At 72.9% G+C, this 455,051-nt stretch carries 428 protein-coding genes, 8 tRNA genes, 1 other RNA gene, 5 pseudogenes and 2 riboswitches (1 of these 444 running past the window's edge); of the genes and pseudogenes, 175 read left to right on the forward strand and 267 right to left on the reverse strand.

Annotated features, from left to right (window positions below):
• Window positions 1–393: 393 nt before the first annotated feature.
• From tyrS to infC, 23 genes are all read right to left on the reverse strand, one after another.
• Window positions 394–1,656: a tyrosine--tRNA ligase gene (gene tyrS, locus RKE38_RS00005; protein WP_316005419.1), complete on the reverse strand. Its 1,263-nt coding sequence runs from the start codon at window positions 1,654–1,656 to the stop codon at window positions 394–396.
• Window positions 1,657–1,713: 57 nt separating this feature from the next.
• Window positions 1,714–2,373 (reverse strand): DNA-3-methyladenine glycosylase, encoded by a 660-nt coding sequence (locus RKE38_RS00010; protein WP_410055444.1) that lies wholly within the window; start codon window positions 2,371–2,373, stop codon window positions 1,714–1,716.
• Window positions 2,370–3,122, reverse strand: a complete 753-nt coding sequence (locus tag RKE38_RS00015; protein ID WP_316005421.1) for a succinate dehydrogenase/fumarate reductase iron-sulfur subunit — start codon at window positions 3,120–3,122, stop codon at window positions 2,370–2,372. The genes RKE38_RS00010 and RKE38_RS00015 overlap by 4 nt, the downstream gene beginning before the upstream one ends.
• On the reverse strand, window positions 3,119–5,029 hold the full coding sequence (locus tag RKE38_RS00020) for a fumarate reductase/succinate dehydrogenase flavoprotein subunit (RefSeq protein WP_316005422.1): 1,911 nt from the start codon (window positions 5,027–5,029) through the stop codon (window positions 3,119–3,121). Before RKE38_RS00020 ends, RKE38_RS00015 begins: the two co-directional genes overlap by 4 nt.
• Window positions 5,030–5,037: 8 nt before the next feature.
• Window positions 5,038–5,850 (reverse strand): hypothetical protein, encoded by an 813-nt coding sequence (locus tag RKE38_RS00025; RefSeq protein WP_316005423.1) that lies wholly within the window; start codon window positions 5,848–5,850, stop codon window positions 5,038–5,040.
• 1 nt (window position 5,851) lies between these two features.
• Window positions 5,852–6,142 (reverse strand): hypothetical protein, encoded by a 291-nt coding sequence (locus RKE38_RS00030; RefSeq protein WP_310157790.1) that lies wholly within the window; start codon window positions 6,140–6,142, stop codon window positions 5,852–5,854.
• A 157-nt stretch (window positions 6,143–6,299) separates the two neighbouring features.
• Entirely contained in the window at window positions 6,300–7,724 is a 1,425-nt protein-coding gene (argH, locus tag RKE38_RS00035; RefSeq protein WP_316005424.1) for an argininosuccinate lyase, read from the reverse strand.
• Window positions 7,721–8,239 carry an arginine repressor gene (locus RKE38_RS00040; protein WP_316005425.1) on the reverse strand — a complete coding sequence of 173 codons (519 nt, stop codon included), beginning with the start codon at window positions 8,237–8,239 and terminating at the stop codon, window positions 7,721–7,723. The genes argH and RKE38_RS00040 overlap by 4 nt, the downstream gene beginning before the upstream one ends.
• Window positions 8,240–8,282: 43 nt before the next feature.
• Window positions 8,283–9,221, reverse strand: coding sequence for an ornithine carbamoyltransferase (argF, locus tag RKE38_RS00045; protein WP_316005426.1), 939 nt, complete (start codon window positions 9,219–9,221; stop codon window positions 8,283–8,285).
• A complete protein-coding gene (locus RKE38_RS00050; RefSeq protein WP_316005427.1) occupies window positions 9,218–10,438 on the reverse strand; it encodes an acetylornithine transaminase in 1,221 nt (406 codons plus the stop codon). The genes argF and RKE38_RS00050 overlap by 4 nt, the downstream gene beginning before the upstream one ends.
• Window positions 10,438–11,397 (reverse strand): acetylglutamate kinase, encoded by a 960-nt coding sequence (gene argB / locus RKE38_RS00055; protein ID WP_316005428.1) that lies wholly within the window; start codon window positions 11,395–11,397, stop codon window positions 10,438–10,440. The genes RKE38_RS00050 and argB overlap by 1 nt, the downstream gene beginning before the upstream one ends.
• Complete coding sequence (argJ, locus tag RKE38_RS00060; RefSeq protein WP_316005429.1) at window positions 11,394–12,545, reverse strand: bifunctional glutamate N-acetyltransferase/amino-acid acetyltransferase ArgJ; 1,152 nt, start codon at window positions 12,543–12,545, stop codon at window positions 11,394–11,396. Before argJ ends, argB begins: the two co-directional genes overlap by 4 nt.
• Window positions 12,542–12,952: an ACT domain-containing protein gene (locus RKE38_RS00065; RefSeq protein ID WP_310157805.1), complete on the reverse strand. Its 411-nt coding sequence runs from the start codon at window positions 12,950–12,952 to the stop codon at window positions 12,542–12,544. Before RKE38_RS00065 ends, argJ begins: the two co-directional genes overlap by 4 nt.
• The gene (argC, locus tag RKE38_RS00070) at window positions 12,949–13,989 is read right to left on the reverse strand and encodes an N-acetyl-gamma-glutamyl-phosphate reductase (RefSeq protein WP_316005430.1); all 1,041 of its coding nucleotides are present in this window, start codon (window positions 13,987–13,989) and stop codon (window positions 12,949–12,951) included. Before argC ends, RKE38_RS00065 begins: the two co-directional genes overlap by 4 nt.
• 80 nt (window positions 13,990–14,069) lie before the next feature.
• Window positions 14,070–14,801 carry an SDR family oxidoreductase gene (locus RKE38_RS00075; protein ID WP_316005431.1) on the reverse strand — a complete coding sequence of 244 codons (732 nt, stop codon included), beginning with the start codon at window positions 14,799–14,801 and terminating at the stop codon, window positions 14,070–14,072.
• The gene (gene pheT, locus RKE38_RS00080; RefSeq protein WP_316005432.1) at window positions 14,798–17,335 is read right to left on the reverse strand and encodes a phenylalanine--tRNA ligase subunit beta; all 2,538 of its coding nucleotides are present in this window, start codon (window positions 17,333–17,335) and stop codon (window positions 14,798–14,800) included. Before pheT ends, RKE38_RS00075 begins: the two co-directional genes overlap by 4 nt.
• Window positions 17,335–18,441 carry a phenylalanine--tRNA ligase subunit alpha gene (gene pheS / locus RKE38_RS00085; RefSeq protein WP_316005433.1) on the reverse strand — a complete coding sequence of 369 codons (1,107 nt, stop codon included), beginning with the start codon at window positions 18,439–18,441 and terminating at the stop codon, window positions 17,335–17,337. Before pheS ends, pheT begins: the two co-directional genes overlap by 1 nt.
• Window positions 18,442–18,758: 317 nt before the next feature.
• Window positions 18,759–19,688: an NAD(P)/FAD-dependent oxidoreductase gene (locus RKE38_RS00090; RefSeq protein ID WP_316005434.1), complete on the reverse strand. Its 930-nt coding sequence runs from the start codon at window positions 19,686–19,688 to the stop codon at window positions 18,759–18,761.
• Window positions 19,689–19,758: 70 nt separating this feature from the next.
• Window positions 19,759–20,877, reverse strand: coding sequence for an ATP-binding protein (locus tag RKE38_RS00095; protein ID WP_316005435.1), 1,119 nt, complete (start codon window positions 20,875–20,877; stop codon window positions 19,759–19,761).
• A gap of 9 nt (window positions 20,878–20,886) precedes the next feature.
• A complete protein-coding gene (locus RKE38_RS00100) occupies window positions 20,887–21,699 on the reverse strand; it encodes an RNA methyltransferase (protein WP_316005436.1) in 813 nt (270 codons plus the stop codon).
• A 32-nt stretch (window positions 21,700–21,731) separates the two neighbouring features.
• A complete protein-coding gene (gene rplT, locus RKE38_RS00105; protein WP_310157819.1) occupies window positions 21,732–22,109 on the reverse strand; it encodes a 50S ribosomal protein L20 in 378 nt (125 codons plus the stop codon).
• Window positions 22,110–22,191: 82 nt separating this feature from the next.
• Complete coding sequence (gene rpmI, locus RKE38_RS00110) at window positions 22,192–22,386, reverse strand: 50S ribosomal protein L35 (RefSeq protein ID WP_316005437.1); 195 nt, start codon at window positions 22,384–22,386, stop codon at window positions 22,192–22,194.
• A gap of 65 nt (window positions 22,387–22,451) precedes the next feature.
• Complete coding sequence (gene infC / locus RKE38_RS00115; RefSeq protein ID WP_316007564.1) at window positions 22,452–23,096, reverse strand: translation initiation factor IF-3; 645 nt, start codon at window positions 23,094–23,096, stop codon at window positions 22,452–22,454.
• A 293-nt stretch (window positions 23,097–23,389) separates the two neighbouring features.
• Here infC and RKE38_RS00120 point away from each other — a divergent pair, with 293 nt between their 5' ends.
• Window positions 23,390–23,770, forward strand: a complete 381-nt coding sequence (locus RKE38_RS00120) for a DUF1844 domain-containing protein (protein WP_410055414.1) — start codon at window positions 23,390–23,392, stop codon at window positions 23,768–23,770.
• Between the two features lie 13 nt (window positions 23,771–23,783).
• Here RKE38_RS00120 and RKE38_RS00125 read toward each other — a convergent pair whose 3' ends face one another.
• The 4 genes from RKE38_RS00125 to RKE38_RS00140 all read right to left on the reverse strand — a co-directional run bounded on the left by RKE38_RS00125 (window position 23,784) and on the right by RKE38_RS00140 (window position 29,452).
• The gene (locus RKE38_RS00125) at window positions 23,784–26,435 is read right to left on the reverse strand and encodes an Ig-like domain-containing protein (protein ID WP_316005438.1); all 2,652 of its coding nucleotides are present in this window, start codon (window positions 26,433–26,435) and stop codon (window positions 23,784–23,786) included.
• A 155-nt stretch (window positions 26,436–26,590) separates the two neighbouring features.
• Window positions 26,591–27,211, reverse strand: a complete 621-nt coding sequence (locus RKE38_RS00130; protein WP_316005439.1) for a carboxymuconolactone decarboxylase family protein — start codon at window positions 27,209–27,211, stop codon at window positions 26,591–26,593.
• Window positions 27,212–27,348: 137 nt separating this feature from the next.
• On the reverse strand, window positions 27,349–28,221 hold the full coding sequence (locus RKE38_RS00135) for a GNAT family protein (RefSeq protein ID WP_316005440.1): 873 nt from the start codon (window positions 28,219–28,221) through the stop codon (window positions 27,349–27,351).
• A gap of 10 nt (window positions 28,222–28,231) precedes the next feature.
• Window positions 28,232–29,452: an MFS transporter gene (locus RKE38_RS00140; RefSeq protein WP_316005441.1), complete on the reverse strand. Its 1,221-nt coding sequence runs from the start codon at window positions 29,450–29,452 to the stop codon at window positions 28,232–28,234.
• A 171-nt stretch (window positions 29,453–29,623) separates the two neighbouring features.
• Here RKE38_RS00140 and RKE38_RS00145 point away from each other — a divergent pair, with 171 nt between their 5' ends.
• Entirely contained in the window at window positions 29,624–31,213 is a 1,590-nt protein-coding gene (locus RKE38_RS00145) for a catalase (RefSeq protein WP_316005442.1), read from the forward strand.
• A gap of 56 nt (window positions 31,214–31,269) precedes the next feature.
• Entirely contained in the window at window positions 31,270–31,608 is a 339-nt protein-coding gene (locus tag RKE38_RS00150) for a DUF952 domain-containing protein (protein WP_316005443.1), read from the forward strand.
• A gap of 15 nt (window positions 31,609–31,623) precedes the next feature.
• Here the strand turns inward: RKE38_RS00150 and RKE38_RS00155 are convergent, their stop codons facing one another.
• From RKE38_RS00155 to RKE38_RS00205, 11 genes are read right to left on the reverse strand one after another with little or no spacing between them, the layout of a single operon-like run.
• Window positions 31,624–32,391 carry an SseB family protein gene (locus tag RKE38_RS00155; protein ID WP_316005444.1) on the reverse strand — a complete coding sequence of 256 codons (768 nt, stop codon included), beginning with the start codon at window positions 32,389–32,391 and terminating at the stop codon, window positions 31,624–31,626.
• Entirely contained in the window at window positions 32,388–33,125 is a 738-nt protein-coding gene (priA, locus tag RKE38_RS00160) for a bifunctional 1-(5-phosphoribosyl)-5-((5-phosphoribosylamino)methylideneamino)imidazole-4-carboxamide isomerase/phosphoribosylanthranilate isomerase PriA (RefSeq protein ID WP_316005445.1), read from the reverse strand. The genes RKE38_RS00155 and priA overlap by 4 nt, the downstream gene beginning before the upstream one ends.
• Window positions 33,126–33,184: 59 nt before the next feature.
• The gene (gene hisH / locus RKE38_RS00165; protein WP_316005446.1) at window positions 33,185–33,823 is read right to left on the reverse strand and encodes an imidazole glycerol phosphate synthase subunit HisH; all 639 of its coding nucleotides are present in this window, start codon (window positions 33,821–33,823) and stop codon (window positions 33,185–33,187) included.
• Window positions 33,823–34,446 carry a hypothetical protein gene (locus tag RKE38_RS00170; protein ID WP_316005447.1) on the reverse strand — a complete coding sequence of 208 codons (624 nt, stop codon included), beginning with the start codon at window positions 34,444–34,446 and terminating at the stop codon, window positions 33,823–33,825. Before RKE38_RS00170 ends, hisH begins: the two co-directional genes overlap by 1 nt.
• Complete coding sequence (gene hisB / locus RKE38_RS00175) at window positions 34,443–35,057, reverse strand: imidazoleglycerol-phosphate dehydratase HisB (RefSeq protein ID WP_310157844.1); 615 nt, start codon at window positions 35,055–35,057, stop codon at window positions 34,443–34,445. Before hisB ends, RKE38_RS00170 begins: the two co-directional genes overlap by 4 nt.
• Window positions 35,054–36,190: a histidinol-phosphate transaminase gene (locus RKE38_RS00180; protein WP_316005448.1), complete on the reverse strand. Its 1,137-nt coding sequence runs from the start codon at window positions 36,188–36,190 to the stop codon at window positions 35,054–35,056. Before RKE38_RS00180 ends, hisB begins: the two co-directional genes overlap by 4 nt.
• Window positions 36,187–37,518, reverse strand: a complete 1,332-nt coding sequence (hisD, locus tag RKE38_RS00185) for a histidinol dehydrogenase (protein ID WP_316005449.1) — start codon at window positions 37,516–37,518, stop codon at window positions 36,187–36,189. Before hisD ends, RKE38_RS00180 begins: the two co-directional genes overlap by 4 nt.
• A gap of 44 nt (window positions 37,519–37,562) precedes the next feature.
• Window positions 37,563–38,966, reverse strand: a complete 1,404-nt coding sequence (locus tag RKE38_RS00190) for an MFS transporter (RefSeq protein WP_316005450.1) — start codon at window positions 38,964–38,966, stop codon at window positions 37,563–37,565.
• 18 nt (window positions 38,967–38,984) lie between these two features.
• The gene (locus RKE38_RS00195) at window positions 38,985–42,014 is read right to left on the reverse strand and encodes a bifunctional [glutamine synthetase] adenylyltransferase/[glutamine synthetase]-adenylyl-L-tyrosine phosphorylase (RefSeq protein ID WP_316005451.1); all 3,030 of its coding nucleotides are present in this window, start codon (window positions 42,012–42,014) and stop codon (window positions 38,985–38,987) included.
• Window positions 42,015–42,069: 55 nt separating this feature from the next.
• Window positions 42,070–43,407, reverse strand: coding sequence for a type I glutamate--ammonia ligase (glnA, locus tag RKE38_RS00200; RefSeq protein ID WP_316005452.1), 1,338 nt, complete (start codon window positions 43,405–43,407; stop codon window positions 42,070–42,072).
• A gap of 55 nt (window positions 43,408–43,462) precedes the next feature.
• On the reverse strand, window positions 43,463–45,013 hold the full coding sequence (locus RKE38_RS00205) for an NAD(P)/FAD-dependent oxidoreductase (protein ID WP_316005453.1): 1,551 nt from the start codon (window positions 45,011–45,013) through the stop codon (window positions 43,463–43,465).
• Between the two features lie 263 nt (window positions 45,014–45,276).
• Here RKE38_RS00205 and RKE38_RS00210 point away from each other — a divergent pair, with 263 nt between their 5' ends.
• Window positions 45,277–47,673, forward strand: a complete 2,397-nt coding sequence (locus tag RKE38_RS00210) for an immune inhibitor A domain-containing protein (RefSeq protein ID WP_316005454.1) — start codon at window positions 45,277–45,279, stop codon at window positions 47,671–47,673.
• Window positions 47,674–47,888: 215 nt separating this feature from the next.
• Here RKE38_RS00210 and RKE38_RS00215 read toward each other — a convergent pair whose 3' ends face one another.
• Window positions 47,889–50,222 carry an immune inhibitor A domain-containing protein gene (locus RKE38_RS00215; protein ID WP_316005455.1) on the reverse strand — a complete coding sequence of 778 codons (2,334 nt, stop codon included), beginning with the start codon at window positions 50,220–50,222 and terminating at the stop codon, window positions 47,889–47,891.
• A gap of 274 nt (window positions 50,223–50,496) precedes the next feature.
• On the opposite strand from RKE38_RS00215, the gene panB reads away from it, so the two are divergent.
• Both panB and RKE38_RS00225 read left to right on the forward strand, forming a co-directional pair.
• On the forward strand, window positions 50,497–51,375 hold the full coding sequence (gene panB / locus RKE38_RS00220; protein WP_316005456.1) for a 3-methyl-2-oxobutanoate hydroxymethyltransferase: 879 nt from the start codon (window positions 50,497–50,499) through the stop codon (window positions 51,373–51,375).
• Between the two features lie 154 nt (window positions 51,376–51,529).
• A complete protein-coding gene (locus RKE38_RS00225) occupies window positions 51,530–52,597 on the forward strand; it encodes a M36 family metallopeptidase (RefSeq protein WP_316005457.1) in 1,068 nt (355 codons plus the stop codon).
• 19 nt (window positions 52,598–52,616) lie between these two features.
• Here RKE38_RS00225 and RKE38_RS00230 read toward each other — a convergent pair whose 3' ends face one another.
• Window positions 52,617–54,005 (reverse strand): M20/M25/M40 family metallo-hydrolase, encoded by a 1,389-nt coding sequence (locus RKE38_RS00230; RefSeq protein ID WP_316005458.1) that lies wholly within the window; start codon window positions 54,003–54,005, stop codon window positions 52,617–52,619.
• A gap of 66 nt (window positions 54,006–54,071) precedes the next feature.
• On the opposite strand from RKE38_RS00230, the gene fgd reads away from it, so the two are divergent.
• The gene (fgd, locus tag RKE38_RS00235; protein ID WP_316005459.1) at window positions 54,072–55,079 is read left to right on the forward strand and encodes a glucose-6-phosphate dehydrogenase (coenzyme-F420); all 1,008 of its coding nucleotides are present in this window, start codon (window positions 54,072–54,074) and stop codon (window positions 55,077–55,079) included.
• 43 nt (window positions 55,080–55,122) lie between these two features.
• Window positions 55,123–55,758, forward strand: coding sequence for a class I SAM-dependent methyltransferase (locus tag RKE38_RS00240; protein ID WP_316005460.1), 636 nt, complete (start codon window positions 55,123–55,125; stop codon window positions 55,756–55,758).
• 66 nt (window positions 55,759–55,824) lie between these two features.
• On the opposite strand, the gene RKE38_RS00245 is transcribed toward RKE38_RS00240, so the two are convergent.
• On the reverse strand, window positions 55,825–56,007 hold the full coding sequence (locus tag RKE38_RS00245) for a methionine aminopeptidase (protein ID WP_316005461.1): 183 nt from the start codon (window positions 56,005–56,007) through the stop codon (window positions 55,825–55,827).
• Window positions 56,008–56,057: 50 nt separating this feature from the next.
• Here RKE38_RS00245 and map point away from each other — a divergent pair, with 50 nt between their 5' ends.
• Both map and ppgK read left to right on the forward strand, forming a co-directional pair.
• Window positions 56,058–56,921, forward strand: a complete 864-nt coding sequence (gene map / locus RKE38_RS00250; protein ID WP_316005462.1) for a type I methionyl aminopeptidase — start codon at window positions 56,058–56,060, stop codon at window positions 56,919–56,921.
• Between the two features lie 73 nt (window positions 56,922–56,994).
• Entirely contained in the window at window positions 56,995–57,750 is a 756-nt protein-coding gene (gene ppgK, locus RKE38_RS00255) for a polyphosphate--glucose phosphotransferase (RefSeq protein ID WP_316005463.1), read from the forward strand.
• 18 nt (window positions 57,751–57,768) lie between these two features.
• Here the strand turns inward: ppgK and RKE38_RS00260 are convergent, their stop codons facing one another.
• The 3 genes from RKE38_RS00260 to RKE38_RS00270 all read right to left on the reverse strand — a co-directional run bounded on the left by RKE38_RS00260 (window position 57,769) and on the right by RKE38_RS00270 (window position 60,866).
• Entirely contained in the window at window positions 57,769–59,337 is a 1,569-nt protein-coding gene (locus RKE38_RS00260; RefSeq protein ID WP_316005464.1) for a hypothetical protein, read from the reverse strand.
• Window positions 59,313–60,083: an ABC transporter ATP-binding protein gene (locus RKE38_RS00265; protein ID WP_316005465.1), complete on the reverse strand. Its 771-nt coding sequence runs from the start codon at window positions 60,081–60,083 to the stop codon at window positions 59,313–59,315. Before RKE38_RS00265 ends, RKE38_RS00260 begins: the two co-directional genes overlap by 25 nt.
• A gap of 123 nt (window positions 60,084–60,206) precedes the next feature.
• Window positions 60,207–60,866 (reverse strand): MBL fold metallo-hydrolase, encoded by a 660-nt coding sequence (locus RKE38_RS00270; RefSeq protein WP_316005466.1) that lies wholly within the window; start codon window positions 60,864–60,866, stop codon window positions 60,207–60,209.
• Window positions 60,867–61,306: 440 nt separating this feature from the next.
• On the opposite strand from RKE38_RS00270, the gene RKE38_RS00275 reads away from it, so the two are divergent.
• Complete coding sequence (locus RKE38_RS00275; RefSeq protein ID WP_316005467.1) at window positions 61,307–61,717, forward strand: hypothetical protein; 411 nt, start codon at window positions 61,307–61,309, stop codon at window positions 61,715–61,717.
• 100 nt (window positions 61,718–61,817) lie between these two features.
• Window positions 61,818–61,964 carry a hypothetical protein gene (locus RKE38_RS00280; protein ID WP_316005468.1) on the forward strand — a complete coding sequence of 49 codons (147 nt, stop codon included), beginning with the start codon at window positions 61,818–61,820 and terminating at the stop codon, window positions 61,962–61,964.
• An 81-nt stretch (window positions 61,965–62,045) separates the two neighbouring features.
• Here RKE38_RS00280 and rnpB read toward each other — a convergent pair.
• Together rnpB and RKE38_RS00290 are read right to left on the reverse strand one after the other, a co-directional pair.
• Window positions 62,046–62,443: RNase P RNA component class A (gene rnpB / locus RKE38_RS00285), an RNA gene on the reverse strand.
• A 185-nt stretch (window positions 62,444–62,628) separates the two neighbouring features.
• Window positions 62,629–64,089, reverse strand: a complete 1,461-nt coding sequence (locus RKE38_RS00290) for an RNB domain-containing ribonuclease (protein ID WP_316005469.1) — start codon at window positions 64,087–64,089, stop codon at window positions 62,629–62,631.
• 88 nt (window positions 64,090–64,177) lie between these two features.
• Here RKE38_RS00290 and RKE38_RS00295 point away from each other — a divergent pair, with 88 nt between their 5' ends.
• Together RKE38_RS00295 and RKE38_RS00300 are read left to right on the forward strand one after the other, a co-directional pair.
• Complete coding sequence (locus RKE38_RS00295; protein ID WP_316005470.1) at window positions 64,178–64,924, forward strand: peroxide stress protein YaaA; 747 nt, start codon at window positions 64,178–64,180, stop codon at window positions 64,922–64,924.
• Window positions 64,921–66,015 (forward strand): SLC13 family permease, encoded by a 1,095-nt coding sequence (locus tag RKE38_RS00300; protein WP_316005471.1) that lies wholly within the window; start codon window positions 64,921–64,923, stop codon window positions 66,013–66,015. Before RKE38_RS00295 ends, RKE38_RS00300 begins: the two co-directional genes overlap by 4 nt.
• Window positions 66,016–66,039: 24 nt before the next feature.
• Here RKE38_RS00300 and RKE38_RS00305 read toward each other — a convergent pair whose 3' ends face one another.
• From RKE38_RS00305 to RKE38_RS00350, 10 genes are all read right to left on the reverse strand, one after another.
• A complete protein-coding gene (locus RKE38_RS00305; RefSeq protein ID WP_316005472.1) occupies window positions 66,040–67,239 on the reverse strand; it encodes an O-succinylhomoserine sulfhydrylase in 1,200 nt (399 codons plus the stop codon).
• Window positions 67,236–67,649 (reverse strand): rhodanese-like domain-containing protein, encoded by a 414-nt coding sequence (locus RKE38_RS00310; RefSeq protein WP_316005473.1) that lies wholly within the window; start codon window positions 67,647–67,649, stop codon window positions 67,236–67,238. Before RKE38_RS00310 ends, RKE38_RS00305 begins: the two co-directional genes overlap by 4 nt.
• A 97-nt stretch (window positions 67,650–67,746) precedes the next feature.
• Window positions 67,747–68,886 (reverse strand): bifunctional RNase H/acid phosphatase, encoded by a 1,140-nt coding sequence (locus RKE38_RS00315; protein ID WP_316005474.1) that lies wholly within the window; start codon window positions 68,884–68,886, stop codon window positions 67,747–67,749.
• 5 nt (window positions 68,887–68,891) lie between these two features.
• Window positions 68,892–69,695 (reverse strand): zinc ribbon domain-containing protein, encoded by an 804-nt coding sequence (locus RKE38_RS00320; protein WP_316005475.1) that lies wholly within the window; start codon window positions 69,693–69,695, stop codon window positions 68,892–68,894.
• Complete coding sequence (locus tag RKE38_RS00325) at window positions 69,629–70,480, reverse strand: Nif3-like dinuclear metal center hexameric protein (protein WP_316005476.1); 852 nt, start codon at window positions 70,478–70,480, stop codon at window positions 69,629–69,631. Before RKE38_RS00325 ends, RKE38_RS00320 begins: the two co-directional genes overlap by 67 nt.
• Before the next feature lie 22 nt (window positions 70,481–70,502).
• A tRNA-Val gene (locus RKE38_RS00330) sits at window positions 70,503–70,575 on the reverse strand.
• A 43-nt stretch (window positions 70,576–70,618) separates the two neighbouring features.
• Complete coding sequence (locus tag RKE38_RS00335; protein WP_316005477.1) at window positions 70,619–71,086, reverse strand: peroxiredoxin; 468 nt, start codon at window positions 71,084–71,086, stop codon at window positions 70,619–70,621.
• 22 nt (window positions 71,087–71,108) lie between these two features.
• Entirely contained in the window at window positions 71,109–71,534 is a 426-nt protein-coding gene (locus tag RKE38_RS00340; RefSeq protein WP_316005478.1) for a DUF3052 domain-containing protein, read from the reverse strand.
• A gap of 164 nt (window positions 71,535–71,698) precedes the next feature.
• A complete protein-coding gene (locus RKE38_RS00345; protein WP_316005479.1) occupies window positions 71,699–73,246 on the reverse strand; it encodes a PH domain-containing protein in 1,548 nt (515 codons plus the stop codon).
• Window positions 73,243–73,764, reverse strand: coding sequence for a PH domain-containing protein (locus RKE38_RS00350; protein WP_316005480.1), 522 nt, complete (start codon window positions 73,762–73,764; stop codon window positions 73,243–73,245). Before RKE38_RS00350 ends, RKE38_RS00345 begins: the two co-directional genes overlap by 4 nt.
• A gap of 67 nt (window positions 73,765–73,831) precedes the next feature.
• Here RKE38_RS00350 and fdhD point away from each other — a divergent pair, with 67 nt between their 5' ends.
• The 3 genes from fdhD to RKE38_RS00365 all read left to right on the forward strand — a co-directional run bounded on the left by fdhD (window position 73,832) and on the right by RKE38_RS00365 (window position 78,579).
• Window positions 73,832–74,671: a formate dehydrogenase accessory sulfurtransferase FdhD gene (gene fdhD, locus RKE38_RS00355; protein ID WP_316005481.1), complete on the forward strand. Its 840-nt coding sequence runs from the start codon at window positions 73,832–73,834 to the stop codon at window positions 74,669–74,671.
• Window positions 74,672–74,813: 142 nt separating this feature from the next.
• Window positions 74,814–77,579, forward strand: coding sequence for a pyruvate dehydrogenase (acetyl-transferring), homodimeric type (gene aceE, locus RKE38_RS00360; protein ID WP_316005482.1), 2,766 nt, complete (start codon window positions 74,814–74,816; stop codon window positions 77,577–77,579).
• 106 nt (window positions 77,580–77,685) lie between these two features.
• Window positions 77,686–78,579, forward strand: a complete 894-nt coding sequence (locus tag RKE38_RS00365) for an NAD(P)-dependent oxidoreductase (RefSeq protein WP_316005483.1) — start codon at window positions 77,686–77,688, stop codon at window positions 78,577–78,579.
• A gap of 175 nt (window positions 78,580–78,754) precedes the next feature.
• On the opposite strand, the pseudogene RKE38_RS00370 reads toward RKE38_RS00365, so the two are convergent.
• Both RKE38_RS00370 and RKE38_RS00375 read right to left on the reverse strand, forming a co-directional pair.
• Window positions 78,755–78,853, reverse strand: a pseudogene (locus RKE38_RS00370) (hypothetical protein); the annotation flags it as partial.
• Between the two features lie 128 nt (window positions 78,854–78,981).
• Window positions 78,982–79,491, reverse strand: a pseudogene (locus RKE38_RS00375) (glycerophosphodiester phosphodiesterase family protein); the annotation flags it as partial.
• 292 nt (window positions 79,492–79,783) lie between these two features.
• Here RKE38_RS00375 and RKE38_RS00380 point away from each other — a divergent pair.
• The 5 genes from RKE38_RS00380 (at window position 79,784) to fabF (ending at window position 84,763) form a co-directional block, all read left to right on the forward strand.
• A complete protein-coding gene (locus RKE38_RS00380) occupies window positions 79,784–80,980 on the forward strand; it encodes a helix-turn-helix domain-containing protein (RefSeq protein WP_316005484.1) in 1,197 nt (398 codons plus the stop codon).
• A 99-nt stretch (window positions 80,981–81,079) separates the two neighbouring features.
• Window positions 81,080–82,051: an ACP S-malonyltransferase gene (locus tag RKE38_RS00385; RefSeq protein WP_316005485.1), complete on the forward strand. Its 972-nt coding sequence runs from the start codon at window positions 81,080–81,082 to the stop codon at window positions 82,049–82,051.
• Window position 82,052: 1 nt separating this feature from the next.
• Window positions 82,053–83,075: a beta-ketoacyl-ACP synthase III gene (locus RKE38_RS00390; RefSeq protein WP_316005486.1), complete on the forward strand. Its 1,023-nt coding sequence runs from the start codon at window positions 82,053–82,055 to the stop codon at window positions 83,073–83,075.
• 80 nt (window positions 83,076–83,155) lie between these two features.
• The gene (locus RKE38_RS00395; protein ID WP_310157933.1) at window positions 83,156–83,404 is read left to right on the forward strand and encodes an acyl carrier protein; all 249 of its coding nucleotides are present in this window, start codon (window positions 83,156–83,158) and stop codon (window positions 83,402–83,404) included.
• Window positions 83,405–83,518: 114 nt separating this feature from the next.
• Window positions 83,519–84,763 carry a beta-ketoacyl-ACP synthase II gene (gene fabF, locus RKE38_RS00400; protein WP_316005487.1) on the forward strand — a complete coding sequence of 415 codons (1,245 nt, stop codon included), beginning with the start codon at window positions 83,519–83,521 and terminating at the stop codon, window positions 84,761–84,763.
• A 238-nt stretch (window positions 84,764–85,001) separates the two neighbouring features.
• Here fabF and RKE38_RS00405 read toward each other — a convergent pair whose 3' ends face one another.
• Window positions 85,002–87,353, reverse strand: a complete 2,352-nt coding sequence (locus tag RKE38_RS00405; protein ID WP_316005488.1) for a glycosyltransferase — start codon at window positions 87,351–87,353, stop codon at window positions 85,002–85,004.
• A 164-nt stretch (window positions 87,354–87,517) separates the two neighbouring features.
• On the opposite strand from RKE38_RS00405, the gene RKE38_RS00410 reads away from it, so the two are divergent.
• Window positions 87,518–88,075 (forward strand): hypothetical protein, encoded by a 558-nt coding sequence (locus RKE38_RS00410; RefSeq protein WP_316005489.1) that lies wholly within the window; start codon window positions 87,518–87,520, stop codon window positions 88,073–88,075.
• Window positions 88,076–88,098: 23 nt separating this feature from the next.
• Here the strand turns inward: RKE38_RS00410 and RKE38_RS00415 are convergent, their stop codons facing one another.
• The 3 genes from RKE38_RS00415 to RKE38_RS00425 all read right to left on the reverse strand — a co-directional run bounded on the left by RKE38_RS00415 (window position 88,099) and on the right by RKE38_RS00425 (window position 90,037).
• The gene (locus tag RKE38_RS00415) at window positions 88,099–88,734 is read right to left on the reverse strand and encodes a hypothetical protein (RefSeq protein ID WP_316005490.1); all 636 of its coding nucleotides are present in this window, start codon (window positions 88,732–88,734) and stop codon (window positions 88,099–88,101) included.
• A 96-nt stretch (window positions 88,735–88,830) separates the two neighbouring features.
• Window positions 88,831–89,346 (reverse strand): DUF3145 domain-containing protein, encoded by a 516-nt coding sequence (locus RKE38_RS00420; protein ID WP_316005491.1) that lies wholly within the window; start codon window positions 89,344–89,346, stop codon window positions 88,831–88,833.
• A gap of 205 nt (window positions 89,347–89,551) precedes the next feature.
• Window positions 89,552–90,037 (reverse strand): hypothetical protein, encoded by a 486-nt coding sequence (locus RKE38_RS00425; protein WP_316005492.1) that lies wholly within the window; start codon window positions 90,035–90,037, stop codon window positions 89,552–89,554.
• Between the two features lie 163 nt (window positions 90,038–90,200).
• Between RKE38_RS00425 and RKE38_RS00430 the strand changes: the two genes are divergently transcribed.
• The 3 genes from RKE38_RS00430 (at window position 90,201) to RKE38_RS00440 (ending at window position 92,391) form a co-directional block, all read left to right on the forward strand.
• A tRNA-Ile gene (locus RKE38_RS00430) sits at window positions 90,201–90,274 on the forward strand.
• 273 nt (window positions 90,275–90,547) lie between these two features.
• Window positions 90,548–91,252, forward strand: a complete 705-nt coding sequence (locus RKE38_RS00435; RefSeq protein WP_316007566.1) for a hypothetical protein — start codon at window positions 90,548–90,550, stop codon at window positions 91,250–91,252.
• A 209-nt stretch (window positions 91,253–91,461) separates the two neighbouring features.
• Window positions 91,462–92,391, forward strand: coding sequence for a GAF and ANTAR domain-containing protein (locus RKE38_RS00440; RefSeq protein ID WP_316005493.1), 930 nt, complete (start codon window positions 91,462–91,464; stop codon window positions 92,389–92,391).
• A 6-nt stretch (window positions 92,392–92,397) separates the two neighbouring features.
• On the opposite strand, the gene RKE38_RS00445 is transcribed toward RKE38_RS00440, so the two are convergent.
• Window positions 92,398–93,309, reverse strand: coding sequence for a LysR family transcriptional regulator (locus tag RKE38_RS00445; RefSeq protein ID WP_316005494.1), 912 nt, complete (start codon window positions 93,307–93,309; stop codon window positions 92,398–92,400).
• Window positions 93,310–93,432: 123 nt separating this feature from the next.
• Here RKE38_RS00445 and RKE38_RS00450 point away from each other — a divergent pair, with 123 nt between their 5' ends.
• A complete protein-coding gene (locus RKE38_RS00450) occupies window positions 93,433–94,563 on the forward strand; it encodes a PrpF domain-containing protein (protein WP_316005495.1) in 1,131 nt (376 codons plus the stop codon).
• A 62-nt stretch (window positions 94,564–94,625) separates the two neighbouring features.
• Window positions 94,626–95,936, forward strand: coding sequence for a C4-dicarboxylate transporter DctA (dctA, locus tag RKE38_RS00455; protein WP_316005496.1), 1,311 nt, complete (start codon window positions 94,626–94,628; stop codon window positions 95,934–95,936).
• A gap of 107 nt (window positions 95,937–96,043) precedes the next feature.
• Here dctA and RKE38_RS00460 read toward each other — a convergent pair whose 3' ends face one another.
• Complete coding sequence (locus tag RKE38_RS00460) at window positions 96,044–96,823, reverse strand: hypothetical protein (protein WP_316005497.1); 780 nt, start codon at window positions 96,821–96,823, stop codon at window positions 96,044–96,046.
• Window positions 96,824–97,063: 240 nt separating this feature from the next.
• Between RKE38_RS00460 and RKE38_RS00465 the strand changes: the two genes are divergently transcribed.
• The 5 genes from RKE38_RS00465 (at window position 97,064) to RKE38_RS00485 (ending at window position 102,551) form a co-directional block, all read left to right on the forward strand.
• Entirely contained in the window at window positions 97,064–98,962 is a 1,899-nt protein-coding gene (locus RKE38_RS00465; RefSeq protein WP_316005498.1) for a potassium transporter Kup, read from the forward strand.
• A 305-nt stretch (window positions 98,963–99,267) separates the two neighbouring features.
• Window positions 99,268–100,008 carry an amino acid ABC transporter ATP-binding protein gene (locus RKE38_RS00470; protein WP_310147839.1) on the forward strand — a complete coding sequence of 247 codons (741 nt, stop codon included), beginning with the start codon at window positions 99,268–99,270 and terminating at the stop codon, window positions 100,006–100,008.
• A 54-nt stretch (window positions 100,009–100,062) separates the two neighbouring features.
• Complete coding sequence (locus RKE38_RS00475) at window positions 100,063–100,899, forward strand: glutamate ABC transporter substrate-binding protein (RefSeq protein WP_316005499.1); 837 nt, start codon at window positions 100,063–100,065, stop codon at window positions 100,897–100,899.
• Window positions 100,900–100,992: 93 nt separating this feature from the next.
• Window positions 100,993–101,664, forward strand: a complete 672-nt coding sequence (locus tag RKE38_RS00480; protein WP_316005500.1) for an amino acid ABC transporter permease — start codon at window positions 100,993–100,995, stop codon at window positions 101,662–101,664.
• Window positions 101,661–102,551: an amino acid ABC transporter permease gene (locus RKE38_RS00485; RefSeq protein ID WP_316005501.1), complete on the forward strand. Its 891-nt coding sequence runs from the start codon at window positions 101,661–101,663 to the stop codon at window positions 102,549–102,551. Before RKE38_RS00480 ends, RKE38_RS00485 begins: the two co-directional genes overlap by 4 nt.
• 158 nt (window positions 102,552–102,709) lie before the next feature.
• Here RKE38_RS00485 and RKE38_RS00490 read toward each other — a convergent pair whose 3' ends face one another.
• The 8 genes and pseudogenes from RKE38_RS00490 to RKE38_RS00525 all read right to left on the reverse strand — a co-directional run bounded on the left by RKE38_RS00490 (window position 102,710) and on the right by RKE38_RS00525 (window position 109,393).
• Window positions 102,710–103,453: a hypothetical protein gene (locus RKE38_RS00490; protein WP_316005502.1), complete on the reverse strand. Its 744-nt coding sequence runs from the start codon at window positions 103,451–103,453 to the stop codon at window positions 102,710–102,712.
• Between the two features lie 47 nt (window positions 103,454–103,500).
• Window positions 103,501–104,124 carry an RNA polymerase sigma factor gene (locus RKE38_RS00495; RefSeq protein ID WP_316005503.1) on the reverse strand — a complete coding sequence of 208 codons (624 nt, stop codon included), beginning with the start codon at window positions 104,122–104,124 and terminating at the stop codon, window positions 103,501–103,503.
• Window positions 104,111–104,647, reverse strand: a complete 537-nt coding sequence (locus tag RKE38_RS00500) for a hypothetical protein (protein ID WP_316005504.1) — start codon at window positions 104,645–104,647, stop codon at window positions 104,111–104,113. The genes RKE38_RS00495 and RKE38_RS00500 overlap by 14 nt, the downstream gene beginning before the upstream one ends.
• A gap of 125 nt (window positions 104,648–104,772) precedes the next feature.
• A tRNA-Asn gene (locus RKE38_RS00505) sits at window positions 104,773–104,845 on the reverse strand.
• Between the two features lie 87 nt (window positions 104,846–104,932).
• Window positions 104,933–105,469, reverse strand: a complete 537-nt coding sequence (locus RKE38_RS00510) for a hypothetical protein (RefSeq protein ID WP_316005505.1) — start codon at window positions 105,467–105,469, stop codon at window positions 104,933–104,935.
• Window positions 105,469–107,406, reverse strand: a complete 1,938-nt coding sequence (gene dnaG / locus RKE38_RS00515; RefSeq protein ID WP_316005506.1) for a DNA primase — start codon at window positions 107,404–107,406, stop codon at window positions 105,469–105,471. The genes RKE38_RS00510 and dnaG overlap by 1 nt, the downstream gene beginning before the upstream one ends.
• Window positions 107,407–107,707: 301 nt before the next feature.
• Window positions 107,708–109,075, reverse strand: a pseudogene (locus tag RKE38_RS19545) (arabinofuranosyltransferase); the annotation flags it as partial.
• Between the two features lie 45 nt (window positions 109,076–109,120).
• Window positions 109,121–109,393, reverse strand: a complete 273-nt coding sequence (locus RKE38_RS00525) for a hypothetical protein (protein WP_316005508.1) — start codon at window positions 109,391–109,393, stop codon at window positions 109,121–109,123.
• Between the two features lie 146 nt (window positions 109,394–109,539).
• Between RKE38_RS00525 and RKE38_RS00530 the strand changes: the two genes are divergently transcribed.
• The 3 genes from RKE38_RS00530 to RKE38_RS00540 are packed head-to-tail and all read left to right on the forward strand — an operon-like array spanning window position 109,540 to window position 113,159.
• Window positions 109,540–110,571 (forward strand): iron ABC transporter substrate-binding protein, encoded by a 1,032-nt coding sequence (locus RKE38_RS00530; protein ID WP_316005509.1) that lies wholly within the window; start codon window positions 109,540–109,542, stop codon window positions 110,569–110,571.
• 45 nt (window positions 110,572–110,616) lie between these two features.
• Window positions 110,617–112,128, forward strand: coding sequence for an iron ABC transporter permease (locus RKE38_RS00535; protein ID WP_316005510.1), 1,512 nt, complete (start codon window positions 110,617–110,619; stop codon window positions 112,126–112,128).
• A complete protein-coding gene (locus RKE38_RS00540; protein ID WP_316005511.1) occupies window positions 112,125–113,159 on the forward strand; it encodes an ABC transporter ATP-binding protein in 1,035 nt (344 codons plus the stop codon). Before RKE38_RS00535 ends, RKE38_RS00540 begins: the two co-directional genes overlap by 4 nt.
• Before the next feature lie 39 nt (window positions 113,160–113,198).
• Here RKE38_RS00540 and RKE38_RS00545 read toward each other — a convergent pair whose 3' ends face one another.
• The 4 genes from RKE38_RS00545 to RKE38_RS00560 form a co-directional block, all read right to left on the reverse strand.
• Window positions 113,199–113,504 carry a hypothetical protein gene (locus tag RKE38_RS00545; RefSeq protein ID WP_316005512.1) on the reverse strand — a complete coding sequence of 102 codons (306 nt, stop codon included), beginning with the start codon at window positions 113,502–113,504 and terminating at the stop codon, window positions 113,199–113,201.
• 70 nt (window positions 113,505–113,574) lie between these two features.
• Entirely contained in the window at window positions 113,575–114,804 is a 1,230-nt protein-coding gene (locus RKE38_RS00550) for a deoxyguanosinetriphosphate triphosphohydrolase (protein WP_316005513.1), read from the reverse strand.
• A 23-nt stretch (window positions 114,805–114,827) separates the two neighbouring features.
• Window positions 114,828–115,502: a YdeI/OmpD-associated family protein gene (locus RKE38_RS00555; RefSeq protein ID WP_316005514.1), complete on the reverse strand. Its 675-nt coding sequence runs from the start codon at window positions 115,500–115,502 to the stop codon at window positions 114,828–114,830.
• Complete coding sequence (locus tag RKE38_RS00560) at window positions 115,429–116,769, reverse strand: amino acid permease (protein WP_316005515.1); 1,341 nt, start codon at window positions 116,767–116,769, stop codon at window positions 115,429–115,431. The genes RKE38_RS00555 and RKE38_RS00560 overlap by 74 nt, the downstream gene beginning before the upstream one ends.
• Before the next feature lie 80 nt (window positions 116,770–116,849).
• Here RKE38_RS00560 and RKE38_RS00565 point away from each other — a divergent pair, with 80 nt between their 5' ends.
• Window positions 116,850–118,487, forward strand: a complete 1,638-nt coding sequence (locus RKE38_RS00565) for a PLP-dependent aminotransferase family protein (RefSeq protein ID WP_316005516.1) — start codon at window positions 116,850–116,852, stop codon at window positions 118,485–118,487.
• On the forward strand, window positions 118,375–118,911 hold the full coding sequence (locus tag RKE38_RS00570) for a type 1 glutamine amidotransferase domain-containing protein (protein ID WP_316007567.1): 537 nt from the start codon (window positions 118,375–118,377) through the stop codon (window positions 118,909–118,911). The genes RKE38_RS00565 and RKE38_RS00570 overlap by 113 nt, the downstream gene beginning before the upstream one ends.
• Window positions 118,912–119,019: 108 nt before the next feature.
• On the opposite strand, the gene dusB is transcribed toward RKE38_RS00570, so the two are convergent.
• Window positions 119,020–120,225: a tRNA dihydrouridine synthase DusB gene (dusB, locus tag RKE38_RS00575; RefSeq protein WP_316005517.1), complete on the reverse strand. Its 1,206-nt coding sequence runs from the start codon at window positions 120,223–120,225 to the stop codon at window positions 119,020–119,022.
• Window positions 120,226–120,263: 38 nt separating this feature from the next.
• Here dusB and RKE38_RS00580 point away from each other — a divergent pair, with 38 nt between their 5' ends.
• Window positions 120,264–121,097, forward strand: coding sequence for a sulfurtransferase (locus RKE38_RS00580; protein ID WP_316005518.1), 834 nt, complete (start codon window positions 120,264–120,266; stop codon window positions 121,095–121,097).
• A 103-nt stretch (window positions 121,098–121,200) separates the two neighbouring features.
• Here the strand turns inward: RKE38_RS00580 and RKE38_RS00585 are convergent, their stop codons facing one another.
• The 4 genes from RKE38_RS00585 to RKE38_RS00600 are packed head-to-tail and all read right to left on the reverse strand — an operon-like array spanning window position 121,201 to window position 124,860.
• On the reverse strand, window positions 121,201–121,809 hold the full coding sequence (locus RKE38_RS00585) for a response regulator transcription factor (protein ID WP_316005519.1): 609 nt from the start codon (window positions 121,807–121,809) through the stop codon (window positions 121,201–121,203).
• Window positions 121,806–123,026, reverse strand: a complete 1,221-nt coding sequence (locus RKE38_RS00590) for a sensor histidine kinase (protein WP_316005520.1) — start codon at window positions 123,024–123,026, stop codon at window positions 121,806–121,808. The genes RKE38_RS00585 and RKE38_RS00590 overlap by 4 nt, the downstream gene beginning before the upstream one ends.
• A gap of 53 nt (window positions 123,027–123,079) precedes the next feature.
• Window positions 123,080–123,892, reverse strand: a complete 813-nt coding sequence (locus RKE38_RS00595) for an ABC transporter permease (protein WP_316005521.1) — start codon at window positions 123,890–123,892, stop codon at window positions 123,080–123,082.
• Window positions 123,889–124,860 carry an ABC transporter ATP-binding protein gene (locus tag RKE38_RS00600; protein WP_316005522.1) on the reverse strand — a complete coding sequence of 324 codons (972 nt, stop codon included), beginning with the start codon at window positions 124,858–124,860 and terminating at the stop codon, window positions 123,889–123,891. The genes RKE38_RS00595 and RKE38_RS00600 overlap by 4 nt, the downstream gene beginning before the upstream one ends.
• 114 nt (window positions 124,861–124,974) lie before the next feature.
• Here RKE38_RS00600 and RKE38_RS00605 point away from each other — a divergent pair, with 114 nt between their 5' ends.
• Window positions 124,975–125,919 carry a patatin-like phospholipase family protein gene (locus RKE38_RS00605; protein WP_316005523.1) on the forward strand — a complete coding sequence of 315 codons (945 nt, stop codon included), beginning with the start codon at window positions 124,975–124,977 and terminating at the stop codon, window positions 125,917–125,919.
• Between the two features lie 121 nt (window positions 125,920–126,040).
• Here RKE38_RS00605 and RKE38_RS00610 read toward each other — a convergent pair whose 3' ends face one another.
• The 3 genes from RKE38_RS00610 to RKE38_RS00620 all read right to left on the reverse strand — a co-directional run bounded on the left by RKE38_RS00610 (window position 126,041) and on the right by RKE38_RS00620 (window position 129,411).
• Window positions 126,041–127,303, reverse strand: a complete 1,263-nt coding sequence (locus RKE38_RS00610; protein WP_316005524.1) for a hypothetical protein — start codon at window positions 127,301–127,303, stop codon at window positions 126,041–126,043.
• Entirely contained in the window at window positions 127,300–127,809 is a 510-nt protein-coding gene (locus tag RKE38_RS00615; protein WP_316005525.1) for a sigma factor-like helix-turn-helix DNA-binding protein, read from the reverse strand. The genes RKE38_RS00610 and RKE38_RS00615 overlap by 4 nt, the downstream gene beginning before the upstream one ends.
• A 186-nt stretch (window positions 127,810–127,995) precedes the next feature.
• Window positions 127,996–129,411, reverse strand: a complete 1,416-nt coding sequence (locus RKE38_RS00620) for a glycine--tRNA ligase (protein ID WP_316005526.1) — start codon at window positions 129,409–129,411, stop codon at window positions 127,996–127,998.
• A gap of 131 nt (window positions 129,412–129,542) precedes the next feature.
• Here RKE38_RS00620 and RKE38_RS00625 point away from each other — a divergent pair, with 131 nt between their 5' ends.
• The 6 genes from RKE38_RS00625 (at window position 129,543) to RKE38_RS00650 (ending at window position 133,892) form a co-directional block, all read left to right on the forward strand.
• On the forward strand, window positions 129,543–129,830 hold the full coding sequence (locus RKE38_RS00625) for a DUF6703 family protein (RefSeq protein ID WP_316005527.1): 288 nt from the start codon (window positions 129,543–129,545) through the stop codon (window positions 129,828–129,830).
• 36 nt (window positions 129,831–129,866) lie between these two features.
• Window positions 129,867–130,832, forward strand: a complete 966-nt coding sequence (locus RKE38_RS00630; protein WP_316005528.1) for a metal ABC transporter substrate-binding protein — start codon at window positions 129,867–129,869, stop codon at window positions 130,830–130,832.
• Window positions 130,829–131,653, forward strand: coding sequence for a metal ABC transporter ATP-binding protein (locus RKE38_RS00635; protein ID WP_316005529.1), 825 nt, complete (start codon window positions 130,829–130,831; stop codon window positions 131,651–131,653). Before RKE38_RS00630 ends, RKE38_RS00635 begins: the two co-directional genes overlap by 4 nt.
• Complete coding sequence (locus RKE38_RS00640; RefSeq protein ID WP_316005530.1) at window positions 131,650–132,711, forward strand: metal ABC transporter permease; 1,062 nt, start codon at window positions 131,650–131,652, stop codon at window positions 132,709–132,711. The genes RKE38_RS00635 and RKE38_RS00640 overlap by 4 nt, the downstream gene beginning before the upstream one ends.
• Window positions 132,708–133,100 (forward strand): Fur family transcriptional regulator, encoded by a 393-nt coding sequence (locus RKE38_RS00645; protein WP_316005531.1) that lies wholly within the window; start codon window positions 132,708–132,710, stop codon window positions 133,098–133,100. Before RKE38_RS00640 ends, RKE38_RS00645 begins: the two co-directional genes overlap by 4 nt.
• 294 nt (window positions 133,101–133,394) lie before the next feature.
• Window positions 133,395–133,892, forward strand: coding sequence for a hypothetical protein (locus RKE38_RS00650; protein ID WP_316005532.1), 498 nt, complete (start codon window positions 133,395–133,397; stop codon window positions 133,890–133,892).
• Between the two features lie 25 nt (window positions 133,893–133,917).
• On the opposite strand, the gene RKE38_RS00655 is transcribed toward RKE38_RS00650, so the two are convergent.
• Genes RKE38_RS00655 through recO form a run of 3 tightly spaced genes read right to left on the reverse strand, consistent with a single transcriptional unit; the run spans window position 133,918 to window position 136,412 of the window.
• A complete protein-coding gene (locus RKE38_RS00655) occupies window positions 133,918–134,745 on the reverse strand; it encodes an SDR family NAD(P)-dependent oxidoreductase (RefSeq protein ID WP_316005533.1) in 828 nt (275 codons plus the stop codon).
• A gap of 30 nt (window positions 134,746–134,775) precedes the next feature.
• On the reverse strand, window positions 134,776–135,564 hold the full coding sequence (locus RKE38_RS00660; RefSeq protein WP_316005534.1) for an isoprenyl transferase: 789 nt from the start codon (window positions 135,562–135,564) through the stop codon (window positions 134,776–134,778).
• Window positions 135,561–136,412: a DNA repair protein RecO gene (recO, locus tag RKE38_RS00665; protein ID WP_316005535.1), complete on the reverse strand. Its 852-nt coding sequence runs from the start codon at window positions 136,410–136,412 to the stop codon at window positions 135,561–135,563. Before recO ends, RKE38_RS00660 begins: the two co-directional genes overlap by 4 nt.
• A gap of 139 nt (window positions 136,413–136,551) precedes the next feature.
• Between recO and RKE38_RS00670 the strand changes: the two genes are divergently transcribed.
• The gene (locus tag RKE38_RS00670; protein WP_316005536.1) at window positions 136,552–137,181 is read left to right on the forward strand and encodes an alpha-ketoglutarate-dependent dioxygenase AlkB; all 630 of its coding nucleotides are present in this window, start codon (window positions 136,552–136,554) and stop codon (window positions 137,179–137,181) included.
• Between the two features lie 91 nt (window positions 137,182–137,272).
• Here RKE38_RS00670 and leuA read toward each other — a convergent pair whose 3' ends face one another.
• The 4 genes from leuA to RKE38_RS00690 form a co-directional block, all read right to left on the reverse strand.
• Window positions 137,273–139,018 carry a 2-isopropylmalate synthase gene (leuA, locus tag RKE38_RS00675; protein ID WP_316005537.1) on the reverse strand — a complete coding sequence of 582 codons (1,746 nt, stop codon included), beginning with the start codon at window positions 139,016–139,018 and terminating at the stop codon, window positions 137,273–137,275.
• Between the two features lie 252 nt (window positions 139,019–139,270).
• A complete protein-coding gene (locus tag RKE38_RS00680; protein ID WP_316005538.1) occupies window positions 139,271–140,299 on the reverse strand; it encodes a 1-aminocyclopropane-1-carboxylate deaminase in 1,029 nt (342 codons plus the stop codon).
• Window positions 140,296–140,970: a GntR family transcriptional regulator gene (locus tag RKE38_RS00685; RefSeq protein WP_316005539.1), complete on the reverse strand. Its 675-nt coding sequence runs from the start codon at window positions 140,968–140,970 to the stop codon at window positions 140,296–140,298. Before RKE38_RS00685 ends, RKE38_RS00680 begins: the two co-directional genes overlap by 4 nt.
• A 58-nt stretch (window positions 140,971–141,028) precedes the next feature.
• Complete coding sequence (locus tag RKE38_RS00690) at window positions 141,029–141,490, reverse strand: hypothetical protein (protein ID WP_316005540.1); 462 nt, start codon at window positions 141,488–141,490, stop codon at window positions 141,029–141,031.
• A gap of 87 nt (window positions 141,491–141,577) precedes the next feature.
• Here RKE38_RS00690 and RKE38_RS00695 point away from each other — a divergent pair, with 87 nt between their 5' ends.
• A complete protein-coding gene (locus RKE38_RS00695) occupies window positions 141,578–142,375 on the forward strand; it encodes a hypothetical protein (RefSeq protein WP_316005541.1) in 798 nt (265 codons plus the stop codon).
• 1 nt (window position 142,376) lies between these two features.
• Here the strand turns inward: RKE38_RS00695 and RKE38_RS00700 are convergent, their stop codons facing one another.
• Entirely contained in the window at window positions 142,377–143,669 is a 1,293-nt protein-coding gene (locus RKE38_RS00700) for an MFS transporter (RefSeq protein ID WP_316005542.1), read from the reverse strand.
• Window positions 143,666–144,274 carry a helix-turn-helix domain-containing protein gene (locus RKE38_RS00705; RefSeq protein ID WP_316005543.1) on the reverse strand — a complete coding sequence of 203 codons (609 nt, stop codon included), beginning with the start codon at window positions 144,272–144,274 and terminating at the stop codon, window positions 143,666–143,668. Before RKE38_RS00705 ends, RKE38_RS00700 begins: the two co-directional genes overlap by 4 nt.
• Before the next feature lie 212 nt (window positions 144,275–144,486).
• Here RKE38_RS00705 and RKE38_RS00710 point away from each other — a divergent pair, with 212 nt between their 5' ends.
• Window positions 144,487–145,386 (forward strand): GNAT family N-acetyltransferase, encoded by a 900-nt coding sequence (locus RKE38_RS00710; RefSeq protein WP_316005544.1) that lies wholly within the window; start codon window positions 144,487–144,489, stop codon window positions 145,384–145,386.
• An 85-nt stretch (window positions 145,387–145,471) separates the two neighbouring features.
• Window positions 145,472–147,520 carry an acyl-CoA dehydrogenase family protein gene (locus RKE38_RS00715; RefSeq protein WP_316005545.1) on the forward strand — a complete coding sequence of 683 codons (2,049 nt, stop codon included), beginning with the start codon at window positions 145,472–145,474 and terminating at the stop codon, window positions 147,518–147,520.
• 58 nt (window positions 147,521–147,578) lie between these two features.
• Here RKE38_RS00715 and RKE38_RS00720 read toward each other — a convergent pair whose 3' ends face one another.
• The 8 genes from RKE38_RS00720 to RKE38_RS00755 all read right to left on the reverse strand — a co-directional run bounded on the left by RKE38_RS00720 (window position 147,579) and on the right by RKE38_RS00755 (window position 155,680).
• A complete protein-coding gene (locus RKE38_RS00720) occupies window positions 147,579–148,100 on the reverse strand; it encodes a hypothetical protein (protein WP_316005546.1) in 522 nt (173 codons plus the stop codon).
• A 174-nt stretch (window positions 148,101–148,274) separates the two neighbouring features.
• Window positions 148,275–149,309 carry an aspartate-semialdehyde dehydrogenase gene (locus RKE38_RS00725; protein WP_316005547.1) on the reverse strand — a complete coding sequence of 345 codons (1,035 nt, stop codon included), beginning with the start codon at window positions 149,307–149,309 and terminating at the stop codon, window positions 148,275–148,277.
• 44 nt (window positions 149,310–149,353) lie between these two features.
• Complete coding sequence (locus RKE38_RS00730) at window positions 149,354–151,096, reverse strand: BCCT family transporter (RefSeq protein ID WP_316005548.1); 1,743 nt, start codon at window positions 151,094–151,096, stop codon at window positions 149,354–149,356.
• A gap of 379 nt (window positions 151,097–151,475) precedes the next feature.
• Window positions 151,476–152,432, reverse strand: a complete 957-nt coding sequence (era, locus tag RKE38_RS00735) for a GTPase Era (protein ID WP_316005549.1) — start codon at window positions 152,430–152,432, stop codon at window positions 151,476–151,478.
• Window positions 152,429–153,760: a hemolysin family protein gene (locus RKE38_RS00740; protein ID WP_316005550.1), complete on the reverse strand. Its 1,332-nt coding sequence runs from the start codon at window positions 153,758–153,760 to the stop codon at window positions 152,429–152,431. Before RKE38_RS00740 ends, era begins: the two co-directional genes overlap by 4 nt.
• Window positions 153,761–153,771: 11 nt before the next feature.
• Window positions 153,772–154,239 (reverse strand): rRNA maturation RNase YbeY, encoded by a 468-nt coding sequence (gene ybeY / locus RKE38_RS00745; RefSeq protein ID WP_316005551.1) that lies wholly within the window; start codon window positions 154,237–154,239, stop codon window positions 153,772–153,774.
• The gene (locus RKE38_RS00750; protein WP_316005552.1) at window positions 154,217–155,305 is read right to left on the reverse strand and encodes a PhoH family protein; all 1,089 of its coding nucleotides are present in this window, start codon (window positions 155,303–155,305) and stop codon (window positions 154,217–154,219) included. Before RKE38_RS00750 ends, ybeY begins: the two co-directional genes overlap by 23 nt.
• Window positions 155,306–155,329: 24 nt before the next feature.
• A complete protein-coding gene (locus RKE38_RS00755) occupies window positions 155,330–155,680 on the reverse strand; it encodes a histidine triad nucleotide-binding protein (RefSeq protein WP_316005553.1) in 351 nt (116 codons plus the stop codon).
• An 81-nt stretch (window positions 155,681–155,761) separates the two neighbouring features.
• Here RKE38_RS00755 and RKE38_RS00760 point away from each other — a divergent pair, with 81 nt between their 5' ends.
• The gene (locus RKE38_RS00760) at window positions 155,762–156,304 is read left to right on the forward strand and encodes a SigE family RNA polymerase sigma factor (protein WP_316005554.1); all 543 of its coding nucleotides are present in this window, start codon (window positions 155,762–155,764) and stop codon (window positions 156,302–156,304) included.
• Window positions 156,301–157,467 carry a Gmad2 immunoglobulin-like domain-containing protein gene (locus RKE38_RS00765; RefSeq protein ID WP_316005555.1) on the forward strand — a complete coding sequence of 389 codons (1,167 nt, stop codon included), beginning with the start codon at window positions 156,301–156,303 and terminating at the stop codon, window positions 157,465–157,467. The genes RKE38_RS00760 and RKE38_RS00765 overlap by 4 nt, the downstream gene beginning before the upstream one ends.
• Before the next feature lie 3 nt (window positions 157,468–157,470).
• Here RKE38_RS00765 and RKE38_RS00770 read toward each other — a convergent pair whose 3' ends face one another.
• The 5 genes from RKE38_RS00770 to hrcA form a co-directional block, all read right to left on the reverse strand.
• A complete protein-coding gene (locus RKE38_RS00770; RefSeq protein WP_316005556.1) occupies window positions 157,471–158,214 on the reverse strand; it encodes a 16S rRNA (uracil(1498)-N(3))-methyltransferase in 744 nt (247 codons plus the stop codon).
• Window positions 158,215–158,223: 9 nt separating this feature from the next.
• Window positions 158,224–159,033, reverse strand: coding sequence for a membrane protein insertase YidC (gene yidC, locus RKE38_RS00775; protein ID WP_316005557.1), 810 nt, complete (start codon window positions 159,031–159,033; stop codon window positions 158,224–158,226).
• An 84-nt stretch (window positions 159,034–159,117) separates the two neighbouring features.
• On the reverse strand, window positions 159,118–159,423 hold the full coding sequence (locus tag RKE38_RS00780; RefSeq protein WP_316005558.1) for a hypothetical protein: 306 nt from the start codon (window positions 159,421–159,423) through the stop codon (window positions 159,118–159,120).
• 52 nt (window positions 159,424–159,475) lie between these two features.
• Window positions 159,476–160,600 (reverse strand): molecular chaperone DnaJ, encoded by a 1,125-nt coding sequence (gene dnaJ, locus RKE38_RS00785; protein ID WP_316005559.1) that lies wholly within the window; start codon window positions 160,598–160,600, stop codon window positions 159,476–159,478.
• Between the two features lie 79 nt (window positions 160,601–160,679).
• On the reverse strand, window positions 160,680–161,711 hold the full coding sequence (hrcA, locus tag RKE38_RS00790) for a heat-inducible transcriptional repressor HrcA (RefSeq protein ID WP_316005560.1): 1,032 nt from the start codon (window positions 161,709–161,711) through the stop codon (window positions 160,680–160,682).
• A 196-nt stretch (window positions 161,712–161,907) separates the two neighbouring features.
• Between hrcA and RKE38_RS00795 the strand changes: the two genes are divergently transcribed.
• Complete coding sequence (locus RKE38_RS00795; protein ID WP_316005561.1) at window positions 161,908–162,786, forward strand: DUF3097 domain-containing protein; 879 nt, start codon at window positions 161,908–161,910, stop codon at window positions 162,784–162,786.
• A 133-nt stretch (window positions 162,787–162,919) separates the two neighbouring features.
• Window positions 162,920–163,309 carry a DUF4870 domain-containing protein gene (locus RKE38_RS00800; protein WP_316005562.1) on the forward strand — a complete coding sequence of 130 codons (390 nt, stop codon included), beginning with the start codon at window positions 162,920–162,922 and terminating at the stop codon, window positions 163,307–163,309.
• A 25-nt stretch (window positions 163,310–163,334) separates the two neighbouring features.
• Here the strand turns inward: RKE38_RS00800 and hemW are convergent, their stop codons facing one another.
• Window positions 163,335–164,564 carry a radical SAM family heme chaperone HemW gene (hemW, locus tag RKE38_RS00805; protein WP_316005563.1) on the reverse strand — a complete coding sequence of 410 codons (1,230 nt, stop codon included), beginning with the start codon at window positions 164,562–164,564 and terminating at the stop codon, window positions 163,335–163,337.
• A 395-nt stretch (window positions 164,565–164,959) separates the two neighbouring features.
• Between hemW and RKE38_RS00810 the strand changes: the two genes are divergently transcribed.
• On the forward strand, window positions 164,960–165,907 hold the full coding sequence (locus tag RKE38_RS00810) for an ornithine cyclodeaminase family protein (protein WP_316005564.1): 948 nt from the start codon (window positions 164,960–164,962) through the stop codon (window positions 165,905–165,907).
• Window positions 165,908–165,917: 10 nt separating this feature from the next.
• On the forward strand, window positions 165,918–166,715 hold the full coding sequence (locus RKE38_RS00815) for a tyrosine-protein phosphatase (RefSeq protein ID WP_316005565.1): 798 nt from the start codon (window positions 165,918–165,920) through the stop codon (window positions 166,713–166,715).
• Window positions 166,716–166,718: 3 nt separating this feature from the next.
• On the opposite strand, the gene RKE38_RS00820 is transcribed toward RKE38_RS00815, so the two are convergent.
• From RKE38_RS00820 to RKE38_RS00830, 3 genes are all read right to left on the reverse strand, one after another.
• Window positions 166,719–167,207 (reverse strand): hotdog fold domain-containing protein, encoded by a 489-nt coding sequence (locus RKE38_RS00820; protein ID WP_316005566.1) that lies wholly within the window; start codon window positions 167,205–167,207, stop codon window positions 166,719–166,721.
• Between the two features lie 37 nt (window positions 167,208–167,244).
• The gene (gene lepA / locus RKE38_RS00825; protein WP_316007568.1) at window positions 167,245–169,083 is read right to left on the reverse strand and encodes a translation elongation factor 4; all 1,839 of its coding nucleotides are present in this window, start codon (window positions 169,081–169,083) and stop codon (window positions 167,245–167,247) included.
• Between the two features lie 188 nt (window positions 169,084–169,271).
• A complete protein-coding gene (locus RKE38_RS00830) occupies window positions 169,272–170,519 on the reverse strand; it encodes an MFS transporter (RefSeq protein ID WP_410055415.1) in 1,248 nt (415 codons plus the stop codon).
• Between the two features lie 181 nt (window positions 170,520–170,700).
• Here RKE38_RS00830 and RKE38_RS00835 point away from each other — a divergent pair, with 181 nt between their 5' ends.
• The 5 genes from RKE38_RS00835 to RKE38_RS00855 all read left to right on the forward strand — a co-directional run bounded on the left by RKE38_RS00835 (window position 170,701) and on the right by RKE38_RS00855 (window position 174,707).
• A complete protein-coding gene (locus RKE38_RS00835) occupies window positions 170,701–171,594 on the forward strand; it encodes a M48 family metallopeptidase (RefSeq protein ID WP_316005567.1) in 894 nt (297 codons plus the stop codon).
• Window positions 171,595–171,704: 110 nt separating this feature from the next.
• Complete coding sequence (locus RKE38_RS00840) at window positions 171,705–172,091, forward strand: type II toxin-antitoxin system PemK/MazF family toxin (protein WP_316007570.1); 387 nt, start codon at window positions 171,705–171,707, stop codon at window positions 172,089–172,091.
• Window positions 172,078–173,094 carry a phosphotransferase family protein gene (locus tag RKE38_RS00845; protein ID WP_316005568.1) on the forward strand — a complete coding sequence of 339 codons (1,017 nt, stop codon included), beginning with the start codon at window positions 172,078–172,080 and terminating at the stop codon, window positions 173,092–173,094. Before RKE38_RS00840 ends, RKE38_RS00845 begins: the two co-directional genes overlap by 14 nt.
• 58 nt (window positions 173,095–173,152) lie before the next feature.
• The gene (locus tag RKE38_RS00850; RefSeq protein WP_316005569.1) at window positions 173,153–173,695 is read left to right on the forward strand and encodes a type II toxin-antitoxin system PemK/MazF family toxin; all 543 of its coding nucleotides are present in this window, start codon (window positions 173,153–173,155) and stop codon (window positions 173,693–173,695) included.
• 136 nt (window positions 173,696–173,831) lie between these two features.
• Window positions 173,832–174,707, forward strand: coding sequence for a lysozyme (locus RKE38_RS00855; RefSeq protein ID WP_316005570.1), 876 nt, complete (start codon window positions 173,832–173,834; stop codon window positions 174,705–174,707).
• A gap of 87 nt (window positions 174,708–174,794) precedes the next feature.
• Here the strand turns inward: RKE38_RS00855 and rpsT are convergent, their stop codons facing one another.
• The 6 genes from rpsT to RKE38_RS00885 form a co-directional block, all read right to left on the reverse strand.
• A complete protein-coding gene (gene rpsT, locus RKE38_RS00860; protein ID WP_316005571.1) occupies window positions 174,795–175,055 on the reverse strand; it encodes a 30S ribosomal protein S20 in 261 nt (86 codons plus the stop codon).
• 189 nt (window positions 175,056–175,244) lie between these two features.
• The gene (gene holA / locus RKE38_RS00865) at window positions 175,245–176,219 is read right to left on the reverse strand and encodes a DNA polymerase III subunit delta (RefSeq protein ID WP_316005572.1); all 975 of its coding nucleotides are present in this window, start codon (window positions 176,217–176,219) and stop codon (window positions 175,245–175,247) included.
• A 111-nt stretch (window positions 176,220–176,330) separates the two neighbouring features.
• Window positions 176,331–176,807 (reverse strand): XdhC family protein, encoded by a 477-nt coding sequence (locus tag RKE38_RS00870; RefSeq protein ID WP_316005573.1) that lies wholly within the window; start codon window positions 176,805–176,807, stop codon window positions 176,331–176,333.
• A gap of 89 nt (window positions 176,808–176,896) precedes the next feature.
• Window positions 176,897–179,176, reverse strand: a complete 2,280-nt coding sequence (locus RKE38_RS00875; RefSeq protein WP_316005574.1) for an ATP-dependent DNA helicase — start codon at window positions 179,174–179,176, stop codon at window positions 176,897–176,899.
• 68 nt (window positions 179,177–179,244) lie between these two features.
• Window positions 179,245–180,303: a GNAT family N-acetyltransferase gene (locus RKE38_RS00880; RefSeq protein ID WP_316005575.1), complete on the reverse strand. Its 1,059-nt coding sequence runs from the start codon at window positions 180,301–180,303 to the stop codon at window positions 179,245–179,247.
• 10 nt (window positions 180,304–180,313) lie between these two features.
• The gene (locus RKE38_RS00885) at window positions 180,314–180,847 is read right to left on the reverse strand and encodes an STM3941 family protein (protein ID WP_316005576.1); all 534 of its coding nucleotides are present in this window, start codon (window positions 180,845–180,847) and stop codon (window positions 180,314–180,316) included.
• Window positions 180,848–180,927: 80 nt separating this feature from the next.
• Between RKE38_RS00885 and RKE38_RS00890 the strand changes: the two genes are divergently transcribed.
• Window positions 180,928–183,558: a DEAD/DEAH box helicase gene (locus RKE38_RS00890; protein WP_316005577.1), complete on the forward strand. Its 2,631-nt coding sequence runs from the start codon at window positions 180,928–180,930 to the stop codon at window positions 183,556–183,558.
• 52 nt (window positions 183,559–183,610) lie between these two features.
• Here the strand turns inward: RKE38_RS00890 and RKE38_RS00895 are convergent, their stop codons facing one another.
• Both RKE38_RS00895 and RKE38_RS00900 read right to left on the reverse strand, forming a co-directional pair.
• Window positions 183,611–184,099: an SRPBCC family protein gene (locus RKE38_RS00895; RefSeq protein WP_316005578.1), complete on the reverse strand. Its 489-nt coding sequence runs from the start codon at window positions 184,097–184,099 to the stop codon at window positions 183,611–183,613.
• Window positions 184,096–184,467, reverse strand: a complete 372-nt coding sequence (locus tag RKE38_RS00900; RefSeq protein WP_316005579.1) for a metalloregulator ArsR/SmtB family transcription factor — start codon at window positions 184,465–184,467, stop codon at window positions 184,096–184,098. Before RKE38_RS00900 ends, RKE38_RS00895 begins: the two co-directional genes overlap by 4 nt.
• Before the next feature lie 243 nt (window positions 184,468–184,710).
• Here RKE38_RS00900 and RKE38_RS00905 point away from each other — a divergent pair, with 243 nt between their 5' ends.
• The gene (locus RKE38_RS00905) at window positions 184,711–185,454 is read left to right on the forward strand and encodes a class I SAM-dependent methyltransferase (RefSeq protein ID WP_316005580.1); all 744 of its coding nucleotides are present in this window, start codon (window positions 184,711–184,713) and stop codon (window positions 185,452–185,454) included.
• 78 nt (window positions 185,455–185,532) lie between these two features.
• Here RKE38_RS00905 and RKE38_RS00910 read toward each other — a convergent pair whose 3' ends face one another.
• Genes RKE38_RS00910 through hflX form a run of 3 tightly spaced genes read right to left on the reverse strand, consistent with a single transcriptional unit; the run spans window position 185,533 to window position 188,344 of the window.
• On the reverse strand, window positions 185,533–186,381 hold the full coding sequence (locus tag RKE38_RS00910; RefSeq protein ID WP_316005581.1) for an SDR family oxidoreductase: 849 nt from the start codon (window positions 186,379–186,381) through the stop codon (window positions 185,533–185,535).
• A gap of 9 nt (window positions 186,382–186,390) precedes the next feature.
• The gene (locus RKE38_RS00915; protein WP_410055416.1) at window positions 186,391–186,894 is read right to left on the reverse strand and encodes a GNAT family N-acetyltransferase; all 504 of its coding nucleotides are present in this window, start codon (window positions 186,892–186,894) and stop codon (window positions 186,391–186,393) included.
• A 4-nt stretch (window positions 186,895–186,898) separates the two neighbouring features.
• Window positions 186,899–188,344, reverse strand: coding sequence for a GTPase HflX (gene hflX, locus RKE38_RS00920; protein ID WP_316005582.1), 1,446 nt, complete (start codon window positions 188,342–188,344; stop codon window positions 186,899–186,901).
• Between the two features lie 97 nt (window positions 188,345–188,441).
• On the opposite strand from hflX, the gene RKE38_RS00925 reads away from it, so the two are divergent.
• The gene (locus RKE38_RS00925; protein WP_316005583.1) at window positions 188,442–189,059 is read left to right on the forward strand and encodes a class I SAM-dependent methyltransferase; all 618 of its coding nucleotides are present in this window, start codon (window positions 188,442–188,444) and stop codon (window positions 189,057–189,059) included.
• 69 nt (window positions 189,060–189,128) lie between these two features.
• Window positions 189,129–189,566 (forward strand): VOC family protein, encoded by a 438-nt coding sequence (locus RKE38_RS00930; protein WP_316005584.1) that lies wholly within the window; start codon window positions 189,129–189,131, stop codon window positions 189,564–189,566.
• Here the strand turns inward: RKE38_RS00930 and dapF are convergent.
• The 7 genes from dapF to RKE38_RS00965 all read right to left on the reverse strand — a co-directional run bounded on the left by dapF (window position 189,550) and on the right by RKE38_RS00965 (window position 196,234).
• Window positions 189,550–190,422 (reverse strand): diaminopimelate epimerase, encoded by an 873-nt coding sequence (dapF, locus tag RKE38_RS00935; protein ID WP_316005585.1) that lies wholly within the window; start codon window positions 190,420–190,422, stop codon window positions 189,550–189,552. The genes RKE38_RS00930 and dapF overlap by 17 nt on opposite strands.
• Window positions 190,415–191,365, reverse strand: coding sequence for a tRNA (adenosine(37)-N6)-dimethylallyltransferase MiaA (miaA, locus tag RKE38_RS00940; protein ID WP_316005586.1), 951 nt, complete (start codon window positions 191,363–191,365; stop codon window positions 190,415–190,417). The genes dapF and miaA overlap by 8 nt, the downstream gene beginning before the upstream one ends.
• Before the next feature lie 4 nt (window positions 191,366–191,369).
• A complete protein-coding gene (def, locus tag RKE38_RS00945; RefSeq protein ID WP_316005587.1) occupies window positions 191,370–191,966 on the reverse strand; it encodes a peptide deformylase in 597 nt (198 codons plus the stop codon).
• A gap of 51 nt (window positions 191,967–192,017) precedes the next feature.
• A complete protein-coding gene (gene miaB / locus RKE38_RS00950; RefSeq protein ID WP_316005588.1) occupies window positions 192,018–193,553 on the reverse strand; it encodes a tRNA (N6-isopentenyl adenosine(37)-C2)-methylthiotransferase MiaB in 1,536 nt (511 codons plus the stop codon).
• Between the two features lie 122 nt (window positions 193,554–193,675).
• The gene (locus RKE38_RS00955) at window positions 193,676–194,476 is read right to left on the reverse strand and encodes a regulatory protein RecX (protein WP_316005589.1); all 801 of its coding nucleotides are present in this window, start codon (window positions 194,474–194,476) and stop codon (window positions 193,676–193,678) included.
• A 31-nt stretch (window positions 194,477–194,507) separates the two neighbouring features.
• Window positions 194,508–195,578, reverse strand: a complete 1,071-nt coding sequence (gene recA / locus RKE38_RS00960; RefSeq protein ID WP_316007572.1) for a recombinase RecA — start codon at window positions 195,576–195,578, stop codon at window positions 194,508–194,510.
• Window positions 195,579–195,871: 293 nt separating this feature from the next.
• Window positions 195,872–196,234: a hypothetical protein gene (locus RKE38_RS00965; protein WP_316005590.1), complete on the reverse strand. Its 363-nt coding sequence runs from the start codon at window positions 196,232–196,234 to the stop codon at window positions 195,872–195,874.
• 151 nt (window positions 196,235–196,385) lie between these two features.
• Between RKE38_RS00965 and RKE38_RS00970 the strand changes: the two genes are divergently transcribed.
• The 4 genes from RKE38_RS00970 to RKE38_RS00985 all read left to right on the forward strand — a co-directional run bounded on the left by RKE38_RS00970 (window position 196,386) and on the right by RKE38_RS00985 (window position 200,109).
• Window positions 196,386–196,655 (forward strand): DUF1876 domain-containing protein, encoded by a 270-nt coding sequence (locus tag RKE38_RS00970; protein WP_316005591.1) that lies wholly within the window; start codon window positions 196,386–196,388, stop codon window positions 196,653–196,655.
• A gap of 33 nt (window positions 196,656–196,688) precedes the next feature.
• Complete coding sequence (locus RKE38_RS00975) at window positions 196,689–197,654, forward strand: ABC transporter ATP-binding protein (protein WP_316005592.1); 966 nt, start codon at window positions 196,689–196,691, stop codon at window positions 197,652–197,654.
• A gap of 3 nt (window positions 197,655–197,657) precedes the next feature.
• A complete protein-coding gene (locus tag RKE38_RS00980) occupies window positions 197,658–198,824 on the forward strand; it encodes an ABC transporter permease (protein WP_316005593.1) in 1,167 nt (388 codons plus the stop codon).
• Window positions 198,825–198,945: 121 nt separating this feature from the next.
• Window positions 198,946–200,109, forward strand: a complete 1,164-nt coding sequence (locus RKE38_RS00985; protein WP_316005594.1) for an ABC transporter permease — start codon at window positions 198,946–198,948, stop codon at window positions 200,107–200,109.
• 180 nt (window positions 200,110–200,289) lie between these two features.
• Here the strand turns inward: RKE38_RS00985 and RKE38_RS00990 are convergent, their stop codons facing one another.
• The 13 genes from RKE38_RS00990 to RKE38_RS01050 form a co-directional block, all read right to left on the reverse strand.
• Entirely contained in the window at window positions 200,290–200,754 is a 465-nt protein-coding gene (locus RKE38_RS00990) for a GNAT family N-acetyltransferase (protein ID WP_316005595.1), read from the reverse strand.
• Window positions 200,755–200,764: 10 nt separating this feature from the next.
• Window positions 200,765–201,622: an ABC transporter permease gene (locus RKE38_RS00995; protein WP_316005596.1), complete on the reverse strand. Its 858-nt coding sequence runs from the start codon at window positions 201,620–201,622 to the stop codon at window positions 200,765–200,767.
• Window positions 201,619–202,521: an ABC transporter permease gene (locus RKE38_RS01000; RefSeq protein WP_316005597.1), complete on the reverse strand. Its 903-nt coding sequence runs from the start codon at window positions 202,519–202,521 to the stop codon at window positions 201,619–201,621. Before RKE38_RS01000 ends, RKE38_RS00995 begins: the two co-directional genes overlap by 4 nt.
• Entirely contained in the window at window positions 202,521–203,438 is a 918-nt protein-coding gene (locus RKE38_RS01005) for an ABC transporter ATP-binding protein (RefSeq protein ID WP_397444027.1), read from the reverse strand. Before RKE38_RS01005 ends, RKE38_RS01000 begins: the two co-directional genes overlap by 1 nt.
• 143 nt (window positions 203,439–203,581) lie before the next feature.
• Window positions 203,582–203,896 carry a DUF1905 domain-containing protein gene (locus RKE38_RS01010; protein WP_316005599.1) on the reverse strand — a complete coding sequence of 105 codons (315 nt, stop codon included), beginning with the start codon at window positions 203,894–203,896 and terminating at the stop codon, window positions 203,582–203,584.
• A 71-nt stretch (window positions 203,897–203,967) separates the two neighbouring features.
• Complete coding sequence (locus RKE38_RS01015) at window positions 203,968–204,987, reverse strand: nitronate monooxygenase (protein WP_316005600.1); 1,020 nt, start codon at window positions 204,985–204,987, stop codon at window positions 203,968–203,970.
• Entirely contained in the window at window positions 204,984–205,205 is a 222-nt protein-coding gene (locus RKE38_RS01020; protein WP_316005601.1) for a DUF3046 domain-containing protein, read from the reverse strand. Before RKE38_RS01020 ends, RKE38_RS01015 begins: the two co-directional genes overlap by 4 nt.
• Before the next feature lie 19 nt (window positions 205,206–205,224).
• Window positions 205,225–206,733: a glycosyltransferase family 39 protein gene (locus RKE38_RS01025; protein ID WP_316005602.1), complete on the reverse strand. Its 1,509-nt coding sequence runs from the start codon at window positions 206,731–206,733 to the stop codon at window positions 205,225–205,227.
• A gap of 106 nt (window positions 206,734–206,839) precedes the next feature.
• Complete coding sequence (locus tag RKE38_RS01030; protein WP_316005603.1) at window positions 206,840–207,268, reverse strand: hypothetical protein; 429 nt, start codon at window positions 207,266–207,268, stop codon at window positions 206,840–206,842.
• Between the two features lie 96 nt (window positions 207,269–207,364).
• Window positions 207,365–207,793, reverse strand: coding sequence for a hypothetical protein (locus RKE38_RS01035; RefSeq protein ID WP_316005604.1), 429 nt, complete (start codon window positions 207,791–207,793; stop codon window positions 207,365–207,367).
• Window positions 207,794–207,828: 35 nt separating this feature from the next.
• Complete coding sequence (locus RKE38_RS01040; RefSeq protein ID WP_316005605.1) at window positions 207,829–208,548, reverse strand: class I SAM-dependent methyltransferase; 720 nt, start codon at window positions 208,546–208,548, stop codon at window positions 207,829–207,831.
• Between the two features lie 284 nt (window positions 208,549–208,832).
• Window positions 208,833–209,042: a DUF6582 domain-containing protein gene (locus tag RKE38_RS01045; protein ID WP_316005606.1), complete on the reverse strand. Its 210-nt coding sequence runs from the start codon at window positions 209,040–209,042 to the stop codon at window positions 208,833–208,835.
• A 159-nt stretch (window positions 209,043–209,201) separates the two neighbouring features.
• A complete protein-coding gene (locus RKE38_RS01050; RefSeq protein ID WP_316005607.1) occupies window positions 209,202–209,393 on the reverse strand; it encodes a hypothetical protein in 192 nt (63 codons plus the stop codon).
• Window positions 209,394–209,534: 141 nt separating this feature from the next.
• Here RKE38_RS01050 and RKE38_RS01055 point away from each other — a divergent pair, with 141 nt between their 5' ends.
• On the forward strand, window positions 209,535–210,344 hold the full coding sequence (locus tag RKE38_RS01055; protein WP_410055417.1) for an LLM class flavin-dependent oxidoreductase: 810 nt from the start codon (window positions 209,535–209,537) through the stop codon (window positions 210,342–210,344).
• Between the two features lie 64 nt (window positions 210,345–210,408).
• Here RKE38_RS01055 and RKE38_RS01060 read toward each other — a convergent pair whose 3' ends face one another.
• The 4 genes from RKE38_RS01060 to RKE38_RS01075 form a co-directional block, all read right to left on the reverse strand.
• Window positions 210,409–211,032, reverse strand: coding sequence for an N-acyl homoserine lactonase family protein (locus RKE38_RS01060; protein ID WP_316005609.1), 624 nt, complete (start codon window positions 211,030–211,032; stop codon window positions 210,409–210,411).
• 118 nt (window positions 211,033–211,150) lie between these two features.
• Entirely contained in the window at window positions 211,151–212,572 is a 1,422-nt protein-coding gene (locus RKE38_RS01065) for a wax ester/triacylglycerol synthase family O-acyltransferase (RefSeq protein WP_316005610.1), read from the reverse strand.
• Between the two features lie 144 nt (window positions 212,573–212,716).
• Window positions 212,717–213,901, reverse strand: coding sequence for a calcium/proton exchanger (gene cax, locus RKE38_RS01070; protein WP_316005611.1), 1,185 nt, complete (start codon window positions 213,899–213,901; stop codon window positions 212,717–212,719).
• 153 nt (window positions 213,902–214,054) lie between these two features.
• Window positions 214,055–214,873: an inositol monophosphatase gene (locus tag RKE38_RS01075; protein ID WP_316005612.1), complete on the reverse strand. Its 819-nt coding sequence runs from the start codon at window positions 214,871–214,873 to the stop codon at window positions 214,055–214,057.
• 128 nt (window positions 214,874–215,001) lie between these two features.
• Between RKE38_RS01075 and RKE38_RS01080 the strand changes: the two genes are divergently transcribed.
• Window positions 215,002–215,877 (forward strand): mechanosensitive ion channel family protein, encoded by an 876-nt coding sequence (locus RKE38_RS01080; protein ID WP_316005613.1) that lies wholly within the window; start codon window positions 215,002–215,004, stop codon window positions 215,875–215,877.
• Here RKE38_RS01080 and RKE38_RS01085 read toward each other — a convergent pair.
• Window positions 215,872–216,465 (reverse strand): MarR family winged helix-turn-helix transcriptional regulator, encoded by a 594-nt coding sequence (locus tag RKE38_RS01085; RefSeq protein ID WP_316005614.1) that lies wholly within the window; start codon window positions 216,463–216,465, stop codon window positions 215,872–215,874. The two genes, RKE38_RS01080 and RKE38_RS01085, sit on opposite strands and share 6 nt — an antisense overlap.
• A 74-nt stretch (window positions 216,466–216,539) precedes the next feature.
• On the opposite strand from RKE38_RS01085, the gene RKE38_RS01090 reads away from it, so the two are divergent.
• The 4 genes from RKE38_RS01090 (at window position 216,540) to RKE38_RS01105 (ending at window position 219,167) form a co-directional block, all read left to right on the forward strand.
• Entirely contained in the window at window positions 216,540–217,169 is a 630-nt protein-coding gene (locus RKE38_RS01090) for a DsbA family protein (RefSeq protein ID WP_316005615.1), read from the forward strand.
• A 20-nt stretch (window positions 217,170–217,189) separates the two neighbouring features.
• Window positions 217,190–217,876 (forward strand): maleylpyruvate isomerase family mycothiol-dependent enzyme, encoded by a 687-nt coding sequence (locus RKE38_RS01095; RefSeq protein WP_316005616.1) that lies wholly within the window; start codon window positions 217,190–217,192, stop codon window positions 217,874–217,876.
• A gap of 254 nt (window positions 217,877–218,130) precedes the next feature.
• A complete protein-coding gene (locus RKE38_RS01100) occupies window positions 218,131–218,571 on the forward strand; it encodes an SRPBCC family protein (RefSeq protein WP_316005617.1) in 441 nt (146 codons plus the stop codon).
• A gap of 56 nt (window positions 218,572–218,627) precedes the next feature.
• Entirely contained in the window at window positions 218,628–219,167 is a 540-nt protein-coding gene (locus tag RKE38_RS01105; RefSeq protein WP_316005618.1) for a hypothetical protein, read from the forward strand.
• 60 nt (window positions 219,168–219,227) lie between these two features.
• Here RKE38_RS01105 and RKE38_RS01110 read toward each other — a convergent pair whose 3' ends face one another.
• Window positions 219,228–219,977, reverse strand: a complete 750-nt coding sequence (locus RKE38_RS01110) for a dienelactone hydrolase family protein (RefSeq protein WP_316005619.1) — start codon at window positions 219,975–219,977, stop codon at window positions 219,228–219,230.
• Between the two features lie 83 nt (window positions 219,978–220,060).
• Between RKE38_RS01110 and RKE38_RS01115 the strand changes: the two genes are divergently transcribed.
• From RKE38_RS01115 to RKE38_RS01145, 8 genes and pseudogenes are all read left to right on the forward strand, one after another.
• Entirely contained in the window at window positions 220,061–220,657 is a 597-nt protein-coding gene (locus RKE38_RS01115) for a dihydrofolate reductase family protein (protein WP_316005620.1), read from the forward strand.
• 93 nt (window positions 220,658–220,750) lie between these two features.
• Window positions 220,751–221,671 carry an RNA polymerase sigma-70 factor gene (locus RKE38_RS01120; RefSeq protein ID WP_316005621.1) on the forward strand — a complete coding sequence of 307 codons (921 nt, stop codon included), beginning with the start codon at window positions 220,751–220,753 and terminating at the stop codon, window positions 221,669–221,671.
• A 173-nt stretch (window positions 221,672–221,844) separates the two neighbouring features.
• Complete coding sequence (locus RKE38_RS01125; protein ID WP_316005622.1) at window positions 221,845–222,591, forward strand: SDR family oxidoreductase; 747 nt, start codon at window positions 221,845–221,847, stop codon at window positions 222,589–222,591.
• Window positions 222,588–222,824, forward strand: coding sequence for a hypothetical protein (locus RKE38_RS01130; protein WP_316005623.1), 237 nt, complete (start codon window positions 222,588–222,590; stop codon window positions 222,822–222,824). Before RKE38_RS01125 ends, RKE38_RS01130 begins: the two co-directional genes overlap by 4 nt.
• A gap of 202 nt (window positions 222,825–223,026) precedes the next feature.
• Window positions 223,027–223,275 (forward strand): annotated as a pseudogene (locus RKE38_RS19550) (alpha/beta fold hydrolase); the annotation flags it as partial.
• 305 nt (window positions 223,276–223,580) lie between these two features.
• Window positions 223,581–223,676 (forward strand): annotated as a pseudogene (locus tag RKE38_RS19555) (hypothetical protein); the annotation flags it as partial.
• A 156-nt stretch (window positions 223,677–223,832) separates the two neighbouring features.
• Entirely contained in the window at window positions 223,833–223,967 is a 135-nt protein-coding gene (locus tag RKE38_RS01140) for a hypothetical protein (protein WP_316005625.1), read from the forward strand.
• Between the two features lie 44 nt (window positions 223,968–224,011).
• Window positions 224,012–224,743: a methyltransferase family protein gene (locus tag RKE38_RS01145; RefSeq protein WP_316005626.1), complete on the forward strand. Its 732-nt coding sequence runs from the start codon at window positions 224,012–224,014 to the stop codon at window positions 224,741–224,743.
• Window positions 224,744–224,774: 31 nt separating this feature from the next.
• Here RKE38_RS01145 and RKE38_RS01150 read toward each other — a convergent pair whose 3' ends face one another.
• From RKE38_RS01150 to RKE38_RS01160, 3 genes are all read right to left on the reverse strand, one after another.
• Window positions 224,775–225,122: a protealysin inhibitor emfourin gene (locus RKE38_RS01150; RefSeq protein WP_316005627.1), complete on the reverse strand. Its 348-nt coding sequence runs from the start codon at window positions 225,120–225,122 to the stop codon at window positions 224,775–224,777.
• 104 nt (window positions 225,123–225,226) lie between these two features.
• On the reverse strand, window positions 225,227–226,321 hold the full coding sequence (locus RKE38_RS01155) for a M4 family metallopeptidase (RefSeq protein WP_316005628.1): 1,095 nt from the start codon (window positions 226,319–226,321) through the stop codon (window positions 225,227–225,229).
• Between the two features lie 153 nt (window positions 226,322–226,474).
• Window positions 226,475–227,596, reverse strand: coding sequence for an aminotransferase class V-fold PLP-dependent enzyme (locus RKE38_RS01160; RefSeq protein ID WP_316005629.1), 1,122 nt, complete (start codon window positions 227,594–227,596; stop codon window positions 226,475–226,477).
• A gap of 78 nt (window positions 227,597–227,674) precedes the next feature.
• Between RKE38_RS01160 and RKE38_RS01165 the strand changes: the two genes are divergently transcribed.
• Entirely contained in the window at window positions 227,675–228,250 is a 576-nt protein-coding gene (locus tag RKE38_RS01165; RefSeq protein ID WP_316005630.1) for a dihydrofolate reductase family protein, read from the forward strand.
• Window positions 228,251–228,273: 23 nt separating this feature from the next.
• Here RKE38_RS01165 and RKE38_RS01170 read toward each other — a convergent pair whose 3' ends face one another.
• Together RKE38_RS01170 and RKE38_RS01175 are read right to left on the reverse strand one after the other, a co-directional pair.
• Entirely contained in the window at window positions 228,274–229,323 is a 1,050-nt protein-coding gene (locus RKE38_RS01170; protein WP_316005631.1) for a hypothetical protein, read from the reverse strand.
• A gap of 274 nt (window positions 229,324–229,597) precedes the next feature.
• Window positions 229,598–230,134, reverse strand: a complete 537-nt coding sequence (locus tag RKE38_RS01175; RefSeq protein WP_316005632.1) for a GNAT family N-acetyltransferase — start codon at window positions 230,132–230,134, stop codon at window positions 229,598–229,600.
• A 154-nt stretch (window positions 230,135–230,288) separates the two neighbouring features.
• Between RKE38_RS01175 and RKE38_RS01180 the strand changes: the two genes are divergently transcribed.
• Window positions 230,289–230,648, forward strand: a complete 360-nt coding sequence (locus RKE38_RS01180; protein ID WP_316005633.1) for an MmcQ/YjbR family DNA-binding protein — start codon at window positions 230,289–230,291, stop codon at window positions 230,646–230,648.
• A 69-nt stretch (window positions 230,649–230,717) separates the two neighbouring features.
• Here the strand turns inward: RKE38_RS01180 and RKE38_RS01185 are convergent, their stop codons facing one another.
• The 3 genes from RKE38_RS01185 to RKE38_RS01195 form a co-directional block, all read right to left on the reverse strand.
• Window positions 230,718–232,019 (reverse strand): hypothetical protein, encoded by a 1,302-nt coding sequence (locus RKE38_RS01185; RefSeq protein ID WP_316005634.1) that lies wholly within the window; start codon window positions 232,017–232,019, stop codon window positions 230,718–230,720.
• Window positions 232,016–234,757: a hypothetical protein gene (locus tag RKE38_RS01190; protein WP_316005635.1), complete on the reverse strand. Its 2,742-nt coding sequence runs from the start codon at window positions 234,755–234,757 to the stop codon at window positions 232,016–232,018. Before RKE38_RS01190 ends, RKE38_RS01185 begins: the two co-directional genes overlap by 4 nt.
• Window positions 234,758–234,952: 195 nt before the next feature.
• Window positions 234,953–235,870 carry a polysaccharide deacetylase family protein gene (locus tag RKE38_RS01195; RefSeq protein ID WP_316005636.1) on the reverse strand — a complete coding sequence of 306 codons (918 nt, stop codon included), beginning with the start codon at window positions 235,868–235,870 and terminating at the stop codon, window positions 234,953–234,955.
• A 200-nt stretch (window positions 235,871–236,070) separates the two neighbouring features.
• On the opposite strand from RKE38_RS01195, the gene RKE38_RS01200 reads away from it, so the two are divergent.
• Together RKE38_RS01200 and RKE38_RS01205 are read left to right on the forward strand one after the other, a co-directional pair.
• Entirely contained in the window at window positions 236,071–237,060 is a 990-nt protein-coding gene (locus RKE38_RS01200) for an aldo/keto reductase (protein ID WP_316005637.1), read from the forward strand.
• Window positions 237,061–237,175: 115 nt separating this feature from the next.
• Entirely contained in the window at window positions 237,176–238,720 is a 1,545-nt protein-coding gene (locus tag RKE38_RS01205; RefSeq protein ID WP_316005638.1) for a phospholipase D family protein, read from the forward strand.
• A gap of 10 nt (window positions 238,721–238,730) precedes the next feature.
• On the opposite strand, the gene RKE38_RS01210 is transcribed toward RKE38_RS01205, so the two are convergent.
• Together RKE38_RS01210 and RKE38_RS01215 are read right to left on the reverse strand one after the other, a co-directional pair.
• Window positions 238,731–239,393, reverse strand: coding sequence for a DUF1345 domain-containing protein (locus tag RKE38_RS01210; RefSeq protein ID WP_316005639.1), 663 nt, complete (start codon window positions 239,391–239,393; stop codon window positions 238,731–238,733).
• Window positions 239,394–239,522: 129 nt separating this feature from the next.
• Window positions 239,523–240,638 (reverse strand): DNA glycosylase AlkZ-like family protein, encoded by a 1,116-nt coding sequence (locus RKE38_RS01215; RefSeq protein ID WP_316005640.1) that lies wholly within the window; start codon window positions 240,636–240,638, stop codon window positions 239,523–239,525.
• Between the two features lie 138 nt (window positions 240,639–240,776).
• On the opposite strand from RKE38_RS01215, the gene RKE38_RS01220 reads away from it, so the two are divergent.
• On the forward strand, window positions 240,777–241,523 hold the full coding sequence (locus tag RKE38_RS01220) for a hypothetical protein (protein WP_316005641.1): 747 nt from the start codon (window positions 240,777–240,779) through the stop codon (window positions 241,521–241,523).
• A 35-nt stretch (window positions 241,524–241,558) separates the two neighbouring features.
• Here the strand turns inward: RKE38_RS01220 and RKE38_RS01225 are convergent, their stop codons facing one another.
• Together RKE38_RS01225 and RKE38_RS01230 are read right to left on the reverse strand one after the other, a co-directional pair.
• Window positions 241,559–242,194 (reverse strand): VanZ family protein, encoded by a 636-nt coding sequence (locus RKE38_RS01225; RefSeq protein ID WP_316005642.1) that lies wholly within the window; start codon window positions 242,192–242,194, stop codon window positions 241,559–241,561.
• Window positions 242,191–242,919, reverse strand: coding sequence for a M15 family metallopeptidase (locus tag RKE38_RS01230; protein ID WP_316005643.1), 729 nt, complete (start codon window positions 242,917–242,919; stop codon window positions 242,191–242,193). The genes RKE38_RS01225 and RKE38_RS01230 overlap by 4 nt, the downstream gene beginning before the upstream one ends.
• Before the next feature lie 90 nt (window positions 242,920–243,009).
• Between RKE38_RS01230 and RKE38_RS01235 the strand changes: the two genes are divergently transcribed.
• Window positions 243,010–243,705, forward strand: a complete 696-nt coding sequence (locus RKE38_RS01235) for a response regulator transcription factor (RefSeq protein ID WP_316005644.1) — start codon at window positions 243,010–243,012, stop codon at window positions 243,703–243,705.
• The gene (locus RKE38_RS01240) at window positions 243,698–244,783 is read left to right on the forward strand and encodes a HAMP domain-containing sensor histidine kinase (RefSeq protein WP_316005645.1); all 1,086 of its coding nucleotides are present in this window, start codon (window positions 243,698–243,700) and stop codon (window positions 244,781–244,783) included. The genes RKE38_RS01235 and RKE38_RS01240 overlap by 8 nt, the downstream gene beginning before the upstream one ends.
• 88 nt (window positions 244,784–244,871) lie before the next feature.
• Here the strand turns inward: RKE38_RS01240 and RKE38_RS01245 are convergent, their stop codons facing one another.
• From RKE38_RS01245 to RKE38_RS01255, 3 genes are all read right to left on the reverse strand, one after another.
• Window positions 244,872–245,636 (reverse strand): MerR family transcriptional regulator, encoded by a 765-nt coding sequence (locus RKE38_RS01245; protein WP_316005646.1) that lies wholly within the window; start codon window positions 245,634–245,636, stop codon window positions 244,872–244,874.
• Window positions 245,637–245,715: 79 nt separating this feature from the next.
• Window positions 245,716–246,474 (reverse strand): ABC transporter permease, encoded by a 759-nt coding sequence (locus RKE38_RS01250; protein ID WP_316005647.1) that lies wholly within the window; start codon window positions 246,472–246,474, stop codon window positions 245,716–245,718.
• Window positions 246,471–247,382: an ABC transporter ATP-binding protein gene (locus RKE38_RS01255; RefSeq protein WP_316005648.1), complete on the reverse strand. Its 912-nt coding sequence runs from the start codon at window positions 247,380–247,382 to the stop codon at window positions 246,471–246,473. The genes RKE38_RS01250 and RKE38_RS01255 overlap by 4 nt, the downstream gene beginning before the upstream one ends.
• A 182-nt stretch (window positions 247,383–247,564) precedes the next feature.
• Between RKE38_RS01255 and RKE38_RS01260 the strand changes: the two genes are divergently transcribed.
• From RKE38_RS01260 to RKE38_RS01270, 3 genes are read left to right on the forward strand one after another with little or no spacing between them, the layout of a single operon-like run.
• The gene (locus tag RKE38_RS01260; RefSeq protein ID WP_316005649.1) at window positions 247,565–248,035 is read left to right on the forward strand and encodes a phage tail protein; all 471 of its coding nucleotides are present in this window, start codon (window positions 247,565–247,567) and stop codon (window positions 248,033–248,035) included.
• A 54-nt stretch (window positions 248,036–248,089) separates the two neighbouring features.
• On the forward strand, window positions 248,090–252,949 hold the full coding sequence (locus RKE38_RS01265; RefSeq protein WP_316005650.1) for an ATP-dependent helicase: 4,860 nt from the start codon (window positions 248,090–248,092) through the stop codon (window positions 252,947–252,949).
• Between the two features lie 15 nt (window positions 252,950–252,964).
• Window positions 252,965–253,831: an Fpg/Nei family DNA glycosylase gene (locus tag RKE38_RS01270; protein WP_316005651.1), complete on the forward strand. Its 867-nt coding sequence runs from the start codon at window positions 252,965–252,967 to the stop codon at window positions 253,829–253,831.
• Between the two features lie 85 nt (window positions 253,832–253,916).
• Here RKE38_RS01270 and RKE38_RS01275 read toward each other — a convergent pair whose 3' ends face one another.
• The 5 genes from RKE38_RS01275 to rimO all read right to left on the reverse strand — a co-directional run bounded on the left by RKE38_RS01275 (window position 253,917) and on the right by rimO (window position 257,747).
• Complete coding sequence (locus RKE38_RS01275; protein ID WP_316005652.1) at window positions 253,917–254,504, reverse strand: GrpB family protein; 588 nt, start codon at window positions 254,502–254,504, stop codon at window positions 253,917–253,919.
• Between the two features lie 13 nt (window positions 254,505–254,517).
• On the reverse strand, window positions 254,518–254,817 hold the full coding sequence (locus RKE38_RS01280; protein ID WP_316005653.1) for a helix-turn-helix transcriptional regulator: 300 nt from the start codon (window positions 254,815–254,817) through the stop codon (window positions 254,518–254,520).
• 106 nt (window positions 254,818–254,923) lie between these two features.
• Window positions 254,924–255,493 carry a CinA family protein gene (locus tag RKE38_RS01285; protein ID WP_316005654.1) on the reverse strand — a complete coding sequence of 190 codons (570 nt, stop codon included), beginning with the start codon at window positions 255,491–255,493 and terminating at the stop codon, window positions 254,924–254,926.
• Window positions 255,490–256,185 (reverse strand): CDP-diacylglycerol--glycerol-3-phosphate 3-phosphatidyltransferase, encoded by a 696-nt coding sequence (pgsA, locus tag RKE38_RS01290; RefSeq protein WP_316007573.1) that lies wholly within the window; start codon window positions 256,183–256,185, stop codon window positions 255,490–255,492. The genes RKE38_RS01285 and pgsA overlap by 4 nt, the downstream gene beginning before the upstream one ends.
• On the reverse strand, window positions 256,182–257,747 hold the full coding sequence (gene rimO / locus RKE38_RS01295) for a 30S ribosomal protein S12 methylthiotransferase RimO (RefSeq protein WP_316005655.1): 1,566 nt from the start codon (window positions 257,745–257,747) through the stop codon (window positions 256,182–256,184). Before rimO ends, pgsA begins: the two co-directional genes overlap by 4 nt.
• Window positions 257,748–257,802: 55 nt before the next feature.
• Here rimO and RKE38_RS01300 point away from each other — a divergent pair, with 55 nt between their 5' ends.
• Window positions 257,803–259,008, forward strand: coding sequence for a dipeptidase (locus tag RKE38_RS01300; RefSeq protein WP_316005656.1), 1,206 nt, complete (start codon window positions 257,803–257,805; stop codon window positions 259,006–259,008).
• A gap of 36 nt (window positions 259,009–259,044) precedes the next feature.
• Here the strand turns inward: RKE38_RS01300 and RKE38_RS01305 are convergent, their stop codons facing one another.
• The 7 genes from RKE38_RS01305 to kdpF all read right to left on the reverse strand — a co-directional run bounded on the left by RKE38_RS01305 (window position 259,045) and on the right by kdpF (window position 267,356).
• Window positions 259,045–259,707, reverse strand: a complete 663-nt coding sequence (locus RKE38_RS01305) for an ion channel (RefSeq protein ID WP_316005657.1) — start codon at window positions 259,705–259,707, stop codon at window positions 259,045–259,047.
• Between the two features lie 75 nt (window positions 259,708–259,782).
• Window positions 259,783–260,472 carry a response regulator transcription factor gene (locus RKE38_RS01310; protein ID WP_316005658.1) on the reverse strand — a complete coding sequence of 230 codons (690 nt, stop codon included), beginning with the start codon at window positions 260,470–260,472 and terminating at the stop codon, window positions 259,783–259,785.
• Window positions 260,469–263,021 carry a DUF4118 domain-containing protein gene (locus RKE38_RS01315; RefSeq protein WP_316005659.1) on the reverse strand — a complete coding sequence of 851 codons (2,553 nt, stop codon included), beginning with the start codon at window positions 263,019–263,021 and terminating at the stop codon, window positions 260,469–260,471. The genes RKE38_RS01310 and RKE38_RS01315 overlap by 4 nt, the downstream gene beginning before the upstream one ends.
• The gene (gene kdpC, locus RKE38_RS01320) at window positions 263,018–263,584 is read right to left on the reverse strand and encodes a potassium-transporting ATPase subunit KdpC (RefSeq protein ID WP_316005660.1); all 567 of its coding nucleotides are present in this window, start codon (window positions 263,582–263,584) and stop codon (window positions 263,018–263,020) included. Before kdpC ends, RKE38_RS01315 begins: the two co-directional genes overlap by 4 nt.
• Before the next feature lie 3 nt (window positions 263,585–263,587).
• A complete protein-coding gene (kdpB, locus tag RKE38_RS01325) occupies window positions 263,588–265,612 on the reverse strand; it encodes a potassium-transporting ATPase subunit KdpB (RefSeq protein WP_316005661.1) in 2,025 nt (674 codons plus the stop codon).
• Window positions 265,609–267,258 (reverse strand): potassium-transporting ATPase subunit KdpA, encoded by a 1,650-nt coding sequence (gene kdpA, locus RKE38_RS01330; RefSeq protein WP_316005662.1) that lies wholly within the window; start codon window positions 267,256–267,258, stop codon window positions 265,609–265,611. The genes kdpB and kdpA overlap by 4 nt, the downstream gene beginning before the upstream one ends.
• Window positions 267,258–267,356: a K(+)-transporting ATPase subunit F gene (kdpF, locus tag RKE38_RS01335; RefSeq protein ID WP_316005663.1), complete on the reverse strand. Its 99-nt coding sequence runs from the start codon at window positions 267,354–267,356 to the stop codon at window positions 267,258–267,260. The genes kdpA and kdpF overlap by 1 nt, the downstream gene beginning before the upstream one ends.
• A 116-nt stretch (window positions 267,357–267,472) precedes the next feature.
• Between kdpF and RKE38_RS01340 the strand changes: the two genes are divergently transcribed.
• Entirely contained in the window at window positions 267,473–268,261 is a 789-nt protein-coding gene (locus RKE38_RS01340) for a DUF4118 domain-containing protein (protein ID WP_316005664.1), read from the forward strand.
• A gap of 15 nt (window positions 268,262–268,276) precedes the next feature.
• Here the strand turns inward: RKE38_RS01340 and RKE38_RS01345 are convergent, their stop codons facing one another.
• Window positions 268,277–269,617: a multidrug effflux MFS transporter gene (locus RKE38_RS01345; protein ID WP_316005665.1), complete on the reverse strand. Its 1,341-nt coding sequence runs from the start codon at window positions 269,615–269,617 to the stop codon at window positions 268,277–268,279.
• Between the two features lie 110 nt (window positions 269,618–269,727).
• Between RKE38_RS01345 and RKE38_RS01350 the strand changes: the two genes are divergently transcribed.
• Window positions 269,728–270,309, forward strand: coding sequence for a GrpB family protein (locus RKE38_RS01350; RefSeq protein ID WP_316005666.1), 582 nt, complete (start codon window positions 269,728–269,730; stop codon window positions 270,307–270,309).
• Here the strand turns inward: RKE38_RS01350 and RKE38_RS01355 are convergent.
• Window positions 270,293–272,980, reverse strand: a complete 2,688-nt coding sequence (locus RKE38_RS01355) for an FtsK/SpoIIIE family DNA translocase (RefSeq protein ID WP_316005667.1) — start codon at window positions 272,978–272,980, stop codon at window positions 270,293–270,295. The genes RKE38_RS01350 and RKE38_RS01355 overlap by 17 nt on opposite strands.
• A 246-nt stretch (window positions 272,981–273,226) precedes the next feature.
• On the opposite strand from RKE38_RS01355, the gene RKE38_RS01360 reads away from it, so the two are divergent.
• Window positions 273,227–277,627, forward strand: coding sequence for a hypothetical protein (locus tag RKE38_RS01360; protein WP_316005668.1), 4,401 nt, complete (start codon window positions 273,227–273,229; stop codon window positions 277,625–277,627).
• A 316-nt stretch (window positions 277,628–277,943) separates the two neighbouring features.
• Window positions 277,944–278,056: riboswitch (SAM riboswitch) on the forward strand.
• A 39-nt stretch (window positions 278,057–278,095) separates the two neighbouring features.
• Entirely contained in the window at window positions 278,096–279,538 is a 1,443-nt protein-coding gene (locus RKE38_RS01365; protein WP_316005669.1) for an aminotransferase class V-fold PLP-dependent enzyme, read from the forward strand.
• 176 nt (window positions 279,539–279,714) lie between these two features.
• On the opposite strand, the gene RKE38_RS01370 is transcribed toward RKE38_RS01365, so the two are convergent.
• Together RKE38_RS01370 and dapA are read right to left on the reverse strand one after the other, a co-directional pair.
• Window positions 279,715–281,400 (reverse strand): ribonuclease J, encoded by a 1,686-nt coding sequence (locus RKE38_RS01370; protein WP_316005670.1) that lies wholly within the window; start codon window positions 281,398–281,400, stop codon window positions 279,715–279,717.
• Window positions 281,397–282,287, reverse strand: a complete 891-nt coding sequence (dapA, locus tag RKE38_RS01375; RefSeq protein ID WP_316005671.1) for a 4-hydroxy-tetrahydrodipicolinate synthase — start codon at window positions 282,285–282,287, stop codon at window positions 281,397–281,399. Before dapA ends, RKE38_RS01370 begins: the two co-directional genes overlap by 4 nt.
• A gap of 139 nt (window positions 282,288–282,426) precedes the next feature.
• Here dapA and RKE38_RS01380 point away from each other — a divergent pair, with 139 nt between their 5' ends.
• The 5 genes from RKE38_RS01380 (at window position 282,427) to RKE38_RS01400 (ending at window position 285,423) form a co-directional block, all read left to right on the forward strand.
• Window positions 282,427–283,236: a thymidylate synthase gene (locus tag RKE38_RS01380; RefSeq protein WP_316005672.1), complete on the forward strand. Its 810-nt coding sequence runs from the start codon at window positions 282,427–282,429 to the stop codon at window positions 283,234–283,236.
• A complete protein-coding gene (locus RKE38_RS01385; protein ID WP_316005673.1) occupies window positions 283,233–283,700 on the forward strand; it encodes a dihydrofolate reductase in 468 nt (155 codons plus the stop codon). Before RKE38_RS01380 ends, RKE38_RS01385 begins: the two co-directional genes overlap by 4 nt.
• A 102-nt stretch (window positions 283,701–283,802) precedes the next feature.
• Complete coding sequence (locus tag RKE38_RS01390; RefSeq protein ID WP_316005674.1) at window positions 283,803–284,381, forward strand: GNAT family N-acetyltransferase; 579 nt, start codon at window positions 283,803–283,805, stop codon at window positions 284,379–284,381.
• Window positions 284,378–285,112 (forward strand): AzlC family ABC transporter permease, encoded by a 735-nt coding sequence (locus RKE38_RS01395; protein WP_316005675.1) that lies wholly within the window; start codon window positions 284,378–284,380, stop codon window positions 285,110–285,112. The genes RKE38_RS01390 and RKE38_RS01395 overlap by 4 nt, the downstream gene beginning before the upstream one ends.
• Entirely contained in the window at window positions 285,109–285,423 is a 315-nt protein-coding gene (locus tag RKE38_RS01400; RefSeq protein ID WP_316005676.1) for an AzlD domain-containing protein, read from the forward strand. Before RKE38_RS01395 ends, RKE38_RS01400 begins: the two co-directional genes overlap by 4 nt.
• A gap of 156 nt (window positions 285,424–285,579) precedes the next feature.
• Here RKE38_RS01400 and RKE38_RS01405 read toward each other — a convergent pair whose 3' ends face one another.
• The 8 genes from RKE38_RS01405 to rpsO all read right to left on the reverse strand — a co-directional run bounded on the left by RKE38_RS01405 (window position 285,580) and on the right by rpsO (window position 296,289).
• Window positions 285,580–285,948, reverse strand: coding sequence for a VOC family protein (locus RKE38_RS01405; RefSeq protein WP_316005677.1), 369 nt, complete (start codon window positions 285,946–285,948; stop codon window positions 285,580–285,582).
• A gap of 41 nt (window positions 285,949–285,989) precedes the next feature.
• Window positions 285,990–286,337 (reverse strand): hypothetical protein, encoded by a 348-nt coding sequence (locus RKE38_RS01410; protein WP_316005678.1) that lies wholly within the window; start codon window positions 286,335–286,337, stop codon window positions 285,990–285,992.
• Window positions 286,338–287,105, reverse strand: a complete 768-nt coding sequence (dapB, locus tag RKE38_RS01415) for a 4-hydroxy-tetrahydrodipicolinate reductase (protein WP_316005679.1) — start codon at window positions 287,103–287,105, stop codon at window positions 286,338–286,340.
• A 166-nt stretch (window positions 287,106–287,271) separates the two neighbouring features.
• A complete protein-coding gene (locus tag RKE38_RS01420; protein WP_316005680.1) occupies window positions 287,272–289,815 on the reverse strand; it encodes an ExeM/NucH family extracellular endonuclease in 2,544 nt (847 codons plus the stop codon).
• Between the two features lie 155 nt (window positions 289,816–289,970).
• On the reverse strand, window positions 289,971–291,194 hold the full coding sequence (locus tag RKE38_RS01425; protein ID WP_316005681.1) for an NAD(P)/FAD-dependent oxidoreductase: 1,224 nt from the start codon (window positions 291,192–291,194) through the stop codon (window positions 289,971–289,973).
• A 58-nt stretch (window positions 291,195–291,252) separates the two neighbouring features.
• A complete protein-coding gene (locus RKE38_RS01430; RefSeq protein WP_316005682.1) occupies window positions 291,253–293,319 on the reverse strand; it encodes a DUF6077 domain-containing protein in 2,067 nt (688 codons plus the stop codon).
• A gap of 125 nt (window positions 293,320–293,444) precedes the next feature.
• The gene (locus tag RKE38_RS01435) at window positions 293,445–295,859 is read right to left on the reverse strand and encodes a polyribonucleotide nucleotidyltransferase (RefSeq protein WP_316005683.1); all 2,415 of its coding nucleotides are present in this window, start codon (window positions 295,857–295,859) and stop codon (window positions 293,445–293,447) included.
• A gap of 160 nt (window positions 295,860–296,019) precedes the next feature.
• Window positions 296,020–296,289, reverse strand: coding sequence for a 30S ribosomal protein S15 (gene rpsO, locus RKE38_RS01440; protein WP_310148318.1), 270 nt, complete (start codon window positions 296,287–296,289; stop codon window positions 296,020–296,022).
• Between the two features lie 257 nt (window positions 296,290–296,546).
• Here rpsO and RKE38_RS01445 point away from each other — a divergent pair, with 257 nt between their 5' ends.
• Window positions 296,547–298,700, forward strand: coding sequence for an acyltransferase family protein (locus RKE38_RS01445; protein ID WP_410055418.1), 2,154 nt, complete (start codon window positions 296,547–296,549; stop codon window positions 298,698–298,700).
• 59 nt (window positions 298,701–298,759) lie between these two features.
• Here the strand turns inward: RKE38_RS01445 and RKE38_RS01450 are convergent, their stop codons facing one another.
• The 6 genes from RKE38_RS01450 to RKE38_RS01475 all read right to left on the reverse strand — a co-directional run bounded on the left by RKE38_RS01450 (window position 298,760) and on the right by RKE38_RS01475 (window position 304,997).
• Window positions 298,760–299,701, reverse strand: coding sequence for an N-acetylglucosamine kinase (locus RKE38_RS01450; protein WP_316005685.1), 942 nt, complete (start codon window positions 299,699–299,701; stop codon window positions 298,760–298,762).
• The gene (locus RKE38_RS01455) at window positions 299,698–300,507 is read right to left on the reverse strand and encodes an SIS domain-containing protein (RefSeq protein ID WP_316005686.1); all 810 of its coding nucleotides are present in this window, start codon (window positions 300,505–300,507) and stop codon (window positions 299,698–299,700) included. Before RKE38_RS01455 ends, RKE38_RS01450 begins: the two co-directional genes overlap by 4 nt.
• Window positions 300,504–301,718, reverse strand: coding sequence for an acyltransferase (locus tag RKE38_RS01460; RefSeq protein WP_316005687.1), 1,215 nt, complete (start codon window positions 301,716–301,718; stop codon window positions 300,504–300,506). Before RKE38_RS01460 ends, RKE38_RS01455 begins: the two co-directional genes overlap by 4 nt.
• Window positions 301,628–302,209, reverse strand: a complete 582-nt coding sequence (locus RKE38_RS01465) for a GNAT family protein (RefSeq protein ID WP_316005688.1) — start codon at window positions 302,207–302,209, stop codon at window positions 301,628–301,630. The genes RKE38_RS01460 and RKE38_RS01465 overlap by 91 nt, the downstream gene beginning before the upstream one ends.
• A gap of 69 nt (window positions 302,210–302,278) precedes the next feature.
• Window positions 302,279–303,676 (reverse strand): dihydrolipoyl dehydrogenase, encoded by a 1,398-nt coding sequence (lpdA, locus tag RKE38_RS01470; RefSeq protein ID WP_316005689.1) that lies wholly within the window; start codon window positions 303,674–303,676, stop codon window positions 302,279–302,281.
• A 49-nt stretch (window positions 303,677–303,725) separates the two neighbouring features.
• Window positions 303,726–304,997: an MFS transporter gene (locus RKE38_RS01475; protein ID WP_316005690.1), complete on the reverse strand. Its 1,272-nt coding sequence runs from the start codon at window positions 304,995–304,997 to the stop codon at window positions 303,726–303,728.
• Window positions 304,998–305,064: 67 nt separating this feature from the next.
• On the opposite strand from RKE38_RS01475, the gene RKE38_RS01480 reads away from it, so the two are divergent.
• On the forward strand, window positions 305,065–305,586 hold the full coding sequence (locus tag RKE38_RS01480; protein ID WP_316005691.1) for a MarR family transcriptional regulator: 522 nt from the start codon (window positions 305,065–305,067) through the stop codon (window positions 305,584–305,586).
• 33 nt (window positions 305,587–305,619) lie between these two features.
• On the opposite strand, the gene ndk is transcribed toward RKE38_RS01480, so the two are convergent.
• The 3 genes from ndk to RKE38_RS01495 are packed head-to-tail and all read right to left on the reverse strand — an operon-like array spanning window position 305,620 to window position 306,618.
• Window positions 305,620–306,054 (reverse strand): nucleoside-diphosphate kinase, encoded by a 435-nt coding sequence (gene ndk, locus RKE38_RS01485; RefSeq protein WP_316005692.1) that lies wholly within the window; start codon window positions 306,052–306,054, stop codon window positions 305,620–305,622.
• Between the two features lie 10 nt (window positions 306,055–306,064).
• Complete coding sequence (locus tag RKE38_RS01490; protein WP_316005693.1) at window positions 306,065–306,469, reverse strand: DUF4233 domain-containing protein; 405 nt, start codon at window positions 306,467–306,469, stop codon at window positions 306,065–306,067.
• The gene (locus RKE38_RS01495; protein ID WP_316005694.1) at window positions 306,466–306,618 is read right to left on the reverse strand and encodes a hypothetical protein; all 153 of its coding nucleotides are present in this window, start codon (window positions 306,616–306,618) and stop codon (window positions 306,466–306,468) included. The genes RKE38_RS01490 and RKE38_RS01495 overlap by 4 nt, the downstream gene beginning before the upstream one ends.
• Window positions 306,619–306,700: 82 nt before the next feature.
• Between RKE38_RS01495 and RKE38_RS01500 the strand changes: the two genes are divergently transcribed.
• Window positions 306,701–307,528, forward strand: coding sequence for a sugar phosphate isomerase/epimerase (locus RKE38_RS01500; protein ID WP_316005695.1), 828 nt, complete (start codon window positions 306,701–306,703; stop codon window positions 307,526–307,528).
• Window positions 307,525–308,517 carry a hydroxyacid dehydrogenase gene (locus RKE38_RS01505; RefSeq protein WP_316005696.1) on the forward strand — a complete coding sequence of 331 codons (993 nt, stop codon included), beginning with the start codon at window positions 307,525–307,527 and terminating at the stop codon, window positions 308,515–308,517. The genes RKE38_RS01500 and RKE38_RS01505 overlap by 4 nt, the downstream gene beginning before the upstream one ends.
• A 1-nt stretch (window position 308,518) precedes the next feature.
• Here RKE38_RS01505 and RKE38_RS01510 read toward each other — a convergent pair whose 3' ends face one another.
• Both RKE38_RS01510 and ileS read right to left on the reverse strand, forming a co-directional pair.
• On the reverse strand, window positions 308,519–309,934 hold the full coding sequence (locus RKE38_RS01510) for a folylpolyglutamate synthase/dihydrofolate synthase family protein (protein WP_316005697.1): 1,416 nt from the start codon (window positions 309,932–309,934) through the stop codon (window positions 308,519–308,521).
• Window positions 309,934–313,293, reverse strand: coding sequence for an isoleucine--tRNA ligase (gene ileS, locus RKE38_RS01515; RefSeq protein ID WP_316007574.1), 3,360 nt, complete (start codon window positions 313,291–313,293; stop codon window positions 309,934–309,936). Before ileS ends, RKE38_RS01510 begins: the two co-directional genes overlap by 1 nt.
• 361 nt (window positions 313,294–313,654) lie before the next feature.
• Window positions 313,655–313,723, forward strand: a riboswitch (cobalamin riboswitch).
• 158 nt (window positions 313,724–313,881) lie between these two features.
• On the opposite strand from ileS, the gene RKE38_RS01520 reads away from it, so the two are divergent.
• The 8 genes from RKE38_RS01520 (at window position 313,882) to RKE38_RS01555 (ending at window position 323,779) form a co-directional block, all read left to right on the forward strand.
• Complete coding sequence (locus RKE38_RS01520) at window positions 313,882–315,525, forward strand: prenyltransferase/squalene oxidase repeat-containing protein (protein ID WP_316005698.1); 1,644 nt, start codon at window positions 313,882–313,884, stop codon at window positions 315,523–315,525.
• Window positions 315,525–316,367 (forward strand): hypothetical protein, encoded by an 843-nt coding sequence (locus tag RKE38_RS01525; RefSeq protein WP_316005699.1) that lies wholly within the window; start codon window positions 315,525–315,527, stop codon window positions 316,365–316,367. The genes RKE38_RS01520 and RKE38_RS01525 overlap by 1 nt, the downstream gene beginning before the upstream one ends.
• Window positions 316,368–316,374: 7 nt before the next feature.
• Window positions 316,375–317,463, forward strand: a complete 1,089-nt coding sequence (locus RKE38_RS01530; RefSeq protein WP_316005700.1) for a CbiQ family ECF transporter T component — start codon at window positions 316,375–316,377, stop codon at window positions 317,461–317,463.
• Window positions 317,460–319,163: an ABC transporter ATP-binding protein gene (locus RKE38_RS01535; RefSeq protein WP_316005701.1), complete on the forward strand. Its 1,704-nt coding sequence runs from the start codon at window positions 317,460–317,462 to the stop codon at window positions 319,161–319,163. The genes RKE38_RS01530 and RKE38_RS01535 overlap by 4 nt, the downstream gene beginning before the upstream one ends.
• A complete protein-coding gene (locus RKE38_RS01540; protein WP_316005702.1) occupies window positions 319,160–320,122 on the forward strand; it encodes an ECF transporter S component in 963 nt (320 codons plus the stop codon). Before RKE38_RS01535 ends, RKE38_RS01540 begins: the two co-directional genes overlap by 4 nt.
• Window positions 320,119–321,474, forward strand: a complete 1,356-nt coding sequence (locus tag RKE38_RS01545; RefSeq protein WP_316005703.1) for an FAD-binding oxidoreductase — start codon at window positions 320,119–320,121, stop codon at window positions 321,472–321,474. Before RKE38_RS01540 ends, RKE38_RS01545 begins: the two co-directional genes overlap by 4 nt.
• A gap of 69 nt (window positions 321,475–321,543) precedes the next feature.
• Window positions 321,544–322,080, forward strand: coding sequence for an NUDIX hydrolase family protein (locus RKE38_RS01550; protein WP_310148380.1), 537 nt, complete (start codon window positions 321,544–321,546; stop codon window positions 322,078–322,080).
• A gap of 79 nt (window positions 322,081–322,159) precedes the next feature.
• Window positions 322,160–323,779 (forward strand): hypothetical protein, encoded by a 1,620-nt coding sequence (locus tag RKE38_RS01555; protein WP_316005704.1) that lies wholly within the window; start codon window positions 322,160–322,162, stop codon window positions 323,777–323,779.
• Window positions 323,780–323,798: 19 nt separating this feature from the next.
• Here RKE38_RS01555 and RKE38_RS01560 read toward each other — a convergent pair whose 3' ends face one another.
• Both RKE38_RS01560 and eccCa read right to left on the reverse strand, forming a co-directional pair.
• On the reverse strand, window positions 323,799–324,545 hold the full coding sequence (locus RKE38_RS01560; RefSeq protein WP_316005705.1) for a lysophospholipid acyltransferase family protein: 747 nt from the start codon (window positions 324,543–324,545) through the stop codon (window positions 323,799–323,801).
• Between the two features lie 17 nt (window positions 324,546–324,562).
• Window positions 324,563–328,531 (reverse strand): type VII secretion protein EccCa, encoded by a 3,969-nt coding sequence (gene eccCa, locus RKE38_RS01565; protein WP_316005706.1) that lies wholly within the window; start codon window positions 328,529–328,531, stop codon window positions 324,563–324,565.
• A 203-nt stretch (window positions 328,532–328,734) separates the two neighbouring features.
• Between eccCa and RKE38_RS01570 the strand changes: the two genes are divergently transcribed.
• Window positions 328,735–330,285, forward strand: a complete 1,551-nt coding sequence (locus tag RKE38_RS01570) for a hypothetical protein (RefSeq protein ID WP_316005707.1) — start codon at window positions 328,735–328,737, stop codon at window positions 330,283–330,285.
• A gap of 92 nt (window positions 330,286–330,377) precedes the next feature.
• On the forward strand, window positions 330,378–331,148 hold the full coding sequence (locus tag RKE38_RS01575) for a hypothetical protein (RefSeq protein ID WP_316005708.1): 771 nt from the start codon (window positions 330,378–330,380) through the stop codon (window positions 331,146–331,148).
• Between the two features lie 11 nt (window positions 331,149–331,159).
• Here the strand turns inward: RKE38_RS01575 and RKE38_RS01580 are convergent, their stop codons facing one another.
• From RKE38_RS01580 to RKE38_RS01615, 8 genes are all read right to left on the reverse strand, one after another.
• Entirely contained in the window at window positions 331,160–331,618 is a 459-nt protein-coding gene (locus RKE38_RS01580; RefSeq protein WP_316005709.1) for a hypothetical protein, read from the reverse strand.
• Window positions 331,619–331,622: 4 nt separating this feature from the next.
• Window positions 331,623–332,372, reverse strand: a complete 750-nt coding sequence (locus RKE38_RS01585; protein WP_316005710.1) for a hypothetical protein — start codon at window positions 332,370–332,372, stop codon at window positions 331,623–331,625.
• The gene (locus tag RKE38_RS01590; RefSeq protein WP_316005711.1) at window positions 332,369–333,304 is read right to left on the reverse strand and encodes a hypothetical protein; all 936 of its coding nucleotides are present in this window, start codon (window positions 333,302–333,304) and stop codon (window positions 332,369–332,371) included. The genes RKE38_RS01585 and RKE38_RS01590 overlap by 4 nt, the downstream gene beginning before the upstream one ends.
• Window positions 333,305–333,331: 27 nt before the next feature.
• Entirely contained in the window at window positions 333,332–334,777 is a 1,446-nt protein-coding gene (locus RKE38_RS01595; RefSeq protein ID WP_316005712.1) for a WXG100 family type VII secretion target, read from the reverse strand.
• 2 nt (window positions 334,778–334,779) lie between these two features.
• A complete protein-coding gene (locus tag RKE38_RS01600) occupies window positions 334,780–336,189 on the reverse strand; it encodes a S8 family peptidase (RefSeq protein ID WP_316005713.1) in 1,410 nt (469 codons plus the stop codon).
• A 31-nt stretch (window positions 336,190–336,220) separates the two neighbouring features.
• Window positions 336,221–336,838, reverse strand: coding sequence for a hypothetical protein (locus RKE38_RS01605; RefSeq protein WP_316005714.1), 618 nt, complete (start codon window positions 336,836–336,838; stop codon window positions 336,221–336,223).
• A gap of 92 nt (window positions 336,839–336,930) precedes the next feature.
• Entirely contained in the window at window positions 336,931–337,212 is a 282-nt protein-coding gene (locus RKE38_RS01610) for a WXG100 family type VII secretion target (protein WP_310148421.1), read from the reverse strand.
• 2 nt (window positions 337,213–337,214) lie between these two features.
• Window positions 337,215–337,820 carry a WXG100 family type VII secretion target gene (locus tag RKE38_RS01615; protein ID WP_316005715.1) on the reverse strand — a complete coding sequence of 202 codons (606 nt, stop codon included), beginning with the start codon at window positions 337,818–337,820 and terminating at the stop codon, window positions 337,215–337,217.
• Between RKE38_RS01615 and eccD the strand changes: the two genes are divergently transcribed.
• The 5 genes from eccD to valS all read left to right on the forward strand — a co-directional run bounded on the left by eccD (window position 337,732) and on the right by valS (window position 345,358).
• Entirely contained in the window at window positions 337,732–339,069 is a 1,338-nt protein-coding gene (gene eccD / locus RKE38_RS01620; RefSeq protein ID WP_316005716.1) for a type VII secretion integral membrane protein EccD, read from the forward strand. The two genes, RKE38_RS01615 and eccD, sit on opposite strands and share 89 nt — an antisense overlap.
• Before the next feature lie 122 nt (window positions 339,070–339,191).
• Window positions 339,192–339,998 carry a hypothetical protein gene (locus RKE38_RS01625; RefSeq protein WP_316005717.1) on the forward strand — a complete coding sequence of 269 codons (807 nt, stop codon included), beginning with the start codon at window positions 339,192–339,194 and terminating at the stop codon, window positions 339,996–339,998.
• Window positions 339,999–340,086: 88 nt separating this feature from the next.
• Window positions 340,087–341,427 (forward strand): type VII secretion protein EccB, encoded by a 1,341-nt coding sequence (gene eccB / locus RKE38_RS01630; RefSeq protein WP_316005718.1) that lies wholly within the window; start codon window positions 340,087–340,089, stop codon window positions 341,425–341,427.
• Window positions 341,424–342,644, forward strand: coding sequence for a S8 family serine peptidase (locus RKE38_RS01635; RefSeq protein ID WP_316005719.1), 1,221 nt, complete (start codon window positions 341,424–341,426; stop codon window positions 342,642–342,644). Before eccB ends, RKE38_RS01635 begins: the two co-directional genes overlap by 4 nt.
• An 83-nt stretch (window positions 342,645–342,727) precedes the next feature.
• The gene (valS, locus tag RKE38_RS01640) at window positions 342,728–345,358 is read left to right on the forward strand and encodes a valine--tRNA ligase (RefSeq protein WP_316005720.1); all 2,631 of its coding nucleotides are present in this window, start codon (window positions 342,728–342,730) and stop codon (window positions 345,356–345,358) included.
• On the opposite strand, the gene RKE38_RS01645 is transcribed toward valS, so the two are convergent.
• The 3 genes from RKE38_RS01645 to RKE38_RS01655 are packed head-to-tail and all read right to left on the reverse strand — an operon-like array spanning window position 345,289 to window position 347,627.
• A complete protein-coding gene (locus RKE38_RS01645; RefSeq protein WP_316005721.1) occupies window positions 345,289–345,990 on the reverse strand; it encodes a hypothetical protein in 702 nt (233 codons plus the stop codon). The genes valS and RKE38_RS01645 overlap by 70 nt on opposite strands.
• Before the next feature lie 45 nt (window positions 345,991–346,035).
• Window positions 346,036–346,614 carry a TIGR03086 family metal-binding protein gene (locus RKE38_RS01650; protein ID WP_316005722.1) on the reverse strand — a complete coding sequence of 193 codons (579 nt, stop codon included), beginning with the start codon at window positions 346,612–346,614 and terminating at the stop codon, window positions 346,036–346,038.
• Between the two features lie 8 nt (window positions 346,615–346,622).
• The gene (locus RKE38_RS01655) at window positions 346,623–347,627 is read right to left on the reverse strand and encodes a sigma-70 family RNA polymerase sigma factor (RefSeq protein WP_316005723.1); all 1,005 of its coding nucleotides are present in this window, start codon (window positions 347,625–347,627) and stop codon (window positions 346,623–346,625) included.
• A gap of 224 nt (window positions 347,628–347,851) precedes the next feature.
• Between RKE38_RS01655 and RKE38_RS01660 the strand changes: the two genes are divergently transcribed.
• The 5 genes from RKE38_RS01660 to RKE38_RS01680 are packed head-to-tail and all read left to right on the forward strand — an operon-like array spanning window position 347,852 to window position 351,961.
• Complete coding sequence (locus tag RKE38_RS01660; RefSeq protein WP_316005724.1) at window positions 347,852–348,577, forward strand: DUF4129 domain-containing protein; 726 nt, start codon at window positions 347,852–347,854, stop codon at window positions 348,575–348,577.
• On the forward strand, window positions 348,574–349,077 hold the full coding sequence (locus RKE38_RS01665) for a hypothetical protein (protein WP_316005725.1): 504 nt from the start codon (window positions 348,574–348,576) through the stop codon (window positions 349,075–349,077). Before RKE38_RS01660 ends, RKE38_RS01665 begins: the two co-directional genes overlap by 4 nt.
• A complete protein-coding gene (locus RKE38_RS01670) occupies window positions 349,078–350,076 on the forward strand; it encodes a MoxR family ATPase (protein WP_316005726.1) in 999 nt (332 codons plus the stop codon). It begins immediately after the preceding gene.
• On the forward strand, window positions 350,073–351,446 hold the full coding sequence (locus tag RKE38_RS01675) for a DUF58 domain-containing protein (RefSeq protein WP_316005727.1): 1,374 nt from the start codon (window positions 350,073–350,075) through the stop codon (window positions 351,444–351,446). Before RKE38_RS01670 ends, RKE38_RS01675 begins: the two co-directional genes overlap by 4 nt.
• Entirely contained in the window at window positions 351,446–351,961 is a 516-nt protein-coding gene (locus RKE38_RS01680) for a hypothetical protein (protein WP_316005728.1), read from the forward strand. Before RKE38_RS01675 ends, RKE38_RS01680 begins: the two co-directional genes overlap by 1 nt.
• A gap of 96 nt (window positions 351,962–352,057) precedes the next feature.
• On the opposite strand, the gene clpX is transcribed toward RKE38_RS01680, so the two are convergent.
• Entirely contained in the window at window positions 352,058–353,335 is a 1,278-nt protein-coding gene (gene clpX / locus RKE38_RS01685) for an ATP-dependent Clp protease ATP-binding subunit ClpX (protein ID WP_316005729.1), read from the reverse strand.
• Between the two features lie 298 nt (window positions 353,336–353,633).
• Here clpX and RKE38_RS01690 point away from each other — a divergent pair, with 298 nt between their 5' ends.
• Window positions 353,634–354,710, forward strand: coding sequence for a TerC/Alx family metal homeostasis membrane protein (locus RKE38_RS01690; RefSeq protein WP_316005730.1), 1,077 nt, complete (start codon window positions 353,634–353,636; stop codon window positions 354,708–354,710).
• Between the two features lie 333 nt (window positions 354,711–355,043).
• On the opposite strand, the gene RKE38_RS01695 is transcribed toward RKE38_RS01690, so the two are convergent.
• The 5 genes from RKE38_RS01695 to RKE38_RS01715 are packed head-to-tail and all read right to left on the reverse strand — an operon-like array spanning window position 355,044 to window position 358,923.
• Window positions 355,044–355,697 carry an ATP-dependent Clp protease proteolytic subunit gene (locus tag RKE38_RS01695; RefSeq protein ID WP_316007575.1) on the reverse strand — a complete coding sequence of 218 codons (654 nt, stop codon included), beginning with the start codon at window positions 355,695–355,697 and terminating at the stop codon, window positions 355,044–355,046.
• A 32-nt stretch (window positions 355,698–355,729) separates the two neighbouring features.
• Window positions 355,730–356,380, reverse strand: coding sequence for an ATP-dependent Clp protease proteolytic subunit (locus tag RKE38_RS01700; protein WP_410055419.1), 651 nt, complete (start codon window positions 356,378–356,380; stop codon window positions 355,730–355,732).
• Window positions 356,381–356,411: 31 nt separating this feature from the next.
• Entirely contained in the window at window positions 356,412–357,476 is a 1,065-nt protein-coding gene (locus tag RKE38_RS01705; RefSeq protein ID WP_316005732.1) for a UbiA family prenyltransferase, read from the reverse strand.
• Window positions 357,473–357,634, reverse strand: a complete 162-nt coding sequence (locus RKE38_RS01710) for a hypothetical protein (RefSeq protein WP_316005733.1) — start codon at window positions 357,632–357,634, stop codon at window positions 357,473–357,475. The genes RKE38_RS01705 and RKE38_RS01710 overlap by 4 nt, the downstream gene beginning before the upstream one ends.
• Before the next feature lie 44 nt (window positions 357,635–357,678).
• Window positions 357,679–358,923 carry an MFS transporter gene (locus tag RKE38_RS01715; RefSeq protein WP_316005734.1) on the reverse strand — a complete coding sequence of 415 codons (1,245 nt, stop codon included), beginning with the start codon at window positions 358,921–358,923 and terminating at the stop codon, window positions 357,679–357,681.
• A 94-nt stretch (window positions 358,924–359,017) separates the two neighbouring features.
• On the opposite strand from RKE38_RS01715, the gene RKE38_RS01720 reads away from it, so the two are divergent.
• Window positions 359,018–360,091, forward strand: a complete 1,074-nt coding sequence (locus RKE38_RS01720) for a substrate-binding domain-containing protein (RefSeq protein WP_316005735.1) — start codon at window positions 359,018–359,020, stop codon at window positions 360,089–360,091.
• Between the two features lie 72 nt (window positions 360,092–360,163).
• On the opposite strand, the gene RKE38_RS01725 is transcribed toward RKE38_RS01720, so the two are convergent.
• The 3 genes from RKE38_RS01725 to tig all read right to left on the reverse strand — a co-directional run bounded on the left by RKE38_RS01725 (window position 360,164) and on the right by tig (window position 363,544).
• Window positions 360,164–361,498 (reverse strand): hypothetical protein, encoded by a 1,335-nt coding sequence (locus RKE38_RS01725; RefSeq protein ID WP_316005736.1) that lies wholly within the window; start codon window positions 361,496–361,498, stop codon window positions 360,164–360,166.
• Window positions 361,499–361,631: 133 nt separating this feature from the next.
• The gene (locus tag RKE38_RS01730) at window positions 361,632–362,087 is read right to left on the reverse strand and encodes a hypothetical protein (protein ID WP_316005737.1); all 456 of its coding nucleotides are present in this window, start codon (window positions 362,085–362,087) and stop codon (window positions 361,632–361,634) included.
• A gap of 125 nt (window positions 362,088–362,212) precedes the next feature.
• The gene (tig, locus tag RKE38_RS01735; RefSeq protein ID WP_316007576.1) at window positions 362,213–363,544 is read right to left on the reverse strand and encodes a trigger factor; all 1,332 of its coding nucleotides are present in this window, start codon (window positions 363,542–363,544) and stop codon (window positions 362,213–362,215) included.
• A gap of 196 nt (window positions 363,545–363,740) precedes the next feature.
• Between tig and RKE38_RS01740 the strand changes: the two genes are divergently transcribed.
• The 6 genes from RKE38_RS01740 (at window position 363,741) to RKE38_RS01765 (ending at window position 369,443) form a co-directional block, all read left to right on the forward strand.
• The gene (locus RKE38_RS01740; RefSeq protein WP_316005738.1) at window positions 363,741–364,277 is read left to right on the forward strand and encodes a hypothetical protein; all 537 of its coding nucleotides are present in this window, start codon (window positions 363,741–363,743) and stop codon (window positions 364,275–364,277) included.
• Window positions 364,274–365,695, forward strand: a complete 1,422-nt coding sequence (locus tag RKE38_RS01745) for an NAD(P)/FAD-dependent oxidoreductase (protein ID WP_316005739.1) — start codon at window positions 364,274–364,276, stop codon at window positions 365,693–365,695. Before RKE38_RS01740 ends, RKE38_RS01745 begins: the two co-directional genes overlap by 4 nt.
• 104 nt (window positions 365,696–365,799) lie before the next feature.
• On the forward strand, window positions 365,800–366,795 hold the full coding sequence (locus tag RKE38_RS01750) for a zinc metalloprotease (protein ID WP_316005740.1): 996 nt from the start codon (window positions 365,800–365,802) through the stop codon (window positions 366,793–366,795).
• A 323-nt stretch (window positions 366,796–367,118) separates the two neighbouring features.
• Window positions 367,119–368,312, forward strand: a complete 1,194-nt coding sequence (locus RKE38_RS01755) for a S53 family peptidase (protein ID WP_316005741.1) — start codon at window positions 367,119–367,121, stop codon at window positions 368,310–368,312.
• Between the two features lie 156 nt (window positions 368,313–368,468).
• Window positions 368,469–369,074: a hypothetical protein gene (locus RKE38_RS01760; protein WP_316005742.1), complete on the forward strand. Its 606-nt coding sequence runs from the start codon at window positions 368,469–368,471 to the stop codon at window positions 369,072–369,074.
• 246 nt (window positions 369,075–369,320) lie between these two features.
• Window positions 369,321–369,443 carry a hypothetical protein gene (locus RKE38_RS01765; protein WP_316005743.1) on the forward strand — a complete coding sequence of 41 codons (123 nt, stop codon included), beginning with the start codon at window positions 369,321–369,323 and terminating at the stop codon, window positions 369,441–369,443.
• A gap of 32 nt (window positions 369,444–369,475) precedes the next feature.
• Here RKE38_RS01765 and RKE38_RS01770 read toward each other — a convergent pair.
• Window positions 369,476–369,549 (reverse strand) — tRNA-Gly (locus tag RKE38_RS01770).
• A gap of 81 nt (window positions 369,550–369,630) precedes the next feature.
• On the opposite strand from RKE38_RS01770, the gene RKE38_RS01775 reads away from it, so the two are divergent.
• Window positions 369,631–369,704, forward strand: a tRNA-Pro gene (locus RKE38_RS01775).
• 280 nt (window positions 369,705–369,984) lie between these two features.
• Here RKE38_RS01775 and trmB read toward each other — a convergent pair.
• On the reverse strand, window positions 369,985–370,641 hold the full coding sequence (trmB, locus tag RKE38_RS01780) for a tRNA (guanosine(46)-N7)-methyltransferase TrmB (RefSeq protein ID WP_316005744.1): 657 nt from the start codon (window positions 370,639–370,641) through the stop codon (window positions 369,985–369,987).
• A gap of 115 nt (window positions 370,642–370,756) precedes the next feature.
• Here trmB and RKE38_RS01785 point away from each other — a divergent pair, with 115 nt between their 5' ends.
• Window positions 370,757–371,272, forward strand: coding sequence for a DUF4395 domain-containing protein (locus RKE38_RS01785; RefSeq protein ID WP_316005745.1), 516 nt, complete (start codon window positions 370,757–370,759; stop codon window positions 371,270–371,272).
• A gap of 36 nt (window positions 371,273–371,308) precedes the next feature.
• Here the strand turns inward: RKE38_RS01785 and RKE38_RS01790 are convergent, their stop codons facing one another.
• The 3 genes from RKE38_RS01790 to RKE38_RS01800 all read right to left on the reverse strand — a co-directional run bounded on the left by RKE38_RS01790 (window position 371,309) and on the right by RKE38_RS01800 (window position 373,634).
• A complete protein-coding gene (locus RKE38_RS01790; RefSeq protein ID WP_316005746.1) occupies window positions 371,309–372,403 on the reverse strand; it encodes a PP2C family protein-serine/threonine phosphatase in 1,095 nt (364 codons plus the stop codon).
• 125 nt (window positions 372,404–372,528) lie between these two features.
• On the reverse strand, window positions 372,529–372,996 hold the full coding sequence (locus RKE38_RS01795; protein WP_310148513.1) for a ribose-5-phosphate isomerase: 468 nt from the start codon (window positions 372,994–372,996) through the stop codon (window positions 372,529–372,531).
• Window positions 372,997–373,004: 8 nt separating this feature from the next.
• Window positions 373,005–373,634, reverse strand: a complete 630-nt coding sequence (locus RKE38_RS01800) for a DsbA family protein (RefSeq protein ID WP_410055420.1) — start codon at window positions 373,632–373,634, stop codon at window positions 373,005–373,007.
• A gap of 128 nt (window positions 373,635–373,762) precedes the next feature.
• On the opposite strand from RKE38_RS01800, the gene pepN reads away from it, so the two are divergent.
• From pepN to RKE38_RS01830, 6 genes are all read left to right on the forward strand, one after another.
• Complete coding sequence (gene pepN / locus RKE38_RS01805; protein WP_316005747.1) at window positions 373,763–376,327, forward strand: aminopeptidase N; 2,565 nt, start codon at window positions 373,763–373,765, stop codon at window positions 376,325–376,327.
• Complete coding sequence (locus RKE38_RS01810; protein ID WP_316005748.1) at window positions 376,320–377,252, forward strand: mechanosensitive ion channel family protein; 933 nt, start codon at window positions 376,320–376,322, stop codon at window positions 377,250–377,252. The genes pepN and RKE38_RS01810 overlap by 8 nt, the downstream gene beginning before the upstream one ends.
• Complete coding sequence (locus RKE38_RS01815) at window positions 377,249–377,671, forward strand: globin (RefSeq protein WP_316005749.1); 423 nt, start codon at window positions 377,249–377,251, stop codon at window positions 377,669–377,671. The genes RKE38_RS01810 and RKE38_RS01815 overlap by 4 nt, the downstream gene beginning before the upstream one ends.
• Before the next feature lie 88 nt (window positions 377,672–377,759).
• On the forward strand, window positions 377,760–379,463 hold the full coding sequence (locus tag RKE38_RS01820; RefSeq protein WP_316005750.1) for a glycoside hydrolase family 13 protein: 1,704 nt from the start codon (window positions 377,760–377,762) through the stop codon (window positions 379,461–379,463).
• 77 nt (window positions 379,464–379,540) lie between these two features.
• Entirely contained in the window at window positions 379,541–380,335 is a 795-nt protein-coding gene (locus RKE38_RS01825; protein ID WP_316005751.1) for a glycerophosphodiester phosphodiesterase, read from the forward strand.
• Window positions 380,332–381,744: an MFS transporter gene (locus RKE38_RS01830; protein WP_316005752.1), complete on the forward strand. Its 1,413-nt coding sequence runs from the start codon at window positions 380,332–380,334 to the stop codon at window positions 381,742–381,744. Before RKE38_RS01825 ends, RKE38_RS01830 begins: the two co-directional genes overlap by 4 nt.
• A 14-nt stretch (window positions 381,745–381,758) precedes the next feature.
• Here RKE38_RS01830 and RKE38_RS01835 read toward each other — a convergent pair whose 3' ends face one another.
• Entirely contained in the window at window positions 381,759–382,724 is a 966-nt protein-coding gene (locus RKE38_RS01835; protein WP_316005753.1) for an NAD(P)-dependent oxidoreductase, read from the reverse strand.
• An 11-nt stretch (window positions 382,725–382,735) separates the two neighbouring features.
• Between RKE38_RS01835 and RKE38_RS01840 the strand changes: the two genes are divergently transcribed.
• A complete protein-coding gene (locus RKE38_RS01840; protein WP_316005754.1) occupies window positions 382,736–383,323 on the forward strand; it encodes a TetR/AcrR family transcriptional regulator in 588 nt (195 codons plus the stop codon).
• Window positions 383,320–384,510, forward strand: coding sequence for a hypothetical protein (locus tag RKE38_RS01845; protein WP_316005755.1), 1,191 nt, complete (start codon window positions 383,320–383,322; stop codon window positions 384,508–384,510). The genes RKE38_RS01840 and RKE38_RS01845 overlap by 4 nt, the downstream gene beginning before the upstream one ends.
• A gap of 2 nt (window positions 384,511–384,512) precedes the next feature.
• Here RKE38_RS01845 and RKE38_RS01850 read toward each other — a convergent pair whose 3' ends face one another.
• Both RKE38_RS01850 and RKE38_RS01855 read right to left on the reverse strand, forming a co-directional pair.
• Window positions 384,513–385,142, reverse strand: coding sequence for a hypothetical protein (locus RKE38_RS01850; RefSeq protein WP_316005756.1), 630 nt, complete (start codon window positions 385,140–385,142; stop codon window positions 384,513–384,515).
• Window positions 385,139–385,615 carry a thioesterase family protein gene (locus RKE38_RS01855; RefSeq protein ID WP_316005757.1) on the reverse strand — a complete coding sequence of 159 codons (477 nt, stop codon included), beginning with the start codon at window positions 385,613–385,615 and terminating at the stop codon, window positions 385,139–385,141. The genes RKE38_RS01850 and RKE38_RS01855 overlap by 4 nt, the downstream gene beginning before the upstream one ends.
• Window positions 385,616–385,663: 48 nt before the next feature.
• Between RKE38_RS01855 and RKE38_RS01860 the strand changes: the two genes are divergently transcribed.
• A complete protein-coding gene (locus RKE38_RS01860; RefSeq protein ID WP_316005758.1) occupies window positions 385,664–387,781 on the forward strand; it encodes a RecQ family ATP-dependent DNA helicase in 2,118 nt (705 codons plus the stop codon).
• A gap of 128 nt (window positions 387,782–387,909) precedes the next feature.
• On the opposite strand, the gene RKE38_RS01865 is transcribed toward RKE38_RS01860, so the two are convergent.
• Complete coding sequence (locus RKE38_RS01865; RefSeq protein ID WP_316005759.1) at window positions 387,910–388,461, reverse strand: NAD(P)H-dependent oxidoreductase; 552 nt, start codon at window positions 388,459–388,461, stop codon at window positions 387,910–387,912.
• Between the two features lie 105 nt (window positions 388,462–388,566).
• Here RKE38_RS01865 and RKE38_RS01870 point away from each other — a divergent pair, with 105 nt between their 5' ends.
• The gene (locus tag RKE38_RS01870) at window positions 388,567–389,184 is read left to right on the forward strand and encodes a helix-turn-helix domain-containing protein (RefSeq protein WP_316005760.1); all 618 of its coding nucleotides are present in this window, start codon (window positions 388,567–388,569) and stop codon (window positions 389,182–389,184) included.
• On the opposite strand, the gene RKE38_RS01875 is transcribed toward RKE38_RS01870, so the two are convergent.
• Window positions 389,107–389,886, reverse strand: coding sequence for a hypothetical protein (locus RKE38_RS01875; protein WP_316005761.1), 780 nt, complete (start codon window positions 389,884–389,886; stop codon window positions 389,107–389,109). The two genes, RKE38_RS01870 and RKE38_RS01875, sit on opposite strands and share 78 nt — an antisense overlap.
• A gap of 62 nt (window positions 389,887–389,948) precedes the next feature.
• On the opposite strand from RKE38_RS01875, the gene RKE38_RS01880 reads away from it, so the two are divergent.
• Window positions 389,949–391,400, forward strand: coding sequence for a PLP-dependent aminotransferase family protein (locus RKE38_RS01880; RefSeq protein ID WP_316005762.1), 1,452 nt, complete (start codon window positions 389,949–389,951; stop codon window positions 391,398–391,400).
• Window positions 391,401–391,423: 23 nt separating this feature from the next.
• Entirely contained in the window at window positions 391,424–392,374 is a 951-nt protein-coding gene (locus RKE38_RS01885) for an acyl-CoA thioesterase II (protein WP_316005763.1), read from the forward strand.
• Window positions 392,375–392,514: 140 nt separating this feature from the next.
• Here the strand turns inward: RKE38_RS01885 and treZ are convergent, their stop codons facing one another.
• The 3 genes from treZ to glgX are packed head-to-tail and all read right to left on the reverse strand — an operon-like array spanning window position 392,515 to window position 399,108.
• Window positions 392,515–394,368: a malto-oligosyltrehalose trehalohydrolase gene (treZ, locus tag RKE38_RS01890; protein ID WP_316005764.1), complete on the reverse strand. Its 1,854-nt coding sequence runs from the start codon at window positions 394,366–394,368 to the stop codon at window positions 392,515–392,517.
• Window positions 394,355–396,946 carry a malto-oligosyltrehalose synthase gene (gene treY / locus RKE38_RS01895; RefSeq protein ID WP_316005765.1) on the reverse strand — a complete coding sequence of 864 codons (2,592 nt, stop codon included), beginning with the start codon at window positions 396,944–396,946 and terminating at the stop codon, window positions 394,355–394,357. Before treY ends, treZ begins: the two co-directional genes overlap by 14 nt.
• A complete protein-coding gene (gene glgX, locus RKE38_RS01900) occupies window positions 396,943–399,108 on the reverse strand; it encodes a glycogen debranching protein GlgX (RefSeq protein WP_316005766.1) in 2,166 nt (721 codons plus the stop codon). The genes treY and glgX overlap by 4 nt, the downstream gene beginning before the upstream one ends.
• Window positions 399,109–399,295: 187 nt before the next feature.
• Between glgX and fabG the strand changes: the two genes are divergently transcribed.
• The 4 genes from fabG (at window position 399,296) to RKE38_RS01920 (ending at window position 402,298) form a co-directional block, all read left to right on the forward strand.
• Entirely contained in the window at window positions 399,296–400,051 is a 756-nt protein-coding gene (gene fabG, locus RKE38_RS01905) for a 3-oxoacyl-ACP reductase FabG (protein WP_316005767.1), read from the forward strand.
• Window positions 400,052–400,137: 86 nt separating this feature from the next.
• The gene (locus tag RKE38_RS01910) at window positions 400,138–401,196 is read left to right on the forward strand and encodes a hypothetical protein (protein ID WP_316005768.1); all 1,059 of its coding nucleotides are present in this window, start codon (window positions 400,138–400,140) and stop codon (window positions 401,194–401,196) included.
• A 272-nt stretch (window positions 401,197–401,468) separates the two neighbouring features.
• Window positions 401,469–401,813, forward strand: coding sequence for a metalloregulator ArsR/SmtB family transcription factor (locus tag RKE38_RS01915; protein ID WP_316005769.1), 345 nt, complete (start codon window positions 401,469–401,471; stop codon window positions 401,811–401,813).
• Entirely contained in the window at window positions 401,810–402,298 is a 489-nt protein-coding gene (locus RKE38_RS01920) for an SRPBCC family protein (protein ID WP_316005770.1), read from the forward strand. Before RKE38_RS01915 ends, RKE38_RS01920 begins: the two co-directional genes overlap by 4 nt.
• A 12-nt stretch (window positions 402,299–402,310) precedes the next feature.
• On the opposite strand, the gene RKE38_RS01925 is transcribed toward RKE38_RS01920, so the two are convergent.
• The 4 genes from RKE38_RS01925 to RKE38_RS01940 form a co-directional block, all read right to left on the reverse strand.
• Window positions 402,311–403,303: an NADPH:quinone oxidoreductase family protein gene (locus RKE38_RS01925; protein ID WP_316005771.1), complete on the reverse strand. Its 993-nt coding sequence runs from the start codon at window positions 403,301–403,303 to the stop codon at window positions 402,311–402,313.
• Window positions 403,304–403,398: 95 nt separating this feature from the next.
• Window positions 403,399–404,244, reverse strand: coding sequence for an SDR family oxidoreductase (locus RKE38_RS01930; protein ID WP_316005772.1), 846 nt, complete (start codon window positions 404,242–404,244; stop codon window positions 403,399–403,401).
• Window positions 404,241–404,999: an SDR family oxidoreductase gene (locus RKE38_RS01935; RefSeq protein WP_316005773.1), complete on the reverse strand. Its 759-nt coding sequence runs from the start codon at window positions 404,997–404,999 to the stop codon at window positions 404,241–404,243. The genes RKE38_RS01930 and RKE38_RS01935 overlap by 4 nt, the downstream gene beginning before the upstream one ends.
• A gap of 2 nt (window positions 405,000–405,001) precedes the next feature.
• Window positions 405,002–406,156 carry an acyl-CoA dehydrogenase family protein gene (locus RKE38_RS01940; RefSeq protein WP_316005774.1) on the reverse strand — a complete coding sequence of 385 codons (1,155 nt, stop codon included), beginning with the start codon at window positions 406,154–406,156 and terminating at the stop codon, window positions 405,002–405,004.
• A gap of 71 nt (window positions 406,157–406,227) precedes the next feature.
• On the opposite strand from RKE38_RS01940, the gene RKE38_RS01945 reads away from it, so the two are divergent.
• Window positions 406,228–406,851: a TetR/AcrR family transcriptional regulator gene (locus RKE38_RS01945; protein WP_316005775.1), complete on the forward strand. Its 624-nt coding sequence runs from the start codon at window positions 406,228–406,230 to the stop codon at window positions 406,849–406,851.
• A gap of 21 nt (window positions 406,852–406,872) precedes the next feature.
• Here RKE38_RS01945 and RKE38_RS01950 read toward each other — a convergent pair whose 3' ends face one another.
• Complete coding sequence (locus RKE38_RS01950) at window positions 406,873–408,006, reverse strand: acyltransferase (RefSeq protein ID WP_316005776.1); 1,134 nt, start codon at window positions 408,004–408,006, stop codon at window positions 406,873–406,875.
• Window positions 408,007–408,205: 199 nt separating this feature from the next.
• On the opposite strand from RKE38_RS01950, the gene RKE38_RS01955 reads away from it, so the two are divergent.
• A complete protein-coding gene (locus RKE38_RS01955) occupies window positions 408,206–408,502 on the forward strand; it encodes a hypothetical protein (RefSeq protein ID WP_316005777.1) in 297 nt (98 codons plus the stop codon).
• A 78-nt stretch (window positions 408,503–408,580) separates the two neighbouring features.
• Here RKE38_RS01955 and ettA read toward each other — a convergent pair whose 3' ends face one another.
• Together ettA and RKE38_RS01965 are read right to left on the reverse strand one after the other, a co-directional pair.
• Entirely contained in the window at window positions 408,581–410,263 is a 1,683-nt protein-coding gene (gene ettA, locus RKE38_RS01960; RefSeq protein ID WP_316005778.1) for an energy-dependent translational throttle protein EttA, read from the reverse strand.
• Window positions 410,264–410,317: 54 nt separating this feature from the next.
• Complete coding sequence (locus RKE38_RS01965) at window positions 410,318–410,914, reverse strand: single-stranded DNA-binding protein (protein ID WP_316007578.1); 597 nt, start codon at window positions 410,912–410,914, stop codon at window positions 410,318–410,320.
• A gap of 198 nt (window positions 410,915–411,112) precedes the next feature.
• Between RKE38_RS01965 and RKE38_RS01970 the strand changes: the two genes are divergently transcribed.
• Window positions 411,113–412,072: a class I SAM-dependent methyltransferase gene (locus RKE38_RS01970; protein ID WP_316005779.1), complete on the forward strand. Its 960-nt coding sequence runs from the start codon at window positions 411,113–411,115 to the stop codon at window positions 412,070–412,072.
• Between the two features lie 67 nt (window positions 412,073–412,139).
• Here RKE38_RS01970 and RKE38_RS01975 read toward each other — a convergent pair whose 3' ends face one another.
• From RKE38_RS01975 to RKE38_RS01985, 3 genes are all read right to left on the reverse strand, one after another.
• Window positions 412,140–413,948: a dynamin family protein gene (locus RKE38_RS01975; protein ID WP_316005780.1), complete on the reverse strand. Its 1,809-nt coding sequence runs from the start codon at window positions 413,946–413,948 to the stop codon at window positions 412,140–412,142.
• A complete protein-coding gene (locus RKE38_RS01980) occupies window positions 413,945–415,654 on the reverse strand; it encodes a GTPase domain-containing protein (RefSeq protein WP_316005781.1) in 1,710 nt (569 codons plus the stop codon). The genes RKE38_RS01975 and RKE38_RS01980 overlap by 4 nt, the downstream gene beginning before the upstream one ends.
• Before the next feature lie 161 nt (window positions 415,655–415,815).
• A complete protein-coding gene (locus RKE38_RS01985) occupies window positions 415,816–416,643 on the reverse strand; it encodes a hypothetical protein (protein ID WP_316005782.1) in 828 nt (275 codons plus the stop codon).
• Window positions 416,644–416,723: 80 nt separating this feature from the next.
• Between RKE38_RS01985 and thpR the strand changes: the two genes are divergently transcribed.
• Both thpR and RKE38_RS01995 read left to right on the forward strand, forming a co-directional pair.
• On the forward strand, window positions 416,724–417,287 hold the full coding sequence (thpR, locus tag RKE38_RS01990) for an RNA 2',3'-cyclic phosphodiesterase (RefSeq protein WP_316007579.1): 564 nt from the start codon (window positions 416,724–416,726) through the stop codon (window positions 417,285–417,287).
• Between the two features lie 162 nt (window positions 417,288–417,449).
• Window positions 417,450–418,337, forward strand: coding sequence for a hypothetical protein (locus tag RKE38_RS01995; RefSeq protein WP_316005783.1), 888 nt, complete (start codon window positions 417,450–417,452; stop codon window positions 418,335–418,337).
• Between the two features lie 236 nt (window positions 418,338–418,573).
• Here the strand turns inward: RKE38_RS01995 and RKE38_RS02000 are convergent.
• From RKE38_RS02000 to RKE38_RS02010, 3 genes are all read right to left on the reverse strand, one after another.
• A tRNA-Arg gene (locus tag RKE38_RS02000) sits at window positions 418,574–418,650 on the reverse strand.
• Between the two features lie 14 nt (window positions 418,651–418,664).
• Complete coding sequence (locus tag RKE38_RS02005; protein WP_316005784.1) at window positions 418,665–419,888, reverse strand: M20 family metallopeptidase; 1,224 nt, start codon at window positions 419,886–419,888, stop codon at window positions 418,665–418,667.
• A 29-nt stretch (window positions 419,889–419,917) separates the two neighbouring features.
• Complete coding sequence (locus RKE38_RS02010) at window positions 419,918–421,096, reverse strand: PrsW family intramembrane metalloprotease (RefSeq protein ID WP_316005785.1); 1,179 nt, start codon at window positions 421,094–421,096, stop codon at window positions 419,918–419,920.
• A 70-nt stretch (window positions 421,097–421,166) separates the two neighbouring features.
• On the opposite strand from RKE38_RS02010, the gene orn reads away from it, so the two are divergent.
• The 4 genes from orn to RKE38_RS02030 all read left to right on the forward strand — a co-directional run bounded on the left by orn (window position 421,167) and on the right by RKE38_RS02030 (window position 422,883).
• Window positions 421,167–421,793 (forward strand): oligoribonuclease, encoded by a 627-nt coding sequence (orn, locus tag RKE38_RS02015; RefSeq protein ID WP_410055421.1) that lies wholly within the window; start codon window positions 421,167–421,169, stop codon window positions 421,791–421,793.
• Window positions 421,794–421,935: 142 nt separating this feature from the next.
• Window positions 421,936–422,011: transfer RNA gene (locus RKE38_RS02020), tRNA-His, on the forward strand.
• Window positions 422,012–422,083: 72 nt separating this feature from the next.
• On the forward strand, window positions 422,084–422,704 hold the full coding sequence (locus tag RKE38_RS02025; RefSeq protein ID WP_316005787.1) for a copper resistance protein CopC: 621 nt from the start codon (window positions 422,084–422,086) through the stop codon (window positions 422,702–422,704).
• 103 nt (window positions 422,705–422,807) lie between these two features.
• Window positions 422,808–422,883: transfer RNA gene (locus tag RKE38_RS02030), tRNA-Lys, on the forward strand.
• Window positions 422,884–422,989: 106 nt separating this feature from the next.
• On the opposite strand, the gene RKE38_RS02035 is transcribed toward RKE38_RS02030, so the two are convergent.
• Window positions 422,990–424,480 (reverse strand): choice-of-anchor X domain-containing protein, encoded by a 1,491-nt coding sequence (locus tag RKE38_RS02035; protein ID WP_316005788.1) that lies wholly within the window; start codon window positions 424,478–424,480, stop codon window positions 422,990–422,992.
• Window positions 424,477–425,331, reverse strand: a complete 855-nt coding sequence (locus RKE38_RS02040; RefSeq protein ID WP_316005789.1) for a hypothetical protein — start codon at window positions 425,329–425,331, stop codon at window positions 424,477–424,479. Before RKE38_RS02040 ends, RKE38_RS02035 begins: the two co-directional genes overlap by 4 nt.
• A gap of 291 nt (window positions 425,332–425,622) precedes the next feature.
• On the opposite strand from RKE38_RS02040, the gene RKE38_RS02045 reads away from it, so the two are divergent.
• Window positions 425,623–426,021: an NUDIX domain-containing protein gene (locus RKE38_RS02045; protein ID WP_316005790.1), complete on the forward strand. Its 399-nt coding sequence runs from the start codon at window positions 425,623–425,625 to the stop codon at window positions 426,019–426,021.
• Between the two features lie 44 nt (window positions 426,022–426,065).
• Here the strand turns inward: RKE38_RS02045 and RKE38_RS02050 are convergent, their stop codons facing one another.
• Window positions 426,066–427,058, reverse strand: coding sequence for an EamA family transporter (locus tag RKE38_RS02050; protein ID WP_316005791.1), 993 nt, complete (start codon window positions 427,056–427,058; stop codon window positions 426,066–426,068).
• Between the two features lie 72 nt (window positions 427,059–427,130).
• Between RKE38_RS02050 and RKE38_RS02055 the strand changes: the two genes are divergently transcribed.
• From RKE38_RS02055 to RKE38_RS02065, 3 genes are all read left to right on the forward strand, one after another.
• Window positions 427,131–428,066 carry a LysR family transcriptional regulator gene (locus RKE38_RS02055; protein WP_316005792.1) on the forward strand — a complete coding sequence of 312 codons (936 nt, stop codon included), beginning with the start codon at window positions 427,131–427,133 and terminating at the stop codon, window positions 428,064–428,066.
• A gap of 30 nt (window positions 428,067–428,096) precedes the next feature.
• Complete coding sequence (locus RKE38_RS02060) at window positions 428,097–428,996, forward strand: alpha/beta hydrolase (RefSeq protein WP_316005793.1); 900 nt, start codon at window positions 428,097–428,099, stop codon at window positions 428,994–428,996.
• A 121-nt stretch (window positions 428,997–429,117) separates the two neighbouring features.
• On the forward strand, window positions 429,118–429,714 hold the full coding sequence (locus RKE38_RS02065; protein ID WP_316005794.1) for a dihydrofolate reductase family protein: 597 nt from the start codon (window positions 429,118–429,120) through the stop codon (window positions 429,712–429,714).
• Window positions 429,715–429,751: 37 nt separating this feature from the next.
• Here RKE38_RS02065 and RKE38_RS02070 read toward each other — a convergent pair whose 3' ends face one another.
• From RKE38_RS02070 to RKE38_RS02085, 4 genes are read right to left on the reverse strand one after another with little or no spacing between them, the layout of a single operon-like run.
• Entirely contained in the window at window positions 429,752–430,450 is a 699-nt protein-coding gene (locus tag RKE38_RS02070; RefSeq protein ID WP_316005795.1) for a hypothetical protein, read from the reverse strand.
• An 18-nt stretch (window positions 430,451–430,468) separates the two neighbouring features.
• Window positions 430,469–431,245, reverse strand: a complete 777-nt coding sequence (locus RKE38_RS02075; protein ID WP_316005796.1) for a copper homeostasis protein CutC — start codon at window positions 431,243–431,245, stop codon at window positions 430,469–430,471.
• Window positions 431,242–432,798 carry a M81 family metallopeptidase gene (locus tag RKE38_RS02080; RefSeq protein ID WP_316005797.1) on the reverse strand — a complete coding sequence of 519 codons (1,557 nt, stop codon included), beginning with the start codon at window positions 432,796–432,798 and terminating at the stop codon, window positions 431,242–431,244. The genes RKE38_RS02075 and RKE38_RS02080 overlap by 4 nt, the downstream gene beginning before the upstream one ends.
• Before the next feature lie 32 nt (window positions 432,799–432,830).
• Window positions 432,831–433,928 (reverse strand): hypothetical protein, encoded by a 1,098-nt coding sequence (locus RKE38_RS02085; RefSeq protein ID WP_316005798.1) that lies wholly within the window; start codon window positions 433,926–433,928, stop codon window positions 432,831–432,833.
• A 457-nt stretch (window positions 433,929–434,385) separates the two neighbouring features.
• Between RKE38_RS02085 and RKE38_RS02090 the strand changes: the two genes are divergently transcribed.
• Together RKE38_RS02090 and RKE38_RS02095 are read left to right on the forward strand one after the other, a co-directional pair.
• Window positions 434,386–434,871, forward strand: coding sequence for a cysteine dioxygenase (locus tag RKE38_RS02090; RefSeq protein ID WP_316005799.1), 486 nt, complete (start codon window positions 434,386–434,388; stop codon window positions 434,869–434,871).
• Window positions 434,868–435,443, forward strand: coding sequence for a rhodanese-like domain-containing protein (locus RKE38_RS02095; RefSeq protein WP_316005800.1), 576 nt, complete (start codon window positions 434,868–434,870; stop codon window positions 435,441–435,443). The genes RKE38_RS02090 and RKE38_RS02095 overlap by 4 nt, the downstream gene beginning before the upstream one ends.
• Window positions 435,444–435,491: 48 nt before the next feature.
• On the opposite strand, the gene RKE38_RS02100 is transcribed toward RKE38_RS02095, so the two are convergent.
• Genes RKE38_RS02100 through bcp form a run of 3 tightly spaced genes read right to left on the reverse strand, consistent with a single transcriptional unit; the run spans window position 435,492 to window position 436,600 of the window.
• Window positions 435,492–435,785: a co-chaperone GroES gene (locus RKE38_RS02100; RefSeq protein WP_316007580.1), complete on the reverse strand. Its 294-nt coding sequence runs from the start codon at window positions 435,783–435,785 to the stop codon at window positions 435,492–435,494.
• Between the two features lie 25 nt (window positions 435,786–435,810).
• Window positions 435,811–436,080, reverse strand: a complete 270-nt coding sequence (locus RKE38_RS02105; protein ID WP_316005801.1) for a DUF3618 domain-containing protein — start codon at window positions 436,078–436,080, stop codon at window positions 435,811–435,813.
• 46 nt (window positions 436,081–436,126) lie between these two features.
• The gene (gene bcp / locus RKE38_RS02110; RefSeq protein WP_316005802.1) at window positions 436,127–436,600 is read right to left on the reverse strand and encodes a thioredoxin-dependent thiol peroxidase; all 474 of its coding nucleotides are present in this window, start codon (window positions 436,598–436,600) and stop codon (window positions 436,127–436,129) included.
• A 118-nt stretch (window positions 436,601–436,718) separates the two neighbouring features.
• On the opposite strand from bcp, the gene cbiQ reads away from it, so the two are divergent.
• Together cbiQ and RKE38_RS02120 are read left to right on the forward strand one after the other, a co-directional pair.
• Complete coding sequence (cbiQ, locus tag RKE38_RS02115; RefSeq protein WP_316005803.1) at window positions 436,719–438,641, forward strand: cobalt ECF transporter T component CbiQ; 1,923 nt, start codon at window positions 436,719–436,721, stop codon at window positions 438,639–438,641.
• Window positions 438,638–439,393, forward strand: coding sequence for an ABC transporter ATP-binding protein (locus RKE38_RS02120; protein ID WP_316005804.1), 756 nt, complete (start codon window positions 438,638–438,640; stop codon window positions 439,391–439,393). The genes cbiQ and RKE38_RS02120 overlap by 4 nt, the downstream gene beginning before the upstream one ends.
• Window positions 439,394–439,412: 19 nt before the next feature.
• Here RKE38_RS02120 and RKE38_RS02125 read toward each other — a convergent pair whose 3' ends face one another.
• A complete protein-coding gene (locus tag RKE38_RS02125; RefSeq protein ID WP_316005805.1) occupies window positions 439,413–440,768 on the reverse strand; it encodes a CoA transferase in 1,356 nt (451 codons plus the stop codon).
• Between the two features lie 163 nt (window positions 440,769–440,931).
• On the opposite strand from RKE38_RS02125, the gene RKE38_RS02130 reads away from it, so the two are divergent.
• Window positions 440,932–442,476: a S53 family peptidase gene (locus tag RKE38_RS02130; protein WP_316005806.1), complete on the forward strand. Its 1,545-nt coding sequence runs from the start codon at window positions 440,932–440,934 to the stop codon at window positions 442,474–442,476.
• A 137-nt stretch (window positions 442,477–442,613) separates the two neighbouring features.
• Here RKE38_RS02130 and RKE38_RS02135 read toward each other — a convergent pair whose 3' ends face one another.
• Both RKE38_RS02135 and RKE38_RS02140 read right to left on the reverse strand, forming a co-directional pair.
• Window positions 442,614–443,237, reverse strand: coding sequence for a DUF1684 domain-containing protein (locus RKE38_RS02135; RefSeq protein WP_316005807.1), 624 nt, complete (start codon window positions 443,235–443,237; stop codon window positions 442,614–442,616).
• Between the two features lie 7 nt (window positions 443,238–443,244).
• Window positions 443,245–443,835, reverse strand: a complete 591-nt coding sequence (locus RKE38_RS02140) for a TMEM175 family protein (RefSeq protein WP_316005808.1) — start codon at window positions 443,833–443,835, stop codon at window positions 443,245–443,247.
• Window positions 443,836–443,968: 133 nt separating this feature from the next.
• On the opposite strand from RKE38_RS02140, the gene RKE38_RS02145 reads away from it, so the two are divergent.
• Complete coding sequence (locus tag RKE38_RS02145; RefSeq protein WP_316005809.1) at window positions 443,969–445,153, forward strand: zinc-dependent alcohol dehydrogenase; 1,185 nt, start codon at window positions 443,969–443,971, stop codon at window positions 445,151–445,153.
• The gene (locus RKE38_RS02150; protein WP_316005810.1) at window positions 445,150–446,151 is read left to right on the forward strand and encodes an SDR family NAD(P)-dependent oxidoreductase; all 1,002 of its coding nucleotides are present in this window, start codon (window positions 445,150–445,152) and stop codon (window positions 446,149–446,151) included. Before RKE38_RS02145 ends, RKE38_RS02150 begins: the two co-directional genes overlap by 4 nt.
• A 13-nt stretch (window positions 446,152–446,164) precedes the next feature.
• Here the strand turns inward: RKE38_RS02150 and RKE38_RS02155 are convergent, their stop codons facing one another.
• On the reverse strand, window positions 446,165–446,647 hold the full coding sequence (locus RKE38_RS02155; RefSeq protein WP_316005811.1) for a DUF6326 family protein: 483 nt from the start codon (window positions 446,645–446,647) through the stop codon (window positions 446,165–446,167).
• Between the two features lie 163 nt (window positions 446,648–446,810).
• Between RKE38_RS02155 and RKE38_RS02160 the strand changes: the two genes are divergently transcribed.
• Window positions 446,811–447,956 carry a sensor histidine kinase gene (locus tag RKE38_RS02160; RefSeq protein WP_316005812.1) on the forward strand — a complete coding sequence of 382 codons (1,146 nt, stop codon included), beginning with the start codon at window positions 446,811–446,813 and terminating at the stop codon, window positions 447,954–447,956.
• The gene (locus RKE38_RS02165; RefSeq protein WP_316005813.1) at window positions 447,953–448,609 is read left to right on the forward strand and encodes a response regulator transcription factor; all 657 of its coding nucleotides are present in this window, start codon (window positions 447,953–447,955) and stop codon (window positions 448,607–448,609) included. Before RKE38_RS02160 ends, RKE38_RS02165 begins: the two co-directional genes overlap by 4 nt.
• A gap of 86 nt (window positions 448,610–448,695) precedes the next feature.
• Here RKE38_RS02165 and RKE38_RS02170 read toward each other — a convergent pair whose 3' ends face one another.
• The 8 genes from RKE38_RS02170 to RKE38_RS02205 form a co-directional block, all read right to left on the reverse strand.
• Entirely contained in the window at window positions 448,696–449,139 is a 444-nt protein-coding gene (locus tag RKE38_RS02170; RefSeq protein WP_316005814.1) for a hypothetical protein, read from the reverse strand.
• A 486-nt stretch (window positions 449,140–449,625) separates the two neighbouring features.
• Window positions 449,626–450,030 carry a DUF1304 family protein gene (locus RKE38_RS02175; RefSeq protein ID WP_316005815.1) on the reverse strand — a complete coding sequence of 135 codons (405 nt, stop codon included), beginning with the start codon at window positions 450,028–450,030 and terminating at the stop codon, window positions 449,626–449,628.
• Window positions 450,031–450,282: 252 nt separating this feature from the next.
• A complete protein-coding gene (locus RKE38_RS02180; RefSeq protein WP_316005816.1) occupies window positions 450,283–450,609 on the reverse strand; it encodes a hypothetical protein in 327 nt (108 codons plus the stop codon).
• A gap of 188 nt (window positions 450,610–450,797) precedes the next feature.
• Window positions 450,798–451,856, reverse strand: coding sequence for a hypothetical protein (locus tag RKE38_RS02185; RefSeq protein ID WP_316005817.1), 1,059 nt, complete (start codon window positions 451,854–451,856; stop codon window positions 450,798–450,800).
• A complete protein-coding gene (locus RKE38_RS02190) occupies window positions 451,853–452,407 on the reverse strand; it encodes an RNA polymerase sigma factor (RefSeq protein WP_316005818.1) in 555 nt (184 codons plus the stop codon). Before RKE38_RS02190 ends, RKE38_RS02185 begins: the two co-directional genes overlap by 4 nt.
• A 456-nt stretch (window positions 452,408–452,863) precedes the next feature.
• A complete protein-coding gene (locus tag RKE38_RS02195) occupies window positions 452,864–453,535 on the reverse strand; it encodes an alpha/beta hydrolase (protein WP_316005819.1) in 672 nt (223 codons plus the stop codon).
• Between the two features lie 227 nt (window positions 453,536–453,762).
• Window positions 453,763–454,536: a PIG-L family deacetylase gene (locus RKE38_RS02200; RefSeq protein WP_316005820.1), complete on the reverse strand. Its 774-nt coding sequence runs from the start codon at window positions 454,534–454,536 to the stop codon at window positions 453,763–453,765.
• 11 nt (window positions 454,537–454,547) lie between these two features.
• Window positions 454,548–455,051, reverse strand: the 3' portion of a protein-coding gene (locus tag RKE38_RS02205; protein WP_316005821.1) for an amidohydrolase family protein. 732 nt of this gene lie beyond the right edge of the window; the window shows 504 of its 1,236 coding nt (coding positions 733–1,236); the start codon falls outside the window, past its right edge; it ends in the stop codon at window positions 454,548–454,550.

The following is a 455,051-nucleotide window of genomic DNA, read 5'->3' on the forward strand; positions in this document are numbered from 1 at the left end:
AGACGAGGTTATTGGCATCGATTTTTGACACGCTGTTGAGTTCTCAAGGATCGGACGCGCACCTTTCGCAGACCTTGTCGGCCGGCGTCCGGGGCAACCCTTCAATCTTATGCTCTCCGTTTCCTTTTCCCAAATCCGCTTCTCGGCGGCGGAATCCGGTCTGGAGATTCCCCGTTCCTGGCTTCGGACGCGGTGAAGCGTTCGAGCAGTTCTTTCGGGGGTTCCAACCCGCGGGACCGGCCTTCTTCGCGGTGGTGACCGCGGTGGTGTCCGTTCCTCCCTGTCGGGCTGACGTCGAGAACATTAGACGGGGCCTCGCCGAAAAGACAAATCCGCTGGTCAGCGCCCTGCGGGGCGCCGGACCAGCGGATCGGTCGGGTGCGGGTCGGGGCGTCAGCCCGACCGACGTCCTGCCGCCAGGGACTTGCGGCCACGGCGCAGCAGGGCGACCTTGCCGTGCAGGAAGTCCCCCTCCCCCAGGACTCGCTCCGCGTCGGTGAGCTTCACGTTGTTCAGCGAGGCGCCTCCCTCGGAGATGGCTCTGCGCGCGGCGTTGCGCGAGTCGACCAGGCCCACGGCCACCAGCGCGTCGGTGACCGAGGTGCCCACCTCCACCGGGGCGCCCGGCAGCTCGGCCGTGGCATCGAGCAGCGTGCCCTCGTCGAGGGCGCCCACGTCCCCCTTGCCGAAGAGCGCCTCGGAGGCCGACTGCACCGCCGCCGTCGCCTCGGCGCCGTGGACGAGGGTCGTGACGTCCGCCGCGAGAGCCTTCTGGGCCTCCCGCAGGAACGGCTTCTCCGCCAGGGACTGCTCCAGCTCGGCGACCTCCTCCTGGGTGCGGTCGGTGAACACCTTGAGCAGGGTGACGACGGAGGCGTCCTCGACGTTGATCCAGTACTGGTAGAAGGCGTACGGGCTCGTCATCTCCGGCGACAGCCAGATGGCGTTGCCCGCGCTCTTGCCGAATTTCTCACCCGAGCTGTCGGTGAGCAACGGGGTCGTCAGCAGGTGCACCGACTTCCCCTCGACCCGGTGGATGAGGTCCGAGCCGGCGGTGAGGTTGCCCCACTGGTCGTTGCCGCCGGTCTGCAGCGTGCAGCCGAAGTCGCGGAACAGCTGCAGGTAGTCCAGCCCCTGCAGCAGCTGGTAGCTGAACTCGGTGTAGGAGATCCCCTCGTCGGAGTTGAGCCGCGCGGCGATCGCCTCCTTCTTGACCATCTGGTTGACCCGGAAGTGCTTGCCGATGTCGCGCAGGAAGTCCAGCGCCGACAGGCCCTCCGTCCAGTCGAGGTTGTTCACGAAGACCGCGGGGTTGTCCCCGTCCGTGGCCAGGAACGGGCGGACCTGGCGCTGGATGTTCGCCACCCACTCGGCGGTCTGCTCCTTGGTCTTGAGCACACGCTCCGCCGACGGCCGCGGGTCGCCGATGAGCCCCGTCGAGCCGCCCACCAGGCAGATGACGCGGTGCCCCGCGCGCTGGAGGTGGCGCAGCACCACGAGCTGGACGAGGTTTCCGAAGTGCAGCGACGGGGCCGTCGGGTCGAACCCGCAATAGGCCGTGATCGGTCCGTCGCCGAGGGCCTGGCGCAGCGCAGCCTCGTCGGTGGTCTGCGCCACCAGGCCGCGCCACTGCAGCTCGTCGAGAACGTTCGTCACGGTCGTCGGTCTCCTTCGGTCGGTGCGCCGCACCGCGCGGCACGGGCCAAGCCTGCCCTATGCGCCCCGGCGACGGGCGCGCGGTTTCGCTGCGCGGTACACCGAGACGCTCGGCTCGTCCGCCAGCCAGAAGCGCCACGGGTATGCCGTGGCGTCGCCGCCGGCGCCGCTCACCCCGACCCGGGGACCGGTCCTGATGCGGCCGGCGGGCACATGGGCGACGGGCGCGTGGAGGGCGATCCGGCCGTCCTCGGCGCAGGCGTCGGCGCCCGAGTCCTCGCCCCGCAGCCCGAGCGTCGTCGCCAGCCGCGCCGGCCCCCGGGTCCAGTCGCGCCGGGCGATCCCCGCGCGCCGTCCGGCTGCCACCTCCTCGCCAGCCACCACCTCACCGGCCCGTAGCAGCACCGCGCTGGCGTGGCCCTCGGAGCCGGTGACGACGTTGGCACACCAGTGCATCCCGTAGGTGAAGTAGACGTAGAGGTGACCCGCGCGGCCGAACATGACCTGGGTGCGGGGCGTCGGCCCGCGGAAGGCGTGGGACCCGGGATCGGACTCCCCGGCATACGCCTCGACCTCGGTGAGGCGCACGGTCACCGGACCGACGGTGAGGAACGTGCCCAGGAGCGCCGGCGCGACGTCGAGGACGTCCTCGGCGAAGAAGGACCGCTCGAGCCGCGGTCCGAGCCCGAGCGCGGCGTGCGGTTCGGCCTCGGTCAGCCCTTGCGCCGTCGGATCGTGTTGCCCAGCCACACGAGGGGATCGTAGTGGCGGTCGACGACGCGTTCCTTGAGCGGGATGAGGGCGTTGTCGGTGATCTTGATGTGCTCGGGGCAGACCTCGGTGCAGCACTTGGTGATGTTGCAGAACCCGAGCCCGTGCTTGGCCCGCGCGGCCGGGCGCCGGTCGGCGGAGTCCAGCGGGTGCATGTCGAGCTCGGCGATGCGCATGAGGAAGCGCGGGCCCGAGAAGGCGGCCTTGTTGTCCTCGTGGTCACGCACGACGTGGCAGACGTCCTGGCACAGGAAGCACTCGATGCACTTGCGGAACTCCTGGCTGCGCTCGACGTCGACCTGCTGCATGCGGTACTCACCCGGCGCCACGCCCTCGGGCGGGCTGAAGGCCTGGACCTCGCGCGCCTTCTCGTAGTTGAACGACACGTCGGTGACGAGGTCCTTCTCGACGGGGAACGTGCGCAGCGGCGTCACCGTGACCGTGTCGCCCTCCTCGAAGGTGCTCATCCGCGTCATGCACAGCAGCCGCGGCCGGCCGTTGACCTCGGCCGAGCACGAGCCGCACTTGCCGGCCTTGCAGTTCCAGCGGACCGCGAGGTCGGGGGCCTGCGTCGCCTGCAGGCGGTGGATGATGTCGAGCACGACCTCGCCCTCGTTGACCTCGACGGTGAAGTCCTGCAGCGCTCCCCCGTCGGCGTCGCCGCGCCACACCCGGAAGCTCCCCTGGTAGCTCATGCCCCGCTCCCTCCATGCCGCTGCAGCTCGGTCTCGGTGAGGTACTTCGACAGCTCGGAGCGCTCGAACAGCTCGAGCAGGTCCTGGCGGATCTCGGGGACGGGCTGGCGCCGCATCTCGATCCGCCCGTCGTCGGTCATGGTCTCGACGAGGTTGATCCGGCGCCACTCGGGGTCCATGGCCGGGAAGTCCTCGCGGGTGTGCCCGCCGCGGGACTCGGTGCGCTCCAGGGCCGCCATCGCGACGCACCGGCACACGGCCAGCATGTTGCGCAGGTCCATCGCCAGGTGCCAGCCCGGGTTGAACCGCCGTCCGCCGGCGACGACGACGCCGCGCGCCCGGGCGTCGAGCTCGTCGAGCACCTCGAGCGCCTCGCGGACCTCGTGCTCGCGGCGGATGATGCCGACGAGGTCGTTCATCTTCCGCTGCAGCTCGTGGTGCAGGTCATAGGGGCTCTGGCCGCCGTCCTTCGCGTCGAACAGCGACAGCGCAGCCCGCGTCGCTGCCGCCACCTCGGCCTCGGCCGGGGCGGGGTGGCCGCCGCCCTCGACGCCCTTGGCCCGCACGTAGTCGACGGCCCCGACCCCGGCCCGTCGGCCGAAGACCAGCAGGTCGGACAGGCTGTTGCCGCCCAGGCGGTTCGAGCCGTGCATGCCGCCCGCGACCTCGCCCGCGGCGAAGAGACCGGGGACGCTCGTCGCCGCGGTGTCGGCATCGACCTCGACACCGCCCATGACGTAGTGGCACGTCGGGCCGACCTCCATCGGCTCGGCGGTGATGTCGACGTCGGCGAGCTCCTTGAACTGGTGGTGCATCGACGGCAGGCGCCGGATGATCTCCTCCGCGGGGAGGCGGGTCGAGACGTCGAGGAAGACACCCCCGTGCGGCGAGCCGCGCCCCTCCTTGACCTCGTTGTTGATGGCCCGCGCCACCTCGTCACGAGGCAGCAGCTCGGGCGGTCGCTTGTTGTTGTCGGCGTCCTGGTACCAGCGGTCCGCCTCCTCCTCGGTGTCGGCGTACTGCGCCCGGAACACGTCGGGCACGTAGTCGAACATGAACCGCCTGCCCTCGGAGTTGCGCAGCACTCCCCCGTCGCCGCGCACCGACTCGGTGACGAGGATGCCCTTCACCGACGGAGGCCACACCATGCCGGTCGGGTGGAACTGGATGAACTCCATGTTGATGAGCGCCGCCCCGGTCCGCAGGGCCAGGGCGTGGCCGTCGCCGGTGTACTCCCAGGAGTTGCTCGTGACCGTGAAGGACTTGCCGATACCGCCCGTGGCCAGGACCACGGCCGGGGCGCGGAAGAGGAGGAACTCGCCGCTCTCGCGCCAGTACGCCAGCGCACCGGAGACCGCACCCGAGGCGTCCTTGAAGATGTCGGTCACCGTGCACTCGGCGAAGACCCTCAGCCGGGCGTCGAAGTCGCCGGTCGCGCGCCGGTCCTCCTGCTGCAGGCTCACGATCTTCTGCTGGAGGGTGCGGATCAGCTCCAGGCCGGTGCGGTCGCCGACGTGGGCGAGGCGGGGGTACTCGTGCCCGCCGAAGTTGCGCTGGCTGATCTTGCCCTCGGGCGTGCGGTCGAACAGCGCGCCGTACGTCTCGAGCTCCCACACCCGCTGCGGAGCCTCCTTGGCGTGCAGCTCGGCCATCCGCGGGTTGTTGAGGAACTTGCCGCCGCGCATGGTGTCGCGGAAGTGGACCTCCCAGTTGTCCTTGGGGTTGGCGTTGCCCATCGACGCGGCGATGCCGCCCTCGGCCATCACGGTGTGGGCCTTGCCGAACAGGCTCTTGCACACGACGGCCGTGCGCAGCCCCTGCTCGCGCGCCTCGATGGCGGCGCGCAGGCCGGCGCCACCGGCACCGATGACGAGGACGTCGACGTCGTGCGTCTCGAGGTCGGTCACGGGGCTCCTCAGTTGAGAATGCGCAGGTCGGAGATGGTGCCGGACGACACGAGCGCGATGTACGCGTCGGTGACGACGAGGCTGCCGAGGGTGATCCAGGCGAACTGCATGTGGCGCGCGTTGAGCTTGCCCACGAAGCCCCAGGCCTTGTAGCGCAACGGGTGCTTCGAGAAGTGGTTGAGCCGGCCGCCGACGATGTTGCGGCAGGAGTGGCAGCCGAGGGTGTAGCACCACAGCAGCACGACGTTCGCCAGCAGGATCAGCGTCCCGAGCCCGATGCCGAACCCGCCGTCCTTGCCGCGGAACGCGTGCAGCACGTCGTAGGTGTTGATGAGGCTGACGATGACGGCCGCGTAGAAGAAGTAGCGGTGCAGGTTCTGGGCGACCAGCGGGAACCGGGTCTCCCCGGAGTACGCACGGTGCGCCTCGGGGACCGCACAGGCCGGCGGGGAGAGCCAGAACGAGCGGTAGTAGGCCTTGCGGTAGTAGTAGCAGGTCAGCCGGAACAGCAGCAGGAACGGCAGCGTCAGCACCGCGAACGGGATGAGCGGCGGCCACTGCCCGAACGGCGTGCCGAAGTGCGTCGACCCCGGGACGCACGACGTGGACAGGCACGGCGAGGCGAACGGCGTGAGGTAGCCGTAGTCCGCGACGAAGTAGTCCTTCTGCGTCGAGGCCCGGATGAGCCCGTAGAGCAGCCAGGCCGTGAAGCAGACGAAGGTGACGAGCGGCTGGAGCCACCACCGGTCCTCGCGCAGGGTGCGGGCGGTGATGCGGGCGCGTCCGGGGGCGTGGACGCCTCCGCTGAAGGGTGCGCTCACGTCACTGGCCCCGGCGGTAGCCGACGCCCTCGTCCTCGACGTCCGACCACATCGCGGGGTCGTAGTCCTCGTCCGGGATGAACACGATCTCACCGGGTCCGCCGGCCCGGTCCTGCGAGCCGACCCCGGCGCCGCGCGCCACGAGGTCGACGTCGTCGGCGAGCCGCACGACGTCGTCGCGAAGCCGCTGGATGTCGATGGTGTTGCCGAGCTCCTTGGACAGGGCGGTCACCGCCCGTCGCAGTCCCGCCACGTGCCCTGCCGCCGCGGTGAGGTCGTCGCTGACACCCATGCCGTCATCCCTTCGAACGCCGGAGCGGGTCGGCTGTGACCCACGTCACCGAACCTAGCGAATGCTCGGTCCGATGTCCCGCATCCGGGACATCCGGTATGCCGTGGGCCCCCTGCGCGCGTGCCGGTCCCCCTGCTCCTGGCGCCCCCGGGTGGGGTCAGCGGACCTCGACGGGCCGGTCGGCCCAGGCGCGCGCCCGGGTGACGGCTGCGCCGAGCCGCTCCCTCTGCTCCGCGACGCGGGCGGGGGCGGTGCCTCCCTTGGCGTCCCGGGAGGCGAGCGAGCCCTCGACGGTGAGCACGCTGCGTACGCCCGGGGTGAGGTGGGGCGAGATCGCGGTGAGGTCGTCGTCGGTGAGGTCCCACAGCTCGATGCCCCGCTCCTCGCAGGCGCGCACACAGGCACCGGCCACCTCGTGGGCGACCCGGAAGGGCACGCCCTGGCGCACGAGCCACTCGGCCACGTCGGTGGCGAGCGAGAAGCCCTGCGGCGCCAGGGACGCGAGCCGGTCGGTGTCGAAGACCATCGTGTCGACCATGCCGCTGAAGGCGGGCAGCAGGACCTCGAGGGTGTCGACGGCGTCGAAGACCGGCTCCTTGTCCTCCTGCAGGTCGCGGTTGTAGGCGAGCGGCAGCGACTTGAGCGTGGTCAGCAGGCCGGCGAGGTCGCCGACGAGACGGCCGGCCTTGCCACGGGCGAGCTCGGCGACGTCGGGGTTCTTCTTCTGCGGCATGATGCTCGACCCCGTCGAGTAGGCGTCGTCGAGCGTGACGAAGGAGAACTCCTTGGTCGCCCAGAGGACGACCTCCTCGGCGAGCCGCGACACGTCGACGGCGGTCATGGCCGCGACGAACGCGAACTCGGCCACGAAGTCGCGCGAGGCGGTGCCGTCGATGGAGTTCTCGACGGAGGTGTCGAACCCGAGGTCGGCGGCGACGGCCTCGGGGTCGAGGCCGAGCGAGGAGCCGGCCAGCGCCCCGGATCCGTACGGCGACACGGCCGCGCGGGCGTCCCAGTCCTGCAGACGGTGGACGTCGCGCAGCAGGGCCCACCCGTGGGCGAGCAGGTGGTGCGCGAGCAGCACCGGCTGTGCGTGCTGGAGGTGCGTGCGACCCGGCATGGCGGTGTCGGGATGACGGGCTGCCTGCGAGAGCAGGGCGTCGACGACGTCGAGGACGAGGGCGGCCACGGAACGGGCGTGGTCGCGCAGGTACATCCGGAACAGCGTGGCGACCTGGTCGTTGCGCGAGCGCCCGGCCCGCAGCCGGCCCCCGACGTCGGCCCTGGCGCGCTCGATCAGCCCGCGCTCGAGCGCGGTGTGCACGTCCTCGTCGTCCTCGGCCGGCACGAAGGCGCCCGCCTCGACGTCGGCGGCCAGCCGGGCCAGCGCGTCCAGCATCGCCTCGAGCGAGGCGTCGTCGAGCAGCCCGGCCGCGTGCAGCACGCGGGCGTGGGCCCGCGACCCGGCCAGGTCGTACGGCGCGAGCCGCCAGTCGAAGTGCGTCGACTTGCTCAGGGCGGCCAGCGCGTCGGCCGGACCCCCTGCGAAGCGTCCGCCCCAGAGGCTGACCCGCTCGTTCACCGCTGCTCCTCGTTGTTCGTCGTGGTGCCCGCCAGTGCGAGCAGGTGGTCGGCGACCCTCCGCGAGGCGGCGGCGCCGGTCGTGATGACCATGATGGTGTCGTCGCCGGCGATGGTGCCGAGCAGCCCCTCGATGCGGGCGTGGTCGATGGCCGAGGCGAGGAAGTTCGCCGCTCCGGGAGGGGTGCGCAGGACCACGAGGTTGTGCGACGGCTCGGCGGTGACGAGCAGCTCGGAGCAGACCCGGCGCAGCCGGGAGCTCACCGCCTGCGCCCCCTGGGCCGGGCGGGCCGTGGGGTCGCCGCCCTCCCCCGGCACGGCATACACCAGCGTGCGTCCCGAGCGGACCTTGACGGCGCCGAGCTCGACGAGGTCGCGCGACAGGGTCGCCTGGGTGACCTCGACGCCGTCCTGGGCGAGCAGGTCGAGCAGCTCGGTCTGCGAGCGGACCTCGGTGCGCCCCAGGATCTCGACGATGCGCTGGTGGCGAGCGGTCCGGGTGGCGGCGATGCTCACCGGTGCCCCGCGACGGGCCGGCCCACGTGTCCTCGGCGCGACGTCACGCGGACTCCTCGACGAGGAAGGACAGGAGGGCCTTCTGGGCGTGCAGCCGGTTCTCCGCCTCGTCCCAGACGACCGACTGCGGTCCGTCGATGACGGCCGCCTCGACCTCGAAGCCGCGGTAGGCGGGCAGGCAGTGCAGGAAGATCGCCTCGGCATCGGCCTGCGCCATGAGGGACTCGGTGACGGCGAACGGCACGAACGGGCTGGCGCTGCCCTGCCGCTCGCCCTTCTGCGCCTCCATGCCCATCGAGACCCAGGTGTCGGTGACGACGACGTCGGCCCCGGCCACGGCCGCAGCGGCCTCGTCGACCACGACCACCGAGCCGCCCTGCTCGGCGGCGAGCTCCTCGGCACGGGCGAGGACCGCGGCCTGGGGCTGGTGCGACCCGGGGGTCCCGATGCGGACGTGCATGCCGGCCAGGGCGCAGCCCAGGAGGTAGGAGTGGGCCATGTTGTTCGCGCCGTCGCCGACGTAGGCCAGGGTCAACCCCGCGAGCACGCCCTTGCGCTCGTTGACGGTCAGCAGGTCGGCCAGGATCTGGCAGGGGTGGAAGTCGTCGGTGAGCGCGTTGACCACCGGCACCCCGGCGAACGCGGCCATCTCCTCGATCCGGTCCTGGCCGTACGTGCGCCAGACGATCGCCGCGGACTGCCGCCCGAGGACCCGCGCGGTGTCGGCGACCGACTCGCGGACCCCGATCTGCGCCAGGGCGCCGTCGACGACGAGCGGGTGGCCGCCGAGCTGGGCGATGGCACCCGTGAACGACACCTGCGTGCGCAGCGTCGGCTTGTCGAACACGACCGAGACGACCTGCGGGCCGGCCAGGCTCTGGCGTGAGAACGGCGCCGCCTTGAGCTCGGCCGCGCGGGCCAGGACCAGCGCCTGCTCCTCGGCGGTGAGGTCGTCGTCGCGCAGGAAGTGGCGGAGGGTCACGAGGTCTCCTTCGGGGTCGGCTCGGGCGGGGTGGACGCGGCGTCGAGGAAGGCGGGCAGGGCGGCGACGAACGCGTCGACCTGCTCGGTCGTGATGACGAGCGGTGGCGCCAGCCGGAGCGCGTTCGGCGCGACGGGGTTCACGATGAACCCGCCCTCGCGCGCCGCGGCCGCGACGGCGGGGGCCACGTCGGCGGCCAGGGTGATCGCCCTCAGCAGGCCCGCACCCCGCACCCCGGTGACGAGGGGGTGGCCGAGGGCGGTGACGGCCGCGACGAGGTGCTCGCCGACCTCCCGGACGTGCGCGAGCAGGCCCTGCGACTCGATCGTCTCCAGGACGGCGAGCCCGGCGGCCGCGGCCAGCGGGTTGCCGCCGAAGGTCGAGCCGTGCTGCCCCACGGTGAGCATCCCGGAGACCTGCGGACCGAAGGTGACCAGCGCCCCGATCGGCACTCCCCCGCCGAGTCCCTTGGCCAGGGTCATCGCGTCCGGGACGATCCCCGCCTGCTGGAAGGCGAACCACGTGCCGGTGCGGCCGACCCCCGTCTGGATCTCGTCGACCACGAGCAGGGCACCGTGGGCGGTGGTGAGCTCGCGCGCCAGCCGCAGGTATGCCGGGCCCGGGCTCAGGACCCCGGCCTCGCCCTGCACGGGCTCGAGGACCACGGCCGCGGTCTCGTCGGTGACGGCCGCGCGCAGCGCGTCCTCGTCGCCGTAGGGCACGTGCGTGACGCCGGGGATCAGCGGCTCGAACGGCTCGCGGTAGGCAGCCTTGTGCGTGAGGGCGAGCGCCCCGGTGGTGCGGCCGTGGAAGGCGCCCTCGGCGGCGACGATGCCCGAGCGCCCGGTGCGGCGGGACAGCTTGATCGCTGCCTCGATGGCCTCGGCGCCGGAGTTCGCGAAGAAGACGGCGGACCCCTCGGGCGCCTCGGCGACCTGCAGGATCCGCTCGGCCAGCTCGACCTGGGCCGGGGAGGTGAACAAGTTGGAGACGTGGATCGCCTCGGCCGCCTGCTTGCTCACCGCGGCGACGAGGGCCGGGTGGCCGTGGCCGAGGGCGTTGACGGCGATGCCGCCGACCAGGTCGAGGTAGCGGTTGCCGTCGACGTCCCACACCCAGCAGCCGTCGCCGTGGGACAGCACCAACGGGGGACGTCCGAAGACCCCGAGGACGGACCGCTGGTAGCGGTCGAGGAGCTCGTCGTTGTGGGTGCCCATCAGGACCTCTCCTCGTCGGGGACGATCATCGTGCCGATGCCCTCGGAGGTGAACACCTCGAGCAGCAGCGAGTGCGGCTGGCGGCCGTCGACGACGTGCGCCTGCGGGACGCCCTGCTCGACCGCACGCACGCAGGCCTCGAGCTTGGGGATCATCCCGGCGTCGACCCGGGTCAGCAGCTCCTTGGCCCCGCTGACCGACAGCGAGGACAGCAGCGAGTCGCGGTCCGGCCACGCGGCGTACACGCCCTCGACGTCGGTGAGGACGACGAGCTTGCGCGCCCGCAGGGCGACGGCGAGCGCCGCGGCGGCGGTGTCGGCGTTGATGTTGAGGACCTGGCCGTCGACGTCGAGGTCGGGCGCCACGGTCGAGACGACTGGGATGCGCCCGGCGTCGAGGATGTCCTGCACCGCGCCGGGGTCCACCTCGACGACGTCGCCGACGAGGCCGAGGTCGACGTCCTCACCGTCGACCGTGGTCCCCCGACGGCGGGCGCCGAAGAGCCCGGCGTCCTCACCGGAGAGGCCGACGGCGACCGGGCCGTGCTGGTTGAGCAGGCCGACCAGCTCTCGCCCGACCTGCCCGGTCAGGACCATGCGCACCACGTCCATGACCTCGGGCGTCGTCACGCGCAGGCCGCCGCGGAACTCGCTCTCCAGACCGAGGCGGTCCAGCATCGAGGCGATCTGCGGGCCACCGCCGTGCACGACCACTGGCCGCAGCCCGGCATACCGCAGGAACGCCACGTCCTGGGCGAAGGCGGCCTTGAGGGTGTCGTCGGTCATGGCGTTGCCGCCGTACTTGACCACGACGAGGGCACCGCGGAAGCGCTCGAGCCACGGCAGCGCCTCGACCAGGGTCTGGGCCTTGGCCTGGGCGACGCGCAGGGCGGCGGCGCCGATGTGGCCGCGGACGGTGTTGGCCGTCCGCGGGGGTGCGGGGGGCTGGTTCGGGGTCATGTCGAGTAGGCCGAGTTCTCGTGGACGTAGTCGTGGGTGAGGTCGTTGGTCCAGATCGTCGCGGCCTGCGCGCCCGCGTGCAGGTCGACGAGCACGTGCACCTCCCGGCCGGTGAGGTCCACGAGGGACCGGTCCTCACCGACGCCACCGGACCGGCACACCTGCACACCGTTGATGGCGACGTCGAGCTGATTCGGCTCGAACGCCGCGCGCGTGGTGCCGACCGCGGCGAGCACGCGTCCCCAGTTGGGGTCGTTGCCGAAGACCGCGCACTTGAACAGGTTGTTGCGGGCGATGGAGCGCCCGACCTCGAGGGCGTCGTCGACCGAGGCGGCGCCGACCACCTCCACTGCGATGTCGTGGTGGGCGCCCTCGGCGTCGCCGATGAGCTGCCGCGCCAGCGAGGCGCACACCTCGGTGACGGCGTCGGCGAGCTCCTCGGTCGAGGGCCGCACCCCGGAGGCCCCGGACGCCATGAGCAGCACGGTGTCGTTGGTCGACTGGCACCCGTCGGAGTCGACCCGGTCGAAGCTGACGGCCGTGGCGGCACGGAGCACGCCGTCGAGCTCGCCCGGCTCGACCACCGCGTCGGTCGTCACCACGACCAGCATCGTCGCCAGGGCGGGGGCGAGCATCCCCGCCCCCTTGGCCATGCCCCCGACGGACCAGCCGTCGCCTGCAGCGGTGGCCTGCTTGTGCACCGTGTCCGTCGTCTTGATGGCGACCGCAGCGTCGTCCCCGCCGTCGGCGGCGAGGGCAGCAGCTGCGGCGTCGACGCCGGCCAGCACCTTGGCCATCGGCAGCAGCTCGCCGATGAGGCCGGTCGAGCAGACGACGACGTCGCCGGCGGAGATGCCCAGCGCCCCGGCGACGTGCTCGGCCGTGGCGTGCGTGTCGGCGAAGCCCTGGGGCCCGGTGCACGCGTTCGCGCCGCCGGAGTTGAGGACCACCGCGTCCGCCCGACCGTCGCTGACGACCTGCCGGGACCACGTCACGGGTGCCGCCTCGACCCGGTTGCTCGTGAAGACCGCGGCGGCGTGGTGGGTGGGCCCGTCGTTGACCACGAGCGCGAGGTCGGGGGCGCCCGACGCCTTGAGCCCTGCGGTGACACCGGCCGCGCGGAAGCCCCGAGGAGCCGTGACGCTCACGACGCGCCCCCGGACAGCCGGGCCGGAGCGGCCGTGTTCCCGTCGCGCTTCCACAGCGCCATCGCCTCGTCGGCGTGCTGGGCGTCGACGAGGATCCAGTCGGTGTCGAAGGTCGACATCGCCAGGATGCTGATCCCCTGGGTGGCCAGCGGGTCGAGCAGGCCGGCGAGCACCCCGACGGTGGAGAAGTCGAGCGGGCCGGCGATCTCGAACGCCGTCAGCGGCCCCTGGGCGCGAGCGCCCGCAGGGACGGCGTCGTGCGCGCACACGACCGAGGTCTCGCTGTCGGTGTAGGTGACGGACGCGAGCGGACCGGTCCGCCAGTCGAAGTCCGGCTCGGTCCCGGCCGGCAGGCGGACGAACGCCACCTCGACCGCGTGCCTCATCAGGTGCAGGGGCAGACTCATGGTGCGACTCCAGCGATGGGAAGCCCGGTGGTCTCGGGCAGGTCGAGGGCGAGGTTGGTGCACTGCACGGCTGCCCCGGCCGTGCCCTTGGTCAGGTTGTCGACCGCGGCAACGGCCACGACCCGGCCGACCCGCTCGTCGAGCACCACCTGGACGTGGACGCAGTTGCTGCCGAGGACGCTCGCCGTCGACGGCCACTGCCCCTCGGGCAGGACGTGGACGAACGGCTCGTCGGCATACGCCTCCACCCAGGCCGCGCGCACGGTCTGCGCGGACGCGCCTCCTGCCACCGGGGCGGTGCACGTCGCCAGGATGCCGCGCGGCATCGGCGCGAGCGTCGGCGTGAACGAGACCGTCACGTCGTCGCCGGCCACACCGCGCAGGTTCTGCTCGATCTCCGGCGTGTGGCGGTGCACGCCGCCGACGCCGTACGGCGACATCGCCCCCATCACCTCACTGCCCAGCAGGTGCGCCTTCGCGGACTTGCCGGCGCCCGAGGTGCCCGAGGCCGCGACGACGACCACGTCGTGGGGGGCCAGCACCCCGGCGGCGTAGCCGGGCGCGAGCGCGAGGCTCACCGCGGTCGGGTAGCACCCGGGCACGGCGACACGGGGCGTGCCTGCCAGGGCCGCGCGCTGCTTGCCTCCCGGGACGCAGAGCTCCGGCATGCCGTAGGCCCACGAGCCCGCCCAGGGCGTGTCGTAGAAGGTCGTCCAGGCTTCCGCGTCCCGGAGGCGGAAGTCGGCGCCGCAGTCGACGACGACCACGTCGTCCGGCAGCTCGGCGGCGATCCGAGCGGAGTGGCCGTGCGGCAGGGCCAGCACGACGACGTCGTGGCCCGCGAGCGTCTCGGCCGTCGTGTCCTCGACGACCCGGTCGGCCAGCGGTGTCAGGTGCGGGTGGACCACAACCAGCGGTTGTCCAGCACTCGACGCGGCCGTGACCGCACCCACCTCGAGCTCGGGGTGGCCGAGCAGCAGCCGCAGGACCTCGCCTCCGGCATACCCGCTCGCACCGGCAACTGCCACTCTCCGCATGTGCATGACCATACAGGCTCACGGATGGGCATGCACAGGCATCCGCTCCTCGGACACCGGCCGGCGGCCGCGGACCCGGGCTAGCTCAGCGGGTCGTCCTCGCCCCAGCGCAGCAGGCCCAGGGTGCGGTCACCCTCGCCGATGCCCTGCTCGGCCCGCTCCTGCAGGGACTCCACCGTGTCGACCCCGGCACGGACCATACGGCCCGTCCACGCGTCGAGCTGCCCGTCGGCCATCGCGAGGAGCAGCGCGGTGACCTCCTCGGGCGAGGTCCACTCGGTGCGGTCCTCGTGCGCCTTCATGGCGAGCGTCATGTCGGTCTGCACGACGCCGGGGGCCAGGTCGAAGGCCCTGACGCCGTGCTCGCCGCCGATCCCCGTGGCCGCGGTCAGGCGGGCCAGGGCGCCCTTGCTGACGTTGTAGGCCGTGGCGATGTCGTAGTTCCGGTACGCGGCGCCCGAGTTGATGTTGACGATCCGCCCACCCGTCGCCGCGAGGTGCGGCAGGGCGGTGCGGGTCATGAGGTACGGACCGCGCACGTTGACCTCGACCGTGTGCCACCACTCGTCCGGGTCGCTGTCGGCCAGCGGTACCTCCTCGTCGATGACCCCGGCGTTGTTGACCAGCAGGTCGAGGCGACCGTGGCGCGCCACCACGTCCGCCACCCACCGCTCGACGGCGGCCCGGTCCGTCACCGGGGCGACGGCCGTGGAGCCGCGCTCGACGACCCACCCGGCGGCCTCCAGGGCGTCCGCGACGTGGCGGCCGATGCCGCGGGAGGCACCCGTGACGACCGCGACGCGGGCGGTCACCGCTGTACCGCGCCGGTCCGCCGCCCGGCCTCGGCGACCGCGGCGTCGCGGAGCGCGGAGACCTCGTCGGTGGTCAGCGTGCGCGAGGTCGGGCGGAAGGTGAGCCGGTAGGCCAGCGACTTGCGCCCCTCACCGACCTGCTCGCCGCGGTAGACGTCGAACAGCACGAGCGACTCGAGCTCCGGGCCCGCACCGGCCGAGAGCGCGCCCTCGACGTCGGCCGCGGGGACCGCCTCGTCGACGACCAGCGCCACGTCGGTGTGCGCCACCGGGAACGTCGACAGTGCCGTCGCGTCGTGCGGCGTGCCGCTCGCGGCGACCAGGACGTCGACGTCCAGCTCCCCGGCGACGGTGCGGGCCGGCAGCTCGAGAGCCGCCACGACCTTGGGGTGCAGCTCGCCGGCGTAGCCGACGACCGTGCCTTCCTCGAGGGTCAGCTGGGCGCACCGGCCGGGGTGCCACGGCGCGCGCTCGGTCGCCCGCACCCGCAGCTCGAGCCCGAGCGCCTCGCCCACCGTGAGGGCCCAGGCGACGGCGTCCGAGGTGTCGACGGGGCGGGCGGGCCGCCAGGGACCACCGCGCTCGGCCTCGCCGGAGGCGGCGTATGCGACGTGGCGCGGCTGGGCGGGCACCGCGCCGGTGATGGCGGCGAGGGTCGCGTCGTCGGGGCGTGACTCGGTGGCCGGCACCGGGGCCGACAGGGGCTCCTGGGGCGCCTGCGTCACTAGCCCCACCTCGTACACCGCGACGTCGCGCGTACCGCGGGCGACGTTGCGGCGCAACGTGTCGAGCAGGGAGTCCAGCACCGACGTACGCATCAGCGGCGCCTCGTCGGAGAGCGGGTTGGCCAGCCGCACGGCACGCCTGCGCGGGTCGTCCGCGGCATACGCCAGCGCGTCGAAGAGCCCCGGCGCGACGAACGGGTAGCTGAGGACCTCGGTCAGCCCCTGGTGCGCGAGGGTCGTCGCGACGAGGCGACGGACGCGCTGTCCGTGGGTGAGGCCGCGCCCAGCGGACTTGGGCTGGGGCAGCACCGAGGGGATCTGGTCGTAGCCACGGACGCGCGCGACCTCCTCGACCAGCTCGGGGCCGTCGGTCAGGTCGGGCCGCCACGACGGGGGCCGCACCAGCACGGTGTCACCCTCCCCCTGCTCGACCTCGCAGCCGATCGCGGCGAGGGTCGAGAGGACCTCCTCGCGCGGGTACTCGAGGCCGACGTAGCGCGTGGGCAGGGTGGTGTCGAACTCGAACGGCTCCCGGGGCACGCGGTGGTCGACGTCGGTGTGTGCCGTGTCGGCCGTGCCCCCGCCGTGCTCGACGAGCAGGTCGACGGCGAGCTGCGCCGCGGCCGCGGTCACGTCCGGGTCCACGCCCCGCTCGAACCGGCGCGACGCCTCGGTCGTGAGCCGGTGCCGGCGGGCCGACCGGGCGACGGTGACCGGATCGAAGTGGGCGGCCTCCACGAGCACGTTCGTCGTGGTGCCGGACACCTCGGAGGACGCGCCACCCATGACCCCGGCGATCGCAAGGGGGGTGTCGGCACCGTCGACGATGAGGAGGTCCTCGGGGTCGAGGACTCGCGCCACGTCGTCGAGCGTGGTGAGCTTCTCCCCCACCCGGGCGCGGCGGGTGCCCACCGAGCCCGACAGGGTGTCGAGGTCGAACGCGTGCAGCGGCTGGCCGAGCAGCATCATCACGTAGTTGGTGACGTCGACGGCGAGGGAGATCGGGCGCATGCCGACCTGCGTGAGCCGTTTCTGCATCCACTGCGGGCTCGACGCCGAGGTGTCGACGCCGCGGACCACCCGTGCGATGTAGCGGTCGCAGCCCTCGCGGCCGTCGATCGGCGCCTCGTCGGTGAGGTGCACGGCATACCCGCCCTCGCCCGCGGGCGCCACGTCGAGGTCGGCCGGGTCGCGGTAGGCGACCCCCTCGGACAGGGCGTACTCCCGCGCGATGCCGCGCATCGAGAAGCAGTAGCCGCGATCGGGCGTGACGTTGACCTCGACGACCTCGTCGGCCAGACCGAGCAGGGCGATGGCGTCGTCGCCGGGCCGCAGCGCCGCGGCCGCCTCCTCGCCGAGCAGTTCGGACAGGACGATGATCCCGCTGTGGTCCTCGCCGAGGCCGAGCTCCTTCGCCGAGCAGATCATGCCGTTGCTGACGTGGCCGTAGGTCTTGCGCGCCGAGATCTCGAAGCCGCCGGGCAGGACGCCGCCCGGCAGGACGACCACGACGAGGTCGCCGGGGCCGAAGTTGTGTGCGCCGCAGACGATCTCCTGGGCCTTGCCCTCGGTGAGCCGCTGGCCGTTCTCGCCGACGTCGACGGTGCACCAGTTGATCGTCTTGCCGTTCTTCTGCGGCTCGGGCTCGACGGTCAGGACGCGACCCACGACGAGGGGCCCGGAGATGTCGCCGCCGTGCAGCCCCTCCTCCTCCAGGCCGACCCGCACCAGCGAGGCGGCGACGTCGGCACCGGTGGCGTCGGCGGGCACGTCGGTGAGCTCGCGCAGCCAGGACACGGGCGCGTACATCAGATCTCCATTCCGAACTGCTGGGAGAACCGCACGTCTCCCTCGACGATGTCGTGCATGTCGGCGACGTTGTGGCGCAGCATCAGCGAGCGCTCGACGCCGAGCCCGAACGCGAACCCGGTGTAGCGGTCGGTGTCGACGCCGGCCGCGCGCAGGACCCGCTGGTTGACCATCCCGGAACCACCGAGCTCGATCCACCCGGTGCCACCGCACGTGCGGCAGGAGGCGCCGTCGAGCGTGCCCGAGCCACCGCACACCCAGCAGCGGCAGTCGATCTCGGCGCTCGGCTCGGTGAACGGGAAGTAGTTGGGGCGCAGCCGGGTCTCGATGCCGTCGCCGAACAGCCGCTGCACGAACGCGTCGAGCGTGCCCTTGAGGTGGGCCATCGTGATGCCCTCGTCGACCACGAGCCCCTCGAACTGGTGGAAGACCGGGGTGTGGGTGGCGTCGAGGTCGTCGGTGCGGAAGACCTTGCCGGGGCACAGGACGTAGACCGGCGGCTCGTGCGTCAGCATCGTGCGGACCTGCACCGGCGAGGTGTGGGTGCGCAGGACCAGCCCGGAGCCGGCGGGCTCGACGAAGAAGGTGTCCTGCTCCTGGCGGGCCGGGTGGTCGGCGCCGATGTTGAGCGCGTCGAAGTTGAGCCACTCGGCCTCGACCTCGGGGCCCTCGGCGATCTCCCAGCCCATCGCGACGAAGATGTCCTCGACCCGCTCGGACACCAGGCTGATGGGGTGGCGGGCGCCGATCGGGCGCCGGGGCACGCGGACCGTGACGTCGACGGCCTCCTCGACGAGGATGCGGGCGTCGCGCTCGGCCTCGAGCTCGGCCTGGCGGCGGGCCAGCGCCTGCCCGACGCGGCCCCGGGCCTGGCCGACCCGCTTGCCGGCCTCGGCCTTCGCGCTCGGCGGCAGCGCGCCGATCTCGCGGTTCGCCAGGGCCAGCGGGCTCTTCTCCCCCTGGTGGGCCAGGCGCGCTGCCTTGAGCTCCTCCAGGGTGCCGGCGGCGGCGATGGAGGCGACGGCGTCGTCCACGGCCTGCTCGATGGCCGCCGGGTCCAGCGCGGCCACCTCGACGGGGTCGTACTGCTTGTTGGGTCCGGACATGTCCTTCATCTCTGCTGGGGGCGCGGCTCCCCGAGTCTAGGGGCGCCCGCGCACGGCTTCCCCACGTGGGGCGGGTGGCGGAGGAGCCTTCGGACGCGGGCCGCCGGACGGCGAAGGAGGTGTGCCGGGGAGTCGCCGCGGGATGTGCCGCGGGACGGTTCGGGGCGCCCTCAGCGCAGCACGGCGGCCGCGTCCGAAGGCGCGGTAAATCGCAGCGTGCTGCCGGTCATGGCACCAGCGTGGCGGGAAACCGCGGCGAGGCGCAACGGCGTTCCACGTGGCGACCTCTGCCCGAGGGGGCGCCGCCCGCCGCGGTGTCAGCGCCCCGGGTCCGTGAAGGCGTGGTCGAGCACCATCCGCCGTGCCGCGAGCGCACCCTCGAACGCGGCGAGCTGGGCGGCCTGCGCCGTCGAGGTGGCGTCGCCGGCGGCGTAGATGCCCGGCACCGACGTGACGAACAGCGGCAGCGTGGGGTCGGGGACGGCGTAGTCCTTGCGCACGGCCACGTAGGCGCCGAAGGTGAGGTCGAGCCCGAGGACGCGGACGAGGTCGGTGGGTCGTTGTTCGTTGTGGACGTAGACCGTGCCGACGTCCGCGGTCGAGCCGTCGGCGAACTCCAGCTCCTGCAGCACCCCGTCGTGCCCGTGCAGCGCCACCACCGGGGCCTCGTGCAACGACACACCGGCCGCGCCGAGGACCTCTCGCGCCGTCGACGTCGGCTCCCATCCGGGCGCCGCGAGGGCCACGAGGGATGTGGCCCACCGCCCGTGGAAGCGCAGCATCTCGGCGAGCAGCACGTCGTCGCCGATGACCACTGCTGCCGGGCGGGTCCGCGCCTCCCAGCCGTGGCAGAACGGGCACTGCACGACGGAGGTCCCCCAGTAGGCGTCCACGTCCGGGAGGTCCGGCAGCACGTCCACCACGCCGGTGGCCAGCAGGACGCGCCTGGCCTGCCAGCTGCGGTCCCCCGCCCACACCGTGAACCCGCCCTCGTCCTGCCGGTTGACGCGGTCGACCCAGGCCTCGGCGAGCTCGACCTCGGGGTAGCGGGTCAGGTCGTCACGTAGCCGCTCGCGGAACACCGGCAGGGGCACACGGTCCAGGCCGGCATACCCGTTGACGTGCTGCGCCCGGGCATTGCGCGGCACCCCCGCGTCGAGGACGAGCGTCGTGGCGCACGCCCGCGCGAGCTGCTGGGCCGCGCTCAGGCCCGCCGGTCCCCCACCGACCACCACCGCGTCGTACATGGGAGCGGACGCTAGCGACCTCACCCGGCCGCGTCGTCGTGCATCTGCACGAGAAGGCCGTCGACCTGCCTCAGGTGAGGTACTCGGGCGCCGTCGAGGGCAGGCTGAGGCGGAACTGCGCCCCACCCGAGGGCGCGGAGCCGACGACCACGCGCCCACCGTGGGCCTCGACGAGGCCACGTACGACGTACAGCCCGAGTCCGGTGCTCCCCCGCCCCGAGCCGTGCCAGAACCGGCTGAACACCAGGGCGCGGTGGTCCTCGGGGATGCCCTGGCCCTCGTCGCTCACGACGATCTCGACGCCCTCGTCGCCGCGCCCCTTGGCCACCATGGCGGCCCGCGCCTCGGGACCGGCAGGCACCGCGGCCAGGGTGACGACGCCCTCGCCGTGGCGCACGGCGTTCTCGAGCAGGTTGGACAGGATCTGGTCGAGCCGGTCGGGATCGGCCCAGACCTCGGGCAGGTCCTCGGCGACCTCAATCGCGAACCGGTCGCGCTCGAGCCCGCTGGCCACCGCCCGCTCCACGTGCCGGTGGAACACCGAGGAGACGTCGAGCGGCAGCGGCCGGATCTGCAGCCGCCCGGAGTCGATCCGGGACACGTCCAGGAGCTCGGTGATGAGCCGGGTGACGCGGTCGGCGTCGGCCTCGATCGTCTCGAGCATGAGGCGCTTCTGCTCGTCGGTGAACCGGTCCCAGCGCCGCAGCAGGGTCGAGGAGAAGCCCTTGACGCTGGTCAGCGGGGAGCGCAGCTCGTGGGCGACGGTGGAGATGACGGCGGCGTTCTCGGCCTCCTGGCGGCGGCGGTAGAGCGCGTCGCGCATGAGGATGTTGACCCGGTTCACGGGCTGGTTCCGGCCAGGGCGGAGGTACTTCGCGGTCACGAGGACCTCGCGGCCGTTGTGCCGCAGCATCAGCATCTTCTCGCGGTGGCCGGTGCGGATCCGCAGGCCGCCCCACGGGTTCGTGGTCTCCCACCACGAGCTGCCGTCGCTGTCCTGCAGGTCGACGGCCTCGCGGATGTCCGCGCCCACGACCTCCTCGCGCGGACGGCCCAGGATGCGGCCGGCGCGGCTGTTGAGGAACAGGATCCGGGCGTCGCCGTCGGCGGCGACCAGCCCGTCGGGGATCAGCTCGGCTGCGATGCCGGCGGACTCGTTGTCCATGAGCATCCCGGGCGTGAACTCCATGGCGGGACCCTAGCCGTTCTGGGCGCTCGCCGAGGCGTAGAGGCAGACGGTCGCGGCCATGGCGAGGTTGAGCGACTCCGCGTGGCCGTAGATGGGCACCCGGACCACCTCGTCGCACTGTGCCCGGGTCTCCTCCGGGAGCCCCCACGCCTCGTTGCCCATGACCCAGGCATGTGGGCCGACCAGGTCGACGTCGCCGAGGACCCGGTCACCCGCCCCGTCGGCCGCGAGCGTGCGTATGCCGGCGGCGCGCAACCGCTGGACCGTGTGCTCGAGGGCGAGCCCGGTGACGACCGGCAGGTGGAACAGCGACCCGGCCGTGGACCGGACGACCTTGGGACCGAACACGTCGACGGAGGCGTCGGTGACGAGCACCGCGTCGGCACCGACCGCGTCGGCACCGCGGATCACGGTCCCGGCGTTGCCGGGGTCCCGGACGTGGGTGAGCAGGACCAGCAGCCGCGGGCCCCGCTCGAGGACCTCGTCCAGGCCGGCTGCCAGGACCCGGCACACCGCGGCCACCCCCTGGGGCGACCCGGTGTCGCACATGGCCGCGAGGACCTCCTCGTCGACCTCGTGCACGTGCAGGCCCGCCGCCAGCGCGGGCTCGAGGATGTCCGCGGCATACCGCTGCGCGGCGGCGGGCGTGGCGTAGACGTCGACCACGCAGTCCGGGCGGTGGTGCACCGCCTCGCGCACGGCCTGGGGGCCCTCGGCGAGGAACCGGCCGGACCGATCACGCACCGAGCGCCGGGACAGCGCCCGCACCGCCTTGACCCGGTCCGACCTGGGGTTGGTCAGGGGGGCGCTCAGCGGGGGCATGTCCCGGCGCTCGGTGTGCGCTGAGGTGGAGCTCAGGCGGTGGCGTCGGCGGTCGCCGGCACGTTGGCCCGGGCGATCTCGACGAGCGCGGCGAAGGCGGCCTCGTCGTTGACGGCCAGCTCGGCCAGCATGCGACGGTCGACCTCGATCTCCGCGGCCTTGAGGCCCTGGATGAAGCGGTTGTAGGTCATGCCGTTGGCGCGGGCGCCGGCGTTGATCCGCTGGATCCAGAGGCGACGGAAGTCGCCCTTCTTGGCCCGGCGGTCACGGTAGGCGTACCCGAGGGAGTGGGTGACCTGCTCCTTGGCCTTGCGGTACAGGCGCGAGCGCTGACCGCGGTAGCCGCTGGCCCGCTCGAGGACGACCCGGCGCTTCTTCTGGGCGTTGACCGCCCGCTTCACGCGTGCCACGTGAGTTCTCCTTGCTTGGTTCTAGACGATCCGGAGCTGCTGCTGTGCTGAGCCCGGTGCTGCTGTCAGGGGTGGGCTCGGCTCAGCGGCCGAGGAGCTTCTTGACCTTCTTGGCGTCCGGCTTGGACACCTCGACGTCGTTCGCGATCGAGCGCATGTACTTCGAGGACTTGTGCTCGAGCAGGTGGCGGCCGTTGGTCTGCTCGCGCATGACCTTGCCCTTGCCGGTGATCCGGAAGCGCTTCTTGGCGCCAGAGTGCGTCTTGTTCTTCGGCATGGCTGCCGATCTCCTTCTGTCCGACGTGGTCGTCTGGTGGGTGGTGCTCGGGTGGTTCGGGGGGCCTACTCGGCCGGGGCCTGCTCCGCTGCCGGGGCGTCGGCGACCGGCGCCTCGGCGGCCGGCGCGTCCGCAGCCGCTGCGGGCTGCTCGGCGGCGGGCGTCTTGCGGGCGCGGCGCTGCTCGGCCATCGCCTCGGACTTCTTCTTCGTCGGCGCCAGCACCATGATCATGTTGCGGCCGTCCTGCTTGGGGGCCGACTCCACGGTGCCGAGCTCGATGACGTCCTCGGCCAGGCGCTGCAGCAGCCGGAAGCCCAGCTCGGGGCGGGACTGCTCGCGGCCGCGGAACATGATCGTCACCTTGACCTTGTCGCCGCCCTTGAGGAACCGCTCGACGTGGCCCTTCTTGGTGCCGTAGTCGTGCGGGTCGATCTTCGGGCGGAGCTTGATCTCCTTGATGACCGTGTTGACCTGGTTCTTGCGGGCTTCCCGGGCCTTCATGGCGGCTTCGTACTTGAACTTGCCGAAGTCCATGAGCTTGGCGACGGGAGGCTTGGCCATCGGGGCCACCTCGACGAGGTCGAGGTCGGCCTCGGCGGCCAGCCGCAGCGCGTCCTCGACGCGCACGATGCCGACCTGTTCTCCGTTGGGACCAACCAACCGCACCTCCGGTACCCGGATGCGGTCGTTGATGCGAGGCTCGCTGATGGGTGTCTCCTTGTGCTGGGATCCAGGGTCGTGTCCGCGACAACGAGAAAGGCTTCCCGTCGCCGTTGCGCGGAAAGCCTCACCTGGTCCGTCTCGGGGTCCACCGAGGGCCGGTATGCCGTGGAGCTCGCGCCCCGCGGCATACGCCTCGGTGACCTCGGGAACCCGGCGACCTGGTGGTCGTCGCGGGTGGAAGCAGGTGCTGCTTCACTTGCACACCGTCCCCCTCGTGGAGGCCTCCGCTGGAGTCCCCCGGCGCTGGGCACGGCCGGTCGATCTGCAAGGCTACCAGCGTGAGCACGCAATCTCCCAATCCCGACGGCACCCCCCTCGGCACCGACCCCACCGAGCAGGCCACCCGCGACATCGCGGAGGTCCCGGCCGTCGAGGTCATCACCACCGCCGCCATCCACCTCATGTCGGCCGCCGCCGTCAAGTGCGGGCTCGCCGAGGGGCCGGACGCCGCCGAGCACCTCGACCTCGACGAGGCCCGCCGGCTGATCAACGCCCTCGCCGGCCTCATCACCGCCTCGGCGCCCGACCTCGGCAGCCAGCACGCCGCCCCCCTGCGCGACGGGCTCAAGTCGCTCCAGCTCGCCTTCCGCGAGGCCTCGGTCATCCCGGACCCGCCCGGGCAGGGGCCGGGCGAGAAGCTCACCGGCTCGGTCGTCTGACCCGGCGGGCTGCTCAGCCGGCCGCTGCCCGCACCTCCACCGCCGCGTAGTTCCACTGGTCGCCGGTGGGTGCGCTGTCGGCGACGGTGACGAGGGAGAGGCCGGCCGCGGGTGCGCTCGGGGACTGCACCCAGAAGGTGTCACCGACGCTCGTCACCACGTCCTGGTGCTGGAGGACCTGTCCCGACACGGGGGTGCGGGCGACCGCGTTGTCCCAGTCGTTGCCCACGGCGAAGACCCAGGACCCGCGCGCGACCCCCGGCAGGTAGATGGAGGGTGCGCCGGACGGTGCACCGGCAGCCCCGGCCACACCCGTGCCGGCGGCGCCCTTGAACGCAAGGACCGTGAGCGCGCCCGCGTACCCGCCCCGCGCCGGGGTGGCGCTCACCGACGCCGCCGACAGCGTGCCGGTCGGGTGGGCGGTCCAGACCTCCGCGTCGCCGGACTGGGTGTTGGCGCGCTTCACCAGGGTCCACACCAGACCTGCGCCGGACACCGTCGCGCTCTGCTGGCCGGCGCCGGCTGGGCCGTCGAGGCCGACGAACGCGACGAGGGTGTCGCCCGCGCTCGCCGTGGTCAGCCCCGTCGCGGTCAGTGTGCCGGTGCCCTGCACGCTGCTGCGGCCGTCCACGGCCACCAGCTGGGGCGGCGGGGCCGTGTTGTCGACGGTCACGGTCACCGGGCCGGACGTCGCCGTGTTGCCGGACGTGTCGACGGCACGCGCCGTGACGGTGTGGCTGCCGGAGGACGCCTTCGTGCTGTCCCAGGTCGTCATGAAGGGGGCAGCCGTGTCCGCGGCCCCGACCGCGACCCCGTCCACCAGGAAGGTCACCGACGCGACGGCGACGTTGTCGGCTGCGGTGGCCGCCAGGACCGTGGCGCCGCTGATCGTGGACCCGGCCGCCGGGTCGGTCACCGACACCGTGGGCCTGGTGGTGTCGGCCGGCGGCGGAGACGTGGTGGAGGCGAGCACCTCGACGGCGGCGAGGTTCCACTGGTCGTTGGTGGGTGCCGTCGTGCCGAGGGTCACCGAGGTCCCGCTCGCGGACGTCGGCGCGCTGGTGGACTGCGACCAGAAGGTGTTGCCGACCGAGGTGTCCACCCACTGGTGGCGCATGGTCTGGCTCGTGGCCAGCGTGCGCCCGACCGCCCCGTCCCAGTCGTTCCCGACCCCGAAGAGCCACGACCCGGCCCGCGTCGTCGTCAGGGAGGCCGTCGCCGCGCCGGTCGTGGCGCTGCGGGCGACCCCGGTCCCGACGCCGGCCGAGCCGTCGAAGGCCAGGAGGGTGAGGGACGCGTGGTACGCCCCGCCCGCTGGTGTGGCGGTGGCCGACACCGACGTCGTGGCCGAGGGGACCACGGCCTTCCAGACCTCGGCGACCCCTGCGGAGGTGTTGGCCCGGCGCACGAGGTACCAGGTCAGGCCGCTGCCACTGACCGTGGTCGTCTCGGGGTCGCCGGCCGGCCCGTCGGAGGCGACGAGGGCCAGCGCGAGGTTGCCGCCCTTGAGGCCGGTGAGCGTCGCGGTGCGGGCCCCGGCGCCGTCGCTGTATGCCGTGCCGGCGACGGCCAGCGGGAGGCTGGACGGCGGCGGTGCCACGTTCGAGACGTCCACTGCGGCCACGGGGCTGGTGCCGACGCGTCCGAGCGTGTCGGTGACCCGCGCCGCGACCCAGTGCGACCCGTCGACGACCGACGCCGAGTTCCACGTGTAGGTCCAGCCGGTGCTGCCGGCGACCGCCGGTCCGACCACGGTGCCGTCGACGACGAACTCGACCTTCGCCGGCGTGGTGAGCGGCGTGGTGGCACGCAGCACCACCTGGCCACGCACGGTCGCGCCCTCGGTCGGGGCGGCGAGGGACACCGGTGGTGGCGTCGTGTCCGGGTGCCGCACCTCGCCCGCCGTCACCGTCGAGCCCTGGATCGTGACCTTGACGTCGGTCTCGTTGTTGGCCTCGTCAGCCTCGACGAAGTCGTTGTTCGGGTCGGTGACCGCCTTGAACCAGTACGTGCCGTCCGGGACCCCGTCGATGGGGATGGCCTGGCCCGGGTCGCGGTAGTCGTACTCGTCCGCCCCGCCGACGGACAGGCCACGCAGGCCGCTGGGGTCCGTGCAGCTGCTGCGGGTGCCGACGAACGTGCCCGAGTGCTCGACCGTGGAGCTGTAGATGTACGAGTCGTCGATGCAGAACCCCACCTTCGGGGACAGGGCCACGGCGGCACCGACACCTCCGGTTGCCGACACCCGGTAGAGGCCGAAGCTGGCCAGCGGGAAGTGGAAGTGGCCGTGCTCGGCGTGGTACACGAAGACGTCCGGGACGCGGTACTGCCCGACCTGGCTCCAGGTGCCGTTGGCGTCGTGCGTGAAGACCTCCTGGGTCCCCCGGTACCCGCCGGTGGACTGGACGTAGGTCGGCTGGACCTCGAGCGGCCCGGGACCGGCGTCGTAGACGAGGTGGGTGTACCGGAACTCCTTGCCGGTCGTCGTGGTGACGACGCTGAAGGCATCGGTCGGGATGATGGTCTGCAGGTCCGGGAGGTGGACGGTGCCGGCGGGCGCTGCGACACCGGGGCCCGGCGTCAGGGTCACCAGCGCCGCGGCGAGGGACGCGGTAGCCGTGGCAGCGACGAGGAGTCGGGGACGGGGACGGGTCGGACGCGCCATGGTGGACCTCAGTCGACGGGCCTGGAGGCAACGAGTTGGGGACGGACGTGTCTCCCGACATCGCACGGTAAGTCAACGCATCCGCCCGCAACTCCATCCGAAGGATGAGCTCCAACCTGCGCGTTCGCGCCGCCTCGGGCCTCGGACCCGCCGCGTCAGTCCTGTGGCGCGGCTCCTCCCGACGGGGGTGCGGCGACCGGGCGCCCGACTGTGAGGGCGGACTGCATCGGCTGCGGCAGGGCGCCCAACTGCTCGTCCGGCTCGGCGCCCAGCCCGTCGAGGACCGTGGCGAAGAAGCACCGGGCCGCCACGGCCGCCACGACCAGGAAGATCTCGCGGTCGTCCAGGCCGAGGTCCTGCAGCCGGAGCACCTCGGACCGGTCCACGGTCGACGGGTCGCGGGCGAGGTGCCGGGCGAGCTCCATGAGAGCCGTGTCGACCTCGTCGACGGGAACCGGCTCGTCCGGGGCGCCCGCGAGCCCCGCGACCTCGTCCGGCGTGTGGAACAGGTCGGCGAGGAACTTGCCGTGGGCCAGGGAGCAGTAGCTCGACCCGCGGGCCTGCGCGGCCGCCAGCGTCACCAGCTCGAACCGGCGGCGGTCGAGGTTCCGCCGGATCGAGCCGACCAGCTGGCGCCAGGCGCCCATCACCGCCGGCTCGTGGCTGAACAGCTCCGCGTAGTTGGGCAGGTACCCCCACGAGGCACGCTCGTCGGCATACATCGCGGCCACCCGCGGGTCAGACTCCCCCGCCGCCGCTGGGTCGATGAAGGACATGGCGGTCCACCTCCGCGAGCAAGCATGCCCGTCGTCCCGCCGCCGGGGCTCGGCCCTACGACGGAGGCAGCGCCGGGCCGCCCCCCGACGCTCTCGGGCGCTCACCGGTGCTCACCGGCGACGTCCGGGGGTCGGCCTCAGCGGTCCTGCGGGGCCCGCACCGGCTCGTGGCCGAGGGCCGAGGCCGTGTCGAGCCGCGTGCGCTGCCTGCCGTCGGCGTCGAAGTTGCCGGCGTCGAGCCAGCGCCCGAGCTCGGCCCGCAGCGCCGGCCACTCCTCGCCGGTGATCGAGTACCAGTCCGTGTCGCGGTTGCGGCCGCGGTAGACGACGGCGTTGCGGAAGGTGCCCTCGTAGGAGAAGCCCAGCCGCCCCGCGGCCCGGCGTGACGGCGCGTTCGTGGAGTCGCACTTCCACTCGTACCGGCGGTACCCGAGGTCGTCGAAGGCGTGGCGCATCATGAGGTACATCGCCTCGGTGGCAGCGGTGGTGCGCTGCAGGGCGTCGGACAGCACGATGCCCCCGACCTCGACCGAGCCGTTCGCGGGGTCGATCCGCAGGTAGCTGGCGATGCCGCGGGCTGTCCCGTCCGCGTCGAGCACCGCCAGCGGGACCGAGGTCGGCGACGCGTCGAGCGAGGCCACCCACGCGGCCATGGCCGGCTCGTCCGAGAGCGGCCCCTGCGGGTAGTACGCCCAGGTGGAGGGGTGGCTCTGCAGGTCCAGGGCCCGGTGCAGCCCCTCGGTGTGGCGCGCCGCCGGCTCGAGGCGGCAGGTGCGGCCCGTGAGCGTCACGGGCTCCACCGGGGGACGCGGGACCCAGCCGGGAACCGGCCGCCCGACCGGCTGCCCGAACTCGTTGGTGTGGCCGAACTCGTTGGTGTGGCCGGAGCCCTCGGTGGGGTGGCCGGAGCCCTCGGTGGGGTGGCCGGAGCCAGGGCCCGCGTCGGGGGTGGCGGTCGCCGCGGCGGGCCCGTCGGGACGGGCGCCGGCAGTGTCGGGTCGGGTCGGCACGGGCGGGAGGCTATCGCCCGGCCGGGACCTCGTGCGGGACGACCGCCCGGGCCCGGCGCTCCCGTGCCCGGGCCGAGGTCCCGATGCCGCCGACGACCGCCACGACGGCCCCGACCACGGCCACGGCGACGAAGCCGGTGGACCACCCGCGGTGGTCGATGGCGAACCCCGCCACCGGCGCGCCGAGCGCCATGCCGGCGGTCATGAACGAGCCGTGCCACCCCATGGCCTCGCCCCGTGCGGCCGACGGCACGACGCGGCTGACCTGGTCGACGGTGGCGGTGATCGTCGGCGCGCAGAAGAGGCCGGCGACGAAGCCGAGCACCCCCAGCGACACCGGGCCGCCGCCGAAGGCCATGGGTGCGGTGACGAGCGCCAGGGCGCCCAGCAGCCAGAAGGCGGAGACCGACCGGTGCAGTCCGCCGTAGACGAGGCCGCCGAGCAGCGAGCCGAAGCCCCACAGGGCCAGCACCCAGCCGATCGAGGACTGGGCGTCGAAGTCGCGCAGCGCCGCGACGATCCCGATGTCGGTGCCACCGAGCACGAACGTCGTGGCAGCGGCGCCGAGGCACACGACGACGAAGGCCGGGCGGAACCACTGTCCCCGCGTGACGGGCGCCGGCGCGGCCCCGTCGACCTCGTCCTCGTCGGGCGCCTCGCGCAGCACGGGGTCTGCGAACCACAGCAGCACGCCCGCAGCCACGCCCAGCATCTCGATGGCGAACAGCACCCAGTCGGTGGACCACACGGTGGCGGCCCACACCCCGGCCGCCGGGCCGATCATGAACGACAGCTCCACGGCCACGGAGTCGAGCGAGATCGCCGTGCGCCGGTCGTCCTCCGGCACGGCGGCGATGATGGCCTGCCGGATGATCGAGAACGACGGGATGACGAACAGACCGGCCAGCGCCGCCAGCGCCATGAGCAGCCAGTAGCCCACGAAGGGCGCCACCGACCAGCACACCGCGGCGACGACGATCGACGGGACGACCACGCGACGCAGCCCGTGCCGGTCGAGCAGCCGGCCACGCCACGGACCGCTGATCGCGATCGCCACGGTGGCCGCCGCCGACACCAGCCCGGCTGCGCCGTACGACCGGTGCAGGTGGCTCACGACGTGCAGGGTGATGACGACGCCTCCGGCGAAGATCGGCATCCGCACCAGGAACCCGAGGACCAGCGCCCGGCGCAGGGCGGGGACGACCAGGACTCGGCGGTAGCGGGTGAGCACCACCCCACTGTCCCAGCCGCCACCGACACCGATCAACGCGATTTCACTCCTGACACGGACGTGCCGCGCCGCCCCGGATGCGCCCCCTCCCGGGCGGAGGGAGGGTGGAGACGCTGCTCGTGCCCAGACGGACGACGACAGACGCACCCCACGACAAACGAAGGAGCAGCCATGACGGACCAGCAGACCCGCCGGGAGTCGATCCCGACCGCCCCCAGCGAGGAGGCGCGGCTCGGCTCGACCACCGACACCGGCGCCCCGGCGCCCAGCGACCGCAACAGCCTCACCATCGGCCCGGACGGCCCGATCGTCCTGCACGACGTGCACTTCCTCAACCAGATGGCGCACTTCAACCGCGAACGCATCCCCGAGCGCAACGTCCACGCCAAGGGGTCGGGCGCCTTCGGGACGTTCGAGTGCACCGAGGACGTCTCGGCATACACCAAGGCGGCGCTGTTCCAGCAGGGCAGCACCGTCGAGATGCTGGCCCGCTTCTCCACCGTCGCCGGCGAGCAGGGCTCGCCCGACACCTGGCGCGACCCGCGCGGGTTCGCGCTGAAGTTCTACACGCCCGAGGGCAACTACGACCTCGTCGGCAACAACACCCCGGTCTTCTTCATCCGCGACACCATGAAGTTCCCGCACTTCATCCGCAGCCAGAAGCGCCGCGGCGGCTCGGGCCTGCGGGACAACCACATGCAGTGGGACTTCTGGAGCCTCAACCCCGAGTCGGCGCACCAGGTCACCTACCTCATGGGCGACCGCGGCATCCCGCGCTCGTTCCGCCACATGAACGGCTACGGGTCGCACACCTACATGTGGGTCAACGCGGCCGGCGAGAAGTCGTGGGTCAAGTACCACTTCCACAGCGACCAGGGCGTGCAGGGCCTGACCGGCGACGAGGCGGCCGTGGTCGCCGGGCAGGACGCCGACTTCCACCGCCGCGACCTCTACGAGGCGATCGAGCGGGGTGAGTTCCCGAGCTGGACCCTGTCGGTCCAGGTGATGCCGTACGAGGACGCGAAGACGTACCACCTCAACCCGTTCGACCTCACCAAGGTCTGGCCGCACTCGGACTACCCGCTCATCAAGGTCGGCACGATGACCCTGAACCGGAACCCGGAGAACTTCTTCGCCGAGGTCGAGCAGGCGGCCTTCGAGCCGTCGGCGCTCGTGCCGGGCATCGGCTTCTCGCCCGACAAGATGCTGCTCGGGCGGGCGTTCGCGTATGCCGACACGCACCGGTACCGCATCGGCCCGAACTACCACCAGCTCCCGGTGAACCGGCCCAAGGCGGTGGCCGAGCTCAACACCTACGTCCAGGACGGGCCGATGGCCTACGACCACCACGGCGACCAGCCCGTCTACGCGCCCAACAGCGAGGGGCGCGGCTACGCCGACCAGGTCGGCGAGGCCGAGGAGAGCTGGGAGTCCGACGGCGCGATGGTGCGCCAGGCGTACACGCTCCGCGAGGACGACGACGACTTCGGCCAGGCCGGCACGCTGGTGCGCGAGGTGTGGGACGACGCCCAGCGCGAGCAGTTCGTGAAGACCGTCGCCGGGCACCTGCTCGGCGGGGTGCGCAGCCCCGTGCTCGATCGGGCGATCGAGTACTGGAAGAACGTCGACGCCGACACCGGCAAGCAGATCGAGGAGGCGGTGCGGGCCGGCCACGGCGGCACCAACCCCGGCGGCGAGGCGGACGACGCCAAGGACCTGCACGAGCCGGTGGTCGAGTCCCGCACGCAGGCGGGCAGCTAGCGAGAGCCGGTATGCCGCGTGCCCCGGTGCCGGGGCACGCGGCATACGCTCGCCCGGTGACGATCTACCACCTGGCCGAGCCAGAGCACTGGGAGCGGGCGCAGGAGACGGGTGTCTACACCGCGTCCACCCGCGGCCGGACCTTCGAGGACGAGGGGTTCATCCACTGCTCGTCCGCGGAGCAGTGGCCGGTCGTGCGGCGGTCGTTCTACGCCGACGTCACGACCCCGCTGCTGCTGCTCGAGGTCGACGAGTCGCTGCTGGCGGAGCCGCCGGTGCTCGAGGTCGGCAACCCGCAGACCGGCGAGACGTTCCCCCACCTGTACCGGCCGCTCCCGGTGTCGGCCGTCGTCGGCGTCACCGAGCTGATGCCGCCCCACGACGCTCGGGACTGACTCCCCCGCCGGGCGTCAGCGGATCGAGAACGCGAGCCCGTCGATCCGGGCGCGGACCTCGCCGTCGGTGGCCAGGCGCTCCCCCACGGCCGTCGCCACTGCCTGCACCTGCTCGGCGGTCAGGCCCGGGCTGAGCTCGAGCGAGACGCGCAGGACACCCTGACCGGGGTCGCCGGCGGACAGCTCGTGGGCGAGCACGTCGGGCTGCTCGCGGACCGCCGCCGCGACCGCGCGGGCGACGACGTCGTCCTCGTGGGCCGGCACCCAGTCGCGCTGCTGGGCGAGCGCCCACACCATCGACGGGCGCAGGGCCACGGTGCTGGGACCGGCCACGTCGACGACCATGACGTCGCAGCGCTCGGACACGGCGGCCTGCGCCGCCCGTGCCGCCGTGACCGGGACGGGCCGCGCGGCGGCGTCCCAGGCCGCCAGCGAGGCCATCGACGTGAAGACCGGCAGCGCGCGGGTGCCGTCCGGCGCGACGAGCGTGACGGCAGCCATGTCGGTCTGCTTCTCGACCGCCAAGGCGCCGGAGTCGTCGACCTCGGCGGGCTCGGCGACCACCGGCACCAGCAGCCGCGCCGCGGCGACCGCCGACACGAGGGCGGCCTCGTCGCCGGGGTGCCGCAGGGCAGCCGCCAGCGCCGGGTCCGCGGATCCGGTGTCGCCGTCGAAGCCCGTCCCGGTCAGCTCGCGGCCGCCGAACGGGATGCCGGCCGAGTCGGCACGCCCGCCGCCGAGGTCCGCGGGACCGCCGTCCGCGTGGTCCGCCGGCCCGGTCACGGGCGCCCCGCCACGTCGAGGGCGTCGGGCAGCGTGAACGCGCCCCGGTACAGCGCGGAGCCGACGATGGCGCCCTCGACGCCGAGCGGCACCAGCTCGCGGATCGCCGCGACGTCCTCGAGCGTGGACACTCCCCCGGATGCCACGACCGGGCGCTCCGTGCGGGCGCAGACGTCGCGGAGCAGGTCGAGGTTGGGACCCTTGAGCATCCCGTCCTTGTTGACGTCGGTGACGACGTAGCGGGCGCAGCCCTCGGCGTCGAGCCGGGCCAGCGTCTCCCACAGGTCGCCGCCGTCCTTGGTCCAGCCCCGCGCCGCGAGCGTCGTGCCGCGGACGTCGAGGCCCACCGCGACGCGGTCACCGTGCTCGGCGATCGCCGCCGCCGTCCACTCGGGGTCCTCCAGGGCGGCGGTGCCCAGGTTGACCCGGCGGCAGCCGCTCGCCAGAGCCGCCTCCAGCGACGCGGCGTCACGGATGCCGCCGCTCATCTCGACCTTGATGTCGAGCCGGCCGACGATGTCGGCCAGCAGCTCGCGGTTGGAGCCCCGGCCGAAGGCGGCGTCGAGGTCGACCAGGTGCAGCCACTCGGCCCCCTGCTCCTGCCAGGCGAGGGCCGCCTCCCACGGGTCGCCGAACTCGCCCCCGCTGCCGGCGACGCCCTGCACGAGCTGGACGGCTCGGCCACCCTGCACGTCGACGGCGGGCAGCAGCTCGAGACGGGGGGTCTGGCTCATGGGAAGGCTCTCTCCTCGGGGATCGGTGTCGGTGTCGGTGTCGGCGCGGTCGGGTGGTGTCACAGCGAGCGCACCCAGTTCTCCAGCAGCGCCAGGCCGGCGTCACCGGACTTCTCGGGGTGGAACTGCGTCGCCGACAGCGGGCCGTTCTCGACGGCGGCGACGAACCGCCCACCGTGCTCGGCCCACGTCACGGTCGGCGTCATCACGGCCATGGGCCCGTGCGGGTCGGGCATCACCCAGTCCTGCACCGCGTAGGAGTGGACGAAGTAGAACCGCTCGCCCTCGATCCCGGCGAACAGCCGCGACCCGGCGCCGGGCTCGACCGTCGACCAGCCCATGTGCGGGACCACGTCGGCCTTCAGCCGCTCGACCCGCCCGGGCCACTCACCCATGCCGTCCGCGACCGAGCCGCCGGGTTCGTCGGACCCCTCGAAGAGGACCTGCATGCCCACGCACACCCCGAGGACCGGGCGGCCGCCGGACAGCCGGGTCTCGATGACGCGGGGTCCGTCCGCGGCACGCAGCCCGGCCATGCACGCGTGGAAGTTCCCCACCCCGGGCACGAGCAGGCCGTCGGCCTCCTGGGCCAGGGTGCGGTCCCCCGTCAGCTCCACCTGCGCGCCGACGTGCTCCAGCGCGCGGACGGCGGAGCGGACGTTGCCGCTGCCGTAGTCGAAGACGACCACTCGGGCCATCAGCTGTCCTCCAGTTCCCTGTGGTGGCGGGCGATCTCGGCCATCCGGCGCTCGAACCGGGCGACCGCCTGGGCCGTGGGTGCGACGACCTGCCCGCGCAGGCCGACGTGCGGGCCGATGAGGTCCGCCCCGGGCAGGCCGAGCACGGTCAGCAGGTCGGTGAGCAGGCGCTGGGCGTCCCCCGAGCGGTCGCGCACGACGGCGGCGACCTGCCGGGCCGCGGCCGGGTGCCCGGCGGCTGCCGCGAGCTCCCGCGGCCCCGCCTGCTGGAGCTCGCGGGTCCGCACCGGACCACGGCCGGGCTCCCAGAGCAGCCAGCGGGGCGAGTCGCGCAGCCCTCGGGCGCGGACGACCACCGCGGCGCGGTGGTCGGCCACGACGAAGCCGAGGGCGGGACGCAGGCGCCGCGGCAGCGGACGGCCCACGAGGACCGAGGCGGCACCGTCGTACGGCGCCTGCGCCCGGGACGCGGGCTCCACGGGGACGACAGCGGTCCACGACGTCAGCGGGACGAGCTGGCAGGCCACGAGACCCCCGCGCACCCACCTCGTCACGGCGGGCGGCTCGGCCCGCACCAGGAGCAGCCCGCGCATCTCCTGCGCCGGCTGCCACCGCTCGTTCACGTGGAGAGGCTGCCCTTCGCGCTGGGGACGCCGACCACGCGGGGGTCGCGCGCCACGGCGGCCCGCAGCGCCCTCGCCACGGCCTTGAACTGCGCCTCCACGATGTGGTGCGGGTCGCGGCCGGAGAGCACCCGAACGTGCAGGGCGATCCCTGCCCGGCCGGCGAACGACTCCCAGACGTGGCGGGTCATCGAGCCGGTGAAGTGGCCGCCGATGAGGGCGTACTGCTGCCCCTCGGGCTCGCCGGTGTGGACGACGTACGGCCGCCCCGCCACGTCGACGACGGCCTGGCACAGCGCCTCGTCGAGCGGCACGGTGGCGTCACCGAAGCGCGCGATCCCGCTCTTGTCGCCCAGCGCCTCGCGCAGGGCGTCGCCGAGCACGATCGCGACGTCCTCGACCGTGTGGTGCACGTCGACGTCGACGTCGCCGGTCGCCTTGACCCGCAGGTCGAGCAGGGAGTGCTTGGCCAGCGAGGCCAGCATGTGGTCGTAGAAGCGGACGCCGGTGTCGACGTCCGCCTGGCCCGTGCCGTCGAGGTTGAGCTCGAGCTCGACGCTGGACTCCGAGGTCGTCCTGCTCAGTGCCGCCGTGCGGTCCCCTGCGGTCACCGCGTGCTCCCGTCGTCCGTCCCGAAACCGTCCTGACCGACGACCTGCGCCATCGCGGCGAGGAACGCGTCGGTCTCGGCCGGGGTCCCGGCCGTGACACGAAGATAGTGCGGGATGCCCACGTCCCGGACCAGCACACCCCGGTCGAGCAGCGCCTGCCACGTCGCGCGGGCGTCGGCGAGGCCGCCGAAGAGCACGAAGTTCGCGTCGCTCGGCACCGGCTCGAGCCCCAGTCCGGTCAGGCCCTCGACCATCCGGTCGCGCTCGTGCTTGATCGCCTCCACCGTCGCCAGCATGGTGTCGGCGTGGTGCAGGGCCGCCAGCGCGACCGCCTGGGTCGGCGAGGACAGGTGGTACGGCAGACGCACCAGGCGCAGCGCGTCGACGAACGCCGGGTCCGCGGCGAGGTAGCCCAGCCGGCCGCCGGCGAACGCGAAGGCCTTGCTCATCGTGCGCGTCACGACCAGCCGCGGCCGGCCCTCGAGCAGCCCGAGGGCGCTCGGCGTCCCCGGCCGGGCGAACTCGGCATACGCCTCGTCGACGACGACCACCGCACGCTGGGCGGCGTCGTACACGCGCTCGACCACGTCGAGCCCCAGCGCCGTGCCGGTGGGGTTGTTGGGCGAGCAGAGGAAGACGAGGTGCGGGTCGTGCGCGCCCACCTGCTCCACCGCCGACTCGGCCGTGAGGTCGAACGCCTGGGTGCTCCCCTGCCCGCGCAGGCCGTCGACCCACGTCGTGCCGACGGAGCGGCTGATGATCGGGTGCATGGAGTACGCGGGGGTGAAGCCCAGCGCCGTGCGTCCCGGTCCGCCGAACGCGAGGACGACGTGCTGGAGGACCTCGTTGGAACCGTTGCCGGCCCACACCTGCGCCGGGTCCACCGCGGTGCCGGTGGTGCGGGTCAGGTATGCCGCGAGCTCGGTGCGCAGCGCCGTGAACTCCCGGTCGGGGTACCGGTTGAGGTCGGGCGCCACTGCGGCGACCGCGGACGTGATCTCGGCGACCACCTCGGGCGGCACCGGGTAGGAGCTCTCGTTGGTGTTGAGCCGGACCGGGACCTCGAGCTGGGGCGCGCCGTAGGGCGTGCTGCCGCGCAGGTCCTCGCGCAGCAGCTCCTGCAGGCCGGTCACGACCGGTCGCCGAACCGGGCCGAGACCGCCTCGCCGTGGGCGGGCAGGTCCTCGGCCTGGGCGAGCACCACGACCCGGTCAGCCACCTCGCGCAGGGCCTCCTCGTCGTAGGAGATCACCTGGACCGAGCGCAGGAACGACGTCACGGACAGTCCGCTGCTGTGGCAGGCGCACCCGCCCGTGGGCAGGACGTGGTTGGACCCGGCGAGGTAGTCGCCGAGGCTCACCGGCGAGAAGGGGCCCACGAAGACGGCACCCGCGTTGCGGATGCGGCGGCTGGCGGCCTGCGCGTCGGCGACCTGCAGCTCGAGGTGCTCGGCGCCGTAGGCGTTGACGACGGCGAGGCCCGCGTCGAGGTCGTCGACGAGGACGACACCCGACTGCTGCCCGGAGAGCGCCTCGGTGACGCGGCCGGAGTGCTTGGTGGCGGCCGCGCGACGCTCGACCTCGGCCACGACGGCCTCGGCCAGGGCGGCGCTCGGGGTCACGAGGACCGACGCGGCCTGCGGGTCGTGCTCGGCCTGCGACACCAGATCGGACGCGACGTGCACGGGGTCGGCGCTGTCATCGGCGAGGACGGCGATCTCGGTCGGGCCGGCCTCGGAGTCGATGCCGATGACGCCCTTGAGGTAGCGCTTGGCCGCCGCGACATAGATGTTGCCGGGGCCGGTGACGAGGCTGACCGGCTCGCAGGAGTCCTCGCCGTCGGTGAAGCCGAACGCGAAGGCGGCCACCGCCTGGGCGCCGCCCACGGCATACACCTCCTCGACCCCGAGGAGCGCGCACGCGGCGAGCACGGTCGGGTGGGGGTAGCCCTCGAAGACGCCGGTGTTCTCGCGCTGCGGCGGGCTTGCCACCGCCAGCGACCCGACCCCCGCGACCTGCGCCGGGACGACGTTCATGACGACGCTGGACGGGTAGACCGCGCGGCCACCCGGCACGTACAGCCCGACCCGGTCGACCGGCAGCCAGCGGTTCTCCACGCGACCGCCCGCGACGACGTCGACGGTGGTCTCGGCGGGGCGCTGGCGCTCGTGCACCTGTCGGGTGCGGCGGACCGCCTCCTCCAGCGCCTCGCGCACCTGGGGGTCGAGCTGCTCGAGGGCAGCCGCGAGCACCTCGGCGGGGACGCGCAGGCGGGGCGGCCGGACGCCGTCGAACCGCTGGCCGAGGTCGTAGAGCGCCTCGGCACCGCGATGGCGCACGTCCTCGCACAGCGGCCGCACCGTCTCGACGGCGGCCGCCACGTCGAAGTCCGCCCGCGGCAGGAGGTCCCGCAGCTCGCGGGCTCCCAGCGCGCGTCCGCGCAGGTCGATCGTGGCCATCATGACCACGATTCTACGGAGCCGCCCTGACTGCCCCTGCGCCGGTCTCAGCCCCCGGGAACCGTGCCCCTGCGCTGCTCGGCCGTGGCGCCGGCTGCGGGCCCGTCCTCGGGGTCGGCCAGGACGATGCGGGGCGGCGGTGCCGTGGTGGGCGAGGTGGTGGTGTCGACCACCTCGTGCGCCACCTCGTGGTCGTCCGGGCCCGCGAAGGTGTCGTGGATGCGGCCGGCGACCTCCTCACGCGGCCAGCGCGCGGCGAGGAGCACCAGCGCGCCGAACGTCACCACGGCGCACACCCCCACCGACGCGGCGGGCGACGTCTTCTCCGACACCCACCCGGCGGCCAGGAAGCACAGGCCGGTGACCCCGACCGAGAGCGCGCCGGCGAGGCCGAACACGCGCCCGCGCATGGCGGTGGGGACCAGGAGCGTGAACGCCGCCTGCAGCGGCAGCATGTAGCTCTGCAGGGCGCCGCAGAGGAACCAGGCGACCCAGACGACGCCGAGGTGCGGCTCGAACACCGTCACGAGCAGCGGCAGCGGCATGAGCAGGGCGAGCCGCATGATGAGGCCCGACTGGCGCTCCGCCGGCAGCCGGCCGATGAGCAGCAGCCCGGCCACGGCGCCGACGATGGGCGCGGCCATGAGCAGACCGCCCCAGGCCGAGGAGCCGGTGTGGGCGCTGGCGTACGGGAGCGCGACGGCCTCCGGCGCTGCGATGCCGAGCCCGCTGACCAGGGAGAGGGCGAGCAGGCGGGTGAGGACGCGGTTGCCCCGGATCTGCCGCCAGCCGGCGACGAGGTCCCGGACGAAGGAGGTGTCGTCGCGGGCGGCCGGGGACGTGCGCGGCCGGATGGTGGCCAGGACGGCGGCCCCGACGACGAAGGTGGCGAGGTCGAGCAGCAACGCCTTGGTGTCACCGAGCACGCCGACGACGGCGCCACCGACGGCCAGGCCGATCGCCTGGTTGATCTGGGTGGCCAAGGTGTTGAGCCCGAACGCGCGGGCATACAGGCGGCGGTCGGGGAAGACGTCGGTCAGGAGCATCTGCCCGGCGGTGGCGGCGGGGCCGCCGACGAACTCCAGCGCGAAGACCAGGACCAGGACGAGCGGCACCGACTGGGTCGTGGTCACCGTGACCATGAGCAGGGCCACGACCAGGGCCCGGACCAGGTGGGTGCCGACGAGCGTCAGCCGCGGCGGGAACCGGTCGCAGAAGGGCCCGAGCAGGGCGCGGCCGAGGATGGTGGGGACGAGGGAGACGGCGAAGGTTGCCGCGGTCGCGAGCGCCGACCCGGTCCAGCCGAAGACGACGGCCGCGATCGTGATGCGCGCGATGTAGTCGCCCCAGGTGGACAGGGTGGAGGCGACGAAGATCGGCAGGAACGAGGGAGCCCGGAGCACCTCGGCGTACGAGGGCACCACGACAGCGCCGTCCCTGCCCCTGACCATGCGCTCGACCGTACCTCGCTACCGGGTCCCGTAAAAGTCGAGCTCGGTGACCGTCCGCGCGTGCCGCGCGACCCTGCGGTAGGTCTGGGCGAGCTCGGCACCCGAGCCGGGTTCGAGGCCCAGGATCCGGCCCACGCCGTCGGCGACGCGAAGGTCGGACGGCACGCTGTCCACCGGCTTCCCGCGGTAGAGCACGGCCGCGTTGCGCAGCCGCGAGGCGAGGGTCCATGCCTCGCGCAGCGCGGCGACGCGGTCGGCCGGCAGCAGCCCCGCCTCCTCGACCGCCGCGAGGGCGGGCAGGGTGCTGGTCGTCCGCAGGCCGGGGAGCTCGTGGGCGTGCCGCATCTGCAGCAGCTGGACGGTCCACTCGACGTCGCTCAGCCCACCGCGACCGAGCTTGAAGTGGGCCTTGGGGTCCGCGCCCCGCGGCAGCCGCTCCGCCTCCATCCGCGCCTTGAGCGTGCGGATCTCGCGGACCTGGGACTCGCTGAGCCCCTCGGCCGGCCAGCGCAGGGGGTCGACCAGCTGCACGAAGGCGTCGCCGAGCTCCGTGTCGCCGGCGATGGGGTCGGCGCGCAGCAGCGCCTGCGACTCCCACGTGAGCGACCACCGTTCGTAGTAGGCGCGGTAGCTGGCGAGGCTGCGCACGAGCGGGCCGTTCTTGCCCTCGGGTCGCAGGTCGGCGTCGAGCCCGAGCTGGGGGTCCGGTCCGGCCGAGCCGAGGAGGCGACGCAGTTCCTGCACCACCTCGAGGGCCTGGTCCTGCGCCACGGCCTCGTCGGCGCCCGGCAGGGGGTCGTGGACGAAGAGCACGTCGGCGTCCGAGCCGTACGCCACCTCGCGGCCGCCGAGCCGGCCCATGCCCACGACGAGCAGGCGGGTCACCAGGGCGCCGTGCCGCTGCTCGACGACGCGCCGGGCCACGGCGAGCGCCGTCTCGATGAGCGCGGCGGTGAGGTCGGTCAGCGCGGCGCCCACCTCCTGCAGGTCGAGCTCGCCCCGCAGGTCGGCCGCGGCCACGCGGAACAGCTCCTGCCGGCGCAGGCCGCGCGCGGTGCGGACGGCCTTGTCGGGGTCGTCCTGGCGCCCTGCCGCTGCGGTCATCCGGCGGACGAGGTCCGCCCGCGGCAGGGGCTGCAGCCCCCCGGCCTCGCCGAGCATCGCCACCGCCTCCGGCGCCCCCACGAGCAGGTCCGCGGCATACCGGCTCCGCGCGAGGATGTGCGCGAGCCGCTCGGCCGAGGAGCCCTCGTCGCGCAGGAGCCGCAGGTACCAGTGGGTGGTGCCCAGCTCCTCGCTCACCTTGCGGAAGGCCAGGAGCCCGCCGTCGGGGTCGGCCTCGTCGGCGAACCACCCGAGCATGACCGGCAGCAGGGTCCGCTGGATCGCGGCCCGCCGGCTGACGCCGGACGTCAGCGCCTCGAGGTGCCGGATCGCCCCCGCCGGGTCGCGGAAGCCGAGGGCGGAGAGGCGGTCGCGGGCCGCCTCGGGGCCGAGCCGCGCGTCGCTGCTGCTGAGCCGCGCGACGGCGGCGAGCAGCGGCCGGTAGAACAGGCGCTCGTGGATGCGGCGGACCTCCCGCGCCTGCCTCTGCCACTGGTCCTCGACCGCCCTGGCGGCGTCGGACCGGTGGCCGAGGGCGCGACCCAGCCGGCGCAGGTCGGCCTCGCCGGTGGGCATGAGGTGGGTGCGGCGGAGGCGGTAGAGCTGGATCCGGTGCTCCAGGGTGCGCAGCAGCCGGTAGCTGGAGTCGAGGACCGCCGCGTCGTCACGACCGACGTACCCGCCGCGGGCGAGGGCGTCGAGTGCCTCGAGCGTCGTGCCGGAGCGCAGCGTCTCGTCGGTGCGCCCGTGGACCAGCTGGAGAAGCTGCACGCTGAACTCGACGTCGCGCAGGCCCCCCGGGCCGAGCTTGAGCTGGCGGTCCGCCTCCGCGGCGGGCACGTGCTGCTCCACCCGGCGGCGCATCGCCTGCACGTCCTCGATGAAGTTCTCGCGTGAGGCCGCCTGCCACACCATCGGCCGGACGGCCGCCAGGTAGGTCTCGCCCAGGTCGCGGTCGCCGGCCACGACGCGGGCCTTGAGCAGCGCCTGGAACTCCCAGGTCTTGGCCCAGCGCTCGTAGTAGGCGCGGTGCGACTCCACCGTCCGCACCAGCGGCCCGTTCTTGCCCTCGGGACGCAGGGCAGCGTCCACCGGCCAGAGGGTGCCGTGACCGGTCGAGGTGGAGCAGGCCCGCATGAGCTGGGTCGCGAGCGCGGTCCCGGCAGCCATGGCCACGGCCTCGTCGACGCCCTCGCGCGGCTCGGCGACGAAGATGACGTCGACGTCGCTGACGTAGTTGAGCTCACGGCCGCCCGTCTTGCCCATCCCGATGACCGCGAAGTCGCACGCGTCGGCCTGCTCCCCCACCTGGTCCCGGGCGATGACGAGCGCACCCTCCAGGGCGGCCTGGGCCAGGTCGGCGAGCGCCGCCGCCGTGCGGGGCAGCTCCTCGACGACGTCCGGAGCGGTGAGGTCGAGGGCCGCGATGCCGAGCAGGTTGCGCCGGTAGGCGATGCGCAGGGCGTCGTATGCCGTGTCCTCGCCGTGGTCGCGCACGGCGGCGACGACGTCGCGCACCCGGTCGGCGGCCTCCACCGGAGCGGCGTGCGCGACGCTGCGCCAGTGCTCGGGGTGTGCCACGAGGTGGTCGGCGAGCGCGGTCGAGGCACCGAGGACGGCGAGCAGCCGGTCCCGGGCGGGACCCGGGTGGCGCATCGCGGCGAGCAGCCCGCGCACCTCCGCCCCCGGCCCGTCCTCCTCGTCGCGACGGCGGGGCTCGCTGGCACGCAGGGACTCCATGAGCCGCACGAGCGACAGCAGCGCCAGGTCGGGGTCGGCGACGGCACCCAGGGCGTCGGGCAGGCCGTCGCGGAAGACGTCGTCGAGGGGGTCGACGAGGCCGGCCAGCGCCGGGTCGGCGAGCAGCTGGCCGGCCCGCTGGGCGTCGGCGAACCCGAGCCGCACCAGCGCGCCGGCCTGGGACGACGACCGGCCGGTGCTCACCCGACCACCCTAGTGACGCGGTCGGAGCGCCGGCGTGGCCGCACCGGGCTCCCGGTCAGAGGCCCGGCAGGTAGCGCTCGAGCTCGAACCGCGTGATCTCGCCGCGGTAGTCGTCCCACTCCGACCGCTTGTTGCGCAGGAAGAAGTCGAAGACGTGCTCGCCCAGCGTCTCGGCGACGAGGTCGCTGCGCTCCATGACGCGGATGGCCTCGTAGAGGGAGGTGGGCAGCGCCTCGATGCCCATCGCCTGGCGCTCCCCGGAGGTCAAGCCCCACACGTCGTCCTCGGTCTCGGGCGGCAGCGGGTAGTCCTCCTCGATGCCCTTGAGGCCGGCGGCGAGCATGAGCGCGAACGCGAGGTAGGGGTTGCAGGCGGCGTCGAGGGTGCGCACCTCGACCCGGCTGCTCTGCCCCTTGGTCGGCTTGTACATCGGCACCCGCACCATCGCGGAGCGGTTGTTGTGCCCCCACGTGAGGTGGGCCGGGGCCTCCCCGCCGCCCCAGAGCCGCTTGTAGGAGTTGACCCACTGGTTGGTCACGGCGGTGATCTCCGCGCCGTGGCGCAGCAGCCCGGCGATGAACTGCCGGCCCACCTTGGACAGCTGGTACGGCGCGCCCGGCTCGTGGAAGGCGTTGCTGTCGCCGTCGAACAGCGACATGTGGGTGTGCATGCCCGACCCCGGGTGCTGGGCGAACGGCTTGGGCATGAAGGAGGCGAAGATGCCCTGCTCGAGCGCGACCTCCTTGATGACCGTGCGGAAGGTCATGATGTTGTCGGCCGTCGACAGGGCGTCGGCGTAGCGCAGGTCGATCTCGTTCTGCCCCGGGCCGCCCTCGTGGTGGCTGAACTCCACCGAGATGCCCATGGACTCGAGCATGGTGATGGCCGCCCGGCGGAAGTCGTGGCCGGTGCCGTGCGGCACGTGGTCGAAGTACCCGGCCTGGTCGACCGGCTCGGGCACCTCCCCCGGCGCGAAGCCCTGCTTGAGCAGGTAGAACTCGATCTCCGGGTGCGTGTAGAAGGTGAAGCCGAGGTCGGCGGCCTTGCCCAGCGCCCGCTGCAGCACGTGGCGCGGGTCGGCGAAGCTCGGCGCCCCGTCGGGCAGGGTGATGTCGCAGAACATGCGGGCGGTGCCGGGGTTGTCACCGCGCCACGGCAGCACCTGGAACGTGGAGGGGTCGGGCTTGGCCAGCATGTCGGCCTCGTACACCCGGGCGAAGCCCTCGATCGCGGACCCGTCGAAGCCGATCCCCTCGGAGAACGCCCCCTCGAGCTCGGCCGGCGCCACCGCCACCGACTTCAGCGTGCCGAGCACGTCGGTGAACCACAGCCGCACGAAGCGGATGTCGCGCTCCTCGATGGTGCGGAGGACGAACTCCTGCTGACGATCCATGTGACGAATCCTGCCCTAGTCGTGTTTCACCGGGGTTACCTGACGCGCGGGCTGCTCAGGCCTCGAGCACCGACCGGGCCGCGTTGTGGCCCGGTATGCCGCTGACGCCGCCACCGCGGCGCGCGCCGGCACCGGCGAGGCGCACCCGCTCGTGCCGGGTCTCGACGCCCCACGTGCCGACCTCCTCGGGCCGCTCGGCCCAGGGCCACTGCAGGGACCGGTGGAAGATGTTGCCGCCGGGCAGGCCGAGGTCGGCCTCGAGCTCGACGGGGGTCCGCGCCTCGAGGCAGTAGGCGCCGTCGTCGTCGCGCAGCAGCACGTCCTGGACCGGCTCGGCGAGCACGGAGTTGAGCGACTCGAGGGTGCGGGCCAGGGCGAGGTCCTTGACCTGGTCGTGCTCCTCCCGGGTCCCGCGGAACAGCCGCGCCGGCAGGTGCAGGCCGAAGAGCGTGAGCGTCTGCGCATCGGTCGCGGCGAGCCCCGGGCCGAGGATCGAGCGGTCCGACAGGCTGTGGCAGTAGATCTCGCAGGGCGGGACCTGCGGCACCCGCCCGGCCTCGGCCGCGGCATACGCCTCCTGGAGCTGGGCGTAGCCCTCGTTGACGTGGAACGTCCCGGCGAAGGCGGCGCGTGGGTCGACGGCCTCGTCGCGCAGCCGCGGCAGCCGCGAGAGCAGCATGTTGACCTTGAGCTGGGCACCCTCGGGCTGTGCCTCGGTCTCGACCGGGTCGGCGCCGGCGGCGGCGAGCAGGTCGTTGAGGACCGCCGGCGCGCAGGCGGCGTGCACGGTCGAGGCGCGGGCCGAGCCGCCGTCCCACTCCACGGTGCCGTCGGGGTCCACGGCGAGCACCCGCGCCCCGGTGCGGATGTCGGCGCCCGCGGCCGTGGCGGCGCGCGCGAGCCCGTCGGTCACGGCACCCATGCCGCCGACCGGCACGTCCCAGTCCCCCGTGCCGCCGCCGATGAGGTGGTAGAGGAAGCAGACGTTCTGGCGCAGGTCCGCGCCGCGCAGGTCGGCGAACGTGCCGATGAGGGCGTCGGTCGCGACGACGCCGCGCACGGTGTCGTCGGCGAAGCGCTCCTCGAGCACCTCCCCGAGCGGCCGGCGCACGATTGCCTCCCAGAGCTCGTCGTCACCCACGAGGGCGGCGAGGTCCTCCTCGGTGCGCAGCGGCTCCAGGACCGTGGGGAAGACCTTCTCGGCCATGGCCTGCACGCGACCGTAGAAGTCCTGCCAGGCGGCGTGCTCGCGCTGCCCGCCCGTGAGTGCCGCGAAGCCCGCGGCGGTCGCCGCCTCGTCGGCGTTGTCGACCAGCAACCCGCGCGCCGGGTCTGCGGGGACGGGCGTGAAGGAGGAGAAGCGGCGCCGGATGAGCCGCAGGTCCAGGTCGAGGTCGCCGACGACCTGCCGGGGCAGCAGCGAGACGAGGTAGGAGTACCGCGACAGCCGGGCGTCGACGCCGGGGAACGCCTGCGCGGAGACGGCCGCACCGCCGACGTGGTCGGCCGCCTCGAGGACGAGGACCCGCCGGCCGGCCCGCGCGAGGTATGCCGCGGCCGTGAGCCCGTTGTGCCCGGCACCGATGACGACGTCGTCGTAGTCCACGGCCGGAAGCCTACGGGTGGCTGCGGCGGTCGGTCCGGCGCCTCTCCAGGCACCATGACCGATGTCATGGGTGCCGGTCTGCTGCTCGTCCACCCTGCGGGACGGGCGGCGCGGAGGTCACGAGTGCATAACGAAACGGTTGTCGGGTGATCACAAGCGGCGCCTGCGGGGCGTTCACTGTCCCCGTCCCGGTCAGCCGCACCTGATCGAAGGGGCCGACCGAGTCACCAGGAGGAGTTCCCAGCGACACAAGGACGGTCCACGTGACACAAGCAGTCCGCGCACGACGGCGGCGGGTCTACAGCCTGCTCGCCGCAAGCTCGCTGGTGGTGGGGGCATTCCTCACCACCGGCCCGGCCAGCGCCGTCCCACCGACGGACACGGCCGCGGGGAAGGCCAAGGGCGGGTCGGACAACCGGCCCCACCCCCTGCCCATCGCGCAGAAGAAGGCGGCCCAGAAGGAAGCCGCCCTCCAGCGACGCCTCGAGGGCGACAAGGCCATGCAGGGCAAGGTCGCCAAGATCGGCAAGGGTCAGTACGTCAAGCTCGACAACGAGGGCACCGACAAGATCTTCGTCGTGCTCGCGGAGTTCGGGGACCAGCAGTACCCCGACCCGCGGTTCCAGGGACCACCGCCGGACGGCAGCGCCACCGACGTCACCGGCCCGCGCCGCAACGAGATCCCGGCCCCCGACCGCTCCGTCGACAACTCGACGCTGTGGCAGCCGGACTACGACCGGGCGCACTACCAGGACATGTACTTCAACCGGATGCGGAAGTACTACGAGGCCCAGTCCTCGGGCCGGTACTCCGTGGACGGCGCGGTCACCGAGTGGGTGAGGGTCCCGTTCAACGAGGCCCTCTACGGGCGGGACTACTGCGGCGACATCGTCTGCAACACGAGCAAGGCGCTGATCCGCGACGCGCTCGCCGTGTGGACGAAGAACCAGCTCGACAGCGGCATGACGATGGCGCAGGTGCAGGCGTACCTGCGCACCTTCGACCAGCAGGACCGCTACGACGTGGACGGTGACGGGAACTTCGCCGAGCCGGACGGCTTCATCGACCACTTCCAGATCGTCCACGCCGGCGGCGACCAGGCCGCCGGTGACCCGAACCAGGGCTCGGACGCCATCTGGAGCCACCGCTCGTACGCCAACCTCCAGGGTGGCGGCCCCGGCGGCCTGCCGGGCGTGAACATCGGCTCGAACACCGGCCTCGTCTCCAGCGCGCAGGTGCCGAACAACCCGACCGGCGTGTGGGTCGGTGACTACACGGTGCAGCCGGAGAACGGCGGGCTCGGCGTCTTCGCCCACGAGTTCGGCCACGACCTCGGCCTGCCGGACCTCTACGACACCTCCGGCAACACCGGCGGTGCGGAGAACAACACGGCGTTCTGGACCCTGATGTCGTCCGGCGCGAACATCGGCGACGGCGGCCCCGACGGCATCGGTGACGCACCGACCGACATGGGTGTCTGGGAGAAGTTCCAGCTCGGGTGGCTCTCCCCGCAGGGCGACGACGGACCCTTGTACGAGGTGGCCAGGGCCGGCCAGAAGTCGACGCACAAGCTCGGCCCGAACACGCCGGCCACGAAGTCGCCGCAGGCGGTGTTCGTCGTCCTGCCGGAGAAGAACGTCCCGCTCCAGCTCGGTGCTCCGGCCGAGGGCTCGACCTTCTTCTGGTCGACGGCCGGCAACGACCTGAACACCTACATGACCGCGCCCGTCGCCGGTACCGCGGTGACGGCCAAGGTCCGGTACCAGATCGAGCAGGACTGGGACTACGCGTTCCTCGAGGCCTCGACGGACGGCACCACGTGGACCAAGGTCCCGACGAACCGCTCCGACACCGGCCCCCACACCGGGCACAACCAGAGCGGCTTCAACGACTCGGGCACCGGCATCACGGGTTCGACGGCGGGGAGCTGGGTCGACCTGACCGCCACCCTGCCGGCAGGCACCACCAAGATGCGGTTCCACTACGAGACGGACGCGGCCGCGGTCGAGCCCGGCTTCCAGGTGGACGCCGTGGCCGTGGGCGGCACACCCGTCGCCGACTCCGCGTGGACGCTGGACGGCTTCGTCTCGACCAGCGGGTCCGAGGACCGGTTCTACTTCAACGCCTACGTGCTGGAGAACCGGCAGTACGACGGGTACGACGCCTCGCTGAGGACGGCGTACAACTTCGGGTTCCTCAACACCCGTCCCGACTGGGTCGAGTCCTACCCGTACCAGGACGGCCTGCTCGTGTCGTACTGGGACGACTCGTTCAGCGACAACAACGTCGGTGACCACCCGGGCGGCGGGCTCGTCCTGCCGGTCGACGCGCACCCGCAGTTCAGCCACTGGCCCGACGGCACGTTGATGCGCAACCGGATCCTGTCCTACGACTCGACCTTCGGCGTCGAGCCCACGGACCCGATCACGCTGCACAACAACGGCGTGGCCGGGAGCATCGCCTCCAAGCCGGCGGTCAGCGTCTTCGACGACACGAAGTCGTGGTGGAGCAACTGCGACGAGCACGCCTGCACGGGTGCCCACGCGGGCCGCTACGAGCCGGGCTGGTACGGCGTGGACGTCCCGAAGACGGGGACCACGGTGACCGTCAACGGCAAGGCCAACGGCGGCCACCTCAACATCACGGTGGCTCCCAAGTAGGTCGGACCTGCACCACGAGGGGCCCCGCCGGCACCAGCCGGCGGGGCCCCTTCCCGTCCCGGGGTCGAGGGTCCGCCGGCGCCCGCCGGGGGCCTCGTCCCGGCGCGCGGTGCGCGCTGCGCGGTGCGGCTGCCCGCCCACCCCGGACACGCAGGAGCCCCGCGACGCCGTTGTCGCGGGGCTCCTGGGACGGGTGCTCAGGGCATCCGGTCAGCTCACTTGAAGCTGACCTGCACCTGCAGCTCGTTGCCGCCGTCCTCGGACTTGTTCACCTTCATGACGGTGCCGGAGCCCGCAACCTTCGTGGAGTTCCACGGGTTCGCCGCGCTCCAGTAGGCGTTGGGGTTGCTGTCGTCGAAGGTCGGCATCGCCGGCTGCGAGGGAACCTCGGTGGGCACGCCGTTCTTGTGGAACGTGACCGCGTCGGTCTTCTCGAGGCCGAAGGTGGCGTCGAACGGCTGGCGCCGGTTGCCCAGCAGCTTGCCGTCGTAGAACTTCACCGGCGTCGGACGTGCGTCCAGCGGGAGCACCTCGCCGCCACCGGGGTGGCCACTGGTGTTGTTGTCGGTGTACTGGCCGTCGATGTACCAGACGAGCATGCCGTTCTGGTACGGGAACCGCTCCACCCAGTCGGGCTTGGTGTTCGCCCAGCCGAAGTTGTACGGGCCGGTCTGCAGGGTCTTGTCGTAGCCGGTGTACGTGCGGTTCTCGGCGATGTAGTAGTGGCTGGCCTGCACGGAGGTCGAGCCGCCCATGCGGGTGAAGCCCTTGGCCGTCCAGCCGTTGTCACCGGACTCCGCGTCGTCGCTGAAGACCTGCGCGCCGTCGGCGTTCACCGTGATGTCGTCGACGAACGGGCCCTCGTAGTGCAGGCCGCCGTCGGTGGCGTAGCGGAAGCGGAACTGGACGCTCTTGCCGGCGTACGGCGTGAGGTCCCAGGTCTGCTGCGCCCAGGGCGTCATGGCCTCGTTGTCGACCGGACCGCTGATCGGCGAGCCGAGCTGGGTCCAGTTGCTGCCGTCGGTGCTGACCTCGGCGTAGAGGTAGTCGTATCCGTACTCGATGTTGTACTGCAGCCACGCCGACACCGAGCCGGACTGCTTACCGGTCAGGTCGACCGTGCGGGTCAGCGTGTTGTTGAGGCTGTCGTCCGCACCGCCCCACCACTCCATCGAACCGCCGTGCGGCGTGTTGTAGTCGGTGGTCACCGTCTTGTCCGGGAGCGTCGTGATGAGCGCCTGGTACTCGGACCGGCTCGCCGGCTTGTCAGCCGGGCCGAGCTTGACGGTCGCGTCCTGGCCGTACGGGACGACCTTGTAGTCGAGCCAGCCGAGCTGCAGCTTCTCCCACGGGCCCATGTAGCCGGGCGTGGTGCCGATCGAGTCGGTGCCGTGGTTCAGCCACGAGCCACCGGACATCAGCGTCCAGAAGCCGGTGCCGTTGTCGCCGCCCTGGGTGTCGTACAGGTCCGGGAGGCCGAGGTCGTGGCCGAACTCGTGCGTGAAGACGCCGAGGCCACCGTTCTCGGGCTCGGTGGTGTAGTCACCGATCCACATGCCGGAGTTGCCGAGCGGCACGCCGCCGAGCTTGTTGAAGTCGGGGCCGGTCTTGCCCTGGTCGGTGGAGTAGGCGTACCAGCGGTGCGACCAGATGGCGTCCTCGCCCTGGGCGCCGCCACCGGCCTCCTCGCCCTCCCCGGCGTGGATCGCCTGGAAGTGGTCGATGTAGCCGTCGGGCTCGTTGAAGTTGCCGTCACCGTCGTAGTCGTAGCGGTCGACCTTGTCGAACTGCTTGAGGTACTCGGCGATCTGGGCGTCGGTCTTGCCCTGGGCCTTCTGGGCGTCGTACCAGGCGGAGGCGGTGTCCTTGATGTAGTTCCAGTAGCCGTCCGACTCGCTGGTGCCGTCACCCTTGACCGGGTTGTGACCGTACCGGGACTCGTTGTAGGGCACCGTCACCCAGTCGGAGACGTCGCCCTTGGCGGCGAACCGGCCGTTGGACTGCTTGGCGTAGAAGTCCTTGAAGGACTCGCCATCGCCGAACATCATGTCCAGGTAGTGCTGGCGGTCGTAGTTGCTCGTCCACGCCGTCGAGTTGTCGTCGGTGCTGTTGCCGTCCCAGTTGCGGTCGGGCTGCGGGATGTTGTTGTGCACCGGGCCTGCAGTGCCGCCGGTGCGCGGGTCGACCTTGTCGCCGAAGTCGGTGAGGATCGTGAAGATGTCCTCCTCACGCTCCACGGGGTAGGACACGTAGCGGTCCTGGGCGGCCTTGCTGCCCTTGGCGGCCTTGGCGTTCCCCTTCAGCTTGATGACACGCTGACCGCCGCGGGTCTCGGTGGTGGCCTCGCCCTTGACGAGCTTCTCCACCGCCTCCTTGCGCAGCGCGCGCTGGGCGTCGCCCAGCGGGTTGGGCAGGTCGTGCGCCCGGTTGGCGGCCTTCGGCTCGTTCTGGGTCGGCGCAGGGGTCGCCTGCGCCGGCGCCGTCGCGACACTCAGGGCGACGGCTGCGATGGCCGCGCCCGAGATGACGCTCAGATGACGTCTTTTCACGGATCCTCCAGTTTTATGTGTGTTGCGCACCCTTCGGCACACACAAGGGCGAGCCAAACACGGCGGGACGGACCACACCTAGACCCCTGTCGTTAAGGAGTTCGTAAATTTGTGACCGATCGGTCGAGAATTGACGGGCGTCCACGGCCAGTTGCGTCGGTTTGGTTGCACTGGGGAACCAACTTCGTTGCAGAAAGCAACCACCGAGCAGCCCGGCGGCGACGGGAGCTCGCGGGCACCCGCCGTGACACGGACCTGCTCCTAGGATGCCGCCATGACCGAGCAGCCCAGCCCGTCCTCCCCCGCCCACGAGACGACCGCGCCGTACGGCACGGGGGTGCAGGCGGCGCCGCAGCGCCGCGTCCGCATCCCGCACCTGCAGGCGTGGAAGGAGGAGGGGCGCAAGTGGGCCATGCTCACGGCATACGACATGTACTCGGCCGAGATCTTCGACGAGGCGGGCATCCCCGTGCTGCTCGTGGGTGACTCGGCCGGCAACAACGTCTACGGCTTCGAGACCACGGTGCCCGTGACGGTCGACCACCTCGTCCCCCTCGTCCGCGCGGTCACGTCCGCGGCGCGTCACGCGATGGTCGTGGCGGACCTGCCGTTCGGCTCCTACCAGGCGAGCCCGCAGCAGGCCCTGGCCACCGCGACCCGCTTCATGAAGGAGGGCCTGGCGCACGCGGTCAAGCTCGAGGGCGGCGCGGCGATGGTGCCCGAGGTCGAGCTCCTCGTCCGCGCGGGCATCCCCGTGATGGGCCACATCGGCTTCACCCCGCAGAGCGAGCACGTGCTCGGTGGCTACAAGGTGCAGGGCCGTGGCGACGCCGCCGACCGGCTGGTCGACGACGCCGTGGCCCTCGAGCGCGCCGGCTGCTTCGCGGTCGTGATGGAGATGGTCCCCGCACCGCTGGCTGCGCGGGTCACGGAGGTCCTCGGCATCCCCACCATCGGCATCGGCGCCGGCCCGGACTGCGACGCCCAGGTGCTGGTGTGGCAGGACATGGCCGGCCTGCGGGGAGGCAAGGCGCCGCGCTTCGTGAAGAAGTACGCCGACCTGCGTGGCGACCTCGGCCGGGCCGCGCAGGCGTATGCCGCGGACGTCGCCTCGGGCGCGTTCCCGGCGGCGGAGCACTCCTTCCCCGAGTGACCAGCCCGCCTGACGCGCGAGCGGCGTCCCGACCCGCGTGGGCTTTGCGGCACACCGAAGTCGTGCAGCGGTAGGACCCACAACGGGTCCGAGAGGGGCTAGCGTCGCCGCGTCCGGCCCCGAACCGGGGGCCGCCCGTCCACCGGAGGAACCCGTGCCCGTGCGTCGTCACCACCTCTCAGCCCTGGCGGCAGTTGCCGTCACCGGCCTCGCCACGACCCTCGCCGTCGCCGCCCCGGCGTCGGCGACCAAGTCCACCCCCGGGACCTCGACCGGGACGGCCTCGGTCTTCATGGTCAACCCGGTGCAGTCCTCCGGCGACGAGTCCCTCACCGACCAGAACGACTCGGACGCCGCGGTCCCGGCCAGCGCCTACGCCACCGTCCAGCTGCGCAACCTCGACGGGTCCGGATACCTGCGCGGCAAGTGGGTGACGGTCGAGTCCTCTACGGGCACACCGGCATTCAGCTCGACCAACACGTTCGTGTACACGCGCCACCAGGACCAGTTCGAGCAGGTCATGGGCTACTTCTGGGTCAACCAGGCGCAGGAGTACCTGCAGTCGCTCGGCTTCGGGTCGACCCTCCCGGGCATCGTCAAGCAGCCGTTCGACGTGAAGATCGACCAGTACGGCGGCGACAACAGCTACCAGACCGACAAGCCGTACCGGATCCGGCTCGGCAAGGGCGGGGTCGACGACGCCGAGGACGCGGAGGTGATCGTGCACGAGTACGGCCACGCGGTGCACGCCTCGCAGGTCCCCGGCTACGGCACGTCCCTCGACGCCGGCTCCATCGGTGAGGCGTTCGGCGACTACTTCGGCGTCTCGGTGGGCCTTGCCGCGGCGAAGCAGTACGGCTGGCCGGTCAAGGCGGAGGAGGCCTGCCCGATGGACTGGGACTCCACGTCGTACACCGCGGCACCGCACTGCATCCGCCGCTTCGACCGCAACCTGACCGTGGCGACCCGCAAGGGCGAGGTCCACTACGACGGCCAGATCTGGAGCCAGGCCCTGTGGGAGATCCGCAAGGGCTACGAGGCGATGGGCCGCTCCACGACCGCGTGGGACACGACGATGATCGACGCCCAGTTCGACTTCGCGCCCGACACGTCGTTCTCCGCTGCGGCCAAGGCGGTCTACGACAAGGCGCTGGCGCGTGACGGTGCCAAGGCCGCCGCGCTCGTCAAGGACCGGTTCGCCGCTCGCGGCATCACCTTCTGAGCGGGTCCGCCCACCTCGCTCACGCTGCTGGTCCTGTGCCGCCGCACCGGCGCAGGGCCAGCAGCGCGTAGGCCCGGGCGCAGGACACCAGCTCGGCCACGGTGACCCCCTCGTCGACGGCGTGCGCGTCCGCGAGGAGCCCCGGTCCGTACTGCAGGGTCGGGATGCCGTAAGCGGCGTAGTGCCGCAGGTCCGACCCGTAGGGTGCGCCCTCGACACGGGGCCTGGCCGCCTCGCTGCTTCCGCCGGCCTCTGCGTTCCCGCCTGCCACGGCGGGCGCCGCCGAGATGGCGGCATCGAGCACCTGGCCCAGCAGCGGGTCGCCCTCAGGGAGGGCACCGGGCGCGAACGAGCCGCCGGGCCACGACACGCGCACCGGGTGCTCGGCCAACCACGGATCCCCGCGTCCGACCCCCGCCACAGCCTCCTCGAAGACTGCGCGGGCCGAGTCCAGGGACTCCCCCGGCAGCACGCCGTAGCGCCCCTCGGTGACGAGCAGGTCCGGCACGGTGCTCGCCCAGTCGCCTGCGCGCAGCATCCCGACCGACAGCGGGGCCGCCAGGTCCAGGTGGGCGAAGAGGCCGCCGACCCGTGCGTTCCGGCGCGCCTCGAGCGCCCGCAGCGCCGCGAGGACCGGCTCGAGGTGGTCGACCGCACTCTCCCCCGACATGCGGGTCGAGCCGTGGGCCGCCCGCCCCGGGATCTCCAGCCGGAACGTGAGGGACCCGGCATTCGCGGGGATGACGGCACCACCGGTCGGCTCCGCGATGACGCACGCGGCACCCCGGTGCCCGGCACGCAGCGTGGCGAACGCGCCGACGCCACCGTCCTCCTCGCCGCTGACCAGGTGGACCGCCAGCGGCCGGCGCAGGGTGGCCCCCGCCGCCCGGAGCGCCCGCACCGCTGCCAGCACGGCGGCCACTCCCCCGAGCATGTCGCAGGCTCCCCGCCCCACGACCCGGTCGCCCTGACGAACCAGGAGGAACGGGTCATCGGTCCACCTGGTTCGGTCCCCGACGGGGACGACGTCGGTGTGCCCGCACAGGACGAGACCCGCCACCTCCCCGGAAGGCGCGCCGTCTCCCTCGGCCGCCCAGGTGCCGACGACACCGACGAGCTCGCGGCGGTCCACCTCCTCGCCCGGGTGGTCGTCCGAGGCGCGCAGCGCCTCGAGGTCGACGTCCCACTCGTCCACGGTCAGCCCCAGCTCCCGCAGCCGCTGCGCTCCCCACCGCTGGGCGACCACCTCGCCCGGCGTGCCGCCGACCGGCGCCGTCGCGACCAGCGCCGCCAGGTCCGCCAACAGCGCCTCGCGGTCGACCGCGTCGAGCACCGCCCGCTCGAGAGCCGCGCCCTCGAGCGTGCCGGCCTCCGTCTCGGCCTGGGTTCCCTCGTCGTCCGTCCGCACCCCCCGAGCCTGCCACTGCGGGCGGCCGGCCGCGCCGGACGCGAGGCGGCGGCATACGGTGGCGCCATGACGCTGCGCATCGGGTACAAGGCCTCCGCAGAGCAGTTCGCCCCCCGCGAGCTGCTCGACTACGCCGTGCAGGCCGAGCAGGTCGGCCTGGACAGCGTGTGGATCTCCGACCACTTCCAGCCCTGGCGCCACCACGGCGGCCACGCGCCGTTCTCCCTCGCCTGGCTCGCCGCGCTGGGTGAGCGCACGGAGCGGGTCCAGTTCGGCACGTCCGTGATGACGCCGACGTTCCGCTACAACCCGGCGGTCGTGGCGCAGGCGTTCGGCACCCTCGGCTCGCTCTACCCGGGCCGGGTCGCCCTCGGCATCGGGACGGGCGAGGCGCTCAACGAGGTCGTCGTCGGGTCGGTGCAGGAGTGGCCGGAGTTCAAGGAGCGCTTCGCCCGGCTGCGCGAGTCGGTGCGGCTCATGCGCGCGCTGTGGACCGGTGAGCGGGTCAGCTTCGAGGGCGACTACTACTCCCTGACCGACGCCACCGTGTACGACCGCCCCGAGGAGCCGGTGCCCGTCTACGTCGCCGCCGGCGGCCCCCTGGTGGCCCGGTATGCCGGTCGGTCCGGGAACGGCTTCATCTGCACCTCCGGCAAGGGCGAGGAGCTCTACCGCGACCAGCTCGTGCCCGCCGTCGACGAGGGCCTGGAGAAGTCCGGCCGCACCCGCGACGACATCGACCGGATGATCGAGGTGAAGCTCTCCTGGGACCCCGACAGGGAGCGGGCCGTCGCCAACTGCCGCTTCTGGGCCGCCCTGTCGCTCACGGCCGAGCAGAAGCACGGCACCAGCGACCCGCTCGAGATGGAGCGGCTCGGCGACGAGCTCTCCGACGAGCAGGTGGCCTCGCGGTGGATCGTCTCCGACGACCCCGAGGAGGTCGTCGAGGCGGTGCGGCCCTACGTCGACCTCGGCTTCGACCACCTCGTCTTCCACGCCCCCGGCGACGACCAGTCGCGGTTCCTCAGCACGTTTGCCGAGCGGGTGCTGCCCGGCCTCAGGGAGCTCGGCTGAGCACCGGGTTCCGTTCCAGCGCAGGCGAATCTAGGCTGATGGCATGAGCGACGGACTGGAGGGCGAGCCCCGCACGCGGTGGTCGGAGGTGTCCGGCGGCATCGGTGCGGCCACGGCATACCAGCAGCGTTTCGACGACCTCGCAGCCAGCGGGGTGGACATCCACGGCGAGGCCGCCTTCGTCGAGGCCCTCCTGCCGCCGCCGGCGCGCGTCCTCGACGCGGGGTGCGGCACCGGACGGGTGGCGACGCAGCTCACCGCCCTCGGGTACCGGTGCGTCGGGGTCGACGCCGACCCCGACATGATCGCCGTGGCGGAGCAGCGCGACACCAAGACCAGCTGGGTCCGCCAGGACCTCAGCCGGCTGCAGCTGCGCAGCCAGGCCTTCGACGTCGCCGTCCTCGCCGGCAACGTCGTCCCCCTGCTCGCACCGGGCACGCTGCTGCAGGCCGTGGAGCGGGTCGCGGCCCACCTGCGCCCGGGTGGCCTGGTCGTGGCCGGGTTCGGGCTCGACGCCGCCCACCTGCCCCCGGGCTGCCCCGTCACCCCGCTCGAGGAGTACGACCGCGCGTGCACGGTCGCCGGGCTGTCCGTCGGACCGCGCTACTCCACGTGGGACAAGCAGGTCTGGCGCCCGGACGCCGGCTACGTCGTGGCGGTCAACCACCTCGCCGACTGAGGCCTCGACGGCCGGGGCCGCGGCGACGACCGCGACCGGTCCGGCACCGACTCGGACGCGGCGAGGTCAGTCCTCGCCCTCGTCCCACTCGCGGTCGGCGGCGTCCCAGGCCTCGGTCTTCTCCCGAGCGGTCTGCAGCGCGTGCGACGCGGCATCCTGGCTGTCGTAGGGGCCCATGAGGTTCGCGCCCTGGCTCTTGTCCTCGTCGGTCTCCACCTGGCCGGTGTCGACGTTGTACCAGTAAGCCATGGGGTGACCTCCCACTCGACGGATGCGGTGACGTCCCTAGACTCCACCGTATGCCGTTGACGTACGCAAGCGTGGCGCCCGGCGTGGTGTCGCCACGTCGTCCGGTGCCGGCCTCGATCGCCCGCCCGGAGTACGTCGACCGACCCCAGCCGCGGCGTGACCTCGACGGCGACGTCAAGGACGCCGAGACCATCGAGAAGATGAGGGTCGCCGGTCGGATCGCCGCCCAGGCCATGGCGGCCGCGGCGGAGGTCATCGCCCCGGGGGTCACCACGGACGAGATCGACCGGGTCGGCCACGAGTTCCTCATGGACCACCGGGCGTACCCGTCGACGCTCGGCTACCGCGGCTTCCCGAAGTCGCTGTGCACCAGCGTCAACGAGGTGATCTGCCACGGGATCCCGGACAGCCGGGTCCTCGAGGACGGCGACATCGTCAACATCGACATCACCGCCTACGTCGACGGCGTGCACGGCGACACCGACGCGACCTACCTGTGCGGGGAGGTCGACGAGGAGTCCCGGCTGCTGGTCGAGCGCACGCGTGAGGCCCTGGCCCGCGGCATCAAGGCCGCCCAGCCCGGCCGGTCGGTCAACGTCATCGGGCGCGTCATCGAGAGCTATGCCCGGCGCTTCGGCTACGGCGTTGTGCGCGACTTCACCGGCCACGGGATCGGTCGCTCCTTCCACAGCGGCCTGGTCATCCCCCACTACGACGCTGCACCGGCATACGACACCCTCATCGAGCCGGGGATGACGTTCACCATCGAGCCCATGCTCAACCTCGGAACGCACGAGTGGGAGATGTGGGACGACGGGTGGACCGTGGTGACCCGCGACCGCCGGCGCTCGGCGCAGTTCGAGCACACCATCCTCATCACCGACAGCGGCAACGAGATCCTGACCCTGCCGTGACGCGCGGCGACAGCCTGACCTGACGACACCCTGACCACGCCGTGACGCACGGCGACCGCAAGGAGGCGGACACATGGCCAAGCACGGACTCCCTCTCGGCATCGACGTGGGTGGCAGCGGCATCAAGGGCGCACCCGTCGACCTGGACGAGGGGGCGTTCGCGGCGAAGCGGATGCGGATCGACACCCCCGTGCCGTCCACGCCCGACGCCATCGCCGACGTCATCTCCGGCATCGTCGACCACTTCGACGAGGTGCGCGGCGACTCGCCCATCGGCATCACCATGCCCAGCGTCGTGACCCACGGGATCGTCCGCAGCGCCGCCAACATCGACAAGTCGTGGATCGACTTCGAGGGCGAGAAGCTGTTCGAGGCCAAGCTCGGCCACGACGTGGTGCTCGTCAACGACGCGGACGCCGCCGGCGTCGCCGAGCTCCACTACGGGGCCGCGAAGGGCCAGAAGGGCCTGGTCGTCATGACCACCCTGGGCACCGGCATCGGCAGTGCGCTCATCTACGACGGCGTCCTCATCCCCAACTCCGAGCTGGGCCACCTCGAGATCGACGGCTACGACGCCGAGACGCGCGCCGCCTCCTCGATCAAGGACAAGGAGGGGCTGAGCTACCCGGAGTGGACCAAGCGGCTGCAGCGGTACTACAGCCACCTCGAGGCGCTGCTCTGGCCGGACCTCATCGTCGTCGGCGGCGGCGTGTCCAAGGACCACGAGGAGTTCCTGCCGCTGCTGAAGCTCAAGACCCCGATCGTCCCGGCCAAGCTGGAGAACAAGGCCGGCATCATCGGCGCCGCCTGGCTGGCCGCCCACAAGTAGGGCGGCCGGCGCGCCGGTTCAGCGCATCGCGACGAGGTCCTGCAGGAGCAGGGCCTGGCGCCTGCTGAACAGGTCGGCCCCCAGCCGCGTCCCCACGACCAGGGCGACGACCCCGAGCACCGGCCCCACGGCCAGGGCGGTCCAGGCCGCCCACTGCCAGCCGTACCAGGCCGCGACCCCCAGGGCGAGCGCCGGCAGCGACAGGGCGACGACCGCGCCACCGCAGACCGTCTGCACGGCCATGGTCACCCCGACCGAGCCGGGGCGGCTGCTGAAGGGGTTCTCCCCCGGCGGCGGCACGGCATACTGCTTGACCGCACTGGTCACGCACGCGACGGCGAACCCGTTGAGCACCAGGCCGACCGCGACGCCGAGGGTGGCCGGCAGCAGGCGCCACGGGCCGCCGACGAAGGGTCCGAGCAGGGCGTAGAGCGGGATGCACGCGGTCGCCATGACCGCCGAGGGGAACAGCCGGCCGAGCCGGTCCGCGACAGGGTCCATGCCCGCGCTCACGTGCATCCAGAACGCCGTGGAGTCGTAGCCGACGTCGTTGTGCTGCCCCCACCCGATGAGGTATGCCGACACGAGCGGCATCGCGACCAGGGCCAGCTCGGAGTGCTTGGCCAGCCCCGGGAACAGCAGCGCCGAGGGCAGCAGGATCGTCATGAGCGCGGGGACGTTGAACCGCGGGTCCCGCACCCAGTAGGTCCCGGCCCGCGCGGCGACCGCGCCGAGCGGGGTGCCGGGCAGGCGCCCGAACAGGCCCAGCCCGCGGTGACCGCCTCCCCCGCCTCCGGTGCTGCGGGGGTTGCGCAGGACCGAGGTCAGCAGCCGTTCCCAGGCCACCAGGAGGACCCCCGTCCAGGCCAGGGCGAGGGCGAGCAGGCCGATGGCCCTCCCCCAGTGGCCGGCCGCAGCCGCGGCGGGTGCGCCCCAGGCCCAGCCGAGGGGGGTCCACGCAAGGCCGTCTGCGATGACCCGGGTCGTGTCGGCGGTGATCCCGCCGCTGCCGAGGCTCGCCGCCAGGGGTCCGACGGCCAGCAGCAGCACGAGGCCGCCGACACCGGCCACGTCCCGGCCCCTGCGGCTCGCGAGCACCGCCGCCGCCGCAGCCGTCACGATGCGACTGAGCAGGACGCACCCGAGCAAGGCAAGCGGGACGGCGACCAGCGCCACGAGCAGCGAGCCCACGCTGAACGAGCTGGCCACGACGGCGCCGAGCCCGAGCAGCACCGTCGCCAGCCCCGGCAGCCCCACGAAGCCGGTGACGACGAGGCCCGTGGCGAGGGTCCGCTCGGGGACGGCGAACGTGGAGAACCGCGCGGGGTCGAGGGTCGGGTCGGTGCCGAAGAGCACCACGGGGAGCAGCGACCAGCCGAGGACCAGGGCGGACCCGCCCACGAGCAGGACCGTCCGCAGCAGCTGGGCGTCGCCGGCGACGCGCACCCCCACCAGGCCGACCAGAGCGGCCAGGAGGAACCCGCCCCCGTAGAGCACGCCGACGACGAGCCCGACGATGACGGCGACGCCGCGGCGCAGGCTGTTCCGCAACAGCTGGAGCTTCAGTCGGACGAGGTGCGCAACCACGCGAGCCCCTCCACGTCCGCGGCCCCGCCGACCAGGTCGAGGAACCGGTCCTCGAGGCTCATCCCGCCGCGGACGTCGTCCAGTGGGCCGGCGGCGCGGACGACGCCCCCGGCGAGGATCGCGACGTCGGTGCAGATCCGCTCGACCAGCTCCATGACGTGGCTGGACAGGACGACCGTGCCGCCGCTGCCGGCGAAGTCCTCGAGGATGCCGCGGATGGTCCGCGCGGAGACGGGGTCCACCGCCTCGAACGGCTCGTCGAGCACGAGCAGGCGCGGCGCGTGGACGAGGGCACAGGCGAGCGTGACCTTCTTGGTCATGCCGGCGGAGTAGTCGATGACGAGCTTGTCGGCGGCGTCGGTCAGCCCCAGCGCCGTGAGCAGCTCGGCGACCCGCTGCGCCACCAGCTCCCGGTCCATGCCCCGCAGCAGGCCGGCATACGTCACGAGCTGCTGGCCGGTGAGCCGGTCGAACAGGCGCAGGCCGTCCGGGAGCACTCCGATGCGGGACTTCGCCGCGACCGGGTCGTCCCAGACGTCGACGCCCAGCACGTGCGCGGTGCCGGCGTCGGGCCGCAGCAGCCCGGTGGCCATCGACAGCGTCGTGGTCTTGCCCGCGCCGTTGGGCCCGACCAGCCCGTAGAAGGCGCCACGGGGCACGTCGAGGTCGATCCGGTCGACGGCGACGACGTCGTCGAACCGCTTGGTCAGTCCGCGCAGGCTCACGGCGGGCTCGGGGCTGGGCATGTCTCGGACGCTACCCCGGGCACGCGGCCCGGCGAGGCTGCTCCCGGGCGATTCGCGGGCCGGCGTCTCGCGGGCCGGCGTCTCGCGGGCGGGCGTCTCGGCCCTCGGGAGGGCGCGCGGCGACTAGCCCGCCGAGAACTCCTCCGTGCGGCCGCCGGCCAGGTCGTGGACCTGCGTGTCGGGGGACCCCAGGTCGCGCGCCTGCCCGAGGTACAGGCCGCGCCCGGTCTCGCTGAGCAGGGCGTCGTGCACGGGGATCGCGTGCGGGGCGGCGAGACGCCGCAGGAACGCCGTCATCTCGCGGCTGCGCTGCCAGGGGGCGTTGAGCGGGAAGGCGAGGACGTCGACGTGGCCCGGCTCGGCGTCGAGGGCGTCGCCGGGGTGGAAGAACGTGGGCTCGCCCTCGGCCCGCAGCAGCATCCCGGTGTTGTGGATGCGAGGGAGATCGTCGTGGATCAGGGCGTGCAGCTCCCCCACGCCCGTCACCGTCACCGGGCCGACCTCGACGGTGTCACCAGCCACCACGGCTCGGGCGTCGACGCCCTTGTCCTGCAGCAGCTTCGCGGTGTCGGGGTCGGCCAGCACCTGCGCACCCGGGTTCGCATCGAGCAGGGCCGGGAGCCGGTCCTGGTCGAGGTGGTCGGGGTGCTGGTGGGTGACGAGCACTGCGGCCAGGTCGCGCTGCCCGGCTGCACCGGGCGACCACACACCGGGGTCCAGGAGCAGGCGGGTGTCGGCGATCTCGACGAGGAGGCTCGCGTGGCCGAGGGAGGTGATCCGCATGGGCCCACCGTATGCCGGGTGGGGGCGCCGGGCGCGCCCACGAGCGGCGGGGGGACTGACCCCGAGCGGTGCACGCTCGCCCACCAACGGCGCACGGCTCGGCGAAGGGGGCCCTCGGCCGAACGGACGAGCGTCGCGCGGCCCTTCGGCCGGACCCCGGCCTCGGGGCCCCCAACCTCTCGCCCGGCCGTGTCGGCGGCCTCTACGGTGGCAGCGAGCACCGGTCGCGTGCCCGCACCGTGGGTCCGCCGGTGCAGAGGCTCCCGCACGCCATCGCAGGTGAGCCCACGCTCCCGCAGGCGAACAGCCGCTTTAACAAACCTTTACCATCAATACCAAGCGATTGCCTGCACTTGACCTCTCCTTTGCGCTTTGCTGAGAGCAGCACACGGGGCGCCCACATCGCCGCCCCACCACCGCGCAGGGCAGGAGGCAGGACCATGCAGCAGGTCGGCAACGAGCTGGGTCGCATCATCGAGGCACGGCTGGGCGAGCGAGGGTGGCCGCTCACGCGACTGGTCGACGCCGCAGGCCTGGAGCCGGACGTCGTCGCGGAGCTGGTCGGTCCCACCGAGCTGGCCGCGATGCCGGACGAGGAGACCCTGCAGGCCCTGAGCGACGCGCTCGACCTGCCGTACCGCGAGCTGGTCATCACCGCGGCGTCCGCGTGCGGACTGGCCCGCTCCATGGAGGGCGAGCGCGTGTACGTGCTCCGCTTCGCGACGAACGAGGAGCTGCTCGCCGAGCTGCGCCGGCGGCTGGTCCTCGGTCGCGGCGCTGCCGACCCGACCCGCCGCCGCCTGGCCCACTGGGCGCTCGCGCAGCAGGCGCTCGACTCCGAGGCCGTCTGAGCCCGGGCAGGTTCCTGCCCGGCCCGCAGCCGCCGTCCTCCTGACGGGGCCGACAGCGCCCGTTCAGCCAACCCTCAGCCTGCGGGCGCATCCTGACCGGGTGAGCACCCGGACCGGCCACCTGCGACACCGCTGGCACCTCTGGCAGAGGTCGGGAGCCGCCTCCCGCGTCCGGGACGTCGCGCTCGTGCTGGCCGCGCTCCTCGTCCTCGCCATCGTGGTCGTGGCGATGCACGTCGACCACTGACCGCCTGCCCGCTCCGGACTCCACGCGCTGTCGAGGCCCCTTCTGGCGAGGCGCCCGGCACAGCCCTGCGGGGGGCGTGGGTGGATGAGTCGGTCGATACGCCGGGTTCTGTTCCGCGCCGCCGTTACCAGCGACGCGGCGACGGTCATCCATCTACGACAGCCGTTGCCGGCTCCCTCCAGCGTCCTACCCGTGTGCTCGGGCGGGCCGCCCTCGGACGCACACTGTCTGGACTTGCTCCGGGTGGGGTTTACCGAGCCGACCTGGTCACCCAGGCCGCTGGTGGTCTCTTACACCACCGTTTCACCCTTGCCGCGGCGCCTGCCCGGCCGGAGCCGGGTGGTTCACCGTGGCGGTCTGTTCTCTGTGGCACTTTCCCGCGGGTCACCCCGGGTGGCTGTTGGCCACCACCCTGCCCTGTGGAGCCCGGACGTTCCTCGGCGGTGGTTGCCCACCGACGCGACCGCCTGACCGACTCATCCGCCCCCAAGGATAGGGGACGGATGCCGGGCAGCCGGCCACCCGGCATACCGGCACCGCCGACCCCGCCAGCGGATCACCGGACCCACCCGGCGACACGGCAGTTGCTGGCATGAAACGGGAGTCCTGAACTGCCGTTTCATGCCAGCAACTGCCGTATTGCGGAAGGCGGGCGTGCGCGCGGTCAGGCGGGGGCGACGACCTCGAACCGGGTCACGCCGGTCGCGACGGTCGCCTCGACCAGCCGGACGGTGACCCACGTGCCCAGCTCGGCGGCCCCGGACGCGCGGCCGAGCACCGCCGGGTCGTCGATCTGGATCTGCACGTGCTCGTTGTCCCGCTCGTCGACGACCATGGCCCGGAACTCCTGCCCCACCCGGTCGGCCAGGGCCGCCGCCTCGACGGCGTCGGCACACGCACGTTCCACCCCGGCGGCCACCTTGTCGCTCGCGGCCATCACCTCCGGCAGCCCGGGCAGCGCCTCGCGCACCCAACCCGGTACCTCGCGCCCCTGCGACACGGCCTCGCAGACGACGAGCCCGAACCGGTCCACCAGCCGGCGCAGTGGCGCCGTGACGTGGGCGTATGCCGCGGCCACCGCCGCGTGCTCGGTCTCGGCGGGCGTGTCCCCGTCGAACGGGGTGTAGCCGGCACCGCGGAACAGGGCCGTCGCCTCGTGGATCAGCGCGAGGTGCTTGGGGTTGTCACGGTCGAGCGTGCGCAGGAACTCGCCGTACGCCGTCCCCTCCTGCCACTCGACCCCGAGCGCGCGGGCGGCATGGCGGAAGCGGCGTACCGCACGCTCGTCCGGGGCGGGCATCGTCCGCAGGATCCCGACCTTCGCCCCCAGCATCAGCTCGGCCCCGGCCATGCCGGTCATGAGCGAGATCTGCGCGTTCCAGTCCTCGACCTCCAGCGGCGGGCGGAAGCCGAGCCGGAAGTGGCCCTGCTCGTCCTCGCTGACCTCCTGCTCGGGCATGGGCAGGCTCGCCCCACCGCGCTTGCGCTCCAGCTCGACCCGCAGCAGCCCGACCTCCTTGAGCAGCTGCAGCCGCTCGTCGGCCGAGCCGTCGTCGAGCGCCGACTGCACGCCCGCGTAGTCGAGGCGGTCGGTGCTGCGGACCAGTGCGCGGCGCACCTCGACCGCGGTGCACTCCCCCACCGCGTCGAGCCGCAGGTCCCACACGAACGCCGGACGCACCTGGCCCGGCAGCAGGCTTGCCGCGGACTCGCTGAGCACCGGTGGGTGCAGGGGCGTCCGCTTGTCCGGCGCGTAGACGGTCTGCCCGCGACGCCGTGCCTCCGTGTCGACCGCACCCCCGGCCGCCACGAAGGCGGGGACGTCGGCGATGGCATACCGCACCCGGTAGCCGTCGCCGTCGCGCTCGAGGTGCATCGCCTGGTCGAGGTCCATCGAGCCCGCGGGGTCGATGGTCAGGTACGGCACGTCGGTCTCGTCCCGGTCCGGCAGGGTCGGCGCCGTCGCCGCGCGCTCGGCCTCGGCGACCACCTCCGGCGGGAAGGAGTCGGGCACGCCGTTCTCCTCCCGGATGGCGGCGAAGCGCTGCTGGAGCGCCGCGGTCGCCGGGACCTGGGTGTCGGTGGGGTGCTCGGGGGCCTGGACCGTGATCCTGCGCAGGGGCATGGGCCCCAACGTAGCCACCGTCCGGCCGCTCCACCGGTCGGTGAGACCGGTCGAGCGGCTTCGTGGGCCCCCACCTAGGCTGTCGCGCGTGCTGATCCTGCTCCCCCCGTCGGAGTCCAAGACCGGCCGCACCCGCGGCAACGCGGTGGACCACGAACGACTCTCCTTCCCCGGTCTCACCGACACCCGCAAGGTCGTCGCCGAGGCGCTCGCCGACGTCAGCGGCAGGCCCGACGCCGCGCAGGCCCTGGGCGTCAGCCCCAACCTCACCGAGGACATCGCCCGCAACCTCGTCCTGCACACCGCCCCCGCCCTGCCCGCCTCCCGGGTCTACAGCGGCGTCCTCTATGACGCGCTCTCGTACGCCACCCTCGACGCCGCCGCCCGCCGACGCGCCAACCGCTGGCTCGTGGTCGTGTCCGCGCTCTACGGCGCAGTCCGCCCGACGGACTCCGTTGCGCCGTACCGGCTCTCGATGGCCGTCAACCTCCCCGGCCTCGGCCCGCTCGCCTCCGTGTGGAAGCCCGTGCTCGCCGGGCCCCTGACCGAGGCCGCCGGGCGCGGGCTCGTGGTCGACTGCCGCTCGAGCACGTATGCCGCCGCCTGGACGCCCACGGGCGCGCTCGCCGAGCGCTGGGTGCAGGTCAAGGTCCCGGGGGCGACGCACATGGCGAAGCACACCCGTGGCCTCGTCGCCCGGGCGCTGTGCGAGGAAGGGGCTGACCCCAGGCGGGTGACGGCGCTGCCCGACGTCCTGGGCGACCGGTTCGAGGTGCGGCTGCACGAGCCCGCCGGCGCCGGCCGTCCGTGGGTGCTCGAGGCGACGGCCCGGTGAGCACCGACCTCGCCGACCTCGCGGCCCGCATCGGCCCGGTCCTCGTCTTCTTCGTCGCCATCACCGTCGTGGCCGAGATCGCCGACACCGCAGGCGTGTTCGACGTCGCGGGCCACTGGACGGCCAGGGCGGGACGGCACCGGACGCTCGTGCTGTGGCTGCTGTTCGTGGTCCTCGCGGTCGTCTGCACGGTCGTCCTGTCCTTGGACACGACGGCCGTCCTGCTGACCCCCGTGGGGCTCGCCGTGGCGGCCCAGCTGGGTGTCTCGCCCGTGCCGTTCGCCCTGACCACCCTGTGGCTCGCGAACACCGCCTCCATGCTGCTGCCCGTCTCGAATCTCACGAACCTGCTTGCGCTGCACCGGTTCGAGGAGCTCGGGAAGACCCACGGCGACTACGTCCGCCTGGCCGCCGCACCCGCAGCCGCGGCCGTGGTGGGGACCGTCGTCGTGCTCTGGCTGCTGCACCGCCGCGACCTCTCCGGCAGGTACGAGCTGGAGGCGCCGGCCGAGCCGCACGACACGGTCCTGCTGCGCGTCTCTGCCGCGGTCTGCCTCGCCATCGGGCCGCTCTTCGCGGTGGGGCTGTCCCCCGCCTGGGTGTCGAGCGCGGCCGCCGTGGTGCTGCTCGTCGCCGTGGCGTTCCGCTCCCCCGCCACCCTGCGCCGGCTCAGCGTCCCGTGGCAGATGGCCGTCGGTGTGGCGGTGCTGTTCGTCGTGGTCGACGTCGCCCTGGGCCACGGCCTGCGCTCGGTGCTGCAGGACGTCGCGGGCAGCGGCACGGGCGACGCCGCCCTGCTGCGGGTCGGGGCGGTCGGAGCGGTCGGGGCGAACGTGGTCAACAACCTCCCGGCCTACGCGGCCCTGGAAGCCGTCACCGCGGACCACCCCACCCGGTTGATGGCGCTGCTCGTCGGCGTCAACGTCGGCCCGCTGGTCACGCCGTGGGCCTCGCTGGCGACCCTGCTGTGGGCGCAGCGGTGCCGGGCGCGCGGGGTCCGGATCAACGCGGGCAGGCTCGCGGTCCAGGGCCTGGCGTGCGCCGTCCTGTCCGGCGGCCTCGCGCTCGGGGCCCTGGTCCTCGTCCGCTGACGAGGCCAAGCGTCCGCAGGGGCGTCAGCCGAGGGCGTCCAGCGCGGCCGTCAGGTCCTCGACGAGGTCCTGCGGGTCCTCCAGCCCGACCGAGATGCGCACGGTGCCGTCCGTGATCCCGACCGCAGCCCGGGCCTCGGGCGTCAGCCGCCGGTGCGTGGTGGTCGCCGGGTGGGTGACCATCGACTTGGCGTCGCCCAGGTTGTTGCTGATGTCGACGATGCGCAGGGCGTTCATCAGGACGAACGCCTCGTCCTTGCCGCCGTCGAGCTGGAACGTCACAACCGTCCCCCCGCCGAGCATCTGCCGCCGGGCGAGCTCGTGCTGGGGGTGCGACTCGAGCCACGGGTAGAGCACGCCGGTCACCCGCGGGTGCGCCTCCAGCGCCTTCGCGACGGTCAGCGCGTTGGCCGCCTGCTTCTCGACCCGCAGCGTCAGGGTCTCCAGGCCCTTGACCAGCACCCAGGCGTTGAACGGCGACATCGCCGGCCCCGTGTGGCGCATGAGGTTCTTGACCGGGCCGCCGACGAACTCGGTGCTGCCGAGCACAGCCCCGCCGAGCGTGCGGCCCTGCCCGTCGATGTGCTTGGTCGCGGAGTACACGACGACGTCGGCGCCGTGCTCGAGCGGCTTGGAGAAGACCGGCGTGCCGAACACGTTGTCGACCACGACCTGCGCCCCAGCCGCGTGGGCCAGGTCGGAGACGGCCCGCATGTCGACGAGCTCCTGCATCGGGTTGCTCGGCGTCTCGAAGAACACTGCCTGCGTCGGCACCGACAGCGCCTCGCGCCACTGCTCGAGGTCGGGGCCGTCGACGAAGACGGTCTCGACACCCCAGCGCGGCAGGATCTCGTCGAGGATCACGAAGCACGACCCGAACAGGCCGCGCGAGGCGACGACGCGGTCACCCTTGCCGAGCAGGGCGGCCAGGGCGACGAAGACCGCGGACATGCCGGACGCCGTGGCGAAGCACGCCGGGGCGCCCTCGAGCTGGGCCAGCCGCTGCTCGAACATCGCGACCGTCGGGTTGCCGTAGCGGCTGTAGATGAAGTGGTCGACCTCGTCCTTGAACGCCGCCTCGGCCTGCTCGGCGCTCTGGTACACGAAGCCGGAGGTGAGGAACAGCGCCTCCGCGGTCTCGTCGAAGCTGCTGCGGGCCAGGCCGCCGCGGACGGCGATCGTGTCGGGACGGAAGCCGCGCGCGTCCAGCGGCTGCCCGCTCATGCCTGCCGCCAGGGCAGCTCGGAGTTCTTCCACCCCGACACCGCCCGGTGCCCGTGCTCGTCCGGTGGCCCCTCGAAGCCCTCGAGGACGTTGTACGCCGGCCCGAGACCGGCCTCGGTCGCCGCCTTCGCGGCCGCGATCGAACGGACCCCCGAGCGGCACAGGAAGTACAGGGGTGCGCCGTCGGGCAGGCCCGCGTCCTGCAGCTGGTCGACGAAGTCGCCGTTGACCGCGCCGTCGGGGAACCGCTGCCACTCGACGCACACGACCCGCTTGCCGATCGGGCTCAGGTCGGGCAGGCCGACGTAGCTCCACTCCGCAGTCGTGCGGACGTCGACGAGGACGGCGTCCTCGTCCGCCGCCAGCGCGGCATACGCGTCCTGGGGAGTGACGTCTCCGGCGTAGCTCATGCTCCCAGCCTAGGAGAACCCGCCACATGCCGAGACGCGCGGGTCACTTGGTGGACGCCGCGCGGCTCGCCACCGCCGCCGGGCGCACGGCCGCGCGCTAGGTCCGGTTGGTGAAGGCGACCGAGACCGTGCCGTCCGGCCAGACCTCTAGGGCCGTGAGCGAGCCGGGAGCCGCCGCGAGCCGCCACACCTTGTCGTGAGGGATGCCGAGCACCTCGGCGAGCACCACCATGATCGGCTTGCGATGGCACACGACGACGGTGGTGCCCCCCGCGTCGACGACGCGCCGGAAGGCGGCCAGCACGCGCGCCTCGAGCTGCTCGTGCGACTCCCCGCCCGGACGTGCGTATGCCGGGTCGGCGCGCAGCGCGGCCAGGTCGTCCGCCGCGTCGCGGGCCAGGTCGTGCACGCTGGCGCCGTCCCAGTCGCCGAAGTCCTGCTCGTCCCAGTCGCCGTCCACCTCGGGAGCGACGCCCAGCGCCTCCGCGACGGCGGCTCCGGTCTGGACCGCTCGCGCCAGCGACGACGTCACGACGCGGGCGGGGGCACCCGCGAGCAGGTGCGCGACGGCGCGACCGGCACGGGCTGCCTGGCTGCGACCGGTGTCGTTGAGCGAGGGGTCGCTGCCCCCACGACCGTCGAGGCGTGCCTGTGCCGTGAAGTCGGTGACCCCGTGGCGCACGAGCACGACACGTGTCACGTCGCCGCCATGGGGCGGTGCAGTCGCCGGTTCGGGGTCCACGACCTCCTCCACCAGCTCCTCGACGACCTCGTGGGAGTCCGGGGCGTCCCCGGCCTGGAGCATGCGGTCGATGGTCCGGCCGTCCATGCCGTCGTTCGAGAGGGCGTCGGCGGCCTTGTTCTTCTCGCGCGGGATCCAGGTGAACGACACGGACCCCCCGCCGCGGCTGAGCTCGGCGCACAGGTCGCGGGCCTGCAGGGCCAGGCGGCGCATGTCCTCGTGCTTGATCTTCCAGCGGCCGGCCATCTGCTCGATCACGAGCTTGGAGTCCATCCGGACCTCGACGTCGGCGCCGGGGTCGATGCGCAGCGCCGCCCCGAGCCCGGCGATCAGGCCGGAGTACTCGGCGACGTTGTTCGAGGCCTTGCCGAGCGGCGCCGCGCCCTCCCAGAGGACGGCGCCGGTCGAGGCGTCACGGACGAGAGCGCCCCAGCCCGCGACCCCGGGGTTGCCCCGGGAGCCGCCGTCGGCCTCGACGACGAGCGCGCGACCCACGGCGCTCAGATGCCGGACTCGGCGGTGCGCACGAGGATGCGCCGGCACTCCTCGCACCGCAGCACCTCGTCGGCCGGGGCCGCCTTGATGCGATTCATGTCCACGTTGTTGAGCTCGAGCTGGCACCCGCCGCAGCGGCGCTGGCGCAGCGGGGCCGCGGCCAGGCCCCCACTCTGGGCACGGATCTTGTCGTAGAGGGCGACCAGGTCGGCACCGACGCCCGCGACGACGTCGGCGCGCGGCGCGGCCACCTCGCGCTCCTGCTTGTCGAGGTCGGCGAGCGCCTCGTCGCGGGCCACGACGGCCTGCTCGAGCTCGCCGGCCAGGATCGACTGCTGCTGCTCGAGCTGGGTGACGGCGGACTGGGCGTCCTCGGCCCGCTCCATGACCTCGAGCTCGACGTCCTCGAGCTCGGACTGGCGGCGGGCGAGCGACTGCAGCTCGTGCTGCAGGGCGGTGAGGTCCTTGGCCGAACCGGTGCCGGAGTCCAGCCGCGCCTGGTCGCGGGCCGCCCGGTCACGGACGAGCTGCACGTCGGCCTCGGCCTTCGCCACCTCGCGCTGCATGTCGCCGAGCTCGGTGCGCGCCCGGACGAGGAGCGAGTCCAGCGCCTCCGCCTTCTCCTCCAGCGCCCGCACCTGCGCCAGCTGCGGGAGCGTCTTGCGGGAGTGGGCGATCTGGTCGAGCCGGGTGTCGATCGCCTGCAGGTCGAGCAGTCGCCACTGGCGGGACGGGTCGGCGTTCAGGACGTGCCTCCGAGATCTGGTGGTGCGCTGGGCGCAGGGGTGGCTCCGACGACGAAGTCCCACGGGTCGGTGCGCAGGGTGGAGATGTGGGTGTCCACTGTAGATGGCGGCCACCCGGCGTCGGCAAGCGCCGCGACCAGGCGCTCCGCCGCCCCCGCCAGCCACAGCGACTCGGTCGCCCAGTGGCCGGCGTCGACGAGGTACGGGGTGCCCCCGCGCGCCTCCTCGCGGGCCTCGAGCGCGGGGTGGTGGCGCAGGTCGGCCGTGACGTACACGTCGGCGCCGCTCGCCCGTACGGCGTCGAAGAGGTCGTCGCCCGCGCCGCCCATCACGGCCACCCTGCGCACCTCGGCGCCGGGCGGCCCCGCGACCCGGATCCCCCCGGCGGCGTGCGGCAGGGCGGCGTGGAGTCGCTCGGCGAACTCGGCGAGGCGCAGGGGTTCGGGGAGCCTGCCGACCCGTCCGAGGGGTTGCCCCTCGACGACGGTCAGCGGCTCGAGGTCCGCGAGGCCGCAGGCATGCGCCAGGGCGTCGTTCACGCCCGGGTCGGCCACGTCGGCGTTGGTGTGGGCCACCCACAGGGCGATGTCGTGCACGACCAGGGCGGTGACGCTCGCGCCCTTGGCGCTCGTGGTGGCGACGCTGTGGACCCCGCGCAACAGGAGGGGGTGGTGCGTCACGAGGAGGTCGGCGCCCAGGGCGCGCGCCTCCTCGATGACCGCCATCGTGGGGTCGACGGCGAAGTGGATGCGGCCGACGGGCTGGGTCGGGTCACCGGCCACGAGGCCCACGCGGTCCCAGGACTGCGCGGTCTGCGGCGGGTAGAGGTCCTCCAGGACGCCGACCACGTCGGCGAGGGTGAGCTGCACGTGGGCCCGGCCGGGGTCGAACCGACGACATCCACGGTGTAAACGTGGCGCTCTGCCAGCTGAGCTACAGGCCCCCGACCCGTTGCGGGTCAGCGGTGAGGCTAGCAGCGAGTGCGGCTAGCGGAGGTCCGCGAGCGCGGCGTGGTAGCCGGAGAAGTCGCGGGCCTCACCGATCTCGTTGACCAGCGACCAGCGGATGACGCCCTCGCGGTCGACGAGGAACGTGCCGCGCACCGCCGCGCCCGCCTTCTCGTTGAGCACTCCGAACGACTCGGCCACGGCCCCGTGCGGCCAGTAGTCCGACAGCAGGGGGAAGAAGTACCCCTCCTTGTCGGCCCAGGCTCGCTGGCTGAACATGTGGTCGCACGAGACCGCCAGCACCTGGACGTCGTCGCCGACGAAGGCACCGAGGTTGTCGCGGATCTCGCACAGCTCGCCGGTGCAGATGCCCGAGAACGCGAACGGGTAGAACACGACGACGACGTTCTTGTGACCCCGGAACTCCGAGAGCGTGACGTCCTGGCCGTTCTGGTCCTTGAGGGTGAAGTCCGGTGCGGTGTCGCCCACGGCGAGGGGTGCGGTCATGGCAGGAATTCTGCCAGCGGAGTCAGCGCCGCACCGATTTGGGGGCGACCAGCCGGGTGGCGGTCCAGTCCTCGCAGGCGTTCACGGCGCCGGACGTGTGCAGGCCCGCCGTGGTGGCGGCCTCCTCGAGGTCGCTGGCGTCGACGTGGCCGGGTCGCCCGGCCTTCGGGGTGAGGACGATGATCGACCCGCCCTCGGCGAGGTTGGTGAGGCCGTCGACGACCGCGTCGACGAGGTCCCCGTCGTCCTGGCGCCACCAGATGAGGACGGCGTCGGCCACGTCGCCGTAGTCCTCGTCCTCGAGCTCGGTGCCCGTGAGGTCCTCGATGGCGAACCGGAAGTCGTCGTCGACGTCGGCGTCGTAGCCGAACTCCTGGACGACCTGTCCCGCAGTGAGGCCAAGACGGCCCACCGACGGCTGCTGCGCCGGACGAGCTGGCGTGCTCACACCCTTCTCCACTTCCTTCTGCGGACCGGTTGCGGGACAGTCCACCGCGCCGGGACCCGTTATGCAACCGAGTCGGCCGAAGATGCCACCGATTCCCAGCCGTCGGACCGTCCCGGGCGGCCCGTTCGGGGCCGGAGCAACGGCTCAGGCGGTATCCGGGCAGGTCACGGCGCTGCCGTGGCCGCGAGGCGGCGCGCGACGCCCGAGCGGGCGGACTGCTCGTCGAGCAGCCTGTGGGCCTGCTCGATGTCCAGGTGCTCGACGACCGGCTCGACCGGTCCCGGTGTCGAGACCAGGGACACCGTGGCGACGCCCTGGTGCCGCTGCAGGGGACCCTGGGTCAGGCGCATCGACTGGATGCGCGCGTGCGGGACCACCTGCGCGGTCCGGTACAACCGGCCGCGCCGCAGCACGAGGCAGTCGGGCAGGGCGGCATACCCCAGGCGGCGCCAGCCGAGCGGGTCGAGCCGCGCCGCGCGACGGCTCGCCGTGACGAAGCCCTGCCCGGCTCCGCTGCCCTCCAGGGCGCCGACAGCGAGCGCGGCCGGTATGCCGGGCCTCAGCAGCTCCAGGACGCGCAGCGCCTCCTCGCGCGTGCCGACCGGGAGGACGACCGTGTCGGTGTCCTCGTCACGACTGCCACCGACCCCCGCGACGTTCACCCGGATGCGCCACCACCCGACCAGCCGCCAGGGCAGCGTCTGGCGCAGCTCGATCGCCTGGACGCGGTGCAGGGGCACGGTCGTCGTGCGCAGGTCGGTGAGGCCGTGCCGGATGCGGAGCCGGTCGCCCTGGTGGTGCAGCTCGAAGTTGGCCTCGTGCGTGAGCCGCTTGAGCAGCGAGCCACCGATGCCCAGCGTCATCGGGCCGAGCCAGGCGACCATCCCGCCGGCGCCGAGGGCGAGCGAGGTGAGCAGGGCGGGCACCGCGAGGACGAACGTCAGGGCCGGCCCGCCGTAGAGGATCGACTGCACGATGCGGGTGTTGGGGACGCCGAGCACCCGGGTGGCGTCCGTGACGGGGGCGGCGGCAGCCGCGACGGCCGGGTCGCGCCCGTCGTGGTCCTCCCCGGCGGCGTGGTCCGACGTGGGAGCCCCCGGCGCGGCCGGGACGACCTCGTCGCCGTGGCGGGCCAGCTCGATGAGCCGCTCGCGCACCGCCTGGGCCGTGGGGTCGCCGAGGAACGCCAGCTTGAGGTTCGCGTCGCGCCCGCCGGCCGACTGCACGACGACCTCGGAGAGGCCGACGAGGCGCGCGAGGAGGGGTCGCCCCACGTCGACGGCCTGGATCCGGTCGAACCGGACCTGCCGGTGCTGGCGGAAGAGCACCCCGGTGCGCAGCTCGATCAGCGTGCCGCCCAGGCGGTAGCGCGAGAACCGCCACGACACCCAGGCGCCCAGCACGATGAGCACCAGGACGACCAGCACCGCGACCGCGGCCCACCCGAGGTGACCGCGGGTGGGGTCCTCCCGGTCGGCACCGAAGAACGTGTCGAGCTGCTGGGACAGGATGTACGCGAGCACGGCGACGGACGCGATGCCGCCGCGCAGCAGGGGCGACAGCGGGTGCAGGTGCTGCCAGCCGTCCCCCTCCCGGGCCCAGCCGTCCCCCTCCCGGGCCTCGGCACGGGACCCGCCGGAGACCGTGTCGGCGACCGTGGCGGGGACCGCGGTGCGGTCGACGCCGGGCTCGTCCGGACCGGGCTGGGTCACAGGCCCGCCCGTTGCGACTCGCCCCGGGCTGCCAGCCGCTCGCGCAGGCCCTCCGCCAGCTCAGTGGGCAGGCCCGGGATCGACCCGCCGCTCGCCGGCGAGGCCGTGTGCAGCTGCAGCGACGCCATGCCGAGGCGCCGCAGCAGGGGCCCCGAGTGCAGGTCGACGAACTGCAGCCGGCCGTACGGCACGCTCACCAGGCTCCGGAACAGCCGCCCCTTGCGGATGACGAGCTCCTCCGGCCCCTCGGCCCAGGTGATGGCCGGCACCTGGCGCCGCACCACCCACGACCCGCCGGCGAGGGCACCGAGCACGGCGACGGCTGCCAACCAGGCCCAGGGCGTGACCAGCGCGGCGAGGACCGCGGTTCCGAGCAGCGGCAGGGCCGCGACCGCGAGCAGCACCAGCGACCGTGCCACGACCAGCCGCGGTGAGACCGGCTGCCACGGCACGGCCCCGTCCTCGTCGAGCCGGACGGCGAGGGGCGCAGGGGCTGGGGCGGCTGGCTCGTCGCTCACGGCCCCAACCTAGCCGCCGCCGGTGACGTCCCGAGCCGGTCCCGGCCACGCGGCATACAGTCGGGGCATGGGACGGGTGACGCAGCGGGCGCCGAGCACGCGCGTGGAGGTCCTCGAGGACGGCAGCGTGCGCAGCACGTCGCGACCGGACACCCTCGCGGTGGAGGAGCCGCTCGAGATCCGCGTCGCCGGGCACCCGGTGACCGTCACGATGCGCACGCCGGGCGACGACTTCGACCTCACCCTGGGCAACCTGCTGACCGAGGGCGTCGTGACCAAGGCGGTCGACGTCGCCCAGCTGATGCACTGCCTCGACGAGGACGAGTCCGGCTCCCCCACCTACAACGTCGTCGACGTCACCCTGGCAGCCGGGGTCGTCCCCGACCTCGACCGCACCGCGCGCTCGGGTTACCAGTCCAGCGCCTGCGGGGTGTGCGGCAAGACCAGCGTCGACGCCATCACCGCGACGAGCCCGTATGCCGTCGCCGATGACGCCGTGCGCCTGTCGCCGGCCGTGGTGGCGGTCCTGCCCGACCGGCTGCGCGAGCGGCAGAAGGTGTTCGACCGGACGGGGGGCCTGCACGCCGCCGGCATCTTCACCGCCGAGGGCGAGCCGCTGGTCGTGCGCGAGGACGTCGGGCGGCACAACGCCGTCGACAAGGTCGTCGGCTGGGCCGGTCGCGAGGGGCTGCTCCCCCTGACCGGACACGTCCTGGTGGTGAGCGGTCGGGCGAGCTTCGAGCTGGTGCAGAAGGCGGTCATGGCCGGGATCCCCGCCCTCGTGGCGGTGTCGGCACCCTCGTCGCTGGCGGTGCAGCTGGCCACGGAGTCGGGGCTCACCCTGGTCGGGTTCACCCGCCCGCCGCGCATGACCGTCTACGCCGGCGGCTCCCGGTTGGGCCTCTGACCGGCGACGACGCCGGCCGGCGCGCGCTCCGCATACCGGTCAGTAGGCACGGCCGGTTGTGACGTGCACCTCGTCGGGGTGGAAGATGGACGCAGGGCCGCAGGCACCCCCGCGGCCGCAGCGCGAGAAAGGACTCACGACCGTGGCCGCACGCGAGGAAGCCGGACCCATCCTCAACGGCATCCCCAGCCAGCTCCCGGACATCGACCCCGAGGAGACCCGGGAGTGGCTCGAGTCGCTCGACGGCGTCATCGACGAGGGCGGCCGGAACCGGGCGCGGTACGTGATGCTCAAGCTGCTCGAGCGCGCCCGCGAGCAGCAGGTCGGCGTCCCGTCGCTGACCGCCACCGACTACATCAACACGATCTCCCCCGAGCAGGAGCCGTGGTTCCCCGGGGACGAGGAGGTCGAGCGCCGCTACCGCGCGTACCTGCGCTGGAACGCCGCGGTCATGGTGCACCGCGCCCAGCGCCCCGACATCTCCGTCGGCGGCCACATCTCCACCTACGCCTCCGCGGCCACTCTCTACGAGGTGGGCTTCAACCACTTCTGGCGCGGGGCGGACCACCCCGGCGGCGGCGACCAGGTGTTCTTCCAGGGCCACGCCTCCCCCGGCATGTACGCCCGCGCGTTCCTCGAGGGCCGCCTGTCCGAGGACCAGCTCGACGGCTTCCGCCAGGAGAAGAGCCACATCGTCGCCGGGCAGCCGCTCGCGCTGCCGTCCTACCCGCACCCGCGGCTCATGCCGGACTTCTGGCAGTTCCCGACGGTGTCGATGGGCATCGGCCCGATGAACGCGATCTACCAGGCGCAGTTCAACAAGTACCTGCACAACCGTGGCCTCAAGGACACCAGCCAGCAGCACGTCTGGGCGTTCCTCGGCGACGGCGAGATGGACGAGCCCGAGTCGCGCGGCCTGCTGCAGCTCGCCGCCCAGGAGGAGCTCGACAACCTCACCTTCGTCATCAACTGCAACCTGCAGCGGCTCGACGGCCCGGTGCGCGGCAACGGCAAGATCATCCAGGAGCTCGAGGCGTTCTTCCGCGGCGCCGGCTGGAACGTCATCAAGGTCGTCTGGGGCCGTGGCTGGGACCCGCTGCTCGCGGCGGACCGCGACGGCGCGCTGGTGCACCTGATGAACACCACGAGTGACGGCGACTACCAGACCTTCCGCGCCAACGACGGCAAGTACGTCCGCGAGAACTTCTTCGGCCGCGACCCGCGCACCCGCGACATGGTCAAGGACTGGTCCGACGAGGACGTCTGGTGGAAGCTCAAGCGCGGTGGCCACGACTACCGCAAGGTCTTCGCGGCGTACCAGGCGGCGATGAACCACAACGGCCAGCCGACGGTCATCCTCGCCAAGACCATCAAGGGCTACGGCCTCGGCTCGCACTTCGCCGGCCGCAACGCCACGCACCAGATGAAGAAGCTGACCCTCGACGACCTCAAGGGCCTGCGCGACAGCCTCAAGCTGCCGATCTCCGACGAGGTGCTCGAGAAGGACCCGTACGCGCCCCCGTACTTCCACCCGGGACCGGACGACCCGACCATCAAGTACCTCCGCGAGCGCCGCGAGAAGCTCGGTGGCCCGCTGCCGGCACGCCGGGTCGAGCACGAGCCGCTCAAGCTGCCCGACCACTCGTCCTACGCGGTCGTGAAGAAGGGCACCGGCAAGCAGCAGGTCGCCACGACGATGGCGTTCGTGCGGCTGCTCAAGGAGCTCATGCGCGACAAGGAGTTCGGCAAGCACGTGGTGCCGATCATCCCTGACGAGGCGCGCACGTTCGGCATGGACGCGTTCTTCCCGACGATCAAGATCTACAACCCGCACGGGCAGAACTACACGTCGGTCGACGCCGAGCTGATGCTCTCCTACAAGGAGTCGGCGCAGGGCCAGATCCTGCACCTCGGCATCAACGAGGCCGGCTCGGTCGCGGCGTTCACCGCGGCCGGCACGTCCTACGCCACCCACGGCATCCCCATGGTGCCGATCTACGTCTTCTACTCGATGTTCGGCTTCCAGCGCACGGGCGACTCGATCTGGGCGGCCGCCGACCAGATGACCCGGGGCTTTCTCATCGGCGCCACCGCCGGCCGCACCACCCTCACCGGTGAGGGCCTGCAGCACGCCGACGGCCACAGCCCGCTGCTCGCCGCGACCAACCCGGCCGTCGTGTCCTACGACCCGGCGTTCGCGTTCGAGATCGGGCACATCATGGAGGACGGGCTGCGCCGTATGTACGGCGACGACCCGGAGAACGTCATCTACTACCTGACGGTCTACAACGAGCCGATGAGCCAGCCCTCCGAGCCGGAGGACGTCGACCGCGAGGGCATCCTGCGCGGCATGCACCTCTTCGCCCCCGGCATCGCCGACGGACTGCCCGAGGACGCACCGCGGGTGCAGCTGCTCGCGTCCGGCGTCGGTGTGCCGTGGGCGCTCGAGGCCCAGGAGCTGCTGCGCAACGACTGGGGCGTCGTCGCCGACGTGTGGTCGGTGACCTCGTGGAGCGAGCTGCGCCGCGACGCGATGGCGTGCGACGAGCAGCGGTTCCTGCACCCCGACGGTGAGAACCGCACCCCGTACGTCACCGAGCGGCTGCGCGACCGGCCCGGCCCGGTCGTCGCGGTGAGCGACTACATGCGCCAGGTGCAGGACCAGATCGCCCAGTGGGTGCCCGGCGACTACGCCTCGCTCGGCGCCGACGGGTTCGGCTTCTCCGACACCCGCCCGGCCGCGCGTCGCTTCTTCCACATCGACGGCCCCTCGGTCGCGGTGCGGGCGCTGCAGATGCTCGTCCAGCGCGGGGAGGTCGACGCCAGCACGGCGCGGGAGGCCGCCCAGCGGTACCGCCTGCTCGACGTCACCGCCGGCACCTCCGGCACCGCGGGTGGCGACGCCTGACGCGTCCAACACCCAAGCGCACCAACGGTATGCCGCCCGCTCACCTCGAGCGGGCGGCATACCGCTGCCGGGTGCGGGACAACGCCACGGCGGCGAGGATGGGGGCATGACCTCCTCCCCCACCGCATCGCTCCCCCGCCGCGTCGTCGTCACCGGGGCGACCGGCAAGCTCGGCCGGGCCGTCGTCGCCCACCTGCGCGACCTGGGCCTCGACGTGCTCGCCGTCGACCGCGCCGGTGGCCGCGACCCGCGGCAGGTCGAGGGCGAGTTCATGCTGGTCGACCTCACCGACTACGGGCAGGTCGTCGAGGCGCTGTCCGGCAGCGTCGACGAGCACGACGGCCCGGCCGACGCGGTGGTCCACCTCGCGGCCATCCCCCAGCCGGGCCTGCACTCCAACGCGGTGACGTTCGCGAACAACTCGGCCGCCACCTACAACGTCTTCGCTGCGGCTCGTGCGCTGGGGATCCGGAAGGTCGTCTGGGCGTCGAGCGAGACGGTGCTCGGGCTGCCGTTCGACAGCCCTCCGCCGTACGCCCCGGTCGACGAGGAGTACGCGGCCCGGCCGGAGTCCACGTACTCGCTCAACAAGGCGCTCGAGGAGGAGATGGCCCGGCACTTCTGCCGCTGGGACCCCGAGCTGGTGGCGGTCGGGCTGCGCTTCTCCAACGTCATGGAGGTCGAGGACTACGCGCAGTTCCCGTCCTTCGACGCCGACCCACAGGCGCGGCGCTGGAACCTCTGGGGCTACATCGACGCCCGCGACGGGGCCCAGGCGGTGGAGCGCAGCCTGGCGCACGACCTGCCCGGTGCGGACGTGTTCGTGATCGCGAACGCCGACACCGTGATGTGCCGGTCCAGCGCGTCGCTCATGGCCGAGGTGTACCCCGGGGTGGAGGTGCGGCGCGAGCTCGGCGAGCACGAGACGCTGCTGTGCATCGACAAGGCACGGCGGGTGCTCGGGTACGAGCCCCGGCACTCCTGGCGCGACCACGTCTGACCCGGCGGCCCGGGTCGGGCGGGTCAGGCGGTCGGGCGGGTCGGACGAGTCAGCGTCGCGGCTTGTGCCAGGTGCGGAGCAGCATGACGCGGTGGCGGGCCGGCGCGGCGAGACACAGGTCGGGTTGGTCGCAGAACATGCCGTCGACACCGGCGTTCATCACGGCGCCGTCGTAGTCGACCGCCCGGCCGATGGTCGCGGGATCGGTGCCCACGCGGTAGTCGACCGGCAGGAACACGTTCTCCGCGCGGAGCGTGTAGACGTGGACGCGCAGGCCTGCGGCGTGGGCCCGTCGGACGAGCCCCGTGGGCGTGCCGAGCCGGCCGTCCGAACGCCGAGGTCGAGGCGGAGGTGGCGCAGCGACGTCGGTTCGAACGACTGGACCAGCACGGGGGCCGTCGCCGAGTCCAGCCCGTTGGCGCGCAGCGCCGCCAGGAGGGGCTCCTCGAGCGGAAGGCCCTCGCCCCGGAAGTAGGTGGGGTTCTTCGACTCCGGGTAGACCACGATCGCGCGCCCGGTCGAGCGGCTGAGCTCGGCCCGCAGGGCCAGCACCTCGTCGAACGTCGGCACCTCGAACTTGCCGTCCCAGGCCGTGTTGGCGGGGCGGATCGCGGGCATGCGCTCGCGCACCCTCAGGGTCTTCAGCTCTGCCAGCGTGAGGTCGTCGACGAACCAGCCGGTCTGGGTGATCCCGCTGACCTGCTTGGTCGTCTTCCGGTCCGCGAGCTCGGGGTGGTCCGCCACGTCGGTGATGCTCGACAGCTCGACGTCGTGGGTGTCGACCAGCACGTGGTCCCGGGTCGAGGCGAGGTCCGGCTCGATGGCGTCGGCGCCCTGGGCCACGGCGACGCGGTAGGCCTCGAGCGTGTGCTCGGGCCGGTAGCCCGACGCCCCCCGGTGCCCCACGACCATGGCCGACGACACCAGCGAGGGCACCCGGTCGGGGTCCCTGGGCAGTGCCCCGGCCGGACCGGGAGCGGCGACGGCGAGCCCGGCGGCGAGCGCCGCGGCCGCCGCGAGAGCACGCACGGTCCTGTGCAGACGGTCCCCCACGGCGCTGGACTCTAGGCCACCGGCCGGGCGCCGCCGCGGCTTTTCGGCCCATCTGCACGATTCCGTCCGGAAGGACCACCTCCCGGCCGCCCCGGTCCGGTCAGCCACCGCTCGCGGCGGTTGTGGGCGGCATACAAATAGACTCGGTCGTATGCCGCCTGCGGACCTGGGCTTCTCGTCGGACACCGTGCAGCGCGTCGAGCGCTCGGCCGGCGAGCTCTCGAGCGCCGCCACCCGGCGGATGGAGGCGTCCCACGACTGGTACCGCGCCCTGTCGGCGGAGGACCGGTCCTGGGTGGGCCTGGTCGCCCAGGCCGGCATCGCGGCCTTCATCGCCTGGCTGCGCGACGGCGGTGACCAGGCGCCGGTCACTGCCGACGTGTTCGGCACCGCCCCGCGCGAGCTCACCCGCTCCATCACGCTGCGGCACACCCTCGACCTCGTCCGCTCGGTCGTCGACGTGGTCGAGCAGGACGCCACCGCCCTCGCCGAGCCCGGCCAGGAGCAGGCCCTGCGCGAGGCGGTGCTGCGCTACTCGCGCGAGATCGCGTTCGCCGCGGCGGAGGTCTACGCGCACGCCGCGGAGGCCCGCGGCGCCTGGGACGCCCGGCTGGAGGGCCTGGTCGTCGACGCCGTGCTCCGCGGGGAGGCCGACGACTCGATGCAGTCCCGCGCCGCGGCCCTCGGCTGGGGCTCGACTACCCGCGTCGCCGTGGTGGCCGGCAGCACGCCCCACGGCAGCCCGGCCGGCGTCGTCGACGGCCTGCGGCGGGCGGCCGAACGGGTCGGCGTCGACACCCTCGCCGCGGTCCAGGGGCGGCGGCTCGTGTGCATCTTCGGCAACGTCGAGGACCCGCTCGCGGCGGCCCGGGAGGTGGGCGACCACTTCGGCGACGGCCCACTGGTGGTCGGACCCACCGTGCCGCACCTGTTCGCCGCCGGGCGCTCGGCCCGGGCGGCCCTCGCCGGGCAGAGCTGCGCGCAGGCCTGGCCCGAGGCGCCGCGACCGGTGGCCGCCGACGACCTGCTCGCCGAGCGCGTCCTCGTGGGCGACGCCCCGGCCCGGGCCCTGCTGCTCGACCGCATCTGGCACCCGCTGACGACCCACTCCGGCGGCGTCCTGCTGGAGACGGCGTCGGTCTACCTCGAGTCCGGCGGCGGCCTGGAGGGCACGGCGAGGCTGCTGTTCGTGCACCCGAACACCGTGCGGTACCGCCTCGGGCGCATCGCGGACCTCACCGGCTACCAGCTCACCGACCCCCACGACGCGCACACGGTGCGGATCGCGCTCGCGCTCGGCCGCCTCAGCCGCCCCGCCGGTGTTGTGAGACGGCCCACACCCTCGTGACGCCCGGTGCGTGGTTTGGAGGATTCCTCCAAAGCACGCCCCTCAAGTTCGTCGCGAACGGTCACGACCCCGGCACCCGGCACTCGGAAGGCTGGGTCCGTGCTCGCGATCCTCTGCCCCGGACAGGGCTCCCAGACCCCCGGCTTCCTCACCCCGTGGCTCGAGCTGCCGGAGTTCCGCTCCCGGCTCGAGGCGCTGTCGGACGTGGCGGGCATCGACCTCGTCGCCCACGGCACCACCTCGGACGCCGAGACCATCAAGGACACCGCCGTCGCCCAGCCGCTGATCGTCGGCGCGGGCCTGGCCGTCGCGAGCGTGCTGTTCCCCGACGGTCCGGCGGCTGCCGGCGTCTCGGCAGTGGCCGGCCACTCCGTCGGTGAGATCACCGCTGCGGCCTTCGCCGGCGTCCTGGACGACCACGACGCCATGGTCTTCGTGCGCGAGCGCGGCGCCGGCATGGCCGCGGCGTCCGCCGTCACCCCGACCGGCATGAGCGCCGTCCTCGGCGGGGACCCCGAGGAGGTCCTGGCCGTGCTCGAGCGGCACGGCCTCACCCCCGCCAACGCCAACGGCGCCGGCCAGACCGTTGCCGCGGGGACGCTCGAGCAGCTGCAGGCCCTCGCGGCCGACCCGCCGGCGAAGGCGCGCGTCATCCCGCTGCAGGTGGCCGGCGCGTTCCACACCGCGCACATGGCCCCGGCCGTCGACGCCCTGCGGGAGCTCAGCGCCGACTTCGACGTCAGCGACCCCGGCGTGACCCTGCTGTCGAACGCCGACGGCTCGGCGGTCGCCGACGGGCGGGACGCGCTGACCCGCCTCGTCGCCCAGGTCAGCAACCCGGTGCGCTGGGACCGCTGCATGCAGACCCTCGTCGACCTCGGCGTCACCGCCGTCCTCGAGCTGGCCCCGGCCGGCACCCTCGTCGGCCTCGCCAAGCGCGGGATGCCCGGCGTCGCCACACTGGGGGTGAAGAGCCCCGACGACCTCGAGGCGGCCCGCACCCTGATCCGCGAGCACGGCGGCGAACCCGCCGGCGCACCGACCTCCCCCACCGATGCGCAGGAAGCCTGACATGACGACCCCAGCCCCCAAGGCCACCGGCACGATCACGGCACCGGAGGGTGCCCGCTACGCCCGCATCATGGGCGTCGGCGGCTACCGCCCCGAGCGCGTGGTCCCCAACTCCGAGATCGTCGACCTGATCGACTCCTCCGACGAGTGGATCCGCGAGCGCTCCGGAATCATCGAGCGCCGGTTCGCGGCCCCCGACGAGTCGGTCGTGGACATGTCCGAGGCCGCCACCCGACAGGCCCTCGAGGCCGCAGGGCTCGAGGCCGCCCAGGTGGACGCGGTCATCGTCGCCACGGTGACCCACCCGTACCAGACCCCGGCCGCCGCCCCGATCCTCGCCGACCGGCTCGGGATCCGCGGTGCCGCCTTCGACATCAGCGCGGCCTGCGCCGGCTACTGCCACGGCATCAGCCTCGCCAGCGACATGGTGCGCGGCGGCTCGGCCCAGCACGTCCTGGTCGTCGGGGTCGAGAAGCTGTCGGACTTCACCGACCCGCGCGACCGCGGGACGGCGTTCATCTTCGGCGACGGTGCCGGTGCGGCCATCGTCGGCCCGTCGGACACGCCGGCGATCGGACCCACTGTGTGGGGCTCGGACGGCTCGCAGTGGCGCACCATCAGTCAGCGCGACTCGTGGGTCGAGCTGAAGCAGAACGACGGCGTCGGCTCCCCCGCGATCGGCATGGCGGGCCAGTCCGTCTTCCGCTGGGCCGTCTGGGGCATGGCCCCCGTGGCCCAGAAGGCGCTCGACGCGGCGGGCGTGCGGGCCGAGGACCTCGACGCGTTCATCCCCCACCAGGCGAACATGCGGATCATCGACGCGATGATCAAGCAGCTCAAGCTCCCTGCCGACATCCCCGTCGCGCGCGACATCGCCCAGACCGCCAACACCTCGGCAGCCTCCATCCCGCTCGCCACCGAGCGGATGCTGCGCGAGGGCGAGGCACCGCACGGCGGCCTGGCGCTCCAGATCGGCTTCGGCGCCGGCCTGGTGTACGCCGCGCAGGTCGTCGTCCTGCCCTGAGACCCCCGCCGGCCCGCGGGCAACCGGGCCACCGACCGATGCACGACACCCACGCGACACACACGAAGGAGCGCAAGCCAATGGCGCAGAGCGAGCAGGAGATCCTCGAGGGTCTGGCCGAGATCGTCAACGAGGAGACCGGTCTCGACACCGAGTCGGTGCAGCCGGAGAAGTCCTTCACCGACGACCTCGACATCGACTCCCTGTCGATGATGACCATCGTCGTCAACGCCGAGGAGAAGTTCGGCGTCCGCATCCCCGACGACGAGGTGAAGAACCTCAAGACGGTCGGCGACGCCGTCTCGTTCATCGCCAAGAACCAGGGCTGAGCCCGCAGAGCGGCGGCCCCGCCGAGCCACCCGGCACACTGGTGCCAGGACCCGGGCCCGGCGTGGGCCGCCGCCCCGCACCGCACCCCACGCGAACGAAGGAGCACCCCAGTCATGACCGCACAGCGACGCGTCGTCGTCACGGGCATCGGAGCCACCACCCCGGTCGGCGGCACCGCCACGGAGACGTGGGACGCCATCCTCGCGGGCCGCTCCGGCGCCCGGACCATGGACTTCGAGTGGGTGCAGAAGCACGAGCTGCCGGTGCACTTCGCCGCCACCATCCACACCCAGCCGCTCGACGTCCTGACCAAGGTCGAGGTGCGGCGCAACGACCCGTCCGCGCAGTACTCGCTCATCGCGGCGCGCGAGGCCTGGGCCGACGCCGGCTCCCCCGAGGTCGACCCCGAGCGCCTGGCCGCCTGCATCGGCACCGGCATCGGCGGCGTGTGGACCCTGCTCGACGCCTGGGACACGCTGCGCGAGAAGGGCCCGCGACGCGTCTTCCCGCTGTCGGTCCCCATGCTCATGCCCAACACCTCCTCCGCCGCCGTGTCGCTCGACCTCGGCGCGCGGGCCGGCGCCCACACGCCCGTGTCCGCCTGCGCCTCGGGCCTGGAGGCCATGGGGTATGCCGCGGAGATGATCCGCAGCGGGCGCGCCGACATCGCGGTCGCCGGTGGCACGGAGGCTGCGGTCCACCCGCTGCCCATCGCCGGGTTCGCCGCCATGCAGGCGCTCTCGACCCGCAACGACGACCCGGAGCACGCCTCCCGCCCGTACGACACCGGCCGTGACGGCTTCGTCCTCGGTGAGGGTGCCGCGGTCATCGTGCTCGAGGACTACGAGGCCGCCAAGGCCCGTGGCGCCACGATCTACGCCGAGCTGTCCGGGATCGGCATGTCCTCCGACAGCCACCACATCACGGCACCCGAGCCGGAGGGCGCCGGGGCGTCGCGAGCGATGCGCGAGGCCGTGCAGTCGGCGGGGCTGACCCCCAAGGACGTCGTCCACATCAACGCGCACGCCACCTCGACGCCGGTCGGTGACGTGGCGGAGTCCAACGCGATCCGCCGCGCCTTCGGCGCCGATGCCGATGGGATGCCCGTCAGCGCCACGAAGTCGATGACCGGGCACCTCCTCGGCGCGGCCGGCGCGCTCGAAGGCGTCCTGACGATCCTCGCCGTCCACCACCGGATCGCACCGGCGACGATCAACGTCGACGACCTGGACCCGAAGATCGAGCTCGACGTCGTCCGCGGCGAGGCGCGCAAGCTGCCCGAGGGCGACATCGCCGCGCTGAACAACAGCTTCGGCTTCGGTGGCCACAACGTCGCCGTGCTCTTCACCAGCGTCTGACCGACCCCGACGCTCGGCCCGCGCCGGGCAGCGGCCCCCGTGCCGCTGCCCGGCTCCGTCGTGTCCCGGACGGCGCCTCAGGGCGCTGGGTGGTGGGCGGCCCGCCTGTCAGGGTGACCGAGCGGAGCCCCGCGTCAGGGTGACCGGGCGGAGCCGCCCGTCAGGGTGACCGGGCGGAGCCGCCCGTCAGGGTGACCGGGGTGAACCGCTCGTCAGGATGACCGGGCGGAGCCGCGGGTCAGGGGTGGCCGGTGGTGGTCGGCCGGTGCGTCGGAGTGGGCGTGGTCCGAGTCGGCGTCGGCCTGGTCGTCGGGCTGCCCACGGACGTCGGGCTCCCGGCCGAGGTGGGGCTCCCGACGCTCGTCGGCGAGGGCACCGTGGTGGGCGACCCCGAAGGCGTCGTGGACGTCGCCGAGGGCCGGCTGGTCGTGGACGGCGAGGCCGACGAGGACGCCCCCGACCTGCTCGACGACGAGGTCGTCACACCCACCGGCGCGACCCCGACCGGCGCCGTGGACGACGACGTCGTGGTCGTCGACCTGCCGGGGGCGTGCCGTGCGGCGGTGTGGTGGCCCGGTGACGGACCCACCCGCGGGACGGCTGCGGTGCGCGGTGCCTCGTGGGAGGCGGGCTGCACGAGGAGCATCACCACGGCCGCGAGCGCGCCGACGCCGGCGACGGTCGCCAGGGAGGTGCGGGCCCTCGGACCCCACCACCCGCGCGCCCACTCTGCGGTGCGCCGGCGACGCAGGTCGGCCGGCAGGTCCGCCCGCATCGCCGCGATGCTGTGCGCCGGGGCGGCGAGCCACCCGGCGACGGGGACGACCAGGAGGCCCGACAGGCCCACCGTCACCCACCCGGGACGGGCCACGACGCCGCCGGCGGCACTCGCCAGCGCCACGACTGCCAGCCCGACCTCGACGACGTGGGCGCGCACGGCCTGGAACCAGTGCACGTCGCCGCGGACCTTCGGCGTGCGCAGGAAGACCCCGCGAGGCTCCACCAGCCCCCGCACGCAGGCCATCGCCACGACCCAGCCCAGGGACAGCCAGATGAGGAACGCCCCGAGCGCGTCGCGCCACGTGGCGTCCCGCCCGACCGCCTTGACCACTGCCACGGCGCGGACGAGGCCGACGAGGACGAGGGCCGGCACGGCGAGGACGAGCAGGCCGCTGAGACGCCGGACGACGAGGCCGCCGCCCAGCGCGAGGTCGACCAGGCTCAGCACCACCAGGAGGCTGAACAGCAGGCCGACGAGGTCGCCCAGCCACTGGATCCCGCCGTTGAGGTAGCCGACGCGCTGGGCCAGGTCCAGCCGCGTGCCGCGGTGCCACGGCATCAGCATGCGCCAGTGCCGCTTGAGGATCTGCATGCCGCCGAAGCACCAGCGGAACCGCTGTCGCTTCAGGGCCTCGAAGGTGAGCGGCATGACCCCGTGCCCGAAGGTGCGGTCGACGTGGTGGCCCGACCAGCCTCGGGCGAGCAGGCGCAGCGAGAGCTCGGCGTCCTCGGTGACGCACCACTCGTCCCAGCCGCCGACGTCGCGCAGTGCCTCCCGTCGGACCAGCCCCATGGTGCCGCCGAAGATCGCGCTGTTCCGCTCGTCGCGCGAGGGTTGGGAGACCGCGAAGAAGTAGTCGTAGCTGTAGTACAGGCTCCGCAGGTACTGCGAGCCGGTCCAGTCGCGGTAGTCCTGCGGGGTCTGGACGAAGGCGACCGACGGGTCCGCGAACGCGCCGACCGTGTCGCGCAGCCAGCCCCGGTCCACCTGGTAGTCGGCGTCGACGACGGCGATGAGCTCGGTGCGGGGATCGCTGTGCTCCTCGGCGTAGTTGAGCGCCCCCGACTTGAACCCCGGCCAGTCGAGCAGCCGGTGGAACCGCAGCCGCTCCGGGTGCGCCCGGCAGAACGCCTCGACGGGGGCGACGAGGGTGTCGTCATCGGTGTTGTTGTCGACGAGCAGCACTTCGTATGCCGGGTAGTCCAGGTCGAGGAGCGACCGCAGCGTGGCGATCACCATCTCGGGCGGCTCGCGGTGGCTCGGGACGTGGATCGATACGAACGGGTGGTGCTCGTCCGCGCCGACCGGCGCAGGGCCGGCGCCTCGGCCGAGACGGCGCTGCCACGTCCGGGACGCCAGGGCGTCGTGGATCTCCCACCCGTAGGCGAGGACGAGGACGTAGGCCGCCACCTCGAGCGCCCACAGGGCCCACGCCCCCACGACGCTGAAGCCGGTGAGGCCGGAGGAGGTCGTCCAGAGCGCCATGGCGAGGACGTAGGCCAGACCCGTGGAGGCGGACAGGGCCCAGCTCGCGTGCCCCAGGGCCGACCAGCGGCTGGTGAGGGGCACCCACACCAGCGTGGTGACCCACAGGGCCACCACGGACCATCCGACATCGGAGGGAGGGAGGACGGGGACGAGCAGGGCGCCGGCCAGGACCAGTCCGGGCAGCGGGGCCAGGACACGTGCTGCGGGGGACGCCCCGCGGGCGTGCCGGGCGTCGGCCGGGTCGCGGTCGCGCGCAGCGACGAGGAACGCCGCGGTCGTCAGGACGGTGGCGACGACGGCGACGAGGACGAGGGCTGTCACGCGTGCTCCTTGGTTCCGTGGGGCAGCTCACCAGAGTAGGGCCGGTGCATGAGGGGAAGGGACGCGGTCTCGTCCTCATCCGTTCGGTCAGACCTGCAGGTCACCGCGTCCACGGGGCGGTCCGGGGGTCCTAGCCTCCTGCCGGGGCAGCAGGAGGGAACACGATGCGGGAAGTGGTCGGCGCCGACGAGGGTGCACGCGAGGCGATCGTCGTCGTCGACGAGCAGATGGCACGGCGGGCCCTGCGGGCCGCCCGGCGGCACGTCCTGCGGCGTCCGCAGACCTGGGCGATGCTGCTCGGGGCGGTCGCGCTGATCTGGCTGCCGACCGTGACGACCGAGCTGACGGGACCCGGCCTGAGTCCCCACGTGCTGGCCTCCTCGGCCGGCATACTCCTGTGCGCCACCGCCCTGTGCCCCGTGGTCGCGCTGGCCATGGTGCGGCTGTCGACGAGCGCGGCGGTGGCCCGCAACCTGGCCCCCGGCCAGCTCGTCGGGGTCGTCGTCGGCCCGCACTCGCTGCGGCTGCGCGGACACCATTGCTCGCACGAGGTCAGCTACGACCTGCTCCACACGGTCGAGCAGTCCGACGGCATCGTCGTGGTGGCGATGACCGGGCGGTACTGGCTGCTCCCGGCGGAGGTGTTCGACACGGCGAGCCTGGTCGCGCTGCGCCAGCGCGCTGGACGGCGGCCGTTCCCGCAGGCGCTGCTGGTGGGCTGACCCGCCTGCGCCGAGGTCCGCGCTCAGTGGCCCTTGGTCCGCACGGGCGGCAGGGTGATCGTGACGAGCGGACCCGAGGTCGTCGTCGACGTGGTCGGCCGCGGCGCGGTGGTGATCGTCGACGTCGGACGTGCGGTCGCGGCCGTGGTCGACGTCGTCACGGGTCGGGGCGTGCCCGACCCCGGCGCCGCGGACGTCGACGTGCTGACGGGCGACGGGGTCCGCGTGGCCCCTCGCGACGGGCTGGTCGGCGATGTCCGCGCGGGGACCGGCGTCGAGGACGTCGGGGCGCTCGGCGTGTCGACGGCGTCCGCGGGGGCACTGTCGGGCTGCACCCTGGCCGCCCCGGCTGCGCTGGACTCCGACAGCATGAAGGGGAAGGCGGCCAGCGCGGTCAGACCGGCCACCCAGAGCAGGACGAGGCCGGGCAGGGGCTTGGCCGAGGACCGGTGCCGCGACCGGTCCGCCCGGTGCCGCTCGACCTCCCGGACGTATGCCGCGAGGGTCGCGACGGCGCCGGCGGCGAGCAGCCAGAGCACGACGACGGCGACGGTCGTGCCGGTGGTCAGGTTGGCCTGCAGCACCAGCCACGCGCACCAGAGCAGGGCGATGCCACCGACCGCTGCCACGACGCCCGTGAGCGCATGACGGGGTCTCACACGGTCCTCCTGGGATCAGGGATCAGCGCAGAAGGGTACCGGCCGAGCCCCGGGAGGCGGGAAACGTGCAGGTCGCAGCGGGTGTCCCGGTGCGGCTCAGCCCACCTTGTGCAGCCAGCGGACGGGGGCGCCGTCCCCGGCATACCGGAAGGGCTCGAGCTCGTCGTCCCAGTCGGTGCCGAGCAGCTCGTCGAGCATCTCGGCCATGGCCTCCGAGGAGCCCTGGGACAGCCGCAGCACCTCGCGCAGGCGGTCCTCGTTGACGACGGCGTCACCGCTCGCCGAGGTCCATGTGTGGTGGATGCCGAGGCTGGGGGTGTGCGACCACCGCGAGCCGTCGGCGCCCGGGCTGGGCTCCTCCGTGATCTCGTAGCGCAGGTTGTCCCACCCGCGCAGGGTCGAGGCGAGCTTGGCGCCGGTGCCTTGCACACCGCTCCACGGGAACTCCGCGCGGACCAGTGAGGCACCGGCAGGCTGAGGCGTCCAGTCGATGGAGAGCCGGGTCTCGAGGACCGACTCGAGTGCCCAGGTGATGTGCGGGCACAGCGCCTTGGGGGTGGAGTGCACGAACACCACCCCGCGAGTCATGACACGCGGCATCGCGACAGACATCCGGGCCTCCTTCGTGTGTGAGGGACGTCTTCCCCAACGACCTCGATCACGAGAGCTCGGCGTGTGCCGCGGCTGTTCAGTTGTGCGTGCTGAGGCCCCATTGTGCACCACGAGCACCGGCAGCACCAGCATTCCCAGGAATCACGGCCGTGCCACGCGGCGCAGAGCGGCCACCGGTCGGTGGCCGCCCTGCCCGGAACCGGGGTCAGCTGGTCGCGCTGGGCGCGGAGGTCGAGCCCTGCTGGGACCCGCCCGTTCCGCCGGGACGCTGCCCGCCGGGGCTGCCCTGCCCCATCACCTGCACGTTAGTCACGGCATACGACTTGTCGATCTGCACGATGACCTGGGTGCCGTCGGTGCGCACCATGTGCGCCTCGTACACGCCGTCGGAGTCGGTCTCCACCCGCTGGATGGTGGCGGTCGGCTCCTTCTTCTTGGCGGCGGCGGTCACCTTGGCGGCCACGTCGCCGGTGAGCAGCTTCTCGTCGCTGCGCATCGGCTTGCTGGGGTCGGTGTTGCCGTTGCCGCGCGGCGGCTGGCCGTTCGGCACCTCGCCGTTCTGCTGCGGGGCGGTGTATGCCGTGGCGGCGGTGGAGGTCGCCGGCGCGGCGTTGGCCAGGGAGGCGCCGGTGATGGCGATGCCTGCTGCGGCGGCGAGGCCGGCGGCGACGGGGACGATGCGGATCTTCACGAGGTTCTCCTTCAGGTGGTGGAGCTCCACCGTCGGGGTCGGCGCTGTGGCGGCGGGCAGCCGCAGCCGTGAGCCTGCTGTCAGGTCGGCGCCACCCTGTGAACAGAGCCAGCGCAGGCCGATAGGCTTCCGGCGCCCAGCGCGGTGCGAGCCGGGCTGGCGCGGGGCAGTAGCTCAGTCGGTCAGAGCAGCGGACTCATAATCCGTCGGTCGTCGGTTCAAGCCCGACCTGCCCCACCGACGTGTTGTATGACTCCGCCTGATGCTTGACGTTTGGTCTTCGGTTGATGCCTGACGGTGTTTCGGCTGATGCTTGACAGGTCCTTCGGCCAGAACGACAGCACCGGATTCGCTCCGACGCCCGGCTGAGGCGATGCACAGGGTCTACCCAGCCGGCGTGCAGGACGACTTGGTGCGGTGTGGGCCGTGTCAAGTCCCTCCGTCGTGTCCCTGCCCGCCCCCGCACGGGTGGCCCCCAGCGTTCCCCACGTCGCGCTCGCTTTCTGGGTGATGAAGCTGCTGACGACGGGGATGGGAGAGGCGATCTCCGATTTCCTCGCAGGACGCAGCCCGGTCGTGGCCGTGGGCGTGGGCTTCGTCGCCTTCGTGGTCGCGATCGTCGTCCAGCTCCGGAGCGCCTCCTACAGCCCCGTGCGCTATTGGACAGCCGTCGCAATGGTGGCCGTGTTCGGGACCATGGTTGCGGACGCGGTGCACGTGGTCCTGGGCGTGCCGTATGCCGTGACGACCGTGGGCTACCTCCTCGCGGTGCTCGCCTGCCTGGGGGCCTGGCGGGCCGTCGAGGGCAGCGTCTCGATCCACAGCATCACCACCCGCCGCCGCGAGCTCTTCTACTGGGCCACGGTCGTGGCCACCTTCGCCCTGGGGACTGCCGCCGGCGACCTCACCGCGTTCACGTTGCGGCTGGGCTACCTCTCCTCCGTGCTCGTCTTCGGCATGCTCATTCTCGTGCCGCTCGCGCTGTGCCGGCTGCAGGTCCTCGGCCCGGTCACCTGCTTCTGGACGGCATACGTTCTGACCCGTCCGCTGGGGGCCTCGATCGCCGACTGGCTCGGAAAACCCCCCACCAAGGCCGCCGGCCTGGGGTTCGGCGACGGCAGCGTGTCGCTCGTCGCCCTCCTCCTCTTCGCAGCACTCGTCGCGTGGTTACAGCGCACGGGCGCCGACCGGCCCCGCGTCGACGAGCCCGCCTGAGGAGACGAGTGTGCTGGAGCACGCTCCGCTCGTGTGCCCGCGAAGCAGAATAAATGCGCAGGTGAGAGTGGATGCGAGGGAATCTGGCGTACAGTTCCCGTGAAGGTCCACATCCGGACCTTGATGGGCACCGTTCGTGACCCTCAGGCGACTCGTCCCAGCAACGCGACCGCTTGGTGATCATCTCACCGCAGTCGACTGGAGTCGCCGTGAAGCCTTCGCCTTCCACCAACCTCGTCGCCCTCGACGGGCGCGCCTCCGCCTGGTGCGGAGGGGCTGTCCTACCTGCTCTGGAGTCGCTCCTGGACATGGCCGAGCTGTGGGCGCCCGGCACTTTCGTCGGCATCAGTGGCGCCAACCGGTCGGGCACGTACACCACCCTGGTCGCCAACCACCAGGTCGTCTTCGACCTCGACTCCCTCCAGAACGACCTCGACGAGGGTCCCGGGCTCACCGCCCTGCGTGAGGACCACACCGTCGTCGTCGACGACGCCGAGAGCGAGCACCGCTGGGGGGTGTTCACGTCGCGTGCAGTCGAGGCGGGCATGCGGTCGATCCTCAGCGTGCCCCTCGTGCTCGGCAGCAAGACCTTCGGCGCGCTGAACCTGTACTCCGCGACGTACCTGCCCGTCGACATGGCGCGGCTCGCGCAGGCCAAGCTCCTCGCCGGTCAGGCGGCGCTGGCCCTGGCCCAGGCGCAGCGCGAGCACCAGCTGACGGTTGCGCTCGAGACCAACCGCGTGGTCGGCAAGGCGGTGGGCCTGGCCATGGAGCGCTTCGGCCTCGACGACCACGCCGCCTTCGCCTACCTGACCACCCTGGCGCAGAAGAGCACCATCGACCTGCGCGAGATCGCCCGGCACTTCGTCGATCAGGCCAACGCCCTCCACACGAGTGCCGACCGCCCGGACGACTCCGGGCAACCCGACGTGTCCGGGGTTCCCATGGTGACCGCGCACCCCGCCGTGACCCCGCACTCCACCGTGACCGCGCACGCGGACAGCTCGACACAGCCCGCTCGCGCCCCCGAAGTCGTCGCGGCCACCCTCTCGACCGCCTCCGACACCGACGAGACGCACGGACCGTCCGGGACACCGGTCGCCGAACCGGGATGGCCCGCGGTCGCTGTCGAGTCCTGACGCGACCTATCCGCGGTCGCCGGCCCCGGCGGCCACCGCGCGGAACACCGTCGCGGCCTCGCGCCCGGCAGCACTCAACGTCCGGTCCGCAAGGCGTGCCAGCAGGATCCGCCGGCTCGGAGAGTCGTGAAGCGGCACCGCCACGATGTCGGGCCGCAGGGCGCTGAGGGCCAGTTGGGGTGCCAGGGCGATCCCGATACCTGCCGCGACCATCCCCTGCGTCTCCTGGTAGTCGTTGGCTGCGAAGGCCACCTCGGGCTCGAAGCCCGCGCGGCGGCACACCCGGCGCAACACGTCGGCCACCGGGTGCTCGTCACGGACCACCCACTGCTCGTCGCGTAGCTGCTCCACCCTCACCACGTCGACGCCTGCGAGCGGGTGGCTGCGCGGAAGCAGCAGGAGCGTGGGGTCCTTGCGCAGCGTGGTCGTCGAGAGCTCGGCATCGTCGACGCGCTGCCAGGGGTAGTCCCACAACAGGGTCAGCTCGATGTCGCGCCGCTTGAGCCTGTCGACGAGCCCCGCGCGCCGGGCGCTGACCACGGTCACGACCACATCGGGGTGGCGGGCACGGAACGCAAGCACCACCTCGGGCATGAGCGATGCGCCCACCGTCGGGAAGGTGCCGAGTCGCAGCTGGCCGCGGCGCAGGTCGGCGAACTCGCTCATCTCGGCGCGGGCTGCGTCGATGCTCCGGTCGATGTCGTCGGCATACCGGAGCAGTGCCCGGCCGGCCTCGGTCAGGACAGCACCTCGGGGGTGACGTTCGAGCAGGGGCACTCCCATGTCGCGCTCCAGCTTCGTCACCTGCTGGGACACGGCAGAGGTCGTGAACGACAGTGCCGCCGCTGCGGCGGTCAGTGAGCCTGACCGACCCACCTCCCTCAGCACGTGGAGCCGCCGCAGGTCCATCTGAGCCATGGCGTGACTTTAGCAGAAGCACACAGCGGTTCACTTTCCTGTGATTGTGCTGAACCCCGCAGGTCGCGATGGTTGTCCGTGGACGGGGGCCGCAGCGGCCCCCACGACGGACAGGAGAACGACGTGCAGCTCCGGGGGCAGTGGTACCGAGGCGGCACCAGCAAGTGCTGGCTCTTCGACGCCGGCGACGTGGCGCGGCACGCGCCCACGCAGGAGGACGTCCTGGCCCTCCTGGCCGACGCCTTCGGTGCGGCCGACTCCCGGCAGCTCGACGGCGTGGGTGGCGGGACCTCGACCACCTCGAAGGCAGCCGTCATCACCGCCACCCCCGACGGCCCGGCCGACCTCGACTACCTCTTCGCGCAGGTCGGCATCGGGCAGGCCACTGTCGAGCTGGGCTCGAACTGCGGCAACTGCGCGACGGCCATCGCCCTGTACGCCGTCCAGAACGGGATCGTCGCCGCTGGGGACGTCGCCACCCGGGTCACCATGCGGAACCTGAACACGGGAGCCGTCCTCAGCGGCACCGTCTCGACACCGCGCCGCCGTGTTCCGACCGCCGGGCAGGCGCGCGTCCCCGGCAGCACCGCACCAGGTGTCCCGGTGCGCCTGTCCTTCCACGGACCGTGGGGGCAGTCGACCGGAGCGCTGCTGCCCACCGGGCGCACGACCGACCGGCTCGTTCTCCCCGGCGGCGCAGCCCCGGAGGTGACGATGGTCGACGCCGGCGCGCCGGCGGTCTTCGCGCCCGCCTCGGACCTGGGCGTCGACCTGTCCTCCATGACGGCGGGGCTGGACCACCGACTGCCCGAGCTCCTCGAGCTGCGGGCCGAGGCCGGTCTCGCGATGGGGTTGCGCGGCCCCGACGACACGCCGCAGCACGCGATCCCCAAGGTCGGACTGGTCGCTCCCCCGGCCGGCTACACGGCAGCCGACGGATCGCACGTTGCGGCCGACACCCACGACCTGCGGGTGCGGATGCTCTCCATGTTCGCCCCCCACCCCGCGATCGGCCTGACCTCGGCCGTCGCGCTCTCCTCCGCGGCCACCATCCCCGGCTCGCTCGTAGCCCGCAGCATCGGGCCCTCCTCACCCGAGGAGCGGACGCGCCACCTTCGCATCGGGACCCCCGCCGGCGTGGTTGCGACCGAGGTCGTGACCGACGCGGACGGCAACGTCGTCGAGGTCGTGCTCGACCGCGCTGCCCGACAGCTGGCAGTCGCCCAGATCGAGGTCGCACGGACCGTGGCCTAGCGACACCCCCTACCCTCAGAAGCGCCTCTCGTCCGCGAGGGGCCGACCCAGGAAGTTGTTCAATGAAGATCAAACCAATCCTCGGGCACCTCTACGTCCAGGTCCTTCTCGGTGTGGCGCTCGGCATCCTCGTCGGAGCCCTGTGGCCCGACCTCGGTGCCGGCCTGAAGCCGCTCGGCGACGCCTTCGTGAAGCTGGTGAAGTTCATGATCGCCCCGATCGTCTTCTGCACCATCGTCAGCGGGATCACGTCGATGACGGACGTGAAGAAGGTCGGCCCCACGCTCCTGCGGGCCCTCGGGCTGTTCTACGCGCTCACCGCCCTGGCCCTGGCCCTCGGCCTCGGGGCAGTCCTGTTGCTCCACCCGGGCACGGGCATGCACGTCGACCCTGCCCACCTCGACGGCAGCGTGGCGGCCAAGGTCAGCGGCGAGCTCAAGGACAGCACGCCGGTCGAGTTCCTGCTCGGACTGATCCCGACCACGTTCGTCGGCGCCTTCGCCGACGGGCAGGTCCTGCCCGTCCTGCTGCTCGCCCTGCTGTGCGGCTTCGCCTTCACCAAGCTGGGACCGACGGGGCGGCTCGCCCTCGACGTCGTGAACAGCTTCAATCGTCTCTTCTTCGTCGTCTTCGGCTTCCTGATGCGGTTCGCCCCCATCGGCGCCTTCGGCGCGATGGCGTTCACCGTCGGCAAGTACGGCGCGCACTCCATCGGCAACCTGGGCCTGCTCATCCTCGCCTTCTACCTGGCGTGCGTCGTGTTCGTCGTCGTCGGGCTCGGCGTCGTGGCGAGGGCCAGCGGGGTCAGCCTCTGGCGCGTCCTGAAGTACTTCCGCGACGAGATCCTCATCGTCCTCGCGACCTCCTCGAGCGAGCCGGTGCTGCCTCGCCTGCTGTCCAAGCTCGAGCGGCTCGGGTGCGACCGCGGCGTGGTGGGGCTGGTCGTGCCGACCGGCTACTCCTTCAACCTCACCGGCACCGCCGTCTACCTGACCCTCGCCTCGATGTTCATCGCCCAGGCCTGTGACATCCACCTGGGGTGGGGCGAGATCGCGCTCATGCTCGGCATGATGCTGCTCACGTCGAAGGGGGCTGCGGGCGTCACTGGCAGCGGCTTCGTGGCCCTGGTGGCGACTCTCTCCGTGATGCCGCACGTCCCGGTGGCCGGAGTCGCCCTGATCGTGGGGATCGACCGCTTCATGAGCGAGGCGCGCGCACTCACGAGCACCGTCTGCAACGTCGTCTGCTGCATCGCGGTCGCGCGGTGGCAGAAGGCCCTGGACGTCGAGGTGCTGCGGGCCGAGCTGCACGCCGGCTTCGTCCCCTCACCGGCGGAGAGGCGGGCACTCGCGGCAGCCGTCCCGAGCCACTGACGCCCTGCAGGACCAGGGGTCCCGACCCCACTGGGTGCTTGCGCCCGCCTGCCACCCATGAGGGCGGCAGGCGGGCGCAGGTGCGAGTGGACTCCGACGCGCGGGGTTCAGACCAGCGAGGCGCACTGGCCGATCGCGTTGCGGCCCACGACGTTGACGCTGCCGGGGACGAACCCGCCGGACACACCCGGCGTGAGCCCCATGCAGGTCAGGTTCTTCCCGATCGTGTTGCGCACGACGTAGACGCCCGGGGCCCCGGGGTGCTCGTCCTGGATGGTGATGTCGGTCAGCGTCGTGTTGCCGGCGATCCTGTTGAACAGCACGCCGAGCCACTCACTCGTCTGGCCGCTGACGGTGAGGTTGCCGCCGATGGTGTTGTTCTTGATCGACCACGGGATGCCGGAGCCGCCGCCGGTGAACGTGACGTTCCCCTTCACGGTGGCGCCGTTGAGCAGGAAGGCCAGCGCATCGGTGGCGGTGACGTTGCCCTGCACGCTGATGGTCGAGTGGCCCTCCGGCTCGACCGCGCACTCGTGCGCGGAGTTGCCGGTGTAGGACGGCGGCTGGCACCCGAGGCCGACGAGCGATCCCGCGCCGGCCGTGACGTTGTGCCCCACCATGATGGTCGCCGGAGCGCTCTGCGCGTCGAGCATGGCTCCGGCCATGACGTCGATGTTGCCGGCGACGTCGATGACTGCCCCGGCGCCGACCGAGCACATGCCCGTGACGGTGATGCGCGAGTACGTCCCGGACGGGACGTCCCCACCCGTGCACGTGTATGCCGTGGCGGCGCCCGAGCCCGCAGCCATCGCCGGGCTTCCCGTCAGCCCGAGTGCTCCGGCGAGGGCGAGCGCTGCGAGGACCTTCGTCCGCGTTCCCTTCATCATGGGTCGACCCCTTCTCTTGCGGCCCTGGCGCGGGCCGGACCTGTCAGGTCTACTCCGCGCCCCCGCTCCCGTCCTCGGCCACAAGGGTGACCGGCGGGCAGACGCCCGCCGCCCCGGCCGGCCGGCCGGCATACCGCCGCCCCGGCCGCCCGGCATACCGGCCGTGCCCGCCACCCGGCATACCGGCACCTGGACCTGGTGTGCGGGATGGCACCGGGACGGTGAGAGGATCATCGTCCTGTGACACACGAACAGGGCCACGCCCCGCGGCGAGGAGCAGGACTGGCGCTGGCCGCCCTCGGCGTCGTCTTCGGCGACATCGGTACCAGCCCCCTGTACGCGCTGCAGACCGTCTTCTCGATCGACCACAACATGGTGCAGACCTCCCCGGGGGACGTCTACGGCGTCATCTCGCTGGTGTTCTGGGCGATCACCCTCGTCGTCTCGGTGAAGTACGTGTACTTCATCCTGCGCGCGGACAACGACGGAGAGGGCGGCGTCATGGCCCTCGCGGCCCTGGCCCGGCGCTCGGTGCGCCCCGGCGGCAGGCGGTTCACCCTCGTGATGCTGCTCGGCGTGCTCGGCGCCTCGCTGTTCTACGGCGACAGCGTGATCACCCCCGCCATCTCGGTGATGTCGGCCATCGAGGGCCTGTCGGTGCCGGCGCCCCAGCTCGGCCACCTCGTCGTGCCCATCGGGGCCGCGATCATCGCGCTGCTGTTCGGCGTGCAGCGCTACGGCACGCAGCTCGTCGGCCGGTTCTTCGGCCCGGTGATGGTCCTGTGGTTCCTCGTGCTCGGCGTCCTGGGGGCGGCGCAGGTCGTGCGCGACCCGGCGATCCTCAGCGGGCTCTCACCGCACCACGCCGTCCTGTTCGTCGTCGACCACCCCTTCATCGCGTTCGTCGCCATGGGCGCCGTGGTCCTGTCGATCACCGGGGCCGAGGCGCTCTACGCCGACATGGGCCACTTCGGACGCGGGCCCATCAGCCGGGCGTGGTTCGCGGTGGTGTTCCCGGCCCTGACCCTGAACTACCTCGGCCAGGGCGCCATGATCCTGAAGCACCCCGACACCGCGGCGAACCCCTTCTTCCACCTCGCCCCGGACGCGCTCGGGGTCCCGCTCGTCGTCCTGGCGACGGCCGCGACCGTGATCGCCTCGCAGGCGGTCATCTCCGGTGCCTTCTCGGTGTCGCGCCAGGCCGAGCGCCTGGGCTACCTGCCGCGCCTGACCGTGCGCCACACGTCCACGCAGGAGCAGGGCCAGATCTACGTCCCCGCCGTCAACTGGACCCTGTTCGTCGGGGTCATGCTGCTGCTGCTCACGTTCCAGTCCTCCCAGCGGCTCGCCACCGCGTACGGCCTCGCCGTGACCGGCACCTTCCTCATCACGACGACCCTGTTCCTCATCCTGGCCGAGTCGGCCTGGGGCTGGAGCCGGACGCAGCTGGTCCTGCTCGCGGTGCCCCTGCTCGTCCTGGAGCTGACGTTCTTCGGCGCCAACCTGACCAAGGTGCTGCACGGCGGCTGGCTCCCGCTGCTGATCGCGGTGCTGGTGGCGACCGTCATGCTCACGTGGCAGCGAGGGCGCACCCTGGTCACCGACCGCCGCTCGGCCATGGAGGGTCCGCTCGACCCGTTCATCGACTGGCTCCAGGGCGACCCGGTCGGCAAGGTCCCGGGCACGGCCGTCTTCCTGCACCCCGACAAGGCGTCGACACCGCTGGCGTTGCGGGAGAACGCCATGTTCAACCACGTGATCCACGAGACAGTCCTGATCGTCAGCACGACGTCGGAGAACATCCCTGTGGTGGCCGACGTCGACCGGGTCGAGGTGGACGACCTCGGCGACCCGTACGACGCCATCACCCACCTCACGCTGCGGTTCGGCTTCCAGGAGGACCAGGACGTCCCGGCGGCCCTGAGGCTGGCGCGGGACCGCGGCCTGGTGGAGGTCGACCCGGACGACGCGTACTACTTCCTGTCGCGCATCGCTCTCCAGCGGGGGTCCGGCAGCGACCTTCCGGCGTGGCGCAAGCGCCTGTTCCTGGCCCTGGCGCACAACGCCGCGTCGCCCGTCGAGTACTTCCGCCTGCCCGCCGACCGCACCGTCGCGATGGGCGCGACCGTGGTCTTCTGACGGCGGCCGTGGTCTTCTGACGGCGGAGGGGTCCACTCGTTGCAGTGCCCCCGCTGTGGGAACTCGGCGGGGGCACTGCGCGACCCGGGGGTCGCACCGCCGGGGTCCCGAGGGAGCTCCTGGCGCGGTGGCGGGCCGATGACGGGGGTGCACGCCCGACTACCACGTCGAGGCTACTCCCAATCAGCCCCCGCGAACCGATCGGGACGAAACCTTTACGTAGATGTGCCCGACTCATCCGGTTGGTCCCGGTTCCTGGGGGCCGGGCGCGCACGGATCGTCCGGCAACGGGTAGGTTGCCCCGCATGACGGAGCCCCTCGTCGTCCTCGAAGGCGTCAACAAGCACTTCGGCGACCTCCACGTCCTGCAGGACATCAACCTGTCCATCGGCAAGGGCGAGGTCGTCGTCGTCATCGGCCCCTCCGGCTCGGGGAAGTCCACCCTGTGCCGCACGATCAACCGGCTCGAGACGTTCGAGACCGGCTCGATCACCATCGACGGCAAGCCCCTGCCCGAGGAGGGCAAGGAGCTCGCGCAGCTGCGCGCCGACGTCGGCATGGTCTTCCAGTCCTTCAACCTCTTCGCCCACAAGACGATTCTCGAGAACGTCACGCTCGGCCCCATCAAGGTGCGCAAGACGCCCAAGAAGGACGCCGAGAAGCGCGCGCTGGAGCTCCTCGAGCGCGTCGGGGTCGCCCACCAGGCGCAGAAGTACCCGGCGCAGCTCTCCGGCGGCCAGCAGCAGCGCGTGGCGATCGCGCGCAGCCTGGCCATGGAGCCCAAGGTCATGCTCTTCGACGAGCCGACCTCGGCGCTGGACCCCGAGATGATCAACGAGGTCCTCGACGTCATGGTCGGCCTGGCCAGGGACGGCATGACCATGGTGGTCGTCACCCACGAGATGGGCTTCGCCCGCAAGGCGGCCAACCGGGTCGTCTTCATGGCCGACGGACAGATCGTCGAGGAGGCCGCACCCGAGACGTTCTTCACGGCACCGACCTCGGACCGCGCCAAGGACTTCCTCGGCAAGATCCTCACGCACTGACCGGCTGCCCCTCCGGGCATCCGGCACCCCCGCACCACCAACAGGAGGAAACACATGAAGGTTCGCCAGATTGGCGCGGTTGCCGCCGCATCGGTGCTCGCGCTCGCCCTGGCCGCGTGCAGCGACAGCGCGAAGGACGGAGGCAGCGGCGGGGGTGGTGGCGGTTCGTTCAAGATCGGCATCAAGTTCGACCAGCCCGGCCTCGGCCTCAAGCAGGGCTCGGACTACAAGGGCCTCGACGTCGACGTCGCCAAGTACGTCGCCAAGGAGCTCGGCCACTCCGAGAACGACATCCAGTGGGTGCAGGCACCGTCGGCCCAGCGCGAGACGCTCATCTCGACCGGCCAGGTCAACATGGTCGTCGCGACCTACTCGATCACCGACGCCCGCAAGGAGAAGGTCTCCTTCGCCGGCCCGTACTTCATCGCCGGGCAGGACCTGCTCGTGCGCGCCGACGACTCCTCGATCACCGGCCCGGAGTCCCTGACCGGCAAGAAGCTGTGCTCGGTCACCGGCTCGACCTCCGCCCAGAAGGTCAAGGACAAGTACCCCGGCGTCCAGCTGCAGGAGTTCGGCACCTACTCCGAGTGCGTCACCGCCCTCGTGTCCAAGGGCGTCGACGCCCTCACGACCGATAACACGATCCTCGCCGGCTACGCCGCGCAGGACCAGTACAAGGGCAAGCTCAAGGTCGTCGGCAAGACCTTCTCCGAGGAGCGCTACGGCATCGGGATCAAGAAGGGCGACACCGCCACCTGCGAGAAGATCAACACCGCGCTCAAGAAGATGGTCGACTCCGGCGCCTGGAAGAAGGCCGTCGACGACAACCTCGGCCCGGCCGGCTTCAAGCCCGACGCGAAGAACCCGCCGACCCCGGACGCCTGTTCCTGACCGGTCGCGCACCCGGGGGTATGCCGCCCGCTCGGCTGAGCGGGCGGCATACCCCCGCGCGAATCACGTTCTCCCGCAACGGAAGGTCCCTGCATGGGTGACATCCTCAGCACCTACGGCGACGACATCCTCCGCGCCTTCTGGGGCACGATCCAACTGGCCGTGCTCGGGACGATCGGCTCGCTCGTCCTCGGCACGCTCGTCGCCGTCCTGCGCCTCTCGCCCGTGAGCCTGTTCCGCTGGATGGGCACGTGGTACGTGAACACGTTCCGGAACACCCCGCTGACACTGCTCATGGTCTTCAGCATCCTGGCCATGAGCTTCATCCTCGGCATCCAGCTCAACCCGACCGACATCACGAGCAACGCGTTCCGCTGGGCTGCCGTGATGCTGTCGGTCTACCACGGTGCTTTCATCTGCGAGGCGCTGCGCTCCGGCGTCAACACCATCCCCGTCGGCCAGGCCGAGGCGGCCCGCTCGATCGGGCTCACGTTCGGACAGAGCATGCGCGAGGTCCTGCTCCCGCAGGCCTTCCGCGGAGCGATCGCCCCCATCGGCTCGACCATCATCGCCCTCATCAAGAACACCACGGTGGCCGCGGTCATCGTCTCGGTCGAGGCGGCCGGGCAGATGAAGGTCATCATCGAGAACGAGGGCAGCAGCCCCAGCGTGTTCCTCGTCTTCGCCATCGGGTTCGTCATCCTGACCCTCCCGCTCGGGCTGGCCTTCACGTCCCTCTCGCGTCGCCTGGCGGTGAAGCGATGAGTGCGCAGTCGGTCCTCTTCGACGCGCCCGGCCCACGCGCCCGGCGCCGGCACGCTGTGCTGGCGGCGGTCGGCCTCCTCGTCGTCATCGGCATCGTGTGGGTCGTCATCCGCAAGATGGCCGACGCCAACCAGCTGCAGGGTTTCATGTGGAAGCCGTTCGTCACGGACCGGTCGGTGTGGCGCGACTACCTGCTGCCGGGCCTGTGGGGCACGCTCAAGGCGGCCCTGATCTCCATCGTCCTGGCCGCGGTGTTCGGGCTGGTCTTCGGCATCGGACGCCTCTCGACCGTCGCCCCCGTGCGCTGGGTCAGCAGCGTCGTCGTCGAGTTCTTCCGCTCCGTTCCGGTGCTGATCATGATGATCTTCGCCTTCGGCGTGTACACGCAGAACTCGGTCTTCGCGAACGACGTCAACCCGCTCGCGGCGGTCGTCACCGGCCTGACCCTCTACAACGGCTCCGTCATCGCCGAGCTGGTCCGCTCCGGTGTGCACTCGCTGCCCAAGGGGCAGGGTGAGGCTGGCCTGTCGGTCGGCCTGACGCCGGGCCAGGTGCTCCGCTCGATCCAGCTGCCACAGGCGCTGACCGCGATGCTCCCAGCACTCATCGGGCAGTTCGTGACCGTCCTGAAGGACTCGGCCCTCGGCACGGCGATCACCTACCAGGAGCTCCTCGACTGGTCCAAGACGCTGGGATCGGCCTTCGCCAACACGCTCCCCGCCTACATCGTCGCAGCGATCCTGTTCATCACCATGAACTACCTGCTGTCGCGCCTGGCGGTGTCCGTCGAGAAGCGGCTCTCGCGCCGCGGCCGCACCACGCTGCACGCGGAAGGCCCCGCGGACGGCGAGGTCGACGAGGCGGCCGCCCCCGCACCGACCCGCTGACGCACCGACCCGCTGACGCACCGACCCGCTGACGCGGCGACCAACTGACGCCGGGGTCACGCCCGTCGCGCGCAGGCGCGCTCCGCACCGTCACGGCGGGATCCCGGGAGGCAGGGGACTTCCCGGGACCCCGCCCTGACGGCGGGGCGGTCAGCTGCTCAGCGGTCGGCACCGTCCCCGGTCGAGCCCGAGTCCGCCCCGTCGTGGCCGTCGCCCGAGCCGTCGCCGTCGTCCTGCGTGTCGGTCGCGCCGTCGCCGGTCCCGCTGGTCGCCTCGTCGGTAGTGCCCGCCTGCGCGCCGTCACCCGTCCCGCCGTCGTCGTCCCGGCCGTCGTCGGACGACGTCCGCGTCGCGGACGGGCTGGGGCTTCCGGACTCCTCGTCCTCCCCGGCCCGGTCCGGCGAGCCCGAGCCGCCACGGTCGCCGTCCTCCGAGCTCTCGGTGTCCTCGCTCCTCGTGCCGCTCGGGCGGCCCGGGGCCACCGACTGCCGCACCGGCCGCCCGGTCCCGTCGGCGGTCGGGTCGTCGCCGGTCGGCGCGGGTACGGACGTGGTGGTCGGGGTGGGCAGGACCGCCGAGGGCGTCGTCCCGGCACCCGTCCGCTGCTCCTCGGGGTGCGGTATGCCGGGGAGCCACCCCGCGGTGAGCCGCGCCACCGCGCGCTGGGCGGGCGCGGGGAGCTGGTCCGCGGCAGCGGCAGCCCAGCCCGTCCCCACCAGGGTCACGACGCCCAGGGCAGTCGCGCTCGCAACGGTGCGTGGGGCGATACGCCGGACCCGCGCCTGCCCGGGGGCGCCGAGGACGGCCGCGAGGCGAGCGCTCGGCGCGGGCGCGGGACCCTGCCCGAGCGCCTGGACGCGCAGGAGGAACTCCTCGAGCGCGGCGTCGCCGGTCGGCTCCACGGGGTCCTCCTTCCTGCCTGTCACGTCTGCGTCATCGCCCGACCGGGTCATCCGGTTACCCCCTCGTCCCCCACGACGTCGCGAAGCGCCAGCAGCGCGCGCCGGTACAGCTGCTTCACGGCACCCTCCGAGCGACCCATCACCGTGGCCGTCGCGGCCACACCGAGGTCTGCGACGACGCGCAGCAGCACGACGTCCCGGTAGTCGTCGGGCAGGCCGGCCAGGACGGACTCGACCCGGGCGACGCCGTCGCGCCGCAGGGCGACCGCCTCCGCCGAGGGCGCCACGCGGTCGTCCCACGTCGGCTCGTAGGGCACCGACGGCGCCCGCCTCGCGGCACGGCGGAGCTGGTCCACGAGCCGGGCGTGCGCCACCGAGAACACGAGCGTCCGCAGTCCCTCTGCACCACCCACGACGGTGTCGAGCCGGGTGAAGACGGCGAGGAAGACCTCGCTCGTGGCATCCTCCGGCTCCGGGGCCCCGTGACCCCGCAGGTAGCCGTGGACGGCGGGCGCGAGGGCCTCGTAGATCCGTCGCAGCGCCGCCTGGTCACCGCGAGCGGCGGCCGCGAGGTCGTCGTCGGCCGAGGCCTCGGACCCGGCCGCGGACGTGCGGGGGCGGTGGGCCGCCGTGCGGCCCACCGCCGTGCTCGACCCGCTAGCTGTCGTCACCGCCGTCGGACTGGCCGTCGCCGCCCTCCTCGCCGTCGTGGTGGTCGCCCTGGTGGTCGGAGGTCGAGTCCTCGCCGGACTGGTCCTCGCCCTGGTGGTCGGAGGTGGAGTCCTCACCGGACTGGTCCTCGCCCTGGTCGTCCGATGCCTCGGTGGACCGCGTCGGCTCGGGCGTGTGGGTCCGGGTCGGCTCCGGGCTCTCGGTCTCGGTCGGCTCGGGCGCCTGCGTCTCCGTCGGCTCGGGGCTCTCGGTCTCGGTCTCGGTCTCGCTCGGCTCGGGCGCCTGCGTCTCCGTCGGCTCCGGGCTCTCGGTCTCGGTGGGCTCGGGGCTCTCGGTCTCGGTGGGCTCGGGCGCCTGCGTGGTCGTCGCACTGGCCGGCGTCAGGGTGACCTGCTGGTACGAGTGGTGCGACGGTGAGGCCGTCGCTGCCGTTGCGGCGGCTCCGGCGACGCACACGGCGGCCACGGCCACCGCTGCATACACGCGGCGACGGCCGACGAGGGTACGGGGGGAAGCGGGCATGGGGGGACCTTTCCTGCGGCGGCGTCCGTTTCGGACCGTTCACCTACGGTCATCGCCGACAGCGGGCCCTAGGTTACGCCGGGACGAGAAAAGGTCCGCGGAAATCCGCGGACCTCTTGTCGGGGCTCCCCCGGTTGGACTCGAACCAACAACCCTTCGATTAACAGTCGAATGCTCTGCCAATTGAGCTACGGGGGAATGGCTTCGGCGGCATCCCGCCCTCAGCGCTGCGCAACCATAGCAAAGGATGCACGCGGTTCTGAAAACGGGGCGGACGCCGCCGGGTCAGCCCAGCCCGACCTGCTCGCGCAGGTAGGCCAGAGCCGCCTCGGCGGCCTGCGAGACCTCCTCGTCGGAGGCCGGTGTGCCCCTGCCGAGGAGCACCTGCTCGACCAGTGCACCGGTCGCGAGCTCCTGGCGGATCACCGCGCGAGCCGTGCGCCGCCGACCCAGGTCGACCCGCTGGGTGAGCACGACGCTGGCCTGGACCCGCTCGCGAACGGTCTCCGGCACCATCGAGGTCACCCCCAGCGTCCACTGCGTGGGCCGCGCACCGTCGACCCACGTCACCGTCAGCTGGCCGAGCTCGGAGGACCACGTGCCGGCGTCGACCTCGTGCCAGGGGCGGCGCAGGGCGACCCCGGAGGCCTCGCCGCCCTCGGCACCGGCCGCCACGGCATACACGTGGTGGTTGGTGGCGACGACGGTGGTGGCGGTCCCCTCCACCTGGCCCCAGGACAGCACGCGCTCCCCCGCGCCGAGCTCGAGGGCCGACCGGACGCCCTGGGCCAGCCTGGGCCGGCGACGCAGCGAGAGTGCCATCACGACGCCCGCTCGCGCAGCTGGGCGAGCTCGCGCTGCAGGTCCTGCAGCTCGGCGCTGAGCGCTCGCGCCCGGGCCGGGTCGCTGTGCGGGTCGGCCGCCATGCGGCGCATGGCGGACATGGCATCGGCGATCTTGCGGGTCAGGGTGACCTCCTGGACGCGCACGAGGAGCGCGTCGACGTAGCGGCGTTCGGGCAGGCCGGTGGCCTTGTCCATGCGGGTGGGCAGCGCGGCGACGGCGAGCTCGGCGACGAGCCCGCGCACCGACAGCGGGGCGGCCTCGGTCACGCGGTCGGCCCACGCCTTCGCCGAGAGGCCGGGCTGCGGTCCGCCGGCGCCGCGGATGCCGTCGAAGACCGCGCGGTGGGCCGGGGCGGTGAAGGCCGTCGGCTCGATGGCGTCGAGGTCTGCGGCCGAGAAGCTGCTCGGGTACTGCAGGACGGTCTGCAGCAGCTGGCGCTCGGCGAAGACGACCGGGTCGCGCAGGTCGGGCGGCGGCAGCGCGGCGCGGGCCTCCTGCTCCGAGGGCTCCGGGACGGCGTCGGCGTCCGGCAGGCTCGCGCTCGGGCCTGAGTCCTTCTGCGCGTCGCGGGCGGCGATGCGTCCGGCCCGGGCGACCTCGGCCTGGACCTGCTCGACCTCGACGCCGATCCAGCCCGCGACCGTGCGGACGTACTCGGGGCGCATCGAGCTGTCGCGGATCGAGTTCACGATGGGGGCGGCGGCCCGCATCGCCTGCACGCGACCCTCGGCCGTGGACATGTCGAACCGGGCGATGGTGGTCCGCACGGCGAACTCGAACATCGGCACGGCGTCGTCGACGAGGTGGCGCACCGCGTCGTCGCCCTGGGCGATCCGCAGCTCGCACGGGTCCATGCCGCCCTCGGCCACGGCGACGAACGACTGTGAGGCCCAGCGCTGGTCCTCGGCGAAGGCCTTCATCGCCGCCTTCTGCCCCGCGGCGTCGCCGTCGAAGGTGAAGACGACCCGGGCCGGGGCGAGGTCCGCCTCGTCGCGCATGATCCGCCGCAGGACCTTGATGTGGTCGACGCCGAACGCGGTGCCACAGGAGGCGACCGCGCCCTCGACCCCGGCCAGGTGGCACGCCATGACGTCGGTGTAGCCCTCGACCACGACGGCCTTGCGCTCGGCCGCGATCGCCTTCTTCGCCAGGTCGAGGCCGTAGAGGACGGTCGACTTCTTGTAGATCGGCGTCTCGGACGTGTTGAGGTACTTCGCCGCGATCCGGTCGTCGTCGTAGAGCCGGCGCGCACCGAAGCCGACGGTGTCGCCGGTGATGTCGCGGATCGGCCAGACCAGGCGCCCGCGGAACCGGTCGTAGGTGCCACGGCTCCCCCGACCGGACAGGCCCCCGAGGACGAGCTCCTCGTCGCTGAAGCCCTTGGCGCGCAGGTGGCGGCTCAGCTCCTCGCCACCGCGCGGGGCGAACCCGACGCCGAACCGGCGGGCCGCGTCGCCGCCGAAGCCGCGCTCGCGCAGGAAGTCGCGGCCGATGCGCGCCTCCTGGGACTCCAGCAGCCGCTCGAGGTAGAACTCCTGCGCCGCCCGGTGCGCCTCGACGAGCCGGGAGCGGCGCCCCAGGCTCTCGCCGTCGCGCGGGCGCCCGCCCTCCTCGTAGTGCAGCTCGAGCCCGAGCTTGCCCGCCAGCCGCTCGACCGACTCGGTGAAGGTGAGGTGCTCGACCTTCTGCACGAACGAGATGACGTCGCCGCCCTCGCCGCAGCCGAAGCAGTGCCAGGCGCCGACGGCCGGGCGGATCGTGAAGGAGGGCGTCTTCTCGTCGTGGAAGGGGCACAGGCCCTTCATCGAGCCGGGACCCGCGGGGCGCAGCGTGACGTGCTCGCGCACGACGTCCTCGATCGACGAGCGCTCCTTGACGAGCGCGATGTCGTCGGTCTTGATCCGACCCGCCACTGGCCCTCCTGTTCGCCGCCGAGTCTAGGTGGTGGCCCGACAACTCATGTGGCCAGTTCCACAGCACCGCCGCGTGACGTGCGCCGGGACCGCTCAGCGCGGGTATGCCGTGTGCTCCACCTGCGCCCCGACCCGGGTGAACACCCACGTGTTGCCCCCCGACGAGCGTCGTGTGGAACCACGGTTCGGCGAACTGGCCCTTCTCGAAGCGCACGTTCCGCCACAGGAACCAGCGGTTCACGCCCTTGAGGACGAACACGTCGACCGACCCACCGTCCAGCCGGGTGGCCGCCTCGGCGAAGGCCTTCGGGTCGTGCACCGCCGACAGCCGCCACACCTCGGCCTCACGGTGCGGCCAGTGCGCCAGCGAGTTCGCCGAGTTCCCACCGGTGCCGATGTACTGGTACCAGGGGAAGTAGCTCGACAGAGACTCGTCGTAGCTGAGCACCGTCGGCACGGCGCCCCTCCCGTACTCGCGCTCGACCACCGCGCGGACCCCGTCGGCCGGGATGGTCGGCAGCTGCCCGGCCGCTGCGTTGTACCGCGGCCAGCCGCCGTCCGGGAGCTGGGTCGCGTGGGCGAGCCGGGCGAAGTTGGGGGTGTCCCGGTTGTCGGGGTGGCCCAGCCGCTGACCGCCCCAGTACGTCCCGAGCCCCAGCACGACGACGGCGGCGGCCGCCAGCGCGGGTATGCCGGGGAGCACCGCCAGGCGCGCCGGCCCCCGGCCCCCGCGCCGCAGCCGGCCTGCCACGGCGGGCCAGGAGGCCGCGAGCCCGAGCACGAACCCGATGACGAGCACGCCGTCGTAGAGCCGGTCGGTGTACTGGAGGAACCCGGTGTGCCCGGTGCGGTGGTAGCGCCACAGCATCACCCAGCGGTAGGTCATGGCCGACAGCGCGACGGCCAGGAGCACGCGGGCCCAGTCCCGACGCCGGGCGTGCCACAGGAGCAGCAGCAGCCCCCCGGTCAGGACCGCCCCGACCTGGACCGGCCCGTGCCAGGGCAGGTGCAGGGGGTCGCGCTCGATCTCGAACGGCACGAAGAGGTCGGCACTGCCGTCCCCGCCCAACCGCATGAGGTCCGACAGCCAGGGGACGAGGAACCACGACGCGGTGAGGAGCGCCGTCGCCGTGGCCAGGACCAGGTGTCGCAGGTACGGCCAGCGCGGCCCGTGCACCAGGCCGAGGGCGACCACGACGAGCAGGCCGGCGACCGAGAAGACGAGGTAGGCCTGGTAGTCGGTGAGCAGCAGGCCGCCGACGATGCCGGTGGCCCACCACGACAGGGCGGGGGTCCTCGCGCGGCCGAGACGGGCCAGCCCGGCGAGCACCCACGGCGCCATCACCGACAGGGCGGCCACCTCGTGCGCCTCGCGGGGGTCGCCGTAGACGGCGGCGGGCAGGGCGCACAGGGCCAGCGCCAGCGCTCCGGTGACCACGCGCGCCCACAGCAGGTACCCCACCAGCACGGCCAGGCCGCAGAAGGCCACCGAGGCCACGCCGACCAGCGTCCAGGCCGGCTGCCCGCTCAGGGCCGACACGCGCCCGACCACCCAGGGGAAGAGGGGCGGGTACTCGATCGGCAGCCCCTTGACGAGCAGGTCCGTCGAGCCGACGTGCACCGAGAACTTGGTCGCGGCGGCGGTGAGCCGCGCGATGTCGGCCGACATGCCGCCGTACGGGAAGGGCGTCCCGTGCAGCTGGCTCGCGCCGAACTAGCTGACCCAGGCGGCGACGAGCAGCGCCCCGACGTCGGGGCCGGTCCGTCGCGACCGCACCACCAGCGGCACGACGAGCAGGCCCAGCACCGCGAGCACGACGAGCGGCACCGTCTGGCCCCGAGGGCTGAAGGGGTCCACGTAGACGGCGTGCCCGAACACGGCGGCACCGGTGCACCCCAGCGCCCCGAGGACGAGCAGCACGGCCGAGCGGGCCGCGGACGGGAGGGCTCGCTCCCCCTGCTGGAGGAAGGGTCCCGGCGCGGTCATGGCGGGAGGCTAACCGAGGCGCGTGCCGCCCTCGGGCAGGTGAGCCGATTCACTCGTCGAGCGGCCGACCTCGATTCGGACGAGGGCAGGAGCGCAGGTAAGGTAAGCCTTGCCTTTGCAAGCCGATCCGAGTCTGGAGAACCCGCGTGCTCCCTCGCCGCACCGTCCTGGTCGCCCTCGCCTCGACCGCCGCCCTCGCCCTCACGGCCTGCGGCAGCGGCAGCCTCGAGGCCAAGGGCTCGCTCGACCCGGACAAGCTGACCATCTACAGCGCCCAGCACGAGAACCTCACCCAGGCGTGGGCCAAGAAGTTCCAGGAGAAGACGGGGATCAAGGTCCAGATCCGCTACGGCTCGGACTCCTCGATGGGCGCGCAGATCGTGCAGGAGGGGTCCAAGAGCCCTGCCGACGTGTTCCTCACGGAGAACTCCCCCGCGATGACCACCGTGCAGAACGCCGGCCTGCTGGCCAAGGTCGACCCGGCCACGATCGCCCAGGTGGGCGCGGCGTACCACCCCAGCAGCAACGACTGGGTGGGCATCGCCGCGCGCTCGACGGTCCTCGTCTACAACCCGAGCAAGATCAGCGAGGCGCAGCTGCCGAAGTCGATCATGGACCTCGCCGACCCGGCCTGGAAGGGCAAGTGGGGCGCGGCCGCCGGCGGCGCCGACTTCCAGGCGATCGTGAGCGCGATCCTCGCGACCCAGGGCGAGCAGAAGACCGCCGCCTGGCTCAAGGGCCTCAAGGACGGCGCGCAGGTCTACCAGAACAACATCGCCGTGATGAAGGCCGTCAACGCCGGCCAGGTGCCGGTCGGGATCATGTACCACTACTACTGGTACCGCGACCAGGCCCTCACCAAGGCCGGCAGCAAGAACACCAAGCTGCTCTACTTCCGCCACCAGGACCCGGGCGCGTTCGTCAGCATCTCCGGCGGCGGCGTCCTGAAGTCGAGCAAGCACGCGGCCAACGCCCAGAAGTTCCTCGCCTTCGTCACGAGCAAGGAGGGCCAGCAGATGCTCGCCACCAGTGACGCCAAGGAGTACGCCGTCGGCAACGGGGTCGCCTCGGACAAGGCGCTCGAGCCGCTCGACAGCCTCGAGGCCCCCAAGGTCGACCCGTACACGCTCAACGGCCCCAAGGTCATCGAGCTCATGACCCAGGCGGGCATCCTCTAGGTGGCCCGCTCCCCCCGCCCCGTCGCGGGCCCCACCCCCGCAGCAGTGACCGTCGCGGCCCTGGCCGTGGCGGCGCTGTGCGTCGTCCCGCTGGTGGTCGTCGTCGTCAAGGCGTTCGACGTGGGACCGGCGGCGGCGTGGGACCTGCTGTGGCGTCCCCGGGTCGGTGAGCTGCTGCGCAACACCGCCGGCCTCGTCGTCTGCACGGTCGCCCTCACCACGGTGCTGGGCATCGCGACCGCCTGGCTGGTCGAACGGACCTCGCTGCCGGGGGCCCGGTTCTGGCGGGTGCTCATGGTGGCGCCGCTGGCCGTGCCCGCCTTCGTCAACTCGTACGCGTGGGTCACCGTGCGGCCCGACCTCCAGGGGCTGAACGGAGCCGTCCTGGTCACGACGCTGTCGTACTTCCCGTTCGTGTTCCTGCCCGTGGCGGCGGTGCTGCGCGGGCTCGACCAGTCGCTCGAGGACTCGGCGCGCTCGCTGGGCCTCGGCCCGTGGCGCGCGTTCTTCCGGGCCGTGCTCCCCCAGCTCCGGCCGGCCGCCCTCGGCGGGATGCTGCTGGTGTCGCTGCACCTGCTGTCGGAGTTCGGCGTGCTGGCGATGCTGCGCTTCCCGACGTTCACGACCGCGATCCTCGAGCAGTTCCAGGTGGCGTTCTCGAACTCGGCGGGCAGCCTGCTCGCCCTCGTGCTCATCGCCCTGTGCCTGGCGCTGCTCACCGCCGAGCAGCTGCTGCGCGGCACCACCCGGTACGCCCGCCTCGGCCGCGGCACGACCCGCCGGGCCCTGCCCGCTCGCCTGGGCCGCTGGACCGTGCCGGCCCTCGCCGGCATGGCGCTGCTGACCGTCCTGGCCCTCGGGGTGCCCCTCGGCAGCCTCGTCTACTGGTTCCGCGCCGGCTCCGGCGGCCTGTCCGAGAGCACCTTCGACCCGGCCGAGCTGGTCTCGACCCTGTGGGGCACGCTGCGCCTCGCCGTGCTCGCCGGCCTCGTGTCGGTCGTCGCGGCCTTCCCGGTGGCGTGGCTCATCGCCCGCCGGCGCTCGTGGCTGTCGGTGCTGGTCGAGCGCGCCACCTACGTCGCGTCATCCCTGCCCGGTGTCGTCATCGCCCTCGCCCTGGTCACCCTCGCCGTCCGGTACGCCCGGCCCGTGTACCAGACCGCGGCGGTGCTCGTCGCGGCATACGTCGTGCTGTTCATCCCGCGCGCGATGGTGAGCATCCGCGCTTCGCTCGCGCAGGCGCCGGAGGAGCTCACCGACGCGGCACGCGCGCTGGGCGACCGGCCGCTGCGGGCGTTCCTGCGGGTGACGCTGCCGCTGACCGCGCCGGGTGTGCTCGCCGGGTTCGCGATGGTGTTCATCGCGACGTCGACCGAGCTCACCGCGACGCTGCTGCTCGCGCCGACGGGCACGCAGACGCTGGCGACGGCGTTCTGGAGCGCGAGTGAGAGCATCGACTACGCGGGTGCAGCACCGTATGCCGCGGCGCTGGTGCTCGTGTCCGCCCCCCTAACCTACCTGTTGCTGCGACGGAACGACGAGGAGCCTGCACTGTGACCACGCTGCGCATCGAGGGGGTGGCCGCGTCCTACGACGGCCGGCCCGTCCTGCACGGCCTCGACCTGCAGGTGCCGTCCGGGACGACGACGGCGATCCTCGGGCCGTCGGGCTGCGGCAAGACCACGCTGCTGCGCGTCATCGCCGGCTTCCAGCCCGCCGACGAGGGCACCGTGACCCTGGGCGACACCGTCGTCGTCGGCCCCGGCCGCTGGGTGGCCCCCGAGCGCCGCGGCATCGGCTACGTCGCGCAGGAGGGCAACCTCTTCCCGCACCTGACCGTCGGGCAGAACGTCTCCTACGGCCTGCCGCGGGCGGCCCGCCGTGCCGGTGAGCGCGTGGCCGAGCTGCTTGAGCTCGTCGGCCTCACCCCCGACCTCGCGGCCCGTCGTCCGGACCAGCTGTCCGGCGGCCAGCAGCAGCGCGTCGCCCTCGCCCGCGCGCTGGCCCGCAAGCCCACGCTGGTCCTGCTGGACGAGCCGTTCTCCTCCCTCGACGCCGGGCTCCGCGCCACGACCCGCGAGGCGGTGTCGGACGCCCTGGCCCACGAGGACGTCACCGTCGTCCTCGTCACCCACGACCAGGCCGAGGCGCTGTCGTTCGCCGACCAGGTCGCGATCATGCACGAGGGACGGTTCTCCCAGGTCGGGACGCCGTCGCAGGTCTACGCCACCCCGACCGACCGGCACGCGGCCGCCTTCCTCGGCGACGCGGTGTTCCTGCGTGGCCGCGCCGACGGCACCTCGGTCGTCACCGCGCTCGGCACCCTGCCGGTGCACCAGCCGGCCCCGGCCGGCACGGTGGACGTGCTGCTGCGCCCGGAGCAGATCCAGCTGCGGGCGATGTCGCCGGGCACCCCCTGCGCCGAGGTCGTCTCAACGACCTACTTCGGCCACGACGCGCTCGTCGCCCTGCGGCTGCAGGCCGACCGCACCGTCGTCACCGCCCGCGTCAACGGCCACGAGGTCCCGCCCGCCGGCTCGATCGTCGGCCTGTCGGTCGTCGGCCAGGCGCGGGCCTTCGCCGGCTGAGCGCGGCCGGGCGCAGGAGCCGTCGCGGGCTGACCGGCGTCAGCCGATGGCCCAGTGGCGCCCGTAGCCGTAGACGAGGAACGCCACGAAGTTCACCAGTCCGAGGGCGAGCATGACGGCCGCGACGGCGCGCCACCGCGGCCGGCTCAGCGGCCGGCGCCAGTAGTCGACGGTCGCCCAGACCGCGAACGGGACGAGCAGCGGGAACAGCCCGAGCACCAGCGCCACGACGAGGGGCCAGACCCGTGGTCGCGACGGCGGGGTGCGCGCCAGCAGGTGCGACAGCCCCTCCCCCTCCGCGCGCGGGTAACCGACGACCGTGCCCCTCTGCGACGTGCCCTCCACGACGTCCCCCTCCCTCAGGTGGGACCAGTCAGCCAGAGGGGGATGCGTCCCCGCAAGCGTTTCGGTGAAGTCAGCTCCAGGCGGCGTGCAGGGCCAGCGCCCGCACGTCGGTGAGCGAGGCGACCTGGTCGACGACGACGCGCAGTGCCGCTCCGTCGTCCGGCGCCTCCTTCCAGTCGGCGAGCAGGTCACGGTCGAGCCTGCCCACCGGGTCGGCGAGGTACGCCGCCACCAGGTCGCGCACGACCTCGCGCTGCCCCGCCAGCACGTCGAGCCGCTCCTGCGCGTGCATCACGAAGTGCGCGGCCACCGCCTTGAGGACGGCGCACTCGGCCCGGGTGTCGTCGGGCACCACGAGCTCGGCGTCGTACCGCGTGAGGTCGCCGTCACCGTGCCGCTCGCGCGTGGCGCGCTCTACCGCGAGGACGAACCGGCCGATGAGCCGCGAGGTCATGTCCTTGAGGGCCGCCCGGTCCCCTCGCGAGCCGTCGTACGCCGCGGGCACCGCGCCGCTGGCCAGCACCCGTTCCAGCGCGGCCCCGAGCGCGTCGGTCCCGAGGTCCGCGGCGTAGAGACCGGTCGCGACCGCGAGGACGCTGTCGACGTCCGTCGCGTCCCGCAGCCGACGCAGGTCGAGCCGGCCGGAGGCCACGGCGTCCTCGACGTCGTGCACCGAGTAGGCGACGTCGTCCGACCAGTCCATGACGTCGGCCTCGATGCATCGCCGTCCCGGCGGACGGCCGTCACGGAACCACTCGAAGACCGGCAGGTCGTCGGCATACACACCGAACTTGGCTGTGCCGGAAGGGCCCTCGCCACGCGGCCACGGGTACTTGGTGGATGCGTCGAGGCTCGCGCGGGTGAGGTTCAGCCCGGCCGGCCGGCCGTCCGGGTGCACCCGCTTGGGCTCGAGCCGGGTGAGCAGGCGCAGCGTCTGGGCGTTGCCCTCGAAACCGCCGATACCTGCCGCCACCGCGTCGAGCGCCTGTTCGCCGTTGTGGCCGAAGGGCGGGTGACCGAGGTCGTGGGCGAGGCAGGCGGTGTCGACGACGTCGGCGCTGCAGCCGAGGGCGGCCCCGAACTCGCGCCCGATCTGCGCGACCTCCAGGGAGTGCGTGAGCCGGTTGCGGACGAAGTCGTCGTCGCCGGGCTGGAGCACCTGCGTCTTGGCCGACAGCCGGCGCAGTGAGGCCGAGTGCAGCAGCCGGGCACGGTCACGGGCGAAGTCGTCCCGGTCGGCACGCTTGGTCACGGGGTCCTCGCGGACCCAGCGCTCCCGGTCGGCCTCGGCGTATCCCACGAGCCGAGCCTAGATGGCAGGCGTCAGGAGCCGCCTGCAGCCCGCGCGGCGTCGGCCGCCCGCTCGACCCACCGGGGCTGCTCGCCGTACCGCTGGGGCGCGATGAGCCTGCCCGCGGCGCTGTCGCTCACGAGCTGCGCCATCCGCTTGTCGCGGGTGGCCTCCTGCTTGGCGCTGGTGACCCAGTGAACGGCGACCCGACGGTAGGACGGCGTGGCCTCCCGCCAGAACGCCGAGGCCGCCGGGTCGGCCGCGAGCTGCACGGCGTGGGCGGGGTCGAGCTCGCGCTCGTCGCCCTCGTAGGAGTACGTGCCCGAGCGGTCCTCGCGACGCCGCGCGTACGCCGCGAGGCCGGCAGGTCGCATGCGCCCCTCCGCGACCAGCCGCTCGACCGTGGCGATGTTGATCGCGGACCAGGTGCTGCCCGGCTTGCGCGGCGTCCAGCGCTGCCGCGTGGTGTCCTCGTCGATGCGCTGCGCCACCGAGTCGATCCAGCCGAAGCACAGTGCCTCCACGACGGCGTCCTCCCACAGGAGACCGCGCTCGGGCACGTGCTTCTTGTGCAGCCCCATCCAGAGCTCGGGCTCGGTCTCGTGGTGGGCCTCGAGCCAGGCCCGGAACTCCTCAGGCCCGCTGAAGAACGTCGCAGGCCTCTCCGGTGTCCCGCCCGGCGTCCCCGCCGCGTAGCGCCGTGCCATGGCGCAAGGGTGCCACGCGGCGCCGACGCGCGGCAGCGCCCTGCCAGGCGAGCGAGGCGACGACCACCCCGAGTGCCCACGCCACGTGCCAGCCGTTCATGACGAGCAGCACCAGCACGGAGGTGAGGGCCACGACCGCGGTCCACCAGGCGGCGCCTCCCCGCGGGAGGAGCCGGACGGCCGCGCCCGTGCCGAGCACGTACACGAGGGTGAAGCAGCCGGTCGCCATGAGCATGAGCGGCGTCATACCCAGGTGCAGCACCTCGGCGGCGACGAGCCACGCCATCGACTGGCCCGCCACCAGGGCGAGGCTGCGCCGCGGCACCTCACCCGGACCGCTGCCGCGCGCGAGGGCGACGGGGAGGGCGCCGTCGCGGGCGAGCGCGGCCCCGAGCCGCGCCCCGCCCGCGTAGTACGCGTTCATCGCGCCGATCGTGAGCAGCACCGCGACGAGCGCGGTGACGACCCGCACCGAACCGCCCACCCCGGCCGCCAGCAGGTCGGAGAGCGGGGCCTCGCTGCGGGCCGTCGCCGGACCCAGGACCAGCAGGCTCGTCGCCGCCAGCGCCAGGTAGAGGACGCCGACGACGACGATCGCGATGCCGGTGGCGCGGGGGACGTCACGGCGCGGCGTGCGGTACTCCCCGGCGAGGGACGCGACGGCCTCCCACCCGGCGAACCCCCACACGAGCAGGGCCGCCGCGGTGCCCACGGCACCCCACCCGTGCGGCGCGAAGGGGGTGAGGTGGTCCCACCGGGCGTGGGGCAGGGCCGCTGCCACGGTGACGGTCATGAGGGTCGCGAGGACGCCCGTGAGCACCAGCTGGACCCGCCCGGACAGGCGCAGGCCGGCGGCGTTCACCAGGCCCACTCCCCCGATGAGCAGGACGGCCACGGCGACGGCCGTCCGGCGACCGCCGCCGAGCGCGTCCGCGACGTAGCCACCGGCCATGAGCGAGGCAGGTGGGGCGCCCACGGGGATCGCGAAGTAGAAGCACCACCCGACGGCCCCGGCTGCCCGGCGCCCGAAGGCGCGGCCCACGTAGGTCGAGACCCCACCGGTGTCCGGGAAGCGGGCTCCCATCGCCGCGAAGGTGAGCGCGAGCGGGACGCTGAGGAGCACGAGCGCCAGCCACGCCACCAGCGACGCCGGCCCGGCGATCCCGGCAGCGAGGGCGGGCAGCGTGATCACTCCGGTGCCCAGGACGGCGCCGATGGACAGGGCGGCCCCCTGGGGGACGGACAGGCGTGCGCTCACGGTGCTCATGGCTCGATCGTGGTCGCCGATTGGCCCCCTCGGAAGGGCCAAACCTGGGCAGGTCGTTTGGGCCAATCTAGGCTGGCGTCGTGGACCTGCACCTCGACCTCGGCCGCGACCTCGGCGGCGACCTCGGCGGAAACCCGCGCACCGGCGGGGACCGCACGGTGCGGCTGTACCGGGCGCTGCTCGACGCCGTCCTCGACGGCCGGCTCTCCCCCGGCGACCGGCTCCCCCCGACCCGCGAGCTCGCCGGCCGGCTGGGCCTGGCCCGCGGGACGGTGGCGACGGCATACGACCGGCTCGCGGCGGAGGGGTTCCTGGAGAGCCGCGTCGGCTCGGGTACCTACGTGGCGCCCGACGTGCAGCCCCGTCGCCCGCGCCGGGCCCCGGCCGGGGAGGTGAGCCCGCGCGAGGTCTGGTCGTCGCTGCCGCCCCCGGTCCTCGATGCCACGCCGGTGGGGTACGACCTGTCGGTGGGCGGGCCGGACACCAGCCTCTTCCCGCTCGGCACGTGGCGCCGGCTCGTCTCCGCGACGCTGCGCCCGGCGCTGCTGCAGGCGTCGGCCTACGCCGGCGGTGGTCACCCGGACCTGCAGCGGGAGGTCGCCCGGCACGTCGGGCAGGCCCGCGGCGTCGTGGCCGGGCCGGACGACGTCGTCCTCACCGGTGGCGCCCAGCAGGGTCTGGACGTCGTGACGCGTGCCCTGGTCGAGCGGGGCGACGTGGTCGTCGTCGAGGACCCCGGATACACCGCCGCCGTGCGCCTGTTCGCCTCGCACGGCGCGACAGTGGTCGGCGTCCCGGTCGACGAGGAGGGGCTGGTCGTCGACGCGCTGCCCCGCCGCGCCCGGATGGTCTACGTGACGCCGTCGCACCAGTTCCCCACCGGGGCCGTGATGTCGCTGCGCCGCCGGATCGCGTTGCTGGAGTGGGCATCCCGGCGCAACAGCGTCGTGGTCGAGGACGACTATGACAGCGAGTTCCGGTACGAGGACAGGCCGCTCGCGCCGCTGCAGAGCCTGGACCGGGACGGGCGCGTGGTCTACGTCGGGTCCTTCTCCAAGACGCTGATGCCGTCGCTGCGCGTCGGGTACGTCGTCGCGCCGCGGTCGGTCCAGGGCGCCGTTCGGGCCGCGAAGCTGCTCAGCGACTGGCAGGGCGACGCCGTCACCCAGGGCGCACTGGCGCGCTTCCTCGCCGAGGGGCTGCTCGCCGCCCACGTGCGTCGCGTGACCACGGTGTATGCCGAGCGCCGCGCGGCGCTGCTCGCCGCACTGGACGCCCTGCCGGAGGGGACGCTCGAGGTGGTGCCGTCCTCGGCCGGCCTGCACGTCTGCGCGTGGCTGGGTGACCGCGGGCGCGACGACGTGTCGCTGGTCGCCGCGGCGTCTCGGGCGGGTGTGACGGTCGAGCCGGTGTCCCCCCTCGCTTCCACGGCTCGCCGCCCCGCCCCGGTTTGGCCATGGGCTTCCGGCGGGTCCCGGCAGGGCAGATGCAGCAGGCCGTCGAGCGGCTCGCCGAGGTGCTGTGACCCCGGCCACCCCTCCCCGGATTGCGAGGTCCCGGGGGCCGACGGAGGGTGGAGCCATGACAGACCTCAGTGGAAAGACCGTGGCCTTCCTCGTCGCCAAGGAGGGCATCGAGCGGGTGGAGCTGACCGAGCCCTGGAAGGCCGTCGAGCAGGCCGGAGCCACCCCCAAGCTGCTGTCCCCGGAGACGGGTGAGGTGCAGACCTTCGACCACCTGGACAAGGCCGAGACGCGTCCGGTCGACACCGCCGTGGGCCAGGCGTCGATGGACGACTACGACGCCCTCGTGCTGCCCGGCGGCGTCGCCAACCCCGACGCGCTGCGCACCGACGAGACCGCGGTCGGCTTCGTCCGCGACTTCGTCGCCAGCGGCAAGCCGGTCGCCGCGATCTGCCACGCGCCGTGGACCCTGGTCGAGGCGGACGTGGTCAAGGGCCGCACGCTCACCTCGTGGCCGAGCCTGCAGACCGACATCCGCAACGCCGGTGGCGAGTGGGTGGACAAGGAGGTCGTCCAGGACGGCAACCTCATCACCAGCCGCAACCCCGACGACATCCCGGCGTTCAACGACGCGCTGCTCGAGGCCCTCAGCCACGGGGCGGCCGCGCAGAACGCCTGACCCACCGCAGCACGAAGGGCGCCCCCGGAATCCGGGGGCGCCCTTCGCGCGGTCCCGCCCGCTGTGATCGCTCCAACACACGCAGTGGCACCTGCCAGGAGGTGTCGCTCAGCCGCCCGAGACGGACAGCTCGGCCTCGGCGACGGCGCGGCGGTGGTCGGCGCTCAGCTCGCGGCTCGAGAGCCAGCCGTCGGGCAGGGCGACGACCCGCGGCGAGCCGGCCCGGCCGCGTTGGCCCTCGGCGGGCTCGCCCGGCCACGGGGCCGACGCGTCCATGCTCGCCAGCAGCTCGTCGAGCGCCTCGAGCGAGTCGACCAGGGCGAGGGAGTTGCGGACCGTGGACCCGGCCGGGAAACCCTTGAGGTACCAGGCGATGTGCTTGCGGATGTCGCGGCAGGCCTTGAGCTCGTCGTCGTAGAAGTCGACGAGGTAGACGGCGTGCCGGCGCAGGGTGGCCGTGACCTCGCCCAGCGTCGGCTGCACCCGGACGGGGCTCCCGGCGAACGCCGCGGCCAGGTCGGTGAACAGCCACGGCCGCCCGAGGCAGCCACGGCCGACCACGACGCCGTCGCAGCCGGTCTCCTCGACCATGCGCACGGCGTCCTCGGCCGACCAGATGTCGCCGTTGCCCAGCACCGGGATCGACCGCACCGTCTCCTTGAGGCGCGCGATCGCGGTCCAGTCGGCCTCGCCGGAGTACGCCTGGGAGGCCGTGCGCCCGTGCAGGGCGACTGCCACGACCCCGGCGCGCTCGGCCGTGAGACCGGCCTCGAGGTAGGTCAGGTGGTCGTCGTCGATGCCCTTGCGCATCTTGACGGTGACGGGCACGGCATACGGGTCGGCCTCACGGACCGCGGCCGTGACGATGCCCTCGAACAGGTCGCGCTTCCACGGCAGGGCGGCGCCGCCGCCCTTGCGGGTGACCTTGGGGACGGGGCAGCCGAAGTTGAGGTCGATGTGGTCGGCGCGGTCCTCGGTCACGAGCATCCGCACGGCGGCCGCGACGGTGGCAGGGTCGACGCCGTAGAGCTGGATGGAGCGCGGGCTCTCCTCGGGGTCGTGCTCGATGAGCCGCATCGTCTCCGGGGTGCGCTCGACCAGGGCGCGGGAGGTGATCATCTCGCTGACGTACAGCGACGTGGCGCCGCTCGCTCCCCCGCGGCTGAGCCCGTCCTCGCCGTACTCGCGGCACAGCTTGCGGAAGGCGCGGTTCGTGATGCCCGCCATGGGTGCGAGCACGACCGGGGACTCGATGGTGTGCCGCCCGATCTGGAGGGGCGGCAGGACGGCGTTCGGTGCGGTGGTGACGGTCATGGCCGCACCAGTGTCCCACCTGCTGGTTGGATGGCCGAATGCGCGCACTCGTGTCCGCCGAGGCCCTCCTCGAGGAGGGGCTGGAGGGTCTGGTCCTCGTCGACGTCCAGTGGAGCCTGTCAGGATCCGGGGGTCCGCCCGGGCGCGACCCGTACGAGGTCGCTCACCTGCCGGGCGCGCACCACGTCGACCTCGACGCCGAGCTGGCCGGGTCACCCGGACCGGGTGGGCGCCACCCGATGCCCACGGGCCACGCGGTGCAGGAGGCGCTGCGCCGCTGCGGTGCCGACAACGCCTCCTGCGTCGTGGTGTACGACCAGGGCCCCTCGTATGCCGCGGCGCGGGCCTGGTGGGTGATGCGCCACTTCGGCGCGCAGGACCTCCGCGTCCTCGACGGCGGGCTGGCCGCCTGGCAGCGGGCGGGTGGACCCGTCACCACAGAGCTCCCCGAGCCGGGCGCCGGGACGTTCGAGGCGGGGCTGGACGGCGAGCTGTCCGTCCTCGACGCTGACGCGGCCGCCCGGGTCGCTCGCGACGGCATACTGCTCGACGCACGCGCGCCTGAGCGGTTCCGCGGGGAGACCGAGCCGATCGACCCGGTGGCCGGTCACGTGCCGGGTGCGGTCAACCTGCCCACGACGACCACGGCACAGCCGGACGGTCGGTTCCGGCCGGCACCGGAGCTGCGGAAGCTTTTCTCCGACAACGGGGTCCGCGACGGCGTCGAGGTCGGGGTGTACTGCGGGTCGGGCGTCACGGCCGCCCACGAGGTCCTGGCGCTGCACGAGGCGGGCATCAAGGCCGCGCTCTACGTCGGCTCCTGGAGCGACTGGATCACGGACCCGACGCGCCCCGTCGCGACCGGCGACTGACTGCGCGAGCTCCCGGTTCGAAGTGTCCGGCCCTCACCCGGTGATGGCCGAGCACATCGAACGAGGAAGGCGGTAGGTGCGGCAGAGGCGGCCAGGGGCGGCGTCAGAGCCAGCCGTACTCGTCGGCGATCCGCACGGCGTCGGCCCGGTTGCGCGCCATGGTCTTGCCGATCGCCGAGGACAGGTGGTTGCGCACGGTGCCCTCCGACAGCATCACCTGCCGGGCGATGTCGGCCACGGAGCCACCGCCCCGGGCCGCGATGAGCACCTCGGTCTCCCGTGCCGTCAGGGGTGACTCGCCGCCGGCGAGCGAGTCGGCCGCCAGCGACGGGTCGACGACCCGCAGGCCGGAGTGGACGCGGCGCACCGCCTCGGCGAGCTGGCGGGCGGGCGTGTCCTTGACGACGAACCCGCTCGCACCAGCCTGCAGGGCCCGGCGCAGGAACCCGGGCCGGCCGAACGTGGTCACGATGAGCACCCGCACCGCGGGCATGGCGTCGTGCAGCGCGGCCGTGGCGGCGATGCCGTCGAGCCCGGGCATCTCCACGTCGATGAGCGCGACGTCCGGGTTGCTCGTGACGGCCGCGGGCACGACCTCGTCGCCCGTGCCCACCTCCGCGACCACCTCCATGTCGGGCTCCAGCCCGAGCAGGGAGGCCAGGGCACCGCGCACGAGCGCCTGGTCGTCGGCGAGCAGCAGTCGGATCGTCATGCATCCACCTTGTCCGGTCGGGGTGTGGGGGTGTGGTCGAGGCCGTCGCGGGCGAGCACCGAGAGCTCGAAACCGCGCGGCGTGAGGCGGCGCGTACGCAGGGACGCGCCGACGGCGGAGGCGCGCTCGGTGAGTCCGATCAGCCCTGTGCCCGGCTGGCCCGCCCCTGCGCCGACGCCGTCGTCGGCGACGGTGATGCCCCGCTCCGTCAGCGTCACCGTGCAGGTCGTGGCGCCGCTGTGCCGGATGACGTTCGTGACGCCCTCGCGCAGCGCCCAGGCGCACAGCTCGCGCAGGCGGGTCGGCACGGCCTCCGTCGAGTTCGGCAGCTCGGCCTCGATCCCAGCGGCGGCCAGCGAGGACCGGGCGCGTGCGAGCTCGGCCGGCAGCGACATGTCCCGGAAGCCGGCCACCGCCTGGCGGACGTCGGCGAGCGCGTCGCGCGCGAGCCGCTCGAGGTCCTCGACCTCGGCCTGGGCGCGCTCGGGACTGACCTCGAGCAACCGGGCGGCGAGCTCGGCCTTGACGGTGATGACGGTGAGGCTGTGGCCGAGGATGTCGTGCACGTCGCGCGCCATCCGGTTGCGCTCCTCCTGGATCGCCAGCCGCGCGTTCTCCTCCCGCGCCTCCGCCAGGGCCCGCTGCCGCTGCGACGCCAGCATCCCCCCGGTGACCGCGAGCATCGCCAGGACGATGGACATGCTGATGCCGGGGTTGTGGCTCCACCCGTGCAGGTGGAAGGTCAGGAACTCGTAGACCGCCACGAGGACCAGGCCGATGACGAGCCCCACCCGGATCCGGAACGTCCACAGCCCAGAGACCGCGAGGAAGACCCACGTCGAGGCGCCCTCCTGGCCGATCGTGACGGTGGCGAGCGCGGCGAGGACGGCCAGCCCGGCCCAGTAGACGAGGGCCAGCCGGCTGACGTACCACCGGGTGGCGGGGGCGACGAACCGCGTCCCCCACACGGCCGAGCGCAGGTGGCTGAAGCTGAGCAGGTACAGCACGACGAACGCGGTCAGGACGATGAGGCCGCCGTCCGCACGCGGCTCGTCGCGCTTGGCCCAGGCCTGCGTGTACGCGTCCGACAGGAAGACCAGCCAGACCCCGCCGAGCAGCAGGGCGCCGAGGCGGGCCCGCCAGCCTGCGGTCTCGTCCCCGGCGAAGAACCGGGGACGCGGCTCCGCGAAGTCCGCGGCACCAGTGCGTTCGCTCACGACCCCCAGCCTCTCAGAGTCGGGGGCCGTGAGCGTACGCAGCGCGGCCGAGATCAGACCCGCGCCGTGTCTCGGCGGAACCGCCACGCCGCGCCTCCCGCGAACACCGCGAGCCACACCACGACGTTGACCACTGCGGCGGCACCGGGGCTGTCACCGGTCAGGGGCGAGTGCACCAGCTGGCTCAACCCGTACATGGGCGTGAGCTTGGCGATGGTGGCGAAGGTGCTGCCCATCTGGTCCAGCGGCACGAACAGCCCGCCGAGGAAGGCGAAGAGCGCCAGCCCGGGGCCGATGATCTGCATGACGTTCTCGCTGGGCAGCAGGTACCCCATGAACACGCCGAACGCCGCGAAGACGAGCGACCCGACCCACGCGATCAGCCCGGTCTCCAGCCACAGGTGCGAGTCCATGTGCGCGCCGCTGAAGGCGCCCGCGGCATACGTCACGGCGATGGAGACCGCGCCGAGGAGCATCGCCACGAGCACCTTGACGACGATGTATGCCGTGGACGTGAGCGGGGTGAGACGCAGCTGCCGGCTCCAGCCCTGGCTGCGCTCCACAGCCACCATGGCGCCGCCGCCGGTAGTCGACAGCATGGCTCCGTAGAGCGCCATCGACAGCATGATGAAGGCCGCGACGTTGCCGTGGCCGGCGTCCTGGTTCGAGTAGGACTTGCCGGTGCCGAAGATGAGGAAGAACAGCACGGGCATGACGACCGAGAAGATGACGGTTCGCCGGTTGCGCAGCATCCGGCGCACCTCGAGCCGCAGCAGCGTCGGGTTGAGGCTGCCCAGCGGTGGCACGGTGCGGTGCGGGACGGCGCCGGCCGTCGCGGTGGGGCCGGTCGAGGCGGTGGCGCTCATCGGCGCGCTCCTTCGGTGGTCGTGACGGCCGTGTCCGCAACCTCGGCGGTCGGGTCGGCGGTCAGGGAGATGAAGGCGTCCTCGAGCCCGCGGGAGGCGATCTCGAGGTCACGTGCAGCGGTGTGCGTCAGCAGGTGCCGGGCGACGGCGTCGCTGTCGGTGGACGCCACCAGGACCGAGTCGCCCCGGACCTCGACGGTCTCGACGCCCGGGATCGCCTGCAGCGCAGCGACATCCGCGTCGGGCAGCGTCGCGCGCACGGTGCGGCCGGAGACGAGGGCCTTCACCTCGGCCGCCGTCCCGTCGGCCACGACCTGCCCCTGGCTGACGAGGACGATGCGGTCGGCGTACGCGTCCGCCTCCTCGAGGTAGTGCGTCGCGAAGAGGACCGTCCTCCCCCGCTCGGCGTCCTCGCGGATGGCGGCCCAGAAGTCGCGCCGCCCGGTCACGTCCATGCCCGTCGTCGGTTCGTCCAGGACCAGCAGCTCCGGATCGGGCAGCAGGGCCATGGCGAAGCGCAGTCGCTGCTGCTGGCCGCCCGAGCACTTGCCGACCCTCCGGTCCGCGATCTCGGCGATCCCCGCCCGCGCCAGCACCTCCTCCACCGGGCGCGTGTCGCTGAACAGGCTCGCGGTCAAGCGGAGGGTCTCGCCGACGGTGAGGTCCTTGAGCAGCCCGCCGGTCTGCATGACCGCCGAGATGAGGCCGTGCCGCACGGCAACCTGCGGGTCCATGCCGTAGACCTCGGCGGTGCCGCTGTCCGGGCGGGACAGGCCCAGCATCATGTCGATGGTGGTGGTCTTGCCTGCGCCGTTGGGGCCGAGGAAGGCGACGATCTCGCCCGGCCGCACGGTGAGGTCGATCCCCCGTACGGCACGGACGCGGCCGAAGCTCTTGGCCAGCCCGGCGAGCCGGACCGCCGGCACCCCGGTGGTCGGCGCGGCCGCGCGTGTCTGCGTCTGTGTCATGGCAGGAAGCCTGCCGGGAGCGGGCGCGGGAGCCGCCACACACGCGTCACGAGCTCCCCGTGACCTTTGTCAGCCGGCTCCCAGCCGACTGTCAGGCGCCCCCGCGGGTGCAGAATGCCCCCCGTGCGCGCACTCGTCCTCGCCGGCGGCGGAGCAGCCGGCAACGCCTGGGAGATCGGCCTGCTCGCGGGGCTCGCCGACGCCGGCCTCGACGTGACCGACGCCGACGTCGTCATCGGCACCTCGGCCGGGTCCACCGTGGCAGCCCAGGTGACGAGCGGGACACCCCTCGCCGACCTGTACGCCGCGGTGCTCACCGAGGTGCCCCCGTCACGCCCGACCGTCCGCGGCTCCCGCGACTCTCCTACCTCGCGGGACTCCGGCGACCCCCGTGTCTCGCGCGGCGGCGCGGCGGGCAACGGTCCGGCCCGGGGAGTGTCGGGGAGCGCCTACCTGGACTGGTCGAACGACGTCGTCGCCGCCGCGTCGGACCCGGCCGACATGAGGCGCCGGATGGGCGCTGCGGCGCTCGAGCGGATGGGGGACGACGACTCGGGCACGTCCCGCTGGCGCGACGTCACCGCCTCGCGGCTGCCCGGCCACGAGTGGCCGGACCGGCGGGTGCTGATCCCCGCCGTCGACGCCCGGACCGGGGAGCCGGTCGTCTTCGACCGCCACAGCGGTGTCGACCTCGTGGACGCCGTGGCCGCCAGCACCTCCGCGATGACGCCGTACCGCATCCGCGGGACGTGGTACCTCAACGGCGGCTACCGGCGCAGCGAGAACGCCGACCTCGCCGCCGGGTGTGAGCGGGTCCTCGTGCTGTCGCCCTTCGGCGGCAGGTCACGGATGCCCGCGGGCTGGGGCATGGACCTCGCGACCCAGGTGCGCGAACTGCGCGCGGCGGGCAGCCAGGTCGAGACGGTGTTTCCCGACGCCCGCGCCGGGGCCGTCTTCGACGCGAACGCGCTCGACCCGTCGACCCGGCCGCAGGCGGCTCGGGGAGGCCACGAGCAGGGACGCGCCCTCGCCGCCGAGCTAGCCCAGCTCTGGCGGTGAGCGCCGGGCCGCGGCTGCGGTGAGCGCCGGGCCGCGGCTGCGGCGCGCGAGGACTGGAGCGCGGAGGGCGAGGGCGCAGCGTGAGGGCGCTGCGCGAGGACTGGAGCGCGAGGACTGCCCGCTAGGAGCGGGACCCGACGGCCAGGGCGATCCGTGGGACCTCCTGCTTCGCCGGGTTGGCCGCGATCCGGGTGACCCGCATGACGCGCCCGCTCTCGACGTCCCACGCCAGCACCCACGACCCGTGCGCGCCGACCGTCTGCACCAGTGCGGTGTGCGCGTCCGCCCAGCCCAGCACCGAGCAGCACCGGGTGACCCGCCCCACCTGGCCGTCGGGGTTCTCGGGTGCGGCCAGGACGGTCACCGACCCGGTGTCGGGACGAACGGCGACGAGCCCCTGGTAGATGGGGCCGTTGCCGCGCCTGATGAGCGGGTACGTCAGGTCCTGGTCGAGGAACGCCCCCGTGGCGACCCACTGCGCCGAGGCGACAGTGGGTCCCCAGAGCTCGGTCGCCGGCGCGGCGACGGAGCGCTCGCCGACCACGGCGTGCGACGTCGCGTCGTAGCGGGCGACGCGCAGAGACTGCGTGCCCGGCGCGAGCGCGAGCGCCGTCGCACCGTCCGACACCGAGGCGTCGGCCGGGACCGCGGCAGCCCCCGGCGCCGAGGTGTCGATGGTCCATGCCCGGTCAGCCGCCCGCACGCGGACCTCGCCCGCGGCCGAGCCCCACGCGGCCGAGTCGACGTACGGTGACGGCACGGCATACGAGGTGACGGAGCCGTCCCGCACGTCCAGGCGCACCACCTTCCCTGGTTGCGGGAACACGACGTAGCGCCCCGCACCGAACGCCCGGGGCCCCAGCGGCACGCCGTCGCCCCCGGCCCTGTCGCGCGTCGGCGACAGGAGCAGCCGGTCCACGACCACCTGCTCGCCGGCCGCCGTCACCAGCACCGGCCGGTACCCGCCCCCGTCGCGGCGCAGGACCACGGCGACCACGTCCCGCGGGGGCCCGGCCAGGGTGGACAGGGGCGTGCTCGGCCCGTAGGCGTCGACGACCTGGGGCAGCCCGGCCTCGAACAGCGGCAGCCCGCCCTCGACCCCCTCGAGCGGCAGCACCGCGTAGGGCGTCCGGTCACCGAGCGTGCCGGTGGTCGGGGGCGTGGTGACGGTGTACCGCGGCGGGTGCGCAGGCCCACCGCCGGTGAGCTGCAGGGCCGCCACCGCGAGCACCCCCGCGGCGAGCGCACCGACGCCGCCACTCACCGCGCGGCGTCGCCGCGCACGCTCCTGCAGGGCCGCGCCCCACGCGTCCTCGACGAGGTCCACCTCGATGACGTCCGCGGAGGCGCGCTGGAGCAGGGCACCGAGGTCGCGGTCGGTCACGGCAGCGCCTCCCCCGCCAGCCCGACCTCGAGATCCGGCACCCTGGCGCGCATCCTGGCCACGGCGGCGCGGGCCACCCCGTCGACGGCACCGGCGGACATCCCCAGCACCTCGGCGGTGTCCTCCACGCTGCGCTCCTCGAAGTACCGCAGGACCACCACCGCCCGCTGCTTCGGCGTCAGTGCCGCGAGCGCCTCGTCCACGCCACCCCGGCCGGGCACGGTCGTGCCGTCGCTGCCGGCGAGCTGCTGCAGCGCCCCGGCGATGGAGTCCCTCCGGGCGCGGCGCAGGGCCGCCATGGCGTCACGGTAGAGGACCCGGCGCACGTGGGCGTCGGGATCCCCCGTGCGCACCCGGTGCCAGCGCAGGGCCACGGAGGTGAAGGCACCCCGGAGCAGGTCCTCGGCGAGCCGGGCGTCACCGCAGAGCAGGTATGCCGCGCGCAGCAGGGAGTGCTGCCGCGCCCGCACGTAGCGGGCGAAGTCCTCGTCGACCTCGCGCTGCACCCGAACCCCTCTCCACCGCGATTCTCCCCCTCACCGCGAGGGACGGCACGGGAGCGCGGCGCGGACGACTGCGCCCCCTGCCCACGACGTGTCGTGGGCAGGGGGCGCAGGGCGGTGTGCCGAGCGGCGTGTGCCGAGGAGTCAGCAGACGAGGAGTCAGCAGCCGAGCAGGCGGCTGCCGAGGGGTCAGCAGCCGAGCAGGCGGCTGCCGAGGTACTCCTCGACCTTGTCGAGCGAGACGCGCTCCTGGGCCATCGTGTCGCGCTCGCGCACGGTGACGGCCTGGTCCTCGAGGGTGTCGAAGTCGACCGTGACGCAGAACGGCGTGCCGATCTCGTCCTGGCGGCGGTAGCGGCGGCCGATGGCGCCGGCGTCGTCGAAGTCGATGTTCCAGTTGCGGCGCAGGCGGGCGGCGAGGTCGCGGGCCTTGGGCGACAGGTCGGCGTTGCGCGACAGCGGCAGCACGGCGGCCTTCACCGGCGCGAGCCGGCGGTCCAGCCGCAGCACGACGCGCTTGTCGACACCGCCCTTGGTGTTGGGTGCCTCGTCCTCGGTGTACGCGTCGACGAGGAACGTCATGAGCGAGCGGGACAGGCCGGCCGCGGGCTCGATGACGTACGGGGTGTAGCGCTCACCGCTGGCCTGGTCGAAGTAGACGAGGTCGGTGCCCGAGTGCTTGCTGTGGGTCGTGAGGTCGAAGTCGGTGCGGTTGGCGATGCCCTCGAGCTCGCCCCACTCCGAGCCGGTGAAGTTGAAGCGGTACTCGATGTCGACCGTGCGCTTGGAGTAGTGCGACAGCTTGTCGGCGGGGTGCTCGTAGTGCCGCAGGTTGTCGGGGTTGATGCCGAGGTCGGTGTACCAGCGGGTGCGCTCGTCGATCCAGTACTGGTGCCACTCCTCGTCCTCACCCGGCTTGACGAAGAACTCCATCTCCATCTGCTCGAACTCCCGGGTGCGGAAGATGAAGTTGCCGGGGGTGATCTCGTTGCGGAAGCTCTTGCCGGTCTGGCCGATGCCGAACGGCGGCTTCTTGCGCGAGGCGTTCATGACGTTGAGGAAGTTGACGAAGATGCCCTGCGCCGTCTCGGGCCGCAGGTAGTGCAGGCCGGACTCGTCCTCGATGACGCCGAGGTAGGTCTTGAGCATCATGTTGAACTCGCGGGGCTCGGTCCACGCGCCGCGGGTGCCGCAGTTCGGGCAGGCGATCTCGGCCAGCGGGATCGAGTCGGGGTCGACCTCGGCGTCACCCGCGCCCTTCTTGGCGTTCTTCTTCTCCGCGATGGCCTCCTGCATGTGGTCCACGCGGAACCGCTTGTGGCAGGACTGGCACTCGGTCAGCGGGTCGGTGAACTCGCCGACGTGGCCGCTGGCGACCCAGGTCTGGCGCGGCAGGATGATCGAGGAGTCGAGGCCGACGACGTCGTCGCGGCCGGTGACCATGGACTTCCACCACTGCCGCTTGATGTTCTCCTTGAGCTCCACGCCGAGCGGGCCGTAGTCCCAGGCAGACCTCGTACCGCCGTAGATCTCGCCGCTGGGGAAGACGAAGCCCCGGCGCTTGCAGAGGGAGACGACGGTGTCGATGGTGGAGGGCGCTGCCATGCGGGCAAGGCTACTGTGCGCCCGCTGCGGCCTCGACGGGGTGTGTCCGCGGGGTACGTCCGCGGGGTATGTCGACGGGGCGCCTCGACGGGATGTCCCGGCCGCACCACGGCCCGTCGTAGGGTTCGTCCGTGCCCACGACGACACGCCAACGGATCGAGTCCGCCAGCCTGCCCCTGCTCCAGCGACTCAACGCCCTGCCGCGCGCGGTGCCGTTCCTCGTGGTCCTGGCGTTGATGGTCGGCGGGATCGCGCTCCCCGGCCTCGGCTGGCTGCTCCTCGTGCCGGTCGTCCTGTTCCTCGTGTGGACGCTCTACCTCGGCTGGCCGGCGCTGGACGGCGGCGCCCGGGCCGGTCGCGCCACCGTCGTCATCATGGCCCTCGCAATCACCGTCATCCAGGCGGTGCCGCGCACCTGACGCGCGCGGCCTAGTTGACAACGATTCTCATTTCAGATGAGAATCGTTGTCATGTCGTGCCGCCGCCACGTCACCGCCCTCGGGCTCGCCGCCCTCGCCGTCACCGGCGTCGCGGCGTGCGGCTCCGGCACGGGCACCGCGACCGACGGCAGCAGGCGCCTGGCCGTCTCGGCCGCGTTCTACCCCCTCGAGTACCTCGTGCACCGCGTCGGCGGCGACCACGTCGAGGTGCAGGGCCTGACCAAGCCGGGCGGCGAACCGCACGACATCGAGCTCACCCCGCGACAGGTGGGCGCCATGGCCACCGCCGACCTCGTCGTCTACGAGAAGGGGTTCCAGCCCGCGGTCGACCAGGCCGTGCGGCAGGACGCCGCTCGCCAGGCGTTCGACGTCTCCCCCGCCGCCGACCTCTCCCTCGTCAGCACCGAGGACGGCCACGACCACGCCGGTGAGAGCGCGTCCGCCCACGCGGCGCACGCCGCGGTCGACCCGCACTTCTGGCTGGACCCCCAGCGCTACGCCGCGGTCGCCACAGCCGTCGCCGACCGGCTGGCCGCGCTCGACCCCGCCCACGCCACGGCATACCGGGACAACGCGGCGGGCCTGCGGGCGGACCTCACCGCCCTCGACGGCCAGTACCGCACCGGGCTCGCGAGCTGTCGCAGCAAGGACCTCGTGACGTCGCACGCCGCGTTCGGCTACCTCGCGCAGCGCTACGGCCTGCACCAGGAGGGCATCACCGGGCTCGACCCCGAGGCCGAGCCGAACCCGGCGGAGCTGGCCGCCGTGGCCGCGCACGTGCGCGCGGTGGGCGCCAGGACCATCTACGCCGAGACGCTGGTGAGCCCCGCGGTGGCCGACACGCTGGCGCGCGAGACGGGCGCGCGGGTCGCGGTGCTCGACCCCATCGAGGGCATCACCTCCGACAGCCGTGGCACCGACTACCTCGCGGTGATGCGCAGCAACCTGCAGGTCCTCCGATCCGGACAGGAGTGCTCATGACGACCACGACCCCGACCACGACCCCGATCATCAGGCTGGACGGTGCCGCCTTCGGCTACGGCGACCACGCCGTCGTCAGCGGGGTGGACCTGACCGTCTCGGCCGGAGAGGTCGTCGCCGTGCTCGGGCCGAACGGCTCGGGCAAGTCCACGCTGGTGCGCGGGCTGCTCGGGCTCAACGACCAGGTCGCCGGCCGGGCGCTGCTGTTCGGCGTCCCCCGCGACGACTTCACCCAGCACTCGCGGATCGGCTACGTGCCGCAGCGGCACACCCTCTCCTCCTCGGTGCGCGCCACGGTGCGCGAGGTCGTGGCCGCGGGCCGGCTGTCCCACCACCGCTGGTGGGCACCGGTCCTGCGCACCGCCCACGAGACCGCAGTCGTGGACCGGGCGGTGGAGCTCGTGGGCCTGTCCGACCGCCCCGGAGCCGACGTCACCACACTCTCGGGGGGCCAGCAGCGCCGCGTGCTCATCGCGCGGGCCCTCGCCTCCGAGCCCGACGTCCTGATCATGGACGAGCCGACGGCCGGCGTCGATGTCGCCAACCAGCGCGTGCTCGCCGACGTGATGGCCCGGCTCGCGGCCGCGGGCACCACGATGGTCGTCGTCACGCACGAGCTCGCCGCGCTCGCCGAGGTCGTCACCCGCGTGGTGGTCGTCGACGGCGGCCGCGTCCGGTTCGACGGACCGCTGCAGGAGTACGCCGCCGGTCGCCACGAGCGGCACGACGGGCACCATGACGACAGCCATGACCACCCGCCGACCCGTGCCTTCACGCCGAGCGCCGGCCCCGTAGACCCCCGTGGAGGTGACCTCGCATGACCGAGCTGCTCGCCCTGGGGTTCATGCGCCAGGCGCTCGTCGCCGCCGTGCTCGTGGGCATCGCAGCCCCCCTCGTCGGCGTCTTCCTCGTGCAGCGACGGCTCTCGCTCATCGGCGACGGGATGGGCCACGTCGCCCTCGCCGGTGTCGCCGTCGGTGTGCTGACCGGGCAGGCGCCCGTCCTGACCGCCCTGGTGGCCGCGGTCGCCGCGGCCGTGGGCATCGAGCTGATCCGTGCCAGTGGGCGCACGAGCGGCGACATCGCCCTGGCCGTGATGTTCTACGGCGGCATCGCCGCCGGTGTCGTCATCATCGCGAAGTCGCCGTCGAGCTCCCCGGCCAACCTCACGGCATACCTGTTCGGCGCGATCACCACCGCCGACCAGCGCGACCTGTGGGTGTTCGCCGGGCTGGCGCTCGTCGTCCTGCTCGCGACGTGGCTGCTGCGCCCGTGGCTCTTCGCGGTCGCCAACGACGAGGAGTACGCCCGTGCCTCGGGCCTGCCCGTCACCGGGCTCAACATCGCGCTGGCCGTGCTGACCGCGGTCACCGTGGTCGTCTCGATGCGCGTGGTGGGGCTGCTGCTCATCTCCGCGCTCATGATCATCCCGAACGCGACCGCCCAGCTGCTCGGCCGGTCCTTCCGCTCGTCCGTGCGGTGGGCCGTGCTGATCGGCGTGCTGTCGAGCGTCGGGGGCGTGGTGACCTCGTTCTACGCCGAGACGCCGTCCGGCGGGACCATCGTGCTCCTGGCGATCGGTGCGTTCGTGGTCGTGTCGGCCGTCTCGGCGGTCGCGGCCCGGAGCAGCGCTCGCCGGCACCGGCGGGCCGAGCGGCACGACCACGAGCACGGTCCCGCCTGCGGCCACCCCGCCGTGGCCCACGGCGACCACGTCGACTACCTCCACGGCGACCACCGGCACGCGGCGCACGAGGGCCACTGGGACGAGCACGCCACGCACGAAGGCCACCGTGACGAGCACGAGCCCGGCCCCGGCAGCGATGGAGACCACCGGGACGAGCCTGCCGGCACCAGCACCCAGGGAGGAACTCGATGACGACCACCCCCCGCAAGCCCACCCGTCAGCGCGCCGCCGTGGCCGCGGTGCTGTCGGGCAGCTCGGAGTTCCGGTCAGCCCAGGAGCTGCACGCCCTGCTGCGCGACTCCGGCGACCCCGTCGGGCTCGCCACCGTCTACCGGAACCTGCAGGCGATGGCGGCCGACGGCGAGATCGACATGCTGCGCACCGACGAGGGCGAGGCGGTCTACCGCGCCTGCTCCACCGGTCACCACCACCACCTCGTCTGCCGCGAGTGCGGCCGCGCGGTCGAGGTGGAGGGCCCGGCGGTCGAGTCCTGGGCCGCCGCGGTCAGTGCGGCGCACGGGTTCCGCGACGTCGAGCACACGGTCGAGATCGTCGGCACCTGCGCCGACTGCTCCGCCTGAGCCGGACGACCCTGCACTCCTCCCCCCCGACCGCCGGCACCCCCGACCGCCGGCAACCGGCATTGCAGGCAGACATGGCTACCGACGAGGCCGCAGCCACCGAGGTGGCCACCACCGATGTGCGCGACACGGCACCGCCGGGAGGCTGTCCGCGGTAGCCTCCCGGCCGTGGGGGGAGGACGACAGGGGAGGCTGAGGGTGGCGTGCGCTGCCCTCGCCGCTGCGACGGCTGTGGCACTGACGGCCTGCGGAGGCGGAGCCGCCGAGCCCGCGGCACCCAGCGGGTCCCACTGGGTGACCGTGCCCCGATCCCAGGTGGTCCTGTCCGTCCCGAACTCGTGGGAGGCGCTCGACGCGGCCGCCCTCGACCCCAGCGACCAGGCCGGTTCCGACCGCCTGGCCGAGGTGGCCAGGCGCACGCACGTGGAGATGAGCGATCTGCGCCAGCAGCTGCGACAGCTCGACCTGGTCCTCGCCGGCCCGGCCGGCTCCTCGTCCCAGGTCACGCTCGACATGCAGGGCATGGACGCGCTGCCCACCGACGGCGAGATCTACCAGCAGCTGGCCCCGGTCGCCGCGGGCCGGGTGGACATCCGACGGTTCCACAGTGCCGTCGGCGACGCGCTCACGGCTTCGTACGACATGTCCCCCGAGACCGGAGGGGCCAACGTCCGGCTCACGGCGCTCCACGTCGACGAGGGAGTGCTCCTGGTGGTCGTGTCCTCGCCGGAGGCCACGACGAGCAAGTCGATCGAGGCCGACACGCTGGGGCACATCCACCGCAAGGCCTGACGGAGGGTGCGCCACGACCGGGCGGTCAGCCGCGCTCCTCGGCGATGCTGTTGCCGCCGTCGACGACCAAGCACTGGCCGGTGACGTAGGACGCGCCCGGGCTGCAGAGGAAGGCCACCGCAGCGGCGACCTCGTCGGGCGTCGCGCTGCGGCCCACCGGCGTCCGTCGACCGTGCCCCACCTCGTCGGCGGTCTGGCTCCCGGTCGCGATCCAGCCGGGGGCGACCGCGTTGGCCGTGATGCCCCGGCCGGCGTAGTCGACCGCCACCGACCGGGCCAGGCCGACGAGGCCGGCCTTCGCGGCGGCATACCCGGCCTCCTCGCGCATGGCCATCACGGGTCCGGTCAGTGACGACACCATGACGACCCTGCCCCAGCCCGCCGCCTCCATCGCCGGCAGCGCGGCCCTGGTGACGAGGAACGCCGTGTCGAGGTTGCGGGCCAGTGCCAGCCGCCACCGCGCGGGGTCCATTGCCCCGACCGAGCCGGACTCCGTGCCGCCGGAGGAGGCGACGTCCACGGCCGGGGAGGCGACGCTCGTCATGCCGGCGTTGTTGACGACGACGGTGGGCGCGCCCAGGGCCCGCGTGACCTCGGCGAGCACGCGGCCCACCTGGTCGGGGTCGGTGAGGTCGCCCACCACCCCGACCGCCGGCGTGCCGACCGCCTCCAGCTCGGTCGCGCGCTCGCGCGCCCGGTCCGTCGTCGCCGCGACGGCGACCGCGGCGCCGAGGCTGCCGAGCAGCCGGGCGGTCGCCATGCCGATGCCGTCCGGCGCGCCGGCGCCGGTGACGAGAGCGACCCGCCCGCGCAGGTCGAACGCGCCGGGCAGACCCGCAGCCGGCCCGGTCACGGAGTCGCCCCGGTCACGCCGTCACCCGGGTCACGCCGACGGTTCCGCGCGGTCGACGGCTCCGCCGTAGCGGCGGTCGCGCGCGGCATACGTCTCGATCGCCTGCCACAGGTGGCGGCGGTCGTAGTCGGGCCACAGCGTGTCCTGGAACACCATCTCGGCGTACGCGCTCTGCCACAGCAGGAAGTTGCTCGTCCGCTGCTCCCCCGACGACCGCACGAACAGGTCGACGTCGGGCATGTCCGGCTCAGGCAGGTAGCGCGCGATCGTCTTCTCGTCGATCGACCCGGGCTTGAGCTTGCCGCGCTGCACCTGCTCGGCGACCCGCTGGACGGCGTCGGCGATCTCCGCCCGGCCGCCGTAGTTGACGCAGAAGTACAGCGTCAGCCCGGTGTTGTCCTTGGTGAGCTCCTGGGCGGTCTCGAGCTCCTTGATGACCGAGCCCCACAGCCGCGGACGGCGGCCGACCCAGCGCATCCGCACGCCCCACTCGTGGAGCTGGTCGCGGCGGCGCCGGATGACGTCGCGGTTGAAGCCCATGAGGAAGCGCACCTCGTCGGGGCTGCGCTTCCAGTTCTCGGTCGAGAACGCGTACGCCGACAGGTGGCCGACCCCGATCTCGATGGCGCCGGCGACGACGTCGAGCAGCGCGGCCTCGCCCGCCTCGTGACCCTTGGTCCGCGGGAGACCGCGCTGGTTGGCCCACCGCCCGTTGCCGTCCATCACGACCGCGACGTGGTCGGGCACCAGCTCGCGCGGGACCGGCGGCGGCGTCGCCCCGCTCGGGTGCGGGAACGGCTTCGCGTATGCCGGGCTCACGCCTCCCCCGTCCGTCCGGCGAGCGCGGCGTGGGCCTGCGCGACCCGTTCCACCGGCGCTGCCTCGACGGGCGGCGGGGCCGACCACGTGATGGCGGGGTTGGTCTCGGGGCGGTCGGGGTCGCGGCGGTCCACGAGGCGCAACGATCGCACACCGCGTTCGAGGTGCCACTGCAGGAACGCGCTGGCCAGGCTGCTCGCCTCGCGCCGGTGGCGGCCCGATGAGGCGTCCGCGATCACCCAGTCCCCCGCGAGCAGCGACGCGAGCAGCGCCAGGGTCTCCGGGGCCGGCGCCGCCGAGGCGGGCGGGCGGCACGACGGGCAGACGGTGCCGCCGGACGCGAGGTTGAACGCGCGGTGCGGGCCCGGCGCGCCACAGCGGGCGCAGTCGTGGAAGCTCGGCGCCCAGCCCGCGATCGCGAGCGCCCGCAGCAGGTAGGCGTCGAGCACCAGCCCCGGGTCGTGCAGGCCCTCGGCCATGGAGCGCAGGGCGCCGGCGAGCAGCAGGTACTGCTGCAGGTTCGGCTCGCGCTCCTCGGTGAGCCGGTCGGCCGTCTCGAGCATCGCGGCCGCGGCGGTGTACGTCGTGTAGTCGCGCGCCAGGACGTCGCCCCAGCTGGCGATCGACTCGGCCTGCGTCACCGTGTCGAGCGAGCGACCCTCGTAGCACTGGACGTCGACGTGCATGCCGGGCTCGAGCCGCGCCCCGAACCGGCTCTTGGTGCGCCGGACGCCCTTGCCGACCACGCGCACCTTGCCCAGGCGGCGCGTCAGCAGCGTGACGATGCGGTCCGCCTCACCCAGCTTCTGGGTGCGCAGGACGATGCCTTCGTCGCGGTACAGGGGCACCGCACCATTGTCTCAACCCGGCGGGCCGTTGGCGGGAGGCGGGCCGTGACGTGGCACAACGCCGACGTCGTGGCTAACGCACACCGGTTTTCGCACCGACCCACTAGAACGTGTGTTCGAATCGGCGTACGCTCGCAGCATGACCGCTGCATGGCAGGCATCGCTGCTCGACACCGGAGACGACGTCGCGCTGCACGACCTCGACGCGGGGCTCAGCAGGACCCCGCTGTCACGGGGTGCGTGGGTCGACTACCGCCCCGGCTGGCTGGCCGGCGCCGACCGGGTCTTCGACGAGCTGCACCACGACGTGCCGTGGAAGGCCGAGCGCCGGGAGATGTACGAGCGCGTCGTCGACGTCCCCAGACTGCTCAAGTTCTATGACGAGGGCGAGCGGCTCCCCCACCCCGTGCTCGCCGAGGCGCGGGAGGCCCTGAGCCGCCGGTATGCCGCGGAGCTGGGCGAGCCGTTCGTCACCGCGGGCATGTGCCTCTACCGGGACGGGCGGGACTCGGTGGCCTGGCACGGCGACCGGATCGGCAGGTCGAAAGACCTCGACACCATGGTGGCGATCCTGTCGGTCGGCTCGGCGCGCTCGCTGATGCTGCGTCCGCGGGGAGGCGGCTCCTCCATCGGCTTCTCGCTCGGGCACGGGGACCTGGTGGTCATGGGCGGCTCGTGCCAGCGCACGTGGGACCACTGCATCCCCAAGACCACCAAGGCCGTGGGGCCCCGGATCTCGATCCAGTTCCGTCCGCGCGGCGTCCGCTGAGGGGCCGGGAGGAGCTCCGAGGGCGCCACGCGGCGCTCCGTCCCCGGACCGGAGGTGTGCCGCGACGCCGGGCCCCCCGGCACACCTCACCTCACGGGGTGGCGGGCTCGCGCTCGGCGCGGTTCACCGCGGACAGCACGGCCGTCAGCGACGCCTTGACGATCGAGGCGTGCAGGCCGACGCCCCACAGCACGCGGTCGCCGACGGCGCACTCCACGTAGGCCGCGGCGCGCGCGTCGCCACCGGCGGACAGCGCGTGCTCGGCGTAGTCGAGCACACGCACGTCCACCCCGAGCGTCGACAGCGCGTCGATGAAGGCGGCGATGGGGCCGTTGCCGCTGCCCTCGACGGTGACCTCCTGGCCGTGGTCGAGCATCGTGGCCGTGATGCGGTCGACCCCGCCGTCCTCGGTGATGAGGGAATGGGTGACCGGGGTGAACCGGCCCCAGGTGTTGGCCGCACCGTCCACCGCGGGCAGGTACTCGTCCTGGAAGACGTCCCACAGCTGCGCGGCGCTGACCTCGCCACCCTCGGTGTCGGTCTTGGCCTGCACGACCCCGCTGAACTCGATCTGCAGCCGGCGCGGCAGGTCGAGCTGGTGCTCCTTCTTGAGCAGGTACGCGACACCGCCCTTGCCGGACTGGCTGTTGACACGCACCACGGCCTCGTACGAGCGCCCCACGTCGTGCGGGTCGATGGGCAGGTACGGCACGCCCCACACGAGCTCGTCGATCGACTTCCCGGACGACGCCACTTGGCGCTCCATGTCCTCGAAGCCCTTCTTGATCGCGTCCTGGTGGGACCCGGAGAACGCCGTGAAGACGAGGTCGCCGCCCCACGGGTGCCGCTCCGCGACGGGGAGCTGGTTGCAGTGCTCGACCGTGCGACGGATCTCGTCGAGGTCGGAGAAGTCGATCTCGGGGTCGATCCCCTGGCTGAACAGGTTCATACCCAGCGTCACGAGGTCGACGTTGCCGGTGCGCTCCCCGTTGCCGAACAGGCACCCCTCGATCCGGTCGGCCCCTGCGAGGTAGCCGAGCTCGGCTGCCGCGACCCCGGTGCCGCGGTCGTTGTGCGGGTGCAGGCTGACGACGATCGACTCGCGGCGCTCGAGGTGGCGGATCATCCACTCGATCGAGTCGGCGTACACGTTCGGCGTCGCCATCTCGACCGTGGCGGGAAGGTTGATGATCATCTTGTGGTCGGGCGTCGGGTCGATGACGTCGGCCACCTCGTTGCAGATCCGCACGGCGAACTCGAGCTCGGTGCCGGTGTAGGACTCCGGGCTGTACTCGTAGTAGACGACCGTGTCGGGGATGGTCTCCTCGAGCTTGCGGCACAGGCGGGCCGCCTGCAGCGCGATGTCGACGATGCCGTCCTGGTCGAGCCCGAAGACGACGCGCCGCTGCAGCACCGAGGTCGAGTTGTAGAAGTGCACGATCGCCTGCTTGGCGCCGCGGATCGCGTCGAAGGTGCGCTCGATGAGGTGGTCGCGGCACTGCGTCAGGACCTGGATCGTCACGTCGTCGGGGATCATGTCGTCCTCGATGAGCATGCGCACGAAGTCGAAGTCGGTCTGGCTCGCCGACGGGAAGCCGACCTCGATCTCCTTGTAGCCCATGCGGACCAGCAGCTCGAACATCCGCTTCTTGCGGTCCGGGCTCATGGGGTCGATGAGGGCCTGGTTGCCGTCGCGCAGGTCGACCGCGCACCAGCGCGGTGCCTTCTCGATGACCCGGGTCGGCCAGGTGCGGTCGGGCAGGTCCACCGCGATCTGGTCCTGGAACGGCACGTACTTCGCGACCGGCATACCCGACGGCTGCTGGGGGTGGATCATGGTGTCTCGCCTAACGATTCGCTGGGGTGGCCCGGGAGGGCCTCAGCCGGCAACGCGAACTCCGCGACGAGGGGCGGCTGATCGGTCAGGCCCCGCCGCGGCGGCGAAGGAGGAGGCGCGAGGAACGCACGCGTCGAGGGTATGCCGGTGGGCGGCATCCGTCCAACGTGCGGTTGGGTGCGCCCACGATCCGGACACGCCGCGTCCCGCGCAGACGCGGTCCAGTCGGCCTCGCGCAGCCCGCCGGTGCCCTCACGACGAGAAGGGGAAGATCCCGGAGTACGCGTTGAGGGCCGGCTGGCCGCCGAGGTGGGCGTAGAGGACGGTCGAGTCCCTGCCGATCTCGCCGGAGGTCACCAGGTCGACGAGGCCGGCCATCGACTTCCCCTCGTAGACGGGGTCGAGAATCATCCCCTCGAGCCGCCCGCTGAGCAGGATCGCCTCGACGGTGGACTCGACCGGGATGCCGTAGAGGTCGCCGGCCCATCCCTCGAGCACGGTCACCTCCTCGTCGCGCAGCTCGCGCTCGAGGCCGATCAGCGACGCCGTGTGGCGCGCGATGCGGTCGACCTGGGCGCGGGTCTTCTCCAGCGTCGCCGAGGCGTCGATGCCGATGACGCGTCGGGGGCGGCCGCCGGCGTCCTCGAGGGCCGCGAACCCCGCGACCATCCCGGCGTGCGTCGAGCCCGTCACCGTGCAGACGACGACGGTGTCGAAGAAGACGCCGAGCTCGCGCTCCTGCTCGGCCACCTCGTACGCCCAGTTCGCGAATCCAAGGCCCCCGAGCGGGTGCTCCGACGCACCCGCCGGGATGCCGTACGGCGTGCCACCCGCCTCCTCGACCTCGCGCAGGGCGTCCTCCCACGAGGTGCGGATGCCGATGTCGAAGCCGTGCGGGTCGAGCCGGCTGTCGGCGCCCATGATCCGCGACAGCAGGATGTTGCCGACCCTGTCGTTGACCGGGTCGTCCCAGTCCACCCACTTCTCCTGCACGAGGCGGCACTTCAGGCCGAGCTTCGCAGCGACGGCCGCGACCTGCCGGGTGTGGTTGGACTGGTAGCCGCCGATGGAGACGAGCGTGTCGGCGCCCGAGGCGAGCACGTCGGGGACGATGTACTCCAGCTTGCGGGTCTTGTTGCCCCCGAACGCGAGGCCGCTGTTGCAGTCCTCGCGCTTGGCCCACACCTGCGCGCCCCCGAGGTGTGCGGTGAGCCGGTCGAGCCGGTGCACCGGGCTGGGCCCGAAGGTGAGCGGGTACCGCTCGAAGTCGTCGATGCTCACAGCGTGCCTCCGGTGGACTGGTCGAGGAGTGGGACGAGGGTCTGCCAGGTGAGGGTGCTCGCCCGGGCGGCAGCCTCTGCGTCGCGGGCGGTGCACGCGGCGATGAGCTGGTCGTGCAGCCGGACGGATCCCCGCGCGTCGAGCGAGCCGAACCGCAGCCGCTCCACGCGGCGCAGGACCGGGGTGTACTGCTCGAGGACGTCGCGGACCGCCGCGTTGCCCGCCGCCCGCACCGGTATGCCGTGCAGCTCGTCGTCCGCGGCGAGCGCGGCCTCGGCGTCGCCGCGCCGCAGCGCCCGGCTGAACCGCCGGTTCGCCTCGGCCATGGCGGCGAGGTCGTCGGCGGTGAGCTGCTCGACGGCAGCCCGGACGGCAACCTCGTGCACGGCGGCGACCACGGCTTGCGCGTCCCGGGTGGCCCGGGCGTCGAGGGACGCCACGCGGGTGGACCGTCCGGGCGTGGCGGTCACGAGGCCTGCCTGCTGCAGCCGCAGGAGCGCCTCACGCACGGGCGTCCGGCTCACCCCGAGCCAGGCGGCCAGCTCCTGGTCCCGGACGACCTCGTCCGGTTCGAGCGTGCCGTCGACGATGGCCGACCGCAGGCGCTGGTAGACGTCGTCGCGCAGCAGCTGTCGGGGCGACGACACGTCTGACGGAGCAGGGACGGGCACGCGATATATTGCATATCACTGCTGCGGTCGCGTCAAGCGGTCCCGTCGAGCGGTTGCGTCACGTGGCCGCGCGGCGGACCAGTCGGACGAACGCCACGACGACCGCGATCGAGGCCCCGACGATGCCGATCCCGAGGAAGACCCTCGCCACGAGCTCCCAGTCGAAGCCGCCCGGGGCGAAGTGGACGGGGAACACCTGCCACAGACGCACCATGGCGACCAGGCCGACGATGTTCTGCACACCGTCGCCGACGGCGCGCAGCCACGGCGGGTCGCTCACGGCATACACGAGGTTGGCGAGCAGGCCCACCACGATGGAGGCGTTGACCCAGCCGAGCACCAGCCGGAAGTCATCGGTGAGGAACGGCAGGGCGTCCCAGCCCGGCCAGCCGTTCACGGCCCCGAGCAGCAGTGCGTTGACGAACGCCCCTGCGACGTAGCCCACCCGTCGCTGGGTCCGGGTGGGGCGCGTCCGGGTCGGGGACGTCCGGGTCCGGGGTTCGATGGTGGGGCTCGTCATGGTGCACCTCCGCGTCTCCTCGATCCCACTGGACCGCCCGCGAGAAGGTGGGCGACAGTGCCGAAGGTCCGTCGGTAGGTTCGGCGCATGATGATCCGCCCCGACACCCTCGCGGCCATCAAGGCCGGTGACGTGGACCTGGCGTTCCGCCGCTGGGACCGGCCGCGGGTGCTCGTCGGCACCCGGTTGCGCACGCGGGTCGGTCTGCTGGAGGTCACCAGCGTCGACCAGGTCGCACCGTCCCGGATCACCGCGACCGACGCGCGCCGGGCGGGCTCGCCGTCGCTGGCGCACCTGCGCGGGATGCTCGAGGCGAAGGCGGACCGGCCCGTCTGGCGGGTCGGGCTGCGCTATGCCGGAGCGGACCCGCGCGAGGAGCTGCGCGCCGCGGTGCCGGACGCCGAGGAGGTCGCCACGATCCGGCGGCGGCTGGACCGGCTCGACGCGGCGTCGTCGATCGGGCCGTGGACCCGGGCCACCCTGGGCATCATCGACCGCTCCCCCACCGTCCGCGCGCCCGAGCTCGCGGCGGAGCTCGGACGCGACACCCCGTCGTTCAAGCGGGACGTCCGCAAGCTCAAGGAGCTCGGGCTCACCGAGTCCCTCGACATCGGCTACCGGCTCTCGCCGCGCGGGGCGGCCGTGGTGGACGCCGAGTCGGGGACACCGCGGACGGACCGGGCCGCCGCGCCGGAGGGCACGCCGCTCCCGCGGATCGGCGCACCGGCGACCCGGGCCCTGCGAGGCCAGGGGATCTGGACCCTGGAGCAGGTCCGCGACCTGCGCGAGGACGAGCTGGCCGCGCTGCACGGCGTCGGACCCGTGGCGGTCAGGTTCCTGCGGGACGCCCTGGCCGAGCGCGGCTGGGGCTTCGCGCCGGGCTGAGTCAGCCTGTCGCCGCAGGTGCGGTCACCGGTTCGGGCACCTCGAGGTCGTCCATGCCGCGGGTGGAGGCGATCGGCGAGCGGAGGAGCCAGGCGAACGCGAGCGCTCCCCCGACGGCCGCGACCACCAGCGTGGGGCGGATGCCGATCGCGTCACCCAGCAGGCCGCCCACCACCGCCCCCAGCGGCCGGATCCCGTAGTTGACGGTCGAGAACGCGCCGGTCACCCGGCTACGGACGGGGTCGGGGGTGACCGCGGCCATCACCGCGTTGAGCGGGACGTCGAAGCACATCACCCCGAAGTCCGACACGAACTCGACCAGGGCGAGGGCCGCCACGCGCGACCACACGGGGCCGCCGGCCAGGGGCAGGGCGGCGAACGGGGCCGAGAAGAGGACGGCTCCGGCGATGATCGTCCGGCCCATGCCGAACCGCCTCGACAGCCGCCCGGCTGCCACCGTCCCGAGCAGGCCGCCCGTCGCTCCGATGCCCAGGGCGAGCCCGATGAGCCCGGCCGACAGTTCCAGCTCCCGGCTCGCGAAGAGCACGAGCAGGGCGCCCACCATCAGGTTGAAGAAGTTGACCGTGGTGGCGCAGGGCAGCGACGGGCGCAGGTACGGGTGTCGCACGACCAGCGCCATGCCGTCGCGAGCCCGCCGGAGAAGGCCACCGGACGGCGCCGGATCGACCGGGAGGTCCGCCACCCGGACCCGCCCGATGAGGACGGCGGACACCAGGAAGGAGGCCGCGTCGACCACCATCGCGACCGGGGCCGTCAGTGCCTGGATGAGGCCACCCGCCACCGCCGGGCCGGCGACGAACGATGCCGACCGCGTGGCGCTGAGCAGGCTGGTCGCCTCGACGTACTGGTCCCGGCGGACGAGCCCGACGAAGAAGCTCGGGTAGGAGGTCTGGTAGAGCACCTGCCCGAGCCCGGCGACGAGGGCGACGGCGAAGAGCTGGGGCAGCGTGACCAGCCCGAACCAGTGGGCGAGCGGGAGCGTGAGGAGGACAGCCGCCCGTAACAGGTCCGCCAGGACGAGCAGCCGGCGCTTGCGCTCGTGGTGGTCCACCCAGGTGCCGATGAGCAGCGACACCAGGTTCGGCGCCCACACCGCGGCGGTGAGCAGGCCCACCGTCCGGGCCTCGGCGTGCAAGGTCGTCACCGCGATGAGCGGGAGGGCCAGCTCGGTGATCCGGTCGCCGAACTGCGACACCCCCTGCCCGACCCAGTACGTGGCGAAGCGGCGGTCGCGCCACAACGGCCCGGTGCCGGCCACGTCCCCGACGGTCATGACTCGCTCCGGTCGCGCGCCTCCCGGCCGGCCTCGTCAACGGCAGGGGCCTCGGGCAGGACGTAGCGCAGCATCCGCACGCGGCGGGCACCGTCGGGGCGTCCGCCGCGCTTGCGCAGGACGTACGGGGCCAGCACCTGCTCGATGGCAGCCTCGATGTCGGCGAGCTCGTCGGCCGTCACCTCGACGGTCGTGTTCGACAGCCCGGCCGAGCGGCGCCAGTCGACCTCGAGCAGCGGCTCCACGTCGCGCACCCAGCGCTCGGGCAGCGCGGCCGCCTGCTCCATGATCGTCCGGCCGAGGACGGTCGCGGCGTCGAGGCTCGCCTCGTCCGTCGCCGCGAAGCGGAAGCCCCCACCCACGGCCTCCCACCACCGCTGCCGGCCGTCGGACTCGACGTCGGCGTCTCGCACCAGCCCGTGCTCCGCCAGGTGGCGCAGGTGCCAGCTCGTGACCGACGGCGTCGCGCCGACGAGCGGCGCGAGGGCGGTGGCGGTGCTGGGCCCGTCGCTCTGCAGCCGGCTCAGGATGGCGAGCCGGACCGGGTGGGCCAGCGCCCGCATGCCCCGGGGGTCGAGCTCGATGTCGCCGTACGGGTTCGCCATGACAGGGTCCTCGACACACGTGAGAGAACTGTTTCGAGAGGACTCTCTCACATCCTCCGAGTCTCGTCCACGACGCCACCCGGGGGCGCGCAACACCGCAGCCGCCGCGGCAGCACCGCGGCCCAGCCGAAAACCGCAGAGCTGCAGCCGCAGCCGCAGCCGCAGCCGAAAACGGAGTGCAGGCACTCCCCCGCACCCGGCACCATGCCGCCATGGCACTTCCCGACGGGTTCACCGCCCGCCCCCACGAGCCGACGGACGCCCAGGCGGTCTTCGAGGTCGTCCACGCGGCCGAGACCCACGACATCGGTCAGGCCGCCATCGAGCTCGAGGACATCCAGGGCGACTGGGCGCGCGCGAGCTTCGACCTGGCAACACAGAGCATCGGCGTGTGGGACGGCGAGCGCCTGGCCGCCTTCGGCGAGGTGTTCAAGGGTCGTCGCGCCGACGCCGCGGTCCACCCCGACTACCGCGGCCTGGGCATCGGCACCTTCGTCGCGGACTGGGTGGAGGACTGCGCCCGTGCCGGCGGCTCGCGCCTCGTCGGGCAGACCGTCCCCGGCGGCAGTGGCGCGGAGACGTTCTTCCAGGGGCGCGGCTACCGGGAGGGGTGGACGTCGTGGGTGCTCCAGGTGCCGTCCGACGGCACGATCGAGCCGCAGCCGCTGCCGCACGGGTATGCGTTGCGCGAGTTCGTGCCCGGCGACCGGGACGGGCGGACGGCCTTCCAGCTCATCGAGGACGCCTTCAACGAGTGGCCCGACCGTGACCCGTCGAACTACGAGGACTGGGCGCCCCGCGGCCCGCTGCGGCCGGGCTTCGAGCCGTGGCAGATCCGGTTCGTCACCGATGCCGCGGGCACCGAGGTCGGGGTCTGCTACACGATCCTGGCCGGCGACACCGGGTACGTCGACGCCATCGCGGTCCGTCGCGACCAGCGCGGCCTGGGCCTGGCCCGCGCCCTGCTGGTGGACGCGTTCGAGCGCGCCCGCGGCCACGGCGCCACGGTGAGCGAGCTGTCGACCGACTCCCGCACGGGCGCGCTCGGCCTCTACGAGCACGTGGGCATGCACGTCACCCAGACGTGGCGCCACTGGATGACCGACCTCTGACGCACCCGTGGCGCCGGCCCGGCCCGGCGCCAGGGCTTTCCCTTCCCCCACCCCGGGGCGAGACTGGGGCGAGGGAGGCGATGTCATGAGCAGTGACGTCCGGCAGGGAGCAGGTCAGGGAGCACGCGAGCGCGGCACCCCGACAACGAACGCGGGAGCCGGGGCGGAAGTGAGCCCACGGGTCGACGCCAGCGAACGCGAGTCGCGCGCCGTCGCCGAGGAGGCGCGCGAGACCGAGTGGCAGCGGCCGAGCTTCGCCAAGGGGCTCTACCTCGGCCACTTCGACCTCGACCTCGTGCACCCGCACCCCCGGGCGAGCCGTGAGGACGAGGCCCGCGGCGAGGAGTTCCTGGCCCGGTTGCGCGAGGTGTGCGCCACCATCGACGGTGCCCGGATCGAGCGCGAGTCGAGGATCCCGGACGGGGACCTCGCCCGGCTCGCCGAGATCGGCACGTTCGGGATGAAGATCCCCCGCGAGTACGGCGGCCTCGGGCTCACCATGTCGGCCTACGGCAAGGCGCTCATGCTCATCGGCTCCGCGCACCCGAGCCTCGGCGCGCTGGTGTCGGCACACCAGTCGATCGGCGTCCCCGAGCCGGTCAAGCTCGTCGGCACGCCCGAGCAGAAGCAGGCGTTCCTCCCCCGCTGTGCGGCTGGCGCCATCTCCGCGTTCCTGCTGACCGAGCCCGATGTCGGCTCGGACCCCGCGCGGATGGCGAGCACGGCGACCCCCACCGAGGACGGCACGGCATACCTGCTCGACGGGGTGAAGCTCTGGGCCACCAACGGCGTCGTCGCGGAGCTGCTCGTCGTCACGGCCCGGGTGCCCGAGCACGACGGGCAGAAGGGCGGGATCACGGCGTTCGTCGTCGAGGGCACGGCCGAGGGCATCACCGTCGAGCGGCGCAACTCGTTCATGGGGCTCAAGGGGATCGAGAACGGGCTGACGCGCTTCCACCAGGTGCGCGTGCCCGCGGAGAACCGCCTCGGCAGGGAGGGCGAGGGCCTCAAGATCGCGCTCACCACCCTCAACGCCGGCCGCCTGTCGATCCCGGCGATGTGCGCGGCCGCGGGCAAGTGGTCGCTCAAGATCGCGCGCGAGTGGTCGGCCGCGCGGGTTCAGTGGGGCAGGCCGGTCGGCGAGCACGGCGCGGTCGCGGAGAAGCTGGCCTTCATCGCCGCGACCACCTACGGGCTGGAGTCGGTGCTGGAGCTGTCGGCGCAGCTGGCCGACGCCGGAAGCAAGGACATCCGGATCGAGGCCGCCTTGGCGAAGCTCTGGTCCAGCGAGATGGCGTGGCGGATCGCCGACGAGCTGGTGCAGGTGCGGGGCGGGCGCGGGTACGAGACGGCGGAGTCGCTGCGCGCCCGCGGCGAGCGCGCGGTGCCCGCCGAGCAGATGCTGCGCGACCTGCGGATCAACCGGATCTTCGAGGGCTCGACCGAGATCATGCACCTGCTCATCGCCCGCGAGGCCGTCGACGCCCACCTCAAGGCGGCCGGCGCGCTGGCCGAGAAGGACGCGACCCTCGAGGACAAGGCCCGAGCGGCCGCGGGCGCCAGTGGGTTCTACGCGAAGTGGCTGCCGCAGCTCGTCGCCGGCAAGGGTGCGGTCCCCACGTCGTATGCCGAGTTCGGCCCCCTCGCGCGGCACCTGCGGTTCGTCGAGCGGTCCAGCCGCAAGCTGGCCCGGCAGACGTTCTACGGGATGTCGCGCTGGCAGGCGGGGATGGAGTACCGGCAGGCGTTCCTCGGCCGGGTCGTCGACATCGGCGCCGAGCTGTTCGCGATGACCGCCGCGTGCAGCCGGGCCGAGATGCTGCGGACCGACGACGAGGCCCGGGGGCGCTCGGCCTACCGGCTCGCCGACACCTTCTGCGAGCAGAGCCGGCTGCGGGTAGAGGCGCTCTTCACGGCGCTGTGGGCCAACACCGACGACGACGACCGTCGGCTGGCGAAGGGCGTCCTCGCCGGCGACTACGCCTGGCTCGAGGAGGGAGTGCTCGACCCGAGCGAGGGCACCGGTCCGTGGATCGCCCCCTGGTCGCCGGGCGCGAGCGAGGTCGTCCGTCTGGCGCGCCGTGCGCTGAGCCCGCCCCGCCGAATCTTGGCCCAACATCCGCTGTGCTGGTGAACCTTCACCCGCCAGCCGAATCTTGGGCCAAGATTCGTGCGCCTGGTCGGCCGTCGGCTCAGGAGCAGGTCACCGACATCTTGTCGAAGGACACGACCGGGTCGATCGGGTCGACGGCGTTGAACGCGACGTGCGCGACTTCGTGCCCGACCTCGAGGTGGGTGACGCCGTTCGCGTCAACTGCGGAGAGCGTGAAGGTCGCCGTGAAGGTGTCGTTGCTGTTCTTCTCGTTGACGTTGAAGTTGCCCCACACCGTGACGCGGCCGCTGTAGGTCAGGCCGCTGGACGGCTGGACGAACGAGCCCGTGCCCTCCGTGGTGAAGGTCCCCCAGACCTCGTCACCGGCGGGGAAGTAGGTCACGTGCATGACCGAGTTACCGGTGATGGTGGGCGAGATCGTCTCGCCGGTGCAGAAGTCGGTGTCCCCCGTCTCGGTCCACGTGCCGTGCTGGGTGACCGTCTGCGTGACCGTGTGCCCGGTCCCCCCGGCAGCTGCGAGCGCGGGCACCGCCTGGAAGGCGACGGCGGACAACCCCACCGCAGCCCCTGCCACCACGACCCGCCACATTCGTCGTTCCACTGTGAGCTCCTCGCGACTGTGCGGCCGGCACGCCCGTCGCCTGCCGGTCCGCCCGTCCAAGGAACACCCGCGGGGAGCCGGCCGGTACCGGCACAAGGAGCAGGGACGAAACGGTCACATCGCGTATGCGCGGGGTGCCGTTTGTCACGGGTCGCCCGTTCTGCTCCCCGCCCGTCAGCGGCGCTTGAGGAGCTCCTCGGCGACCTGGACGGCGTTGAGGGCCGCACCCTTGCGCAGGTTGTCGCCGACCACGAAGAGGACGAGGCCCTTGCCCTCGGGGGCGGACTGGTCGACCCGGACGCGGCCGACGAAGACCTCGTCGCGGCCGGCGGCCTCGAGCGGGTTCGGGACGTCGCTCACGACGACGCCCGGCGCGCGGCCGAGCAGCTCGAGCGCCTCCTCGGGGCTGAGGTCCTGCGAGAACTCGGCGTGGATCGCGAGCGAGTGACCCGTGAACACGGGGACGCGCACGCAGGTGCCCGAGACGCGCAGGTCGGGGATGTGCAGGATCTTGCGCGACTCGTTGCGCAGCTTCTGCTCCTCGTCGGTCTCCAGCGAGCCGTCGTCGACGATCGAGCCGGCGAGCGGGATCACGTTGAAGCCCACCGGAACCGCGTAGACGTTCGGCTCGGGCACGGCGATCGCACGCCCGTCGAGCGCGAGGCCGCGGGGGTCGCCCGCGGCATACCCACCACGCAGCTGGGTGTCGAGCTCGGCCACGCCCTTGCCGCCCGAGCCGGACACGGCCTGGTACGACGCGACGGTGAGCCGCACGAGCCCGGCGGCGTCGTGCAGCGGCTTGAGGACGGGCATCGCGGCCATGGTGGTGCAGTTCGGGTTGGCGACGATGCCCTTGGGGATCGTGTCGAGGTCGTCGGCGTTGACCTCGCTCACGACCAGCGGCACGTCCGGGTCCTTGCGCCAGGCGCTGGAGTTGTCGACGACGACGGCACCGGCGGCCGCGACCTTGGGCGCCCACTCCTTGGAGGTCGAGCCGCCGTTGGAGAACAGCGCGATGTCGAGGCCGGAGAAGTCTGCCGTCGCGGTGTCCTCGACCGTGACGTCCTCGCCCTTCCACGGCAGGGTCGTCCCCGCCGAGCGCGCGGAGGCGAAGTAGCGCATCTCGTCGACCGGGAAGCCGCGCTCGTCGAGCAGCGCACGCATGACCGAGCCGACCTGTCCTGTGGCCCCAAACACTCCAACTCGCATGGGACCAAGGATAGGTCGGCTCGGACGGCGGCCCGGTCAGCGGCTCACGATGTGGCCGGATCCTCGCGGTCGATGGCAGGGCTCGCGGCGGTCGTAGTGGTCGTCGACGTCGTGGTCGTGGTGGTGGTGGTGGTCACCAGGTCGCCCACGCCCTCACCGGGTGCGGCCTCCTCGAACGTGAGCGTGAAGTCGTCACCGTGCTCGGTCACGCCGGCGACCACGGCCTGCTCGACCGCGGCCACGGCATACGCCCGGCGCACGATGAGCGGGTCGGAGCTGAGGTCCTTCACCAGGGCAACGGCCAGTCCCACCATGACCAGCAGGAACGGCAGCGCCGCGACGATGGTGATGTTCTGCAGGCCGGAGAGGGCGTCCTCGCCGCCGACGATCAGCATGACCGCACCGACGGCGCCGGTCGCGGCGCCCCAGAAGATGACCGTCTTGCGGCTCGGTGCGAGGGTCCCGCGCTCGGACAGCGTGCCCATGACGATGGACGCCGCGTCAGCGCCGGAGACGAAGAAGATCGCGACGAGCACCATGACGATGACCGAGGTGATGGTCGACAGCGGCAGGTGGCCGAGCATCGCGAACAGGGACGCCTCGGACGAGCCCTCGCTGGCGAGGTCGGTGCCACCGCGCTGCATGTCGATGCCGGCGCCGCCGAAGATGGCGAACCACACGAGCGACACGACGCTCGGCACCAGCAGCACGCCGGTCACGAACTGGCGGATCGTGCGGCCACGGGAGATGCGGGCGATGAACATGCCGACGAACGGCGTCCAGCTGACCCACCAGGCCCAGTAGAAGATCGTCCAGCCGGACAGCCACTCCTGCATCGCGCTGCCACCCGCCGCGTCGGTGCGGGCGGACATCATCGCGAGGTCCTGGAAGTACGAGCCGACCGCGGTCGGGACGAGGTCGAGGATGAAGACGGTCGGGCCGACGACGAACACGAAGACCGCCAGCGCGATGGCCAGCACCATGTTGATGTTCGACAGCCACTGGATGCCCTTGGCGACACCCGAGACCGCAGACAGGATGAAGCACACGGTCAGCACCGTGATGATCGCGACGAGGACGCCGTTGCCGACCTTGCCGATGCCGGTGACGATCTCGAGGCCGGAGCCGATCTGCAGGGCGCCGAGGCCGAGGGAGGCCGCGGAGCCGAAGAGCGTGGCGAAGATGGCCAGGATGTCGATGACCTTGCCCGCCGGGCCGCCCGCGCGCTTCTCACCGAGCAGCGGTGCGAAGGCGGAGCTGATGAGCAGCGAGCGCCCCTTGCGGAAGACGCCGTATGCCACGGCGAGGCCCACCACCGCGTAGATCGCCCACGGGTGCAGGGTCCAGTGGAACAGCGTGGTGGCCATCGCGGTCTGGACGGCGTGCTCGTTGCCGGCAGGCCCGGTGCCGGGCGGCGGCTTCACGAAGTGCGACAGCGGCTCGGAGACGCCGTAGAACATCAGGCCGATGCCCATGCCCGCGCTGAACATCATCGCGATCCACGAGACCGTCTTGAACTCCGGCTCCTCGTCGTCGCGCCCGAGGGGGATGCGGCCGAACTTGCCTGCGGCGAGCCAGATCACGAACAGCACGAAGCCGGACGCCACCAGGGCGAACAGCCAGCCCATGTTGTGCACGACCCAGCCGAGGCTGCTGGTCGAGGCGGTGCTGAGGGTGTCGGTCGACAGGAAGCCCCAGAGCACGAAGCCGATCGCGATGACGGCGGTCACGCCGAAGACGATCGAGTCGAGCTTCTGCGGCTCCTCCGCGGGGTGCTCCTCGATCACGGGATCGAGGGCGGGGTGGACGGTTTCGAGGGTGTCGGTCTCGTGGCCGGCTTCACCGGGTCCGGCCGGACCTGTCTTCGTCAGCTGTGTCGTCACGTGGTGTCTGGCACGCGGGCGTGCCACTCCTCCGTTGTTCTCGTTGGTTGCGTATCAAAACCTCTTCGGGCCAACGCACCACTGTGCCGAAGACGCGCACGGCAGACAAATCACAGAGCGGACATGGCGGCTATCAGCGACGGAAGACGTTGGGCCGCAAGCAGATCCGACGACGTGACCTTCGCCACGGCATACTCCTGCACGCCGCACTTCGGGCCTCTCGACCCGCAACCGGGGGCCACGGTCCGGGGCCGAGTGGCCCGAAGTGGGAGGAGGATGGTGGTCAGAAGCCGAGGCGCTGCAGCTGCTTGGGGTCGCGCTGCCAGTCCTTGGCGATCTTGACGTGCAGGTCGAGGTACACCTTCTGGCCGAGCAGGGCCTCGATGCCGCGGCGGGCGTTGGTCCCGACCTCGCGCAACCGCGAGCCCCCGCGACCGATGACGATCGCCTTCTGCGAGGGCCGTTCGACGAACACGTTGACCCGCACGTCGAGCAGCGGCCTGTCGGCGGGCCGCCCCTCGCGCGGGACCATCTCCTCCACCACGACGGCGAGGGAGTGCGGCAGCTCGTCGCGGACGCCCTCGAGCGCTGCCTCGCGGACGAGCTCGGCGATCATGACCGCCTCGGGCTCGTCGGTAAGGACACCCTCGGGGTAGAGCGGGCCGGGCGACGGCGGCAGGTGCGAGGACAGCAGGCGGGCGACGTCGTCGACCTGCGAGCCGTTGGTCGCCGAGCAGGGGACGATCTCGTCCCACGACCCGAGCTGGTCGATGGCGATGAGGTGCTCGGCCAGCCGCTGCCGGTCGACCAGGTCGGTCTTGGTGGCGATGGCCACGACGGGCTTGCGCTTGGCCCGCTGGACCTCGGCGAGCTCGCGGGCGATGAAGGCGTCGCCGGGCCCGGGCTTCTGGTCCGCGGGCAGGCAGAACCCGATGACGTCGACCTCGAGCAGGGTCTCGCGCACGACGTCGTTGAGCCGCTCGCCCAGCAGGGTCCGCGGCTTGTGCAGCCCGGGGGTGTCGACGAGCACCAGCTGCGAGGTGTCCGTGGTGACGATGCCTCGGATGGTGTGGCGCGTGGTCTGCGGCTTGGAGGACGTGATCGCGACCTTCTGGCCGACGAGGGCGTTGGTCAGGGTCGACTTGCCCGCGTTGGGACGGCCGACCAGGCACGCGAAACCGGCGACGTACCCGCTTGCCGGCTGCCCGGCATACCCGCTCGTGGACCCGTTGCCGCTCATGACACTCCTTCGCGCTCGGGCTCCACCGTAGTGCCCGGCGAACCCGCCCCGTGACCGTGCCCCGCGCCGTCGCCCGCGACCCGGACGGGCTCGACGATGACGCTCGCGATCCGGTGCCGGCGCCCGGCCATGCGCTCGGCGGTGAGCCGCAGCCCCGCCACCTCGCAGCTCGAGCCGACGATCGGCACCCGGCCGATCATCTTGCCGATGAGCCCGCCGACGGTGTCGACCTCGTCCTCCTCGATCTCGACGTCGAACAGGTCGGCCAGGTCGTCGATGTCCATCGTCGCGGGCACGCGGATCGTGCCGTCGCCGAGGTCCTCGACACCGGGTGCCTCACGGTCGTACTCGTCCGCGATCTCGCCCACGATCTCTTCGAGGATGTCCTCGATCGTGACGAGGCCGGCCGTGCCGCCGTACTCGTCGACGACGACGGCGAAGTGGCTCTGGTCGTGCTGCATCTCCCGGAGCAGGTCGTCGACGGGCTTGCTCTCGGGGACGTAGTGCATCGGCCGCATCTGGGCGGTGACCGGCAGGGTGACCGCCTCGGGGTCGGCGTTGACGCGGCGGGCGACGTCCTTGAAGTACAGCAGCCCGAGGATGTCGTCGGACCCGTCGCCGACCACCGGGATGCGCGAGAAGCCGGACCGCAGGAACAGCGACATCGCCGAGCGCAGCGACTTCTCGCCGTCGATGGTGACCATGTCGGTGCGCGGCACCATGACCTCGCGGGCCACCGTGTCGCCGAGCTCGAAGACGGAGTGGATCATCTGCCGCTCGTCGGCCTCGATGACCGCGCTCTCCCCCGCCAGGTCGACGAGGTCGCGCAGCTCGGACTCGCTCTGGAACGGCCCGTCGCGGTAGCCGCGGCCCGGGGTGACGGCGTTGCCGAGCGCGACCAGCACGCGGGCCACCGGGCCGAGGATGCCGCGCAGCCCGATGATCAGCGGCGAGGCGAGCAGCGCCACCGTGTCGGAGTGCTGGCGGCCCAGCGTGCGCGGCGAGACGCCGACGATGACGAACGACACGAGCGCCATGACGCCGATCGCGATGAGCAGCCGGGTCCAGAAGCCGTCGACCAGGTCGATCGTGCCCAAGGTGATGAGGACGGCCGTCGTCGCCTCCGCCACGACGCGGAGGAACGCCGTGACCGACAGGTATGCCGCGGAGTCGCCCATGATCCGCGCGAGCGACTTCGCGCCCGTGCGGTTCTCCTCGACGAGCTCGTTCGCGCGGACCCGGGAGATCTTCCAGATCGCGGCCTCCGCCGCGGAGAGGACGAACGCGACGGCGATCGACAGGAGGGCGGCGACGACGACCCCGGTCACGGCTCCCCCGCTCAGGACGAGGGCCGGCCGCGGCCGGCGAGGAAGGTCAGCAGCAGCTGGCGCTGGAGCTCGAACATCTCGCGCTCCTCGTCCGGCTCGGCATGGTCGTAGCCGAGCAGGTGCAGGATGCCGTGCGTCGTGAGCAGCAGCAGCTCCTCCTCGGTCGCGTGGCCGGCCTCCTTGGCCTGCCGTGCCGCGACGGAGGGACACAGCACGATGTCGCCGAGCACGCCCTCCTCGGGCTCCTCACCCTCACGGCCGGGCCGCAGCTCGTCCATCGGGAAGCTCATGACGTCGGTTGGGCCCGGCAGGTCCATCCACTGCACGTGCAGGACCTCCATGGCCGGCTCGTCGACCAGCCGCAGGCACAGGTCGGCCCCGGGGTGGACCCGCATCTGGGTCATGACGTACTTGCTCAGCGCCACCAGCTCGAGCTCGTCGAGCTGGTAGTCGGTCTCATTGAGGACGTCGATGCTCACGCTGCCCACGTCCTCCCTGCTCGCGGCCACCCCGGGCCTGCTGGCCGCGGGTCTGCTGCTCGTCGTCCCAGCGGCCGTAGGCGTCGACGATCGCGCCGACGAGCCGGTGCCGCACGACGTCCTGCGGGGTGAGGACGGAGAAGTGGATGTCCTCGACGTCGGCGAGGATGTCGCGGACGACCCGGAGGCCGGAGCGCGTCCCGTCGGGCAGGTCGACCTGGGTGACGTCACCGGTGACGACCATCTTGGAGCCGAAGCCGAGCCGGGTGAGGAACATCTTCATCTGCTCGGGCGAGGTGTTCTGCGCCTCGTCGAGGATGATGAACGCGTCGTTCAGCGAGCGGCCGCGCATGTAGGCCAGCGGGGCGACCTCGATCGTGCCGGCCGCCATGAGCCGCGGGATCGACTCCGGGTCGACCATGTCGTGCAGCGCGTCGTAGAGCGGGCGCAGGTACGGGTCGATCTTGTCGTTGAGCGTGCCGGGCAGGAAGCCGAGCCGCTCCCCCGCCTCGACCGCGGGCCGGGTCAGGATGATCCGGTTGACCTGCTTGGCCTGCAGGGCCTGCACGGCCTTGGCCATCGCCAGGTACGTCTTGCCCGTGCCGGCGGGGCCGATGCCGAAGACGATCGTGTGCTTGTCGATCGCGTCGACGTAGTGCTTCTGGTTCAGCGTCTTGGGACGGATCGTGCGACCACGGTTGCTGACGATGTTCATGGTCAGCACGTCGGCCGGCCGCTCGACCGTCTGCGCCCGCAGCATCTGGATCGAGCGCTCGACGGCGTCGCGGTTGAGCGGCTGGCCGCCCTCCATCACGGCGAGCAGCTCGTCGACCGTGCGCTCGGCGAGCGCCACCTCGGCGCTGGGCCCGGACAGGTGGAACTCGTTGCCGCGCACGTGGATCTGCAGCTGGGGGAACGCCCGCTCCATGGTGCGCAGCAGCTCGTCGCGCGGACCGAGGAGGGTCACCATCTGCACCTGCGGCGGGATCACGACGGTGTGCGTCGGGACTGGGCGGGCCTCGTCGGCGTCGGCGCCCAGTGAGGTCGAATGATCAGCGTCTGCCATGGTCCGTCCAGTCTACGGTGCGCCTCAGCCGGGCGGCCACGTCATTGCCCGGCCGCCCAGCACGTGCACGTGGGCGTGGAAGACGCTCTGCTGGGCACCCGCACCCGTGTTGAAGACGCTGCGGTAGCCGCTCCCGTCGATCCCCTCCTGCTCGGCGACGGCGCGCACCGCGGCGAACAGGGGCGCGACCTCCTCGGGCGCCTCCAGCGCCAGGGAGCCCACGTCGGGCAGGTGCCGCCGCGGGATGACCAGCACGTGGGTGGGCGCCTGCGGCTCGAGGTCGCGGAACGCGACCGTGTGCTCGTCCTCGCGCACCACGTCGGCGGGGATGTCGCCCGTGAGGATCTTGCAGAAGATGCAGTCGGCGTCGGCCATGCCCCGAGACTAGCCATCTCGGCGCGTCAACCTCGGGGTCGACCAGCGCGTCGTAGGGGCGTGGGACCGTTGGGCGTGGCCGTGCGCGACCGGAGCGACGAAGGGCACCCGGGCGCCGACGAGGGCGTGCGGGAGCTGTATGCCGCCCACTGGGCCGGCCTCGTCCGGCTCGCCTGGCTGCTCCTGCGCGACGACCTCGCCGCCGAGGAGGTCGTCCAGGAGGCCTTCATCGCGGTGCACCGCCGCTGGGACTCGCTGCGCGACCCGGAGAAGGCCACGGCATACCTGCGCCGGTCGGTCGTCAACGGCGCCCGGTCGAGCCTGCGGCACCGGGGCGTCGAGGAGCGGCACCTCGCCCGCGAGCGCGCCGACGCCGGGGCACCCGGCCGGCGCACCGAGGCCAGTGCCGAGGACCGGGCGCTCGGGTCCGAGGCGAGACGGTCCATGGTCCGAGCGCTGGGCGGCCTGCCCCAGCGCCAGAGAGAGGTGCTGACGATGCGCTACTACCTCGACCTCAGCGAGGCCGAGATCGCCGACGCCCTCGGCATCTCCCCCGGCTCGGTCAAGGCCCATGCCCACCGCGGGCTCGCCGGCCTGCGCGACCGGATGGGAGACCAGTCATGAGCGACCGCCCGACGCCCGACCCCCGCTTCGACCCCGACCTCGAGCCCGAGGAGCTCCGCCGGCTCGAGGACCAGCTCCGCACCGAACTCGCAGAGGAGACCCGCAGTGTCCGACCACCAGACCGCCTCGAGGCGATCCTGCACCAGGCCCGAGAGGCGGGGCCGGTGAGCGCCCGGGCGGGTCACGCCCCGCGTCGCTGGCTCGTGCCCGTCGCCGCCGCGGCAGCCGTCGCCCTCATCGCCGGCGGCGTGTGGTGGGCGGGCCAGGACCGTTCCACGCGGACGGCCGCACCCGCGACGACGGGACCCACCACGTCGCAGGCCACGCCCGCACCGTCGGGCAGCAGCCCGTCCGCGCCGGCGTCGGCAGTCACCTCGGGGAGCGCGACCCTCACGGCCGGCCCGGGGCCCACGACGCTGCCGGTCTACTTCGTCGGGCCGCAGGGCGGTGACAAGCCCGCCTACGGGTTGTACCGCGAGTTCGTGCCCGGCCCGGTGACCAGCGGGGACGCCGCGGCCAGGGCCAAGGCCGCGCTCGGGCTCGCGCTGCGCCCGCCGACCTCCACGACCGACGCTGCCTACCTCGCGCCGTGGGCAGGGCAGTCCATCCGAGCGGTCACCGTCACGCCGAAGCTCATCACCGTCGACCTCGCCGTGCCCGGCGACCCCGCCGCGGCGACGACGGCCGGAGTGCGACGGCTGGCGGTCCAGGAGCTCGTCTGGACGGCGCAGGCAGCGGTCCAGAAGGGCAACGTCCCGGTCCGCTTCACCGTCCAGGGCAAGGACACGAAGCTGTTCGGGTCCATCGCGACAGCAGGCCGCACGTTCACGCGTCCGTCGTCGGACCGGCTCTACGAGGACCTTGCCCCGATCTGGGTCACGTCGCCGAGCCGCGGGCAGCTCGTGTCCGCGACCACGCCGCTCACGGTCACCGGGCAGGCCATCGTCTTCGAGGCGACCGTGAGCTGGGAGCTCTACCGTGACGGCGCCAAGGTCAAGGGCGGGCACACCATGGCCTCCGTGGGTGCGCCGCAGCAGGGCTCCTACTCGATCCAGCTCGGCACCCTGCCCGCCGGCAGCTACTCGATCCGGGTCTTCGAGCCCAGCCAGGCCGACGGGCAGTCGGTCGTGGCCGCCAGGACGGTGACCTTCTCGGTCCAGTAGGTCTCAGCGCCAGCGGCCGGCCGCGCTCAGCACCGCGAGCGCGGCCGGCCCGGCGCTGGAGGACCGCAGCACGGTGTCGCCCAGCCGGACGGCCACCGCGCCGGCCGCCTCGAGCGCGGCCACCTCCTCGGGGGTGATGCCGCCCTCGGGCCCGACGACGACGACCACGTCGCCCTCGTCCGGCAGCGCCTGGCTCGCCAGGCTCGTGGTGGCGTCCTCGTGCAGGACGTATGCCGCCGCGGCGCCGGCGACCCGGGCCGCGAGCGCCTTCGTCGTGGCCAGCTCGGCGACGACGGGCACCCTGGCCCGGCGGGACTGCTTGGCCGCCGCCACGACGGTCGCGACCCACTTTCCCCGGGCCTTCTCCCCGCGCTCGCCGCGCCACTGGACGATGCACCGGGCTGCCTGCCACGGGACCACCTCGTCTACGCCGCACTCGGTCGCCGCCTCGACCGCCTGGTCGTCCCGGTCCCCCTTGGCCAACGCCTGCACCAGCACGAACCGGGGCCGGGGTTCGGGGACCTGCTCGACCTCGAGGACCCGCAGGTCCAGCTCCGCGCGGCCGGCGCCGGCGACCTCGCACACGAGGCGCCTGCCCGCTCCGTCGGAGAGGAGGACGCGCTCGCCCACGGTGATCCGGCGCACCGTCGCGGCGTGCCGCCCCTCGGGGCCGTCGAGCAGCACGGCTCCACCGGGGGCGGCGGAGGCCACGAGGGCCGGGTCGACGAGGAAGAGCGGCAGCGTCACGCGGCCAGCCTAGGCAGTCCCCGCAGCCGCGCGACGCGCCGCTGCCGGGGAGCCCGGGGTGGGGGCGAACCGCCAGACCAGGCCCTGCTGCACGAAGGTCCACAGGTTGTTCAGGAACCAGTACGCGACAAGACCGGCCGGGACGACGCACGCGGCGGCGAGGACCCCCACCGCACCCAGCGCCGGGATCCACCGCTGGACCGTCGTCAGCAGGTCGGGCTGGCCGGTCGTGTCGGTCATCGGCAGCGTGAACCACCGGGACGTAGCGAACGAGAGCAGTGCCGACGCGAGCGCCACGACGACCAGGGTGGCGAGTCCGACGGGGTCGTGGCCGAGCTGCACCAGCCGGCTCGACAAGTGCAGCCCCACGAGCGACGCGGATGCCGCAGATGCGACCAGGCCGGCGTCGAGCGCGCCGAGCGGGTGGCCGGCCGTGACCTGGCTGATGACGCGGTACAGAGCGAGCAGCAGTGGCAGCTGGAGCAGCGTCGGGGCCAGGCCCCACCGTGCGACGCCGTGCTCGGCATGGATCGACCGGCGCTCGGCCTGCAGCGCCCGCAGACCCTCCGCGTCGAGCCGGCCGGCATACCGCTCCTGCAGGGCAACCAGCTGTGGTCGGGCGTGCGCCCGGGCATGGCTGTCGCGCACCCCGCGCAGGACCAGGGGCACGGTGAGGCCGCGCACGGCCACGACGAGCAGGGCGATGGCGGCCAGCCAGGCGGCGGCGGACCCGGGCGCGAGGCCGAGGGAGGTCGCGAGGGTGTGGGCCCCGGCCAGGACGGCGGCGAGGGCATGGCTGATGGGTGTGATCGGGTTCATGGGTCGAGCTCCTCTGCCCGGGAGACCGGGCGGTCGGTGTGTGGGGTCGGCGGAACCGTCCGCACACCGGGAGGGCGCGGACGGTCAGCGGGACCCGGGAGCTCGGGGACGCCGGGGCCGGCGCGGGACGTCGACATGGAGCCAGGAGGGCGTGGCCGAGACGGGCCGAGACCCGTCGGTCGGACGCCGCACGGCTGCCAGGGCCGGCACCGGCACGTGGACCCGCGCGACCGCGGTCAGCGCGAGCAGCGCCGTGCCCAGACCGGCGACGAGCACGGCCTGTGGCACCGACCCGGTGGTGCCGGCCACACCGAGCAGGACGACGGTGACTGCGCTCGACGCGACGAGCAGGAGGGCGGCGTGCCTCAGCCGCTCGACGGTGGTGTCCACGCGCCCCTCCTCCCCAGTCGTGGTGCTGGCCCCAGCGTACGCCGGAGCGGGCTCAGCGGCCCTTGAACGCCTCGCGCAGCTTGCCGAACAGGCCCTGGTTGGCGGGGGCGAGCCGTCCCTCGGGGCGCTCCTCCCCGCGCAGCCCCGCGAGCTGGCGCAGGAGCTCCTCCTGCTGCTCGTCCAGGCGGGTCGGGGTCATCACGTTCGCGTGGACGATCAGGTCGCCGCGGCCGCCGCCGCGCAGGTGCGTGACCCCCAGCCCGCGCAGCGTGACCGCGTCACCGGCCTGGGTGCCCGGCTTGACCTCGAGCTCCTGGGAGCCGTCGAAGGTGTCGAGCTTGAGCGTGGTGCCGAGCGCGGCTGCGGTCATGGGCAGCTCGACCGTGGCGTGCAGGTCGTCCCCGCGACGCTGGAACGTCGCGTGCGGGCGGACCGACACCTCGACGTAGAGGTCGCCGGCAGGGCCGCCGCCCTGGCCGACCTCGCCCTCGCCCGTCAGCTGGATGCGGGTGCCGGTGTCGACGCCGGCGGGCACCTTGATGGTCAGGGTGCGGCGGGTGCGGACCCGGCCGTCGCCGGAGCACTCGAAGCAGGGGCTGACGAGCACCTCGCCGTACCCCTGGCAGGTCATGCAGGGACGGCTGGTCATGACCTGCCCGAGGAACGACCGCTGCACCTGCTGGATCTCGCCCCGGCCGCCGCAGACGTCACAGGTCCGGCGCGAGGTGCCCGGCTGGGCGCCGTCGCCGTGGCAGGTCGAGCAGACGACAGCCGTCTCGACCGTGAGCTCCTTCTCGGCACCGAACACGGCGTCGGCCATGTCGATGTCGAGCCGGATCAGGGCGTCCTGGCCGCGGCGCTGGCGCGAGCGCGGGCCACGCTGGGCGGTGCCGGCGCCCGCGCCGAAGAACGCGTCCATGATGTCGCTGAACGAGAAGCCCTGGCCGAAGCCGGCGGCCCCGGCGGCGTACGGGTCGGCGCCCATGTCGTACGAGCGGCGCTTCTCCGGGTCGGAGAGCACGTCGTACGCCTGGGACACCTTCTTGAACTGCTCCTCCGCCTCCGGGCTGGGGTTGACGTCCGGGTGCAGGGTGCGGGCCTTCTTGCGGTAGGCCCGCTTGATGTCCTCGGCGGTGGCGTCCCGCGAGACGCCGAGGTCCTGGTAGTAGTCGTTCACGAAGATCCTTGTCAGTGGTGCATCGACACGGTCGGGGAGCCGGCGGCGGTGACGGCCCCGCGGGAGGTGGACCCGGCGCTCACTGCGCGAGGATCCGGGAGACGTAGGTGGCGACCGCCCGCACCGAGGCCATGGTGGTCGGGTAGTCCATGCGGGTCGGCCCGAGGACGCCGAGCCCGGCGACGAGATCGGCCCCGGTGCCGTACTCGGTCGAGACGACCGAGGTCGACTGCAGCCCGGCGAACGGGTTCTCGTGGCCGATCCGCACGGAGACGGCGTCGGAGGTCTCGCGCGCGGTCCCGAGCAGCTTGAGCAGGACGACGTGCTGCTCGAGCGCCTCGAGGACCGGCCCGATGGTGAGCGGGAAGTCCGTACCGACGCGGGCGAGGTTGGCCGTGCCGGCGAGCACGACCCGCTCCTCGCGCTCCTCGACGAGGGCGTCCTCCAGCGACTGCACGACGGCGCGCACGAGGTCGCGGTCGGCGGGGTCGAACTCCTCGGGCAGCGACGACAGGGCTGCCGACGCGTCGACGAGGCGCTCCCCCACGGCGCGCGCGTTGACCTTGGCCCGCACGAGGCCAAGGGTGGCCTCACCCTCGGGGGTGCTCAGGTCGGCGGTGGTCTCGATGACCCGCTGCTCGACCCGCCCGGTGTTGACGATGAGCACGACCATGAGCCGCCGGCCGCCCATGGGCACGAACTCGATGTGCCGCACCGAGGACCGGGTCAGCGAGGGGTACTGCATGACCGCGACCTGACGGGTCAGCTGGGCCAGCAGCCGCACCGTCCGGTCGACGACGTCGTCGAGGTCGACGGCGCCCTCGAGGAAGTGCGCGATCGCGGCGCGCTCGGCTGCGGACATCGGCTTGACCGAGCTGAGCCGGTCGACGAACAGGCGGTACCCGGCGTCGGTCGGCACGCGTCCGGCGCTGGTGTGCGGGGCCGCGATCAGCCCCTCCTCCTCGAGCACGGCCATGTCGTTGCGGACCGTCGCCGCGGACACCCCGAGGTGGTGGCGCTCGAGCAGCGCCTTGGACCCGACCGGCTCGGACGTCTCGACGTAGTCCTGGACGATGGCGCGCAGCACGGCGAGGCGACGTTCTTCGCTCATGGCGCTCCTGTCGTTCGGCTGGCACTTCGACCGCGGGCGGGGCCGTCCGCGGCAGCTCCCCACGTTGGCACTCACACCCTCGGAGTGCCAAGTCTATGTCGTCCGGCGCGTCTGGGCCGCATCGACCGGCGCACCTCGGCCGCATCCACCGGCGCGCCCCCGTGGCCGGCCGGCGCACCCGGCATACCCTTCCCCGGTGCCCGACCGCTATGGCTCCGACGTGCTGTCCACCGACTGGCGCAAGCCCCCTCGCGGGCGCGCGACGGAGGTCGAGGCCGAGACCGGTCTCGTCGTCGAGGACGTCGAGACCGGCTGGTGCGGCGCGGTCGTGCGCGTCGAGAAGGCGGGCGGCATGCGGGTCGTCCACCTCGAGGACCGGCGGGGCCGGGTCAAGGGCTTCCCGCTCGGCCCGGGGTTCCTGCTCGACGGCGCCCCGGTCGTCCTGACGCCCCCGACCGCAGCCGCCCGGGCGCAGCTCGCGGCGGCGAAGCAGGCCTCCTCGCGCACGGCCTCGGGGTCGCGCGCCGTCGAGGGCGTGCGCGCCAAGGTGGCGAGCGGGTCCCGGATCTTCGTCGAGGGCCGGCACGACGCCGAGCTCGTCGAGAAGGTCTGGGGCGAGGACCTGCGCATCGAGGGTGTTGTCGTCGAGATGCTCGACGGCGTGGACGACCTCTCTGCCGCGATCCGCGACTTCTCCCCCGGCCCCGGCCGGCGGATGGGCGTCCTCGTCGACCACCTCGTGCCTGGCACGAAGGAGCACCGGGTCGTGGAGGAGGCGCGCCGCTTGCAGCCGTATGCCGGGCACGTGCGCATCCTGGGCCACCCCTACGTCGACGTGTGGCAGAGCGTGCGACCCGAGCGGCTCGGACTCGGCGCGTGGCCGGTCATCCCCCGCGGCACGTCGTGGAAGCACGGCATCTGCGCCCACCTCGGCTGGGCGCACGACAGCCAGGCCGACATCGCCCGGGCGTGGAAGCAGATCCTCGGGACGGTGCGCAGCTACGCCGACCTCGAGCCGACGCTGCTGGCCAGCGTCGAGGAGCTCATCGACTTCGTGACCGAGCCCGGCCACTGACTCCTGCCGGCCGGTGCTCGGGGTCGCCCCTCAGGGTCGGCCCTGACGCTGCCCTGACCGCACCCCGAAACGGGGATGATCGGCGTCCGTCATGCGCTTCACTGGGTGAAGGCACCATCCACGGAGGAGAGACATGACCGCCTCACCGCAGTACCCGCAACAGCCCGCGCAGCCCATGTCGCAGCAGGAGGAGAAGACCTGGGCCACCCTGACCCACGTCATCTCCGGCGTGGCCATGGTCGTCAGCGCCGGCACCCTCGGCTTCGTCGCCAGCCTGATCATCTACCTCGTCTACCGCGACCGCGGCCCGTTCGTGCGGGCGCACGCCGCCAACGCGGTCAACGTGCAGCTGACGGCCCTCATCGGCCTCATCGTCTCGGGCGTCCTGATGATCGTGCTCGTGGGCTTCGTCCTCTACCCGATCGTGGTCGTCGCCGCGGTGGTCATCCACGCGATCGCCGCCATGCGCGCCAACGCCGGGGAGTGGTACGACCCGCCGTTCACCATCCGCTTCGTCAAGTGAGCCGGCTCGGGCGCACGCTCGGGAGCTAGCGCAGGCCGAGGAGCCGTCGCACGACGGTGTCGGCCAGCAGGCGGCCCTGCCTCGTCAGCACCACCCGCTGGCGGCGCAGGGCCGCTGCCGCGTCCACCAGGCCGTCGACGATCAGGCCCGCGACGGCCGTGCGGCCCTCGTCGCGCAGGTCCGCGAGAGGCAGCCCGTCGACCAGCCGCACCCCCAGCAGCACCCGCTCGTCGTAGCGCTGCTCGGCGGTCAGCGTCTCCCGGCCGTGGGCGGGGCTGACCCCCTCGGCGACGCGACCGGCATACGCGGTGGGGTGCTTGACGTTCCACCAGCGCACGCCGCCGACGTGGCTGTGGGCGCCGGGGCCGATGCCCCACCAGTTGCCGTCGTCCCAGTAGCCCTCGTTATGGCGGCAGCGCGCGTCCGGGCGGCTTGCCCAGTTGCTCACCTCGTACCAGTCGTAGCCGGCCGCGGAGAGCACCTCGTCGGCCAGCTCGTACTTGGCGGCCTCGTCGTCGTCCTCGGGCGCGGCGACCTCGCCACGGCGCACCTGGGCGGCGAGCCGGGTGCCCTCCTCGACGACGAGCGCGTAGGCCGAGACGTGGTCGGGCTGCAGCGCGACGACGGCGTCCAGGCTCGTGCGCCAGTCCGCCATGCTCTCCCCCGGCGTGCCGTAGATGAGATCGAGGCTGACCTGCAGGCCCGCGCCGCGCGCCGCGTCGACGGCGCGGGCGACGTTGGCGGGGTCGTGGGTGCGGTCCAGGGTCCGCAGCACGTGCGGCACGGCCGACTGCATCCCGAGCGAGACGCGGGTGAAGCCGGCGTCGGCGAGGACGGCGAGGGACTCGGGTGTCACCGAGTCGGGGTTGGCCTCGGTCGTCACCTCCGCGTCGTCGGCGAGCCCCCACTGCTCCCGTATGCCGTGCAGCATGCGGGCGAGGTCGCTGGCGGCAAGCATCGTCGGGGTGCCGCCGCCGACGAAGACCGTCCCGACCGCGGGGACGTCCGCCCCCAGGACGTCGCCCGCCAGCGCCAGCTCCTTGAGCGCGGCATCGGCGAAGGTGGAGACCCCGGCGCCGTCGGCGCCGAGCTCGAGCAGCGTGTAGGTGTTGAAGTCGCAGTAGCCGCAGCGCACCCGGCAGAACGGCACGTGCAGGTAGACCCCGAACGGCCGCTCGACGAGGGTCGCGAGCGAGGCCTCCGGCAGCCGCCCGTCGGGCGGCGCGGGGTCGCCGTCGGGCAGGGCGCTGGGCATGGACCCCATTGTCTCAGGGGTGTCAGGCGGTCCCGTCCGCGGCCACGGGACCGGTTGGCGGCACCACCGGCCACTGACCTCGTCCCACCCGTCACACCGCGTCCGGCGTGTCCCGGCGACACGCCGGACGCCCCTGAAAAAGGGCCTCCCACCTGCGGGAAAGCCCTTGTGGAGCGGCGTGCCGGCGACTAGAAATAGGGGCACGCCCCCACCTCGGTGGGAGCGCCGACCCGGACCTCGGTCCGAGTCGTAGAGGGCCTCGGAAACTCATACTTTCCGAGGCCCTCACCTATGTGCCCCCTCCTCGTGTGCCCGTCCCCGTGTGGGCCGTCCTCGTGTGGGCCGTCCTCGTGTGCCCCGCTCGCGTGGGGGCCGGCTCCGCGTAGGTTCGGCGGGTGCGCTTCCTCACCGACGCCGACGTGGCGGCCCTCCTCCCGACGCCGCTCGAGACCGTCGCCCTGGCCCGCGAGGCCCTGGTCGCCCGCGCGTCCGGCGACGTGGAGGTCCCGCCGAAGCCGGCCGTCCACACGGTGCCCGGCAGCTTCGCCAACGCGATGCCCGCCGCGTGGCCCGCGCGGAACCTGCTGGGCTGCAAGTGGATCACGATCTTCCCGGACAACCCGGCCGCCGGGCTCCCGACCGCCGACGGCCTGATGGTCGTCAACGACGGAGCCACCGGGCGGACCCGGTGCGTCATGCAGGCCGGGGTGCTCACCGCCGCCCGGACCGCGGCCGTGTCCGGCGCCTGCGTGCAGGCACTCGCGCCCGCCGGCGCTGCGGTGGCCGTCACCGGCGCCGGCGTCCAGGCGCGGTCGCACCTTCGCGTCCTGGCAGCCCTCGGCCACACCGACGTCCGCGTCTACTCGCGGCGGGAGGAGGCGCGCCAGGAGCTGCACGAGTGGGCCGCCGGCGAGGTGCCGGAGGTGCACCTGCGCTGCACCGACGACCCGGAGCGAGCGGTGCGCGGTGCGGTGGTCGTGGTGACCGCCCTGGGCATCGGGGTGCAGGGGGCCCACCTGGACCCGTCGTGGGTGTCGCCGGACGCGCTGCTGCTGCCGCTGGACTACGCGACCTCGGTCGGCCCCGACCTGGCCACGGGTGCGGTGCTGGTCGCCGACGACGTCGACCAGTTCGAGGCCGTCAGGGCGACCGGTCGTCTCGGCAGCTACCCCGCACCCGGCGACTGGACCGGCGCGCTGCTCGGGCGCGGCCGACCCGCCCACGGCCGGGTCGTCTGCCAGAACCTCGGCAACGGCCTCAGCGACCTCGTCGTGGCGTCCGCCGTCGCCGACGCGGCCGAGGCGTCGGGTGCCGGACACCTGCTCGACACCGAGGGCACCTAGAGTCGGTGGGGTGAGCACTCCCGGCTGGATCGACCTCGACGGCGTCGTCAACATGCGTGACGTGGGCGGCCTCCCGACCACCGACGGCGGGAGGGTGGCCACCGGCCGCCTGCTGCGCTCGGACAACCTCCAGGACCTCACCGACGCCGACGTCCGGCACCTCGTCGAGCGGGTGGGCGTCACCGACATCGTCGACCTGCGCAGCGACGTCGAGGTGCGGATCGAGGGCCCCGGCCCGCTCCAGGTCCGCGAGCTCGCCACCCACCACCGGCACTCGCTCTTCCGCGACGACGAGGTGGAGGTCAGCGCCGAGGACGCCCTCGTCCTCCCGTGGTCGAAGTCGGCCCGCACCGAGCGCCCGAAGCCGCCGCGGCGCGACGACGACTACTGGGCCAGCCACTACCTGGGCTACCTCGCCGACCGCCCCGACTCGGTGCTCGGCGCGCTGCAGGTCGTGGCGGAGAGCCGTGGCGCGACGATCGTGCACTGCGCCGCGGGCAAGGACCGCACCGGCACCGTGGTCGGTCTCGCACTCTCGGTGGCCGGCGTCTCGGACGAGGACGTCGTCGCCGACTACGTCGCCACCGGTGAGCGGATCGAGGCGATCGTGGCGCGCCTCATGGCCCGGCCGGCATACGAGGAGGTGCTCCGGGACCAGCCGATGAGCCACCACCTGCCGCGCCCGGAGACCATGGAGCGCATCCTCGCCGTGCTCGCGGAGCGCCACGGCGGCGCGGCCGGCTGGCTGCTCGAGAACGGCTGGAGCGAGGACCAGGTCGCCCAGCTGCGCGGCCGCCTGCGCGACTGAGCCTCAGGCCGACGGGCGGACCGGTGTGCCGGGCTTGTCGGTCACCCAGAGGCGGACCACGCCCTCGACCACGGTCGTGCCGTCGGACCGCACGCCGCGCACCCGCACCGGCACCTCGGTGTCGCCCGCCCGCTCCCAGTCGGCCGGGTCGGTCTCGGCGACGCAGGTGATGTCGGACGTCGCCTTCGCGGTGTAGGCGACCTCCATGCCCTTGGGGATCCAGCGCCGCGTGGGCGGGATGCTCGCCTCGGCCAGCGCGCCCATCGCCGCCTCGAGGCCGTTGCAGATCGCGATGACGTGGACCGTGCCGAGGTGGTTCTGCACCCGCCGGCGCTTGCGGACCGTCAGCACGGCGCGGTTCGGCTCCAGGCTCACGAACCGCGGGCGGGCCGAACGGAAGTAGGGCGCTGCCTGCTCGAAGACCAGCGAGAACAGCCGGTTCCCCTGCGGGTATGCCGCGAGCCGCCGGTAGAGCGCGTAGGTGTCGACCATGCCGCCGATGTTACCGCCCGGTAACCCCAGGCTGGCGCTACTTCTTGGACTTCTCGGTGTCGCTGGACAGGGCTGCGATGAAGGCCTCCGGCGGGACCTCGACGGTGCCGATGCTCTTCATCCGCTTCTTGCCGGCCTTCTGCTTCTCGAGCAGCTTGCGCTTGCGGCTGATGTCACCGCCGTAGCACTTGGCGAGCACGTCCTTGCGGATCGCGCGGATGTTCTCACGGGCGATGATCCGGGCGCCGATCGCGGCCTGGATGGGCACCTCGAACTGCTGCCGGGGGATGAGGTCCTTGAGCTTGCTGGCCATCATGACGCCGTACGCGTAGGCCTTGTCCTTGTGGACGATCGCCGAGAACGCGTCGACGGTCTCGCCCTGCAGGAGGATGTCGACCTTGACGAGGTCGGCCTCCTGCTCGCCGTCGGGCTCGTAGTCGAGCGAGGCGTACCCGCGGGTGCGCGACTTCAGCTGGTCGAAGAAGTCGAAGACGATCTCGGCCAGCGGCAGGGTGTAGCGCATCTCGACGCGGTCCTCGGACAGGTAGTCCATGCCGCGCAGGCTCCCCCGCTTCTGCTGGCAGAGCTCCATGATCGCGCCGATGAACTCGCTCGGCGCCAGGATCGTGGCCCGCACGACCGGCTCGGTCACCGAGGCGACCTTGCCGTAGGGGAACTCGCTGGGGTTGGTGACGACGATCTCCTTGCCGTCGTCCATCGTCACGTCGTAGACGACGTTGGGCAGCGTCGAGATGAGGTCGAGGTTGAACTCCCGCTCGAGCCGCTCGCGGACGATCTCGAGGTGCAGCATCCCGAGGAAGCCGATGCGGAAGCCGAAGCCGAGCGCCGCCGACGTCTCCGGCTCGTACACCAGCGCGGCGTCGTTGAGCTTGAGCTTGTCGAGGGCGTCGCGCAGGTCGGGGTAGTCCGACCCGTCGATCGGGTAGAGCCCGGAGAACACCATCGGCTTGGGGTCGCGGTAGCCGCCGAGTGCGTCCTTGGCCGGCTTGGACTGGTTCGTCACCGTGTCGCCCACGCGCGACTGGCGCACGTCCTTCACGCCGGTGATGAGGTAGCCGACCTCGCCGACGCCGAGGCCCTTGGAGGGCACCGGCTCGGGGCTGATGACGCCGATCTCGAGCAGCTCGTGCGTCGCCCGGGTCGACATCATCTGGATCCGCTCGCGCGGGCTCAGGTGGCCGTCGACGACGCGGACGTAGGTGACGACGCCGCGGTAGGTGTCGTAGACCGAGTCGAAGATCATGGCCCGGGCCGGGGCGTCGGCCACGCCGACCGGGGCGGGCAGCTGCCTGACGATCTCGTCGAGGAGCGGCTCGACGCCCACGCCGGTCTTGCCGGAGACCTTGAGGCAGTCCTCGGGGTCGCACCCGATGAGCCCGGCCAGCTCGTCGGCATACTTCTCCGGCTGCGCGGCGGGCAGGTCGATCTTGTTGAGGACCGGGATGATCGTGAGGTCGTTCTCCATGGCGAGGTAGAGGTTCGCCAGGGTCTGCGCCTCGATGCCCTGCGCCGCGTCGACGAGCAGGACCGCGCCCTCGCACGCAGCCAGCGACCGCGAGACCTCGTAGGTGAAGTCGACGTGCCCGGGGGTGTCGATCATGTTGAGCGCGTAGGTCGTGCCCTCGAGCTCCCACGGCATGCGGACGGCCTGGCTCTTGATCGTGATGCCCCGCTCGCGCTCGATGTCCATGCGGTCGAGGTACTGGGCGCGCATCGCCCGCTCGTCGACGACGCCCGTCATCTGCAGCATCCGGTCGGCCAGGGTCGACTTGCCGTGGTCGATGTGGGCGATGATGCAGAAGTTCCGGATCAGCTCCGGCGGCGTCGCGGCAGGCTGCAGCGCGGTGCGGGCCAGGGGGGACACGGGTGCTTCGAACCTCACGAGGACGTCGGACGGACGGATCGACCCATCCTCCCATGCGCCGGGGTATGCCGGTGACGCCCCACCCGTGCTCGCGTCACCCCAGCCAACGCCCCGAAGTCCGGGACTTCGGTCTCTCGTGGGGCGTTTGACGCCGAAGTCTGGGACTTCGGCGGGGCCGGTCAGGCAGCGTGGGTGCCCGACCGGCCTGTCCGGCGGTCGAGGGCGAGCGACCACAGGGCGATGCCGACACCCAGGACGGCGAGGATCGCCCCGACGCGCGACGGCCACTCGTAGCCCAGGCCCGCCGCCAGCACGATCGACCCCAACCAGGCACCGAGGGCGTTGGCGATGTTCAGGGTCGAGTGGTTGAGCGCGGCGGCGAGTGCCTGGCCCTCGTGCGCGACGTCCATGAGCCGCGTCTGCAGCATCGGGACGAGCACGCTCGGCAGCAGGCCGAGCAGGAAGACCGCGACGAGCGCCAGGGCCTGCGACGCCTGCACGGCCGGCCCGAAGAGGGCGAGCATGACGGCAATAGTCACCAGCGAGAGCGTGATGCCACGGAGCAACCCGACCCGTGACACCGGCCCGGACAGCATGGCCCCGGCGGTCATGCCCACGCCGTACAGCGCCAGGATCAGCGGGATCGTGGCGCTCGAGAAGCCCCCGAGGTCGGTCATCGTCGGCGCGATGTAGGAGAACGTCGCGAACATGCCGCCGAAGCCCACGGTCCCGATACCGAGCGCGAGCCACACCTGCGGCCGCTTGAGCGCCGACAGCTCCGAGCGCACGGACACCCCGCCGTCGGCCGGGCAGAACGGCACCCAGCGCCACACCGCGAGCACGGTGACCAGGGCGATGACGCTCACCGCGGCATACGGCCACTGCCACCCGTAGGCCTGGCCGAGGCGCGTCGTGAGCGGGACGCCCACGATGTTCGCCACGGTGAGCCCCGCGATCATCATCGACACCGCCCACGTACGGCGGTGCGTCGGGACGAGCGAGGCGGCGACGAGCGAGCCGACGCCGAAGTACGCACCGTGCGGCAGGCCGGAGAGGAAGCGCGCGACCATGAGCAGGCCGTAGCTGCCGGCGAGCGCCGACAGGCCGTTGGCCACGGCGAACCCCAGCATCAGCCACAGCAGCAGGGTCTTGCGCGGCAGCTTCGACCCCAGGGTCGCCAGCACAGGGGCACCGACGACGACGCCCGCGGCATACGCCGACACGACGTGCCCGGCGGTGGGGATGTCGATGCCGACACCGTCGGCGACCTGCGGCAGCAGTCCCATGGTCACGAACTCGGTGGTGCCGATGGCGAAGCCGCCCACGGCCAGCGCCAGCAGGGCCAGCCGCATGTGCGCCGGGTGGACCTCGGGACCGACGGGGTCGACGGGGTCGATGACGGGCACGGCGGTCTGGGCGTCGGTCACGCGAGGTCCAACGGGTCGGTCTGCGCGTCGCATTCCCACAGCGTCGGGGTGAGGACCCCTCGCGCGCCCGGGCGTCCACGGGATGACGCACGGAAGGTCCTCGGGATGAGGCCGGGGGGTCCACGGGATGAGGAGGAACCCGACATACGATCGGGGCGACCGCGCACAGATCGAGGGGACCATGGCCGAGCAGACCCAGTACGCACCGCCCGTCGGCCCGACCGGCCCGATGCCCCCGATGTTCCCGCCCGGGTACCGCAAACGAGTCCGCACGCACCTGCGCCACCCGCTGGAGAACCTCTGCCTCGTCCTGGTGCTGCTCGGGTCCGTGCTCGTGTGGACGTTCGCGGGGTACGAGGTCGCGTCCGCGATCGTGGAGCGGCGCCAGCCCGACCCGTACGCCATCTTCTTCCTGGCCGCGCCCGTCATCGTCTACTTCGCGCGCGGCCAGCTCTACGCCCAGCTGCGGCTCAGCGGCGTCAAGATCACCCCGACGCAGTACCCGCAGGCGCACCAGATGCTCGTCGAGGCCGCCGCCCACCACGGCCTGCCGAAGCTGCCCGACGCCTACGTCGTCCTCGGCAACGGCATGATCAACGCCGCGGCGTCCGGGCACGGGTTCCGCAAGTTCGTCTTCGTCTACAGCGACCTGTTCGAGATCGGCGGCGAGGCGCGCAACCCCGACGCGCTGCGGTTCATCATCGGCCACGAGGTCGGCCACATCGCCGCCGGGCACACGAGCTACTGGCGGCTGCTGGGCATCAGCGGGGCGTCCTGGATCCCGTTCCTCGGATCGACCCTGTCGCGCAGCCAGGAGTACACCGCCGACAACTTCGGCTACGCGATGGTGCCGCAGGGCAGTGCCGCAGCCATGGCGACCCTCGCCGCCGGCAAGTACCTCAACCGCACCGTCGACGTGAACGCCCTGGCCGACCGCGCGACCACCGAGACCGGCTTCTTCGTCTGGTGGGTCAACGCCCTCGCGTCCCACCCGGTGCTGGTCTGGCGCTCGCACGCCCTGCGCGACCGTCGCCGCCCCGGCCGCCTCCTGTGGCGGCCGAAGGCCCGCGGGTGACCGCCCCGAGCCCGGCGTCCACACAGCCGGCCGGAGGGCTTTCCTGGTGGATCCGGCTCTGGCGGCGACTGACCGGCGCCTACCCCGGGGACTTCGTGGGCGTACCGGAGATGACGTACGCACCCACGCGCGACGGGCGGCCGGACCCTGGCGAGGTCGTGTGGACCTGGGTGCCCTTTCAAGAGGACCACCGCAAGGGCAAGGACCGTCCTGTCCTGCTCATCGGTCGCGACGGCAGGTGGCTGCTCGGGCTGATGCTGACGACGCGGGCTCGGAGCAGTGTGGAGGCCCAGCGTGGCTACACGCGCCGGAGCTGGGTGGCCATCGGCAGCGGGCCCTGGGACCGACAGGGGCGCCCGAGCGAGGTACGCGTCGACAGGGTTGTCCGGGTCGACTCCCGCAGGGTCAGGCGAGAGGGCGCCGCTCTGGATGCCACTCGTTTCGCCCAGGTTGCGGAGGCGGTCCGCCGGCGTGGGTCGCCTGATGGCAGACGGTGAAGCTCTGCGTGGTCCTTGCGAGAACGGCCTGACCGCGGACGTGGACTACCGGTTCACCTCGCGGCGGCCCGAGTTCGCCGATCTCCCGGAGGTGGTGCAGGCGCGCATTGCCGGCCTCGCCGGGGCCGAGGTGGCGCACGCGCACCCGGCCGTGACGAGCGGCTTCACCGGCGCGTATGCCGGGCTGCTCGAGCTGCGCGACGGCCGCCGGGTGTTCGCCAAGGCGGCCGACCCGGACCACCCCTTCGCGCACGCCGCCCTCCCCCGTGAGGCGGCGGTCCTAGCCCTGCTGGACGGGCGTGCGGGAGCGCCGAACCTCGTCGGGGCCGGCGAGGCCGACGTGTGGACCGTGAACGTCCTGGAGGCGATCGACGGCCGCCTCCCGGGTATGCCGTGGACGCCCACCGACGCCGCGGCGGCGCACGCGGCCTGCGTGGAGTGGGCCGCCCTGCCCACCGACCTCGTCGCGCGGCTCACGGACAACACCGTGGCCGAGGACGTCGGCAGAGACCAGGTGGCGCTCACCTGCCTCGACGACCTCGCCGCCGGCGCGCGGCCGTGGCCCGAGGGCTGCCGCCCCCTGAGCGCGGACCAGGCGCGGGAGCTCGCGGAGCTCGGCCGGTCCGCCGCTCGCGCCCTCGTCGGGGACCGACTGGTGCACGGCGACCTGCGGCCGGACAACATGCTCATGACCCCCGGCGGCCGGGCCCGGTTCGTCGACTGGAACTGGGTGGCCCGCGGGCCGGGCTGGTGCGACTTCGTCGGGCTACTGCCCCTCATGGCCCACCAGGGCCTGGACGCCGACCGCCTGGCGCTGGAGTCGCCCCTGCTGGCCGGTGTGGACCCCGACGCGGTCGACGCGTTCCTCGCCGTCATCATCGGCTTCATGGTCGAGCACGCCGGCCACCCCGACGTCGACAGCTCGCAGTCGGCGGTCCGGGCCCACCAGGCGCAGATGGCGCGTACCTTCCTCGCCTGGCTCGCCCACCGCCGGAGCTGGTAGCCCCGAGTACGGCCGTGTGCGGCGAGCCGGCGCAGCCGTGCTCGCGTAGCGTGCGCGCATGCGCGGACTCCTGCAGCGACTTCTCGGACGGGCTCGACCCTCGCACCGCCCGGCGACGCGGCCGGCGCCGAGGCGGGCACCGAGGCAGGGAAACCCGCCGAGTGGCTCCGGCGCGGGCAGCGCGCAGCCCGCTCGGGACTATCCCGGCGACTACACGGGCACACCGCGGCTCTCCTACTCCCCCAGCCCCGATGGCCAGCCCGACCCGGGCGAGATCGTGTGGACCTGGGTGCCCTACGAGGAGGACCACCGCCAGGGCAAGGACCGGCCCGTGCTCGTCGTCGGCCGCGACGGGCCGTGGCTGCTCGGGCTGATGCTGACCAGCAAGGACCACGACCGCGACGCAGCCGACGAGGCGCGGTGGGGGCGGCACTGGGTCGACATCGGCGTGGGCGACTGGGACCGGCAGCGGCGCCCCAGCGAGGTGCGTGTGGACCGGGTGCTGCGCGTCGACCCGGCCGGTGTACGCCGCGAGGGTGCCGCGCTCGACCGGTCCCGTTTCCAGCAGGTCGCCGAAGCCGTCCGCGACGCCCACCGCTGAGCGGCACCGCGCGGCGCACGTCTTGGCGCAGATTTGCCTCCCTCTTGGGCAACCCCTCACCCGACGCTGACCTGTCGATGGAATGCCGCCCCTAGCGTCACGGATGGCCAAGGGGCCACCGAGACGAGGGGGAACCATGAACACCCGCACGCTTCCACGCAGGGCCGCGACCGTCACCACCGTTGTCGCCGCCGCAGTCGTCTGCCTCGCGTCCGTGCTGGCCGCGCCGGCCGACGCGGCGCCCACCACCGGCGGTCCGACGCCGGCGGCGCGCGACGCCGGCATCCGGGCCGTCGGCGACGCCTACATGGGGTGGGAGCAGGACGGGGGCCGGGCGTCGCGCCCCGCCCCTCCCGTGACGGCCCCGTCGGGGGCGACGAGCCTGGCAGCCGCCACCCAGACACCAGGCATCGACGTGTCCAAGTGGCAGGGCAACGTCGACTGGGCCTCGTGGTGGTCGCAGGGCAAGCGGTTCGCCTACGTCAAGGCCACCGAGGGCACGTCGTACCAGAACTCCTACTTCGCCCAGCAGTACAACGGCTCGTACAACGTCGGCATGATCCGCGGCTCGTACCACTTCGCCCTGCCCGACAACTCCTCCGGCACGTCGCAGGCCGACTACTTCGTCGACCACGGTGGCGGCTGGTCGGCCGACGGCAAGACGCTGCCCGGGGTGCTCGACATCGAGTACAACCCCTACGGCGCGACCTGCTACGGCCTGAGCCAGTCCACGATGCGCAGCTGGATCGCGGCCTTCACGAGCCGGTACAAGGCGCGCACGGGGCGGGACGCGGTGATCTACAGCACGACGAGCTGGTGGACCACCTGCACCGGCAACACGAGCCAGTTCTCGACCACGAACCCGCTGTGGATCGCGCGCTACAGCTCGACCGTGGGCACGCTGCCCGCGGGCTGGTCGTACTACACGTTCTGGCAGTACACCGACAGCCCGCTCGACCAGGACTGGTTCAACGGGGACCTGACCCGGCTCAAGGCGCTCGCCCTCGGCTGAGGGTGGAGCAGGGTCTCGACAGGGCCCGGGCACGGCGAAGGGCCGGTCACCATGGTGGTGACCGGCCCTTCGAACGTCAGGGTTGCCTCAGAGCGAGGCGGCCTTCTTCGCCATGGCCGACTTCTTGTTGGCGGCCTGGTTGGCGTGGATGACGCCCTTGCTCACGGCCTTGTCGAGCTTCTTGGACGCGACCTTGAGGGCGTCCTGAGCCGCCGCGGCGTCGCCGGAGGCAGCGGCCTCGCGGAACTTGCGGATGTGGGTCTTGAGCTCGCTCTTGACGGCCTTGTTGCGCTCGGTCGCCACGCGGTTCGTCTTGATCCGCTTGAGCTGGGACTTGATGTTTGCCACGGGGTGTTTCTTTCTGGTTGGTCGGTGGGTTGCCGTTAGAGGGCGGCAGAAGCCACTCGGGACCAGGCGTGGGGCACCTGTGGTTGAGCGGCTCTGGGTGCTGCTGTCGTGCGCGCACGACCTAGGCGCGCACGCGAAGAAGAAATCTACCAGCCGGGCCCCCGCTCCCCCAAAACAGCGACGGCGTCGTCACCGGCCGGTGCGTGCCTCGCTGATCGTGAGGATGGCCCGCTCCACGGCATACACGGGGTCGCGGCCGCCGCCCTTGACCTCGAAGTCCGCCTGCGCGACCGCCTGGATCGCTTCGGCGAGGCCCTCGGGACCCCAGCCGGACAGCCCCCGCCGCGCCTTGTCCACCTGCCATGGCGCCATCCCGAGCTCGCGCGCGACGTCGGCGGACCGGCCCCGTCCCGCCGCCCCCACCTTGACCAGCTGGCGCAGCTGCTGGGCCAGGACGGCGACGATCGGCACGGGGTCGACGCCGGTGGCGATCGCGTGCCGGAGCAGCCGCAGCGCCTCGCCGGTCTGGCCGGCGACGGCGGCGTCGGCGACGCGGAAGCCGGTCGCCTCGACCTTCCCGCCGTGGTACCGGGCCACGAGCTCCTCGTCGACCACGCCCGTGGTGTCGGCGACGAGCTGGCCGCAGGCGGCGGCGAGCTCGCGCACGTCCTTGCCGACCGCCTCGATGAGCGCCCGGACCGCATCGGGCGTGACCTTGCGGCCGGCACGGCGGAACTCGTGGGTCGCGAACTCGGTCTTGTCGCGGTCGGTCTTGATCGCAGGGGCCTCGAGGACCCGGGCCTTGGACTTCTTCAGCGTGTCGAGGACCTTCTTGCCACGCTGGCCGCTCTTGTGGGTGACGACGAGGGTGACGTCCGGCTCGGGAGCGGCGAGGAACGCGAGCAGGTCCTCCTGCAGCTCGTCCGGCGCCTCGTCGAGGTCCTCCACGACGAGGCACTTCTCGCCGCCGAACAGGGAGGGGCTGGCGTGGATGCCGATCGAGCCCGCCTCGTACGTCGCCGCCGCGAGCCGCACCACCTCCAGGTCCGGGGCGGATGCCTTGAGCTCCTCCAGGGTGCTCGCCAGGGCGCGCTCGGCGAGCACGCCCTCGGGCCCGGCGATGAGGACGAGCGGCGGCACGCTGCGGGTGGGTGTCGCGGTCACGGGCACAGCCTGCCACGTGGGGAGGACAGCCCCGGACGGCGTCGAAGCCGGGACCGCGCGGTGCACCGACCCGCGCCGTCAGCCGCCCTGGCCCCCACCTGCTCGCCGGCGTCAGCCGCCCGGGCAGGTGGCCTCGCCCGGCGCCAGGTCGGGGTGGAATGCGCCGTCGCGGTCGGCGACCGAGCCGACCTCCGCGCGGCCGGCTCGGGCCGCCACGACCTCCGCGAGGATCGACACGGCGATCTCGGCCGGGGAGTCCGCGCCGATGTCGAGCCCGATAGGCGCGCGCACCCGCCCGAGCTCCACCTCGCCCACACCGTGCGCCAGCAGCCACTCGCGCCGCCTGGCCTGGGTGCGCCGGGAGCCCATCGCCCCGATGTATGCCGTGCCGGCGGCGAGCGCCGCCCGGATCGCCGGGCCGTCGACCCCGTCGTGGTGGCTCGTGACGACGAGCGCGTCGAGGCCGTCGGGGAGGGTCGTGTCGTCGGCCGTGACCGTGACGTCCCAGCCCAGCGGGGGCGTCATGGCCACGATGGCGTCGGCCACCGGCCCGTCGCCGACCACCCGGAGCGTGAAGGTGTCACCCATGCCGCCAGTATGGCCGCGACCTGCGCGGGCGCGGCAGCGGTCCACGGCTCTCGTGGCGCGGCCGAGTGAAGGAGCTCAGTCGACGGACCTCAGTCGAAGGACATCGTCGTGGCGCCCGAGGCGTCGAGGCCCAGGCCCTTGAGCCGGGCGGCGACGACGTCGGCGGGGATCTCCAGGCTCTCGGCCAGCTCCTCGACCGACAGTCCGAGCTCGACGCCGTCGCGCAGCTCCTCGTCGGCGTCTGCGGTCCAGGCGTGGCCACCCGTCACCGCGGTGCGGGCCGACGGTGCCGGCGGCGGGTCCTCGGCGACCGGTCGGGCGTCCTCGACAGGCGGCCGGGGATGCTCGGCCGCGTCCTCGCCGACCCGCCCCATCGACGTCCCGGACAGGGCGCCCGTCGCGCCGCGCAGGGCCGGCTCGCGCACCTCGACCGGCGGCGGCGCGGTCTCGTCGAGGCGGCGCAGGGCCGCCAGCACCCGCTCGCGGTCAGTGGTGGGCCAGAAGGGGGGCAGCGAGCGCTGGAGGAACCCGGCATACCGCGCAGTCATCATGCGCGAGTCGAGGAAGGCGACCACGCCGCGGTCGTCGGAGCGGCGAATGAGCCGCCCGGCGCCCTGCGCGAGCCGCAGCGCCGCATGGGTCGCGGACACGGCCATGAAGCCGTTGCCGCCCATGCGCGCGATGGCCTGCGAGCGCGCCGAGGCGAGCGGGTCGTCGGGCCGCGGGAACGGGATGCGGTCGATGATGACGAGCTGGCAGGACGACCCGGGCACGTCGACGCCCTGCCACAGCGTCAGCGTGCCGAAGAGACAGGTCTGCGGGTCGCGGGCGAACTGGCGCACCAGCGTCGTCACCTGGTCCTCGCCCTGGCACAGGAAGCCGATGTCACCGTCGAAGCGCTTGCGCATCTCCTCGGTGGCGGCCTTGGCGGCGCGCATCGAGGAGAACAGGCCGAGGGTGCGACCGCCGGCGGCCCGCACGAGCGCCTCGATCTCGTCCATCGCCGCATCGCTGAGCCCGTCGCGGCCGGGAGCCGGGAGGTGCTGGGCGACGTACGCGATCGCCTGCTGGGGGTAGTCGAACGGGCTGCCGACGTCGAGCCCGCGCCACTCGGGGGATCCCTCGCCGCGCAGCCCCATGGTCCCCGCGACCGCGTCGAACGTGCCGCCGAGCTCGAGGGTCGCCGAGGTCAGCACGACAGTGCGGTCGCCGAACACCTTGTCCCGCAACAGCATCGCCACGCTCATAGGGGCCACCCGCAGGACCGTGCCGCGGCGTGGGTCACGGCTGACCCAGACGACGTCGAGCTCGCGCTCCTCCAGCACCCGGGCGGTGTTCTCGAAGACCTCGTCGATGGCCGCCTGGGCGACCTTGCGGGTGCCGTCGGCCTCGGTGCCCTTCTCCGGCTTGAGCTCGGACTGCACCTGGCGGGTCGTGTCCCGCACCCGGGCGAGCGCGAGGCCGAGCGAGTCCGGTATGCCGGTGAGCCGGCCCTCCGGGAGCTCGTCGAGGACGCCCTGGAGGAAGGCGGCTGCGTCGTCGACGGCCTCGGTCGACTCGGCCAGGCGGGACGCCCGCTTGGCCGCGGCGGCCACCGCGTTGGCGGTGATCTCGTCTGTCACCGTCGAGGTCACCCGGTCGACGAGCTCGTGGCCCTCATCGACGACGAGGAGGTCGTGCTCGGGCAGCATCTGCCGGCCCTCGAAGCTGTCGATCGCCATGAACGAGTGGTTGGTGACGATGACGTCGCACTCCTTGGCGGCCTCGCGCGACCGCTCGACAAAGCACTCGGCGATCATCGGGCACTTGCCGCCCATGCACTCGTGCGCGCTGACGGACACCTGCCGCCACGCGCGCTCGCTCACCCCCGGGACGAGCTCGTCGCGGTCGCCCGACTCGGTGACCTCGGCCCACTCCCGGAGCCGCACGACCTCCTGACCGAGCCGGGACGCGGCCCGGTCGACCTCGCCGACGTCGAACAGCCCGTCCTCGTCATCGGGGAAGCCGCCCTCGAGCTTGTGCGCGCACAAGTAGTTGCGCCGGCCCTTGACCAGGCCGTACGTGGGACGGCGCCGCAGCAGCGGCGCGAGGGCGTCGGCCAGCCGCGGCATGTCGCGGTCGACGATCTGGGCCTGCAGGGCCAGTGTCGCCGTCGCGACGACGGCCGGCTTGCCCGTGGCCTGCGCGTGCAGGATCGCGGGGACGAGGTAGGCCAGGGACTTGCCGGTGCCGGTGCCGGCCTGGACGAGCAGGTGCTCGTCCTTCTCGACGGCCTCGTGGACCGCGTGCGCCATGGCGACCTGGCCGGGCCGCTCGATGCCGCCGACCCCCTGGACGGCGGCGTGCAGGAGCTCGTCGAGGGTGGCCATTGGGCCAGCCTATGGGGTGGCGCCGTCAGCCCGGAGGGGCGTGCACACGGGGCTGGGCAGGCGCGGGGTCAGTCGCCTCCGTGGGCCACGAGCGCCCCTCCGTCGACCCTCCGCGCCATGGTGATGTCGTCGCGGTCGTCGCCCTCGCCCACCCGGATCGCACCGGGAATCCTGCCGACCTCGACGTACCCGACCTGCCGGTACAGGCGGCTCGCCCCGGACCCGCTGCGCACCGACAGCACGAGCACCTCGGCACCCTCCTGGCGCGCGAGCCGGTGCAGCCCGGCCAGGAGGACGAGCCCGAGCCCGCGTCCCTGCCGCTCCGGGTCCACCATCAGCCGGTAGAGCCACCGGCCGTGGTGCAGCAGCGGGTTCTCCGACCGCACCCACCACCCCCAGCCGAGGAGTGTCCCGTCCGGGTCGCGCAGGGCACCGGCGACGGCGTTCCCGGCGGCCATCTGCTCCTCGTGCCGTGCCGCAGCGGCAGCCACGTCCTCGCGCGGCGCCCCCGGCAGGAACCCGACCGCTCCCCCGGCGTCGTTGACCCGCTGCCACAGGTCGAGCAGCTCCTCGCGGGTGCCGGCGTCGAGCAGGTCGACCCGCTCGAGCTGCGGCGCCTCGAAGACGAGCGACGACGGCTCGTCGGCCCGGTCGTCGGCCAGCACGACCTCGCGCCCCGTGTCCGCCAGCCCGCTCGCGAGCGCCGTGCGGACCGAGGCGGTGTTGTGCCCCTTGACCAGGGCCCGGACGGGCAGCTGCGGGCCCCACTCCGTGGCCATGCCCACCGCGGCCCGGCCGGCCTCCCTGGCCAGGCCGCGCCCCTGCGCCTCCACGACGAAGCGGTAGTAGAGGTTGAGGTAGGCGTCCCCGCGCTGCACGCCCACCCAGCCCAGCGGCATACCGGACTCGCGGTCCTCGGCCACCCAGTAGCCGAAGCCGTGCTCCTCCCAGTGCGCCAGGATCCGCGCGAAGAAGGCGGCGTTCGTCTCGGGGGTGCCCACCACGTGCGGCGCGTGGGTGTAGAGCCGCGGGTCGCTGTGGACGCGGGCGTGGAAGTCGCGGTCGGCCTCGGTGGGTCGGCGCAGGACGAGGCGGCGGGTGGTGGTCTCGAAGGGTGGTGCGGGCACGCGCCGGACGCTACCGGTGCCCACCGACGTCGCGTCCGGGCGTCGAGGGGTGGCGCAGCTCGTAGTCCCGGAAGGCCTCCTCGAGCGTTCGGAGCAGGCCGGCGTGGTCGGTGCGCAGGCCGGTGCTCGCCAAGGTCACCGGCGAGCCGACCAGGCCGAGGTTGGCGCGGGCCGCGGAGCGTCGGAGCCGTCCCATGCGCGCGAGGTAGGTGTCGGGGTTCCGCACCGTGACCACGACGACGGGGCTGCCGAGATCGGTCCGCTCCGACACGTCGACGACGTCGGCCCACGGCACCCGGCCGACCGCGGTGGCGGAGCTGTGGTCGTCCAGTCCCTCGCCGTCGACCACGAGGCCGCCGCCCCGGAGCGCCATGCGGACCCACAGCACGAGGAACACGCCGAACGTGACCGCCCCGAGCACCCCCACGACGACCCCCGACGGGCCGCCGAACAGCACCAGCAGCACCGACACGGCGATGAACCCTATGCACCCCAGCAGCGCCAGCACGTTCTTCCCCCGGCTGCGCTCTATCTCCACCCGCACGGCCCGAGTATGGCCGAGCCGGCCCTTCCCTGTCGGGCACCGTGGGCCCGCGCGGGTGGCGACCTGCGAGGATGCTCGCGATGACCTCCACCGCGCCGCTCGCCGACCTCGTGCCCGTGGGCGCCTCCCCCGACGACGTGTATGCCGCGTTCGCCGGCTGGTCGGAGGAGCGCGGGCTGCCGCTGTACCCCCACCAGGACGAGGCGCTGGTCGCCCTGCTCGACGGGGAGAACGTCGTGCTGTCGACCCCGACCGGCTCGGGCAAGTCGCTGGTCGCGACCGGCGCGCACCTGGCGGCGCTGGCGAGCGACCGGGTCAGCTTCTACACCGCACCGATCAAGGCCCTGGTGTCGGAGAAGTTCTTCGACCTGTGCGAGCTGTTCGGAGCCTCGGAGGTCGGGATGCTGACCGGCGACGCGTCGGTGAACCCGGACGCCCCGATCATCTGCTGCACCGCGGAGATCCTCGCCAACATCGCGCTGCGCGAGGGCCGGGACGCCGACGTCGGCCTCGTCGTCATGGACGAGTTCCACTACTACGCCGAGCCGGACCGCGGCTGGGCCTGGCAGGTCCCGCTGCTCGAGCTGCCGCAGGCGCAGTTCGTCCTCATGTCCGCCACCCTCGGCGACGTCACCCCGATCGCCGAGGACCTCACGCGCCGCAACGGCCGCGAGACGGCGCTCGTGACCGGCACGCAGCGCCCCGTGCCGCTGTCGTTCTCGTGGGCGATGACGCCGCTCGACGAGACCGTCGAGGAGCTGCTCACGACCCGGCAGGCGCCGGTCTACGTCGTCCACTTCACCCAGGCGGCGGCCCTCGACCACGCCAAGGCGCTCCTGGCGCAGAAGGCGACGCGCTCGGTCGACAAGGAGGCGATCGCCGCGCGGATCGGCGGCTTCCGCTTCACGGCGGGCTTCGGGAAGACCCTGTCGCAGCTGGTGCGCAACGGCATCGGCGTGCACCACGCGGGAATGCTGCCGCGGTACCGGAGGCTGGTCGAGCAGCTCGCGCAGGACGGGCTGCTGCAGGTCATCTGCGGCACCGACACCCTCGGTGTCGGTATCAACGTGCCGATCCGGACGGTGCTCTTCACCGCGTTGGTGAAGTACGACGGCTCGCGGCAGCGGGTGCTGCGCGCCCGGGAGTTCCACCAGATCGCCGGCCGCGCCGGTCGGGCGGGGTTCGACACGAGCGGTTCGGTCGTCGTCCAGGCGCCCGAGCACGTCATCGAGAACGCGCGCGCCCTGGCGAAGGCCGGCGACGACCCGAAGAAGCAGCGCAAGGTCCAGCGCAAGAAGCCGCCTGAGGGCACGGTGTCGTGGACCGAGCAGACCTACGACAAGCTCGTGCACGCCGAGCCCGAGCCGCTGGTCTCGCGGATGCGGGTCGACCACGCCATGGTGCTCAACGTCGTCCAACGTCCGGGCGACCCGGTGCGGGCCCTGTCCCGGTTGCTGCGCGACAACCACGAGACGCCGCGCAACCGGGCCCGGCTCGCCCGGCGCGCGATCACGCTGGGGCGCTCGCTGCTCGAGACCGGGGTGCTGCAGCGGGTCTCGCCTCCCGGTCCCGACGGGCGGGGCGTCGAGCTCGACCCCGGGGTGTCGGAGGACTTCGCCCTCAACCAGCCGTTGTCCCCGCTGGCGCTGGCCTCGTTCGAGGTGCTCGACCCCGACTCCCCCACCCATGCGCTCGACGTCGTGTCCGTCGTCGAGGCGATCCTCGACGACCCGTGGCAGGTGCTGCTCGCCCAGCAGTTCAAGGCCCGGGGCGAGGCCGTCGCCGAGATGAAGGCCGACGGGATCGAGTACGAGGAGCGGATGACGCTGCTCGAGGACGTCACCTGGCCCAAGCCGCTGGAGGACCTGCTCGAGGCGACGTTCGAGATCTTCCGGCGCAGCCACCCGTGGGTGGGCGAGTCGGCCCTGTCGCCGAAGTCGGTGGTGCGCGAGATGTACGAGCGCGCGATGACGTTCACCGAGTTCGTGTCGGCGTACCAGCTGTCCCGGTCGGAGGGCACGGTCCTGCGCTACCTCACGGACGCCTACCGCACGCTGCGCCAGCTCGTCCCCGCGGCCCAGCGCGACGAGCAGTTCGAGGAGCTGCTGGAGTGGCTCGGCGAGACGATCCGCCAGACCGACTCCTCGCTGCTCGACGAGTGGGAGGCGCTCACCGACCCCGACGCGCAGGAGCGGCTCGCCGACCTCGAGGGGCTGCACGCCCACCTCGGCACCCGTCCGAGCCGTCCCATCACCGGCAACGAGCGCGCGTTCCGGGTCATGGTGCGCAACGCCATGTTCCGCCGGGTCGAGCTCGCGAGCCGCGACCGGTTCGTGGACCTCGCTGCCCTGGAGCGGACGAATGCCGCGCTGCCCGAGCCGCCCCGTCAACCCCTCATGGACGAGGCCGCGTGGGACGCGGCGCTCGGCACCTACTGGGACGACCACGACACCATCGGCACGGACTCGGCCGCGCGCGGACCTGCGCTCCTCGCGGTCGAGGTCACGACCGGCCCGCCGCCGGGGGCAGCCGAGACGGCGACCGCCGACGGCGACGAGGGGGCGCCGGAGCACCGGCTGTGGCTGGTGCGGCAGACGCTGGCCGACCCGGACGACGACCACGACTGGGTCATCGCGGCCACGGTCGACCTCGACGCCTCCGACGAGGCCGGCGAACCGGTCGTGCTGGCCACCGCCCTGCGCCGCCTCTGAGCCACCGCCTCAGGCGGACGCGTCCCTCGTCAGCGACCAGACCCGCCCCTCGTCAGCGACCAGACCCGTCCTTCGTCAGCGCCTCGAACCGGGACAGGAACAGCGGCCAGGCGCCCGGCGACGCCATGCCGGCGGCATACCCCTCCCAGCCCTCGCCGTGCCGGTCGAGGTGACGGTGCTCGAGCTCGACCCGGGTACGGGTGTCGCCCTCCGCCAGGAAACGGACCTCCACCTCGCTGCACCGCTCAGGGTCGGTCTCGAGCTGCCAGCGCGGGCTGATGACCCAGGTGAAGACGAGCCGCAGTGGCGGCTCGAAGGCCAGGACACGGGCCCAGCGGCACGTCGTCCCGTCGGCAGCGCGGTCGTAGATGTGCCCACCGACCCGCGGCTCGAGGACGGTCTCCACGATCGGGACATCGAGCAGGTTGTACTCCCGCGGCTTCACCTGGTCGAAGTGCTCGGTGAACAGGCGGAAGGCAGTGCCGACCGGCACGTCGACGGTGACGTCGAGCAGGACGGTGGTGGCGGTGGTGCTGGTCATCGGCTTGTCTCCTTGCTGCTGGGATCGGTCGTGGTGCTGTGCCGTTCTGCGAGCTGGGCGAAGTTGGCGAGCGCGGTCCCCCAGAACGAGTCGAGCTCGGCGCGCAGGGCGGCCAAGCCGGCCGGGTCGACCCGGTAGATGCGACGCGTCCCCTGCGGCTGCACGACGACGAGGCCGGAGTCCTTGAGGACCTTCAGGTGCTGTGACACGGCCGGTCGGCTGATCGGCAGCCCCTCGGCCAGCTCGGCGACCGAGGCCGGCCGGGTCGCCAGCAGCCGCAGGATCCGTCGTCGGGAGGGATCACCCAGCGCTGCCCACGGGTCCCCGGCAATGCGGTCCGACAGCATCCCAACTTCGTCAGCGATCACTTACGGTAAGTTAGAACTTACAAACGGTGCCGTCAAGGCCCTCCGTCTGGCGGTCACCACGGCCGCGCTCGGTCCAGCGTCGGGCGTCGCTATGCGTTGCCCCGGCTCGTGGGGCAACGCACAGCGACGGCGCCACCCACCCCGGGCCAGGTGTGCCCCCAGCCGCGGGGCAGCGCACAACACCGCGAGTGCAGCCGAAAAGCCGTGGACCCGACCGTCCCGTCGCTGGCAGCCTGCCGACCCATGGAGCAGGACGAGAGCTGGGACGAGACCGCGGCCGCGCAGTACGACACCCCCGGTGAGGGCATGTTCGCCCCCGAGGTGCTCGGGCCGACCGTCGACTTCCTCGCCGACCTCGCCGACGGCGCCCCCGCCCTCGAGCTGGCGATCGGCACTGGGCGCGTCGGCATACCGCTGCGCGAGCGCGGCGTCCCGGTCACCGGCATCGAGCTGTCCGAGCCGATGGTCGCCCGGCTCCGCGAGAAGGTCGGCGAGGACGAGCTCCCCGTGGCCGTCGGCGACATGGCGACGACGCGGGTCGCCGGTGGGTTCGGGCTCGTCTACCTCGTCTTCAACACCATCTCGAACCTGCTCACCCAGGACGCCCAGGTCGAGTGCTTCGCGAACGCCGCGCGGCACCTGTCGCCCGGCGGCCGGTTCGTCGTCGAGCTGTGGGTGCCGCAGCTGCGCCAGCTCCCGCCGGGCACGCCGGCCGCGGTGTTCGCCGCCGAGCGGGGGTACGTCGGCCTCGACACGTACGACACCGTCGGCCAGCAGGTCGTGTCGCACCACTTCCGCTTCGGGCGAGGTCGGGAGGCGAGCCACGGCATCAGCGCGCACCGGTACATCTGGCCGGCCGAGCTCGACCTCATGGGCCGGTTGGCCGGGTTCGAGCTCGAGGCGAGGTATGCCGACTGGGACCGGTCTGCGTTCACCGCCGAGTCCCGCTCGCACGTGTCGGTCTACCGGCTCCCGGTGAGCGCCTGAGCCTGGTTTGGGGGTGCACGAGTGATGCGGAGGTCACACCTGCACCCCCAATGCCGGGCGGCGTGGGTCGCCTCCCCGTCAGCCGCGTCGGAGCAGCTCGCGCAGGCTGGTCGCGGGGTGACCGGTGAGCCGCGGGACCGCGTCGCTGACCGTCGCCAGCTCACCGGCGGCGATGGCCGTGTACGTCGACACCCAGGCGTCCACCTGCCAGTCCGGGGCGCCGTAGGACGCGCGTGAGGCGTAGGCCTGCTCGAGCGTCTGGGGCTCGTACCGGGTGGGCGTACCGGTCACCTCACTGACGACCTGCGCCACCTCGTCCAGGGTGAGCGCCTCGGGCCCCGTGAGGTCGTACGTCGCGCCGGCGTGGGGACCGGGGTCGCGCAGCACGACGGCGGCCACGTCGGCGATGTCGTCCTGCGCGACCGCCGCGACGCGTCCGTCGCCCGCCGGCCCACGGATGGCGCCGTCGACGGTCATCATCGGCAGGAAGTCGGCATACAGGCCGTCGCGCAGGAACGTCCACGACAGCCCGCTCGCGCGCAGGTGCTCCTCGGTGGCCCAGTGGTCGCGGGCGAGGGTGAACGTGGCGTCCGGCGCGGCCCCGAGGAACGAGGTGTAGGCGACGTGCCGCACCCCGGCTGCCACCGCCGCATCGACGAGGGCGACGTGCTGGTCGACCCGGTCGGGCGTCTCCGCGCCCGAGACCATGAACAGGACGTCGACGCCGCGCAGGGCCGCCTGCGCCCCCGTGGGGTCGGCGTAGTCGCAGCGCCGCCGCTCCCAGTCCGAGGGAGCGTCCACGCGCTCGGGACGGCGCGCGAGGAGCACCGCGGGCGTGCCGGCGGCCACCAGGCGGTCCAGGACCTTGCGCCCCAGGTGCCCGGTGACCCCGGTCAGCCCGATGACGTCCGTGCGGGTGTCGGCCATGCGGCGACGCTACCCCGCGAGCTCGAGGGTCATGAACACGCTGAACTCGTCCAGGGCGTACGGGCCGAACGGGCCGCACTCGACGAACCCGTGGCGGGCGTACAGCGCGCGGGCCGGCGCGAACTCGGCCTGCGGTCCGGTCTCGAGGCTGACCCTGGCGTAACCCCGCCGCGTGGCCTCGCCCACGAGGTGCGCGAGCACCATCGCCCCCACCCCCCGGCGACGGTGGGCCGTCGCGACGCGCATCGACTTGAGCTCGCCGTGGGTCGGGTCGAGCTCACGCAGGGCACCGCACCCGATCGCCTCGTCACCGTCCCAGACGCTCCAGAAGGTCAGGTCCGGTGTGCGCAGCCGGTCCGCGTCGAGGGCGTGCACGCTCTCGGCCGGCGAGTAGCGGTGCATGTCGGCGAGGTGCTCGGCGAGCAGCGCCCGGACCTGCGGCGTGTCGAGACCGCCGAGCCGGATCTGCGCGGCTCCCCGTACCTCTGGGACGTCCGGGACCGTGGCGGACACCGGCTCAGGCGGCGTATGCCGCGAGCTCGCTGGCGAGGTCCGCGTGCACCCGGGCCTTGACCCGCGTGCCGTCGGAGGTGTGCTCGCTCGCGAGGACGTCGGCCTCCTGGTGCAGCCGGCTGACCAGGTCACCCCGGTCGTACGGCAGCAGCACGTCGACGTCGATCGTGGGGCGGGGCAGCTCGTCGGCGATGAGCGCACGCAGCTCGGCCAGGCCCTGGCCGGTGCGGGCCGACACGATGACGCAGTGCTTCTCGTGGCGGCGCAGCCGGTCGAGCACCTCGGGGTCGGCGGCGTCGGCCTTGTTGACGACGACGACCTCCTTGACGTCGGCGGCGTCCACGTCGGCGAGGACCGCGCGGACGGCGCTGATCTGGCCCTCGGGGTCGGGGTGCGAGCCGTCGACCACGTGGAGCAGAAGGTCGGCGTCACCGACCTCCTCGAGGGTCGAGCGGAACGCCTCGACCAGCTGGGTCGGCAGCTGCCGCACGAACCCGACCGTGTCGGCGAGCGTGTAGAGGCGGCCGTCCTCCGTCTCGGCCCGGCGCACCGTCGGGTCCAGCGTGGCGAACAGCTGGTTCTGCACCAGCACGCCGGCGTTGGTCAGCCGGTTGAGCAGCGAGGACTTGCCGGCGTTGGTGTAGCCGGCGATGGCCACGCTCGGCACGGCATTGGCGCGACGGGAGAGCCGGCGGGTGTCGCGGCTGGTCTTCATCTCCTTGATCTCGCGCCGGAGCTTGGCCATCCGCTGGTTGATCCGGCGGCGGTCCAGCTCGATCTTGGTCTCACCGGGACCACGCGAGCCCATGCCCTGGCCGCCCGCGGCCTGGCCACCGGCCTGCCGGGACATCGACTCACCCCAGCCACGAAGGCGCGGCAGGAGGTACTGCATCTGGGCCAGCTCGACCTGGGCCTTGCCCTCACGGGACTTCGCGTGCTGGGCGAAGATGTCGAGGATCAGCGCGGTCCGGTCGATGACCTTGACCTTGACGACGTCCTCCAGCGCTCGCCGCTGGGACGGGGTGAGCTCGGTGTCGCAGATGACGGTGTCGGCGCCCTCGGCGACGACGATGTCGCGCAGCTCGTGCGCCTTGCCCTTGCCGAGGTAGGTGCTGTTGTCCGGGTGGCTGCGCCGCTGCACCACACCCGCGAGCACCTCCGAGCCGGCCGTCTCGGCCAGCGCGGCGAGCTCGCGCATCGAGTTGTCGGCGTCCTCCTGCGTGCCCTCGGTCCACACCGCGGCGAGGACCACGCGCTCGAGGCGCAGCTGCCGGTACTCGACCTCCGTGATGTCCTCGAGCTCGGTGGACAGGCCGGCGACACGGCGCAGCGCCGCCCGCTCCTCGCGGTCGTACTGGTCGCCGTCGAACGTGGCCAGGTCGCTGTCGAGGATCCGCTCCTCGTCGGCCAGCGCCGTGGCCCTCTGGTCAAAGATGTTCTGCTTCGTCATGTCCCCTCTAGGTTCTCACCCTGCAACACCTGCGGCGAACCGTTTAGTCCGATCGCGGCGGTGGGCCCGCCCGGCTGCGCCGCTACGGTGTCCCCTGATGAGCACCGGCGACCACTACTTCACCGCCTCCCCCGCCAGCCCCGAGCAGCAGCGCAGCCTCACCGTGCGGCTGGCCGGGCGTGACGTCACGGTTCGCACCGCCGGTGGCATCTTCAGCCCCGACGGCCTCGACAAGGGCACCGCGGTGCTGCTCCGCGAGGCGCCCGCCCCGCCGGCAACGGGAACCTTCCTCGACCTGGGCTGCGGTTGGGGACCCCTCGCGCTGAGCCTCGCGCTGCTGGCCCCGGACGCCCGGGTGTATGCCGTGGACGTCAACGAGCGCGCGCTCGACCTGCTTCGCAGCAACGCCCGCTCGCTCGGCCTGTCTCAGGTGCAGGCAGGTCTCGCGGAGGACGTGCCGGTCGACGTGTCGTTCGACCTGATCTGGTCGAACCCGCCGATCCGGGTCGGCAAGGCGGTCCTGCACGAGCTGCTGCTCACCTGGTTGCCGCGGCTGGCACCCGGCGGGGTCGCCTACCTCGTCGTGCAGAAGAACCTCGGCTCGGACTCGTTGCAGCGCTGGCTCGCCGAGCAGCTGCCGGCCGACTCGTATGCCGTGTCCCGGTACGCGTCGGACAAGGGCTTCCGGGTGCTCGAGGTCCGCCGGGCGGCCTGATCCGAGCAGATCGGCACGGCGCGGCATACCGGTCAGGAACTGGCCTCAACGCCGCCTAGCGTCGGCGACATGACCCCGAACACACACAGCTCCACGCCCACAGCCACCTTCGCCTCCGTCCGCGTGATCACGGACGACGTCCCGCGCCTGGTCGCCTTCTACGAGCTCGTCACCGACCGGGCCGCCCGCTGGGCCACCCCCACCTTCGCCGAGCTGTCGAGCGACCGCGCCACCCTGGCTGTCGCCGGGACCGAGACCCTCGCCCTCTTCGGGGAGCAGCTGGCCGAGCCCGGCGCCAACCGCTCGGTGATCATCGAGTGGCACGTCGACGACGTGGACGCCGAGCACGAGCGCCTGGGCGGCTCCGTGGGGGCGGTCGAGCAGGTCCCGACGACCATGCCCTGGGGCAACCGGTCGATGCTGTTGCGGGACCCCGACGGCAACCTGGTCAACCTGTTCACCCCGGTGTCCGATGCGGCGAGGGAGCGGTTCAGCCCAGCGAGGTGACGCCGTCGGCGACGAGCACTGCCGGGCCGGCCAGCTCGACCTCGTCGCCGGGCAGGGCGCGGACCCGCAGGCGGCCACCCGGGACGTCGACCGTCCAGGTGTCGCCCCGGCCACCCGCCCAGAAGCGGGTCGCCAGGGCGGCGGCCGCGGCGCCCGTGCCGCAGGACCGGGTCTCGCCCACGCCGCGCTCGTGGACGCGCATGCGGACGTGCCCGGCGCCGAGGGGGCGGACCAGCTCGACGTTGGTGCCGTGCTCGGGCGCGGGGTTGACCAAGGGGGCGAGGTGCAGGTCGAGGGCGTCGAGGTCGACCTGTTCGGGCAGGGCGACGACCGTGTGCGGGTTGCCGAGGTCGAGGCTGAGGGCCGACATCGGCTCATGGCCCGGCAGGTGGACGAGCGCGTCGAAGCCCTCATCCTCGGCGATCGCCGGCTGGGCCAGCCGCCACGGGCCGAGGTTGACGGCGATGACCGCGTCGGCGCCCTGGCCCTCGAACCGCACGACCTTGGTGCCGGCCCGGGTGGCGATGGCGAACTCGTCCGCGGTCTCCAGTCCCTCCCGCCGCAGGTAGGTGGCGAAGACGCGGGTGCCGTTGCCGCACATCTCGGCGATGCTGCCGTCGGCGTTGCGGTAGTCCATGAACCAGCGGGCGTGGGCCGCCTGGGCCAGCACGCCGGGCTCGGTGGCGGCCGCGCTCGGCACCACCCGGATCACGCCGTCACCGCCGATGCCGGCGTGCCGGTCGGCGAGGCGGGCGGCCTGCTGGGCGGTCAGGTCGAGGGCGCCCTCGAGGTCGGGGACGAGGACGAAGTCGTTCTCGGTGCCGTGCCCCTTGGTGAAGGCGATCTGGTCAGCCATGCCTGTCATTCTCGCCGATCGCGGCCCGGACGAGTGCCACGGCCCGCGGGACGAGGCCGGGGTCCGTCGCGTCCAGCCAGGCGATCCTCGGGTCGGGCGTGAACCACGACTCCTGCCGCCGGGCGAACCGTCGCGTCATCGCGGTCGTCTGCGCCTGTGCCTCCTCGCGCGTCATCGTGCCGTCGAGCTCGGCGAGGGCCTGGGCGTAACCGAGTGCCCTGGAGGCGGTGCGGCCCTGACGAAGGCCACGCCGTTCCAGGCCGCGCGCCTCCTCGAGCAGCCCGTCGTCCCACATGCGGGCGACCCGCTGCGCGATGCGGTCGTCGAGCACGCCGCGGTCCAGCCGCAGCCCGATGGTGGTCGTGGGCTGGAGGTGCTCGCGGCGGGGCATGGTGGCCGAGAAGGGGCGACCGGTGAGCTCGACGACCTCGAGCGCACGCACCACCCGTCGCACGTTGCGGGGCTCGATCGCCTGCGCCGCAACGGGATCCACCTCGCACAGCCGCTCGTACACCGCCTCGGGGCCGACCGCCTCCGCCTCAGCCTCCAGCCGCGCTCGGACGGCCGGGTCGGTGGGTGGGATGTCGAGGACGTCGAGCGCCGCCCGGACGTACAAGCCGGATCCACCCACGACCACCGGGTGCGCGCCACGGCCCTGGATCGCCGCGATGTCCGCCCGCGCCGCCTGCTGGTATGCCGCGACGCTCGCCTCCTGCGTCACGTCCAGCACGTCGAGCTGGTGGTGCGGGATGCCGCGGCGCTCCGCCACGGACAGCTTGGCCGTGCCGATGTCCATGCCGCGGTAGAGCTGGCTGGCGTCGGCGTTGACCACCTCGCCGCCGAGCTCCTCCGCGAGGTGCAGCCCGAGGTCGGACTTGCCGGTGGCGGTGGGCCCGACGACCGCGACCACCAGGGGGCGCGAGGTCCGGGGGCGGGAGGTCACCGGGTCAGAGATCGTGCTCGTCCGGGGCGTCGTGGCCGAACGGGTCCTCGTCGACACCCGGCATCCACGAGTGGCCGGGCACGCCCCAACCCTGCTTCTTGACAGCCTTGCGGGCCTTCTTGCCCCAGCGGTCGTTGAGCCGGTCCACGTAGAGGAAACCGTTGAGGTGGTCGTACTCGTGCTGCATGCACCGGGCGAACCAGCCGCTGGCCTCGAACGAGATCTCGTTGCCCTCGACGTCGAAGCCCGTGACCTTCGCACTCAGGCCTCGCTTGAGCGGGAAGCTCTCCCCCGGCACCGACAGGCAGCCCTCGACCTCGTCGTGCGGGTCCGGGTCCTCGACCGCCGGCTTCGAGGCCGTGACGTACGGGTTCACCACGACGCCACGCGGGGGCACGCCGTCGTCGTTCTCCATCTGCCAGGTGAAGATGCGCAGCCCCACGCCGACCTGGGGCGCGGCGAGGCCGACGCCGTTCGCCGCGTCCATGGTCTCGAACATGTCGGCGACGAGGTCGGCGAGCTCGGCGTCGAAGTGCTGCACGGGTTCGGCCCGACGGTGCAGGACGGGCTCGCCCGTGATGACGATGGGGCGCACGGTCATGCGGGGAAGTCTTCCAGATCGGGGCGGTCGCGTCCGGCGGGGGCGAAAACGTCAGCCACAGCTCGGGGCGGTCACCGTGGCAGGCCGACCCACGCCCGGCATGCCGAGGCTGACGGCGGGCTTGCCGCCACCGGTGGGCTGGTCCTGCAGCGCCGCCCACGCGTCACCCCCGGCAGTGCGGCGCACGGCATACGCACCGCCGGAGAGGGCGGCGTCGGCGACGAGGTGGTGCGGGGCGCCGTAGGTGACGCCGACGGTGACCATGTCGCCGGGGCGCGGCTTCTCGGCGCCCTCGGGCACGGCGAAGTGGACGAGGCGGTTGTCACGGGCCCGGCCCGACAGGCGCTGGGTCTCGGTGTCCTTGCGGCCCTCACCGGTGGCGACGAGGACCTCCACCTCCCGGCCCTCGATGGCGCGGTTCTCGGCCCAGGAGATCTCCTCCTGCAGCTCGATCAGGCGGTCGTAGCGCTCCTGCACGACGGCCTTGGGCAGCTGGTCGGGCATCGTCGCTGCCGGCGTGCCGGGCCGGATCGAGTACTGGAAGGTGAACGCGCTGGAGAAGCGGCTCTCGCGCACGACGCGCAGCGTCTCCTCGAAGTCCGCGTCCGTCTCCCCCGGGAAGCCGACGATGATGTCGGTCGTGATCGCGGCATCCGGGATCTGCGCCCGGACCTTGTCGAGGATGCCGAGGAACTTGGCGCTGCGGTAGGAGCGGCGCATGTCCTTGAGCACCTTGTCCGAGCCGGACTGCAGCGGCATGTGCAGGCTCGGCATGACGTTGGGGGTCTCGGCCATCGCGGCGATGACGTCGTCGGTGAAGGCCGCCGGGTGCGGGCTGGTGAAGCGCACCCGCTCCAGGCCGTCGATCTCGCCGCAGGCCCGCAGCAGCTTGCCGAACGCGAGCCGGTCGCCGAACTCGACGCCGTAGGTGTTGACGTTCTGCCCGAGCAGGGTGACCTCGACGACGCCTTGGTCGACGAGCGCCTGCACCTCGGCGAGCACGTCGCCGGGGCGGCGGTCGGCCTCCTTGCCGCGCAGGCTGGGGACGATGCAGAACGTGCAGGTGTTGTTGCACCCCACCGAGATCGACACCCAGCCGGCGTAGGCGGAGTCGCGGCGCGTGGGCAGGGTCGAGGGGAAGACCTCGAGGCTCTCGAGGATCTCGACCTCGGCGCGCTTGTTGTGGCGGGCGCGGTCGAGCAGGGCCGGGAGGCTGCCGATGTTGTGGGTGCCGAAGACGACGTCGACCCACGGGGCCCGCTGCACGATGGTCGAGCGGTCCTTCTGGGCCATGCAGCCACCGACCGCGATCTGCATGTCGGGGTTGCGGGTCTTGGCGGGACGCAGCTGGCCGAGGTTGCCGTAGAGCTTGTTGTCGGCGTTCTCGCGGACAGCGCAGGTGTTGAAGACGACGACGTCGGCGGCCTCGGGCCGCTCCCCCGCGGGGAGGCTGTTGACGTCGACGTAGCCGGCGGTCTCGAGCAGGCCGGCGAGCCGCTCGGAGTCGTGGACGTTCATCTGGCACCCGTGGGTGCGCACGTCGTAGGTCTTCGCTCCGGCGGTGGGGGTGGCAACTGTGGTCGTCATCGCACCGACAAGGGTACGTGCTCCCCACCGCTGCGTATGCCGGGTCGGCGCCGGCACACTGCGATGCCGGGCTCGATCCGGCGCCGGGGTCGGTCCGGGGCCGGGTCGGCGCCCGGCGACGGTCAGTCGCGCTGGTGCTCGGGGGCCCCGCGGACGGCCTCGCGGATGACCTGCATGGACAGGTCGCCCGGGTAGCCCTTGCGGGCGAGCATGCCGGCGAGCCGGCGGGTCTGCACCGTGGCGTCGAGCCCGTGCATGGTCCGGAGCTTCTTGGCGACCAGGCGCTCGGCCTGCTCGCGCTCGTCCTCGGGGCGGACCTCCTCGAGGGCGGCCTGCGCCGTCTCGTCGTCGACGCCCTTGGTGCGCAGCTCGCGCGCCAGCGCGCGTTTGGCGAGCCCCCGGCTGGCCTGCTGGGAGCGGACCAGCATCCCGGCATAAGCCTCGTCGTCGATGAGGCCCACCTCGGTCATGCGGTCGAGGACACGCTCGGCGACGTCGTCGGCGCAGCCACGCTGGCGCAGCTTGTCGGCCAGCTGCTTGCGGCTGCGCGGCGCCATCGCCAGCTGGCGCAGGACGATCTGCCGTGCGACGTCCTCGGCATCCGGCTCGCCGTCACGAGTCGTGGGGTCGGACTCGGGGTCGCCCGGGATGGGCTGCCACGCCCGCGGTCGGCGCTCTCGGCTCTCTGGCCGCTCTCGGCGCTTCGGCCTGGACGCCGTACGGGGCTCCCGGGGCGCGTCGGGCTCCCAGATCGCACCCGGCTCCGCAGCGGCGCCCGTGCCCGCGTCCGCACCTCGTTCCGCAGGGGCACCCGGTTCGGACGCCGTGGGCGGGACGTCGCCGAACCACGAGGGTCCGTGGGACGACGTCGCGGCCTGGGCTGCCTCGAGGGCAGCCCAGGCCGCGGCACGCTTGTCAGTCATGATCGGTGACTGGTGGAGCGGTCAGGTCCGGTCAGAACTCGACCGGCACCTCGGGGACGACCTCGGCCGGCTTGTCGACCTGCGGGCCGACGCCCAGCTTCTCCTTGATCTTCTTCTCGATCTCGTTGGCGAGGTCGGGGTTGTCCTTGAGGAAGTTGCGGGCGTTCTCCTTGCCCTGCCCGAGCTGGTCGCCGTCGTAGGTGTACCAAGCGCCGGACTTGCGGACGAACCCGTGCTCGACACCCATGTCGATGAGGCCGCCCTCACGCGAGATGCCCTGCCCGTAGAGGATGTCGAACTCGGCCTGCTTGAACGGCGGGGACACCTTGTTCTTGACGACCTTGACGCGGGTGCGGTTGCCGACCGGCTCGCTGCCGTCCTTGAGGGTCTCGATCCGGCGGACGTCGAGGCGGACCGAGGCGTAGAACTTCAGCGCCTTGCCACCGGTCGTCGTCTCCGGCGAGCCGAACATGACGCCGATCTTCTCGCGGAGCTGGTTGATGAAGATCGCGGTCGTGCCGGTGGTGTTGAGCGCACCGGTGATCTTGCGCAGCGCCTGCGACATCAGGCGCGCCTGGAGGCCGACGTGGCTGTCACCCATCTCGCCCTCGATCTCGGCGCGCGGCACGAGCGCCGCCACCGAGTCGATGACGATGATGTCGAGGGCGCCGGAGCGGATCAGCATGTCGGCGATCTCGAGCGCCTGCTCACCGGTGTCGGGCTGGGACACGAGGAGGGCGTCGGTGTCGACGCCGAGCTTCTTGGCGTACTCGGGGTCGAGGGCGTGCTCGGCGTCGATGAACGCCGCGATGCCGCCGTTGCGCTGGGCGTTGGCCACGGCGTGCAGGGCGACGGTCGTCTTGCCCGAGGACTCCGGGCCGTAGATCTCGACGACGCGGCCGCGCGGCAGCCCGCCGATGCCCAGTGCGACGTCGAGGGAGATCGACCCGGTGGGGATGACCTCGATGGGGGGTCGGACGTCGTCGCCGAGGCGCATGACCGCGCCCTTGCCGAAGTTCTTCTCGATCTGACCCATGACGGTGTCGAGGGACCTTGCCTTCTGGTCCAGTCCCACTGCTGAGGGGTTGGTCGGTGCGGCCATCTTCGCCACGCTTCCTTCTTTCGTCTCGTGTCGGGCGCGCCTGCCGTCGACCCTGCTGCAGCCTGGGCTCTGGTTGGCCTCGCACTCTCCTGCGTTCGGGTCAGACGCTAGGTGTCGGCACCGACAGCCGTCGCGAGGCCGAGTGCGGGCCTGTGGACGGTCGGTCTGGCGGGACGCCACCTGTGGAGAAACCTACCGAACACGTGTTCGAAAGTCGCGCACGTGCGCGGCCGACACGCCGGTCGCCCCCCGACGGACCCGACGTGCCGGCCGCAGTCCCTGCTGCCGCCTCCTCAGCGGGTGACGGCGTCCCGCGCCCGGACCATGGCCTGGCGCAAGTCGTCGAACGCGTGCTCGACGCCGGACGTGACGGCCTCGACCGCCTCCTCCGCGGCCTCGCCCCGGTTCTCCACCCGAGCCCGCGCCTTCGCGATCCGGTGCCGGACGTCGGCGAGCGCCGCCGCGAGCCGCTCGTCGGCCTCCATGCGCCCGAGGTGGTACTGCAGCTCGAGGTCGTCGAGCCGGCCGGCCCACTGCTCGATCCGCGTGCGCGCCAGCTCGATCCGCAGGCCGACGATCTCCGCCTGCAGCGCGTCGATCCGATCCCGGGTCGCCGTCTCGTCCTTGGCCGTGCGGTCGTCCTTCTCCGCGGTCATGTCCTCGTTCCTCTCCGGTTCGGCGGGCGCCGGACCCCGGCACCTCTTCCATGCTGGGAGCCGCCCCCGACCCGGAACAGGGACTTCGGACCCGGGTGGGCGACCGGCGCCCGGTGGAGCGTGGGCGTGAGCCCGCACCGAGGAGGACGCCATGACGCACGACGGCACGTGGGAGATCTCGATCTCCCTCGACGAGCACGACGGACGCACCCGCGCGGAGGTCCGGCTGCACACGCACGGCGGCACCCACTTGCGCGGCGTCGGGTGGGCCGACCGCAACCCCAAGGACCCCGAGGTGCCCCAGATCGGCGAGGAGCTCGCCGTGTCGCGCGCGCTCTCCGAGCTGGCCCACGAGCTCCTGCAGAGCACGGCGGACGACATCGCCGCCTCGCTGCACCACCCGGTGACCCTGCGCCGCTGACGCCGCAGCAGACCCACCGACCCCTTCTCCGCCATGAGCGCCCCGGCCGGCACCCCGTCACACGAGCACGTCCTGGTCGCCCAGCACCTGACGCGCAGTTTCGGCGACCGGGTGGCAGTGGACGACGTCTCGTTCCACATCGCGCCCGGCGAGGCCTACGGGCTCCTCGGCCCCAACGGGGCCGGCAAGACCACGACGATCCGGCTCGTGTGCGGGCTGCTCACCCCCGACGCGGGGTCGGTGGAGGTGACGGGCATCCCGGTCAGCGCCGGCGCGACCCGCGCCAAGGCCCGCATCGGCTACGTCCCGCAGGACGTCTCGCTCTACCCGGACCTCACCGCCCGGGAGAACCTCGCCTTCTTCGGCCGGCTCTACCGGCTCTCGGGGTCGACGCTGCGCGCCCGCGTGGACGAGGTGCTCGACCTGGTGGACCTGCGCGACCGGGGCGACGACCGGGTCGAGTCCTACAGCGGCGGTATGCGGCGCCGGCTCAACATCGGCGCGAGCCTGCTGCACCGGCCCGAGCTGCTCGTCCTCGACGAGCCCACCGTCGGGGTGGACCCGCAGAGCCGCCACGCGATCATGGAGAGCATCCGCGCGCTCGGCTCCTCCGGCCTCGCCGTGCTCTACACGACGCACTACATGGAGGAGGCGGAGCGCCTCTGCGACCGGGTCGCCATCATCGACCGTGGACGCCTCGTCGCCGAGGGCACGCGCCGCGAGCTCGTTGCCCGGGTGGGCGAACGCGACCGGATCCTGTTGTCCGCCAGTGGTTCCCTGGCCACGTTCGCGGAGACGTGCCGGTCGATGGAGGGGATCGACAGCGTCGACGTCTCCGACTCCTCGGTCGAGCTGCTGGCGACCGAGGGGCGCCTGCGACTGCCCTGCGTGCTGGCCGCCGCCACCAGTGCGGGGGCAGCGGTGCGCTCGGTCGAGGTGGTCGAGCCCGACCTCGAGGCGGTCTTCCTGCACCTGACCGGCACGGCCCTCAGGGAGTGAGACGTGCACCCCGTCCTCGCCATCGCCCTGAAGGACCTGCGGCAGCGCATGCGCGACCGGTCGGTGTGGGTGCTGGGGTTCCTCGCACCGCTGGCGGTGGCGGCGCTGATCAGCCTCGCGTTCGGGGGCGCGCAGACGTTCCACACGTCGGTGGCGGTGGTGGACGAGGACCACGGTGCGATCGCCGCCGGCTTCACGCAGTTCCTGCGCAGCCCCGACCTCCACGGCCTGCTGACGGTGCGGACCGTGTCCGGCACTGCCGACGCCCGGGCGAAGGTCGCGAACGGCACGCTCGGCGCGGCATACGTCATCCCGGCGGGCTTCTCCGACGCGGTGACGGCCGGGCGCAGCCAGCCCATCACGGTGCTCGCCAGCGTGGACGCCACGGTGGCCGCGCAGGTGGCGAGGGCGCTCGCCCAGTCGTTCACCGCGCACCTCGAGGGCGTGCAGCTGTCGGTGCGCACGGCGGTGGCGGCAGGCGCCCCGCCGAGCGCGATCGCCGCCCTCGCCGCGCAGGCCTCGACCAGGGAGCTGCCCGAGCAGGCGCAGCCCCGGGCGTCCGGGGCCAAGACCCTCACCGCGGTCAGCTACTACGCGCCGGCGATGGGCACGTTCTTCATGTTCTTCGCGATCGGGTTCGGCTCGCGCGGCTGGTTCCTCGAGCGCAGCGGCGGGACCCTGGAGCGGTTGGCCGTGGCCCCCATGGGGATGGGCGCCGTGCTGGCGGGCAAGTCGCTCGCGACGTTCGTCTACGGCGCCGCCAGCCTCGGCACGGTGGCGCTCGTGAGCTCGCTCGCCTTCGGGGCGGACTGGGGTCCCCCACCTGTCGTGGTGGCGCTGGTCCTCGCGCTGGCCCTGACGCTGGTGGGCCTCACCGCCCTCGTGATCACGCTGGCGCGCACCGAGCGACAGGCGGAGGGCATCGCCTCGATCATCACGTTCGGGCTGGTGCTGCTCGGTGGCAACTTCGTCTTCATCTCGCAGGCGCCGGACGCCGTGCGCACGCTGTCGCGCCTCACCCCGAACGGGTGGGCCCTGCGGGCGTTCACCGACCTGTCGGGTGGGGCGCCATGGACGGCGGCGGTCGTACCGTTGCTGGCGGTGCTGGCGTTCGCCGCCGGGACGGCGTTCATCGCCTTCCTGCTGCGCGGTCGGGTGCTGGCGCGATGACCGGCCGGGAGATGAGTGGTCGCGCGAAGTCGGGGCGGCCGACGGCCGGGCGGCCTACGACGGGACGGGCGACGACGGGACGGGCGACGACGGGGCGGGCGACGACGGGGCGGCGGTCGCGATGACCGCCCTGACGCTGGCGTGGACCGAGCTGCGGCGGGCGGCGCGTGACCGCACCTTCCTGTTCTTCGCGCTGTTCCTGCCGTTCATGGTCATCCTGCTCATCGGGGTGACGACGTCGGGGTTCGCGCAGGAGCGGGTCGCCGTGGTCCAGGGAGACCGCAGCGCCATGGCGAACTCGCTGGTGACCGAGCTGGACGCGGCCCCGGGCCTGCAGGTCGTGCGCGTGGCGGACCGGGAGGCTGGCGTCCAACGGCTGCGGTCCGGCGAGGTGACGGCGGTAGTGCTGGTCCCGCCGGACTTCTCGACCACGCTGGAAGCGGGCCGCTCGGTGGTCCTGCCGGTGCTGACCACCGGCGCAGTGGGTTCGGGCGGCTCGACACTCACGACCATCCGGTCCGTCGTCGCGCGACAGGCTGCGACGGTGCAGGCCGCGGCGTTCGCCACCGAACGCGTCGGCGGCACGTTCGCGCAGAACCGGGCTCGCGCCCTGGCCCTGCAGAGCCAGGCGCCGGTCGCGGGAGTGCGCACCGTGGTCGTCGACAGCGCGAGCAACTACCTGCCGCTCGGCTTCAGCTACAGCGCACCGACCATGCTGGTGCTCTTCGTCTTCATCAACGCGATGGCCGGCGGCGCCGCGATCATCCAGACCCGGCGGCTGGGCATCTTCTCCCGGGCCCTGGCCGCACCCGTCCGGCCGCGCGACCTCGTCCTGGGCGAGGGCCTGTGCTACCTCACCCTCGCCGCAGCCCAGGCCGCGCTCATCGTGGTCGTCGGCGCGGTCGTCTTCGGTGTCGGCTGGGGGGACCCGCTCGCGGCGGGACTGCTCATCGGCGTGTGGTGCCTCGTCGGGACCGGCGCCGGCCTCGTCAGCGGGACGCTCTTCCACACACCCGAGCAGGCCAGTGCGATCGGGCCGGCGGTCGGGATCGCCTTCGGGATGCTCGGCGGCTGCATGTGGCCGCTCGAGATCGTGCCTGCCGGCGTCCGGGCCGCCGGGCACCTCACGCCGCACGCCTGGGCCGTCGACGCCTGGGTGACGCTGCTGTCGCGTGGGGGCGGGGTCGGCGACATCCTGGTGGAGCTGGCCGTGCTGGCCGGGTTCGCGGTGCTGCTGCTGGCCACGGCGACGCTGCGCCTGCGCCGCTCGCTGGTCACCGGCTGACGCTCGTCTGCGCGCAGACGAGCGGGTGGGTGGGGACGCGGGTCTGACACAGACGATCGCGTCACTGCGCGCGGATCCGCTCTCTGCGCAGTGGCACGGAGGTCTGTGCGCAGACCTCCGGGTCGGGGGCGCCGGGGACCGCGGCATGTCGGGTGGTCGTGGCCTCCGTGGGCGCGTCGGTCAGGGACGGCGGCGCATGGGGGTGTGCGGGATGCCGTCCTCGACGAAGCCCCGCCCGTCGGGCACGAACCCGAACCCGGCGTACCAGTCGGCCAGGTGCGACTGGGCGTCGAGGACGACGTCGCGCTCCCCTGCCAGGTCCAGTGCGGCCCGCACCAGCCGGGCCGCCAGCCCGCGCCCCCGTGCGGACTCGGCTGTCGCGACCCGACCGACACGCAGCGCCGTGCCGTCCTCCAGCACCCGCAACGTCGAGACCGGCACGCCGTCGACCTCCACCCACAGGTGCCTGGCCGAGGGCTCGCTGTCGCGGCCGTCGAGGTCGAGGTAGGGGCAGTCCTGCTCGACCACGAAGACCTGCGAGCGCAACGCCCAGAGCCGGTATGCCGTGTGCGCGTCGAGCTCCTCGAACGTCGCCACCCGGACCGGCGACTCGGGCGTGGACGGGTCGACGAGGTGGCGCGGCATACGGACGAGGCTACGAGAGCAGGAGGCGCTCGAGTCGACGGGCCGCCCCCAGGACCCCGACGAGTCCCAGCACGACGAGGTAGGCGACGTGGCCGAGCACGCCCCAGCCCATGTCCCCGAGCATGAGGGCACGCTCGAGGGCGACCCCGTGGTACAGCGGCGTCGCCCGGACGAGCCACTGCAGCGCGTCGGGGTAGGTCGCCAGCGGGAAGAAGGTCGCCGAGAACAGGAACATCGGCTGGATCGCGAGCGTGACGTAGTCGAAGTCGACCCACGAGCGCATGAACGTCGTCGCGAACATCCCCAGCGCGGCGAACGCGAACCCGATGAAGACCGCAGCCGGCACCGCCAGCACCGCCCACCACGAGTGCACCGCACCCGCGAGCAGCGCCACGACGAGGAACGCCAGCGAGTACAGCCCGCCGCGGATCAGCGACCAGGAGATCTCCCCCACGGCGATGTCCCGCGGACCCATCGGGGTCGCCAGCACGGCGTCGTAGAGCTTGGCGTACTTGAGCTTGAAGAATACGTTGAACGTCGAGTCGAACACGGCACCATTCATCGCCGACGCGGCGAGCAGGGCCGGTGCGACGAACTGCGGATAGGTGACGACCATCCCGCTGTCGGTTGTCACCGTCCTCACCAGCGCCCCGATGCCCACGCCGAGCGAGAACAGGTAGAACACCGGCTCGGCGAACCCGGTGACGAGCGCGATCCACCCGTGGCGGAAGGAGGTGACGTTGCGCTCGACCAGCATCCGCGCGAGCCCGGCGCCGGCCGGCACCGGGACGGCGCGCGCCAACCGGGTCGCCGCCGTCGGGCGGGAGGGACCGCCCGGGCGGGTCGGGGTCGTCGAGGTGGCGCTCACGGTTCGAGCCTCCTGGTGAAGGTGCGGTGCGCGAGCCACGCACCCACGGCGGCATACAGGGCGAGCACGAGCAGGTGGCCCGCGAAGGGGAGGACGGACACGTCGCCGACCGACACCGACCGGGCGGCGGCGACGCCGTGCCACAGCGGGGTCACCCAGGCGACCGGCTGCATCCAGGCCGGCAGCTGATCGACCGGGAAGAACGTGCCGGAGAAGAGCATGAGCGGCGTGATGATCCAGCGGTAGAGGATGTTGAAGCCGTTGTCGCCCTCCTGCGTGGCGGTGAAGGCGAACATCGGTGTCGAGAACGCGAGGCCGGTCAGGACCGCGATCGGCAGGCACAACACCGCCCACCACGAGTCGAACCCGCCGAACAGGGCCGCGATGACCATGAAGATCGAGGTCGCCATGACCAGGTGCAGGCCGACCATCGTGAAGTGGCCGGCCAGCACGTCGCGCACACGCAGGGGCGTCGCGAGCTGGGCGTGGTAGCCCATGTTCCACTTGATGTAGCCGAGCACCTGGTAGCTCGACTCGCCCCACGCGACCCACATCGACTGGGCGGCGACGATGGCCGGGACGACGAAGTGCAGGTACGGCGTGCCGTCGACCCCGCCCGCACGCGAGTCGACGAGCGAGCCGAGGCCGACACCCATCGCGAGCAGGAACAGCACCGGCGAGAGCACCCGGGTGATGACCGAGCCGCGCCAGGTGCGCCGGTAGACGGTCGCGTGGTAGCCGAGGACGGCCAGCAGCCGCTCTCCCCCGCTCATGGGGGCGCGGACGCCGTGCGCGGCCCGGCTGCCGGCGACCGACGAGCCGTCGGCGGGACCGTGGCCGCCGCCCCCCTGACCGGGAGACGGCTGCGAGGCCGAGGGCTGGGAGTGGGCGATGGACATCAGTCGACCAGCGTCCGGCCGGTGAGGTGCAGGAACACGTCCTCGAGGGTGGAACGCCGCACCAGCGACGACAGCGGCTCGACCCCGCGGGCGTGGACCTTGGCCATGGTCTCGTCGCCGTCCTCGGTGTAGAGCAGCAGCCGGTCGGGCAGCACCTCGACCCGCTCGGCGACACCGGAGACCTGCTCGGCGAAGTGGCCCTGCTCCTCGGCGTCGAACCGCAGCTCGAGCACCTCACGGGTGGAGTACTCGTCGATGAGGGAGCGCGGCGACCCCTCGGCGACGATGCGGCCGTGGTCCATGACGACGAGCCGGTCGCAGAGCTGCTCCGCCTCGTCCATGTAGTGCGTCGTGAGGACCAGCGTCACGCCGGAGCGCTTGAGCCGGAACAGCCTGTCCCACAACACGTGTCGCGCCTGGGGGTCGAGCCCGGTGGTCGGCTCGTCGAGCAGCAGGATCTCGGGGCTGTTGATCAGCGAGCGGGCGATCGTCAGGCGGCGCTTCATGCCCCCGGAGAGCGGCTCGACCTTGTCCTTGGCCCGCTCGGTGAGCTGGGCGAAGTCGAGCAGCTCGGCCGCGCGGGACCTGACCTCCTTGCGGGACAGGCCGAAGTAGCGGCCGTAGATCCAGAGGTTCTCCTCGACGGTGAGCTCCTCGTCGAGGGTGTCGCGCTGCGGGCAGCTGCCGAGCCGGGCGCGGATCGCCGGGCCGTCGGTGGCCGGGTCGAGGCCGAAGAGCCGCAGGTCGCCCCCGCTGACCGGCGAGACGCAGCCGACCATCCGCATGGTCGAGGACTTGCCGGCGCCGTTGGGGCCGAGGAAGCCGAAGCACTCCCCCTTGCGCACCGAGAAGTCGATGCCGTCGACGGCGGTGAACTCCCCGAACGTCTTGGTCAGGCCCGTGGCGCTGAGCAGGATCTCGTCGGCGGCGGCCGGGGCGGTGGACGGGGACTGTGCGGGTGCGGAGGACACGTGTCACAACGCTACCGAGGACCCCAGACAGCGTTCCTCCCATTTTGGTGCGAACCGCTCCCACGCCGCCGGAGCAGGGTGGACGGCGATCAGAGGTGCACGGCGGTGATGCGCACCGTCGCCGGCTCCCCAGCCGCCAGCCCCTCGGCCCGGCGCACGGCGGCCTTCATGGGGAGGATGTACGCGGCCTGCTCCTTGCTGGGGAACAGCGACGTGAGCCACGTGGTGCCGCCACACGTCACCTCCACGCGCACGGAGCCGAACCCGCCCGACCGCCCCTCGGCGAGGTCGGCGATCTCGTCGCTGGTCTCCTCGGGCACGGTGAGGAAGTGCCACGACTCGTTGCTCCCCCAGAGCCACAGCGGGGCCGTGACCTCCCAGCTGTGCCGCGCGGTGCCGTCCACGGGGACGACGCTAGCCCCGACCACCGACGACGCGGTGCCGACGACCGGCGGTGCCGACGACGGGGTGGCGCTCAGTCGCGCAGCTCGGCGAGGAGCGTGCGGGCGAGCTCCTCGGCCGGCAGCTCGCGCGCCCGGTCGTGGCCCGTGCCGGCCCAGAGGTTGACGAGCTCCGCCTCCCCGGTCGACCTGCCGTGCGCCCGCAGCGGTGCGGTGAGGTGGTGCACGTGCGGGTATGCCGCGGGTGCCGCCTCGCCGTACAGCTCGGTCCAGCTCGTGACCAGCGCGCGGGCGCTGCGACCGGTGTAGGCGCGCGTCACCGTGGTGCCGCGCCGGTGGACCAGGGCGTGCCGGTGGACGGCGGACGTCCCGGCCTCGGGGCAGAGCAGGAAGGCCGTGCCGTAGGCCGCGGCGGTCGCCCCCGCCGCCACCGCGGTCGCACCGTCGGTCCCGGTGGCGAAGCCGCCCGCCGCCATGACCGGCAGGTCGGTGCGCGGGCGCAGGGCCCGGACCAGGTCGAGCGTGCCCGGCTGCTCCTGACCGCTGTCGACGGGGCCGCCGCGGTGGGCTCCGGCCTCCCAGCCCTGCGCGACGAGCCCGTCGGCGCCGAGCTCGACGGCCCAGTCCGCCTCCTCGGGCTGGTTGACCGTGCACCACACGTCCGTGCCCACGTCGTGCAGCCGGCCGACGTCCTCCGCCGAGGGCCAGCCGAACGAGAACGACACCAACGGCGGCGCGGCCGCGACGAGCACGTCGACCTTGGCCGCGTAGGCGTCGTCGTCCCACCGGGCCTGCCCCAGGTCGACGCCTGCGGCAGCCGCCCACGGTGCCAGCAGCTCGGCATACGCCATCACGTCGGCGGCGACGGACGGCGGGTTGGGCGAGGGGACGAAGACGTTGACCCCGAACGGCGCCGGCGAGCCGGCACGGAAGGAGGAGATGTCGTCGCGCAGGCGCTCGGGGGCGAGGTAGGCGCCGGCGAGCACGGGGAAGGCGCCGCCACGGGCCGCCGCGACGGCGAGCTCGACGGTGGTGGGGCCGCCGGCCATGGGCGCGACGACGACGGGGTGCCGGCTCCAGTCGAGCCGGGTCACTTGGCGGGCTTCCGCTCCACGCCGAGGCGGCGCGACTCGGGCACGTCCATGTCGTCGCAGAGGGCCAGCCAGACCGTACGCGGGGACTCGCCGGCGTCGAGCGCCTGCTGCACCGTCTGGTCACCGAGCGCGTGCAGGGTGTGGCTGCGCGCCAGCGAGGAGGCATAGGCCTCGCCGAACTCGTCGTTCATCAGCTCCCAGAAGTGGCTCAACCGCACCACTGGAGTCTAGGCACGCTCAGTCGAGGTGGTGGAACCGCGGCCAGAGGCGGTCCCAGGGCAGCGTCGGCCCGGTGCACACGGCGACCGGCGCACCCTGCTCCTCGCTGTCGACGTCGACGCCGTTGTCGAGCCGGGCCAGGACCTCGCAGGAGGAGAAGAGGTCGCGCACCCCCTCGAGCTGGTAGCCCACGACCAGGACGGTGCGCGTGCCGTCCGGCGGCCTGGCGACGTCGGCGAGGGCGTTCTGGCCGCTGAGCGGGCGCGGCAGGCCCAGGCGCCTCCCGTAGCGCGCGATGGCGCCGGCCTCGCCGTAGTTGGACGTGACCACCTGCGTCGGTCCGCCCGGTGCGCTGCGGTATGCCGCGGCCACCTGGGCGACGTAGCGCGGCCAGCCGACCTGGTCGGCCACGAGCGGGCTGATGGCGGCGACGGGTGTCGAGCCGAGGACACGCACCGGCACCACCGGCAGGGCGAGCACGACGGAGACTGCGCCGTTGACCGCGACGAGGACGGCCGCGGTCACGGCGGCCCAGCGGCGACGGGTCAGCCAGCGGGCGACGGGGACGCACCCGGCGGCATACGCGACCGAGAGCAGGTGCGCCGGGTAGTGCGGTTGCGCACCGGAGGCGAAGGTGAAGCCGACGACCAGGAGGCAGGCGACGGCAAGGTACCCGGCGACTGCCCTCTGGGGGCGGCGCAGCAGCCAGACGAGCCCGGCCACCCACACGAGCACCAGCGGAGGACCGAGCATGACGAGCAGGAGGAGCGGCAGGCTGCTGCGGACGTCGGCGGCGTTGTTCTCGGCGAGCGCGCGGCCCATCGCGAGCTGCGGCCAGCCGTGGGTGGCCTGGTAGAGCAGGTTCGGGAGGGCGGTCACGAGTCCGGCTGCCGCGCCGGCCGCGAGCCACGGGGTCCGCAGGGAGCGGCGCGGTCCGAGCGCGAGGATGCCGACGGCGAGGGAGGCCACCACGACGGCGACGAGCAGGCGGTTCCAGGTCGTGAGACCCGCCACCACGCCGGCCGCGAGCCACCAGCGTGGGTGGCCACCGGTGGCGCGCACGACGGCGAGGACCACGGCCGCGAGCAGTGGCAGGTCGATCGTCGACGTGAGGAGGAGGTGGCCGAGCATGAGCGGGATGGCGGCGAAGGCGTAGCCCCAGGCAGCGAGCGCCTGGGCGCCGCGACCGCCGCCGAGCTCGCGGGTGACCAGGGCGATGAGGACGACCGACGTGGCGGCGGCGAGGGTGGCGGGGGTGCGCAGCGCCCACGGCGCCTCCGCGAGGTGGGCGGTCAGGCGCGCGAGGAGCGGCGTGAGGGGAGGCTGGTCGACGTAGCCCCAGGCGGGCGGGAGCATGCGGAAGTAGAGCTCGTCGCGGTGGTAGCCGTACCCGGTAGAGCCGAGGGTGAGGACGACGGCCTGGGCCAGGGCTGCTCCGGCCACGACGGGCCACCAGACCGGCTGGCGGTCCATACGACGGTCGCGGTGGTGGGCAGGCGCGTGCTGGCTCTCCCCCACCGCGGTCATGGGCACAGGGTGTCGTGCGTCCGGCGTGCTGTCGACCGACTTCCGGCAGCCCGGCAGGCGGGCAGCCGGCAGCCCGTGTGCCGTGGAGCGCCTGTGCCCCGGGAGCTCAGCCGGCCAGGAGGGCGGACCCCAGAGCGATGAGCACGAGCACCTTGACGAGCTCGAGACCGACGTAGAGGAGGTGGGCACGCGAGCGAGGTGCGTCGGCCGGGTCGGCAGCGGCGAGGACCGCGTCGGACCGCCGGTTGAGGGCGGGACGGACCGCGAGCAGCTGGACGGCCAGGACGACGGCGGCGACGACGACGAGGACCCAGGCGGTCGTCGAGGTGTCACCGAGCGCGGCGCCCACGACCGCCACCACGAGGAGACCGACCTCGACGAGGTTGAGGGCACGGAAGACGATACGGCCGATGCCCAGCCCGATGGGGAGGGTGACGCCGGGGGCGCGGAACTTGAGTGGCGCCTCCAGGAAGGAGATGCCGAGCACCATGCCCAGCCACACGAACGTCGCCGCAGCGGCTACCGATGCACCCACCGGAGATCCCCTCACCAGAGTCCCGAGTTCTTCTCCTGCACGGTAGCTCCGGACGGGATTGCTCCCTCGAGGGGGGTGGCCCGACGCTCCCCGGTGTCAGTGCAGCACGGACTTGCCCGGCGAGGAGGCCGAGAGGCCCAGTCGGCCCTGGTGCCGGGCGGACAACAGGAACAGGAATCCCGAGGCCACGAAGGGCACGAGCAGCAGCCCCAGCGACAGTGGCTCGTAGAAGTGGGACGCTGCGCCGACCGCGGCCAGCAGGAGGGGCACCACACTCACCGTCAGGATGAGCCAGCCGGCCGCGCGAGGACGGAAGAGGCCCGCCACCGCAACTGGTGCACACACGGACATGACCAGCACGAGCGACAGCGGGCCGTGGTTGTCCTCCCAGTCGTGAGCCGCGCCGTAGTCCACCAGGGACCACACCCCGAAGGCCAAGGGTGCACAGGCCGCAACGGCCAGCACCGGCATCGCGGCCCCGGGCCGGGTGAGCGCCAACAGGGTCGGCCCGGGTAGAGGGCCCACCCACTGCCTCGACGCCGTCGTCAGCAGCTCGGCGGTCAGGGCGCCTGGAGCTCGAAGAACAGGAAGCAGATGAAAGCGCGGCCGTCCTCGTGGGGCAGCAGCTCCTTCGGGGTGTCAGCGGCGGGCCGCGGCTCGGTGACCGCCGTGATACCGAACCCCGCGCCGATGAAGGAGTTGATGACGTCCTGCAGAGGGCGGTGCCAGTAGGTCATCCACACGGTGCCCTCGCCGAAGTCGTAGTCCTCGGAGTACCGGGTGAGGGCGAAGTAGTCCGCCTCGGGGTACGCCACGGCATACACCGTGGGGTGGATGATCGAGACCACCAGCCGCCCACCCGGCCTCAGCACACGGCGCAGCTCGGCCAGCGTCGCGACCCAGTCCTCGACGTAGTGCAGGGACAGTGAGGCGACGACGAGGTCGAAGGCGTCGTCGTCATACGGCAGGGGCGCGCCCAGGTCCGCGACCTTCAGGTCGGTGTCGTCACCGAGCCGCTGGCGAGCCAGCTCGACCATCGAGGAGCTCAGGTCGAAGCCGGACACCGTCGCTCCCCTGTCGCGCAGGTCCCGCATCAGCGGGCCCGACCCGCACCCCGCATCGAGGATGTCGAGGCCTGCGACGTCGCCGGCGAGGCGGAGCATCTCCGGGCGCGCGTACCAGGCGTTGAAGAGGTTGGTCTCGTTGCTCGCCGAGTACGCGGCGGCGAACTCGTCGTAGTCGGCGACGGGGGCGGCGGACTGGCTCACCGGTTCGGGCATGACCGATTCCTACCCCGATGGGTGGGTTGCGCCAACCAGGCGCGCGGGCCGATCACCGACCGCGAGCGCGCCCAGGGGCTCGTCCGCCTCCCGCTGCGGCCGGGCGCGCGCCGGACCCGTGCGTACGACGGTGCCGGCCGGCGACCCGGCGGCCGACCTCCAGGCCGGCCGCCAGAGCCGTCGCCGACAGCGTCACCGCGGTCAGGGCGAGGTCCCACCCGTTGTGGTCGCGAAGCCGCATGCGTGCCATGTCGTCCTCCCTGCTCCGGCCGTCAGCCACCCGGTCAGTCGTCCTTCTTCAGGCTCGGGTACTTCTTCTCGACAGCCGCACGGACCTTCTTCTTCTCCGCCTCGGACCCGTGCTGGGCCACCCTGGCCAAGGCGTTGCGGGCGTGCTCGATGTCGGGGATCGGGTACTTCTCCTCCTCGGGCAACGCGAACGACGACTTCTTCAGCCTGTCCCGGTTTGTGCTGTTGCTCAGGTCCTTCGACACTGCGGTCTCCTTTCCTGGGGCATGGTGTGGTGCTACCCGCCCGGCACCGCCCCGAATCGTGGATCCGGACACCGGGTCCGCCGCAGGACGTGCGTGACAAGCCCCCGTCCTGGCATCGGCGCCGAGCTCGTAGGCGATTGAAACTGGCCGCGGCTGTGGTCACGAGGACTCGAGAGGCGGGGCCGTCCGTTCGAGCAACCGGACCGGCGGGGACAGGCGTACCCGCACCATCGGTGGGATGACGCACTTCCCCTCCCGGATCGTCGCACCGTCGAGGCCGAGGGTCGCGGTGACCGGACCACCTCCGCCGTGCAGCTGGGTCAGGGCGCCCAGGGCCACGACGGCCTCCACGGCTCCCCGCTCGAGCCCGTGCGGGACGGAGTTTGAGTCCGGTTCGCACACACGCGCACTCCGCCGTTCACGGCCGCGATGAGTTGCGGCATCGGGCACAGTCTGTCCTGGCGTGCGTCCCCGACCGACAGGAGCTCCGAGATGACCAGACCGTTCCGGTTCGGGGTCGTCGCCCCCGTGCTCTCCGACATGAGGAGCTGGCGTGAGCGCCTGCGCCGCGTCGCCGCCCACGGCTACTCCACGGTGCTGCTGCCCGACGTCCCGCAGTGGCAGCCGGCACCCGCGCCGACCCTGGCCCTGGCCTTCGCGGAGACCGGCATGCGCGTCGGCACCTGGGTCTACGCGAGCCCGCTGCGGCCGGCGTGGAGCACGGCCTGGGAGGCGCACTCCCTGTCGGTCCTCACTGAGGGACGCTTCGAGATGGGCATCGGCACCGGACGGCCGGGGATCGAGGACGAGCTACGCGACCGTGGGCTCCCCGTGCGTTCGCCGGCCGGCCGCCTGGAAGGGGTCCGGGACGCCGTCGCTGCCCTGAGGGAGCTCGACGGCCCCGACCTGCACACCCCGGTGGTCATGGCCGTACGGGGGCCGAGGGCCCGGGCCCTTGCGCTCGAGGTCGCCGACACGGTCACCTTCTCCACCCTCGCGAGCGACAGCCGGGAGGACGTGACGCAGATGGCGCGAGGCGTCCTCGCGGAGCGCGACGTCGAGCTGGCACTGCACGTGCCGGTCGTCGGCGACGGGGTCGCGCCCTTCATGGCGTCGGCCGCCGACACCGACCCGGCCGCCATGCGCGAGGCCGACTCCCTCGCCGTGCTCCCAGCCGACCCGGTGGCCGCCATGGAGGAGATCGAGCGCCGACGTGAGGAGATCGGCTACTCCTACTTCGTCATCGGAGCAGACTTCGCCGACCTCATGGCACCGGTCGTGGCCGAGCTGTCAGGCCGGTAGCCGGCCCGGGCGCCGAGGACGTGGACCGGGGACGTGGACGTGGACGGTCGCCCGCCACCTGCCGTCAGTCGGCGCGTCCGACCGGCGGCCGCCACGGTTCGTGCTCGTGCGCGAGCCAGACCTGCGCGGGCGCCAAGGAGCGGACCAGCCGCTGTCCTTCGGTGCGTGGCTCGTCCAGCTCCTCGAAGAACACAGCGGTGTCGCCGGCGATGACGACGAGCCCGTCGGCCGTGTCGACGAGGACGACCTGCGACCCCGGGGTGTGGCCGGGCGCCGGGAGGAGGCGTATGCCGGGCAGCAGCTCGAGGGCTCCGTCGACGGGGACGTACTCGACGCCGGGGGCGTCGACCCACTCCCGGATCGTGTAGTCCTCCGGGCCCAGCGCGTCCTCGAGCTCGCGGCGCTGGACGTGGATCGGGACGCCGGCGAACAGGCGGTTGCCGCCGCAGTGGTCGTAGTGCAGGTGCGTGTTCACCACGAGGTCGATGCTGCCCACGTCGAAGCCGTCCTGCTCGTCCAGCGGCATCACCCGGGGATCCATGTCAGCCACGGCCGGGTGGAGCTCGGTCATCCCGGTGTCGACGAGCACCCGGCCCTCGGGGTGGTCGATCACGTGCACGTACACCGGCATGCGGTCGCCGTCCGCGAGCAGCTCGGCGACCAGGACGGGGGTGATGGTGGTGCTCATGGCGCTCTCTTCCCTGGACGACTCGCGCGCCCACGTCGGACGGGGACAGCACTATGACCCGAGAACCCGGCGGAAGTCATCGATGGGTCTGCGCCGTTCTCACCAGCCCCCGTGCACCTCAGCCGACCAGTCGCACGAGCGCGGCCACCTCGTCCTCGAACGCCGCGAGCAGCTCTTCCGGGTCGTGGACCACACCGGCGTCGGCCATGAGGCCGACCCGGACGGTCCCGGCATACGTGAAGATGCACGTCCCGAGCGTGTGGTGGCCCGACCCGGGCACCCAGCCCAGCACCCCGGTCACCGGCACGCCAGCCAGCAGGCGGGGCGACCGGGGGCCGGCGACGTTGGTCGTCACGCCGATGGCCTTGTTGGCGAAGAAGTCCACCAGTGCGCGCTCCACCAGTGGCACCGTGCGCGCGATCAGGGCCATGAGCGCGAACGTCATCGGCGCCTCGGGCGAGCGCTTGAGCCAGTCCATCCGGCGCTTGGTCTCGGCCAGCCGGGCCAGCAGCTGGGTCGTGCCGCTGGGGTAGGTGAAGAACACCAGGGCGAACCGGTTGCCGAGCGTCGACGGCAGCGGCTTGTCCAGCGGGCGCAGGTTCACCGGCACCATCGTCACCAGGTCCACCGGGCTCGCGCCGTGCTCCTGCTGGTAGCGGCACAACGCTCCGGCCATCGCGCTCATGAGCACGTCGTTGAGCGTGCCGCCCTCGAGGTGCGCCACCTCCTTGAGCGCGTCCAGGGGCAGCGGGCCGGTCCAGACGACGCGCTTGTATGCCGAGGGGTCACCGCCCACGGGGCTCGCCGCGGTGTGCGTCAACAACAGCTGGGCGACGACCTCCGCCGTGCGGATCCCGTTCTGCACGAGGCCGACTCCTCCCGACGGCGTGCCGAGCCGCACGACCTGGCCCAGCCCGTCGCGGACGAGTGCAGCCCCCGTTGCCACCCTGCTGGCCCGCGGCCCACCGTCGCTGCCGGCCCTGGCCACCACGGGCACCTCCCCCGGCACCGACGCCAACGCGCGCACCGGTGGGCGGTCGCGCGGCGGGCGACGCCGGCCGCTCCCCTCGGCGTCGGTCATGGACAGCAGGACGCGCGCGAGGGAGATGCCGTCCGCCATGGCGTGGTGGGTCCGGCTGAACACCACCGCCCCGTCGCCGTGCCCGTCGATGAGCTGCACCTCCCAGAGCGGGTGACGGGGGTCGAAGGACAGGTGCAGGTGCTCCTCGACGTGCGACTGCAGCGCGGAGTCGTCCCCCGGCTCGGCCAGTGTCAGGCGCGTCACGTGGCGGTCCAGGTCGAAGGCGGGGTCGTCCTCCCAGCGCGGGAGACCGACGCGCAGGGGCGCGGGCACCGGGCGCTGGCGGAAGACCGGGTACCGGTCCAGCACGCGTGTGCGGATCAGCCGCACCACCTCGTCCCAGTCAGGCCGCTCCGCCAGGAACATCAGCGAGACGACGACCATGCGGTTGCTCGGGCGGTCCATGTTGAGCCAGATGGCGTCGACCGGCTCCGTCCGCCTGCGCGTACTGCCGGCCATGATGGCTCCCGGGTGCGGCGCTTGCCCGGGGCGCATCCCGGGCTCGGACCTCGCCAGCCTCCGACCGGGACGACCGGCGGCCTAGGGACGATGGTCCCCCTGGGCGGTCCGACCTGGTCAGGGCGCCGCGCGGGTGGTGACCGTTCAGCCGCTGAGGTCGGCGAAGAACACCGCCCCGGCGAAGGCGAGGTAGAGGCCGAGCAGCATGACGCCCTCGAGCCAGTTGGCCTTGCCGTCGTCGAGCAGGTGGCGGGTGAGCAGGGTGCCGATGATCAGGGCGCTGAGCTCGAGCGGGCTGAAGGCGAGGTCGAAGGGGTGCCCCGTCACCAGGCCGAGCAGGACGAGGATCGGCACGACGAACATCGCGAGCTGCATGCTGGCGCCGACGGCGATCTCGCTGGCGACGCCGAGCCTGTCCTTCGCCGCGAGGCCCAGGGCGCTGAACTGCTCGGCGGCGTTGCCCACCAGCGGCAGGATGACGAAGCCGATGAAGCCGCTGTGCAGACCCAGTGCGGATCCAGCCTCCTCCACGCTGCTGGCGACCATCTCCGCCGCGACCGCCACGAGCGCGGTGGCCACGGCGAGGACGACGACGGCGCCCTTGACCGACCACGTCGGACGCCCGCCCTCCTCGCCCTCGCCCGACGGCTTCTCCTCGCCGCCCGAGCCCTCGCCGCCGGACCCCTCGCCGCCGGACCCCTCGCCGCCGGACCCCTCGCCGTCCTCCTGGAACTGGTGGCGGTTCGTGCGGAGCATGAACAGCATCGACAAGGCGTAGACCGCGAAGAGGATCAGGGCCACGAGACCGCTGACCTCGTCGAGCCGGGTGGTGGAGCTCTCGGGACGGAACGAGAAGACCGTCGGCAGCAGCAGGATCCCCATGGCCAGGAACAGCATGGTGGCCTGGACCCGCGAGGTCACCGTGATCGGCACCTCGCTCTTGTCGTGGGCCGCGACGACCATCGAGACGCCGAGCAGCAGGAGGAGGTTGCCGATGATCGAGCCGGTGATCGACGCCTTGAGGACGGCGATCTCGCCGTTGACCACGAGGAGCGCGGCGATGAGCAGCTCGGCGATGTTGCCGAAGGTCGCGTTCAACAGGGCGCCCTTGCTCCCACCGACACGCTCGGCCAGGACCTCGGTCGAGCGGCCGACGAGTCCGGCGAGAGGGATGACGGCGAGCGCCGACAGCACGAACAGCACCGGCGCGCCGGCGCCCATCACGTCGGCGACGACGGCTGCCGGCAGCGCGACGACCATGAGGTCGAGGACACGCCACGGGCCCAGCGCAGCCCTCACCGCCGTTCCCCCGACGGGTCGAGCGGACATCCTGTCGTCGTCACCTGCCGGCCTCCTCAGTCCGCCGCTGCGCGGCACACACCGCCCGTCCGGGGCCGTATGCCGTGGCCTGCGGGTCCCGGACATGGTGGCAGCCGCGTGGTGCACCCGCGATTCGAACCCTGCGCCACCACGCACCTGGGGTCAGGGCTGCGCGCCGCCCGCCGAGTGGTCAGGGGCCGAGCGGTTCTCCGGGAGGCGGTCCGCGGTCGGGTAGCCCAGCGCGGCGAGCAGCGCGCCGTGCAGTCGGGCGTTCGAGTACACGCCGCCGCCGCGGTCGCTCGCGTGCCCCCCGGTGGGGTCGGTGAACCGGCCGCCGGCCTCCTGCACGATGAGGATCCAGGGGGCGTGGTCCCACGCGAAGTACCTCTCGGCCACGAAGGCGTCGATCTCGCCGCGCACGAGCTCGACCAGCGGCAAGGGGCTCGCCGGCGCGCGGGAGACCCCCGTGGGCAGGTGCCCGGCCGACGTCCCTCCGAGGTCGTCGACCACGGCGTCGGCGAGCGCGGAGGTCGTGCTGACCGTCAGTGGTGTCGCCGGGCCGGTCCCCGCCGGCCACGACGACTCGAACGCGCCGCCACCCCGGGTCGCCCACCAGCAGCGGCCGAGCGCGGGAGCGGCCACGACTCCGAGCTCCGTCACCCCCCGGACCTCCAGGGCGATGTGGATCCTCCAGTGCGCGTCTCCCCTGGCGAAGAATCCTGTGCCGTCGATCGGGTCGAGGACCCACACGCGGTCGGAGCGACCCAGCCTCCCGAGCTCCTCACCGAGGAAGGCGTCTCCCGGCCGGGCCTGGGACAGCGTGTCCCTCAGCAGGCGCTCGACCGCACGGTCGGCCTCGGTCACGGGCGAGCCGTCGGCCTTGGCGGTCGCCGAGACCCCTGCCCGGAAGTGCGCCAGGGCGAGGTCGGAGGCCAGCCCGGCCGCGTGGAACGCCAGCTCGAGCTCGTCCCTGGTGCCCACGAGCGGTGACGCTACCAACCGCGGGGACGGGGTTCGCCTCGTCGCCGTGGTGGGAGCCCCGCAGGTCGGCGTGTTTGCCTCCCGGAGCGGTGGGTACGAAGCGGCACGTCCACCGAAAGGGGCAAACCATGACCGATCGACTCCAGAACGCCCTCGGCGACGGACTCAGTGCCGTCGCCACCTTCGTGCCGAAGCTCGTCGCGTTCCTGCTGATCCTCATCATCGGCCTGTTCGTGGCGAAGGCCATCGGCAAGGCCATCGACAAGGTGCTCGAACGAGTCGGTTTCGACCGCGCGGTCGAACGCGGCGGCATACGCAGGGCCCTCGAGCGCAGCAAGTACGACGCGTCGGCCATCGTCGGCAAGCTCGTCTACTACGCGCTGGTGCTGTTCGTGCTCCAGATGGCCTTCGGCGTCTTCGGGCCGAACCCGATCAGCGAGCTGCTGACGGGTGTCATCGCGTTCCTGCCCAAGGCGATCGTCGCCATCATCATCGTGGTCGTCACGGCAGCCATCGCTGCCGCCGTGCGCGACATCGTGAGCAGCACGCTGAGCAGCCTGTCCTACGGCCGCACCCTGGCCAACATCGCAGCCTTCTTCATCATCGGGCTGGGCGTCATCGCAGCGCTGAACCAGGTCGGCATCGCCACGACGGTGACCATGCCTGTCCTGATCGCGGTGCTCGGCACCATCGCCGGCATCCTCATCGTGGGCGTGGGCGGGGGCCTCATACGGCCGATGCAGTCCCGCTGGGAGCAGTACCTCGACACCATGTCGACCGAGACGCGCAGGGTGCGCGCCGAGGCCGAGCGCGCCCCCTCGGCGCGCGAGCAGGTGCGCGACATGGCCGACCGGGCGCGTCCGGGCGGCAACGGATCGCACACCCCGTCCACGGCGTCGACCGGCGCCATCGAGGACCCGACGTTCTCGCCGCAGGGCGGAAACCACCAGTACGAGGACGACTCGACCGTGGCGTGGAACCCGAGTGATGTCCGCCGTTCATGACCGGAGGCTGCCGCGCGCTCTGACGCTCGGCGCCGGGTTCCTTGCGGGGTCCGCCGTCTTCGTCACGGGTGCGGCGGTCTCGGTCTGGGCCGCCACCATGATCCTGGCGCGCTGGGGGTAGCCCGGCCGGCAGCTCGCGCCGAGAGCCCACGATCGGCCGTAGGGGTCGGTGATCTCACGCAGGGCGGTCAGGGCCGCGCGCAGCTGCCTCATGCGCGCCGCCCCGAGGTGCCGCCGCCACTCGGCCTCGATCCGCTCCTCCTCCGCCCGCGCCAGTGGGATCGCCGACTCGGCGCGCGCGGTCATGCGCACCAGGCGGGCGCGGCCGTCGGCGGGGTCGGGGACACGCTCCACGTACCCGGACGCCTCGAGCTTGTCGACCAGGGCCGTAGCCGTCTGCTTGGCGATCTGCGCCCGGTCGGCAAGGACGCTCAGACGCGTGCCGTCCGGGTCGATGCCCATGAGCAGCCTGCTCTGGGCGATCGTCAGGTCGTCGAAGCCGGTGTCGTGCAGGGCCTGGAAGACGCGGTTGGCCGCCGCTCGCGAGGCGATGAACATCAACAGGCTGGTGGGCAGCTCTCGCTCCATCGCCCCTCTTCCGCTAGTCCGCTCATCGAACTATATTGGTCCGTTGATAGGACTAGATTAACCGCGGAGGGACCATGGGGTCTGCATCCGACACGACTGTCGACTTCTGGTTCGACCCCGTGTGCCCGTACTCGTGGACGGCCTCCCGGTGGCTGGCCGAGGTGGCCCGGTCCAGACCTCTCGTGGTCCGACACCACGTGATGAGTCTGTACCTGCTCAACGAGCACCGGTCCGAGGTCTCCCCCGACTACCGGCGCACCGTGGAGGCGAGTCGCGGGCCTGCCCGGGTGGCCGCGGGCGTCTCGGCGCGATGTGGGGCCGGTGCGCTCGAGCGCTTCTACACGGCCTTCGGGCAGAGGGTGTTCGACGTGTGGCGACGCCCCTCGGAGCAGGAGTACCGCGCCGTGGTCGCGGCGGTGCTCGCCGAGCTCGGGCTGCCGGCCGCGCTCGAGGACGCCATGGACAGCGGGGAGTTCGACACGGTCATGCGCGCCAGCCACGAGACCGGCGTCGCGCTGGTCGGGAGCGAGGCGGGGACCCCCATCACGTCCATCGACGGCGTCGCGTTCTTCGGCCCGGTGCTGAACGCCATCCCGCGCGGCGCGCAGGCCGTCCAGGTGTTCGACGGAGCCCGGCAGCTCGCGGCATACCCGGAGTTCTTCGAGCTCAAGCGCACCCGGGTGCGTCCCCCTGTCTTCACCTGAGCCCACCGGAGGAGGCCCCCATGACAGGCACCACCGCCGTCGACCCCGACGCCCTCTGGGCGGCGATCGACGACCAGCGGTCACGAACCGCCCAGCTGCTGGAGGACCTGGCCCCGGATCAGTGGGACCACCCGTCGCTGTGCGACGGCTGGACCGTGCGCCACGTGGCAGCACACCTGACGATGCAGCGGGAGCGCCTGCACGAGGCGGCGGGGTTCGTCGCCCGCCATCCCCGCATGTTGCGCAGCCGGGGCCTGAACGCCTTCATCCACGACGCCGCCGTCGTGCAGGCCCGGGCCCTGTCGAGCGAGGAGGTCGTCGAACGGATCCGGGCAGGCATCGGTTCACGACGGCACAACGCCTTCGTGACACCGCTGGAGACGCTGACCGACATCCTCGTCCACAGCCAGGACATCGCGATCCCGCTGGGCCTCGAGCTCGACATGCGGCCGAAGCCCTCTGCGGTGGCGGCCACCCGACGATGGGACACCCGCACCACGTGGCTGGCCCGGGTCAACCGGCGTCTTCCGCTCGAGGGGTTCCGGCTCGTCGCCACCGACACGGAGTGGACCCGCGGCGACGGGCCGCCCATCACCGGCCCCATCGGGGCGATCCTGCTCCTGCTCACCGGCCGGACCGCCGCCCTCGGACGCCTCGACGGTGAAGGCACCGAGGTGCTGCGGACCACGCGGACCGCGTCTCCCTAGGCGGCGCCCGGGCGGCGCTCGGCGCACGGCCCGTCCGACCCTCCGACCGCACGTGCGCCAGACCGAGGCGGGCGACGAGCGCGTGGGCGCGCACACGGATGCCCAGGGCGACTCGCGCCACACGGTGACCTGACCGCGCCCCCGCCAGCCGCTCTTCGTCGCCGGCGGACCGGTGACGAAGGTCCCTGTCGGATGCCGGGCGCCCTTGCCATCGTCGCCAGTGGGTGCGTCCGCCCGGGGGAGGAATCGTCGTCATGGCCCACATCCGCGGAGACGTCACGATCGCGGCACCGGTCGAGGAGGTCTTCGACCTCGTCGCCGACGAACGCAACGAGCCGGCATACAACCCCCGGATCGCGCACACCGAGAAGATCGGCGACGGACCGGTCGGGGCCGGCTCCCGCTTCGTCGCGCGCCCCCGGGGCACGGGGGCGGGCGGGACGATGACCGTCGACGTGCTCGAGTACGACCGCCCGCACCGCCTGCACAACCTCGTGCGGTCGTCGTACATGCACGTCGACGGCGAGGTCACCTTCGAGGCAACGGGGAGCGGCACCCGGCTCCGGTGGGACTGGGACATGCGGCTGGTCGGGCCCATGAGGTTGCTGTCGCCCGTCCTCGCCCTGGTGGGTCCTCGCTGGGAGCGGCGGAACTGGGTGGACCTCAAGCACCACCTCGAGTCCGGCAGGCACTGAGCGTGCGCACGCAGAGGTGCGGCCCCGTCACGCGCGGCTGAGCCGGGCGAGCTGACGTGGTCTCGGCGCTGGGCGGTGTGGCTGCGGCGCTCACGGCCGCCCTGCTGGGCGTGGGCGCAGCCGGTGCGGTGGGGAGGCCCGGGGGGCGCCCGTGGCTGGTCGTCCTGCACGACGTCAACGCGGGCCGCAGGGGCGTCACGCTCGAGACGCTGCGCGGGGTCCACCCGGTCGACGTCGCCCTGCTGGTGCTGGCTGCCGGCGCGTATGCCGGCTTCTGGCCCCGCCTGGGCGCGGCCCACCACGTGTGGCTGGTGCTCGCCGTGGCCCAGCCGGTGGCGGGGGTGCCGCTCCTGCTGGTCACACGCCGCGTCGGTCGCTCGGGTCTCATGGGTGGGGCGCTCGTCGTCTCGGTGCTCCTGCTCGTCGAGGACGTGTGGGTCGCGGCGGGGTGGCTGGGGGCAGCGGCGAGCGCCCTTCTCCTTGTTGGGGACTTCGACACGACGGGGCGCCCGAACCGGGTGCTGGCGGCGACGATCACGACGGGGTACGCGGCGCTGTTCGTGTGGTTCTGGGTGCTGGCTCTCCTGCTGGTCTGAGCCGATTGCTGGTGCTGGTCTGAGGCGGCTGCTGGCCTGGGCCGACGAAGGGCCTCTCGTTCAGGGCGCGGGGTGGGGACCCCTCCGCAGGTGCAGGTCGAAGAACGCGACGATGCGCCGACGCGCGTCGGTGGTCGCGGTCTCGTCGTACCGCATGCCGGAGACACGGGCGAGGAAGCGCAGGAAGAGGCTCTGGTCCTGCGGTGCGGGGTCGTTCATGAAGCCGTGACGGACGCCCGGGTAGACCTTGACGTCATGGGGCACGTCGAACTCGGTGAGGAGGTCGTCCAGCCGGCGTCCGGCACGTGCCCCGAGCGGGGACCAGTCCTTCTCGCCGAAGCTGCCGACGACCGGGCACGCGCGCGGCAACCAGTCCCGGGCGTCCGAGGGGCAGCCGCCGTAGTTCACGGACGAGGCGTCGAAACCGTGGCCCTCGGCCAGGGCGATCGCATACCCCCCACCCATGCAGAAGCCCAGGACCCCGACCGCCCCCGAGCAGCCGTCGTGGTCGCGGAGCCAGCGTCGCGCTGCCTCGATGTCGTCGAAGGTCCGCCCGTGCCGCACACCGAGCTCGCGCATGATCGTCCGGAGGCAACGCAGGCGGCCGCCCCAGTGGTAGAGGTCCGGCGCGATGGCCAGGAACCCCTCACCCGCCAGCCAGTCCGCGTGCGAGCGCAGGTCCTCGCTCATGCCGGTGAAGTCGTGGAGGACGACGACGCCCGGCCACGGTGCAGGCGTGTCCGGAACCGCGGCATACGCGGGCATCACACCCCGGCCGGTGTCGACCCCCAGCAGCGATCCCCTCGCCATGCCCCAGTATGGAACCCGTGGAGAGGGCCGGGCCAGGCCTCGCCCCGCGATGAGTCGGTCGACCCGTGCCAGTCTGTACCGGCATGGCGACCGTGATCATGCACGCAGTGGTGTCGGCGGACGGCTTCATCGCCGACGAGGACGACGAGGTCGGGCCCCTGTTCGACTGGTACTTCAACGGCGACCGGCCCATCACGGACGCGGCCGGTGAGGCGCTGCACGCCCCCTTCCGCGTCAGTGAGCGGTCGCAGGAGTACGTCAGCACCTTCTGGGCGCGCATCGGGGCGACGATCCAGGGTCGTCACCTCTTCGACCTGACGAACGGCTGGGAGGCGCGCCCGCCCGCCGGGGACCACCTGCTCGTCGTGTCGCACCGTCCCAAGCCGGACGGCTGGCACCCCGAGGCAGATGTCCCCTTCTTCGACGACATCACCGAGGCGGTGCACGAGGCCAGGCGACGGGCGGGTGACCTCGTCGTCGCGGTCTGCGCCGGGGACGTCGGCGGGCAGGCGCTCGCGCTCGGGCTCGTCGACGAGGTGGCGATGGACGTCGTGCCCGTCGTGTTCGGGAGGGGCAAGCGCTACTTCGGCCCGGTCGACTCCCAGCACCTCCTCGAGGACCCGACCGTCGTCATCCAGGGAGACCGGGTGCTCCACCTGCGCTACCCCGTCCGCCGCTGACGCCGGGGCGTGCGGCCCCGCGGCCGTGCCATCATCGGGGCACGGACCGGCGCCACCGGAGGTGGGTGGCGTGGTCCCCCCGAAGGAGCCCGTATGCCGTCACGCGACGCCGAAGCCCTGGGCGCCACGGTGTCCCGAGACGCCTGGGGCCACGATCTCGACGCCGCCGTGGAGGCGTTCGACGAGGCGCGGCCGCGGCTGTTCGGCATCGCCTACCGGATGCTCGGGAGCGTCGCCGAGGCCGAGGACGTCGTCCAGGAGGCGTGGCTGCGCTGGCAGCAGGCCGACCGGCCGGCCGTGCGCAACCCCGCAGCGTTCCTCACCACGGTGACGACTCGGCTCTCGCTCAACGTCCTGGACTCCGCCCGCGCCCGGCGCGAGCACTACGTCGGCCCCTGGCTCCCCGAGCCCGTCGACACCAGCGCCGACCCGACGCTCGGCGCGGAGACCGCCGAGGCGCTCGACGCCGCCGTCCTGGTGCTCATGGAGAAGCTGCCGCCCGAGCACCGAGCGGCATACGTCCTGCGCGAAGCCTTCTCCTATCCGTACGGCGACATCGCCGAGATCCTCGACACCACTGCCCCCAACGCCCGCCAGCTCGTCAGCCGGGCCCGCAAGCACGTCCAGTCCAGCCGCCACGAGCCCGTCGACCCCGTCCGGCACCGTGCACTGCTGGACGCCTTCGTCGCTGCAGCCCGTGACGGCGACCTCGAGCGCCTCGAGCGCGCCCTCGCGGCCGACGTCGTCAGCACCTCAGACGGCGCCGGCATCGCGCCACGGGCCGCCCGCCGACCGGTCGTCGGCCGCGACAAGGTGGCACGCCTGGTCGCCGGCTGGTCGGACTGGTGGGCCGGCACGAGCCTGACCTGGCTCGAGACCAACGGACGCCCCTCCGTGCTCGTCACGCGGGGTGACACCGCGGTGGCGCTGCTCAGCGTCAGCGTCTCGGCCGACGGCATCGACCAGCTCCTGTGGGTCATGGCCCCGGACAAGCTGGCCCGCACGGGCAGCTAGCCACGCCCGAACGCAGCACGGGTGCCGTAACCCGAGAGGACCGGCGTCGCGGGCCGGCCAGGCCGGCGCACGCGGCTCGCCCTGCCGGGCTGTCACACCCCGGCCGGCTGTCCGGTCGGGAGGGGTGGAGGCACTCCGCCTCCGTCCCACCGACAGTCCCAGAAGGGGTCCCCATGAAGGTCGTCGTCATCGGCGGAACCGGTCTCATCGGTTCCAAGGTCGTCCAGATGCTCACCACCCACGGTCACGAGGCCGTCGCAGCCTCGCTGCAGACCGGCGTCGACACGCTCACCGGCGAGGGGGTCGCGTACGTGCTGGCCGGGGCCGATGTCGTTGTCGACGTGACCAACTCGCCCTCGTTCGCCGACGACGACGTGATGGCCTTCTTCACCACGTCGACCGGCACCCTCCTGGCCGCCGAGAAGAACGCGGGCGTGCGGCACCACGTCGCGCTCTCCATCGTCGGCACGGACAGCCTGCCGGACAGCGGCTACCTGCGCGCCAAGCTCGCCCAGGAGCAGCTCATCCGCGAGTCGGGCGTCGGCTACTCGATCGTGCGGGCGACCCAGTTCTTCGAGTTCACCACGGCCATCGCCGACTCCTCCATGGTCGACGGAGTCCTGCGCCTCTCGCCCGCGCACTACCAGCCGATGGCCTCCGACGACGTGGCGTCGGCCGTGGCGCGAGCCGCGCTGGCTGCTCCCCTCAACGGGGTCAAGGAGATCGGCGGGCCGGAGCGGGTGCGGATGTCCGAGTTCATCCCGGCCGCACTGGCTGCAGCCGGCGACACCCGCGAGCTCGTCGTCGACGAGCACGCGACCTACTTCGGGACCGAGCTCGGCGACGACAGCCTCGTGCCCGGCCCGGACGCCGAGCTGGGCTCGACCACCTACGAGGCGTGGGCGAAGGAGCCGGCGTGAACCCGGACCCGCACTCCCCCGACCTGCTCGCCATGGCGCAGGAGGCCGACGTCGAGATCGTCGCCGCGGAGGCCCTCGTCGTTGCCCGCACCACCGTCGTCGCCGGGACGGACGACGACGGCGCCAGCAGCCTCGCCACGGCCGAGCTCGGCTACTACGAGGCGGAGCTGCGCAGCCTGCGCGACGCGGCCACCGGGCTCGACGCGGCGGAGCACCACCGGCAGCTGCCCTGAGGCGGGCGCCGGCGGGGCCGCGCGCAGGTGTGTCCGCGTGCGGCGGCCGGGCGCGCGGGCGTGTCCGCGGGTGCCCACCTGGGGTTCACTGGTGGGGTTCACTGGTGGCGTGCGCGCGGTGCAGCGCTTCGGATCGGCTCCCCTGCCGGGCGGGGGCCGGGTCGCGTATGCCGTCACGGGCAGCGGGCCGGGGCTGCTCGTGGTGCCGGGCTGGCTGAGCCACCTCGAGCTCGGCTGGGCCATCCCGGCCGAGCGCCTGTTCCACGAGGCCCTGTCCTCGGGACGCACCCTGGTCCGCTACGACCGGCCGGGGTGCGGGCTGTCGGACGAGCACCGGGGGCCGCGGACGCTGGAGCTCGAGCTGGCAGCGGTCGAGGCCGTGCTGGGCGCGGTGGACCTGCCGCGGGTCGACGTCCTCGGCTGGTCCCTGGGGGCCGCCGTGGCCGCCCAGTGGGCTGCGGACCGACCTGAAACCGTCGCACGGCTGGTCCTGTACGGCGGCTGGGCCAGCGGCAGCGAGGTGGGCGACGAGGACAGCCGGCGCCTGCTCCTCGAGCTGCTGGCCACCCACTGGGGTCTGGGCTCCGACGTCCTCACCGAGCTGTTCGCGCCCGAGGCCGACGCGGGCACCCGGCTGGCGCTCGCGGCATACCAGCGCGCAGCGTCCTCGACCGAGACCGCCGTCGCACTCCTGCGGCTCGCCTACTCCGTCGACGTCCGCGCGGTGCTCCCCCGGGTCCAGGCCCCACGCTCGTCCTGCACCGGCGCGGTGACCGGGCGGCCCCGCTCGCCCAGGCCAGGCTCCTCGCGGCACAGGTGCCGGGCGCCGAGCTGGTCGAGCTGGAGGGCCGCTCGCACCTGCCCGCGATGGGTGACGCGGAGTCGGTCGTGGCCGAGATCCGACGGTTCCTGGGCCTGCCGCCGGCGCGCCGGGCGGTGGCGACCGGGCTCACCCCGCGCCAGTCGGAGGTCGCGGCACTCGTGGCGCAAGGCCTGACGAACCGTGAGGTGGCGCAGCGCCTGGGCATCACCGAGAGGTCGGCCGAGTCGCACGTCGAGCGGATCCGGCTGCGCCTCGGCTTCCGGTCACGGTCCCAGATCGCCGCCTGGCACGTGGCGAGCAGCGCCGGCGAGGTGCGGTAGTTCCACGGCTGACCGCGGTCCGCGGCCTGCCCACCATGGGAGGCATGAGCCGACGTCCCACCCACCTCGCCCTCTCCGCTGCCGGCTGGCTCGGCTTCGGTGCCGTCACGCTGTGGGCGGCGGCCTTCCTCGCGGGCGTGCTCGTCCCCCGGACCGCCGACGCCCCGGTCCGCTCGACCACCGGTCGCGCGGTCGCCGTCGACGCGGCACTGCTGCTGCTGTTCGCCGCGCAGCACTCGCTGATGGCCCGGCGGACGGTGAAGGCGCGGCTCGCGCGCCGTGTCCCCCGCCCCCTCGAGCGCACGACCTACGTCCTGGCCACCGACCTCTGCCTCGCCGTCCTGCTCGTCCTGTGGGAGCCGGTGGGGGGACAGGTCTGGCACCTCGACGGCCCTGCGGCTGCCGCGCTCTGGACCCTGTGCGCGGCGGGCTGGGCGCTGGCGGTCGCGTCGACGTTCGCGGTGGACCACCTGGAGCTCACCGGGCTGCGCCAGGCCGGGTGGGCGACCCGGGCGCGCCGACCGCGGGAGGGCCTGCACGAGGACGGCCTCTACGGCCTGGTGCGTCACCCGCTGATGACCGGACTCCTGCTCGCATTCTGGGCGACGCCGCACATGGGCGCCGGCCACCTCCTCTTCGCCCTCGGCGCGTCCTGCTACGTCGCCGTCGGCATCGCCTTCGAGGAGCGCGACCTGCGGGAGTCGTTCGGGACCGCCTACGACGTGTATGCCGCGCGCGTGCCCGCACTCGTGCCGGGCCTCCGGCGGGGTCGCTGAGGTCGGTCGCGCAGCCTCCGGCGAGCGGGGGTCACCCGTTCCTGGTGGGCCTGGCGAGACCCGCGAGCGTCGCGAGCAACGGCCGGGCCCCTTCCGGCACCGTGGAGTCGGACCAGCTCAGGGTCCTGCTCCGGGCGCCGCTGGCCACGCGGACGGTGTAGGTGAACTGGTCGGCGCCGGGACCGGGGGCGGAACCGGCTGCCTCGGCACCGTCGTCCCGCTCGCCCGGCGCCTGGTCCTCGTCGGTCGCGCCCAGCAGGTCCGCCGCGACCCGCGCCTGGTCCTCAGGGAGGTCGGCGGCCAGGCACTCGGCCGCCATGGCGATGCCCGCGATCCCGCCACTGCGGCGGTACGCGATGCGGAGCTCCTCTGTGGCCACGGCTCGAGGATAGGTCCGGCGCGGCGGATGCGGCTCGGCCTCCTGCACGACGCCGCCGGCACCCTCGGTGGGGGCGCCGCGGGCACCCTTGGTGGGGGCGCCCGTCAGCGGACCTTCACCTTGACGGCATCCCAGCCGGCTGCGACCGCCGCGGCCTCCGCGCTGCTGCTGCCGAACCGCGTCCTGGCCGAACGCAGGGTCAGGGCGGCGAACCGGGCGAACGTCGCGGTGGGCCGCAGGCGCGGGTCGGCCAGGGTGTCGTACCAGATCTGGCCTGCCGCCTCCCAGGCGTTGCCGCCGATGGTCGTCGCGACGACGTAGAACGCGTGGTTGGGGATGCCCGAGTTGGTGTGGACTCCCCCGTTGTCCGACGTGGTGTGGACGTAGCCGTCCATGGTCGAGGGCTGGTTGTCGTAGGGGTTCGCCGTCCCGGGTGCCTTCATCGACCTGAGGGCCGGTGCGAGCTGTGGGCCGACGATGTCGGCCCCGATGAGCCAGTCCGCGGCGGCTGCATCCTGCCCCAGGTGGTACTGCTTCACGAGCGAGCCGAAGACGTCGGACACCGACTCGTTGAGCGCCCCCGACTGGCCGGAGTACCGCAGGTTCGCCTCGTGCTGGGTCACCCCGTGGGTGAGCTCGTGGCCGACGACGTCGATGCCCTTGGTCGTGTCCGTCAACATCTGGCCGTCGCCGTCACCGAAGAACATGTGCCCGGCCCCGTCCCAGAACGCGTTGTCGTAGCTGGTGCCGAAGTGGACCAGGCCCTGGATCTGCATGCCCTGGTCGTCGATCGAGTCGCGGTGGAACTGGTCCCAGTAGAGCTTGTACGTGTAGCCGAAGTTGTCGTAGGCCTGGTTGACCGAGACGTCCTTGACCTTCCGCTGGCCCTCGGACCGCACCAGCGTTCCCGGCGTCGTCGCCGTCGAGTGGTGCTGGTCGTAGATGGCCCGGTTCGGCGTGCCGGCCCCGGCGCGCACGGCGATCGGGTGCAGGGGCGCGACGATGCTGGCAGCGGACTCCGCGCGGGTGACCCGGAAGCTCTGGTCGAGCTGCAGGGTCTCCAGCAGCGCCTCTCGCTGGTCCGGGTCGGCCTCACGCGCGACCCGGGCCAGCAGGTCCGGCGGGATGATGCACGCGATGGCGGGCCGGCACACCGACCCTGCCTCGCGGGGTGCCGTGGTGGCTGGTGTCCGTGGCATGTCCACTCCTCTCCCGAGCGGGAACGGGACCTGCCTCGATGCTCCTCACCGCAGGAGTGGTTGTCATCATGCGTTTGCGTGACGATGCGCGCGGTGGCCCCCCTTGGGCGCGCTCGTGCAGCCGGGCAGGACGGCCGGGAGGCGGTGTGCCGGTCAGCGAGCCAGGTGGGCGGCCAGTCGCTCGACGGTCCCGTCGACGTCGGTGAGCTTGTCGAGCCCGAAGAGGCCCAGCCGGAAGGTGGAGAAGTCGTCGCCCTCGCCGCACATGAGCGGCACCCCCGCCGCGACCTGGACGCCCTGCTGCTTGAACTTGGCACCGGTGCGGAGCTCCGGGTCGTCGGTGAACGAGACGACGACGCTGGGCGCGGCGAAGCCGTCTGCCGCCACGGAGCGGAAGCCGTTGTCCGCCAGGAGCGCACGGACCCGACTGCCGAGGTCGACCTGCGCCTTGCGGAGCGTGTCGAGCCCGGCGTCGCGGGTCTCGAGCATGAGGGCGGCGTCCCGCGCGAGGGCATCGGTCGGCATGGTCGCGTGGTACGGCGTCTGCCCCTGCGTGTAGGCCTCGGTGATGGTCAGCCACTTCTGCAGGTCGACCGCGAAGCTGGTGGACGTCGTCGCCATCACCTGGGCCCGACCCGCCTCGCTCAGCATGACGAAACCGGCGCAGGGCGACCCGCTCCAGCCCTTCTGGGGGGCGCTGAGGAGGACGTCGGCGCCCAGGTCGCGCATGTCGGCCCACATGGCTCCCGACGCGATGCAGTCCAGCACGAACAGGCCCCCGACCTCGTGCGCGGCGGCGGCGATGCGCCGCACGTAGTCGTCCGGGAGCAGGATGCCCGCCGCGGTCTCGACGTGCGCCGCGAAGACGACCTCCGGGCGGTCGCGCTCGATCGCCGCGACGACCTCCTCCACCGGTGCCGGCGCCCACGGGGCCTGCGGCTCGTCGGAGGTCGGCCGGGCACGGCACACCGTCGTCTCGGTCGCCACGGACCCGGCGTCGAGGATCTGGCTCCAGCGGTAGGAGAAGAGGCCGTTGCGGACGACCAGGCAGCGGCGGCCGGTCGCGAGCTGCCGGGCGACGGCTTCCATGGCGTACGTGCCGCCGCCCGGGACGACCGCGACCGTCGCGGCACCGTAGGTGGTGCGCAGGACGTCGATGACGTCCTGCATCACGCCGACGAAGCGCTTCGACATGTGGTTGAGCGAGCGGTCGGTGAACACCACCGAGTACTCGAGGAGGCCGTCAGGGTCGATCTCAGCGCGCGGGAGGCTCACCCCAGCAGGTTGCCACAGGTGCGACGACCCCGCGGTGTGGGAGCCTTCCGTGTCCCGCCGTCGACCCCTGGAGGCCCCGTGCGCAAGGTCGTGCTCTACACCCTGATGTCCCTCGACGGTGCGGTCGACCACCCCGACCGCTACTTCGCGCCAGGACCGGGGGATGCGGAGGTGCCGGAGTTCGACGAGGGGATGATCGCCTTCGAGGCGGAGGTGATCGGCTCGCAGGACGCGGTGCTGCTCGGGCGGGGCATGTACGACGAGTGGTCGGGCTTCTGGCCGACGGCGGACTACCAGCCGTTCGCCGACTTCATCAACGGCGTCACGAAGTACGTGCTCACGTCCACCCCGCTCGACCGGCAGTGGTCGAACTCCGAGGCCGTCCACCGCCCCGTCGCCGACCTGGTCCGCGACCTCAAGGCGGCCCCCGGTCGCGACATCGGCGTCCACGGCAGCATCGAGCTCGCGCGCTCGATGCTCGCCCAGGGCCTCGTCGACGAGCTGCGGCTGGTGGTGGGGCCGACCGTCGGCTGCACGGGGCGGCGGCTCTTCGCGGACGGCAAGGCCCCGCAGCGGCTCGAGCTCGTCGGCGCGAGCGCCACGCCGAGCTCCGCCCTGCTGCTCACCTACCGCGGGCCAGCCGCAGGGAGGTGAGCGGCGCGGGCGCCGACCGCGGGTCAGCCCCTCGCCGGCAGCTCCGTGGCGAGGAGCTCGTGCAGGGTCTGGCGGTGCTCCGCGGTGAGCGGGCCCTCCTCGCCGAGCGCGGCGGCAAGGTCCCGCACGACGACGAGCCGGACGTCGCCCCAGTTCCCCGACTCGGTGTCGGCGGCGTCCCGGGTGCGGACACACAGCAGCCCCTCGACCCGCACGGCCTCCAGGTCCACCCCGGCGAGCACGCTCCGGACCGCGCCCACCTGCGCACGCACCGTGGCAGCGCTGGCGGCGTCACCGAGGAGCCGGGTGTGCACCACCATCACCCCGGCGGGACCGACGGCGAGGTGGGAGACCTCCGCCCGCCTACCGGGCAGGCCCCGGTGGTGCAGCGACAGGAGCCCGGGCGCGGCGTCCAGCAGACCGGCCACCGCGACGTCATGGGCCCGCGAGGCACGGGCGATGTCGCGCTCTCCGCGAAAGGACCGGACGGTGAGGACGCGCGAGAGGAAGCCCTGGCGCCGTCGGCGCGTCGCAGCAGGCTCGACCTCCCTCGCGGTTCCCGAACCGGTGTCGGCCTCCGCGACGAGCCCGGTCTCGGGATACGTGTCGGCCTCCGCGGGGAGCCCTGCCTGCTCCGCCGGCGCCTCCACGAGGGTGAGATCGCCCGTGAGCGAGACGTCCTGCCCCGACGAGACCGTTGCATCGGCCGCGAGGGGCATCTCGTCAGCGGCGTCGGCGCGCGGGACCACACGGAGGTGGGGCCGCGGCCGCGACTCGGTGGGCTCCTCGGCGGCCGCGGGGGCCCCGACGGTCGCGGACGCGGGGGCGACGGTCAGCGCCTTCAGTCCCTGCAGGGTGGCTGAGAGCATCGACGCCTCGGACGTCCACTCCACCGGGCGGGAGCTCTGCCGGTCGGACGCGATGGCGTGCTCCACCACGGAGGTCACCTCCGCGTGGCAGGAGGGGCACCGCAGCAGGGAGATGGTCGGGGCGTCGGCCGGCGTCGACGCGTCGTGCGCCGTGCCGGGCACGCGAAGCGGAAGCGGCTGGTTCGGGCTGGTCTGGTGCGCCATGGGACATCCCCCTCCGAGGGCTCGTGGCGCAACGATGGCACCGGCACCCGCGTGATCCGCTGGTGTCGTTGAGATTTGGACAGTTCCGGGTAGCCGACTGCCCTACGTTTGGTGGGAATGGGCCAAGACTTCGTCAAGCGCCTGCGCAAACCCCTGCCAGCTCCTACCATTCGCTCCGGCAGGACGTCCGGTCCACTCCCCCGTCCATGGCGAGGGCGGGCCCGGGGGCACCGTCGGGGACGGGGCCGTGCAGTCCGGCGGGCACCGACCTGGCTCAGAGCGGGCGCACCAGGACGAGGGTGGTCCCGTGGACCTCGTCGACCTCGGCCTCCCCTGTCTCGGCGAAGCCGAGCTTGGCCAGCACGTGGAGCGACGCAGCGTTCCAGTCCCACACGGTCGCCCAGATCCGTTCGTGGCCCACGGCCCTCGCCCGGTCCAGCACCGCCGCGGACGCCTCGGTCGCATAGCCGCGTCCCCACGTCCGACGCAGCAGCTCGAACGCGATCTCGAGCTCGCCCGGCCCTCCCCGGTCGCTGTCGACGAGACCGCAGCAGCCGACGACGTCGTGGTCGGCCCTGCGCTCGACGGCGAGGAGCCCGTGCACCCACCTCGGCTCGGTGCGGATGGCGTCCTCGAGGTCCTGGACCGTGGGGCGACCGTCGGCGTCGATCCTGCGGTGCGGCGGCACCCGCGCGTCTCGCTCGGCCCACAGCTCGCGCAGGACGGCCGCGTCCGACACCCGCCACGGACGCAGCCGCAGGCGCTCGGTCCCGAGGACGACGTCGGGTCCGGGGGTCGCGTCGGCCGTCATGCCCAGGACCCTCCCACAGGGCCCCGGCACGCCCTCGCCGCCGGGGCACGCCGACCCGGGCCGCCCCCGTGCCCGATGACTTCATGGCCCTGCCGGGGTCATGCTGGTATGCCGTGGTGCCGGACGGCGGTCGCCGTGGACGGGAGGGGGACGCGTGGCGAGGATCGAGGACGTCCTGCCGCTGGCCACAGAGCTGGAGCGCTCGTACCCCGTGCACGTGCGCGGCCGGCTGAAGTTCCGGGTGGGCCAGATCGTCTACGTGGCGTTCTCCCGCGACGAGTCCGTCATGGGCTTCGCCTTCCCCAGGGAGGAGCGTGCCGCCCTCGTCGAGAGCGACCCGCGTCGGTTCTCGATGCCGTCCGTGTCGGACCTCCGGTTCAACTGGGTGCACGCCAACCTCCCCGTGCTGGACCCCACGGAGGCCCGCGAGCTCGTCGTCGACGCCTGGCGGATGGTGGTGCCGCAGAAGCTCACCCGCGCCTACGACCTCACCCACCCCGAGGGACCGGGCTGAGGCGGGCCGGCCGCCCGTCGCCCTCGGACGTCCGCGCACGCCCACCTGCCCGCGCCCGGCACCCCCGGCTCAGCCCAGCACGACCACCGTGTAGCCGCCGAAGACCTGGCCCTGCTGGCTCGCCGTCACGCGGTACACGTGGGCCGAGCCCGGCGGCGGCGGTTCGTCCGTCGTCGTGAGGCCCACCTGCTGGTGGTCGGCCGTGACCTCGTGTGTCGTGGCCCCGCCGACGCCGACTCCCCCTCCCCCGATGTCCCGGGGTGGCGTCAGCAGGACGTCACCAGTCGGCGGTGCACCGGCCGGGAACTGTCCCCGGACTCCCGTGCGCAGCTGGAGCCACGGCATACCCACCGGGACGACGCGCTCGACCGCAACGGTCGCCGGTTCGTCGTAGAGGGGGCCGACCCGCAGCATGAGCGGGGCATCCACCAGGGCAGCGGCCGCGACCGCCTCGAACCCGCCGCGCGCCCGGAGCCCCTGCCCCGCGCCGGTCGCGATGACGTGGATGTTCCGTTGTGCCACATGGCGGTTCAGCGCGGCGTCCCACGGTGGCGTGCCGAGACCGTCGGACGTCTCGTCCCAGACCCGCACGACGAGGCACTCGTGGCCACCGTTGACGAAGGTCGGCACCCACACGGTCGGGCACTTGACCACCCGGTGGCTGCGGCCGCTGTCGCGGGCACCCAGCGAGACGATGGTCTCGCCGATGAGGTTCGCGCTGCCCGGCCCGATGCCGAGCGACGGGTCGCACCAGAAGAACTGGACGATGACGTTCGGCGCCTGCGCCCGGCCGAAGTTCCAGACGTGGGCGTAGAGCGTGTTCGGCATGCCGGCCAGGGCCGTCTGCCCGAGGTCCGGGGGGATCTCGGGGGCGAAGGCCGGCTCGACTCCCGCGAGCAGCAGGATGTCCGGGCTCTCCCAGAAGGGACCGACGACCGGCCGCGCGCCCAGGTCGCCCGGGTTGGCCCGCATGAAGAGGAACGGCAGGTACATCTGGTCCCGCGGTCCCGGCCACTGGTCCGGCGGGTGGTGGTCGAAGTTGCCGGGCTGCACCACGCCGCCCGGCAGCTGGCCGGTCGACGTCCCGCAGTGGTGCCCGGGGCGCTTGGGGTTCTTCCACCCCACCGTCGTGCCGTCGTCGCCGTGCCCGTGGTCCCCGTGTCCGTGGTCGTGGTCGCCGTCCCCGTGTCCGTGGTCGCCGTGGCCGTGGTCGCAGCCCCGGTGGTCCTGGTCGTCGTGGTGCCCGTGACCGCCGCCCGCGTGACAGGAGCACCGGCACCCGCAGCAGCAACAGCCGTGCTCGTGGTGGCGCCCGTGTCCGCGCTCGTCGTCGTGGTGGTGACCGGCGTGGCTGCAGCAGTCGTGGCTCATCGCTGTTCGCCTCCCCCGTGCGTCTCGTTGTTGCCTGCGGTCCCGCCGTGGCCGTGGGTCTCGTTGTTGCCTGCGGTCCCGCCGTGGCCGTGGGTCTCGTTGTTGCGTGCGGTTCCGGCCTCGTCGTGGATCCCGGGACCGTGGGGGTGCGGCCCGTCATGGGCGCCGGGCCCGTGGGTTCCGGGCCCGTGCGTGGACGGGCCGTCGTGGGTGCCGGTGCTGGGGACGTCCGAGCCCGGCGGGTCGACGTAGTGCAGCTTCATCGCCGGCTGCGGTCGCCACTTGGTGTGGACCCCGTCGTAGAGCTGCGGCTCGACCAGCGGTGTGCGGTAGGGGATCCCGAGGTCCGTCTTGTCCGTCTCCTCACCGCGGATCCAGTCCCAGGTGAGGTACGCGTACGCCCGGTCTGCGTCGAGGTTGAACTGCGTCGAGTACCCCGTCGGGTTCGCCAGCTGCCCGATGAGGTAGGCCGAGAACGGCACCGGGTCACCCAGCGGGCTCTGCCGCACCCGCGCCTTGCCGATGAAGGCCTCGTTGAGCTGGTCGGTCTGCCACGGCGTCTGCGCCCGCTCGTACCGGTACCGGGCCTCGCGGTCCGGCGGCGCCGTGGTCCGGAAGAACACCTCGTCGGGCCGCGTGCCCTCGGCATACGGTCCCGGTCGCATCGGCTTGTATGCCGTGGCCGGCCCCTTGGGATCCGCCGCGCTCGGGTCGTAGGTCTCCGTCGGTGTGGTGATCTTCGTGTCCGAGCTGCCGCCGGTGTCGAGCAGGCTGGTGCTCGGGTACGCCCACGGGCGGCGGAACTCCCAGTCCTCCCAGTCGGACCCGACCGCGCCGTGGTAGCGCAGCACCGGGTAGTACGGGTAGTTCGGGTCGCGCGTGGAGTGGCTGACGATGACCGACGGGTCGGAGTCGAGGTGCCCGAGCGGGTCGATGGCGTCGGCGAGCGCCTGCTGGAACGCGCCGTCGACGGTGGCGCCGAGGGTGATCAGCGGCAGGTCGATCTCGTTCGGCAGCCGCAGCTCGCCGTCCTCGTACCGCTGCTCGCCGTGCGGCATGAGGATGCCGGTGTGCGCCATGACGTCGTGGGTCTTCGCGGCGATGTCCCAGATCTTCATCGCGAGCTCGTAGATGCCGAGGCGCACCGGGTACGTCAGGGGGCTCAGCGCCATCTTGATGAGGTCGCCGACGAGCTTGATCGCGTCCTCGATCTCCTTGATGGCCCACTCGATCAGCGCCACGAACACCTCGCACACGTCCACGATGGGGTTGGAGGAGTCGACGCCCGAGAAGTCCGGGGGCTGGGCCAGGTTGGTGAAGTCGGAGGCCGGCGGGACGATGACGAAGTCGGGTTTGCGCGGCTTCTGCAGCTCCCACGACCCGCTGAAGTTCAGCTTGTACAGCGTGATCATCAGCCGGTACATCGTCTGGACCTGCCACGGCATCGGGAAGCCCTGTGGCACAGGGAAACCGGGCGGCGGCGCGATGCCGTCGAGGATCTCCTGGAACGGCTTGTCGAGGCCGTGCCCGGTGACGTCCTTGACGACCGTCGTCAGCAGCCCGCTGTCGATCGTCTGCTGGAACGCGTCGCCCTGGTAGATCCGTGGGTGCGGGTGGTCCTGGAACGTCTCGAGCATCGCCTTGACGATCGCGTCGGCCATCCAGCCCGGCATCTCGCCGTCGACGTCGAGCTGCTCCTTGCGGGTGTCGGGGTCGTCGGACAGCGGCGACGGGCGCTGGGCACCTCGCGGGTCGTCCGGCGTGAGCTGCACGAGGAACCACAGGGCCGACATCGACAGCTCGGGGTAGTCGTCGGTCCTGCCCCACGGGTCCTGCGGGATCGTGCCGCCCTCACCGGACTGCTGGTAGTTCCACGCGTCGATGTGGTTCTCGATGAGGTGGTGCCTGGTCGGGTGGTCGCGGTACGGGCCGCCGCACTGCTCGTTGACGAAGCTGTGGGCGATGGTGTCCGTGCCGCCGTGGACGATGTACCCGAGGGCGAAGGCGAGGAACTGGTCGGACCGCTCCCGGCCCTCGTCGGTGCCGTCGTCGAGTGCCTGGGCCTGGCGCACGAGGGCCTGGCACATGGCCGAGGTGCGGCGGTAGTGGGCCATGTCGCTCCAGAGGAAGTCCTCCTCGGGCCAGCCCTTCTGGATGACCGTGTTCATCAGTCCCCAGATGTCGGCGAAGGAGGTGAGCTCCTCGAGGCCGATCTGCTTGATCGCGACGAGCAGCTCCTCCAGACCCGTCTGGATCTCGCCGAGGATGCCGCCGGTGAGGTCGTCGGCGAGCTCGCCCACGGTGTCGACCAGCGGGCCGAGCGTCTTGTCCCACCACTTCGTGAAGTCCTGCCAGATCTTGTCCAGCTTGATGAGGAACCGGATGATCCCGGCCAGCGTGGAGTTGACCTCCTCGAGGATCACCAGAAGCGGCTCCCAGTCGTCCTCCTTGGCCGCGTCGAAGTAGTAGTACGTCGACAGCGCCAGCATGATGAGGTCCGAGCGCGGGCCCAGGACGTCGTTGCTCCAGTCCTGGGAGAAGAAGAACAGGTCCGGGCCGATGGCCCCGACGGCGGTGAACTTCTCCCAGTCGTGCATGACCTGGGCGCACTTCTGCGGGCTGAAGGCGGAGGGGACGTCGTCACCCCCGCCCAGCCCCGGCCAGTCGTCGAACTGCCCGCTCGCGAGCAGGTCTGCGACCCGGCGCGCCGTGTAGATGTGGGTGAAGTGACCAGGCATGGCGGACCTCGGCTCGGCCGGTGGTGCGGAACGGTGTCGGATGTGGTGGGTATGCCCCGTTGAGTCGCCGCGTGCTGCATTTGACTGTCCTGCGGCCCCTTGGACCTGTCATCCACCGTTTGCATGACTGTGCTGGGGGCGTCGGTGTGGCAACCGCCCCGATGCGATCCGACCGACTTTCGCAGCCGACCCGCCTCAGCCGGGCGGCTGCGTCAGCCGGCGGAAGAGGAGCCCGCGCTCGAGCAGCAGCGGCAGGCCGCGCTCGTACCCGGCGGCGGTCCCGCCGTCCGGGTGGTTGACGTGCGAGATCACGACCGACCCCGGGCGCACGCCCGCCAGCTGCGCGGCGACCTGGGCGGGCGAGAACGTCGCGCCGGCGTCGCCGTTGACGTCGAACCCGGCCACCTGCAGGCCCAGGTCGTGCACCACCCGCAGCGCCACGTCGTCGTAGTGCGCCGTGCCGGAGCGGAACCACCGCGGGGCGCGGCCGGTGAGCGCCTCGACCGCGTCGATCCCGCCGCACACCTCGTCCCACACCTGCCCGACGTCCCGGGTCCCGCGGATCCCGTATGCCGCCCGTCCGGTCACCGACAACGGCAGGTGCCGGACCCCGTGGCTGCCGACCTCGAACAGCGGGTCGCTCGCCAGCTCGGCAGCGATCGACGGGTTGGCCCGGACCCACCGCGCGTTGAGGAAGAACGTCGCCGGCACGGCGTGGTGGCGCAGCAGCTCGACGAGGCGTGCGTCGTACCCGTCGCCGTGCGGTCCACCGCAGGCGTCGAACGTCAGGGCCACCGCGCGGGCCGGGGCGAGGTCCGTCGTGGTCCCCGGCAGGTCCATGCCCCACGCGCGAGGTGACAGCCCGGCATACCGGCGCACCTCGGTGGCGCGGCTGGGACGGGTGAGCTGGGGCGCCGAGGGACGCGCCGCCGCCGCCCTGGTCGGACGTCGCGGCCGCCCGGCAGGCGCCGCCGACGCAGGCCCATCGCCGGAGCCGCGTGGGGTGCGCGCCATCCTCGCCGCATCCCTCTCCTCGACCGCGCGCGCGACGGTCGCGACGACACCGCCGGCGCCCGCCGCCAGCAGCAGGCGCCGGGTGACACGTGCGGACATCGGACCTCGTCTCCGGGCTCGGCTGCGGCCCACGCCGGACCGCCCCGCCACGGTGACAAGCGTGGCTGGAAGACGGTTCAAGACACGCCCGCACCACCCGGGAACCGTCCGTTCGGAGGAGTCCCCGCGCTGGACGCGCACCGGCGCGCGGCACCGACCCGGCATACGGTGGAAGGACCCGACCCCCAGGAGGACCTCGCGTGGACACCCGCACCCTCGGCAACGCACTGACCGTCTCGCCCATCGGCCTCGGCTGCATGGGCATCAGCCAGAGCTTCGGCCCCTCCCCCGAACGCCCGGCGATGGTCGAGTTCCTGCGGCAGGCCGTCGACCACGGTGTCACGTTCTTCGACACCGCCGAGGTCTACGGGCCGTACGCCAACGAGGAGGTCGTCGGCGAGGCCCTCGAGCCCGTGCGGGACTCGGTGGTCATCGCCACCAAGTTCGGCTTCGCCTTCGACGAGGACGGCCGCCAGGACGGTGTCAGCAGCCGACCGGAGCACATCCGCGCCGCCGTCGAGGGGTCGCTGCGGCGCCTGCGCACCGACGTCATCGACCTGCTGTACCAGCACCGGGTGGACCCCGACGTCCCGATCGAGGACGTGGCCGGCACGGTGAAGGAGCTCATCGACGCGGGCAAGGTCCGGCACTTCGGGCTGTCCGAGGCCGGGCCGACCACCATCCGCCGCGCCCACGCCGTCCAGCCGGTGACGGCGCTGCAGAGCGAGTACTCGCTGTTCTGGCGCGAGCCGGAGGAGTCGGTGCTCGGCACGCTCGAGGAGCTCGGCATCGGGTTCGTCCCCTTCAGCCCGCTGGGGCGGGGGCTGCTCACCGGGCAGGTCAAGCGCGGCGACACCTTCGGCGAGGGCGACATCCGCGCGAACCTCCCGCGGTTCAGCGGTGAGGCGCTCGACCACAACCTCGCGCTCGTCGACAGGGTGACCGCCGTGGCCGAGCGGGTCGGGGCCACGCCCGGGCAGGTCGCGCTCGCGTGGCTGCTGTCCCGCAAGCCGTGGATCGTGCCGATCCCCGGCACCCGTCGGCTGGAGCGGCTGGACGAGAACCTCGCGGCCGCGGACCTGCAGCTGGGCGCGGACGACCTCGCCGAGCTGACGGCAGCCTCGGACGCCGCCGACGTGCAGGGTGACCGCTACCCCGCGGCGATGCAGGCGATGATCGACCGCTCGTAGGGGTCATCCGCCCGACCCGGGCGCCGTCCGCCGCGCCCGGGAGGCGTCCGCCCCGCCCCGGGAGGCGTTCGCCCCGCCCCGGGCGCCGCGGTCGAGCGCTGGCTACGATCCGAACGTGGCCCTCGCCGAGTGGTTCCTCAGTCCGTCGGAGCGCGGGAACCCCGCCACCCGGCTCGACAGCCGGCACACGCCGGCGACCGGCTGGACCGAGGGCAACCTGGTGCACCCGCTCGTCCACGGCGCGACCTACTTCGCCGAGCTTCTCGCGCGTGTCGGCGAGCTCGAGCGCGGCGACCTCCTGCTGTTCGTCGACTGGCGGGGTGACCCCGACGAGCGCCTCACCGGCGAGAGCGGCAGCGAGGTCGCGGCCGTCTTCGCCGCGGCCGCCCGGCGCGGCGTCGACGTCCGCGGCCTGGTCTGGCGCTCGCACTGGGACCGGCTCGCCTTCTCCAGCGCGGAGAACCGCACGCTGCAGGAGGACGTCAACGCCGCCGGGGGCCAGTGCCTGTTGGACATGCGGGTGCGCACCGGCGGCTCGCACCACCAGAAGTTCGTCGTCCTGCGGCACCCCGGCCGGCCGGAGCGCGACGTCGCGTTCCTCGGCGGGATCGACCTGTGCCACAGCCGCAGGGACGACGCCGCCCACGAGGGCGACCCGCAGCGCCAGGCGATGGCGGCGGCATACGGCCCCCGCCCTCCGTGGCACGACGTCCAGCTGCGGCTGACCGGTCCGGTGGTTGGTGACGTCGAGACGGTGTTCCGCGAGCGGTGGGAGGACCCGCAGGTGACGAGCCGCTCGCCGTTGCGGTGGGCGGGGGACGCGCTGCACCACGACCGGGTCCGTCCGACGCCGCTGCCGCCCCAGCTGCCGGACCCGGCCCCCACCGGACCGCACCCGGTCCAGCTCCTGCGGACGTACCCGCGCCGTGCCGGCGGCTACCCCTTCGCCCCGCGCGGCGAGCGCAGCGTGGCCCGGGGGTGCGCCAAGGCCGTGCGACGGGCCGAGTCGCTGGTCTACGTCGAGGACCAGTACCTCTGGTCACCGGACGTCGCCCGGACGTTCGGCGAGGCCCTGCGGCGCAACCCGCGGCTGCGCCTCGTCGCCGTCCTCCCCCACCGGCCCGACCAGGACGGGCGCCTGTCCATGCCGCCCAACCTCGTCGGCCGCGACCGCGTCCTGCGGCACCTGCGGGACGTGGCGCCGGGACGAGTCGCCTTCTACGGCATCGAGAATGCCGCGGGCACGCCGGTCTACGTGCACGCCAAGGTGTGCGTCGTCGACGACTCGTGGGCCAGCGTCGGCTCGGACAACTTCAACCGGCGCTCGTGGACCCACGACTCGGAGGTGTCCGCGGCCGTCGCCCACGAGGGGTACGCGCGCGGTCTGCGCGAGGAGCTGGTGCGCGAGCACCTGGGTCTGGGCGACGCCGAGCCGGCTCCCGGCATCGAGGACCTCTTCGACGCGTTCGCCGCGCGGGCGGCGGCGCTCGACCGGTGGCACCGAGAGGGCCGCAGCGGCCCGCGGCCGCCCGGGCAGGTGCGGCCGGTCCACGACCCGGCCCTCGGCCGGCTGACCCGGACCTGGGCCGAGGTCGCCTACCGGTACGTCTACGACCCCGACGGCCGGCCGCTGTCGCTGAGGCTCCGCCGCCGGATGTGACCTGCGGCGGCTACTTGGCCAGCCCCGCGACGAGGTTGACCGTGACGCTGATGACCACGGCGCCCAGCAGGTACGACAGCAGCATGTGGCGCAGGATCGTGGCGCGCAGGTCCTGGCGGCTGATGTCGGTGTCGGACACCTGGAACGTCATGCCCAGGGTGAAGGACAGGTAGGCGAAGTCGCTGTACCGCGGGTCCTCGTCCTGGTTGAAGTCGATGCCGCCACCGGGCTCGTCGCCGTAGTACATGCGGGCGTAGCGCACCGTGAAGAGCGTGTGCACCATCGCCCAGGCCAGGGCGACGCTGAGCACCGTGAGGACGGCCTCGACCACCTTGCCCGACCCGCTGCCGGACGACCCGGCGCCGAGGAAGAGCCCGACCGCGCCGAGGCTGGCGACCGCCGCGGTGAGGACCGCGACGTCGGCCGACTTCTGGCCCGGGTCCTCGCGGGAGGCGTGCTGCCTGGTGGCACCGCCGTCGAGCGGCCAGATGGTGAACCACATCCACCCGACGTAGAGCGCGGCGCCCGCCATCCACCCGACGAGCAGGCCGAGCTGCCAACCGGCCGGTGTCGCCGACGTCCCGACCCCCGCGACCAGTCCGACCGCGACCGAGGCGAGCAGTCTGGGTCGCGCTGTGGCGCCACGGATCCCGCCCTGCGGCGCCGCGCTCACACGAGGCTCGTGAGGGCGCCGGGTCGGGTGTCGTGCAGTGCAGGGTCGGGTGACATGGGCGCGACGGTACCCGCCTGACCTGCGGGAACACCCGTGCCGGATGTCATGGGTGCCGAGGGCCCCGGGGGCTCAGGTGAGGACCGACAGCCGCAGGTCGAGACCCAGGATGCCCGCCGTGCGCGCAGCCTCCTCCTCCAGCGCCCGGGTCGGCGGTGGCTCCGCGCCGCACCACTGCACCGACAGCTCGTCGCCGCGGTGCGACCAGGTGCCGCGCACCACCCCGCCGACGACGACCGGGTTCCGCCGGCGCGTCACGTCGTCACGCAGGCACGCCGGGGTGACGCGGTCGTCCTTCGTCCCGGGACCCATCACCCAGGCGTCGTGCCCGGGGAGGAACCGCACGGCTCCAGACGGCCGCGCCGCGAGCAGTGCCTCGAGGTCGTCCTCCAGCACCAGCGCGATCGTCCCCTCGATGTCCACGGACACCAGGACGTCGGCCAACCCGTCGAGCCAGCGGTCGATGCGCCGCCGCCCGGCGCTGAGGCCGTTGCCGAGCCAGTAGTGCAGGTGGTCGGGCGTCGCAGGACCGTACGCCCGCAGGTACGCCCTCACCGCGCGCGGACCGGCGTCCTCGAGGTCGGGTATGCCGCGCCAGTGCGGGCTCGCGTCGAGCCGCTGGAACGTGGCCCTGCCGTCCCGCGGCGGGCCGAAGCCCATGTCCCCCTGCCACGTCAGGGGCTTGACGAGCGTGCCGGCGCCCTCGTCGAAGACCGGCCGCAGGTGCCGGTACGCCGGCTGGCTCGTGAGCGCCTCACCGAGCTCGGCCACCGTGAGCGGTCCCCCGGCCAGGGCCTCCCGGACGGCGGCCCGGAACGCGGGCCACGCGTCGGCGGACAGGCCGTAGAACTCGACCCAGCTCGGCAGCTCCCACTGCCGTCCGGCCGCGCGCAGTGCGAGGTAGGTGCCACCGTCCTGCGCCGACAGGTAGTGCACCGCACCACGGAAGGCGAACGCCTTCACGACGGTGCCGTCCGCCAGCGCCTGCGCCAGCTCGCCGGGCCGGGACCCGCGGCGGCGCGTGCGGACGGCCAGCTCGGCGAGCGACTCGTCCATCGACGGCACCGCGCCCAGCCGCCGCACCACGTCGGCCACCGACTCGGACCCGACCGGGTCGAGCAGCTGCCGCTCCAGCCGCCAGGCCAGCGCTGTGCTCCACGTGGTCCTCGGTCTGGTCCGTCCTGCCATGCCGGCACCCTTGCACGGGTTGCGGACGGTCCGCGTCCTCGTCGCGGGTGCAACCGTGCGACCGGGACCAGCCGAGAACGCCGGACGTCGCGATCCGAACCACAGGCGCCGCACAGCGAGGGCTGGCAGAGTGACGCCGTGCAGTCCGCGGCGCAGGGGTCTGGAGGCGCCCTGCAGCGCGCCGTGACGGAGACGCTCGCAGAGGCCGTGGGACGCGAGTCGCGTGAGAACCCGGTGCTCGCGCGGACGGGCGGCCCAGCCGGCAACGCACTGCTCACCGCTTGGACGGCGCTCGTGCTGCTCGCCCTGTCGGTGGCCGAGCTGCTGACCCTCTTCGACGTCCGTGGCCTGATCTCGTGGCACGTCGCCCTGGGCGCGCTGCTGATCCCGCCGGCCGTCATGAAGACCGCGAGCACCGGCTGGCGGATGGCCAGCTACTACCTGGGCCGCAGGCCCTACGAGGTGGCCGGCCCGCCACCGCTGCTGATGCGCCTGATCGGGCCGCTGGTCGTCGTGTCCACGCTCGGCCTGCTGGCCACCGGCGTGCTGCTCATCCTCCTCGGCGAGGAGGAGGCGCGGCGCGCGAGCATCACCGTGCTGGGGTTCCGCGCCGACTGGGTGACTGCGCACCAGGGCTTCTTCGCCGTGTGGGTCGGGGCGGTCGGGCTGCACCTGCTCGGTCGCATCGTCCCGGCGCTGCGGGCGACGGTGCTGCGCGGCGCGGCCGGCGAGCGCGCCGTGCCGGGGCGTTGGGCGCGGGTGCTCTGGTTCGCGGTGATGGTTGTCGGCGCAGCGGCGCTGGCGGTCGTGCTGGTGCACGCCGACAGCAGCTGGGCCTCGCACGGGTTCGGGGGCCGGCCCGGCCTCCGCCCCGAGGACGGCTGAGGCCGCTCCCCACCACCCAGGGGCGGGGTGAGCCCTCAGGGGTCGACCCCCGTGGCGACCCGGGCGGGCGCACCGTGCCGCCGCAGCAGGCTCGCCCCGCGGATCAGGGCGGTCGACAGTAACGCTGCGAGCGCCGCCCCGGTCGTGTTCAGCAGGACGTCGTCGACCGAGGACACCCGGTCCAGGGGCAGGACGTACTGCGCGACCTCGATGAGGGTGGAACAGGCCGCCGCCAGGCCCGTGACCCGCAGCACCGAGGCACAGGCACCGAGACGGAGTGGGGCGAGGAACCCGAGGGCGGCGAGGAGCAGCAGGTTGCCGACCACCTGGAAGGTCGACATCGTCGCGAGGTCCCGCAGCGGGACCAGGCTGACCGCGCCGCGGGCCTGCCCCGCGCGAGCGCCCGGAAGCATCGTCATCCAGACGAAGGGCGCCGTCCCGTAGACCATCCCGACCTCGGACACCGCCCAGCGCCAGGCCCGCGCCGGCGGGACACCGGAGGACCTCCGCCACCACGCCACGCCGCACACGGCGGCCATGGCGACGGGCAGCAGCAGGGCGGTGACCACGACGACGCCGGTCTCGGTCCCGAGCCAGGCGTGCCACCCCCACTCCCGCAGCCCGCGGCCGGGCGGGACCGGTGCCGACGCAGACGGTCCCCACCCGGTCACTGGTGCATCCTCGGGTCCTGCGTCGGGTCGGCGTACAGGGCCGGGCACCCGTGGTCCTGCGCCCCGGTCCGGAGCTCGAAGTGCCAGGGCTCGTTGCGGTAGACCCGGCAGAGCCCGAACGCGGCACCGTGACGGGACATCCAGCTCGCGGCGGCCGTCGGGCCGATGTCCACCGCGTCCCCCGAGACGTGGGCGGAGGTCTGCGGGGTCGCCACCCAGCGGGCGGCCTCCGCCGCCGACCCGTACCGCGCGACCGCCTCCCGCAGGAGCTGCGCCTGGTATGCCGCGCTGCGCCACCCGCTGTTGACCTGCACCTCGACGCCGTCGTGACGGGCCTGCGTGGCAGCCTCCCTGAGGGCCCCAAGGAGCGCGGGGTCGAGGTTGACGAGCGCTGCGTCGTGGGCGTCGAACACCGGCACCCCGCCGTGGACCGCGCCGTCGTCCTCAGCACCCGCCGCCGACCCGGGTGGCCGGTGTGGGGCGCGGTCCGCCACGACGGTGCCGCGCCCGGCACCGGTGGTGGTGGCGGCCCCCTGGCGCGGGAGCCCGCTCGTGGGCCGGTCGGTCGTCGTCGGTCGGTGCGCCGTCGCGGACGGTTCGGGGGCCTGGTCGTCGGGGGTGGCGAGCGCAGCCCCGGCTGTCGCGGCCGCAAGGAGGGCGAGGACACCCAGCGCCGTCCGTGCGCGGCGCCGGGCCCTGGTGTGGGGCAGGTGGCTGGTGGGCATGGATGCCAGTGAAGGAGGGGCCGTGTTGCCGGGCCGTATGCGAATTCGGATATGCCGGCGATATGCCGCGCCTCGTAGCATCTGGGGACCATGCGCGTGTTGGTCGTCGAGGACGAGCCCTGGCTGGCGGACGCCGTCCGCGATGGCCTGCGCCTCGAGGCGATCGCCGCGGACGTCGCCCTCGACGGTGACACAGCCCTGGAGCTGCTGGCCGTGAACACCTATGACGTCGCCGTGCTGGACCGCGACATCCCGGGGCCGTCCGGTGACGAGGTCGCGCGACACATCGTGGCCTCCGGCACCGGGCTGCCGATCCTCATGCTCACGGCGGCCGACCGGCTCGACGACAAGGCGTCGGGGTTCGGCCTCGGTGCCGACGACTACCTCACCAAGCCGTTCGAGCTGCGCGAGCTCGTGCTGAGGCTGAGGGCCCTCGACCGCAGACGCGCCTCGAACCGGCCCCCGGTGCAGGAGGTCGCGGGCGTGCGGGTCGACCCGTTCCGCCGCGAGGTCCACCGCGACGGCCGCTACGTCGCCCTCACCCGCAAGCAGTTCGCGGTCCTCGAGGTGCTCGTCGGGGCGCAGGGCGGGGTGGTCAGCGCGGAGGAGCTGCTGGAGCGGGCGTGGGACGAGAACGCCGACCCGTTCACGAACGCGGTCCGCATCACCGTGTCGGCCCTGCGCAAGCGGCTGGGCGAGCCCTGGGTGATCCGGACCGTGCCGGGGGTCGGCTACCGCATCGACGCCGCGCCCGGCTCCGACGACGTGGGACCGGACCATGGCTAGGCCGGCAGGCCCCAGCGTCCGGCTCAAGCTGACCCTGAGCTACGCCGGGTTCCTCATGGTCGCCGGGGCCCTGCTGCTGGCCACGGTGTGGGTGTTCCTCCTGAGGTACGTGCCGAGCCAGGCGCGCTTCGGGCCCGGGCCGTTCAGCCCGACGCGGGGAGACCTCCAGGCCGCGTTCGCGCCGCGCGCGGCGCAGGCGCTGGCGTTCCTGCTCGTCTTCGGCCTCGTCGGCGGGTGGTTCCTCGCCGGACGCATGCTCGCGCCGTTGGCCCGGATCACCGAGGCCACCCGCATCGCCGGCACCGGGTCGCTGTCGCACAGGATCCGGCTCGAGGGCCCCGGCGACGAGTTCCGCGAGCTGGCCGACGCCTTCGACTCGATGCTGGCGCGGCTCGAGGCGAGGGTCGCCGAGCAGCAGCGGTTCGCGGCCAACGCCTCGCACGAGCTGCGGACGCCGCTCGCCGTCACGCAGACCCTCCTCGACGTCGCCCGCGAGGACCCGGACACCGACCACCACGAGCTGGTCAAGCGCCTTCGTGCGGTCAACGGCAGGGCGATCGAGCTCACCGAGGCACTGCTCCTGCTCAGCCGTGCCGACCAGCGGTCCTTCGCCCGGGAGCCCCTCGACCTGTCGCTCCTCGCAGAGGAGGCGGTCGAGACCCTGCTCCCCCTGGCGGAGGCGCGCGGCACCACCCTCCGGGTGACCGGGCAGCCGGCGCGGGTGCCCGGCTCGCCGGCGCTGCTGCAGCAGGTGACGACCAACCTCGTGCACAACGCCATCGTCCACAACCTGCCGCAGGGCGGCGCGGTCCTGGTCGGCACCGAGGTGCAGGGCGAGGAGGGGCTGCTCACGGTGGAGAGCACCGGCGAACCACTGGCGCCGGGGCTGGTGGCCACCCTGGTCGAGCCGTTCCAGCGCGGCACGGGACGCGCCCGCTCCGAGCACGCAGGCGTGGGACTGGGCCTGGCCATCGTCGACAGCATCGTGCGGGCGCACGACGGCTCCCTCGTCCTCGCGCCACGCCCCGGCGGGGGCCTCTGCGTGACGGTCCGCCTGCCCCGGATCGCGCAGCTCTGACCAGAGTCATGCAGTCCTGACCAGCGTCATGCAGTCCTGACCGGCGTCGCGCCGTCCTCGACGGCAGACGCCGCCCCGGTCGCCGTCCTTAGCCCACCTGCTCGACCCGGCGGATGTTGGTCCAGCCGGTCCAACCGCGCTCCTCGAACCGGGCCAGGATCGTCTGCGCCCCCGCGACCCTCGCCAGGAAGACACCGTCGAGCAGGACCGCGAGGTCCTCGGGCAGGGACCCCTCGTCCCACTCCTCCTCGGGCACTGCCTCGAACTGCTCGACGAGGCGGTCGGCGACCGGCACCAGGCGTGGGTCGTCGGCCGGCCAGTGCGCGATGTCGGCCAGCTCCCGGTAGAGCTCGCGGATGCCGGGGTCGTCGAGCTGGGCCTCCTTGACCTGCATGTAGAACGGCATCCGCTCCGGCAGGTGGGCGGCCACGAGGATCCAGGCGTCCCGCTCCGCCTCGACCATCTCGTCCGGGACGCCGACAGCGCGCAGCCGCTCCAGGTAGGCCACCGCCTCGGCCGGCAGGGCCAGGCTGTCGCCGGCGGCCAGCCGGGCGATCCGCTCCCGGTGGCGCTGTCGCTCACGGATCTCGGCCCGCAGCCGCCGGTCGATCTCCCCCACCGCGGTGGCGAACTCCCCCTCGCCGGCTGACAGCAGCTCGCGCACCCGGGACAACGGCACCCCGGCGTCGGCGAGGGTGCGGATGCGCACCAGCTCCACCACCGCCGCCGCGTCGTAGCGGCGGTACCCGGAGGAGTCCCGCTCGGGCTCCGGCAGGAGCCCCTTGGCGTGGTAGTGACGGACCGCGCGCACCGTCACCCCGGCATACGCCGCGAGCTCGCTGATGGTCAGCATGGCCTCATTCTCCCCACGGAGGTCTCCCGCGCCGCCCACCCCGCGGGGGTGGGCGGCGGAGCCGGTGCGGTGTGCCGCGTCACGCGACCCTGGCGCGGTAGGTCCGCATCGCCAGCACGTAGGCGAGCAGGAGCAGGCCCACGCACCAGGCCAGGGCGACCCAGATCGCGCTGCCGACCGGCTGCTCGGCATACAGGGCCCTGATGGTGTCCACGATCGAGGTGACGGGCTGGTGCTCCGCGAACCAGCGCACCGGGCCGGGCATCCCGGCCGTGGGCACGAACGCCGAGCTGAGGAACGGCAGGAAGATCAGCGGGTAGGAGAAGCCGCTCACACCGTCCACGGTCTTGGCCGTGAGACCCGGGATGACGGCGAGCCACGTCAGCGCGAGCGTGAACAGGACCAGGATGCCGAGCACGGCGAGCCACGCGAGCACCCCTGCGCCCGAACGGAACCCCATCAGGACCGCGACGAGCACGACGATCACCAGGGAGGTCAGGTTCGCCACCACGGAGGTCAGCACGTGGCTCCACAGGACCGCGGACCGCGCGATCGGCATCGACTGGAACCGCTCCACGATGCCGCCGGACACGTCGGTGAACAGGCGGAAGGCGGTGTACGCGATCCCCGAGGCGACCGTGATGAGCAGGATGCCGGGGAGCAGGTAGTCGACGTAGCTGCCACCGCCGATGTCGATCGCGCTGCCGAAGACGTAGACGAACAGCAGGAGCATGGCGATCGGAGTCACGGCCGTCGTGATGATGGTGTCGGGGCTGCGCAGGACGTGCCGCAGGGACCGCTTGGTCAGGACGGTGGTGTCGTGCAGGGCGGTGGTCATCGGGCGTCCTTCGCGGTCGGCTGGTCGGGGGTGGGGGTGGTGGCCGTGGCTGTGGCTGTGGCTGAGGCGGCGGCTGCGGCAGAGGCGGTGGCCGGGGCGGTGGCCGGGGCGGTGGTGCGGTCGTGGCCGGTGATCGCGAGGAACACGTCCTCGAGGGACGGCTGCTTCTCGACGTACTCGACCTCGACGGGTGGCAGCAGTGCCTTGAGCTCGGCGAGCGTGTCGTCGGCGATGATCCGGCCCTCGTGCAGGACGGCGATCCGGTCGGCGAGCTGCTCGGCCTCGTCGAGGTACTGCGTGGTCAGCACGACGGTGGTGCCGCGGTCCGCGAGCTCGCGCACGGTGTCCCATACCTCGAGGCGCGACTGCGGGTCCAGGCCGGTCGTCGGCTCGTCGAGGAAGAGCACGGCCGGGTCGCCGATGAGGCTCATGGCGATGTCGAGCCGGCGCCGCATGCCTCCGGAGTAGGTCGCCGCCTGCCGGCTCCCGGCCTCGACGAGGTCGAACTGCGCCAGCAGCTCGTCGGCGACCCGGCCGGGGTCGCGCTCGCGGCGGAGCTGGGCGATGAGCACCAGGTTCTCCCGGCCGGTCAGCACCTCGTCCACCGCCGCGAACTGCCCGGTGAGGCTGATGGACGCGCGGACCAGCGCGGGCGTCGTCGCGACGTCGTGGCCCTCGACGGCTGCCGTGCCCCCGTCGGCCGCGAGCAGCGTCGACAGGATGCGGACGAGTGTCGTCTTGCCCGCCCCGTTGGAGCCCAGGAGGGCGAACACGGTGCCGGCGGGAACGGTCAGGTCGACACCGCGCAGGACGTCGTTGTCGCCGTACGACTTCGTGAGGCCGGCGACGGCGACAGCCGGTCCGGTGGTGGTTCGTGGGGGCGCCGTGGGCGCTGGTGTGGTGGTCATGCGGACAGCGTGCAACCCTGACGCTGCGTCAAGGTCAAGCGGACTTTTCGCGGGGCCGAGTCACATCCGCGCCGGCTGGGACGTCAGAGGGGGGAAGGCCTCGGAGAGGAAGCGCACCAGGGCCGTCGACACCACCGCAACGACCGCACCCGCCATCGCGCGGGCCGACCCAGGAGGAACCCATGACCTACACCGTCGACTTCCAGGACGTCTCCACCACCGGGCTGGAGACCTCGCCCGTCGCCGAGGCCCTCGCCGGGCTCCGGGCCAACGAGGCCCGCTACTTCAGGAACAAGTACGACCACGTGTTCACGGTCGAGCCCGCCGACGATGCGACCGACGTCGTCGACCGGGTGCACGCCATCCTGCTCAAGGAGCGCGACCTGGTCATCGCGGCCCGGCCGCTCGAGGCGACCGCCTTCGAGGTCGACGGGATCCACTGGTCCTACGTCTTCTACGAGGACGGCCTCGCCATCAACGTCCTGTACACGCTCGAGGACAGCGGCAAGCGCGCCGTCGGCTTCAAGCTGTCCGACGGCATGGAGGTGCCCGAGGAGCTCGCGGACAAGTTCAAGTTCGCCCGGCAGAAGTCCAAGCTGGCCGGCACCATCCGCGGGTCCTTCTTCGTCATCAAGGGCACCTACGACGTCTGAGGCCGGCGCACTAGACCGGCGGGTGTCGGTGGCGGGTGAGAGGCTTGACGCCTGATGGCAGCAGACGTGCTCGACCGCTTCTCCCCCGCCACCCGCGCGTGGTTCACGGGGTCCTTCAGCGAGCCCACCCGGGCCCAGGCCGGCGCCTGGGAGGCGATCAGCTCCGGCCAGCACGCGCTGGTCGTCGCCCCCACCGGCTCCGGCAAGACGCTGTCGGCCTTCCTCTGGGCGCTCGACCGGCTCGCGAGCGAGCCGAAGCCCGAGGAGAGGATCAGGCGCTGCCGGGTCCTCTACGTCTCCCCGATGAAGGCGCTGGCCGTCGACGTCGAGCGCAACCTGCGCTCCCCCCTGGTCGGCATCGGCCATGCCGCCACCCGGCTCGGCCTCACGCCGCCTGACATCACGGTGTCGGTGCGCTCGGGCGACACCCCCGCCAACGAGCGGCGCGCCTTCGCCCGCACGCCGACCGACGTCCTCATCACGACGCCCGAGTCGCTGTTCCTCATGCTCACCTCGCAGGCACGCGAGGCCCTGGCGGGCGTCGAGACCGTCATCCTCGACGAGGTCCACGCGGTCGCCGGCACCAAGCGCGGCGCCCACCTCGCCCTGTCACTCGAGCGCCTCGACGCGCTGCTCGAGCGACCGGCACAGCGGATCGGCCTGTCCGCGACCGTCGAGCCCGTCGACGAGGTCGCGCGCTACCTCGCCGGCGGCCGGCCCGTGGAGGTGGTCCGGCCCGAGTCCACCAAGGAGTGGGAGCTCGACGTCGTCGTCCCCATCGCCGACATGAGCCAGCTCGGGGAGGTCATCGAGGACGACCTGTCCGGTCCGGCGGCCGGGGCCGAGCGCCGCGCCTCGATCTGGCCCCACGTCGAGGAGCGCATCGTCGACCTCGTCTCCTCCCACCGGTCCACCCTCGTCTTCGCCAACTCCCGACGGCTGGCCGAGCGGCTCACCTCCCGGCTCAACGAGATCTGGGAGGACCGGCTCGAGACCATGGCCGAGCTCCGGGAGAAGTCCGCCGGCACGGCGACCGACGGCGGCAACGCGGGGACGACGGAGGATGGCGGCGGCCGCACAGGAGCCGCACGGCACACCGGGGCGTCGCGCACCCCCGCCCAGGTGATGGCGCAGGCGGGGGCCTCCGCCGGCGCTCCCCCGGTGCTCGCGCGGGCCCACCACGGCTCGGTCAGCAAGGAACACCGCCAGCTCATCGAGGAGGACCTCAAGGCCGGGCGGCTGCCGGCGGTGGTCGCCACGTCCAGCCTCGAGCTGGGCATCGACATGGGCGCGGTCGACCTCGTCGTCCAGGTCGAGTCACCGCCGTCCGTGGCCTCAGGGCTCCAGCGGGTCGGGCGCGCGGGTCACCAGGTCGGCGCGGTCTCCCGGGGCGTGTTGTTCCCGAAGTTCCGCGGCGACCTGGTGCAGACGGCGGTCGTCGTCGAGCGGATGCGCGCCGGCGCGATCGAGTCGCTGCGCATCCCCGCCAACCCGGTCGACGTCCTCGCCCAGCAGATCGTGGCGATGTGCGCGCTCGACGAGTGGACCGTCGACGACCTCGAGAAGGTCGTCCGGCGAGCCACGCCGTTCGCGAGCCTGCCCCGCTCGATCCTCGAGTCCGTGCTCGACATGCTGTCGGGGCGCTACCCCAGCGACGAGTTCGCCGAGCTGCGCCCGCGCATCGTCTGGGACCGCGTCACCGGCACCCTCACCGGGCGGCCGGGCGCCCAGCGGCTCGCCGTCACCTCGGGCGGCACCATCCCCGACCGCGGCCTGTATGCCGTGTTCCTCGCCTCCGCCGAGGGCGCCGGCCGCCGGGTCGGCGAGCTCGACGAGGAGATGGTCTACGAGTCGCGCGTCGGCGACGTCTTCACGCTCGGCACCTCCACGTGGCGGATCGAGGACATCACGCACGACCGGGTGCTCGTGACGCCCGCGCCCGGGCTGCCCGGCAAGCTCCCGTTCTGGAAGGGCGACCAGCAGGGGCGGCCGGCCGAGCTGGGCAGGGCGGTCGGCGCCTTCGTCCGCGAGGTGGTCGGGCTCTCCCCCGCCAAGGCGCGGGCCCGGGTCGAGAAGGCCGGCCTCGACGAGTGGGCGGCCGACAACCTGCTCGCCTACCTCGCCGAGCAGAAGGAGGCCACGCGCCACGTGCCCGACGACCGCACGATCGTCGTCGAGCGCTTCCGCGACGAGATCGGCGACTGGCGCGTCGCGGTGCACAGCCCGTTCGGCGGCCAGGTCCACGCCCCGTGGGCGCTGTGCGTGTCGGCGCGGATGCGCGAGCGGTTCGGGGTCGACGTGCAGGCGATGCACGGCGACGACGGCATCGTCTTCCGCCTGCCCGACCTCGAGTTCGAGGACGAGCCGGCCGACGGTGGCGCCGGCCGGACGGGCCGGTCCCGCGGCGTCGGCGCCGAGCTGCTCGAGCTCGTCACCCTCGACCCCGAGGACGTCCACGACCTCGTGACGGCCGAGATCGGCGGGTCGGCCCTGTTCGCGGCGCGGTTCCGCGAGTGCGCGTCCCGGGCGCTGCTGCTCCCGCGCCGACGGCCCGACCGCCGGCAGCCGTTGTGGCAGCAGCGGCAGCGCGCGGCCCAGCTGCTCGAGGTCGCCTCGCAGTACGCCTCCTTCCCGATCGTGCTGGAGACCGTCCGCGAGTGCGTCCAGGACGTGTTCGACGTGCCGGGCCTCGAGGCGCTGATGCGTTCGGTGGCCTCGCGCGAGGTCACGCTGGTGGACGTCGAGTCGCGGCAGCCGTCACCGTTCGCGCGGTCGCTGATGTTCGGGTACGTCGCCCAGTTCCTCTACGAGGGCGACTCCCCGCTCGCCGAGAAGCGCGCCGCGGCCCTCGCCCTCGACCCGTCCCTGCTGGCCGAGCTGCTCGGCCGTGGCGAGGGCCTGTCGCTGCGTGACCTCCTCGACCCCGAGCAGGTCACGCGCACCGAGTCCGAGCTGCAGCGGCTCGTGCCCGAGCGCGCCTGCCGCGACGCCGAGGACGTCGCGGACCTGCTGCGCGTGCTCGGCCCCCTGCCACTGGCTGCGATTCAGCAGAGGTCGCGAGAAGGCCTGTCCCACACCGAGATCGGCTCGTGGCTCGTCGACCTCGAGGGCGCCCGCCGCGTCATCAGGGTCCGCGTCGCCGGCGAGGAGCGCTGGTCGGCGATAGAGGACGCCGGTCGCCTGCGCGACGCCCTCGGCGCCTCGCTGCCGGTCGGTGTGCCCCAGGCCTTCCTCGAGCCCGTGCCCGACCCCCTCGGCGACCTCGTCGCCAGGTACGCCCGCACCCACGGCCCCTTCCCCGCCGCCGACGTCGCCGCGTGGTGGGGCGTCGGACCGGCCGTCGCCCTCGACGCGCTCCGGCGGCTGGTGTCCTCCGGTCGGCTGGTCGAGGGAGAGCTGCTGCCGGTCGAGAACGGCGGCGGCCGCCACGGCATGGACTACTGCGACGCCGAGGTGCTGCGGATGCTGCGCCGCCGCTCGCTCGCCGCGCTGCGGGCCGAGGTCGAGCCGGTCGACGCGGTCGAGCTGGCCCGGTTCCTGCCCAGCTGGCAGGGCGTCGGCGGTGGCCTGCGCGGCCGTGACGGGCTCGTGCGGGCGATCGAGCAGCTCGCCGGAGCCGTCCTGCCGGCCAGCGCGCTCGAGACGCTGGTGCTGCCTGCGCGGGTCGTCGACTACTCCCCCGCCCTGCTCGACGAGCTGACGTCCAGCGGCGAGGTCGTGTGGCGTGGCCACGGGTCTCTGCCCGGCGACGACGGCTGGGTGTCGCTGCACCTGGCCGACACCGCACACCTCACGCTCGCCCCGCCCGAGGACCGTGTCCTCACCGACGGCGAGCGGTCCGTCCTCGAGGCCCTCTCCGGCGGGGGTGCGTACTTCTTCCGGACCCTGTCCGACGCGGCCGGCAGCACCGACGACGAGCAGCTGCTCACCGACCTGTGGTCGCTCGTCTGGTCCGGCCACGTCACCGGCGACACGTTCGCCCCCGTGCGGGCGCTGCTCAGCGGCGGGCGCACGGCCCACCGCCGCACCACCTCCGCCCCACGGGCCACCCGGTATGCCGGTCGGCGCGGGGCGCTCGGCAGCCTCTCGGGCGGGCGGTCGCTCGGACGGCCGTCCCTGCCGACCCGGAGCGGGCCTCCCACGGGTGCGGGCCGCTGGTCGCTGCTGCCCGAGGTCGAGGCCGACGCCACCGTGCGCGCCTACGCCACCGCAGAGGTGCTGCTCGACCGCTACGGCGTCGTGACCCGCGGGTCGGTCGTCGCCGAGGACGTGCCCGGCGGCTTCGCGGGTGTCTACCGCGTGCTGGCCGCGGCCGAGGAGTCGGGCCGGGTCCGTCGCGGGTACTTCGTCGAGACCCTGGGGGCCGCGCAGTTCTCCACCACAGGAGCCGTCGACCGGCTGCGGGCGGGCGCCCGACAGGCCGGCGACGACCCCGAGTCCGGCAGCCGCGCCGCCGTCGTGCTCGCCGCGACCGACCCGGCCAACGCCTGGGGCGCGGCCCTGCCGTGGCCGGACCGCCCCGGCCACGGCGCAGCGGACGAGGACGAGCCGACGGGCGGCAGGCGCAAGGGTGGGTCCGGCGATGCCGCCACCGGCTCCGACGGCAGCGTGGGCGGGAAGCGCGGCCACCAGCCGGGCCGCAAGGCGGGGTCGCTGGTCGTCCTCGTCGACGGCGACCTGGTCCTCTACGTCGAGCGCGGGGGCAAGACCCTGCTCTCGTGGACCGACGACGACTCCCGGCTGCAGGCGGCCGCCGACGCGCTGGCGCTCGCCGTGCGCGAGGGGGCGCTGGGACGGCTGACCGTCGAGAAGGCCGACGGCGGCATGCTGCTCGGCTCCGAGCACCCGCTGGTGCAGGCGCTGGCCAACGCCGGGTTCCACGCGACCCCGCGCGGCCTGCGGCTGCGCCGCTGAGGGAGGCACCGCACCATGCCCGAGGGCGACACCGTCTGGCGGACCGCCCACCGGCTGCACCAGGCCCTCGCGGGCGAGGAGCTGGTGCTGTGCGACCTGCGCTTCCCCGAGATCGCGACCGTCGACCTCACCGGAGCCACCACCACCGAGGTGGTCAGCCGCGGCAAGCACGTGCTGCACCGGCTCGACACCGGCGTCACGGTGCACTCGCACCTGCGCATGGAAGGGCAGTGGCGGGTGGAGCGCGCGGAGGAGACCGGGCGCTGGCTGCGCCGGGCAGACCTGCGGGCCGCGCTCGGCGCCTCCACGTGGGCGGCGATCGGGCTGCGGCTCGGCATGCTCGAGGTGCTGCCGACGTCGCGCGAGGGCGACGTCGTCGGGCACCTCGGGCCGGACGTGCTCGGCCCCGACTGGGACCCTGACCGCGCCGTCGCGAACCTCGCAGCCGACCCGCAACCCGTCGGCAGTGCGCTGCTGGACCAGCGCAACCTCGCCGGTGTCGGCACCCTCTGGGCGTCGGAGTCGCTCTTCCTGGAGCGGCTGCACCCCTGGACTCCTGCCTCGCAGGTGCCGCCGGAACGACTGGAGTCCCTGGTGCAGCGCATTGCCCGGCTGCTCGACGTCTCCCGGCTGCACGCCGTCCAGTCGAGCACCGGGTCCCGGCGCCGCGGCGAGGAGCACTTCGTCCACGCGCGTTCCGGACGACCCTGCCGGCGGTGCGGCGACACGGTCCGCGTCGCCATGATCGGCAAGGCCCCGCAGGAGCGCACGATGTTCTACTGCCCGACCTGCCAGGGCGGCTTGGCACCGAACGACGACGGCCGCACCCAGCGCCCGATGGGCTCAGCGGGCGGTCGAGCGAACCCCTACCGCAAGAGCTGAGCCCGGGCCGCAGCGCACACCCTCTCGGGATGCGGCCCGGTCGCGGCCTGACCGTGCGCCCACCGCTCCCCGTCGGACCCTTCGCCTACGGCGCGGCCGGAGCTCCGGCGCGGGCGAGGATCGCCTCGACCACCTCGGTCTTGGCGTCCGCGTAGTCCTGCACGTAGCGCCACCGGCGGGTCGCCAGCTCGCGCTTCGTCGCGGCATACAGGTCGCGGTCGTCGGGGTGGGAGCGCAGCCAGTCGCGGAACATCCGCATGCGCGCCACCTCCGCCTCCGCCCTGCCCGGCGAGAAGACGTGCACGTTGACGTTGTGGGGGCTGCCGTCCTCGACCCTGCGGTAGAGGACGCGGTGCTCCAGCCAGTCGGGCTCGCGGATCCGCAGGGTGTAGCCGGCCTCCTCCAGCGCAGGGAGGTAAGTCGGCTCGTCCGCCGAGTCGGGCACGAGCAGGAGGACGTCGATGACCGGCTTCGCCGGCAGGCCCGGCACGGACGTCGACCCGACGTGCTCCACCGTCAGGGCGATGGCGCCCAGCGCACCCCGGATGGCGTCGTGCTCCTGCTGGAAGACGACCGGCCACGCCGGGTCGGGGTCGACGACCACGACCGGCACGGCATACGGCGTGACGGCGCCGACGACCGCGGCAGGCGGGGGCGGGTCGTCCTGGACCACGCGGACCCGCAGGTCAGGCGGCGGACGCGGAGACGACCTGCGCCGACGGCAGCGGCAGGGCCAGCGGCGCGCTCAGCGCCTCGGTCTCGGCGACGCGCTCGGACACCGAACTGAGTACCTCGGACAGGGGCGTGTTGAGGGCCCCGCAGATGGAGGCGAGCAGCTCGGAGGAGGCTTCCTTCTCGCCCCGCTCGACCTCGCTGAGGTAGCCGAGCGAGACGGACGCGGCGGCCGACACCTCGCGCAGGGTCCGCCCCTGGGACTGGCGCTGCTCGCGAAGGACGTCCCCGAGCTCGCGACGGAGCAGGATCATGGGCGCCTCCTTCGGTGGTCGTGCGGTCGTGCTTCGAGATCCCACGTTACCCCGAGGGCCCCCCGCGGCGCGCGCGGGATCCGCCAATCTCATCGACACATCTACCTCAACGACCGGCCGGTCCCGCTTCTTCCGCGGCACCCTCCCCCGGACCGGCACCGGCCTGCTGCCCGCCCGCGGTCCCGGTCCCGGGAGCGGCGCCCAGCAGCTCGGCCACCAGGCCGAGGGCACCCGCCACGCTGCCCGCGCGCACCGTGGCGCGGTCGCCGGCCAGGGCCAGGCGACGCACGAGTACGCGGTCCGCGTCCGCCGCGGCGACGAACACCGTCCCCACCAGCTGCCCGTCCTGCGGGTCCGGCCCGGCGACGCCCGTGGTCGCGACGCCGACGTCGACACCCAGCACCCTCCGCACGCCCTGCGCCATCTGCTCGGCCACCTCGGGCTGCACCGCCCCACCGCGGGCGAGCAGTCCCGCGTCCACGCCCAGGACGACGGCCTTGAGCTCCGTGGCGTACGCGACGACCGCGCCGCGCACCGTGGCCGAGGCCCCGGGCACGTCGGTCAGCGCGCCGCACACGAGGCCGCCGGTCAGCGACTCCGCCGTGCCGACCGTGAGGTCCGCCGCACGCAACGCCGCCACCACCTGCGTGGCGAGGGGTGCGGGCGCGGCCGTCACCGGCTCGCCCGCTCCTGCCGGCCCGCCCGCTCCTGGCGTGCGGCCGCGCGGCGGGCCCGCTTCATCGCCGAGCGCTCGCTGGTCTGCCGCATGCGCAGCGCCTTGACCACGATGTCGACGCCGGTCACGACGGTCACGACGACCGCCAGGCCGATGACGATGCGGGCCGCCAGCACCCAGGCGTCCGCCCCCGGGAACGACCAGAGCGGCAGCGTGAACAGCAGCAGGCCGAGGAACTGCAGGGTCGTCTTGACCTTGCCCCCGCGGCCGGCCGGCATGACGCCGTGGCGGATCACCCAGAACCGCAGCACGGTCACGCCCCACTCCCGCACCAGCACCAGCACCGTGAGCCACCAGGGCAGCTCACCGAGCACGGAGAGCCCGACGAACGCCATCCCCATGAGGGTCTTGTCGGCGATCGGGTCCGCGATCTTGCCGAAGTTCGTGATGAGGCCACGCCGCCGGGCCAGGTCGCCGTCGACCCGGTCGGTCGCCGTCGCGAGGACGAACACGGCGGTCGCCCACCAGCGCAGCGCCGTGTCGTCGCCGCCTCGGGCCAGCAGCAGCCACCCGAAGACCGGCACGAGCAGGATGCGCGCGACCGTCAGCGCGTTGGGCAGGTTCCACGGGCTGGGGGCCGGTGAGGCCACCGGCGTGGCGGCCGGGTCGGGAGCCGGGGACGACTCGCTCAGCACGGCTCCGCCACGAGGTCGATGCCCTCGGTGCCCACGACGAGGGCGCGGACGATCGAGCCGACCTCGACGCCGGGCAGCAGCGCCGGGTCGATGAGGGTGACGCCGTCGACGTCGGGTCCCTGGTGGGCGGCCCGCCCGACGACGTACGCCTCGTCGTCCTCGTCCTCGTCGTCGTCGCCGTCCTCGTCGGCGAGGCCCGCGGGCACGGACTCGACGAGTACCTCGACGACCTCGCCGACCCGCTCCTCGGCCCGCTGGGCGGTGAGCTCCTCGATGAGGGCGGTGAACCGCGCGACCCGCGCCGCCACCTCGTCCTCCGGCACCTTCGCGGCATACCCCTGCGCCTCGGTGCCGTCCTCGTCGCTGTAGCCGAACACGCCGACCACGTCGAGGCGCGCCGCCACGAGAAAGGCCTCGAGCTCGTCGAGGTCGGCCTCGGTCTCGCCGGGGAAGCCGACGATGACGTTGCTGCGAATGCCGGCCTCGGGGGCCAGGGCCCGGACCTGCTCGACCAGCCCGAGGAACGCCTCCCGGCCGCCGAACCGGCGCATGGTGCGCAGCAGCGGGGCCGAGGCGTGCTGGAAGGAGATGTCGAAGTACGGCACGACCCCGGGGACCGACGTCATGGCCTCGAGCAGGCCGGGACGGATCTCGGCGGGCTGCAGGTAGGACACGCGCACGCGCTCGATGCCCGGGACGGCGGTGAGCTCGGGCAGCAGCTTCTCCAGCAGGCCGAGGTCGCCGAGGTCCTTGCCGTAGGACGTGGAGTTCTCCGAGACGAGGAACAGCTCGCGCACGCCGCGCTCGGCGAGCCAGCGCGCCTCGGCGACGATGTCGTGCGGCCGGCGCGAGACGAACGCCCCGCGGAACATCGGGATGGCGCAGAACGCGCACCGCCTGTCGCAGCCGCTCGCGATCTTCAGCGGCGCCCAGGGGCGACCGTCCAGCCGGGCCCGCACCACGCGGGGGCCGGACGCCGGGGCGAGCCCGTCGGGCAGGTCGGCCGGGTCGAGCGCGGCGCCCGCGGCCTGCTCGGGGGACGTGGGGTCGCCGCCGGGGACTCCGGCCGGGGACGTGGTGGTGCCGTGGCCGGGCAGGGCCACACCCGCGGCGCCGTCCTGGCGCTGCACGGGCGACAGGGGCAGCAGCCGGCGGCGGTCCGACGGGGTGTGCGATGCCGGCGCGTGCCCGTCGAGCACGGCGCGCAGGTGCGAGGACATGTCGGCGTAGGAGTCGAAGCCCAGGACCGCGTCGGCCTCGGGGAGCTCGTCGGCGAGCTGCTGGCCGTAGCGCTCGGCGAGGCAGCCGACGGCCACGACGGCCTGCGTGCGGCCCTCGCCCTTGCGCGCGGAGGCCTCGAGCAGCACGTCGATGGAGTCCTTCTTGGCCTGCTCGACGAACCCGCAGGTGTTGACCACGGCCACGTCGGCGTCGTCGGCGTCGTCGACGAGCAGCCACCCCTCGGCGGCCAGGCGGCCGGCCAGCTCCTCGGAGTCGACCTCGTTGCGGGTGCACCCCAGGGTGACCAGGGCGACGCTGCGCTGTGCGGTCGTGCTCATGCCGCCCACTCTAGGGGTGGCCGGGCCGTGGACCGGCATCGGTAGCGTGGCCGCCATGACCGCCACCACAGACCGCGTCGCTGCCCTGCTCGCCCGCCAGCCCGTGCTCGACGGGCACAACGACCTGCTGTGGGAGGCGCGCGAGAAGGTGGGCTACGACTTCGACCGGCTCGACGTCGGTGCGGGCGGCACGCCGACCCACACCGACCTGCCGCGGCTGCGCCGTGGCGGCGTCGGGGCGCAGTTCTGGTCCGTCTTCGTGCCCGCCTCCCTCGCCGGCGACGACGCGGTCAGCGCGACGCTGGAGCAGGTCGACGCGGGGCACCAGATGGTGGCCCGGTATGCCGACGAGCTGGCCTTCGCACGCACGGCTGCCGACGTGCGTGCGGCCTGGGAGTCGGGGCGGATCGCCTCGCTGCTCGGGGCCGAGGGCGGCCACTCGATCAACAACTCTCTCGCGACCCTGCGGATGCTGCGGGTGCTGGGCGTCGGGTACATGACGCTGACCCACAACAGCAACGTCGACTGGGCCGACTCGGCCACCGACGAGCCCGTGCTGGGCGGCCTGAGCCCGTTCGGGGTCGAGGTGGTGCGCGAGATGAACCGGATCGGCATGCTCGTCGACCTCTCGCACGTCTCCCCCGACACCATGCGCGACGCCCTGCGGGTGGCCGAGGTCCCGGCGATCTTCAGCCACTCCTCCGCCAAGGCGGTCTGCGACAGCCCGCGCAACGCGCCCGACGACGTCCTCGAGGCGCTGCGCGACAACAATGGCGTCTGCATGGTGACGTTCGTGCCGACCTTCGTGAACCCGGACGCAGCGGCCTGGCGCCAGGAGCTCAACGCGGTCGCCGCCGGGCAGGGGGTCACGCCGGCCGACGCCGACGCGTACACCGCCTTCTACGACGCCTACAAGGCGGAGCACCCGACGCCGAGGGCGACGCTGGCCGACGTCGTCGCCCACGTCGAGCACGTGCGCGAGGTCGCCGGGGTGGACCACGTCGGGCTCGGTGGGGACTACGACGGCGTGGCCGAGCTTCCCGAGGGCCTGGAGGACGTCACCGGCTACCCGCGCCTGCTCGAGGCGCTCGCCGACCGCGGGTGGTCCGACGAGGACCTCGGCAAGCTCACCAGCGGCAACATCCTGCGCGTCATGCAGGACGCCGAGGACGGGGCCCGCGCGCTGCAGGAGCAGCGCGGCCCGAGCCTGGCCACGATCGGCGAGCTCGACGCCCCCGCGGCGCAGGCCACGGCCCCCTGAGCCGGGGCGCCCGCGCCCGTTGGGGCGGGCGCCTGCTCAGTTCCGCCAGCGGGTGATGGTCAGGCCCACGACGCGGGCGATGATGAGGGCGACGTACATGACGCCCGCCACCTGCTCGATGATCACGACGGCCCGGGCGTGCGGCAGGACCGCGGTGACGTCGGAGAGCCCCACGCTGGTGAGGTTGGCGAACGACAGGTAGAGCAGCTCGAGGAAGCTGCGGGTGCCCTCGCCCTGGTAGGCCACGAAGGACCCGGGGTACAGGATCTGCAGCGCCATGTAGAGGTAGGCGAACATCCACGAGACCACCGTGAAGTTGGCGCCGACGGCGAAGATCTCGTCCCGCGTGACCCAGGTGTCGTCGAAGAGGTAGCGGATGAGCCCGTAGCCGGTGTAGCCGTAGAAGACGGCGTGCAGCAGGGCCGACCACAGGCGCACCGTCTCGTTGTCGGGCAGCAGGCCCTCGGCCACGGTCAGCGCCACCACCGGGACGCCGATGACGACGGCGACCCAGGTCAGGGCGGGCGTGGCCCGCACGGCATACACGGCAACGAGCAGGACCAGGACGCCGAAGATCCCGATCGCGGTCCGGCCGCCCGGGGTGTCCCCGAAGAACGGGTACGCGAGCACCGCCACGAGCTGGGCCGTGAGCAGGACCCCGCTCGGGTGCCCCTTGACGGCCCGGAACCACGCGCGCATGGCCCCACCCTAGGGACTGGCGCCGCGCCGGCGCGCACGCCGGAGCCACGGTGCGGGCCCGGACGGTGGTGAGGGTCAGGCGCCGGGGTCGACGAGGCGGTAGCCCTGGCCGGGCTCGGTGAGCAGGTAGCGCGGCGCGGCGGGGTCGGGCTCGAGCTTGCGACGCAGCTGGTTGGCGTAGACGCGCAGGTAGTTGGACTCGCGGCCGTACCCGGGACCCCACACCTCCCGGAGCAGGTCGCGCTGGGGCACCAGGTGGCCGGCGTGCCGGGCGAGCACCTCCAGCAGGCTCCACTCGGTGGGAGTCAGTCGCACCGCCGAGCCACCGGCCACGGCCCGGCGCTCGGCGAAGTCGAGCTCGAAGTGGGCGGTGCGGAAGGTCGGCAGCGTCGACGGCGAGCCGACCTCGGTCCGCCGCAGCGCGACCCGGATGCGGGCGAGCAGCTCGTCCATCGCGAACGGCTTGGTGACGTAGTCGTCGGCGCCGAGGTCGAGCGCCTCGACCTTGTCGACCGAGTCGGTGCGCGCCGAGAGCACGATGACCGGCACGTCGAACGACTCGCGGATGCGGCGCAGCACCTCCACGCCGTCGAGGTCCGGCAGGCCGAGGTCGAGGATGACGACGTCCGCACCACCGTCGTGCAGGGCCTGCAGGGCGCTGCGGCCGTCGCCGGCGGTCTCGACGGTGTGGTCGCGGGCGCGCAGGTTGATCGCCAGGGTGCGCAGCAGGTGCGGCTCGTCGTCGACGACCAGGACCCGGCTCACGCGCCCATCCTGTCAGCGCCCGGCCCCGCCGGCTCCCTGCCACCCGCGGGTTCCCCGTCGTCGTGGGACCGCGGCAGCTCGAGCACCACCGTCAGCCCACCGCCGGGGGTGTCCTCGGCGCCGATCGTGCCGCCCATCGCCTCGACGAGACCACGCGCCACGGCGAGCCCGAGGCCGACGCCTGTGCCGCGCGGGGCGTCGCCGTACCGCTGGAACGGCGCGAAGATGGCCTCCTTGGCACCCTCGGGCACGCCGACACCACGGTCGACCACCCGCAGCAGCACCCGCTCGGCCGTCGCCGACAGTGCGACGACGACCTCGCCCGTGGAGTGGCGCAGCGCGTTCTCGAGCACGTTCGCGAGCACCCGGTCGAGCAGGCCCGGGTCGGCGAGCGCCGCCGGCATGGCCGGGTCCGCGGTGAGCCGCACCCGCGACCCCTCCGGCAGGGTCGCCGCCGCCGTGGCGACGGCCGCGTCGAGCAGCACCGGCCCGGTGCGGGGCACCACGGCACCGCTCTGCAGGCGCGACATGTCGAGCAGGTTGGTCACCAGGCCGGTGAGCCGGTCGGTCGACTCCTCGATCGTCTCGAGCAGGTCGGCGCGGTCCGCCTCGCCGAAGACGACGTCCGGCTGCCGCAGGCTGGACGCCGCCGCCTTGATGCTCGCCAGGGGCGTGCGCAGGTCGTGCGAGACGGCGGCCAGCAGTGCCGTCCGGGCGCGGTTGTCCTTGGCCAGCGCCCGGCCGGCGTCGGCCAGCCGGACGAGCTCGTCACGACGCAGGATGGCACCGGCCCGCTCGGCGAACGCGGACACGAGCCGGCGGTCCTGCGCGGACACGACCCGGCCGAGCAGCACCAGGGAGGTCGTGTCGTCGACCGGGGCCCGCACCGAGGCGTCGCGGACGGCACCGACGTCGAAGGTGGCGGTCGACGCGAGCACCTGCCACGGGTCGCGGACCGTCGGCCGGCGGACCACTGCGGCCGAGCCCACGCCGAAGAAGTCCACGACCTGGCGCAGCAGCGCCGGCAGCTGGTCGCGCTCGGCGAGCAGCGACTCGGCCGAGGTGGCCAGGGCCGCCGCCTCACGCTGCGCCTCACGCGCCGCGGCCGCCCGGCGCTCGCTGACGTGGACCACCGAGGACACCGCGACGGCGACGAGCAGGAACACCGCGAGCGCCACGAGGTTCTGCGGGTCGGAGATGGTGAGGGTGTGCACGGGCGGGGTGAAGAACCAGTTGATCGTCGTGCTGCCCAGGACCGCGGCCGCCACGGCCGGCCAGACCCCGCCGACCAGCGCCGTGACCACGGTGAGGAGCAGGAAGAGCAGGACCTCCAGCGGCAGGTCGTGCCAGCCCGGTGTGAGATGCAGGAGCCCGGTCAGGGCCGCCGTGCCCAGGACGGCGAGCGCCCAGCCGAGGGCCGTGCGGCGGCGCCCGAGCTCGGGCCCGAACCGCCACGGGGCCCGCACCGACCGGGTCAGCTCGTGCGTCACGAGGTGCACGTCGATCTCGCCGGCACCTTCCACGACCTTCTGGCCCACGCCCGGTGACAGCACCTCCTGCCAGCGCCGGCGCCGCGACGCCCCGATGACGATCTGCCGCGCGTTGACCCCGCGCGCGAAGTCGAGCAGCGCGGTGGCGATGTCCTCGCCCTTGACGGTGTGGAAGGTCCCGCCGAGCTCGACGGTCATCCGCCGCAGCTCGTCGAGCTGCTCGAGCCTGGCGTCGACGAGCCCGTCCGGCGGCGTGACGTAGACGGCGAGCAGCTCGCCGCCGGCACCGCGCGAGGCGATCTGGGCGGCCCGGCGCAGGAGGGTCCTGCCCTCGGCGTCGCCGGTGAGCGCCACCACGACGCGCTCGCGCGTCGGCCACGGCTCGGTGATGCCGCGGTCGGTGCGGTAGCGGTCGAGCCCCTCCTCGACGCGGTCGGCCAGCCACAGCAGCGACAGCTCGCGCAGGGCGGTGAGGTTGCCCTCGCGGAAGTAGTTGGCCAGGGCCGCGTCGACCCGCTCGGCGGCGTACACGTTGCCGTGCGCCAGCCGGCGCCGCAGCGCCTGCGGCGACATGTCGACGAGCTCGATCTGGTCGGCACCGCGCACGACGTCGTCGGGGACGGTCTCCTGCTGGCGCACCCCGGTGATCGACTCGACGACGTCGTTGAGCGACTCCAGGTGCTGGATGTTGACCGTCGAGATGACGTCGATCCCCGCGGCCAGGATGTCCTCGACGTCCTCCCACCGCTTGGCGTGGGCGCTTCCGGGGACGTTGGTGTGGGCGAGCTCGTCGACCAGGACGACCTGGGGCCGCCGCGCGACCACGGCGGCCACGTCGAGCTCGGTCAGCGTGGCGCCGCGGTGCTCGACCGCACGCCGGGGCACCTCCTCGAGCCCCTCCAGGAGCGACGCGGTGTACGCGCGGCCGTGGCTCTCGCACACGCCGATGACGACGTCGGTGCCCCGGTCGCGCCGCCGGTGGCCCTCCGAGAGCATGGCGACGGTCTTCCCGACGCCCGGTGCGGCGCCGAGGTAGACCCGCAGCACTCCCCTGCTCACCTGCCGATTGTCTCCAACGCGAGGTTGAGCTGGAGCACGTCCACCCGCGGCTCGCCGAGAAAGCCCAGCGCGCGCCCCTGGGTGTGCTGCTCCACGAGCCGCGCGACGGTGGCGTCGGGCAGCCCACGAGCCGACGCGACGCGGTGCACCTGGGCGCGTGCGTTGGCGGGCGAGATGTGCGGGTCGAGCCCGCTCGCGGAGGCGGTGAGCGCGTCGGCAGGAGCAGCCGTGCCGTATGCCGTCCGGTAGGCGGCGGCGCGCTCGCGCACCGCCCTGACCTGGTCGGCGGAGGAGGCTGCGAGGTTCGAGCCGCCGCTGGTGGCTCCGGCATACGCGCTGGTGGACGGGCGCCCGGTGAACCACCGGTCGCCCCGGAAGTCCTGCCCCAGCAGGCTCGAGCCGACCACGACGCCGTCGCGCCGGACCAGCGAGCCGTCGGCCTGCCCGGGGAAGGCGACCCGGCCGACTGCCCACACCGCCGCGGGGTAGAGGACGCCGAGCAGGGCGGTGAGGGCGAGCAGCATCCGGGCGGACGCGAGCAGCTGGCGGGTGGTGGAGGTCATGGGTCAGGCCAATCCGGGGAGGAGGGAGACGACCAGGTCGATCGCCTTGATGCCGACGAAGGGTGCGACGACGCCACCGACCCCGTACACGAGCAGGTTGCGCCTCAGGAGGGCGGCCGCGCTCGAGGGCGTGTAGCGAACCCCCCTGAGCGCCAACGGGATCAGCGCGACGATGACGAGCGCGTTGAAGACGACGGCCGAGAGCATGGCCGACTCGGGCGAGTGCAGCCGCATGACGTTGAGCGCATCGAGCCCGGGGAAGAGCCCGACGAACATCGCCGGGATGATCGCGAAGTACTTGGCGACGTCGTTGGCGATCGAGAACGTCGTCAGGGCTCCGCGGGTGATGAGCAGCTGCTTGCCGATCTCGACCACCTCGATGAGCTTGGTGGGGTCGGAGTCGAGGTCGACCATGTTGCCGGCCTCCTTGGCCGCCGCCGTGCCCGAGTTCATCGCGACGCCGACGTCGGCCTGGGCGAGCGCGGGCGCGTCGTTCGTGCCGTCGCCGGTCATCGCGACGAGCCGGCCGCCCTCCTGCTCGGCGCGGATGAGGCGCATCTTGTCCTCGGGCGTGGCCTCCGCCAGGAAGTCGTCGACGCCGGCCTCGGCCGCGATCGACTTGGCCGTGAGGGCGTTGTCGCCGGTGATCATCACGGTACGGATTCCCATGCGCCGCATGACGTCGAAGCGTTCGCGCATGCCCGGCTTGACGACGTCCTTGAGGTGCACGACCCCGAGGACGACCGCGGGCAGCGAGCCGACCTGCCGCGCGACGACCAGCGGGGTGCCGCCGTCGCCGCTGATGGCGTCGACGACGACCTGCGCCTCGGGCGGCACGCTGCCGCCCGTCTCCTCGACCCACGCCCGGACGGCCGAGCCCGCGCCCTTGCGGATGCGGGTGCCGTCGGGCAGGTCCACCCCCGACATGCGCGTCGTCGCACTGAACTCGACGAACTGCGCACCCTCGCGCCCCAGGACGGCGGCCGTGCGGGCACCGTCGATGCCGTGTGCCGTGTGGGCGAGCTCGACGATGGACTTCCCCTCGGGGGTGGCGTCGGCGAGCGAGGACAGGTGTGCGGCGTCCGCGAGCTCGTGCGCAGCGGTGCCGGACAGCGGGCGCAGGTCGGTGGCGCGGCGGTTGCCGAACGTGATGGTGCCGGTCTTGTCGAGCAGCAGGGTCGACACGTCACCGGCGGCCTCGACCGCACGACCCGACATGGCCAGCACGTTGCGCTGCACGAGCCGGTCCATGCCGGCGATGCCGATGGCCGACAGCAGCGCGCCGATCGTGGTCGGGATGAGGCAGACGAGCAGCGCCACGAGGACGACGACCGGCTGGGGGCGCCCGGAGTAGGCGGCCAGTGGCTGGATCGCCATCACCGTGACGAGGAAGACGATCGTCAGCGTGGTCAGCAGGATCGTCAGGGCGATCTCGTTGGGGGTCTTCTGCCGCTCGGCACCCTCGACGAGCGCGATCATCCGGTCGATGAAGCTCTCCCCCGGGCGCGTCGTGATGCGCACGACCACCTCGTCGGAGAGCACCGTCGTGCCACCGGTGACGGCGCTGCGGTCGCCACCGGACTCGCGGATGACCGGCGCGGACTCGCCCGTGATGGCGGACTCGTCGACGGTGGCGACGCCCTCGACGACCTCGCCGTCACCGGGCACGACCTCACCGGCCGACACCACGACGACGTCGCCCACGGACAGCTCGCTCCCCGGCACAGTCTCGACCGTCCCGTCGTCGCGGCGGCGGCGCGCGGTGGTCTCGCGCTTGGCCGCCCGCAGGCTCGCCGCCTGCGCCTTGCCGCGGCCCTCGGCGACGGCCTCCGCGGCATTCGCGAAGAGCACTGTCGCCCACAGCCACAGGGCCACCGACCACGCGAAGGTGCTGGGGTGGACGGCTGCCAGGACGGTGGTGAGCACGGAGCCGACCCAGACGACGAAGATGACGGGGGCACGCCAGAGGTGACGCGGGTCGAGCTTGGCGAACGCCTGGGCAGCGACGGTGGACAGGGGGACGGTCATGACAGGGCCTCCGCGACGGGACCGAGGGCGAGCGCCGGGAAGAACGTGAGCCCGGCGACGATGACGGCGATGCCGGTCAGCAGCCCGACGAACAGGGGGGTGTGGGTGGGCATGGTCCCTGCCGTGGCCGGGCGGGGGTGCTGCTCGGCCAGGAGGCCCGCGAGCCTCAGGACGAGCAGCAGCGGCACGAACCGGCCGAGCAGCATGCAGGCGCCGAGCGTCAGGTTGTACCAGGGCGTGTCGGCGCCGAGGCCCGCGAAGGCGCTGCCGTTGTTGTTGGCCGCCGAGGCGTAGGCGTAGAGCACCTCCGTGAGGCCGTGGGGTCCGGAGGCGAGCATCGCCGACCGCGGGCCGGGCACCGCCAGGGACAGGCCCGCGAAGACGAGGACCAGCACGGGCATCACGAGAACGTAGAGCGCCGCGCAGGTCATCTCCTGTCGCCCGATCGTCTTGCCGAGGTACTCGGGGGTGCGTCCGACCATGAGCCCGGCGACGAAGACCGAGATCAGGGCGATGACCACGATCCCGTACAGGCCCGAGCCCACGCCGCCGGGCGAGACCTCGCCGAGGACCATGTTGGTGAGCACGACGCCTCCACCGAGGGGGCTGAAGCTCTCGTGCATCGAGTTGACCGCGCCGGTCGAGGTGCTGGTGGTCGAGGCGGCGAACAGGGTCGACGCCCAGACGCCGAAGCGCTGCTCCTTGCCCTCCATCGAGCCGGTGACGGCGCTGCTGGCGTGTGCCTCCGCCCAGGTCGTGAGCGCGACACCGGCACCCCACAGCGTGGCGGCGAATCCGCCGAGCGCCCAGCCCTGGCGGCGGTCGCCGACCATGAGGCCGTAGGTGCGGGTCAGGGCGAAGGGGACGACCAGGAGCAGGAAGACCTCGAGCAGGCTGGTGACGGCGTTCGGGTTCTCGAACGGGTGGGCGGAGTTGGCGTTGAAGTAGCCGCCCCCGTTGGTGCCCAGCTCCTTGATCGCCTCCTGCGAGGCGACCAGGCCCCCCCGGATGACCTGGTGCGCACCGGACGGTCCGGTCACCGTCGCTGGGTTGGAGAGGTTCTGCACGACTCCGCCGGCCAGCAGCACGACGGCCGCGACGAACGACAGCGGCAGGAGGACACGGACGACACCGCGCACGAAGTCGACCCAGAAGTTGCCGAGGTCGTGTCCGGCCTGGCGGGTCAGGGCCCGGATGAGCGCGACGGCGACCGCGAGCCCGACCGCGGCCGACACGAAGTTCTGGACGGTCAGCCCCAGGGTCTGCAGGACCGGCGTCGCGCCCACCTCACCGGCATACGACTGCCAATTGGTGTTGGTGACGAACGAGATGGCGGTGTTCACAGCGGTCGTCAGGCCCATGCCGGCCGCGCCCTGGCGCAGCGGCAGGTGGGTCTGGGCGACGACGAGGGCGAAGAGGGCCACGATGCCGACCACCGAGAAGGCCATGACGCTCGTCGCGTACGCCCGCCAGCCCTGCTGCGAGTCGGGCTCGACCCGCACCACGCGGTAGACGAGCCGCTCGACCCGCCAGTGGCGCGTGTCCGTGAAGACGCGCGCCATCCACGCCCCCAAGGGGTGGTAGGCGACGGCGAGGAGGGCGACGAGCAGGGCGATGGTCGGCAGGCCGCTGACGGCGTCCGACATCAGAAGCGCTCCGGGCGGACGAGCGCGTAGACGAGGTACGCGAGGAGGGCGGTGCCGACGATTCCGGCCACGAGGTTCTCGATCACGCAGCCAGTCAAGGACTGCCCGAGCCCACCGGCCGGGCCCTTGACGGCGTGCTGACGGCCGTTGACGCGATCTTGACGGCCCGCCGGGACGAGGGGCGCCCTGCGGCATCAGGAAGGCATCAAGACCCTTGACCGGCAACGAGATCGGGGAGCGTCATGGTGGTGTGCAGATCGACGAGCTCCTCTCCAGGCGACGGACGCTGGTCGCGGCGGTGGCCGCCGTGGTCCCCTTCGCCCTGTGCGCCCTCCTGGCCGTGACCGGGCGACCCGTGCCCGACGCGAGCGCGGTCGTCGCGCTGGCCCTGCTCATCGTGGCGGCGTCGGCGACCGGCCTGCGGTCGGCCGGTCTCAGCGCGTCGGTCTCCAGCGCGGTCGGCTTCGACTACTTCCTCACCCAGCCCTACGAGAGCCTGGCGATCCACGACGCCGAGGACGTGCAGGTCGCCGTCCTGCTGCTGCTCGTCGGGTTCGCCGTCAACGAGCTCGCGCTCTGGGGCCAGCGCCAGCGCGCCGAGCTGGGGCGCGAGCGTGGCTACCTCGACGGCGTCATGGCCACGGCGGAGGCCGTCGCGGCACCGGGCCAGGGCGACTCCCCGGTCACCGCGGCGGTGGCCGCCCGGATCCGCGACGTGCTGCAGCTCGACGCGTGCGAGTACCGCGCCTCGGAGCACCTCCCCGGCGGCCCGGTGCTGGGCAGGGACGGTTCGGTGACCCGGTCGGGGGTCGCCCTCGACGTCGACCGCAGCGGCCTGCCCATCGACGAGGTGGTCCTGCTGCCCGTGCAGGGCGGCGGGCGGCAGCGCGGCTACTTCGCGCTCACCGCGGCCTCACGGGTCTCCCGTCCGACGCTGCAGCAGCGCCGGGTCGCCGTCCTCCTGGCCGACCAGCTGTCGGGGCTGCTGGGCGTCAGCCGCTGACGGGACCGCTGGCGGTCAGGCGCTGAGGTGCTGGGCGTCAGCCGGGGTGAGCCGCCCGCGCAGCGTCAGGGCGCCGGTCACGGCCGCCAGGGTGGCGGTGACTGCCATGACCAGGGCCATCGGCACGGCCGAGCCGGAGCCGAGCAGCCCGATCACCGGTGCGGCCGCGCCGCCGATGACGAACTGCGCCGCGCCGAGCATCGCCGCCGCGGTGCCGGCGGCCTCGCCGTGGCGGGTCAGGGCGAGCGCAGGGGTGTTGGGCAGCGTCAGCCCGCAGGCGAAGAGGATGAACCACAGCGGCACCAGCACGCTGACCAGCCCGCCGACGCCGGTCGCCGCGGCGGCGAGCAGGACCAGGGCTGCGACCGTCGCGATGCCGACGCCGACCCGCACCAGCACCTGGGGCTCGAACCGGCGCAGCAGCACCGGGTTGAGCTGTGAGCCGGACAGGAAGCCGATCGAGTTGAGCCCGAACGCGAGCCCGAACTGCGCGACCGTGAGGCCGTAGATGTCCTGCAGCACGAAGGACGAGCCGCCGATGTAGGAGAAGAGCGTCGCGAACATCAGGCCGCTGATGAGCGTGAGCCCGATGAAGGTGCGGTCGCGCAGCAGGGAGCCGTAGGTGCGCAGCACCTCGCGCGCCGCCAGGGGCCGCCGCCGCTCCTGCGGGAGCGTCTCGCGCAGCGCCAGCGCGGCGATCGTCACCAGCACGACACCCGCGATCGCGAGCAGCACGAACACCCCGCGCCAGGACGTCCGCTGCAGGATCGCCCCGCCGAGCGTGGGCGCGAGCACCGGCGCGAGCCCCATGACCAGCATCAGCCGGGAGAGCATGGTCGCCGCGGCGTTGCCCTCGAAGCGGTCCCTGACGATCGCCATCGAGACGACGGCCACCGAGGCGTTGCCGAGGCCCTGCAGCACGCGTCCCACGGTGAGGAGCTGGATCGTCGGGGCGAACGCCGAGAACAGCGACGCACCGATGTGCAGGGCGATGCCCGCGATCAGCGGGCGGCGGCGGCCCACCGCGTCCGAGAGCGGCCCGACGAGGAGCTGGCCCAGGCCCATCCCGAGCAGGATGCCGGTGAGCGTGGCCTGCACCGCCGGTTCCGACGCCGACAGGTCGCGCGTGATGGACGGCAGCGCCGGCAGGTAGGTGTCGATCGTGAGCGGCCCGATGGCGATGAGGGCGCCGAGGACGAGCACGAAGCGGACGTATGCCGGGCCCGTGGGCGGCTCGTCGACCTGCCGGCCGTCGACGACGGCCCCGCCAAGGGTCGGGTCGAGAGTCGGGTCCAGGGTCGGGGCGACGGTCGGGTCGGGGGCGGCGTCGGTCAGGGTGTCGGGCGCTGCGGTCACAGGGGGCGCAACGACACGGAGGCCCCGATCCATTCCGGAGACGGCCTCCGTCTCGCGCACTGGCCGGCCGCCGCGGGCACCGCGCTCGACCGATCGGTCAGACTGGACCGGTGACAGCAGCCCGACGACACCGCCGCCCCGACGTCACCACCGTGGAGTTGGTGGGCGGCGTCGAGAAGCGCTCCCTGGTCATCGTGGACCACGACCCCGCGTGGCCACGGACCTACGCCGAGCACGAGGAGCGCATCCGCCGGGCGCTCGGCCCAGCGGCCGTGCAGGTGGAGCACATCGGCTCCACCTCGGTGCCCGGTCTGGCTGCGAAGCCGATCATCGACGTCCTCGTCACGGTCGAGGACATCACCGCCGAGGAGGACCACGTCGACCTCCTGCTGGACGCCGGCTACCAGCTCCGTGTCCGCGAGCCGGGGCACCGCTTGGTCAGGACCCCCGCCCGCGACGTGCACGTGCACCTGCTCGAGGTCGGCGACCAGGCGGCCGCCGACTACCTGCTGTTCCGTGACCGCCTCCGCGCGGGCCCGGCCGACCGCCGGCTCTACGAGGACACCAAGCGCGCCCTGGTCGATCAGGACTGGGCTGACATGAACGCCTACGCCGAGGCCAAGACCGACGTCGTGAGCGCAATCAAGGACCGTGCCCGCCGGTCCACGTCCGACCTCAGTCCCGGCCGGTGAGCTCCCAGGCGTCCTGCGACTCCTCGACCTCCTCGACCCCGGCGAACTGCGCCGCGACAGGGTCGTTCGCGTACCGCGGGTCCGCGGCATACGCCTGCGTGGGGACCTCGCCCGTCGAGTCCGCGCCGTCATCGGCGTCCACGTCGAAGACCGGCTCGGGGTCCGGCACGTCCTCCCCGCGCATGAGCGCCAGCGTGGTCGGCAGGTCGTCGGGCTTGACGAGCACGTCGCGCGCCTTGGAGCCCTCGGAGGGGCCCACGACACCGCGGGACTCGAGCAGGTCCATGAGCCGCCCCGCCTTGGCGAAGCCGACCCGCAGCTTGCGCTGGAGCATCGAGGTCGAGCCGAACTGCGTCGTGACGACGAGCTCGGTCGCCTGCAGCAGCAGGTCGAGGTCGTCGCCGATGTCGTCGTCGACCTGCTTCTTGGCCGCCACGACCGTGACGTCGTCGCGGTAGTTGGGCTTGAGCTGGTCGGTCACGTGCTTGACGACCTGCTGGATCTCCGACTCGGTGACCCAGGCGCCCTGGACGCGCATCGGCTTGCTGGCGCCCATGGGCAGGAACAGCGCGTCACCCTGGCCGATGAGCTTCTCGGCGCCGGGCTGGTCGAGCACGACCCGGCTGTCGGCGAGGCTCGAGGTCGCGAAGGCCATGCGGCTCGGCACGTTCGCCTTGATGAGGCCGGTGACGACGTCGACGGACGGGCGCTGCGTGGCCAGCACGAGGTGGATGCCGGCGGCCCGGGCGAGCTGGGTGATGCGGACGATCGACTCCTCGACGTCGCGCGGGGCGACCATCATGAGGTCGGCGAGCTCGTCGACGATGACCAGCAGGTAGGGGTACGGCTGGATGACACGCTCGCTGCCCGGCAGCGGCTTGACCTTGCCGGACTTGACCGCCTTGTTGAAGTCGTCGACGTGCTTGTACCCGAACTGCGCGAGGTCGTCGTAGCGCGTGTCCATCTCGCGCACGACCCACTGCAGCGCCTCGGCGGCCTTCTTCGGGTTCGTGATGATCGGCGTGATGAGGTGCGGGATGCCCTCGTAGCCGTTGAGCTCGACGCGCTTGGGGTCGACGAGGACCATGCGCACCTCGTCCGGGGTGGAGCGCATGAGGATCGAGGTGATCATCGAGTTGACGAAGGAGGACTTGCCGGCGCCGGTCGCACCCGCGACGAGCAGGTGCGGCATCTTCGCGAGGTTGGCCACGACGTAGCCGCCCTCGACGTCCTTGCCGACGCCCATGACCATCGGGTGCTCGTTGCTGCGCGCCGCCTGGCTGCGCAGGACGTCGCCGAGGCTGACCTTCTCGCGGTCGGTGTTGGGGATCTCGATGCCGATCGCGGACTTGCCGGGGATCGGCGACAGGATGCGCACGTCCGCGGAGGCCACGGCATACGCGATGTTCTTGGACAGCGCGGTGACGCGCTCGACCTTGGTGCCGCGGCCGAGCTCGACCTCGTACCGGGTCACGGTCGGGCCGCGCGTGAAGCCGGTGACCTGGGCGTCGATGTCGAACTGCTCCATGACCTGGGTCAGCGCCTCGACGACGCGGTCGTTGGCGGCGCTGCGGGTCTTGTGCGGCGAACCGGGCTCGAGGATGGCGTTGTCGGGCAGCGTGTAGGTGACGTCGCCGGCGAGCGCCAGCTGCTCCACCCGCTGCGGCAGCGGCGTGGTGGGAGGCGCCTCCAGGGGCGCCTTGACCTCGACGGCGGGGCTCTGCGCGGCCGCGCCGGGCGTCTTGTCACCGGCCGGGGGCAGGACGCCCGGGGCCGTGGGTCGCTTCTGCCCGGGGCGCAGCCGCTTGCCGTCCTTGTCGACGAGCGCGGCCTGCTCGAACGCCTCGTCCCCCTCCAGGGGGCCCTCGGGTTCGGGCCGGCGCCGGCGGCGCGGCTTCTCGGCGACCGGCTCGGCCACGGGCTCCTCGCGGTGCTCGCGGTGCAGCAGGTGGTCGCGCAGCTCGGCGAGCCGCTCGGGGATCATGTGGACCGGGGTGGCGGTCATGACGAGCACGCCGAAGAAGCCCAGCATGAGCAGGATCGGCACCGTGCCGTAGACGGAGACCGCGGCCTCGAGCGGGCTGGACGCGAGGAAGCCGATGATCCCGCCGCCGTCACGCATGGCGTCGGCCCCCTGCGGAGGCTCGGGCACCCCGGCGGCGACGTGGGTCAGGCCGGAGGCGGCGAAGGCGAGGGCGCCCAGGCCGATGCCGATGCGCGAGTTCGCCGCGTCCTCCTGCGGGGCGCGCAGCAGCCGGACCCCCAGGAAGAGCAGGGCCAGCGGCACGGCGTACGCGACGCGTCCGAAGGTGCCGGCGACGACGGCGTGGATGACGTCTCCGACCGGACCCTGGAAGGACCACCACTCGCGGGCGGCGACGACGATCGCCAGGCCGAGGAGGAGGAAGCCGAACCCGTCGCGACGGTGCTCGGGCTCGAGGTCACGGGCGCTGGTCCCGACGCGGCGGACCGCGCCGCCCGCGACGTGGGCCATGCCCATCCACGTGCCGCGCAGGGCCCGCAGCGGCAGCGGCAGGCCGCCGCCCTTGGCGGCGTTGCCCTTGCCCCGGGCGGCAGCGGTGCGCGGTGCCGCCCCGCGCCGGTTGGCCGGGCGGGTCGTGGTGCCCCGGCCGCTCGAGGAGCGCGTGGAGGTGGACGGACGTGTCGCCATGCTCCGCAGGGTACGCGACCGTCACATCGGACACACGCGTCACACGCGCCGCAGGATGGATTCCTGGGTGGCGGCGGCACCCGGTGCAGGACATGGTCCGAACGGCCGATGGCTGCACATCTTTCGGCCATCCTTCGCCCCGGGCCCTCACGCGCGCGTGTCCGACTTGCGAACCTTGCGGCTGCACTGGACGTCCTGTCGGGGTGACCCGTGCCGCGTCCACCACGCCTCAAGCAGGGGAACTCCATGCGCAAACTTGCCTCCGTCGCAACGGCCGTCATCATCGCCGGGCTGCTGGCGCCGCTGGGGCCGCTGTCCTCAGCCAGCGCTGCACCGGCGTCACCGGTCCTGACGTCACCCACGTCGGGCGCCTCGTCGCTGGACAATCCGGTGCTGGGCTGGAACGCGGTACCCGGTGCGGCGCGCTACGACGTGCAGGTCTCCCCCGTCTCCGACTTCTCCGGGACACTGTCGTTCTCGGCGTCCACCGCCAACACGAAAGCAACGCCGCCGAACGACCTTCCAGTAGGCGACTACTACTGGCGCGTCCGCGCCCTCGACTCCAGTTCTCAAGCCAGCGGCTTCTCCACGTCCACCTTCACCAAGGCCGCACGCAACGCCCCAGTCCTGGTCGCCCCGGATGACAACACCAACCTCGTATACCCGAAGGACGCCCTGTACTTCCAGTGGAACGCGATGCCAGGGGCCAAGGGCTACGAGATCCAGATCGACGACGACTCGCTCTTCGTTGGCGCGCCGGCCCCGGTGGCGACGACCAACCTCAGCTACGCCCCCACGTCCCCGCCAGTCTTCGGCACGACCTACTGGTGGCGGGTGCGCTCCAAGAGCAACAGCAACGTCTACAGCCAGTGGTCAACCCCACGCTCCTACCAGATGAGCTGGAGTCCCACCCCGGTGACCCTGACGTCGCCGCCTAGCACCAACAGCCCCACGATCGAGCACGTCGAGCTCGACTGGGAGCCGATGGCCGGCGCGGCCTACTACGAGGTCCAGGTCAGCCCGGATGCGAACTTCAACAATCCGGTTGTCATGGGCAAGAACAACGTCGGCCAGGCTGACCCCACCCGTGGTCGCAAGGTCGTGGGCACGCGCTTCTCCGACAACGACACCGACACTAGCGAGGACCTCAACCTCCCGGCCGGCGCGTACTACTGGCGGGTCCGCGCCATGAGCACCTCGGAGGTGGCCGAGCCCGGCCCATGGTCGGAGACTAGGACGTTCACCCGCGGCTGGCCGGCGACCTCGACGGCTGAGGCGGCGCTGCCCAACGGTGCCCTGACTGCGCCCAAGCCCAGCCCGCAGGTGACGCTCCTCTCCCCGGCCGACGGTGACTACGCCCAGACCGAGCCGCGCCTGTCGTGGACGCCACAGCGGGGCGCCTCGCACTACGAGGTGCAGTTCTCCTCCGACGCAGCGTTCTCGCCCAGCCGTGTCGCCAGCTGCTTCACCAACCACGCCTCCCTCACGCCGTTCTGGAGGATGGTTCCGAACACCTCGACGACGTGCCAGCCGGTGAACCAGGTCAACGAGCGCATCGTGCGACCGGGCGTGGTCGTGTACTGGCGGGTCCGCGCCCAGGACGGACCGGAGCAGCCTGCCACCAACGGTGTCTTCACCGAGGTGCGGTCGTTCCTGTACGAGGACCCGAACATCGACCAGGTCTCCCCCGCTGGCGGCGCCACCGTGACGCTTCCCGTCCTGAGCTGGACACCTGCGCGCAACATGGGCCAGTACAAGGTGACCATCTCCCCGGTCAACCCGCCTGCCAACACCTCCTGCGGCACCGTGACGGCGTTCACCTACAACGTCAAATACGTCCCCGAGACACTCGACCCCAAGTGCCCGTCGTGGGCCTGGACGGTCCAGGGCGTGGAGGACAACAACAACACGAACTACACCGACGGGTACCCCACGCGCATCGGCCCGACCCGCGTGTTCACGTGGAACCGCCCCACCGGCCAGGCGTCCACGCCCGCACCGGTCACGACGACGACGATTAAGCCTTACCTCCCGCCTCTAATGCAGTGGCCGTCGGTGATCGGGGCCACGGCGTACCAGGTCTGGTACTCCAAGTCCGGCGCCAACTCGTTCTCAGTGGTGACGTCAAACACATCGAACGGCACCAACGCGACCGGATACGCCTTCACCGGCAGCCAGTCCACGAGCCTCGGCCGCCTGTTGTCGACCGGCGACTACGACTACTTCGTCCGGGCCATCGGCGCAAGCGGCAAGATCGGGGACTCCCCGATGGGTACCTTCCACATCGACACCCTGCCGGGCGCCACGCTCACGGCCCCGGCCAACTGCCCGCCAGCGTCATGTACCGCGGTCGAGAACGACACCCCGACCTTCCGCTGGAACCCGGTTACCGGCGCGGGCCTCTACATCCTGTACCTCGCCACCGACCCCAACTTCACCAACATCACCCACGAGTTCCGGACCGTCCACACTGAGTTCACCCCGAGCGAGTCGCTCCCCGACAGCCAAGCCGGACAGGCGACGTACTGGTACGTCCGCTCGTGCATCACCCCCAGCGACTGCGGGACATTCGACACCAGCGTCTTCCCGCAGGCCCGCGCCTTTCGTAAGCAGTCGGCGGCCGTCGAGACCGTGGCGCCGCTGGCCGGCTACCAGGAGACCACCGGCGAGGTGCGATTCGCTTGGCGTGACTACCTGTACACCAACCAGGACCAAGGCGTGAGTCAGGAGGCGGCGTACTACCGCGTGCAAATCTCCACGTCGGCCAACTTCACTCAGATCGTCGACACCAGCCCGCGGGTCGACCAGACCGAGTACACGGCCGACCTCAAGACGTACCCGGACGGCCCGCTGTACTGGCAAGTGCAGGCATTCGACAACTCCAACAACCCGCTCACCTTCAGCACGCCCATCGCGTTCTCGAAGAAGTTGGCCCCACCGACCGGTCTGACGCCCACCAACGCAACTTCCGCGCCGTCGGCCCCGCTCCTGAGCTGGGACGCAATGTCCTACTCGGCCAAGTACGAGGTGGAGATCTACAAGAACCCCGGTGACGCCCTGTCGCCGACCAACCGGGTCGCCTCGATCACGACGCGTTCGAGCAGTGCCGTTCCGACCACCGCCCTCCCCGCAGGTTCCTATGGGTGGCGAGTGCGCCGGATCGACATCAACGGCAACGGTGGTTCCTGGTCGGCCGAGGTCAACACGGCCCTGGCGAGCTTCACCGTGCAGGCGCCGAAGCCGCTGCTCCTCTCGCCCACCCAGGGAAGTACCGTCCAGAGCAGCACCCTGCTGCTGTCTTGGACCTCGGTGCCGGGAGCCACGCGCTACCGGGTCGAGGCGTCGACCAACTCAGGCTTCACGGCCAACATCGAGTCCCTGACGACCGACCTCACCTCGTGGGCGCCCGGCCAGTTGTCCCCCCAGTGGCCCAATGCCGCGATCTATTGGCGCGTTACCGCTCTCGACTCCTCGGGCGCCGCTCTCGCGACGTCTTCCGTCGGGTCGTTCGTCCGGGACCGCAGCACCGCGGGCGAGTTCGCCGCCGTCTCCCCCTACCGGGTCCTGGACACCCGGGTCCAGAAGTCACCCCTGGGAAGCGGACAAACGCGTACCGTGTCCGTGGTCGGCGGCCTCAGCGGAGTCCCGTCGACCGGGGTCAGCGCGGTGGTCCTCAACGCCACCGTGACGGGGCCGACCAAGTCGTCCTACCTCACCCTGTGGCCGGCGGGTACGACGCGTCCCACGGTGTCGACGGTCAACTTCACGGCCGGCCAGACGGTGGCGAACCACGCGACGGTTCCCGTGGACGGCTCCGGCCGGATCTCGATGTTCAACTTCAGCGGCTCGACCCACGTGCTGCTGGACGTCGTCGGCTACTACTCCAACGGGGCGCTGCAGCGCGCCACCCGGTACACGCCTGCGACCACGCCGACCCGGATCGCGGACACCCGCGGCGGTGGCGGCGTCGCGCCCAGACCCCTGGGTGCGGGCGAGGCCCGGCTGTTCGAGGTCGCCGGGCTGGGCGGCGTGCCCGCCGGCGCGACGGCGGTGGTGATGAACGCGACCGCGGTGGCACCGACCAAGGCGGGGTTCCTCACGGTCTACCCCGCCGGGTCGGGCCGTCCGACCGCCAGCAACATCAACTTCACCCCTGGCGCGAACGTCCCGAACCTCGTCACGATGCCCCTTGGCACCGGGGGTGACGTGATGGTCTTCAACAGCGGCGGCACCACGCACGTCATCCTCGACGTGGTCGGCTGGTACCAGGGCGGGGACCCGGGTCCCGGTGCACGGATGAACAGCATCACCCCGGCTCGTGTCGCTGACACCCGTGGCGCGCAGGGACCCATGCTGTCGGCTGGCGTGCCCCGCCTGTTCCAGATGCGCGGCCAAGGCGGTATCCCCAACGACCTCAAGGTCACGGGTGTCGTCCTCAACGTCACGGTGACGGGGCCGACCGGCAGCGGCTACGCCACGGTCTACCCCAGCGGAACCTCGCTACCCACGGCCTCGAATCTCAACTACCTCACCGGTCAGACGGTCGCAAACCAGGTCATAGCGCGCGTTGGTTCGGACGGCAAGATTGCGGTCTACAGCCAGCGGAGCGCCAACGTCGTCATTGATGTGGTGGGCTGGCTGGGCTAGTCCACCAGTGACAGAGGACGGACCCGTGATCTCTCTCGCGGGTCCGTCCTCTGCGTCCGGCCGAGGCGACATGTCCACTCCGGCCTCCTCCAAACGGATGAAGCTCCACCGCGATCGGCCAGTTCGATGCCGAGACACTTCCCATCGAACATTCAACAGCGCACCCTGAACGTGCGTCTGGCGGGGCCTGCGCCGGCGAACCGACCACGAGTTCGCCGGCGCAGGGGCCACGGAGCGGACAGCACGTCTCGCATGGCGGGAAGCTCCCCGCAGCGGTGGCCCGGACCGGCTCGCCCCGGCTACCGTCGACGACCAAGGTCATGAGTGTCAGCGTCAAGCCCCGGCTCGCTGACCAGCAACCCTCCTCCGCGGTGGGGTGCTCCGGGTGACGACCGGGCCGGCTGCGCCCGCTGCCGGCAAGCGCGGACCCGCGAGCGCCGGGTCCCACCGGACCCAGGAGGCCCTCGCATGTCGATCGCGACCACCGACCAGACCCGCGGTGACGCGGACACGACGACCGCGCGACGCACCGCCCCGCTGGCGCACGCCCGCAGCCAGCACCTGCGACCCGTGCCGGACGTCCGGACCACCGAGTTCGCCCCCCTCGGCGAGACGGGCGCCCTCCCCGCCGTCGTGTCCGAGCGGCTGCTGGTACCGACGCTGACCGGCGTCGTCGACTACGCGAACTTCGACCACGCGGCGTCCACCCCGGCCCTGGTCGGCGTCAAGCAGGCCGTCGACACCGCGCTGCGGACCTACTCCTCGGTCCACCGGGGCAACGGCTGGGCCTCGCGCGTGACGTCGTCGTGGTACGAGCAGGCGCGCGCCGAGGTCGCGGCCTTCGTGGGTGCGCGCGAGGGCGACGAGGTCGTCTTCACCCGTAACAGCACCGACTCGTTCAACCTGCTCGCGCGCTGCCTGCCCCGCGACACGGCAGTGTTCGTCTTCGAGTCCGAGCACCACGCGGCGCTGCTGCCGTGGTCCGCCCGACGCACCCACCGCCTGCCCGTGCCCGGGAGCGCGGCCGACGCCGCCGTCCTGCTGCGCACCGCCCTGCGCGAGCACCCCGCCCGGCACCGGCTCGTCGTCCTGGCGGGCGCCTCCAACGTCACCGGTGAGGTCTGGCCCGTCGCCGAGCTCGCGCGGATCGCCCGCCGGGGCGGCGCGCGGGTCGTCCTCGACGCGGCCCAGTACGCCCCGCACCGGGCGGTCGACCTCGCGGCGCTCGACGTCGACTGGGTCGTGCTGTCGGGGCACAAGCTGTACGCGCCGTTCGGCACGGGCGTCCTGGCGGGCCGCTCGGACTGGCTGGACGCCGCCGCTCCCTACCTCGCCGGCGGCGGCGCCACCAAGGCCGTCACCGACCGCGGTGTCGTCTGGCAGCGGGGCGCCGCCCGGCACGAGGCGGGCAGCCCCAACGTCATCGGCGCCATCGCCCTCGCCGCGGCATGCTCGGCCCTGCGCGCCCACCGTGACGCCGTCGAGGCGCACGAGCGCGCCCTCGGCCGTCGGCTGCTCGAGGGCCTGGCCGCGATCGAGGGCGTGCAGGCGTACTCGATCTTCGGTCCCGACCACGACCGGGTGGCCGTCGCGACGTTCACCGTCGACGGGCTCGACTCCTCGCTGGTGTCCACGGCACTGTCGGCCGAGCACGGCATCGGGGTGCGCGACGGCAAGTTCTGCGCGCACCTGTGCGTCGACGCGCTGCTCGACGACGTGGACGAGGAGGCGCCGACGACCGCGGTGCGGGCGAGCGTCGGCCTGGCGACCACGGCCGAGCACGTCGAGCGGCTGCTGTCGGCGGTCGCCGAGCTCGCTGCCGACGGTCCGGCCGCCGAGTACGTGCACGGCCCGTCGGGTTGGGCCCCGGTCGTGGACCCGCGCGCCCTCGACGTCGCCCGCCCCTGGTAGCCGGTCAGCCGGCACCGCCGCACCGTGCCGGGCCACCCGGCACACCCGCCTCCACCGCAAAACGGCGGTTGCCCGGCTTCCCGCGGGTTGTTGTCCCGCGGGTTGCCGAGCAACCGCCGTTGTGCGTGGGTATTCCGGGTGCTGCCGGGCCGCGCGCGAGCGGGGCCCGGCGTGGGTCAGGCCTGGATGACGACGGGGATGATCATCGGGCGACGGCGGATCTTGCCACCGACCCAGCTGCCGACCGCCCGGCGCATGACCTGCTCGAGCTGGTAGGACTCGGTGACGCCCTTGCCGGTCGCCTCTGCCAGCGCCTGCTCGATCTTGGGCCGCACCTGGTTGAAGATCTCGTCGTCCTCGGCGAAGCCGCGGGCCTGGATCTCGGGGCCGGCCGCGATCTTCCCGGTGGCGGCGTCCATGACGACGATGACCGAGATGAAGCCCTCGTCGCGCAGGATGCGCCGGTCCTTGAGCAGCGCCTCGTCGAACTCGCCCACCGACGACCCGTCGACATAGGTGTAGCCGCACGGGACGGCGCCGACGATCCGGGCCCGGCCGTCGACGAGGTCGACGACCACGCCGTCCTCGGCCACGACGATGTTGTCGCGGTCGACTCCGGTCTGCTCGGCGAGGGCGGCGTTGGCCACGAGGTGGCGCCACTCGCCGTGCACCGGCATGACGTTGCGGGGCTTGACGATGTTGTAGCAGTAGAGCAGCTCGCCGGCGCTGGCGTGGCCCGAGACGTGCACCTTGGCGTTGCCCTTGTGCACGACGTTCGCGCCCAGGCGCATGAGGCCGTTGATGACGCGGTAGACGGCGTTCTCGTTGCCGGGGATGAGCGACGACGCGAGCAGCACGGTGTCGCCCTCGCCGACGTCGATCCGGTGGTCGCGGTTGGCCATGCGGGACAGCGCCGCCATGGGCTCGCCCTGCGACCCGGTGCAGATGAGGACCACCCGGTCGTCGGGCAGGTCGTCGAGCTTCTTGACGTCGACGAGCACGTTGTCGGGGACGTGCAGGTAGCCGAGGTCCGCGGCGATGCCCATGTTGCGGATCATCGACCGCCCGACCATCGCGACCTTGCGCCCGGACTTCTCCGCGGCGTCGAGGACCTGCTGGACCCGGTGCACGTGCGAGGAGAAGCAGGCGACGATGATGCGGCGCTCGGCGTGCCGGAAGACCTTGTCGATCGCCGGCGCGATGTCGCGCTCGGGCGTGGTGAACCCGGGCACCTCGGCGTTGGTCGAGTCGGTCATGAACAGGTCCACGCCCTCCTCCCCCAGCCGGGCGAACGCCCGCAGGTCGGTGAGGCGGCGGTCCAGCGGCAGCTGGTCCATCTTGAAGTCGCCGGTGTGCAGGATCGTCCCGCCCGGCGTGCGCACGAAGACGGCCAGCGCGTCGGGGATCGAGTGGTTGACGGCCACGAACTCGCAGTCGAAGACGCCGAGCCGCTCGCGCATCCCCTCCTTGACGCCGAGCGTGTACGGCGTGATCCGGTGCTCCTTGAGCTTGGCCTCGACCAGCGCGAGGGTGAGCATCGAGCCGACCAGCGGGATGTCGGGCTTGCGCCTGAGCAGGTACGGGACCGCGCCGATGTGGTCCTCGTGACCGTGGGTGAGCACGATCGCCTGGATGTCGTCGAGGCGGTCCTCGATGTACTCGAAGTCGGGCAGGATCAGGTCGACGCCCGGGTGGTGGTCCTCGGGGAAGAGCACGCCGCAGTCGATGACGAGCAGCTGCCCGGCGTGCTCGATGACGGCCATGTTGCGGCCGACCTCGCCGAGGCCGCCGAGGGCGACGATGCGCACGCCGCCGTCGACGAGCGGAGCGGGTGCGGTCAGCTCGGGGTGGGGGTGGCTCACAGCAGACCCGACTCCTTGAGACCGGCGCGCAGCGCCTCGAGGTGCTCCGGTGGCGACTCGACGAGTGGCAGCCGGACCGTCGCGTGCTCGATCACCCCGAGCTCGACGAGGGCCGCCTTGGCCATGATCGCGCCCTGCGACGGCGTCATGATCGCCTCCACCGCCGGGATCAGCCGCTCGTGCACCTCGCGCGCAGCGGCCAGGTCGCCGGCGTCGACGGCGGCCAGCATCGCGGCATACTCACGGCCCGCCACGTGGCCCACGACGCTCACGGTGCCGATCGCCCCGAGCGCCAGCCACGGCAGCGTGGTCGCGTCGTCGCCGGAGAAGTAGAGCAGGTCGGTCGCGGCGAGGACCTTGCTCGTCTCGAACGCGTTGCCCTTGGCGTCCTTGACCGCCCGGATGGTCGGCACCTGCGCCAGCTCGACCAGGGTGGCCGTCGTGAACGGTATGCCGGTGCGGCCGGGGATGTCGTAGAGCATCACCGGGAGCTCGGTGGCGGCGGCGACAGCCTTGCAGTGGGCGACGAGGCCGGGCTGGGTCGGCTTGTTGTAGTAGGGGCTGACGAGCAGCAGGCCGGTGGCCCCGGCCTCCTGGGCTCGGTGGGCCATCTCGACGCTGTGGGCGGTGTTGTTCGACCCGACCCCGGCCACCACCTGGGCACGGTCGCCCACGGTCTCGGCGACGAGTCGCACCATGGCGATGCTCTCGTCCTCGCTCAGGGTGGCCGACTCCCCCGTCGTCCCGTTGACGACGATGCCGTCGTGGCCGGTGTCGAGGAGGTGGGTCGCGAGCCGGCGCGTGCCCTCCTCGTCGAGGCTGCCGTCCGGGCGCATCGGGCTGACCATGGCCGTCAGGAGGCGGCCGAACGGGCTGTGCGTGCTCATGCCTGCAGGCTATCGCCCCGGGCGGTCCGCTCCCGTCCCGGCGCCGCACCCACGACCCGAGAACGGCGGGAACCCGGCGCCGGCTGGCGCTCCCGCGCCGTTCCCTCGGCCCGGTACCGCTCCGGGATACCCTTCGAGCGTGCAGCAGTACCTTGACCTCCTCGACCACGTCCTCACCACCGGGGTGGACAAGTCCGACCGCACGGGCACGGGCACGCGCTCGGTCTTCGGCTACCAGATGCGGTTCGACCTGGCCGAGGGCTTCCCGGTCCTGACGACCAAGAAGCTGCACCTCAAGTCGATCATCGGCGAGCTCATCTGGTTCCTGCGCGGCGACTCCAACGTCCGCTGGCTGCAGGAGCGCGGCATCACGATCTGGGACGAGTGGGCCGACGAGAACGGCGACCTCGGACCGGTCTACGGCTACCAGTGGCGGTCGTGGCCGACGCCCGACGGCCGGCACGTCGACCAGATCGCCAAGGTCATCGAGTCGATCCGCACCAACCCCGACAGCCGGCGCCACATCGTCAGCGCCTGGAACGTCGCCGACGTCGACGACATGGCCCTGCCGCCGTGCCACACGATGTTCCAGTTCTACGTCACGCCCGCGACCGAGGGGCGCCGAGCGCGGCTGTCGTGCCAGCTCTACCAGCGGTCGGCGGACATCTTCCTCGGCGTCCCGTTCAACATCGCGTCGTACGCCCTGCTCACGATGGTCGTCGCCCAGCTCACCGACCTCGAGCCGGGCGAGTTCGTGCACACCCTCGGCGACGCCCACCTGTACTCCAACCACTTCGAGCAGGCCCGGCTGCAGCTGACCCGTGAGCCGCTCCCCCTGCCGACCATGCGGATCACGCCCCACGCCTCGATCGACGACTACGACCTCGGCGACTTCGAGCTCGTCGGGTACGAGGCGCACCCCTCGATCAAGGCGCCGATCGCCGTATGACCCAGGTGACGCTCATCGCGGCGGTCGGGCGCAACGGCGTCATCGGCGCCGACAACGACATGCCCTGGCACCTCCCGGAGGACTTCGCGTTCTTCAAGCGGACGACCATGGGCCACCCGATGGTGATGGGGCGCAAGACGTTCGACTCCATCGGCCGGGTGCTGCCCGGCCGCCGGACCATCGTCATCACCCGCCAGCCCGACTGGTCGCACGCCGACGTCGAGACCGCCCACTCGCTGAGCGAGGCCCTCGCCCTGGCGGGTCCCGCCGACGAGGTGTTCGTGTGCGGTGGCGGGCAGGTCTACGCCGAGGCGATGCCGTTCGCGCGCCGGCTGCTCATCACCGAGGTCGACCAGGCCCCCGACGGCGACGTCACCTTCCCCACGATCGACCGCGCCGCGTGGCGAGAGGTGAGCCGCGAGCGCCGCGACGGGTTCAGCTGGGTCGCCTACGAGCGCGCCTGAACCCCCTCGCGACGGCTTCCCGAACCTCCCCGCCCCAGCCCGGCAGCGACCGGCTGCGGGCCCCCGGACGCCCGGTCGGGACGTGCTGGGAGGATGGCGACCATGGCGCACGACCACCCGCACCCGCCCGGACCCCTCGCCGACGCGAGCGTGCGCACCGCCCGTGAGAGCGACGCACCGGCCGTGGGCCTGGTGCAGGCGACGGTCTTCCGCGAGGCGTATGCCGGGGTGCTGCCCGGCGACGTCGTGGACGGCTTCGAGCCGCAGGCGTTCGCGAGCGCCTGGCGGCGGTCGCTGGCCTCGCCACCGGCCGGGGTCTACCGGCTGCTGGTGGCCTGTGCCGGGGAGCAGGTGGTCGGGTTCGCCTCGATCGGTCCGAGCCAGGACCCCGACGCCTCGCCGGAGACCGGGGAGCTCGGCGTCCTCGGGGTCCACCCCCAGGCCCGGCGCAGCGGCCACGGGTCGCGGCTGCTCAACGCCGCCGTCGACACACTGCGGGGTGCCGGTGCAGAGGCCCTCTCCACGTGGGTCCTGGCCGACGACGAGGCGACCCGGGCGTTCCTCATGACCGCGGGGCTGCACCCCGACGGCGCGTTCCGCGACCGGGTCGTGTCCCCCGACGGCACGACCGCGCGCGAGGTCCGACTCGTCGCCGACATCACGGCGCCACCGCCGGCATGACCGGCCCGGCGCTCGCGGCCGGCCGCCGGCGGCAGGTGCTGCGGCAGGCGGCGTCGGTCGCAGTCGCCACCGGCGCCTACGGCGTCAGCTTCGGCGCACTGTCGGTCGCCGCGGGGCTGAGCACCTGGCAGACGCAGGTGCTCTCGCTGCTCATGTTCACGGGCGGCTCGCAGCTCGCGTTCGTCGGCATCCTGGCGGGCGCGCCCACCGCCGGGCTGACCGCGGTGGCGACCGCGGGCCTGCTCGGCATCCGCAACGGCCTCTACGGCCTGCAGGTCTCCCAGCTCCTCGGCGCCCGCGGCCCCCGCCGGCTGCTGGCCGCCCACCTCACCATCGACGAGTCCACGGCCGTGGGCGTCGGCCAGCCGGAGGCGGCCGCCGGCCGGCTGGGGTTCTGGGCAACCGGCGTCGGGGTCTTCCTCTGCTGGAACGCCATGACGCTCGTGGGCGCCCTCGTCGGCAAGCAGGTCGGCAACCCCCGCACCTACGGTCTGGACGCCGCAGCGGCCGCGGCCTTCTGCGCCCTGCTGTGGCCGCGGCTGAAGTCGTGGGACTCCTTCGCGATCGCCGCGCTGGCCGCGCTGGTCTCGGTGCTCGTCGCCCCGCACGCACCGGCGGGCGTCCCGGTCCTGGTGGCAGCGCTGTGCGCCCTGCTCGCCGGCGTGTGGCGCCGGGCCCACCAGGACCCGCGGCCACCGCACCGCTGGAGCGACGAGGAGACGGCGGCGTGAGCACGTGGACGGCGGTCCTGCTCGGCTGCGCCCTGGCATACCTGCTCAAGCTCCTGGGGCACGTCGTGCCGGTGCGCTGGCTGGAGGGTGAGCGGAGCGCTCGCATCACCTCCGCGCTGCCCGTCGCCCTGCTGGCCGCGCTGGTGGCGGTGCAGACCTTCACCCGCCAGGGAGGCGGGCTGACGCTCGACGCCCGCGCCGTGGCCGTCGCGGTGGCGGTCGTCGCCCTGGTGCTGCGGGCGCCGTTCCTCGTGGTCGTCGTGCTGGCCGCGCTCACCGCAGCCCTGCTGCGACTGGCCGGTATGGCCTAGGGCTCCCACCGTCCCCCGGCCGATCGGGGCCAGGGCCGCTCGTGGCGGTTGTGTCACGAATCGCCCCGAGGCCCGCCTCGCCAGGGCCATTCGTGCCGCTTCCGGCACGAGTCGCCGCCGGCACCGGCCCGCGCGGACCGACCTCCTAGGCCGTCCTCAGCGCCACTCCAGTGCGTCCTCGACGAACCGGTCGCCAGTCTGCACCGGCACGACGCAGAACAGGAGGTCGCCCGGGTCGGCCATCACGGCATACGACTCGTGCCGCTGCACCACGCGGGCACCGAGCCCCTCCAGCCGGGCCACCTCCGCCGCCACGTCGTCGGCCTCGATGTCGAGGTGGATGCGCGACGGCCCCTCCTGCAGCCGCTGCGTCTCCAGGCTGACCGTGCCGATCTCGCCCACCGAGGCGTACTCGCCGTCGGGGCGGGGCCGGACGCCCTGGACGCCGGCCCAGAACTGCAACCCGGCGTCGTAGTGCTCAGGGGCGTGGTCGATGAGGACGAGACCGATGCGTGAACGGTGCATGGCAGCAACCGTAGGCCGCGACGGCCCCCTCGCGCGCCCCCTCAGGGACGATGGGCGCGCCAGGCCCGCACGGCCGCCCGGTAGTGCCGCTGCTCCCCCGCCCGGTCCTTGCCGACCCGGCACTGCTCCGCCTGCTCGAGCTCCTGCACCACCTGCGGCGCGGCGTTCCCGGCATTCGCCTCGGCCAGCATCCGCGACCCGTCGCGCGCCAGCCGGACCAGCGGCACCATCGCCAGCAGCGCCACGACGGGCACGAGGACGACCCCGAGCCCGAGCAGCACCGGCACCAGCCGCCCGTCCCCGATGAGCGCGAAGCCGCGCCAGCCGATCGTCGCGCAGTAGAACGCGAGGACGACCAGCAGGACGACCGCGGTGACCTTCTCGCGCACTCAGTCCCCCAGGCCGAGGTAGTGCTCGAGCCCGACCGTCACCCCGGGGTGGTCGGCGACGGCGCGCACGCCGGCCAGGACGCCGGGCATGAACGACTCGCGGTCGAAGGAGTCGTGCCGGATCGTGAGCAGCTCGCCGGGGCCGCCGAGCAGGACCTCCTGGTGCGCGACGAGTCCGCGCAGGCGCACCGAGTGCACCGGTATGCCGTCCACCCGCGCGCCGCGCGCGCCGTCCGGGTCGTGCGTGGTGGCGTCCGGGACCTCGCCGAGCCCGGCGTCGCGGCGCGCCTCGCCGATCATGCGGGCGGTGCGGGCCGCGGTCCCGGAGGGCGCGTCGACCTTCGCCGGGTGGTGCAGCTCGACGACCTCGACCGACTCGAAGAACCGTGCCGCCTGGGCGGCGAAGCGCATCATCAGGATCGCGCCGATAGCGAAGTTCGGCGCGATGAGCACCCCCACCTGCGGGTGGTCGGCGAGCTGCTGCCGCAGGGCCGCCAGACGGGCGTCGTCCCAGCCGGTCGTCCCGACGACGACGTGCACGTCGCGCTCGACGCAGTGGGCGACCACCCCCGGCGAGGAGTCGGGCACGGTCAGGTCGACGACCACCTGCGCACCGCCGAGGTCACCGAGCTCGTCGCCCCGGCCGTAGCTGCCCACGAGCTCGAGGTCGTCGGCCGCCTCGACCGCGCGGCAGGCCTGCTGCCCCATCCGGCCGTTGGCGCCGACCACTGCCACGCGCGTCGTGCCGCCCTGCGTCGTCTCGCTCACCGGGCCAGCCTAACGACGCACCCGGAGTCCCCACGGCCCGGCGTCGCCGGGTGGCGCCGCGCGAGCCGTCAGGAGGACGGCCCGCACGACGGACGGGCCCGCCCCACCGTGGGGACGGGCCCGTCGTGCAGCGCACACGGCATACCGCTCGCGCTCTACGAGCTCACTACTTCACGAAGGCCTTGAGGCCCAGCACGACCGGGTCGTGGTCCGAGGCACGGTACGGGCCCGGGTCGTGGAAGTCGGTGGCGTGGTAGTTGAACCGGCTGTACTCCAGGGCCACGGACTCACCGGAGTTGATGTTCCAGTGGTCGGCCCCCGTCGACATCCGCAGGCCGTAGTCGTTGACGAGGATGTGGTCCAGCGAGCCCGACAGGCCGCTGAAGGAGTACGAGTAGCTGTTCGGGTCGAAGGTCGAGCCGACGTCGGTGTAACCCGCCTTGTACAGCACGTCCAGCGGGTCCTCCTTGGTGTAGGAGTTGTAGTCGCCGGCCATGACGACGGCCTTGGCGCCGTACTCGGCGGCCACGCCGGGCACCCAGTCGCGCAGCGCCTGCGCCTGCAGGATGCGGCTGGTCACCGAGGAGCCCTGCCCGTCGCCGGTGTCCTCGTCGCCGGGGAACGGCCCGGGCGAGCCCTTGGACTTGAAGTGGTTGACGACGAACAGGAACTTGTCGCCCTTGCCGTACTTCGCCTTGAACGTCTGGGCGATCGGCTCCCGCGCGTTGACGAACGCCTGACCCTCACCGCTCTGGTCCCCCAGCGCCCGCGACCGGTCGACCCGCATGACGCTGGCGGGCTTGTAGATCATGGCCGAGGTGATGACGTCCTGCTGGTCCAGCGGGGGCAGGTCGGTCGAGGAGGGCACGAACGCCCACGTGCCCGCGCCGGCCTTGGCGTTGAGGCTGGCGACGAGGGAGGCGAGGGCGGCGTCACGGTCGTGGCCGAACTTGGCCGAGTTCTCGATCTCCATCAGGCCCACGACGTCGGCGTCGAGCGCGGTGATGGCCGAGACCTCCTTCTCGGTCTGGCGGGCCAGGTCGGCGCTGTCCCAGGCGCCGCGCTGCTCGCAGCCCGTGCGCACGGTGTCGCCGTTGTCGTCGCGGTCCCAGTAGGCCTGGCAGCTCGAGTCCTGGTCACCGAGGTCGGTGAAGTAGTTCAGGACGTTGAACGAGGCGACCTTGAGGTCGGCGGTGCCGCGCTGGTTGATGTCCGCCGCGTCAGGCGCCGCGGTGCGCGTGTTGGCGAACTCGGCCGGCGAGGCGGCGTTGTCCGGGCCGACGACCTGCTCGGTCGGCTGGAAGCGCCACAGGTCGAAGCGGTAGTCCACGACGACCGGCTTGGTGAACGTGGCCGCGGCCCCGACCCGCACCGGCTTGGTGTTCGAGACGTATGCCGGGGTGAGGTCCCCGTTGAGCAGGCACGGCACCGGGCGCGTGCCGCAGGCACCCGCGCTGTAGCTGCTCGCGGTGAAGTTGCTCGACGAGCCGTCGTCGAGCGTGACCTTGCGCTCGGCGTTGTCCGCGACCACCGCTGCGGCCTCGGGGCTGCCCGGCGTCGCGACCTCGGTGTTCTGCAGCAGCGGGTGGTCCCCGACCGCCAGGCCGACCTCGCCGTACTGGTTGGTGCTGTAGGTGTTGGTGACGGTGTAGTCGCCGGTCGGCTGGAACAGCATGCCCTCGATGGACTCGCGACCCGCGTCGGTCTTCGGCCACGGGACCGTCAGGGGCTGCACCGGGCTGAAGTCGGTGCCCGCGTCCACGATGTCGGCGCCGGCAGCCGTGACCTCGGTGAGGCCGCCGAACTCGCTGACCTTGCCGGTCACCTGGACGTAGTTCCCGACGACCGCGTCGGCGTCCAGCGGCGTGCTCGAGCCGGACTGGAACACGAAGACGCCGTCCGACGCCCCGCTCGGGTCGGGCTCGGGGCCGGTCCCCTGCGTCTGCAGGAAGAACCCGTGGAAGCCGCCGGTGGGGTATGCCGCGGTGACGACACCCTTGACGATGACGTTCTGACCGACGAGGGGCGAGGTGTCACCCGTGCCCTGGACCTCGGCGATGGTCTTCTCCACCGGGGTGCCGGGCGGCGGGGTGCCACCGGCCCCGGGGGTCGGCGTCCCCGCCTTGAAGTCGGCCGCGTTGTCGGCGGTGTTCGTGCTCGTCGTGTTGCGCGAGACCGAGGTGCCATTGGACGTCCCGGGAGCGGCGCCGCTGCCGGCCCAGTCGCTGGCCGCACCCCAGCCGACGAAGTCGACGACCTGGGGCAGGTTGGAGCAGCCCGTCGCGCCCTTGGTGGGCGAGCAGACCGTGGACGTCAGCAGCGTCTGGTCGCTGACGAGGGCGACCTTCCCGGCGCTGCCGCTCATGGCGATCGAGCCGTCGATGTCGACGGTCACGTCGGGCTGCGTGCGGTCGCTGCCGAAGGCCTCGCCGACGACGAACCGGCCACCGGCCGGGATGGAGCCGCTCAGGTCGGTCTTGCCGGAGAACGAGCCGGTCGCGGAGGCGTACTGCAGCGACCAGCCCGCCAGCGAGACCGGGGCGGTGGACTTGTTGACCAGCTCGATGAAGTCCCGGTCGAAGGCTCCCCCGGAGTTCCCCCCACCCCCGTAGACCTCGTTGACCACGACGGCGGCCGACGGCGACGGCGCCGCCCCCGCACTCGTCGCTGCGGTCGTCACGACCCCGGCGGCCAGGGCTGCTGCCCCCACCGCCCCCATCACTTGCCTGCGATGTACGCGCACAGCACTCCTCCAGAGCCAGACACGGAAACGGCGGGCGCCGGACGGTGGTCCGGGCCCGAGGGGGCATCGAACCACGTCGGCGGCGACCGCGGAACGGCCGAAAAGCGTCCGGAAGGTAAAGGTCAGGTCAGGTTTTCGAGCGGCACCCCGGAGTCTGCGAGCCGGTCCGGGTCAACCGTGGCCCGCGAGCGGATCAGGCCCTCAACCTGGTCGCCGACGTCCCAGACGTTGACGTTCATGCCAGCCGTCACGACGCCGCCGCGGAGCCAGAAGGCCATGAACTCCCGGCCCGGCAGGTCGCCGCGGATCACGACGTCGTCGTCCGGGCTGCCGAGGCCGCGGTACTCCAGGCCCAGGTCGTACTGGTCGCTGAAGAAGAACGGGAGCTCGGGCTCCGGGCCGTCCTGGTCGAGCATGGCCGCGACGACGACCTGTGGCTGGTTGAGCGCGTTCGCCCAGTGTTCGACCCGCACCCGCCGGCCGAGGAAGGGGTGCTCGACGTTGGCGACGTCGCCGACGACGAACACGTCCGGGTCGCTGGTGCGGCCGGCCGCGTCCGCCAGCACCCCGTTGTCGACCTCGAGCCCGGCGTCCTTCGCCAGCTCGACGTTGGGGGCGGCACCCACGCCGACGACGACCACGTCGGCGTCGACGACCGAGCCGTCCGACAGGCGCACCCCGGTGACCCGGCCGCCCTCGCCGGTGAGCTCCTCGATGCTGACGTTGGTACGCAGGTCGACGCCGTGGTCGCGGTGCAGGTCCGCGAAGACCCGGGACACCCGCTGGCCGAGCACCCGCACGAGGGGCAGGTCGAGCGCTTCGAGCACGGTCACCTGCGCGCCGGCCTCACGGGCGGCCGAGGCGACCTCGAGCCCGATCCAGCCGCCGCCGATCAGCACCACGCGGCGTCCCTCGCGCAGCTCGGCGCGCAGGCGGTCGCTGTCCTCGATCGTCCTCAGGGTGAGGACGCCGTCGAGGTCCGCGCCCGGCAGGTCGAGCCGGCGTGGGGTGCTGCCCGTCGCAAGGAGGAGCCGGTCGTAGTGGAGGCGCTCCCCCGCCTCGAGGACGACCTCGTGGGCCTCGCGGTCGACCGACGCCACCCGGGTGCCGGTGCGCACCTCGACGCCGTGCTCGGCATACCAGCCCTCGTCGTGGACGAACGCGTCGTCGAGCCCCTCGCCCGTCTTGAGGTAGTCCTTGGACAGCGGCGGGCGCTCGTACGGCAGGTGCTGCTCCCCGGCGAGCAGCACGAGCCGGCCCTCGAAACCCCGCTCCCGCAGCTGCTCCACGGCCTTGGCCCCTGCGAGCCCGCCACCCACCACCACGAACGTCCTGTCGTCAGCCATGGGCCAAGCCTCTGTCGGGCCCGGAAAGTCGGCAACCCGCGCGGGAGTGAGCAAGCGCTCAGCCGGGCCGGCGGAAGCACAGGAAGTCCGGTCCCGCCGGCTCCGACTTCCACCCGAGTTTCCGCATCTCGGCGCGATAGGTGGGTTGGGCGCCGTCCAAGCACACGAGGGTGACGTGCAGCATGTCCAGATGAGTGCCGAAGGTCCGCGGAACCTTGGGGGGCTGCACAGCCATCGTGCGGCTCAGGATGGTCCGCGACTGGTGCACAAGAGCAGGCTCCTCGAGTGACTGGAGGAAGAAGCGTCGTGGGTCCACTGCGTGGAGGCGGGTAGTCGTCAGGGCTAGCGCGGCCATGGTCTCGCTAGGTGCCAGGACCGTACCTCGTCCAGGATAGAGCCGCACCATCTCAGCAGCCCGATCGAGCGAGGCAACCGGGAACTTCCACTGGGGATGCGGCATGAGGGGGGCAGGGCCGTCCCGCACCCAGATCAGCGCCCCGACGGACACGATGGTGCTGACGAGCGCGATCGGCACCCCGCCCCTCAGGAGGGCGACGGCCGATCTGCGCAGGCGGCTCCCCTCCAGCTGCCAGACGTCCCAGAGACCGGTGCCCAGCAGACCCACGAGGACGGGGAGCGGTGCGAGCCAGGCGAGCCGCCACAGGACCGGTCCAGCGCCCGTGAGCTCGTTGAACAGCTCGGGCATGAAGGGCGCCAGCGCCACGACCAGGGACACCGCGCCTGCCGCTGCCACGACTCGAGCCGCGCCGCTGCGGGCACACCACGGGCCCACGACAAGGGCGACGAGTCCGAGTGTCCCCCACCAGCCGTGCCCGATGACGTTGTAGAAGGCCTGGTCTGCCGTGCGCAGGATGGCCCCGAAGGATTGGTCGTGCGTCATCCTCGACACGACCACGCCCGTCCCTATCGGATAGGCGGCGAGCAGTGCGACACCCGCGAAACCGCGGTTGCGGCACGCCGCCAGAGCGGCGCAGATGCCCAGAACCAGGGGCGGCAGCAGGAAGACAGCCGAGGACGTCAGGCCCACACCGGCTGCGCCGACCAGGAACAGCAGACCGAGGTCCCACGGGTTTCGCTCACGTGCCCACCGGGTGGCGACGACGTACAGGAAGGGCAGCAGGGCACAGAGGAAGACCACCTTGCCCTGCCAGATAGCACGAATGAAGATCGAGCTCAGTGCAGTGCTGCCGTGTGCCCCCGGGGCCATGTTCATGCCCCATGCGAGATATGCCGCCGTACCGGCGAAGGCGACAACGGCCGGGCCTCGACTCCACGACCGCACCAGCCACCACATCACCCAGACTGCAGCCGTTGCTGCGACCAGAGGCGTGAGGACGTAGGCCCCCGTACCGCCGCTGAACCCCAGGGCATGCCCCCAGGCGCCCTGGAGCACCTCGATGGACTGCACCGGAACGGTGCCGGCGCCGCGCAACGCCGGCAGCGCCTGGTCGCTGTAGACGGTGTCCCGCAGTGGGATCACGCCGCGCTCTGCGACGAAGACCGCCTTGTTCACGTAGAACACGTCGTCGTAGGAGACGTTGCGCAGGTAGAGACTGACCACAGCAGCCCCCACCCCTACGACCAAGGCAGCCAGGCTGCCGACCACCGCGACCCATGACGTGGTCCCCCGACCAGGCTGGGCGCGCCTCAGCCGGGGTTGGACAACCGCCGCGGCGACGAGCGGCACCAGCCCGCCCACGGCCAGTGCCCAGCCAACCGGGTAGACCGCCGGCGTCTGTGGTGCGAGGACGACTGCCGCCGCTATGAGCAGCGCTGCGCCCAGCAGGAACAGGACGGCGACGAGTCGGCTCGCACGGCTGGACGGCGTCTCGATGACCACTCTGCGGTGTCGTCGCCACACCCAAGGGGAGAGGCCGGCGGTCGCCGCGGCGCTGACCACCAGCAGCGGGGTGGTGGACAAGTGTCGCGTCCAGCAGGCGAGGTGATACGCCACGGTCCACAGCCCGAAGAACCAGAAGCCGAGCTCCACGATGGGGTCGACCACCCGGTCGATGGGCGACCGAGGTACCGGCACCTGCCCGATGGGCTGCAGCTTCGCCGTGGATGCGCCGACATCCGGATCGTCCTTACCCGCATCGGGCATGGGTCATCCTCGCTTCCCCCGCGCGCCTGTGTTCAGCATAGCCATCACCCTCGGGCGCACACGCCGACCGCAGCGGGCTGGCACACCGCATCGGGTGCCAGCCCGCCGAACGGGTGGTGCGTGCGTCAGCCCGCGGCGTCCTCGGAGGTCGCGGGAGCCGCTGCGGGCTCCTCGCCACCCTCGGCGGAGTCGCCACGGCCGCGACGACGGCGGTTGCGGCTGCGACCACTCTCGCGGCGCTCGCCCCGGTCCTCGGAGCGGCCCTCGCCACCCTCGGAGCCGGACTCGTCGTCGCCGGCGCCCGAGGCGTCGGACCCGGCGGCCTCGGAGGAGGCGTCGCCGCCCTCACCCTCCGGGAGCACCGCGGCGAGCGAGAGCTTGCCGCGCGGGTCGATCTCCTTGAGCTCGACCTGGACCTTCTGGCCCACGGCCAGGACGTCCTCGACGGCGTCGATCCGCTTGCCGCCGACGAGCTTGCGCACCTCGGAGATGTGCAGCAGGCCGTCCTTGCCGGGCAGCAGGGAGATGAACGCACCGAACGTGGTGGTCTTGACGACGGTCCCGAGGAACCGCTCGCCGATCTCCGGCATCTGCGGGTTCGCGATGGCGTTGACCATGGCGCGAGCCGCCTCCGCCGACGGGCCGTCGGTGGCGCCGATGTAGACCGTGCCGTCGTCCTCGATCGAGATGTCGGCGCCGGTCTCGTCCTGGATCTGGTTGATCATCTTGCCCTTCGGTCCGATGACCTCGCCGATCTTGTCGACCGGGACCTGCACGCTGATGACGCGAGGAGCGAAGGGGCTCATCTCGTCGGGCGTGTCGATGGCCTCGTTCATGACGTCGAGGATGTGCAGGCGGGCGTCACGGGCCTGGGTCAGCGCGCCGGCCAGCACCGAGGCGGGAATGCCGTCGAGCTTGGTGTCGAGCTGGATGGCCGTGACGAACTCGCGCGTGCCGGCGACCTTGAAGTCCATGTCGCCGAACGCATCCTCGGCACCGAGGATGTCGGTGAGCGCGGCGTACTGCGTCTCGCCGTCGACCTCGTCGGACACCAGGCCCATCGCGATGCCGGCGACCGGGGCGCGCAGCGGCACACCGGCGTTCAGCAGCGACAGGGTGCTGGCGCAGACCGAGCCCATGGACGTCGAGCCGTTGGAGCCGAGGGCCTCGGACACCTGGCGGATCGCGTAGGGGAACTCCTCGCGCGTCGGCAGCACGGGCATGAGCGCCCGCTCGGCGAGCGCGCCGTGGCCGATCTCGCGGCGCTTGGGCGAGCCCACGCGACCGGTCTCACCGGTGGAGAACGGCGGGAAGTTGTAGTTGTGCATGTAGCGCTTGCGCGTCACCGGGGAGAGGGTGTCGAGCTGCTGCTCCATGCGGAGCATGTTCAGGGTGGTGACACCCATGATCTGGGTCTCGCCGCGCTCGAACAGCGCCGAGCCGTGCACGCGCGGCAGGACCTCGACCTCGGCGCCCAGGGCGCGGATGTCGGCGAGGCCACGGCCGTCGATGCGGACCTTGTCGCGCAGGATGCGCTGGCGGATGAGCTTCTTCTGCACGGAGCGGTATGCCGCGGAGACTTCCTTCTCCCGGCCCTCGAACTCCTTGCCCTCACCGGCGAGGGACTCCTTGGCGGCGTCCTTGATCTCGTCGATGCGCTCCTCGCGCTCCTGCTTGCCGGCGATGGTCAGCGCCTGCGCCAGGTCGGCGGAGGTCGCGGCCTCGACCGCGGCGTACACGTCGTCCTCGTAGTCGAGGAAGATCGGGAACTCCTGGACGGGCTTGGCGGCCTTGCTCGCCAGCTCGGCCTGCGCCTCGCACAGGACGCGGATGAACTTCTTGGCGGCCTCGAGGCCCTCGGCCACGACCTCCTCGGTCGGGGCCTGCTTGCCCTCGTTCCTGACCAGGTCCCAGGTGGACTCGGTGGACTCCGCCTCGACCATCATGATGGCCACGTCGTCGCCCGCGATGCGGCCGGCGACGACCATGTCGAACGTCGAGCGCTCGATGTCGCTGAAGTTCGGGAAGGCGACCCACTGGCCGTCGATGAGGCTGACCCGGACGCCACCGACCGGGCCGCTGAACGGCAGGCCCGAGATCTGCGTCGAGGCGCTGGCCGCGTTGATGGCGAGCACGTCGTACTGGTGGTCGGGGTTGAGCGCCAGGACCGTGATGACGACCTGGACCTCGTTGCGCAGGCCCTTGGTGAAGGTCGGGCGCAGCGGCCGGTCGATCAGGCGGCAGGTGAGGATGGCGTCGGTCGACGGGCGACCCTCACGACGGAAGAACGAGCCGGGGATCTTGCCCGCGGCGTACATCCGCTCCTCGACGTCGACGGTCAGGGGGAAGAAGTCGAAACCCTCGCGCGGGTGCTTCCCGGCGGTGGTGGTGGAGAGGAGCATCGTGTCCTCGTCCAGGTATGCGGCGACGGCGCCGCCGGCCTGCTTGGCCAGTCGTCCGGTCTCGAACCGGACCGTGCGGGTGCCGAACGAGCCGTTGTCGATGGTGGCTTCGGCGATGGTGATCTCTGGACCCTCCATGGGCCCTCCGTTCTGTTCTCTCAGCGAACCTCGCGCATCGTCGTTGTGCGCGGGCTTCCTTCTGTGTGCGGCTCCGCAGCTCGTGCGGGACCGCCCTCCCGTATTCAGTTGTCCATGCGAAAGGGACGGCCCCCGTGTGGAGACCGTCCCAGTCGGATGCTTATCGGCGCAGGCCGAGGCGCTTGATCAGCGAGCGGTAGCGCTCGATGTCGACGCTCTCCAGGTAACGCAGGAGGCGGCGGCGACGGCCCACGAGGAGCAGGAGCCCGCGGCGGCTGTGGTGGTCGTGCTTGTGCGTCCGCGAGTGCTCGGTGAGGTCCTTGATGCGCTGCGTGAGCAGGGCGATCTGCACCTCCGGCGAGCCGGTGTCGCCCTCGGCGGTGGCGTACTCGGCCATGATCTTCTTCTTGACGTCGGCGTCCAACGACATGGGGCGACACTCTCCTTCTCAGGGTTGTTGCGCGGTGCGCCGGGGCTTGTCCCACCGGGCTCTCTCGATCCGCGGCCGTTCTACGGCAGTGCTCAGGCTACCAGCGGGCGCTCCACGCCCCTAATTGCACAGGGGCGCGTCGAGAGTGCCGATTTTCCAGGGTGAGGGCGCTCGACTAGCCTGCGTGGGCGTCCTTGCCCCGCCTTGAGCGCACCGGGGGGATCATGGTCCCACGTCCCCAGGAGAGAGAACACGTAGTGGTCGAGTCTCGATCCATTGCCGTTTCCGCGACTACAGGCGCCGGGGGTTCCCCTACGTCGAGCGTCAGAAGGCGCCCCGTTGCGACCCCAGACCGGACCCGGCTCGACATCCAGGGGCTGCGGGCCTTCGCGGTGACGGTGGTCTTGCTGTACCACTTCTGGCCGCGACGGCTCACCGGCGGCTACGTCGGCGTGGACGTGTTCTTCGTGATCTCCGGATTCCTGATCTCCTCGCACCTGTTCCGGTCGCCCCCCACCGACCTCCGCGGCCTGGCGGCGTTTTGGGCCAGGCGGGTCCGCCGATTGCTGCCCGCCGCCACGGTCGTGCTTCTCTGCACCCTCGTCGCGGCGGTCGCGTGGCTTCCGCAGACCCAGCTCCCCCAGGTGGCACGCGAGCTGGCTGCCGCGGCCCTGTACAGCGAGAACTGGGTCCTCGCGCACTCCGCGACCGACTACCTTGCGGCCGAGTCCGCGCCGAGCCCGGTGCAGCACTACTGGTCACTGTCGGTCGAGGAGCAGTACTACCTGTTCTGGCCGATCCTCATCTTCTTGCTGTATCGCCTCTCGTCGGTCCGCGCGACGCGGCGACGCGGCGACAAGTCGCCCACGCCGTGGCTGGCGGCAGGCTTGGGCGCCGTCTTCGTCTCGTCGCTGGGCGCCTCCATCCACCTCACCTCGACCAACCCTCCCGCGGCCTACTTCGTGACCCACACCCGCGTGTGGGAGCTCGCCCTCGGGGCCCTGGTCGCCCTCGCACTCCATACGGGATGGCGGGTTCCCGGAGCCCCCCTCCGGGCGGCTGCAGCGTGGGCGGGCCTGGGCCTCATGACGTGGGCGTGCCTGACCTTCACGCAGGCCACCGCGTTCCCCGGGGCGGCCGCCCTCGTGCCGACCGTCGGCACCGCGCTGGTGCTGGCGGCCGACGGCGATGGCGTGGCCTGGTCACCTTCCGGGCTCCTCGGGCTGCGACCGAGCCAGCGGCTCGGTGACGTGTCCTACTCGGTCTACCTCTGGCACTGGCCCGTGGTCGTCATCGCCCCGGTCGCCCTGGGACGCACCCTCACGTGGCCGGTGAAGCTGGTCCTCGTCGCACTGGTCCTGGTCGTCGCGGCCCTGTCCAAGGTTTACGTGGAGGACACCGTGCGCCGCGCGCCCACGCTGGTGCGAAGCCTCCCCCGCAGCTTCGCCGTGGCTGCCGTCAGCATCTCCCTGGTGGTCGCGTCCAGCGTGGCCACGGTGGCGTGGACGGACGCGCGACAGGCCGCGGACCGGGCCGCGCTCCACGCAGCGCTGTCCGACACGACCTGCCTCGGTGCCGCAGCCCTGCGCAACAAGGGGTGCGCGCCCATCCAGGGCCGCAAGCTGCTGAACAGCCCGTCGGTGGCGCGTGACGACAAGCCCGGTGTCTATGCGGACGACTGCTGGTCGAACAACCCGTTCACCCGACACCGGGTCTGCACCTACGGCGACAGCGGAGGAAAGACCAGGGTCGCCCTCTTGGGCAACTCGCATGCCGGTCACTGGCAGCCGGCGCTCGACCCCCTGGCACGGGAGCGGCACTGGAGGTTGGACACCTACCTCGTGTCGCAGTGCTACACGGTCACGATCCCCATCGATCTCAAACCGGCTGCCCTGAGCGGGAACTGCACGCGCTGGAACGAGTGGGCCATCGACTCGATCATCAAGGGTCGGTACGACCTCGTAGTGATGAGCAACCGAACGTGGCAGCCGTTGCGAGGGGTCGCCCGTGCAGACAAGCCCCGGGTGGCAGAGGCGGCGTACCGGGATGTCCTGAAGCGCTTCACCGACGCAGGCATCCGGGTCATGGTGATCCGGGACGTGCCGTCCGCCGTGACCGAGGCCCCGGACTGCGTCGCCCAGCACCTCAACGACGTCACCGCCTGCGACAACCCCGCCTCCAAGGCGCTGGAGTCTGATCCGCTGGCGGCTGCCTCGCGCGCAGACCGAACCGGTATGGTCACCACGCTCGACCTGACCGACCGATTCTGTCGTGCCGGCACGTGCCACCAGGTGATAGGCGGTCTGCTGGCCTACTTCGACCACGGTCACCTCACGGCCACCTTCACCCGGACCCTCGAGCCGGACATCGGCGCTGCCCTCGATAGAGTGATGGGTCCTCGACAGCCCTGAGCTCGACTGAAGGCTTGTCGGGCACCCCTGGGAGCGAGAGGAACAAGACGACCCCTCGGCTATCCCGGGCGCGTGAGAGTGGCGTGCAGCTCGGCAGGCAGCTCCTCGCCGAGGGTGCGCGCGGCGAGCCAGGCCGCTCCCCCGACGCCGGACCCACAGCGCGCGACCGGCGCACCCGGCCACCGCGCCGCGATGCGCGCCTCCACCAGGCCACGCAGCCGTGCCGTCCCGAGCATGCCGCCGCCGAGGACCACGACGCTCGAGTCACCCTCGTCGCGCACCTGGCCCAGCGTCGTGACCAGCTCGTCCGCCGCCGCCTCGAGGATCGCCGCCGCGGCCGGTGACCCGGCCTCCGCGCACTCGACGACCACCCGCGCCAGCTCGGAGATCCGCACCGGCTCCACGGCATACGCGGCGCCGACGACGGCCTGGCGGTCCACCTCCGCGCGGCCGGTGAGGTGCTGCGCCACCGCCTCGGCGAGCGGGTCGCCGGGCGTCGCGACGGGTGCACACGCGTGCCGCACGGCCGCGCGCCCGATCCAGAAGCCCGAGCCGTGGTCACCGAGCAGCCAGCCGAGGCCGTCGGCCACCCGCCCGGCGTGCCCTCCCACGAACTCCCCGGCGATCGCACCGGTGCCGCTGATGAGCACCGAGCCGTCGGGGTCAGGCGTCCCCGAGGCGAACGCCACGTCGATGTCGCCGATGAGCACGGGCCCCCCGGGAAGCCCCAGCTCGTGCCAGACCTGCCGCAGCGCCTCGTGCGCACCGGTCTCCGAGCCGAAGCCCGCAGCGCCGATGACGTTGCCCCGCACCAGCGACCGGTCCACGCCCTCGAGCGCCTGCTCGAGCGCCGACCGGATCGCCGCCATGGCGGGCCCGACCCCTCGCGAGATCGGGTTGCCGCCACCCGCCAGCCCCGTGCCCACGACCCTCCCGGAGAGGTCGGCGACGAGCGCGCGGCTGCTCGTCCCGCCGACGTCCATGCCGGCGACGAGGGTCACAGCACGCGGCGGAGGCGACCGGCGTACCGCGCCTCGAGCGCGTTGTTGTGCTCGTCCCCCTCCGGGATGTTCGCCGACAGGTAGACCGGCGGGGTCACGCCACGCGCGACCAGCCGCGACAGGGTCTCGGCCACCATCATCTGCGCCAGCAGCGCGGCCGTGATCGAGGACAGGCCGCAGGCCGTCCCGCCACCGGGCAGCGGCAGCACCGCGTCGCCGTACGGCGCCCCGTTGTCGAGCACGATGTCCGCCACCTCGAACAGCCGCAGCCCGCTGGGGTGGCGCGAGGTCACCTGGGTGGTGTGCGCGAGCGACGTGACGGCGATGAGCGGGTGGCCCTTCTCCTTCACCAGGCGCGCGAACTCGACGATGCTGCCGTTGCCGCCGGAGTTGGAGGCGATCAGGAACACGTCCTGCGGCTGCGCGTCCAAGGCCAGGTCGTAGATGTGCCGGGCGAGGGAGGGGTCACGCTCGAGCAGCCCGGCCCGCTCCGGGTCCGTTGCCGCACCCTCCGCCCCGGCGGCGGCCACCGCGTCGCGCAGCGCCAGCCGGTTGGTGGGGATGAAGCCGCCGGCGCGCCCCGCGATCTCCATCGCGAACGCCTCGGAGTGCCCCGTCCCGAACGCCTGGAGGACACCGTTGCCGGCGACGCAGTCCGCCATGAGGTCGGCGGCGGCGGCGATGGCGGCCGCCTGCGAGCTCGCGACGGCGGAGATGGCCTGTGCGGCGACCGAGGCGAATGCCGCGCCGCTCAGCTCGGAACCGGCGGGCACCTCGGCGGGCACGGGGTCGATCGTGGGAGTCATGCGGGGATCCTTTCGTGTGGTGTCACCGTATCCGTCGGACTGGTCGTGGGACCCGGCGTCCGGGCGTGCAGGAGCCGGCGGGCCGGTCGCTCGACGAGCACGTGCATGCCCCAGGCGGCTGCCCCGAGCACGAGCGCGATCGCGACGACGGCGAGCCCGGCGGACCACCACGCGCCCTGCCCCCACTCGCGCAGGGCCGACACGACGCCGCGCAGCAGGTAGTGCGTCATGTAGAGGCAGTAGGACGCCTCACCCGCCACGACCATCCACGGCGTCGACAGCCACCGCGCCAGCAGTCCCTGGGACGCCGCGACGACCGCCACGACAAGTCCCAGCGCGGGAGCCGCCCAGTAGTCGCCCGCGGAGGCCGCGGGCACCAGGGCCAGCACCACCGGGACGACCAGGAGCCAGGGCGCGAGCCGCCCGAGGCGCAGTCCGCCGCGCACCCACGCGAGGCACAGGAAGGCACCGCCCACGAACTCCCCCATGATCCGCACGTAGAACATGTGCTCGAGGTTGCCGTTGGGCAGGGCGAACACCGCGAACACCGCGAGCATCGCGGCATACGAGAGGGCGGCGCCGGCCAGCGCGGTGCGGGCGCGGACCACCCGGGCGAGCAGCACGAACATCACCGGCGCGGTCAGGTAGGCGAACCACTCCGAGCCGATCGACCAGGCAGGGCCGTTGAAGCTCGGCCGGTCGTGCCACCAGTTGTGCACGAGCAGGACGTTCTCGACGTAGGCGCCGGGGGTGCGCCGGTGGCCGTTCGCACCGATGCCGAGGGTGCCGACCAGCGCTGCCGTCACGAGGTCGATGTTGAGCGCCACGAAGTGGACCGGCCACACGCGCGCGAACCGGTTGCGGACGAACGACACCGAGGCGCCCCACGAGAACCGGCGCATGGAGTCGGCGTAGTTGTACGCGAGGATGAAGCCGCTGAGTGGGAAGAAGAGGTCGACCCCCAGGTACCCCGCGCGCAGCAGCGTGTCGGCCGGGGCGAGCCAGGGCAGCAGCGCCTCGACGTCGTCCCGGTAGTGGAACAGCACGACCCAGGCCGCGGCGAGCACGCGCAGCCCCGTGAGCGCCGGCAGCGCGGGTCGGCGCTGGCCGGCGACCGCCGTCAGTGGTCTCCCGCCTTGCTCTCCCGGGCGGCCCACTCGTCGGCGCGGACGGCATACACGGCCAGGTCGGTCCACTGGCCCTTGAACCACGAGCCCTGCTGGAAGTAGGCCTCGCGTCGCATCCCCAGCCGCTCGCAGATCCGGGCGGAGGCGTCGTTCTCGCCGTCGAGCTGGGCCCACACTCGGTGCACGCCCAGCTCGTCGAACGCCACCCGCACCAGCGCCTCCGCCGCTTCGGTCGCGTAGCCCATGCCCTGCATGTCGGGCGCCAGCACCCAGCCGATCTCCGCCTGCCGGCCGTCGTGGCCGTCGGGTCCGTCGAGGTGCAGCAGCACGTCCCCGATCACGCGGCCGTCGAGCTCGACGGCGAGGGTGCAGATGGGGTGGGAGGGCTCGATGCGACCGGCAGTGGCACGTTCGGCGACCATGTCCTGCACCTGCTCGAGCGTCTTCGGCTCGCCCGGGATGTACCGCACGACGTCCGGCACCGAGCGGTAGGCGAACACGTGCCGCTCGTCACCCGGCCGCAGGCTGCGCAGCACGAGGCGATCGGTCGTGATCGGGAGCCGCACGCGCGGCATACCTGCTCCTGCCTCCGGGCCTGCCCGGGACCACACGGTCCCCACGCCACCCGGACGGGTCGTCGCGGACTAGAGGTTGATCATGTGCCCGGCGATGCCCTCGATGGCCTCCTTGACCGCCTCGGACAGCGTCGGGTGGGCGAAGACGTTGCGGGCGACCTCGTCGGCGGTGAGGTCCCACTGCTGCGCCAGCGTCAGGGCCGGCAGCAGCTCGGTGACCTCGGGTCCGATGAGGTGGGCGCCGAGGAGCTCGTTGTGCTTGGCGTCGGCGACGATCTTGACGAAGCCCACGCCCTCGGCCATGCCGCGCGCCTTGCCGTTGGCCGAGAACGGGAACGACGCGGTCTTGACGTCGTAGCCGCGCTCCTTCGCCTGCTCCTCGGAGTACCCGAAGGAGGCGATCTGCGGCTGGCAGAACGTCGCCCGCGGGATCATGTCGAAGTTGATCTCCATGGTCTCGGCACCCGCGATCGTCTCGGCGGCGACGACACCCATGGCCTCGGCGGTGTGCGCCAGCATGAGCTTGCCGGTGACGTCGCCGATCGCGTAGACGTTCGGGACGTTGGTGCGGCCGCGCTCGTCGACGGCGATGGCACCGCGGTCGGTGACCTGCACACCGGTGGTCTCCAGGCCGTAGCCCTCGAGGCGCGGGGCGAACCCGATCGCCTGCAGGACCTTGTCGGTCTCGAGCACGGTCGACTCGCCACCGGCAGCCGGCGAGACGGTGACCTTGACCGTCTCGCCGCTGTCGTCGATCGACTCGACCTTGGTCGACAGCAGGACCTTCACGCCGAGCTTCTTGTACTGCTTGAGCAGCTCCTTGGACACGTCGGCGTCCTCGGTCGGCACCATGCGGTCGAGGAACTCGACGATGGTCACCTCGACCCCGAAGTTCTTCATGACATAGGCGAACTCGACACCGATGGCACCCGAGCCGGCGATCACGATCGACTCCGGCAGCTGGTCGGTGAGGATCTGCTCCTCGTAGGTCACCACGCGGTCGGAGAGCTTCGTGCCCGGGATGAGCCGGGTCGTGGCACCGGTCCCGATGATGAGGTTGTCGAACGTGATCGAGCGCCGCTCGCCGGACGTCAGCGCGACGTCCATCGAGGTCGGGCCGGTCAGGGTGCCCCAGCCCTCGAGCTCCTCGACCTTGTTCTTCTTCATGAGGTAGTGGACGCCCTTGGCGCTGGCCTCGGCGACCTTGCGGCTGCGCGAGTGCGTGACGCCGAAGTCCATCGTCGGGTCGCCGGAGATGCCGAACGTGGCCTTCTCCTGCGTGATGATGTGCGCGATCTCCGCGTTGCGCAGCAGCGCCTTGGAGGGGATGCAGCCGACGTTGAGGCAGACACCGCCCCAGTACTTCGACTCGACGATGCCCACCTTCTTCCCGAGCTGCGAAGCGCGGATCGCCGCGACGTACCCGCCGGGACCGGCACCGAGGACAACGACGTCGAAGTCAGCCATGACGGCAAGCCTACTGACTCGCCGCGGACTCGCCGCCGAGGGTTCCCCCTCAGGCGGCGAGGGCCGCCTCGCGCGCCGGCTCTGCGACCGGGCGGCGTGCCCGCAGCACGGCCCGCAGGCGCCAGGCGCCGAAGACGGCCAGCAGGCTGATGCCGACGTGGACGCCCACGAAGACGCTGCCGAGACCAGCCCCCAGCAGGAGCCCCGCCACGAGCGGGCCGACCGCGGAGAACCCGGTCTGCAGGGCCGTGAACAGCCCGAGAGTCGTGCCCACCAGCCCGGAGGGCGCCAAGCTGGCCGTCAGCGGGTTGAGCACCGGCGCGTACATCGTCTCGCCCACCGCGAAGATCCCGAAGGTCGTGACGAACAGGGTCGCGGCCAGCTCGGGGGACGAGCCCGCGACGAGGGAGGCGCCCGCGAGCACCAGCCACGACAGCGTCCAGATGGCGCCGACGGCGATGAGCAGGGCCGGGCCGCTGCGGCGGGCGGTGAGCCGGACGACGACCATCTGCAGGGCGATGATGACGACGCAGTTCACCGCGGCCGCGAGGCCGATGGTGGTCTCGCGCACGTCCAGGACCGTGAGGGCGTATGCCGGGAGCCCGGACTCGAACTGGGCGTAGAACCCCAGCGCGAGCGTGACCGTGACCAGGGCCGTCCAGCGCAGGGCGGGCACGGCCCAGATGAGCCGCCACGCCTGGCGCACGCCCGGCGAGCGCACCGGCTGCTCGAGCGTGGCGTCGGCCACCGGCTGGGACTCCACGCTCCCCCAGCGACGGGCACCGGCGAGCAGGATGAGCGCCGCAGAGACGACGAACCCGGCGGCAGCGGTCGCGAAGGCAGGCCACATTCCCGACTCGCGGTGCAGGTCCACGACGTAGCCCGCGGCGAACGCACCGACGGCCATGCCGAGCGACTGGCCCGTGAACTGCCAGGCGAACACCTTGCGGCGGTTGCCGCCACCGACCCAGCGGAGCACGAGCACGGACTGCGCCGGGGCCGCGGCGGTGATGCCGAGGCCGAAGACGAACATGCCGGTCAGGAACGCCGCCGGCGAGCCCGCGAACCCGAGCCCGACCGCACCGGCCGCCGCCACGACCTTGGCGGCGACGGCCACCAGCACGGGCGAGACCCGGTCGGCCAGGCGCCCGCCCAAGGGTGCCGCGAGCAGGGCGCCCACGGAGAACAGGCTCGAGGCCGCGGCCGCGGCGAACGAGCCCCAGCCGCGCGTCGAGGCGGCATACGCGTACTGGTAGGGCAGGACGGTGCCCCAGCCGAGCATGGCGACGGCGGAGGCGACGATGAGGAGACGGGCACGCATGGCAGGGTCAACACTTCTTCGATAACGAATATTTCGAAATCGAAATTTACCATGCCATGATGCCGCCATGACAGCGAGGTCGCGGCGCAGGCGCACCGCCCAGGAGCAGTACCGCGAGGCCGTGGCGAGCTACGTCGCGGCCGGCGGCGAGGAGTCCGTGCAGCGGGTCATCACGGCCGTCAGCTCGCTCAGCCGCAAGCTGGACCAGTGGTACACGCGCCAGCTCGCCGACCTCGACCTGTCCCACGGCGAGTGGTCGGTCATCGCGCTCCTGGCGACCTCAGAGGGGCAGCCGGTGACGCCCACCAAGCTCGCGGACGCAGGCAACGTGGCCGCGTCCTCGATGACCCACCGGCTCGACAAGATGACCGAGCGCGGGCTGGTGCGCCGCTCCCCCGACCCGGAGAACCGCACCCGCGTCCTCGTCGAGCTCACCACGCAGGGGTGGGAGCTGTTCGAGGCCGCGGTGCGCGAGGCCAACGTCGTCGAGTCCGACGTCTTGGCCCCCCTCACGCGCGAGGAGCGCGACCAGCTGGCCGCGCTCCTCGAGGTCGTGATCGCCGGGCTCGACGAGGTCGACCCGACCTGACGGCCGCCGTCGGGCGGCCGCGGTGGGCTCGGCTCAGGCGCCGAGCTCCGGGAACCAGATCGCGATCTCGCGCTGGGCCGACTCGGGCGAGTCCGAGCCGTGGACGATGTTCTTCTGGACCTTCTCGCCCCAGTCGCGCCCGAGGTCGCCACGGATCGAGCCCGGTGCGGCCTCGGTCGGGTTGGTGGCACCGGCGAGCGAGCGGAAGCCGGGGATGCAGCCCTGGCCCTCGATGACGGCTGCGGTCACCGGACCGCTGCTCATGAACTCCACCAGCGGCTCGTAGAACGGCTTGCCCTCGTGCTCGGCGTAGTGGGCGGCCAGCATGTCGCGGGTGGGGGTGGTCACCGCGAGCGCGACCAGGGTGTACCCCTTGGCCTCGATGCGGCGCAGCACCTCCCCGGTGAGGCCGCGGGCGTACCCGTCGGGCTTGACCAGGACCAGGGAACGTTCGATCTGCGTCGTCACGCGCGCCAGCCTACCGAGCGGCGGAGTCGGCCCCTGCCACGCGGTCCCGCTCGGCGACCTGGCGCTCGACGCGGTGGCACAGGACCAGCGAGCCGACCCACAGCACCGTGAAGATGAGGCCGACACCGAGCATCGCCGGCACGACCACCGCGCTCACGAACGTCAGGACCTGGATGAGCCACCCGAGGGTCACCCCCCAGGGCCGGCGCATCGCACCGGCGGCGAGGAAGCACAGGACGGCCAGCCCGATGCCCACCCAGAGCCAGGCGTGCGCGTTGCCGTCCCCCTGCGCGAGCCCGACACCGCGGGCCACCAGCGCGCCGAGGAAGACGACGACGCCCTGGCCGCCGAGCACCGTCGCGAGCATTCGCCAGGTGAACTTCCCGAGGCTGCCGTAGAAGACGATGCCCTTCACCGTCGGCCGCGCCCGTTCTCGCGCCACCGCACGAGCAGGAGGAACGCCACCACCACGAGCAGCACGACGACGAGCACCTTCATGCGACGAGGGTATGCCGTGTGCCGGGCGCCCGTGCGCGGCGGCCCGTCGGGGCAGGCCCTGTGCACGGCGCGCCGTCCGGTCGGGCCCCGTGCGCGGCCGCCCGTCCGGGCGGGCCCCCGCTCCCAGCACACCCGGTAGGTTGCCCGGGTGCGCTGGCCCCTCGCCGTGTCGAGCCTCGGAATGCCGGAGGCCGACCTGCCCACGTTCCTCGGCCTGGCGGCGCGCCACGCCTGCACCGGGGTCGAGCTGCGGGCCGCGCCGGACCAGTCCGTCCGCGTCGGCCTCTCCCCCGCCGACCGGGCGTCGGTGCGGACCGCCCTGGCCGACCACGGTCTCACCGCCCTCGACGTGTCCTCCTACGTGCGGGTCTGCCCGCCCGGCGACGACGACGCCGTGGTCGAGGACCTGCGGGCGCACCTGCGGCTGGCCGCCGACATCGGGGCGCTCGGGGTGCGGGTCTTCCCGGGCGGGGTGGGCGACGGCCACGACGACGAGCGCGCCCGGCGGCGCTTGCGCTCCGTCCAGGGCGAGGCGCGCGGCCTCGGCGTCGACCTCCTCGTGGAGACGCACGACAGCCACCCCACCGGGTCAGCCGTCGCCCGCCTGCTGGACCCGCTGCCGGAGGCCGGGGCGGTCTGGGACGTCCTGCACACCTGGCGCGCGGGCGAGGCACCGGCCGAGGCGGTGGCGGCCCTCGGGCCGCGGCTGCGGCTCGTCCAGGTCAAGGACGCCGCCGGACCCGCGACGGGGGACCCGCTCACGCTGCCCGGCGAGGGCGCGCTGCCCGTCGCCGACGTCCTCGCCGCCCTTGCCGGGGGCGGGTATGCCGGCTGGCTGAGCCTGGAGTGGGAGCGGCCCTGGTCGCCGGAGCTGCCCGACCTCGACGCCGCCCTGGCCGTCACGCGACCGTGGCTCGACGCTGCGGAGTCCGCCTGTGCCGGCGACCCACGAACCGACCGGAGGGGACCGGCATGACGACGGCGAGACCACGCGTGGCGTTCGGGATGCAGGACGGGCTGCGTGAGCGGCTCTTCACTCCCACGGCGCTGGGGAGGCTGGCATCCATTGCTGATGCCGGCGACGAGGTGTGGGCCGGGGCGGCGCCACCCCGTGACGCCGAGATCCTCGTCACCGGGTGGGGCTGCCCGCCGCTGGAGGCGACGGCGCTGGACGCCATGCCGTCGTTGCGGGCCGTGGTCCACTGCGCCGGGTCCGTCAAGCACCACGTCACCGATGCCGCCTGGCAGCGCGGCGTCGAGGTGTCAAGCGCGACCGCGGCCAACGCGCTGCCGGTCGCCGAGTACACGCTCGCGGTGGTCCTGCTCGCGGGCAAGGCGGTGCTGGAGGTCGCCGAGGAGTTCCGGCGCACCCGCTCGGCGATCGACTGGTCCACCCGGTTCCCCACCATCGGGAACGTCGGCAAGCGGGTCGGCATCGTCGGCGCCTCGACCATCGGGCGTCGCGTGATCGAGCTGCTGCGCCCGTTCGACCTCGAGGTGGTCGTGGCCGACCCCTACCTCGACGACTCGGGTGCCGCCGCCCTGGGCGTCACGCGCGTCGAGCTGGACGAGCTCGTCGCGACGAGCGACGTCGTCTCGCTGCACGCCCCCGACCTGCCTGAGACCCGGCACCTGCTGGACCGGCACCGGCTGGCGTCGATGCGTCCCGGCGCCACCCTGGTCAACACCGCACGCGGCGCGCTGGTGGACACCGAGGCCCTCACCGAGGTGGTGCTGGCCGGGCGGATCAGCGCCGTGCTGGACGTGACCGACCCTGAGCCGCTGCCGGCCGACTCACCGCTGTGGGACCACCCGCGGGTGCTGCTGACCCCGCACGTGGCCGGGTCGCTCGGCACCGAGCTCACCCGGCTCGGCGACGTCGCGGTCGCCGAGCTCGAGCGGTTCGCGGCCGGGCAGCCGTTCGCGCACCCGGTGCGTCGCGAGGAGCTCGACCGCCGCGCCTGAGTCAGACCTCGGTGGTCCCGAGCAGCATCCGGACCTCGGCGGCCGTGGTGACCGACCCGGTGGCGAGGACGCCCCCGGAGACACCGCCCTCGTCGGCGAGGCCGGCGGCGGTGTCGAGCGCGTCGGGCAGGTTCCGCACGACCGTCACCCGCCCCTCCCCGAAGATGTCGACCGCCACCTCGCCGAGGTCGTCGGGGTCCATCGCCCGGGGAGACGTCGTGCGGGACACGACGACGTGGTCGAGCACGGGCTCGAGCACCTCGAGGATCTCGGTGGCGTCCTTGTCCTTGAGGATCGCGATGACACCCACCAGCCGCGCGAAGTTGAACGACTGCTCCAGCGCCTGGCGCAGGGCGACCGCGCCGGCCGGGTTGTGCGCGGCGTCGACGACGACGGTCGGCGACCGGCGCACGACCTCGAGGCGCCCGGGCGAGGCAGCCTTGGCGAGTGCGGAGCGCACGACGTCGGGGTCGAGCCTCGTCTCGCCACCGCCGACGAACGCCTCGACGGCCGCGACGGCGGTCATGGCGTTCTGCATCTGGTGCGGGCCGAACAGGGGCAGGAACAGGTCGTCGTAGTCGCCGGCGAGGCCCTGCATGGAGAACTGCTGCCCGCCGACCGCCACGTCGCTCGCCTTGAAGCCGAAGTCGACGCCCTCGACGGCGAGGCGTGCCCCCACCTCGAGCGCGCGCTCGCGCAGGATCTCGACGACCTCGGCGTGCGGCTGCAGGGCCGACACGGCGATCGCGCCCTCCTTGATGATCCCGGACTTCTCGGTGGCGATGAGCTCGACCGTGTCCCCGAGGAAGTGCTGGTGGTCCAGGTCCACCGGCGTGACCACGGCGACGGACCCGTCGGCGACGTTGGTCGCGTCCCAGCGACCGCCCATCCCCACCTCGACGACCGCGACGTCGACGGGCGCGTCGGCGAACGCGGCATACGCCACTGCCACGAGCACCTCGAAGTAGGTCATCCGCGGGCCACCATCGGCGACCGACCGGGCGTCGACCATCTCGATGAACGGGATGACCTCGTCGTAGGCGGCGAGGAACTTCTCCGCGCTGATCGGCTGGCCCGACAACGCGATCCGCTCACGCATCGAGTGCAGGTGCGGGGAGGTGAACCGGCCCGTCTTGAGCCCCATCTCCAGCAGCAGGGTCTCGACCAGCCGGGTGGTCGAGGTCTTGCCGTTGGTGCCGGTGAGGTGGATGACGGGGTAGCCGCGCTGGGGGTCGCCGAGCAGCTCCATCACGGCGGCGATGCGGTCCAGGCTCGGCTCGAGGTCGTGCTCGGGCGCCCGGGCGAGGATCGCCTCCTCGACCTCGCGCATCCGCTTGGTGACCTCCAGGTTGTGCGCGGCCTCCCGCTGGGCGGCGTCGGGGCGACCGGATCGTCCAGGGTTCGTCGAGCCGGCCATCAGAGCTTCATCACCTTGATGCGCACGGGCTCGCCGTCGCCGACGACCGCCTCCGCCACGTCGCTGCGCTGCGGGAGCGCGTCGAGCTGGGGCGCCGAGCCGAACTGGCTGGCCAGCGTCTCCTCCACGATGAGCGCCTGGTGCGCGACCGTCGCCTCCCACACCGCCTGCGAACCGGTGACCGTCAGCGAGATCCGGTCGGACACCTCGAGTCCCGCGTCGCGGCGTGCCTGCTGGACCGCGCGGACCACGTCCCGGGCCATGCCCTCCTGGGCGAGCTCGGGGGTCACCTCGGTGTCGAGGACGACGAAACCACCACCGGGCAGCATCGCCGTCGCCGTCGACCCGCCCTGGGCGTCGTCGACGACGGTCTCGAGCGTGTACTCGCCCTCGACCAGCTCGAGGCCACCGGAGGTCACGGTCCCGTCGGCCGCGACGGACCAGTCGCCGGACTTGCTGCCCTTGATCGCCTGCTGCACGTCGCGGCCCAGCCGCGGACCTGCGGCCCGGGCGTTGACGGTGAGCTTCTGCGAGATGCCGAAGTCGGCCTCACTCGCCTCGCTGATGTCGCGCAGGACGACCTCGCGGACGTTGACCTCGTCGGCCACGATCGCGCCGAAGTCCTTGAGCGACAACGCATCCGGCACGACGACCGTCAGCCGTGCGAGCGGGAGCCGCACCCGCAGGCCACCGGCCTTACGCAGGGACGACGCCACCGAGCAGATCTCGCGGGCCCGGTCCATGCCGGCGACCAGCGCGTGGTCCGACGGCAGGTCGGACGCCTCGGGCCAGTCGGTGAGGTGCACCGAGCGGCCGCCGGTCAGTCCGCGCCAGACCTCCTCGGTGACCAGCGGCAGCAGCGGCGCCGTCACCCGGGACACCACCTCGAGCGCCGTGTAGAGCGTGTCGAACGCCTGCTCGGCCCCGCCGCCACCGGCCTGGCCACCGGTGTCCCAGAACCGCTCCCGGGAGCGCCGCACGTACCAGTTGGTCAGCACGTCGACGAAGCCGCGCGTGGTCTCGCACGCGCTCGCGACCTCGTACGCGTCGAGCTGGCTGGTCATCGTCTCGACGTACTCGCGCAGCTTGGCGAGCAGGTACCGGTCGAGCGGGTCGGTCGAGGCGGTCGACCACTTGGCGGCATACCCCTCACCACCACGGAAGGCGTTGGCGTACAACGAGAAGAAGTACCAGGTGTTCCACAGGGGGATGATCACCTGGCGCACGCCGTCACGGATCCCCTGCTCGGTGACGACGAGGTTGCCGCCGCGCAGGATCGGGCTCGACATGAGGAACCAGCGCATCGCGTCGGCCCCGTCGCGGTCGAACACCTCGCGCACGTCGGGGTAGTTGCGAAGCGACTTGCTCATCTTCTGGCCGTCGGAGCCCAGGACGATGCCGTGGCAGATGACCGAGCTGAACGCCGGCCGGTCGAACAGCGCAGTGGCCAGGATGTGCAACGTGTAGAACCAGCCGCGCGTCTGGCCGATGTACTCCACGATGAAGTCGGCCGGGAAGTGGTGCTCGAACCACGCGGCGTTGTCGAACGGGTAGTGCACCTGCGCGTAGCTCATCGACCCGGAGTCGAACCACACGTCGAGGACGTCCTCGACCCGGCGCATCGTCGACTGCCCCGTCGGGTCGTCGGGGTTCGGTCGGGTCAGCTCGTCGACGAACGGGCGGTGCAGGTCGACCTCGCCGTCGGCGTTGCGGGGCAGCCGGCCGAAGTCGCGCTCGAGCTCCTCGAACGAGCCGTAGACGTCGATCCGCGGGTACTGCGGGTCGTCCGAGCGCCACACCGGCACGGGGCTCCCCCAGAACCGGTTGCGGGTGATCGACCAGTCGCGGGCGTTCTCCAGCCACTTGCCGAACTGGCCGTGCTTGGTGTGCTCCGGGGTCCAGGCGATCTGCTCGTTGAGCTCGAGCATCCGCTCCTTGAACCTGGTCACCTCGACGAACCAGCTCGAGACGGCCTTGTAGATCAGCGGCTGCCGGCACCGCCAGCAGTGCGGGTAGGAGTGCGCGTAGGACTCACGGCGCAGCAGCACCGTGCCCTCGGTGACGGCGCCGTACAGCTCGCGACGCACGGCGTCCTCGTCCTGGCCGTCGGCGGCCACGACCGCCTCCGGCGGGACGTTCGTGCGGTTCTTGAGGTGCTCGATGATCGGGGCGTTCGCGTCGAAGACGAGCATGCCCTCGTACTCGCTCACCGGGTAGGTGAAGCACCCGTCGGGCCCGACCGGCATGACCGGCTCGATCCCCTCGCGGTCGGTGACGACCTTGTCGTCCTCACCGAAGGCCCCGGCGCTGTGCACCAGGCCGGTGCCGTCGCTGGTCGTGACGAAGTCCGCCTCGACGACACGGTGGGCGTTCTCGTGGCCCTCGTAGTAGGAGAACGGCGGCGTGTAGGAGCGACCCAGCAGGTCGCGGCCGGTGAGGCGCTCGACGACGTACGGCTGCACGTCGGCCTTCGGGTCGCCGAACAGCTCGCGGGCGTACGCCTGCAGCCGCTCGGCGCCGATGACGTACCGCTCCGTGCGACCGGTCGGGACGTCGGTCTCGACCACGACGTAGTCGATGTCGGGGTGGACCATGACCGCGAGGTTGCTCGGGAGGGTCCACGGCGTGGTCGTCCACACCAGGGCCAGCTCGCCGGTCTCGAGCCGCACGCCGACGGTCACGGCCGGGTCCTGGCGGACCTGGTAGACGTCGTCGTCCATCCGCAGCTCGTGGTTCGACAGCGGCGTCTGGTCGTTCCAGCAGTAGGGCAGGACGCGGAAGCCCTCGTAGACTAGGCCCTTGTCGTGCAGCGACTTGAACGCCCACATCACCGACTCCATGTAGTCGGGGTTGAGCGTCTTGTAGTCGTGGTCAAAGTCGACCCAGCGGGCCTGGCGGGTCACGTAGTCGCGCCACTCGTCGGTGTACTTGAGCACCGAGCTGCGGCAGGCCGCATTGAACTTCTCGATGCCGAGCTCGACGATCTCGTCCTTGGTCTTGATGCCGAGCTGGCTCATCGCCTCGAGCTCGGCGGGCAGGCCGTGGGTGTCCCAGCCGAACCGGCGCTCGACCCGGCGCCCGCGCATCGTCTGGTAGCGCGGGATGAGGTCCTTGACGTAGCCGGTCAGGAGGTGGCCGTAGTGCGGCAGCCCGTTGGCGAACGGGGGTCCGTCGTAGAAGACGAACTCGTTGTCGCCGTCCTCGCCGGCCGGGCGGTTCTCGACCGACGCCTGGAAGGTGCCGTCCTCGTCCCAGTAGCGCAGGATGCGCTCCTCGATCTCGGGGAAGCGCGGGGAGGCGGGAACGCCCGCGGTGGCGGGCTGGTCGGCGCTGTCGCTGGAGACCTTCGGGTAGGCCATGGGGTCCGGGTCCTTCGTGGTCGTCGCTCGTGGTGTCACGAGGACGACGTCGCCGGGACTCCCCGGCGCCACCGCGGTACCACCTCGCTTGCCGCAGCCGGTGCGCACCAGGTGCGCCCGCGGCGTACGACCGCTCTTGCCCAAGGCCGTGACGTGGCCCTGACGTCCGGTTCTAGTGAGCACCCCGCGGTATGCCGTGTGGTGCCGTTCTTCCGGAGGCTCGCCGGTGATGGCCGGGTCGACGCCTGTGCGGACAGTCTAGCCGCAGTGGTGGAGGTCTCGTCGCGGGCGTTCCAGCAGGTCGCGGGCCGGGTGTAGGGTGACGCCGTCGCCCTCGGGTGACACCACGACGCCTTTCCAGGGGAAGCCGGTCCGAGTCCGGCGCTGACCCGCAACCGTAGGCCACCGCGAGGTGGCGAGCCGGAATGCCTGGGAGCGCGGAGCGGCTCCATTTCCGTCGAGGTACGCGGGGCGGAGCCCGGACCCAGTCCGAGCTGCCCCCGGTTGTCCGCGCGAGCGCGGCACCGGGGTTTGTCACGTCTGGTGCCGGTGCCCGGTCGCGACACCGCTCGCATTTCGAGAGGCACCATGCAGCTCCTTCCCACCAGCAGCCGCGCGGTCGGCGTGCTGACGCTGGCCACCGCGGCCGCCCTGCTCGCGCCGGGCACCGCCCTGGCCGCCACCCCGGCCCCGTCGCCCACGACCAGCGCGTCCGCGACGACCACCACGTCGCCGACCAGCCCGTCGGCCCCGACCACCACGACGGGCACGACCACGACCGCGACGGGCACGGCCTCCCCGACGACGTCCGGGAGCACTGCGACCGGCACGACCTCCCCCACCGCGTCCGGCACGTCCACGACCTCCGGGACCACCGCCCCGCGCTCGAGCACGAACGCGACCTCGCCGAAGGTCGCGGCCACGACCAGCGCCGCCGACCCGCAGGTGCCGTTCGGCACCCGGACCTCGCCGAAGGGCCTGCTGCCCGGCGCCACGTCCGCCCAGGCTGGCTACGCCGCGGGCTTCATGGTCCGCACGCTGGCCGCACGAGGCCACCACTACAACTACCCGGGCAGCACCTTCTTCGACGGCGGCAACACGATCGACGCCGTCCTCGGGCTCGATGGTGCCGGCCTCGGCAGCACCGAGGCGGCGTCCGCCTTCGCCTACCTCACCGCGAACGTCGGCGGCTACATCGGCACCGACTACTCCTCGCTGTATGCCGGGGCGACCGGCAAGGCGCTCCTCGCCGTCGTCGCCCAGGGCGCCAACCCGCGCGACGTCGGCCCCAAGCACCTCGATTTGCTCGCCGAGCTCGGGAAGTCCCTGGGCGCTGCCGAGCCGGGCCGCTACTCCGACCTGCCCGTGACGGGATGCGGGTACAGCCCCTGCGACTACTCCAACACCATCGGGCAGGCGCTCGACGTGATCGGCGTCGGCCGGGCGACCGGCACCGTCCCGCAGTCGGCGGCGGACTACCTGCTCGCGCAGCAGTGCGCCGACGGTGGCTTCCGCGGCGACCTCGCCGCCGCCGGCGGGGCCTGCACCAGCGACGTCGACGCGACCGCGTTCGCGGTCCAGGCGGTCATCGGCCTGCAGGGGGCGAGCGACCCGGCCGCCGTCAAGGCGCTGTCCTTCCTCGCCGCCCGGCAGGCCGCGAACGGCGGCTTCCTCAACAGTGACGGCCAGTACAACGCCAACACCGCCGGAGTCGCCGCACAGGCCTTCGCCGCCGGAGGCCGCGCGGTCGAGCTCGCCCGGGCCCAGCAGTTCCTCGCCTCGCTCCAGCTCGACTGCACCGCGACGGCCGCCCTGCGCGGTGGCATCGCCTTCACCGCGGCGGACCGTTCAACCCTCACGAAGACGCCCGGCAACACGGCGGCGCTCGACCGCGCCCTGCGCGCGACGCCGCAGGCCACCCTCGGCCTGGCCGGCGGCGACCTGCTGACCGTCACCTCCGACGGGGCGTCCGCCGCTGCTCCCGCGCCGACCTGTCCGACGGCACCGAGCACCTCCACGAGCAGCTCGACCACCACGGCACCGGCGGGCTCCCCCGCAGCGACCACCACCGCCGCACCTGCCCCGGCCGCCCCGGCCGCGGCCTCCGCGACCCCCGGCAGCCTCGCCTTCACCGGCGCCGACGTCGCCGCCACGGCCGCGCTCGGCCTGCTGCTCCTGCTCGGCGGCATCGCCGCGATCGTCCTGGCCCGCCGCAAGGGGGCGCACGCCTGATGCGCCGCCTCGGCCGGTTCCTGGCCGCAGCAGGGCTCGCCGTCGCCGGCGGCCTCGCCCTCCCGGGCGGGGCCGCGCAGGCGGCGGCGTGCTCGGGCACGACCGGCGTCACGGTCGTCATCGACTACGGCTCCACCTCGAGCACGCTGTGCGGCCCCGACGCGTCGAGCGCCATCCGTGTGCTGACCTCGGTGGCCTCCGTCACCTACCCGCCGCAGTACCCCGGCACGGTGGTCTGCCAGATCAACAGCGTGCCGTCCCAGCCGTGCACGCGGATGCCCCCGAGCAGCGCCTACTGGGCGTTCTTCCACGCGACCCGTGGCGGGTCGTGGGTCTACAGCAGCAGCGGCGTCGCTGAGTACGACCCCCCGGCGGGCAGCGTCATCGGGTTCGCCTTCGGCTCCGGCGGCGCGCCGAGCTCGGCCCCTCCCGCGGCCGCGCCGAAGCCGTCCCCGAGGCCGAGCCCCTCGTCGACCTCGAGCACCCCCCGCAGCACCGGGACCTCGTCGACCCCACGGACGACGAGCTCCTCGCGCCCGTCCACCCGCACGACCGTCCTGCCGAACGGCACCACCGCGACGGTGCCCGCGACACCGAAGGGCAAGGCGTCGACCACCACTCGCCCTGCGGCGAGCACGACCTCGGCCACCGCGCCCGCCACGACCACGACGACCACCGGGCCTCCGACATCCGGGTCCACCGAGCAGACCGACGCGGCGGCGACCCAGCCCAGCAGCGGGTCCGGCACGCCGACCTCGCTGCTCGCGGGCGTCGGCCTGGTGACCCTGGTCGGCGCCGCCGCGGCATACCTCGCGCTGCGCCGGCGCGCCCAGCAGCACTAGGGCATCCATGAGCAGGCTCGGCGCACCGCTCCCCCGCCACCTCCACCCGGTCGCCTGGTGGGTGTGGGCGGTCGGGCTCGCCGTCGCCTGCTCGCGCACCACCAACCCGCTCCTGCTGCTGCTCGCCGTGGCCGTCGCCGGGCTGGTCGTCGTCGCCAAGCGCGGCAGCTCGCCGTGGGCGCGGGCGTTCCGGCTCTACCTCGGGCTGGGGGCCTTCGTCGTCGTCGTGCGGGTCGTGCTGCACGTGCTCGTCGGGTTCAAGTTCGGGGAGCACCGGCTGTGGACGCTGCCCAGCGTCGACCTCCCCGGCATCACGCTCCTCGGGCCGCTGTACCTCGAGGGCCTGCTGGCCGCCGCGGTGGAGGGGCTGCGGCTGGCCGCCATCATCGCGTGCATCGGGGCGGCCAACGCACTCGCCAACCCCAAGCGGCTGCTGCGGGCGGTGCCGGCCGCCCTGCACGAGGTCGGCACCGCGGTCGTGATCGCCGTGACGGTCGCGCCCCAGCTCGCCGACAGCGTGCAGCGGGTCCGACGCGCACGGGCCCTGCGTGGCGAGGGCGGCACGGGGCTGCGCGCCGTCGGCCGCGTGGCGCTGCCGGTGCTGCAGGACACCCTCGACCGGTCGCTGCTGCTCGCGTCCGCGATGGACTCGCGCGGCTACGGCCGCCGGGTGGCCCAGGGCACGCTCGCGCGGCGGGCCACGGCCACCCTGACCCTGGTGGGGCTGCTGGGCGCCGCGCTCGGGACGTACGGGCTGCTCGACACCAGTGCCCCGGCTCTCGTGGGCGCGCCCATGCTCGTGGCCGGCCTCGGACTCTGCGCCGCCGGCATGGTGGTCGGCGGCCGGGCGGTGCACCGCACCGTGTACCGCCGGGACCCGTGGGCCCTCCCCGAGTGGGTCGTGGCCGGCAGCGGGGTCCTGGCCACCGTCGCGGTGCTGGCACAGGCCACGGTCGCGCCTGCCGGGCTCGCCCAGCCCCTGTCGCCGCTCGCGCCCCCGGCGCTGCCGCTCCTCGCCGTGGCCGGGCTGCTCGTGGCCGCCCTGCCCGCGTTCCTGGCCCCGTCACCCCCCGTCCCCCGTCGGGAGTCGTCGTGACCGCCCCCGTCGTCGTGCTCGACGACGTCACCGTGCGGTATGCCGGCGCGCCCGGGCCCACGCTCCGGTCGGCGTCCGTCGTGGTCGAGGAGGGCGAGCTCGCCCTCGTCGTGGGCCGCACCGGCTCGGGCAAGTCCACCCTGCTCGGGGCCGTGAGCGGCCGGGTGCCGCACTTCACCGGCGGCCACCTGTCGGGGCGGGTCACCGTCTCCGGGCTCGACACCCGCACGCACCGGCCCCGCGACCTCGCCGGCACGGTCGGCGTCGTCGCGCAGGACCCGCTCGCCGGCTTCGTCACCGACACGGTCGAGGAGGAGCTCGCCTACACCCTCGAGCAGCTCGCCGTGGACCCGCCGGCGATGCGCCGCAGGGTCGAGGAGGTCCTGGACGTCCTCGGGATCGCCGAGCTGCGCGACGCCCCCCTGCGCGACCTCTCCGGCGGCCAGCAGCAGCGGGTGGCGATCGGGGCCGTCCTCACCGCCGGGCCCCGGCTGCTCGTGCTGGACGAGCCGACCTCGGCCCTCGACCCGGTCGGGGCCGAGGAGGTCCTGGCCACGCTGACCCGGCTCGTGCACGACCTCGGGCTCACGGTCGTCGTCTCCGAGCACCGCCTCGAGCGAGTCGTGGGGGTGGCCGACGTCGTGCTCGCCGTCGGTGACGACGGGTCGGTCCGGCAGGGGGCGCCGCGCGAGGTGCTGGCCGACTTCCCGCTCGCCCCGCCCGTGGTCGAGCTGGGCCGCTGGGCCGGGTGGGACCCGCTGCCCCTCACGGTCCGGGAGGCACGGCGCGCCGCCGCGCCGCTGCGCCGCGACCTCGGGCAGGCGGCACCCGACCAGGCCGCTCACGGGCAGCCGGTGGTCCGCGACGACGTGACCCGCGAGCCCGAGTCGTCGTCCCCCGCGACGGTCACGCGGCTGACGGCCCGGGACGTCGGGGTCAGGCACGGGCGCGTCGAGGCCGTGCGCGACGTCGACCTGGACCTGCGCGCCGGTGAGGTGCTCGTCCTCATGGGACGCAACGGGTCGGGCAAGTCCTCGCTCCTGTGGGCCCTGCACGGCACGGGTCACCGCACCGCCGGCACGGTGGCGGTCGTGGAGGCGGCCGGCCACCGGACCGACCCGGCCGTGGCGGCCCCGCGGGACCGTCGACGGCTCGTGGGACTGGTGCCCCAGAGCGCACCCGACCTGCTGTACCTCGACACGGTCGGCACCGAGTGCCGCCAGGCCGACCACGAGTCGGGGGCCCGGCCGGGCACCACCCGCGACCTGCTCGACCGGCTGGCGCCGGAGATCCCCGACGACCTGCACCCGCGGGACCTGTCCGAGGGCCAGCAGCTCGCAATGGCCGTGGCCGTCCAGCTCGCGGCCGCGCCCGGGGTGGTCCTGCTCGACGAGCCCACCCGGGGCCTGGACCGCCCCGGCAAGGAGGCCCTCGTGGAGGTCCTGCGTGGCCTGGCCGCCGGCGGCCGTGCGGTCGCCGTCGCGACGCACGACGTCGAGTTCGCCGCCGAGGTGGCCGACCGCGTCGTCGTCCTCGCGCAGGGGCGGGTGGTGGCGGACGGCCCGGCGCGGGACGTCCTCGCCGACTCCCCCGAGTTCGCGCCGCAGGTGGCCAAGGTGCTGGCGCCGTCGCGGGTCCTCACCGTCGCCGAGGCCGTGGCGACCGCGGCGACCCTGCCGCGCCAGGGGGTCGCTCGATGAGTGCACCGACCGCCGCCACCCACCGGGTCCGCGCCGCCGTCGCCCTGCGCCCCCGGTCCACCGCCGCCCTGCTGCTGGTCTCCGTCGCCGGCCTCCTGGCCTTCCTGTGGCCGCTGCTGGCAAGCACCGACTCCCAGCTGGGGCGCAGCGCAGACGCCCCCCTCGTCTTCGCCCTGCTGCTGCCGCTGCTGCTCGCCGTGGTGCTCTCCGAGATCGCCGAGGGCGGCCTCGACGTCAAGGCCGTGGCGATGCTCGGGGTGCTGTCCGCCGTCGGTGCGGCGCTACGCCCACTCGGAGCCGGGACCGCCGGGCTCGAGACGGTGTTCTTCCTGCTCGTGCTCGGGGGGCGCGTGTTCGGACCCGGGTTCGGCTTCGTGCTGGGCTCGACCACCCTGTTCGCGTCCGCGCTCGTCACCGGCGGCGTGGGTCCGTGGCTGCCGTACCAGATGCTCGGGGCCGCGTGGGTCGGCCTGGGCGCGGGGCTGCTGCCGCGCGTCCGCCCGCGCTGGGAGGTGCCGCTGCTCTGCGCCTACGGGGCCCTGGCCGGGCTGCTGTACGGCGTGGCGCTCGACTTCTCCTTCTGGCCCTTCGCCACCGGGCTCGACGGCCACCTGTCCTTCGTCGCGGGGGCCCCGGCCTGGGAGAACCTCCAGCGGTTCGCCGTCTTCTCCGCCGCGACGAGCCTGTGGTGGGACCTCGGGCGAGCGGTCACCAACGTGGTCCTCATCGCCGTGACCGGCCGCGCCGTGCTCGCCACCCTGCGCCGGGCCGCCCGCCGCGCCGCCTTCGACGCAAGTACCGGCTTCGACGGGCCGCCGCCCGCAGCCGCCGGGTCAGCCCCAGGACAAGCCCCCGGGAAGGCCCCGCGGGACGCCCGGAGGGACGCCCCGGCAGCGGCGAGGAGGGCCGAGCCCGTCGCCGACGAGGAGCCGGCACCTCGGCATACGCTGCGGGGATGACGACCACCACCGACCTCGCCGTCGACACGGTCACCGACCCCGATGTCAAGGCGGGCTACGGCACCGACGAGTCCGTGGGCGCCACCGCGCCGGCCGACTTCGAGGTGGTGCGGGCCCGCGACCTCGCCGACGTCGTCGAGGTGATGCGGTGGGCGCACGAGACCCGCACCCCCGTGGTCCCCCAAGGGGCGCGCAGCAGCCTCACCGGCAGCTCGGTCGCGATCGAGGGCGGCATCGTCCTCAACACCGAGCGGATGGCCTCGGTCACCACGATCGACCCGCTCGAGGGCATCGCCGTCTGCGGGCCGGGCGTCGTCAACAGGCACCTCAAGGACGCCGTCGCGGAGCACGGCATGTTCTACCCGCCGGACCCCGCCTCGTCGGCCTTCTGCACCATCGGCGGCAACGTCGCCACCAACGCCGGCGGGCTGTGCTGCGTCAAGTACGGCGTCACGGCCGACTACGTCCGCTCGCTGCAGGTCGTGCTGGCCGGCGGCGAGGTCATCCGCACCGGCCACCGCACCGCCAAGGGCACCGCGGGGCTCGACCTCACCGGCCTGTTCGTCGGCTCCGAGGGCACGCTCGGCGTCGTCACCGAGGTCACGACGCGGATCATCCCGGCCCCCGACCCGGCCCTGACCGTGCTCGCGACCTTCGACTCGCTCGACGCGGCCAGCGCCGCCATCGTCGCGCTGCGTCGTGAGCGGCACGTGCCGAGCCTCGTCGAGCTGATGGACCGCGCAGCCGTGGCGGCGGTCCAGTCGCTCGCCGACTACGGCTTCCCCGGCGACTGCGAGGCGGTGCTGCTGGTGCAGTCCGACCGTCCCGGCCACACGGGTGAGGACGTGCAGCGGTATGCCGGGCTGCTCGCCGACGCGGGCGCCACCGAGGTCGCGGTGGCCGACGACCCCGCCGAGGCGGACCTGCTGCTCGCGGGCCGACGGGCGCTCAGCCCGGCCCTGGAGGCCAAGGGCCCGCGCTACCTCGAGGACGTGTGCGTGCCGGTCGGACGGCTCACCGACCTCATCCGCGAGGGCCACCGGATCGCCGCCGACTCCGGGCTGGAGATCGTCATGGCCGGCCACGCCGGCGACGGCAACCTGCACCCGAGCATCTTCTTCTCCCCCGACGAGCCCGGCAGCCGCGAGCGGGCGCACGCCGCCTTCAGCCAGGTCGTCACGACCGCACTCGGCATGGGCGGCACCATCACCGGCGAGCACGGGGTGGGCACCCTCAAGGCGCCGTGGCTCGCCGAGGAGCTCGGGACCGCCGAGCTCGAGCGCCAGCGGGCGGTCAAGGCCGTCTTCGACCCGCGCGGCGTGCTCAATCCCGGTCGCGTCTACTGGTCCTGAGCACGCCGTCCCGGCACGGGCCACGGACCGGTCGGGGGCGCAGGGGCCATCACTGGTAGAAAGCAGGTCATGAGTCCGCTCGAGCTCGAACGCAGTGAGTCCTGGCTGTCCCGCGAGGACCTCGACGCGGCGCGGCAGCGGCTGCCGATCCTCTACGTCGACGCCGTTCCGGTGCGGGTGGACGAGCGCGGGGCCGTGACCGCGGTCGGGCTGCTCCTGCGCGCCTCCGACGGCGAGATCAACCGCGAGCTGGTCTCCGGCCGCGTGCTCTACCACGAGCGCGTGCGCGACGCCCTCATCCGTCACCTGGAGAAGGACCTCGGTCCCATGGCCCTGCCGCAGGTGCCGGCCAGCCCGCAGCCGTTCACCGTCGCGGAGTACTTCCCCACCCCCGGGGTCACCCCGTTCCACGACCCGCGCCAGCACGCGGTCTCCCTGGCCTTCGTCGTCCCGGTCGCCGGGGACTGCCAGCCGCAGCAGGACGCGCTCGACCTCGCCTGGCTCAGCCCCGAGGAGGCGCTCCAGCCGTCGGTGGTCGAGGAGATGGCCGGGGGCCACGGCGTGCTGCTGCGCCAGGCCCTGGCCCACCTCGGGCACGCGATCTGACCGTTCCGCAGCCGATTTCCTCCGACATCAACCGAACGGCTGAGGTGTGAACCGCAGGCAGCAGGGGACACTGGGTGACGTGCCGGGGGAAATCGCCACATACCTCCTCGGCGCCCAAGGGGGCGACGAGGACGCTTTCGCGCGCCTGTACGCCGCCACGAACCCCGTCCTGGTCCGTTACCTGAGGTCCATCGGCGTCGACGACGCGGCCGGGGTGGCCCTTGCCAGCTGGCCCACCCTGCTGGGCCGGCTGCCCGCGTGCCCCGCCGACGACGACGACTGGTTCGAGCTCGCCGTCGGCGCTGCCCGCGAGACCGCGACCGCCGGAGGGTCCCCCGCCCTCGGCACGAGCGCCCCGCCGGTCCCCTCCCGCGAACCTGCCGGGTCGACCCCGGCGGCGGCAGCCCCCGCAGCCGCGGGGGCTGCGTCCGCTGCGGCTGCCGTGGACGCCGGCGTCGCCGCCCTGCAGGCCTGTGGCCCCGACTCCGCCGACGTGCTCGCCATGGCCGTCGTGGCCGGCCTCGGCCGGGACTCCATGGCCCGGCTCACGGGTCAGGAGCCGACCGCGGTGCTCGAGCTGGTGCGCCGCGGCCAGTACCGGCTGACCCTGCCCCTCGAGGAGCTGTATGCCGCGATGGCGGCTCCCGCACGGCCGGACGAGCTGGCCGACGCGGCGGTCGTCCAGGGCCTGTTCGGCGACACGGGGCGTGCCGCGGCTGTCCCGCCCGCGCCCGAGGCCGTCCCCGGGGCGCAGACCGGGCCCGGTCCTGCTGCTGTGGCCGCCGTGACGCTCACCCCGGTCGCGGGCGCGGCGCTCACCGAACCGTCCGTCGTGGACCTGCTCACGTGGCAGACCCCCGTGGCCGGTCCGACCCTCGTGCGCCCCGTGCCCCCCCGTGGCGCCCGCGAGGCGTCCCGAGGTGCCCGTGCGGGCGCCGGCGCCGCTGCCTGGGTCATCGCCCTCGGTGGTGTGGGCGCGGCTGCTGCGATGAGCGGGCTGCTGCCGGCCGTCGTCGACAACCTCTTCCGCGGACCGGTGAACCGTCCCGTCGTGACCGCCCAGGGCCCGGTCGTGCCGGGTCCCACCGCCTCCGGTGGTGGGCCCACGGTGACCCCGCCGGGCGTCGAGCCCACAAAGCCGGGCACGCAGCCTGGCACCCAGCCCGGTCAGCCGCCGGTCGGCGGAGGCACCGTGGAGCCGGTGGGCCTGACCGGTTCCGGCACCGCCGGGACCGTCGTGATCAGCACGGCCGCCTTCACCACTCCCGCAGGCGGTGGTGCGGCCCCGACCGGTGGCTCCTCGGGCGGACCTGCGGGCTCGTCCACCCCTCCTCCCGCGACCTCCGGTGGAGGCGTCGTCGTCGGTGGCGGCACCGTGACCGGTGGTGGCACGACCACCGGGGGCGCCGTCACGGGCAGCGGGAAACCGATCACCGGCACGGCCAACGGCCACACGCCGACCAGGACTGCTGCCGCCGCTGCCAGGGCTCAGGCCAAGGCTGCCGCAGCGGCTGCCCGCGCCCGGGCGAAGGCAGAGAGGGCCGCAGCCAAGGCCAGGGCCCAGGCCGAGAAGGCCAAGGCCGCCAAGGCCGCCAAGGCGAAGGCCAAGGCTGCGAAGGCCAAGGCTGCGAAGGCGAAGGCTGCCGAGGCCAAGGCCGCGAAGGCCAAGGCCGCCTCGGCCAAGGGCGAGAAGGCCTGAGCCGACCGACTGCTGCGGCTCAGCCCGCGGTGCGCCGTGCCCTGCGGTCGGCGGCGTCCATCGTGTCGGCCTCCTCGAGCGTCGGCGCCGTGCCGCCGAGCCGGGCGGGCAGCAGCTCGCGCTCGGTGTCCGGCCACGCCGGGTAGGCGGCCTGGTCCGCGTCGAGCTGGGCGCGCATGGCGTCCTTGACCCGGGCCGTCGCCGCCACCGGGTCCTCGTCGGCCGCGACCACCAGGGGCGCGCCCACGGTGATGAAGAGCGGGACGTGGTGGCGGCCCATCCGCTTGGGACGCCCCTTGGTCCAGACGCGCTGGGAGCCCCAGATCGTCACGGGCAGCACCGGGACGCCGGCCTGCTGCGCCAGCCGTACCGCGCCGGACTTGAACTCCTTGAGCTCGAACGAGCGGCTGATGGTGGCCTCGGGGAAGACACCCACGATCTCCCCGGACCGCAGCGCCGACAGGGCGGTCCCGAACGACTCCTGGCCGGCCTCACGGTCGACGGGGATGTGGTGCATCCCGGTCATGAGCACGCGGGCCACCGGGTTGTCCCAGATGGACTTCTTCGCCATGAACCGCACGAGGCGGCCGGCCTCGACACCGGCGAGGCCGGCATACGTGAAGTCGAAGTACCCCGTGTGGTTGATGACCATGACGGCGCCACCGGTGCGCGGCACGTGGTCGAGCCCGCGCAGGCGGATCCTCAACCCCTGAAAGGCGAACAGCGCTCGGGCGACACCGATCACGGACGAGTAGACCGGCTCCATGGGGCCCAGCCTAGAGGTCACCCGTGGCGTGACGGGGTCCAGGCAACCTGCATCACGTTGTTGCCTGTCTCACGTGAGACGAGGCGTCCGCGCCCGGGCACCGCGGGAACCGGCTTGACGTTGCCGATCAGCGGGCCCTCGTCGGGGCTGCCGGAGAGCAGGATGCCGGGGCTGGCCAGGTCGCGCAGGCTCTGCATGACCGACTCGTACGACGCGCGGCTCGCGCCGCCGGTGCGCCGCGTGACGACCAGGTGCAGGCCGACGTCGCCGGCCTGGGCCAGCAGGGGCACGAGGGCGGCGAGCGGGCTGCCGGCGGACGTCACCACGAGGTCGTAGTCGTCGACGATCACGAACACCTCGGCGCCGGTCCACCAGCTCCGGGTGCGCAGCTGCTCGGGCGTGACGTCCGGTCCGGGCAGCCGGGAGCGCAGGTATGCCGCGAGCTCGGGGATGTTCTGAGCCACCTGGTCCTCGGTGGTGAAGTACTCGCGCAGGTACTCGTCGGGGATCTCGCCCAGCAGGCCGCGGCGGTAGTCGACCGCGAAGATCTGCGCCTCCTGCGGGGTGTAGAGCCGCATGACCTCGCTGGCGTACGTGCGCAGCATGGCCGTCTTGCCCGAGTCGCTGTCGCCGAAGAGGTAGAGGTGCGGCTCCTCCGTGGGGTCCACGCCGATCGGTGCCAGGTTGTTCTCGTCGATGCCCAGCAGGATGCGCCGGTCCGCGGGTCGCGTCTGGGCGCGCACCTGCTCGAGGTCGACCCGGTCGGGCAGCAGCCGGAGCTTCGGTCCGCTCGGGCCCTGCCACGCCGCGTTGACGCGCTCGACGAGGTCGTCGACACCGGCGCCGAGGCTGCCGGCGTCGCCACTGCCGTCGATGCGCGGGATCGCGGCCAGGAAGTGGTGCCGGGTCGCCTCGATGCCCCGCCCGGGCCGCCCCTTGGGCACGTTCGCCGCGAGCTTGCGGTCGATCTCGGAGTCGCTGGTGTCGCCGAGGCGCAGCTCCAGGCGCGTGCCGAAGACGTCCTTGACGGCGCTGCGGAAGTCCATCCACCGGTTCGTGGTCGCGACGAGGTGCAGGCCGAAGGTCAGGCCGCGCCCGGCCAGCTCCTGGATCTGCAGCTCCAGCTCGTCGAACTCGGCGCGCAGCGTGGGCCAGCCGTCGACGACGAGGAACACGTCGCCGTAGCCGTCGTCGGCGCGGCCCTCGGCCCGGCGCCGCCGGTAGGTCTCGATCGAGTCGATGCCCTGCGCGCGGAAGTACGCCTCGCGCTTGTCGACGATGCCGCGCAGCTCGGCGAACATGCGGCGCACGACGTCCGGCTCGTTGCGGCTCGCGACCCCGGCGACGTGGGCCAGCTTGACCAGGGGCGAGAACGTGCCGCCGCCGAAGTCCATGACGTAGAACTGCGACTCGAGCGGGGTCGTCGTGAGCGCGAGCGCGGTCACGAGGGTGCGGGCGAGCGTGCTCTTGCCGCTGCGCGGGCCACCGACGATGGCGACGTGCCCGGCCGCACCGCCGAGCCCGACGGACAGGACGTCGCGGCGCTGCTCCAGCGGCCGGTCGACGATGCCCAGCGGGACCACGAGCGACCCGGCGGCCCGCCACGAGGGCGAGACGAGGCCGAGCTGGTCGTGCGTCGCCAGGTCGCCGAAGAGGCGGTCGAGGGAATCGGGCACGTCCAGCGGCGGCAGCCAGACCTGGTGGGCGGGTCGGCCCTTGCCGCGCATCTTGGCAACGGCGATGTCGAAGGTCGCGCGGTCCTCCCGGGGCCCCTCGTCGACGACGGGTGCCTCGGTCTCGGTGCTGAGGCGCAGCACGGGCGCGGCCGAGAACGGGATGATCTCGCCGGTCGTCCCGGTGTTGCCGGTGTGGGCGCGCCGCCGCGCCGGCGGCGGCCCGGAGACGTAGGCCGCCTTGAACTTGAGCAGGGTCGTCTGGTCCGGCTTGAGGAAGCCGAGGCCCGGCACCGCCGGCAGCTCGTACGCGTCGGGGACCCCGATGACGGTGCGCGACTCCGAGGCCGAGAAGGTGCGCAGGCCGATGCGGTAGGACAGGTGCGACTCCAGGCCGCGCAGGCGCCCCTCCTCCAGCCGCTGCGAGGCGAGCAGCAGGTGCATCGACAGCGACCGGCCGAGCCGGCCGATCGCGACGAACAGCTCGACGAACTCCGGCCGCGCCGCGAGCAGCTCGGAGAACTCGTCGGCGACGATGAGCAGGGCCGGCAGCGGCTCGAGGTCGGCCCCCGCGGCTCGCGCCTTCTCGTAGTCCGTGACGTTGGCGAAGTTGCCGGCGGCACGCAGCAGCTCCTGGCGGCGGACCATCTCGCCGTGCAGGGCGTCCTGCATGCGGTCGACGAGGCTGAGCTCCTGGCCGAGGTTGGTGATGACGGCGGACACGTGCGGCATGTCGGCCATGCCGGCGAAGGTCGCACCACCCTTGAAGTCGACGAGGACGAAGTTGAGCGCCTCGGAGGAGTGGGTCATCGCGAGCGCCAGGACCAGCGTGCGCAGCACCTCGGACTTGCCCGAGCCGGTGGCGCCGATGACCAGGCCGTGCGGGCCCATGCCCTGCTGCGCCGACTCCTTGATGTCGAGGGAGACGACCTGCCCCTGGGCGCCGACACCGATCGGCACCCGCAGCCGGTCGCGCTGCAGCCGGGGCCGCCAGGCGGCCTCGGGGTCGTAGTCGCGCACGTCGCCCAGCCCCAGCAGGTCCACGAGCTCGGTGGTGCTGGTCATGGCGTCGCGGCGCTCGGGCTCGGCGCCGGCATACAGGGGCGCGAGCCGCCGCGCCGCAGCCTCGGCCTGCACGAGCGACATCTGGTCGGCGAACCCGCGCGCGGGCTCGCTGCCCAGGGTGAGGATCTGCATCGGCACGCGGCCTGCGTACGGGCCGGAGGTGGCCGGCTGGCCGAGGGCCAGGCGCATCCGGCTGTCCACGGACAGCTCGTCCCAGCGCTCGGGCAGGTGGAGCACGGTGACGCCGAGGACGCCGTCCTCGGTGACGATCGCGTTGCCGGGCGGCACGTCGCCGCCGTCGACCACCACGAGGACGTGCGGCAGCGTCGCGGTCTCGGAGAACCCGAACCGGGGGCGCTCGCGCAGCTCGGCGGGCAGCATCGGCTCGAGGTCCGACAGGGACGAGGCGACCATGCGGGCCGGCCCGACCCCGTCGCGCTCGCGCTGGCTGTGGGCGTGCGGCAGCCACTTGACCCACTCCCACTCGGGGAGGGCGTCCGCCCCGGCGACGACGGCGACCTGGAGCTGGTCGGGGGCGTGCTGGGTGGTGGCCGCGGCTATGAGGCTGCGGGCGAGGGCGCGGGCCGGCTCGGCGTCGCCGGTGACCTCGATGCGGGAGAAGTACGGCAGGCTCACCGACGCCGGCAGGTCGGGCTGGACCCGGTGGGTGGACAGCAGCCGGTGCAGTGCCGACGCGGCGACCGGGTCGAGCTGGGCCATCGGCGGGGTGTCGGGGGCCTCGAGCGTGATGCACAGGGGCTGGTTCGTCCGCCCGAACCGCACCCGCAGGAAGTCGTCGTCGCCGGTCGAGCGCTCCCAGACCCGGGTGCGCTCCTCGCAGACCGCCGGCAGCGCCTCGGGCGCCGGGTTGTTCCACAGCGCAGCGGCCCGCTGGCGGTTGGCCGCCTCCCGGACGGTCTCACGCACCTCGCCGAGGTAGGCGAGGTACTCGCGCCGGGCCTCGCTGACCCCGGCCGCGTGCTGCTGGCGCTGCTTCCACCCGTTGACGCCGACGAAGCCGAGCGAGGCGACCAGGAACATGCCGCCGGCGATGTAGCCCTTGATGCCCGGCTGCGACAGGGCCACGAACGCGATGGAGCCGACGCTGCCGAGCATCGGCACGGCATTCATGAGCAGGGAGCTCGCACCCTCGCTCGGCGTGATCTCCGGCGGGGACTGCAGGACGATCCGGCCGGAGGGCACCTCAGGGGCCTGCTCGCGCGGCCCCCTCCGCAACGTCACTGCCATGTGGTGTGCGCCCTCCTCGACGACCGACTGTCCCCATCAGGCGGCCACCGCCTCCCCCGAGACGGGCGGCACCCCTGCACGTGCGGGCCCAACCTACCCTCTCCCCCGCCGGGGCAGCGCGCTGACGTGCGGCCCGGCCACGGTCAGGCACTATTGTTCCGGGGAGCCGTGGGGGCAGGACGTACGCAGGGAGGGGAGGCAGGGTGTCCGGCGAGGAGTCAGCGCACCGGGTGTCCCTGCTCGCCGACGACCGGCGGTACGACCTCGTGGCGCCCGCGAACGCGCAGGTGGGCGACCTGCTCGCCGTCCTCGGCATCGCCCCCCGCAACAGCCCGTATGCCGTCGCCACCCCGGCGGGCCGCGTCATCGCCCTGCACGAGGTGCTCGCCGACGTCGTGCCCGAGGGCGCGCTGCTGACCGTGGTCCGCGCCACCACCCACGAGGTCCCCCGCGACGTCCGCAACCTCGACCCGTCGGTGGTGTCCGCGGGCGCGCGGTCGCCCGAGGGCCAGGGTGGCCGGTACGTGCCGCCCTCCGAGGCGACGATCGCGCGCAGCCAGCTGTCGGAGGTGACCCGTCGTCGGGGCGACCTGCCGACCGACGCCGCGGCTCCCGACCCGGCGGCCACCGGTGTGGCCGTCGTCGTGCCAGCGCCTGCCGCGGCCTCGGCCACGTGGCTCCAGGCGCAGGTGCTGACCCGGTGGGCCGCCGGGGGGATCGCGGCAGCTGCGGCACTCGTCCTCGGCCTCGGGGCCTTCCGCGGGCAGCTCCCGAGCGGGACGTCCTGGCCCGCGGTGGCGGCCCTCCTGCTGTTCGTCCCGGGACTGGCGCTGGCGCTCGACGCGTCGGCGACTGGGCGGCTCTCCCGGGTGGTGGCACCCGTGTTCGGCTTCGCTGCCGGCCTGGCCCTGCCCGTCACCGACTCCCCCAGCTCCGGACGCATCGCCGTGCTGGCCGGCTGCGTCCTCGCGACGGCGCTGGCGGGCGTGTCCCGCATCGTCGGCGGACCCTCCGACCGGGCGTCCCGTGCGGCGATGACGGCCTTTGCCGCCGTCGGCTCCTTGTGCGTCGTCGGGGTCCTGCTCGACTGGCCGTCGTTCGCCGTGGCGGCCGTCGTGGCGGGCCTCGTGCCCACGGTCGTGCGGCTCCTGCCCTCCCTGGGCTTCGACCTGCCCGACGAGCAGCTCGTCGACGTCGACCGGCTCGCGACCACCATCTGGACCGCCCGCGTCCAGCAGGTGCGACGCTTCCGGCGGCTGCGGCCGCGGGAGGTGGACGGCGTCTTCCTCGAGGCCCGCGAGACCGTGGCCGCCGGCACGGTGTGGGGCTGCCTCGTCGCCGCCGTCGCGCTCACCGTCCTCGTCGTCACGCCCGGCCGGTCCGCGCTGGCGACGTGGGGTGCCGTGGGGCTGTGCGCAGCCGTCACGTTCGCCCTGGGCTACCAGTCGCGCACGGTGCGCGACCGCCTCCCCCGCACCGCGATGCTCACCACCGCCGGCGTGGCGGCGCTGCTCGGCACGTATGCCGCCGGGGCGCGGCTCGCGGACTCCTGGGGCTTCCTGCTGCTGGCGCTCGCGACCCTGCTGGGGCTCGTCGCGGTGGGTAGCGCGGTCGCCCTGGCCCGCGGCTGGCACTCGACCCGCCTGTCCCGCTTGGCCGACCTGCTCGAGTCGTTCGCGGTCGTGCTGAGCCTGCCCCTGGCCGCGGTCGCGGCCGACGGCATCGAGGCGTTCCGGCGGCTGACCTCCGGCTGACCGACGACCCTGCACCCGACGACGCGCGACCACTGCCAGCAGCCCACGACCGCCAGTCCACGACCACACGCCCCCGACGAAGCGAGGACCTCGTGACCACCACGGCGAAGAGCACGGCCCGCGCGGGACGGCGCGACGACGGCATGCGCCTGTGGGGTCGCGTGCTGCTCGTCCTCGTCGCGCACCTGCTCCTGCTGGCGTGCGTGTGGTGGTCGTGGCACCCCAGGCTCGGCGACCACAACACGACGCCCGGCCTCTACCCGAAGACCTTCGGCATGGCGGTGGCCTGCGGATTCCTGCTCGTCCTGCTCCAGGTGACGGACAAGGTGCCCTTCAAGGGCCTGTGCGCGATGTTCCTCCTGGTGCCGTTCGCCACGTTCTTCGTGCAGTACGCCGGCTACCGGGTGTGGACGACCGCCGTCATGGAACCCACGAGCAACGTGACGGTCACGCAGGCCGAGCACCTGTTCAACGGCGGCTACCGCGTGCGGGTGACCGGCGCGGGGAGCGGCGAGACGGTGGCGTACTCGACCCTCGGGCGCCGGACCACCACCGGCAACGTCTTCACCCCCATCCGGGTCGGCGACACCATGGACGTCATCACCGACCCCACCGGCCTGGCCGTCCCGATGCTGGTGCCCCAGGGTTGGGCCGGTTCCCCGTCCTCCCGGACCTCACCGCTGTGGGCGGGGGTCACGCTCGTGTCGGCCGTCTACCTCGAGCTCATCTGCCTGTCCGCCCTGACCCGCCGCCGCAGCCAGATCATGGCTGTCGACGACAACGGCCGCTTCGGCGGCGCGAAGGCCAAGCGGTCCCGACACAAGGCGTCGGCCGCCGAGGACACTGCGACCGAGAACGCCTGAACCTCGGCGCGTCAGTCGACGTCGGGGAGCGGCATCTGCCGGATGCGTTCCATCTGCTCGCGCATCTCGCGCAGGTTGCGGCGGGCTGCACCGATGGATGCCGACAGCTCCTCGGTCGCCGGGTCGTCGGCCTCGAGCGCCTCGTCCTGGACGCGCATCACCTCCCGGGCGTTCTCGGCGGCCGTCCGGCGAATCGTCTCGGCGGCCGGCGAGTCGTCGACGCCAGCCACCACGGCCGTCGTGCTCGTCTCCCCGAGGTCGATCTGGCGTTGGAGGCGCTGCCAGTCCGGGCCGAGCTCGCCGCGGCGCGCCTTGGCCGCCCGCTCCTCGTCCTCGGGCTCGACCTTCGCGAGGTAGGCCTCGTGCTCCTCGATGGCCTCGCGCGTGTCGCGCTCGATGTCCGCCTGGATGCTGCGGATCTCCCCCAGCAGCGCCTGGACCTCGGCGATCGCGCGGTCTGCGTCGCTCATCTGGTCACACTCCGAAGTTGTTCTGGGCGGCCTCGTCGATGCGCGAGCCGTTGTACATGGCCAAGCCACCGGCGACGGTGGTCAGGGCCAGCTTGAGCGCGTGCATGATGTTGATGATCGAGTAGATCGCCTTGACGGTCTTCTCGATGGCGTCCAAGACGCGGCGGATGAGGCTGATGGCGCGGTCGAACTTCTGCCAGAAGCTGCGGATGTGGATCGCGATGTCCGCGGCCCCCACCAGCCACCCGATGACCGGCACTGAGGCCTCGATGATGAGCCGCTCGAGGATGTCGCTGATGAAGGAGATGAGGGCGCCGATGCCCAGGCAGGCGGACTTGGCCACCTCGATGAGGCTGCCCGTCAGCTCGCCGGTGAGCTCACAACCCTTGGCATAGGTGGCATACGTCCCACCGAGGGAGTCCATGCGGGAGCGGAAGGCGGTCGCTGCCTCGCCGTCCCAGACGTCGGTGGTGCCGGCGTCGAGGGCGCTGAAGTTCTCGCCGACGGCGGTGCAGATCTTGCCCGCGTCGCCCCATCCCTGCTGGGCCACGCCCATGAGGCCCCAGTCACCGCACAGGGGCTTGACGAGCTCGAGCAGCGGGTCGGTGCCGAAGGCGTCCCGGCAGAACCCGAGCAGGTGGCCGATGAGGAAGCCGCAGCTGGACTCGAACTCCTTGGCGAAGTCGTCGTCGGAGGCGACGGCCAGGCTCTGCGAGGCGTATGCCGAGGGGTCGACCTTCTCGTAGACGCTCACCAGGTGCCTCCCTTGTGGTTCTTGGCCCAGGTGATGCCACCGTCGTTCTTCGGGCCGTTCACGGCGTCGTTGACCTGCGACGTCTGGGCGATGGTGTCGCCGAGCCGCTGACCCGCATTGAGGACGTCCTGGCCCTCGCTGACCAGGGCGGTGGGCGCCTGGACCGCCTTGCTCAGCGTGTCGATGCGGCCGGCGTCCCGGGTCGTCACCGCCCCGGCGGCGGGCGACGGCGATGCAGGGTCGTTGTCCAGGCCGTGCCTGCGGGCCCAGTCCTGGCCGTCGGCGTAGGCGCTCCGCTGCCGGTTGCGCAGGTAGTTGCCGCGCTCGGTGGGCGACATCCCGTCGAGCTTCTTGCGCAGCGCGTTGAACTGCTTGTCGAGGCCCCGCTGGATCCAGTACTTGGGGTCGGTGCGCTGCGTGGAGTCGAAGTTGCCCTGCTGGACGCGCCAGAGCTCCTTGGGGTTCTGCCACAGCGGCTTCGACAGGTGGGTCGTGGTGTCCACCATGGTCTTCCACGACTTCATCCCGTCGAGGAACCCGCCTCCGGACGGCGTGCCCGAGACCGGGCCGACCGGCACGCCACTGCGCACCGTCCCGCCCGTGGGTGCCTCGTACGGCGGCAGGTTCACGCCCTTCTTGGCCAACGCCTCGTAGGCCGCCCGGTCACGGGCGATGAACTCCTTGCGCGTTCCTTTCGTCAGCGTGGCGCACGTGTCGGCGATGGTCGACCCGTTGGACATGCCGCGCGTACCGGCGTCGTAGGCGCGCGAGTAGTGCCCCTCCAGCAGCCCGAGGACGCCGGTGAAGGCGCCACTCGCGCGGCAGTTGGCCTGCACGAAGCGGCCCGCGGCGTCCATGTGGCCGCGCTGCCGGTCCAGGACCTGCTCGGCGAGGTCCAGCTGCGCGATCTCGACCTTGATCTTCGGTGCCATGGTGGTCATCCCCCCTCTCGGAGGCGGCTACTCCCAGACGGAGTCGCTCGCCTCTGCGTCGTCGTACCAGTTCTCCTCGTCCTCGTGGGTGAGGAACTCCTTGCCCTTCTTCTTGTCGCTGCCGCCGCCGGCACCCCCGGCGCCACCGCCGCCGCCGGCCACGCCGTTCGCTCCCCGGCTGCCGGCACCCTGCCCGGAAGCCACCTCGGTGGCCCCGGCTCCACCGGCGCCACGGCCGGAGGCGCCGTCGAGCTTCGGGACCCCGTACCTTCCGCCTGCCGAGGCACCGCGGACCGACGAGCCGCTGCCCGCGCCGGAACCGCCACCGCCAGCGGCGGAGACCATGCCGCTGCCGCCGCGTCCGCCGGCCGCCCCGGCGGCTCCCGTGGTCCCGCCACCCGACGCGCTCCCACCGGGGACGGCCGCGGTGCCGGTGAGGTTGCCGAGGGCGCCACGGGCAGATCCACCCGCCGCGCGGGTCAGGCCCGAGAGCGAGCCGCCGGCCTCGCGACCGAGGCCGGAGAGCAGCCCACCCGCGGAGCCACCGGCGCCGCGGACCATTCCGGCGGCACCACCGGCGACCATGCCGATCCCCCCGACCGCCCCGGCGAGCCCGCCGACGCCACCGAGCGTGGAGCCGCCGACGTTGCCGCTCGAGCCCGTCGAGCCACTGACGCCGGTGAACCCGGGGACGGTCCCGGAGACCACGCCGTCCGCCGTGGTGCCGGAGTCGTCGATGAGGCCGCCCGTGGGGACCGTGGTGGGGATGGTCGGGTCGATGCCGGGGTGGTACACGCCGCCCGTCGGGACGAAGCCGCTCGTGGAGCCGACCGTGGGGACGGCGCCGGTGTGGCCCCCGGAGTACCCGGTCGGGGTGCTTCCCCCGCCGGTCGGGGTGCTTCCCCCGCTTCCACCGCTGGGCAGGTTCGAGCCCCCCTGGTCGCGGTGCGGCGTCGCGTCGATCGGCAGCTTCGTGGTCGCTGTCGCCATGTCGGTGCTGAGCTGGCGGAGCGCAGCGGCCGCCGCGGCCTCGCGCTGCTGCTCCTGCTGGGCGACCGCCGCGTCGTAGGCGGCCTGGTCGAACGTCTTGCCGACCGGCTCGGTGCTGCCCGGCTCGAGGCCCGTCTGACGGACGTAGCCGGTGCGGTCGGGGCTGGTGTCGACCGTCTCCACCTTGGTGGCGAGCGCCGTCTGCGCCGTCGACACCGCGGTGTCGGCCTGGTCGAGGGCCGACTTCACCTGGCGCAGCGCGGTCGCGTGCTCGGTCAGGCTGGCGGTGAGCCGGTCCATGGCCGCGAACGCGGCGTCGGCGCCCTCGCCCTCCCAGTCGAGGCCGAGGTCGTTCTTGGTGTTCTTGACACTCGCGACCAGGGTGTCGATCCGGGCGGCCGCAGCCTCCCAGTCCTCGCCCTGCGCCTTGATGTCGGACGCCGCGTCGCGGATCTTCGCGAGCTCGCTCTCCTTGGGTCCCACTGTCAGCTCCCCTCCCCTGGTTGTGCGGCCGGACGCGTGCCCGACCCCCTGCGCGTGAACATGAGGGCGCCACCCGCGACGAGCAGCACCAGGACGACCATCACCGCCCAGACCCAAGCCGGGACACCGCTCGAGGTCGAGGAGGTCGGTGCCGTCGGGCCGGCCGCCGAGCCCGCCGAAGGGCGAGGTGCCGCAGTCGCGGACGTGGTCGCAGTCGTGGATGGCGACGACGATGTGGTGTCGGAGCCGGTGAGCAGACGGCCTGCGGCGATCTCCTGCGGCGTGGGACCGTCGACCGACTGGTCCCGGACGAGCGGGTTGACGTCGGGGTACGTGGTCGGGTCCACCGTCATGAGGTCGGCGGCGTCGAAGATCCCCCAGCCGTACCCCGTCTGGGACGCGTCGACGATCTTCGGGAACCCGCTCCCCTCACGGCGGTACCACCAGATCCAGCCCTTCTTGCCGGCCACACTCGTCCCCTGCTTCATGCCGGGGTTGTGCACGGCCGCCTGGAGCACCTGGTTGGCGGTCGCCTTCGGGTACTTCGACCAGTACGCCGCCAGACCGCCCGCGACGAGCGGCGCGGCATAGGACGACCCGTCGACGAGCATCCCCTGGGGCAGCCAGCGCCCCTGCTTGTCGTGGTTTCCGAGCGCCATGCCCACCCCGGGGGCGCAGAAGCCGATGCCGTAGCCGCGAGGCGTCGCCGCGAACGAGGAGATCTTCCCGTCCCGGTCGCAGGCGTTGACGGCCACCACGCCGTTGTAGCCGGAGGGGAGGTCGAGGACCTTGTGCCCGGTCGCACCGACGAGGATCGCCCCGGCGTGCAGGGCCTCTGCCACGGCACGCTTCACGTCGTCGTCCTGCCCGGGCTTGCCGTAGCTCATCGAGATGATCTTGGCGCCGTCCTTGAGCGCCTTCGTGATCGCTGCGTCGGTGCTGTTGACGTGCTTCTCGTCCCCGGGCGTGCACCGGAGCTTCTCGCCGTAGCCGATGGTGTAGTGCCGCAGCGTCGCCTGCGGCGCGATTCCCTGGACGCCGGGCATGCCGTTGGCCGATGCGCCCGTGCCGACGAGCAGCTGGGCGATCTCGGTCGCGTGGTCCGCCTCAGGTCCCGTCCCCGTGCTCACCTTCTCCCAGCAGACGCTCTCGGTGGAGGCGACCCGGCCCCTGATGTCCGCCGCCTTCGGGTCGATCACGTCGTCGAGCACCGCGATGGTGATGCCCTTGCCGGTGCCACCCGCCTTGTGCAGGTCGTCGAACCCCATCGCCGCGGGCCACCAGGGTCGTTGCACGGCCTGCGCGGCCGGCAGCGTGGCAGCGCCGCCGAGCACGGGCAGGAGCCCGGTGAGGGCGCCGAGCGCGGCCACGGGGAGGAGGCGGCGCAGTCGGCGTCCGGATCCGCGTTCCATCGGAGGTGGGTCTCCTTCGTCGGCCACGCGCTCAGCGCGAGGCCTTGACCTGGGTCTTGCCGTCGTCGGTCTGCGTGCTGGTCGAGGGTCCCCCGATGGAGTTGTCCGGAGCCGTGTCCGGCGGGGTGACGGGTGCGTTGTCGCCGGCCTGACCGGTCGGCTGACCGCTGCCGTCCTGCTGCTCCACCTTGGCCTGCTCCTGCAGCGACTCGGCGTCCTCGGCCTGCTTCGTGCTGTTGGCCTGCTTGTTCTGCGCGTCGGCGTGCAGGTCCTGCCGCGAGCCCGCATGCGTGCCGGCGAGCCCGGCGAAGACGTCGCCGGCACGGTTGTCGCGGTCCTCGAGGTGCTTGGCGACCTGGAGCAGCTTGTCCTGGTACTCCTTGACGTCCTGCTCGACGCCCTTGAGCGTGTCCTCGTAGATCTTCTTGGCCGCCGCGTAGACGGTGCCGAACTCCTTGCAGGAGTCGATCGCCGAGAACGAGCTCGCGGTGAGCGTGGTGCTCGCGACCTTGCTGTGGCTCTCGGTCGCCTTCTCGGTCCACGTCGCACCCCGGTTGTGGGCCAGGGTGCGGATGATCTCGAAGTCCGCCTTCAGCTTGCCGTTGGCGTAGCGGTACCCGGTCGGCTTGTCCTCGTCGGGAAGGCCCATGGTCGTTCGTCCCCCTGCAGTGTGTGGTCGTTCGTCCTCGCCCAGTCGACACGGCACGTGCCGGGGCCAGAGCCCCGGCACGACCGTGACGACTAGCCGCCGAACAGGCCGGCCGACTTCTTGTCGCCGTCCATGTAGTCCTGGTTGCTGGTGTCGACGGCAGCGCCGATCTCAGCAAGGCGGACCTTCATGTCGGTGAGCGCCTGCGTCCACTTCTTCTTGGCCTCGTGGTAGGCGGCCTTGGCCGTTCCGTCCCACTCGCTCTGCAGCGGCGCGAGCGCCGAGTCCATCTCGGCCAGCTTGGCCTCGATCTTGCCTGCGGACTGGGCGAGGTCGCCGGCCGCCTGGCTCAGTCCACCGTGGTCGACGAGCATGGTCACATCCCCCCGTACTTGTTGCTGATCGCCTGGGCCGCGTTCTCGTCCCGCTCCCGGAAGGTGCGGTCGGTCTCGCGGAGGTTGGCCTCGAACGTGTCGAGCGCCGAGATGATCTTCTTCGAGTCGTCCTTCCAGAGGTTGAACGTGCGGTCGAAGCCCGCCGCGCCCTGCCCCTGCCACATCGACTTCAGTCCAGCCAGCCGACCCTCCAGAGCGGCGAGCTCGCCATCGAGCTGCCCCTTGTAGTCAGCGACGACTGCGGCGCCCTTTTGGAGTACGCCATCACCAGCTGCAAGCATCAGTGCCTCCCAACTTCCACGCGTCTGGCCCCCCTCGGGGCACTCGGAATCCCTGCGTCTGTCGCACGGAGCGGACCCCAAGATTCCGATCTCCCCCGAGGTCCGGTGCCCGACATTAGCAACGATGTCCGAAGTGCGACATGGGGAGCACTCCCCTCTATGCTGCGTTCGACCGTGGGGTAGTTGAGGTGCACTCGTGCACACCGGGAGGGGACTCGTGACGCAGGCGACCACGTCCGCATCGCTCATCCGCGTGTCGGTGACCGCCGGCTCGCGCCGGGCGGACCTCGGCGTGCCGGGCGGCATACCCGTCGCCGAGCTGCTCCCGGAGCTGGCTCGCGAGCTGGGACAGCTCGACCCGGCCACGGCCAGCCGCGGTTTCCGCCTGGTCCGCCACGACGGGATCCCCGTCGAGGCCGACCGCAGCCTGGCGGCCCAGGGGGTCGAGGACGGGTTCGTCCTGGCGCTCGAGCCGGCCGGTGACCCGGTCGAGCTCAAGGTCTACGACGACGTCGTCGAGGCCGTCGCCGACCTCGTCGAGTCCTCGTTCGCACCGTGGACCCCCGAGCACAGTGCCCGGACGGCACTCGGCGCGGCCGTGGTCCTGTTCCTCTCGGGAGCCGTGGCGCTCTTCACCGCGCGCACCCACGGTGCCCTGGTCGTCGGCCTGGCCGCCGTGGTCGCCGTGCTGCTCGTGGTCGCCGCCGCCGTGCTGTCGCACGCGCGCCGGCAGGAGGTGTCCGGCGCGGCCCTGGCCGTCACCGCGGGTGTGTACGCCGCCGTGGCGGGGTTCGCGGTCAGCACCGACGGCTCCCTCTGGGGCCTGCCCCTGCTGTATGCCGGTGCCGCGACCGCCGTCGTCGGCGGCCTCGGCGTCCTCGCCGTCACCGCGCACCGTCCCGTCGTGGGCGCGGTCGCCGTGGTCGGGTTCGTCATGGCCGTCACCGGCGCCCTGGTCCACTTCGCGGGGTGGTCCATCGGATCGGTCGCCGGCTGCGTCCTCGCGGTGTCCGTGCTGGTGGGCGGCCTGGTGCCGTGGTTCGCGCTGTCCTCCAGCCGCCTCACGACGCACCCCCCTCGCACCGAGGGCGAGATCTACGCCGACCCGCCGGCGATCGACAACCGCGCCGTGCGGCGCCAGGTCCTGGCCGGCCACGACCTCATGCTCGGCCTGTCGGTCGCGGCCGGGGCGGTCGCCCTGCTCGCCGCGCCCTTCGCCGCCGCGACGGGCGTCCTCGGTACGGTCCTCGGCGTCGTCGGGTTCGTGGCCGTGCTGCTGCGCACCCGTCACAGCCGGACCCGGGCCACGGTCCTGGTCGCCATGGCCGCCGGCGTCCTCGGTCTCGCGACGGTCGGCATCGCCGCCGCCGTCACCCACCCCGGTTGGCGCTCCGCGCTCGGGGTCGGCATGGCGGCCGGGGCCGCCCTGGTGGTGGCGCTGGCGCTGATCGCGCCGCGGTCGCGCGTCCGGCTCGGGCGTGCTGCGGACGCCATCGACGGCGCCTGCCTGGTGGCCGTCCTGCCGCTGGCCGTCGCGGCGACCGGGGTGTTCTGACCCGGTTCGCGCCTGACGTGCCGATGGTGTGGGACGTCCCCTATGCTCTGACCGGCCGGACGCCCGCGTGACGCCCGGCGCCGGGGACTGATCGTTTCGAACGTCCAGGGGGACCTTTCACCGTGAGCACCATCCGTCGTGCGTCCGCACTGTCCGCTGCCGCCCTGCTCGGGGCCGGCCTGATCGCCGTGGGGGCCTCCTCGGCCCAGGCCGAGGACCTCCCCGCACCCGTGGCGACGACGCAGGTCGCCGGGATCTCCGCGCAGCTGGAGGCCGCTCCGCCGGTCGACGTGCCGACCGACCTGTGCGACATCCTCGACCCGCTGCCGGTCGACTGCCCGATCCCGACGGAGGTGCCCACGAGCACCACGACGACCGCGTCCCCCACCTCGACGGCACCCGAGCCGACGGACCAGCCGTCCACCACCACGACCGACGTCCCGTCCACGCCGCCCACCAGCGACACCCCGACGGTGACCACGACCACGACGTCCGACCCGGGCACCGGTGGCGGCAACGGGAACGGCAACCCCGGCAACCCCGGTGGCAACGGCGGCGGGAACGGGAACCCCGGCGGCAGCGGCAACGGCGGGAACCCCGGCGGGGGCAGCGGTGGCGGCTCCACCGGCGGCAGCGTCCCGACCGGGACGCTCGGCACCGACCCGGTCGCCGTCGAGGGCAACGTCGGCCGCGGCGACTGCGGCCTGTTCTGCGCCGGCTCCTACGCCGACGCGACCGGCACGCCCAACGCCCCGGCCGCCGCCGCCGGAGCCGCGGCGGACCCCGTCGGCGCCGCACCGTCGGTCCTGGCCCGGACCGGGTCCCCGATCAGCTCGATGACGACGCTCGCCGGCGTCCTGCTGCTCGCCGGGGCCTTGGTCCTGGCGACCCGGCAGCGGCTCACCCCGGCATACCGTCGCCGGCACTGACGCGGCACCCGACCCCCACCAGCACGGCGACCCCGCCCCGTAGGGTGGCCGTCGTCGAAGCACCCACCGCGAGAGGCAGGAACCGGCCGTGGCCACGAAGAAGGATCTGGTCGAGGCCCAGGCCTTCAGCCGCCGCAGGCTGACCACCGCCTTCGTCGCCGGCGCCCCGGGCGGGCGCGAGGTCGAGCCGCAGCGGCCGTGGCGCGCGATCATCGGCGGGCTGGCCGTCACCGCCCTCGTCGCCGTGGGTGGCCTCGTCGCCGGGGTGCTCAGCCCCGGCCTGCCGTCGGGGTGGGACGACAACCGGCTGGTGATCGCCAAGAAGAGCGGTGCCCGGTACGTCGCCATCAAGAAGACGCTCTACCCGGTCATCAACACCACGAGCGCGCGGCTGCTGATCCCGGCCGACGAGTTCAAGGTCGTGACGGTCAACGACGACAAGATCGCCACGACCCCACGTGGCGCCGCCATCGGCATCCTCGGCGCCCCCGACTCGCTCACCCCGGCCGGCCGCCTGTCGCGCACCGGGTGGGTGTCCTGCGTGGCGCAGTCCGGGGCACAGCGCACGGTCGTCGGCCAGCGCGCCGCGAGCACCCCCGCCACCGGCAGCGCCGCGGTCGTGCGCACCGCCGACGGCCTGTTCGTCGTCACCGGCGGCTACCGGCTGCCGGTCAAGGGCGACGAGGCCGCCTCGGTGCTGCGGCAGCTGCGCCTGGAGTCCGTCACGCCGGTCCCGGCCCCGGCGTCCTGGACCAGCCTCTTCCCGCAGGGGCCGACCCTCGGTGCCTTCCGGATCCCCGACGCCGGCAAGGCCCGCGCCGGGCTGCCCCCGGGGGCGGTCGTCGGCTCCGTGCTGGCCGTCAAGGACTCGGGCACCTCGACCCCGCGCCGCTACGTCGTGCTCGGCACGGGCGAGCTGGCCCTCATCACGCCGTTCGCGTACGCCCTCTACCAGCTGGGGTCCGGGCGCACGGTGGGCGCGGACATCCAGGTCACGCCGGCCGAGATCGCCGGCCTCAAGACCACCGACCGGCAGGTCGTGCCGTCCCAGTGGCCCGAGCAGATCCCGCAGCCGCTGGACGCACCGCCGTGCGCGACGCTGACCGCCGGGCCCAACACCCTGCCGTCGACCGCCCTGTCGACCTCGAACGTCGTGAAGGCCACCGAGGGACAGGTCACCGAGGTCGAGGCCGGGTCGGGGGCGCTGGTGCGGTCCATCGGCGACAACATCATCAACCGCGGCCCGGTGCTCGTCGTGGACCAGACCGCCACCGCCTACAGCGTGGTCGGGGGCGACGACGTCCTGGCCCGGCTGGGGTACGCCAAGGGCGACGTCGTGCCGGTCCCCCAGGCGTGGGTCGGGCTGTTCGCCTCCGGTCCCGTGCTGAGCATCGCTGCGGCGCAGAACGCCGTCAGCACCAAGAAATGAGCCCGCGCCGGACCGCGGCCGCCGCCGTCGCCTCCCTCGTGGTGGGCCTCGGCGGCGTGGTGGCCGGTGCGTCCCCGGCGGCAGCAGCCCAGTGCGAGCCGGGCAAGGTGCAGTACGTGCCGGAGGAGCCCCTGGCCCTCCAGCGGCTCAACGCGCGGTTCGCCTGGACCCAGGCCACCGGACGCGGTGTCGTGGTCGCGGTCGTCGACTCCGGCGTCGACGCCCGCAACGCGCACTTCAAGGGCGCCCTCGTGGAGGGGAAGTCGTTCGTCCCCAAGCTGCCCGCGAACCGTGACGACCTCGGACACGGGACCGCCGTGGCCGGCGAGATCGCCGCCCGCGGGGTCAAGGGCTCCGGGCTGGTGGGGCTCGCACCCGAGGCGAAGGTCATGCCCGTACGGGTCTTCTACTCCGACGACGAGGAGTCCCGCAGCGCGGGGGTGGGCCCCCGCCCGGACCGGATCGCCGCCGGCATCCGGTACGCCGCCGACCACGGCGCCAAGGTCGTCAACGTCTCGATGAGCACGCCCACCGACGACGCCGCCCTGCGTGAGGCCGTCTCCTACGCCACGCGACGGGGCGCCCTCGTCGTCGCCTCGGCCGGCAACCGCAACGTCTCGGAGAACAAGAGCGACTCACCGCGCTACCCCGCCGCATACCCCGAGGCCGTCGCGGTCGCCGCGGTCGACGTGGCGGACACCGTCGGCGAGGGCTCGATCCACGGCCCGCACGTCGACGTCGCCGCCCCCGGCACCCGGATCCTCACGACCTACCTCAACGCCGGCGACTGCCTGCTGGAGCAGGACGAGGAGTCGACGAGCTTCGCGACGGCGTACGTCAGCGCCGCGGCCGCCCTGCTGGCCCAGCGGTTCCCCACCGAGGGGCCGGCCGCCTGGAAGCACCGCCTGGAGTCGACCGCCTCCCGCGACCGGCGCGACCAGCGCACGGACGCGGCCGGGTGGGGCCTGGTCCAGCCGTACGAGGCCCTCACGGCCCTGACCGACTCCAGCGTCGGGGGCCCGCCGGCCCCGGGCGAGAAGCCCCGCCCGGTCGTCACCGCCGCCCCCGAGCGGATCGACCTCAGCGCCCGCCGCGACCCCTACGCCCCGGAGCGCACGGCCGCCCTGTGGTGGAGCCTGCTCGGCGCCGCAGCCCTGGTCGCCCTCGCGCTCGGCGGGGCGCTGCGCACGGGCCGCACCCGCCGCCGCGCCACCTGACCTGGGGGCCCGGCCCCGGACGGTCGCGCGTGCGGGCCGAACCGGTTGGTACCGGCGCCCCCGCGGATGGGAGGATTCGGTCCATGACCGACGCCCTCATGACGCCTCGCGCCGCCACGATCCCCGACCGCCCCTCGATCGACGGGCTCGAGGACAAGTGGACGCAGGTATGGCGCGAGCAGGGCACCTTCACCTTCAACCGCGACTCGGCGACCGCCGCAGGTCGCGAGAGCGTGTTCTCGATCGACACCCCGCCGCCGACCGCGTCCGGGTCGCTGCACATCGGGCACGTGTTCTCCTACACCCACACCGACTGCATGGCCCGCTACAAGCGGATGTCCGGCTTCCACGTCTTCTACCCGATCGGCTGGGACGACAACGGCCTGCCGACGGAGAAGCGCGTGCAGAACTACTACGGCGTGCGCGGCGACGCCTCGCTGCCCTACGACCCGGACTTCACGCCCGCCCACCGGGGTGACGTCAAGAGCACCAAGGCCGCCGACGCCCAGCCGATCTCGCGGCAGAACTTCATCGAGCTGTGCGACGAGCTGACGGTCAAGGACGAGGAGGCGTTCGAGAGCCTCTTCCGGCGCCTGGGCCTGTCCTTCGACTGGGGCATCTCGTACCGCACGATCGACGACCGCTCCCGCGCGACCGCGCAGCAGGCGTTCCTGCGCAATCTGGCCCGCGGCGAGGCGTACCAGTCCGAGGCGCCGGGCCTGTGGGACGTGACCTTCCAGACGGCGGTGGCGCAGGCCGAGCTCGAGGCGAAGGACTACCCGGGGCACTACCACCGGGTCGCCTTCCACCCGACCGCCGAGGGCGCCGCACCCGTGTACATCGAGACCACGCGCCCCGAGCTCATCCCCGCGGTGGTCGCCCTCATCGCCCACCCCGACGACGAGCGGTATGCCGGCCTGTTCGGCACCACGGTCCGCTCACCGCTGTTCGGGGTCGAGGTGCCGGTGCTGGCGCACCCCGCTGCCGAGGCCGACAAGGGCGCCGGCATCGCGATGTGCTGCACCTTCGGCGACCTGACCGACGTGCTGTGGTGGCGAGAGCTGCAGCTGCCGACGCGGTCGGTCATCACCCGCAGCGGCCGGATCCAGGCGGAGGTGCCCGAGTGGCTCGCCGGTGGCCCGGGCGAGGCCCTGTTCGCCGAGCAGGTCGCCGGCAAGTCGACGTTCGGCGCCCGCGAGGCCATCGTGTCCGCGCTGCGCGAGTCCGGCGACCTCGACGGCGAGCCGACGCCCACGCAGCGCAAGGCCAACTTCTACGAGCGCGGTGAGAAGCCGCTCGAGATCGTCACCTCGCGGCAGTGGTACATCCGCAACGGTGGCCGCGACGCCGAGCTCAACGCCGAGCTGATCGAGCGCGGTCGCGAGCTCGAGTGGCACCCGGCGTTCATGCGCTCGCGCTACGAGAACTGGGTCAGCGGACTCAACGGCGACTGGCTCATCTCGCGCCAGCGGTTCTTCGGTGTGCCGATCCCGGTCTGGTACCCCCTGGACGCCGACGGCGAGCCGGTCTACGACACCCCGATCGTGCCGTCGGAGGACCAGCTGCCCGTCGACCCGGCTGCGCAGGCCCCGGCCGGCTACGACGAGTCGCAGCGCGGCGAGCCCGGCGGCTTCGTCGGTGACCCGGACATCATGGACACCTGGGCGACGTCGTCGCTCACGCCGCAGATCGCCGGCGGCTGGCGCGGCGACGACGCGCTCATGGACCTCGTCTTCCCCATGGACCTGCGTCCGCAGGGGCACGACATCATCCGCACCTGGCTGTTCTCGACGGTGGTGCGATCGCACTTCGAGTTCGGCTCGGTGCCGTGGCGCAACGCCGCCCTCTCGGGCTGGATCCTCGACCCCGACCGCAAGAAGATGAGCAAGTCCAAGGGCAACGTCGTCACCCCGGAGGACGTCGTCAAGGAGCACTCCGCCGACGCCGTGCGCTACTGGGCCGCGAGCGGGCGCCTGGGTGCCGACGCGGCATACGACACCGGGCAGATGAAGGTCGGGCGCCGGCTGGCGATCAAGATCCTCAACGCCACCAAGTTCGCTCTGTCGTTCGGTGAGGTGGACGGCGACCTCGCCACCGCGGTGACCAACCCGCTCGACCGCTCGATGCTGGCCGCGCTCGGCGACGTCGTCGCCAAGGCGACCGCGGGCTTCGAGGCGTGGGACCACACCCGGGCGCTGGAGGTCACCGAGTCGTTCTTCTGGACCTTCTGCGACGACTACCTCGAGCTCGTCAAGGACCGCGCCTACGGCGGCCAGGGCGAGGCTGAGGCGGCCTCCGCCCGCGCGGCCCTGCGCATCGCGCTCGACGTCCTGCTGCGTCTCTTCGCGCCGATGCTGCCGTACGTCACCGAGGAGGTCTGGTCCTGGTGGCACGACGGCTCGGTGCACCGCGCGCCCTGGCCGACCACGGACGACGTGGCCGCCGGCGTGGGCGGCGACCCCGAGGTCCTCGTCGCGGTCGGGGAGGCCCTGGCCGGCATCCGCAAGGCCAAGTCCGAGGCGAAGGTCGGCATGCGCGCCGAGGTCGCCGCGATCACCCTGGCCGGACCGGACGCCTGGGCGCAGCGGGTCCAGCTGGCCGAGGCCGACCTGCGCGCGGCCGGCCGGGTGACCGGGGCGGTCGGCTACGCCGAGGCGGAGACGCCCGAGGCCCGCGACGCGGAGCTGATCCCGGTGGAGAAGCCGAAGGCTTGAACCCGGCGGGCGCCGTCGGGCTGGACCGTGATCCACGGGGCGTCCCAGCCCGCGATCCCCAGGGTGCGGGTCGTGAACCGCGCCTCGTCGAGCAGCGTGACCTCGCCGCTCGCCGGGTCGTAGACGTCGAGCAGCCGGTCGCCGTCGCCAGGCAGCACCAGGGTGACGTGGCGCGGCAGCGTGGCCGACCCGATGTAGAGCAGGGCCGGCTCGCCGTCGGCGACCACGTCGAGCAGTCGGGCGTGGGCGGCGGCGAGCCCGCCGCGCCCGAGCTGTCGCAGCGGCCGCACCTGGTACTGCGTGCCCCGGCGGGCCGCGCCGAACTCCAGCTCCTTGAGCGCGCCCCACGGGGGCGTGCCGAGGGCGCGCGGCCAAGGCAGGTTCAGCCGCCCGCCGCCGGAGAAGAGCCGGTTGGTGCGGCGCATGACCACCCGCTCGTACGCCGCGAACCGTTCCTGCTCGGTGGCGCCGGGCGGGGCGTCGGCCCGCGGCCCCTCCCCCGTGGTGATCCACCGGGCGAACTCGGGGTTGACGAGCATCCTGGCCACGGTGAGGCACGCGGAGCCGCAGGTGACCGGGCTCTGCTGGACCGGGCCGACGTCACCGTTGTGCAACCGGAACCCCGTGGTCATGCGCCCCATCCTTGCCGGTGCCGACGGGGTCGTCCACCACGCAGGTCAGCAGCGTCCGGCGTGGGCGAGCAGCCGGTGCTGGGGCGCCGCCCAGTCGGGGACGTCGAGGACCGGCCCGAACCGCACCGGCCGGTCGGCGTCGGTGATGGCATCCCGGGCCACCGGCCACAGGTCCATGGCCAGGCCGGGCGGGATGGGGCGCGGCTGCTCGACCGCCTGGGAGACGTCCCACCCGTGCAGCGTGATCTCGAGGGCGCCCACCGCCCCGAGCAGCTCCCGCGACAGGCTCAGGTCGCCCAGCCCCACGTCGCCCTGCGGGCTGGCGTGCCAGTGGCCGACGAGGGCCCGCGCCCGGGCGCAGATCCGGTCGAGCAGTGCCCTGCCGCCCTCCCCCGGTGCGGCGGGCACGAGCTCGAGCCGCGGCGCCGAGGCCGCCTGCGCCATCGCGTCGAGCGAGTCCTCCATGTGCTCCAGCAGGGCGAGCAGGTCCCACTCGGCGCAGGGCGTCCGGTTGTGCAGGTCGGCCTCCGTGACGAGGCGCAGGCTGGCGCCGGTGTATGCGATCGCGCGCTCGAGCAGCTCGACCGCACCCGGCGGCCGGCCCACGCCGGTCGCGGTGGTCATGGCCGGGCTCACGTCGTGGCGACGTGGTCCGCGGGCAGCACCGCGGGCAGGCCGAAGGTCTCGAAGAGCCGCACGTCGAAGAACGCCGCCACGTGGCTGACCCGGCCGTCGGTCACGGTCAGGACCTGCAGGTGGAACGGGGTGAACGTGCCGTCGGGCTGGCGCATGTACAGCCCGAACGCCGGCTGGCCGTTGGCCGAGGTGGCGACCATCGGCATGTCGTGGACCCCACCGGGGCACTGGGTGTCGATGAGCCGTCCGATCTTCTCGGCCCCGCGGTACCACCCCGGGAACGGCGGCATCTCCCACACGGCGTCGGCGGTCAGCATGCTGACGATGGAGCTGATGTCCTTGTCCCAGAATGCCTGGACGTACCGGTCGAGCAGGGCGCGCTGGTCCTCGTCGAGCCGGTCCTCCACCGTGTCGGCGGTGACGTTGACCCTGGCCAGCTGGGCGTGCGCCCGCTGGAGCGCGCTGTTGACGGCCGCCTCCGTGGTGTCGAGCGCCTCGGCCACCTCGGCAGCGCGCCAGCGCAGCACGTCGCGCAGGATGAGCACGGCACGCTGGCGGGCGGGCAGGTGCTGCAGCGCCGCCACGAACGCCAGCCGGATGCTGTCCCGCTCGGCGACGATGCTGGCGGGGTCGGCGGTGTCGGCCGCGACCAGCGGGTCCGGGGCCGGCTCGAGCCACGCCACGTCAGTGGAGGCGACCACGCGCTCCCCCGGGTCGCTCTCGGGCGTGCCGAGCCCCGTGGGCAGCGGCCGGCGGTCCTTGCCCTCCAGCGAGGACAGGCACACGTTCGTGGCGATCCGGTAGAGCCAGGTCCGCACCGAGGAGCGCCCCTCGAACGCGCCGTACGCGCGCCAGGCCCGGATGTAGGTCTCCTGGACCAGGTCCTCCGCGTCGTGGATCGATCCCGTCATGCGGTAGCAGTGGGCGGTCAGCTCGCGCCGGTAGGTGTCGGACAGCTCCGGGAAGTCCTCCGCCGCCGCCCGCTCGCGCACCTCGGTCATGCCGTCTCCTCCATCGGTCCCCGTCCCAGCGTAGGCCGCAGGGCGTCTCGCAGGGACAGACCAGCGCGCCTCGCAGAACTCATCGCTGCCCGCCCAAGAACTTCCGGCCCACTCGCGCCCACGGACCTTTATAACGAATCGCGCCCGAAGGCCGGCAACTCCTTTGCCACCCCGACGGCTCGTCCCTAGGGTCGGTGCGTGACTCGGAGGGGACGGGGGCAGGTGTGAACCGCAAGGCATGGGCGCTGCTCGGTGGCGCGGGCGTGACGCTGCTGCTGTCCGCATGGGTGTCGGCGGCCGGTCCGGTCGGCGTCTTCGCCCGGCAGGACTTCAGCGGCCCCGGGACCAGCGCCCCCGGCGAGGAGTACGGCTCGGGAGCCATCCAGGGCACCGTGAAGGAGCTCGGCTCGAAGGGGCGCACCGCGCCCCAGTCGTCGGCCGTCGCCGAGGTGGTCGCGTGGTCGGTGAAGGTCGTGCTCGTCCTCGTGGTGCTCGCCGTGCTCGTGACCATCGGGCGGGCCGTCGTCGCCCAGCTGCGCACCACGACACGCACCGACGAGGGGCCCCGCGCCACCGCCGACGTGACCCCGGACGTGATGCTCGCCGCGGTCCGCGAGAGCGAGGAGCTGCTGGCCACGGGCACCCCGGCGAACGCCGTCGTGGCGGCCTGGGTGGCCCTGGAGGAGGCAGCCCGTACGGCCGGTATCGGCGACGACCGGTCCCGGACCTCGGAGGAGCTCGTCGGCACCGTCCTGCGACGGCTCGACGTCGACGCCGGCGCGCTCGACCGCCTCGGCGCGCTCTACCGCGAGGCGCGCTTCTCCCGGCACGAGATCGGGGAGGACCTCCGGACCCAGGCACGCGACGCGCTGCGGCAGGTCCAGGCCGACATCGCCCGCGGCCGTCCCCCGCGCCCGGCCCGCGAGCGCATGGCCGGGGCCCGCCGGTGATCGCCCGCCTCCGGGCCCTGCCCGCGGCCGGACAGCTCGCCGTCGCCCTCTGCGCGGCGGTGCTGGTGGGCGGCCTGCTCGCGCTGGTGCCCGGCCTGGTGAACCCGGCCATCCTGCTGGCCTGCACCGCCGTCGTGGCGACCTTCGGCGTGCTGGTCCAGTGGCTGTGGCAGCACCAGCACACCACCGACTGGTCCAACCACTTCACCGACGGCACCGGCGCGCGCGGCAGCGACGTGCGCATGACGCGGCTCGCCGAGACCGTCGACGCCACGGTCGCCGGCGACGCGGTGGCCCAGACCCAGCTGCACGAGACCCTGCGGGCCCTCGCCGAGGAGCGGCTGCGTCGCCGTCGCGGCCTGCGCCTGTCCGGCGACGACGCCGCCGACGTGCGCGCCGCCCTCGGCCCGGACCTCACGGCATACCTCGCCAACCCGCCGACGGGCCGGCTCACCGCCGCCCGCGTCGAGGCGTACATCACCACCCTGGAGGAGATCTGAGTGAACACCACCACCCTGTCCCTGAACGAGGTCTCCGACCGGGCCGGTGCGATCCTGGCCGAGGTCGAGCGGGCGGTCGTCGGCAAGCGGCACAGCCTCGAGCTCGTCCTCGCCGGCGTGCTCGCCGGCGGCCACGTGCTCATGGAGGACTTCCCCGGGCTCGGCAAGACCCTGGCGGCGCGCTCGTTCGCCCAGGCGCTGGGGCTGGAGTTCGCGCGGGCGCAGTTCACCCCCGACCTCCTGCCCAGCGACCTCACCGGCTCGTTCCTGTACGACCAGCGCACGTCGGAGTTCACCTTCCGCAAGGGCCCGCTGTTCACCGGGCTGCTGCTCGCGGACGAGATCAACCGCACGCCCCCGAAGACGCAGTCGGCCCTCCTCGAGGCGATGCAGGAGGGCCAGGCGACGGTCGAGGGCGAGACGTTCCGCCTCCCCAGGCCGTTCCACGTGCTCGCGACGGCCAACCCGGTCGAGTACGAGGGCACCTACCCGCTCCCGGAGGCCCAGCTCGACCGCTTCCTGCTGCGCGTGTCGTTCGGCTACCCCACCGCGTCCGAGGAGTGGGAGGTGCTCCAGCGCCGGATGGGCCGCCGGCAGGAGGAGCAGCAGGTCGCCCAGGTCACCGACGCCGAGGGCCTGCTCGCGATGCAGGCTGCGGTCGAGACGGTCACCGTCGACGAGGGCGTGGGCCAGTACTGCGTCAAGCTCGTCGCCGCGACGCGCAGCCACCAGAACCTGCTCATGGGGTCCTCGCCGCGAGGCTCGCTCGCGCTGCTGCTGACGAGCCGGGCGTATGCCGTGCTGCGCGGCCGCGACTACGTCACCCCCGAGGACGTCAAGGCCGTCGCGCACGCCGCGCTCGACCACCGCGTGGCCGTGCGGCCCGAGCTGTGGATGAACGACGTGTCCGCCGCGAGCGTCGTGGACTCGGTGCTCACGTCGGTGCCGACGCCCGCCGCGACGGGCAGCAGCGCACGCAGCGGGTTCGAGCGCCCGTGAGCCGACCCGTCGGCAGGCGGCTGCAGGCGCGCTGGCAGGCGACGCCGGCGCACGTGCGGGCCACGCTGCTCGGCTTCCTCCTGCTCGCCACAGGGGTGCTGCTGCGCCGGCCCGACGCCGTGGCGCTGGGTGCGCCGCTGGTCGTCGTCGCCGTGTGGGCCCTGGCCGTGCGCCCCGGCCGCTCCCCCGAGGTGCACGCCGGCGTGCGGCACACGGTCCTGCGCGAGGGCCAGGCCACCGCCTGGACCACCACCGTGCAGCCGGCACCGGGCGTCGAGGACCTCGGAGTCGCGCTCCTGCCGACCCCCCACACGAGCTACACCCCGACGAGCCGCGCCCAGGGCGCCGCCCTGGCGCCCGACGGGGAGCCGGCCCGCCTCGACCTGGTCTGCCAGAGCACGCGCTGGGGCCACCGCAGCCTCGGCCCGGCCACGATCGCCGTCGGCAGCGCGTTCGGCGGCTTCACCTGGGAGCCCGAGCCGGTCACCTCCGACCCGGTCTCGACGGTGCCGCTGCCGGACCACTTCACGGCCCGCGCGCAGGTGCCGCACCCCGACGGCCTCGTCGGGCGCAGCCGCTCGGCCCACCTCGGCGACGGCGGCGAGCTCGCCGACATCCGCCCGTTCCGGTTCGGTGACCGGCTGCGCCGCGTGCACTGGCCGGTGTCCGTGCGCACCGGCACGCTGCACGTCACCGCCACCCACGCCGACCAGGACAGCGAGATCCTGCTGCTCGTCGACGCCATGCACGACCTCGGCCGCAGCAGCGGCCCCGGGGGTCCGAGCAGCAGCCTCGACAACGCCGCCCGCGCGGCCGGGGCCATCGCCGAGCACTACCTGCGCACCGGCGACCGGGTCGGCCTGCTCGTCCTGGGCGCGCGCGACCTGCCCCGCGTCCAGGCAGCCGCCGGGAACAACCACCTGCGCCGCCTGCTCGACGTGCTCTCCCGGGTGCGGGTCGCCGACAGCACGGTGAGCGACGAGCGGCGGCTGCGCGGCCAGCTGCGCCACCACGTCGGCGCCGGCACCCTCGTCGTCGTCCTCACCCCGGCCGTCTCGGTCGAGGTGCTCGCCCACGCCGTCTCGCTGGCCCGCAGGGGCGTGGCGGTCGTCGCGATAGACACCCTGCCAGCCGACTTCGCCCGCCCGGACCTGCCCGACGAGCGCCTGGCCGAGCTCACCTCGGTGCAGGACCACCCCGTGGGGGCTCGCCTGGCCTGGCGGATCCGCCTCCTCGAGCGGGAGCGGGAGATGCTCCGCGCACGGGACGCCGGGGTGCCGATCGTGCCGTGGACAGGCCCGGGGACCCTCGACCTGGTGCTCCGCGACCTCGGCCGGCGCTCCCGGGCGCCGCGGGTGGTGAGCCGCTGATGGCCCGCTCCCACGTCGTCCTGCGGGCCGTGCTCGCCGCGGCCTCCGTGGCCCTCGCCGCCGTCACCGCGGTGGCCGCCGTCAGCCCGCTGTGGGTGGCGCTGGTCCTGCTCGTCGCGTTCACGGCATACGCGGCACTGCGGCCCGGCACGCACGCGGTGACGGTCCTGCTCGCCGCGCACCTGCTGCACTGGCTCACCACCGTCCCGGCCCCCGTGGGTGGGCGCGTCTGGCTGCTCACGGTCGTGGCCGCCCTCCTCGCGCTGCTCCTGCACACCAGCGCCGCACTCGCGGCGGCCTACCCGCAGGGAGCTCCCGTGCCGCCTGCGGCGGTGCGCCGCTGGAGCCGTCGCACCGCGCTCGTGGTCGCCGGCTGCCTGCCGGTCTGGGCCGTGACCAGCCTGGTCAGCGGCAGCGGCACCCCCGGGGAGGGCACGCTGACGTATGCCGCCATCGCGGGCACCGCGCTGCTCGCCCTCGGCGTGTGGCTGGTCGCCCGCGAACCCCAGCACTGACCCCGGCTCCCGGCACGAGCCCTCGTGAACGCACCAGCCCCGACGGCACGGGCCGTCGGGGCTGGTCTGTCGGACGGGACGGAGCCCGCCGGGGGGTCAGGCGGAGCGCTTGCGCGTGCGCTTGGGCTCCTCGTCGCGGCGCACGATCGTCGGCAGGACGTTCTCGCGCACGACCTCGGGGGTCACGACCACCTTGGCGATGCCGTCGTCGCTGGGCACGTCGAACATGACCGGGAGGAGGACCTCCTCCATGATCGCGCGGAGCCCGCGGGCGCCGGTGCCGCGGTTGAGGGCGGAGTCGGCGATCGCCTCGAGGGCGTCGTCGGTGAACTCGAGCTCGACCCCGTCGATCTCGAACATCTTCTTGTACTGCTTGACCAGCGCGTTGCGCGGCTCGGACAGGATCGTCACGAGCGCGTCGCGGTCGAGCGGGCTGACCGTCGTGATGACCGGCAGGCGGCCGATGAACTCGGGGATGAGCCCGAACTTCATGAGGTCCTCGGGCATGACCTCGTGGATCGACTCGGCGAGGTCCTTCGGCGTGTGCAGCTCGGACCCGAAGCCCAGGCCCTTCTTGCCGTTGCGCGACTCGATGAGCTTCTCCAGGCCGGCGAACGCGCCGCCCACGATGAACAGCACGTTCGTCGTGTCGATCTGGATGAACTCCTGGTGCGGGTGCTTGCGGCCACCCTGCGGCGGGACGGACGCGGTCGTGCCCTCGAGGATCTTCAGCAGGGCCTGCTGCACGCCCTCGCCCGACACGTCGCGGGTGATCGACGGGTTCTCGCTCTTACGGGCGATCTTGTCGACCTCGTCGATGTAGATGATGCCGGTCTCGGCCTTCTTGACGTCGTAGTCGGCGGCCTGGATCAGCTTGAGCAGGATGTTCTCGACGTCCTCGCCGACGTAGCCGGCCTCGGTGAGGGCGGTCGCGTCGGCGATGGCGAACGGCACGTTGAGCATCTTGGCCAGCGTCTGGGCGAGGTAGGTCTTGCCGCAGCCCGTGGGCCCGATGAGCAGGATGTTGGACTTGGCGATGTCGACCGACTCGGCGTCCTTCTTGCCACCGGTGTGCTCACCGGCCTGGATGCGCTTGTAGTGGTTGTAGACGGCGACGGCCAGGGCCTTCTTCGCGACGTCCTGCCCCACGACGTAGTTCTGCAGGAAGTCGTAGATCTCGCGCGGCTTGGGCAGCTCGTCCAGCCCCAGCTCGGAGGACTCGGCGAGCTCCTCCTCGATGATCTCGTTGCAGAGGTCGATGCACTCGTCGCAGATGTACACGCCCGGTCCTGCGATGAGCTTCTTGACCTGCTTCTGGCTCTTCCCGCAGAACGAGCACTTCAGCAGGTCGCCGCTCTCTCCCATGCGTGCCACGCGACGTCCTCCGTGTGTTGGTGCGGGCGCGGTGCCCGCCTCCGGTGCTGCCCGGTGTCGCGGCAGCAGGTCCGACGGTACCCGCCGGACCACTCCATTCTCCCCATTGAATCGCCGAGACCCAGCCGGGGTCTGCCTTGTCCGCTCAGAGCGGACAACCGGCGGCCGATCCCGTAGAATCGTCAACGAGGGGAGTACTTCCCAAGCCCGGACCGGTCAGTACGAGCGCTCCACAGCGTTCCCGGCCCGGCACCGCCCAGCGGTGAAGGAGACCTCGGACACCGATCCGAGGACGACCATGCCCGCTCTCCCCCTTGTCGCCACCCACCCCCTGGCGGCGGCCGACGCCGCCGCCACCGACCCCGCCGCCTCCGGCCCCTCCGTCGCCGGTCCGCTGCTCTGGGGCCTCACCCTGGCCGCCGTGCTGGCGCTCGTGCTGCTGGACTTCCTGCTGACCCGGCGCCCGCACCGGGTGTCGATGCGCGAGGCCGCCGGGTGGTCGGCCTTCTACATCGCCCTGCCCCTGGCGTTCGGCGCCTGGATCTGGAGCCGGTTCGGGAGCCAGACGGGGCTGGAGTACTACACCGGCTACCTCGTCGAGAAGTCGCTGTCGGTCGACAACCTGTTCGTGTTCATGCTCGTGCTGGCCGGGTTCGCGGTGCCCCGTGAGCTGCAGCAGCGGGTCCTGCTCATCGGCGTGGTCGGGGCGCTCGTGCTCCGTGGCGTCTTCATCGCCCTGGGGGCGCAGATGCTGGCCCACTTCGACTGGACGTTCCTGCTGTTCGGCCTGGTCCTGCTCGCCACCGGCGTCAAGCTGCTCCGGGACGCCCTGCGCGGCTCGGGTCACGGCGTCGACACCGCCAACCTGCGCAGCGTGCGCCTGCTGCGCCGGCTTCTGCCGGTCACCGACTCCTACGAGGGCCCGCGCATGACGGTGCGGCGCGGCGGCCGGCGGGCCCTCACCCCGCTGGCGCTGGTGACCGTCGCCATCCTCGGCACCGACATCGTCTTCGCGATCGACTCGGTCCCGGCCGTCTACGGCATCACCGGCGACCCGTACCTCGTCTTCGCCACGAACGCCTTCGCCCTGCTGGGCCTGCGGGCGCTGTACTTCGTGCTCGAGGGCGCGCTGTCCAAGCTCGTGCACCTCGGCTACGGGCTCGCCGCCATCCTCGGCTTCATCGGGGTCAAGCTCGTCCTGCACTGGGCCCACGGCACCTGGCCGGCCGTCCCCACGGTCCCGACGCTCGCCTCCCTGGGCGTCATCGTGGGCGTCCTGGCCCTGGTCACCGTGACCAGCCTGGTCGCCTCCCGGCGCGCCGCCACCGCAGGCGAGGCCGGGCAGGCCGTCCGGGAGCGCCAGCTCCAGCGCTGACCGGCCCCGGACGCAGGTATGCCGCCCGCTCTGGTGAGCGGGCGGCATACCAGTTGGTGCATGAGGCGTCCGCCTCGGGCTTGCTCAGTCCTCGAACCCGATGGTCGGCCTGAGCGAACCGCCCCTGCGGGCCTCGCTCGTTCCTCGCTCGGGTCCTCGGGGCTTGCTCAGTCCTCGAACCCGATGGTCGGCCTGAGCGAACCGCCCCTGCGGGCCTCGCTCGTTCCTCGCTCGGGTCCTCGGGGCTTGCTCAGTCCTCGAACCCGATGGTCGGCCTGAGCGAACCGCCCCTGCGGGCCTCGCTCGTTCCTCGCTCGGGTCCTCGGGGCTTGCTCAGTCCTCGAAGGAGGCCTTGCGGGAGGCGAGCACCTCGTCGATGAGGCCGTACTCCTTGGCCTCCTCGGCCGACAGGATCTTGTCGCGCTCGATGTCGCTGCGGACCTGCTCCACGGTGCGACCGGAGTGCTGGGCCCAGGTCTCCTCGAGCCAGGTGCGCATGCGCAGCACCTCGTTGGCCTGGATCTCGATGTCGGACGCCTGGCCGTAGTCGCCACCGGCGAGCGCCGGCTGGTGGATGAGGATGCGGCTGTTCGGCAGCGCGAACCGCTTGCCCTTGGCGCCCGCCGACAGCAGCACCGCGGCAGCCGAGGCCGCCTGGCCGACGACGAACGTCTGCACGTCGGGTCGGATGTACTGCATCGTGTCGTAGATCGCGGTCATGGCCGTGAACGAGCCGCCGGGGCTGTTGATGTACATGAGGATGTCGCGGTCGGGGTCCTGCGACTCCAGCACGATGAGCTGGGCGATGACGTCGTCCGCGGACGCGTCGTCGACCTGCACGCCGAGGAAGATGATGCGGTCCTCGAAGAGCTTGGTGTAGGGGTCGAGCCGCTTCATGCCGTAGGAGGTGCGCTCCTCGAACTGCGGCAGGATGTAGCGGCTGGACGGGCCCGGGACGTGCAGGCCGCCGGGGGCGGCGCCGTGCATGCGGGGGTTGATGTTCGCGTTCACGTCGTTCCTCACTTGTCCCCGGTGACGGGGTTGTCGTCGTCGCTGCCACGGCGGCCACCGGCCTGCGAGGCGCTGCTGAACACGTGGTCGACGAAGCCGTACTCCTTGGCCTCCTCGGCGCTGAACCAGCGGTCGCGGTCGGAGTCCTTCTCGATCTGCTCGAGGGGCTGGCCGGTGTGCTCGGCGATGAGCTCGGCCATCTGCTTCTTCACGAAGAGCATCTGCTCGGCCTGGATCTTGATGTCCGAGGCGGTGCCGCCGATGCCGCCCGACGGCTGGTGCATCATCACGCGGGCGTGGGGGGTGGCGTACCGCTTGCCCTTGGTGCCGGCGGAGAGCAGGAACTGGCCCATCGAGGCCGCCATGCCCATCGCGACGGTCGCCACGTCGTTCGGGATCCACTTCATGGTGTCGTAGATCGCCATGCCCGCGGAGATCGAGCCGCCGGGGCTGTTGATGTAGAGCCAGATGTCCTTGCCCGGGTCCTCGGCCGCCAGGAGCAGCAGCTGGGCACAGATCGCGTTCGCGTTGTCGTCGCGCACGTCGGAGCCGAGGAAGATGATCCGCTCCTTGAGCAGACGGTTGTAGATGTGGTCGTCCAGACCACCCTGCGGCCGCTCGTCCTGAGCGACGATCTCACTGGTCACGCTGGTCTCCATCACTCGCGGGTGTTTGAACCTGTCGATGACCCTAACGTGGCCCCCCGTCCGCGCAGTCCCCGAATCCCCCCGTGTTCGCCCTGAGCGCAGAGCGCTCAAGGCCCGCGCCGACGCCGGCCGCCGGCCCCCTGCTCCCCCGCGCCGGGCCGTGTCGCACCATCTGCGCCGCCTGGCCGAGGGTGAGCACGACGACCCCTGCCGCGAGCAGGTCCGTGACGAGCGGCGGGGTCCCCGCGGCGCTCCCCGCGAGGGGGGCGAGCAGCACGAGGACCGTTCCCCGGCCGACGATCGCGAGCGCCGAGACGACCCACTCCTCGCGCCGGTGCCCCGGGTCCGCGGCCAGGACCCGGAGCAGGTGCACGGCCGCGACCGTCCCGAGCAGGGTTCCGACGGCGGTGGTGACCGTGCGGTGCGGCGAGAGCAGGAGCGCCAGGGCGGGGGCTGCCACCCAGCAGGCCGCGCTGAACCGGCAGGTCGCGACCCGTCCGTGCCGCACGAGGAAGGTGCGCTTGCCGAAGAGGGTGTCGCCGCGGACGTCACGGAAGTCCTTGAGCACGATGCGACCGACGAACCCGACGTACAGCGCACCGAGGAACGGCAGGTCGGTCGCCCGCACCTCACCCCTGCCGGCGAGGGCGCCCAGCAGGTAGGGCACCGCGACGTACAGCGCCGGCAGGCTCAGCGACGCGACGGCGCCCCGCTCCGCGAGCCGCACCGGGCCGACGGAGTATGCCGTGCTCACCGCGACGCCGGCCGCCGCCACCAGCAGGGCCACCGGCCCCAGCCAGGCCGCGGCCGCCAGGGTCGCCGCGAGCGCCACGGCGGCCACCGCGCGGAGCTGCCCGCGGTGGGCGCGCCCGCCGGCGAGCACCCGCCGCGCGTCGTCCGGAAGGTTGACGGCGTCGATGCAGGCGTCGGCGAGGTCGTTGACGACGGCCGACCAGACGAGGAACGGCAGCAGCACGAGGACCACGCGCAGCAGGGCCCACGAGGAGGCGGACCCTGCCACGGTCAGCCCGCACGCGGCATACAGCACGAGGAGGAGCAGGACCGGCGGCCGCAGCATCGCCCACGCGATGCGCACGTACGGCCTCACTTGTTGCTCCCGTAGGAGCCCATGGCCGCCACGACGAGCAGCAGGAAGCCGAACCAGACCAGTCCGGCGACCAGGGCGGCGGCGACCACCGCCAGGGCGACGATCACGAGGATGCGGCCCCACGAGGTGGGTCGGGGCCTGTCGAGGGGTTCGTCCATGGGCGGACGCTAGGGGCCCGGCGCGGGCCCCCGCGTCCGCCGCGCTACTCAGTTCCGGCGGGTTCGGGGGCTCCCGGGACGAGCGTCCCGCTCTCCCGGGTGGCCGGGATGACGAGCATCCCGAGGAAGACCATCGCCGTGACGACCAGGAGGGCCTTGAGGACGGTGAAGTGGTCGCCGAGGAAGCCGAGCAGCGGCGGGCCGCCGATGAAGGCGGTGTACCCGATCGTGGCGACGACGGACATCCGGGCACCCGCCCGGGCCGGGTCGTCGGCCGACGCGCTCATCCCCACCGGGAACCCGAGCGAGGCGCCGATGCCCCACACGGCCGTCCCGGCATACGCCACCACCGGGTTGCCGAAGATCACCATGATCGAGCCGATGGCGGCCAGGGCGAACGTGGCCCGCAGGACCGGCACCCGGCCGTACCGGTCGAGCATCCCCGTCCCCAGCAGGCGGCCCAGCGTCATGAAGCTCAGGAAGACCGCGAAGGCGAGCACGCCCGCCCACGCCGGCAGGCCGTGGCCCTCGACGAAGCCGACCGCGATCCAGTCGTTGGCCGTGCCCTCGGTGAAGGCCGCGGCGAGGACCACCATGCCGATCATCAGGGTGCGCGGCTCGAGCCACGCCGAGCGCGGCTTTCCCGCGGCCGGCACCGTGGCTGCCTGCTCGTCCGCCTCGGTGGTCTTCTCCTCGACGGCGCGGGGCAGGAAGGCACGCACGCCCCACCAGCCCAGCACGGCGGCGACGGCCAGCGCCCCGAGGAAGTGCGGGACGAGCGACACGCCGGCCCAGGACATGAGCGAGCCCACCAGCGCGGCCACGACCGTGCCCCCGGAGAAGGCGGCGTGGAAGTGCGGCATGACGTTGCGCCCCAGCAGCCGCTCGACCGCCGCGCCCTCGAGGTTCATCGCGACGTCCCAGAGGCCGACGCCCATGCCGAGCAGGAACAGGCCCGCTGCCATCAGCGGTCGCGAGCGGGCGACGTCGACGGCCAGCCCGACCGCCACCAGGCCCACGGCGGAGACGCACATGCCGGCCACGACCGTGCGCGAGGCTCCCATCCGGTCGGCGACGCGCCCGGCGAAGGGCAGGGCGAGCACCGAGCCGCAGGACGCCGCGAAGAGCGTGAGCCCCAGCTGGCCTGCGCTCAGGCCGAGCGCCGCCTTGCTGTCGGCGATGCGGGAGGCGAAGGAGGAGAACACGACGCCGGCGAGGGCGAAGACGACGAAGACGGCGTTGCGGGCGGTGCGCACCCGCGTCAGGTCGGGGGCGAGGGTCTGGGTCACGGGGAGCTTCTCGGGAGGACGGGGCGGGGCCGGGATGGGTGGGAGGACTGCGGTCGAATCGTTTCGATCGAATCGATTCGATAGTCTGTCCCCCATGGCCGGTCCCCGTCAACCTCGCGTCACCCTGCGCGCCGTCGCCGACGCCGCCGGGGTGTCCACCTCCACCGCGTCGCTGGCGTTCAGCGGCAAGGGGCCGGTCGCGCCGGAGACGGTCGAGCGCGTGCTGGCGGCGGCGGCCGAGCTCGGCTACACCGGCCCCGACCCGCTGGCCTCCTCGCTGCGCCAGGGGCGCTCCGGCGTCGTCGGGGTGGTCGTGGAGGGCCGGCTCGGCCACGCCTTCCGCGACCCCTTCGCCGTGTCGGTGCTCGACGGCCTCTCCCAGGTGCTCGACGAGGTGCCCGCCGGGATGCTGCTCATCGCCCAGCCCGCCGGCGACCCCGACCGGGCCATCGCCCACCTCGGCTCGGCCGCCCTCGACGCCGTGGTGTTCTCGCTCTGCGGCCCGGACACCAACCCCGCGGTGGACCACCTCGCGGCCCGCGGGATCCCGATGATCGGCGACGGCGCCCCGGCCGACCCGCGGGTGGTCAACCTCTCGCTGGACAACCTCGGCGCCGGCGCCGAGGTCGCCCGGCTCGTCCGCGACCTCGGGCACCGACGGGTCGCCCACCTGCTCATGCCGCTCGGGCCGCACGCCGTCACCGGCCCCACCACGCTCGAGGAGGTCGACGCCGCCGTCTTCGTCGACACCCGCGACCGCGCACTGGGGTTCGTCGACGTCTTCGGGCCGGACCTGCCGCTCGTGCAGACGGCCCTGCCGGACGTCGAGCAGGCGGCCCTGGCCGTCCGGCCGCTGCTCGAGCTGCCCGCCGGCGAGCGCCCCACGGCGGTCGTGGCCCAGTCCGACCTGCTCGCCCTCGGCGTGGTCCGGGCTGCCGGCGACCTCGGCCTGCGCGTGCCCGAGGACCTGAGCGTGACCGGGTTCGACGGGGTCGACCTCCCCTGGTTCGACGGGGTGCTCACCACCGTCGACCAGCAGGGCGAGGCCAAGGGCCGCCACCTGGGCGCCATGGTTCGCGCCCTGCTCGACGACCGGCAGCCGGAGGCGGCCGTCCACCCCACCACCCTGCGGGTGGGCACGACGACCGCTCCCCCTGCTTGCACGTGACTTGATCCGATTAAGGCGCCTGGGTGGTATCGGGTACCGCTGACATCACCCAGGCGTTCCAAGGCACCGCAGTCACCTTTGGACGCGAGTTGCACTTCCCGGCTCTACAGCCTGGTCGAGCGAAGGCGACCGCAGTGGTGCGGCGGCTGTCGGCACCTGGTAGAGGTCGAACCGCCCCGTCACATCGAGGGCCAGGTTGACGCTGCCGGAGTTGTTGTAGACGGAGAAGCGGTTGGCCGTGCCCAGGGAAACGAACGCAGCGTTGGCAGCGATCTCGCCTGCCGCCACGTTGAGGTTGCTGACTGGTGGTCGGGCCTGATCCGCCTCGAAGAGGGTGAGGTAGGTCGCTCGAGTGGGCGCGATCGCAGTGGCGTTCGCGACGATCGCGTATGTCGCGTCGAGGGCCGCCGGGGACCCCGCGGTGAAGGTGCGGGTGCCAGCCGCACCGATCGGGGAGGCAACGCCGTCGCCCAAGCCGTTGCGCGTGTCGACGATGCGCTGCGGCGCGATCGGGGCAAAACGCAGGCCCTCTGTCTGGTTGACGAGGTAGATCCCCACGACGTCGACCACGACATGCACCGAGGCGGTGGAGCTGCCGTTCTCGATGGCAAAGACTGGCGTGCCGTCGCCGGGATCGATGACGGCCGGCACCACGGCCATGTTCGGCACCACCTGGCCCTTGACGTAGTTCAGGTTGGACGCGTTCGGCCGAGCCCCGGTGCCGTCCCATGCGGTGACGAAGCCGGAGCCGGTGCCGTTGATCGCGGTGATGTTGACCGCGTAGGCCTTGACGTTCGCATTCTGCGCACCGAAGTCGTATCCCAAGATCCAGCTGTCGCCCGGCACGAGGATGCCGTTGTCCGGGTCGCGAGAGTCGAAGAGGCGGCCAGGAGTGGCCAGGGGTGCGTACATCGAGCCGATGCCCTTGGTGCCGGAGATGTCGGAGCCGGCGTAGTACCCCATCACGTCAGCGACGACGTTCACCGAACCGGAGTTGTTGTAGATGCGGACCTTTCCGTCGGAGCCGACAGGGACAGTCACGAGGTTCGCACGCACCGCGCGGGGCGCCAGGTTGAGGCTCGAGACGCCCGGTCGCGTGCTCCCCGACGGGTAGGCGGTGAGGTAGGTCGAGCTTGTCGGCGTGACACCTGTGAGGTTGAGTACCACCGCAGATGCGGCGTTCCCGGTGGGAATGCCTGCCCGCCCACCGAGCTGGAGGGCTATCTCGCCGCGCGGTCCAAGAGGCGCCTTGGGCGCTCCGAGCCCAGTTCGCGTGTCGAGCACGCGTTGGTTCGTGGTGACGGAGTAATACGTGCCGACAGCTGTGTCAGCGGCCGCCGCGGCAGGTCCCGCGGTCACGGTGGTCGATGCGGCTGCAGTCGCGAGCGCGACGACCAGCATGGTCATACGGATCTTCATGAGGGTCCTGACGTGGGTCCTGTCGAAGGCGGGACGGCCGTGCCACCTCCGCCGATCTGACGGTAGCGCACGGCGGCAGGCGGAATTGGGCAAACTGCAGCAAACGTCCCTTGCTCGTCGGCTAGCGGGAGGTCCCGGTGGCCCCTGCGCCGTTGACGACGCCGTTCCCCGTGGCGCCGGACTCCTGCGGTGCCAGGGCCAGCGGCGGCTCCGCCACGAGCTGCAGGGTGACGTAGCTGCCGCGGTCGTCGACCGTGAAGGCGCCCTCGAACTCCATGATGCTGTCGGTGCACACGACCGTGTGGGCCTCCCAGCGGGCGTCCACGACCGCGGTCGCCCACACCCGCTCCATGCCCATCCCCGCCTCCCAGGGCAGCACGTCCTCGGCGCACCGGCACACGCCGATGACGAGCCGGTCGACGTCGTCGGTCCGGCCGAGCTCGACCTCGGCGAACAGGCCGCTGCCCTCCAGGGCCGTCTCGACGGTGCGCTTGAGTGCTCGGGCGTGCTGGGAGTCCGCCGGGTGGGCGTTCTCCTGCACCGCCAGACGCAGCTTGTGAAAGCCCGCTTGGTCCATGGCTCATGGTCCTGTGGGCAGGCCGCGGCAGCCATCACACCAATGACGTATGCCGTGCACCCGCGTCGGGTGCACGGCATACGTTTGCGTGCGGTTGTCGCCCCGCTCAGGGGCGACGGGCCTGCTCAGGCGTGGTCGTGGCCCTCGTGGTCGCCGTCGGCGTCCTCGACGAGCTGCGAGGCCACGTCGGTGGCGGTGACCTCGTTGAGGTCGATCTGGGCGCCGGTGGTGTCGACGACCGTGGCCTTCTCCAGGACCGCGGCGAGCGCCTTGCGACGGGCGACCTCGGCGACCATGGCCGGGACCTGGCCCTGCTGGTCGATCGCCTGGGCGAACTGGTTCGGGTCCATGCCGTACTGCTGGGCCGACATGACGAGGTACTCGATGAGCTCGGGCTGCTCGACGCTGACCTCCTCGCGCTCGGCGATCGCGTCGAGCAGGAACTGGGCCTTGAGCGCCTTGCGGGTGCTCGCGTCGACCTCGGCGCGGTGCTCGTCGTCCTCGAGCCGGCTCTCGCCCTCGAGGTGCGCGTGCACCTCGGCCTCGACGATGCCGTCGGGCACCGGGATGTCGAGGGTGTCGAGCAGGTGCTCGAGCACCTTGTCGCGGGCCTGGACGCCCTGCTCGAACTTCTTGGCGCGCTCGGCCTGCTTGGTGACGTCCTCGCGCAGCTCGCGCAGCGTGTCGAACTCCGAGGCCAGCTGGGCGAAGTCGTCGTCGAGGGCGGGGAGCTCGCGCACCTTGACCGACTGCACGGTCACGGTGACCTCGGCGTCCTCGCCCTCACGGTCGCCACCGGCCAGCGGCGCGGTGAAGGTCTTGGTCTCGCCGGCCTCCATGCCGACGAGCGCCTCGTCGAGGCCGTCGAGCATGTTCTTGCTGCCGACCTCGTAGGAGATGCCGGTGACCGAGTCGATCTCGTCGTCGCCGATGACGGCGCGCAGGTCGATCGAGACGAAGTCGCCGTCCTCGACGGCGCGCTCGACGCCCTTGAGGGTGCCGAACCGCTCCTGCAGCGCGACGAGCCGCTCCTCGACGTCCTCGTCGGACGCCTTGGCCTCGTCGACCTCGACGGTGATGGTGCTGAAGTCCTCGGGGAGGGTGACCTCGGGGCGGACGTCGACCTCGACGGTGAACTTGAGCTCCTGGCCCTCCTCGGCCGGCACCTCGGTGACGTCGACCTCGGGCTGCCCGATCGGGCGGACCTTGTTCTCCTCGACGGCCTGCCCGTAGAACTGCGGGAGGGCCTCGTTGACGGCCTCCTGGAGGACCGCACCGCGCCCGACGCGCTGGTCGATGATGCGGCTGGGGACCTTGCCCTTGCGGAAGCCGGGGACCTGGATCTGGCTGCCGATCGTCGCGTACGCCGCGTCGAGGCTCGGCTTGAGCTCCTCGAACGGGACCTCGACGGTCAGCTTGACCCGGGTCGGGTTGAGGGTCTCGACGGCACTCTTCACTGCGCGGTACTCCATGCTCGTGGGGCAAAGGGAAGGACCCGGGGTGCGCGGCGGGTGCGCGCACGGTCGACCGGGCCACCGCTCATGCTAGCCGTCCCCGGGCGCAGAGCCGAACCCGCCGCCGGCGCCCTCCCCCGGGCGTCGGGGTGGGTCGCTGCCGAGCGCGGTCCCCCGGTCGCCTCCTAGGGTGGCGGTCATGACGATCCCGGCCACCAGGCCTGCGACCCCGCTGCGGGCGCTGCAGACGACCGTCGGCGCGGTGATGGGCGGCCTGGTCGTCCTGGCCGTCCTGCTCGGGGGCGTCGTGCTCGGCCTGCACGGCTACCCGCCGACGTGGGTGCCGTGGGTGCTCGGCGCGCTCGCCCTGGTGGCCCACGTGCTGTGCACCGTCGTCGGCTACCGCGCGCCCGCGGTCGCGCCGACCACGCCGGCCCGGGAGGCGGCCGTCGCCGGGCGGATGGCCTTCCAGCAGTCGACCTTCGTTCGGCTCGCCATCTGTGAGGCGGTCGGTGTCGTCGGCATCGCCCTCGCCTTCGCCGTGACGCCGCGGACAGGCATGACCGTCGTCGTCGGCGTCGTGCTCAGCCTGGCCCTCCTCCTCCTGCACGTGTGGCCCGGGGCGAGGGTCCTCGGCCGCGTCGAGCGCTCCCTGGACCGCGACGGGGGACGGTCCTACCTCACCGACACCATGCACGGCCGCGAGCCCGGCCAGAACGGAGCACTCCTGTCATGACCGACGAGTACGACGTCATCGTCATCGGCGCGGGACCGGTCGGTGAGAACGCCGCGGACCGCGCGCACAAGGGCGGCCTCACGGTCGCGATCGTGGAGAAGCACCTCGTCGGCGGCGAGTGCAGCTTCTACGCCTGCTCGCCGAGCAAGGCGCTGCTGCGCCCGATCCACGCCACCCGCGCCTCGCAGCGGGTGCAGGGCTCGGAGGGCGCGCGGGTCGACCGCGACGGCGTCCTCGCCCGCAGGGACGCCTGGGTCAACCGGGTGGGCACGAGCGACCGGCTCGACGACTCGGGACAGGTCGACTGGCTCGACCACGTGGGCATCGACCTCGTGCGTGGGGAGGCCCGGCTCACCGGTGAGCGCACCGTCGAGGTCGGCGACCGGACGCTGCGGGCCCGCCAGGCCGTCATCCTCGCCACCGGCAGCTCGCCCCTCGTGCCGGACCTTCCGGGCCTGCGGGCAGCGAACCCGTGGACCAACCGCGAGGCGACCACCTCGCGCACCGTGCCGGGCCGGCTGGCCATCCTCGGCGGCGGCGTCGTGGCCGCCGAGCTCGCGCAGGTGTATGCCGCCCTCGGCTCGACCGTGACCGTCATCGAGCAGGCGGACGGCCTGCTCGGGCGCCACGAGCCCTTCGCGGGCGAGGCCGTGCGCACGGCGCTGGAGGCCGACGGCGTGGACGTGCGCCTGTCCACGAAGGCCGAGTCGGTCGACCGGCCCGGGGGCTCGGGCGAGGTCACGGTGTCGCTGTCCGACGGGTCGAGCGTCGTCGCCGACGAGCTGCTCGTGGCCGTGGGACGCCGGCCGGCCACCGGGGGCCTCGGCCTCGAGGCCGTCGGCGCGCTCACCTCGAAGCCGGGCTACGTCCAGGTCACCGAGCGCATGGAGGTCAAGGGTCTCGAGGGCGATCCGTGGCTCTACGCCGTCGGCGACGTCACCGGCATCGCGCTGCTCACCCACATGGGCAAGTACCAGGGACGGGCCGTCGGCGACCTCGTCGCCGCCCGCGCCGCCGGGCGACCCGACGACGAGCCGGGGATGACCCCGTACGCCACGTCGCTCGGTTCCCCCCAGGTCGTCTTCACCGACCCGGAGGTGGCGGCCGCGGGCCTCACCGAGGCCGAGGCGCGTGACCGGGGCCTGTCGATCCGCGTGGTCGACGTGCCCATGGACAGCGCGGCCGGTTCGGGGCTGCAGGCCGAGGGCTACCAGGGCCGGGCGCGGATGATCGTCGACGAGGACCGCCAGGTCGTCGTCGGGGCGACCTTCGTCGGCCAGGACGTGGCGGAGCTGGTGCACGCGGCCACGGTGGCGATCGTGGGTGAGGTGCCGCTGCGGAACCTGTGGCACGCGGTCCCGTCCTACCCGACGATGAGCGAGATCTGGCTGCGCCTGCTCGAGGAGTACGGCCTCTGACCTGCGCAAAGGGGCGGGCTCGAGGGGTTCCGTCCCCTCGGCCCGCGAGGTAGCGTCCGCCGGAAGCCCCTCCGCACGGGGGACCGGATCAGAAGGGACCACCCATGCCTGTCCGCACACCACTGCGCCTCGGCGCCCTGGCCGCCACCGCGGCCCTCGCGCTCCTCGGCAGCAGCAGCACCGCCTCCGGGGGCGCCTCCTCCGCGACGGCCCTCTCCCCCGGAGCCGCCGCGTGCGCCGAGACCGGCTCCGCCGGCAGCGCCGCTCGGGTCAGGCCGGGTGCCAAGGGGGCCGAGCCCGAGCTCTACCCCAAGAACGAGGCGAACGCATACGGCACGCTGACCGACCGGCCGACGCTGGCGCCCGGCTCCGTGACCGTGCCGGTGGTCTTCCACATGGTCTCCGACCACGAGAACTCGCCCGCGGAGAAGGCACGCTGGGAGTCCCTGATCAGCGCGCAGATGAAGGTGCTGAACGACTCGTACTCCGGAGCGACCGCGGCTGACGCCGCCGACACCCCGTTCCGGTTCAGCCTGACCAAGGTCACGTGGTCGGTGAACCCGGCCTGGTACACCGTCGTGCCGGGCAAGGCCGGCGTGGAGAAGGAGATGAAGGCCGCGCTGTACGAGGGCGACGCGCGGACCCTCAACGTGTACGCCGGCAACATCGGTGGCGGGCTGCTCGGCTGGGCCTACTTCCCCAAGGGCTACAACCACGGCCGCGACTACATCGACGGCGTGGTGATGCTCGACGAGTCGATGCCCGGTGGCCGCAACCCCGACGACCCGTCGAAGCCCTGGAGGTACGGCGAGGGCGACACCCTCACGCACGAGGTCGGGCACTGGCTGATGCTCGAGCACACCTTCGCCCACGGCTGCGCCGCGAGCGGCGACTGGGTGGCCGACACCGCCCCCGAGGCGGCCCCGCAGTTCAACTGCCCCGAGGGCGCCGACACGTGCCCTGCACCCGGGCTGGACCCGATCCACAACTTCATGGACTACACGCAGGACTCCTGCATGGACATGTTCACCGCCGGCCAGGCCGACCGCATGAGCGACGCCTGGCAGCAGTTCCGCGCCGGGGGCGGCAAGGGCAGCTGACGCCACGCCCGACCCACACGACCGTGCCGCGGGGCTGCTGCCCCCGCGGCACGGTCGTGGGTGGCGGGGCACGGCGGTGAGTGGCGGGGCACGGTCGTGGGTGGCGCGGCCACGTCGCGCGGCGAGACGGCGCCATGCAGCACGACCGCCTCCCAGGCCCATGACATCCGTCATGAACCTTTTCCATTTCTCTCACAAGCGCTGACCAAGTTCCGACAGGACCTTCCGGACTTGGCGAGGAATCTTGTGCGACAAGGGGATTCGTCACAGATTCGCCCGGGGACGACAGCCGTCGCCCCTGCCCCCCATGCAGGAGATGACCCATGCGCAAGCAGCTCCTCGCCGTGGCGCTCGCCGCCACGGCAACCACGGGCCTGGTCGCCACCGCGACCACGTCCGCCTCGGCCGCCTCTCCCCGCGCCCACGCGGCGCGCGTGTGCAGTGCACCGACGTCCCCCACCGTCGCCGCGTGCGACGCCCTCAAGCTGGTCGACGACCACGGCACGGCAGTCAGCCCGTCCGGCCGCACCGTGACCCCGTCCGCGATCTCGGGCAAGACCCCGACGGACATCCAGAGCGCGTACAAGCTGAGCGGGCTGTCGGCCGGCGGGCGCACCGTCGCCATCGTCGACGCCTACGGCTACTCCAAGGCCGAGCAGGACCTCGCCGTCTACCGCTCGCAGTGGGGGCTGCCCGCCTGCACCACCGCCAACGGCTGCCTGAAGATCCTGAACCAGACCGGGGGCACGAGCCTGCCGCGCTACGACAACGGCTGGGCCCAGGAGCAGGCGCTCGACCTCGACGCCGTGTCGGCCGCGTGCCCGAGCTGCAAGATCGTCCTCGTGCAGGCCTCCTCCTCGAGCCTGACGAACCTCGGCACCGCGGTGAACACCGCCGCCAAGCAGCCCGGCGTCGTGGCGATCTCCAACTCCTACGGCGGCGGCGACCTCGCCGACAGCAGCTACGGCAGCTACTACAACCACCCCGGCATCGCGGTGACCGCCTCCACCGGTGACAACGGCTACCAGGGCGGCAGCTTCCCCGCGTCGTCGCACTACGTGACCGCCGTCGGCGGGACGTCGCTGTATGCCGCGTCGAACACCCGCGGGTGGACCGAGTCCGCCTGGAGCGGTGCCGGCTCCGGCTGCACCACCCTCAACGCCGCCCCGTCCGGCCAGACGACCGCCATGACGAACTGCTCGGGTCGCGCCATCGCCGACGTGTCCGCGGTCGCCGACCCGAACACCGGCCTCGCGGTCTACGCCCCGTCGACCAAGACGACCTCCGGGTGGGCGCAGTACGGCGGCACCAGCCTGTCCTCGCCGCTCGTCGCGTCGGTCTACGCCCTGTCGGGCAACACCGCCGGCTACGCGAACACCCTCCCGTACGCCAACTCCTCCGGCCTGTTCGACGTGACGTCGGGCAGCAACGGCACGTGCGCCTCGTGGTGCACCGCGGGCACGGGTTGGGACGGCCCGACCGGCCTGGGCACCCCGAACGGCACCAGCGCCTTCTGAGCCCACGTGACCCGTCAGGGGCGTCCCGGGCACTGACCCCCGGGACGACGACGGCCCGCCACCTCCCGGTGGCGGGCCGTCGTGCTGGGTTCCGGGACGTTGGCCCGTGCCGGGCGCCAGGGGTCGGCGGCATGGTGGGGTCAGGAGGTGGGCGCCATGTCGACCCGGTCCCTCGCCCCGTCAGCACCTGAGGTGGCCGGCTCGCGTCCGGGCAGACGCCTTCCGTGGATCCTGCTCGCCGCCGTGGTGGCCCTGACGGGAGCCTTCGCCGCGCTGCTGTGGTCCTCCGCCGTGAGCACCGCCGTGACGGCGTCGCTCGAGGCGGCCACCCACGGACCGCCGTCGGGCCTCACGGTCACGGCGCACCCCGACCCGTGGTTCGTCTACACCGAGGACGGCTCTCGGGTCTCGCGGGTGTCCGTGACGGCCCCGGACGGCTCCTCCCCGCCGGTCACGCTGACGTCGTCCACCATCGGCTACAGCCCGCACCGTGAGGGCCGCCAGGTGGCCCGCTTCGAGCTGCCGGCCGGCGCCGGTCTCGTCGACCTGCGGGTGGTCGTCGACGTGGTCGACGCGGCGCAGTCGGACCCCGCGGCCACCATCGCCGTCACCACCTTCGACGTGGCGGGCTTCGAGAACGTGCACCGCTGGGGCATGGTCGCACTGCTCGTGGTCGACCTCGGCGCGGCCGCAGCAGTCCTGGTGACGGCCGGGCGCGCTCCGGCGAGAAGGGACCCGGTGCCCACCGGAGGGCGCGGCTGAGCCGCCGCGGGCGGGCGGCGGCAGAGGGGCGGGCGGCGGCAGCAGGGCGGCCGGCGGCAGCGGGCGGGGCGGACCGCCTCGGGCGGGGGCGCACCCGTGGGCCTTCCGGCCCTGTCGACGCCGCGGGCTCGCAATACGTTCGAAGGTGGGAGCCTGCACACAGGCGGGTGGGTCGCACGGTGCGGCCGGGTGGGGCGCAGACGGGGGGATCGTCATGGCGACGGTCAAGCAGCTGCAAAACTGACCATGTCGTTCGGCTGGGCCAGCTCCGTCCCGTTCGTCGGGGAGCTGATGGACCGCGTCGGCTGGAACGGCGACCGCGACCTCGACGTCATGGTGGCCAACCTGAAGAAGGCCATCGAGTCCTGAGGCCATCGAGTTCTGGGCCATCGGGTCCTGGGTGGAGCGGGTGACGAGAATCGAACTCGCGTAGCCAGTTTGGAAGACTGGGGCTCTACCATTGAGCTACACCCGCGCGGGCCCGCGACGGCGTCGCGAACCCGAGGCGTTAGCCTAATGGCCGCGCTCCGCTGGGATGAAATCGACCTGCGAGCGACGGGGTATGGCGCAGGTTGGTAGCGCGTCCGCTTTGGGAGCGGAAGGCCGCCGGTTCAAATCCGGCTACCCCGACGGACGGCCAAGCTTGCGCAGGCCGTCGGCGGGGAGCCGGATGCAGGAAGCCGGAGCGTGCGCGCCGAGGAACGAGGCGCGACCGCGACGGCGGCTCCGGCTACCCCGACGGACCACCAGCACCGCGCTCGACTCCGGGCCACCGACCCGCGACTGCAGCGCGCAGGTCCGGGGTCCAGTGGCCCGAGGTGCAGAGAGGCGTGCGACTTCGGGCCACCGACCCGCGACTACAGCGCGCAGGTCCGGGGCTCGGTGGCCCGAAGTGGGGGAAGTACGCGGGTCAGACGAGGTCGGCGCGGAACTCGGTGACCCGCCGCCCTGCCGCCAGGCCCTTGGCCTCGAACCCGTCCCGTGGCCGCCACGGCGGCCGCTCCCCCTCGGTCACCACGAACCGCGGGTGCGCCGCGAGCTCCGCCCGGGCGTGCACGGCATACGTCTCGTGGTCGGTGGCCACGAGCAGGTGACCGCCGGGCACCAGCCGCGAGGCGAGGAGGTCGAGCGTGTACGGCGCGAGGAACCTGCGCTTGGCGTGCTTGGCCTTGGGCCACGGGTCGGGGAAGAACAGGTGCACCGCGGCCAGCGAGCCCGGCGCGATGCGGTCGCGCAGCAGGGCGACGGCGTCCCCCTGGTGCAGCCACAAGTTGCGCAAGCCCCGCCGGTCCGCCTCCGCGAGCATCCGGGCCAGGGCCGGGGTGAAGACGTCGACGGCGAGCAGGTCGTGCCCGGGGTGCGTCTCGGCGTACGCGACGGCGGCAGCGCCGTGCCCGCACCCGATCTCGAGCACCACGGGCGCCACCCGGCCGAAGGCGGCCGCAGGGTCCAGCGGGCCGTCAGGGATGTGGTGGCGGGGGAACAGCGCCTCGACGCGCTCGAGGGTCAGCGCCGACATCCGCCCGCGCCGCGCGTTGTAGCTGCGCACGTGTCCCGTCTCGTCCACGCCCCCAGCGTGGCAGACCGCCGCCGGCGCCTCGTCGCAGCCCCCGCACCCCCGGACCCGTCCGCGTGACGGACCCCACGTGATAACCAATCGTTATCTGATCCATAATGGATGCATGCGCATCTCCCGGTTCCCCAACATCGTCGACGACGTCACCGTCCGGCTCATCGCCGGCGTCGTGCTCGTCCTGGGTGTCCTCGCACTGGCCGCGCACCAGTGGTGGCTGTATGCCGTGCTGGCCGCCGACTTCGTGCTGCGAGCGGGCTGGGGCCCGTCCGCCAGCCCGGTCGCCCGGTTCGTCGGACGGTTGGTCCGCCCCCGGGTGGCTGCGGCCCCGCGCTACACCGCCGGGCCGCCCAAGCGGTTCGCGGCCACCATCGGGGCCGTGCTGACCCTGGCAGCCACCGGGCTGTGGCTGGCCGGCGCGTCGGTCCCCGTGGTCGTCATCGGGGTCGTCATGGTGGTCTTCCCGGCCCTGGAGGCGCTGGCGGGGATCTGCGTGGGGTGCCTCGTCTTCGCCGGGCTCATGCGCCTCGGGCTCATCCCCGAGTCGATCTGCGTCGACTGCGCCAACATCGGCCGCAGGGCGGCAGCCCGCTCCACCGCCGCCGCGGAGCCCGTCGCCCGCTGAGGGCGGGCACCGGACGGGACGTCTGCTGCCGAAGGCTCAGCGGCGCCAGACGAGGACGGCCGCGCGGTCGTCGGTCTCGCCGGCCCGGGCGGCCGCGCACATCCGGGCGACCATGCCCTCGAAGCCCTTGGAGATCATCCGCTCAGCCGTCCCGAGCATGCGGTCGATACCGTCGCGCAGGTCGCGGTCGCGCACCTCGATGACGCCGTCGGTGTAGAGCAGCAGGGCGTCGCCGCGACCGAGCCGACCCGTGATGCGCGGGAAGGTCAAGCCCTCCGTGACGCCCAGCACCGGACCCTCGTCACCCTCGAGCACCTCCCAGCGCCCGGACCCGGCGTTGAAGCGCACGGCCGGCGGGTGGCCGGCCGAGCCGACGCTGAACTCGCCGGTCTCCAGGTCGAGCATGGCGTGCGCGGCCGTCGCGAACCCCTCGTCCCAGGCCTGGCGCAGCAGGTAGGAGTTGGCGGCCGGGAGGAAGCGGTCGACCGGCATCGAGCCCAGCAGGCCACCGAAGGCGCCGGACAGCAGCAGCGACCGGGTACCGGCCGCGATGCCCTTGCCGGACACGTCGACCAGCACCAGCTCGAGCACCGACCCCGTCTTGCTCGTGACGAGGAAGTCGCCTGAGAAGGAGTCGCCGTACGCGGACAGCACCGCCAGCTCGGCGCCCCAGCCCTCGGGCAGCGGTGGCAGCTCGCCCTGGGTGCGCAGCCGGTCGCGCAGGTCCACCAGCATCGACTCGCCGAGGTTGCCCTGGACCCCCAGGCGCGCCCGGGACGCCGCCACCCAGAACATCATCGCCATGATGGCGACGAGCACCACCAGCGCACCCACCAGCGTCGTCGTGGCATCGCGGTCGACGACCGTGACCAGGGCCGCGACGAGGATGGCGGAGTCGACCAGGGCCAGCCGCGCGGGAGGCAGGAAGAGCCCCGCCAGCACGGCGACCGGGATGTAGGCGGAGAACGGGATGGCCGAGGGCCACCGCAGCATCGACCAGCACAGGACACCGGTCGCCACCAGGAGGACGAGGACCGTCCCGGCGTTGCCCCACCGCAACCACTGCGCCCGTCCCCGCTGGACCCGGGACGCGAGGGCTCGGCGTACGAGCAGCGTCCTGTCGACGTCCAACGTGTGAGGTCCTTCGGCAAGGCGGGGGGCGGGAGCCCCGCTACGTCGCGGCACGGGTTCGGCCCCTCCCGATCCCTGCGCACACCCTAGTGGCGTGCCCGGCGGTGCCGCGGCATTTCCACAGATCAGGGCAGGGGCGGGAGCGTCCCGGTGCTCTCGTACTCGCCGACCATCGCGATCCGCCGCTCGTGCCGCGGAGCCTTCGAGAACGGCGTGGCGAGGAAGGTGCGGACCATGTCCTTGGCCTCCTCGACCGTGTTCATCCGGCCGCCGATGGAGATGACCTGCGCGTTGTTGTGCTCCCGCGCCAGCTGGGCCAGCTCGGTGTTGTAGCACAGGGCGGCGCGGATGCCGGCGACCTTGTTGGCCGCCATCTGCTCACCGTTGCCCGAACCGCCGAGCACCACGCCCAGCGACTCGGGGTCGGCCGCCACCGCCTCGGCCGCGCGGAGCACGAAGACCGGGTAGTCGTCCTCGGCGTCGTAGGAGTGGGCACCGTGGTTGGTCACCTCGTGCCCCTCGGACTCCAGGAACGAGACGAGCTCGTTCAGCAGGTCGTATGCCGCGTGGTCGCCGCCGATGTGGACGCGCATGGGGTCTCCTACTCGAAGATGGGGCCGACGGTTCGGCTGCGCTTCAGCTCGTAGAAGCCGGGGGTGCCGGCGACGAGCACGCAACCGTCCCACAGACGGCCGGCGGCCTCACCCTTCGGGGCCGGCGTGACGACCGGGCCGAAGAAGGCCTCGCCGTTGACCGCCACGACCGGGGTGCCCACGTCGTCGCCCACCAGGTCGATCGCCCGCTGGTGGCTGGCGCGCAGCTCGGCGTCGAAGTCGTCCTTGTCGGCGTACTCCGCGAGCTCGACCGGCAGCCCGACCTCCTCAAGGGCGGGGACGATGACCTTGGCGAAGTCCTTCTCACCACCGAGGTGGATCCGCGTGCCCATCGCGTCGTAGAGAGGCTTGGTGACCTCCTCGCCGTGGAACTTGCGAGCAGCCATGACCACGCGGACCGGGCCCCAGCCCTTGTCCATCATCGCCCGGTACTCCTCGGGCAGGTCACGGCCCTCGTTGAGGACGGACAGGCTCATCACCGACCAGGTCACGTCGACGGGGCGGACCTTCTCCACCTCCATCATCCAGCGGGAGGTCATCCACGCCCACGGACACAGGGGGTCGAACCAGAACTCGGCGGCGGAGCGGGTGGTCGAGACGTCGGTCGCAGCACTCACACCCCCAATCCTGCCACTGGCCCCGCGCCCGGTCGCGCCGGGTGGCGCGACCCCGGGTGCGCCCTCCCGGGGTCGGTCGCCCGTGACAGGATGGGCCGACCCCTGGACACCCACCGCAGGAGCTGTTTGTGCCTGGCAAGAACCTGACCCGCGACGAGGCGGCCGAGCGCGCCGGCCTCGTGCAGGTCGACCACTACGACATCGCCCTCGACCTCACCACGTCCGAGACGACGTTCCGCAGCACGACGACGGTCACCTTCACGAGCACCCGTCCGGGCGAGGGCACGTTCATCGACCTCATCGCACCCTCGGTCGAGGCGATCACCCTCAACGGCGAGTCGCTCGACCCGGCCACCCACTTCGACGGCCTGCGGGTCACGATCCCGACCACCGCGGAGCAGAACACGCTCACGGTCGACGCGACCGCGGCATACACGAACACGGGTGAGGGGCTGCACCGCCTGGTCGACCCCGTCGACGGCGAGGTCTACCTCTACTCCCAGTTCGAGGTGGCGGACTGCCGGCGCGTCTTCACCGTCTTCGAGCAGCCCGACCTCAAGGCGACCTACGGCTTCACCGTGACCGCCCCCGACCACTGGCAGGTCGTCTCCAACTCCCCCACCCCCGAGCCCACGCCGGTGCGCGAGGGTGCGGCCACCTGGGCGTTCGCCCCGACCGCGCGGATGTCCTGCTACATCACCGCGCTCGTGGCCGGCCCGTATGCCGTGGTGCGCGACGAGGCGCAGACGCGCAAGGGCACCGTGCCGCTGGGCATCTTCTGCCGCCGCTCGATGCTCGAGTTCCTCGACGCCGACAACGTCTTCGAGCTCACCAAGAAGGGCTTCGCCTTCTTCGAGGAGGAGTTCGACTGCGAGTACCCCTTCGAGAAGTACGACCAGCTCTTCACGCCCGAGTACAACATGGGCGCGATGGAGAACGCCGGCGCCGTCACCATCAGCGAGATCTACGTCTTCCGCTCCAAGGTGACCGAGGCGATGGTCGAGCGCCGCGGCGTGACGATCCTGCACGAGCTCGCGCACATGTGGTTCGGCGACCTCGTCACCATGAAGTGGTGGAACGACCTGTGGCTCAACGAGTCTTTCGCCGAGTGGGCGTCGACCACCTGCCAGGCCGAGGCCACCGAGTGGGAGAGCGCGTGGACCACCTTCGGCATCGCCGAGAAGGCCTGGGCCTACCGGCAGGACCAGCTGTCCTCGACGCACCCGATCGTGGCGCCGATCCGTGACCTGCAGGACGTCGAGGTCAACTTCGACGGCATCACCTACGCCAAGGGCGCGTCGGTGCTCAAGCAGCTCGTCGCCTACGTCGGCCGCGAGCCGTTCCGCGACGGCCTGCGCGCGTACTTCGCCAAGCACGCGTGGGGCAACACCACGCTCGACGACCTGCTGTCCGAGCTCGAGGCCACCTCCGGCCGTGACCTCGGCGCCTGGTCCAAGCTCTGGCTCGAGACCGCCGGCGTCAACACCCTGCGCCCGGTCGTCGAGACCGACGACCAGGGCCTGCTGTCCTCGGTCGTCATCGAGCAGACCGCGGTCGAGGAGCACCCCACGCTGCGGCCACACCGCCTCGCCGTGGGCCTCTACGACGTCGACACCGCCGAGGACGGCACCACCAGCCTCGTGCGCACCCACCGGGTCGAGCTCGACGTCGACGGCGAGAGCACCCCGGTGCCCGAGCTGGTCGGGCGCCCTGCGCCGGACCTGCTGCTCGTCAACGACGACGACCTGGCCTACGCCAAGATCCGCCTCGACGAGCGCTCGCTCGCCACGGCCCTGGCGCACACCCGGTCGTTCGCCGACAGCCTGCCGCGGGCCCTCGTGCTCGGCGCCGCCTGGGACATGACCCGCGACGCCGAGATGCCCGGGCGCGACTTCGTCGACCTGGTCCTCACCACGCTGTCCGGCGAGACGAACTCGACGATGCTGCGCACCCTGCTCGGGCAGCTGCGCACCACGCTGGAGATGTACGTGGCCCCCGACCACCGCGCCGAGGCCGTGTCCACCGCCTCCGCGCGGCTGCGCGCGCTCGCCGAGGCGGCGACGCCGGGCAGCGACGCGCAGCTGCAGCTGCTCACCACGTATGCCGGCGTGCAGCCCGGCGGGGACCACGCCCGCTGGCTGCGCGGCCTGTACGACGGCTCCGACGTGCTCGAGGGCCTGGCAGTCGACACCGACATGCGCTGGACCCTGCTGACGTCGCTCGCCTCGGTCGGCGCGGCCACCGAGGCGGAGGTCGACGCCGAGAAGGAGCGCGACAACACCGCGACCGGCCGCGAGCGCTGGGCCCGCGCCCTCGCCTCCATCCCCACCCCGGAGATGAAGGCGGCCGCCTGGCGGCGCGCGGTCGAGGAGGAGGGGCTGCCGAACTCGGTCATCGAGGCCATCGCCCTGGGCTTCACCACGGTCCACGACGTGTCGCTGCTCGAGCCGTACGTCGCGCGGTACCACGAGATGCTCGACACGGTGGAGTCCAAGGGCTCGCACGCCATCGTCGAGATCCTGGTGACCGGCTTCTACCCGATGGTGCTCGCCAACCAGGAGCTGCACGACGCCACCCAGAAGTGGCTCGACAGCCACCCGGACGCACCGGCGGCCCTGAGGCGCCTCGTCGTGGAGAACCGCGACCCCGTCGCGCGCGCCCTGCGCGCCCAGGCCCGGGACGCCGATGCTTGATCACTTCGTGCAGGAGCTGGGCAAGCTGACCTGGCAGGGTGTCGCCGACTGGTTCCTCGGCGCCCCGCTCCAGATCGTCGTCGTCGTCCTCATCGCCCTGCTCGCGCGCTGGGTGCTGCTGCGCTCGATCGGCCGGACCGTGCAGGTGACGCTCGCCCGGGCTGACGCCCGGCGCGAGCAGGAACCGGGCCGCGCTCGTCGCGCGATCGCCTCGGCCACGGGGACGGCGCACGAGCGGCACCGCCAGCGGACCCTGACGATGGGGTCGCTGTTGCGCAGCACGGTGACCTTCGTCATCGCGCTGATCACGATCCTGACCGTGATGGGGATCGTGGGCATCAACCTCGCCCCGATCCTGGCGACGGCCGGGGTCGGCGGGGTGGCGCTCGGCTTCGGAGCGCAGAGCCTGGTCAAGGACTTCCTGTCCGGGATCTTCATGATCCTCGAGGACCAGTACGGCGTCGGCGACGTCGTCGACACGGGTGAGGCCATCGGCACGGTCGAGGAGGTCTCGCTGCGCGTCACGCGGCTGCGCGACGGCCAGGGCGTCGTCTGGTACATCCGCAACGGGGAGATCGTCCGGATCGGCAACAAGAGCCAGGGCTGGTCGACGGCCGTCGTCGACCTCCCGGTCGCCTACAGCGAGAACCTCGAGAAGGTCATCCCGCTCATCCGCGACGTCGTGCACCGGCTCGACGAGGACGAGGCCTGGCAGGACAAGCTCCTCGAGGAGCCGCAGGTGGTGGGCGTCGAGTCGATCACCGGTTCGGTCGTCACCATCCGGGTGATCGCCAAGACCGCGCCCGAGCAGCAGTACGGCATCTCGCGCGAGATCCGCGAGCGGGTCAAGACGGCGTTCGACGAGAACGGCATCAAGGCGCCGGTCATGACGCCGTTCGGCCCGGGCCCGGTGGGCGGCCGATGAGCGCCACGACGCCCGGCGGACCCGGCACGCCGGGCCGGCCGACGAGCTTCTACGACCAGGTGGGCGGGCACGAGACGTTCCGCCGGCTGGTGCACGAGTTCTACCGCGGCGTGGCCCAGGACGAGCCGCTCAAGGCGCTCTACCCGGAGGAGGACCTCGGCCCGGCCGAGGACCGGCTCCGCATGTTCCTCGAGCAGTACTGGGGCGGCCCGACGACGTACTCCGAGCAGCGCGGCCACCCCCGCCTGCGGATGCGGCACCACCCCTTCAAGGTCACGCCCGCCCAGCGCGACCGGTGGCTGCACCACATGATGGCGGCGGTGGACACGCTCGACCTCGCGCCGGCCGACGACCTGCTCCTGCGCGACTACCTCGAGCGCGCCGCGCACTCGCTGGTGAACTCGCTCGACGACGAGTAGACGCGCAGGCCGCAGCCGCGTGACCGGCATACGGTCACCGGCGGGGTGGATTTCGTCCGGTGGCACCCATGCGGGAGCATGGTCCCCCGTGACTGACACGCTCTCCACGGACCTCGTCCACCCCGCCGACTCCGCCGACGCCGCCTGGTGGCGGCACGCGGTCATCTACCAGATCTACCCCCGGTCGTGGGCCGACTCCGACGGTGACGGCGTGGGCGACCTCCCCGGCGTGACCGCCCGCCTGGAGCACCTGCGCGACCTCGGCGTCGACGCCGTCTGGTTCAGCCCCTTCTACACCTCCCCCCAGGCCGACGCCGGCTACGACGTCGCCGACTACCGCGACATCGACCGGCTCTTCGGGACCCTCGAGGACGCCGACGCGATGGTGGCGCGTGCCCACGAGCTCGGCCTCAAGGTCATCGTCGACCTCGTCCCCAACCACACCAGCGACGAGCACGTGTGGTTCCAGGAGGCCCTCGCCTCGGCCCCGGGCTCGCGCGAGCGCAACCGCTACATCTTCCGCGACGGCCGCGGCCCGGGCGGCGACGAGCCGCCGAACGACTGGCACTCCGTCTTCGGCGGTGCCGGCTGGACCCGCGTCACCGAGGCCGACGGCACGCCCGGCCAGTGGTACCTGCACCTGTTCGACTCCAAGCAGCCCGACCTCAACTGGGACAACGACGAGGTCCACGCCGAGTTCGAGTCGATCCTGCGCTTCTGGCTCGACCGCGGCATCGACGGCTTCCGCGTCGACGTCGCCCACGGGCTCATCAAGGAGCCTGGGCTGCCCGACTACGACGCCGAGCTGCACATCCTCGACGGCGAGCTCAAGCCCGGTGCGCCCAAGCCCCCCATGTGGGACCAGGAGGGCGTGCACGAGGTCTACCGCGCCTGGCGCAAGATCCTCGACGGATACGGCGAGCCCGACCGCATCCTGTGCGCCGAGGCCTGGGTGCGGCCGCAGGAGCGCGCCGTCCGCTACGTCCGCCCGGACGAGATGCACCAGACGTTCAACTTCGACTTCCTGCAGTCGCAGTGGCGGGCGGCCGACCTGCGCGCCGTCATCGACACCTCGCTCGCGGCCGCCGACTCGGTCGGTGCCCCGAGCACCTGGGTCCTGTCGAACCACGACACCGTCCGGCACGCCTCGCGCCTCGGCCTGCCCGTCGGCGAGCGCCGTCCCAACGGCATCAGCGCCGCCGACCCGCAGCCCGACCGCGAGCTCGGCCTGCGCCGGGCCCGCGCCGCGTCGACGCTGATGCTGGCCCTGCCGGGCAGCGCCTACGTCTACCAGGGCGAGGAGCTCGGGCTGCCGGACTCCACCGACATGCCGGCCGAGTTCCGCCAGGACCCGACGTTCATCCGCACGCAGGGCAAGGAGATCGGTCGCGACGGCTGCCGGGTGCCGATCCCGTGGGTCAAGGACGCGCCGTCGTTCGGCTTCGGGCCCTCGGACGCGACCTGGCTGCCGCAGCCCGCGGTCTACGGCGAGTACGCCGTCGACCAGCAGGTCGGTGTCGAGGGCTCGACGCTGGAGCTGTACCGCGACCTGCTGCGCGTCCGCCGCGAGCGCGAGCTCGGCACCGGCGGCCTCGCCGAGCTGGCCGGCTACGGCGACGACGTCGTGGCGCTCGTCAACACGGGCCAGGGCCAGAGCACCCTGGTCCTGGCCAACTTGGGCACCGAGCCGGTTGCCCTCCCCGAGGGGTCCACGGTCCTCGTCGCGTCGGGTCCGCTGACCGACGACGGCCTCGTGCCGCTCGACACCACGGTCTGGGCCACCACCGCCTGAGCCGCGAGGAGTGGCGAGCCCGGACCGACGGGACCACCCGACGGGACCGGCGGCGGCTCGCACGGCAGACTGACGCCGTGCGACCCGCCGACTTCGCCTACTTCGACGCCCCGACCCCGATCGGCCTGGCCCACCGGGGCGGCGCGAAGCTGGCGGACAACGTGCACCTCGAGAACTCCCTCGCGGCGTTCCGGCGTGCGGTGGACCTCGGGTACCGCTACCTCGAGACCGACGTCCACGCCACCAGCGACGGGGTCCTGCTGGCCTTCCACGACGCGGTCCTCGACCGGGTCACCGACATGGCGGGCCGGATCGCCGACCTCCCCTGGTCCATGGTGCGCTCGGCACGGATCAACGGCACCGAGCCCATCCCGCTGCTGTCGGACCTGCTCGAGGAGCTGCCCTCGGCACGCCTCAACATCGACGTCAAGGCGCCGGGCGCCGTCGCACCCCTTGCCGAGGTGATCGCCCGCCACGACGCGGTGGACCGCGTCTGCGTCGGGTCCTTCTCCGACCGCCGGCTGCGCGCGGTGCGCCGGCTGCTCGGGCCGGGGCTGGCGACCTCGGCGGGTCCTGCGGAGGTCGCCGCGATGCGCTTCGCCCCCGGCCGCGTGGCGCAGTGGCTGCGCTCCCCTGCCGCCGCGCTCCAGGTCCCCACCGCCCACGTGGTCGGCGGCCGCACGGTCGAGCTGGTCACCCCCGAGCTGCTCGAGCGCGCCCACGCCATGGGCAAGCACGTGCACGTGTGGACCGTCGACGATGGGCAGGAGATGCACCGGCTGCTCGACCTCGGCGTCGACGGGATCGTCTCCGACCGCATCGACACCCTTGCCGCGGTGCTGGCCGAGCGCGGCGTACCGTTGAGCGGGTGACCAGCCCCGCACCGACCGCGAGGACGACGGCGGCCGGCGCCGGGGGCGGGGTCTTCGGCCCGGCCCACGCCCTCGTCTCGCTCGCGCTGGTGGCGCTCATCACCGTCATCGCCTTCGAGGGGATGGCGGTGTCCACGGCGATGCCGGCGGCGGCGCGCGAGCTGGACGCCGTCCGCTCGTACGGGCTCGCCTTCTCGGTCATGCTCACCACCCAGCTGCTCGGCATCGTCCTCGCCGGCGTGTGGTGCGACCGCTCCGGTCCCCTGCCGTCCCTGTATGCCGGACAGCTCCTCTTCGCGGCCGGCTGCGCCGTGTGCGGCTCGTCCAGGGCCTTCGGGCTGTTCCTCCTCGGGCGCGGTGTCGCCGGGCTGGGGGCGGGGCTCATCATCGTGGCGGGGTATGTCGTCATCGGCCGCGTCTACCCAGACTCGTTGCGCCCCAAGGTCTTTAGCGTCATCTCCGCCGCGTGGGTGCTGCCGTCGCTCCTCGGCCCGCCGATCGCCGCGTGGGTGACCACGACGTGGTCGTGGCGGTGGGTGTTCTGGCTCGTCGTCGCGCCGGTCGTCCTGGCGATGACGATGGTCCTGAGCCGCCGCGCCCAGATCGCCGCGGCTGACGACGGCATCGACGCCTCGAGCCGCGACCACCGCGCGCACACGAGGGCCGCCTGGTTCGGGCTGCTCATCGCCGCCTCCGCCGGGGCCCTCCAGTGGGGCACGCACGACCTGTCGGCGCAGTGGTCCGCGCAGACGGTCGTCGCCGTCGTCGGGGTCGGCGGGATCGCCGTCGCGGCGCCCCTGCTGCTGCCGGCCGGGACGTGGCTGCTTCGCCGGGGCCTGCCGTCGGTGATGCTGGCCCGGTTCCTGCTGACCTGCTCCTTCTTCGGGACGATCACCTACATCCCGCTCATGCTCGTCAACGAGCGGGGGCAGTCCCTCGGCACGGCCGGCACGATCCTGGCCGTCGGGTCGCTCGGCTGGTCCGCGGGCTCCTGGGTGCAGGGCCGGGACCGGTGGGCGGGGCGGCGCGACCGGCTGGTGGTGGCCGGCGGCGTGCTGCTGACGGCGGGCCTGCTCGGCGTCGTGGCCGTCACCCACTTCGACTGGCACCCGTGGCTCATCGCCCTCGCCCTGGTCGCGTGCGGCACCGGCATGGGGCTCGGCACCGCGAGCCTGTCGGTCCTGTCGCTGACCCTCACTCCCCCGGCCGACCACGGGGCGACGTCGTCGTCGCTGCAGCTGGCCGACGTCCTCGGCTCGGTGATCGGGATCGCTGCGGCCGGGGCCGTGTTCGCGGCGCTGCACACCCGCGCCGGGCAGGACGTGCCGGTCTTCGTCGGCATGTGGCTAGGCCTCAGCGCCGTCGCCGCCTGCGTGGTGCTGGCCGGCTCCCGCATCCGCGCCCGCTGACCGTCGCAGCCCGTTCAGCCCGGCGTCGCCGCACCCACGCGCCGTGCCCGCGAGCGCTCGCGCACCGCCTCGAGCACGACGGCCATGTCGAGGTCGCCCCAGCCGGCCGCGACCGCCTCGGCGAAGAGGTCGCGGCAGACGTCCGCCATCGGCGTCGCCACGTCGGCCCGGCGCCCGGCCGCGACGATGAGCTCGGCGTTCATCAGGACGTCCGCAGCCCCCGCCTGGACCTCGAAGTCGCCGTCGAGCAGCTTGCCCAGCTTGGCGCGGGCCACGGTGCTGACCATGGGCCCCTCCTCCACGACCCGGCGGAACGTGTCGAGGTCCAGTCCCTGCTCGGCAGCGAAGTGGAAGGCCTCGACGAGCCCGGTGACCTGGGTGATGAGGAACAGGTTCACCGCGAGCTTGGTCAGCAGCGCGGACCCGACGCCGCCGGTCTCGACCACCGCACGGCCCAGCGGCTGCAGCACCGGCGACACCGCGGCCCGCACCGTCTCGTCCCCCGCCAGCATCACGACCAGCTGGCCGGCCTCCGCGACGGGACGCGACCCCGAGACGGGCGCCTCGGCATACCGCCCACCGGCCCTGGCGACGTCGCGGGAGAGGCGCACGGAGAACTCCGGTGACGTCGTGCCCATGTGCACCACGGTCCGGTCTGCGACCAGTGCGGCGAATCGCGAGGTGTGGCGCCCGAGCACGCTGTCGAGCACGTCCTCCGAGGCGAGCATGAGGAGCACCACGTCAGCCGCCGCGAAGACCTCCGCGACGTCTGCCGCGACACGGGCACCGGCGCGGCCGAGCTCCTCCGCCGCCGCCGATGACCGGTTCCAGACGACCAGCTCCGCGCCGGCCTCCACCAGGTTGAGCGCCATCGGACGCCCCATGACACCCAGCCCGACGAACCCCACAACCACGACGTACCTCCCGCTCACCGGTACTATGACGCTCGTCATAGTAGTCATAAGTATGACGGTGGTCATAGAGTCACGACGTGAGCAGCGACAGGCGGACGCATCGCGAGAACATGGTCTACGTGGCAGCGCAGAAGCTGCGCGAGCAGGGCGTCGCCGGCGCCGCCCTGCGCACCGTCGCGGCGGAGGCCGGCGCCCCGCGGGGCTCGTTGCAGCACTACTTCCCCGGCGGCAAGGACCAGCTGGTCACCGAGGCGCTCGCGTGGTCGGGTGAGTTCGCAGCATCGCGCGTCACGGCATACCTCGAGCGGACGCGGACACCCAGCCCGTCCGGCCTGTTCGGCGCGTTGGTGCGCGAGTGGGTCGCCGAGCTCGAGCGCCGCGACTTCGCGCGCGGCTGCCCCGTGGCCGCGACCGTCGTCGACTGCGCCGAGGGCAGCGAGACGCTGCGGCGGGCGGCGTCGGACGCCCTCGCCACCTGGCAGCGACCGCTGCGCGAGGGGTTCGCCTCCATGGGGGTCCCCCGGCGGCGCGCCGGCGCCCTGGCGGTCCTGGCGCTCTCCGCCCTCGAGGGCTCGATCATCCTGTCCCGGGCCGAGCACGACACCGCACCGCTGCGGACCGTGGCTCGCGAGCTCGGGCCCCTGCTGGACTCCGCCCGCACGTGAGCGCCCGCGCCGCGGCCACCTGGCTGCTCCCCGCGGTCACCGCGGCGTCGTTGGCGGTGGCGGTCGTGGGCTGCAGCGGCAACCAGGGACCGCCTCCCGCCCCCACGCCCCGGCCGCTCGCCTGGGCGCCCGTCCCGCTGCCGCGCGGCGACGAACCTCTCACCCTGGCGGCCTCCGCGGACGCCGCCGTCGTCGGGGCCACGTCGTCCACGGGCCCCTCCCTCTGGTCGGTGGGCCTCGACGGGCGCACCCTCGCCGCGGTGCCGCTCACACCCCGAAGCACCTACGCCCACTCGGCCCACTGGGCGTCCCTGGCCGTGGACGGGCAGCACGTCGTGGGGGTGGGACGCGCCACCGGGGGCGCGCACGGCCTGCCCCGGTGGACCGTGTGGGACGGCAGCGCCTCCGGGGTGCAGGAGCGCCCCCAGCCGTTCGAGACCTTCGGCGGCCCGAGGGCGGGCGGGCTCGCAGCCGTCGCCACCGGCGCCGGCAGGGACGTCGTGGTCGGCGCGTGGGACGACGGCGGGCCCGGGCTCGACGGCACCCTCTGGCTGCGGGCCTCGCAGGAACGGTGGGACCGCCTGCCGAGCACCGGCACGTCGCTCGCCAGCAGCTCCACGAACCTGGTGCAGGTCGCGACGGTCGCCCTGTCCGGCGGGCCCGGCGGCCCCGGCGGGGTCGTCGTCGCTGGCGCCACGACCGACCTCTCGGGCCCCACACCGTCCCAGCGGCCCGTCGCCTGGACGTCACCGGACCCGCGTGGCCCGTGGGAGCGCCACGACCTCCCGGCGACGACGTCGGCGGCCGGCGCGACGGGCAGCGCCTGTGACGCCAGCGGCTGCTGGCTCGTCGGCACCGACGGCGACGCTGCCGCCCTCTGGCGCCTCACCGCGCCCTCCACGCGTCCCCGCGACGCCTCCACCTCCGTGGTGGCGCGGGTGCCACTGCCCGGAACGGTCGCCTCGTCGTCCGCCACCGGCGCGCTCCCGGCGCTCGACGGCGCGGGCCTCTGGGTGCTCGTGCGGGGCCACCGGGGCGCGCTCGTGCACAGGGACACCGTCGGGACGTGGTCGGCGTGGGCCGCACCGCCCGGAGACGTGCAGGCACTCGCCGCCTGGGGCGGACACCTGGCCGTCGTCACCTCCGACGGGAGGACGAGGCGGCTGCTGGTCGCGAACGTGAGCTGACGTCAGCGCACGAGGACGTGGCCGACGGGGGTGGACAGCCGGGTCCACCGCCCGTGGGTCCACACCGTCACCTCGGCGCCCGGGGCACTGAACCCCAGGACGTATGCCGCGAACGCCCCGCCCGCGGGCACCGGTGGCGTCGTCGCGGTGGCGCGCGCCCACACCTGCCGGCGCAGCGCCGTCACCGCATGACCACCCGCCTCGGCCGGGGCACCCTCGGCGACCTCCGAGATCCCTTGCCGTGCCACGGCATTCAGCTCGTCGGCGGACACGACCCCCACCCGCTCCCAGCCCGACCGCGGCGGTGACAACGCCGCCCACGGGACCCGCACGGCCGTCGGCGGGACCGACAGCTCGGTCGCCGCCTGGTCGCGCGCGACCCGGTCGAGGATGCCCGCGAGTGGCACGGTGGTGTCGAGCTCGCTGGGCGCGGCCAGCGCCATCACGCGCAGCCCGAGCACCGCCCCCTCCCCCATCAGCCCGGCACCGGGGAGCACCGAGACGTAGCCCGCGAGGGTGGTCCCGGAGGCCTGCAGCCGGATCGCGCCGTCGTCGTCGGCGACCTTGGCGCGCCGGACGTATGCCGCGAGGTCGGCCAGGCCCTGCGCGTCCGGGAAGCGGAGCGTGGTCACCGGCGCCGCCACCGGAACGGCGTCGGGTCGCCGGCGTGCGCCTGCAGGACCGACCTCAGCGAGTCGTCCATGCGCCGCGGACGGGCGGTGGCGAAGTCGTACAGGACCAGGGTCGTCTCGGCCCGGGCGAAGACCGTCTCCCGCTGCTCGCCGTCGCGGCCGTCGCGCACCTCGTAGCCGAGGTCGAAACCCGCCCCGCCGATGCGGGTCGGCCACATCTCCACGACGATGGGCGCGACTCGGAACAGCAGCGGCGCGAGGTACTCGATCTCGTGCCGGGCCACCAGGATGCCCGCGGACAGCACCGACCGGTCCTGGCCGAACCACTCCTCGAACCCGATGACGCGGGCGTCCTCGAGCAGCCGCAGGAACTGCACGTTGTTGACGTGGCCGTAGGCGTCCATGTCGCTCCAGCGCAGCGGCACGTTGACGCGGTAGCGCTCCGGTGGGGGCGTCGCCTGGTCCTCGGACATGGGGACATCCTCGCAGGGCTGTCGGGCGGGCAGCCTACGGTGGTCGCCATGCAGACTGCCCCGGACGTCGACCTCACGACCCGCGCGACCACCGTCCTGCGACGCCTGGTCGGGCGCGACGACGCCGACTTCCGCGACGGGCAGCTCGAGGCTGTGCTCGCGATCGTCGAGCGCCGCCAGCGGGTGCTGGTCGTGCAGCGCACCGGCTGGGGCAAGTCGGCCGTCTACTTCGTCTCCACCGTGCTGCGCCGCGAGGAGGGGTCCGGCCCGACGGTCATCGTGTCGCCGCTGCTCGCCCTGATGCGCGACCAGATCGCGGCCGCCCAGCGGGCCGGCATCCGGGCGGTGACGATGAACTCCGCCAACGCCCAGGAGTGGGGCGAGGTGTCGGCGGCCCTGGCCCGCGACGAGGTCGACGTCCTGCTGCTGAGCCCCGAGCGGCTCAACAACCCGCGGTTCCGCGACGAGCAGCTGCCCGACCTGGCCCGACGGTGCGGCCTGCTCGTGGTCGACGAGGCCCACTGCGTCTCGGACTGGGGTCACGACTTCCGCCCGGACTACCGCCGCATCCGCGACCTGCTGCAGACCCTGCCCGCCGGCACGCCGGTGCTCGCCACCACCGCGACCGCCAACGCGCGCGTCGTCACCGACGTCGTCGAGCAGCTCGGCGTCGGCGGCCACGACGTCCTCACCCTGCGCGGCGGCCTCGCCCGGGACTCGCTGCGCCTGGGCGTGATGCGCCAGACCTCCCCGGAGCAGCGGCTGGCGTGGCTGCTCGCGCACCTCGACGAGCTGCCGGGGTCCGGGATCATCTACGCCCTCACGGTCTCCGGGGCCGAGGACGTCGCCGCCGCCCTGCGCGACGCCGGTCACGAGGTGCGCGCCTACACCGGCCGCACCGACCCGGCCGACCGCGAGCAGCTCGAGACCATGCTGCGCGACAACCGGGTCAAGGCCCTCGTGGCGACGTCGGCCCTGGGCATGGGCTTCGACAAGCCGGACCTCGGGTTCGTGCTCCACCTCGGTGCGCCGTCGTCGCCCGTCGCCTACTACCAGCAGGTCGGGCGTGCGGGGCGTGCCACCGAGCGCGCCGACGTGCTGCTCCTGCCCGGGCCCGAGGACAAGGAGGTGTGGGCGTACTTCGCCTCCGCCTCGATGCCGCGCCAGGAGCAGGCGGACGCCGTGCTGCGCGCCCTCGCCGAGAGCGGGCGCCCCCTGTCGACAGCAGCTCTCGAGACCATCGTCGACATCCGCCGCACCCGGCTCGAGCTCCTGCTCAAGGTGCTCGACGTCGACGGCGCGGTGCAGCGAGTCTCGGGCGGATGGGCCTCGACGGGCCAGCCGTGGACCTATGACGCCGAGCGCTACGAGCGAGTGGCGCAGGCGCGGGTCCGGGAGCAGGAGCTCATGGTCGCCTACGAGCGCACCGACGGGTGCCGGATGGCTTTCCTCCAGGAGTCGCTGGACGACGGCAGCGCGGCCCCCTGCGGGCGGTGCGACGGCTGCGCGGGCCCGTGGTTCCCCACGGAGGTGCCGGACACCGCCGTCACGACCGCCCGCGGGCGGCTCGAGCGCGCCGGCGTCCAGCTCGAGCCCCGCGCGCAGTGGCCCACGGGGATGGACCGGCTCGGGGTGCCTGTGAAGGGCAAGATCCCGGTGGAGGAGTCCATGCAGCCCGGGTATGCCGTCGCGCGGCTCACGGACCTCGGCTGGGGCCAGCGGCTGCGCGAGCTGCTCCGTTCCCCCGACGCACCCGTCGACCCCGCCCTGTTGCGGGCCTGCGTGCCGATCCTGCGGGACTGGGGCTGGCAGGAGCGGCCCGTCGCGGTGGCTGCGGTCCCCTCCCGGACCCGTCCGCAGCTGGTGGAGTCGTTCGGGGAGGGCCTGGCGCAGATGGGCCGGCTGGAGTGGCTCGGCCCGCTGCAGCTCGTCGACGGCGGCCCCGTCGGCGAGGCCGGTGGCAACAGCGCCTTCCGGCTGGCCAACGTCTGGGAGCGGCTGGCCCTCGACACGCAGCAGCACCGGGCGGTGAGCGGACTCACCGGTCCGGTGCTGCTGGTCGACGACCTGGCGTCGTCACGCTGGACGCTCACCGTCGCGGCGCAGGTCCTGCGCCGTGCCGGCGCTCGCGGCGTCCTTCCGTTCGTCCTCGCTCTGGAGGCCTGAGCCGCGGGGCGAGGCTGCGGAAACCCCGGCCCCCGGGCTCGGGGTCCAGGGCCGAGGGCACGAAGCCCAGGGCCGAGGGCACGAAGCCCAGGGCCGCGGGCACGGAGCCCCGGGGTCGGTCGGTCGGCTCAGGCGGCCTTGGGTGCGGGCTCGACGGCCGCGAGCGACTTCACCGCGGCGATCAGGCGACCCACGACCTCCTCGTCGGTCAGCACCTCGACGTCGATCGAGGTCTGCGAGAAGGCGATGTCCTCGGGCGCGATGGCACCGGCGATGGTGGCGGACCGGCGGGCGTGCTCGTGGGCCCACTGGCCGCCGTACGGGGTGGGGGTGACCCCGACCACGGCGAACGGCTTGCCCTTGATGGCCCCGGCGCCGTACGGGCGGGACAGCCAGTCGATCGCGTTGTTCAGGACGGCCGGCATGGTGCCGTTGTACTCGGGGGTGACGGCCAGGACGCGGTCCGCGCCGTCGACGAGCCCGCGCAGGGCCTGCGCCGCGGCGGGCACCTCGCCAGCACGGTCGAGGTCCTCGTTGTAGAAGGGGATGTCACCGAGACCCTCGGCGATCTCCATCGTGATGCCCTGCGGGGCGCGCTCGACGAGCAGCTCGGCGATGCGACGGTTGAGCGAGTCGGCGCGCAGCGAGCCGACCAGGACGACGACACGGGTGTCGGACATAGCGGGACCTTTCAGGTGGGGGGAAGCCTGCACCCCACCACAACCGGACCGCGGTCCGGTTTATTTCCCGTCGGGCACCGCGGCGACGACCCTAGGATCGGGCCCATGAGCGAGGTGCCGGTTCCGCTGCTCGGGGCCCCGCCCGTCGAGCGTCGCGACGCGGCGCGCAACCGCGAGGCGCTGCTGGTCGCCGCACGCCACCTCATCGACCGCTGTGGCGTCGAGGCCGTGACCATGGAGGCGGTCGCCCAGGCGGCAGGTGTCGGCAAGGGCACGGTCTTCCGCCGGTTCGAGAGCCGCGCGGGGCTGATGGCGGCCATGCTCGACTTCCGCGAGCAGGAGTTCCAGCGGCGGGTCCTGTCGGGACCACCTCCGCTCGGACCCGGCGCCCCGGCCATGGAGCGGCTCCTGGCCTTCGGCCGCGAACGCCTCACCTACAACGTCGAGGCCGCCCGGCTCATCGAGGCGGCAGGCCGCGTGGGACGCCGCGCGACGGGCGCACGCTCGTTCAGCGCCCTGCACATCGCGCACCTGCTCGGCGAGCTCGGGGTGACGGGGAACCGCGGCTTCCTCGCGCACTCCCTGCTCGCGCCCCTCGAGGCCGTGGCCCTGGACCGGGCGCGCGGCCCGGAAGCGCTGGACGACCTACCCCTGGACGAGATCGCCGGCGCCTGGGCCGACCTCGCGCACCGCGTGGTGACCGGAACGCCGGCCGCGTCCTGAGCCCGCCGCGACCGACCCGGTCCCGTCCGGGGCCGACGAGGCGGTGGTGTCCCGGGTGTCGCCCGGGTGCGGCAGCGGAACGGTGAGCAGTGGCAGGAAGAGCTGCACGACCGGCCCGATCGCGAGGGCGTAGAGGACGGTGCCGACCCCGACGACGCCGCCCATCGCCCACCCGACTGCGAGCACGGTGAGCTCCAGCGTCGTGCGGACCAGCCGGACACTCCGGCCCGTCCGGCGCACCAGCCCGGTCATGAGGCCGTCGCGCGGGCCCGGGCCGAACTGGCTGCCGATGTAGAGAGCGCCGGCGAGACCGTTGAGCACGATGCCGCCGAGCAGCAGGGCCACGCGCCCCGCGAGGGCGTCCGGCCGGTGGAGCAGTGCGAGCGCCTGGTCGGTGGCCAGGCCGATCACCACGACGTTGGCGATCGTCCCGAGCCCCGGCCACTGCCGCAGCGGGACCCAGGCCAGCAGGGCCAGCGCCCCGACGACGATGACCACGGTCCCGAAGCTGAGCGGCAGGTGCTGGGCGATCCCGAAGTGGAAGACGTCCCACGGGTCGAGCCCCAGGCCGGCCCGGACCATCATCGCCATCGACACCCCGTAGAGCACCAGCCCGACGAGCAGCTGCACCAGGCGGCGGGTCCGCCGGCCCGCGGCCAGCTGCTGGATCGGGCTGAGGGGTGCGAGGGAGGTCCGGGTCACGTCGCCAAGAATGGCCTGCACTGGCCTGTTGTCACAGATCCAATTCTGTCAAAGTGGTTCACGTGAGCGCCCGCACCATCGCCGTCAGCCGGCTCGTCCCCCTGCTTCGGCCCGCGCTGTACGCCTCCCCCGCCTACCGCGGGCTCGCCGACACGGTGCGCCTGCTCGTCGCCGACGGCCGCGTGCCGGTCGGCAGCCGCCTCCCGAGCGAGCGCGAGCTGTCCGCCGCCCTCGGAGTGAGCCGCACGACCGTCACGCGTGCGTATGCCGAGCTGCGCGACCGTGGCTACCTCACCTCGCGCCAGGGGTCGGGCAGCGTCACCGCCCTGCCCGGCGACCTGCCGGACACCCGCCAGGGAACGGCCCTGCACCCGCACGACGAGCAGACGGCCGGGGACCTCATCGACCTCACCTGCGCCTCCATGAGCGCGCCTCCCGGCACGGTCGCGGCCTACGAGGCGGCAGTCACCGAGCTCCCCCGCTACCTCGCCGGCACGGGCTACCACCCGCTCGGGCTCGCCCGCCTGCGCGAGGCGATCGCGCGGCGCTACACCGAACGCGGCCTCGCGACGACGCCCGACCAGGTCATCGTGACCAGCGGCGCCCTGTCGGGACTGGCCCTGGCCTGCCGCGCCCTGCTGGCACCCGGCGACCGGGTCGTGCTGGAGAACCCGACGTACCCGAACGCCGTGGAGGCGGTGCGCCGGGCCGGCGCCCGGCCGGTCGCCCATCCCCTGGACGCCGCCGGCTGGGCCGCCCCCGCCCTGGACGCGACCCTGCGGCAGACGGCGCCGCGCGCGGCATACCTCATCCCGGACTTCCACAACCCCACCGGCGCCCTCATGGACGAGGCGGACCGCGCGGCGGTGGGTGCGGCGCTCGCCGGCACCCACACCGTCGCGATCGTCGACGAGACGCTGTCCGAGCTGGCCCACGACCCCGACCTGCGCATGCCCCGGCCGCTCGCGGCCCACCACGCGCGCACGGTCAGCCTCGGCAGTGCCAGCAAGTCGTTCTGGGGTGGGCTGCGGATCGGCTGGGTGCGTGCGCCGCGCGACCTCGTCGCACCCCTCCTCAGCGCCCGGCTCACCCTCGACCTCGGCGCCCCCGTGCTCGAACAGCTCGTGCTCGTGCACCTGCTCGAGCACCGCGAGGAGGTGCTGGCCCACCGCCGGGACGCCGTGGTGCGCAGCCGCGACGCCCTCGTGGCCGGGCTGCGGGACCGGCTGCCGCAGTGGCGGTTCCGCGTCCCCGACGGCGGGCTGTGCCTGTGGGTCGAGCTGCCGGAGGCCCTGTCGACGCCGCTGTGCGTCGCCGCGGACCGGCGCGGGCTCGTGCTGGCGCCCGGGTCGCAGTTCGGGGTGGACGGCGGCATGGACCGCTACCTGCGGCTCCCCTTCACCGGGCACGCGCCCGAGGTGCTGACCGACGCGGTCGACCGGCTGGCCGCCGCGTGGGACGAGGCCGCCTCCGGGCGCGTCGGCGGCACGCGGCGGCCGCCCCTGGTCGCGTGACCGGGTCCCGCTAGGGTGCGGCTGTGAGCGCCCAGACCCCCGCCGAGCTCGACCCGCTGGACGACCTGCTGCAGACCCTCGACCTCGAGGAGTTAGGCACGGCCCGGATCACCGTGGAGGGCGTCGGCGACTCGACGATCGACCTCGGGGAGTCCGGCGCGACCGTCTTCCTCGGGCGCAGCCAGAAGATGCCGCACGGCCGGGTCTTCGGCGGCCAGGTCCTCGCGCAGTGCATCATCGCCGCCGGCCGGACCATGGCGCAGGTGGACGACGGTGACGGGCCGCGTCGCATCCACTCCCTGCACGGCTACTTCATGCGGCCCGGCGACGACACCCAGCCGATCCGGTTCGCGGTCGAGCGGATGCGCGACGGCAACTCGTTCTCGACCCGCCGGGTGCACGCGATCCAGGACGGGCTGCCGATCCTGTCGATGATCACCTCCTTCCAGGAGCACGCCGGGGGCCTGGACCACCACGACGCGATGCCGCAGGTGCCGGCGCCCGACGAGCTGCCCTCGCTGACGGAGCGTTTCGGCGGCGTCGACCACCCCGCGGCCAAGCACCTGCTGCGGCGGCCGGTCGAGCTGCGCCACGTGCAGGGCGACGTCTTCGCCGAGCCGGGCCCGGACCGGGTCGCCCAGCAGGACGTCTGGATGAAGGCGATCGGGCGCCTGCCCGACGACCCGCTGGTGCACGCGGCCGTGCTCGCGTACGCGAGCGACTACACCCTGCTCGAGTCGGTGCTGCGACGTCACGGCCTGGCCTGGTCCGACCGGCGACTGCGACCGGCCAGCCTCGACCACGCCATGTGGTTCCACCGCCCCGTGCACGCCGACGAGTGGATGCTCTACAGCCAGGAGTCCCCGTCCGCCTCCGGCGGCCGCGGCCTGGGCCTCGGGCGCATCTTCTCGGCCGACGGCACCCTCGTCGCCACCGTCGCCCAGGAGGGCATGGTGCGGGTCAAGGAGTCCTGACCCGCGTCGGACCGACCGGACCACCCGCGGGCCCGGCGGCCAATCGCGCCGGTTCGGCCACGAATCGCCCCGGTCCCCCGTGCCGCAGGGCGAATCGTGCCGGTTCCGCCACGAATCGCCTCAAGACAAGACGGGACCGGTCAGACGCCGGCGCCGTCCTGGCCGATGCGCACGATCGCAGCCGTGCCCGGAGGCAGGTGCAACCCGGCCGGGCGCGGCTTGGTCTGCTCCGGCTCCCAGGCGAGGACGACCTCGTCGGGGGTGGCGTCGAGCGGGACGGTCCACCGCGACTCCGACAGGTTGACGACGACGCGCAGCGGTCCCCGGCTCATGACCAGCCACCCCTCGCGGTCGTCGACGTCGACCTCGACCAGGTCGAGCCGGCCGTCGCTGAGCTCGGCGCGATCGCGGCGCAGCGCGATGAGGTCGCGGTACCACCGCAGCAGCCGGGCGTGCTCGCCCTCGTGCGGCTCGGCCCAGTCCAGCTGCGAGCGCCGGAAGGTCTGCTCGTCCTGGGGGTCGGGCACCTCGTCGGCGGCCCAGCCGTGCTCGGCGAACTCGGCCCGCCGCCCCTCGGTGACCGCCTCGCCGAGCGCGGCGTCCTCGAAGTCGGTGAAGAACTGGAACGGCGTGCTGGCGCCCCACTCCTCCCCCATGAAGACCATGGGCGTGAAGGGCGAGGTGAGGTAGACGGCCGCGCCGGCCGCCTGCCGGGCCATCGGCACCAGCGCGGAGATCCGGTCGCCCACCGCGCGGTTGCCCACCTGGTCGTGGGTCTGCAGGTAGGCGAGGAACCGCCGGCCGTCGGTGTGGGCCCGGTCGACGGGTGCGCCCCAGCGCTCCCCGCGGAAGGTCGAGTAGCAACCGTCGTGCAGGAACGCCCCGGTGAGGGTCTTGGCCAGCACGTCGAGCGGACCGCCCTCGGGCATGGCGGGGCTGTTGCCCGCGAAGTCGCGGTAGTAGCCCTGCGTCTCGCCGGTCAGGGTCACGTGCAGCGCGTGGTGGACGTCGTCGTCCCACTGGGCGTCCATGCCGAGCCCACCCTCGGCTGTGGGGGTGACCATCTTCGGGTCGTTGAGGTCGCTCTCGGCGATGAGCGCGAGCGGCCGACCCAGCCGCTGCGACAGCGCGGCCACCTCGTCGGACAGCTGGGCAAGGACGTGCCGGTCGGAGTCGTCGTGCAGCTCGTGCACGGCGTCGAGGCGCAGCGCGTCGACGTGGAAGTCGGCGAACCAGCGCAGGGCGTTGTCGGCGATCCACCGGCGCACGTGGAAGCTGCCCTCGCCGTCGAGGTTGAGGCCCTGGCCCCACGGCGTCGGGTGGGTGTCCGCGAAGTAGGGGCCGAACTGCGACAGGTAGTTCCCCACCGGCCCCAGGTGGTTGTAGACGACGTCGAGGCAGACACCCAGCCCGACGCCGTGGCAGGCGTCGACGAAGCGCTGGAGCGCCGCCGGGCCCTCGTACACGTCGTGGACCGACCACGGTCCGACGCCGTCGTAGCCCCAGTTCCAGCGGCCCGGGAAGGCCGCCAGCGGCATGAGCTCGACGACGTCCACCCCGAGCTCGACGAGGTGGCCGAGGCGTCGCTGGGCGGCGTCCAGGGTGCCCTCGGGGGTGAAGGTGCCGACGTGCAGCTCGTAGACGACCCCGCCGAGGACGCCGTCACCCTGCTGCGGGCCGGCCCAGGTGGCGTCGCGCCACTCGTGGGCGGAGGCGTCGAACCACCGGCTGGGCCCGTGCACGCCCTTCGGCTGCCAGGCCGACCGGGGGTCGGGCAGGGCGTCGCCACCGTCGAGGCGGAACGCGTAGTCGAGGACGGCACCCTCGCGCAGTGCCGGGGCGTCCCAGCGCCACCAGCCGTCGCCCTTGGCCTGCATGTCATCGGTGGCTGCGCTGCCGGCCGACGTCCACTCGACCTGTACCTGCTGTGCCCACGGGGCCCACACGGTGATCTCGGGACGCCGTCCGGCGTCGGGCGCCTCAGGAGTGCTCATCGGTCCCAAGGCTGCCATGCCGCACCAGCAGGGCGACGGGGAGGTCGGCCAGCACCCGGGCCAGCCGGGTCCGTCCGCCGTCGGGCCCGGCCACGACGACGCGACCGGTGACCGCGTCCTGCCACTCGCCCGCCGGCAGGCTGACCGTCGCGTCACCCCAGCCCCCCGCCGAGGCGAGGCGCCCCGCGAGGCGGGTGGCGACCGCGACGGCACCCGGGCCGTCGGCGTCCCCTCGCGCGAAGGCGACGGCGTGGGGCGTGGAGGTGGGCACGGCGGCATACGTGCTGTCGGGGCCGGTGAACCACGACGGGCGCTCGCGACGCAGGCGCAGGACGGTGGAGGTGACGAGCAGCTTCTCGGCGTCGAGGTCGCCGGGGCGCTCGCCCCGGTCGAGGCGGCCGAGGAGGTCGGCCCGGCGGGCGTAGTCGACCGGGCGGCGGTTGTCGGGGTCCACGAGGGACAGGTCGACGACCTCGCTGCCCTGGTAGACGTCGGGGACGCCGGGCATGGCGAGCTGGACGAGCTTCTGCCCCAGCACGTTGGCGCGGAACGACTCGGCAGTGTCAGCGAGCCAGGACTCGACGTGGCGGGCCACCGCGGGGTCGCCGGTCACCCCGTCGACGAACCGGCCGACGGCCTTCTCGTATGCCGCGTCGGGGTCGGTCCACGTCGTGTGCAGCTTGGCCTCGCGCACGGCCTTGGTGGCGTATGCCGCCAGCCGCTCGGCGTCGATCGGCCAGGCCCCGACGAGCGTCTGCCAGAGCAGGTACTCCGTCGCGGGGTCGAGGAGGTCGGAGCGGTGGGCGGCGGCCAGCTCGCGGGCCGTGCGCACCCAGCGCGACCACGCCTCGGCCTGCTCGGACAGCGCCGCCAACCGGGCGCGCACGTCCTCGCTGCGCTTGGTGTCGTGCGTCGACAGGGTCGTCATGGTGAGCGGCCACGTCGCGAGGCGGTGCGTGGCGTAGTCGTGGAACCCCTGCGGCGTGGTGCCGAGCTCCCCCGGGTCCCCGCCCACCTCGTTCAGACCGGTGAGGCGGACGTAGCGGTAGAAGGCGGTGTCCTCGATGCCCTTGGCCATCACCGGGCCGGTCGTCTGCTGGAAGCGCTGGACGAACTCGTGGCGCGCGGCCTCGGAGTCGGCATACGCCTCCTGCAGCCGTCCGCCGCGGGCCAGCTGGGCGACGACCCGCAGGTTGAGGCGGTCGCGCTCGGGCAGCAGGGCGAGGGCGCGCTCCTCGGCGGCCGTCACCACGTGGCCCTGTGCCTGCTCGGCGGGGACGCCGTCACCGAGGTAGGCGCGGTACCGGTCCATCGCGACGAGCAGCGCGCCCAGGGCGCGGCGCAGGGAGTCCACGTCGTCCCAGGGCAGGACGTCGCCGACGAGGCGCATCAGCCGGTTGACCTCGGCGGCCTGCACCTCGGCGACGACCTGCTGCTTGGCCGCGGTGACCATGGCGTGCAGGTCCTGCCGCTCCCCCAGCAGCTCGGCGGACAGCGCCGTGAGGCGGTCGGCGCCGGCGGGGTCGTGGAAGAGCTGTGAGACCCGGAGCAGGGCGTCGTAGCCGGTGGTGCCGGCACACCGCCAGTACCCGGGCAGCTCCTCCTGGCCCTCGAGGATCTTCTCGGCCACGACCCACGCGTCGCCCGTCGCGTCCGCGAGGCGCGCGAGGTAGCCGGCCGGGTCGGCCAGGCCGTCCGGGTGGTCGATGCGGAACCCGTCGACGTGGCCGGCGGCATACGCCTCGAGCAGCAGGCGGTGCGTCGCGTCGAACACGTCCGGGTCCTCGACGCGGATCGCGGCGAGGGAGGTGACGTCGAAGAAGCGCCGGTAGTTGAGCTTCGTGCCGCCCTCGCGCCAGTCCGCGAGGCGGTAGTGCTGCGCCGCAAGCAGGTCCGGGAGGTCGAGCTGCTCGGTGCCCTCGGCCACGGGGAAGGCGTGCTCGTGGTAGCGCACGACCCACTCGTCGCCGTCCGGGCCGCCGTCACGGCTCACCGTGAGCTCCCCGGACTTCACGACCTCCTCGAGCGGGCCGCCGAGCACGGGCACGAGCACCCGGCCGTCCTCGGCCTCCCAGTCCACGTCGAACCAGTGCGCGTGCGGTGAGGCGGGACCGCCGGCCAGGAGCGACCACCACGGGGCGTTGAGCCAGGCCGGTGCCGGCGTGGCCATGTGGTTGGGCACGATGTCGACGACGACGCCGAGCCCGAACAGGGCCAGCGTGCGGCTCAGCCGGGTGAACTCGCTGCCGCCCGCCTCCTCGTTCCAGCGGGTGTGGTCCACGACGTCGTACCCGTGGGTGGACCCGGGCGCCGGCTGCAGGACCGGGGAGAGGTAGGCGTGCGAGACGCCGAGGTCGGCCAGGTAGCGCGCCTGCTCGGCGGCTTGGTCGAAGGTGAAGCCGCCGTGGACCTGCAGGCGGTAGGTGGCGGTGGGGACGATCCGGTCGGGCCCCGGCCGGTGCCTCGCGGCCACCGTCCCGGCCGCCCCCGGTCCGGCCACCCCCGGCCCGGGTGCCCCCGCCCCGGGCGCCGCCACCCCGGGTGCGCCCGCCCCGGGCGCCCCCGCCGCTGCGGTCATCGCCGCACCACCGAGGCTCCTGCCGGCGCACCCGCCTCGACGTCGTGGGGGCACCGCAGGACGACGACGCTGCGCGCCTGCGCGGTGACCTGGTCACCCGGGCCGAACACCGTGTCGTCGACCTCCTGCGCGGCCGTGTCGATCTCCGTCGTCCACCGATCGCCGTAGTCGGCATCGGGGAGGGTGAAGGCGATCTGCTCGTCGGACCCGTTGAAGAGGATGACGAAGTGGTCGTCGACGATCGGGCGCCCCCGCACGTCGGGCTCCGGGATCGCCTGGCCGTTGAGGAAGACCGTCATGGCCTGCGCGTAGCCGTTGCTCCACGACGCCTCGTCCATGTGCTGGCCGCCGGGCTCGAACCACGCGATGTCGCCGACCTCGCTCTCACCGCCGTGGTCGGCCGACCCGGCGAAGAACCGGCGCCGACGGAAGACGGGGTGCTCGGCCCGCAGCTGCACCAGCCTGCGGGTGAACGCCAGCAGGTCGCGCTGCTCCTCGTCGAGCTCCCAGTCGACCCAGGTCAGCTCGTTGTCCTGGCAGTACCCGTTGTTGTTGCCCTGCTGGCTGCGGCCGAGCTCGTCGCCGTGCAGCAGCATCGGCACGCCCTGCGAGAGCAGCAGAGTGGTGAGGAAGTTGCGCTGCTGGCGCAGGCGCAGGGCGTTGATGTCGGGGTCGTCGGTCGGGCCCTCGACGCCGCAGTTCCACGAGCGGTTGTGGCCCTCGCCGTCGTTGTTGCCCTCGCCGTTGGCGTCGTTGTGCTTCTCGTTGTAGGACACCAGGTCCCGCAGGGTGAAGCCGTCGTGGGCGGTGGCGAAGTTGATCGACGCGATCGGCTTGCGGCTGTTGTGCTCGTAGAGGTCGCTGGAGCCGGTGATGCGCGACGCGAACTCTCCGAGCGTCGCGGGCTCGCCGCGCCAGAAGTCGCGGACGGTGTCGCGGTACTTGCCGTTCCACTCGGTCCACAGCGGCGGGAAGTTGCCGACCTGGTAGCCGCCGTCGCCGACGTCCCAGGGCTCGGCGATGAGCTTGACCTGGCTGACCACCGGGTCCTGCTGCACGAGGTCGAAGAACGCCGACAGCTTGTCGACCTCGTGGAACTGGCGGGCGAGGGTGGCTGCGAGGTCGAACCGGAATCCGTCAACGTGCATCTCGGTCACCCAGTAGCGCAACGAGTCCATGATCAGCTGCAGCACGTGCGGGTGCCGCATCAGCAGGCTGTTCCCGGTGCCGGTGGTGTCGTAGTAGTGCGACGCGTCGCCGTCCACCAGCCGGTAGTAGGCGGCGTTGTCGATGCCGCGGAAGCACAGCGTCGGGCCGAGCTCGTTGCCCTCGGCGGTGTGGTTGTAGACGACGTCGAGGATCACCTCGATGTCCGCCTCGTGCAGCGCCTTGACCATGCCCTTGAACTCCGCGACCTGCTCGCCGCGGGTGCCGTATGCCGCGTAGCCGTTGTGCGGCGCGAGGAACCCGATCGTGTTGTAGCCCCAGTAGTTGTGCAGCCCCTTGTCACGCAGGGTGAAGTCGTCGACGAACTGGTGCACGGGCATGAGCTCCACGGCGGTGACACCGAGGTCCTTGAGGTGCTGGATGGTCACGGGGTGGGCCATCCCGGCATACGTGCCGCGGATCTCCTCCGGCACCTCCGGGTGCAGCTCGGTGAGGCCCTTGACGTGCGCCTCGTAGATCACCGTGTCGTGGTACTCGTGCCGCGGGTGGCGGTCCTGGCCCCAGTCGAAGAACGGGTTGATCACCACGGAGTACATGGTGTGCGCCCGGCTGTCCTGGGTGTTGGCCTTCTCGGGCTCGTCGCTCGGGTCGTCGAAGTCGTAGGAGAACAGCGACTGGTCGCCGTCGGCCATCCCGTCGATCGCCTTGGCGTAGGGGTCGAGCAGCAGCTTCGAGGGGTTGCAGCGGTGGCCGGCGGCCGGCTCGTAGGGGCCGTGGACGCGGTAGCCGTAGCGCTGCCCCGGCTGGAGCCCGTTGAGGTAGCCGTGCCAGACGAAGCCGTCCACCTCGGGCAGGTCGAGGCGGGTCTCGGCGCCGTCGTCGTCGACGAGGCAGAGCTCGACGCGGGTCGCCACCTCGGAGAAGACGGCGAAGTTGACGCCTGTGCCGTCGTACGTCGCCCCCAGCGGGTAGGACTTGCCGGGCCAGATCTCCATGTGTGTCCTTGCTGTGGGTCGTGCGGTGGTCCTGCGGTGGTCGGGTCCGTCCACGGAAACCCTAGTCGGGAACCGGCCGCCCGCCACCGCCGCCCGACCTGTGCCGCTAAGCGCCCGCTCAGTAGAGTGCAGCCACGTCCCGGCGCACCGAAGCGTCGCCGACCCGACCCACCACGACGGAGGACCCATGACCACCCAGCGCGTCGCAGTCGTCAGCGGAGCAGCCCGCGGCATCGGGGCGGCCACCGCCCTGCGCCTGGCCAAGGACGGGAACGCCGTCGCGGTGCTCGACCTCGACGAGGCAGCCTGCGCGGGGACGGTCGACGCCATCACCGCCGCGGGGGGGCGTGCGCTCGCGGTCGGCGTGGACGTGAGCAAGGCCGACCAGGTCGAGGCGGCCGTGAAGCGGGTGGCGGAGGAGCTCGGGGCCCCGACGATCCTGGTCAACAACGCCGGCATCATCCGCGACAACCTCATCTTCAAGATGACCGAGGAGGACTGGGACGCCGTCATGGCGGTCCACCTCAAGGGCGCGTTCCTGCTCACCAAGGCCGTGCAGGCGTACATGACGCAGGAGAAGTACGGCCGCATCGTCAACCTGTCCTCCTCCTCCGCCCAGGGCAACCGCGGCCAGGCGAACTACTCCGCTGCCAAGGCCGGGCTGCAGGGCTTCACCAAGACGCTCGCGATCGAGCTGGGACGCTTCGGCGTGACCGCCAACGCCGTCGCGCCCGGGTTCATCCAGACCGACATGACGGCAGCGACGGCCGAGCGGATCGGGGTGCCGTTCGAGGACTTCATCAAGCACTCGGCGTCGCAGATCCCGGTGCAGCGCGTCGGGCAGCCCGAGGACATCGCGGCCACGATCTCGTTCCTGTGCTCGGAGGAGGCCGGCTTCGTCTCCGGCCAGGTCATCTACGTCGCCGGCGGCCCGCTCGACTGACGTCCTGCGCAACCCCTCGGCCGACCGGCTGACCTCACCCGGGAACGCACGCCCGCGCGTCGTTGGCGCGCCTACACTCCGGCCGCGTGGGGGATGAGCAGCTGAGCGAACCGGCCGACCCGGCCTGGGCCGACCCCGGCCGGGCCGGTGCGGCCGCGCCGGCCACCACCCTGCCGCCGCGCCCACCGATCGTCATGCACTGCGACGCGGGCGTCGTCCGAGCCGCCACCCTCGCGACCCTGCGCGGCTCGCTGCTGGGCTGGCAGGGCCTCCTCCTCGCCCTGCTGGCGCTGGTGTCCGGGTATGCCGTCGTCGCCGGGTCCGGCAGCTCCACGTGGTGGCAGCTGGGGCTGGCCGCCCTGGGGATGTACCTCCTCGTGGTCCTGGTGACCGCCCGTGGCGCCGGCAGGAGCATGCGGCGCATGCTGCCCGTGGGAGGGACGGTGCGCAGCTGGTATGCCACCCCGGACGCCGTGGCACTCGAGACCGGCACGGGGCGGACCGACCTGCGTCCCGGCTCGCTGCTGTCGGCACGGCGGTGCGGGCCCGTGACGAAGGTGCGGCTGGGCCGCACCCGGCGCCAAGGTTTCCTCCCGAGCGCCCTGCTGACCGACGAGGACCTCGCGTTCCTGGTCGGCACCGGGCGTCCGGCTCCCGCGGCGCCGGTGCCGCCGGTCGCCGAGCTCCCGCTCCTGCTCGTCGCCACCGACCGCACGCGCCGCACCCTGCGCCGGGCTGTCCTCACCTGGACGCTGCGGCGACCGCAGATGGTGCTGCTGGTGGGATGCGCCGTCCTCCTTGCGGCGATCGGCGCCTGGTCCCACGGGTCGGCCCAGGTGGTGGTCGCCGCCGTCCTGCTGTCCTACGGGGCGCTGCAGGTCGTGGGGAGCGTGCGGCTGCTCTCCCGTTCGTACCAGCCGGGCGCCCTGGTCCGTGCCGGCCTCATCGGGGACCGGCTGCGGCTGCAGACCGGCGACGACCTCGCGGACGAGCTCCCGCTGCAGTCCGTGCGACAGTGCCACGTGGGCCGGCACCACGTCCGGCTCGACCTCGGTCGCGGACGGCCACACCTCTTCCTGCCCCGGGACCTCTTCCCCCCGTCCGAGCTGGCCGACCTCCAGCGCCGCGTCGCCGGCCACCACTGACCCGGCCCGCCGGCACACGCACGAACCACCCCCTGCCCACCCGAGCCCGGCCCGACCCTGCCCCCCGGACTCCGGCACACGCTTGTCTGCGCACACACCTGCGTCTCACTGCGCACGGATCCACTCTGCGCGCAGTGACACGGACGTCTGTGAGCAGACCCGCGGTTCGGGGGCCGCACGGGGACGCGCAGGATGCCCGGGTCCTGCGGCCCTTGACGCAGCCGCCGACGCGGGCGCATAGTTGCCCCATCAGTTAATTAACCGATTGGTTGATGATGGACGACTCGCTCAGCACCACCTTCGCCGCCCTCGCCGACCCCACGCGCCGCGCCATCCTCGAGCGCCTCGCGCAGGGCGACGCGACGGTGGGCGAGCTGGCCGAGCCGTTCGCGATGAGCCTGCCGGCGATCTCCAAGCACCTCTCGGTGCTCGAGCGCGCCGGCCTGGTCACCAAGGACCGCGACGGGGTGCGACGCCACTGCCGCATCTCCGCCACGCCCTTGAGGTCCGCGACCACCTGGCTCGAGGAGTACCGCCGCTTCTGGGAGGCCAACCTCGACAGCCTGGACGCCTACCTCACCCACATCCAGCAGCACCCGGAGGAACAGCAGCCATGAGCACCACGACCGACTCCGCCCGCGTCACCACCGACGGCTCGGACATCGTCATCACCCGGCAGTTCGCCGCTCCCGCCCAGCTCGTCTACGACGCCATGACCCGGCCGGAGCACGTCCGGCAGTGGTGGGGCGCCGGCCACGGCACCATGACCACCTGCGAGGTCGACCTGCGCGTAGGCGGCCGCTGGCACTTCGCCCAGGTCACGCCCGACGGCCACGAGGTGTCCTTCTCGGGCGAGTACCTCGAGCTCGACCCCCCGGGCCGCATGGTCCACACCGAGAAGTTCGACGCCATGCCTGACAGCGAGCCCTCGACCATCGTCACGACCCTCACCGAGCAGGACGGCGTCACGACCCTGCACGCGGTCTGCACCTACGACTCGCCCCAGACGGTCGAGGCCGTCGTCGGGTCGGGCATGGAGAGCGGCCTGCAGTCGTCCTACAACGCCATCGACGACCTGCTCGCCCGGCTCAAGAACGCCTGAGGCCGACCCGCCTCACTCCCCCAGGACGACGACCCGCCCGGTCGTCCGGCCCGACGCCACGCGGGCCAGGGCGGCCGGGGCGTCGGCGAACGGCACCTGCTCGGAGACCACGGGCTCGACCGCCCCGGTGGCGGCCATCTCGAGCAGGCGCGCGTGCGCGTCCTGCGCGACCGCGGGGTTGCGCTCGAGGTACAGGCCCCAGTGCAGGCCGACGAGCGAGTAGTTCTTCACCAGCGCGTGCCCCAGCGGCGGGGTCGGGATGGTGCCGCTGGTGAACCCCACGACGACGATCCGCCCCTCGAAGGCCACCACCTTCGTCGAGGCCTCGAACGACGGGCCGCCGACCGGGTCGAACACGACGTCCGCACCGCCCCGGCCGAGCGCCTCGCGCAGGGCCCCGACGAGGTCCCCCTCGGTACGGTCGACGACGGCGTCGGCACCGGCGGCCCGCGCGACCTCGGCCTTGGCAGCTCCGCCCACGACACCGACGACCCGGGCGCCGAGGGCCTTGCCGACCTGCACCGCCGCTGTCCCGACACCGCCGGCCGCGGCGTGCACCAGCAGGGTCTCCCCGGCCTGCAGCGCGGCCCGGCGCACGAGCCCGACGTATGCCGTCTGGTACCCGATCGTCAGGCAGCTCGCCTGGGCATCGGACCACGACGGAGGTGCCGGGAACGCGCCCCCTGCCGGCATCAGGCACTGCTCGGCGAGACCGCCGGCCGGCACGGCGGTGGTGCCGACCACGCGGTCGCCGACGCGGGCCCGTCCGGGGTCGACGCCTGGACCCACCTCGAGCACCTCGCCGCAGACCTCCACGCCCGGCGTGAACGGCGGCTCCGGACGGACCTGGTAGTGACCGCGGACCATCAGGGCGTCGGGGAAGTTGAGGGCGGCGGCCAGGACGCGCACCCGCAGCTGTCCCGGCCCGACGGTGGGCTCGGGCACGTCTGCCAGCTGCAGCACCTCGGCCGGTTCGCCGAGGGCTGTCGCCTGCCACGCCTTCACGGTGCCTCCTGGGTCGGTGTCTCGGTCGGGTCGCCCCGGTCGGCCGGGTCTCCTGGTCGGCCGGGTCTCTCTGTCAGGTCGGTCGGATCGGTCGCTCAGCCGGGCCAGTCGGCGCCCATGGTGACCGGGGGCAGCGCGCCCGCCAGGCGCCGCATGCCCGCGAGCCAGCGGTCGGGGTCGGCCGCCCGGTGCGCGTACATCTGGGCGACCTCCGGGTGCGGCAGCACGAGGAAGCGCCCGTCGACCATCGCCGCGAACAGATCCTGCGCCACCTTCTCCGGCGAGACCGCGGTCGGCTCCATCAGGGCACGACCGGCGGCACCCGAGTTGCGCAGCATGTCGGTGTGAACGCCCTGCGGGCACACCGCGTGCACGCGGATCCCCTTGTCGCCGTAAGTCATCGACATCCACTCGGCGAACGCGAGCGCGGCGTGCTTCGTCACGGCATACGGGGCGGCACCGGGGATGGACAGCAGGCCGGCGGCGCTCACGGTCGCGACGAACGTGCCGCTCCCCCGCTCGAGCCACTCCGGCACGAGCAGGCGCGCCGCGCGCACGTGCCCCATGACGTTGACGTTCCAGGACACCTCCCACGCCTTCTCGGCCACGGCCTCCGTGCCGCCGCGGGCCACACCCGCGTTGGCGCAGTAGACGTCGATGCCGCCGAGGTGCTCGCGCGCCGCGGCCACGAGGGACTCGACACCCTCCTCGCTCGAGGCGTCGCCCGGCACCGCGTGGGCGCCGAGCGACTCGGCCGTGGCCGAGAGCGCATCGGCGTCGAGGTCGTTGACGACGACCCGCGCGCCCGCGTCGACGAAGGCACGGGCGTATGCCGCACCGATGCCGCGAGCGGCGCCCGTCACCACGACACGGGCGTCGGAGAGGTCAGGCGCCGTGGCGTCGAACGCCGTGTGTTCGAGCGGGGAGGGATCGACCGTCACAGGCCGCCGCCGAGGGTGACGCCGCCGTCGACGACGAGGGTCTGCCCGGTGATCCAGCCGGCGTCCTCCGACAGCAGGAACGACACGGCGCCGGCGACGTCCTCGGGCACCCCGAGACGCTTCATCGGATAGGCGGAGGCGACCTTCTCCTCGCGGCCCTCGTAGAGCGCCTGGGCGAACTGGGTCTTGACGATGGCCGGGGCCACGGCGTTGACCCGGATCCCCGGGCCGAGCTGGTACCCGAGCTCGGTGGTGAGGTGGATCAGGGCCGCCTTCGTCACGCCGTACCACGCGATCGGCCCCGCGGCGCCGATGCCGGCGATAGAGGCGACGTTGACGACGGCACCGGGCCGCCCGTCGGCCCCGAGCCCGGCTGCCACCGCCTTCTGCACCCAGGCCAGGGCTGCGACGACGTTGGTGTCGAACATCTTCCGCGCGGCGTCGAGCGGGGTGTCGAGCAGCGGCCCGTAGACGGGGTTGATGCCCGTGTTGTTGACGAGCAGGTCCAGGCCACCGAACCGCTCGAGCGCGGTCCGGACGACCTCGTCCTGGTGGGCCTCGTCCGCCGCGTTGCCGGCGACGCCGACCGCGTGGTCGGCGCCCCCCAGCTGCTCGGCGGCCTCGGCGAGGGCCTCGGGCTTGCGGGCCGTCAGGACCACGCGGGCACCCTCGGCGACGAGCCGGGCGGCGATGCCCAGGCCGATGCCGCGGGAGGAGCCGGTGACGATGGCGACCTTGCCGTCGTGTGCACCCACGCTCAGAGCCCGAGGTCCCGGCCGATGAGCTCCTTCATGATCTCGTTCGAGCCGGCCCAGATCTTGGAGACCCGGGCGTCGCGCCAGGCCCGCGCCACGCGGTACTCGTTCATGAAGCCGTAGCCGCCGTAGAGCTGGACGCACTCGTCGAGCACGTCGTTCTGCACCTGCGCGGAGAACCACTTGGCCTTGGCCGCGTCGACCGGCGTGAGCCTGCCCTCGGCGTGCGCGGCGATGCAGTCGTCGACGTAGGCTTGGGTGACCTCGAGGCGCGTCTGCAGCTCGGCGATCTTGAACTTGTTGTGCTGGAACGAGCCGACCGGCTGGCCGAACGCCTTGCGCTCCTTGGTGTACTCGATCGTCTCGCGCAGGATCTGGAACGCGTGCGCGGTGTTGGCCACCGCAGCGCCGATCCGCTCCTGCGGCAGGCGCTGCATCATCGAGATGAAGCCCATGCCCTCCTCGCCGAGGCGGTTGGCGTCGGGGACGCGCACGTCCTCGAAGAACAGCTCGGAGGTGTCGGCCTCCTCCTGGCCGACCTTGTCGAGCTTGCGGCCGCGGCTGAAGCCCTCCATGCCGGCCTCGACCATGAGCAGGGTGATGCCCTTGGCGCCCTTGGACGGGTCGGTGCGGGCCGCCACGATGACCAGGTCGGCCTGGTAGCCGTTGGTGATGAACGTCTTGGAGCCGTTGAGGATCCAGTCGCCGGAGCCGTCGTCGGCCCGCACCGCGGTGGTCTTCAGCGCGGCGAGGTCGGACCCGCCCGACGGCTCGGTCATCGCGATGGCGCAGATGAGGTCGCCGTTGGCCATGCCCGGCAGCCAGCGCTCCTTCTGCTCCTGCGTGCCGAGGTCGACGATGTACGGCGGGCACACGTCGGAGTGGATGCCGAAGCAGCTCGACACCGCGAAGTTGAACCCCGCGATCATCTCGGCCGCGATGGCGTTGAAGCGGTAGTCCTCGGCCCCCGCGCCACCGAACTCCTCGGGGATGTCGAGCCCGAAGAGCCCCTGCTTGCCGGCCTCCTTCCAGATGTCGCGGTCGATCGACTTGACCTCGAGCATCTGCTCGGCGCGCGGACGCAGCGTCCGCTCGACGAACTCCTGGACCGAGCTGCGGAAGGCCTCGTGGTCGGGGCCGTACAGGTTGCGGGGCATGGCTCTCCTTGCGTGACACGATGCTGACTAAGCGCTTGCTTAGTGTCCGATGTGTCGGGCATGCTGTCAACATGCCCAGCCCCGCCCGTCCGGTCGCCACCGCGCCGGCGACGACGCCCCAGGCGCCGCAGGACACCGCGCAGCGGCTGCTCCAGGCCGCCGCGGAGGCCTTCGCGGACCGCGGCTTCCACGCGACGACGACCCGCGACATCGCGGCGCGGGCCGGCCTGTCCCCCGCCGGCGTCTACGTGCACTTCGCCACCAAGGAGGAGCTGCTCTACCAGCTCAGCCGCGAGGGCCACGTCGTCGCCCGCGACATGCTGCGGGACGCCGCAGCGCGGGAGCAGACGCCGACGGATGCGCTGCGCGCGATCATGGCGACCTTCGCGCGCTGGCACGCCGAGCACTTCCGGGTCGCCCGCATCGTCCAGTACGAGTTCGGCAACCTCACCCCCGAGCACCGCGACGACGTGCTGCGGCTGCGCAAGGAGATCGACGCGGTCGTCCGGACCGTCGTCACCGAGGGCGTCGAGCAGGGCGAGTTCGACGTCGACGACGTGCCGGACACCACCCTCGCCCTCATGTCCATGGCCGTCGACGTCGCCCGCTGGTACGACCCGGAGATCAAGCGCACCCCCGAGGCCATCGGCACGGCATACGCCGAGCTCGGGCTCCGCCTGGTCAGCGCCCGCTGAGGGCCGGCGGCGACCGCCCCCTCACAGCACCCGGGAGACCCCGGGCACCCGCGTGACGAGCCAGCCGACGGCGAACACCGCGGGCACGCCCACCGCGGAGACCAGGACGAACTTGGCCTCGGGCGCCCAGGGCAGCGGGTGCGCGGCGCCCGACAGCAGGACGAGCACGACGGGGTGCAGCAGGTATGCCGCGTACGCGCCGCGCGACGCGCGCGCCAGCGCCGCTCCCGGCGGTCCGGACCAGCGGCGACGGAACCACGCCCACGCCCACACCGACAGGGTGAGCGCGCCGAGCCCGTCGACGAGGGCGAACGTGACCGCGAACGGGCCGAACCCGGTCACGAGGCTCTCGTCCTCAGTCGCGAACCCGTAGGCGGCCAGGGCGGTGAAGAGCACGAGCGATGCGGTGGCGACGAGACCGCTCGTCCGCGCGAGGCTGCGGGGGACGTCGTCGAGCCACCCGCGTTCGCGGGCGAGGGCCCCCACCGCGAAGACCCCGGCCGCCTGGGCCCAGTGCTGCCAGTTGAGGTTCCACAACGTCTCGGAGAAGTAGGACCAGCGCAGCCAGAGGACCAGGTCGGCGACCGCGATCCCGAGGGCTGCGACGGCCAGGATGCGCCAGCTGAGGCCTCCGGGGCGGGCCCGCGGCGGCCGCAGCCGCCGCCACGCGGCATACGCGAGCGAGAGGACGAGCAGCACGGTGATGAACCAGACCGGCCCGAGGTCGCGGTCGCCGCCGATGTCGGTGAGGTAGTCGACGAGGGTGCGCGACTCGCCCTGCACCCGGCCGCCGAGGTGGTCGGCGAAGGGGTCGACGAGGAGGAAGTAGAGCAGCGTCGGCACGCCCAGCCGCACCAGCCGGGCGCGCGCGAACGGCCCGGCCCCGCGCCGGGCCAGCGAGCCGGCCGCCATCCACCCACCCACCAGGAACAGCGGGGCCAGCCCGAAGACGCCCGCCAGGAACGCCGGGACGCCCAGCACCACCGGCGTCACCTGCGAGGTCGTCCGCTCCTCGTAGTACCAGCCGATGTCGACGACGTAGGCCGTCGCCACGTGGACCACCACGACGCCGGCGATGGTGGCGACCTTGAGCCGGTCGACCCAGACGAGGCGCGCGACGGAGCCCGCCACATCGGCCCGGGCGGACACGGACACGGCCACCTCCCCTCGGCGGGTTCACCGTAGGGGCGCGGGCGTCCCGCCACCCGGGCCCTTGGTCACGGGTCAGGCCTCCGTTTCGCCGTGGCGCACGCTCCCGGGACGGGTCGCGCGTCCCGGCCCACGGAGACGCCGCAGTCGCTACAGTGACCGCGGCGTCCGGCCGGGCGCCCGTCGACGAGGGGGGTTTCGCACCATGCTGTTCTGGGGTTGGGGTGGCAAGAGCATCAACCGTCAGGTGTCGCCGAACCAGGCGGTCGTCCTGATGTACCGGTACCTGCACCTGATGTTCCTGTTCACGACGACGTGGGGGTACCGGTACGCCCTCGCCACGGCGACCGAGCAGGGCTGGGCGACCCGGCCCATCAGCGATGCCGAGGCACGGGGGCTGCTCGGGGGCGAGGAGCTGCGGCCGAGCCCGTGGAAGCGGTTCAGCATCTTCCTGCCGCTGGGCATCCTGCTGCTGGTCGTGGTCGCGGCCGTCCTGCGCTGACCGACGGCGCGCGCCGGCGACCGGCGGACGACAGAGGGCCCCAGCCGCGTGCGGCTGGGGCCCTCTGTCGTCGTGCGGTCAGTCGCGGGTGAGCTTGCGGTAGGTGACGCGGTGCGGGCGGGCGGCATCGGCGCCGAGCCGCTCGACCTTGTTGGCCTCGTAGGCCTCGAAGTTGCCCTCGAACCAGTACCACTTGGCCGGGTTCTCGTCGTCACCCTCGTAGGCGAGAATGTGCGTCGCCACGCGGTCGAGGAACCACCGGTCGTGGCTGATGACCACGGCACACCCCGGGAAGTCGAGCAGGGCGTTCTCCAGCGAGCCCAGGGTCTCGACGTCGAGGTCGTTGGTGGGCTCGTCGAGCAGCAGCAGGTTGCCGCCCTCCTTGAGGGTCAGCGCGAGGTTGAGGCGGTTGCGCTCGCCACCGGAGAGGACGCCGGTCTTCTTCTGCTGGTCCGGCCCCTTGAACCCGAACTGCGACACGTAGGCGCGCGAGGGGATCTCGACCTGCCCGACGTTGATGTAGTCGTGCCCGCCGGACACCGTCTCCCAGAGGTTCTTGTTCGGGTCGAGACCGCCGCGGCTCTGGTCGACGTAGGAGATCTTGACGGTCTCGCCGATGTCGACGGTGCCGCCGTCGGCCTCCTCGAGGCCCACGATCGTCTTGAACAGGGTGGTCTTGCCGACTCCGTTGGGGCCGATGACGCCGACGATGCCGTTGCGCGGCAGGGTGAACGACAGGTCGTCGATGAGGATGCGCTCGCCGAAGCCCTTGCGCAGGTTCCGGACCTCGATCACCTTGCTGCCCAGGCGCGGGCCCGGCGGGATCGCGATCTCCTCGAAGTCCAGCTTGCGGGTCCGCTCGGCCTCGGCAGCCATCTCCTCGTACCGGGCCAGGCGCGCCTTGGACTTGGTCTGGCGGGCCTTGGCGTTGGACCGCACCCAGGTCAGCTCCTCGGCGAGGCGCTTGGCCAGCTTGGCGTCCTTCTTGCCCTGCACCTCCAGACGGGCGGCCTTCTTCTCCAGGTAGGTGGAGTAGTTGCCCTCGTACGGGTAGGCGCGGCCGCGGTCGAGCTCGAGGATCCACTGCGCCACGTTGTCCATGAAGTACCGGTCGTGCGTCACCGCGACCACGGCGCCGTGGTAGGCGGCCAGGTGCTGCTCGAGCCACAGCACCGACTCGGCGTCGAGGTGGTTGGTGGGCTCGTCGAGCAGCAGCAGGTCCGGCTTCTGCAGCAGGAGCTTGCAGAGGGCGACCCGGCGGCGCTCGCCACCGGAGAGGACGGTGACGTCGGCGTCCGGCGGCGGGCAGCGCAGCGCGTCCATGGCCTGCTCGAGCTGGGAGTCGAGGTCCCAGGCGTCGGCGGCGTCGATGGCCTCCTGCAGCTTGCCCATCTCCTCCATGAGCGCGTCGAAGTCGGCGTCCGGCTCGGCCATCTCGGCGGAGATCGCGTTGTAGCGGTCGAGCTTGGCCTTGATCTCGCCGGCGCCCTCCTCGACGTTGCCGAGGACGGTCTTGGACTCGTTGAGCTCGGGCTCCTGCATGAGGATGCCGACCGAGTAGCCCGGCGTCAGTCGGGCGTCACCGTTCGAGGGCTGGTCGAGGCCGGCCATGATCTTGAGCACCGAGGACTTGCCGGCGCCGTTGGGACCCACGACGCCGATCTTGGCGCCGGGGTAGAAGGAGATGGTGACGTCGTCGAGGATGACCTTGTCACCATGGGCCTTGCGGGCCTTCGACATGACGTAGATGAACTCGGGCATGGGGGCAAGGCTATCTGCCGGCGCCCCCACGCCCGAATCGGCGTCAGGCCCTCCTCACACGCCCGACAGCGCCGGTTCGCCGCCGTCGCGCGGCACCAGGCCGGTCGGCTCCACCGCCACCTCGTACTCGTCGGTCTCGGGGTCCCCGCCGTCGCGCCGCCGCGCCGCGAGGTCGCCGGGCTCGAAGTCGCCGAGGTCCTCCACCGGCGGCACCTCCTCCCCCTCGAGGGCCGCCATGACGTCCTGCACCCCCGCGTCGGCCATCCGGTCGTGTTGGTCGAGCTGGGCCCGGGTGACCCGGTGCAGCGCGGTGGTCCCCCAGTTGAGGTCGTGGCCCACGGTGTAGGCGTCGATCTCGACCGAGGTCGCGGGGGTGTTGTCCTGGCGCATCCACTGGTTGACCCGAAGCCGGCCGTGGACGACCACCGACTCACCCTTGTGGACCGAGTTCGCGACGTTCGCCCCGAGGGCCCGGAACGCCGTGACGTTGAAGAAGCTGGTGCCGGCGTCCTCGTAGCTGCCGGTCCGGGCGTTGAGGCGCCGCACCGTGGACGCCACCCGGAACGCCGCGAAGGGCACCCCGGTGCGGGTCGTGCGGGCCTCGGGGTCGGCGACCAGCCTGCCGGTCACCGTGATGTAGGACTCGTTCATCTCGCTCACCTCGTCATTCGTGTGCTGTGTGGTGCGACCACAGTGACGAGGCGGCGGGTACCCGACGAGGGCGTCCCGGCCGACCTGTGGACGACGAACCGCCCCGGGCGGCCCTGTGGACGGTCGCCGCCTTCGTCCCGGACGGGGTCCCGTCCAGGGGACGGCCCTGAGGCGCCCGCCTCTGGCACACTCGCCCCCGTGACCTCGAGGCCCGCGAGCAGCACCGCGGTGCTGGTCTGCCAGGGCCGGGCCGTGGCCGACGGGCGCCTCGCGGCGGGCCGGTACACCGACCCGGTCGCGCGAGAGCTGCTCGACCCGTCGGAGCGTGCCCTCGTCGACGACGTGCGGGAGGGGCGGCACCCGGACACCGGCGCGGCGCGGATGGCCTGGGAGCTCGTCCGCCAGACGGCGCTCGGCATGGTGCCCCGGACGGTCGCGATCGACCGGGCCGTGGCCGAGACGGTGGCCGGGGCGGTGGCCGAGATGGTGGCCGGGGCGGTGGGTGACGCTCCGGATGCGACCTCGGCAGGGGCCGCGGTCGAGGGCGGCACCGGGCAGGTGGTCATACTGGGGGCCGGGCTCGACGCCCGCGCCTGGCGGATGCCGGAGCTGGCCTCGTCGACCGTCTGGGAGGTGGACCACCCCGCGTCGCAGGAGGACATGCGCCGACGCGTGGGCGGTCGGCCGCCTGTCGCCGCACGCCTGGAGTGGGTCGCCGTCGACCTCGCCGACCAGCCCCTCGCCCCGGCCCTGGAGGCGGCCGGCTTCGACCGCCGGGAGCCGTCGACGTGGGTGTGGGAGGGCGTCGTTCCCTACCTGACCCGCCAACAGGTCGAGCGGACGCTGCGCCAGGTCGGCGAGCTCGCAGCCCCGGGGAGCCGGCTCGTCGTCAACTACCAGGCACGGTCGTGGGTGACCGCCGTGCTGCGCCGGGTCATGCGTGGCGTCGGGCGGCTGCTGCGGCAGCAGGACCCCCTGCGCGCGGAGCCGTGGCGCTCGCACTGGTCGCCGGCCCAGATGGCGCAGGCGTTGGGGCAGCCCGGCTTTCGCGTCGTGACGGACGACGACCTGCTCACCCTCTCGGCCGGGATGGACCTGCCCGGCGCCAGCACCGTGTCGATGCGCAACGGCCGGGTTGCCGTGGCCACCCGCACCTGAGATTCCCTCGCGTTGGCGCCGCGCGCCACGCGGCTCGGACCGCCACCCGGCCTGGCGCGCTTCCGGCTCAGACGGCGGCGAGCTCGAGCGCCTCGCGCGTCGTCTTGTGCCGGGCGAGCACCTCGCGCACCGGCGCCATGATGCGCGACTCCGCCACCGCGGCCACGGCGTCGAGGAGCCGCCGCCGGATGCGCTCGGCCCGTCGGCGCGCCCCGACGACCGCGAACCAGCGAGCGGCCGCCGAGAGCCCGAGACCGAGGACGAGTCCTCCGACCAGCAGCAGAAGCGGCACGGGCACCGAGCCGACCCGCGGGGTGTCCACCGCCGGCAGGGCCAGCCACCCGAGGACGACGAGCACCGCCAGCCACAGGGCACCGATCACGGTGAGCAGGGCCAGCACCAGCTGGGCCAGGCCGCACACGCGCCACCACAGCGGGGGTCGCATCTTCAGCGACGTGCCGACGACGGCCTGGTCGAGGGCGTCCGCGAGCTCCGGACCGGGAGGGGTCGCGGCGTCGGCGACGGCCTCGGCCCAGCGGTGCGGGAGCCCCTCGGCCGCGTCGGCACCCACGCGGCGCGTGGCGAGCTCGACGGCCGCGCGGGCGGCGGGGGTGGGCGGCGGCAGCGAGGAGCGGCCGAGGACCGTGCGCACGTCACCGGCCGTCACGGCCAGCTTCTCCTCGACCTCGTCGCGGGTGTTGAGGCGCAGCCGCTTCATCGGGTCGGGCCGCAGCGCGCGCACCCACCGGGTGAACGGCCAGCCCGTGCGCCCGTAGGCCTGGTGCCGGTAGTCGCGCTCGACGGCGTTGACGACCACCGGTATGCCGGCCGCCCGCGCCAGGGCGTCGACGAGCTCGTCGTCGACCTCCGCGGAGAGCTGCGGCTCGTTGACACCCAGGTCGGCACGCAGGGCCGCGGCGCTGGCGCGGATGTCCGCCGCCAGCCGGTGCTGCGCGGCGTTCTGGGCGGCGACTGCAGTCGCCAGGCGCATGCGCAGGGCCTCGACCCCCTCGCCGGTGCGCGCCGAGGTGGCGAGGACCTGCAGCTGGGCGATGCCGTCGTCGGCAGCGAGCCGGGACAGGTCCGAGCGCACCTGCCCGACGGCGTCGGGGGTGAGCCGGTCGGTCTGGTTGAGCACCGCCACGGTGACCGCGTCGTAGCTCGCCAGCACCTTGAGGTAGTCGTCGTGCAGCCGCGCGTCGGCGTACTTCTGCGGGTCGGTCACCCAGACGAAGACGTCGACCAGCTTGAGCACGCGCTCGGACTCCTCACGGTGCGCCAGCACCCGCGAGTCGAAGTCGGGGAGGTCCAGCAGGACCAGGCCGTCGAGCCGGCCCGGGCGCGCCTCGCGCCGGCGGCCCACGCGTCCGCGGACGAGGCCGACCGGCCCACGCCCGTCGCCGCGGCCCTCGCCCCCACGCGCCTCGCGCCGGCCGCGCCCGTCCGCCACGGCGTCCGCAGCCTCGAGGTCGCCGTCCAGCTCGGCCTCGTCATCGGGACCGACGCGGTGGCGCTGCTGCACCCCGAGCCAGTCCAGCAGCTCGCCGGCGTCCTCCTCGCCCCAGACGGCAGCGACGGGCCGCGAGGTCGTCGGGCGACGCGCGCCCACCATGGCGATGTCCTCGCCGACGAGCTCGTTGAACAGGCTCGACTTGCCCGACCCGGTCGCACCGGCGAGGGCGACGACCGTGTGGCCACCGGCCTTGGACGTCCGCTCGGCCACCTTGGCGACCAGCGAACGTGCCTCGTCACTGCGCCCGGGGTCCAGCTGGCCGTTGCCGGCCGCCAGCGCCTGCTCGAGGGCTGCGGACTTCTGGGCCAGCTCCTTGGCCGTGATGCCCTTGACCCGCGCACCACCCATGATCAGGGGGCTCATCGCACCGCCTTCACCGCTGCCGCGGCATCTGCCAGGCGCCGGGCCTGGTCCGTCGTCACGTCCACGTCCCCCAGGACCGCGTCGTACCGTGCCTGCTCCACGGCATACAGGTCGCGCACGCGGGTGAGGAGGTTCTCCCGGGCCTTGCGCGCCATGTCGCGCACGGCCTGGTCGCCGAAGATCGCCTCGAGCACCTTCTGCGCCAGCACCGCGGTGCCCCCGGCGATGCCCACCTCGGCCCCGACGAGGCCACCGGTGTGCGCGAAGGCGACGAGCATGAGGATCACGCCGACCCCGTTGAGGCCGTATGCCGCGATGCGCGCCGTGGTGCGCCGGTCCTTGCCCTCGCGGCGGACCAGGTCGAGGACGTCGCCCTGCCAGTCGCGCACGAGGCGCTCGACGCGCACGGCGAGGTCGGGCGACGGCTTGGCGAGGTCGTCCTCCGACCGCTCGAGCAGCGCGTCGCCGCCGGCCAGGCCACGCCAGGAGCGGGCGGCCACGAGCGGGGCGCCCTGGCCCTGCGCGAGAACGAGCGCGGCGACGCCGGTCTGGAGTGCCTCGCCGAGGTTCCCCGACGGCGCAGGGGCGCCCTTGAGCGCAGCCGTGATCCGGTCGCGCACCTTGGATACGGTCGACTCGACCTGCTTGAAGAACTCGCCCGTGCCGACGTACTCCTGCCAGCGGGCGAGGACCTCGCCGCGCAGCAGCGTGCCGTCGGTCATGCCCTGCTCGACGTTCTGCAGGGCGGCGGCGTAGGCGTCCTGGGCGGCGCGCTCGAGCCTCGCCAGCGCCTCGGCCTGGTGCTCGGAGGCGGTGACCAGCAGCGCGGCCCGGTCGTCGAGCGAGGCCAGTGCGCCCTCGAGCGTCTGGCGGACGATGACCCCGCGGGCCCGCGAGTCGCTCGCGAGCGCGGTGAGCCAGGACCGCAGCCGGGCGACGTCGCCCTCCGGCAGGCGTCCCTGCGGGCCCAGGGTGGCCTCGGGGATGCCGAAGATCGGCGCCGTGGACAGGCCCTGCTCCCGCAGCATGTGCGCGAGGTGGCTGCGGATGTCGGACATGGCCTCCGGCGGCACCCGGTCGAGGACGATCGCGACGGCGGTCCCCCGGTCGGAGGCCTGGCGCAGGAGCTCCCACGGCACCGCGTCGGCATACCGCGCCGCGGTCGTGACGAACAGCCAGAGGTCCGCTGCCGAGAGGAGCTGTCCGGCCAGGGCGCGGTTGGCGCTGACGACGGAGTCGATGTCCGGGGCGTCCAGCAGGGCCATGCCGGGGGGCAGCGAGCGCGAGGCGACCAGCCGCAGCGTGGTGGTGTCGCCGGCACCCGGGGCAGCGCCCGTCGTCCGGCTCAGGCCGGGCAGCACCCGGTCGTCGAGGAACCACTTCTCGTCGTCGGGGTGGTGCACCAAGACCGGCACGGTGGTCGTGGGGCGCAGGACGCCCGAGGCCGACACCTCGGCATCCACGACCGAGTTCACGAGGGTCGACTTGCCGGCACCCGTCGACCCGCCGACGACGGCCAGCAGCGGCGCGTCGAGCGAGCGCAGGCGGGGCAGCACGTAGTCGTCGAGCTGGCTGAGCAGCGCGGCGCGCGTGGCGCGGGCGGTCGCGACATCGGGGACGTCGAGGGGCAGCGCCGCAGCGGACACCTGCTCACGCAGGGTCGAGACGGCGCCCACCATGACTGTGGCGTCGTCGGGGGAAAGCACGTGCCCGAGCCTAACGAACCCGTACGCATGTGCCCGCCGCGACAGACCACGGCGACGCACGGGTTTGGTCACAACTTCGTCCGAACGGAGGAGGGTGGGCGCACCGGAGCGCGTCCGCAGGGCGCCCCCGCGCCCGGGCGCGTCCCGGCGTCCGGCCACCGTCAGGAGCGGCGCAGCCAGTCGTCGTAGCCGCTGGCGCTCGAGCCGTCCCCGCCCTCGACGGGGGTGAGCCGCTCGACCGGGGCGATCTCCTCGACGCCGTCGAGCACGATGGCGTCGTCGACCCCGCCACCGGGCACCGGCGACCTGCGGCCGGCCCGGCGGCGCCGCGGGCCCCGGGCACCGTCGGACGCAGCGGCCGGCTCGGCGTCCCGGCCGTCCCGCCCGGCCCCGAGCACCTCGTCCACCGCGTCCGCCTCGTCCTCCTCGAACTCTGCCGGCAGCCGCACCCACCACAGCGCCGCGACGACCAGGACGGCCGCCGTCGCGACGCTCGGGCCGAGGCCCACGAGCCCGAGCTCGACCGGACCCGGACCCGTCCACACCGTCACGGTCCCCGGGTCGGGCGCCGTCTCGAACGGGTTCCTCGTGAACATCGACACCACGCTCGCCACGACGCCCACGAGCGCCACGAGGAGCTGCGCGGCCCCGAGCGCCAGCAGCTCCCAGCGCAGGAGCCTCGCGTGCGACACGGGCCGGGCACGGTGCAGCACCGCCACGCCCCCGAGCACGACGAGGGCAGTGAAGAGCGCGGACAGCACCACCGGGCGGTAGACGCTCGTCTGCGCGAACGCCGTCACGTGCTGCAGGAACGTCAGGTGCAGCACCGTGCCGTCCGGGCCGGTCGGGCCGAAGGCGACGACCTGCCGCCACGCCGTGACGGCGTCGAGCACCTGCCCGAGGACGAGCAGGGCGGCCGCCGCCTCGAGGACGCGCACGGTGACGAACCACGTGCGGGCGGGTGTCCAGTCCGGGCGCCACGACGGCATACGAGCTCCCCCTTCGTCGCGACCCAATCTAGTTGGCCGCCGCGCCCGCACAACGTCCCCGACACAATGGGGTGGTGCGGATGTTCGCGGCGCTGGTGCCGCCGGCCGAGGCGGTCGAGGACCTCGACGCCTTCCTCGAGCCGCGGCGCGACGTAGGCGGCCAGCTGCGCTGGACCGACCCGGACCAGTGGCACGTCACGCTCGCGTTCATGGCGGACGTGCCCGAGCGCGCACTGGACCGCCTCGTGGAGGAGCTGCACGAGGCGGCGACGGGGCGGCCGGCACTGTCCCTGCGGATCCGCGGCGCGGGCGCCTTCCCCGAGGTGTACGACGCGCGAGTCCTGTGGGCGGGCGTCGACGGCGCGACCGACGCCTTGGTCGCCCTGGCCCGCGGCGTGCGCCGGGCGGCGGCGCGCGCGGGCGCGTCGCCGCAGGGCGGACCGTTCCACCCGCACGTGACGGTGGCCAGGTCGCGGCGACCGTTCGAGTCGACGCGGTGGCTGCGGGTCCTCGACGCGTATGCCGGGCCGGCGTGGACGGCTGCCGAGGTCACCCTCTTCGCGTCGCACCTCGGCGAAGGGCGCGGGCACCGCCCCCGTCACGAGCCCGTGGCCGTCGTGCCCCTCGGGGACCAGGACCGGTAGGCCTCGCGGCCGGTGGGGCGCCAGCCCGTGCGTTGGCGTGCGTTTGAGCCGATACGTAGGCCGGCATACGCATTTCGGGCGATCCGCTCACGGCTGCGCGGTGCCACGGTGGGGCATCGCCCCGCCGAAGGGACGGGGCCGTCTGGAAGCGAGAGAACCTCCATGCGCAGACTTCTCACGGGTGCCGCCGTCGTGCCACTCGCCATGATCGCCTTGGCGCCGAGCACGTTCGCCGCACCGCAGGGCGGACAGGTCTCCGGCGCCATCTTCACCACCGACGTCACCGGTGCACCGGTCAACCTCAACCACTACGCGGCAAAGCAGGACGTCTACCTCAACGGCGGCCCGGGCATCAACGCCCCCATCGGCGCCGCCGGGCTCCCCGCGGGCACGTACACGTTCCAGGTCACCGGCCCCAAGCCGACCCAGCTGCTCAGCTCGGACGCGCTCGCCTGCCGCCAGTTCACGGTGGACGGCTCCGGCGTGATCCAGAGCGTCACCGCCTCGGGCGCGTGCGCCCACGCCACCGGCACGAGCGCCGACGACCCCGGGATCACGGTCCAGCTGTACCCGTACGCCGACACCCCGAACCCCGGAGGCGTCTACAAGGCCTGGGTGACGCCGACCTCGCGGCTCGACTGCAACCGCTTCGCCAAGTACGGCTGCTTCAACCCGCGCTACAGCAAGACCGACAACTTCAAGGTCCTCGAGAACGCGATCGTGGAGATCGACACCCGGTTCTGGAAGAACGGCAACGCCCTGCTGGGCATGGCCGCCGGCTGGACCGACACCGTCGGCGCGTCGAACGTCAAGTACTCCGAGTACAACCCGGCGATCCTCGCCTACAACGAGGCGCACGTGGAGGCGGCCGAGGAGGGCACGCACACCATCACCGTCTCCGACCAGGCGGGCTGCACGATCGACTACGTGACCGGTCCCAACGGTGAGCGGTACCGCAACGGCAGCGGCAGCTACTCGGTCTCGGTGACCGTCGCGCCGTGGAACGCCGGCGACGACATCACGTACCGCGTGGAGGTCTACTGCAAGTAGGCGTCCCAGCACGTAGGCGTCGACGGCGCCAGGGACGAATCGGGCCCGGGGTCGGCAGGTGTGCCGACCCCGGGCTCGCGCCGTCCAGCGCCCTCCTGCCCCAGGTCACACGGTCAGCCGGTCGCGGGCCATCTGGTCGGGCGGACGCAGCGCCCCCGGCAGGAGCCGCCGGTCTCACTGGCGTTCGACCGGCTCCCGTCGTCCTGCCGGGGTCGCCGACCTCACTTCGTTCGGTCTGGCGCCCCCGGCAGGACTCGAACCTGCGACCTCGGGATTAGAAGGCCCTTGCTCTATCCAGCTGAGCTACGGGGGCTGGGCCCGCACAGTCTAGGGGCGCATCCCCGCACGCAGCTGTGCACTGCGCCGCAGGGCCAGCTCGGCGAGCAGGGCCGCGCCGTCGGGCACCACCGAGTCGTCGAAGTCGGCCCGCGGCGAGTGGTTGTCCGGCGCCGACTCGTGGTCCTCGGCCGGGCAGGCGCTGAGGTTGACGTAGGCGCTGGGCACGAGCTCCCCGACGAACGAGAAGTCCTCCGACCCCATCTCCGGGTCGCGCTGGTGCGTGTACCGGTCCTCGCCGAAGAGGTCGACGATCGTGTCCTTGGCAAAGGCGTACTCCGCCTCGTCGTTGACGGTCACCGGGTACCCCGGCAGGTGCGTGACCTCGGCGGTGAGCCCGTGCGCGGCGGCGATGCCGGTGGCGAGCTGCTCGATCCGCCGGCTCACCTCCGCACGGCTCTCGGGCGAGAGGCTGCGCACGGTCGCCTCGAAGACGGCGTCGTCCGGGATGATGTTGTCCTTGGTCCCGCCGACAAACTTGCCGACGGTGACGACCACCGGGTCGAAGACGTCGAACTGCCGCGTCACCAGCGTCTGCAGCGCCACCACGACCTCGCACGCGACGGGGATGGGGTCCTTGGCCCGGAACGGCTGGGAGCCGTGGCCACCGGCACCCACGATGCGCACGTACACCTCGTCGGCGGCCGCCATGAGCGGGCCGGGCCGCCCGAACCACGTGCCGCGGGGGTGCTCGGAGGAGTAGACGTGCAGGGCGTATGCCGCGTCGACGCGGCGCCCGGCGACGTCGAGCAGGCCCTCGTCGATCATCGGCTTCGCACCGCCGGGCCCCTCCTCCCCCGGCTGGAACATGAAGACCACGTCGCCCTCGAGCTCGTCCCGCAGCTCGTGCAGGATGCGCGCCGCGCCGACGAGCCCGGCGACGTGCAGGTCGTGGCCGCACGCGTGCATGACGCCCTCGTGCTTCGACACGTACTCCAGCGGCAGGTCCTCGGTGACCGGCAGCGCGTCCATGTCGCCACGCAGCAGGACGACCGGGCGCTCGCCCTCGGGGTCACCGCCACGGCCGCGCAGCACGGCGACGACCGAGGAGAGGTCCCGCCCCAGGGTGACCTCGAGGTCGAGGTCCGCGAGGGCGTCGACGACGGCCTGCTGCGTCAGCGGCAGGTGCATCCCCACCTCGGGGAAGCGGTGCAGCTCGCGCCGCAGGGCGACGAGGTCGGGGCGGAGGGACTCGGCGAGGTCGAGGGTGCGCATCCGTGCACGCTAGTGCGTGGCTCGTCCGACTACAGGAACTGCTGCCGCGCGGCGGTGATGGAGCCGAGCAGCTCACGCTCGGTCTCCAGCGCCTGCCGGTCGGCCGCGCTGTGCTGCATGCGGGCCCGCAGCAGCGCCAGCTCGGACGCCGCGTCCTGGAACCTGCGCATCGACGACAGCCCCCGCCGGCCGCCCGCGCCCCGGGCCCACGCCCGCGCCGCGCGGCGCCCCGACATGGTCGAGAGCATCTGCACCTCGCCGCGGCTGAACCAGCCGGCGTCGGCGTACTGGCTCAGGTAGCGGCCGATGAGCCGGCCCTCCCGCCGCCGCGCCCAGACGACCAGGGCGACGAAGCCGAGGAAGATCGGCACCTCGACGACGAGGTAGACCGCGAGCAGGCCGTTGCCGCCGCTGAAGGCCGCGAGGTTCCACAGCGCGTGCAGGGCGGCACCCAGCAGGTAGCCCACGAGCGGCGCCAGCACCTTGAGCGCACGGCTGCGGGTCGACGCGGCGATGCCGATGCCGATGCCGGTCATGGCCGTGAACATCGGGTGCGCGAACGGGGTGAACAGGCACCGGGCGACGAAGGTGCCGGTCAGCGCCTGGTCTCCCCCGTCGGCATACGCCATGCCGAGGTACTGGATGTTCTCGGTGAAGGCGAAGCCGGCCGCCACCACGCCCGCGTAGACGATCCCGTCGATGATCCCGTCGAACTCGCGCCGCCGCAGCCGCCAGACCAGCAGCACGAGCAGGCCCTTCGACGCCTCCTCCACCAGTGGTGCGGAGAAGATCGCCGTGGCGAGCATCGCCGGCTCGTCCGCGCCGGTGGCGGCGCGGAAGGCGATGTTGGCGCCGGTGTTGAAGACGCCGGCCGCGAGCGCCGCGACGAGGGCACCCCAGAGGAACGCGACGACGAGGTAGCGGTTCGGCTCGGCCTCGAAGCGGTCGAGCCAGAGGAAGGACGGGATGACGATGCCGAGCGGGATCCCCGCCAGCAGCACCGCGAACAGGGTCGTCACCACCCCGAGGGTGGCGTTGTAGTAGACCGCCAGGACGACGGCGGCCACGGCGAACCCGACGACGATGAGGCCGCCGAGCAGCCACCGACGGACGGCGGCCCGGCTGCTGCCGCGCCCCGACGCCTCCGGGTGGGGGCCGGCCCCCGCCACCGGCGGCCCGGCATACCCCTGCTCCTGTCCCCAGGTCATGACCGGCAGGCTAGTGCAGCACCTGGGGACCGGCCCGCGTCGCGGCGGCCCGCGCCATAAGGTGGCGGTCGTGAGCACCCCGACCGAACGTTCCGTCAACGACCGCATCGTCTGGATCGACTGCGAGATGACGGGGCTGTCCCTGCGCGACGACGCACTCATCGAGGTGGCCGCCCTCGTCACCGACTTCGAGCTCAACCAGCTCGGCGACGGCGTCGACGTGGTCATCGCCCCGCCGCCGGAGGCCCTGGAGCAGATGGACCCGTTCGTGCGCGACATGCACACGACCTCCGGGCTGCTCGAGGAGCTGGCGAGCGGCACGACGATGGAGGACGCGCAGGCGCAGGTGCTCGCGTACGTGCGCGAGTGGGTCCCCGAGCCGCGCAAGGCACCGCTGGGCGGCAACACGGTCGCGACGGACCGCGGGTTCCTCGCCCGCGACATGCCCGAGCTCGAGGCGCACCTGCACTACCGGATCATCGACGTGTCGTCGGTGAAGGAGCTGTCCCGCCGCTGGTACCCGCGCGCCTACTTCAACGCACCGAAGAAGTCCGGCGGCCACCGCGCCCTCGCCGACATCCGCGAGTCCATCGCCGAGCTGCGCTACTACCGCCAGGCCGTGTTCGTGCCCCCGCCCGGACCGGACAGCGACACCGCCAAGTCGATCGCCGCGCAGCACGTGGTCGACCACGGCTGAGCCTGCGGCGTATGCCGGCCGGTCGCGGCGGCGCGTGGCCGGCGCCCTCGCGGGGTCGTGCCGGGGTGGTCACGAGCACCCCCGGGGAACGGGTACTATTGGCGTCGCTTCAGCGGCCGGCAGCGTCCGGCCGCGACGCATGGTGGGTGTAGCTCAGCTGGTAGAGCGCTGCGTTGTGGTCGCAGATGTCGCGGGTTCAAGTCCCGTCACTCACCCCACACCGAGGGCCCCCGACCGACAGGTCGGGGGCCTTCGTCGCCTCCCCGGCCGCGTCCGGCACCATGGAGGGCGTGTTCGTCCCCACCAAGCGCCAGCAGAAGGTCGTCCGCATCACCGTCTGGGCGGCGGTGCTCGGCTTGCTGCTGGGCGTGCTGGCCCAGGTGGTCTTCGCCGTCGGCGCGGACGCCCACACGGCGCTGAAGACCGTGTCCCCCGCGGACGGCTCGCGCCTCACCACCGCCCCGACCCAGGTGGTGCTCACCTTCGACGACCCGATCAGCGAGAGCTTCGCGACCGTGACCGTCACCGGGCCGGGCGGGTCCGTCGGCACCGGGCGCGCGGCGGTCGACGGTGCCGTCGTGACGCAGGCGCTGCGCTCGGGCCTGGCCGACGGCCGCTACACCGTGGCCTTCCGGGTGGTCAGCGACGACGGCCACCCGGTCTCCGACACGACCACGTTCCAGCTGGCGGCGTCGGCGTCGCCCAGCGCGACCACGGGCGCGACGCCGTCGGCCGGGTCCTCCTCGCCCGCGCCCTCGGCCACGGCGACGGCGGTCCAGGCCGACGCGGCGCCGGCGAGCGCCGACGACGGGCGCACCAAGCGACTGGGGCTGGCCGTCGGCGTCGCCGCGCTGGCCCTCGCCGCGGGCACGGCCGTGGTCGCCGCGACCCGTCGCCGCCGGGCCGGGTGACCGCTCCGAGCACCCACCGCCAGCCCGGTTCCGGGCGGCGAAAGAACCGCCGCAGCAGCCGATTTCACGTGGACGGCACCGTGCTGCTACTGTCTCTCCTCGCGCGCCATTAGCTCAATTGGCAGAGCAGCTGACTCTTAATCAGCGGGTTCGGGGTTCGAGTCCCTGATGGCGCACCACCACCGAAGGCCCGCGACCCACGGTCGCGGGCCTTCGGCGTGTCGGGGGTGGGCCGGCGCGTGCGAGGGGGACGGCACGGCCGGCGAGCACCCCCGTGGCGGGGCCTCACACCACGTCGATGACGGCCTGCGCCTTGAGCGGGCACGGCAGGTTCGGGTCGAAGGTCAGGGTGAGCGCGCTGGCCACCATGAAGCCACCGATCGTCTGCGCCGCCACCTCCGGTGGCGTGCCGGGCTTGGTGAGGTTGACGTCCTGGCCGTAGACGAAGACCCGCCACCGCCCGTCGACCGGCAGCTTGTTCTTCGCCAGGATGCCCGCGGCGCGCTCGAGGTCGAACATCGCGGCATACGTGCCGTCGTTGGCGCCGGGATCCTTCCCGAGCCCGTCGTCGGTCAGCCTCTCCACGAAGAACAGGCCGTCCGGGCCCGGCGACCTGAAGACGCACAGGCCGTAGAGCTCGGGTCCGCGGAACTGGGACTTGTCGGGCCGGGTGAAGGTCGCGTTCGCCCACAACGGGTCCCACAGGTGCACGACTGCCGGCGTCGTGACGGTGACGTCGTCGCACACGTGGATGTTCGTCTGTGTCTCGCTCACCGAGTGGGTGTACGTGCCGACGTCGGTCGTGCGGGTGTACGTCCACTCGACGTCGGCGGTGTACGCCTCCCCCGCGTTCGGGGCCTGCGGCAGGCTCCACGACGCCTCCACCTTCTCCGCCAGCGTCTTCTCCCCGGCACCGGGCGGGGTCGCCTCCTGCCCGCGCCACCAGGGGTCGGCAGCGTCCGAACAGGCGACCGCGAGCGCGACGCTGGCGATGGCGCCGGCGACCCCGGCGACGGTCCACTCGGTCTTCGGGGCAGGGGTGCAGCAGTGCACGCTGGGGTCGGTCTCCTCGAACGTGCCCTTCACGCCGACGTTGAAGGTGCCCGCGCCGGCAGCCGCCGCGATGATCCCCACGAGCGCCGCGATGATGAAGACGATGAGGGCCACGACCTTCCACCAGGGGTCGGAGAACGGCAGGTCGCCGTGCACCCCCTCGTAGGCCGGGTTGGGTTGCCACTCCGCAGTGAAGCCGACCGGCACCCAGGGACCCAGGGGCTTGTCGTGGCACTTGCCGTCCGCCGGGTCCTGGTCCCAGTCGTCACCGGGGCCGATGACCTTGACCTTCGACATGGTCAGGGTGCCCTCGTCGAGGGTGCACGTCCACGCCCTGGCATTGGTGTCGTACCGGGTCTGGGACACGAAGATCTGGCTCAGCGAGCGCCGCGACGAGAAGCCCGCCGACGTGGCGACGACGCTCACCCTCGGCTTGCCGGGACTGGCGTTCTCGAAGTTCGCCCGCCACGACACGGTGATGGTGGCGTTCGCCGGGACACGAGGCAGCGTGTGGGTGTACGGCACGACGGCCACCCCCGGGTCGCTCACGCCCTCGAGGTAGACCTCGACGTCGGTGAGGTCGGCCGACGAGGTGTTCGTGACGTGGCAGGTGATCTCGAGGTTGTAGATGGCGTTGTCGAAGATGCCGTCCGGCAGCATGACGTGGGTGATCGGCTCGACCGCGAACGGGCGGCTCAGCACCTGCAACGGCGTGGCGGTCATGACTTCCCCCGATGCTGGGTGTCACTGGCATGGGTGACCACGAACATGATTCCTCCCGTCTCGCGGTCCCCGTCGTGCTCGACGACGTGGACCGCCTCGTACTGCCCGCGCTCGAGGCGGCGGCCGTCGACGGCCAGCCGCAGCGGCACCCGGGTCCCTGCGGCCACCCGCACGTCGAGCTCGCGGCTCCCCTTGGCCTGCGCCGAGGGGTCGGGGCAGAGCGCCGGACCGACCGCCAGGCTGGCCCGGACGGTCCCCGCCCGTGCCGGTTTCAGGTGCGACAGGCCGAGGTGCTCGGCCAGGTCACGGTCCAGGCTCTGGCGCTCCTCGATCCGGACGTGGGCGGCCTTGTCGACCCTGGCCCCTGCGACCAGGGTGAGGGTGAGCACCCTCATCTGGCCGCCGGCCTGGAGCACGGTCAGGTTCCGCTGCGCCACCTGGTGGTAGGTGGGCGGGTCGTAGGCGTCCGGCAGCGGGGACGGGAGCGGGTCCGCCGCGGACACGACCACCGCCACCAGGCACTCGTGGCCGTCGTTGACGACGACCGGCAGCCACGGCGTCAGGCACAGCACGTCCATGGACTGCCCCGCTGCGACAGTGACGTAGCCCGACCCGATCGGGTGCGCGGTCGACCGGGCGACCTGGAGCGAGGGGTCGGCCCAGACGAAGTCCACCCGGGCGTCCGTGACGTCCGCCGGTCCCTGGTTCGTCACCGTGGCCCACACGTATGCCCCCTGCCCGCCGACGGGGCTGCCCGGCGGACCGGTGGGGTCGTTCCCCGGGACGACCCAGATGTCGGTGCTCAGCCACCACGGGTTGCCGTCGCGGATCTCGAGCGTCGTCGCAGACATGGTCTTGTTCCTCCTCGTCGGAGCCCACTGGAGCTGCGGGTGTCCGCCCCTGCCACGGCCGCCCTGTCTGCCGGTCCCCCAGGACCGTGTACCCGGCCTCGGCAGGCCGGTCCGCACTGGCCCAACAGGCTGCATACCGTCCTCGCCGGGCGGATCAGGGCCTTCGGACCTGCAAACAAGTACAAGCCGAGGTGACCGTGCCTGTCCTCACGCCAATGACGTAGAGCAGGCTGTCGGACACCCGACCAGGATCGGCGCCCTGCTGTCGGACCCGCGTGGTTCCCTGTGCGGATGGTGGAGGTCGTCGTGGGCGCGCTGGTGAGCGGTCGTCGGGTCCTGCTGGTCCACCGCAGCGCTCGAAAGCGTGCCTACCCGGGCGTGTGGGAGCTGCCGGGCGGGGTCGTCGAGGACGGGGAGTCGGAGCTGGAGGCGCTCGCGCGCGAGCTGCACGAGGAGCTCGGCGTGGACGTGGCGACCGACACGGCGTCCCACCTGTGCCGGCTGGTCGTGGCCCCGGCTGGCGAACCGGCCCGGCTCAGTGCCTGGCTGGTGCGGGACTGGCACGGCATCCCGGCGAACCTCGCTCCGGAGGAGCACGACGGCGTGCAGTGGTTCGACGTCGACGAGCTGCCTCCGCCAGCGCACGTGCCCGTGCGCACTGCCCTCCTCGACGCGGTCCGCGGCAGCTGACCGAGAGGGGCCGCCACCCGTGGCCGGCGGTGCGCCGTGGCGCGCTACCGCGAGGGCCGACCGCCGGCCTGCGGCGGGACCCGCAGGCGGAGCGATGTCCCCCCAGCCCCACGCCATGGCTCCAGCCTGCGCCATCCCAGACGCTGCGCTTCCGGCGCCCCGCGTTCACGACCGGCTCCCAGGAGCACACCGGCCACGACGACCAACCCACCCACGAGCTCCAACGGTGTCGGGCGCTCGCCCAGCGCGACGCCGGCGGCCAACATGCCGACGACCGGCACCAGCATCGAGAACGGTCCCACCACGCCGGCAGGGTGCCGGGCCAGGAGCCACGTCCAGATCCCCGATCCCACGACCGTCCCGATGACGACGGTGTATGCCAGTCCGGCCCACGCGGGGGCCGCGGCTGCGGTCAGGGAGGTGTCGAGCGACCTCACGATGGCCCGGGGCCCCTCGACGACCAGGGACAGCGCCAGCATCGGCACCGGCACCACCACTGACATCCACAGCGTCAGGTGCAGCGGGTTGGGGGGAGCAGCCAGACGGCTGGACAGGTTGCCGAGTGCCCAGCCCAGCGCGCCCAGCAGGACGAGGAGGTAGGGGACGAGCTGGGCCCCGCCCGCGCGGGAGACGCCGACGACCACCATCCCGCACGCCGCCATCGCCACGCCGGCCCACTGTCGCGGTAGGACCTTCTCGCGCAGGAGCAGGGCGCCGAGCACCAGGGTGAACGGGCCGGACGCCTGCAGCACCAACGAGGCCAGCCCAGCCGGCATACCCGCTGCCATCCCGCTGTAGAGGAAGGTGAACTGGAGCACGCCGAAGCCGACGCCGTAGCCGACCAGCCACCTGACGGGCACCCGCGGCCGCGGCACCAGGAGGAGAGTCGGGACGGCCAGCAGCAGGAACCTCAGGGCGACGAGGAACAGCGGCGGGAACTGCTGCAGCGACAGGTGGATGGCGAGGAAGTTGACGCCCCAGATGACGGCGACGGCGCAGGCGAGGAGCCGGTGCGACGCGGGGAGACCGGTGCTCATGATCTCGAGCATGACAACGACGACGATGAAGCACCATCGCAACTTTCTGCAGTGATGGTTAAGGTCGCCTACATGGATCCCCGTCACCTCGACCTCCTGCGAGAGCTGGCGGACCGCGGCACCCTCACCGCCGTGGCCAGCGCGACCCACCGGACCCCGTCCGCGGTCTCCCAACAGCTGCGCTCGGCAGAGCGCGAGGCGGGTGTGCCGCTCGTCGCGCCCCACGGGCGCGGCCTGCGCCTGACCAGGGCCGGGTCGGTCCTGGCGGAAGGAGCCGTGGAGGTCGCCTCGGCGATCCAGCGCGTCCAGGCCCGGCTCGACGAGCTGCGCGACGCACCCGTCGGCTCGGTCAGCGTCGCAGCGCTGCCCAGCGCGGCCGAGGTGCTGCTCCCCGAGCTGCTGGACCGGCTGGGGCACACCGAGCTCGACGTGGTCGTGCGCGACGTCGACGTGGCGGAGGCGGAGTTCGCCGCCCTGGCCGCGGACCACGACGTCGTCATCGGGCACACCATCACCGGCACCGTCGGTGCCCCGTCGGACCGCCTGGCTCGCCGCGTCCTCGTCGAGGAGCCCCTCGACATCGCCCTTCCTCGTGGCCACCGGCTCGCCGGACGCCACCACCTGACACCGGAGCTGGTCGTCGGCGAGCGGTGGATCGGCGTGCCGGAGGGCTACCCGTTCGACACCGTCGTGATCGCGGTCGAGAACGCCACCGGCAGGAGGGCCGAACGGGTGCAGCGCGTGCGCGACAACCGGCTGGTCGAGGCGATGGTCGCCCGCGGTCTCGGGATCGCCCTGCTGCCGCGGTTCACGACGCGGCCCAGGGTCGATGTCGTCCTGAAGCCGTTGGTCGGGGTCCGTGCCTCACGCCGCCTGCTCGCCCTGTCGCGGAGGGACGTCGCCGAGCGGGTTGCCGTGCGCACCGTGCTCGACGCCCTGGCGGAGATCGCCTCCGACGCCGCCCACCTCGCGCGCAACGCCGAGGACGCCACACCCGGGCTGCGATGAGTTCCGGCCGGCGTCCGGGTCCTCCTCGGTATGAGCGGCGAGCAGATGGTCCCGGTCAACGGGGTGGAGCTGTGCACCCAGACCTTCGGCAGCCCCGACGACCCGACGCTGCTGCTGGTCGCCGGCATGTCGAGCCCGATGGACTGGTGGGACGTTGGCCTGTGCGAGCGGCTGGCAGCGGGCGGGCGCTGTGTCATCCGGTACGACCTGCGCGACACCGGCCGGTCCACGACGTATCCGCCGGGCGCCCCGGCATACACCGGCGCCGACCTGCGCCGCGACGTCGTGGCGCTCCTCGACGCCCTCGAGGTCGACGCAGCGCACCTCGTGGGCATCTCCATGGGCGGAGCCATGGCACAGTGCATCGCGGTCGAGCACCCGGGCCGGGTGCGCTCCCTGACCCTCATCGACACCACGGCGGCCCTGCCGGGCGTCACAGCCTCCCTGCCGGGGGTCGAACCGGCGCTGGCCGCGCTCTTCGAGGCTGCCGCAGCACGCGGTGAGCCCGACTGGACCGACAAGGCTGCCGTGGTCGATCGGCTCGTCGACGAGCAGCGGGCGTTCATGCGGGCCGGTTTCGAGGAGTCCCGCGTGCGGGCCACCGCCACGCAGGTCGTCGAGCGGAGCACCGACGTCGCGGCGGCGCAGAACCACGCCCTCCTCGACCCCGGGCCCGCCCCCGCCGGTTCGCTCGCCGACATCTCGGCACCGACCCTGGTGGTGCACGGGACGGCGGACCCGCTCTTCCCCCTCCCGCACGGCGAGGCCCTGGCACAAGCGATCCCGCGTGCAGCCCTCCTCGTCCTCGACGGGGTGGGGCACGAGCCGCCACCCCCGAGCCACTGGGCGGTGTTCGTCCGGGCACTCCTCGAGCACACGTCAGGAGAGTTCGAGCCCGCAGCCCTGCCGGCCCTCGCCGATTCGCCGTGACCGCACGGGCGCGGCAGCCCCGGTCGGGGAGGCAGCCTGAACGGGTGCTCCGGCGCGATGTCGAGAACGAGGTCGGGGCTCCGTCCCAGGGGTGAAACCCACCGAGAGAAGGGACACCACCATGAGCAACACCTCGCGCACCGTCGTCGCCAACATCACCCTCTCGCTGGACGGCCGCACCCACGGGCCCGCCGGCGAGCACGACATGGGCTGGATCGCGCCGCACGCGCTGACCGACGTCGCCCGCGACCACATGGTCGACGTCATCGCCCCTGCGACCACCATCCTGCTGGGACGCAAGAACTACGAGGGCTTCGCCGGGTTCTGGCCCGCCGTCGCCGACATGCCCGAGGCCGACCCACGGGACCGCCGGTTCAGCCGGTTCTTCACCGACACCGAGAAGGTCGTCTTCAGCCACACCCTGACCGAGCCCATCTGCGCCAACACCACCTTGACCGCCGACGACCCGGCGACCGTGGTGACGTCGCTGAAGGAGCAGCCGGGCGGCGACCTGGTCATGCTCGCCTCGTCGAGCGTCATCCGCGCGCTGCTGCGGGCTGACCTGGTCGACCGGCTCAGCCTCACGGTGTGCCCGCAGGTCGTCGGCGGGGGCGCACGTCTCTTCGAGGACGGCCTCGAGCCCTCCACGTGGGTCCCCGTGCAGAGCCGCAGCGGCGAGCTCGGCACGACCTGCGTCCTGCTCGACCGGGCGCGCTGACCGGCCGCCGCGCCCGCGCCGTCGACGGCGGAGGTGCCTACTTGATCAGGCTGATCCCGCGCGCGATGACGAGCACCGACAGCATGAGGGCCGACACGGACTCGACGGCCATCAGCATCTTGGCGCGCGGCGTCAGCGGCATCGTGTCGGTCGGGCTGAACGCCGAGGAGTTCGTCACCGACACGTACAGGTAGTCGATGAAGCCGGGCGCCCAGCCGGACAGCGCAGACGATCCTCGTGCCACCTCGCTGATGGCGTCGTGGTCCTCGTCCTGCGGGAAGCGGAAGTCGGCGTTCGGCAGCTGCGGCCTCGGCCGCTGGGTGCGCACGACCGGACCGCCGCGGTCGAGCTCCCAGTAGGCGAGCGCGAACACGATGACGCTCGTCAGCCACACCTGGCCGGCCGCGAGCAGCAGCCGCGGCCCCTGCTCGGCCTTGCCCGTCACGAGCGCCTCCACGAGCAGCCCGAGCGAGGTGGCGTTGGCCGCCGCGATGAGCAGGACGAGGCCGATGGCCAGGCGGCGCAGCCAGCGGTTCTCGCGGGTCAGCCGCCGCGGGTTTGCCGCCACGAGTGGCAGGAACAGCAGGACCTCCAGGACCGGCACCACGACGCGGGGACCCACGAGCAGCCCTTCGGGCAGCGTGGCGTACAGCCCGATGGCGACCACCACGGCGATGGCGGCCGGGAGGCGCGCCTCGCCCGGGTGCTTGCGCTGGGGTGGGTGGTGCTGGGTCACGCCGACAGGTCTATCGCCTCACGAACCGAGTCGCAGCGACGCCACACCGGCACTCCCGCGAACGGCGGCGACCACGGCGGCGGCCAGGCCCTCGTCCGTGACGTCGTGCCCGTCCTCGGACTGCCCGAGCGGTATGCCGCGTGCCGACACGCGTCGCTTGGCCGAGAAGTGCAGCGCGTCCACCCCCGTGGCGAGGAGCTCGGGCACGGCAGCCGCGTCGACGCCGGCCCCCGCCATGACCTCGACCCGGCCTGCCGCGACCTCGACCATGCGGCGCAGGCAGCCGGCACCGTCGACGGCGCGGGGTCCCCCGCCGGAGGTGAGGACCCTGGTGACGCCGGAGCCGGCCACGAGGTCGAGGGCCCTCACCGGGTCGGCACTGACGTCCACCGCCCGGTGGAACGTCACCTGGACCCCGTCCGCCGCCTCCCGCAACCGGTCGAGCACCGCCGGGTCGGGCAGCCCGGCGTCGTCGAGGGCACCGACGACGACCCCGTCCGCGCCGGCGGCGACCGCGCGGTGCACGTCGGCCACCATCACGTCGACCTCGTCCGCGTCGTACCGGAAGTCCCCGGCACGGGGACGCACCAGGACGTGGACGCCCACCGCGCCCGCAGCCGTCGCCGCGGCCGCCACGGCCGCCTCCACGACGGCGAGGGACGGCGTCAGCCCACCGAGCGCCAGGGCCGAGCAGAGCTCGACCCGCTCGAGCCCCAGGTGCACCGCGACCCTGACGCCGGCGACGTCCTGCACCGCCAGCTCGAGGGCCGGCGTCCGCTGCGGGCCGGCGCTCATGCCTGCACCGTCGTCGGCGCCGGCCGGGTCGTCCCGTCGACCCGGGCCGGTCCCGTGAGGACGACCGGCGTCAGGTCCGGTTCCCAGCCACCGCCCACGTGCGCCGCGCCGTCGAACGGGTGCATGGGCCGCCGGATGCGGTGGTGCCCCAGCCGGGCCAGGTCCTGGTCCACGCCACCCGGGGTCAGGGCCAGGGTCCAGCCGGCCGCGAGGTCGTGCAGCGTGGGCTCGAGGTAGCCGATCTTCGTGACGACGAGGTCAGCCGCGCGCGGGTCGAGCCCGATCGCGGTGAAGTCCGCGACGTCGTGGAACGCCGTCCGGAACTCGGTGACCACGGCGTGCAGGCCGCCGACCCGGACCACGGCCACACCGCCGGCCTGGCGGTCGCCCTCGTGCAGCGAGACCAGCACCCCGCGCAGCCGGACGGGCGGCTCGGGCGAGGGCACCGTGCGGCCGCCGACCTCCACGTCGACCTCCGCGCCCACGCGGCACGAGCGCAGGTGCGCCAGGGCCGAGGCGTCGAACACGGACGCCACCAGGGTGGTGGGCCCGTCGGGGGCGACGAGCTCGGGCCGCTGCAGCAGGCGTGCCAGCGTCCACGTCACGTCGCCGGTGCCGCCTGCGCCCGGGTTGTCGCCGGAGTCGGAGACGACGTACGGCCGCGATGGCGAGGCGAGCGCGGCGTCGACGGCCTCGTCCAGCGTGGCCGCGGGACCGACGAAGGCGAACTCGTCACGCAGCGCCCAGAACCGCTCGGCGAGCTCGCGAGCCCCTGCGGCACAGGCGTCCTCGTCCCAGCCCTGGACGACGACCGCGGCCTGGCACCTCGGCTCGTCCGCCCACGCGTACCCCACCCAGACCGACGCGTCGAGGACGCCCTCGCGGGCGGCGATCCCGGGCACGGCGGCATACAGGCTTCGGGCGGGCTCCACCCTGGTGCTCGTCTTCTCGCCCGGCAGCAGCACGGGGACCGGCACCCACGCCCGCACGGGCCGGCGGCCGGACCGCAGCACCTCGACGAGCGTCGCAGCGGCGCGCGCGCGGGTCTCGTCGGCGTCCTCGTGCGGCGCCATCCGGAAGCACGTGAGCAGGTCGACCTGCTCCGCGAGGTCGCGGGAGACGTTGCCGTGCAGGTCCATCGGGGCGGCGAGCACGGTGTCGGTGCCGACCACGGCGCGGACGGCACGCACGAGGTCGGCCTCGGCGTCGTCGAGGCCGACGACGCTCATGGCGCCGTGGATGTCGAGCAGGACCCCGTCGAGGGCGCCGTCGGTGACCAGGTCCCGGAGACCGGAACAGATGCGCTCGAGGTGGTGCCGGTACACGTCGGCCAGGACCGCGCCGCCAGGGAGCGAGCGCGCGAAGTGCACGCCGTACCAACGGATCCCGTCGTCGTCCTGCGGTCGTACGCCGTGCCGCGCCAGCAGCTCCTCATCCTGCAGGACGTGGAAGTCACGGGCCTGGGCCCGGTGCGGCGAGAACGTGGACGACTCGATCCACATCCCCACCACGGAGATCCGCAGCTTGCGTTCGGGAGGGGTCGGGGTCGGCACGGCCTCACGCTACCCAAGGCACGAGCGCGGCCTCAGGAGGGATTCGCGACAGCCAGCGCGCGCTCGGCGACGACTCGTGCGGCCAGGACCGGGCGGAACCGGTCGTGCAGCGTCGTGACGAGGCTGATGAGGCACAGGAAGAAGAAGAGCGCCCCGGCGTCCACGCCGCCGCCGTGCAGGCCGAAGAGCCGGTCGGCGACCAGCACCACGACCACGTTGGCCGCGAGCCGCGCGGCGAAGGCGATCCCCAGCGAGCTGATGCTGCGGCCCCGTCGCGCCATCGCCAGGGTGAAGGCGGCGTTGACCAGGACGACGACCCCGACGCCGAGGAAGAGCTGTGCGTCGGTGGCCCGGATGCCGGGGATGGTCTGTGCGTAGACGACGGCCAGCAGGCCCACGAGGACGACCTTCTCCCCCGTCGCCCACGACCAGATCGCGCCGTACTCGCGGTGCCACGCCATCTGCTCGGCGGCGGTGTCGACCTCCTCGGGCAGCGGGTCGGCGACGACCCGCAGCGGCCAGTCGGGCTCCGGCAGGCGGGGACGCACCACGAACCAGAACACGCCGAGCACCAGCACGACCAGACCGGCCAGGAGCGGCGGCGCCCACGCGTACTGCCCCAGCACGTCGGTGAGGTCGAGCTGTGCGATGTGGATCCAGTACTCCTGGGGCAGCTTGACCACGACCCAGATGAGGGCGGCGGCGCCGATCCACCACCGCAGCGACGGCCGTCTCGGGGACCACCGGCTGCGCACCGCCTCGTAGGCGATGAAGAAGTACTCGAAGGTGTTCGGGAAGACGAGCAGGAGCGGCCGGGCGTGGGTGAGCTCGAACGCGACGACTCCGACGAGCCGGTAGAAGTACAGGAAGCGCCCCACCCGGAACGCCGGCAGGCTCGCCCAGTTCCGCATCGAGGCGAGGTAGGCGATCGCGAGGTAGAAGACGTCCATCGCCTTGTCGTAGCCCTGGTAGCCCGGCGGGTCGTAGCCAAGGGTCTGGAAGATGGTCTGGTCGACACCGTCGAGGACCAGGCACGCCAGGATCGCCGGCAGGGGGTAGCGGAAGATCGCCAGCGGCAGCAGGAACCGCGCTCCGACGACGGCGAGGAACGCGACGGTGACACCACTCACCCGGGCAGTGTCGGGCTCGGGTGTCACCGAGCACAAGGACGCCGGCCAGGCTCTGCCCCCGCGGCCGACGGGCGCTCCGGCTCCGGACCCGCAGCGGCCGGCCACGTCCCGGTCCGCGAGACGCGGCACGGCGCTCGTGGACGGGTCGGGCGGCTCCGTGCTCCACTGGAGCCGTGACCTCCTCCACCGCCACGACGCGCACGCACATGGTGTCCATGTGCCACGGCGTCATGCGGTGTCGCTGCTGCGCCTGACCCCAGCCCGCACCAGCCCGCGTCCGCCCATCCCGGCAGGACGCACGAGACCGGAGACCACCTCATGGCCACGACGCCCACCAGCCACACGGCATACCGCCGCATCCACCTCGACCTGCTGCTGACGCAGGGGTCCGTATGTCCCCGAATGTGCTGCCCCGCAACGCATTCCGACATACCGACCACTGACCAGGAGCACTACCGTGAGCATCGCCACCACCGCCGGGACCCCCGGCGTCAACCGCTTCACCCGTCACCAGCTGCTGCGCACCGCGCGCCTCTTCGCCTCCGACCCTGACCTGCACCGGCTCGTCGACCTCGACGCGCGCGAGCGCACCTGGACCCGGCTCGACGCCACCGAGCACCTCGAGATCTGGCTCATAGGCTGGCCGGTCGGCAGCGGCACCGGCTGGCACGACCACCTGCTGTCCGAGGGCGCGTTCCTCACCGTCCGCGGCGAGCTCGCCGAGCAGACCTGGGCGTCCGGCACCGTGCACGACCGGTTCCTCTGGGAGGGCGAGGGCCGCTCGTTCGGCCCACGCCACGTGCACAACGTCGTCAACCTCGGCGACCGGCCGGCCCTGTCCGTGCACGTCTACTCCCCCGCCCTGCGCGGGATGACCCGCTACGCGCTCGTCGACGACGTCCTGCGCCCCACCGGGGTCGAGCAGGCCGGGGAGCAGTGGTGACCGCCACCGTGACGGCGCCGGCGCCGACCACCACCTCGCCGCCGGTCACTGCCTCCGCGCCAGTCACCGCACCGGCACCGGCCGCCGCCTCGGTCTTCTGGGAGTCCCGCCTCTACAGCGACCCCAATAGTGCACCCACGGCCGACGGCGGACAGGCCGCTGGTCGCGGCTGGGACGCGCCGGCCTACGACGGCGTCGACGACCAGCTGGCCGACTCCCGCAGCCGGCTGCTGCGGGTCAGCGCGCGGGCCGCGTACCAGGAGGTGCTGTACGGGCGAGCCGTCCTCGTGGACATCCGCCCGGCGGCACAGCGAGCGGTCGAGGGCGAGGTCGCCGCCCACCTCGGCCCGCTGGTCGTGGAGCGGAACGTGCTCGAGTGGCGGTTCGACCCGCGCAGCGCGGCGCGGCGCCCCGAGGCCGGCTTCGACACGCGCGTCATCGTGCTCTGCCAGGAGGGCTACACCTCGTCGTTGGCGGCGGATGCGTTGCTGCGACTGGGGATTCGACGGGCCACCGACGTGGTCGGCGGCTTCCGGGCGTGGCGGGAGGTTGGGCTGCCGGTCGCGGCCTGACGGCTGAGCGGCCTCATCTCGCGCGGCACCACCTTCGCGTCGCAGGGGTCAGAGGTAGAGGCCAGTCTGCCCGTCGTCGACCCGGGCCGCGGCGACGGCGTGGATGTCGCGCTCGCGGAGCACGACGTAGTCCTTGGCCTGCACCTCGACCTCGGCCCGGTCCTCGGGGTCGAAGAGCACCCGGTCGCCCAGCTCGACCTGGCGGACGTTGTGCCCGACGGCGACGACCGAGCCCCACGACAGGCGTCGACCGACGCTCGCGGTCGCGGGGATGACGATCCCGCCGCCGGATCGCCGCTCCCCCTCGCCCTCGAGGGCGACGAGGACGCGGTCGTGCAGCATCCGGATGGGCAGGCGGGAGGTGTCCTCAGCCACGGCGTCGACGCACGGCACCCAGCCCGATGAGGGCCACCGCTGCCGCGGCGAGCGCGGCGATGCGCTCGGTGCGCAGCTCGCCGGTGGGGGTGCGCGTCGCCTCGGTGAACTTCACCTTGGCGGTCTCGACCTGGCGCCGGGCGATCTCCTGGGGCGCGGTGCGGGTGTGCAGCTCGTCGACGGTGCCGGCGAGGCGGCTGCGCGCCGCCGCGATCTCGGCCTCGATCTCGTCGACGGACTTCGGTGCGGTGTGCTCGCTCATGGTCGTCTCCTGCGGGCCGGCGGGTGGGTTCGGCGGTGGGCCGGGATCAGTCGTCGATCCCGAGGTCGCGGCGCAGCTTGGCCACGTGCCCGGTTGCCTTGACGTTGTACTGGGCCTGCGTGACGGTGCCCTTCTCGTCGACGACGACGGTGCTGCGGATGACGCCCTCCACGGTCTTGCCGTAGAGCTTCTTCTCGCCGTACGCGCCGTAGCTCTGCATGACGGACTTGTCGGCGTCGGAGAGCAGCGTGATGGTGAGGCCGTCCTTCTCGCGGAACTTCGCGAGCTTGTCCGGGGAGTCCGGGGAGATGCCGAGCACCTCGTACCCGTGGCCGCGCAGGCTGGCGATGTTGTCGCTGAAGTCGCAGGCCTGGGTCGTGCACCCCGGGGTCATGGCCGCCGGGTAGAAGTAGACGATGACCTGCTTGCCGCGCAGGTCCGACAGGGTGACCTTGCCGCCCTTGTCGTCGGGGAGGGTGAAGTCGGGGGCGGTGTCGCCGGGGGTCAGACGGTCAGCCATGGTCGCCTCGCTCTCGCCGGGGGTTCTGTTGTTGCAACTCGTTTGCAATAAGGTGGTCTCCAGCAGCGTCCCCAACCTATCCCAGGTGGGTGCGGTCCACCCGACTGGCAGGAGCCCCGTGCACGTCCCCGACGGATTCCTCGACGCGTCCACGTCGTGGGCCACCGCCGGCATCGCCACGGCCGGTGTCGGGGCAGCCCTCGTCGGCGCGGCCCGCCGCGAGCTCGACGACCGCACCGCTCCCCTTGCCGGTCTCGTGGCTGCCTTCGTCTTCGCTACCCAGATGCTCAACTTCCCCGTCGGCGCCGGCACCAGCGGCCACCTGCTCGGCGGGGCCCTGGCGGCCGTGCTGGTCGGCCCCGCGACCGCGACGCTGTGCCTCACGGTCGTGCTCCTCGTGCAGGGACTGCTCTTCGCCGACGGCGGCCTCACGGCCCTGGGCACCAACGTCACGCTCATGGGGCTGGTGGGGGTCTGGGCGGGGTACCTCGTCTTCCGGCTGGTCCAGTCCGCGCTCCCCCGGCGCGTGTCGATGGTCGCCCCGGCGGCCGTCGCGGGCGCCTTCGTCTCCGTGCCGGTCGCGGCGCTGGCCTTCTGCGGGCTGTATGCCGTGGGCGGCCAGGCCGCCATCCCGCTCGACCGCCTCGTGACGGCGATGGTCGGCTGGCACGTCCTCATCGGCATCGGCGAGGCGGTCATCACCGGCCTCGCCGTCTCCTCGATCCTGGCCGTGCGGCCCGACCTCGTCCACGGCGCCCGCCGCGTGCTGGCGCAGCGAGAGCTCGTCGTCCGCGGTGCGGTGGCGGTGGCCGCCGCGAACCGGACATCCGCCCCCCGGACACTCGACTCCCGGACGGCCCTCCCCCGGGCACACGGTTCCCTGGCACCCGCACCAGCGGACGGCGCCCCTGGCCGCAGCGGCACCGGTTCCCGCCCGGCCGTGAGCTCGCGGGCCCTCCTGACGACCGGGCTGGTCGTGGTCCTGCTGCTCGCCGGCGTCGTCTCCTTCTACGCCTCACGCCACCCGGACGGCCTCAACCACGTCGCCCGCACGCTGGGCTTCGGCAGCACCGCCACCCGGCACACGTCCGACGGCTCGCCCTTCTCGGGCTACGCGACTCGCGGCATCGGCGACGCCCGCCTGTCCCGAGGCCTGGCGGGCGTGGTCGGCGTGGTCCTCGTCGCCGCCGTCGGTGCCGGCCTGTTCTGGAACCTGGGCCGCAGGGCCCGGCCGGAGACTGAGGACGAGGTCGCGGCCCGGACCGCGAGGACGACGGGAGCGGGCGCTGGTCACGGGCACCACCTGCACTTCCACGGGTACTCGCCGATCCACCGCCTGCCGGCCCACACCAAGCTCGTGGCCCTCGTGGCATACGTCGTCGTCGTGGTGGCCACGCCGCGGAACCTGCCCTGGGTGTTCGCGGTGCACGCCGTCCTGCTCGGCGTCGCCGTCGCGGTCTCCCAGGTGCCTCCGCGCTACCTGGCCCGACGCATGGTCGTCGAGGTGCCGTTCGTCGTCTTCGCGCTCCTGCTGCCGTTCGTCGCCACCGGGCCCAGCGTGCAGGTCGGCCCGCTCAGCCTGTCCCAGCACGGGCTGGCCGGTGCCGCCGCACTGCTCGTCAAGGGCACGCTCGGCGTCCTGGCGTCGCTGCTGCTCGCCGCCACCACCGAGCCCCGCGACGTCGTCGCCGGCCTGGAGCGGCTGCGCCTGCCGCACCAGCTCGTGCAGATCATGGGTTTCATGATCCGCTACCTCGAGGTGGTGACCGGAGAGCTGGCGCGGATGCGGGTGGCCCGCGAGTCCCGCGGCTTCCGGGCCCGGTCGGTGCGGTCGTGGCCGGCGCTGGCGTCCACCGTGGGGGCGTTGTTCATCCGGTCCTACGAGCGTGGCGAGCGCGTCCACCTCGCGATGCTGTCCCGCGGCTACACCGGGCGTATGCCGGTGCCGCACCCCATGACCGCGACCGCCGCCCAGTGGCGGCTCGCCGCAGCCCTGCCCGTCGCGGCCCTCGCCGCCCTGCTCCTGGGAGTCGCCGCGTGAGCACCCCCGTCCTCGACGTCCGCGGTCTCGCGTACGCCTACCCCGACGGCCACCAGGCCCTGTTCGGCGTCGACCTGCACGTGCACCGCGGCGAGCGGGTGGCGCTGCTCGGGCCCAACGGCGCGGGCAAGACCACCCTGGTGCTCCACCTCAACGGCATCCTGTCCGGCGGTGCCGGGTCGGTGGAGGTCTCCGGGCTGCCGGTCACGAGCGAGAACCTCATGGAGGTGCGCCGCCGGGTCGGGGTGGTCTTCCAGGACCCCGACGACCAGCTGTTCATGCCGACCGTGCGCGCCGACGTGGAGTTCGGGCCCGCCAACCTCGGGCTGCGCGGAGCCGCCCTCGAGGCCCGGGTGGTGCGAGCGCTGGAGCAGGTCGGGATGCTCGAGCACATCGACCGGCCGCCGCACCACCTGTCGTTCGGCCAGCGCCGTCGCGTCGCCGTCGCCACGGTGCTGGCGATGGAGCCGGAGGTCCTCGTCCTCGACGAGCCGTCGTCCAACCTCGACCCGGCGTCGCGGCGCGAGCTCGCGGACATCCTGCGCGCGCTGGACGTCACGGTGCTCATGGTCACCCACGACCTGCCCTACGCCTACGAGCTGTGCCCCCGGTCGGTCGTGCTGTCCGGCGGCGTGGTCGTCGCCGACGGCACCACGCGGGACGTGCTCACCGACGACGCGCTCATGGCCGCGCACCGCCTCGAGCTGCCCTTCGGCTTCGACCCGCGGACCGTCCCCGCGCCCCAGCACTGACCGCTCAGGCGGGGTCGGATCAGTCCGGGTCGGCCCACTCCGCCTCGTCGGAGCCCCACCGGCGCCCGACCCAGGCGAACTCCGTCGGCCCGTCGTCAATTCGGAACGCCGGCCGCGGGCCCGTCACCACACCCGCCTCGGTCGGCGTGTCCACCGTCCAGGGACCGGTGTCCTCGACCGGTGCCGCGGGGCCGTCCAGCGCGTCGGTGCGCAGCAGCCAGTGCGCCGTCCGGGCGAGGTGGGCGCTCACCCGCCAGGTCCCGCCCTGCTCGGCACGGGCGCGCAGGGCCGTGAGGACGCCCGCCGCCAGCAGGTAGCCGGTGGCGTGGTCGAGGGCCTGGGCCGGCATGGCAGCCGGGACGACGCCGTCCGCCGACTCGAGCAGGGAGATGCCCGTCGCGGCCTGGACGATCGAGTCGAACCCGCGCCGCCCACCCCACGGCCCGTCGGGCGTCCACGCCGACAGGCTCGCGTGGACCACGTGCGGGTGCCGCTCCGCGACACTCGCCGCGTCGAGGTGGTATGCCGCAAGCGCACCCGGGCGGTATCCAATCACCAGCACGTCGGCCCGCGCCAGGAGCTCGTGCAGCCGGTCGCGGGCGTGCTCCACGTGCAGGTCGACGAGCGTGGACCGCTTGCCCGAGTCCGTGTCGAGGTGCAGCGCCTCCAGCTCGGGCAGGTGCGGGCTGTCGACCCGGAGCACGTCGCACCCGAGCAAGGCCAGCGTCCGTGTCGCGACCGGCCCCGCGAGGACCCGCGTGAGGTCGAGCACCCGTACTCGGCGGCCCAGAGCCGCCACGTCAACCGGGGCCACGGGACCCGCCGCAGGGTCGCGCTCGACGGCGAGGAGGTCGTGGGCGTCGACGGCGCGCGCCTGCTCCCCCGCCATCCACTCCGCCAGCGTGCGGACCCGCACCGCGATCCCGTGGTCGGCGGTGACGACGTCCTCAATCTCCTGGGCCGGGCGCTCCGCGACCGCTGCGACGACCTCCGGCCGACCCGCGTCGGCCGGCAGGTCGAGTGCCCGCAGCAGCCGGTCGCGGTGGTGCGGGTAGTTCGCGTGCGTGCGCACCCAGCCGTCGGAGGCGGCGAAGAAGCCCGACAGCGGGGCGAAGCCCTCGACCGGGCTGCCGTCCACCCGCTGCACCTGGTCGGCGCGGAACGAGGTCGCCACCTGCCTCGGGTCGACGTGCACCCGGCGGGCGCCCGTGAGGGCGAGGCCCGCCAGCCCCGCCGCCGCCACCGACCCCGCCGCGAGTGTGCCCACGGGCAGGGCGGACGGCAGGAAGCTGCCACCGGCGAGGTCGAGGTGCTCCGCGGCATACGCCTCGTCGAGACCCAGGACGGGGAGCACGTCACGCAGCAAGGGGTTCACGGCACGACCCTAGGACCCTCGCGACCCGATCAGACCCGTCCGCGGATCCATGACGTTTGTCATGCCCGAAATCACCCAGACGTCCGAGCCTGTCCGAGGACCCCGACCCGAGGGTGTCCTCGGGGACCGACCGGTCCCCGCCGTCCAACCAAGGGAGCACACGATGACCCTGAAGCTCGGTGTGGTCGCCGCCGTGGTGGCCGCCGGCCTCGGCCTCGCGGCCGGAGGCCCCGCGCTGGCTGCGTCCACCGCGCCTGCGCTGACCGGCACGGACCTGTCGGCGCAGGCGCCGGAGTCCGCGTTCCACGCGAAGGGGGCCGAGGCCGGCGCCGTCGCGTGCACGCGTCCCGCGCCTGACGGTCGCGTCTCGACGACCCTGCACTGCTACACCCCGGACCAGATCCGCGCGTTCTACGGGCTGGCACCCCTCACCCCGAGCACCACGGACGGCGCCGGGCAGACCATCGTCCTCGTCGACTCCTACGGCAGCCCCACCGCCGCGCAGGACGTCGACTTCTTCGCCAAGACCTTCAACGGCCCAAAGCCCGACTTCGAGGCCGCCTTCCCCATCGGCAAGGTCGACTACACGCACGCCACGGGCAACGGCAGCGGCCAGGCGGGCCCGACGTCCGCCGAGGGCTGGGCCGGCGAGGCGAACCTCGACGTCCAGTGGGCGTACGCCATAGCCCCCAAGGCGCACATCGTCCTCATCGGCACCCCGGTCGCCGAGACCCAGGGCGTGCAGGGCATGCCGAACATGATGAAGGCCATCGACTGGGCCGTCGCCAAGTACCCGGCCGGCACGGTGTTCTCGATGTCGTTCGGCACCAGCGAGGAGGCCTTCGGCGGCGCTTCTGCCGCAGGGCAGTTCGCCAAGTACGACCAGACCTTCCAGCGCGGGCTGGCCAAGCACGACACCTTCTTCGCCTCCTCCGGCGACGACGGATCCCTCGGCACCGGGCGGGCGCACCACCAGACCCAGACCGTCGACCACCCGTCGGTGAGCTACCCGAACTCCTCGCCCTACGTGACCTCGGTCGGCGGCACCCAGGTGCAGTCGGGCTGGACGTGGAACCCGACGCAGGACAAGCCGTTCAACGACGACGGCAGCCGCAACCCGCTGTACTGGGCGTGGAACGAGGGCGGCAACACCCAGGCCGTCTGGAACGAGAGCTGGGCCGGCATCGGCACCGGCGGCGGCCAGTCGAGCGTCTACCCGCGGCCGTCGTGGCAGTCGGGTGTCGCGTCGGTGGTCGGCTCCCACCGCGGCGTCCCCGACGTCGCCTGGAACGCGGCCGTCAACGGTGGCGTGCTCGTCTACCACTCCTACTTCCAGAACCTCGACGGCGTGGCGTGGGGCGTCTTCGGCGGTACCTCCGCCTCCTCGCCGCAGGTCGCCGCGGTGACCGCGATCGCCAACGCCGCCCGCGCGGCCGCCGGCAAGCCGGGCATCGGCAACCTCAACGAGGCGATCTACGCGCCGTCGTTCCCGCGGGCCACCGCGTTCAGCGACGTCGTCGCCCACACCTACGGCACCGCCCCCAGCGGCGTCCTGCAGGACAACCGGATGTGGGAGTACGGCGCCGACGGGTTCGTGCACCCGGGACCGGTCGCGGGCTGGCCGACCACCGCGGGCTACGACCTCACCACCGGCTGGGGCAGCCCGAACGCGCCCGGCTACGTGACGGCGCTGACCGCGGCACCGTGACGCAGGCTCGTCTCACGCACGTCGGGGCGGCGCAGACCGTGTGCCGAATCCGTTGTGAGGCAATGAGTGTGACGCACTGAGAATGCGTCGGCCCGGGTCCCTGCGGACCCGGGCCGACGCACGTGCGCTGCAACAGGTCAGCCGTCGTAGCCCTCCGGCAGCAGCTCCCCGACCGGCGTGGCCGCGCCGATCCGGTTGGCCGGCGGGGCGAGCGGGCAGACCCAGCGGTAGTCGTAGACGCACGAAGGGTTGTAGGCGAAGTTGAGGTCGACCACCCAGTCCTCCCCGTCGCGGCCGAGGTCGCTGCCCTTGACCGTGTCGAGGACGTAGCGGCCCGCGCCGTACGTCTCGGCCCCCGCCGACCCGTCGCGCAGCGGCAAGAAAACGCCGCCGCCGTAGGAGTCGAGCCACCACACGGCCACCTCGCCGAGGTCGCCGAGCGCGACCGTGCCGATCCCGCTGAACGGCACGACCCCGTCGGTGCCCGTCGTGAACTTCCAGCCGTCGAGCTCGGCCGGCACCACCGGGACCGTGAACCGGAAGGCCGGGTCGTATGCCGCGTGCCGCATCCGCTGCCCCGGCCGCCGGGGCGACGCGGGGTGGGTCTCGAACAGCTCGGTCCGGCCCTGCACCCAGAGGGCGTGCGCGGCCGCGGGGTCGCGCTCGGCGCGCACCGCGGCATACAGGGCGTGCACCTCGCGTCTCCACGAGGCGACCTGGAGCGGCGGCGGGTAGGTGAGCTCGTCCTCGACGGCGGTCATGGTGGTCTCAGTCCTCCAGGGCGTGCTCGTGCACGAAGCGCTCGGCCCGGCGGTCAGGCACGAGCCAGGTGATGGCGACCGCGACGTAGGCGGCGACGCCCAGCCACGGCGAGATGAACGTCCCGAGGATGCCCAGGACGTAGACGACCGGGCTCAGCTTGCCCTTGAGGTCGCGCCCGAGCGCCTGGCGCAGCAGGCTCTCGCGGCCCTCGCGCCGGAAGATCGCCAGCTGCAGCACGTAGTAGGAGATCGCCGCGAGCAGCAGGTTGGCGCCGTAGACGCCGACGGGCAGCGGGGCGAACCGCGTGTCGTCCATCCACGCAGTCGTGAACGGCACCAGCGACAGCATGAACAGCAGCGCGAGGTTGGCCCACAGGATCGCTCCGCTGACGTACCGCACCAGCTGGAACATGTGGTGGTGGTTGTTCCAGTAGATGCCGATGTAGACGAAGCTCAGCAGGTAGGTGAGCAGCCCCACCAGCGAGGGCCGGAGCGCCTCGAACGTCGGCTCCTCCGGGACCTTGAGCTCCAGCACCATGATCGTGATGAGGATCGCCAGGACACCGTCGCTGAACGCCTCGAGCCGCCCGGTCCGCATGCGGGAAGTCTAGGCACGTGCGGGAAGGCGGTCGGGCACGTCCTGTTTGCTCGGATTGCCCCTTTGCGCCGGCCGGGAGAGGTTGGAGGGGAGCCGCCCGTCCGGGTCGCGGCCACCGACGAAGGGGACTTCCGTGAAGGCACTGACGTGGCAGGGCAAGCGCGACGTGCGGGTCGAGGAGGTGCCCGACCCGACGATCCAGGAGCCGAACGACGCCATCATCAAGGTGACGTCGACCGCCATCTGCGGCTCGGACCTGCACCTGTACGAGGTGCTCGGCGCCTACCTCACCCCCGGTGACGTCCTCGGGCACGAGACGATGGGCGTCGTCGAGGAGGTCGGCCCCGAGGTCACCCACATCAAGCCCGGCGACCGGGTCGTGATCCCGTTCAACATCTCGTGCGGCTCGTGCTGGATGTGCGAGCGCGGCTTCATGGCCCAGTGCGAGACGACCCAGGTCAAGGACCAGGGCAAGGGCGCGACGCTCTTCGGCTACACCAGCCTGTACGGCGCCGTGCCCGGTGGCCAGGCCGAGTACCTGCGGGTGCCGCAGGCCCAGTTCGGGCCGATCAAGGTGCCGGACGAGATGCCGGACACCCGCTTCCTCTACCTGTCCGACATCCTGCCCACGGCTTGGCAGGGCGTGCAGTATGCCGACGCGAAGCCGGGCGACACCATCGCCGTCGTGGGGCTGGGGCCCGTGGGGCAGTTCGCCACGCGGATCGCCAAGCAGCTAGGGGCCGAGCGGGTCATCGGCGTGGACCTCGTGCCCGAGCGGCTGGCGCTGGCCGCCCAGCACGGCATCGAGACCCTCGACCTGCGTGAGGTCGACGACGCGGCGGACGCCCTCATCGAGATGACCGGCGGGCGTGGCCCGGACGGCATCCTCGAGGCGGTGGGCATGGAGGCGCACGGCTCCCCCAGCGCCAAGGCCGCGCAGACCGCGGTGGGGCTGCTGCCCGACGCGGTCGCCAAGCCGCTCATCGACCGCATGGCCATCGACCGGCTCGACGCCCTGACCACCTGCCTCAAGGCGGTCCGGCGCGCGGGGACGGTCTCTGTGAGCGGCGTCTACGGCGGTGAGGTCGACCCGCTGCCGATGATGGAGATGTTCGACCGCGGCATCACGATGCGGATGGGCCAGTGCCACGTGAAGCGCTGGATCGACGACATCATGCCGCTCGTCCTCGACCCGGCCGACCCGCTGGGCACCGAGGACCTGGCGACGCACCTGCTGCCGCTGGCCGAGGCGCCGCACGGGTACGACATCTTCCAGAAGAAGGAGGACGGGTGCGTCAAGGTGGTCCTGCAGCCGTGACGCGGTCGTCGGGAGGGGCGGCCTCCCGCGGCAGGGCGGTCCTCGTCACCGGGGCCTCGAGCGGAGTCGGCCGCGCCACAGCCCTGCAGCTCGCGGCCGAGGGCGCCGACGTCGTGCTGCTGTCGCGGTCGGCGTCGGTGCTGGCCGAGGTGCACCGCGACTGCGAGGCGCACGGCGTGCGGGCGGTCGTGACCGTCGCCGACATCACCGACCGGGATGCGCTGGAGGCCGCCTTCGACACGGCGGTGCGAGAGCTGGGGCGGCTGGACGGCGTCGTGCACTCGGCGGCCGCGCTGGCGTACGGGCGGTTCGAGGACGTGCCACCGGATGTCTTCGACAAGGCGGTGCTGACGACGCTCGGCGGGACGGCCAACGTGGCCCGGTGCGCGCTTGCTGCGTTTGCCGGGTTCGGGGGCGGCAGCCTCGTGGTCGTCGGGTCGCTGCTGGGCAAGATCAGCACGCCGTTCATGAGCTCGTACGTGACGCCGAAGTGGGGGGTGCACGGCCTCGTGCGCACCCTGCAGATCGAGGCACGCACGACGCCCGACACCCATGTGAGCCTGGTCTGGCCCGGTGGCGTGGACACGCCCGTCTACCTCCAGGCCGGCACGTACCTGAAGCGGCACGGCCGGCCGCCGCCCCCGGTCGACCCGCCGGAGAAGGTCGCGCGAGCCGTCGTCGCGGCCCTGTGGCGACCGCGCCGCGAGGTGTCGGTCGGGTTGGCCAACCCGATCACCGTGACCGGGTTCCGTGTGTTCCCAGGGCTTTTCGACGTGCTCGTCACTCCGCTGATGAAGCTCGGCGGTCTGTCCCGCGGGGAGGTCGATGACTCACCCGGCAACGTCCTGTCGCCGACGCCGGAGGGCGAGGCGGTCCATGGCCGGTGGGGCCGGCAGTGGCTGCGGCCGGTCGCCACGGTCGGCTTGGGCGTCGTCGCCGCGGGCGCTGGCTTGGCGGCCTCGGCCGTCCGCGGCGTCAACCGCGCGGGGAGGCCATGACGCGCCGCGCCGGCTACTGGACGTGGGCCGGGTCGCGGCGCTGGCTGGTCGCCCCGGTCGCTGAGGGGGCGGTGCGCGGCCAGGTCCAGGCGTACCGCACGATGAGGGCGAGGACGACGAGCTCCAGCACCACGCCGAAGCCGTAGTAGTAGAGGTAGAACCCGCCCGCCACGTTGAAGACCGTGGGCAGGACGTAGAGCGCGGCCACGACGAGGTTGATGATGCGGTTCGCCCGGGGGGCCAGCACCGCCGACAGCACGACCATGAAGATCGGGACGGACACGAGGGTCAGGGCGCTGATCGAGAAGGTCTGCGAGAGGTCGAACGTGTGGACCTTCCCGTCGAGGATGTCCGTGATGGTGCCGGGCGTGTAGAAGCCGAGGATGTCCACGTAGGCGTAGAGGAGGACGAAGCTCGTCCAGGCTGCGACGAGCTTGGCCCTCACCGGGAGTCGCTGGTCCTCGAGGGTGGCTGCGGTGGGTTGGCGGGTGCTCACGACGGGCTCCGTTTCGCTGGTGGGGATCGGTGCGTCCACGATGGCCGGAAGCCGGCGTCGGGCACGTCCGCCCCGAGGCCGCAGTTCGCCTGGCCGGTGGCACGGTCCGCCTCTTGTACTTTCGGCCGGTACGCCGGGTCGCCCCGGTCCCTAGGCTGCAGCCGTGGTCACCGTCCGCAGCCGGCGCTCCCCCTGGGACGAACCCCGGCCTGCGGACGTCCCACCCGTCGGCCGTCTCGACCGGCTGCTGGTCGGCCTGTTCGCGGTCAGCGTCCTGGTCGAGGGCATCGTCCGGCCGGGTCTGGCCTGGCGCCCTCTCGTGACGGTGCTCGCCCTTGCGCTTGCGCCTGCCCTGCTCTGGCGGCGGCAGCGCCCCCTGGTGGCTGCCCTGGTGGGGTGGGGCGTTGCCGGGCTGCTCTCGGTGCTCGAGCTGGCTGGGCACGGCGGGGAGGTCGGCCTCTACTCGATGATGGCCGTCCTGGTCCTGCTCTACTCCGTCGTGCGGTGGGGCTCGGGGCGGGAAATCGTTGTGGGCACGGCCTTCGTGACGGTCGTCGTCGCGCTGGGGATGTATGCCGCGTCGGCCGGCTGGGCGGAGCTCTTCGGCGGGATCGCGCTCCTGCTGTTCCTCGTCGCCCTCGCGGCCGTGTTCCGCTACCGCGCAGACCTCTGGCAGCGCCAGCAGCGCGAGATCCGCAACCAGGAGCGGGTGGCACTGGCCCGCGAGCTGCACGACACCGTGGCCCACCACGTCTCCGCCATCGCGGTGCAGGCGCAGGCCGGTGGTGTGGTCGCCGGCCTCCAGCCGGAGAAGGCTGCCGAGGTCCTGGCCGCGATCGAGTCCGAGGCGTCGCGGACCCTCGCGGAGATGAGGTCCATGGTGCAGGTGCTGCGCGAGGACGAGGACGTCGACTACGCGCCGCAGCGGGGTGTGGCGGACCTCCCCGCGATGGCGCGGACCGATGCGATGCCCACTGTCGAGGTCTCGCTGGACGGCGCATTGTCTCCGTTGGCACCGACCGTAGACGCCGCGCTTTACCGGCTCGCGCAGGAGTCACTCACCAACTCTCTACGGCACGCCACAGGCGCGACCCGCGTTGCGATCGACATACGCCGGGACGGGAGCGTCGTCCGGCTCCGTGTCAGCGACGACGGGCGGACCGAGCCGGGGGCAGCGCCGGGGCCTGGGTTCGGCCTGCTGGGCATGACCGAGCGTGCCCACCTCCTCGGCGGGTCGCTCTCCGCCGGCCCGAGTCCGGACGGTGGCTGGGTGGTCGAGGCCGTGCTGCCCGCGGAGGCTCCCGCATGAGCATCCGCGTCGTCGTCGCGGACGACCAGGACCTGGTCCGGACGGGCCTGGTGATGATCCTCGGCGCGCAACCCGACATCGAGGTCGTCGGCGAGGCTGCAGACGGGCTCGCAGCGCTCGACCTGGCGACCCGGCTGCGCCCCGACGTCCTCCTGGTCGACATCCGGATGCCCGGCCTCGACGGCGTCGAGGTGACGCGGCGACTCGCCGGACCGGACGTTGCGGATCCGATGGCGGTCGTGGTGATCACCACCTTCGACCTCGACGAGTACGTCCTCGGCGCCCTGCGCGCCGGCGCCCGCGGCTTCCTGCTCAAGGACGCCGGGCCGCAGCTCCTCGTGCAGGCCATTCACGCCGCGGCCAACGGGGACGCGCTGATCGCCCCCAACGTCACCCGCCGGCTGCTCGCGACCTTCGCCGACCAGGCGCCGGCTGTACCGGTCCAGCCCATCGACCCGCTCACCCCGCGCGAGGAGGAGGTGCTCGCACTGGTGGCCCGGGGCCGGACCAACGCCGAGATCGCCACCGAGCTCTTCGTCGGTCTGAGCACGGTCAAGGCCCACGTCGCCTCGCTCATGACCAAGCTCGGTGCCCGCAACCGCGTCGAGATCGCCATGTGGGCCCACGACACCAGACGCGCGAGATCCGAATAGCGCAGTCCGGGGAGCAGCGTCATACGGCCGCGTGGCGGCCTCAGCGTCAGTATCGGGATACCCCAGAGTTGGCGCGCGAAGAGTTGTTACGCCCGCTCGAAGATGAGGTCGAAGTCCTTACGCCAAGTTGATCCCTGATCCTCAGATGCCTCCCAACGACCGGCCACCCGGTGCGGCTCCACGTCAGCGATGAATCGCTGGAACATGTCAGGATCCTCGCGACTCAAGGTCCACTTCGAGTCGTCGAACGTCATGTCAAAGACCCGGCAGACACCCCGCTCGTCGTGATACAGCGCCGTGTACGCGTCCCGCGTGTCACTGCGACCGAGGACCAGGACCATCTCACTCGTGGCGCTTCCGACGTCGCCCTCCATCGTCCAGCGGAAGACCACGAATGCGTCGCCGAGCCACTCGACTGTCGCCGAGCCTGGCACCTCCAGGTCCGCAGGCTCAAGGAACCAAGCATTTCGCATCGTCGTCCGCCACGGACCCATCAGGACACTCAACCGCGCCATGGCCTGGTTGCGCATCGCTCTCCTCAACGTTGACACGGACCGACTGGTGGGTGACCAAGCTGATCGACCAGACATGGTCAGAGCTCTATCTCATGCTCCCGCCGCAATCCGCTCAGTCAAGCAACTGTCGCAAACGTGCGCCATCTCGTCGCCGAGCCGGCGCCGGTCGTGACATCGGTGTCATGCCGATGTACGCACGGCGTCCTTTCCCCGAGGGCCTCGGATACTGGCACCAGCGACGGCCTTCGCCATGGCACGGCGGTGCGGTTGTCAGGACAAAGGTCCTAGACGGAGCCCGGACGGCTTACCAGAATGTCGACTACGCGACGTATGGGGGAATGTCCGTCCCACCCCTCACCAGCGCGCGTAGGACGCCCACGCCCAACAAGCCCGCGTGGGCGTCCGCTCCATGTAGAGATGCAACCTCGCGCGCATTCCGCGACTAGGGCGTGGGTCTTTCCGCGGCGATGGGGCTTGCCCCGGTAGATCCCCAACCATCCGTCAGCTCCAGAGACCTTGGGCCACCAGCGCGACGAAGGGTGGGACGCTCGATCCGATCGTTCCTCGGATGCTCCCGCCACGGGGTTGCCACTTTCCGAGCAGATCGGCGAGTCCCATGGCCAGGCTCGAGAGCAACAGGTACCAGGCGGCCACCAGCATCACCACGAGCCCCGAACCCACGTACTCGTTGTGCAACATCCATACGCCTACGCCGACTGCAGCAGCGCCCAGCAAGTTCCGAGCTCCAATGCAGAAAGCCCGCAATTCAACGTCGCTCCGGTTGGTGAACTCGACGCCCAGGAAGTTTTTGGCCCACGGCCGGTCGAGCAAGAACATCTCGACGGGAGCCACGCAGATCAGAATCACCGCGTCAATGATGAGGACGATCTCGGCCACGCCGTTCATACCTCACCTCCCTCACGCAATGCCAAGACGGGTGAGAGCATCCCTACAAGGGAACCCCCGTGGGGCGTCCAGAGCAAGAGTCCACTCCATGGCAGTGGTTGCCATCGCGAGTGCCCAGCCGCCGGCGACACGATCTCGCGCACGAGTCGTGCGCTTTGCCACCGTCAGTCGCTCTGATCGTCCTCGGGGATGCGTGCGGCGCCGCGCCCAACGCTGGCGATCACGGCGGTCTGGAGGCACAGGGGCCCATCGTCAGCGACGGTTTGTGTTGAAGGCTGGTGCTTCGGCTGCGTTGGCTGACCCGGCGTGCCCTCCGGTGAGTTGCTTGCGGTGTTCGGCGGCGTTGGCTGAGGAGGTGCCGTTGGTGACGGTGCCCCAAGCGGCGAACAGGGTTGCGCCGTAGACGATCTGGGCCTTGGCTCGGTCCCGATCGGCCAACCTGCCTTCCTGTGCGAGTGTCGCGCCGGTCGCTTGGCGGACAGGCGATGCCTGGACCGGGCCGGTGCTCAGGACCGCCGGCAGCACGGCGGCGGCGAGGATGCAGAGCCCGCGGGCGTGGGTGGGGTGGCTGAGTTCCATGACATGCACCTTCTTCGGTGGGGTGCTCGAGGCAGCGGCCAGCGTGCCGTCGAGCGTGGCGGACGGTCGAAACATGGGTGGGGTGGCGTTCAGGCGCAGGGCCGGATCGGCAGCGGCCCGGGGGTGGGCTCTCCATGGAGCAGGCCGGGCCGTAGCGCGCGGTTCAAGTTCGGATTGAACGGGTTGGTTCACGGTCCCGTGCCGGTGGGCTGGGAGCGCCAGGCGACTGGACCAGATTCACCTGGCGGTCCTGCCGCGGTGGCGGGAACCATGGTGGTGAGGTGGCCGTCCTGGCTGACCTCGACGAGGACCCTGCGCTCCGGGTCCAGGGTGGACACGACAAGCCGTCCACTCGGCGACACGTCCATCCACGGTCGCAGGTCGCTGGTGCAGTAGCACGTCCCTACTTGAGCGACCTGATGGAGGTCTTGGCCGTCGGCGCGGATCGAGTCCACCGAGATCGCGCCGGCCGCGTCCGGGTTCCACTGCTTTTCCCTCCACCGCAGGTAGGAGAAGTGCGTGCCGTCCTGTGACCACCGGGGGTCGCCGAGGGAATAGTGCCTCCACTTGAAGATGACCTCGGGGTGCTCGCCCGACAGCTCGACGGTCATGACGGCCCCTTCGCCCTCTGCTATGCCGGTCAGGGCGACAAGGCCGGCTGCGTTCACGTGCAGTCCTGTCACGGACCAGCCCGCCGGCAGCGCGACGGCGCTCGCCGGGCCGCCGTTCACGGGAACACGTACCAGTCCATGGGGCGAGGCTGTGACCAGCTGCTTGGAGTCCGGTGACCACGCCACCGGGCACGAGGGCTGACGGCACGGCCCGAGCTTGCGGTCGGCGCCGGTGGTGACGTCGAGGAGGTTCAGCACGCCCCCGGCGCTGAAGGCGAGGGTCGAGCCGTCCGGGGAGAACGCCATCGGCGTCGGTACGTCGGACTTGATCTTGGCGGTCAGGGTGGGCAGTGACCCACCGACCACGCTCAGGCCGCTGCGGCCGTTCTGGAACACCAGCCACTCCACCCTGGCCGGCGGCCTCGGGGTGGCCGGCAGGGCCTGCCGGCGTGGCCACGGGGCGGTGACGACTATCAGGACGATCGCGGCGGCGGCGGCCGCAGCCACGATCCACCCGACCCGGCCGCGAGTCCGGTCACGGCGCAGGTCGCGCAGTCGGGCCTCCACGTCGAGGGTGCGCTCGGTGTCGGCCCACAGGTCTGCCGCTGCGCTGCGTCCCAGCTCTTCCAGGCTCATGACTCCACCTCCACCGCGAGCCCCATGGACCGCGCGAGCGTCTGCCGAGCCCGGCTCAGGTGCACCTTGACGCTGCCCTCGGAGATTTCCAGGGTGCGGGCCACGTCAGCGACCGACAGGTCGAATACGTAGTGCAATGCCACTACCTGCCTCTGCCGTCGCGGAAGCGTCCGCACCAGGTGCCAGAACTCGTCCGGGCCGCCCAGCTTCTCTACGGTCTGCGGAGCCCCAGAGCGCCGGAACGCCCGCGCCTCGGACAGGTGACGACGGAACTGCGACACCGCGAGGTTCGTGCAGGCACGCCGTACGTATGCCTCCGGGTGCGCCAGCTCGCGGATGGTCAACCAGCGGCGGTAGGCGACCATCATGGCCTCCTGCGCCACGTCTTCGGCCAATCCGGGCGGCGCCAGCGCCCGGGCCAAGACCACCAGGCCGGGAAGCTCGGCACGGTAGAAGTCCTCGAACGAGCGGCCTCGACCCGATGTGAAGGCCGACGAGAGCCCCCCACCCGGCTTCGGCGGCCGGGCGCCGACCCACGGCGCCTTCGTCATGCCCACTGATCGCCTCAGGCACAACGTCGGGTTGACACCCGCGCAAACATTTCGGGCCGACTGCCCACCCAACCACGGTCCCAAGACAGCCAAACCAGCGGATCCACCGCAGGTTCGAGATCAGCCAGCACGTCGCGAACCTCGAATCAGGGTCGAACCGGGACGACGAGCCGACCAAGCGAGGCGCGACACACCCCGCGACGCGGAGATTTGTCCTTGCTGGCGCCGCCCCGCCAAGCTCAGAGCCGAGCCGAGCCGAGCCGAGCGGATCGTGCACCCCGCGGGCGCGCCCTCACCGGGTCCTCCGGGAACCTGAGGTGGTGCGTCACAACGTCGCTTGGGCCTGACTGTGACGCGGGTTACCGAGGGATCCGGGGTGTTCCGTCTTCGTCGCAAGCTCTCTGCTTCCGAAGAATCTCGGACGTTGTCACTGTCCCGTTGGCTGGTCCGGGAGGGCTACAGCGCGTGGGTTGCGGTCAGGATTGCCTTGGTAAGCTCGTCGGGCTGGCTGAGTGCGAGCAGATGCCCGCCGGGAATGATCACGGGGTCGGCGCGTAGGCGTTCGCGGGCGAGGTGCTGCTGGAACTCGAGGGGGAAGAAGCGGTCGTCCCGCCCGGCTATGACCGTGGTGGACTCGGGCCACGCCGAAAAGGTGCACGGGTCCCGGAACGGGCGAGGTGACTGCTCACCTTTGGGTGTGGCGGTGGCCAGGACCTCCGGCGGCACGTCATGGAGAAGGTAGGTACCGGGGTCGAAGTCCGTGGGATAGCCCTGGCGTGAGGCGTTGGCGCTGCGGGCTTCGACGGCGCCGGTGTTGCCCCACCACGCCGCTGGCGTCTCGCCGGGGCTCGGGGTCATCGGGTTGACGAGAACGACCGCGACGGCCTGCAGGGCGTCCAGCACCAAGGCTGCGGTGAAGGCACCCATGGAGGCCGCGACGACGACCCCCTCTCGGGCTGCCCCGGCAGCGTCGAGGACCGCCTGGGCGTAGTCCGGCAGACCCTTGCTGTCGTCGTCGGCGGGTAGCTCCACAGCGATCGCGTCAGCCCCGGCGGCGGCCAGGCGCGCGGTGACGAGGTGCCAGTACCAGGCGCGTCCGCCGGCGCCGGGGATGAGAACGTATGCCACGGGGACTCCAACGTCGTTGCTCGACCCACCATCGCACGCGGCGATGGACCGGTCGACAGGGTTTTCAGTCGGGCTGCCGACCCGCCTTCGGGGCGGCACGAGGGCGAGGCTCGACGTGCGTCACGGCGACAGGTGGTCATCCTCCCGACCCGGTGGGAGAGCCTGTTCGGGACAGCGGACGCGGCAGCCTCGCTCTCGTCATTTGCCGCCCAGCGCCCGCTCAGAGCTCAGAGCCCGTCGAAGACGTCGGTCAGGGGTGGGTGCGGGCCGGTTGGTGGGGGCCAGACCAGGGTGGCCCATTCGCGGCTGACGATCCGGGCGAGCCGTTGCTCGTCGACGGGGTCGTCGGCCATGACGTGGAGCTGACTGCGATGCTCGAGGATGCCGGCGACGATGCGTGGGGCGACGGTCCGGCAATCGACGACGAGGTGGACCTTGTCGTCCGGGACGCCACGGCCGTGGTAGACCTCGGTGGGGTCGAAGACCGGCAGGTTCAGTGCCCTGCGCTGGTGTTGCCAGCGGTCGAAGACGGACTGCGGCAGGACGTGGTGCAGCAGGCGGCGGAAGCCGGGGCCGGCCCCGCGGGCCAGGGCGAAGGCGGCGTCCGTGCAGGCGCCGACCGTGATGTGGTCGGGGTGTCCGGTGATGCCGTCCGGCCCGAAGCCCGCGACCACCACCGGCTTCTCCTCGGCCAGGATCTCGGCGATGCGGGCGGTCAGCTCGTCGGCGGGGACCTCGCTCAGTCCTCCGTCGGGGTAGTCCAGCCACTCGTGCCGGTCCGGTGGGCGCCCCACGGCGCGCCATGCCGCTTCGCTCTCGGCCTGACGGATCGCGCCGAGGGTGTCCCGGGTCGCCGGGAAGCCGGGGCGGATGTCGCCGGCCTCCCCGCGGGTGGCGTGGACGAGGACGAACCGGAACCCGGCATCCTCGGTGTGCAGGGCCACGGTCCCGGCCCAGCTGAACGCCTCGTCATCCGGGTGGGCGACGACGACGGCGAACACCCGGCTCGTGGTCAGCGGAGCACCTCCAGTGCGCGAGCCAAATCAGCCCGCTGCCCCCTGACGACAACCTCGCGTGGCTGGCTGAGGGCCGCCGGCTCGGTCGACACGTCCCCGTCGACGAGGAGGAGGTCCGCGACGTGGTCGGTGGCCAGTCGGCCAGTGACTCCGCCGAGAGAGCAGGCCTCGGCCGCCACCGACGTCGCGGCCGCGAGGGCCGCCGCGGTGTCGTACCCGGCCTCGACCATCTCGCCCACCGTCCGCCACACGTTGCCGTGCTTCTTCGCCGGGGCCATCCCCGAGTCGACCCCGCTGACGATCCGGACGCCGTGCTCGCGCAGCTGCCCCAGCTGTGTGATCCTGCGGGCGTACAGCTCGTCGAATGTGCTGACGCCGAACCCCGCCATGAGGGCCGCGAGGTGCGGGGGCGGAGCAGGCATCAGCGCATGCAGGGAGCGGTCGTTGCCCATCGTCAGGTCGACGAACGTGCCCCGGCGAGCCGCGTCCGCGAGGACCTG

The sequence above is a fragment of the Phycicoccus sp. M110.8 genome (genome assembly GCF_032464895.1).
In the GTDB taxonomy this organism is placed as follows: domain Bacteria; phylum Actinomycetota; class Actinomycetes; order Actinomycetales; family Dermatophilaceae; genus Pedococcus.

Coding starts and splice junctions, on each gene's coding strand:
- RKE38_RS00015 (WP_316005421.1), bottom strand. CDS start 3,122: ATGAGCTACCAGGGGAGCTTCCGGGTGTGGCGCGGCGACGCCGACGGG.
- RKE38_RS00030 (WP_310157790.1), bottom strand. CDS start 6,142: ATGGGTGTCAGCGACGACCTCACCGCGGCGGCAGGGCACGTGGCGGGA.
- RKE38_RS00050 (WP_316005427.1), bottom strand. CDS start 10,438: ATGGGCACCCACAACGACGAGCTCCTCGACCGCTACCAGCGGTCCGTC.
- argB (WP_316005428.1), bottom strand. CDS start 11,397: ATGACCCCGAACCAGCCCCCCGCACCCCCGCGGACGGCCAACACCGTC.
- RKE38_RS00065 (WP_310157805.1), bottom strand. CDS start 12,952: ATGAGTCTGCCCCTGCACCTGATGAGGCACGCGGTCGAGGTGGCGTTC.
- argC (WP_316005430.1), bottom strand. CDS start 13,989: ATGCGGAGAGTGGCAGTTGCCGGTGCGAGCGGGTATGCCGGAGGCGAG.
- pheT (WP_316005432.1), bottom strand. CDS start 17,335: ATGTACGCGCCCGTGTCCTGGCTGCGCGAGCTCACCGACGTGCCCGCC.
- pheS (WP_316005433.1), bottom strand. CDS start 18,441: ATGTCCGGACCCAACAAGCAGTACGACCCCGTCGAGGTGGCCGCGCTG.
- RKE38_RS00090 (WP_316005434.1), bottom strand. CDS start 19,688: ATGTACGACGCGGTGGTGGTCGGTGGGGGACCGGCGGGCCTGAGCGCG.
- RKE38_RS00095 (WP_316005435.1), bottom strand. CDS start 20,877: ATGGAGTTCACGCCCGGGATGCTCATGGACAACGAGTCCGCCGGCATC.
- RKE38_RS00100 (WP_316005436.1), bottom strand. CDS start 21,699: ATGCCCCCGCTGAGCGCCCCCCTGACCAACCCCAGGTCGGACCGGGTC.
- rpmI (WP_316005437.1), bottom strand. CDS start 22,386: ATGCCGAAGAACAAGACGCACTCTGGCGCCAAGAAGCGCTTCCGGATC.
- RKE38_RS00125 (WP_316005438.1), bottom strand. CDS start 26,435: ATGGCGCGTCCGACCCGTCCCCGTCCCCGACTCCTCGTCGCTGCCACG.
- RKE38_RS00130 (WP_316005439.1), bottom strand. CDS start 27,211: ATGTCCTTCATCGACCCAGCGGCGGCGGGGGAGTCTGACCCGCGGGTG.
- RKE38_RS00145 (WP_316005442.1), top strand. CDS start 29,624: ATGACGGACCAGCAGACCCGCCGGGAGTCGATCCCGACCGCCCCCAGC.
- priA (WP_316005445.1), bottom strand. CDS start 33,125: ATGAGCCAGACCCCCCGTCTCGAGCTGCTGCCCGCCGTCGACGTGCAG.
- hisH (WP_316005446.1), bottom strand. CDS start 33,823: ATGGCCCGAGTGGTCGTCTTCGACTACGGCAGCGGCAACGTCCGCTCC.
- hisD (WP_316005449.1), bottom strand. CDS start 37,518: ATGATGGCCACGATCGACCTGCGCGGACGCGCGCTGGGAGCCCGCGAG.
- RKE38_RS00190 (WP_316005450.1), bottom strand. CDS start 38,966: ATGGTCAGGGGCAGGGACGGCGCTGTCGTGGTGCCCTCGTACGCCGAG.
- glnA (WP_316005452.1), bottom strand. CDS start 43,407: ATGGATCGTCAGCAGGAGTTCGTCCTCCGCACCATCGAGGAGCGCGAC.
- panB (WP_316005456.1), top strand. CDS start 50,497: ATGACCGAGCAGCCCAGCCCGTCCTCCCCCGCCCACGAGACGACCGCG.
- fgd (WP_316005459.1), top strand. CDS start 54,072: ATGACGCTGCGCATCGGGTACAAGGCCTCCGCAGAGCAGTTCGCCCCC.
- RKE38_RS00240 (WP_316005460.1), top strand. CDS start 55,123: ATGAGCGACGGACTGGAGGGCGAGCCCCGCACGCGGTGGTCGGAGGTG.
- RKE38_RS00245 (WP_316005461.1), bottom strand. CDS start 56,007: ATGGCTTACTGGTACAACGTCGACACCGGCCAGGTGGAGACCGACGAG.
- map (WP_316005462.1), top strand. CDS start 56,058: ATGCCGTTGACGTACGCAAGCGTGGCGCCCGGCGTGGTGTCGCCACGT.
- ppgK (WP_316005463.1), top strand. CDS start 56,995: ATGGCCAAGCACGGACTCCCTCTCGGCATCGACGTGGGTGGCAGCGGC.
- RKE38_RS00265 (WP_316005465.1), bottom strand. CDS start 60,083: ATGCCCAGCCCCGAGCCCGCCGTGAGCCTGCGCGGACTGACCAAGCGG.
- RKE38_RS00270 (WP_316005466.1), bottom strand. CDS start 60,866: ATGCGGATCACCTCCCTCGGCCACGCGAGCCTCCTCGTCGAGATCGCC.
- RKE38_RS00275 (WP_316005467.1), top strand. CDS start 61,307: ATGCAGCAGGTCGGCAACGAGCTGGGTCGCATCATCGAGGCACGGCTG.
- RKE38_RS00290 (WP_316005469.1), bottom strand. CDS start 64,089: ATGCCCCTGCGCAGGATCACGGTCCAGGCCCCCGAGCACCCCACCGAC.
- RKE38_RS00305 (WP_316005472.1), bottom strand. CDS start 67,239: ATGAGCGGGCAGCCGCTGGACGCGCGCGGCTTCCGTCCCGACACGATC.
- RKE38_RS00310 (WP_316005473.1), bottom strand. CDS start 67,649: ATGAGCTACGCCGGAGACGTCACTCCCCAGGACGCGTATGCCGCGCTG.
- RKE38_RS00335 (WP_316005477.1), bottom strand. CDS start 71,086: ATGACCGCACCCCTCGCCGTGGGCGACACCGCACCGGACTTCACCCTC.
- fdhD (WP_316005481.1), top strand. CDS start 73,832: ATGGGACGGGTGACGCAGCGGGCGCCGAGCACGCGCGTGGAGGTCCTC.
- RKE38_RS00365 (WP_316005483.1), top strand. CDS start 77,686: ATGACCTCCTCCCCCACCGCATCGCTCCCCCGCCGCGTCGTCGTCACC.
- RKE38_RS00380 (WP_316005484.1), top strand. CDS start 79,784: ATGCCGCCTGCGGACCTGGGCTTCTCGTCGGACACCGTGCAGCGCGTC.
- RKE38_RS00390 (WP_316005486.1), top strand. CDS start 82,053: ATGACGACCCCAGCCCCCAAGGCCACCGGCACGATCACGGCACCGGAG.
- RKE38_RS00395 (WP_310157933.1), top strand. CDS start 83,156: ATGGCGCAGAGCGAGCAGGAGATCCTCGAGGGTCTGGCCGAGATCGTC.
- fabF (WP_316005487.1), top strand. CDS start 83,519: ATGACCGCACAGCGACGCGTCGTCGTCACGGGCATCGGAGCCACCACC.
- RKE38_RS00410 (WP_316005489.1), top strand. CDS start 87,518: ATGCGGGAAGTGGTCGGCGCCGACGAGGGTGCACGCGAGGCGATCGTC.
- RKE38_RS00420 (WP_316005491.1), bottom strand. CDS start 89,346: ATGTCTGTCGCGATGCCGCGTGTCATGACTCGCGGGGTGGTGTTCGTG.
- RKE38_RS00435 (WP_316007566.1), top strand. CDS start 90,548: ATGAAGCTGCTGACGACGGGGATGGGAGAGGCGATCTCCGATTTCCTC.
- RKE38_RS00445 (WP_316005494.1), bottom strand. CDS start 93,309: ATGGCTCAGATGGACCTGCGGCGGCTCCACGTGCTGAGGGAGGTGGGT.
- dctA (WP_316005496.1), top strand. CDS start 94,626: ATGAAGATCAAACCAATCCTCGGGCACCTCTACGTCCAGGTCCTTCTC.
- RKE38_RS00460 (WP_316005497.1), bottom strand. CDS start 96,823: ATGATGAAGGGAACGCGGACGAAGGTCCTCGCAGCGCTCGCCCTCGCC.
- RKE38_RS00470 (WP_310147839.1), top strand. CDS start 99,268: ATGACGGAGCCCCTCGTCGTCCTCGAAGGCGTCAACAAGCACTTCGGC.
- RKE38_RS00475 (WP_316005499.1), top strand. CDS start 100,063: ATGAAGGTTCGCCAGATTGGCGCGGTTGCCGCCGCATCGGTGCTCGCG.
- RKE38_RS00480 (WP_316005500.1), top strand. CDS start 100,993: ATGGGTGACATCCTCAGCACCTACGGCGACGACATCCTCCGCGCCTTC.
- RKE38_RS00485 (WP_316005501.1), top strand. CDS start 101,661: ATGAGTGCGCAGTCGGTCCTCTTCGACGCGCCCGGCCCACGCGCCCGG.
- RKE38_RS00500 (WP_316005504.1), bottom strand. CDS start 104,647: ATGCCCGCTTCCCCCCGTACCCTCGTCGGCCGTCGCCGCGTGTATGCA.
- RKE38_RS00510 (WP_316005505.1), bottom strand. CDS start 105,469: ATGGCACTCTCGCTGCGTCGCCGGCCCAGGCTGGCCCAGGGCGTCCGG.
- RKE38_RS00525 (WP_316005508.1), bottom strand. CDS start 109,393: ATGACCGCGCCGGGACCCTTCCTCCAGCAGGGGGAGCGAGCCCTCCCG.
- RKE38_RS00555 (WP_316005514.1), bottom strand. CDS start 115,502: ATGGCACGGCGCTACGCGGCGGGGACGCCGGGCGGGACACCGGAGAGG.
- RKE38_RS00560 (WP_316005515.1), bottom strand. CDS start 116,769: ATGAGCACCGTGAGCGCACGCCTGTCCGTCCCCCAGGGGGCCGCCCTG.
- dusB (WP_316005517.1), bottom strand. CDS start 120,225: ATGACCGTCACCACCGCACCGAACGCCGTCCTGCCGCCCCTCCAGATC.
- RKE38_RS00580 (WP_316005518.1), top strand. CDS start 120,264: ATGCGCGCACTCGTGTCCGCCGAGGCCCTCCTCGAGGAGGGGCTGGAG.
- RKE38_RS00585 (WP_316005519.1), bottom strand. CDS start 121,809: ATGACGATCCGACTGCTGCTCGCCGACGACCAGGCGCTCGTGCGCGGT.
- RKE38_RS00595 (WP_316005521.1), bottom strand. CDS start 123,892: ATGAGCGCCACCGCCTCGACCGGCCCCACCGCGACGGCCGGCGCCGTC.
- RKE38_RS00600 (WP_316005522.1), bottom strand. CDS start 124,860: ATGACACAGACGCAGACACGCGCGGCCGCGCCGACCACCGGGGTGCCG.
- RKE38_RS00605 (WP_316005523.1), top strand. CDS start 124,975: ATGCCCCCCGTGCGCGCACTCGTCCTCGCCGGCGGCGGAGCAGCCGGC.
- RKE38_RS00620 (WP_316005526.1), bottom strand. CDS start 129,411: ATGGCAGCGCCCTCCACCATCGACACCGTCGTCTCCCTCTGCAAGCGC.
- RKE38_RS00630 (WP_316005528.1), top strand. CDS start 129,867: ATGAGAATCGTTGTCATGTCGTGCCGCCGCCACGTCACCGCCCTCGGG.
- RKE38_RS00635 (WP_316005529.1), top strand. CDS start 130,829: ATGACGACCACGACCCCGACCACGACCCCGATCATCAGGCTGGACGGT.
- RKE38_RS00640 (WP_316005530.1), top strand. CDS start 131,650: ATGACCGAGCTGCTCGCCCTGGGGTTCATGCGCCAGGCGCTCGTCGCC.
- RKE38_RS00645 (WP_316005531.1), top strand. CDS start 132,708: ATGACGACCACCCCCCGCAAGCCCACCCGTCAGCGCGCCGCCGTGGCC.
- RKE38_RS00670 (WP_316005536.1), top strand. CDS start 136,552: ATGACCGCTGCATGGCAGGCATCGCTGCTCGACACCGGAGACGACGTC.
- leuA (WP_316005537.1), bottom strand. CDS start 139,018: ATGATCCACCCCCAGCAGCCGTCGGGTATGCCGGTCGCGAAGTACGTG.
- RKE38_RS00690 (WP_316005540.1), bottom strand. CDS start 141,490: ATGACGAGCCCCACCATCGAACCCCGGACCCGGACGTCCCCGACCCGG.
- RKE38_RS00695 (WP_316005541.1), top strand. CDS start 141,578: ATGATGATCCGCCCCGACACCCTCGCGGCCATCAAGGCCGGTGACGTG.
- RKE38_RS00700 (WP_316005542.1), bottom strand. CDS start 143,669: ATGACCGTCGGGGACGTGGCCGGCACCGGGCCGTTGTGGCGCGACCGC.
- RKE38_RS00705 (WP_316005543.1), bottom strand. CDS start 144,274: ATGGCGAACCCGTACGGCGACATCGAGCTCGACCCCCGGGGCATGCGG.
- RKE38_RS00710 (WP_316005544.1), top strand. CDS start 144,487: ATGGCACTTCCCGACGGGTTCACCGCCCGCCCCCACGAGCCGACGGAC.
- RKE38_RS00715 (WP_316005545.1), top strand. CDS start 145,472: ATGAGCAGTGACGTCCGGCAGGGAGCAGGTCAGGGAGCACGCGAGCGC.
- RKE38_RS00725 (WP_316005547.1), bottom strand. CDS start 149,309: ATGCGAGTTGGAGTGTTTGGGGCCACAGGACAGGTCGGCTCGGTCATG.
- era (WP_316005549.1), bottom strand. CDS start 152,432: ATGAGCGGCAACGGGTCCACGAGCGGGTATGCCGGGCAGCCGGCAAGC.
- RKE38_RS00750 (WP_316005552.1), bottom strand. CDS start 155,305: ATGGCAGACGCTGATCATTCGACCTCACTGGGCGCCGACGCCGACGAG.
- RKE38_RS00755 (WP_316005553.1), bottom strand. CDS start 155,680: ATGGCCGACGCCGACTGCATCTTCTGCAAGATCCTCACGGGCGACATC.
- RKE38_RS00765 (WP_316005555.1), top strand. CDS start 156,301: ATGAGCGACCGCCCGACGCCCGACCCCCGCTTCGACCCCGACCTCGAG.
- yidC (WP_316005557.1), bottom strand. CDS start 159,033: ATGAACCCGATCACACCCATCAGCCATGCCCTCGCCGCCGTCCTGGCC.
- hrcA (WP_316005560.1), bottom strand. CDS start 161,711: ATGAGCGAAGAACGTCGCCTCGCCGTGCTGCGCGCCATCGTCCAGGAC.
- RKE38_RS00800 (WP_316005562.1), top strand. CDS start 162,920: ATGACCGCCTCACCGCAGTACCCGCAACAGCCCGCGCAGCCCATGTCG.
- hemW (WP_316005563.1), bottom strand. CDS start 164,564: ATGCCCAGCGCCCTGCCCGACGGCGACCCCGCGCCGCCCGACGGGCGG.
- RKE38_RS00820 (WP_316005566.1), bottom strand. CDS start 167,207: ATGGTCGACACCTACGCGCTCTACCGGCGGCTCGCGGCATACCCGCAG.
- RKE38_RS00835 (WP_316005567.1), top strand. CDS start 170,701: ATGGCCGAGCAGACCCAGTACGCACCGCCCGTCGGCCCGACCGGCCCG.
- RKE38_RS00840 (WP_316007570.1), top strand. CDS start 171,705: ATGACGTACGCACCCACGCGCGACGGGCGGCCGGACCCTGGCGAGGTC.
- RKE38_RS00845 (WP_316005568.1), top strand. CDS start 172,078: ATGGCAGACGGTGAAGCTCTGCGTGGTCCTTGCGAGAACGGCCTGACC.
- RKE38_RS00850 (WP_316005569.1), top strand. CDS start 173,153: ATGCGCGGACTCCTGCAGCGACTTCTCGGACGGGCTCGACCCTCGCAC.
- RKE38_RS00855 (WP_316005570.1), top strand. CDS start 173,832: ATGAACACCCGCACGCTTCCACGCAGGGCCGCGACCGTCACCACCGTT.
- RKE38_RS00870 (WP_316005573.1), bottom strand. CDS start 176,807: ATGGGTGACACCTTCACGCTCCGGGTGGTCGGCGACGGGCCGGTGGCC.
- RKE38_RS00875 (WP_316005574.1), bottom strand. CDS start 179,176: ATGGCCACCCTCGACGAGCTCCTGCACGCCGCCGTCCAGGGGGTCGGC.
- RKE38_RS00890 (WP_316005577.1), top strand. CDS start 180,928: ATGACCTCCACCGCGCCGCTCGCCGACCTCGTGCCCGTGGGCGCCTCC.
- RKE38_RS00895 (WP_316005578.1), bottom strand. CDS start 184,099: ATGACCAGCACCACCGCCACCACCGTCCTGCTCGACGTCACCGTCGAC.
- RKE38_RS00905 (WP_316005580.1), top strand. CDS start 184,711: ATGGAGCAGGACGAGAGCTGGGACGAGACCGCGGCCGCGCAGTACGAC.
- RKE38_RS00910 (WP_316005581.1), bottom strand. CDS start 186,381: ATGGCCGACACCCGCACGGACGTCATCGGGCTGACCGGGGTCACCGGG.
- hflX (WP_316005582.1), bottom strand. CDS start 188,344: ATGACGAAGCAGAACATCTTTGACCAGAGGGCCACGGCGCTGGCCGAC.
- RKE38_RS00925 (WP_316005583.1), top strand. CDS start 188,442: ATGAGCACCGGCGACCACTACTTCACCGCCTCCCCCGCCAGCCCCGAG.
- RKE38_RS00930 (WP_316005584.1), top strand. CDS start 189,129: ATGACCCCGAACACACACAGCTCCACGCCCACAGCCACCTTCGCCTCC.
- dapF (WP_316005585.1), bottom strand. CDS start 190,422: ATGGCTGACCAGATCGCCTTCACCAAGGGGCACGGCACCGAGAACGAC.
- def (WP_316005587.1), bottom strand. CDS start 191,966: ATGACCGTGCGCCCCATCGTCATCACGGGCGAGCCCGTCCTGCACCGT.
- miaB (WP_316005588.1), bottom strand. CDS start 193,553: ATGACGACCACAGTTGCCACCCCCACCGCCGGAGCGAAGACCTACGAC.
- RKE38_RS00955 (WP_316005589.1), bottom strand. CDS start 194,476: ATGACTGACAAGCGTGCCGCGGCCTGGGCTGCCCTCGAGGCAGCCCAG.
- recA (WP_316007572.1), bottom strand. CDS start 195,578: ATGGCCGCACCGACCAACCCCTCAGCAGTGGGACTGGACCAGAAGGCA.
- RKE38_RS00965 (WP_316005590.1), bottom strand. CDS start 196,234: ATGACCGCGGAGAAGGACGACCGCACGGCCAAGGACGAGACGGCGACC.
- RKE38_RS00970 (WP_316005591.1), top strand. CDS start 196,386: ATGACGCACGACGGCACGTGGGAGATCTCGATCTCCCTCGACGAGCAC.
- RKE38_RS00975 (WP_316005592.1), top strand. CDS start 196,689: ATGAGCGCCCCGGCCGGCACCCCGTCACACGAGCACGTCCTGGTCGCC.
- RKE38_RS00985 (WP_316005594.1), top strand. CDS start 198,946: ATGACCGCCCTGACGCTGGCGTGGACCGAGCTGCGGCGGGCGGCGCGT.
- RKE38_RS00990 (WP_316005595.1), bottom strand. CDS start 200,754: ATGCCGCGCCACCTCGTCGACCCGTCCACGCCCGAGTCGCCGGTCCGG.
- RKE38_RS01000 (WP_316005597.1), bottom strand. CDS start 202,521: ATGTCCATCGCCCACTCCCAGCCCTCGGCCTCGCAGCCGTCTCCCGGT.
- RKE38_RS01025 (WP_316005602.1), bottom strand. CDS start 206,733: ATGACCGCGGTGGGGGAGAGCCAGCACGCGCCTGCCCACCACCGCGAC.
- RKE38_RS01040 (WP_316005605.1), bottom strand. CDS start 208,548: ATGCCCGAACCGGTGAGCCAGTCCGCCGCCCCCGTCGCCGACTACGAC.
- RKE38_RS01055 (WP_410055417.1), top strand. CDS start 209,535: ATGACCAGACCGTTCCGGTTCGGGGTCGTCGCCCCCGTGCTCTCCGAC.
- RKE38_RS01060 (WP_316005609.1), bottom strand. CDS start 211,032: ATGAGCACCACCATCACCCCCGTCCTGGTCGCCGAGCTGCTCGCGGAC.
- RKE38_RS01065 (WP_316005610.1), bottom strand. CDS start 212,572: ATGGCCGGCAGTACGCGCAGGCGGACGGAGCCGGTCGACGCCATCTGG.
- cax (WP_316005611.1), bottom strand. CDS start 213,901: ATGTCCGCTCGACCCGTCGGGGGAACGGCGGTGAGGGCTGCGCTGGGC.
- RKE38_RS01080 (WP_316005613.1), top strand. CDS start 215,002: ATGACCGATCGACTCCAGAACGCCCTCGGCGACGGACTCAGTGCCGTC.
- RKE38_RS01085 (WP_316005614.1), bottom strand. CDS start 216,465: ATGGAGCGAGAGCTGCCCACCAGCCTGTTGATGTTCATCGCCTCGCGA.
- RKE38_RS01090 (WP_316005615.1), top strand. CDS start 216,540: ATGGGGTCTGCATCCGACACGACTGTCGACTTCTGGTTCGACCCCGTG.
- RKE38_RS01095 (WP_316005616.1), top strand. CDS start 217,190: ATGACAGGCACCACCGCCGTCGACCCCGACGCCCTCTGGGCGGCGATC.
- RKE38_RS01100 (WP_316005617.1), top strand. CDS start 218,131: ATGGCCCACATCCGCGGAGACGTCACGATCGCGGCACCGGTCGAGGAG.
- RKE38_RS01110 (WP_316005619.1), bottom strand. CDS start 219,977: ATGGCGAGGGGATCGCTGCTGGGGGTCGACACCGGCCGGGGTGTGATG.
- RKE38_RS01115 (WP_316005620.1), top strand. CDS start 220,061: ATGGCGACCGTGATCATGCACGCAGTGGTGTCGGCGGACGGCTTCATC.
- RKE38_RS01120 (WP_316005621.1), top strand. CDS start 220,751: ATGCCGTCACGCGACGCCGAAGCCCTGGGCGCCACGGTGTCCCGAGAC.
- RKE38_RS01125 (WP_316005622.1), top strand. CDS start 221,845: ATGAAGGTCGTCGTCATCGGCGGAACCGGTCTCATCGGTTCCAAGGTC.
- RKE38_RS01145 (WP_316005626.1), top strand. CDS start 224,012: ATGAGCCGACGTCCCACCCACCTCGCCCTCTCCGCTGCCGGCTGGCTC.
- RKE38_RS01155 (WP_316005628.1), bottom strand. CDS start 226,321: ATGCCACGGACACCAGCCACCACGGCACCCCGCGAGGCAGGGTCGGTG.
- RKE38_RS01170 (WP_316005631.1), bottom strand. CDS start 229,323: ATGGCGCACCAGACCAGCCCGAACCAGCCGCTTCCGCTTCGCGTGCCC.
- RKE38_RS01175 (WP_316005632.1), bottom strand. CDS start 230,134: ATGACGGCCGACGCGACCCCCGGACCCGACGTCGTCCTCGGGACCGAG.
- RKE38_RS01185 (WP_316005634.1), bottom strand. CDS start 232,019: ATGAGCCACGACTGCTGCAGCCACGCCGGTCACCACCACGACGACGAG.
- RKE38_RS01190 (WP_316005635.1), bottom strand. CDS start 234,757: ATGCCTGGTCACTTCACCCACATCTACACGGCGCGCCGGGTCGCAGAC.
- RKE38_RS01195 (WP_316005636.1), bottom strand. CDS start 235,870: ATGTCCGCACGTGTCACCCGGCGCCTGCTGCTGGCGGCGGGCGCCGGC.
- RKE38_RS01215 (WP_316005640.1), bottom strand. CDS start 240,638: ATGGCAGGACGGACCAGACCGAGGACCACGTGGAGCACAGCGCTGGCC.
- RKE38_RS01230 (WP_316005643.1), bottom strand. CDS start 242,919: ATGCCCACCAGCCACCTGCCCCACACCAGGGCCCGGCGCCGCGCACGG.
- RKE38_RS01235 (WP_316005644.1), top strand. CDS start 243,010: ATGCGCGTGTTGGTCGTCGAGGACGAGCCCTGGCTGGCGGACGCCGTC.
- RKE38_RS01240 (WP_316005645.1), top strand. CDS start 243,698: ATGGCTAGGCCGGCAGGCCCCAGCGTCCGGCTCAAGCTGACCCTGAGC.
- RKE38_RS01245 (WP_316005646.1), bottom strand. CDS start 245,636: ATGCTGACCATCAGCGAGCTCGCGGCGTATGCCGGGGTGACGGTGCGC.
- RKE38_RS01250 (WP_316005647.1), bottom strand. CDS start 246,474: ATGACCACCGCCCTGCACGACACCACCGTCCTGACCAAGCGGTCCCTG.
- RKE38_RS01255 (WP_316005648.1), bottom strand. CDS start 247,382: ATGACCACCACACCAGCGCCCACGGCGCCCCCACGAACCACCACCGGA.
- RKE38_RS01260 (WP_316005649.1), top strand. CDS start 247,565: ATGACCTACACCGTCGACTTCCAGGACGTCTCCACCACCGGGCTGGAG.
- RKE38_RS01265 (WP_316005650.1), top strand. CDS start 248,090: ATGGCAGCAGACGTGCTCGACCGCTTCTCCCCCGCCACCCGCGCGTGG.
- RKE38_RS01270 (WP_316005651.1), top strand. CDS start 252,965: ATGCCCGAGGGCGACACCGTCTGGCGGACCGCCCACCGGCTGCACCAG.
- RKE38_RS01280 (WP_316005653.1), bottom strand. CDS start 254,817: ATGATCCTGCTCCGTCGCGAGCTCGGGGACGTCCTTCGCGAGCAGCGC.
- rimO (WP_316005655.1), bottom strand. CDS start 257,747: ATGAGCACGACCGCACAGCGCAGCGTCGCCCTGGTCACCCTGGGGTGC.
- RKE38_RS01300 (WP_316005656.1), top strand. CDS start 257,803: ATGACCGCCACCACAGACCGCGTCGCTGCCCTGCTCGCCCGCCAGCCC.
- RKE38_RS01305 (WP_316005657.1), bottom strand. CDS start 259,707: ATGCGCGCGTGGTTCCGGGCCGTCAAGGGGCACCCGAGCGGGGTCCTG.
- kdpC (WP_316005660.1), bottom strand. CDS start 263,584: ATGACCTCCACCACCCGCCAGCTGCTCGCGTCCGCCCGGATGCTGCTC.
- kdpB (WP_316005661.1), bottom strand. CDS start 265,612: ATGACCGTCCCCCTGTCCACCGTCGCTGCCCAGGCGTTCGCCAAGCTC.
- kdpA (WP_316005662.1), bottom strand. CDS start 267,258: ATGTCGGACGCCGTCAGCGGCCTGCCGACCATCGCCCTGCTCGTCGCC.
- RKE38_RS01355 (WP_316005667.1), bottom strand. CDS start 272,980: ATGGCGACACGTCCGTCCACCTCCACGCGCTCCTCGAGCGGCCGGGGC.
- RKE38_RS01360 (WP_316005668.1), top strand. CDS start 273,227: ATGCGCAAACTTGCCTCCGTCGCAACGGCCGTCATCATCGCCGGGCTG.
- RKE38_RS01365 (WP_316005669.1), top strand. CDS start 278,096: ATGTCGATCGCGACCACCGACCAGACCCGCGGTGACGCGGACACGACG.
- dapA (WP_316005671.1), bottom strand. CDS start 282,287: ATGAGCACGCACAGCCCGTTCGGCCGCCTCCTGACGGCCATGGTCAGC.
- RKE38_RS01385 (WP_316005673.1), top strand. CDS start 283,233: ATGACCCAGGTGACGCTCATCGCGGCGGTCGGGCGCAACGGCGTCATC.
- RKE38_RS01390 (WP_316005674.1), top strand. CDS start 283,803: ATGGCGCACGACCACCCGCACCCGCCCGGACCCCTCGCCGACGCGAGC.
- RKE38_RS01395 (WP_316005675.1), top strand. CDS start 284,378: ATGACCGGCCCGGCGCTCGCGGCCGGCCGCCGGCGGCAGGTGCTGCGG.
- RKE38_RS01405 (WP_316005677.1), bottom strand. CDS start 285,948: ATGCACCGTTCACGCATCGGTCTCGTCCTCATCGACCACGCCCCTGAG.
- RKE38_RS01425 (WP_316005681.1), bottom strand. CDS start 291,194: ATGGCTGACGACAGGACGTTCGTGGTGGTGGGTGGCGGGCTCGCAGGG.
- RKE38_RS01430 (WP_316005682.1), bottom strand. CDS start 293,319: ATGCCCGATGCGGGTAAGGACGATCCGGATGTCGGCGCATCCACGGCG.
- RKE38_RS01435 (WP_316005683.1), bottom strand. CDS start 295,859: ATGGAGGGTCCAGAGATCACCATCGCCGAAGCCACCATCGACAACGGC.
- rpsO (WP_310148318.1), bottom strand. CDS start 296,289: ATGTCGTTGGACGCCGACGTCAAGAAGAAGATCATGGCCGAGTACGCC.
- RKE38_RS01455 (WP_316005686.1), bottom strand. CDS start 300,507: ATGACTCCCACGATCGACCCCGTGCCCGCCGAGGTGCCCGCCGGTTCC.
- RKE38_RS01465 (WP_316005688.1), bottom strand. CDS start 302,209: ATGCCGCGCGTGCGGCTCCCGATCACGACCGATCGCCTCGTGCTGCGC.
- lpdA (WP_316005689.1), bottom strand. CDS start 303,676: ATGGCTGACTTCGACGTCGTTGTCCTCGGTGCCGGTCCCGGCGGGTAC.
- RKE38_RS01475 (WP_316005690.1), bottom strand. CDS start 304,997: ATGCGTGCCCGTCTCCTCATCGTCGCCTCCGCCGTCGCCATGCTCGGC.
- RKE38_RS01480 (WP_316005691.1), top strand. CDS start 305,065: ATGACAGCGAGGTCGCGGCGCAGGCGCACCGCCCAGGAGCAGTACCGC.
- RKE38_RS01505 (WP_316005696.1), top strand. CDS start 307,525: ATGACGACGGCGAGACCACGCGTGGCGTTCGGGATGCAGGACGGGCTG.
- RKE38_RS01510 (WP_316005697.1), bottom strand. CDS start 309,934: ATGGCCGGCTCGACGAACCCTGGACGATCCGGTCGCCCCGACGCCGCC.
- ileS (WP_316007574.1), bottom strand. CDS start 313,293: ATGGCCTACCCGAAGGTCTCCAGCGACAGCGCCGACCAGCCCGCCACC.
- RKE38_RS01520 (WP_316005698.1), top strand. CDS start 313,882: ATGCAGCTCCTTCCCACCAGCAGCCGCGCGGTCGGCGTGCTGACGCTG.
- RKE38_RS01525 (WP_316005699.1), top strand. CDS start 315,525: ATGCGCCGCCTCGGCCGGTTCCTGGCCGCAGCAGGGCTCGCCGTCGCC.
- RKE38_RS01530 (WP_316005700.1), top strand. CDS start 316,375: ATGAGCAGGCTCGGCGCACCGCTCCCCCGCCACCTCCACCCGGTCGCC.
- RKE38_RS01540 (WP_316005702.1), top strand. CDS start 319,160: ATGAGTGCACCGACCGCCGCCACCCACCGGGTCCGCGCCGCCGTCGCC.
- RKE38_RS01545 (WP_316005703.1), top strand. CDS start 320,119: ATGACGACCACCACCGACCTCGCCGTCGACACGGTCACCGACCCCGAT.
- RKE38_RS01550 (WP_310148380.1), top strand. CDS start 321,544: ATGAGTCCGCTCGAGCTCGAACGCAGTGAGTCCTGGCTGTCCCGCGAG.
- RKE38_RS01560 (WP_316005705.1), bottom strand. CDS start 324,545: ATGGAGCCGGTCTACTCGTCCGTGATCGGTGTCGCCCGAGCGCTGTTC.
- eccCa (WP_316005706.1), bottom strand. CDS start 328,531: ATGGCAGTGACGTTGCGGAGGGGGCCGCGCGAGCAGGCCCCTGAGGTG.
- RKE38_RS01580 (WP_316005709.1), bottom strand. CDS start 331,618: ATGAGCGACGCAGACCGCGCGATCGCCGAGGTCCAGGCGCTGCTGGGG.
- RKE38_RS01590 (WP_316005711.1), bottom strand. CDS start 333,304: ATGGCACCGAAGATCAAGGTCGAGATCGCGCAGCTGGACCTCGCCGAG.
- RKE38_RS01600 (WP_316005713.1), bottom strand. CDS start 336,189: ATGGAACGCGGATCCGGACGCCGACTGCGCCGCCTCCTCCCCGTGGCC.
- RKE38_RS01605 (WP_316005714.1), bottom strand. CDS start 336,838: ATGGGCCTTCCCGACGAGGACAAGCCGACCGGGTACCGCTACGCCAAC.
- RKE38_RS01610 (WP_310148421.1), bottom strand. CDS start 337,212: ATGCTCGTCGACCACGGTGGACTGAGCCAGGCGGCCGGCGACCTCGCC.
- RKE38_RS01615 (WP_316005715.1), bottom strand. CDS start 337,820: ATGCCGCCCGGCACGCCGAGGTCCGCCCGGCGCGAGCCGGCGGTCACC.
- RKE38_RS01635 (WP_316005719.1), top strand. CDS start 341,424: ATGAGCCCGCGCCGGACCGCGGCCGCCGCCGTCGCCTCCCTCGTGGTG.
- valS (WP_316005720.1), top strand. CDS start 342,728: ATGACCGACGCCCTCATGACGCCTCGCGCCGCCACGATCCCCGACCGC.
- RKE38_RS01645 (WP_316005721.1), bottom strand. CDS start 345,990: ATGACCACGGGGTTCCGGTTGCACAACGGTGACGTCGGCCCGGTCCAG.
- RKE38_RS01650 (WP_316005722.1), bottom strand. CDS start 346,614: ATGACCACCGCGACCGGCGTGGGCCGGCCGCCGGGTGCGGTCGAGCTG.
- RKE38_RS01655 (WP_316005723.1), bottom strand. CDS start 347,627: ATGACCGAGGTGCGCGAGCGGGCGGCGGCGGAGGACTTCCCGGAGCTG.
- RKE38_RS01680 (WP_316005728.1), top strand. CDS start 351,446: ATGGCCCGCTCCCACGTCGTCCTGCGGGCCGTGCTCGCCGCGGCCTCC.
- RKE38_RS01690 (WP_316005730.1), top strand. CDS start 353,634: ATGCCCGCTCTCCCCCTTGTCGCCACCCACCCCCTGGCGGCGGCCGAC.
- RKE38_RS01695 (WP_316007575.1), bottom strand. CDS start 355,697: ATGCACGGCGCCGCCCCCGGCGGCCTGCACGTCCCGGGCCCGTCCAGC.
- RKE38_RS01700 (WP_410055419.1), bottom strand. CDS start 356,380: ATGGAGACCAGCGTGACCAGTGAGATCGTCGCTCAGGACGAGCGGCCG.
- RKE38_RS01710 (WP_316005733.1), bottom strand. CDS start 357,634: ATGGACGAACCCCTCGACAGGCCCCGACCCACCTCGTGGGGCCGCATC.
- RKE38_RS01720 (WP_316005735.1), top strand. CDS start 359,018: ATGGCCGGTCCCCGTCAACCTCGCGTCACCCTGCGCGCCGTCGCCGAC.
- RKE38_RS01725 (WP_316005736.1), bottom strand. CDS start 361,498: ATGACCATGCTGGTCGTCGCGCTCGCGACTGCAGCCGCATCGACCACC.
- RKE38_RS01730 (WP_316005737.1), bottom strand. CDS start 362,087: ATGGACCAAGCGGGCTTTCACAAGCTGCGTCTGGCGGTGCAGGAGAAC.
- RKE38_RS01740 (WP_316005738.1), top strand. CDS start 363,741: ATGACGATCCCGGCCACCAGGCCTGCGACCCCGCTGCGGGCGCTGCAG.
- RKE38_RS01745 (WP_316005739.1), top strand. CDS start 364,274: ATGACCGACGAGTACGACGTCATCGTCATCGGCGCGGGACCGGTCGGT.
- RKE38_RS01750 (WP_316005740.1), top strand. CDS start 365,800: ATGCCTGTCCGCACACCACTGCGCCTCGGCGCCCTGGCCGCCACCGCG.
- RKE38_RS01755 (WP_316005741.1), top strand. CDS start 367,119: ATGCGCAAGCAGCTCCTCGCCGTGGCGCTCGCCGCCACGGCAACCACG.
- RKE38_RS01760 (WP_316005742.1), top strand. CDS start 368,469: ATGTCGACCCGGTCCCTCGCCCCGTCAGCACCTGAGGTGGCCGGCTCG.
- RKE38_RS01765 (WP_316005743.1), top strand. CDS start 369,321: ATGTCGTTCGGCTGGGCCAGCTCCGTCCCGTTCGTCGGGGAGCTGATG.
- RKE38_RS01785 (WP_316005745.1), top strand. CDS start 370,757: ATGCGCATCTCCCGGTTCCCCAACATCGTCGACGACGTCACCGTCCGG.
- RKE38_RS01795 (WP_310148513.1), bottom strand. CDS start 372,996: ATGCGCGTCCACATCGGCGGCGACCACGCGGCATACGACCTGCTGAAC.
- RKE38_RS01810 (WP_316005748.1), top strand. CDS start 376,320: ATGCTTGATCACTTCGTGCAGGAGCTGGGCAAGCTGACCTGGCAGGGT.
- RKE38_RS01815 (WP_316005749.1), top strand. CDS start 377,249: ATGAGCGCCACGACGCCCGGCGGACCCGGCACGCCGGGCCGGCCGACG.
- RKE38_RS01835 (WP_316005753.1), bottom strand. CDS start 382,724: ATGACCACCGTCATACTTATGACTACTATGACGAGCGTCATAGTACCG.
- RKE38_RS01855 (WP_316005757.1), bottom strand. CDS start 385,615: ATGTCCGAGGACCAGGCGACGCCCCCACCGGAGCGCTACCGCGTCAAC.
- RKE38_RS01860 (WP_316005758.1), top strand. CDS start 385,664: ATGCAGACTGCCCCGGACGTCGACCTCACGACCCGCGCGACCACCGTC.
- RKE38_RS01865 (WP_316005759.1), bottom strand. CDS start 388,461: ATGTCCGACACCCGTGTCGTCGTCCTGGTCGGCTCGCTGCGCGCCGAC.
- RKE38_RS01870 (WP_316005760.1), top strand. CDS start 388,567: ATGAGCGAGGTGCCGGTTCCGCTGCTCGGGGCCCCGCCCGTCGAGCGT.
- treZ (WP_316005764.1), bottom strand. CDS start 394,368: ATGAGCACTCCTGAGGCGCCCGACGCCGGACGGCGTCCCGAGATCACC.
- treY (WP_316005765.1), bottom strand. CDS start 396,946: ATGACCGCAGCGGCGGGGGCGCCCGGGGCGGGCGCACCCGGGGTGGCG.
- glgX (WP_316005766.1), bottom strand. CDS start 399,108: ATGGAGATCTGGCCCGGCAAGTCCTACCCGCTGGGGGCGACGTACGAC.
- fabG (WP_316005767.1), top strand. CDS start 399,296: ATGACCACCCAGCGCGTCGCAGTCGTCAGCGGAGCAGCCCGCGGCATC.
- RKE38_RS01915 (WP_316005769.1), top strand. CDS start 401,469: ATGATGGACGACTCGCTCAGCACCACCTTCGCCGCCCTCGCCGACCCC.
- RKE38_RS01920 (WP_316005770.1), top strand. CDS start 401,810: ATGAGCACCACGACCGACTCCGCCCGCGTCACCACCGACGGCTCGGAC.
- RKE38_RS01940 (WP_316005774.1), bottom strand. CDS start 406,156: ATGCCCCGCAACCTGTACGGCCCCGACCACGAGGCCTTCCGCAGCTCG.
- RKE38_RS01945 (WP_316005775.1), top strand. CDS start 406,228: ATGCCCAGCCCCGCCCGTCCGGTCGCCACCGCGCCGGCGACGACGCCC.
- RKE38_RS01955 (WP_316005777.1), top strand. CDS start 408,206: ATGCTGTTCTGGGGTTGGGGTGGCAAGAGCATCAACCGTCAGGTGTCG.
- ettA (WP_316005778.1), bottom strand. CDS start 410,263: ATGCCCGAGTTCATCTACGTCATGTCGAAGGCCCGCAAGGCCCATGGT.
- RKE38_RS01965 (WP_316007578.1), bottom strand. CDS start 410,914: ATGAACGAGTCCTACATCACGGTGACCGGCAGGCTGGTCGCCGACCCC.
- RKE38_RS01975 (WP_316005780.1), bottom strand. CDS start 413,948: ATGAGCCCCCTGATCATGGGTGGTGCGCGGGTCAAGGGCATCACGGCC.
- RKE38_RS01985 (WP_316005782.1), bottom strand. CDS start 416,643: ATGCCGTCGTGGCGCCCGGACTGGACACCCGCCCGCACGTGGTTCGTC.
- thpR (WP_316007579.1), top strand. CDS start 416,724: ATGTTCGCGGCGCTGGTGCCGCCGGCCGAGGCGGTCGAGGACCTCGAC.
- RKE38_RS01995 (WP_316005783.1), top strand. CDS start 417,450: ATGCGCAGACTTCTCACGGGTGCCGCCGTCGTGCCACTCGCCATGATC.
- RKE38_RS02005 (WP_316005784.1), bottom strand. CDS start 419,888: ATGCGCACCCTCGACCTCGCCGAGTCCCTCCGCCCCGACCTCGTCGCC.
- RKE38_RS02010 (WP_316005785.1), bottom strand. CDS start 421,096: ATGACCTGGGGACAGGAGCAGGGGTATGCCGGGCCGCCGGTGGCGGGG.
- RKE38_RS02035 (WP_316005788.1), bottom strand. CDS start 424,480: ATGACCGCCACGCCGTTGCAGGTGCTGAGCCGCCCGTTCGCGGTCGAG.
- RKE38_RS02040 (WP_316005789.1), bottom strand. CDS start 425,331: ATGTCTGCGACGACGCTCGAGATCCGCGACGGCAACCCGTGGTGGCTG.
- RKE38_RS02045 (WP_316005790.1), top strand. CDS start 425,623: ATGGTGGAGGTCGTCGTGGGCGCGCTGGTGAGCGGTCGTCGGGTCCTG.
- RKE38_RS02050 (WP_316005791.1), bottom strand. CDS start 427,058: ATGAGCACCGGTCTCCCCGCGTCGCACCGGCTCCTCGCCTGCGCCGTC.
- RKE38_RS02055 (WP_316005792.1), top strand. CDS start 427,131: ATGGATCCCCGTCACCTCGACCTCCTGCGAGAGCTGGCGGACCGCGGC.
- RKE38_RS02060 (WP_316005793.1), top strand. CDS start 428,097: ATGAGCGGCGAGCAGATGGTCCCGGTCAACGGGGTGGAGCTGTGCACC.
- RKE38_RS02065 (WP_316005794.1), top strand. CDS start 429,118: ATGAGCAACACCTCGCGCACCGTCGTCGCCAACATCACCCTCTCGCTG.
- RKE38_RS02075 (WP_316005796.1), bottom strand. CDS start 431,245: ATGAGCGCCGGCCCGCAGCGGACGCCGGCCCTCGAGCTGGCGGTGCAG.
- RKE38_RS02100 (WP_316007580.1), bottom strand. CDS start 435,785: ATGCTGCACGACCGCGTCCTCGTCGCCCTCGAGGGCGAGGGGGAGCGG.
- RKE38_RS02105 (WP_316005801.1), bottom strand. CDS start 436,080: ATGAGCGAGCACACCGCACCGAAGTCCGTCGACGAGATCGAGGCCGAG.
- bcp (WP_316005802.1), bottom strand. CDS start 436,600: ATGGCTGACCGTCTGACCCCCGGCGACACCGCCCCCGACTTCACCCTC.
- RKE38_RS02130 (WP_316005806.1), top strand. CDS start 440,932: ATGACCCTGAAGCTCGGTGTGGTCGCCGCCGTGGTGGCCGCCGGCCTC.
- RKE38_RS02135 (WP_316005807.1), bottom strand. CDS start 443,237: ATGACCGCCGTCGAGGACGAGCTCACCTACCCGCCGCCGCTCCAGGTC.
- RKE38_RS02140 (WP_316005808.1), bottom strand. CDS start 443,835: ATGCGGACCGGGCGGCTCGAGGCGTTCAGCGACGGTGTCCTGGCGATC.
- RKE38_RS02165 (WP_316005813.1), top strand. CDS start 447,953: ATGAGCATCCGCGTCGTCGTCGCGGACGACCAGGACCTGGTCCGGACG.
- RKE38_RS02170 (WP_316005814.1), bottom strand. CDS start 449,139: ATGCGCAACCAGGCCATGGCGCGGTTGAGTGTCCTGATGGGTCCGTGG.
- RKE38_RS02175 (WP_316005815.1), bottom strand. CDS start 450,030: ATGAACGGCGTGGCCGAGATCGTCCTCATCATTGACGCGGTGATTCTG.
- RKE38_RS02180 (WP_316005816.1), bottom strand. CDS start 450,609: ATGGAACTCAGCCACCCCACCCACGCCCGCGGGCTCTGCATCCTCGCC.
- RKE38_RS02185 (WP_316005817.1), bottom strand. CDS start 451,856: ATGAGCCTGGAAGAGCTGGGACGCAGCGCAGCGGCAGACCTGTGGGCC.
- RKE38_RS02190 (WP_316005818.1), bottom strand. CDS start 452,407: ATGACGAAGGCGCCGTGGGTCGGCGCCCGGCCGCCGAAGCCGGGTGGG.